Origin of the sequence: Gordonia sihwensis (genome assembly GCF_029632925.1) — a bacterium.
Classification (GTDB): Bacteria; Actinomycetota; Actinomycetes; order Mycobacteriales; family Mycobacteriaceae; genus Gordonia; species Gordonia sihwensis.
Genome location: NZ_CP121248.1, coordinates 2,508,194 through 2,964,452, shown reverse-complemented (window position 1 = coordinate 2,964,452; position 456,259 = coordinate 2,508,194). Strand labels below are relative to the sequence as shown.

Genomic DNA, 456,259 nt, shown 5'->3' with positions numbered 1-456,259 from the left:
GCCACATAATGCGCGCAGTCACCACCTCCATCGGATGGTGGCCGACCAGACTCAGCCGACGAACGAGATCGAACAGGTTCGTTCGACCCGGAAGAAGATCCGTCGTCAGGTGATCGAGACGGTGACGAGGCAACCGCTGCGCTTCCGTCTCGCCGAGGAGGCGTGTCGCTCTCCAACTGGACGGTGAGTGATCGCTCCTCAACCGACGGTCGCCGCGACGGCGACCAAGACGAACGCCGCGACGATGACCGCGAGCCTGACGTAGTGGAAGCTGTCCCAGCGGCGGGTCTGCTCCCGCCAGTCGTCGGGGTGGTTGTCCGGGGTCCAGCCCGCGGAGCGGTTGTTGATGGGAACGAGAAGCGTGATCGACAGGATCACGCTCAGTGCGAGCAGCACGGCCGCGGTCAGCGCGAGTGCCGCCGCCGACGTACCCCAGGAGGCGGCCGCGAGAGCGGCGGCGAGGATGAGCGATCCGAAGTACCAGAACGGCATCACTCGTCCGAGCATGCGGGCGCCGTGCGCGCGAGCGGCCATCGAGGCGTCGGCGGGCAGGGCGAGCGTGATCGGGTTGATGACGAAGGCGACGGAGAATTCGACCCCGACCATGACGCCGATGACGATGGTGGCGAGAACTGCGAGTACAGGGGACATGCCGACTCCAAAATCTAGCGACACTAGAATTTCTAGTAATGCTAGGGTAGGCCTCGTCGGGCCGGAGAGCAATAGGCGGAGCGGATATGGCTGAGCGGATGTCGCGTCAGGAACGGTACGAACAGCGGCGCCGCGCGATCCTGGACGCGGCCCGCGAGAGAGCCGACGCCGACGGTTGGGCGGCTGTCACCACGCGGCACCTCGCCGACGCGATCGGCTACACCCAGCCAGTGCTCTACGGTCACTTCCCGGGCGGGAAGGCGGAGATCATGCTGGCAGTGGCGCTCGAGGGCTTCGTCGAGCTGACCCGGCGGTGCCGTACCGCTCTCGACGAGGGCGGCGACCGCGGCGCGGTCGAACCCGTGGCCGAGGCCTATCTGAAGTTCAGCCGTGACCATCCCGCGGTCTACGAAGCGATGTTTCAGCAGGCCATCGACGCCGAGTTCGCCAGTGCCGACTCGCCGGCGGACCTGCGGGCGGGATTCGAGGTGCTGGCGGAGACGATCGGCGACGACGAGGGCGGCGCGGCCACCGAGGTCTTCTGGGGTGCGCTGCACGGAATCACGGTCCTGGAGCGCGCCGGCCGCATGAGGCCCGAACATCGCGCGCAGCGGATCGCGGAGTTGAGCAGCCGTTACGCCGTGCGGCGGCGCTGACCGCCGCGTCGACGTACGCTGCGCATGTGCGCTCTCCGATTCCCGACTATCTCGCCGAAGCTCTCGGTTCTGTCGAGTTCGACCAGTCCGGCGCCACAGCCGACTACATCCCCGAACTGGCCGACGCCGACCCCGACCGGCTGGCCGTGTCGTTCTGCACCGAGGACGGCCGCCGCTACTCGCAGGGCGACGCCGACGTCGAGTTCAGCATTCAGTCCATCTCCAAACCGTTCGTGTACGCGCTCGCCCTGGCCGATCGGGGATTCGACGAGGTCCTCGCGAAAGTGGGAGTGGAGCCTACCGGCGACGCCTTCAACGAACTCTCGCTCGAACCCGGCACCGGCCGCCCGCTGAACCCGATGATCAACGCCGGCGCCATCACCGTGCACACTCTCGTCGGACCGCCGGGCGCGACGCCGGAAGCGCGCAACGAGCGGATCGTGGACGGGCTCAGTGCCTTCGCCGGACGTCGCCTGCGTGTGGACCAGCGGGTGTACGAGTCGGAGATCTCATGCGCCTACCGCAACCGGGCGCTGGCGAACATGTTGCGCGCCAACGAGATCATCGATGAGGGGCCGCTGGTGGCCGTCGCCGGATACACGCGGCAGTGTTCGTTGTTGGTCACCGTCGAGGATCTGGCGATGATGGCGGCGACGCTGGCCAACAGGGGCGTCAATCCGGTGACGGGTGCGCCGGTGGTGCCGGCCGCGGTGGTGCGCCAGACGTTGAGCGTCATGGCCACGTGCGGAATGTACGACGGCGCAGGCGACTGGATGACCCGCGTCGGGATCCCGGCGAAGAGCGGCGTCTCGGGTGGTCTGATCGGCGCACTTCCCGGTCAGGCCGGCATCGCGACCTTCTCTCCTCGGCTCGACCGGCACGGCAACAGCGTGCGCGGCGTCGATCTGTTCCGGCGCTTCACATCCGATATGGGAATGCACCTGATGGAGGTGCCGCCCGCGGGCCCGTCGGTGGTGCGCAGTCGCCGCGAGTTCGGTCACGGACCGTCGGGTGTCGAGGTGGTGTCGCTGCAGGGGGAGATCCGGTTCGCCGGCGCCGAACGCATCGTCCGGGAGTTGGCGGACGCGCCGCCGACGCGCAAGCGGGTCGCGATCAACCTCATGCGGGTCAGTTCGGTCGGCGACGTGGGACGCCGCATGATCCTGGAGGCGGTCCGCCGACTGACTCTCGACGGCCACGACGTCTACCTGATCGATCCCGACCGCGTGTTGCCCGATCCCGACCCCGGCGAGGGCGGCCGGGTAACCGTGGTGAGCGGCCGCGACGACATCCGGCGCCTGATGAGCAAGTGAGGCCGATCCGGACCCCTGCTCGTCCCGTCGCGGCAGGCAACTACGCTGTGCGTCGACAGTATTGTTCCGGCCGTCGTCGCGGCGGCCCTGCGGTTTGGAGTACTTGTGAATCTCATCGGCGTTATCGGCGGCGGAACCATGGGAGCTGGCATCGCTGAGGTGTGCGCGAAGGCCGGCAGCGACGTGCTGGTGCTCGAGACGAAGCAGGAGTTCGCCGATGCGGCGGCGGAGCGCATCGCGAAGTCGATCGGGCGCGGTGTCGCCAAGGGCAAGATCTCGCAGGAGGACGCCGACGCGGCCATCGCACGCGTGAAGGTGACCCTCGACGTCGACGAGTTCGCCGACCGCGAACTGGTCATCGAAGCGGCACCCGAGGTCGAGTCGATCAAGCACGACATCTTCGCCAAGCTCGACGCCGTGGTGAAGCCGGAGGCCATCCTCGCCACCAACACCTCGTCGATCCCGATCATCAAGATCGCCGCCGCCACCAGCCGTCCCGAGCGCGTCGTCGGCGTCCACTTCTTCAACCCGGTCCCGGTGATGCCGCTGGTGGAGATCATCTCCGCGCTCACCACCGCGCCGGAGACCGCCGCCGCGGTCACCGACTACGCCAATAACGTGCTCGGCAAGACCACCGTGCAGGCCGGCGACCGCTCGGGCTTCATCGTCAACGCGCTGCTGATCCCGTACCTGTGCCAGGCGATCCGGATGTACGACTCGGGCTACGCCAGCGCCGAGGACATCGACGCCGCGATGAAGGGCGGGTGCGGTTACCCGATGGGCCCGTTGACCCTCTGCGACACCGTCGGCCTCGACATCTGCCTGGCCGCCGCCGAGTCGCTGTACGCGGAGTTCGCCGAGCCGCACTTCGCGCCGCCGGCACTGCTGCGCCGCATGGTCGACGCGGGCCGTCTCGGCCGCAAGAGTGGCCGCGGCTTCTACGACTACAGCTAGCCGATACCCGCACGGAACCCCTCGGCCGGAATCCCGGCCGAGGGGTTTCGTCGTATCCGGGCAGCTTTGGCGCCCGACAGTCTCTGCGCCAGACCGTCTCAGCGACCGTCCGCCTGCAACCGGAGTCCGGACAGCAGCAGGTCGAGGCCGGCGCGGAACTGCTCGGCGTCGTCGTGCACGGCGAACTCGTCGACGGTGTAGTGGATGAACGGATACCGATCGGGGTCGAGGGATCGCCACTGGTCGGCGAAGTGCTCGATGTACTCCGAGCGGCTCATCGTGCCGTCGAGCACGGCCGCAGGCGGCTGCTGTCCGAGGTCGGTGGCCGTTCCGATGACGAATCCGAGAACGGCCGAGACACCGTGGAAGGTCTCTCGCGGACTGAGGCCCAGCCGCATCACATGACGGCCGAGCCGCTCGTACATCTGCAGTCCGTTGGGCTGGGTGCCGGTGTCGCGCATCAGGTATCCACCCAGCCAGGGCCGGTCGACCACGGTGTCGAACAGCGCGACTGCCACCGCCCGGAGGTCGGCGATCGGATCGTCGGTGTCGTCGAAGTCATTGGTCCGGATGAGCACCTCGCCGAGCACGTGGTCGGCGGCCCGGTCGAGCAGTTCCTCCTTGCTCGAGACGTACCAGTAGATGCTTGCGACGCCGCCGCCCAGGCGTGCCGCGAGCGCGCGGAAGGTCAGCGCGGACTCGCCCGACTCGTCGAGCAGTGCTACGGCCTCTCCGATCACCGTGTCCATCGAATGGGAAGCGCGGCGGCGACCTGCTCGTCGCTGCGGGCGGTCGTGCTCGGGAACAGTCATGAATCCTCCTCCCTTGCATCTTATCGAACGCCGTTCTATTGTATCGAACAAGGTTCGATAACCGAACATCGTTCGATAAGGAGGTGTCTCATGACTGACGTCGCCGAGACCTCGCGCTCCGGGACCGCACGATCCCGGACCTACACATCCGTCCGTGCCGCCTGGATGCCGATGGCCGCCCTGTGCCTTGCGTTCTTCGTCGAGATGGTCGACAACACGTTGCTCTCGATCGCACTGCCGACCATCGGGCGTGATCTGGGCAGCGGCACCACCGCACTCCAATGGGTCACGGGCGCCTATTCGCTGACCTTCGGGGGTCTGCTGCTGACCGCCGGATCGATGGCCGACAAACTGGGGCGACGACGGGTTCTGCTCGTCGGGCTCGCCGCCTTCGGCGTGATCAGCCTCGGAGTTCTCGCCGTCTCCTCGACGGGCGAACTGATCGCCCTTCGCGCGCTGCTCGGCGTCGCCGCTGCCGCGATGGCCCCGATCACCAACTCGCTGGTCTTCCGCCTCTTCGACGACGCGGCGCTCCGCATGCGCGCGATGACGCTGATGATCGTCGTCGGCATGAGCGGCTTCATCCTCGGTCCGGTGCTGGGCGGAACGGCGCTGGCACACGTCGGCTGGGAATGGCTTCTCCTGGTCAACGCCCCGATCGCGCTGATCGCGTGGATCGGTGTCCGGCTCGGGGTCCCCGCCGACGATCCGCAGGATCTCACCGGAGATCGTCTCGATCTGCCGGGCGCGGCCCTGAGCATTCTCGCGATCGGTCTCGGGTGCTACACCCTCACCGCGGGTGTGGAGCACGGCTGGACGTCCGGCCCGGTATGGGCGTCGGCGGTCGGGGCGGCGGTCGCCCTCGGCGCCTTCGTGTGGCATGAGCGCCGCACCCCCGAACCGATGCTCGACCTCGGCGTCTTCGCCGACGGCACCGTGCGGGGAGCGGCGATCGCGCAGGTGGGTACGTCGATCGCGATGGCCGGTGTGATGTTCGGCCTGATTCTGCACTTCCAGTACGCGTACGGGTGGAGTCCGATGCGGGCGGGACTGGCGAACCTGCCCCTCATCATCACGATGATTCTCGCGACCCCGCTCTCGGAGTACCTGGCGAAGAGATTCGGTCATCGGATCGCGTGTGTGATCGGCGCCGGATTCCTCGCGGGCTCGCTCGCCGGACTCGCGTGGGCCGTCGACCACGGTTACCCGGCGATCGCCGTCTTCATGGTGACGCTGACGATCGGTCTGCGGACGGTGATGACGATCTGCGCGGTGGCGCTGGTCGGAGCGATGCCGAGCAACCGGACGTCGATCGGCACCGCGCTCAACGACAGCGCGCAGGAGATCGGCACCAGCGTGGGCACCGCGGTGATCGGCACGATGATCGCCGCGCTGGTCACGACCAGTCTGCCGCCGGGCGTGTGGGGCAGCGACCTCGTCGCCTCGTTCTTCCGCGGCGAGCGCATCGCATTCGCGGTGCTCGCGGTGGTGGTCGGGGTGGTCTCCGTGTGGGGTGCGTCGGCGTTGACCGATTCGCGAGCCACCGACGAGCACCCGTGAGCCGCCCCGTCGAGCGCGCGCCCGCGGATGCGACGATGGACCGATGACCGCAACGCTCGTCGCCAAGGACGTCTCCGGTGGGTACGCCCATCGGGTGCTGTTCGATCATCTCGACCTCACGGTGGCGCCCGGCGATGTGGTCGGGGTGGTCGGCGCCAACGGTGCCGGGAAGACGACGCTGCTCCGCATCCTCGCCGGTGATCTCGCACCGCTGGAGGGAACGGTGGTGCGGGCGCCGTCGGACGCCTTCGTGGGCTGGTTGCCTCAGGAGCATGAGCGGGTGCCGGGCGAGACGGTGGGCCAATACGTGGCCCGACGGACCGGTTGCGCGGCGGCGACGGCCGCGATGGACGCGGCCGCGGCGGCGCTGGCCGACGGGACCGGGGACGAGGCCTACTCCGCGGCCCTGGATCACTGGCTCGCGACCGGAGCTGCGGATCTCGACGAACGCCTGCCCGCGGTGCTCGCCGAGCTGGGATGCGACACGACCGCCGGCGCACCCGAGTCGGCGCTGATGACCGGTCTCTCCGGAGGTCAGGCCGCGCGCGTGGGCTTGGCGGCGTTGCTGTGCTCCCGCTTCGACATCGTCCTTCTCGACGAGCCCACCAACGATCTCGACCTCGACGGCCTGGCCCGGCTGGAAGAGGTCGTCGCCGGCATGCGCGGCGGCGTGGTCCTTGTGAGCCACGACCGGGAGTTCCTGTCGAGAAGTGTGACCCGCGTCCTGGAACTCGACCTGGCACAGCACACGAACACCGTCTTCGGCGGTGGATACGAGAGCTACCTGGAGGAACGGGAAGTGGCGCGCCGGCACCGACGCGAGGCCTACGAGGAATACGCCGAGAAGAAGGCCGACCTCGTGGCACGGGCTCGGACGCAGCGGGAGTGGTCGAGCCAGGGCGTGCGGAACGCGATGCGCAAGAATCCCGACAACGACAAGGTGCGTCGCAAGGCGGCCACTGATTCGAGTGAGAAGCAGGCGCAGAAGGTACGGCAGATGGAGAGCCGGATCGCGCGCCTCGAAGAGGTCGTCGAGCCGCGCAAGGAGTGGGTTCTCGAGTACTCCATCGGAGCGGCGCCGCGGTCGAGTTCGGTGGTGTCCACTCTCAACGACGCCGTCGTCCGGCAGGGCGAGTTCGTCTTGGGGCCGGTGTCACTGCAGGTGAACGCCGGTGAGCGCATCGGCATCACCGGTCCCAACGGTGCGGGGAAATCGACGCTGCTGGGGTTGATCCTGGGGCGCATCGAGCCGGACTCCGGCACCGCCGCCTTGGGCGCGAATGTCGCCATCGGTGAGGTCGACCAAGCGCGTGCGCAGTTCTCCGGACCGGAGCTGCTCGCGGACCGCTTCGAGGAACTGGTCCCGGAGTCCACGACCGAGGAGGTGCGGACGCTGCTGGCGAAGTTCGGACTGCGCGCCGATCACGTGGGGCGTCCGACCGCCGACCTCTCGCCCGGCGAGCGCACCCGGGCGGCGCTCGCGTTGCTGCAGGTCCGCGGCGTCAACGTGCTGGTGCTCGACGAGCCGACCAACCACCTCGATCTGGCCGCGATCGAGCAACTCGAATCAGCGCTCGACAGCTACGACGGCGCGCTGCTGGTCGTGACCCACGACCGCCGGATGCTGGAGAACGTCCACGTCGACCGCCGTTGGGACGTCCAGGACGGTCGCGTCCGCGAACTCTGACGGACGTGCTGCGGAGATCAGTCGAGAGAGCCTCGCCCGAGGGCGATCTTCCCTCGACGGCCCGCGACACGCATGATCTCAGCAGTGGCTCAGGGCTCCGCGCGCAGACGCTGCTCGATCCTCTCCACCTTCTCGGTGAGCTGACCGGAGAATCCTTCGCGCATGTCCGCTTTCAGCACCAGACTCACGCGCGGACTGTGCGCGGCCACGGCCTCGCAGGCCGCTTTGATGACGGCCATGCACTCGTCCCAGTCTCCTTCGACGGTGGTGAACATCGAGGTCGTCTCGTTGGGAAGGCCGGAGGCGCGTACCACCCGGACCGCCTCCGCGACGGCCGCGCTGACCGATCCGTCGGGGTCGTCACTGGTTCCGGGAGCGATCGAGAAAGCGAAGAGCATGGCCTCAGGCTACGCGCCCGCCGGGGCGCGGAGCGCCCGTCGAATACCACTGTCCACCGCGGGGGAGTCGTGGACAATCGGGAGCATGAGCTACACGTTGGCGTTCTGGTCGGGAGGCGATTCCGCGGACTGCGGCGAGACCTACAACAGGTTGAACAGCGGTGAGAGGGTCGCGGGCGTCCGCCCCGTCGACGCCGCGGCCGTCGAGAGCGCCATCGGAGACCTCGACCGTTGGTCTCGCAATCAGAACATGCTCTACCCGCCGGGAGGGACGGCCGCGGACGGACCGGCCTTCGACGTCTTCATGGACGATCAACTCGTGGTCTTCACCGGCTACGGCGTCGAGCCGCACGACATCAACGTGGTGATCGACTTGATGCGCTCGCTCGGCTTCCGGCTGTACGACCCGCAGACCCTGGAGCGGTTCGAGTAGCTCGGGACGCGTCCGGCCGACGCGATCGGTACGGTACGAGCGGTGAACACCTGCACCCGTCACCCCCGCATCCTGTTGATCCGCCACGGGGAGACCGAGTGGTCACGGACGGGCAGGCACACCGGGCGCACCGATATCGGATTGACGCAGACGGGAGAGGTGCAGGCGAGCGCGCTGGCGGGCATCGCCCAGCGTCTCGGGTTGGAGGATCCGTACGTCGTCTCCTCGCCGCGCCGCCGTGCCCGGCGCACGGCGGAACTGGCCGAGTTGGCGCCCGACGAGGTCGGCGAGGACTTCGCCGAATGGGATTACGGCGACTATGAGGGGATCACGCGGTCGCAGATCCGCGCGGAATACGAGCCGGACTGGTCGATCTGGACGCATGGAGCGCCCGGAGGTGAGTCGGTCCAGGAGATGACGCAGCGCGTCGATCGGGTAGTGCGGTACGTCGAGGCCGAACTGGTCCGCCGTGACGTGGTGGTTGTTTCGCACGGGCACTTCTCCCGGTCGTTCATCTGTCGCTATCTCGGCTGGCCGATCGTCTACGGCGCGGCCGTCGACCTGCGCCCGGCGGGATCGGCACTGCTCGCGGATGTGGAGGGCGAACGACGCATCGAGTTGCTCACGGGCCCGGCCGGCGCGTGACTCGGGCGACCCGCACCGACGGCACAAAAACAAGCGCTTGTGACTTTTTCTTCGTGAGGTTACGGTGATCCACATCACGCACCACCGCGGCGGCGCCGCGCGAATCGATGGGATCGTCACATGGACAACGGCATCGGCAACTGGCCCACCCTGCACCGGGTGCGGCATCCACACCGCGTCGCACTGATCGACGCGACGACCGGCGCCGAGTACACCTTCGAACAACTGGATCTCCGGACCAACGCTCTGGCCGACGCCTTGCGCTCGCGCGGCATCGGCCGAGGAGACCGGGTCGCCCTCCTCACTCTCAACAGCACCCACATGCTCGAGGTGGTCCTCGCCGTCGCCAAACTCGGTGCGGTGGCCGTACCGATCAACTGGCGCCTGCAGGCCCCCGAAGTGCAGTACATCCTCAACGACTCCGGTGCCCGCCTCCTGTTCGTCTCACCCCAGACTGCGGCTCTGGCCCGTGCCGCGGCCGAGGGAACCGAGGTGTCCGGCATCGTCGAGATCCCGTCGGGCGAGCAGCGTGCCGCCGGCGAGCCCTCGGAGTACGAGGCACTCATCGCCGAGGGCAGCGACGAGCGGGTGCCGGTCGACGTCGCCGCCGACGACCTGTCGATGCTCATGTACACCTCGGGGACCACCGGCTTTCCGAAGGGAGCGATGCTCACCCACGCCAATCACCACTGGAACGGCATCAACAACCTCACCGCCGGCGACGGCGTCGGACCGCGCGATGTCAACATCGCCTCGGCGCCCCTGTTCCACATCGGTGCGCTGGGTGTCATCACACTGCCGTTGCTCTACATCGGGGGAACCACCGTGGTGCTGGAGACCTTCACTCCCGACGCGTGGCTCGACGCGGTCGCGAAGCATCGGGTCAGCGTGGCGTTCGCGGTGCCCGCGATGTGGGCCGCGATCGATGCCTCGCCGGCTGTCGAGACCGCGGATCTGAGCTCACTGCGGTTCGGCATCTCCGGTGGTGCGCCGTGCCCGGTGGTGCTGATCGAGAGTCTCACGCGGCACGGCGTTCGGCTCTGCGAGGGTTTCGGGCTCACCGAGACCTCTCCGAACGTCTGCGTTCTGGAGGTCGACGAGGCCGTCGCGTACGCGGGATCGGTCGGCAAGCCGGTGCTCCATGTGGAGATGAAGGTGGCCGACGGTGAGGGAGACGAGGTGCCGCCGGGCGTGATCGGCGAGCTTCTGGTTCGCGGTCCCAACGTCTTCGTCGGCTATTGGAACAAGCCCGAGGCCACGGCCGAGGCGCTGCAGGACGGCTGGTTCCACACCGGCGATCTCGCCACCTGCGACGAGGCGGGGTACTACCGGATCGTCGACCGGAAGAAGGACATGATCGTCACCGGCGGAGAGAACGTCTACGCCTCGGAGGTGGAGCAGACGATGTACCGGCATCCGGCCGTCGCGGAGGTCGCGGTGATCGGCCTGCCCGACGAGAAATGGGGCGAGTCGGTGACCGCGGTGGTCGCCGCCAAACCGGGGTCGGAGGTTTCCGAAGCGGAGCTGATCGCCTGGACCCGCGAGCGGATCGCCCACTTCAAGAGCCCGCGGGCGGTGCACTTCGTCGACGTGCTGCCGCGCACAGCCACCGGAAAGGTGCTCAAGCGTGAACTGCGTCTGCGCTGGAGCGGCGACGAATCCGCGGTGCGGCGGTGACCGGAGACGCCGATCTCCACGATCACTGGCGGAGCGTGTCACGGGTGGCGGCCCCGCGGTGTCCCATGGGTGTCTGATCGAGAACAACACCTGGGAGGTCGTCATGAAGATCGTGATCGTGGGAGCGGGGTACGCGGGGACGATGGCCGCGAACCGGTTGGCGCGACGGGCGCGCGGCGCTGAGATCGTCGTCGTCAATCCGCGCCCGGAGTTCGTGGAACGCATCCGACTGCACCAGGTGGTCGCGGGCAGCGGGACCGCGGCCCGCCCGTTGGCCGAGATGCTCGACGATTCGGTGACGACCCGGATCGCGGCGGTGACGAAGATCGCGGACGGTTCGGTGGCCCTGAGTGACGGTGGCGCGCTGGAGTTCGACCGTCTCGTCTATGCGGTCGGCGGTGCACCGAGCGCTCCGGAGGGAGCCGTGGACGTCGGCGCGCCCGAGTCGGCTGCCGTGGCCGCCGAACGACTGCGCTCCCTGCCGGACGGGGCCGCGGTCGACGTCGTCGGAGGTGGGCTGACGGGGGTGGAGACCGCGACGGAGATCGCAGCTCGGCGCCGCGACGTGCGGATCCGGCTCTTCAGCGATGCGCCGATCGCCCGATCGCTCGGCGCGAAGGCCCGAGCGCAGGTCGCCGAGGTGCTCGCCGGGCACGGCGTCGAGGTGGTCCGACAGCGGTGGTCGGGCGGACGGGACGCGGCGCTGACGGTGTGGGCCAACGCGAGCCGGGTGGGCGAACTGGCTCTCCAGAGCGGGCTGGAGGTGAACGACGCCGGCCGTGTGATGGTGGACGATCATCTGCGCAGTGTGAGCGATCCGCGGGTGATCGCGGTCGGCGACGGAGTGGCGGTTCCGGGATCGCGCATGAGTTGCCAGGCGGCGATTCCGCAGGGGGCGTACGCCGCGGATCTGATCGCCGCCGACTTCACGGGCCGGTCGCACAAGCCCTATTCCGTCGCGTTCGTGGCGCAGTGCGTGTCGCTGGGCCGCTCCGACGGCGTGGTCCAGAGGGTGCACCGCGACGACAGTCCGGCGAGCCTCTGGCTACGCGGGCGCACGGCCGCGGCGATCAAGGAGCAGGTGTGCCGCAGCACCGTGCACACCGTCCGCGCCGGACGGTACTCGTGGAAGCCGGGCGCGGCATGAGCGCCGCCGAGCCACCCGGAGTCGCGGAGTTCACCCAGCACCGTCCCCTGCTGTTCTCGATCGCTTACGAGATCCTCGGGTCCGTCGCCGACGCGGAGGACGTACTGTCCGAGAGCTGGCTGCGCTGGCAGGAAGGCGACCGGTCGGAGGTCGAGAACCCGCGCGCGTACCTGGCGCGGATCGTGACCCGACAGGCGCTGAACGCCGCGCGGGCGTCGTCGCGACGACGCGAGACATACGTCGGTCCGTGGCTGCCGGAACCGCTCGAGTCGACTGCCGAGGACTCCGGACTCGACCACGTCCTGTCCGGGGAAGCCGTCACGACCGCGATGCTCCTCGTCCTCGAGTCGCTCACTCCCGACGAGCGCGCGGTCTTCGTGTTGCGCGAGGTCTTCGACTTCGGGTACGCCGAGATCGCCGACGCGATCGGAAAGTCACAGCCCGCGGTCCGGCAGATAGCGCATCGCGCACGAAACCACGTCCGTGCCCGACGCCCCGCCGCGGTCGCCGACCCCGAGGATGCGCGGGCGGTCGCCGAGCGGTTTCTGACCGCGGCCGCCACCGGCAATCTCCAGGAACTCATGGACACGCTCTCTCCCGGTGTGGTGTACATGGGCGACGGTGGCGGCGTCGTGGCGGCGGCGCGCCGGCCGATCGAGGGTGCGGCCCGGGTGGCGCGGATGGCGGCCGGACTCTTCGCCAAGGCACCGACCCTGGGTGAGGTGGGGATGCGGATGACGGTCGTGAACGGCATGCCGTCGTTGGTGGTGACGATCGACGGGGATCTCGACAGCGTGGTCTCGGTCGAAGTGACGGGAGAGAAGGTGACGGCGGTGTACGCGGTGCGGAATCCGGTCAAACTCGACGGGCTCCGCTGACTCGCATCGTCGCCGCCCGCCCGCACGATCCGTACGCTGGAGAGGGTGTTAGAGATCCTCTTCATCCTCGTCATCGCGCTGATCGCCGTCGGAGTGTTTTCGATGATGCGCAACCGCACCGTCACCGCCCAATCCGGACGAGTCTCTCTCGACGACGCCAAGGCCGATGCGCGGCAGGCGATCGAACGACTCGGCGGCCAGGTGTACTCGCTCGACCCGGGCGACGACCCGGCTGCCAAGCAGGCACTCGCCGACGCGGGCGAGCGGTTCACCGCGGCCGGCTCGCAGATCGAGCAGGCGTCCAGTCCCGCTCAGGCCGGACTCGCCAAACAGACCGCTGTGGAAGGCCTGTACTACATCCGAGCGGCCCGCACCGCGCTGAAACTCGATCCGGGTCCCCCGATCCCCGAACTCGAGGGTCAGCGCGCGGCCGGATCGGTGACCGAGGAGCGGTCGGTGGAGTTCGACGGCCGCACCGTCGAGGCGTCGCCGCAGCCGTCCAGCCAGACGCCCAACTACTATCCGGGCGGTCGCGTGGCGGGACGCCCGGTGCCCGCGGGCTGGTACTCCGAGCCGTGGTGGCGTCCGGCGCTCATCGGCGGTGCGTGGGGCGTGGGATCGGCGCTGCTGTTCAGCTCCTTGTTCTCCGGAATGGCGGGTGTCCCGCACGGGGTCGCCGACGCCGATATGGCCGGCGGCGACTACTCCGACGGCGGCGGCGACAGCGGGGACAGCGGCGGGGACGGCGGCGGGGACAGTGGCGGCGATTACGGGGACGGCGGCGGCGACTTCGGCGACGGCTTCGGTGGTTTCGACGGCGGGGACTTCGGTGATTTCGGGGGCGGCGACTTCTTCTGACCGGCAGCTGATCGCCGGTCGGCGCCCCGCGTCGGGCCGCTGGTGCCTGAGGTGCGGTGCCGTCGGCATTACCATCGAGACATGCTTGATGGGCTTCGGTCAGCGGACATCCGGATGGTCGTCGCCGACATGGACGGAACGCTGCTCGACGACGCCGGCCGGGTTCCCGACGCCTTCTGGCCTATCCTCGACGAGTTGACCGCGCGCGGTATCGCGTTCGTCCCGGCGAGCGGTCGGCAGTACTACACCCTCGAGGAGATCTTCGCCCCGCACCGCGGCACGCTCTCGTACGTCGCCGAGAACGGCAGCATGGTGATGCACGACGGCAGGCTGTTGACGTCGTCGACCATCGATCCCGCGCTGGTCGCCACGGTCATCGACACCGTCCGCGAGGCCGATCGGCACGGGCGTGACCTCCGACTGCTCGTGCACCGGACCGACGGAGCCTTCATCGAGTCCGACGACGCCGAGTTCGTCGTTCACGCTCGCCGGTACTGCGTCCGGCTGGAGCATGTGGTCGATCAGTCCCAGATCGACGGCGATGTGGTCAAGCTCGCGATCTACGACTTCGCCGACGCCGAGTCGAGCGCCGCGGAACTGTTCGCTCCACTGGTCGGCGACCACAAGCTCGCGGTGTCGGGGAGCCACTGGATCGACATCACCGCGCCGGGGACGCACAAGGCCACCGGTGTCCGGGAACTGCAGGCTCTTCTCGGCGTGGGCCCCGAGCACACGGTCGTCTTCGGCGACTACCTGAACGATCTCGAGATGCTCGACGCCGCACGGTGGTCGTTCGCGATGGCCAATTCGCACCCCGACGTGCTCGAACGTGCGCGGTTCCGGGCTCCCAGCAACGTCGACGCAGGCGTGGTCACGGTGCTCCGACAGATGCTGGCCGGACGGTGAGGTCCGCGCATCGGCGGGAGATCGCGCTCGCGGTGACGCTCTCCGGAATCGCCGGTTACCTCGACGCGGTCGGCTTCTTGGAACTCAAGGGATCGTTCGTGTCGTTCATGAGCGGCAACACCACCGAACTCGCCACGCAACTCGGCACCGGTCGCCTCGGCGGTGCGGGCACCGTGGCATCGATCCTCGCCATGTTCTTCTGCGGTGCCGTGATCGGTGCGATCGCCGCGCGGTTCTGGGACGGCCGGACCACCGTTCTCCTCACCACCACCGTTCTGCTGGCGACGAGCGCCCTGGCCTGCGTGTTCGTGGCTCCGTCGTCCGCCTTCGCGATCGGACTGCCCGCGGCGATGGGCGCGATGAACTCCACCTTCCTGAGGAAGGGCGAGGTGAGCATCGGCCTGACCTACATGACGGGGACGCTCGTGAAGGCCGGACAACAACTCGTCGAGGCGTTCACCGGCGGTCCCCGCATGCTGTGGCTCCGGAACCTGTCCCTGTGGTTCGCGCTCGCCGTCGGCGGAATGATCGGAGCGGCCACCCATGATCTGACCGGGCCGACCTCGGCCGTGTGGATCTCCGTCGCGGCGATGCTCGTCGTCACGGCCGCGACCGTCGCGGTGCGGCGACGGACCGGGAGGTTCGGAGTGCCGAGTGCCGGGCGCGCGGCGCGCGAGACCCACGTCGTGCACGATCCGCCGAGCCCGGACGAGGTTTCGTAGCATGAGTGGCATGTCATCGGACGCCGCAGACCTCGCCGCGAGACTTCTCGACGCTCACGTCGATTACGAGCGCCGCCGGCTCACCGACTCCGTGGCGTTCGCGGCGCTGGTGGAGGAGGAGATCACGGCGTTCCTCGACGCCGCAGACCAGTTGCCGCTCGAAGAGGCCGTCTCCCGCGATCTGGTCAAGGCCGTCGCACGCAAGTACGCGATCGCATTCCCGGTCGACGGCGCCATCCCCGGTCTCGTCGGCACCGTCGCCTCACGGATCTACGATTACTCGACTGGCGACGACACCCGGCTCGGTGACGTTCTCGAGAGGCGCCGTTACGAGGAACTGGCGGCCGGCGTCGCCGAGTTGGGTCTGTCGCGGCGGATGCTCAAGCGCGTCCTCGACAGTCCGGCGACCGAGGATGCGTGCGTGGAGGCGATCCAACGGGCGGTCGACTCCTCCCGGATGCCCGGCCCGGTGGCGGCCGTCGTCGATTCGATGGTCGAGCGAATCGCGAGGCGCTGCGCCCGCACGGTGCTCGCAGCCAACCGCGCCGAAGCCGATCATCTCGTGCTCGACGCCGCTCGCGAGGTATGGCTGGCCGGCGCCGATCAGAGCGTCGGTGATGTGCGCGACGTGCTGAGCAGTTCGGATGTCGAAGACGCAGTGGTGCTGGTCTTCGAGTTCTGGCGCACGTTCCGCGAGACGCCGTTCTTCCGAGCGATTCTCGACGAGGGCGTCGACGAGGTCTTCGACACGTACGGCACCACCTCGCTGTCGGATCTGCTCGACGAGTTGGGCGTGGGGCGCGACGACCTGGTGGAGGAGGCGATGCGGTTCGGTCCGCCCGTCATCGCACGGATCGACGCCGACGGGTTCGTCGAGGCGGCTCTGCGCCGCCGGTTGAGCCCGTTCTACACCTCTGCGGAGTTCGCAGCGCTGGTCGGCCGCTGAGGCAGCGTCCCGCGTCAGAGGATCTGCGACAGGAACGTCTTCAGGCGGTCGCTGCGCGCATCGGTGAAGATCTGTTCCGGTGCCCCGGTCTCCACCACCATTCCCTCGTCCATGAACACGACGTGGTCGGAGACGTCGCGGGCATAGCCCATCTCGTGCGTCACCACGATCATCGTCATGCCTTGTTCGGACAGATCGGTCATCAACGCGAGCACACCCTTGACCAGCTCCGGGTCCAAGGCGCTGGTGGCCTCGTCGAAGAACATGATCTGCGGATGCATGGCCAGCGCACGGGCGATGGCCACGCGCTGCTGCTGTCCGCCCGAGAGGGTCGAGGGCCGCGCGTCGGCCTTGTGCGCCAATCCCACCGACTCGAGTTGGGCGATGGCGAGCGCCCGCGCCTCGTCCTTGTCGAGGCCGAGCAGTTTGCGCGGACCGAGTTCCACATTCTGCGCCACGGTGCGGTGCGGGAACAGATTGAACTGCTGGAACACCATGCCGATCCGGCGGCGCAGTTGATCCGGGTCGTCCTTCAGGACGCTGCGGCCGTCGATCAAGATATCGCCCTGTTGCGGCTCGTGGAGCCGGTTGAGAACGCGCAGGAGCGTGGACTTGCCCGATCCGGACGGACCGATGACCGTGGTGGTGGTACCGGCCTCCACATGGATGTCCACGCCGCGCAGGACGTGGTTGTCGCCGAAGCTCAGGTGCAGGTCCTGCCCGGTCAGGGAGACCGCGGCACCGCGATCGACGAGGGGATGCGAGTTCGCCACGATGCTCACGCCTTTCCAGTGCGCAGACGGTTGTCGATGTAGTTGACGAGGTGGGTCAGCGGCACCGTCATCACGAGATACAGCAGGCCTGCGGCCAGCAGCGGGGTGAGGTTGCCGCTGTTGGCGTTGAAGTCCTTGCCGACGGCGAACAGTTCCCGCTGCGTCAGCGTCAGACCCAGGAAGTAGATCAGCGACGAGTCCTTGATGAGCACGATGAACTGGTTGACCAGAGCCGGAAGGACGCGTCGGACGCCCTGGGGGATCACTACCAGTCGCATGGATCGGCGGTAGGAGAAGCCGAGCGCCCGCGCGGCCTCCATCTGACCCGATTCCACGCTCTGGATGCCGGATCGGAAGATCTCGCCGATATAGGCGGCGGCGAGCAGGGCGAGGGCCACCGAGCCGAGCCAGAAGGGATTGCCGCCGGTCAGGTTCTTCACCACCGGCCCGAATCCCAGGCCGACCATCAGAATGACGACGACGGCGGGCAGACCCCGGAAGATATCGGTGTAGACGCGGGCCGGCCAACGCAGCCACCGGCTGCGCGACATCCCGGCCATCGCCAGGAGCATGCCGCCGACGGTGCCCAGGATCCCCGACGTGATCGCGATCTTCAGGGTGTTCGGCAGACCGGTCTTGATCAGTTCGGGCAATGCCTTGGTGAACTGTTCACCGCTGAAGAAGGTCTCGCGCAGTTGCTGCCACGTGCTCTTCGGCGCGGCGTCGGCTTTCGGCTTGCCCTCATTCGCCTTCGCGATCGCTTCGAAGTCGGGCAGCACCGGCTTCGGCGCGGCCTTGGAGCCCGGCTTCCAGCCGTCCGGAAGCGGTCGCGGCGCCCAATCGCTGTACAGGCGAGCCCAGGTGCCGTCCGCGATGATCGCGTCGAGCCCGCTGTTCAGCGCGTCGACGAGCGGTTGATTGCCCTTGGCGACGGCCCACGCGGTGAAGTTGTTGATGCTGAAGGTGTTCTCCAGGATCTTCATTCCGTCGGCGGCCTGAACGGTGCCCTCGGCCTGCTGGCTCGGGGCCACCCATGCGTCGATCTGACCGGATTTCAGGTTTGCGTATGCGGTCGCATAGTCCGGGAACTTCACCGCGCTCAGCTTGAGGGTGTTCGTGACGTAGTCGTCCTGAACCGTGCCCTGAACGACGCCGATCCGGGTGCTCGGGTTGAGATCGCCGAAGCTCTGCACCCGGCCGTTCGCCGGGCCGGCTAGAGCGAAGTAGCCGAAGTCGTAACCGTTGGTGAAGTCGACGGTCTGGCGACGTTCGTCAGTGGTGGTGATCGACGACGATCCCACGTCGTACCGGTGCCCGGCGACCTGGGCGAGCAGGCCGGAGAACTCCGTGCCGATGAATTCCACTTTGAGACCGAGCTTGGCGGCGATCGCCTTGAGCATCTCGTTGTCCATGCCCGTGTACTGCTGCTGCGAATTCACACAGATACTGGGCGGCGCATCCGACAGCGTGCCGACCACCAGGGTTCCGGGCTTGATGAGGCCGAGCCTGGAGGTGTCGATCTCGTCGAGCGGCCGAGTCGACTCGGTGGTGAACCGGTCGGGGGCCGCAGCGGCGCTGGCGAGATTCGTCGGTGCGGCGGAGGCGCTCTCCACGCCGGGAGGTGAGCAGAGTCCGGAATCGTCGCTGGACGCCGAACTGGAGCAGGATGCCAGCAGCGCCACCAGCAGAGCGACGGCCAGCAGCGGCAGCCAGCGCCGGCGGGCTGCGGAAAGCAGAGTCATGATTGGACAGGGTAATCCGGCGCGCTGCTGATTCCGCAATTAAAACCACGGGGTGAGAAAACTCGGCCGCGGTGTAACGGACGGATCGGACGCCGATCGCAAAACGCCCCGGACCGGTCAGTGAGACCTGGTCCGGGGCGCTGTGGCCGACGCGTCGGCGAGTGTCAGTTCGCTGCTTCGTACGCCGCGATGATGTCTGCCGGAATGCGGCCGCGATCACTGACCGTGTAACCGTTGTCGGACGCCCACTGGCGGATCACGCGGGTGTTGGTGCGGCCACGTGCGGCGGTCGGCGCGGCGCGGCGAGCGGCGGCGCGACCGCCGGTGACACGAGATGCGGCGATGTACGTGGCGACGTGGTTGCGGAACTCTTCGGCATGCTCGGGGGAGGTGTCGAACTCGTAGTTCTTACCGTCCAGACTCCAGTGGACGGTTTCGTACTCGTCGAGTTCTGCGCCGTCGATATCGTCGACGATCTGGATCACGGTCTTCTTGGCCATCTGTGGTCCTCCGGTTGATTCGAGCCCGCCGCGCATGTCCTCACCCGAGTGCGCAGCGGCGTTTATCTGCGCTCAGCGTACACGTATTCAACGGGTCGGGACCACTGGTGAGGAATTGCGATTATTGACCGTCGGGCTATCGGCGTCGGAATCCAATCCGAGCAGTGATGCGGGGGCGCGTTCATCCGCCCTAATCGCACTGTATCCATTAGCGGTAATCGCGAAGCCGGTGCCGGAACTGGACTCTACGCAGTAGAGGTCGTCGGAATCGGTGAGACAGGCGAAACGGTCGACATTGATCGCACGACCGGAGCCGAGGATGCGTGACCGGAACAACACCGGATAACTGTTAGCGCACGCGCCTGCTTTCGGTCCGTTGGCGTCGAGCACCACGTAATCGGCCTGCCAATCGCACTCGGCGGTGGCGTCGGCGGCGCGTTTGGCGCCCCGGACGTGCTCGCCGACGCACACCAGAGCATCGGCGCCGTTGTTGCCGGTGGAGCATCTCACGCCGCGGTCCGGCGTCGAGAAATGAAAACCGGAGACATCGGACGTCCGGCCGTCGGCCGAGGTGGCGCCGACCTGGAATCCGGAATTGCTGGCTCGAGGCGCCGCCTTGATGACGCGTTCATAGCTCCACGGAGCCTCCGTTCGGCGGATGCCGACCGTGCGGGACGCGGATGTCGGCGAGAGCGAAGGCGCCGGCGATTCGGTGCTCGGCGCATTCGTGCCCGGGATCACGATCTTGCTGGGTGATGCGTCCGTGCTCAGCAGCGAACACGACGTCAGGACCGAGACGCCGAGGCATACCAGGGCGACGAGGGGCAGGCGTGTTCGAGGTCCGTACCCTTGCACTGTGGCGACTCCCAAGATCGTGTTGTTCTACGTCTTCGCTCCGCTGCCGGACCCGGAGGCGATCCGACTCTGGCAACAGAGCGTCTGCGAGGCCTCCGGACTGCGCGGCAGGATCATCGTGTCATCTCACGGCATCAACGCAACAGTGGGAGGTGACATCCGCGACGTCAAACGTTATGTCCGTGCCACCCGGAGCTATCCCGCATTCAAAGACGCCGACATCAAATGGTCGGACGGAACAGGCGATGATTTCCCGCGCCTGAGCGTGAAGGTGCGCCCGGAGATAGTGACCTTCGGCGCCGCCGAAGAACTGCGTCTGGACGATCACGGTGTGGTCGGCACCGGTGTGCGTCTGGCGCCGGAACAGTTGCACGAGCTCGTCGACCGGCGCGGTGACGAAGTGGTCTTCCTGGACGGCCGTAACAAGATCGAGGCGCAGATCGGCCGATTCCGGGATGCGGTGGTCCCCGACGTCACCACCACGCGGGATTTCCTTCCGCTTCTGGAAAGCGGTGCGCTCGATCATCTCAAAGGCCGGCCGGTCGTCACATATTGCACCGGCGGTGTCCGCTGCGAGGTGCTCAGCGCATTGATGAAAGCTCGTGGATTCGACGAGGTGTATCAGCTCGACGGGGGAATTGTCCGCTACGGAGAACAGTACGGCGACAGCGGTCTGTGGGAGGGCTCACTCTACGTTTTCGACAAACGCATGAGAATCGACTTCAGTCCGGAAGCGGCGGTGATAGGGAAGTGCCTTCGCTGCGGTACTCCGACGAGCGATGTCGCCAATCTGCCGGACGGCGACGGTCGCGATCTGGCAGTGCTCTGCGCCGACTGCCGCGGTGAGCAGACGACGTGACCGCATCCGCCGCACCGGTCGTGGTGCTCGCGGGATTCCTCGGCGCGGGCAAGACCACGCTCCTCAACCATGTTCTCCGGCACGCGGGTGGCCGGCGGATCGGAGTTCTCGTCAACGACTTCGGGTCCATCAACATCGACGCTCTTCTGGTCTCCGGACAGTCGGGCGGCACGCTCAGCCTTGAGAACGGATGTATGTGCTGCACTACCGATGCGTCGGATTTCGCCGAGACACTCGCCGGCCTGACCGCCCCGGGAAACGGCATCGACGCGGTCTTGATCGAGGCCAGCGGAATCGCCGAACCCAAGGCACTGATCCGGATGGTGCTGTCGGCGCGAAGCTCCACCGTGGCGTACGGCGGCCTCGTCTACGTCGTCGACGCCGCTCACTACGACGACACGATCGCCGAACACCCGCAACTCGGTGAGCATCTCGCGATCGCTGATCTGGTGGTCTGCAATAAGATCGATCTGCTCGCCGGCCAGGACGCCGTGCAATCGCTGATCGCGCGGCTTCGAATGATCAACTCCACCGCTCCGATCCTGCCGGTGGCGGACGCGGCGGTGGACCCGGAACTCTTCTTCGAGCCCGCTGCGGAGATCGCCCGAGACGACGGTCCTCGTCAGTTGAGCTTCGATGAACTGCTCCTCGCCGACGACCACGACCACCCCGACGGCCACGACCACGGTCACGATCATCTGCACGCCGGTTTCGAGTCAGCGGCGCTCGAGACCTCCGCGCCGGTGGACCCTCGGCGCCTCGCGCAGTTCCTCGAACGACCGCCCGCCGGCGCTTACCGGATCAAGGGAACGGTGCTGGTCGATCTCGACGGGCACCGCGACACCGCGTACACGGTTCAGGCTGTCGGAGGCTTCGTCCGAGTCGACGCCGGCTCGTGGCGCGGACGGACGCCGGGTACGTCACTCGTCGTCATCGGGGCGGGGCTCGATGCGGCGGCCACCCGCGAAGCACTCGACGGTCTCGTCGCGCCCGCCGATCCCGACGATGTGAACGGAATCCTCCATCTGACGCGTCATCTGGTCACAGCAACCTAACGATTCCCGGTGAGATCCGAGCCTGCGTTTGCCGTCTAGCCTCAAGCACTGGTTCACTGTTACCAAAGTTGTCTGTGTGACAGATGGTGTTTGGATCCTCGGAAGGAGAGTGGTGTGTGCGCCCCGTGCCCGCACACCCAACCCGCCCATGAATGCTGTACGTTTCCGCCGGCGTGTGCTGATCGCGTCGTCCGTCCTCGCGTCGTCTGTCCTCGTCGGAGGACTGCTGACGGTCGCGCCCACCGAAGCGGCGCCCAAGAGTGGTGAGTTGGCGGGCAAGACGGTGTTCCTCGACCCGGGCCATCAGGGATCGGCGGCGGGCCACGATCTGGCGAAGCAGGTGCCGGACGGGCGCGGCGGCAAGAAGGACTGCCAGACCACGGGTGCCACCGCGGTCACCGGCAAGGCCGAGCACACGATCAACTGGGACGTCTCCCAGCTGGTGAAGGCCGCACTCGAGAGCAAGGGTGCCCGCGTGGTGATGAGTCGCAACGACGACACCGGCTGGGGCGGTTGCGTCGACGAGCGGGCGGAGGCCGCGAGCCGGTCGGGCGCCGCGCTGGCAGTGAGCATCCACGCGGACTCGACGAGCACCGGTGCCGATTCCAGCAAGACCGGCTTTCACATGATCGTGCCGACGCTGCCGATCCCGGACAAGACCGTCGACTCGGTGCAGTCGGGCGAGGGCCGCAAGGCGTCGAACACCCTGCGTGACGCTATGAAGAAGGCTGGCTTCGCCCCGGCCAACTACCTGGGCGCTGTCGACGGAATCGTGACGCGGCCGGACATCGCCGCGGTCAATCTCACGCGCGTGCCGGCGGCCTTCATCGAGATGGGCAATCTGTCCGATCCGGCCGAGGCGGCCGTCCTGTCGTCCCCGCAGGGGGCCACCAAGTACGCGGTCGCGATCACCGAGGGCATCTCGGCCTACCTCGACGGACACGCGGCCGCGGCCAATCCGACCGCACCGGCTCCGGACCCCGGTGCCCAGCCGAGTGCACCGGCAGCCGAGAGCCCGTCCGAAGGCACCGACCTGTCGGGGCTGAGCGGAGTGGAGGCGATCGGCCCGCTGATCGACAAGCTCGCCAAGGCCAAGAGCCCGCAGGAGGCGCAGCGCATTCTGATGACCGACGGCCAGGACGTCTCGGCCAACGTGCTCAAAGCGATCCTCGCGGTGGTCTACGCGGTGTTCGGCGGCAAGCTCCCGATCTGACGAGTGGACTAAGGTTGTGTCATGGGTCTCATGACATCGCTGAAACTTCCCAGCCTGCAGTCCGTCCGGGAGCTGTTCGTGGTGCCGACTCCCGTGCCCTCGCTTCATGATCGCAAAGTGCTGATCACCGGCGCCGCCAGCGGCATCGGCCGCGCCACCGCGCTGGCGGCCGCCGACGCCGGGGCGCAGCTCGTGCTCACCGACATTCAGGCCGACGCTCTCGACGCGGTGGTCGCGGAGATTCTCGATCGACGGGGCACCGTTCTCTACCACCGTGCCGGCGACGTCTCCGACTACGAGTGGGTGGCGGCGTTCGCGCGGGGCGTCGACGCGGAGGTCGGCGTGATGGACGTCGTCATGAACGTGGCGGGCGTGTCGGCGTGGGGGACGGTCGAGCGCTTGGAACACCGCCATTGGAAGAAGATGGTGGACGTCAATCTGATGGGCCCCATCCACATCATCGAGTCGTTCGTGCCTCAGATGGTCCGCCGCGGCACCGGCGGTCACCTCGTGAACGTGTCGTCGGCCGCCGGGCTGCTGGCACTGCCGTGGCACGCCGCCTACAGCGCCAGCAAGTTCGGTATCCGGGGCGTGTCGGAGGTACTGCGATTCGATCTCCGACGCCACAACATCGGAGTCTCGCTGGTGTGCCCGGGCGGTGTGGCGACTCCCTTGGTCGAGACCGTCGACATCGTCGGTCTCGATCGCGGCAACACCGCCATCCAGCGCGAGATCGCGGGTTTCCACAAGATCGCGGTCACGCCTGAGAAGGCGGCATCGGCGATCCTCCGCGGAGTCACCCGCAACAAGTTCATGGTCTACACCTCGTTCGACATCCGGTTCGGCTACTGGTGGGCGCGGAAGTTCGCGCTTCCCTACGAGGTGGTGATGCGCATCGCGAACAACCGATTCGACTACTTGGCGCGCCTCAGCGACCTCGCCTCCGCGGCAGGTGCCGCGGACCGGACCGGAACCGAGGCGTCGCGGCGCGCTGAGTGAGCGCGCCGGACGGGGTGCTGGTGGTCTCGGCCACCCGCGCCGAGGCCGCGCATGTGCCGCCGGGGGCCGATCTGCTCATCACCGGTATCGGGAAGGTTCGCGCGGCCAGCAAGGTGACGCACCGGCTGGCTGTCGGTGACTACCGCCGGGTGATCAACATCGGCACCGCGGGGGCGCTGCGCGACGGGCGCACCGGACTCTTCACACCTTCGCGAGTCATCGAGCACGACATCAGTGCCGCGGATCTCGCCGCAATGGGCTATCACACGGTTGACGAATGGGACGTGGCGGGCGGCGACGGCAGCGTGCTGGCTACCGGGGACACATTCGTGAACGATCCGCTGCACCGGGACCGGCTCGCGTTGCGGGCCGATCTCGTCGACATGGAGGGCGCGGCGATCGCTCACGTCTGCGCCGAGTACGGACTGCCTCTCCGCGTGGTCAAGGTCGTCACCGACAATGCCGACGACTCGGCGTTCGACTGGCCGCGGGCCATCGCGGCCGCGGCACGCGACCTCGGCGACTGGCTCGACGGAAGTCGGTTCGGCGAGATCTGAGGTCTCGACGCCCGGCCGGCTCGGGGCCGGTATCGACTCAGCGCTCGTCGGCGCCGGCCGTCAGGTCCTCGATCTGGCTCTTGTCCCGCAGCTGGCCCGCGGTGCGACGCGGACGGCCTTTGGGATCGCGCGGCGGGATGGTCTGCGGCGCGGCGCGGCGACGGGGTGCGTCGGCGGCTGCCGGCGAGGCGGCCGGAGCCGGTCGGGGCCGGGGCGCCGGGCGAGTCGGGGACGGAGCGGGGCTCTGCGCCGCTGCCGGCCGTCGCTGAGCGGCCGCGGGATCGGCGGAGGGCTTGGCGGCGGGCCGGGCGCCGCCAGCGCGCTGGGGCGCGGGCTTGGCCGGTGCGGCCTTCGACGCAGCAGCGGTTCGGGGGGCTGCGGGGGAAGTGGCTGCACGCTTGGTGGCCGCGTCCTTCGCGTTCGCGGAGCCCTTCGGGGCCGCCGCCGCGGCGGGCACCCGCTTGGTCGCGGCAGTTCTGCTCCTGGTCTCGCGCGTCGCTGCGTCCTTGGGCTGTGTGCCGGCCGCCGCGTCTCTCGTGGCCGTGCGTTTCGTCGCAGAGGTGCCTGCCGCACCGGTTCGCCGCGTTGCGGATGCCTTGGCCTGAGCGCCGGCCGCCGCCGGAGTGGCGGCGCGCTTGGGGGAGCCGGTCTTGCCCGAGGACCCGGAGCGGGGTGCGGTCTTCTTCGCGGGGGCGGCCCGCCGACCGGACTCGGCGGTGGTCGGACGCGACTTCCCGGTGAACTTGCCGAACACGGCCAGGCCCTGGGGGCGAGCCAGGAGCAATCGCGCCACCACAACGGCCAGGGTCAGGACGAAGGCCAGCAGGATCCATGGAAAGCTCGTCGCGATCGGCAGGATCACCTTCAGGACGATGTCCCGCATGCCCTGCGCGCTGTCGGAACTCAGGGTGTAGAGGGTGACGATGCCGACCACGAACGCGACTAGCGGCGGTTGTGCCGCTGCGGTGAACAGTGCTCGTTGCCGCACGCACAGTGCGGCCAGAACGCACCCGAGCAGGTAGCACACCTTGAACGCCCGGCCCAGTGACGATGACGTATCGGCGCTGATGACGGCGCCGAGAGTCGTGGCTCCGACGGCGATCAGAACGGCGCCCCACCAGGGCACACCCCGGATGGTGGGCAGGACGGACCGCTCGTCGGCGGGCACGGCAGAGCCGGCTAGCAAGCGCGAAAACACAACTAAACGGTACCGTTAACTCCGCCGATCGCCGTGATCCGAAGCCGTGAGTTTCCTGAATCTATCGGCTCGGTGATATTGATCTCACCACCGAATCGACGGGGCTGATCCCGTCGCTGACCCGCACCGACGGGTTGGCGGTACCCGAGAGGGCTTCCAGATCTGCGAGCTTGCGGGCGGTGACTCCGAGGCGACTGTCGATGGCTCCGACCGTCGAGTTGTACGACTCCACGGCCCGGCGCAGGGACGCACCGGTCTTCTCCAGGTGGCCGAGCACTTGATCTATCCGCTGGTACAGCTGGCGACCGAGAGCATGAATGGTCTCGGCGTCCTCGGCGAGCGCATACTGACGCCAGCCCAGGGCGACGGTTCGCAGCAGGGCGATCAGGGTGCTGGGCGTGGCGAGCACCACGTCACGGGAGAACGCGTAGTCGAGGAGCCCCGGGTCGCCGCGCAGCGCAGATTCGAGAACCCCGTCGCCGGGCAGGAACAGAACGACGAATTCCGGCGACACAGGTTGTGCGGACCAGTACGACTTCGCGGACAGCACGTTCACGTGCGCCCGCACGGCCTGCGCGTGCCGGGCGATGACCTCGCGGTTGTCGGGGACTGCGCCGGAGGTCGATTCCAGGTACGCGTGCAGCGGCACTTTGGCGTCCACCACGATCCGTCGTCCACCGGCGAGTTGAACCACCAGGTCGGGTCGCACGGCCCGGTCGGCGTCCGACTGCCCCTGTACCTGCGTCGCGAAATCGCAGTGCCGCGACATCCCGGACAGTTCGACGATTCTTTCGAGTTGGATCTCGCCCCAGCGGCCGCGAACGTGCGGTGCGTGGAGTGCGCTGGCCAACTGGCTGGTCTGCTGGTGTAGTCGCTGCGAGGTCGCGTGCACTCCGCGCATCTGTTCGGCGAGGCCGGCGTAGGCGTGGGCACGTCCGGCCTCGCTCCGCCGCAGTTCCTCCGACAGCCGTCCGAGTGTCTCGCGCAGCGGACCCACCACGAGGTCGACCTCCGCGCCCAGCGACGGCCCGGGACGTTCGCCGCCGGAGTGATGTCCGCCCGTCGCCGTACCGCGGGCGAACCACCCGAGGAGTGCGCCGACGATGAGACAGAGCGGGCCGATGATCGCTGCTGGTGTCATGCCGCCATCTTGGCGCGAGCCTCTGACATCGATCCCGGGCGTCGATCCCGGCCTGGCAGCTCTCCGACGGCTCGAGGCGCACGGGCTACTCGTCGTCCGGACCGCGGCGTCGGTGGCCGGCTCAGTCTTCGAGGTCGGGCGGCGGCTCCTCACGAGCGAGAAGGTTCCGCTTGAGATCGAGCCCGTAGCGGAACCCGCCGAGACCGCCGCTCGCCCTGGTGACGCGGTGGCAGGGAACGAACAGGGCGGCGGCGTTGCGCACACAGCATTGAGCGGCGCCGCGGACCGCTGCCGGACGCCCCGCGCGTTCGGCGAGCTGACCGTAGGTGACCGGGTATCCCGCCGGCACCAGCCGCAATGCCGACCACGCCGCGGCGATGAACGGGCCCGCGATCTGACGCACCGCGACACCGGACGGAGCGGCGAAGTCGCCGTCGTAGTAAGCGGTCACAGCGTCGGCGACCGGGCCCGCCGGGCGCCGGCTGAGCTGACCACCGCGCAAGGCGGGAGCGATGAGCCCGGCGAGATACTCGGCCGACTCGGTCCAGCCGGCGGCGTGCACGGTGTCCGCGTCGTCGTACAGGACGGTGAACGGGCCGTCGGCGGTGGCGACGGTGGTCCAGCCGAGGGCTGGGGCTGTTGGCATGGTCATCGGACCTCCCGGTGTCGGCCGGCGAGGTGATGGACTCGCCGGGATCAGACTGACGTCTACTGAATTGGACGCACCGCACCGTGGTTCGGTTCCATTCCCGTCTCCCGGCGCGTACGACAGTCGGACGACCCCTCGCGCGGCGGACCGCGGATGTCGGAGGCGTATGTGAAGATTGGCGCGTGAGCGACCGAAACGACGAATCTTCGCCGGAACCCGACACCGGGACGAGCGACCGCGCCGACGCAGCCGCCGCGGAGCCGACCCCGGAGCGATTGCTGAACCCGGTCACCGGCAAGCCCTATCCGACGCGCGGCAGGGTGTTCCTGACGGGCCTGCGGTCCTCGTCCATCGTGTCCTTGCAGATGCTGCTGGTGATGGTGTTCTTGTTCGCGCTGCTGTGGGTGATGTCCAAGCTCTGGGTGATCCTGCTGCCGGTGATCCTCGGTATCGTCGTCGCGACGGTGCTGTGGCCGCCTGTCCGGTGGCTGCTCTCGAAGCGGGTGCCGCCCGCGGCGGCGACCCTCGTGGTGCTGCTGGCGGCGATCGCGGTCATCGGCGGCGTCATCGGCGGCATCGTGCCGTCAGTCATCGACCAGGCGCCGCAGCTGGCCGATCGCGCCGTCGACGGTGTGCATCGGGTTCAGGAGTGGATCCAGGGTCCGCCGCTCAACGTCGGCGACGATCAGATCAATGCTCTCGTCAACGAGATCACCAGCAAGCTGCAGAAGAGCGCGACCACGATCGCCTCGGGTGTGTTCAGCGGAGTCGGCGTCGCGACCTCGGTGCTGGTGACGCTGTTCACGACCGTCGTCCTGGTGTTCTTCTTCCTCAAGGACGGGCCCAAGTTCCTGCCGTGGCTCAACCGCACGATGGGGGCCGAGGGGGCCGTTCACATCAGCGAGATCCTGCGGCGGATGTGGGAGACGCTGGGCGGCTTCATCCGAACCCAGGCCATCGTCAGCTTCGTGGATGCGGCCCTGATCGGCATCGGCCTGGTGGTGCTCGACGTGCCGCTCGCGGGAGTGCTGATCGTCATCACGTTCATGGGCGGATTCATCCCGATCGTGGGTGCCTTCGTCGCCGGTGCGCTCGCGGTGCTGATCGCGCTCGTGTCGAACGGGCTCACCTCTGCCCTGATCGTGCTCGGAATCATCCTGGCGGTGCAGCAGTTGGAGGGCAATGTCCTCTCGCCGTGGCTGCAGGCCAAGTCGATGAACCTGCACGCGGTCATCGTGCTGCTGTCGGTGACGTTGGGCGGCAGTCTCTTCGGCATCACCGGAGCGTTCCTCGCGGTGCCCGCGGCGTCGTGTCTCGCCGTCGCCCTGAGGTACATCCTCGAACAGATCGGCAGAGCCGCGGGCGATGAGATAGCCGCTGAAGACGAGGCGGCCCGGGCGGCGCAGCAGGAGTCCCGCAAGCGGAGGCGCGGGCCGGGTAGGTCGGGCGCGCAGACGCAGATAGACTGACCTCCCGTGAGTCTTACCCTCGGAATCGTCGGCCTGCCCAATGTCGGAAAGTCGACGCTCTTCAACGCCCTGACCCGTAACGACGTGCTCGCCGCGAATTACCCGTTCGCCACCATCGAGCCGAACGTCGGTGTCGTGGAACTGCCCGACGCGCGGCTCGACCGGCTCGCCGAGATCTTCGGCAGCGAACGGATCCTCCCCGCCGTCGTGTCTTTCGTCGACATCGCGGGAATCGTCAAGGGCGCATCGGAGGGCGAGGGCATGGGCAACCAGTTCCTCGCGAACATCCGCGAGGCCGACGCCATCTGCCAGGTGGTCCGCGTGTTCTCCGACGACGACGTGGTGCACGTCGACGGCCGCGTCGATCCGCGCGCCGACATCGAGGTCATCGAGACCGAACTGATCCTGGCGGACATGCAGACTCTCGAGAAGGCGATTCCGCGTCTCGAGAAGGAGGCGAAGAAGAACAAGGACCAGGCGGAGTCGCTTGACGCGGCCAAGAAGGCGCAGGCGGTTCTTGACAGCGGCAAGACGTTGTTCTCGGTGAAGGACTCGTTCGACCTGTCGTCGGTGCGCGAACTGCATCTGCTGACCGCCAAGCCGTTCCTCTACGTCTTCAACGCCGACGAGGCCGTTCTCACCGACGAGGCACGCAAGCAGGAACTCCGCGACGCCGTCGCACCGGCCGACTGCGTCTTCTTGGACGCCAAGGTCGAGAGCGAACTCCTCGAACTCGAGGAGGAGGACGCTCAAGAACTCCTCGACTCGATCGGGCAGGACGAGCCCGGTCTGCGTCAGCTCGCCCGCGCCGGCTTCCACACGCTCGGTCTGCAGACCTACCTCACCGCCGGTCCCAAGGAGGCGCGCGCCTGGACCATCCGCCAGGGCGACACCGCGCCCAAGGCCGCGGGCGTCATCCACACCGACTTCGAGAAGGGCTTCATCAAGGCCGAGATCGTGTCGTTCACCGACCTCGACGCCGCCGGCTCGATGAACGCGGCCAAGGCCGCGGGCAAGGTTCGCATGGAGGGCAAGGACTACGTGATGGCCGACGGCGACGTAGTCGAGTTCCGGTTTAACGTCTAGCGATAATGACAGGCAGTCCGGTTCGCTGGTGACACCCTCGGGTCACCAGCGCCGATCTCGGCTGGGGCGACCCATCCACGCAGGCACTCGTTCCCGACACCGTCCTTCCAACTCAAGAGGATGCGGCATCAAGCCCGGGGCGCTGCACCTTCTGTGCGGCTTGCCCGGGTCCTCGACCACCATGAACATGGTTGAGGACGTCTACGCCGAGTGACGATCCGAGTGATGAACGGAGAGCAGATGACCGAGACGATGCGTGCCCTTGTGTCCGGACGCGGACCCGAGTGGATTCTCGCCGATGCGGCGCTTCCCGAGCCCGGTCCGGGCCAGGTGCTCATTCGCAACCGCGCCGCGGCGACCAACAACGCCGATCTCCCGATGCTGGCCGAGGCCGACCCCACCAGAGGCGGACACGGCCGTGAGTTCATCGCCGGATTCGAGTACGCGGGGGAGATCGCAGCTCTCGGAGAGGACGCCGGCGACTGGCAGGTCGGGGACCCGGTGATGGGCACTTTTCCGTCCGCGTTCGCGGACTACCTGATCGCGGACCACCGCTTCGTGCTGCCCCGTCCCGAGGGGTTGGCCGCGGACATCGCCTGCGCGTTGCCGACAGCGCTCCTCACCGAGTTCGGTGCTCTCACTGTCGCCGGGTTCGTGCCGGGGCGAAGCGTTCTCATCACGGGCGCGACCACCGGCATCGGCCTGGTCGGCGTGCAGATGGCGAAGGTGCTCGGCGCTTCCTCGGTCGTCGCGACCACACGTACCTCCGGCAAGCGTGAACTTCTCGCCGGTCTCGGCGCGGATACGGTGATCGTCACCGGCGACGAGGACCTGACTCAGGCAACACTCGCCGCGACCGGCGGCAAGGGCGCCGACGTCGTCCTCGACCATGTCGCCGGCGAGACCTTCGCGCAATGCCTTCCCGCGACCGCCGAGGACGGTCACGTCGTCAACATCGGTCGCCTCGCAGGTCCCGCGTCCACGATCGACCTCGACGCGTTGTCCTACCGGCACCTGACCGTCCACGGCGTCTCGTTCGGGTTCTCCCGCGACTGGGAGACCGTGCCGATCCTCGAAAGTCTGAGCGCTGACGTGCTGCCCGCAGTCGCCCGCGGCGAGATCCAGCCCGTCATCGACTCCGTCGTGGACGTCGCCGACTTCCAGCAGGTCGCAGAACGGCTTCGTTCAGGGAAGGCGGTCGGCAAGGCCGTCCTGGTATTCGGCTAGATGTGGTGCGCCCGATGACCTCGTCACGTGAGCAGCACTCGACCCGCAACGGAAGTCGTCCGGCATGACTGAGGTCGTCGTCAGCGGCAGGCTGATCTGCGGCGATGACGCGCAGACCGCGATCGTCGAGCGACTTCTGCCGCGACATGTCGAACTCACCCGGGCCGAACCCGGATGCGTCGCGTTCTCGGTGCTGCCGACGTCGGAGCCGGGCGTGTGGGCGGTCGACGAGACGTTCGTCGACGCGGCGGCGTTCCGAGCGCACCAGAGGCGGGTCGCGTCGAGCGAGTGGGGCCGGATGACCGCCGGAATCGAGCGCGTCTACACGACCCAGGGCAGCTGAGGCGACCGGCACATCGACCGTCCTCGCGCCGTCCAGGGCCGTCGATCGGCGTGGCTGCTGGCATATCGGCCTTCTTCCTGGTAGTTAGTTGCGATGACAGAACAAGAATCGTCATTCAGCCGGACCGCACTCTTCTCCGCCGCAGCGCGCGCAGCGCACGCGCTCGTCGACAACCCACCGCACTTGCTCGTGGACGACGCCGCTCAAGAACTGTGTCGGCTGACGAGTCCGTCGCCTCTCGATTTCCAGTCTGGCCGAGGCGCCCATCCTCGCCGCCGCGCGCCTGACCGCGTGCGCGCGATCTCGCTACGCGGAGACGGTGCTCGCCGAGACGGGAAACGACCAAGTCGTCGTGGTCGGCGCCGGTCTGGACGCCACTGCGCTGCGGCTCCAGACCGGCAGACACCGGGTGTGGGTGGTGGACCGTCCGGGAGTGCTGCAGTGGCGGACGCGGCTGTTCGCAGAGGCCGACCTCGCGGACACCGCGACAAGCGTCGCCGCTGATCTCGCCGACGGTCTGCGAGTAGGCGATCTCGACAATGCAGGAGTCGACCTCACCCGCCCTGTCACCGTGCTCTGGCTCGGTGTCAGCATGTACCTCGCACCCGATGAGTGCCGCAGGTTCTTCGGCGACGTCAGCGCGCTGGCCGACGGATCCGCGCTCGTCTTCGACTACCACCTGAGCCGGGAACTGCGTGACGACGCCGGCCGCGACTACGCACGTGCGGTCGCGGCGATGGCGGGCGCGAGCGGTGAGCCGTGGCAATGCGCGGCGTCCCCGGACTCGGTCGCGCAATGGCTCACCGAGCACGGGTGGCGGGTGGAGGCCGATATCGACGAAGCGGACGTGACCGACGACGGCTTCTTCGACCGGCAGCAGTACTTGTCGCCGATGCGGCTGGTACGCCTCGTCCACGCGGTCCGGTGACGGTCCCTCGCGCCGCGCGACCTCAGTTGATGATCTCGCCGCCGCCGTGTTCGAGAGTCGCGGCCAGTCGCTCGCGCCAGGTTCGGAGCTCGTCCGCCGTGAGACGCTTCCAATCGGTGACCTCGCCGACCACGCGAAGCGGGTGGACGCTGCGATACGACCGGGTGGGATTGCCGGGGAATTTCTTGTCGGTGACATTCGGATCGTTCTCGAAGTCGCCGGTCGGTTGCACGAGGTAGACCCGTGGTTCGCCGTCGCCGGCCGCGAGTTCGGCGGCGAGGCCGGCGCCGTCTTGCAGCGCGGTGAAGTAGATGTGGTTCATCACCACTTCGGGACGGTAGTTGGACCGGAACCCGGCGGTGAGGTGGTCTCCGATGTCGAGGTCGGCCTTCGTCCCGTGAAAGTACGGTCCCTCGTCCAGCACGTCGTTCACCGAGTCAGGCTACCCGATCCGGTGCTGCCCGACTCGGTGGCTGACGGTCCGCGCTCAGCGTGCCGCGTCACCGTCGCTCCGCGACCTGTCGGTGCAGCAGGCTCGGCCACAGTGCCATCTCTGCCGGTGTGCGTGCCACGGTCAGAGTCGCGTGCGGCAGCAGGTCGACGAGCGCCTCCGCGGTCGACAGCGGATGTCCGGCGTCGTCGGTCCACGCCAGAATCGAGGTCGGGACGTCGATCGCCGCGACGTGAGCGGGCGAGGGGAGGTCGCTGAGGGCGGCGCCGCGCAGAACGGACGGCAGCAGGTCTGCGGCGACGGCCGGCACCGTCTCGCGGGTGCCCGCGAGCGCCGGGGGCCGGGGTGCAGTGCGTCCCGCGTCGATGAACGCGTCGATCCCCTCCGTCTCGACGGTGTCGGCGGCTGCCCGATACATCTCGGCCATCGCGGGCCGGCTGTCCCACGCGGTCGGTGGGATCACCAGCGTGAGCCCGGAGAAACGACCGGGATCGAGGACGGCGGCGTGCAACAGAGTGCCGGTGCCCATCGACGGCCCGACACCGTGCACCCGCTCGCCGGGGAACCAGGAGTCGAGCAGCCGCAGCAGGTCGTCGGCCAGCACCGGCCACCGATGGTCGCGGGGCTCCGGCCGCCCGGTCGACCGACCGTGCGCCCGCGCGTCGTAGCGCAGGAGGCGGGTGCCGCTGAGGCCGCGGCCCAGGTCGAGCCCCAGCGTCCGGTCGCGTGAGCGACTCGATGTGAGGCCGTGCAGCTGGACCACCGGCCACCCGTGCTCATCACTGAACTCGACGTCGAGGTCGGCTCCCGGAACGGTGAACGTCGTCATGGCTCTCCTCTGGGATTGCGGCCGCCGCGATGAGGGGTAGCGTAGCCGCTCATGCGGCTCACCAACGTCGGCCACCTCCGTCTCCCGTTCGGGCGACTGTACGGCTACGACGTCGCCGTGTCCGCTCCGGGAGACGACCTGCCGCTCTCCTTCGACCAGCGCAGGCACGTCGGTGCCGGCGACCGTCCGGGATCGTGGATGGCGCTCTCGTTCGAACTCGCCGAGACGATTCCGCGCGACCGCCTCGCCGACGCCTGGCTGCGGGTCGTCGACAGGCACGGGACGCTCCGGACGGTCGTCGTCGACGGAGGCGAGGGACCGCGCCTGCGTGAGGTCCGCATCGGCGCGGGAGCGTGGATCGAGCATCCGGTGGCTCCCGGCCAAGCCGTCAACGACGCGCTCCGGTCGGTGCTCGACGCGCACTGCAGGCCCTACTCGCGACCGTCCCACCGCCTGTGCGTGCTGGAGAAGGCCGCGGGTCCCACCGTGGTCGTGGCCGCCGACCACGCGCATGTCGACATGTGGTCGATGCTGGTGGTGGCGCGCGACCTCCTCGCCGCCCTGGCCGGCTCGCTCGACGGCGAGGTGCCCGCGTTCGTCGAGCACACTCGGGCGATGGCGAACCGGCCCTCGGCTCCGTCCGACGTCCGGACGCGATGGGCGCAGATCCTCGCCGCCGGCGGCGACGTGATGCCGCGGTTCCCGTTGCCGCTGGGCACGGCGGAACCGAGCGCCGAACGCGTGGAGGTCCGCGATGTGTTCGACGTCGACGACAGCGCCGCGTTCTCGGCGCAGGCTCGGGCCGACGGCGTGTCCACGCTCTCGGCCGCGGTGTCGGTGATGACGTCGGTGACGCGGGAACTGGCGGGAACGCCACTGCGCGCCGTGTTCCCCGTGCACAGCCGCTACGACGCGGCCTGGCACGAGTCGGTCGGCTGGTTCATCACCAACTCCGTCATCGAATCGTGCGACCCCGCCCCGTCGGCCTGCGCCGAAGCCGTCCGCGAGGCGGTCCGCCTCGGATCCTGGCCGCTGCGAGAGATTCTGGAACCGTGGGGCGGTGACATGCCCGAGGCACCCGGGATGTTCGCGGTGTCGTGGCTCGACCTGCGCCGGCTGCCGGTTCGGATCGATTCGGCGCGGATCGACGCCCAGTACGTGGGCGCCGTGATCCGAACCGACGGTGTGATGCTGTGGTTCATCCTCGACGAGGCCGGCCTGCATCTGCGGTGCCGCTATCCGGACACCGCGGAGGCCAGGACCAACGTCGGCGGGTGGCTGGATCTGCTCGTCGCGCGCCTGCAGGAGAGGTCACGATCGTCCGCGGGCGACGTGCTGCGCGTGAGCGGTCGGACATTCCGCGTTCAGCGGGCGCGACGGTCGGACGTCCCGGCGATCGTCGACCTGCTCTCCGACGACGAGATCGGGCGCGATCGCGAAGGCGCCGAACTGGAACGGTACGAAGCGGCGTTCGACGTCCTGGTCCGAGACCGTGCCCACTACCTCGCTGTGGTCCGGGACGAGCGGGATCGGACCGTCGCGACGATGCAACTGACGGTGATCGGCGGCCTCTCGCGCGGCGGCACCACGCGGCTGCAGATCGAGGGTCTCCGCGTCGCCGAAGCAGAGCGCTCCCGCGGACTCGGGAGTGCGATGCTCGATTGGGCGCACGCTCACGGTCGCGCGCACGGGGCACACCTGGCCCAACTCGCCACCGATGAGGCGCGCATCCGTGCGCGTGCCTTCTACGCCCGGGCCGGTTACCGGGCCGAGCACGTCGGTCTCAAACGAGAGCTCTGAGCCGTCGGGGCCGGTCAGGTGAGGGCCTGCGCCAGGCCGACGAGGATGCCCTCGGGCCCGCGTATGTAACAGAGCCGGTAACTGTCCTCGAACCGGACGATCTCGGTGCTGATGATCTCGGCGCCGTGCGGACGCAGGCGCTCCAGCGTCTCGTCGAGATCGTCGACCGCGAACATCACGCGCAGGTAGCCGAGTGCATTCACCGGAGCCCTCCGGTGATCGGCGACGACGTCCGGTTCGATGAACCGCGACAGTTCGAGCCGACTGTGCCCGTCGGGGGTCGCCATCATCGCGATCTCCACCCGCTGCTCGACGAGACCGGTCACCCGGCCCGCCCAGGGACCCTCCACGACGGCCTGGCCGTCGAGCGACAGTCCGAGGGCGCTGAAGAACTCGATGGCCGCGCTGAGATCTTCGACGACGATGCCGACGTTATCCATCCTCACGGGCACGCACTCACTGTACCGAGATCCGTCCGCGATGTTGAGCCAACGAGCACCCGCCGCCGGCGACCGGAGGACATACTGCTTCAGTGATGTCAGTGAAGCGCACTCGTCTCCTCGCCGTGTCGGTCGTCGTGCTCGCAGCGGTCGGGCAGTTGCTGGCAGGCCCGGGCCGCAGCGATGCGGCGCCGACCGGCTGGAAGTACACGATGGTCGGGTTCAGCAACGGCACCGACCGAGCCATGGACGTGTACGGGTCCAGCGACGGCACACAGTTCAAGCCGGTGCGGAAGGCGGCCTACCGTCCGCCGACCGGCCGGGTCCGCGACCCGAGCGTGTTCCGGAACACCGACGGCATGTACTACGTCACGTACACCACCGCAGACGGCGCGAACATCGGCTTCGCCCGCAGCCGTGATCGGGTGAACTGGACGCCGATCGGCAACTATCCGGTCCCGTTCTGCTGCGCACTGCTTCCCGGGACCGGCGACGGCACCGGGTCGATGAACATTCCGGGATCGTCGGGTTCGACCGCGTTGAAGAGCGCCCCGTCACTGTCGCCCTTCACGACGAAGGCGTGGGCGCCCGAATGGTTCGTCGAAGGCGGGCGGGTCCACGTCGTCCTGTCGATGTCCACCGGCGGCGGCTTCGTGCCCTACGTCATGACCGCTTTGGAGCCGTCTCTGCGTCTGTGGAGCATGCCGGTGCCGATCGCCGGCATCGGCGCCGACCACATCGACACCACCATCGTGAAGGTCGGGGCCACCTACCACGCCTTCACCAAGAACGAGACGCACAAGTACGTGCAGCACGCGGTGTCGTCGAAGCTCGCCGGGCCGTACCGGTTCGTGGCACCCGGCGATTGGGGTTCATTCGTCGAGGGACCCGCGGTGACGCAGTTGCCGAACGGCGCCTGGCGCATCTATCTCGACGCGTACAAGGCGGGGAAGTACGTCTACTCCGACAGCACCGACGGAATGCGCACGTGGTCGCCCGTCAGAGAGCTCCCCGGCTTGTCCGGCTCGGTCCGGCACTTCGGTGTGATGCGCGAGCGGGGCTGACGTGCCGACAGCGACCCCGAGGCCCCCGACTACGACCTTCGCGATCTCGCAGGCGACGCAGCAGCGCTCGTGCGGGTGCTCGGAGCGGACAACGCGCACATGGGTGGGCTGGGTGTCGGTGGCATGGTCGCTCAGGTCGCGGGACTCGACTTCCCGGATGTGTTCACCGCGCTCACCCTCGTCGGCACCAGGGCGGTCGCGCCGGGTCCGGTCGACGACGATCTGCCCGATCACGACGCGAACGTGATGGCGGCGCTGTTCTCGCGACCGAGCCCGGACTGGGCCGATCGCACGGCCGTCGTAGCGCATGCAGCCGAGAGCGCGCCGCTCCTTCACAACGACCCGGATCAGGCAGGCCGTCTCGCCGGTCGGATCTGGGATCGAACGCCGTCGAAGGATCCTGCCGTGCACATGGCGAACCAGCGCGGCACCGTCTTCGCCCGGCTCGACTGTGCACCGCGCTGGCGTGAGCACCTCGGCGAGATCCGGATGCCGACGCTCGTCGTCCACGGCCGGCTCGATCCGTTCTTCCCGGTGGGCAACGGTCGAGCCCTGGCCGCGGAGATACCCGGCGCACGGCTGCTCATCCTGGACGACCTGGGTACCGGACTGCCCGAGCAGGCGAGCGGCGAGGTCGCTGCCGCGATGCTCGATCTCTGAACCCCGGCCGGCCGTCGGTCAACCGACGCGCCGGACCAGCCAGTCGACCAGCGGCCTCGTCTGACGCCAGTCCTTCCGAACCCGGTCGACCAGCGCGGGGGAGTGGATCACCTCGTCGAAACCGTAGTCACGGCTCACGGTCAACGACCGGTACCGCAACAGGTCGATCCGCGGGTGGTCGGCGCTCCAGCCGCGCGGCGAGGTCTTGACACGGTCGCCGCCCACCTCCCACCCCTTGCGTTCCAGGGTGTCGACGATCTTCTCGAGCTCGGCTCCGTGGAGGTCGTCGTCGATGGCGCGGCGAATGGCGGCCAGAGTGTCGGGGTCGGCGTGATAGAAGCCGGCGGCCACGCGCACTCCCGGGGCCGAGATCTGGACGTAGTAGCCGGTCGCGGGTCCGACCGCCACGAACGCGCCTTGATGGGTCTTGTACGGGGTCTTGTCCTTCGAGAACCGGACGTCCCGATACGGGCGGAACACCTTCGCCGGACCGAACTCGTCGGCGAGTTCGTCGGTCAGCGCGACTATCGGCGCGGCGACGCTGGACTGGTAGACGTCGCGGTGTGCTTCCCAGAACACTTTGCTGTTGTCGATCTCGAGATCGTCGTAGAAGTCGAGCGCAGCCTCGGGGAATCCGGTGAAGCTCATGGGTCGAGCCTACCGAGGGCCCTGCGGCTGTCCGATTGTGACGAGGGTCAAAGGACGTCGTAAATTGTCCCCCTGAACGGTGTGACGCTGGAAGGGGTGACCGAATGACGGTGGCGAGCGAAGAACGCGCTCCCGACGAGGGCTATCAGCGCGGACTGACCGCGAGTACGGTCCAGATGATCGCCATCGGCGGTGCCATCGGCACGGGCCTGTTCTACGGCTCGGGCGGAGCGATCGAGAAGGCCGGGCCGGCGCTGCTGCTCGCCTACGCGCTCGCGGGCCTCGCGATCTTCATCGTGATGCGCGCACTCGGCGAACTGCTGATCTACCGGCCGGTGTCCGGAGGCATCAGCGAGTACGCCGACGAATTCCTCGGGCGGTTCGCCGGCTTCAGCCAGGGCTGGACGTACTGGGCGGTGTGGACCACCACCTGCATGGCCGAGATCACCGTGGCGGGTAAGTACGTCAACTACTGGTGGCCGGCGATCCCCGGCTGGGTGACCGCGCTGACGGTTCTCGTCATCCTGTTCGGCGCGAACCTGATCTCGGTCGGCCTGTTCGGCCGTGCCGAGTTCTGGTTCTCGGCGATCAAGGTGACGGCGATCCTCGGCATGATCATCGTCGGCATCGGAGTCCTGTTGCCGATCGCCGGCTTCGGTCCGGCCGAGGGGCCCTCGGTGACCAACCTCTGGAACGACGGCGGGTTCTTCGCCACCGGTTTCACCAATGCGCTGCTGAGCCTGCAGATCGTCATGTTCGCCTACGTCGGTGTGGAACTGGTCGGCGTCACCGCGGGTGAGGCGGAGAACCCGAGGGTCACGCTGCGCAAGGCCATCAACTCGGTGCCCTTCCGCATCGGCATCTTCTACGTCGGTGCGATCCTGGTGATCCTGTCGGTCCGCGGATGGCGGAACTTCCACGCCGGAGAGAGCCCGTTCGTCGCGGTGTTCCAATACATCGGCCTGCCCGGCGCGGCCGGTCTGGTCAACTTCATCCTGTTGACCGCGGCGCTCTCGTCCTGCAACTCCGGCATCTACTCCACCGGCCGCATGCTCCGTTCGCTGGCACAGCGCGGCGACGCGCCGCACGGTCTCGACCGCTTGTCGAGCCGGAAGGTGCCGGTGGCCGGAATCGTGCTCAGTGCCCTGGTGATGGTCCTCGGCGTGGTCGTGAACGCGATCGATCCCGATCACGCGTTCTCGTACATCACCTCGGTCTCGACCGTCGGGATCATCGTCGTGTGGTCCACCATCCTGATCTGCCAGATGCGGTTCCGGGCGAAGGTCAAGAGCGGGGAACTGCCCGAATCCGATTACCGGGTGCCCGGAGCGCCCTACACGACGTGGGCGGCACTGGCGTTCCTGGCGTTGGTCTTCGTTCTGCTGTTCTTCACCGAGGACGGACGGATCGCCCTGATCGTCGGCGCCGTCTGGTTCGCCTGCGTGGTGATCGGCTACGTGTTCTGGTCGCGGATGCCGCTGCGGGAAGAGCCCGTCGAGACCGAGAGCCGCGTCGAGCGACGATGACGGCCGATTTCCGGATCGATCCGGCCGGCCCGAGCGCGCCGACGCGATAGGGTTGGGGACGTGTCCAGGTTCAGTCCCCTAGAGTGGCCGGTGTTCCGGCAACTGCGGTCGGGTGACGTGCTGGGCCGAGGCCCCGCGGTGGAGTCGCCGCGCACCAAGGCGATGCAGTCACGCACCGCCACGGCGGACCGGATGGCGCAGAGCGTCTGCCCGTTCTGTGCGGTCGGGTGCGGTCAGCGGGTGTACGTCAAGGATGAGCGGGTCATCGCCATCGAGGGCGATCCGGATTCCCCGATCTCGCGCGGGCGACTCTGTCCGAAGGGGGCGTCGAGCGAGCAGTTGGTGAACAACCCGCTCCGGCAGACCACGGTCCGCTACCGCGCCCCGTACGCCACGCAGTGGCAGGACCTGGATCGGGACACCGCGATCGACATGATCGCCGACCGCTTCCTCGAAGCCCGTCGCAGGCACTGGCAGGACGTCGACGAGCACGGAAACCCCTTGCGCCGCACCATGGGTGTGGCCTCACTCGGCGGGGCGACGCTAGACAACGAAGAGAATTACCTGATCAAGAAGCTCTTCACCGCCGCGGGCGCGATTCAGATCGAGAATCAGGCGCGGATATGACACTCCGCCACGGTTCCCGGTCTGGGAGCCTCGTTCGGCCGCGGTGGTGCCACCCAGTTCTTGCAGGACATGGCCAATGCCGACTGCATCGTGCTCATGGGCGGCAACATGGCGGAAGCGCATCCCGTCGGATTCCAATGGGTCACTGAGGCGAAGGCGCGCGGTGCCCGCGTGATCCACGTCGATCCGCGTTTCACCCGCACGTCGGCGGTGGTCGACAAGCACATCTCGATCCGGGCGGGATCGGACATCGTGCTGCTGGGTGCGCTGATCAACTACATGATCACCCGCGAGCGCTACTTCCACGAGTACGTCGTCGCGTACACCAACGCGGCGACTCTGGTGAGCGAGGACTACCGGGACACCGACGACCTGGACGGTCTCTTCTCCGGCTTCGACGAGGAGTCCGGCACCTACGATCGCGCCACCTGGCAGTACACCGGCGGGCGGGACGAGACGCTGCAGGATCCGCGCACCGTGTTCCAGATCCTGAAGCGGCACTACTCCCGCTACACCCCGGAGACGGTGACGCAGATGTGCGGCATCGCCGAAGCGGAGTTCGAGTACCTCGCACGGTCGCTGGCCGACAACTCGGGCCCCGAACGCACCGGATGCTTCGGCTACGCGACCGGGTGGACTCAGCACACGATGGGCGCCCAGGTGATCCGCACGGCTGCCATTCTGCAGTTGCTTCTCGGCAACGTCGGACGTCCCGGTGGCGGAATCATGGCGTTGCGCGGTCACGCGAGCATCCAGGGCTCCACGGACATTCCGACGCTGTTCGATCTGCTTCCCGGCTACCTGCCGATGCCGTCCGCGGGCAAGCACAACACGTTCGACGACTACCTCGCGACGGTGCGGCCGGCGTCCGGCAAGGGATTCTGGGCGTATGCCGAGGACTACGCGGTGAGTCTGCTCAAGGCGTGGTGGGGTGAGTCGGCGACAGCCGAGAACGACTGGTGCTTCGACTATCTGCCGCGGCTCACCGGACCGGCGGGCACATACCAGACCGTGGTGGAGATGCTGGAGGGCAATGTCGACGGTTACTTCATCGTCGGTCAGAACCCCGCCGTCGGATCGGCCAACAGCCGCCAACAGCGGATGGCGATGTCCAAGCTCAAGTGGCTGGTGGTGCGTGATCTGAACATGATCGAGAGCGCCACCTGGTGGAAGGAGGGGCCCGAGATCGACTCGGGCGAACTGAAGACCGAGGACATCGCCACCGAGGTCTTCTTCCTGCCGGCCGCCACCCACGTCGAGAAGGCCGGCTCGTTCACTCAGACGCAGCGCATGGTGCAGTGGCGCCACCAGGCGGTGGCCCCACCCGGCGACGCGCAGAGCGAACTCGACTTCTACTACGAACTCGGCAGGCGCATCCGGGAACGCGTGGCCGACTCGACCGACCCGCGCGACCGTCCCCTCCAGGATCTGACCTGGGACTACCGCCGCAACGAACACGGTGACGTGGACCCGGAGGCGGTGCTCGCCGAGATCAACGGCCGTCATCTGACGGGGCCGAACGCCGGCGAACCGATCGACTCCTACACCGAGTTGCGTTCCGACGGCTCCACGATCTCCGGGTGCTGGATCTACGCGGGCGTCTACGCCGGCGGGGTCAACAGGGCCGCGCGGCGCACCCCCGGCGGCGGTGGCGGTGTGACGCAGTCCGACTGGGGCTGGGTGTGGCCGTCCGACCGCCGCATCCTCTACAACCGGGCGTCGGCCGACCCGCAGGGCCGGCCGTGGAGCGAACGCAAGAAGTACGTCTGGTGGGACGTGGACGCCGGACGGTGGACCGGATCGGATGTTCCGGACTTCCCGATCGACCGCGCGCCGGGGACGGTGCCGCCGGAGGGGGCGATCGGTGCCGACGCCATCGGCGGCGACGACGCGTTCATCATGCAGGCGGACGGGAAGGGCTGGCTGTTCGCGCCGAACGGTCTGGTCGACGGTCCGATGCCGACGCACTACGAGTCGCAGGAGTCGCCGGTCCGCAACGCCCTGTATCCGCAGCAGCAGTCGCCCGCCAGGGTGATGCTCCCCCGCGAGGACAATCTCGACGCGCCGAGTGCCGGCGACCCGGGTGCCGGCGTCTACCCGTACGTCTTCACGACGTACCGGCTCACCGAGCACCACACGGCGGGCGGCATGAGTCGATGGTCGCCGTACCTCTCCGAACTCCAGCCGGAGATGTTCTGCGAGGTCTCTCCGGAACTGGCCGCCGAATGCGGGCTGACCGCGCAGGGATGGGCGACGATCGTCTCGCCGCGCGGTGTGATCGAGGCCCGGGTGCTGGTCACCGACCGGATGCGGCCGCTGGAGATCAACGGCCGCGTGGTGCACCAGGTGGGTCTGCCGTATCACTGGGGTGTGGGCAACGACGCGGTGGTCAGCGGTGACGCCGCCAACGACCTCGTCGGTGTCACGATGGATCCGAACGTCTTCATTCAGGAGTCGAAGGTGGGTTCGTGTGCGGTCATCGCGGGGCGTCGTCCGCGCGGTGCCGCCGCCGATGCGCTGGTACGCGACTACCAGCGACGGTCCGGGGCCACCGTCGAGACGGACAACAGCCGTCTCACGCCGCGAGAGGAGCAGTGATGGGCCAGCTGACCGGACCGACCGATCCGAGCGCTGATGCGCACTGGCATCCTCACGAGGACCGGCGCGGCTTCTTCACCGACACCTCGATCTGCATCGGCTGCAAAGCCTGCGAGGTGGCGTGCAAGGAGTGGAACGGCAACCCGAGAGACGGCGACCTCGAGTTCACCGGAATGTCGTACGACAACTCCGTGTCTCTCGGTGCCAGCACGTGGCGGCATGTCGCCTTCGTCGAGCAGGACGCGGACCGCATCGCCACGGCACGAGCCTCGGGCGCCGGGCTGGCGGACCTGGGTATGCCGCAGGTCCGCGGTGCCGACCCCCTCGACCCGCCGGCGCCGAGTTCGCCGTCACCGGATACGACGCCGCCGGACACGCCGGAATTCCGATGGCTGATGTCCTCAGACGTCTGCAAGCACTGCACGCACGCCGGTTGCCTCGACGTGTGCCCCACCGGCGCGATGATGCGGACGGAGTTCGGCACCGTGGTGGTGCAGGCCGACATCTGCAACGGCTGCGGCACCTGCGTGGCCGGCTGCCCCTTCGGGGTGGTGGAGCGCCGCAGCGACGGCACGGTGGCGCCGACCGTCCGCGAGGGCGACCGCAAGGGTGAGCAGCCCGAGATCCCGAATCGGGGCGTCGCACAGAAGTGCACGCTGTGCTACGACCGCCTGCGAGACGACCAGACGCCCGCCTGCGCACAGACGTGCCCCACCACGTCGATCTCCTTCGGCCGGCGCACGGACATGGTGGAACGAGCGCACGAGCGAGTGGCGCAACTGCACGCCGAGGGCATGACCGAGGCGCGGCTGTACGGCGCCAACGAGCACGACGGCGTCGGCGGCACCGGGTCGGTGTTCCTGCTGCTCGACGAGCCGGAGGTGTACGGACTGCCGCCCGACCCCCGTGTGTGCACCGCCGATCTGCCCCGGATGTACCGGCGCGCCGGTGCGGCGGTGGCCGGGATGGTGGGCGCCGCCGTGCTGTCGTTCCTCGGCTCGCGAAGGGACCGGCGACCGTGACGAGTTCCGAATACGGCCAGTTCCGTCCGCCGCGTCCGCAGCGTCCGCAGCGGGGGAGGCGTCGCAGGGGCGGCGGTCGCCGCGGCGACGAGTTGATGGTGCCGCAGGCGCAGGTGGAGCATCTCGATGAGAACGGCTACTACGGGCACCCCGTCGTCAAGGCGCCGCCCTGGGAGACGCCCGTCGGTGCGTATCTGGTGCTCGGCGGGATCGCCGGCGGCTCCGGACTGCTCGCCGCGGGTGCTCAGCTCACCGGACGGAAGGTGTTGCGCCGCAATGCGCGACTGGCGGGGCTCGGCGCCGCGGGGGCCGGAGCTGTGGCGCTCGTCGCCGATCTAGGCCGGCCGGAGCGGTTCCTGCACATGATGAGGACCTTCAAGGTCACCTCGCCGATGAGCGTCGGCTCATGGATTCTGATGGGGTACAGCGGGATGATCGGGGTGGCCGCCGCGTCGGAGGCCGACGCACTGACGGGTGATCGGCTGCCGCTCGGCCGGCTCCGACCGCTGCTCCGGGCACTCGAGGGCCCGGCGGGACTGGGGGCGGCCGCGATGGGTGCCCCGCTGGCCGCGTACACCGCGGTCCTGCTCGGCGACACCGCGATGCCGACGTGGAATGCGATGCACCGGGATCTTCCCTTCGTGTTCGTCAGTTCCGCGAGCTTGGCCGCGGGCGGTCTCGCACTGATCACCACGCCCGCAGCGGAAGCGGGACCGGCCCGCAATCTGGCTGTTCTCGGTGTGATCGGCGACGTCGCGGCGACGCGGCTGATGGAGCAGCGGATGGACCCGGTGGCCGCCGAACCCCTCCACCACGGCGGGCCGGGGAAGCTGATGCGCTGGGCCGAGCGGCTCGCGGTGGCCGGCGGCGTGGGCGCGCTGATCGCGGGCGGTCGGCAGGGCCGGGGCCGGCGGGCGCTGGCAGCGGCGGCCGGTGGAGCGCTGGTCGCGGCGTCCACCTGTACCCGATTCGGCGTCTTTCATGCGGGCCTGGAGTCGGCGCGCGACCCGCGCTACACGATCGAACCGCAGAAGCGCAGGCTCGCGGCCCGCCGTGCGGCGGGGGTGACGGGAGACTCGATCACCGGACTGTGATGCCCGGCGCTCCGCCGGCCACGGTGTGCCCGATCACCGGATGGCCGGGCACTTCACCGACCACCAGCAGACCGCCGGAGGTCTGGGCGTCGGCCAACAGCAGCAGATCGTCTTCGCTCACCCCGGCGCCCGCGCCGAGGTGCGGGCGCACCCAGTCCAGGTTGCGTCGCGTCCCGCCGGAGACGTAGCCGTCGCGGAGGGCGTCGAGAGCGCCGTCGAGTACCGGCACCGCCGAGGCCTCCACCACGGCGCTCACGCCGGACGCGCGGCACATCTTGTAGAGGTGGCCCAGCAGACCGAAGCCCGTGACGTCGGTGGCGGCCTGGACGCCGTTCGCCACGGCGGCGTCGGCCGCGTCGCGGTTGAGTGCGGTCATCGACGCGATCGCGCTGGGAAACACCTCGCCGGTCCGCTTGTGCCGATTGTTCAGCAAGCCGACGCCGATGGGTTTGGTCAGCGTGAGAGGGAGCCCCGGCTCGGCGGCGTCGTTGCGCAGGAGACGGTCGGGGTCGGCGACGCCGGTGACCGCCATGCCGTACTTGGGCTCGGGGTCGTCGATGGTGTGACCGCCGATCACCGGGCATCCGGCCTGGGCACCGACGTCGAGCCCGCCGCGCAGCACCTCCGTCAGCAGTTCCATCGGCAGCACCTCGCGAGGCCAGCCGACCAGGTTGACGGCCACCACCGGCCGCCCGCCCATCGCGTAGACGTCCGACAGGGCGTTGGCCGCGGCGATCGCGCCCCAGTCGTAGGCGGAGTCGACGACGGGAGTGAAGAAGTCGGCGGTGGACAGCACCGCCAGACCGTCGGCGACGCGGACCGCGGCGGCGTCGTCGCCGTCGTCGAGACCCACCAGCACATCGGGAGATCGCTGTCCGACGAGGCCGCGCACCGCGTCCTCCAACTCGCCCGCCGGGATCTTGCAGGCGCACCCTCCGCCGTGGGCGTAGTCGGTCAGTCGCTTAACCTGAGTCACACGGCCGAGCGTAGACGGCTATGTTGGTCTGCGGAGGCGTCTGGGTTCCTGGTGGGCCCCCCGGTCTTCAAAACCGGTGAGGTCGAGTATCTCGGTCTGGCGGGTTCGATTCCCGTCCGTCTCCGCCAAACTCTCTCGTCGAGTGACCAGGAGACTGAGTGAATCAGGTTGCGCCGCAGCATGACCCGCGCAGATTGATTCCGCGCACGGATGCTCTGCTGGCGTTGCCGGAGGTAGCGGCGGCTCGTCGGCGCCTGTCGGCGGACACAGTCGTCGAGCGTGTCCGCGCGATACAGGAGAGGGCACGCCGAGGTGAGTTGCCGCCGCAGGAAGTGGCTGCCGCGGTGATCGCCGACCTCACCCGAGCGCGGGCTTGGGCGCAGACGCCGGTACTCAACGCCACCGGCGTCGTGGTCCACACCAATCTCGGGCGCGCCCCGCTCAGCCGGGCCGCGGTGTCGGCGATGGTCGATGCCGCCGGCTACGTCGATGTGGAACTGGACCTGGAATCGGGGGTCCGAGGCAAGCGGGGCGCCCGGACCCGCTCCGCGTTGCTCGCCGCGTGCCCGGCGGCCGGTGACGCACTGGCGGTGAACAACGGTGCGGCGGCACTGGTGCTCGCGACCACGGCGCTGGCCGCCGGCCGTGAAGTCGTCGTCTCCCGCGGTGAACTGATCGAGATCGGAGCCGGGTTCCGGCTGCCCGACCTGATCGCGTCGACCGGGGCCCGGCTCCGCGAAGTCGGCACCACCAATCGCACGCATCTCTCCGACTACGCCGACGCGATCGGTCCGGACACCGGGTGTCTGCTCAAGGTTCACCCCAGCAACTTCACGGTGTCCGGATTCACCTCGGCCGCGCCGGTGAGCGAGCTGGCGCAGGTGGCGCGGGACCGGGGCGTGCCGCTCGTCGTGGACGTCGGCTCCGGACTGCTGGCGCCGGATCGGACATTGCCCGACGAACCGGATGCGGCGACGATGCTGAACGACGGTGCGGATCTGGTGACCGCGAGCGGCGACAAACTGCTCGGCGGGCCGCAGGCCGGCCTGGTCCTGGGGCGGGCAGATCTGGTGCAGCGGCTGTCGCGGCATCCGCTGGCGCGTGCGGTGCGAATCGACAAGCTGGCGCTGGCCGCGCTCGAAGCGACGGTCGCCGGACCCACCGCGCCGGTGGTCGAATACCTGCACGCCGATCCGGAGCGTCTGCGGGCGCGAGCGCAGGCGCTGGCGGCGGCCGTGGACGGGACCGTCGTCGAGCACGACGGCCGCGTGGGCGGCGGCGGTGCTCCGGGAGTTCCGCTGCCCGGCTACGCGGTCCGGCTGCCGGAGTCGATAGCCGCGCGGCTGCGGACCGGGACGCCGTCGGTGCTGCCGCGCGTGCACGACGGGTTCACACTGATCGACCTGCGCTGCGTTCCGGAGGCGGACGACTCGCGGCTCGCCGAGGCCGTCCGCGCCGCCATGCGGGCGGACTGACCCCAGTGTTCGTCGTCGCAACCGCGGGACACGTCGACCACGGCAAGTCGACTGTCGTGAAAGCGCTGACCGGGATGGAGCCGGACCGCTGGGAACTGGAGCGGCGGCGCGGTCTCACGATCGACCTGGGTTTCGTCTGGACCGTGCTGCCCTCGGGTCGGGAGGTGGGCTTCGTCGACGTGCCGGGCCACGAGCGGTTCCTGACGAACATGCTCGCCGGGCTGGGACCGGCCCCCGCCGTGTGCTTCGTGGTCGCCGCAGACGAGGGGTGGCGCGAACAGTCCTCAGATCACCGTGATGCGCTTGCCGCGCTCGGCGTCGACCGCGGACTGATCGTGGTGACCCGGACCGATCGGGCGTCGGCGGACCGGATCGCCGAGGTCACCGCGCAGGCGCGGCACGAATTGGCGAACACCGGACTCGCCGACGCCGAGGCGGTCGCCGTCTCGGCCCGTGACGGCACCGGGCTCGACGATCTGCGCGGCGCGCTGGACCGGATGCTCTCGGCACTGCCGCAGCCGCGGTCCGGACGAGTACGGCTGTGGGTCGATCGTGCATTCACCGTCACCGGCTCGGGCACCGTGGTCACCGGGACACTCGAGGCCGGGGCACTCGCTTCGGGCGAGCGTCTGGACCTGTTCGGCAGAGACGGTCGTCGTGAAGTGACCGTCCGCGGACTCCAGTCGCACGGCAGGCCGCTCGACGCCGCGCGGCCGGTGAGCCGTACCGCGGTGAACCTCCGCGGCGTCGCCCACGATGCGATTCACCGCGGCGACGCACTGCTCACTCCGGGCGCCTGGCCGGTGACGACTCTCGTCGACGTCTGCCGTGTGGGGCCGGGGATGGGCCCGCGGGAACTTCCGGAGTGGCTCACAGCGCACATCGGCACGGTGGCGGTGCCGGTGCGCGTGCGCCCGCTCGACGGCGACCACCTTCGCCTCACCCTGGCGAGGGGACTCCCGCTCCAGCGGGACGACCGCCTGGCGCTGCGCGATCCCGGCGCGGGACGGATCCTCGGCGGCGTGCGGGTACTGGACGTCGATCCGCCCGAACTCGTCCGGCGCGGCGACGCGCGGCGGCGGGCGGGAGCGCTCGCCGGTCTGGCACAGGACGCCGCCGCCCTCGCCGAGGTGCAGCGGCGGGGCGCGGTCCGACGTACCCGACTCGACGACCTCGGCCTGGAGACCGGGGTGGTGCCCGACGGGGTCGAGGCGGTGGGCGAGTGGTGGGTGACGACGCGGCTGATGCATCACTGGCAGATGCGACTGCGTAGCGCGGTCACGGAACTGCATGACCGCGACCCGTTGGCGGCGGGACTGTCGTACGGCGCGGCGCGGGATCTGCTCTCGTTACCCGACCCGGCGCTGCTCGGCGCTGTGGTCGACGGGGCCGGCGTGGCGGCCCGCGGCGGTCTGCTGTCGCTTCCGGAGCGCAGGTCCGATCTCGGCCCCGCCGAAGCGGGAGTCTGCGCACTCGAGAAGCGTCTCGCGGCCGATCCGTTCGCGGCTCCGGAGGCCGACGACCTGGCGGCTCTGGGGCTGGGCGTGCGCGAACTCGCCGCCGCCGACCGCGCCGGGAGGCTTCTCCGGCTCGGCGACGGGCTGGTATTGCTGCCCACCGCGCCGGCGCGGGCGATGCGCGAACTGGCCCGGCTGCCGCAGCCTTTCACCACCTCGCAGGCGCGGCAGGCACTGCGCACCTCGCGCCGTGTCGCGATCCCGCTGCTCGAGAACCTCGATGCGCGCGGCTGGACGCGGCGGATCGACGCCGGTCACCGCGAAGTCGTGCGCCCGTCCGGCCGACAGGCGGCGGAGACGGGGTGACAGCAGAAAGATGACTGGCGCACCCGGGGAGAGGTTTCGGGTGCGCCAGTCGGCATTGCGTTCAGCTCTTCCAGGTCAGGTGACCGCTTGAGGTCACTTGACCTCCGAACGCAAGATTCGGTAGATGCCCAGGGTGATGGGGATGCCGATCCAGATGGCGTGAGCCACCAGGAAGTGTGCCCATTCGGCTCCCGTCGGCCAGGAGTCGGACATCAGCGGGCCGGACGATGTGCTCGTGCTGATCCAGTCGCCCACATGGTGGTCGCGCAGCGCCGGAACCAGTTCCAGAACCAGGCCGATGGCGTTGGGCAGGACGAAGTAGGCGACGATCGCGGCCGGTGTGTTCAGGAACAGCGCGGCGAAACCGAAGCCGAGGAGCAGACCCGTGATCTGGAGGATCACCGCGCCGGTCAGCCCGGCGGCCGGGAACGACCACGAACCGTTCGGGTCGCCGTATGCGGCCCCGACGATCACATTGCCGATGGCGCCGACGATCAGGGCGAAGGCGACTGCGGCCAGTGCGGCGACGAGCGAGGTCACCAGCTTGGCGACCACGATCCGTTCACGTCGCGGTTCCATGGTGAACGTGATCAGGGCGCCGCGCTGGCTCCACTCGGAGGTCACCAGCAGAATCGCCATCACCGGCAGCAGGAAGCCGGTCGGGGTGTTCATGATGCCGAAGAAGTCGGCGAAGCCGGCGCCGTCACCGTTGTCGGTGGAGTTGCCGGTGGTGATCAGCATGACCACCATGATCACGACCGAGATGAGACCCATCGACGCGATCAGCCAGAAGCCGGCGCGGGTGTCGACGAGCTTGCGCAGTTCGACGCGGATCAGGCGGCTGAGCGGGATCGGCTTGGCCGTCTGATCGACGGCCGCATACGTGGTGGTCATCGGAAGACTCCCTGGTTGACGGGCTGCTCACGCTGGGTCTGCTGCGTGAGCTGCAAGAACATCGCCTCCAAGCCGGTGTTGTCGCCCGGCCGCAGCTCCACGAGGTGGATCTGGGCGTCGAGCGCCACCCGGCCGACGACGGTCGGTTCGGCTTCCACGTGGAAGCCGCCGTCGGCAGCGGGGTGCGCGACCACCTGGGCCGCGGCCAACGCGCGTCCGAGCGCGGCGTCGTCGACGGCCTTGACTCGGGTGCCGGTGCCCGCGAGCAACTGCTCCTTGGTGCCCTGCGCCACGATGCGACCCTGCCCGATGACGATGAGATCGTCGGCGATGATCTCGATCTCGTGGAGCAGGTGGCTCGACAGCAGGACGGTGCCACCGCGGTCGGCGTAGTTGCGCAGCAGGGTGCGCATCCAGTGGATTCCCGCGGGATCGAGGCCGTTGACCGGCTCGTCGAGGATGAGTATCCGCGGATCGCCCAGCAGGGCGTTGGCGATGCCGAGCCGCTGGCGCATGCCGAGCGAGTAGTTGCGGACCCGGCGCCCCGCCTCCTGCGGCGTGAGGCTCACCAGGTTCAGGACCTCGTCGATGCGGCTGCGGTCGAGGCCCATGGTCATCGCGGACAGTCGCAGGATCTCGGCACCGGTCCGGCCTGCGTGCTGGGCGGATGCGTCGAGCAGGACTCCGACCTGAGTCGCCGGATTGTGGATGTCGCGGTACTCGACGCCGGCGATGGTCGCAGATCCGGCCGTGGCCGGAGTGAGTCCGGCGATGATCCGCATGGTGGTCGACTTGCCCGCGCCGTTGGGCCCGAGGAAGCCGGTGACACGGCCGGGCTTGCAGGCGAACGAGACGTCGTCGACGGCGACGTAGTCGCCATATCTCTTCGTGAGGTGCTCGACGGTGATCATGACTGACGATTCTGCTCTGAACCGGCGCCGGGCACATCAGTCCGCCGACTGATTCCGGGTCAGCCGAAAGTAGGGTATGACCCTGACCCGGCGCACGAGGGAGCACCGCGGGCGGCGGGATACGGTGACACACGTGCACCCCGACGACTATCAGCCACAGCTCACGTGGCGCAGCCATGCGTGGCGGCTCGCGGTGGTGCTCGCCGTCTCCGGACTGGTCTGGGGCACGCGGGCCGGCTACCAGTGGCAGTACGCGAGGTGGTGGTTCGCGGCTGATCTGCTCCTCGGCGTGCTGTCGTTGATCGCGGTGCACTGGCGTCGGAGGTATCCGGTCGCGGTGGCGATGGCGACCAACGTGGCTTCGACGGTGTCCGCGTCGGCGGCCGGACCGTCAATGCTGGCGCTGGTCTCGCTGTCGACCCGGCGACGGTGGCGGGAGATCGTTCCGGTCGCGGCGGTCGCGATGGTGTGTTCGCTGTTCTCGCAGCTGTGGCATCCACCCGACGAACCCGAGCCGACCGTCATCGACTACTTCGTCGTCGCGGTGATCCTGCTGCTCACGATCGCGTGGGGCCTGTACCTCGGATCGCGGCGTGAACTTCTCGCCTCGTGGCGGTCTCGGGCCAAACTGGCCGAGGCGGAACAGGAGGCCAGGGTCCGGCATGCGAGGGCCACCGAGCGCGGCCGGATCGCGCGCGAGATGCACGACGTGCTCGCTCACCGGATCTCCACCGTGCACATGTACGCCGGTGCGCTGGCATTTCGCGACGACCTGCCGGCCGATCAGGTCCGCGATGCGGCGCGGACCATCGAGCAGATGTCGGCGACGGCGCTGACCGAATTGCGCGAGGTGCTCGGTGTGCTCCGCGACGATCCCGGTGACGCGTCGCCCGAGCAGCCTCAGCCCGGAGCAGCCGACATCCCCGACCTCATCGACGAGAACCGCGGGCACGGAATGAATCTCGCCTTCGACTGCGACGCCGACCTGGCGGCGATCCCCGACGGGGTGGGGCGCACGCTCTACCGCTGTGTGCAGGAGGGTGTCACCAATGCGCGCAAGCACGCTCCGGCGACAGCGGTCGCGATCGGTCTCGACGGTGCACCCGACCGCGGTGTCGACCTGGTGGTGAGCAACCCGCTGCCCATCGGCGACCACAAGTCGAGAGTGCCGGAGTCCGGCTTCGGACTCGTCGGCCTCGCCGAGCGGGTGGAGCTTCGCGGCGGGCGGCAGTCGGCGCATCTGACGGCCGACGGCCGGTTCGTCCTGCGGGTGTGGCTACCGTGGCAGACATGACGTCTCGATTGATGATCGTCGACGACGATCCGCTGGTCCGGTCCGGGCTCCGGCTGCTGGTCGGCGGCGACCCCGGTCTGGAGGTGATCGCCGAGGCAGGAGACGGCCGAGAGGCACTGGCCCGGTACGCGGCCGATCCGGTCGATCTGCTGTTGATGGATCTGCGAATGCCGGTGATGGACGGTATCGACGCGACCGCCGCGTTCAAGTCGGCACCGAATCCGCCCGCCGTCATCGTGCTCACCACCTTCGACGCCGACGAGTACGTGGTCCGAGCGCTGGCTGTCGGCGCCGACGGGTTCCTGTTGAAGGACACTCCGCCGGCGGAGATCATCACGGCGATCGGACGGGTGCTGGCTGGGGAGCCGGCGCTGAGCCCGTCGGTCACTGCGGCGCTCATCAAGCAGGTCGTCGACGGCCGGGACGGAAATCGGGAGTCCACGGCCCGGGAGGCGGTGGACGCGCTCACCGGTCGTGAGCGAGAGGTGGCCGTCTGTCTGGCTCGGGGCGCGTCGAACGCCGAGATCGCCTCGGAGCTGTACATGTCGGTGGCGACGGTCAAGGCCCACATCTCCCGGATCTTCACCAAACTCGACGCCGCCAATCGGGTGCAGGTCGCGATCCGGATCCACGACGCCGGACTCACCTGAGCCGGCGGAGTAGGGTCGGGGACCATGAACATCGGGGACACCGCACCGGATTTCGAGCTGCCCGACCAGAACGGTCGACGGCGACGGCTCTCCGAACTGCTGGCCGACGGGCCGGTCGCGCTGTTCTTCTATCCGGCGGCGTTCACCCCGGGCTGCACGAAGGAGGCCTGCCATTTCCGGGACCTCGCAGCGGAGTTCGCTGCCGCGGGAGTGCAGCGGATCGGGATCAGCCGGGATGACGTCGCGAAGCAGAAGAGCTGGACCGACGAGCACACCCTCGACTACCCGTTGCTGGCGGACGTCGACGGCGCCGTCGCCTCCGCATACGGTGTCCGGCGTGGATCGCTGCTGGTGAAGGTCGGCATGCCGACCAAGCGGGTCACGTTCGCAATCGGCTCCGACGGAGTCATCGCCGACGTGATCGCGTCGGAGATCAACATGAACGTGCACGCCGACCGCGTGCTCAAGGCCCTGGCGCGGTAGCCGATCAGGGCGGTTACCGGCGCTCGGCTCGGGGACCCGGGCGTTCGGCCGGGCGGGGACCTGTGGCGGCGAGCGCCGCGTAGAAGAGAAGCAACGACGACGCGGCGGCGAAGTTCAGCCGGAGGTCGCGGGCCCGGACGTGTGCTCCGACCGCGAGGCAGAAGTACACCGTCAGCATGACCGCCGTGAAGCGGGCCAGCATCGGGAACCTCGGGGCCGCGGCGAGTCCCGCCGCCGACGCGGCCTTGACCACCGGAAACACCCACCGTTGGTCCGCGGGATAGCCCACGTCGTCCAGACATCGCGCGACGTAGGGGATCGGGCCGAGGCAGATGATCGCATCGGCGGACTGGCCCGCGGCGGCGAGCCGATACACGAGGGGATCCCGGAGCAGATCGGTCGGCACGTTCATGTCAACCGATCGTACGGTCGGCGGGGATGGACGACAATGGTGAGATGACTGATTCCGCTGTGTCCTCGTCCGTCTCCGACGGCGTCGGTGTCCTCACCCTCGACGACCCCGACCGCCGAAACCCCTTGTCACTGGCCACCATGCGGGCTGCCACCGAAGTCCTGCGCACTTTCGGCGAGAACCCGGAGGTGCGGGTGATCGTGATCAAGGCGCGCGGTCCGGCGTTCTCCGCCGGCCACGACCTGTCGGAGATGGTCGAGCGCACGGTCGACGACGAGCGGGAGATCTTCGCGGCCTGCACCGACCTGATGACGGCGGTCCACGACGTTCGCCAGCCGGTGATCGCCCAGGTCCAGGGAATGGCGCTCGCAGCGGGCTGCCAGTTGGTCGCCACCTGCGATCTCGCGGTGGCCGCCGACAGTGCACGGTTCTCCACGCCTGGCGTCCGCATCGGGCTCTTCTGTTCCACTCCGATGGTCGCGCTCAGCCGTGCCGTCGGGCGCAAGCGCGCCATGCACATGCTGCTGACCGGCGACATGGTCGATGCCGCGACCGCCGTCGAATGGGGCCTGGTCAACACCGCCGTGCCCGCCGCCGATCTGGAGAGCACCGTCGCGGAGCTGGCCGGGCGGATCGGCCGATTCAGCGGCGACACCCTCGCCATCGGTAAGCGGGCCTTCTACGACCAGATCGATCGCACCGAGCCGGAGGCGTACGCCGCGATGACCGAGGTGATGGCGACCAACGCCGTCACCTGTGATGCCCAGGAGGGTATCTCTGCGTTCCTGGGCAAGAGGGATCCGGTGTGGCGGTCGTAGACGGCGCCACCGTTCAGCCGGACGACGCTCCTCGCGCGGACCCCGCGTACCACACCGGGCCGGTGAGCAGCCAGATCGCGGTGATGACGCCGAGAGTCTTGAACAGACTGAACAATTCGTCGCGCTGGCCGGCGTCGGCGACCGTGAAACCGAGGACGAGCACCACCGCTCCGGCGATCGCGGCGGCGGCGAGCCACCGGCCGAACTCGGCCCACTCGTGCCGGAGCCGTACCGGTCCCCGCTTGGGCACCGGGACGGGTGCCGGGCCGTCGGCGTACCGGTGCGCGAACCTGACATCGGCCCACCGGATCAGCCGCGGTCCGAAGACGACGGTCACGCCCAAGTAGATCGGCGCCAGCCGGTGGGCCAACCCGACGTCGCCGCCGGAGTGGAGGTCGAGTGCCACGGCCGCGAGGAGCGCGACGTCGAGCCCCGGGACGGCCGCCAGTACCAGTGTCGAGAGGCGCTGCGCGCGGACCAGGTAGCGCAACGACAGTCCGCCGGCGACGAGTACCCAGAAACCGACTTCACAGCCGGCGATGGTCAGCAGTACCGGGTCGGTCAGATCGTTCATGCGTTCAGCATCGGGCGGATCGCCCGAAGGCACATCCCTCATCCGGCTCGTCGGCGTCATCCCTTCGGCGGACCCGAAGCCCTGCGACGTGTGCTGTAGTGATGTCTGATGATGTCGATTCCCAGATTCTCGTCGACGACGGTGTCGGCTCTCGGCACACTGGTCGTCGGTCTGCTGCTGTGGGTCAGTGGGGCGTTCACGCTGATCCAGGGCTGGGGCGGGCATTCGGCTCCGGTCAAGATCGCGATCCTGGTGGCGGCGTTCGTCGTTCAACTCGCGGCGCCTCGCCGACCGTCGGCGGCGCTCGCGATCATGGTGGTTCTCATCGCGCTCGACCTTCCGTCGGGTGCGTCCCTTCCGCTCTGGATCTCCTTCACCGACGTCATCTTCGCGGTCATGACGGTCGGGTCCGCGCGGTTGCGCAGGTTCGTCGGTGTCGCCTGCTTCGCGGTGACGGTCGCGGGTGCGGTGGCTGTGGCGCTCGCGGCGGATCCGCGGGCCGGTGTGCTGGTGGGCCTGCTCGGAGTGGCCTTCCTCGTCTCGCCGCTGGGCTACGCGCAGTCGGTGCACGCCACCATCCGGGCGGCGCGGGCCGAACAGTCGGCCGCCGCAGCCGAGCACGCCGCGGCGCTGGCGGAGGAACGTCGCCGGGTGTCGCGGGAACTGCACGACACGGTGGCGGGCCACGTGTCGGCGATCGCGATCCTGGCCGAGGCCGCACGTGAGGCACCGGACCCGAAGCCGGTGATCGCCTCGATGCGCTCCAACAGCCTGGCGGCGCTGTCGGAGCTGCGGGAGATGATCGACGTGCTCGCCGCCGACGGCGATGACACTCCGACTGTCCGCTGGTCGTCACTCGCTCCGTTCGTGACGGCGGCGGAGGCGGTCGGCTCGGCCGTCGAGGTGCACGGCGACACCGAAGGTCTTCCGCTCGCGATCGAGACGGTGTTGACCCGGATCGCGGGTGAGGCGCTGGCGAACGCGACGCGCCACGAGCCGGGACAGCCCGTCGCGGTGCAACTGGTCTCAGCCGGAGACCTCGTCGAGATGACGGTCAGCAACGGTCTCACGGACGGACGTGCGATGGCGCGCGGCGAAGGCGACGGATCGGGAGGAAATGGGTTGCGCAACATGATGATTCGCGCCGAGAGCATCGGCGGGTCCGCGACCGCCGGTGTGGAGGGTCGACGATGGGTGGTCCGCGTGCGGGTGCCGGTGGTGCGGGCGTGAGCCGGACGCGAGTGGTCCTGGCCGACGATCACGCCGCGGTCCGAGAAGGCCTGCGGCTGGTGTTGGAGTCGTCGGGAGAGATCAGCGTGGTGGGCGAGGCGTCGAACGGTGCCGATGCCGTCGACGCGGCCGAGAGGCTGCGGCCGGACGTGGTGGTGATGGACGTCCGCATGCCGGGGACGGACGGAATCGCCGCCACCGCCGAAGTCATGGCGCGTACCGACGCGGCCGTCCTCGTCCTGACGACCTTCGACATCGACGAATACGTGCTCGGCTCACTGGCGGCCGGAGCGAGCGGGTTTCTGCTGAAGTCGGCGTCCGGCGCGGAACTCGTCGACGGTGTCCGACGTGTCGCGCAGGGCGACGCGGTGCTCGATCCCGCGGTGACCCGGGTGGTGGTGGACGCGATGCGATCACGTCCCGCCGAGCCCGCTCCGGATCTGAGTGACCTCACCGAGCGGGAGATCGAAGTCCTCGGCGGTCTCGGCGCCGGACTGTCGAATGCGCAGATCGCCCGCCGCCTGATGATCGGGGAGGCGACGGTGAAGACCCACGTCTCGCGGGTGCTGATGAAGCTGGGCGTGCAGTCGCGGGTGCAGGCCGCTGTGCTGGCGGCACGATCGGGCATCGAGTTGTGAGGCGGCGGCTTTGTCAGAGGGCGGCGGTATGATTCGAACATAGAAGCACAGCAGGAGTGTTCTCGGGCACTGTGCAGGTGGAGGGGGGTGGGTTCGATGGTCGCGTCAGAAGTGCTGCCGGACGATCCGGCCGCCCTCGCCCGCCTGTTGGAAGCTGCGGCGACCAAGTTCGCGTCCCTGCCACTGTCCGCGGTCCCAGAAGACACCCTGCTGGAAACCGTCGAGACATTGGAACGTACTCATCGTCGTCTCGACGGTGTGGACGCCGCGGTGTTGGTGGAGGTCTCCGACCGGGCCGTGTATCGCAAGGCGGGGTATTTGTCGGTGCATCAGTATTTGGCGCAGGGGTTGCGGCTCGGTGACGGTGCCGCCCGCCGCCGACGTGTCAGCGCCGCCGGGATCGGACGGTTCACCGACCTGCAAGGCCAGACCCGCCCGCCGGTACTGCCGGCGACTGCTGTCGCGGTGGGCGAGGGTGCGATCGGTGCCGACCACGTCCGCGAGATCGACGCCGTCATGGACAAGATCCCCACCGCGGTCGACGCGCAGACCCGGGCACGCGCCGAGGTGCAGTTGGCGTGGGTCGCGCGTGAGTTGAGTCCGGCCGGTGTCCGCACCGCCGGCATCCGACTGCTGGCGCATCTGGATCCGGACGGGACCGTCACCGACGAACGCGACCGCAAACGCCTGCGCGGCTTCACGATCCTGCCGCAGGATCTGCGGCTGATGAGCAAAGTCCGCGGGTATTTGACCCCGGCGTTGCGGGCGGAAATGGAGGCGGCACTGCCGTCGTGGGCGGCACCGGGGATGAACAACCCCGACGACCCGGACTCCCCGTCGGGGACCGTGGAGTCGGCCGACCCGGCCGCTCTGGCGGCCGCGGTGGAGCGTGATACTCGCACGCCGGGGCAGCGCACCCACGATGGTCTGCAGGCGCTGCTGCGCGCCTCCCGCACTGGTGTTGGGGGTGGTCGGCGGTCGGGTGATCTGGTCGTCACCGTCACCGACCGGGAGTTGGCCGAGCGGGCGGGGGTGGCGTTGACCGCGACCGGGACCCGAGTGCCGGTGGCGGAGTTGATCGAGGTCGCCGCCGCCGCGACTCCGCATCTGGCCGTCTTCTCCGGTCATACCGGACAAGCCCTCTACCTCGGTCGGGGACGGCGGCTGGCGTCGCGGGCGCAGCGGTTGATGCTCTTCGCCCGCGACCGCGGCTGCACCGCCCCCGGCTGCGACGCCCCGTTCTCCCGGACGCAGGCCCATCATTTCCCGGACTGGGCCGACGGCGGGCCCACCGACATCGACCACCTCGGGGCGGCGTGCGGGCGTCACAATCGCTCCGTCGGCCCCCGCCGCGGGCAATGGCAGACGATGATCCTGATCGACGGTCCCCACGCCGGCCGCGTCGCCTGGCGACCCAGCGGCGGGAGAACGCGGCCCGGGTGGCGGATCAACCAAATCCACCACGCCGAACTGTTACCGGGCCACGAACCGCAGCCGCCGCCCGAACCCAGCGAATCTCGCATCGAGAACTACCTCGACACACTCCTGGCCGCCTGACCGGACACACCCGGCCGGGAGCACGGAAGTGCGGTGGCCGTCAGCTGACGAGCTTCAGCCCGATGACGCCTCCGACGATGGCGATGATGCACACGATCTTCGCGATGCTCGCGGTTTCGGTGCCGGTGATCATGCCGAAGACGACGGCTCCGGTGGCGCCGATCCCGACCCATATCGCATACGACGTTCCGGTCGGCAGTTCGCGCATCGCGTAGGCGAGGCCGCCCATGCTGATGACGAGTGCGACGAAGAAGACGATGGTGGGGATGAGGCGGTGAAGACCTTCCGACCGTCCCAGGGCGGTGGCCCACACCGCTTCGAAGACGCCGGAGAGGATCAGAACGAGCCAGTGCATGAGTGCTCCTCGTCCACCGTCTTGTCGCAGACCGGGTACGGCGGGCTCGTCCGGGCGCCCCGCCACGGGGCGTCGCCACGAAGGCTACCCACCCGGTCGCACGACGGCCAGACGCCGATGACGGATGGAGACCACGACCACACCGAACGGCGTCCCGTCCGAAAACGCGAGTGTCTAGAAATCTCCGTTGTCACGCCGAAGCGACCGGATCGACTCCACCAACTGACGCGCCTGGGCGCTGGTCATTCCGACATGGGAGAAGACGCCGTTGTTCAGCACTGCCGTCGCCTTCTCGACCAACTCCCGGCCGTCATCGGTGATCGACACGAGTGTGGTGCGGCCGTCGCTCGGGTGCGGTATCCGCTTCACCAGCCCGGCGTCGGCGAGGCGTGCGATCGCGTGGGTGGCCGAGGAGACGTGCACCTGAAGCCGGTCGCTCGCCTTGGAGATCGGCAGTTCGCCGTGCCGGGTGAAGGCCAGCAGCCGCAACAGCTCGAAACGGGAGAAGGTGAGGCCGAACGGTTTGAGCTCCTGCTCGACGCGCGCGAGCATGATCTGGTGCGCGCGCATCACCGACGTGACGGCCTCCATGCCGTCGGCGATGTCGCCGCCCCAGCCTGCGTCTTCCCAGTTGCGGCGGGCCAGGGCGATCGGGTCGCGCTCGTTCGACTCATGATCCACCCCGGCCACACCACTCCCATCGTCTACGGCTGCGCCGAGCTCGAGATCAGCGCAGGGTTTCGATTATCGCACTGAAGTCGAGATCGCTGTGCTCGGCGGCGAAGGCGTCGTACAGTTCGGCCGCGTGTGAGCCGAGCGGTGCGGTGGCGCCGGTGGTCGACACGGCGTCCATCGCCAGGTGCAGATCCTTGTTCATCAGCGCAGTGGCGAACCCCGGCCGGAAGTCGTTGGCTGACGGTGCCGTCTCGACCGGCCCGGGCACCGGGCAGTTGGCCGAGAGTGCCCAGCAGTTGCCGGTGGCACCGGTCACCACGTCGTAGAGCGCCTGATCCGAGAGCCCGAGCTTCTCCGCCAGAGTGAACGCCTCACCGACCACGATCTGCTGCACGGCCAGGATCATGTTGTTGCACAGCTTGGCGGCCTGGCCGTTGCCCGGTCCGCCGCACGGCACCACCTTGCCCGCCATCGGCGCCAGGATCGGCTGTGCCGCGGCCAGTGCCGCGTCGTCGCCACCGACCATGAAGGCCAGGGTTCCGGCCGCCGCTCCCTTGACCCCGCCGGAGACGGGGGCGTCGAGCTGCATCATGCCCGCGGCGACGGCGAGATCGTGTACGGCACGCGCGTCCTCGACCGAGATGGTGGAACTGTCGATGAACAGCTGACCCGGCGTCGCGTGCGGCAGCACGGTGTCATACACCGCCCGCACCGCTGCGCCGCTGGGAAGCATGGTGATGACGACGTCGGTTCCGGCGACGGCCTCCTCCGCCGACTTCGCTGCGCGGACACCGTCGGCGACGGCCGCTTCCAGCAGTTCGGGGACGAGGTCGAAGCCGACCACCTCGTGTCCGCCCTTGACCAGGTTGGCGGCCATCGGTCCGCCCATGTGACCGAGTCCGAGGAAAGCGATCGTGCTCATCGGTTGCCCTTTCCGACGGTGACCCGCTGCGCCTCGGCGCGACCGATCACCATCCGCATGATTTCGTTGGTTCCTTCAAGAATGCGATTCACCCGCAGGTCGCGGACGATCTTCTCGATACCCGTCTCGTGCAGGTATCCGTAGCCGCCGTGCAACTGCAGCGCCTGATCGGCGACGGTGAAGCAGCTCTCGGTGACGAATCGTTTCGCCATCGCGCACAACTCGACCTTGTCGGGATCGTCGGCGTCGAGTGCCTCGGCCGCCCGCCACAGGAGCAGTCGGGAGGCCTCCAGAGAGGTCGCCATCTCGGCGAGCGTCGCCGAGATGGTGGGTTCGGCGATCAGCGGCTTGCCGAAGGCCTCACGCTCGGTGGCGTAGACGAGCGCCTTGTCGTACGCGGCTTGCGCACCGCCCATCGAGCACGCGGCGATGTTCAGCCGCCCGCCGTTCAGGCCGTTCATCGCGATCGAGAATCCCGTGCCCTCGCCGTCCGGGCCGCCGAGCATCGCATCGGCGGGGACCCGGACGTCGTCGAAGATCACCTGGGCCGTGGGCTGGTTGTGCCAGCCCATCTTGGCCTCGGGCGGACCGAAGGACAGCCCCGGCGTGCCCTTCTCGACGACGAACGTGGAGATTCCGCGGGGGCCGGCGTCACCGGTGCGCGCCATCACCACGTAGACGTCCGAGACACCGCCGCCGGAGATGAACTGCTTGCTGCCGCGAAGCACGTATTCGTCGCCCTCGCGGCGGGCCGACGTCGACAGCGCCGCGGCATCCGACCCCGCGCCGGGCTCGGTGAGGCAGTAGCTCGCGATGTGCTCCATCGACGCCATCTTCGGAACCCAGCGCTTGCGCTGCTCCGTGGTGCCGTAGGTGTCGACCATCCACGTGCACATGTTGTGGATCGACAGGAACGCCGCGGTCACCGGATCGGCCTTCGCCAGTTCCTCGAAGATCCGCACACCGTCGATCCTCCGCAGGCCGGAGCCGCCGACGTCCTCGTTGGTGTAGATCGCAGCCATCCCGAGCGAACCCGCCTCGCGCATCTCATCGACCGGGAAGTGCTCGGTGGCATCCCATTCGAGAGAGTGCGGGGCGAGCCGCTTGCGGGCGAAGTCGCGGGCCGCTTCGACGACGATCCGATCGTCGTCGGGCAATTTCGGATAGGGCATGTCGTTACCTGATACGCCTGTTCTCTCGTTCCGCGACGGGCCTCAGTGCATGGTCGGGATGGAGAACTCGGCGCCCTCCTTGATGCCCGACGGCCAACGTGAGGTGACGGTCTTGGTCTTGGTGTAGAACATGATCGACGCGGGGCCGTGCTGGTTGAGATCGCCGAAGCCGGAGCGCTTCCAGCCGCCGAAGGTGTGGTACGCGACCGGCACCGGGATCGGCACGTTGATGCCGACCATGCCGACCTCGACGCGCGAGGTGAAGTCGCGCGCGGTGTCGCCGTCGCGGGTGAAGATGGCCACGCCGTTGCCGTACTCGTGCTCGGTGGGCAGCGCCAGCGCCTCCTCGTAATCGTGCGCGCGGACGATGGTGAGCACCGGGCCGAAGATCTCGTCGGTGTAGATCGACATGTCCTTGGTGACGTGGTCGAAGAGGGTGGGGCCGAGGTAGTAACCGCCTCCGAGATCGGTGCCGTTGAACGAGGCCTCGGTGGCGCCCTTGCCGCGACCGTCGACGACGAGTTCGGCACCCGCGGCGACGCCCTGCTCGATGTAGTCCACCACGCGATCACGTGCGGCGGCGGTGATCAGCGGACCGTAATCGGCCTTGGGGTCGTGGCTGTGACCGACGCGCAGCGCTTCGACCCGCTCGACGAGCTTGGCGCGCAGAGCGTCCGCGGTCGCGTCTCCGATCGGGACGGCCACCGAGATCGCCATGCAGCGCTCGCCGGCCGAGCCGTAGCCGGCGCCGATGAGGGCGTCGACGACCTGATCGAGGTCGGCGTCCGGGGCGATGATCATGTGGTTCTTGGCGCCGCCGAAGCACTGGCTGCGCTTGCCGTTGGCGGCGGCCGTCTCGTAGATGTACTGCGCGATGTCCGACGACCCGACGAAGCCGACGGCCTTGACGTCGGGGTTCACGAGCAGTGCGTCCACGGCGGTCTTGTCGCCGTGCACCACCTGGAACACACCGTCGGGCAGGCCGGCTTCGGTGAACAGCTCGGCGAGGCGGACCGGAACGGACGGGTCGCGCTCCGAGGGCTTCAGGATGAAGGCGTTGCCGCAGGCCAGGGCGGGGCCGGCCTTCCAGAGCGGGATCATGGCGGGGAAGTTGAACGGGGTGATGCCGGCGACCACGCCGAGCGGCTGCCGCATCGAGTAGACGTCGATGCCGGTGCCCGCGCCCTCGGTGTACTCGCCCTTGAGGAGGTGGGGGATGCCGACCGAGAACTCGATCACCTCGAGTCCGCGCTGCACGTCGCCGCGGGCGTCGGCGACGGTCTTGCCGTGCTCGCTCGAGAGCAGCTCGGCGAGCTCGTCCATGTTCTGGTTCACCAGCTCGATGAACTTCATCATCACGCGGGCGCGGCGCTGCGGGTTCATGGCGGCCCACGTCTTCTGGGCCTCTTTGGCGGTGGCGACGGCGGCGTCGACTTCGGCGGCGGTGGCCAGCGGCACCGTGGCCTGAACCTGACCCGTGCTGGGGTCGTAGACGTCGGCGGTCGCGCCAGTCGCGGCGACGTGTGCGCCGTTCAGGTAGTGATCGATGGTCCGCAGTGCAGTCATGCGCCGTCCTTCCAGAGGCATCCGTTCGTGACGTGAACCACGATATACTTGGACATCCAAGTAATTCAAGAGGGAGCCGGACATCTGCAGGTCGGCGACGGTTTCAGCGGGTAGTCAGCATCCTCTCCACTGCGGTTCGCGCTTCTGCGCGAAGGCCGTGACACCCTCGCGGAGATCCTCCGAGACGAGGACGGTGTCGAGGACCGCGAGGCTCTCGTCCACGGCCCGGACCGTGTCCGGCTGCGATTCGGATCCTGCCATCGCCGCCAGGGAGGCGCGAACGGCGACCGGTGACGCGGCCAGGATCTCCGCGGCCACGGCGCGGGCGGCGGACATCACTTCACCGTGCGGTGCCACCCTCGACACCAGGCCGTACGCCAGCGCCTCCGCGGCGTCGATGCGGCGTCCGGTGAGGATCATGTCGCGGGCGAGGGCGGGCGGGACGACGCGGGGGAGGCGGACCAGTCCGCCCGCCGCGGCGACCAGACCGACCTTCACTTCGGGCAGACCGAAGGAGGCCTCCTCGTCCGCGACGATCACGTGGCAGGCCAGGGCGATCTCGAGCCCGCCGCCGAGAGCGAAACCGTTCACCGCGGCGATCACCGGCTTGGTCCGGTCTCGCCGCGCGGTGAGTCCGGCGAAGCCGTTGGCGGGCATCGCGAGGCCTCCTTGGGCGCCGGCGCTCAGATCGTTGCCCGCCGAGAACGCGGCCGAGCCGGCGCCGGTCAGGATTGCAACCCACAGATCGGGATCGGCGAAGTACGCGTCGAAGACGGAGTCCAGTTCCGCGTTCGCCGCCGGATTCAGCGCGTTGCGGACCTCGGGCCGGTTGATCGTCACCTCGAGTACCCGTCCCTCGCGCCGGACGAGCAGATGCTCGTACCGCTCGGCGAATCCGACCGCCGCGCGCGGATGGCGCGCATCGAGGACGTCGCGTGTGCGTGCCGCGTGGTTCTGGTTCGTCGACGCGCGGACGAAGATCGGCGTTCCGATGGGGTCGTCGTCGGCGCGCAGCAGATCGAGCAGGGCGGGGTCGTCCACGGCCGCGACGAACCGGGCGCCGTCGCCGAGCCGGCCGACCACGGTGGCTCCGGGGGCCTCGCCGTCGGGATCGATGACGACGAACGACTCGATCGTCGCCGGGCCGTTCGGATAGTGCGCCACCCGCACCGACGGTGCGGCGTCCAATTCGCGTTGCAGGTCGGCGGAGGTGCTCGGACGCCAGGGAGCGGGGACGGACGAGTACACGCCCACCGAGTACTTGCTCAAGACGCCGCCGTTGGCTGCGACCAGGCCGAACGAGCCGGGCTCGCGCCGCGCCCGCGACACGATCTCCGCGATGCCGTGCATCGAATAGTTGTTGCCGGGCCCGCCGAAGTAGGGGAGCCCGCCGGTGACGGTCAGTCCACGGGGGTCGTCGGGCGAGAGTCCGAGCTCGTCGATGACGTGCGAGACCGCGACCGGGAAGCAACTGTACAGATCGAAGTGCGCGACGTCGTCGACATCGGTGCCCGCCAGGCGCAGTGCCTCCCGGACAGCGGCGACCGACGCGGGTCCGCGGGAGAGGTCCGGCCGGGTCAGGAGCGGCTTCTCCCGCAGGTCGGCGTGGCCGTGGACGAAGACCCAGCGGTCGGCGGGTATCCCCGCCGACCGGGCGGCCGCGACGGACATCAGTACCGCGGACGCGGCCTGGTTGACGTGGTCGCGAGCCACCATTCGGCGCGGGTAGGGGACCGAGACGCGGCGGTTGCGGTCGGTGACGGACGCCAACTCCTCGGCGGTGAACTCCTCTCGGGCGGCGGCGAAGGGGTTCCGCGCCGCCACGCGCGTCATCGGTGCGAACAGCTCGCCCATCGACCGCGCGTACTCGGCGGCGCCGAGTCCGAGACGGTGACGCCGCGCGTTCTCGACGATCGAGTACTGGGAGATGGGTATGACGACCCCGTGCTTCACCTCGTCGATCGAGGTGAGGCCGCCGATCGAGTAGCCGCGGTCCTCCAGTTGCCCGCCGACGGTCTCGCTGAAGTCCGGTGCGGTGCCCGAGCGCTGGGCGTGGCGGACCGTCGACATCACCTCGGCCCCGAACAACACCACCGCGTCGGCACGGCCGGCGGCGATCTCGGCGCCGAACTCGTTCACCAGATGCTGCGGGCTCTGCCCGCCGGTCACCTCTTCGACGGCCCTGCGCGGATCCATGCCGGTGCGGCGTGCCACCGCGCGCGGCATGTTGTCCGGCCGGCCGAAGGGCGACGACGACGCCGGGCTCGACCGCTCGAACGATCGGACCGCCACCACGGTGTCGACGAGGCGTGCCACGTCGTCGGCCCCGGTGTCGGCGAGCGCCGCGCTCACCGCGCGGGCCGCGAGGTCGGCCTCGGAGAGGCCCGCGTAGTCGGCGTCGTCGATGCGTTCGGCTGCCTGGCCGACCCCTACGATGACCGGTGTGGTGGGTGGAATGTCATCGAGGCGGTACACGCACTCCGGCCGGGACGCGGATGCGCCGGGAGCGGGCTGTGCGGGTGTGGGGGCACTGGACACGGGTGGAGCCTTTCCGGCGCCGCGGCCGCGACGCCTGACACTGCACCGCATTATGCCCACGTTGCCATCGAGCGATGGCAAGGAGGTCTCGTGAGCGCGTTGACGCCGCCCGACGCGGCGATGTACTGGCGATCGTTGACCACGGCGAACGATCAGTTCCTGCTGTATGCGTTCGACGCGCCGGACGACCCGTCGGCCGATCCGTTCGCCGAACTCGCGCCCCGCGCGTCCGGGATCGCAGACCTGCGTCTCGGCGTCGCCCGCGTGCCGTGGGATCTCGGATACCCGCGCTGGCGCGCGTCACCTCCCCGTCCCGAGCAGTTCTGCCGACACCCGGCCACCACGTGGACCGAATGCCTGGCCGCCCTGGGGCATCTCATGGCGAGCGGCGACCGCACCGCCGGGCCGCTGTGGCGGCTGCATCTGTTCGAATCGCTCACGGATGTGCCCGACGCCGACGGCCCGGCCAACGTGGTCGTGCTCCAGATCTCGCATGCGCTCGGTGGCGGGCGGCGGGTCTCGGCGATCGCACGACGGTTGCTGACGCAGGGTCGGCCCGACCGGGTGCGCAGCAGCGCGCCGCTTCCCTCCGCCGTGGCCTCCGCAGTGGCCGCCGCCGCGGGCGCCGCGGCCATTGCGCCGCGACTGGCGACCGGAACCGTCGCCGGTGCGGCCGCGTGGATGCTCCGATCCCGTTGCGGCACAGCGGAAACACCGGGCGCCGACGTGATCGAGCCGACCGTGCTCAATCGTCCGGATCCCGGCGCGGTGGAGCTGCGGACGGTGACGCTGCCGCGATCGTCGGTCCGGCGGCTGGGATCCTCGGTCACCGTCGGGGCACTGGTGGGGCTGGCCGAGGTGCTCGGGCGCTTCGGCGGGACGAGTCCTGACGGCCGGGTGGTCGCAGAGGTCGCCGTCTCCCGTGAACCGGCGACCCGAGAACCGGCGGCTCGGCGCCGGAACGACTTCTTCTCCGTCGGCGTCGATCTGCGCCCCGACCTCGATCGGCGTGCTCGATCCGGGGCGATCGCGAGCCAGCTCGACGCGGCGCGGCGGCGAGACCGTTCTGCGGTGGCCCGCGTCGACCGCTGGGCGGCCGACTGCGCTCCGTCGGTACTGGGATCGCTGGCCGTCCGGCTCTCGTCCGCGGCGCCGGTCCCGGAGCGGGTGGCGGGTGCGACCGTGGTCTCGTCGGTGAACCGCGGCGACGGCGACCTCCGGCTGGCGGGCGGTCGAGTGCTGTTCACCGCGGGGTTCCCGGCCTTGTCCGCGGTCCACGGACTCACCCACGGCGTGCACGGAATCGGTGCCACGGTGACCGTGTCGATCGCCGCTCGCGGAACCGCCGCGCGGACCGTCGACGAGTACGCCGCAGCGGTGCGCGCGGCCTTCGGAGGAAGCCCGGCGACGCCACCTTCGCACGCGTAGCATTCGCATATGACTGCTTATGTGACCCAGAACCCCGCCACCGGCGTCGTGGAGCGCGAGTTTCCGACGATCACCGACGACCAGATCGATCCGATCCTGGAACGCGCCGAGAAGGCATATCGCCAGTGGCGGCAGACTCCGATCGAGCAGCGCGTACAGATGCTTCGCGACACCGCCGCGGCGTACCGCGACCGGGCGTCCGAACTGGCCGCGGTCATCACGAAGGAGATGGGGAAGCCGACCAAGCAGGGTCTGGGTGAGCTCGCACTGACGGCGATGATCTACGACTGGTACGCGGACAACGGCCCGGCTCTGCTGGAGACCGAGCAACTCGATCCGCAGGGAGCCGCGGAGTCGATCGTCACCCGCACGCCGATCGGCCCGATCCTCGGCATCATGCCGTGGAACTTCCCCTACTACCAGGTGGCCCGGTTCGTAGCCCCGAATCTGTTGCTGGGCAACGCGATCATCCTCAAGCACGCCCCGATCTGCGCTGCGTCGTCGGAGCTGATGGAACAGATCGCGCACGCCGCCGGGGTTCCCGCCGACGCCTACATCAACGTCTTCGCGACCAACGAGCAGATCGCGACGATGATCGCCGATCGCCGGTTGCAGGGCGTCTCACTCACCGGATCGAGCCGCGCCGGGGCGGCGGTCGCGGAAGTCGCGGCGCGCAATCTCAAGAAGTCGGTGCTCGAACTCGGCGGATCGGACCCGTTCATCGTGCTCGACACCCCGGATGTCGCGGCGCTGGCCGCCGGCGCCGCAGCCATGCGGACGATGAACGCGGGCCAGGCGTGCAATTCGCCCAAGCGGTTCATCGTCGATGAGTCGATCTACGACGACTTCGTCACGAACCTGACGGCGGCGATCTCCGGGCTCGCGGTGGGCGATCCGGCCGAGGACGGGACCAAGGTGGGGCCGCTGTCGTCGGTCACCGCGCGTGACAACGTGGTCAAGCAGGTCTCGCAGGCGGTGGAGCAGGGCGCGACGCTGCACACCGGCGGAGAGGCCCTCGACGGGCCGGGCGCGTTCATGGCTCCCGCGGTCCTCACCGATGTGACGCCGGAGATGGACGCGTACCGCGAGGAGATCTTCGGCCCGGTGGCGGTGGTCTACAAGTTCTCGTCGGTCGACGAGGCCGTCGATCTGGCCAACGACGTCGAGTACGGACTCTCCGGTTCGGTGTGGAGCTCGGACGTCGAGGCCGCGCAGGCCGTGGCCGACCGGCTCGATGTCGGCATGGCGATGGTGAACGAGCACGGGACCTCGCTGCCCGGCCTGCCCTTCGGCGGCGTCAAGCAGTCGGGGTACGGCCGTGAACTCGGACAGTGGGGTCTCGGCGAGTTCGCCAACGTGCGGTTGCGCCGGACCGCGAAGTAGCTCAGGAGCGACCGGGGTACCGGCTGACGGCGTCGTCGGTCGGGTCCCCGGGAAGCTGCGGCCGCGTCGGTGTCTGCGGGGTCGCCGCGGTTCCGGCGCGGGTGAGGCGCTTGGGGAGCCGGTCGGCCAGCCCGCCGATCGGTGCCACGGACGCATTGAGCAGTTCCACGACCTCGTTGAGGTGGTCGACGGTCTCCTGCATCGCAGCGAGATTCGGCGGCAGCGAGGCGAGCGTCTCGGACAGCTCGGTGAACTTGTCGAGCGGTCCGCCCGGAGCGATCAGCTTCTCGAGGGCACCGTCGGCGCCGAGCAGTTGATCGAGCAGGCCCTCGTCGCCGGCGGCGCGGTCGAGCACGCCGCCGGGCTGGGACAGCTTCTCCAGCACACCGTCCGGAGCGGTCAGCTTGTCGACGATGCCGCCCTCGGATGTCAGCCGCTCGAGGATGCCCTCGTTCTCGGTGAACTGGTCGACCACACCGCCTTCCCGGGTGAGCCGGTCGAGCGGTCCGTCCTTCGCGGCCAGCCGCATCAGGATCCCCTTCTCGTCCGTCATCTGGTCGAGCAGGCCACCGCGCTCGGTCAGCTTCTCGAGCAGACCGTCCGGAGCGGTGAGACGGTCGATCACGCCGCCCGGCTGGATCAAGCGGTCGAGGGGGCCGCCGTTGGCCAGAATCCGGCCGAAGGGGCGGTCGGGGCTCAGCAGATCGGCCACCTGGCTGAGGATCGCGAGCGGAGCCCGGACAGTGGCGATCTCGCTGTTCTCGTCGATTCCGAGCATCGAGTTCACCTCGGACTCGATGCTCTCGGCGGTGAGCCGCGCGACGTTGACGACCGACTCGACCGTGGAGAGTGCGATACCGGCCGTGGCGAAGCCGAGACGCAGTGGCAGCTTGACGGCCATCCGGACTTCGTTCGCGCTGCTATTCATGGTCGACGATTGTAGCGGTCGTCATTTCCTGGCAGCCGCCTTCGCGGCCTTCTTGAAGTCCCGAACCCGCTGGAGCGACTCCGGATCGGTGACATCGGCCACGGAACGGTATCCCTTGCGGCCGTAATCACCGGTCACCTTGGTCCACCCGCGCGGTTTCACGTCCAGTTGCTTGGCGAGCAGGGCCACGAAGATCTTGGCCTTCTGCTCGCCGAAACCGGGCAGCGCGCGGACACGCCCGAACAGTTCTTCGCCGGTACGGGCAGTGGTCCAGAGGGCGGCGGTGTCGCCGTCGTACTCGTCCACCACCGTTCGGGCGAGCTCCTGGATCCGGCCGGCCATCGACCGCCCGTAGCGGTGTATCGCGGGCGGAGTGGCGCACAACTCGGCGAAGGCCTCCGGGTCGGCGTGGGCGATCGCCACCGGATCGAGGGTGCCGAACCGCTCCAGGATCTTCGCCGGTCCGGCGAACGCCCGCTCCATCGGAAACTGCTGGTCGAGCAGCATGCCCGTCACGAGTGCGAAGGCGTCCGTGGATAGCAGTGCGTCCGCGACCGGGTCCTGGGCGATCTGGAGGTCAGCCATGCCGCTCATGCTAGTCGCCCGCGGTCATCGGCACGCCGGTCGTCGGCGAACTCCGAGACCTCTCCGGCGGCGCCCCGGTCGAAGTCCCGGCGCTCGCGGCTCCCGGCTGGCACACTCCCAAGCATGCGTACTGCAGACTGCTCAGCCAGGAGATCGGTTCGGGGAGTACGGCGCCGGGGGAGGGCGGTCGCGGCGGCGGGCGCGAGCGCGGCGGTGCTGGCCGCCGGGTGCGTCGCCGTCCCGCAGGCGCACGCGTCGCCCTACGGCGCCGAGTACGTGCGGTCCATCCGGTGCGACAGCGCCAATCCGTGGCCCGGTGCGCGGCTGCGGATCGTGGTCGATGTGTACACGGGCGGCCCGTTCCCGACGGACGGACTGCCGGGGCCGGCCATCACGCTCTCGTCGAACAATCCGGGCGGGGTGGGTCCGGTGCTCGAGTTGACGATGCTCACGACTGTGACCTGGCGCAACCTGTCGACCGGACGGACCGGCACCGTGCGGGTGCCCACCCGCGCGCACGCCGCCGACTGGGACGTCGTGCTCCACCCGGGTCGCGGCGCCGTGCAGTTCACCGTGCATCAGAAGATCGGGGCGATGGCCTTCAACCCGATGGTGAATCCGCAGTACTCGTCGTGCACCGGAACGGCAGTCGCATGACCGCGTCGGAGACCGGGCGCACAGACGTCCCGCTGATGCGAGTCCTCGGAGTCTCGACCGCCGCAGCGGTCGGCGGCTTCCTGTTCGGTTTCGACAGCTCGGTCGTCAATGGTGCGGTGGACGCGATCCAGGGCGAGTTCGAGCTGTCGGACCTGGTCACCGGCGTCGCGGTTGCCATCGCCCTGGTCGGTTGCGCGCTCGGGGCGTGGTTCGCGGGCGGACTCGCCGACCGGTGGGGCCGCAAGAAGGTGATGCTGCTCGGTTCCGCCTTGTTCATCGCCTCGTCGATCGGCGCCGGTCTCACTCAGACGGTGTGGGATCTGATGCTCTGGCGGCTCATCGGGGGTCTGGGCATCGGCATCGCGTCGGTGATCGCTCCCGCGTACATCGCCGAGATCGCGCCCGCCCGGTTCCGCGGCGCGCTCGGTTCGATGCAGCAGCTCGCGATCACGCTGGGCATCTTCGCGGCGCTGCTGTCGGACGCGGTGCTCGCCGACAGTGCCGGCGCCGCCGCCAACACCCTCTGGCTGGACATCGAGGCGTGGCGGTGGATGTTCCTGGTCGGTGTGGTGCCGGCCGTCGTCTACGGCGTGCTGTCGCTGACGATCCCGGAGTCGCCGCGCTATCTGGTGGTCCGCGGACGAGACGGCGAGGCCTCGCGGATTCTCGCTCACGTGACCGGGGAACCCGATCCGGACGGCCGGGTCGCGGAGATCCGCCGCACTGTGAAGCTCGAGTCCGCGGCGTCGATGCGCGACCTCGCCGGGCCGGCGTTCGGTCTCCACCCGCTGGTGTGGGTCGGTATCTGGCTCGCCGTGTTCCAGCAGTTCGTGGGCATCAACGCCATCTTCTACTACTCGACCACCCTGTGGCAGTCGGTCGGCTTCTCCGAGTCGGCGTCGTTCGTCACCTCGGTGATCACGGCGGTCATCAACGTGGTGATGACCTTTGTGGCGATCGGCTTCGTGGACCGGGTGGGACGCCGACTGCTGCTGCTGTTCGGCTCCGTGGGCATGTTCGTGGGGCTGGTGCTGGCATCGGTGGCCTTCACGCAGGTCTACGACGCCGTCGACGATTCGGGCGATACGGTCTCGCGGCTCCCGACGAGTTGGGGCGTGCTGGCACTGATCGGCGCGAATCTGTTCGTCATCGCCTTCGCCGCCAGCTGGGGACCGGTGATGTGGGTGATGCTCGGTGAGATGTTCCCCAACCGCTACCGAGCGGTGGCTCTCGGTCTGTGCACCGCGGTGAACTGGCTTTCCAACTTCACCATCTCGCTGCTGTTCCCGGCCGCGATGGGCTGGGTGGGCCCGGCCTTCGTCTACGGCTTCTTCGCGCTGTGCGCCGGGATCTCGTTCTTCTACGTGCGCGCGAAGGTGCCGGAGACGAAGGGCATGGAATTGGAGGAGATGGGCTGACTCAGAACAGTCCGCCGAGGAAATTGTCGACGGCGGCCTGCTCCTGACGCTTGCCCGCCGACTCGTCGCCGGTGAGATACGTGCTCATCTTGACCTTGTTGCTCGAGAGCTGCGCCTGGGTGACGTACCGCAGCGATGCGGGCACCACGACGCTCTCGTCCACCAGGCGCTGGCTCATGAGGATCGGGCGGTTGAAGCCGCGTGCCGGGATCGCGAGCGACTTGCGCAGCGATGATGCGAGCGCGGCGTTCGACGCGAGCGGCTTCGAGACCAGGTCGGCCAGCTGCGTGCCGCCGATCTCTTTGATCAGCGCCGAAGTGCACAGCTTCTGAGCCTTCTGGACCAGGGCTTCGCCGCGCGGGGTGAGGATCGTGCCCAGGTCCTCGGTGCTCTGAGAAGCCAGGGTGTAGAGGACGTCGGCCACCACGGCCGTCGGTACCGCCGAGGACGACGGACTCAGGCCGGCGACCACGTCGTCGTAGCCGGCCGGAATGCTGGTCGCGGCGGCGCCGCGGAAGTCGAGCTCACCGGTCTGCCACGCGGTCGCGTTGCGGGCCAGCGACGTGGCGGCTGCGGCGCCCTGCGTGGAGCCGACCACCGCCCACTTCGGCGACAGCGAGGACGAGCCCACGTCGGCTCCGGCACGGACCGCGTCGACGATGTTGTGCGCGGTCGCGTCGACGTCGGAGTACTGCGGTGAACCCGGCGCGCCGACGGCCGCGTAGTCGGGGGCGATGACGGCGTAGCCGCGACCGAGCAGATGGCTGAGCGTCGAGCGGTCGTCGGCATCGCGCTTGGCCGACGGGGCACATGAATCGTTCCAGCCGTCGGAGCCGTGGGCCCAGACGACGACCGGCCAGCCGGCCGCCGGCGCCTTGCCCCGGGGCTCGAGCAGCACAGCCGTGGACAGATGCAGACGCTCGTCGGCGCCGACGGACCAGTAGCTGTACTGCTGGCCGGCGGCGGCACCCGGCACCAGCGCCCGGTCGTCGATGGTCCGGTTGGCGAACACCGATCCCGCGGTCTGGCCGCCGGTGGGGGCTGGGGCGTCCTCCGGATCGGCGACGGCGAGTGCGCCGGTGACGCCGCCGACCGTCAGCGCGGCTGCCGCGGCGGTCACGACGAGGGTGCGGGCGAGCCGCTTCCGGGCGGTGATCATTATTCGGTCCTTTACGACGGGCCGCCGGGCTGCGGCGGAGTGAGAGAGTGCCGGTGCGGCCGGCACAGTAGGGATCGGCGTCAGTCCTGAACTAGTCAGTTCTGGACTGTGCCGAGCGCGGGCAGGAAGAAGCAGGTGCGGCCGGCGGTGGTCGTGGTGCCGAAGACCGCCGAGAGGATGTGGCCCTTACCGGTGTCGACGCGGGCGAGACGGACGCCGTGGAAGTTCTCGGTGTCGGTGAGCAACTGCTTGAGCGGTCCGGCGGAAGCGGCCTCCGACAGCGGCTTCAGATCGGCCAGGCCGCCCTTCATGGTGGTGGTGTTGAACCACGCGACGCGGAACTGGTCCGAGTCGGGCTTGCCGGGCGGCACCAGTGCGAAGGCCGTCTGATCCTCACCGATCGCCGTCAGCAGTTCCTTGCTGTCGGCGGGCAACAGCGAGGTGAGCGCAGTGAGCACCCCGGTGCGGTCGGCGGCGACGGTGGGCCACGGGCCGGGTGCCGCCAGAACCGGGGCGGTGGTGAGTCCGAGCGGGTTGTCGGGGGTGGGCTCGGCGCACAGCGGAGCCACGGCGGGGGACAGCAGGGACGTTCCGGTGACCTTCTGCAGCACGGTCAGCACGTCGGCGGCGGGAGCCGGTGCGGGCGCCGCGGGGACGGTGGCTGCGACCGGGGCGGGCGTCTGCGGGTCGCTCTGTCCGAGCCTGCCCAGACCGAGCTTCTCGAGGCCGGCGCCGTCGAGACCGATGCCGTTGAGAACACTCGCGCTGTCCAGGTACTTCGACAGATCCAGCCGGCCGTCGGAGGAGAGGATGGCGGTGATCGCCTCGACGGCCTTCTCGTCGCCGCCGGTGGCCTTGAGCTTGCGCAAGAGATCGGCGAGCGCGGCGTCGCCCGGAATCGTCGGCAGGGTGCGCACCTGATCGGCCTGCGGTGCGGCCGTCTGCGGTGCGGTGGAGTCGGGTGCCGACGGTGCCGTGGAGTCGGGGACTGTGCTCTGCGGGGCGCTCGTCTCGGGGACGGCGGTGCCCGGAGTGCTCGCCTCGGGCGACGGTGCCGCCGGATCGGCCCCGGCGGCGGCCGGCACAGCGAGTGCTGCGGCGGCGACTGCGAGCCCGGCGATGCCGAACCGCATCGATCGGTACGTGCGTGGACTCACTGGCTTACCTCCACAACTGCGCAACGGCCACGGCGGCCGTGACCGCTGTGGCTGATGTGACTAAAGTTTCTTAAGTTAATAATGAGAATCAACCGCTGGATTTCTCAAGGAGCGAGTCCGAGTCGTTACCTGGATGCGACCCTTTGGAGATGTCGGAGCTGTTGCGCCACAAAGCTTTTCGTTGCCATAGCGATGTCCGTCACAAGGTGCGGCGGCGCCCCCGAAACCGATCAGAGCCCCGGACCTCCGATGGTCCAGGGCTCTGATCGAACTCGGGTCGAGGGGCTCAGATGATCGCGGTGCCGATCGTCGGAGCGATCATGCATGAGACGTTCTTGCCCTTGATCTTCGTCGTCACGGTTCCGTAGATCGTCGACACGATCCGGCCGCGGCCGGTGTTGGCGATGCCGGTGAACGTGCCGGGGCCATTGGTGGCGTTGATCTTCGGATTGGGCAGCAGCGCCTGCTGTCCGGTGCGGCCGTTGTCGATGTTGAGCCAGGTGACGAAGAGCTTCTGTGCCGACTTCACCGCGGGCCCGGTGCCGAGGCTGGTGTAGACGTAGCCGGCCTGGCCGCGCTTCGGGCCGGGTGCCGGTGCGGCCTGCGGTCCGGCCGTCACCAGGGCCATGCCGACCGAATTGCCGCCGCCGGGCATGCAGCCGAAGCCCAGGGTCGGATACAGGAACTGCTGGATCCGCGGCTTGCCGGGGCCGGTGGGGATGTCGGGCGCGTCGCTCTTCTTCTTCTCGGCCGCGGGGGTCGCCTCGAGCGACAAGGTCTTCGCGGCCTCCTTGGCCCCGGGCTCGCCCAGGAAATCGATCAGCGAGCGCCAGACGTCCTGCGCCTCGGCGGGTACGGCCGGGTTGTCGGCCAGCTTGCGGACCTGGGCCAGGAGCTCGGTGTTGACCTTGCCGTCGGAGTCGCGGGTGGCGGCGGAGCCGATCAGGGCCGGAGTCAGTGCCCCGAGGGATTCGAGGACCTTGGGCTCCACGGTGGGCGCGTGAGCGGCGTCCGGGATCGGAAGCTCCTGCTGCGCGGCCGGAGCGTCCTTCGCGGGCTCGGCCGATGCGGTCGACGGGACGAGCAGAGCGGGGGCGATGACTGCTGCCGCAGCGACGGCTGCGGCGGTGCGGCGGGAGCGCGCGAGTCGCACGGCTGAATCCTCTTCGGTCGACGAACAGTTGTCTAGTGAGGCGAGTGTAGCCACAATCCCACGAAACTACTGAGACGTGTGTGAAAATTGTTACACAAGAGGTTGGAGGGATTTCGGCTGCGGATGCCCTCCGAATGCGGATACGCACCGTCAACTGGTTAGATTCGCCTCAGGTGAGCAACAACTGGCCCGCAGGCGAAATCTGGGGGCTTCTCTATCGAGGGGACGTGGGTTAGCAGATGGCCTTCTTCGGCAACGCGCGCTTCGGCAGCGCGCGGCGCAACCGCGCCGTCGTGGCGGCGGCACTGGCAGCCGTGCTGGTGGCGACGTCGGCGTGCACCTCCGGATCGGGTGGTGCCGACGAGGTGACGTTGTTGACGCACGACTCGTTCGAACTGCCGCAGAACCTGATCGACCGGTTCGAGAAGCAGACCGGTACCGAACTCAAGATCGTGCGTTCGGGCGATGCCGGGCAGCTCTCCTCAGTGGTGTCGCTGACCCCGGGATCGCCCAAGGGCGACGCCGTGTTCGGTATCGACAACACCTTCGCGGCCCGGCCGATCGAAGCCAAGGCGCTCGACCCCTACACCTCGCCCGCCGCGGTCGACGGCTCGGCGAAGTACGACATTCAGGGCGCGCCCGGGCAACTCACCGCCGTCGACCGGGGAGACGTGTGCCTGAACGTCGACGATGCCTGGTTCGACAAGCACGGCATCGAGGCGCCCACGTCTCTCGAGCAGCTCACGCAGCCCCGGTACCGGGACATGGCGGCTCTCCTCGACCCGTCGACGTCGTCGCCAGGGATGGGCTTCCTGCTCACCACGATCGGGCGGTTCAAGGGCGGAGTGGACGACTACTGGCGCGGCTTGGTCGACAACGGTGCCCAGATCGTCTCCGGGTGGGAAGTGGCCTACAACCAGTTGTTCAGCGCCGGCGCCGGGCACGGCGACAAGCCGATCGTGGTGTCGTACGCGTCGAGTCCGGCCGCCACGCCGGGCACCAGCGCACTGCTGAACGCGTGCTTCGCGCAGGTGGAGTACATCGGCGTCCTGCGCGGTGCGGCGAACACCGCGGGTGCGCGCAAGCTCGTGGACTTCATGCTGACCCCGGAGGTGCAGGCCGCGCTGCCCACGGCCATGTACGTCTATCCGGTGCAGAAAGACATCCCGCTGCCCGCCGACTGGCGGCAGCGTGCGCCGATGCCCGCGTGGACCGTCACGATGTCGCCGGAGTACATCGACGCACACCGTGAACAGTGGCTGAACGAGTGGCGCGCCACGGTCAAGCGCTGACCGTGTCCGCGCCGGCGCGCCGGACCCCGGCGCCGATTCGCCGCACGTCGACGGCCGCTCGGGTCGCGACGGTCGTGCCCGCGGCGTTCATCGTGGTCATGTTCGTATGGCCGCTGGTCACCCTGGCCCGGCGGGCGGTGGCCGATGACGACGGTGCGGGCTTCTGGCAGTTGATCGACCGTACGGCTGGCTGGCATCTGCTGGCGGTCACCCTCGCCCAGGCGGCGGCGTCGGCGGTCCTGACAGTGCTGATCGCGGCGCCGATCGTGTGGCTCGTGGCCACCGTGGACCTGCCGGGCACGGCGATCCTCCGGGTGATCGTGACGGTCCCGTTCGTCCTGCCGACCGTGGTGGTGGGGGTGGCCTTCCGGGCGCTGCTGACCGGGCCGCTCGGCTTCCTCGGCGTCACCGACGGGTGGGCGGCGATCCTGCCCGCCCACATCTTCCTCAACGTGGCGGTCGTCGTCCGTGTCGTCAGCGCCGCCTGGCAGCAGATCGACCCGAGGACCGTCGAGGCCGCGCGAACCCTGGGCGCGACCGCGCCGCGGGCCTTCTGGGACGTGGTGGTTCCGCGGATCGCGCCCGCGCTGGCCTCGGCCGCGGCGCTGGTCTTCCTGTTCTGCTCCACCAGCTTCGGTGTCGTGGTGGTCCTCGGCGGCGGCACCGCCCGGACACTGGAGACGGAGATCTACCAGCAGGCGATCGGGTACTTCCGCATCCCGGAGGCGGTGGCGCTCTCCCTCCTGCAGATCGTGGTGGTCGCCTGCGCGCTGCTGCTGACCCGCGCGGTCGGCGGATCGTCCACCGTGGGCGCCGGTACGGCTCCGGCCGCAGGCCACCGGCGACGGCCCCGCGGGATCCGCCTGCCGGCGGCCCTCCTCGCACTCGCGTGGACCGCCCTGTGGCTTCTGCTGCCCCTGGCGGCGCTGGTGCTCTCGTCGCTGCGCCCCGCGGGTGCCTGGACCCTCGACGGCTACCGCGGCCTAACCGATGGGTCCTACGGCGACTCGGCGTTGTCGGCGATGCGCTACTCCGTCACGAGCGCCGGGGGAGCGACCCTGTTGGCGGTGGTGGGCGGGCTGCTGATCGCGGTCCCGGTGACCCGCGGAGGGGGCCTGCCCGCCCGCTTCACGGCGCTGCTGGCCGTACTGCCGCTCGGTGTGAGCGCGGTGACCCTCGGATTCGGCTATCTGCTGGTGATCGGCACCCTGCCCGTTCAGGTGGTGCAGTCGCCGCTGGTGATCCCCGCCGTGCAGGCGCTGCTGGCGGTGCCGGTGGTGGCGGGGATCATGATTCCCGCGCTCTCCCAGGTGCCCGAACGGCTCCGCGACGCCGCGCGCACGCTCGGAGCACGGCCGTGGCGGGTGCTCCTGTCGGTGGATCTGCGTCTCACGGCGCGGTCGCTGTGCGCCGCGGCCGGTTTCGCCTTCGTGATGGCGATCGGCGAGTTCGGTGCCACCACCTTCCTCGCCCGCGCCGACACCACCACCCTGCCGGTGCTCATCGGATCGCTCATGAGCCGCCCCGGAACCGCGAACCTCGCCACGGCGATGGCCGCATCGGTGCTGCTGGTGGCGGTCAGTGCCGCGGTGATCGCGGCGATAGAGGCCATCGTCGGGACGCGCTCACGCACGGACGGAGAGGGATAGATGCTGACCGTGGAGGGAGCGACCGTCCGGTACGGGCGATTCGAGGCGCTGGCCGGTGTGCAGTGGTCCGTGGGCACCGGAGAGTCCACGGTGACCGCTCTCCTCGGTCCCTCGGGCTGCGGCAAGTCGACGTTGTTGCGCGCGGTGGCCGGCCTCGAACCGCTGGCAGCCGGATCGATCTGCTGGGACGGTGTCGATCTGGCGACGACGGCACCGCATCGCCGCGACTTCGGCGTCGTCTTTCAGGACGGTCAACTGTTCCCCGGCCGTACGGTGGCGCAGAACATCGCCTACGGTCTCGCTCGGCGCCGTGTCCGCGGCCGCGCCGCGGCCGATCGGGTCGCGGAGATGCTGAGGCTGGTGCAACTCGACGGATTCGGCGATCGGCCGGTGTCGGCGCTCTCCGGCGGTCAGGCGCAGCGGGTGGCGCTGGCGCGGGCGCTGGCCCCGCGACCGCGGCTGCTGCTGCTCGACGAGCCGCTGGCCGCGCTCGACTCGCAACTCCGCGAATCCCTCGCCGAAGCGATCGGCGACATCGTGCGCCGAGCGGGCACACCGACGGTCCTCGTGACACACGACCACCGCGAGGCGGCGCTGGTGGCCGACACCGTGTCGGTGATGCGCGACGGCGACATCGTCCAGACCGACACGGCGTCGCGGCTGTGGCGCCGGCCGGTGGACGAAGAGACCGCACGGTTCCTCGGCGCCCGGGCCAGTGTCCCGGGCACCGTCCGGGACGGTGTTCTGACGACCGCGCTCGGCGACGCGAGGCTGACCGGCAGCGCGGACTTCGGCGAACTGCGAGACGGCCCCTGCACGGTGGCTCTGCGTCCGGAGGCCGTCAGCGTCCGACCGGATCCGGAGGGCGATGCGGTGGTGGAGCATGCGGCCGCGCTGGTCGCCGGATGGCGCGTCCGCATCCGGATGGGCGACGAGGTCTTCGAGTGCGTCTGCGATCGGCCGGTGCGCCCGGGAGCGCGGGTACGGCCGACCCTGGAGCCCGGCGCGGTGGCGGTGATCGGACGATGACCGGCGATGTCCTGGTGGTCGCGGGCGCGGTCCTCCACCGATCGCGGGTGCTCCTGGCGCAGCGTGACTATCCGGCCGAGGTGGCCGGTCTCTGGGAGCTGCCGGGCGGCAAGGTGGAATCGGGCGAGACGCCCACGCAGGCGCTCATTCGTGAACTGTGTGAGGAACTCGACGTTCGGGTTTCTGTCGGGGCGCCGCTGGCCGACGTCGTGACACCGCGCGAGGGGCTGAAGTTGGTCGCGCACCGTGCCCGGATCGTCTCCGGGACACCGCGCGCGGTGGAGCATCGCGCCATCGCGTGGGTCGACGCGCACCGGCTGGCGGAGCTGGACCGCAGTGGTCAGATCGTGCCCAATGACATCGGCTGGATCCGGGAACTCACCGCAGAACTGCAGGTCAGGCCGCTCTAGCCTTCTTGAGTGCCTTGTTGGCCTGCTTCTTCGACAGGTGATCGCAGTCGATCTTCTTCATCCGATGGATGACGACCGGGCAACGGAGGCAGCGCGTCGATTTCTTGCAGCACTTCTTCTTCGGCTTGAGCTGCGCCACCTTCGCCGGCGAGGTCTTTCCCATAGCAAGACTTTAGCGCAGCCTAACCATATTCACGCAAGCTCTCGTCGCGACCTCGGCTGAGGTTGCCGTACCCTTAACGGGTTGATCTGGCGCGGCCGAACAGGAGTCGCTCCGCAGATCGAGTGACCGGCTCCGCCATCGGCCGCCGGATACCGCACCTGAACAGATACGAAAGAGACCTTAGTGAGCGCAGTCACCAACTTCCGCAACGTCGCGATCGTGGCGCACGTCGACCACGGCAAGACCACACTGGTCGACGCGATGCTGCGTCAGTCCGGAGTGTTCGGCGAACGTGCCGAACTGGTGGACCGCGTCATGGACTCCGGCGACCTGGAGCGCGAGAAGGGCATCACCATTCTCGCCAAGAACACCGCCGTGCACCGTCGTCAGCCCGACGGCAGCGAGTACGTCATCAACGTCATCGACACCCCCGGTCACGCCGACTTCGGCGGCGAGGTGGAACGCGCGCTCTCGATGGTCGACGGCGTGGTGCTGCTGGTGGACGCCTCCGAGGGGCCGCTGCCGCAGACGCGTTTCGTCCTGCGCAAGGCGCTCGCGGCGTCGCTGCCGGTGATCCTGGTGGTCAACAAGACCGACCGACCCGACGCCCGGATCGGTGAGATCGTCAGCGAATCGCAGGACCTGCTCCTCGACCTCGCCTCCGACCTCGACGACGAGGCCGCTGAGGCCGCGGAGCTGGCGCTGGACCTGCCGGTGCTGTTCGCATCGGGTCGCGCGGGTGTGGCGAGCACCGACATGCCGGAGAACGGCACCGTTCCGGCGGGAGACAACCTCGACCCGCTGTTCGACGTCCTGATCAACAACGTCCCGGCGCCGAAGGGCGACCAGGACGCTCCGCTGCAGGCGCATGTCACCAACCTCGACGCATCGCCGTTCCTCGGTCGTCTCGGCCTGGTCCGCATCCACAACGGCACCCTCCGCAAGGGTCAGCAGGTGGCCTGGATGCGTGAGGTCGACGGCGAGCAGGTCGTCGAGCGCGCCAAGATCACCGAGCTGCTGGTGACTCTCGGCGTCGACCGCGCACCGGCCGAGGAAGCCGTGGCCGGCGACATCGTCGCCGTCGCGGGCATGTCGGAGATCATGATCGGCGACACTCTCGCCGACCCCGAGAACCCGGTCGCACTGCCGCGCATCACCGTCGACGAGCCCGCCATCTCGGCGATCGTCGGCACCAACACCTCGCCGCTCGCCGGCCGCGTCAAGGGGCACAAGCTGACCGCCCGCATGGTCAAGGACCGCCTCGACTCGGAGCTGATCGGCAACGTCTCGCTGCGCGTGCAGGACATCGGCCGCCCCGACGCCTGGGAGGTCCAGGGCCGTGGTGAGCTGGCGCTCGCGATCCTCGTCGAGCAGATGCGCCGTGAGGGTTTCGAGCTGACCGTCGGCAAGCCGCAGGTGGTCACCCGCAAGGTCGACGGCAAGACATACGAGCCCTTCGAGCACCTCACGATCGACGTCCCCGAGGAGTACCTCGGCGCGGTTACGCAGCTGCTCGCCGCACGCAAGGGCCGGATGGACCAGATGAACAACCACGGCAGCGGCTGGGTCCGCATGGAGTTCGTGGTCCCGTCTCGCGGTCTGATCGGGTTCCGCACCGACTTCCTGACCGAGACCCGCGGCACCGGCATCGCCAATGCCGTCTTCCACGAGTACGCGCCGTGGGCCGGCGAGATCCGCGCCCGCCACACGGGTTCGCTGGTCTCCGACCGTGCGGGCACCGTGACCCCGTTCGCGATGATTCAGCTCGCCGACCGCGGCACCTTCTTCGTCGATCCCGGCGACGACACCTACGAGGGCCACGTCGTGGGAATCAACCCGCGACTGGAGGATCTCGACATCAACGTCACCCGCGAGAAGAAGCTCACCAACATGCGGCAGTCGTCGGCCGATGTCATGGAGACCCTGGCCAAGCCGATGCAGCTCGACCTCGAAGGCGCCATGGAGTTCTGTGCGGCCGACGAGTGCGTCGAGGTGACGCCCGAGGTGTGCCGGGTGCGTAAGGTCAACCTCGATGCGTCGACCCGCGCGCGTGAGCGTTCGCGTGCCAAGGCGCGCGACGCGAACGCCTGAGGGGCCTGACGCCGGACCGTCGACTGGAGGAGCGAGAGGGAGTGCGGATGAGGACCGTGCGGACGCGCATCACCGCGATCGCAGTGACGGGGCTGATCGGCCTCTCAGCGACCGCGTGCATGGCGGATCCGCCGCCGCCGGTGCGGGAGACGCTGCCGACGCACACTCCGAACGAGTACCCCGACGAACGCACCGTCACGGTCGCGACCGACAGCATCGGTTCGGGTTTCAATCCGCATCTCGGAGCCGACCAGGGAACGGTCACCACGGCGATCGCCGCGATGACCCTCCCGAGTCCGTTCGTTCCGGTGAACACCCAGGACGGCGTCCAGTGGCGGATGAACGACGCACTGCTGACCTCCGCCGAGGTCACCTCGTACGACCCGTTCACCGTCGAGTACAAGATCGTCAACGACGCCCAGTGGTCCGACGGGCTGCCGGTGACGGGCGACGACTTCCACTATCTGTGGGAGCAGATGTCCCGGCAGCCCAACGTGATCGGCCCGGCGGGCTACCGCGCTATCTCGGATGTGCAGACCTCCGGCGGCGGCAAAGTCGTCACCGTGACCTTCAACAACGCCTACCCCGCGTGGCGCGAGCTCTTCGACAACCTGCTGCCGAGCCACACGCTGCGGTCGGACCCGACCGGCTTCCAGGTCGGCATGGACAAGGGAAAGCCGGTCACGGCGGGCCCGTTCCAGATCTATTCGATCGACCGGGCCCGCGACGAGGTCCGGCTGATCCGCAACGACCGCTACTGGCGCAAGCCGCCGGAGGTGGACCAGGTGGTCCTCCGCAAGGCGGGCACGCCGCAGCAGATGGCGCAGACCATCCGCAACGGCGACTCCACTCTCGCGGCGCTGCCGAGCGGAGCGGCGTCGGCGGCCGAGCTGGGCGCCATCCCCGGGGTGGTCAGCAGCCGGCTGCCGACCACGAGGGCGCTCGCGGTGAATGCGAATTCGCGGTCGGAGACCATGCGCTCGCAGCAGGTGCGCAAGGCGGTCCTCGGGATGCTCGACGGACGGCTGATCACCGCCGCGGCGGCGGGGGAGACGGTGGTGACACCGTTCGCGAACACCGTGTACGCGCCGTCCGATCCCGGGTACACCCCGGTGGAGAGGCCACGGCCGACGCAGGATGAGGTCCTCGCCCTGCTCGCATCGGCCGGCTACCGACCGGGCGTGCCCACGCCGCGTCCGGCACCCGCCGATCCGTCGGCGTCGAGCACCGCGTCGCCGACCACCCCGGCTGCTCCCGCACCCGCCGACGTCCCGGGACTGCCCTACGGTGTCTCGCCGATTCAATCGAACGGAACCGACCTCGTGGTGCGGATCGGCGCCACCAACACCGACCAGCGCACGATGTCGGCGGCGGAGACGATGGCCGATCAGCTTCGGTCCCGGGGAGTGCGGGCCAGCGTGATCGGGATGTCGAACACCGAGCTGTACGGGCAGGCGCTCACGTCCGGCCGCGTCGATCTCGTCGTCGGATGGACCGGTGTCGGCGGCAGTCCGGCCACCGAGCTCGCCTCGCAGGTGGCCTGCCAGGCTCCGCCCAAGGGCACCGAGGCCGGTGCGCACACGGTGGAGCCCGAGCACGATCAAGCGGCCGACGAGACGGTGCTGCCGACGGTGCCCTCCGGTGCGCCGAGCAGCACTGCGAAGCCGGAGGCCAACGTCTCCGCCGACGAGAGCTACACCGGGAACATCTCCGGGCTGTGCGATCCGACGTTGATCGCGCTGGCCGACGCCGCGATGAGCTCCGAGGACCCGGCACCTCAGCTTCAGGAGGCCGAGGGGCTGCTCGCCGATCAGGCGGTGTACCTGCCGATCTTCCAGGACACGATGTTCTCCGCCGTCACCGACCGCATCTCGGGCGTCTCGCTGGACGGCCCGATGCAACTCGGTGTCTTCGGCGGAGCCGACGGATGGGTGATTCAGTGACCGAACGGGCTCGTCTGCTGCTGCTGCACGCACATCCGGACGACGAGACCATCATGACCGGGGGAGTGATCGCGACGTATCTGGCGCGCGGCGTCGACGTCCGGGTGCTCACCTTCACCCTCGGCGAGGAGGGCGAGGTGATCGGTTCGCAGTGGGCCCAACTGGTCGCTGACGGCGGCGCCGATCAGCTCGGCGGCTACCGGATCGGCGAGTTGCGAGCAGCACTGGCCGAACTCACCCCGCCCGGCGTCGTGGCGCCCGCACCGCGGTTCCTCGGCGGCGCGGGGCGCTGGCGCGACTCCGGCATGGCCGGGACGCCCTCCGCGGAGCATCCGCGGGCGCTGTTCCAGGCCTCCCTCGACGAGCTCGCCGGCCAGCTGGCCGACGAACTGGTCGCGTTCGCACCCCAGGTGATCGTCACGTACGACGCCGCGGGGACCTACGGGCACCCCGACCACAAGCGGGTGCACGAGGTGTCCGCGGCCGCGATCCCCGTCGCGGAGTCGAGGCTGGGACGGCCGTTCAAGGTCTACGAGTCAGTGACGCAGCGGTCGGAGCTGGAACGCGGTCTGGCCGCCGTCAGCGAGGTCCCGGCCGGCTGGCGGATGCCCGAGCCCGGCGAATTGCCGAGCTACCCGGACGATCAGGTGACCGCCGCCGTCGACGTCCGCGAGGTGCTCCCGCGCAAGGTGCGTGCCCTCGCGGCTCATGCGACGCAGGTGAGTGTGGCGCGCTCGCGCACCGAGTACGCGCTCAGCAACAACATCGTGTCGCCGGTGCTGCCGACGGAGCACTTCATCCGCGTCGACGCGGGCCGAGTGGCTGGACGGATCGAGACCGACCTCTTCGAGGGAGTGGCGCTGTGACCATCGGAGATCGCCTGGAACTGGCCGTGCTCACGGTCAGCGGCTTCCTGCTCGGCATCCTCACCGCGGCCTTTCTGCTGATCCGGATCGGCGCCTGGCCCTTCCCGGTCACCGCGCTGATCGCCGGCGTCGCGAATGTGCTGATCCTTCGCCTCGCCGAGTCGTACACCAAGTCGGCGTGGCAGTACGCACCGCTGATCGCGTGGACCTTCGTCACCGCGATGGCGATGCTCCCGGTGTTCGGCAACGGCTCGTTGATCGGCGACTGGCGCCTGCTGCTGCTCCTCGCGTGCGGGCTGGCGGTGCCTGCCTTCTACGCCTCGACGTCGCGGGTCCGGAATCTATCCCAGTCCTGATCCGGCCCAGTGCTGATCCGGCCCAGTCCTGATCCGGCCCAGTGCTGATCCGCTCCGGAGCCGAGCCGGTGCCCCGTTGGACGGCGGCCGCCGGGGTCGCCGAATGCGACGTGGTTAACATCGGAGAAGTGACCACATCTTCCAGCGGATCCACGGGCGCCGGACAGACGCCCCCGGCGTCGGCCATGCGTCGTGCCCTGCGCCGCGCACGTGACGGCTCGGTGCTCAACGTCGATGAGGCCGCGGTCCTGCTGGCGGCCAGGGGCGCCGACCTCGACGCACTCTGCGAGGCGGCCGGCCGCGTGCGGGACGCGGGTCTGGACGCCGACGGCCGCAGCGGCCAGATCAGCTACTCGCGCAAGGTCTTCATCCCGGTGACGCACCTGTGCCGCGATCGCTGCCATTACTGCACCTTCGTCACCGTGCCGGGAAAGCTGGCCCGCGAGGGCCGCGGCGCCTACATGGAGATCGACGAGATCGTCGAGGTGGCGCGCCGCGGCGCCGAGCTCGGCTGCAAAGAGGCGCTGTTCACCCTCGGCGACCGGCCGGAGGATCGATGGCCGGAGGCCGCCGCCTGGCTGGACGAACGCGGTTACGACTCCACTCTCGACTACGTCCGCGCGGCGGCGATCCGGGTGCTCGAGGAGACCGGGCTGCTGCCTCATCTGAATCCCGGCGTGATGAGCTGGGAGGAGATCAACCGGCTCAAGCCGGTGGCGCCGTCGATGGGCATGATGCTCGAGACCACTGCGCGCCGACTGTTCACCGACAAGGGCGAATGCCACTACGGCAGCCCGGACAAGGATCCCGAGGTCCGGCTGCGGGTCCTGACCGACGCGGGCCGCCTCTCGGTCCCGTTCACCACCGGCATCCTGGTCGGGATCGGTGAGAACCTCACCGAGCGCGCCGAGTCGATCTTCGCGATCCGGAAATCGCACAAGGCATTCGGACACATCCAGGAAGTGATCGTCCAGAACTTCCGCGCCAAGGCCGATACGGCGATGCGCGGGGTACCGGACGCGGAGATGTCGGAGTTCCTGGCCGCCGTGGCCGTCGCCCGTCTCGTTCTCGGGCCGGGAATGCGGATTCAGGCGCCGCCCAACCTGGTGTCGGCCGACGAGTGCCGGGCACTCGTGGCCGCCGGTGTGGACGATTGGGGCGGCGTCTCGCCGCTCACCCCCGATCACGTGAATCCGGAGCGACCGTGGCCGAACTTGGACACCCTCGCCGAGATCACGGCGTCCACCGGATACCGGTTGGTGGAGCGGATCGCCGCGCAACCGAAGTACGTCAAGGCCTCGAACCCCTGGATCGATCCCCGGATCGGAGGGCATGTCGCCGCCCTCGCGGATCCGGTCACCGGTCTCGCGGCCGATGTGAAACCGGTCGGGCTGCCGTGGCAGGAGCCGGACGACGACTGGGACTCGTCGGGTCGCATCGACCTCAACTCGGCGATCGACGTCGACGGCCGCAACACCGACACCCGCAGCGACATCGACAACGCGTTCGGCGACTGGGACACCATTCGCGAGCAGGTGCTGGCGCTGGGCGGAGGGACCGGGGCGCCCGAGCACTTGGCGTCCGACGTGGCGGCGGCGCTGCGCCGGGCCGAGAACGATCCTGCCGGACTGTCGGACGACGACTACCTCGCGCTCGCCGAAGCCGACGGTCCGGGACTCGACGCGCTGGCCGCTCTGGCCGACGCCATCCGCGCGGACGTGGTCGGAGACGACGTCACCTACGTCGTGAACCGGAACATCAACTTCACCAACATCTGCTACACCGGCTGCCGGTTCTGCGCCTTCGCCCAGCGTAAGGGCGACGCGGACGCCTTCACCCTCTCGACCGCAGAGGTGGCCGACCGCGCCTGGGAAGCGCACGTGGAGGGGGCCACCGAGATCTGCATGCAGGGCGGCATCGATCCGGAGCTGCCGGTCAGCGGGTATGCCGACCTGGTGCGCGCGATCAAGGACCGCGTGCCCGGGATGCACGTACACGCGTTCAGTCCCATGGAGATCGTCAACGGCGCCTCGCGCGGCGGCGAGTCGATCCGCGACTGGCTCTCGGCGCTCAAAGAGGCCGGTCTCGGCTCGATCCCCGGCACCGCGGCCGAGATCCTCGACGACGAGGTCCGCTGGGTGCTGACCAAGGGCAAGCTCCCGACCGCATCCTGGATCGAAGTGATCACCACCGCGCACGAACTCGGAATCCCGTCGAGTTCGACGATGATGTACGGCCACGTCGACTCTCCGCGCCACTGGGTCGGCCACCTCAACACCTTGCGCGGTATCCAGGACCGCACCGGCGGATTCACCGAGTTCGTCCCGCTGCCGTTCGTGCACCAGTCGTCGCCGCTGTATCTCGCGGGCGCGTCGCGTCCGGGGCCGACGCGGCGGGAGAACCGTGCGGTCCATGCCCTCGCGCGGCTGATGCTGCACGGCCGGATCGACCACGTGCAGACCAGTTGGGTCAAACTCGGTATCGAGGGGACCCGCGTGATGCTCCGCGGCGGTGCCGACGATCTCGGCGGCACGTTGATGGAGGAGACCATCTCGCGTATGGCGGGCAGCCAGCACGGTTCGGCGAAGACGGTCGCCGAACTCCACGAGATCGTCACCGCGATCGGTCGCCGCCCGCGGCAGCGGACGACGGAGTACGGACAGGTGTCCGCGCCGCTGCTGGGAGTCGGACTGGCCTGAGCCGTCCCCGGATCGTCAGCGACGCCCGAACAGTCGTGCCAGCAGTCCCGGCTCGTCCGGGTGGCCCGGACAGCGCTGAGATGCGGGCACACCGCGCATGACGCGGTCGACATGGCGGCCGCAGCCCTTCCACGTCGTCTTTCCGCAGGTCTTGCAGGTCGCGCGCTGGCACATGGTGATACTCCTGGGTTCGGTTCGGATGTGGTGGGTGTCTCGTGAGGCCGGTCAGGCGCTCCGGCTCGCCCGCAGGGTGAGCAGGCCGCCCGACAGGTTCGCGGACGGCAGGCCCGCGGCGCGCAGCACGCGGTACGCGAGATACGACCGCATGCCGCTGGCACAGAGCACCCTGATCGGCCGTCCGGCAGCGGTCGCACGGATCTCGTCGAGACGCTCTCGGACCTGCGTGTGCGGGATGCACAGTGCGCCCGGAACGGGATCCTCGGACTGCTCGTCGGCTCCGCGGACATCGAGCAGCAGGTGGCCCGGTTCGTCGATCTGGTCGGCGTACCACAGCTCCAGGGAGCCGTTCACGACGTTCTCGGCGATCATTCCCGCGAGGTTCACCGGATCCTTCGCCGAGCCGAAGGGCGGCGCGTACGCGAGGTCGAGGTCGATCAGGTCGGGACCGGTGAGCCGGGTGCGGATGGCGGTCGCGAGCACGTCGATGCGCTTGTCGACGCCGTCGGCACCCACCGCCTGAGCGCCCAGGATGAGGCCGTCGTCGGACCGGATGTGCATCAGCAGGTGAATCTGTTCGGCGCCGGGGAAGTAGCCGGCGTGGCTTCCCGGATGGAGGTGGACCGTGCGGTAGTCGATGCCCGACCGGTCGAGTGCCGCGCGATTGGCCCCTGTCATCGCGGCGGTGAGCCGGCCGACGCGGACGATCGCGGTGCCCACCGGCTGGGGAATCGCACGTGCTCGATCGGGGTCGAGGATGTGGTCGGCGACCAGGCGACCCGCACGGTTGGCGGGGCCGGCGAGGGCGACCGGCCGGCGCAGTCCGGTGACGGCGTCGGTGCTCACCGTCGCGTCGCCCACGGCCCAGATGCGGTCCAGATTGGTCCGGCCGTGCTCGTCGACGATGATCGCGCCGCGGTCGCAGTCCACTCCCGCGGTCTCGAAGACCTCGGTGTCGGGGCGGACGCCGACGGACAGCACCACGATGTCGGCGTCGAGCCGGGATCCGTCCGCGAGGACCACGGTGTCGGCCTCGTCGCCGTGTTCGATCGCGGTGGCGCCGATCCCCGCGTGCACCGTGACGCCCATCGCACGGAGTTCGTCGTGCACCCCAGCGGCCAGTTCGCTCTCGAGCGGAGGAAGAACGTGTGATGCCAGTTCCACGACGTCCACGCGCAGCCCGCGCATCCGCAGGCCTTCGGCGGCTTCGAGTCCGATGAACCCGGCGCAGAGGACCACGGCGCGGGCGGCCCCGGACTCCACCTCGTCGCGCATCCGCGCGGCGTCGCCGACGGTACGCAGCGTTTGAACACGGGACGAGTCGAGACCCGGCAGCGGGGGCCGCAGGGCTTTCGCGCCGGGGGAGAGGATCAGCGCGTCGTAGTTCCAGACGGTGGTCGTGCCGTTGTGGCGAACCTGCACCGTCCGTTCCCGAGGGTCGAGGCCGATCACCTCGTGCCGGACGCGCACGTCGATGTCCAGGGCACTCTTCAGAGATTCGGGCGTCTGGACCAGGAGGGAGTCCTCGTCCTCGATCTCCCCGCTGACGTAGTACGGGAGGCCGCAGTTGGCGAACGACGGATGATCGCCGCGCTCGAAGACGACGATCTCGGCGTCCTCGTCGCGGCGCCGGGCCCGTGCCGCTGCGCTCATCCCTCCGGCGACGCCGCCGACGATCAGAATTCTCACCGTGCACTCCTTCGTGTCCTGGTACCCCCTGGGGTATGCGGACGATCATACCCCAGGGGGTATGTAATCGGCGGTGGCGACGGTCACGATGGGGCGGTCCTGCGGCGCAAGGGCGGTGGGGTCGCGCTGCAGGTCGCCGGTTTTCATCAGCGTGCGCAAAATTCTGTGCAGGTGACGCGGATGCGGGTGCCGAGTGCCGGGGTCGACGATCGGAGGTGAAGTGCGACAGTGGATACTCTTAGAGTCGACACGATTCCTCTGCGCTCATCAGCCCTGAGTGCGGGGTGGGAAACGTGCAGTGAAGGAGAGGCGTAGTGACGTACATCATCGCTGAGCCCTGCGTCGATGTCCTCGACCGGGCCTGTGTTGAAGAGTGCCCGGTGGATTGCATCTACGAGGGCGGGCGCATGCTCTACATCCAGCCCGACGAGTGCGTCGACTGCGGTGCGTGTGAGCCCGTCTGCCCGGTGGAGGCCATCTTCTACGAAGACGACGTGCCCGACGAATGGGAGCCGTACGTGAGCGCCAACGTCGACTTCTTCGAAGAACTCGGATCGCCCGGCGGTGCCAGCAAGGTCGGCAAGACCGCGTTCGACCCGGCATTCGTCAAGGCACTGCCGCCGATGGGCGAAGAGGGCTGATCGACCGGTGAGTGCCGCGCCCGGTTCCAGCAGCCTGCCGACCAGTCGTCTGCGGCCGGTGAGTTCCGGTCTGCCCGACTTCCCGTGGGACACCATCGCGGATGCGAAGGCGCTGGCCGGCGCGCACCCCGGGGGCGTCGTCGACCTGTCGGTCGGCACCCCCGTCGATCCCGTCGACCCGGTGATCCGGGAGGCTCTCGCGGCGTCGTCGGAGTTCCCAGGCTATCCGGCGACGGTCGGCACTCGCCGACTCCGCGATGCGGCAGTCGGGGCGCTGAGCCGCCGGTTCGGGATCGCCGGACTCGACGAGTCGTCGATCCTGCCGGTCGTCGGCACCAAAGAGGTGATCGCCGGGCTGCCGTCCCAGATCGGTGTCCCCGCCGGTGAACTGGTGGTGATCCCCGAGGTCGCGTACCCGACTTACGAAGTGGGTGCGCTGCTGGCCGGCGCCGAGGTGCTGCGGGCCGACACGGTGGAGGCGATCGGCGATCGCGAACCCGCGCTGATCTACCTGAACAGTCCGTCGAACCCGACCGGGCGCGTGCAGAGCGCGCCGGAGCTGCGAGCCGTGGTCGACTGGGCGCGCGAGCACGGCGCGGTGGTGGTGTCCGACGAGTGCTACCTCGGTCTCACGTGGGAGGGCTCGGCGTATTCGGTGCTGCATCCCGAGGTGTGCGGCGGCGACCACCGCGGGCTCCTCGCGGTGCACTCACTGTCGAAGGTCTCCAACCTGGCGTCGTACCGGGCGGGCTTCCTCGCCGGTGATCGCGACCTGATCGCCGAACTCCTCGCGGTGCGCAAGCATGCCGGCATGATCGTGCCGTTCCCGATCCAGGGGGCCACGGTCGCGGCGCTGAACGACGATACGCACGTCGAGGCCCAGCGCGAGCGCTACCGTGTCCGTCGCGACAAGCTGCGAACCGCTCTGCTCGGCGCGGGCTTCTCCATCGACCACTCCGAGGCGGGCCTGTATCTGTGGGCGACGCGCGGCGAGGACTCCCGCACCTCCCAGCGCTGGCTCGCCGAGCGCGGCATCCTCGTGGCACCCGGCGACTTCTACGGTCCCGCCGGAGCCCAGCACGTCCGCATGGCGCTGACCGGCACCGACGAGCGCATCGACGCCGCCGTCGCCCGACTCTCCCGGAAGTGAATCCCCGATACGCCGACTTCTTGGCGATAATCGACGAAGGTCGGCGAATCGGGGATTTGTTTACGTCGACGCCGCTTTGAGTTGCTTCCGGTGGACGCCACGCTTGAGCAACTCGGCGATGAGCGGGCCCACCCGATCCCACTGATAGACGACCTGTTGGTACGTGAGCCGGATCGGGTCGTAGCCGAGTGCGCGCGACTGCAGGTCGCGGAGCCGGTCCTTCTCGAACTGGCGGGGATCGGCATGGTATTCGTAGCCGTCGACCTCGATGATCATCGACGTGCCGACGACGAGGTCGACACGTCCGACCTCGGGGACGGCCACCTGCGTTCGAATCCGCAGGTTCGGCGCTCGCAGTCGCAGTCGGACCAGCGTCTCCGTCCCAGATTCGGCACGCCCGTCCACCAAGGTCAGTGCGCGCTGCACCTGCTTCGGCGTCCCACTCAGCTCGGCCTCGAGCGCGGACGGAGTCAGCAGTCGACGATTGAGTATCGAATCGCAGACCACCACGAAATCTTCGGTGGACAGGCAGCGCGCGGCGTGCCGGAGCGCCGTGGGAAGTTCGTCGACGGCGCTCGTGACTCTCGGTGGTCGTCCGTGATGCCGGCACCAGGCCGGATGGTTCCGGACCGACGACGTCGATCCTCGGACGTGAAGCTTCGTCGTCGGCGGCACCCACACGCCGTAATGTCGCAGCGCCGTCGCGCAGGTCAGCACTCCGCCCGCCGACACGGCGCGAACCACCTCCGGATGAGCGGTCGGCTCGGCGAGCCACCCGTGCCGCAGCTGGCGCAACCCGCCCTCTGCGATCAGTTTGTCAAGCTCTGCGCGAGACATCGTCTCCAGCAGCTTCCCCCGTTTGAACACCCCCGAGTCCATTGGGGCATCGTGCTACACGCGGGTACTTCCCCGTATTCGAATCCCCGATACGGGTCGAACTCGACCCGAATCGGGAAATCGGCGTGATTCGGGGATTCGAATACGAGGAAGGCGGCCGGGGCTGGAGTCTCGCGCGTCAGTTGTGCGCGTGCAGCGCCTCGTTGAGGGCGATGCCGTCGCCTTCCTTGGCGGTCACCTCGACCGCGCCGGTGGTGCTGTTGCGGCGGAACAGCAGGTTCGACTGTCCGGCGAGCTCGCGGGCCTTGACGACCGATCCGTCCGGGCCGGTCACCTTGGTGCCTGCGGTGAGGTAGAGGCCGGCCTCGACCACGCAGTCGTCGCCGAGCGGGATCCCGCAGCCGGCATTGGCGCCGAGGAGACAGCGCTGCCCGATGGTGATGATCTCCTTGCCGCCGCCGGAGAGGGTGCCCATGGTGGACGCGCCGCCGCCGATGTCCGAGCCGTCGCCGATGACGACGCCGGCCGAGATGCGGCCCTCGACCATCGAGGTGCCGAGAGTTCCGGCGTTGAAGTTCACGAAGCCCTCGTGCATCACGGTGGTGCCCGGCGACAGGTGCGCGCCCAGGCGCACGCGGTCGGCGTCACCGATGCGGACGCCCTTCGGGGTCACGTAATCGACCATGCGGGGGAACTTGTCGATCGAGTACACGGTCACCTGGCCGCGGGCACGCAGCCGGGCGCGGGTGGTCTCGAATCCCTCGACCGCGCACGGGCCGAAGTTGGTCCAGACCACGTTGCTCAGCAGGCCGAACTGCCCGTCGAGGTTGGCGCCGTGCGGCTTGATCAGGCAGTGCGAGAGCAGATGCAGTCGCAGGTATACGTCGTGGGCGTCCGCGGGCGCGACCGCCAGGTCGGCGATGACTGTGCGGACCGCGATCGTCCGGACGCCGCGCGCCTCGTCCGTTCCGACCAGCGGACGCAGGTCGGCGGGGATCTCGTCGCCGGTCAACTCGGTGGATCCGGTGGTTCCGGGATCCTGGGTCAGTTCGGGGGAGGGGTACCACGTGTCGAGGACGACGGCCGATCCGTCGTTGTCCCACACGGTGGCGATTCCGATGGCAGCAGCACCTTGAGTAGTCACGGCGACGAGTCTATCGAGCGCGGCGTCGCCGCCATGCACGCGCAGTAGACGCGACGCCCGGCGACGCAACCCCCGTCCCGGACCGGGGTTCTGTCGCCGAAGGTCGCCTCTGCGGTGCTCGGGCGGCGCCCGGCCTACGATGGACCACCGTGAGCTCTTCGAGGCTGGACCTGACCGCCGATCCCATCGAACTGACCGCCGCGTTGGTCGACGTCCCCAGTGTGAGCCGCGACGAATCGGAGATCGCCGACGCGGTGGAGGCCGCTCTCCGCGCGCAGACCGACGGCTTCGAGGTGGTCCGCCACGGCAACTGCGTCCTCGCGCGGTCGCATCGAGGCAAGCCGACGCGGGTGATCCTCGCCGGTCATCTCGACACCGTGCCGATCGTCGACAACGTCCCCTCGCGGCGGACCGTCACCGACGAGGAGGGCGAGGTGCTGCACGGCTGCGGGACGGTGGACATGAAATCGGGAGACGCGGTGTTCCTCCACCTGGCCGCGACCCTCGAGGACCCCGCGCACGATCTGACGCTGATCTTCTACGACTGCGAAGAGATCGCCGCGGAGTTCAACGGACTGGGGACCATCGAGCGCGAACTGCCTGACTGGCTCGAGGGCGACGCGGCGATTCTCGGCGAACCGACAGCGGGCCAGATCGAGGCGGGATGCCAGGGGACGCTCCGCGTCCGATTCACCGCAAGCGGAACGCGCGCACATTCTGCGCGAGCCTGGATGGGCGACAATGCGATTCACAAACTCGGCCGGATGCTGACGACCCTCGGGGCGTATGAACCGCGGCGCGTCGACATCGACGGCTGCGAATACCGGGAAGGACTGTCGGCAGTCGGGATTCACGGGGGCGTCGCGGGAAATGTGATTCCCGACGAGGCCTACGTCGATGTGAATTTCCGCTTCGCCCCCGACCGTTCACCGGAGCAGGCCTTCGACCACGTCCGGGAGGTCTTCGCCGCGGACCTCGCCGACGGGACGCTGACGGCGACGGTGACCGACTCGGCCGCGGGGGCGCTCCCGGGGCTGTCTCATCCGGCCGCCGCCAAGCTGGTGGAGGCCGCGGGCGGACGCTTCCGGGCGAAGTACGGGTGGACGGACGTGTCGCGGTTCGCGGCCCTGGGCATCCCCGCGGTGAACCTGGGTCCGGGTGACCCGAGCCTGGCGCACCGCGTGGACGAGCGCGTTCCGGTAGTGCAGATCACCGAGGTCGCTGAGATCCTGCGCACCTATCTCACCGCCGACTGATCTCACCGCCTACTGGGCGGAGCCGCCGGACCGCCGAACAGTGGTCCATCCGAACTGCGCCTCACCCGAACAGCAGCGCGGCCGGTTGCTAGTGTCGCGACATGACCGACCGACCCGCACCCGATGCGCAGGGCGCCGACGCGCCCGTTCCGACGTGGAGGTCCGACACTCCGGACCCGGCCGACGGGAGTCTCCGAAACGTCGGCGCCGCGCAGGTGCGCGTCGAAGAGGGCGTCGAGGTGGTCCCCTCCGACCGATTGCTGCTGGAATGGATCGATCCGCGCGACCCCCGCCGTGCCGAACAGCGGATGATCCGCGACTCCTGGCGGGTGCAGCGCATCCAATCGGAGTTCGTCGCAGGCTTCGACGCGCTCGAGAACGTGGCCGAGGCGGTCACCGTCTTCGGTTCGGCACGCGTCAAGGAGCGGACACCCGAATACGAGCTGGCGCGCGAGCTCGGCCGCCGGCTGGGGCACGAGGGCTTCGCGGTGATCACCGGAGGCGGTCCCGGCGCGATGGAGGCCACCAACCGCGGGGCGTACGAGGCGGGTGCGCAGTCGATCGGTCTCAACATCGAACTGCCCTTCGAGCAGCACACGAATCCGTGGCTGACGTTGACGATGAACTTCCGCTACTTCTTCGTCCGCAAGACGATGTTCGTCAAGTACGCCCAGGCCTTCGTCTGTCTGCCCGGCGGATTCGGCACGCTCGACGAGCTCTTCGAAGCCCTCACGCTGGTCCAGACCAAGAAGGTGCTGCGGTTCCCGATCGTCCTTATAGGCCGGGAGTTCTGGGGCCCACTGGTGGACTGGCTCCGCGGAACGCTCGAGGCGGGCGGCAAGATCTCGCCGGGTGACGTGGATCTGCTGCATGTGGTCGATACCGCGGCCGAGGCGGTCGAGATCGTCGTGCGGGCGGCGCGGTCATGAGCGCGATCTGCGTGTACTGCGCCTCCGGTCCGGTCGATTCCGCGTATCTGGCTCTCGCCGCCCGTACCGGTGAGGCCATCGCCGCCGCCGGGCACACCCTCGTCTCCGGCGGCGGCAACGTCTCGATGATGGGTGCGCTGGCACGCGGCGCGCGCGAGGCCGGCGGTCGCACCATCGGCATCATTCCGGAGCATCTGATGGCCAAGGAGGTGGCCGACCTCGACGCCGACGAGTTGATCGTCACCGACACCATGCGCGAGCGCAAACGCCTGATGGATGAGCTCTCGGACGGATTCATCACCCTGCCGGGCGGAATCGGCACGTTCGAGGAACTCTTCGAGACATGGACGGGAGCCTATCTGGGCGTGCACGACAAACCGATCGTGCTGCTGAACCACGAGGGCTTCTACGACCCGCTCATCGGCTGGCTCGACGATCTGGCGGCTCGCGGTTTCGTCGCCGACCAGGCACTCGGCAAACTGAAAGTATGTGCAACCGTGGGTGACAGTATCGCGTATCTGACCACCCGGTAGGGTTGCGGCGTTCACCTGAAGGGCGAGGAGTGAGGCAGTCGATGAGCACGAGCGTTCCGAACAAGGTCGGTATCACCGATATCGTGCGGGGAGTCGCGAGAATGGTGCCCGACCTGCCGTCGATGGCCACCCACGTGCCGGGCATGGTGGTCCGGCCGCCCACCGCCAAGCGGACCATCGGACAGATCTTCGCCAAGCGCGCCGCGGCTCACCCCGATCGGCCGTTCATCCGCTGGCAGGGCGAGTCGATGACCTACGGCGAAGTGAACCGCCAGGTCAATCGGTACGCCGCCGTGCTGAGCGAGCGAGGTGTCCGAACCGGCGACGTGGTCGGGATCCTAGCGAAGAACAGCCCGACCGACCTGATGGTGATCCTCGCGGCGCTCAAACTCGGCGCCGTCGCCGGAATGCTCAACTACAACCAGCACGGCGAGGTGATCGATCACAGCATGAAGCTGCTCGACTCCGCCGCTCTGATCTACGACCCCGAGTGCGCTGACGCCTTCGCCTCGATCAGCCCCGAGCGGCTGCCCGAGCACGTTCTGGACTTCGCGGCGCTCGACGCGGCGGCCGCCGACAAGCCGGACACCGACCCGGCCGTCACCCGAGACCTGCCGGCGTCCACCACCGCCTTCTACATCTTCACCTCGGGTACCACGGGGTTGCCCAAGGCCAGCGTGATGAGTCACAACCGCTGGCTGGCGAACTACGACGGCATCGGCGGTCTGGCCGTTCGCCTGCGCCCGTCGGACACCATGTACGTCTCGCTGCCGCTCTATCACAACAATGCGCTGTCGGTATCGCTCGGCGCGGTGCTCGCCGCCGGCGCGTGCATCGCGATCAGCAAGCAGTTCTCGGCGTCGCGGTTCTGGGACGACGTGGTCACGAACCGGGCGACGGCGTTCTGCTACATCGGCGAACTGTGCCGCTACCTGCTCGCGCAGCCGAGCAAACCCACCGACCGCCGGCACTCGGTGCGGGTGATTGTCGGCAACGGCCTGCGGCCGGAGATCTGGGATGAGTTCACCGAGCGCTTCGGAATCGACCGCGTCGTCGAGTTCTACGGAGCCAGCGAGCTCAACCTCGCGTTCGTGAACGCCTTCGACGTCAAGCGGACCGCCGGATTCTGCCCGCTGCCGTTCCGGGTCGTCGAATACAACGACGACGGCACCGCCAAGCGTGACGCGGACGGGCGCCTGCGCAAGGTCCCGAAGGGGGAGCCGGGACTGTTGATCGCCGAGATCAGCGACCGAGTGCCCGTCGACGGCTACACCGATTCCGGCGACACCGAGAAGAAGATCATCCGCGACGCCTTCAAGAAGGGCGATGCCTACTTCAATTCCGGCGATCTGGTGCTTGAACTGGGGTTCGCGCACATCGCGTTCGTCGACCGCCTGGGCGACACCTTCCGGTGGAAGGGCGAGAACGTCGCGACCACCGAGGTGGAGGGTGCCGCCGACGGAGTCGACGCGGTGGCGCAGTCGGTCGCCTACGGCGTGGAGGTGCCTGGATGCGACGGCCGCGCCGGGATGGTGGCGGTCCAATTGCGCGACGGAGCCGAATTGGATCCGAAAGCCTTCGCCGACGAACTCTACGAGGCGCTGCCGGGGTACGCGGTGCCGTTGTTCGTCCGCTTCGTCCCCGAGATCGAGACCACCTCCACCTTCAAGAACCGCAAGGTGGAGTTGCGGAAAGAGGCGTACACCGACACCGGTGACGACGAGGTGTGGGTGCTCTGCGGCAAGGCCGACGGCTACGTTCCGTACTACGACGGTTACGCCGCCGACGTCGCGGCTGCGAAGGTCCCGCGCTGAGGCGCGAGCGTCGGGTCCGACGCGCGAGGCGCGTGAGACGCACCGTAGGCTGACATCGTGAGCACTGCCCGTCCGGCCGCGACCCTCTGCGGCCGGCCCGTCGCCACCGACCGTGCGCTCGTGATGGCGATCGTCAACCGCACTCCCGACTCGTTCTACGACAGGGGCGCGACCTTCGCCGACGACGCCGCCAAAGCGCGGATCGACGAGGTCGTCGCGCAGGGCGCGGACGTGATCGACGTCGGGGGAGTGAAGGCCGGTCCCGGCGAAGAGGTCGACGCGGCCACCGAGGCCGAGCGCGTGGTGCCGATGATCGCGTGGATCCGCCGCACCCATCCCGACATCCTCATCAGCGTCGACACCTGGCGTGCCGAGGTGGCCGAACGGGCCTGTGAGGCCGGTGCCGACCTGATCAACGACACGTGGGCGGGCGTCGATCCGGCGCTGGCCGCGGTCGCCGCCCGGGCCGGTGCGGGACTGGTGTGTTCGCACACCGGCGGTGCGCGCGTGCGCACCCGACCGCACCGAGTGGCCTACCGGGACGTGGTGGCCGACGTCGTCGCCGAGGTCACCTCGGCGGCCGAGCGCGCCCGGCGGGCCGGGGTGCGAGAAGACGGCATCGTGATCGACCCCACGCACGATTTCGGCAAGAACACTCACCACGGTCTCGCGCTGCTGCGGAACCTGGACCGACTCATCGACACCGGATGGCCGGTGCTGATGGCGTTGAGCAACAAGGACTTCATCGGCGAGACGCTCGACGCCGAACTCGGCGATCGAGTGGCGGGTACCCTGGCCGCCACCGCACTCGCGGCGGCCCAGGGCGCGCGGATGTTCCGAGTCCACGAAGTGGCCGACACTCGCCGTGTGGTCGACATGGTGGCCTCGATCGCCGGTACTCGGCCACCGGCCCGGACGGTGCGAGGACTGGCGTGAACCCGGGACATGAGAGCGCGCCGTGGGTCGACCGCGGCGAGGGCGAGGCGCGCTGGTCGCACACGCACACCTGGGACCATCCGGAGTGGGACGTCGACGAGTTGGTGGCCGCGAAGAACGGCCGGACGGTCTCGGTGGTGCTGCCGGCGCTGAACGAGGAGGAGACGGTCGGCGGAGTCATCGCCTCCATCGCTCCCCTGCTGGACTCGCTGGTGGATGAACTGATAGTGCTCGACTCCGGCAGCACCGATCGGACGGCCGAACTCGCCGGTGCGGCGGGCGCGCGAGTGGTGAGCCGCGAGGAGGCGATCCCGGGCGTGCCCCCGGTAGCCGGCAAGGGCGAGGCGCTCTGGCGCTCGATCGCCGTCACCACCGGCGACATCATCGCCTTCGTCGACTCAGATCTGATCGATCCGGACCCGATGTTCGTGCCCAAGATGATCGGGCCGCTTCTGGCCGACCCGGAGATCCACCTCGTCAAGGGCTATTACCGGCGTCCGCTGCGCACCGGTGACACCCAGGAGCCGGGGGGCGGCGGCCGGGTCACCGAACTGCTGGCCCGACCGCTGCTGACCGCGCTCAAACCCGAGCTCGGGGAGGTGTGCCAGCCGCTCGGCGGCGAGTACGCCGGCACCCGGGAGCTTCTGGCCTCGGTTCCGTTCGCCCCGGGCTACGGCGTGGAGATCGGGTTGCTGATCGACACATACGACCGGTACGGACTGGCGGGCATCGGCCAGGTGAACCTCGGGGTCCGCAGTCACCGCAACCGGCCGCTCCACGAGTTGTCGGTGATGAGTCGACAGATCGTGGCCACACTCCTCGACCGCTGCGGCGTCGCCGACTCCGGAGTCGGTCTCACCCAGTTCGTCCCGGAGCCGGACGGCGGGTTCACCCCGCACACGACGCAGCTTCAACGCGGGGAGCGGCCACCGATCCGAGACCTCGATCTCTCGCTACCCTGAACATCGTGGTGACTATCGGGCTCTATGTGATGGGCGTGGCCGTACTGGTCGCGCTGATCTTCGCCGTGGTGTGGTTCGTCTTCGGCCGAGGCGAGGATCTGCCGCCGGTGGAGAAGGGGACGACGCTCACCCGCCTGCCCCGAGCGGGCATCACCGGCGACGACGTGCGTGCCGTGCTGTTCCAGCAGACCTTCCGTGGTTACAAGGTCTCCGAGGTCGACTGGGCGCTGGAGAAGCTGGCCCGCGAGATCGACGAGCTGCGAGCCGTGGTCCACGACCTGCAGGCCCGCGATGCGGTGGATTCGGCGGCGACCGACACCGGGCCGATACCGGTCGCCGATCCGCCGGACGGTCCGGGCCGCGGACGGTGACCGCACTGCCTCGCCGGACTGCCCGGAGTGCACAGGTGTGCGCCAAGTATCATGAGCGTGACATCGTGAAATCCACGTGAAGGGAGCACGACACATGGCGGCGATGAAGCCACGTATGGGGGACGGTCCGCTTGAGGCGGTCAAGGAAGGGCGTGGGATCGTCGTCCGGATCCCGATCGACGGAGGCGGCCGTCTCGTCGTCGAACTGAACGACGAAGAGGCTTCGGCGCTGGGCGAGGCGCTACGCGAGGTCACCGCCTGATCGAGGCCCGAGGTCCGCGGTGGGAGACCGCGGCCGAACTCCTGGCCTGTCCGATCTGTTCGGACGGCCTGTTCCCGGCGGGCGCATCGTTGCGATGCGCCGCCGGGCATTCCTTCGACATCGCCCGGCAGGGCTATGTGTCTCTTCTGACCGGCAAGGGCAGTGCCCACCGCTCCGACACCGCCGACATGGTCGCGGCGCGCAGCCGGGTCTTCGAGGCGGGACTGTACGCGCCGATCGTCGCGGCCGTGGCCGAGCGCTGCGCGCACTCGCGAGTGATCGTCGACGCCGGCGGCGGACCGGGACAGTACCTCGAAGCGGGGCTGACCGCCGCCGGCGACCACGCCGTCGGCATCGGCGTCGATCTCTCGAAGTTCTGCGCGCGAAGCGCCGCGCGGCGTCATCCCGCCGCACTCTCGGTGGTGGCCGACCTGTGGGCCGGGCTGCCGCTGCGGGACGGCGTCGCCGACACGGTGCTCTCGGTGTTCGCGCCGCGCAACGCATCCGAGACCGCCCGTGTCCTCGGAAGCGGTGGTCGTTGGGTGGTCGTGACACCCGGCACGGGCCACCTGGCCGAGATCGCGCGGCCCATGCAGATGCTCTCGGTGGGTCAGGACAAGACTCGCCGGCTGGCCGAGGAATTCGGCGACCGCTTCGGTGAGGTCATCGAGCAGCGGGTCCAGTCGCAGGTGCGCCTGAGCGAATCGGCCCTCACCGACATCGCGGCGATGGGCCCGGCGGCGTTCCACCGGACACCCGAACAACTCGCGGCCGCGGCCGCGGAACTGGCCTCGGGCGGTCCGGTGACCGCCACCCTGGACGTGACCGTCACCGTGGCCCGTCGCCGGTGATCCGGCCCGTGCGCGTCTGTGCCGAACAGCCGATCTGCGAGGCCGGGTGGTCGGGTGAGCGGCGGCCGGATATGTTTGATCGGTGAGATCACAACCGCATGTTCTCGGAATCGTCCTCGCCGGCGGTGAGGGAAAGCGGCTCTATCCGCTGACCGTGGACCGGGCCAAACCCGCCGTCCCGTTCGGCGGCTCCTACCGGCTGATCGACTTCGTGCTGTCGAATCTGGTCAACGGCGGGTACGAACGGATCTGCGTGCTGACGCAGTACAAGTCGCATTCCCTCGACCGGCACATCTCGCAGACCTGGTGGTCGTCGGGATTCCACGGAGAGTTCATCACACCGGTTCCGGCTCAGCAGCGGCTCGGACCCCGCTGGTACACCGGCAGCGCGGACGCGATCTACCAGTCGATGAACCTCATCTACGACGAGGAACCCGACTACATCGTCGTCTTCGGTGCCGACCACGTCTACCGCATGGATCCGGCGCAGATGGTCCAGTCGCACATCGAGACCGGCGCCTCGGTGACGGTCGCGGGCATCCGCGTTCCGCGCAGTGAGGCCCACGCCCTCGGCTGCATCGACGCCGACGGTGACGGCAAGATCACCGCGTTCGTGGAGAAGCCCGCCGATCCGCCGGGCACGGCGGACGACCCGGACGTCACCTTCGCCTCGATGGGCAACTACGTATTCACCGCCGAAGCGCTGGTGGAGATGCTGAAAACCGATGCCGCCGACGGAGATTCCGATCACGACATGGGCGGCGACATCATCCCCGCCTTCGTGGCGCGGGGCGAGGCGTACGTCTACGACTTCGACGACAACGTCGTGCCCGGCCAGACCGAGCGCGACCGCGGTTATTGGCGCGACGTCGGCACCCTCGACTCGTTCTACGACGCGCACATGGACCTGGTCTCGGAGAACCCGGTGTTCAACCTCTACAACAAGAGGTGGCCGATCCGGGGTGAGACGAGCCACCTGCCGCCCGCCAAGTTCGTCCGCGGCGGCACCGCCAACGATTCGGTGGTCGGCGCCGGGACCGTGATCGCCGGCGCGACCGTCCACGGCTCGGTTCTGTCGACCAACGTCTACGTCGGCGAGGGCGCGGTGGTCCAGGGCAGCGTCCTGATGCCGGGAGTCCGTATCGGCAAGAACGCCGTGGTGCGCAACGCCATTCTCGACAAGAACGTCAGGATCGTCGACGACGGTCAGCTCGGCGTCGACCTCGACCACGACCGGGAACGATTCGTCGTCTCGCCCGGCGGCGTGGTCACAGTCGGCAAGAACACCGTCGTCGACTAGGCCGCGGCGGCCCGATCAGGCGGTGGTCGCCAGCGCTGCGGCGCCGAGTTCCACCAGCCCGGGCACCGACTCGGCGTCCACCTCGGAGGGCAGGTCGCCCACCGGCCACCACGCGAGGTCGACCGACTCGTCACTGCGCACGATCGGCGGGAGCGAACCGTCCGCCTCACGGTCCGCGACGGCGGCGAACCGGACGTCGAGATGTCTGGTGGGTACGCCCAGCGAGCACGTGATCGGATGGGCGTGCAACTGCACCGGCCGGTCGGACAACGTCAGCGAGGACAGTCCCGACTCCTCGAGCCCTTCGCGCAGAGCCGCCTCGGCGAGCGTCGCGTCCTGCGGCTCGCAGTGTCCGCCGAGCTGAATCCATTTGCCGACCCGCGGGTGCAGGGTCAGCAGGACGTGCGTCAGATCGGCGTCGAAGACGATCACCGAAGCGGTGAGATGTCCTGCGGCGCAAGCTCTTCGGCAGGCATCGTCGGTGGCGGCCAGAAACGCGAGGTACGCGTGCCGGATAGAGTCCTGATGGGGATCGGGCGCGGTCCACGCGGTCAGCGACTCGACTGCGGACGCGTGCAGCGCGCTCACAGCTCGACGACCATCGAGTCGACGTCGGCGGGCTCGCGCAGACCGGCCTCCTCGGCGGGGTGGCCGATGGCGACGGCCCCGAGGGGCTGCCAGTGGGACGGCAGGTCGAGCTCGCGTCGCACCACCTCTGCGGCGAAGATCGTCGACCCCACCCAACAGCTGCCGATGTCGCGGACCGACAGAGCCACCAGCAGTCCCGCCACGGCGGCCCCGCCGGCGACGGTGAACATGGTCTTCTCGCACGCATTGCGCCGTGCGTCCGGGTACTCGTGCATACCGTCGCCGGTGACCACGGGAATCACGAGTTCGGGCGCGTCGTACAGGATCTGGCCGCGCCGAATGCGCTTGGCCGTCGATTCCGGCGTCTTTCGGTCCGCGGTCAGATCGGCGCGCCAGGCTTCGGCCATCGCATCGAGCAGGCGACGCCGGCGATCGTCGTCGCGGATCCACAGGAAGCGGATCGGATGCGTGTGATGAGGGGCGGGCGCCGTCAGCGCCTCGGCGAACGCGGCCCGCATCGACTCCTCGGCGACTTCCCGTTCGGCGAACCGCCGGATCGACCGGCGGGTCAGCAGAGCCTGCCGACGTCCGAGGGCGACTGCCTCTTCGACACCGAGCCGGAACATGTCGTCGTCGAGATCCCGGACCAGGTCGCGCGCGCCGGTGCCGTCGTCGACCGGCGTCATGCCGCGCACCACCGCCACCGGCACTCCGTCGAGTTTGCCCTTGACCAGGTCGGCGGCCGCCGCGAGTTCGTCGGCGACGGCGATGTCGGTCACCTGGAGGGTGTTGCCGTAGGGGTCGACGACCCCGTCGTAGCCGTGGCTGACGGCGATGCCCGAGGCGCCGATCGCGACGTCGGTCTGACCGGTCCGCCAGGCACGGCCCATCGTGTCGGTGACGATGACGGCGACCCGGAGCCCGAATTCGTCGGCCAGACGCGCCCGCAGCCGGGCGGCACTGGCGTCCGGATCCAGGGGCAGCAGCGCGATCTGATCGGTGCGGACATTGGACCCGTCGACGCCGGCGGCCGCCTGCACGAGACCGTTGCGGTTCGCGGTGATGAGCGTGCGGTTGCGTCGAGCCACGACGCGCACCGTCTCGTCGTCGATCAGCCTGCGGCGGAAGGCGTCGCGTTCCTCGGGGTCGGTGGGCGCGGCGACCATCCGCCCCTCGGTCTTGGAGAACACCTTGCTGGTGACGACCAGCACGTCGTCGTCGACGATCCACGGTGCGGCGGCGATGATCTCAGCTGCGAGATCGCTTCCGGGCCCGAACTCGCCCAGACCGGTGACGGGAAGGATCTGCAGTCCGGCGGCCGCGCGGTGGTCGGGCGTGCGCGAAGGCTCCGCGCCGCCGGTCACGGCGTCTGCACTCCGACGAGGGCGCACGCGGCGCGGATCATCTCGGCGGTGGCCGCCGGATCGGTCATCAGCAACGGCGCCGACCCGACGGCGATGCCGTCGACGTGCGCCTCGTCGCCCTCGGCGATGAGCCAGCCGTCCAGGATGCCGTTGCCCGCGCGGGCGCCGAAGTGCTCGGCGATGCCTTGGGCCGAGGTCTCCACGCCGATCACCGACAGACAGCGGTCGGCCATCCCGCGCAGCGGCTTGTCGTCGATCACCGGGCTGATGCCGACCACCGGGGCCGACGTGGTGCGCAATGCGCCGCGGATGCCGGTGACCGAGGTGATGGCGCCGATGCTGACCACCGGGTTGCTCGGCGCCAGCAGGACGACGTCGGCCTCGGCGATCGCCTCCAGCACACCCGGCCCGGGCTTCACCTCGTCGAGGCCCACCTGGGCGAATCCGTGCGTGGGAACCTGGGCGCGGTGGCGCACCCACCACTCCTGGAAGTGGATCGCGACCCGCTCGCCGTCCTGTCCGCCGGGCTTGTCGATCACGACGTGCGTCTCGTGGCGTTGGTCGGTGGCGGGGAGCAGTTCCACGCCGGGCTGCCACCGACGGCACAGGGCGGCGGTGACGTCGGAGAGATGGAATCCGGCTTCGAGCATCTGGGTCCGGATCAGGTGGGTCGCCAGATCACGGTCGCCCAGACCGAACCAGTCGGGGTCGGCGCCGTAGGCGGCCAGTTCCTCTTTGGCGTTCCACGTCTCGTTCCTGTGCCCCCAGCCGCGCTCGGGGTCGATGCCCCCGCCGAGGGTGTACATGCACGTATCGAGGTCCGGGCAGATCCGGACGCCGTGCATCCAGGCGTCATCGCCCACGTTCACCACGGCCGTCACCGTGTGCGGCGTGGCCGGATCATCGGGGAGCCGGGGGAACGGGGTGCGTCCGAACAGTTCGCGTGCGCCCTGGAGAAAACGGGCGCCGCCGACGCCGCCTACGAGTACCGTCACCTTCACAGACGTCCACTGTAATGACCGCACGCGCGTTTCCGCGCGGCGGCGACACCCTGACGGCGCGACACGCCGTAGGACTATGTCATTCACCTGGTAGGCGCGGTTTTGTCCGACCTCGGTGATAGAAATGAATCTTCGCCTTCCGCTTGACCGCGGCGGTAGTCAGCGTGTCTAATCACAACAGTGTCATTTGAATCGTCGGGGGACATTCTTCAGGCACATCGACCGGATCGCCGATCCGGTCGCGGGGTGGAATCAAGTCTGCGAGCTGGGAGGTGCCGGATGACTTTGGATACGGGCGATGGTGCTGACCCGATCAGTGAGATCAGCGCGATTGAGATCAGTGAAGTCCACGCGAACCGCCATCTGTCGGTGGTAGCGAACGAATTCGAGGAACTGTTCGACGCCGTCGAGGAGCAGTGGCAGGACCGTGCGCTCTGCGCACAGACCGATCCTGAGGCGTTCTTTCCGGAGAAGGGCGGTTCGACGCGCGAGGCCAAGCGCATCTGCCAGGGCTGTGAGGTCAAGGCGGAGTGCCTGGAGTACGCGCTGCACAACGATGAGCGTTTCGGCATCTGGGGCGGTCTCTCCGAGCGCGAGCGACGCCGTCTGAAGCGCGGAATCATCTGACGTCGTGATCGTCTGACGTCGTACGCCCCTGGCCGACCCCTCTCGTATCGGATCCTCCCGCCGATCGCGACGAGGGGTCGGGGCGTCTCCGGCGGCGTGCTCGCCGGCGTCAGCCCCCGTTCAGTCCTCGTCGGGGCCGTCCTCGACGGTCTCCTCGTCCACTCCCAGATAGGTCGCGACCTGCTCGATGAGCACCTCGCGCAGGATCTCGGGCAGTTCCTCGGCGTCATGCGCACGGAGTTCGAGCGGGCGCCGGAACAGGATGATCTGCGCCCGGGTGGGACGGCCGGCCACGTCGATGCCGGCCGGGATCAGCCGGGCCAGCGGCACCTGGCCGTCGGCGGTCACCTCGTCCGGCCATTCCACGGGGCCGTCTCCGCGCGGGAGCATCCGCGGGATGTCGTCCACAGCGACGTCCAGCCCGGTCAGGTGGGTATGCCACCGGCTGTCGATCTCGGCGAAGGCCTCCACCGCCGCGGCGTCGAACAGGTCGGCGCGCGTGCGGTGTCCCGGCATCGAACTCGGCATGAGCGGGCCGCGCAGACCGCGGCCGCGGCGGTCGCGCAAACGGCGGGGAGGAGGCGCGAGCAGGTCGCGACCGGACCGCAGCGGAACGAGTCGATAGCCCATACCGCACACCTTAGTGTCCCGGCTCCGCACGGCCGGCGCGTCGCTCGTGGGCACGTCGACCGGGTCCGCATCGGATGTGCGTGTCGATTGTCCGCGTCCGGCGTCGAGGCGATAGGCTGAGCGGCGTGAGTGTCCCTCGTCAGTGCTGCAGGCCCGGCTGTTCGCGTATCGCCGTGGCGACCCTGACGTTCGTCTACGCCGAGTCGACCGCTGTCATCGGCCCGCTGTCGGCGTCCGACGAACCCCACTCGTGGGACCTGTGCTCCCAGCACGCCGATCGGATCACCGTGCCGGTCGGGTGGGAGATGATGCGGAGCGAGCGCGGGTTCGCGCAGCCCGCCGAGGACCAGGAGCTCACGGCACTGGCCGAAGCGGTACGTGAGGCCACCGCCACCTCGCCCCGCGTGGGTTTTCTCGCCCATGCCGAGTTCGACGACACACCCCGCGGCAGGCACCGCGCGCAGCAGCGGTCGGCAGCCACCCCCGCGGCGACGCCGCGGCCGGGCCGTCGCGGTCATCTGCGGGTACTGCCCGACCCGGTCGACTGAGCTTCGCGCGACCACGATCACGCTCGCGACCGCTTTCCGGCCGGGCGAATACTAGGCTGTGATTCATGTCTGCGTTGACTACTGACCTCGACGACGTCGACGGTCTGCTCGCCGCCGACCGCGATGGTCTGCTGCGGGCCGCCGCCATGGCGGGTGCGCAGGTGCGAGCGGTGTCCCAGGCGCAGTCGGAGGGCGCGCTGGCACGGCTCGCCGACCTGCGACCGCGCGCTGTCGTCGTGGTCACGGGAGCGTCGGCCACCGCTCGGCGCGCCACCGATCTGGTGGTGGCGACCGTCGCGGCCCGTTTCGACGTGCCCCTGGTCAGCGTGCCGACTCTGCCCGGCTGGATCGGTCCGCTCGACGTGGTCGTGATCGCCGGGCACGACGCGGGCGATCCCGCACTCGCCGACGCCGCGGTGCGTGCGCTGCGCCGACGCGCCGAACTCGTCACCGTCGTACCGGTGGAAGGGCCGCTCCGCGAGGCGATCGGTGCCCAGCCGATCGTCGACCTGTCGCCTCGGCTCGTCGTCGATCCGCGCTTCGGCTTCTGCCATTTCGTCGCGGCGCTGACCGCGGTGTGCGTCGCCTTGTCCGCCGTCCGGTTCGCGCCTGCTCCCCCCGATCTCGCCGATCTCGCCGACCGGTTGGACGGGGAGGCCGCAGCTGACCATCCGGGCCAGGAGAGCTTTCACAATCAGGCCAAGCTCCTGGCCATGCGTGTCGCGGACCGGTCGGTGGTGTGGGCCGGTGACACGCCCGGGGCGAACGCCGTCGCCGCTCATGCGTCGGCGGTCGCCTTCAGCGTCGCGGGCACGGTGTCGAGCGCCGCGTCGGAGACCGTTCTGGCAACCGGGCTGCTCGACGGCTCGAACCGTCCGGCACCGGTCGACGACATCTTCTACGACCCGGAGATCGACCCGCCGCGGTCGGCCGCGATCCGCGGGATACTGTTCACCACTGCTTCGCGGCGCTGGTACGCGCAGCAGCGCAATGCCGGGCGCGCCGAGATCGACGTGCTGGCGGAGCATCCTGCGGGGTCCGACTCGGGCGCCGGGGAACCGGATCAGGGATCGGTGGCCGCGACGAGCGATCTGTTCGCCGACGCGCCCGCGGATCTGGGGGAGTACCTGGTGCTGGCGCTGCGCGTGGAACTCGCGGCGGTGTTCGTTCGATTGATGGGAGAAGCGGCCTGATGAAGCTGCTGGCTGGAGTGGTGCGGCCGTATGCGTGGGGATCGCGTACCGCACTCGCCGAGTTGCGCGGCACGCCGAGTCCTTCGCCGCACCCCGAGGCCGAACTCTGGTTCGGTGCGCATCCGGCTTCGCCCGCGCGGATCTGCGGCGAGGTGGAGGGTCCGCAGGACCTGCTCGGCGTGATCGAGGCCGATCCGGTGCGCGAGCTCGGCGCCGAGACCGCCGACCAGTTCGGTTCCCGCCTGCCGTACCTGCTGAAGATCCTCGCGGCCCAGGAGCCGCTGTCGCTGCAGGCGCACCCGAGTCTCGAACAGGCAGTCGCCGGCTTCGAACGCGAGAACGCCGCGGGCCTGGCGCTGGACGCGCCCGACCGCAACTACCGCGATCCGTCGCACAAACCCGAACTGGTGGTGGCGCTGACGGAGTTCGACGCGCTCGCGGGGTTCCGCGATCCGCACGTCACGGTGGAGATCCTGAAGGCTCTCGCCGTACCCGCCCTGGATCCCTATCTGGGCATGCTGGTGGAGCAGCCGGACGAGACCGGTCTGCGAGCGGTCTTCACCACGTGGCTGACCCTGCCCGAGGCGGTCATCGGTGCGCTGGTCCCCGAGGTGCTCAACGGCGCGGTGCGCGTCCTGGGCGGGGACGACGACCGCTTCACCCTCGAACTGCGGTCCCTGCTCGAGCTGGGAGAGGCGTACCCCGGCGATCCGGGCGTGCTCGCGTCGCTGCTGTTGAACCGGATCCGGTTGCAGCCCGGTGAGGGAATCTATCTGTCCGCGGGCAATCTCCACGCCTACCTGCACGGGATGGCGGTGGAGCTGATGGCGAACTCCGACAACGTGCTGCGCGGCGGGCTCACCCCCAAGCACATCGACGTCCCGGAACTGCTGCGCGTCCTCGACTTCCATCCGGTGTCGATCGACGCCCTGATGCCTCAGGTGCGGAGCCTCGGGACCGAGCGCGTCTATCTGACCCCGGCGCCCGAGTTCCGGCTGTCGCGGGTGGAATTGGACGGCACCGGGCTGCACGCCGCGCAGTCGATCAGCTTCGAGATGGCGGGTCCGCAGATCCTGGCGGTGATCTCCGGCCGGGTGGCCGTGGAGGGGAGCGGCGGCGAACTGTTGAAAGCCGGTCCGGGCGATGCGGTCTGGCTGTCGGCGGCCGATCCGGACGTGGTGGTGCGCGCGATCTCGTCCGGTGCCGTCTTCTTCCGTGCGATGGTTCCGGCCCTGCAGCACTGACCGTCCGCGGCTCGACCGGAACGGAGTCAGTCGAGTTCGGTGAGGCTTCGTTCGGCGGCGGTGGAGACCGGGCGCACCGGGACGGTGCAGCCGAGTCCGGATGCGAGGAGGAGTCCGCTGCCGCGATCGTGACGCAGGGTGGGCTCGCGTCCGCCGCGACCGTCGTCCAGGCAGTCGTGCCTGCGCAGCAGGGTCGCGCCGGGCGGAACCTCGTGCCCGCCGGCGCGGGTGTCGTCGAACAGCACGTGCGGAGCGGTGGGTCCGCGGTCGTTGACGGTGATCCACCGCTCGCCGACTGCATCCGCCAATCGCCGCCAGCGCTGGGGAGTGTCGGACACGACGGCCACCGACATCCCGATCGCAGCCAGTCGCGCCGCCACTTGTCGTGCGAGCCGGTGGTCGCCGCAGATCGTGCTCGCGGCGACGCCGGGACCGGCCAGGCGAAGCGCCACGGGCGCGCCGGATGCCGCGGCGCCGACGAGCTGACCGTCACCGGCGCAGGGAACGGCCACCGAGCGGCAGATCTGTTCGGTGGCGGCCGGCGGCACCGGCGCGGCCCCGCTGCCACGAGAACCGCTGCCACGAGAACGGTCGTCTCGACGATCCTCCGGTGGCGCAGCGATCGGCAGACCCGCGGCGAGCGCGCCGCGGTCGGAGGCGTCGACCGGGACCAGATCGTGACAGCCGTCGCGATCGGAGGCGTGTGCGCCGTTGTCGCGCACCGTCGCGGTCAGCCGCGGACCGGACCGGTCGGCCGTGAGACTCAGCGTGACGGTCGTCGACACCGCCTCGCTCGAACCCGGAGCGGCCAGCAGCGCGGACAGCGACTCCGGAGAGGTCCCGGCCCATCGGTGGACGGCGAATCGGAATCCGTCGACGTGTGCGCCGAGCGCATCGGACGTCGCGCGCTCGACGGGAGCCCCCTCGGTCAGTCGCATCGTCAGGTCGGTGATCTCGGCAGCGGTCAGCGGACGAGTGGGGATGCCGGAGTCGGCGAGGCGAGCGCGCAGCCGGCGCAGGCACCACAGCGCCGTACGCAGCATCCCGGCGGGCCCGTCACCGCGCATCAGGACCGCCTGCGGACAGTCAGCGGGCCGGATTCGGACCACCAGGTGCACGCTGCGGTGGGTGGGAATTCGCAGTCCGCCGAGCAGCGTCCGATACGCGCCGGCCGCGATGCCGTCGTCCCAGCTGCGCATGGTGTGACTGACGACGTCGATGGCCCAGGGCGCGGCGTCGTGGGCCGACATCGCCGAGAGCACTGCGGGCAACAGACGCGGTGGTGTGGCCCGGGGTGTTCCGACCACCACCGGCGCCGGTTCGTCGGGGGCGATCGCAAGCACCCCGATCAGACTGTCGCCGCAGCGCCGCAGTCCGATGAAACCGTCGTCGGCGGGCACGTCGAACGGTGCCCGGACCTCCCATGGCGCGGTGCGACGCACCAGCATCCTCGCTTGCACTGAGTGCTCCCCCCGAACACGGACTTCGCGAAATCGCCGTGGGACGAGGCTAACCCGCGTCTAACCTCCTTGCGGGGGAATCGATCGGGGGGATTGATGTCACGTCACATCACGACGCGCGCGCAGATCAGCGGGTACCGCTTCGGGGTGGCTCGGGCCGAACACGCGCTCGTGCGCCGCGACGTACGGATGACGCACGATCCGATGCGCGCGCAGTCGCGGGCGCTCGTCGCCGGGACGGTGCTAGCGGTCCTGGTGCTCGCCGGCGCGGCGATCTACGGATTCGTCCGACCGCAACCCGACGTGCGCGATGCGCAGATCGTGGCCGTCGACGGCGGTGGGATGTACGTGCTGATCGACGGCGTGATGCATCCGGTGCCGAACGTCGCGTCGGCCCGGCTGATCCTCGGTCGGCCGCTGCCGGTGCGGCGGGTGAGCGAGCGGTCGTTGAGTCGCTTCCCGCGCGGTGCGGCCGTCGGCATTCCGGACGCACCGGGTGCGCTCGATCGACCGGCGGTGGCCGGACGGTCGACGTGGACCGTCTGCGAGGACGCCGAGGGCAGCGCAGTCGTGGTCGGCGACCTCGCGTCTGCCGCCGAGACGATCGACGCCGATCTCGTGCAGCACGCGGGAGTCGAATGGCTGCTGTACCGGGACCCGACCGGCAGCGGGACCTCCGTTCCGGTCCGGGCCCGCGTCGACCGGTCGCGGGTGGAGTTGGTCCGTGCGCTGGGACTGGAGGGGCGTGAGCCCAGGACGGTGGGGGCGGGACTGTTGAACACCTTCACCGCGCGGCCCGATCTGCGCGTGCCGGAGATCCCGGATCGCGGGTCACCGGGCGTTCTCGGTCTGCCGGTCGGTTCGGTGGTCGCGACCGCCGGCGTCGACGGAACCCTGCGCTATCAGCTCGTTCTCGCCGACGGAGTGCAGCCGCTGTCCGAGCCTGCGGCCGAGATGATGCGACTGACCGACCCGTCGGCCGCGGACGGAGTACGGCGAGTGGCGCCGGCCGCGGTGGCGGCGCTCACGGTCCGCGAAGTGGTGCCCGTCGCGCATTTCCCGCACGCGGCGCCTCGGTTCGGCGACCCTCCGTCGGTGCTGTGCCATCGCTGGAGCCGCGACACCGAGGGGGCCGCGACGGCGGCGCTTCTCGGAGCGCGCCGACTGCCGGTGCCCGACGGCGCCAGACCGGTGCTTCTGGCTTCGTCGGACGGTCGGGGACCGGCGCTCGACCGGGTCTATCTGCGGCCGGGGACGGGTGAGCACGTGGTGTTGACCGGCGTGGACCCGCGGTCGCCGCGCGCGTCGACGCCGTTCTATGTGAGCGATGCGGGCGTGCGCTATCGGTTGGCGGGCGCGGGGATCGGCGAGATCCTCGGGTTGCCGGAACCGGTGCGGGCGCCGTGGCCGATGATCGCGCTGCTGCCGTCGGGTCCGGAGCTGAGCCGGGAGGCCGCGGCGGTCACCTCCGACGGCGTCAGCTCCCGTTGACGAAGCGGCGCACCATCGCCTCCCAGTCGTCGGCGATCTCCTCGCATGTCATGCCGACGACGTCGAGAAGATGGCGCACGGTCAAGGCCATGAGCGGTGCCTGGACGGCGTGGGCGGTGACCTCCAGCCTGCCGTCGATGCCCATTTCGGCCAGGAGCATCCGCACGTGGAGCGTCGACATCGCCCAGACCGGATGCGATAGATGGTCGGGCTGGTCGGCACCCGCCTCCAGCAGGATGTCGAGGTGGTCGACGGTCATCTTGAGTCGCGCGCGGCCGTAGGCGATCAGCCGGTCGAGCGGGGGAGCGCCGGGCCCGAGAGGTTCCGGTCCGGAGAGGAAGGCCTGCTGGAGGTCCGACTCCGAGTGGTCGAGGAGGGCGAGCATCAGTCCCGTCCGGTTGCCGAAACGGCGGAATACCGTGCCCTTGCCGACGCCGGCGGCACGGGCCACCGCTTCCATCGTCACCGCGGACGCGCCCTGACTGTCGATCAGCGATTTGGCGGCCGCCAGCAGCAGCCGACGATTCCGTGCGGCGTCGGCTCGCTCCGGCGACGCAGCGGGCGCGTTTGCCACGTGCAGTTCAAGGGGGCCGGGGCCGTCGGGGAGCATGAGTCGACTGTAAAGCATGTCGGCGTTGTCGTGATTGCGGACACCGGAGGCCGATCCGCGCGCGACCAGCACTTCCATGCTGTGTCCGTCATCACGGCCGGCACCGGGAATCACGGCGGACCGTGGTCCGTTTCACTGGAGGTATCCGTACGTACGTCAGGAAGAGTGTCGCTCCATGTCTGAAGGCAACATCACCATCGCAGTTCTCGTCGGCAGCCTCCGCTCCGGCTCGCACAACCGTGCGCTCGCCGAACTGGCCGCGGCCAATGCTCCCGAGGGGATCTCGTTGAAGATCGTCGAAGGTCTGGGCGAGGTGCCGTTCTACAACGAGGACATCGACACCCCGGATGCGATCCCGGCCGCCGCGGCCTCGCTGCGCGATCAGGTGGCGTCGGCCGACGCCTTCCTCTTCGTCACCCCCGAGTACAACGGCACGATGTCGGCCGTCCTGAAGAACGCCATCGACTGGCTGTCGCGTCCCTACGGCGCCGGCGCGCTCGCCGGGCGTCCGGCCGGCGTCATCGGCGCCGCACTCGGCCGGTACGCGGGCACCTGGTCCCGTCAGGACACGCGCAAGTCGATCGGCGTCGCGGGAGCGAATGTGGTCGAGGCCGTCGAGATCGGTATCGGCACCGGCGCGCTGGGCGACGAGGGCGTGGCGACCGCTGAGACCGCCGAGCAGTTGGCCGAGGTGGTCCGGGTACTGGCCGACGCGGTCGCCGTCGCCGCCTGATCGACGCTCCTCCGGCGGGGCCGGCCGCGGATGTCCGCGGCCGGCCCCGCCGTCTGTGTCGAGCCGTCTGCGGCCGGGCTGCCGGCGATGTCGGACCCCGGTGGTGAACTGTGTGTGCAAGGGGCCGCACGGTCCCGGCCGAAGGCGCCGAATCGGCGTCCGCCGGCCCGTCTCGGGCACGCGGATTCGAGACACGCCGGACGCGCCGAGACACGCCGGTCCGCCTGTGGACAACTGTCACGCGACCTGGGAGTTTCAAGAATGTTATTCACAAGTTCTTGTGGTCTAGGAAAACATCAGACACTAGGTGTAGTGTTTGGGGTGTCCGGGGGGCGGACGGCAATCGACCGAATTACGGCGGTGTCGTTCACTGCGAAAGCAGGAGATCCGGTCAGAGAAGTCAAGCAAGTCGCTCGCAGCAGATCATTCATCTCAAGGGAGTTCATCGATGGCCATCACCGTCTACACCAAGCCCGCCTGCGTCCAGTGCAACGCGACCTACAAGGCTCTCGACAAGATGGGCCTGGAGTACGACGTCGTGGACATCAGCCAGGACGACGAGGCTCGCGATTACGTGATGGCGCTCGGCTACCTTCAGGCGCCGGTCGTCGTGGTCGGCGACGAGCACTGGTCGGGTTTCCGTCCCGACCGCATCAAGTCGCTCGCCACCAACGCGGCCTGACGGAGGCGAGCCACATGGCCGCCGACACTGAAACCCGAAATCCGCTCATCGTCTACTTCTCGTCGGTGTCGGAGTACACCCACCGCTTCGTTCAGAAGCTGGGGCTCCGCGCGGTCCGGATCCCCCTCATCGACCGCACGTCGTCGTTCCGGGTGGACGAGCCCTACATCTTGATCACGCCCACATACGGGGGCGGGAAGATCAGCGATGCGGGCAGCGTCACCGCTCATGCGGGCGGAGGCTACGTGCCCAAGCAGGTCATCAAGTTCCTGAACATCGAACAGAATCGGTCATTGATCCGCGGCGTCATCGCCGGGGGCAACACCAACTTCGGCGAGGAGTTCGCCCTGGCGGGCGACATCGTCTCGCACAAGTGCCAGGTGCCGTTCCTCTATCGCTTCGAGTTGATGGGAACCACCGACGACGTCGAACGGGTGCGCGCGGGCCTGGCTCAGTTCGCCGCGAGTTCCGCGTTCACCGGCCGGGCCGCCTGACTGCCCGCGCTCACCAGTTTCCGGACCACCAGTTTCCGTCAAGTACGCAAACTTCAGTTTCACCAGGGAGAAGCAGTGTCGCCCACCGCAGTTTCTGTCAGCGAATCCACCGTCTCGGCGAGCAAGTCGGGGGTGCACACGGGTCCGGCCGGCCACGAGCCGGGCGACCTCGACTACCACGCGCTCAACGCGATGCTCAACCTGTACGACGCGGACGGTCGGATCCAGTTCGACAAGGATCGTGAGGCCGCCCGCCAGTACTTCTTGCAGCACGTCAACCAGAACACGGTGTTCTTCCACGATCTCGACGAGAAGCTCGACTATCTCCTCAAGGAGAACTACTACGAGCCCGAGGTCCTCGCGAAGTACGACCGCGAGTTCGTGAAGTTGCTGTTCGGGCACGCCTTCGCCAAGAAGTTCCGGTTCCCGACCTTCCTGGGCGCGTTCAAGTACTACACCAGCTACACGCTCAAGACGTTCGACGGAAAGCGCTACCTGGAGCGTTTCGAGGACCGCGTCTGCATGGTGGCGCTGACGCTGGCCGACGGCGACACCGCGCTCGCGCGCAATCTGGTCGACGAGATCATGGACGGCCGGTTCCAGCCGGCCACGCCGACCTTCCTGAACTCGGGCAAGAAGCAGCGCGGCGAGCCGGTCTCGTGCTTCCTGCTGCGCATCGAGGACAACATGGAGTCGATCGGCCGATCGATCAACTCCGCGCTGCAGTTGAGCAAGCGCGGCGGGGGCGTGGCGCTGCTCCTCAGCAACGTCCGCGAGCACGGCGCGCCGATCAAGCGCATCGAGAACCAGAGTTCCGGTGTCATCCCGATCATGAAGCTGCTGGAGGACTCGTTCAGCTATGCCAACCAGCTCGGCGCGCGTCAGGGCGCCGGTGCCGTGTACCTGCACGCGCACCACCCCGACATCTACCGCTTCTTGGACACCAAGCGTGAGAACGCCGATGAGAAGATCCGGATCAAGACGCTGTCGCTGGGCGTGGTGATCCCGGACATCACCTTCGAGCTCGCCAAGAACAACGACGACATGTACCTGTTCAGCCCGTACGACGTGGAGCGCGTCTACGGCAAGCCGTTCGCGGACGTGAACGTCACCGACGAGTACCACGCCATGGTCGAGGACCGGCGGATCCGCAAGTCGAAGATCAGGGCGCGGGAGTTCTTCCAGACGCTCGCTGAGCTGCAGTTCGAGTCCGGCTACCCGTACATCATGTTCGAGGACACGGTGAACAGGTCGAACCCGATCGAGGGCAAGGTGACGCACTCCAACCTCTGCTCGGAGATCCTGCAGGTCTCGACCCCGTCGGAGTTCAACGAGGACCTCACGTACTCGCATGTCGGCAAGGACATCTCGTGCAACCTCGGATCGATGAACATCGCCAAGACGATGGACTCGCCGGACTTCGGCCAGAGCATCGAGACCGCGATCCGCGGACTCACCGCCGTCGCCGATCAGACGTCGATCGAGTCGGTGCCGTCGATCAAGCGGGCGAACGACGAGGGTCACGCCATCGGCCTCGGCCAGATGAACCTGCACGGTTACCTGGCTCGTGAGCGGATCTTCTACGGCAGCGAAGAGGGCATCGACTTCACGAACATGTACTTCTACACGGTCCTGTTCCACGCCATCCGCGCGTCGAACAAGATCGCCAAGGAGCGCGGGACGGCGTTCGCCGGCTTCGAGAAGAGCACGTATGCGACCGGTGAGTTCTTCGACAAATACATCGACCAGGTGTGGGAACCGAAGACTCAGAAGGTGCGCGACCTGTTCGCACGCGCGGGCCGTGACGGCGAGAGCGCGCAGCTGTTCGAGTCGGGCATCCACATTCCGACCCAGGACGACTGGCGTGAGCTCAAGGCGTCGGTGCAGCAGTACGGCATCTACAACCAGAATCTGCAGGCGGTGCCGCCGACCGGTTCGATCAGCTACATCAATCATTCGACCAGCTCGATTCACCCGGTCGCGTCGAAGATCGAGATCCGCAAGGAAGGCAAGATCGGCCGCGTCTACTACCCGGCTCCGTACCTGACGAACGACAATCTGGAGTACTACCAGGACGCGTACGAGATCGGTTACGAGAAGATCATCGACACGTATGCGGCCGCGACCCAGCACGTCGATCAGGGTTTGAGCCTGACGCTGTTCTTCAAGGACACCGCGACCACGCGGGACGTCAACAAGGCGCAGATCTACGCGTGGCGCAAGGGCATCAAGACGCTGTACTACATCAGGCTCCGTCAGATGGCGCTCGAGGGGACCGAAGTGGATGGCTGCGTCAGCTGCATGTTGTGAGCTGTTGTCGCACAACGAGATCCAGTCGCCGACTACACCGAATGAGGAATGACGATGACATCGACTAGTCCTGCCGAGGGCGCACCGGTCAAGCTGGTGAACCGGGTCTCGGCCATCAACTGGAACCGAGTCCAGGACGACAAGGACGCCGAGGTCTGGGACCGACTGACCGGCAACTTCTGGCTGCCGGAGAAGGTGCCGGTGTCCAACGACATCCAGTCGTGGGGAACGCTGACCGACTACGAGAAGACGCTCACCATGCGCGTCTTCACCGGGCTCACCCTGCTCGACACCATCCAGGGAACCGTCGGCGCCATCGCGCTCATCCCCGATGCGCTGACCCCGCATGAGGAAGCGGTGATGACCAACATCGCCTTCATGGAGTCGGTGCACGCCAAGAGCTACAGCGCGATCTTCTCGACGCTGTGCTCCACCAAGGAGATCGACGAGGCCTTCCGCTGGTCGGAGGAGAACGAGTATCTCCAGCGCAAGGCGCAGATCGTCATGGATTACTACCGTGGCGACGATCCCCTCAAGCGCAAGGTGGCTTCGACTCTGCTCGAGTCGTTCCTGTTCTACTCCGGCTTCTACCTGCCGATGTACTGGTCTTCGCGCGCCAAGCTCACGAACACCGCCGACATGATCCGGCTGATCATCCGCGACGAGGCCGTCCACGGCTACTACATCGGCTACAAGTACCAGCGCTCGCTGGAAGTGGAGACGCCGGAGCGTCGTCAGGAGCTCAAGGACTACACCTTCGAGCTGCTGTTCGAGCTCTACGACAACGAGACCGACTACACCGAGGCACTCTACGACGAGGTCGGGCTGAGCGAGGACGTCAAGAAGTTCCTTCGGTACAACGCCAACAAGGCCCTCATGAATCTCGGCTACGAGGCGATGTTCCCGAAGGACGAGACGGACGTGAACCCGGCGATTCTGTCGGCGCTGTCGCCGAACGCCGACGAGAACCACGACTTCTTCTCGGGATCGGGCAGCTCGTACGTGATCGGCAAGGCTGTCAACACCGAAGACGAGGACTGGGACTTCTGACCTCTTGCGGCCGGTCCGGCGCCCGTCAGCGCCGGCCGGTCAGCACGTCGTAGTACGTCGTGAGGTCGTCGAGGGCCTCGCCGACCTCGGTCAGCGGCACCCCGGTGGCGCGCAGCGCCTGCCGCAGGGCCGTCGGGTCGAGGTCGGAGAGCGGGTCGACGGCGGGAAACGACGGGGGAGCGGGCGGCAGACGGTGGTCCCCGTAGGGGTCGTCGGCGACGAGCGGATCGTCGTCGCCCACCGCCGCGTGTCGGTCGCCGTCCTGCACCACCGCCAGCAGTTCGGGCAGGTCGGTGCCCATCACTGTCAGCAGCGTGGTGGGACGCCGGTCGATCTCCGCCGCCACCTCGAACGACACCGCCAGGACATGGGTGCATCGGGGAGCGTCGTCGGGGCAACTGCAGTCGGACGTCACGTCGGCCGGCTCGGTGGGTGCGATCAATTCGCCGAGTCCGGTCGGCTGCTCACCGCGGGCGAGGTCGAGCAGGTCGTCGGTGCTGCCCGTTCGGCGCAGCAGTTCCACGACGGTCTCCGGGTCAATGGTGCGCATCTCGAGCCGGACGTCGAAGGGGTCGAGCTGGCTGCCGCGCACCGAAGCCGTCACCACACCGTGCCCGATCCGAAGACCTTCGACGTGCCGCTCTCGGAAGTATCGACGGGCGCCGGTGATGCGGCGGTGATCGGCACCCGACTCCACCACGCCGACGAAGGCGCGCGACCAGCCGGTGATGCCGTAGCCGCGGACTGCGGCCTTCGTCCGCCGTCTGCCGGGACTCATGGACGCTCCGATCTCATTCGGCGACAGCCTCCTCGCGCAGAGCCAGCAGATCCATCAGGGTGTCGTCGTCGAGCTCGGTGAGCCACGACTCGCCGGTGCTGACCGTCAGGCGCGACAGTTCCCGCTTCGCCGCGACCATCTCGTCGATCCGTTCCTCCAGCGTTCCGACGCACACGAACTTCCGGACCTGCACATTGCGCGTCTGCCCGATCCGGTAAGCACGGTCGGTGGCTTGATCCTCCACCGCCGGATTCCACCATCGATCGGCGTGGATGACATGATTCGCCGCCACCATGTTCAGGCCCGTTCCGCCGGCCTTCAGTGTGGCGAGAAGCACCGGCGGACCGTCCTCGGCGGCGAACCGCTCGACGATCTCGTCACGCCCGCTGCGGGTGACACCGCCGTGCAGGACCGGCACGGCGGCGCCGAGGACCGGTTCGAGCCAGGTCGAGAGCAAGTCGGCGAACGCAGCGAACTGGGTGAAGACCAGCGCGCGGTCGCCCTCGGCGATCAGCGTGGTCAGGACGTCGACGAGGAGTTCGACCTTGCCGGATCGATGGCGGCCCCGCCGCAGCATGGCCGAGCCGTCGTCGAGGTAGTGCGCCGGGTGATTGCAGATCTGCTTGAGCCGGGTCAGGGCAGCGAGGACCGTCCGACGGCGCGGGCCGCCCTGCTGGGTATCGGCGAGTGCCTCATGCAATTCGTTCAGAACGGCTTGATACAGGCCTGCCTGCTCACTGGACAGGTTGGTGCGGACCATCAGTTCGGTCTTCTCCGGGAGATCGGGAGCGATGGTCGGATCGGTCTTCTCCCTGCGCAGAATGAACGGCTTGGTCACGGCCGACAGCCGGGCGACGGCTCGCGCGTCCCGGTCGCGCTCGATGGGTTCGGCGAACCGGGCCCGGAACTTCGAGGCGGTGCCGAGCATGCCGGGATTCACCAGATCGATCACGGCCCGCAGGTCCTCCAGCCGATTCTCGACCGGGGTCCCGGTCAACGCGACCCGCTGGGCGGCCGAGACGGCGCGCAGCGCTTTCGCTGCCGCGGTGTGGACGTTCTTGACGTGCTGAGCCTCGTCGACGACGAGTTCCTTCCATGTCAACGCCGCCAGTGCATCACGGTCGCGCGCGAGAGTCGCGAACGTGGTGAGCACCACGTCGGCACGGTTCTCGGCGATCCGCTCCGTCGATCGGCCGGTGCCGTGATGGACCACCACCCGCAGATGCGGCGCGAACGACGACAACTCCCGTTGCCAATTGCCGATGACCGACATCGGGCACACCACCAGAGCCGGATCCGATTCCGGGTCGCGCTCGCGGCCGGCGGTGAGCAGCGCGATCACCTGCACGGTCTTGCCCAGACCCATGTCGTCGGCGAGGACGCCGCCTGCCCCGATGGCGCCCAACGCGGTCAGCCACTCCAGTCCGCGCTGCTGGTAGGGACGAAGCTCGGCGCGTAGACGCGACGGCGGGGGCATCGACGGCGGCACGATGGTCCCGCCCGCGGCGATGTCGTCGAGCCAGCCGAGGCCGGAGACCGTCGTGACCGGAACCGGAAGGGTGTCGTCGCGCTCGGTCACCAGAGCCAGGAGATCGGCCATCGTGGGCGCCTGGTCGCCGGGCGCCAGCGCACGTTGGGCCGCGACGAAGGCCGCGGCGCGGCCCAGTGCGGCGCCTTCGGCGCGGAGCCACGTGCCGCGGAGCCGGACGAGATCGCCGCTCTGCTGAGCGAGTTCCTCGATGTCGGACGATGACAGCTCTCGGGAGCCCGGGGCGTCGCCGAGAGCGAGCCGCCACTCGAAATCCGAGATCTCGTCGAGGCCGACGAATCCGGGCCGGGCTCCGCCGCCGGGCGTCTGTTGTGAACGGATCGACAGCGAGGGGGTGACGGCCGCGATCGACGACGGCAGAAGGACGTTCACGCCCGCCGCCTGGAGGTCCGCGGCACCGCGGGCGAGGAGTTCGTCGACCACCGCGGTCGTGAGCAGATAGTCGAGGCTGTGCGGATCGGCTTCGGCGCGGCTCAGCTCGCCGAACGCGCCGACCGCTGTCGCGAGCTCGGTGGTGACGGCATCGAGTTCGTGCGCATCGAGGCGGTGCGGGACCACCGGGACGAGTTCACCGTTCGGACTGCGGAGGCAGACCTCGAGGCGCCAGCGCACCTGCTCCGGCGCCATCAGCGGCTCGTCGGGCTCGTCCGGAGGTACGTGAAGGCGCATCACCAGTGCGGGGCGTCCCGGACCGGCGGTGCCGACCCAGTCGTGCCAGGCCTGTGCGCTGCGCGGTCCGATCTCGCCACCGAGATCGGTGGGCGCTCGTTGCGCCAGACCGGCGATGAGCGGTATCGGCGACGTCACCTCCGCTGCCGCGAGGAGCCGGCGGCACTCGTGGTCGACGGCCTCGGCGACGAAGTCGGTGACAGCTCCCCGGGTGGCCAGCGCGGGCGGCGCCGAGTCCTGTGCGATCGACAGCCAGCTGTGCCACGCGGCCCCGGGTACCGGGACCCAGCGCACCTCGTACACCCCGCCGACCAGACAGGTGCTCGGCGCGACGGCGCCTGACGCGATATAGCGGCGTACGCAGGCGAGGAGGTGACGGTAGTACGCGATGTCGCCGCCGACGCGGAGATGGGCGCAGCGATCGAGGAACTCGACAGCCGACGCCATGCCGAGTCCGCATGCCGGAAGGAACCGGCGCGTGCCGTCGGGTTCGGCGATCTCCACCGTGTGCCGCAGCCGCTTGCGTGACACCAGATCGGTGAGCGCCGCGGGGACCTCGACCGCGTCGCCGAAGACGGTGCCCGGTTCGGTCGGCGCATCGGGCCACACGGCCATCCCGAGCCCGGGAACCCAGCGGATGCGCAGCGGTGCCCGGCTGTGCTGCTCGGCCACGGCGATCGCTGTCATGGCACCAGTTGTAGCTCAGCGGTACGACATCGGCGATGTCGGGAGCGCCGCGAGGCCCGGACCGGCGGAATCAGCCCGCGGAACTGCTGTTGAGGGAGACCTTCACGTCGTTGAGCACCAGCCACGCCGCTGCCAGTCCGGACGTGCCGTACCAGACGGTGTCGTCGACGGAGAGGACTCGGTTCCAGGTGGGCGCGCCCATGTCTAGCCAACGATCGCTGAGGAGGACGCGCTTGCCGCGCTCCAGACCCTCGGGCCCCTCGTAGCTCACATAGATGAGGTCGGCGTCGGCGTCGGTGAAGTCGGCGTCGGTGGCGGGCACCGCCTCGGGCGTGCGCTGGGCGGCGGGCCGGGCGACCCCGATCGTCGCCATGATCTGCGCACCGAAGGAACCGGTGCCCTCGATCATCTCCGCGTCGGGAGTGAAACGGACCAGCGAGACCTCGCTGTGGGGTGCGTCCATCACGCGTCCCACGCGGTGCGCCTCGGTGGTGAATTCGTCGAGACGAGCATTCGCCGCCCCGGTCCGGCTGACGCCCGCCGCGACCGCGCGGAAGGCCGCCTGCCAGTCGGAGGCGGGATCGACGGTGACGATTCGGGCCGTGCCGAGCGCGCCGGTACCGCGCAACGCGTCGAGGCGCTGCCGCGTCTCCGGCGAGGTCAGGACCACCTGGGGGGCGGCGGTGCGCACGGCCGAACTCGCCGGTGCGTCGCCGAGCGCCGGAACCGAGGCCAGTTGCGGGCCCAGATAGGCCGGGACCGACCCGGCCGGCGCGGTCACACCCGTGACTTGAGCGCCCATGCCGAGCGCGCACAGCGCGTCGAGGAGAGCGGGATCGGTGACGACGATCCTGGCCACGTCTGCGAGGCCCGGGTCGGGTGCGGTGGGAGCCAGACAGGTCTTGGCGTAGTCGCGGCCCGGATTCACGATGTTCACCTCGGCGATCCGGGTCACCGTCGTGGAGATGACCGAGCCGTCGGGCGTGCGCAGGACGTCGTCGTCGGCGGCACAGGCGCCGAGGCCGACGGTCAGCGCGACCGCCGTCGCCAGGGCACCGGCGCAGCGCCGCGGGGAGCGGGCAAGCATGGAGAACACCCGCCTACGCTAGCATCGGCGGCTCGCCGTGAAATGGGGCTACCTGCGGCGACGAACGCGGTCTATCTTGGTAATACGACAGATCGTAGGACCCGGTCGGAACGGTGCGCCGGTCTGGTTTACGATCAGTACGTAGCGCTAGCGCCAGAGTTGGCACGACAGCAGAGTTTTGGGCCGTCAGGCCCGGTGCCCGCAATCGGCGCCGAGGAGGAGGAATCTGTGACCGCGGTAGACCAACCGACGACCCGGGTGGAGGCGGAGCGGCCGTATCCGGCCCGCGTCCAGCCCAAGGGCTCGTTCTTCTACAAGCTCATCACGACGACCGACCACAAGCTGATCGGTCAGATGTACATCGCCACCTGCATCGGGTTCTTCCTGGTCGGCGGTCTCATGGCGTTGTTGATGCGTGCCGAGTTGGCGCATCCGGGGCTGCAGTTCCTGTCGAACGAGCAGTTCAACCAGCTGTTCACCATGCACGGCACGGTGATGCTTCTGATGTACGCGACCCCGATCGTGATCGGTTTCGCGAACTTCGTCCTGCCTCTGCAGATCGGCTCGCCGGACGTCGCCTTCCCCCGCCTGAACGCGCTCGGCTACTGGCTGTTCCTGTTCGGCAACCTGGTCGCGCTGGGCGGCTTCCTCACTCCGGGCGGCGCCGCCGACTTCGGCTGGACCGCTTACACCCCGCTGACTGACGCCGTTCACGCTCCGGGCGTCGGTGCCGACCTGTGGATCATGGGCCTGGGTGTCGCCGGTCTGGGCACCATCCTGGGTGCGGTCAACATGATCACCACCGTCGTGTGTCTGCGCGCACCCGGCATGACCATGTTCCGCATGCCGATCTTCACCTGGAACATCCTGGTGACGAGCGTTCTGATCCTGCTGATCTTCCCGCTGCTCACCGCGGCGCTGATGGGTCTGGAGGTGGACCGGCAGTTCGGTGCGCATCTGTACGACCCGGCCAACGGCGGCGTGATCCTGTGGCAGCACCTGTTCTGGTTCTTCGGTCACCCCGAGGTCTACATCATCGCCCTGCCGTTCTTCGGCATCGTGTCCGAGGTGTTCCCGGTGTTCTCCCGTAAGCCGCTGTTCGGCTACTCGGGCCTGGTGTACGCGACGCTGGCCATCGCGGCGCTGTCCGTCGCCGTCTGGGCGCACCACATGTACGTGACCGGATCGGTCCTGCTGCCGTTCTTCTCGTTCATGACGTTCCTGATCGCGGTTCCGACCGGTGTCAAGTTCTTCAACTGGATCGGCACCATGTGGAAGGGCCGAATCACCTTCGAGACACCGATGCTGTTCGCCATCGGCTTCATCGTCACCTTCCTCTTCGGTGGTCTGACCGGTGTTCTGCTCGCCAGCCCGCCGCTGGACTTCCACATCTCCGACACCTACTTCGTGGTGGCGCACTTCCACTACGTGCTCTTCGGCACGATCGTGTTCGCGACCTTCTCGGGCATCTACTTCTGGTTCCCGAAGATGACCGGTCGCATGCTCGACGAGACCCTGGGCAAGTGGCACTTCTGGCTGACCTTCATCGGCTTCCACGTCACCTTCCTGGTCCAGCACTGGCTGGGCAACGAGGGCATGCCGCGTCGTTACGCCGACTACCTGCCGTCGGACGGTTTCACCACGCTGAACATCGTCTCGACCGTCGGCGCGTTCATCCTCGGCCTGTCGACCCTGCCGTTCGTGTGGAACGTCTTCAAGAGCTACCGCTACGGCGAGGTCGTGACCGTCGACGACCCGTGGGGCTTCGGCAACAGCCTCGAGTGGGCCACCAGCTGCCCGCCGCCGCGGCACAACTTCACCGAGCTGCCGCGCATCCGTTCGGAGCGCCCGGCGTTCGAGCTGCACTACCCGCACATGGTCGAGCGCATGCGCGCCGAAGCCCATGTCGGCTGGGGCAGCAGCAACCAGCACTGACGTCGCGACAGCGACCAGATCAGGCCCGTCCGAGTTCGCTCGGACGGGCCTGATCGTCGTTGGTGGACCTGCCTGGGAGCGAGTCGTCGGTGGCGGCCATAATTGCGGTGTGGAAACGAGCGATGCGAAGCGCACCATTCTGATCACCGTCAGCGGACCCGACCATCCCGGCGTCACCTCCTCCCTGATGGGGGCGTTGTCGTCGGTGGGCGTCGATCTGCTCGACGTGGAGCAGGTCGTCATTCACAACCATCTGACCCTCGGTGTACTGGTGACCGCCGACGGCGATGTGGAGGACCTGCAGGACGCGGTGTCCGCGCAGATGGCCGACCGCGGCATGCACGTCGACATCGACCTCGATCCGCACGGCAGAGAACAGGCCGCCTCCACTCACGCCGTCGTGGTCCTCGGCCGCCCGATCTCCGCGGAGGCCTTCCAGGCCGTGGCCGCCGAACTGCATCGTCAGGGCGCGAACATCGACTCCATCCGCGGAGTGGCCGACTACCCGCTCACCGGCCTGGAGCTGATGATCAAGGCCGTCGACACCGAGGACTCCGACGCGGCCATCCGCGAGGGGCTGGGCGCGGTGTCGGCGAAGTACCCGATCGACGTCGCGGTCGAACGCGGCGGGCTGGCGCGGCGTGCCAAGCGCGTCATCGTCTTCGACGTCGACTCGACGCTCATCCAGGGCGAGGTCATCGAGATGCTCGCGGCCAAGGCCGGCCGCGAAGCCGAGGTCGCGGCGGTCACCGAGGCCGCCATGCGCGGGGAACTGGACTTCGCCGAGTCGCTGCACGAGCGGGTCAAGGCACTTGAGGGCCTCGACGCGGAGGTCATCGACCGGGTCGCGTCGTCCCTGGAACTGACTCCGGGCGCGCGCACCACCATTCGCACCCTGAACCGCCTCGGGTACCACTGCGGTGTGGTCTCCGGTGGCTTCCGCCAGGTGATCGAGCCGTTGGCCGGAGAGCTGGAACTCGACTTCGTGCGCGCGAACACTCTGGAGATCGTCGACGGCAAGCTGACCGGTCGGGTGATCGGAGAGGTGGTCGACCGAGAGGGCAAGGCTCGCGCGCTGGCCGCCTTCGCCGAACAGATGGGCGTCCCGATGGAGCAGACCGTCGCGGTCGGCGACGGTGCCAACGACATCGACATGCTGACCGCCGCCGGCCTGGGCATCGCATTCAACGCCAAACCCGCGCTCCGCGAGGTCGCCGACACCACCCTCGACCATCCGTACCTCGACGCCGTGCTGTTCATGCTCGGCGTCACCCGCGACGAGGTGGAGGCGGCTGACAGTCGCGACGGCGTGGTGCGACGCGTGCCGATCGACTGATCGGATGAGCGTCTCCGTCACCGATCAGTACCGGCGCCTGGTGTCGTACCAGGGTGCCTACGACGATCCCGAGGACCCGCAGAACGTACAGGCCATGCAGATGGTCCTGCACATCGAGAAGAAGGACCCACCCGAGCGCCATTCGCTGCTGGTGTCGGCGGCTCGAGCCGTCGTCCTGCTCTGTCTGGACCCTCGTGTCGCGGCGGACGGGGAGTGGGCCGCACCGATGGACGCCTGGTGCGATGCCCGGATCCGCAAGATCGCCCGACGCGCACGGGGTGCCCAATGGGAGGCGGCTCAAGGCGTACCGGGAGTCACCGCGACCGTGAGCGGCGTGCAGGCTCGGGCGTATGTGCCGAGCCGCATCGGCGACGTCGACAAGCGGATCGCGAAATTGCAGATCGGCGGCACCGAGGTCGACGGCCCGCTACCGGGCGACGATGCACCGGTGGACGGTTCCGCCGTCCTGATCCTCTGGGTCAATCCGGGCCTCGAGATGACGGTGGGGAAGACGGCGGCACAGGTCGGTCACGCGTCGATGCTGGGAGTCCGCTTGATGTCGGAGATGCAGACCGCGGACTGGTATGCGGAGGGCTGTCCCCTGGACGTCCGCCTGCCGGGACCGCAGCACTGGGCCCGTCTCGTCGACGCCGCCGCGGCCGGCGACGCTGTCCCCGTGCAGGATGCCGGTTTCACCGAGATCGCGCCCGGGTCGATGACTGTGATCGCTGAACTCGCCCGGCCGTGAGCTGTTCGGCTCCGCCGCACGGCGGTCGTAGCCGGACCGCTCAGACGCTCGGGGCCAACTTCTCCACGGTGCCGAACCACACCTCGCGATCGCCCGCCAGCGGGGCGAGGATCAATTCGTCGGCGCCGATACGCTCGGCGAACCGATCGAGTCGGCCCAGGACGTCGTCGGGTGTGCCGACCGCGGCGAGCCGAAGCATCTCGTCGACCTGAGCGCCCTGCGGTCCGTCGAGCAGAGCGGCTGCGTCCGCGTCACTCAGGTGACGTCCGCGGTTGAAGAGGAACTTGATCCGCTGCAGTTTCGCCGATCGGAGCTGCTCGTAGGCGCGGTCGGCGTCGTCGTCGGCGATGACGGTCGCGGCCGCAATCACGTACGGCTCGGTCTGTCCGCCGTCGGGTAGCGGTGCGGGCCGGAAGTCGCGCACGTAGAGTTCCACTGCCCGTTCCAGGGCCTGCGGCGCGAAATGCGAGGCGAAGGCGTAGGGGAGACCGAGGGCCGCGGCGAGCTGGGCGCCGAACAGTGATGATCCGAGGATGTAGAGCGGGACACCGGTGCCCGCGCCCGGGGTCGCGACCACACCGTGGACCGAGGAACCCGCGAAGTAGCGCTGGAGTTCCACGACGTCGCCCGGGAAGTTCTCTGCGGCCGCGGGAGTGCGTCGGAGCGCGGTGAACGTGGCCTGATCGCCGCCCGGCGCACGCCCGAGGCCGAGATCGATGCGGCCGGGATGGAGCTCGGCGAGGGTGCCGAACTGCTCGGCGATCGCCAGCGGCGAGTGGTTGGGCAGCATCACGCCGCCGGCGCCGAGACGGATATGGGAGGTGTGGGCCGCCATGTGCGCGACGAGGACCGCGGGCGCTGCGGACGCGATGGCCGGCATGTTGTGGTGCTCGGCGTACCAGATCCGCCGGTAACCGGTCCGGTCCGCGAACTGCGCCATCCGGAGCGAGTGCGCGAGGGACTGGGCGACGGTCTCGCCGGGGCCCACCTGAGCGAGGTCGAGGAGGGAGAACGGGACGCGGGACCGCGCGGCGCGGGAATCGGCCGGCGAGTCTGAGGGATCGGAGACAGCGTCTGAGGGATCGGAAACGACGGAATCGGTCACTGATGGTTCAGCGGTGCGGGGCGTCTTTGTATTCCGCCGCACCGGCGATGTGAGGCATCCGGCACCATGGAGACGTGACCGAACTGATTGCTGACCCCGACCTGCTCATCGATTTTCGCGACGTCTCCCTGGTGCGTGACGGCAAGACGCTCGTCGGCCCGGTGAACTGGCAGGTGGAGCTCGACGAGCGATGGGTGATCATCGGGCCCAACGGCGCTGGGAAGACGTCGCTGCTCCGGATGGCCGCGGCCATGGACTTCCCCACCCGCGGTGAGGCGTTCGTGGTGGGCGAGCGGCTGGGCCGCACCGACGTGCGTGAGCTGTCGACCCGGATCGGCATGGTGAGTTCGGCGATGGCGGCCCGGGTGCCGGGCGACGAACTCGTCTCCGACCTGGTGATCTCGGCAGGCTATTCGGTGCTGGGCCGCTGGCGCGAACAGTACGACGAGATGGACCGGGCGCAGGCGGCGGACATCCTGGAGTCGATGGGCGCCGAACACCTCGCCGATCGCACGTTCGGCACGTTGTCGGAGGGCGAACGCAAGCGAGTGCTGATCGCCCGAGGTCTGATGACCGACCCGGAACTGCTGCTTCTGGACGAGCCGGCCGCTGGACTCGATCTCGGCGGGCGCGAGGAACTCGTCGACCGGCTGAGTGTGCTCGCATCCGATCCGGATTCCCCGGCGCTGGTACTGATCACGCATCACGTCGAAGAGATTCCGCCGGGCTTCACGAACATCATGATGCTGTCCGAGGGCGCCGTGACCGCACAGGGTCCGCTCGACGAGGCGCTCACGGCCGAGAACCTCACGGCGACCTTCCGCCAGAACATCGCGCTCACCCGGGACGACGGCCGTTACTTCGCTCGTCGCGCACGCCGAGCGGGCGGTCACCGTCGCGGGGAATGACCCGACCGGCCCGCCGAATATCGATGCGGCGTTTCTTGGGTATGCGAGTATTGAATCCGGCCGACCGAGCGTAAGTTCGGTCGCAGATGATCGCTCAGTCGAAGGAACGTGCATGTTTGCTGAAGAAGGTTCGGCCCCGGTGCCGCTGCGGGACGCCTCCACGGTCGTCCTCGTCCGAGACTCCGCCGACGGCATCGAGATCTTCCTCCAGCGCAGGGTCAAGCAGATGGCGTTCGCCGGCGGGATGACGGTGTTCCCCGGCGGCGGTGTCGACGATCGCGACCGCGATGCGGAGATCGCGTGGGCGGGCCCGGACGTGGACTGGTGGGGCGAGAAGTTCGGCACCGACGTCGAGACCGTGCGGGCGCTGGTGTGCGCCGCGGTCCGCGAGACCTTCGAGGAATGCGGGGTGCTCCTTGCCGGGTCGTCCGACGCCGTCCATCCGGACCCGGCGAGCCTGGCGGGTGAACGCGCCCGCCTGGTGAACAAGGAGATCTCGTTCGCGCAGTTCTTGAACGAGCACGCACTGGTGCTGCGCACCGATCTGCTCGCGCCGCTGTCGCACTGGATCACCCCCAAGAACGAGGTTCGCCGCTACGACACCCGCTTCTTCCTCGCGGAACTCCCCGCCGGGCAGAACGCCGACGGCGAGACCTCGGAGGCGGCCGCCACCGAGTGGCAGACCGCGGAGCGAGCGCTGGCCGACTGGGAGGCGGGGCGGCACTTTCTGCTCCCGCCCACGTGGTCGCAGCTCCGAGAGGTCGCCCGGTACGCGACGGTCGCCGAACTGATGGCCGCCGAGCACGTCATCGCGCCGGTGGAACCGGCCATCGCCGACCCGGCGGGACTTCAGGGGCTCCGCTTCGCCGACTCCGACGAGTACCTCGCCTCGCTCGCCGACGGCCGGATGGAACGGCTCGGGGACTCCGCGTCGTAGCCGGAGAGGGGCGCGGCATCCGGCGCGGGTGCTACTCGCCGGCGAGTCCGTCTCGGTCGGCCCACTCCAGCAGGGGGTCGAGCCGGAATGCGCGGTCGTCGATCGCGCGGTGAAGGTCGCCGAGTTCGGCGTAGCGGGCGGGCATCGTCGCGACGGTGAAGTCGTCCGGCTCGGCGTCGTCGATCTCGTCCCAGCGCAGCGGCGCCGAGACTGTGGCGCGGGCGTTCGCGCGGATCGAGTACGCGGCGGCCATCGTGTGATCCCTGGCGTTCTGGTTGAAGTCGATGAAGACGGCGTCGGGATCGCGGTCCTTGCGCCACCACGTCACCGTGGCGTCGCCGGGCAGCCGTCGCACCACTTCGGCACCGAAAGCGTGTGCGGCGCGGCGCACGTCGCCGAATCCCCACTCGGGTTCGATGCGAACGTAGACGTGCAGCCCGTGCCCGCCGGACGTCTTCGGGAATCCGCGGATGCCGAGTTCGTCGAGTATCTCGTGGACCACGTGCGCCACCCGGCGGACGCGGGCGAAGTCCGCGCCGGGCATCGGATCGAGGTCGATCCGCCACTCGTCGGGCTGTTCGACGTGCGAGCGCCGCGAGTTCCAGGGGTGGAACTCGACAGTCGCCATCTGTACGGCCCAGAGCACCGCCGCGGGCTCGGTCACGCACAGTTCGTGGACGGTACGCGAGTACCGGGGGAAGAAGATGTCGACGGTCTGCACCCAGTCGGGCGCACCGGCTGGGAGCTTCTTCTGGTGGACCTTCTTCTCCGCCGTCCCGCGAGGGAAGCGGTGAAGCATGCACGGCCGTTCGTACAGAGCGCGGGTGATGCCGTCCGCGACGGCCAGGTAGTACCTCGCGAGGTCGAGCTTCGTGAGTCCGGCATCGGCGAAATAGACACGGTCGGGGCTGCTCACCCGCACGTCGCGAACCGACCCGTCGGGCCCGGGAACCTGCAGTACGACGGCTTCGTCACCCATGCGGCAACACTAATCCCTCTCGGGAGCGTTCAGGTGTCACATGCTTACCGCCCGGTTGGGTCGACGACCTGACTTACCGGTAGCCTGCCCTCATGGCTGAGTTTGTGACGCTGGAGACGTCCGAGGAACATCCGGGCGTCGGGACGATCCTGCTGAACCGTCCGCCGATGAACGCGCTGAACCGTCAGGTCCAGAATGAGCTCGCGGCGGCCGCCGACGCGGCGAGCGTGCGCGACGACGTCAAGGCCGTCGTCATCTACGGCGGGCCCAAGGTGCTGGCGGCGGGCGCCGACATCAAAGAGATGAACGATATGTCGTTCTCGGACATGCAGAAGGTCGCCGGACGTCTGCAGCGGGCGCTGGGGGCGATCGCCGACATCCCGAAGCCGACGGTCGCGGCGATCACCGGTTACGCGCTGGGCGGCGGACTCGAGGTGGCGCTGGGCGCCGATCGGCGCATCGTCGGCGACAACGCCAAGCTCGGCGTGCCCGAGGTGCTGCTCGGAGTGATCCCCGGAGGCGGCGGCACGCAGCGGCTCGCGCGGCTGATCGGCCCCTCGCGGGCCAAGGACATGATCTTCACCGGTCGGTTCGTCGGTGCCGAGGAAGCTCTGCGGATCGGTCTCGTCGACCAGGTGGTGGCACCCGACGACGTGTACGACGAAGCGCTGAAGTGGGCGGGCCAGTTCTCCGGAGCGGCGTCGGCCGCCCTCGCCGCCGCGAAGACCGCCGTCGACTCGGGTGTCGAAGTGGACCTGGCCACCGGACTCAAGATCGAAGAACAGGCTTTCGCGGCTCTGTTCGCGACGCAGGACCGCACCATCGGCATGGAGTCGTTCGTAGCCAACGGCCCGGGCAAAGCCGAATTCACCGGAAAGTAGGGAAACACCCGACAATGACCGCCATCGACGACCAGAACCCCGCCGATCCGTCCCCCACGGGCGTCGACGCCGCCGATCAAGTGGACCCGGCACCCAATCCGCATGCCACCGCCGAGCAGGTGGAGGCCGCGCTGAAGGACACCAAGCTCGCGCAGGTCCTCTACCACGACTGGGAAGCCGAGACGTACGACGAGAAGTGGTCGATCTCCTTCGACGAGCGCTGCATCGACTACGCCCGCGGTCGTCTCGACAAGATCCTTCCCGATGCGCCGCTGCCGTACGGCCGGGCCATGGAGCTCGGTTGCGGCACCGGCTTCTTCCTGCTGAACCTGATGCAGTCGGGTGTGGCGGAGAAGGGCTCGGTCACCGATCTGTCGCCGGGCATGGTGAAGGTGGCGCTGCGCAACGCGGAGAACCTCGGCCTGGACGTCGACGGCCGGGTCGCCGACGCCGAGAGCATCCCGTACGAGGACGACACCTTCGATCTGGTCGTGGGCCACGCGGTGCTGCATCACATCCCCGACGTCGAGAAGTCGTTGCGGGAGGTGCTGCGCGTGCTCAAGCCCGGCGGCCGCTTCGTCTTCGCTGGCGAGCCCTCGACGTACGGTGACTTCTACGCCCGGTGGATGAGCCGCGCCACCTGGTGGGCCACCACCAATATCACGAAGTTCGGGCCGCTCAAGTCGTGGCGCCGGCCGCAGGAGGAACTCGACGAGAGCTCGCGCGCGGCGGCACTGGAGGCCGTCGTCGACATCCACACCTTCTCGCCCGAGGATCTGGAGCGACTGGCGACCAGCGCGGGTGCGGTCCAGGTCGAGTCGGCCGCGGAGGAACTCGCCGCTGCCATGCTCGGCTGGCCGGTCCGGACTTTCGAGGCCGCGGTGCCGCCCGAGAAGCTCGGCTGGGGCTGGGCGGGCTTCGCGTTCGGCGGCTGGAAGCGCATGACCTGGCTCGATGAGAACGTCCTCCGCAAGTTGGTTCCGCCGAAGTTCTTCTACAACGTTCTGATCACCGGAGTGAAGCCGGAGAAGTAGGGCACCCTCCGCAAACGATCGACGCACCGCTCGGCATCGGCGACCTCCTCCGCGAGGGGCCGGAGCCGGGCGGTGATCGCTATGGCGGCCCGGCGCCGTCGAACACCGCCACCCGGAAGTCGGTCATCAGCCGACGGCAGCGCGTGTAGAAATCCCGCCTCGTGGTGCCTATCGCGCGCAGCGCCGGCCCGTGGTCCAATGCCACCACCGCGATCACGACGGTCGCGAAGGTCTGCCACGCGGCGCCCGCCGGCCTGCGCGCCCATCGCGGTGCGGGCGCGAACGCCTCGCGCAACCGGCGTTCCTGGAAGCGGACGTGGTGGCGTTCGTCGTCCAGGATCCGCGACGAGACCTCGCGCAGCAGAGGGTCGGACGATGCGGCGAGCGCGCCGTAGTATTCCAGTGCGATGAGCTCGGCGGTCGCCAGTACCAGCAGTTCGCTCCGCAGTCCGAGGGCGCGCCGCGTCGCGACGAACACGCGGTCGGACCAGTGCCCGGCGATCGTCGGCGCCCCGGCTGCCCGAAGCAATTCGGCCAGCATGCGCGCGTGGTTCTGTTCCTCGGCGACGAACATCCGAACCGCCGCGGCGTAGTCGGGATCGCCGGTTGCTTCCGCAAGCCGGATCAGCGCAGCGCCGTCGCCGCTCTCGCCCACCTGGAACCGTTGCAGACTCCGGATCACCGGTGAGGGGAGTCGGCTGCCGGCTCGCCAGTCGGGGTCCGGATTCTGCTCCCGGATACGGGACCGTGTCACGAACTCCTCGCTCCATGTCATGGTGCCGGTTATACCGGTTATCGCACCGACTAGGGTTGCGCTGTGGGTTACGAGTTCAGCATCGACGACGTCGACTACCTGCGTTCCCGGTACGGCGACAAGGCCCTCCAGAACGCGTCCGCGATGGCCCTGACTCCTGATTCGCTGCTGCGTGAGATGCCCGATCTGCGCTCCCGGTACGGCGACCGCGCGCCGGCGCTCGTCGAGACCGTCCTCAATCGCCGCAAGGCCGCCGGACGGTTGGCACACGCCGATCAGCTGCTGGCGAGCGACACCGCGGTCCAGCAGGCCACGGCGGCGGCCGTGGCCGAGCACCGGGCGGCCGACATCGCGGCGCGCTATCCCGGAGCCGTCGTGCACGACATGACCTGTTCCATCGGATCGGAGATGATGGCGCTGTCGGTGACGAGCGGCATCGCCGGTGTGATCGGCAGTGACGTCGATCCGGTCCGGTTGGCGATGGCCGACCACAACATGTCCCTGGGCGACGAGCGGCGCTCGCCGTGGCTGCTGGCGCGCGCCGACGCCCTCGCGCCGGTGTCGAACGCCGACGTGGTGATCGCCGACCCGGCGCGCAGGAATGCGCGTGGCCGAACCTTCAAGCTCGACGAACTCGATCCGCCGCTGTTGGAGTTGCTCGCGGTGTACGCCGGACGCGAGCTGGTCGTCAAATGCGCCCCGGGGCTCGACTACCGACTGCTGCGCGATCGGTTCGGTTTCGAGGGCCAGGTCCAGATCGTCTCGCTCGACGGCGGCGTCCGCGAGGCATGTCTGTGGAGCGAAGTGACGCAGCCGCGCCGCCGAGCGACCGTCCTGCGCGCAGCCGGCCGAGACTACGAGATCACCAGTGCCGATCCCGACGACATCGATCCGCCGGGAGTCGACGAGTGGATCATCGATCCGGACGGCGCGGTGGTTCGCGCCGGTCTGGTGCGGAACTACGCCCACCGACACGGGCTGCGGCAGTTGGACCCGCAGATCGCTTATCTGACCGGTGGCCGCGTGCCCGCGGGGGAGCGCGGTTTCCGGGTGATCGACCAGCTGGGGGTCTCGGAGAAGAACCTTCGGGGCGCACTGGCGGCGCACGACTGCGGGAGTCTGGAGATCCTGGTCCGGGGGCTCGACGTGGACCCCGACCGTCTGCGAAAGCGGCTGAAGCTCAAGGGTTCCCGACCTCTTGCGCTGATCATGACGCGCATCGGTCGGTCGGGGACCGCGTTCCTGTGCGAGCCGGGTGTCCGGCGCTAAGACGGCGACTTCGGGCTGTAGTAGTACACTGCGCCGATATTGGTGGCGACCGCCAGGCGGCCGGTCGGCGAGACCGCGACGCCCGTCGCGAATCCCTTGGCGTCCGGCATCGGCAGCGTGCGTTCGGTAGCGCCCGAGCGGGTGTCGATCTCCATCAATTCGAGGTTCTGGTCGGCGCCGGTGCGGACCACCGTCCACGCGGTGCCCGCCGCGGTCATGCTCGACAGTCCCGTCGTCTGGAGGTCGTCGCGGCGAAGGACTTCTTCGGCCCTGTCGCCGGCGTCGCGCAAGATCACCAGCGGGGCGCCGATGGTGCCCGCCGGGATGATCAGTCCGTCGGGAGAGACGGACATGGTGCCGAACCCGTATCCGCCGTTGTCGTGGGTCCACTTCACCGCGCCGTTGGACGCGTCGAGTGCGTTGATCCGGCCGTCCCTGCTGAAGGCGTAGACGGTCTTGCCGTCGGCCGACACGGTGGGAGGGCCGACGACACCGCCGGGAAGGTCGGTGGCCCACCGGTCGGTGATCGCCTGGTGGTCGCCCTGGCGGGCGTACGAGAGCGCCTTCACCTGCGACGATTTCGCGCCCTGTGGGAAGAAGTTGAGGAAGAGGCGCTGGTGCGCCCAGTCGACGGCCGGAGGCGCGGAGATCGCGCATCCCGGCCCGCCGCTCACGCAGTCGCCCAGCCCGGTCAACGGGTCGGCGGCGGGCGCCGACCAGAGCTCGGCCTGCGGCATCGCGAGATCGCCGTTCTGTGAATTGAGGATCATCACCTGGCCGAGCGACGTGGTCACCAGCACGTGGCCGGGGCCGACGAACTTGGCCGACGTCGGTACTCCGGCCACGTCCTTGCGCCAGCGGATCGCTCCGCCGCCGGTGAGCGCCAGGAACCGGCCCGGCTCTCCGATGTACGGCTGCGAGAACTGATCCACGACGGCCGCGTTGCCCCAGAAGCCGTCGGCCATGCGCTTGCAGAAGTTCTTCCGTCCCGCCCGCGAGTCGAGCACCAGGAAGTTGCAACCGACCGGCGTCCGTGCGCTGACGACGACGTCTCCGCCGCCGTTGAGGGTCACCGGACTGGTCACCGGGCCTCCGGTGGGCCGGGTCCACGACAGTTCGAGGTCGGCCGGCGGTCGTGCGAAGCTGTAGTTCGAGTTCGCATTGTTGCCGCCGTACGACGACCAGCCCGCCGCGGGCACCGACCGCACGTCCAGGTGACCGTCGGAGCAGGAGGCGACGATCAGCGCGGTCAGCGCCCCGAGAACGGCGGTGCGGAGGATCGCGCGCATACGTCGGCGTGCGGCCTGGGTCATCGTGCTCCGATCTGGTCGAGATGCGCGACTGCCGTCGCGCCCGCGCACGACTCTATCGTGTCGTGTCACCAGGCCAATCGTCCGCTGGCGGAGGTCTGTCGGAGACCGTCGTTTACTGTGTGTCTTCATGACCACGATGTGGAACGCCTCCTATCGTTCACGCTGGCGTGCCGGACGCCGCCGCGACCCGCAGCAGGTTCGTTTCCTGACGATGGACTCGCTGCGCTGGGTGAAGCGCAATCGCGCGTGGACACCGTGGTATCTCGTGCGCTACTACCGTCTGGCCAGGTTCCGGATGGCGAACCCGCACATCGTGCTGCGCGGCATGGTCTTCCTCGGCAAGAACGTGGAGATCCACGCGACGCCGGAACTGTCGCGGATGGAGATCGGGCGCTGGGTGCACATCGGCGACGGCAACTCCATCCGCTGCCACGAGGGCAGCATGCGCATCGGGGACAAGACCGTCTTCGGTTGCAACAACGTCGTCAACTCATATCTCGATCTCGAGATCGGCGGATCGACGCTGATCGCGGACTGGTGCTACATCTGCGACTTCGACCATGTCACCGACAATCTCGACCTGCCGATCAAAGACCAGGGCATCGTCAAAGGGCCGGTGCGAATCGGCCCGGACACCTGGATCGCCGCCAAGGTGACGGTGCTGCGCAACACCACCGTGGGGCGTGGCTGTGTGCTCGGTGCCCATGCGGTGGTGCGCGGAGTGATCGACGACTACGCGATAGCCGTCGGCGCGCCCGCCCGCATGGTGAAGAACCGCAAGGAGGCGTGGGAGGCCGGCGCCGAGCAGCGCGCCGAACTCGAACGCGCCTTGGCCGACATCGAGCGCAAGAAGGCCGCCGCCCGGGGCGAGGACACCAGCGCAGAGTAGCGCCTCGGCCGATCCGGGATCGGCTCACCGCGGCTGCCGATCAGCCGCCGGAGGTCAGCCGGCCGGAGCCACCGGAACCGGTTCGACGGAGGTCTCCGGCTGGGCGGCCGGGGCCTCCGGGGACGGAGCGTCGGGCGCAGCGGTGGTCGGCGGCGTGCGCGCCTCACTCCAGACCCCGCCCGAGCGGCTCACCACGACGACGGTGCCGTCGGGTTCGGTGATCTCCAGCCGCTCACTCTGCGGCAGCCAGCGCACCGAACTCGACGACGGGAAGCTGCCCCGGTAGACGACCTCGGTCGAGGTCGCGTCCCGGATCGTCACCGCGCCGCCGTCGTCGTAGAACGCGAACTGTCCGGACGAGGTGAGCGTTCCGCCCGGCGGAAGTTCGGGGGTGGCGCTCGGACTGTCGGTGGTGGACGGCTGCGCCGGCTTCGACTCCGACGACCCTGGAGCGGTCGACGGGGACTCAGACGTGGAGGGGGCCGCGGAGCTCGACGGGGCTGCGGAGGTCGAAGCGGTCGCGGAACCGCTCGGGCTCGCCTTGGGTGCGGCCCGCGAGACGGATGACGGCGAGAGACACTCGAGGTAGGGCAGTGCCGGTGGGAGAAGTCGCGCGGCGTGGAACTGGACTTGGACGGTCAGTGTCCGCTGCGACGGGAAAAGGTAATCGTAGGCCCGCAGGGAAATGGTTAGAACGGTGTCGCCGCCGCCGAAGAGCAGGTCCCAGAGCCAAGTCCAGAAGCTGCCCCCTGTGATGTCCTTGGTGATGGTCGAGTTCGCGGGGTAAGCACTGGTCAGGAAAGTGTCAGCCTCGGTGGACGAGCCTTTCGTCACCGACAGGACGAATTTCCGGTTCGGGTCCGGCTGTGCCACGTTGGGCCAGCTGAATTGCACCGATTTCGAGAGTCCGAATCCAGGATTCGAGGCGGTACAGGCCAGCGAGATGGGGTCGGCCTCCCACCCGGTGGCCAGCGCGCCGGTTGCGGTCGCCTGGTCTGACTGCGCGGCTCGAGCCGGCCCGGAACCGTGTATGCCGGAGGCTGCGACGGCGATGACGGTCACGGCCGCGGTGCCGGCGAGCAGCCGATGAGCGATCTTCGTGTTCCGCCACCCCCGCGCGGGTGCGAATGCGATAGCCAGCAGGGCGGCTACAGCGAGGGCCTGGAGGGTGAGGGTGAGCGGGTTGGCGAGCCACGATGCGACGTACCCGAGGATCGGCACAGTGAAGAGAACGCGCCGTGCGTCGGCGACGATGTACCGGTTCGGGTCGGGCGCAGAGTTCGCATCGCCCTGCATCGTCAGTTCAGCGGAAGCCGAGGACTTCGCGTCGACGGATACTACGCGATGGGTGACGCGTGTGCCGTCGTCGCGCACGACCGTGGCGACGTCTCCGGGCTCGAGGCGGTTCGCGTCGATGGTCTTCGAGATGCCGAGGGATCCCACGGGAATGGTCGGCGCCATCGATCCGGTCTCGAAGATCAGCGGCCGGATACCGAAGATCAGGGCCACGACCGTGGCGAGGAGGCAGAGTGCACCGAGAACCGCGCCCACGGTGAGCGCGCGATCGGCGAGGCGCCGATGCCCGGCCGGCCTGGTCGGCGTGGCGGTGATCGGTTGAGTGGGGGCGTCGTCGTTCACGTGGCTATCCCGTCGCATCGAAGAAGAAGACGACGCTGCCTGCAGACCCGAGGTTGAGGCCCGCGTACTGCGCCGGCGTGTCGGTCCGGAGTGTGAGCTGCATGCACAGCCGCTCGCTGCTGCCGACCGCCAACGGCCGCGGGGGTACGCCAGTGAATTCAGTCTTCGCCGTGGAGACGTTCTGTGCCGATACGAGGGTGGCCGATCCCGACGGACACACCGTGCCGGTCGACGTGCTGCCGACGGTGGCGTTCGCGGCGACGACTGTTGATTTCAGTGTCGTCCACCGGCCGACGTCGGTGGGCGGTGTGCCGGAAGTGCCGGTCGCCTGCACCGAGGGGACGTACGTGAGCGCGACCGAGCCGACATTCTGGACGTCCACCATTGCAGCAGTCGTGTAGGCCGGGAGCAGTGTTCCCGGGAAGGTGAGGGTCGCGGTGTGTGACCCGTTCGCCTCGATCTTGAGGACCCCGGTCGTGAACGTTCCCGACAGTGTCTGGGAGGTGGTGGACCAGAGCGCCGAGGTACCTATCGCGCCGGTACCCAGGAGCACGCCGCACGCGAGCAGCGCGCGGACCCTCTTCGAGGTGACCGCCGTCTTCCATCCGGGTCTCACGATTCTGGCTCCTTCGACGAAGGCCACTCGGGAAGGGGATCGTCGGCACTGGCGTCGGCGATCGGCTGGGTCTGCGCGTCGCTGTGCACGGCGGCGAACGTCTCGGTCGGAGTGTCGTCCGCCGGCCCCGCGGCCGCTTCGGCGGCGGCTTTGTCTCGGCGCTCCTGTCTCCAGTCGGTGTAGAACTGCCACGCGCCGTAAGCGAAGAGCAGTCCGGCGAGGACGAACACCGTCAGGGTGCGTTTGGCGCCGCTGAACCAGGTGTTGACATAGCCCAGAAGCGGAACCGAGTACCAGAGGACTCGGCGGACCTGCACCGGCCGGACCGGTGGGTCGACGGCGCTGTTGGCGTCGCCCTTGGTGATCAGCCGCGGCTGACCGGACGGCGACTTGTCGAATCCGACCACTCGGTGGGTCACCACACCGGGCTGTCCCGACTTCACCTGATAGGTGACCACATCGCCGACCTCGATCGACGAGAACGGACGCGGCTTCACCACGATCAGCGTTCCCGGCGGATAATCCGGCCGCATGGACCCGGTGAGTACGGAGTACGGCCGCGCCCCGGCGACCTTCGGTATCACGATGGTCGTGAACAGCACGGCGAATGCCGCGATGAGGAGAATCCAGCTGACCGTCTGCCACAGAATGTGCAGTGCTCGCTGACGCGGTGTGCGCTCCACCTCCGCCGAGCCGCCGGTCTCGGTCCGAGCCGATTCGTCGCCGGTCACGGGTTCTGTCCCGGCCGCAGCTGTCCGACGGAGAAGTCGAAGTTGATCTGATACTGGGCGGGCTGGGTGCCGGTGACGGACTTCAGCTGGGCCTGCACGCACCAGGTGGTCTCGGCGCCGACGTCGAGCACCTTCCAATCCGATGACGACGGGGACGTCGGCGCGATCGCCGTGTGCGGACCCGTGGTGTCGGTGGCGGGAAAGGCCCCGCTCAGATCCCCCGTGCCACCGGGGCAGCCACCGACCGAACCCGACAGCCGCACCGTGACCGCCGAACCGGAGGACGTGATCGACGGCCCGGCGCTCGCGAGCAGGAACTTGATCCGCGTGGAGCCGGTGTTCTTGATCTTCAGCGGCGCCTGCGTGACGTTGCCGACCGCGATGTTCGTTCCCTGCAGTGCGGGGAAGGTGTGGGACGACGCTCCGTCGCCATGTGCATCGAGGCCGATGGTGCCCGTCTCGATGGTGCCTGGATTCCGAGTCTCCTCATCGGCCCACAGAGCCCCGGTGGTGTACACCGATCCGAAGATCAGTGACACCACCAGGACTCCGAGGGCTCCGAGCAGCAGTCTGCGCTGGGTCACGGTCCGGGGTTTCGCTCAGCGATTCTCCGTCAGGACGGCCGGACCTGGTTGAGTGTGATCTTCATATTGCTGACCTGCACCGAGGCGTTGGTGTCCTCGGTACCCGGTGTCGATTCCTTGAACTCGACCTGGACGGTCACGGGGAGCTCCTGCCCGTTCGTGACGTCGATCGGCGTGGTGGTGGTGTCGGTGCCGTTGACCGAGGTGGTCACGACGAAGTTGTCAGACGGCACGTTGGTGGTGCCGAGGTTCACGCCGAGCGTGGCCTTCATGTTCTTACCGGTCGCCGTGACAGTGCAGTCACCGGAGTACTTCCAGACGTCGCCGGGAACCATCAGGTCTTCGAGGGGATTGATCGCGCTGCCGCCGATCATGGTCGGCGAGACGTCGGTCCAGGTGCCGCCGGTGCCGCAGTCGAGCCCGAAGTCGCCGGTCGTGATGTTGCCGCCGACGATGTCCTCGGTGTCGTTCCACAGTGCGTACGATCCGACTCCGCCGAGCAGGAGGATCGCCCCCGCGCCGACGGCCAGTGCACCTTTGGTCTTACGGTTCATATCTCTTACCTCTGGTCGCGGTGGTCATCGTCGACGCCACCGAACTCGAAAATCGTGACGTTGTACCACTGACCGAGTAATCGCAGACGTCCGAATAGGCCGATACCTTCTGTTATCGAACCGTTATGCGCATCGGGCATGTCGTCCACAGGCGCATGGGCCGAAGGCCTCGATCAGGGCTGCGACGGGTCTCGATCGGGCATCGGGCGCATCGGAATGTCCGGACGGCCGAGGTCACGCGGCGGGCGCCGGCGCGCAGCCGCGTACACCGATGCGGTGCGCTTGGCGATCGACTGCCAGGTGAATTCCTCGCCCAGCCGGGTACGGGCGCGACGGGCGCGCTGCTGCGTCGCCGCCGGGTCGTCCAGGGCCTCGCAGACGGCGACGGCGAGTCCCTCCGGATCGAAGGGGTCGAAGGTCCAGCCCGTCTCGCCGTCGGTCACCGCTTCGCCGAGCCCGCCCGCCGTGGACGTGATCAACGGGATGCCGGTGGCGGCTGCCTCGAGGGCGACGATGCCGAACGGTTCGTAACGGCTCGGCAGGACGATCGCGTCGCAGCGGTGCATCAGTTTCAGCAGGCCGTCGTGGTCCTGCCGTCCGACGAAGTCGACCGCGGCCGTCACCTGATGTTCGAGGGCCAGCTGACGCAGCCAGCCGATCTGGGTGCCGTCGCCCGCAACCGTGAGGTGCGTGCCGGGGTGCGCCCGCCGGATCACCGGGAGTGCCTCGAGCAGATCCTGCACGCCCTTCTCGAACTCGAGCCGACCGGCGAAGAGCAACTCGGGCGGACCGCTGCGCGGGCGTCGATCCACGAACCGCCAGGTGCCGACGTTGATTCCGTTGTGGATCACGGTGATCGGCGCCAGGTCGGGGCCGAAGAGAGTCGCCACCTCCTCGCGCATGGACGCCGAACAGGTGATCAGCGCGTCGGAGGCATTGGCCAGCCACCATTCGACCGAGTGAACCTGCCGGTTGATGTGGCCGGCCACCCATCCGCTGTGCCGCCCGGCTTCGGTGGCGTGAAGAGTCGACACCAGCGGAACGTCGAAGTACTCGGCCAGCGCAACCGCGGGGTGGGCCACCAGCCAGTCGTGCGCATGCACCACGTCCGGCGGTGGGCCGTCACGCAGGAGGCGCAGGCCGGCGCGGACGAAGCCGTGGCCCATCGCCAGCGTCCACGCCATCATGTCGGCGCCGAAATCGAACGCCGGCGGGTCTTCGGCCACCGCGATCACACGGACGCCGTTCACGACGGTGTCGGTGGTGGGATGGGTCCGGGCGTCGGTGCCCGACGGTCGGCGGGTCAGCACCGTCACCTCGTGGCCCAGGCCGGCGACGGCCTCGGTGAGATGGTGGACGTGGCGGCCGAGGCCCCCGACCACCACTGGCGGGTACTCCCAGGAGACGATCAGCACGCGCATCAGAACCCGCCTTCGCGGCTCGGCAGACGGCGGGCGTCGAGTGCGCCGAACAGATTGTCGGCGCGGCGCCACCCGGCGGCCAGCCCGGCGGCCCGCTGCTCCTTGCCCGCATCGGAGGCCTCGCAGATCTCTCGCGTGGCGTGCGCATGCTTGTACGCGCGGTCCTGGGCGTAGCCGGCGGCGGTGTCCTTCGAGATCATGAACGGCCAGTCGGACTGCACCGTCAGCAGCGTCTCGCGCAGAATCTGGTCGGCTACCTCGTCCCGCACGTCCGGAATCCCGTGACCGCCGTCGAGCCGCTTGTCGAGGCAATCGAGCGCGGTCGCGGTGACCTCCTCGTTGAGCCGCACCAGGTGCTGCACCTGCGGACCCTCCCAGACGCGCCAGTCCTTGCCCGAGCCCCACGACGAGTCGTCGATCCGGACCGGGTCGCCGACGAATCCGTTCCGGCGGGCGGTGGCGAGCGATCCGACCGTGATCCCCGACTCGGGCAGCCTGCGCATGAGCCGCTCGAGCCATACCGGTCCCTCGTACCACCAGTGGCCGAACAACTCGGTGTCGAAGGCCGCGACCACGTGTGCGGGACGGCCGATCCGGTCCGACTCGGCGATGAGCCGTGAGCGCACGCAGTCGATGAAGTCGTCGACGTGCTTGTCGATCACGGGGTCCACGAGAGCCGGATCGTAGGGCTTCTTGGCGTCACCCGGCACGTTCTTGCCGGTGACCCGAACGGGTTTGAAACCGGTCAGGTGATCGTAGGTGTGGAAGTCGCGGTAGTTCGCGTGCCCGGGGTAGCCGGACTTCGGCGACCACACGCGGTAGCTGACGGTCAGATCGCGTCCGAACGCGACGACGTCGGAGTCGCCCACCGGGCGGCCGAGCGCCGTGTCGCCGTGCAATGTGGGGCCGTCGACCATGAAGTGGCCTACGCCGGCAGCGGCGTACTCCTGCTCCATGCCCGGCGTGTACGCGCACTCCGGCGCCCAGATGCCCGACGGCTGCGTGCCCCAGCGCAACCGCGCGTCGGCGAGACCCTCCCGGAGGGAGAACTGCCGGAGTCGTCGGTCGAGCAGCGGCTGGAAGGGATGGGCGAGCGGTCCGCCGAGCAGTTCGATCACCCCGGCGGAGACGAGCGGACGGATCTGCGGGCTGCCGCCGTGCCGCCACTGCGACTCGAAATCGGCCAGTGCTCCGGCGGCCGCACGGAACTCGCGGTGGCCCATCGCACGACGGTCGGCGTCCGGTGAGGTCGCGGCCTCCATCGCGCGCAACTGCCAGTCGGCCAGCCACTCGTACATCGACGTGGCGCAGTGCGGGTCGTCGAGCTGGGCGGCCAGCACCGGGGTGATGCCCAAGGAGATCAGGTCGGTGTATCCGTCGTCGGCGAGGCGTCGCAGGGCGGCGAAGACGGGCTGGTAGCAGTGTGCCCACGACTGGTACAGCCATTCCTCGCCGACCGGCCAGCGGCCGTGATTGGCCAGCCACGGCAGATGCGAATGCAGCACCAGGGTGAACTGGCCGGGTACCTTCTCGGCGCGCGGTGCAGCGGCGGTCGTGCTCATCACGGCTCCAGATCGAGGGTCGTCAGCGGCGCACGGCCACGGCGAGCAGGTCGAGACTCGCGTCGATGTCGGCGTCGTCGGCGGAGAGGATGTCGAAATCGGAGGTCGCCACCGCGGCGACGTCCGCGGCCAGGTCGGCGGGCCACTCGTCTCCGGCGAGTGCGCGGTCGATCTGGGCGTCGATGATCGATCCACCCCATTTCTCGTCGAGGTCGCGCAGCGCCGGGCCGTGGTGGACGCCGAGCATCTGCCGGACGTCGAAGGCCGCCGGGCCGGCGTCGTCGGGCCCGTTCGGCGCGGCCGCTCCGGTCAGCAGTTCGGTCAGTTCGGCCGCGCTGAGCTCCCGGGTGTGGAACGGGTTCAGCGGAGTGTCGCGGCCGGGGGAGAAGGTGATGCGGTTCGGGGTGCTCATCAGAAGCACCCCGCCCGGGCGGAGAACGCGGTGGCACTCGGCGACGAAGGCACTCTGGTCCCACAGATGTTCGATCACCTGGAAGTTGACGACCACATCCACCGATCCGTCGGCCAGCGGGAGGTCGATCAGATTGCCCCGGTGGACGACCAGTTCGGGGTACCGGCGGCGTGTGTGATCGACGGCCTGCTCGTCGTAGTCGACGCATGTCACCGACTTCGCGCGCGCGGCGATCATCGACGCGCCGTAGCCCTCACCCGATCCGGCTTCGAGGACGTCGCGGCCCGCGCAGTGGTCGAGGATGTACTCGTAGGCCACCTCGTGCCTGCGGAACCAGTAGTTCTCCGCGGCGATTCCGGGTACGGTGCGTTCACCGGTGAGCGCGAGCTGATCGGACTGCGGTGTCGCCTGGTAATCGGTCACCGCCACGACCTTAGTACCCGTGCGGGTGGGCGCCTGCATGCGGGAAGTGATCGGTGCCATGTTCTCGTCGCCGAGTACCAGCCGCTAAAGTGATGAGTGAACCATGGCCTTACCGGCCGGTAAGTTGCCGAACCCGATGCAGGAGGTCGACGTAGACCCATGACGAATATTGTCGTTCTGATCAAGCAGGTTCCCGACACGTGGTCCGAGCGCAAGCTCGCCGATGGCGATTTCACGCTCGACCGGGAAGCCGCCGACGCAGTGCTCGACGAGATCAACGAGCGCGCTGTGGAAGAGGCGCTGCAGATCAAGGAAGCCAACGGCGGCGAGGTGACGCTGCTGTGCGCCGGTCCCGAGCGCGCCACCGACGCCATCCGCAAGGCTCTGTCGATGGGTGCGGACAAGGCCATCCACATCAAGGACGACCTGATGCACGGCAGCGACGCGGTCCAGACCGCCTACGTTCTGGCGTCGGCGCTGGGCACCATCGAGGGCGTCGAGATGGTCATCGCGGGCAACGAGGCCACCGACGGTCGCAGCGGCGCTGTGCCGGCGATGATCGCCGAGTACCTCGAGCTGCCGCACCTGACCCACCTGCGCAAGCTGGAGATCGACGGCGAGACCCTGCGCGGTGAGCGGGAGACCGACGAAGGCATCTTCAACGTCGAGGCCGCCCTGCCGGCGATCGTCTCGGTCAACGAGAAGATCAACGAGCCGCGCTTCCCGTCCTTCAAGGGCATCATGGCCGCCAAGAAGAAGGAAGTGAATGTCGTGACCCTCGCGGAGATCGGCGTCGAGGCCGACACCGTCGGTCTGGCCAACGCGGGCAGCACCGTCACCGGCGTCACCCCGAAGGCCGAGAAGACGGCCGGCGAGCGCGTCACGGACGAGGGCGACGGTGGCGTCAAGGTCGCCGAGTTCCTGGTCGCGTCGAAGATCATCTGATCGCGCCCACCACTTCATCTGGCGAACCCATAGACATTCAGGAGAACAATCATGGCTGAAGTACTCGTGCTCGTTGAGCAGGACGCCGAAGGTGGGCTGAAGAAGGTCACCAGCGAGCTCATCACCGCGGCGCGCGCCCTCGGCACCCCGTCCGCTGTCGTCGTCGGCAAGCCGGGCTCGGCTGCCGGCGTCACCGCGGGTCTCACCGAGGCCGGCGCCGAGAAGATCTACGTCGCCGAGTCGGACGACGTCGCGAACTACCTCATCACCCCCAAGGTCGACGTGCTGTCGCAGCTGGCCGAGGCGAACGGCGCCGCAGGCGTCCTCGTCGCCGCCACCGCGGACGGCAAGGAGATCGCCGGCCGTCTGGCCGTGCGTCTGGGCTCGGGTCTGCTGACCGACGTCATCGAGGTCAAGGAGGGCGGCGCAGGCGTGCACTCGATCTTCGGTGGCGCGTTCACCGTCGACGCGCAGGCCGGCGGCGATACCCCGGTCATCTCGGTGCGGCCCGGCGCCGTCGAGGCCGCGCCGGCCGCCGGTGCGGGCGAGGTCGTCGAGGTCGAGGTTCCGGCTCAGGAAGGCGGTGTGAAGATCACCGGCTTCGCGCCGAACGTCGGCGGCGACCGCCCCGAGCTCACCGAGGCGTCGATCGTCGTCTCCGGTGGCCGCGGTGTCGGTTCGGCCGAGAGCTTCTCGGTGGTCGAGGCACTGGCCGACTCGCTCGGTGCCGCTGTCGGCGCATCGCGTGCCGCCGTCGACTCGGGCTACTACCCGGGCCAGTTCCAGGTGGGTCAGACCGGCAAGACCGTGTCGCCGCAGCTGTACATCGCCCTCGGCATCTCGGGCGCGATCCAGCACCGTGCCGGCATGCAGACCTCGAAGACCATCGTGGCCGTCAACAAGGACGAAGAGGCCCCGATCTTCGAGATCAGCGACTTCGGCATCGTCGGCGACCTGTTCAACGTCGCCCCGCAGCTGACCGAGGAGATCAACAAGCGCAAGTGATGCGCTGATCTTCGCGTAAGCGTCGAGATCGCCCCGCCGCACCCCGTGCGGCGGGGCGATCTCGACGCTTACGCGTGAGCCGAGCACGACAGGAGTTCACCCGCAGTGTCCGGACACGTCACGTCGCATTGCCGGGGACGTTCAACGACGCGCCTTGACTGCGAGGCATGACAGTAACGGACGTCTCCACCGGATTCCCGTCTCCGATCCTCGCGCGACCGGTCCTCGCCGGGGGCGACTACCAGGTCCTGATCTCCGAGAACCCCTACGACATCGACGACGCGCAACGACTCCGATACGAGGTATTCAACGGCGAGCCCGGCTACTCCGACGCCATCGGCGACGCCGATTCGGGCCGCGACGCCGACGCTTTCGACGAGTTCTGCGACCACATGCTGGTCCGTCACATGCCGACCGGGGCACTCGTCGGCTGCGCCCGGGTGCTGCCGCCGCCCAGGGCGATCGCAGCCGGCGGCTGGTACTCGGCCGGTGAATTCGATCTCGGAGAGCTCTCGGAGATCCGCGGCGAGACGGTCGAGATGGGCCGCGCGGTGGTCGACCCGGGTCACCGCAGCGGTTCGGTGACGGCGATGCTGTGGGCCGCCGTCCTGAACTACCTCGAGGAGGGCGGTTACCGGTATCTGATGGGTTGCGTATCGGTGCCCCTGGAATCGGCGATCGGCCGCGGTCGGGAACTGCGCGGGATCCGCGACCTCGCCCGCGACAGGCACCGGGCGCCCTGGCAGGTGTACCCGTACCGGCACGTGGAGGTCGACGGAGCCAGGCTCGACGATCTGGAGCCTCCCGCCGTCAACCGGCTGCCCGCACTGTTGCGCGGCTATGTCCGCCTCGGTGCCCGCGTGTGCGGGGAGCCGGCGTTCGACGAGGTGTTCGACGTCGGTGACTTCCTCACCGTCCTGGATCGCCACAACGGCGACCAGCGGTACACCGACCGTCTCCGGGGTGCGATGACCCGGCTCGGCGCCGACGGGAAGTAGGCGCAGTGGAGTCCAGTCCGTGGATGCCCGTCAGTCCGTGCGGTGTGCACTGCGTGCACACGCACACGCCCCCGGTGTCCCGGCTGCGAGCGAGCGTGCGGCTCACGTCGTTCGCTGTCGTCGGCGTGACGATCCTGCTCTTCGGACTGCTGACCGTGGCGTGCCCGCGCGGGCTGCGCCACCGGTACTGGCGCGCCGGCGCCCGAGTGACGCTGCGCTCGATGGGGGTGCTGCTCGAGATCGACGATCGCCGTCCGTCACATGCGCCCCGGTTGCGCGGCGCGCTGATCGTCGCGAACCACATCTCTTATCTGGACATCGTCGCGATCGCATGTGTGGCGCCCGCGCGTTTCGTCGCCAAGAGCGAGGTGCTGGCGATGCCGGGCTTCGGCCCGATCGCCCGCCTGTTCGGAGTACTGGCGCATCGGCGCGGCGATCTGCGCCGGCTGCGCCCGATGCTCGATCGGGTGGGCGGCATCCTCGACCGCGGTCGCACGGTCGCGGTGTTCCCCGAGGGGACGACGTGGTGCGGGACCGCGTCCGGTAGATTCCGTCCGGCGTTCTTCCAGGCCGCCGTCGATGCCGGGGTCCCGATCCTGCCGGTCCGACTCTCGTACACCGATCGCGGTTCACGGACCACCATGCCGGGATTCCTGGGCGAAGACACCGTCGCAAGCACGCTGTCACGTATCGTGCGATCGCGCCATCTCACCGTCACGATCACGATCTTCGACCTGCAGATGCCTGCAGGGGATCGACGCGGTCTGGCGGCCGCGGCCCAGCGACTGATTCTCCCGGCGGAGCCGGTCTCGGCGATGCGGGAACTGGATGTGGATCTGTCCGGTCAGCCGCCGGTGCCGACCGCGGTCTGACGCCGAAGGGGTCGGCAGCCGCATCGCCGGACGCACTGTGGCCACGGGGCCATGGGCGCGGCAAGGCGCTTCCAAGGAGCGCCCCGGAACCTGTTCTCGTCAATCTCAACGAACGAGGTCAGGACTAATGGAACACATTGATCGAGTTTCCCGGCGCGGCCGGGACCTCTCCCAGACGATGACGACCGCGGTGGTCTGCGCCGCCACCGCGATGCTGATGCTCGACATCGCCGTGGTGAACACCGCCCTTCCCGCGATGGCGCGCGAGTTCGATGCCGGCATGGCCTCGCTCAAGTGGGTGGTCGACGGCTATACGCTCGCACTCGCGACCATCGTGCTCAGCGCCGGTGCATGGTCGGACCGCTACGGGCGACGACGGGTGTTCATCCTCGGCACCGTGGGATTCACCGGGGCGTCGATCCTCTGTGCGGCCGCTGTCGGCATGCCGATGCTGATCGTCGCCAGGGTGGTGCAGGGGCTGGCCGCCGCGCTGTTGTTCGCCTCGTCGCTCGCTCTGCTCGCCGGCGCGTTTCCCCGGCGGTCCGATCGGGCGCGGCCGCTCGCGGTGTACGGCGCGACCATCGGCGCGTCGTTCGCGGTCGGTCCGCTGCTCGGCGGTCTCCTCACCGAATTGCTCGCCTGGCGATCGATCTTTCTCATCAACGTGCCGGTCGGCCTCGTCATCCTGGCGGGGGTGCGCCACGTCGCGGAGTCGCGCAGCAGCGCGCCCCGACGTGGCGACCGCCGGGGACAACTCGCAGTGGTGATCGGACTGGCCGCGCTCACCTACGGCCTCGTCGAGGCGAACGAGCGGGGCTGGACCGATCGCGCGACGGTGGCCGCGTTCGCCGTCGCGGTAGCGGCTCTCGCAGGATTCATCAGTGTCGAGAGGAGAGTAGACCAGCCGATGCTGCCCCTGGCGATGTTCGCGAATCGCTCATTCGCCGGCGCACAGGTCGCGGTCTTCGCGATCTCGGCGTCGATGTTCGCGGTCTTCGTGTACGTCACTGTCTACTTGCAGGGTGTCCTCGGCATGTCGCCGATCGGCGCCGGGCTCGTGTATCTGCCGGGAACTGTGGTCATGCTGGCCGTCGCCGGTGTCAAGGACCGTTTCCTGACCTCTGTTCCGCCCGGCTGGGCCCTCGCGCTCTCGCTGGTGGCGGTCGCGGTCGGGATGGCGATGATGACGCTCGGCGGTGTGCACAGCAGCGGTCTGGTGATGGTTCCCGGATTCGTCGTCGCGTGCATCGGCGCCGGGGTGTTCAATCCGGTGATGAGCGGTGTCGTGCTCAGTGAGAGCCACGGTGACGATGCCGGACTGGCCGCGGGAATCAACGACGCCTTTCGGCAGTCCGGGATCGCACTGGGTGTCGCTGCGCTGGGAGCCCTGTTCCCCGCGCGGTCCGTCCTGGCGGGCGGATCCCCGGCGGAATTCGTCGACGGTCTGCGGCTGGCACTGTGGGTGAGCTGTGGGACGGCTCTCGTGGGAGCGGCGGCGGCCGCAGTGTGGATCAGACAGGCGCGATCGGATGCGACGCCTGCCGAAGCCGACGACCGTCCGCGCGTCGCATTCTAGAATCGACGGGATGAGCTGGGGCTGTGATGCTTGAGTACCGGGTGCTGGGGCCACTCGTCGTTCGGCGTGACGGCATGCCAGTCGACCCCGGGTCGCCCAAGCAGCGCGCGGTCCTCGCGGCGCTGCTGCTGGCCCGTGGCGCCGTCGTTTCGACCGATCGGCTGGTGCACGCGGTCTGGGGAGACGATCCGCCCGCGGCGGTGGCGACCAGTCTGCAGGCTTACATCTCGAATCTCCGCAGACTGCTGCGTGACGCATCCGGTGCGTCTCCGATCGAGCGGGTCAGTCCCGGCTACCGGTTGGCGGTGGGCCAGGATCGGTTCGATCTGCTGGAGTTCGGGCGACTGGCCGGCGAGGCGCGCGATGCGGTCGACGCGTTTGACTGGGAGACCGCGCTGTCTGCCTCGACAGCCGCTCTGGCGCTCTGGAGGGGGCCGTTGCTGGAGGAGTTCGAGGACCGCGATTGGATCGAAGTGGAGTCGACGGCGCCGACCGAGCTGCGGCGTGCGGCCACCGAGACTCAGATCGCGGCGCTCCTTGCGCACGGCGATGTGGCGACCGCACTCGTCGCCGCGACTGAGTTGTGCCGCCAGGACCCGCTCCGGGAGCGGAGCGTCTGGCTGCGGATGGTCGCACTATATCGCGACGGTCGGGCCGGGAGCGCTCTCGAAGCGTACGCGGCGTATGTCCGCGATCTCGACGTGGAACTCGGCCTCGACCCGAGCGCTGAACTGCGTGAGCTGCAGGGTGCGGTGCTCAGGCACGACCCCGTGCTGGCAGCCTGGCCGCTGGCTCCTCGCTGGACCGGCGCCCGGCCGGTGTCGTCCCCGGAACCGCGAGCCGTCCAGCCCGTCGAGACGCAGGAGCTCGCGGGCGAGGTGGCCCGCGATATCGGGGCGCCGCTCGTCGGGAGGGAGGACGCGGTGCGCGTGCTCCGCGAATTGCGTACGGCGGGCACCGGCACCCGCTGGCTGATCCTGTCCGGACCCGCCGGCATCGGCAAGACTCGTCTGGCCGAGGAGGCGGTCCACCTCGCCGAGGCGGCGGGGGATCGGGCTGTGTGGGTGCGCTGCCCGGACACCGAGGGCGTTCCGGCATGGTGGCCCCTGCGCCAGCTCTGCCGCGCGTTGAACGCGGACACGGATCTGCTGACGGTCTCCGACGGCGCCGACGCCGACGCGGCCCGTTTCGAGGTCTACGACCGCGTGCAAGCCCTCCTCGAACACGAGAGCGCGACGAAACCGCTGACGATCGTCGTGGACGATGTCCAGTGGGCCGATGCGATGTCGCTGGGACTGCTCCGCTACCTTGCGCCGGTACTTCGGGATGCGCCGGTCACCGTCGTCCTGACACTGCGGGAGGAGGAGGCGACCGACGCCGCGCAGTCGCTCCGCGAGGCCGTCGCACGATCCGGCGGCCGACTGCTCGACGTGCCGGAGCTGTCGCGCGAGGCGGTCGGTGAGCTGGTGCGGGCGGTGGCGGACACCGATCTGTCGGCCGCCGAACTCGACCAGCTGGTGGCCCGGACCGGTGGCAATCCGCTGTATGTGACCGAGTATGCCCGGCTGCCGGAGGAACAGCGCCGCGACGTGATCCCGGCGGCGGTCAGATCGGTGCTCGGTCGCCGGCTGGCGACACTCGATCCGACCGTCCGCGAGGTCATCGGCCACGCCGCGGTGATCGGCGAGGAGATCGACATAGCGATGTTGTCGGAACTGACCTCCCGCAGCGTCGACGCGGTCGCCGACTGTCTCGACGAAGCCGCGGACGAGCGGATCGTCGTCCCCTCGCCGAGCAGCGGTGGACTGACCTTCGCCCACGCACTTCTGCGCGACGAGGCCGAGACGATGTTCGCGCCGCTGCGCCGTTGCCGGATCCATCTGCGGGCCGCCGAACTGCTCGCGGCGCGGAGCGGCCCGGAGATGAGCGCCCGCCGGGCAGCGCACCTGCTCGACGCGTTGCCGGTGGCCGAGGTGCCCGACGTGGTCGCCGCCTGCCGGGAGGCGGCGCACGATGCGGCGGTCCGCTGGGACTCGGAGAGCGCAGCGCACTGGCTCAGCCGCGCGCTCCGGACACACGAGACACTGGCGGGTCCGGAAGCGTCGGTCGACGAGCGGGACGCGCTGCTTACGGGCATGCTGCACGCGCAGGTCCGCGCCGGACGGGCTCAGCTCGTCCTGGACACGGTCGAGGCCATGCTGGTGCGGGCGATGCGTGACGGGAGCACTGTCACGGTAGGGCGTCTCGCGGGTGTTCTACTGCGTGCGGGCGGTGGTTGGCCGTGGATCTCGCCGACCGCCGAGACCGGGTCGCTGCACGAGGTCCTCACCGCAGCGGTCGACATCGTCGACGGCGACTCCATAGCCTTGGTTCGAGTGCTGGGAGCGCTCGCGATCGGACACTGCTATCACCGGGACGCCTCGGTGCCTGCCGGGCTTCTGGAGCGAGCCGCCGAGGTGGCCGCTGCGGTCGGCGATCCCGATGTGATGGCCGACGCGATTCTCGCGCGCCTCATCACCTACTCCGGGGTCTCCGGACGCGCGGCCGAGCTGATCTCGCTGGCCGATGACCTGACCGCGCTGCCTCACGCGGATGCCGAACTCGACGAGGTGATCGCGGGTTCGGTCGTGACGATGGCCGCGATGACGCTCGGCGACATCCCGCAGACGAAGGCTCGTCTGCGTGCGGCGATCGCAGGCAGTGAGCGCATGCGACTGCCGGTCCTGCGCGCGCAACTGCGCTGGATGGAGGCCGCGCTGGCGGTCTGGCACGGCGACTTCGCGCTTGCCGAACAGCACTTCCGGACCGCCCTCGCGGTCCATCGGCAGACGGAACTGTATGTTGCGGGCTCCGGGGCGCTCGCGCTGATGGCGACGGCGAATCAGCGGGGCGTGTTCGACGACGTCGTCGATGAGGTGCTCGGCACCGGCGGCGGGGACCGCATGGAATGGGTGCGGACGGTGATGTCCGCGGCGCCCGACAATCGGGTATCGACGCTGCTGGCCGCGGGTGTGGCGACCGTGGCCGTCGAGCACGGCGACGCCGCGCTGGTCCAGTCGATGATCGATCTCTGGCGGGCGGACGACCGCCCGATGATCTGGACGTCGCTCGCGCAGGCCGTGGTGCTGGCGAATCTCGTGGTCGAGGAGCGCTTCGTCGACGACGCGCGGGCGTTCATCGATGTGCTCGCCCCCTACGCGGGGCATATCGCGACGGTCGGTCAGGTCGGTTGCGTCGGCCCCGTCGACCTGGCGCTCGCCGGCCTCTACGATCTGATCGGTGACGATGCGGCCGCGGACGCGGCGCTGGGTCGCGCACGAGCGCTCTCGATCGCCGGGGACAGCCGGCCCGGGCTGCTGCGCTGCCGCCTCTTCGAAGCTCTGCGGGCACCTGACTCGGCCGACCGCGCGAGGGAGATCGCGGCGATCGCCGCGCAGGCCCGTGCGCTGGGCCTCCAGGCAGTAGCCGACGTCGCGCACGCCGCCGAGCGGCGGACGAGTGTGCCAAGGGCAGTCCAAGAAGGATGCAAGCGCACTGAGTGACAGTCGGTTCGGGACAGGTGCGGATCTCCGCGCCGCCGTGAACCGGGAGACATGCCATGACCTCACACGCCATCGATCGCGCCGACATCGCCGACCTACGAACGCGGGTACGCGGAGCGGTGCACCGGCCGTCGGACGACGGGTACGAGACGATCGGATTCAACGTCGCCGTGTCACGCCGCCCCTGGGCGGTCGTCGACGCTGCCGACGCCGCGGACATCGCCGCGGTGATGACGTTCGCGGGAGACAACGGGATGACTGTCGCCGTCCACTCGACCGGGCATGGCGCGATTCCCATCGACGGGCGGTCGCTGCTTGTACGCACCGGCGGTCTCGACACCCTGGAGATCGATCCCGCAGGGCGTACCGCGCGCGTCGGCGCCGGGGTGCGGTGGCAGCGGGTCCTTGACGAGTCCGCACCGCACGGTCTGGCCCCGCTGTGCGGGTCGGCACCGTCTGTCGGCGTGATCGGATTCCTGACGGGCGGCGGCATCGGTCCGCTGGTGCGAACTGTCGGATCCTCCAGCGACCACGTCCGTTCGTTCGAGGTCGTGACCGGTGCCGGACGGGTGGTCCGGGCGTCGCCCGATGAGAACGCCGAGTTGTTCTGGGGGCTGCGGGGCGGCAAAGCGACTCTCGGTCTGGTCACCGAGGCGGTGATCGATCTGCTGCCGATCCCGGAACTGTACGCCGGTGCGATGTACTTCGACGGCGCCGACGCACCCGCGGTTCTGCGTGAATGGCGGACATGGAGTGCCTCGCTGCCGGTCGAGGCGAACACTTCCGTGGCACTGCTGCGACTGCCAGAGCTGCCGACGGTGCCGCCGATGCTCGCCGGCCGCATGACGGTCGCCGTCCGCTACGCCGCGTTGACTTCGCGCGATGAGGCGCAGCGGCTGTTCGCGCCCATACGTGCGGTCGCGCCCCCGCTGCTCGATGCGGTCGGCACGATGCCCTACGCGGCGATCGGCGCGATCCACGCCGATCCCGCAGACCCGATGCCGGTCGCTGAGGACGGCTGCCTGCTGCGAGAACTCCCCGAAGACGCGGTCGACGCGATCCTGGCCTCCGTCGGACCGGACGTCGAATCGCCTCTCCTCATGGTGGAACTGCGACTGCTCGGCGGCCGGTTCGCGCGGACGCCGCAGGTCGACAGCGCACTCTGTCACCGATCGGCGCCCCTGCATCTGTACACGGTCGGGATTCTGGCGCCGCCGACCGCGGAACAGGTTCCGGTCGCGGTCGCGGGACTGGTGGAGACCATGTCGGCGTACTCCGACGGATACCGGCTGCCGAACTTCACGGCGACCTCCGACGCCGGCGTGACGGCGCGTTGTTATGACGAGCAGACACGCGCCTGGCTGCGTGCGCTCGCCGGCCAACACGATCCGCGCGGCGTGCTCCGAGTCGGACAACTGGCCCGGTGATTTCCGGGCAGTGCGACGTGCGACTATCGTGGAGCGCGTCATGTCGCTGCCCTACCCTCCCGTCTACCTCGACAACGCCGCGTCCACCGCGCTGGTACCCGAAGCCGCCGCGGCGATGGCGGCCGCGTGGGCACACCCGGGGAACGCCTCCTCACTGCACGGCTCCGGCCGGGCGGCCCGACGGACGCTGGAGGAATCGCGCGAGTCGATCGCCCGCGACCTGGGAGCCCGTCCGTCCGAGGTGATCTTCACCGGCGGCGGCACCGAATCCGACAATCTCGCGGTGAAGGGGATCTTCGAGGCGCGCCGCCGTGAAGACCCTCGGCGCCGCAAGATCGTCATCTCGGCGATCGAACACCACGCGGTTCTCGATCCGGCGCAGTGGCTCGCCGACGAGGCCGGCGCCGAACTCGTCGTGCTGCCGGTCGACGGTCACGGGTTCGTCAGTCCCGACTCGGTGCGTGCGGCGCTCGAGGAGCACGGGGGCGAGGTGGCGCTGATCTCGGTGATGTGGGCCAACAACGAGGTCGGGACGGTGCAGCCGATCGCCGAGATCGCCCGGCTCGGCGCCGAGGCCGGGGTTCCGGTCCACTCGGACGCCGTAGCCGCCGTCGGCCACCTGCCGGTCGACTTCGCGGCGAGCGGGTTGTCGGCGATGACTGTCGCGGCACACAAGTTCGGCGGGCCGCAGGGGACCGGAGTGCTGGTGATCGGCCGTGACGTGGCCTGCGTGCCGCTGCTCCACGGCGGCGGTCACGAGCGTGACCTCCGGTCGGGGACCCCGGATGTCGCGTCGGCCGCGGGAATGGCGGCGGCCCTGCGGACGGCGGTCGCCGGATGCGACACCGATTCCCGGCGCGTCGCGGCCTTGCGCGACCGGCTCGCGGGAGTGCTGGGCGCCGTCGACGGTGTGCAGATCAACGGTGCGCTGCCCATCGAGCCCGACCTCGCGCTGCCGGGCGTGCTGCACGTGTCCATCGACGGGTGCGAGGGTGATTCGCTGCTCATGCTCCTCGACGCGAAGGGCGTGGAGTGCTCCACCGGATCGGCCTGCACCGCGGGTGTCGCGGCGGCCAGCCACGTGCTGCTGGCGATGGGTTTCGACACTGCGACCGCCCGCGGATCGCTCCGGTTCTCGCTGGGAACCGGCAATACGGAGGACGACGTCGACCTGGTCGGCGAGGTGATCGGCGAGGTGGTCGATCGTGCCCGGGCCGCCGGACTGCTGTCGGCGGTCGGAGCGCGGGCTGGAGGTGAGAGCTGATGCGGGTACTCGCAGCGATGAGCGGAGGGGTCGACTCGGCGGTCGCCGCTGCGCGTGCGGTGGACGCCGGTCATGAGGTGGTCGGAGTCCATCTGGCGTTGTCGACGGCGCCCGGTGCCCTGCGCACTGGTTCGCGCGGCTGCTGTTCGCGCGAGGACGCCGACGACGCCCGGCGCGCGGCCGACCTGCTCGGCATCCCGTTCTACGTGTGGGACTTCGCCGACCGTTTCAAAGAAGATGTGATCGACGAGTTCGTCGCCTCGTACGCGGCCGGTGAGACGCCGAATCCCTGCCTGTCGTGCAACGAGAAGATCAAGTTCGCGGCCTTGGCCGAACGCGCGGTCGCGCTGGGCTTCGACGCGCTCGCCACCGGGCACTACGCACGGTTGGCCGACGGCGAACTGCGCCGTGCCGTCGACGCCGACAAGGATCAGTCGTATGTGCTGGCCGTCCTGGACCACGAGCAGCTCTCGCGTGCCATGTTCCCGGTCGGTGACACCCCGAAGCCGCAGATCCGGGAGGAGGCCGAACGCCGCGGGCTCGCGGTCGCCAATAAGCCCGACTCCCACGACATCTGCTTCATTCCGAGTGGCGACACGCGAGCCTTCCTCGGCGCGCGGATCGGCGTGCGGCCCGGGGCCGTTGTCGACTCGGCGACGGGCGAGAGGCTGGCCGAGCACGACGGCGTCCACGGATTCACCATCGGTCAGCGCAAGGGCCTCGGGATCGAGGCGCCCGCCGCCGACGGTCGTCCGCGCTACGTGACGGGGATCGATCCGGAGAGCGGGACGGTGACGGTGGGCGCCGCGGCCGATCTCGAGGTCACCGCGATCACCGCGGGTAAGGCGGTGTGGACCTCCGGCCGCACCCCGGACGGCCCGGTGGAGTGCGTGGTACAGGTGCGCGCGCACGGCGGACTCGCGCCCGCAGTCGCGACGCCGGTCGAGGGTCCCGACGGCCCCGGCATCCGGATCGATCTGCGCGAGCCGCTTCGCGGTGTGGCGCGTGGACAGGCGGCCGTGCTCTACGCTCCGGACGAGGTCGAAGGCGACCTGGTGATCGGCTGCGGCCGGATCACCGGCTCGGAGTGACAGCGCAGGCGGCCGGGACGGGGCTGCCGGCCGGAGTCGGCACCGGCGTCGGCTCCATGCCCGGCACCGATCCGTCCGAGGCGGTGCGCATCGCGAGCGGCGAACTCGATCTGGCGTTCCTTCCCGAACTCCCCGCGCGAGGAGTGGGAGCCGACATGATCGGCCGGACCGGCGCGTTGCTCGTCGACCTGCCGCTCGACATGGTGCATCACGCCTACCGGCTCACCGATCACCCCAACACCACCACGCGGCGCGCGCGGGATTGGCTGCGCTGGGACCTCGATGCTCTCGAGGAGCATTGGGAAGCCTCCGGGCTCGTCGGCTCCGGACGAACCGTGAAGGTGCAGGCGTGCGGGCCGCTGACCTTCGCCGCGAACGCCGAGCTGCGCGGAGGCCACAAGATCGTCAAGGACCGCGGTGCGGTTCGTGACATCGCGGCGTCGCTGACCGAGGGACTGCGCGGGCACGTCGCCGAGGTGACGCGACGGCTCGGCGCGAAGGTGCTGGTGCAGCTCGACGAACCCGACGTGGGGCGGGTGATCGATGGCACCGTCACCCCGCTGACCCGCCTCGACCCGATTCGGCCGATCCCGGCGCCCGACGCCGCCGAGTTGATGCAGGGCGTCGTCGACGGCCTCGACGTGCCCGTTCTTCTGCATTCGTGTGGACGCCCGCGGTGGGACCTGACCGATCGACTCGAGCGGGTCGCGCTGTCGATCGATCTGACGAGACTGCGACCCGACGCCGACTACGACCGGCTCGGAGCCTTCGTCGACAGCGACGGAGTGCTCGCTGCGGGGCTGGTTCCGGCCACCGAGCCGGAGACCCCGGTCGACGCCGAGACGCTCGCCGGTCGTCTCACCGAACTGATCGACCGGATCGGCCTGCCGCGTCGGGTCTTGTGCGACAACATCCTGGTCACACCCGTATGCGGCCTCGCGGGGGCCACGGGATCGTGGGCGACGCGGGCCCTGTCGCTGTCGTCGGAGATCGCCGCGGGACTGGCCGCGGATCCGGACTACCGCTCCTCGTAGCGTCGCCGCGGCCCCGGCCGATCGGCGCCCGTTCCGGACGTCTCAGACGTCGCTCTCCAACTGTGCGACCGCGCGCTTGGGCGCCACCTGCCGGAAGCTGGCGTCGAGCAGTTCGGCCACCTCGTCCCAGTCCGAGTCGGCGGTCAGGTCGATGCCGAGCCATCCGTAGGCGCCGACGTACGCGGGGACGAAGAAGCGGACGTCCTGGATGAGCGCCTCTCGCTCGAGCGGGTCGGGGATGAACAGGAGCGCGGTGTCGCGGCGGATCTTGGAGCCCTTCTCACCGCCGCCGTACATGGCGAACATCTTGCCGCAGCGAAAGGTCGGACGGCCGTGCGCAACCTTCTCGGTGGCTTCCGGGAGTGCCAGTGCCACGGTTCGGAGTCGTTGCAGGATCGGATCGTCGTCGGAGAACATGATGGGGTGCGGCATGCCGGTAAGCGTAGTGTCGGCGTTCGTCCGACGCGGCCATGTCGCAGGGCTCGGTTAACCTGAACGCGTGAGTGAGGGCGAGGGGACAGACACGGCGGGATCGGCCGCAGCGGAGGCGGGCGCCGATTGGGCGCGGGAGTGGGCGCTGCTCGCCGAGGAGGTTCGCGGGCATCAGTTCCGCTACTACGTCCAGGACGCGCCTGTGATCAGCGACGGAGAGTTCGACTCGCTGTTGCGCCGGCTGCAGGCACTCGAGGACGAGCATCCCGAACTGGCGGTGCCCGATTCGCCGACGAAGCTGGTCGGCGGCGGCTTCTCGACCGACTTCACCTCGGTCGACCATCTCGAACGGATGATGTCGCTCGACAACGTCTTCGATTACGATGAGATGCGCACCTGGGTCTCGCGTACCGAAGCCGAGATCGGCGCCGGGACCGAGTTCCTGTGCGAACTCAAGATCGACGGGGTCGCGCTCTCGCTGGTGTACGAGAAGGGCAGGCTGGTCCGGGGAGTGACCCGGGGCGACGGCCGCACCGGCGAGGACGTGACACTCAACGCGCGCACCATCACCGACGTTCCGCACGATCTCGACGACTCGGTGCGCCCGGTGCCCGAACTCCTGGAGGTCCGCGGTGAGGTGTTCTTCCGAGTCGAAGACTTCCAGAATCTGAACGCCTCCCTCGTCGAAGAGGGGAAGCCGCCGTTCGCGAATCCGCGCAACTCGGCCGCCGGCTCTCTGCGCCAGAAGAATCCGCAGGTCACCGCGCGGCGCCGACTCCGGATGATCTGTCACGGGATCGGGAAGGTGGAGGGCTGGAGGCCCGAGTCGCTGCACGAGGCCTACCTCGCGCTGGGCGAGTGGGGGCTGCCCGTCTCCGACCACACGAAGAAGGTGACCGGGGCCGACGAGATCATCGAGGCGATCGCGTACTGGGGCGAGAACCGGCACTCGGTGGAACACGAGATCGACGGCCTCGTCGTCAAGGTGGACGATGTGACGCGCCAGCGCCGGCTGGGTGCGACCTCACGCGCACCGCGCTGGGCGATCGCGTACAAGTACCCGCCGGAAGAGGTCACGACCAAACTGCTCGACATCATGGTCGGCGTCGGACGGACGGGCCGCGTCACGCCGTGGGCGCTGATGGAACCGGTGCTGGTCGCGGGATCGACCGTCTCCCGCGCGACACTCCACAACGCCTTCGAGGTGAAGCGTAAAGGCGTCCTGATCGGCGACACCATCACCATTCGCAAGGCCGGCGACGTGATTCCCGAGGTGCTCGGTCCGGTCGTCGAACTGCGCGACGGTACCGAACGCGAGTTCGTGATGCCGACTCGATGCCCCGAGTGCGGAACCGAACTGGCCCCCGCGAAGGAGGGCGACAAGGACATCCGCTGTCCCAACCAGCGCTACTGCCCGGGACAACTGCGCGAACGGCTGTTCTATCTCGCGGGCCGCGGCGCATTCGACATCGAAGCGCTCGGATACGAAGGGGCGCAAGCACTTCTGTCGAGCGGCGTGCTGACCGACGAAGGCGACCTGTTCTCGCTCACTGCCGACGATCTGGTCAAGACCGACCTGTACACCACGAAGTCGGGTGCGCTCTCGGCCAACGGTCGGCGATTCCTGGACAACCTCGACAAGGCCAAGCGGGTCCCGCTGTGGCGGGTGATCGTCGCGCTGTCGATCCGCCACGTCGGGCCCACCCCGGCGCGGGCTCTGGCCACCGCTTTCGGCGACCTCGAAAGCATCCAGAACGCCTCCGTCGACGAGTTGGCGCAGGTGGACGGTCTCGGCCCCACGCGGGCGGCGAGCGTGCACGACTGGTTCGCCGTCGACTGGCACCGCGAGATCGTCGCCAAATGGCGTGCCGCGGGGGTGGCCATGGCCGATGAGCGGGACGAGTCGATCGAGCGGACGCTCGACGGCAAGACGATCGTGGTCACCGGTTCGCTCGTCGACTTCTCCCGCGACGGAGCCAAAGAGGCGATCATCGTGCGCGGCGGCAAGGCGTCGGGCTCGGTGTCGAAGAAGACCGACTACGTCGTGGTCGGCGACTCGCCCGGCAGCAAAGCCGCCAAGGCCGAAGAATTAGGCGTTCCGATCCTCGACGAGGACGGCTTCAAGCAATTGCTGGCGACCGGGTCTGCGGGAGAGTCGGAGTCGGAGGACGATTGATGCGTGCGCCGTTTCGACTCGCGGAAGACCCCAGGTCCGTCGAGTGAGCCGGTGAGCGTAGCGAGCAGGCGCATCGAGACTGCGCATGCTGTTTCGACTCGCTGCGCTCGCGGAAGTTTCTAGGTTCGTCGAGTGAGCGTGTGAGCGTAGCGAGCGCGCGTATCGAGACTGCGCACGCTGTTTCGACTCGCTGAAGATCCGAGGTCCGTCGAGTGAGCGTGTGAGCGTAGCGAGCGCGCGTATCGAGACTGCGCGTGCTGTTTCGACTCGCTGCGCTCGCTCAACTGGCCTGGGGATTAGCCGAGGTCCGTCGAGTGAGCGTGTGAGCGTAGCGAGCAGGCGTATCGAGACTGCGCATGCTGTTTCGACTCGCTGCGCTCGCTCAACCAGCCTTGGAGCGCTCGCTCAACCGCCCTGAGTGTTCGGCTTTCTCTTCAGGACGGTGGCGATGATGCCGGTCAGGTAGCCCAGGCGCGCGACTTCCGCGGGGCGGAAGTCGGGACCGCCGATCCGGCCGAGGAGCAGGGCCTTGCCGTCGTCGCCCAAGGGGGCGGCGGCCAGCCTGGTCCCCATGTCACGCCATCCCTGAGGGATCCATTCGGCTTCGGAGTCGAACGCCACCGCCCGGTCGAGGGGCAGCCAGTCGGCCGTCTCCAGGGCCGTCTCGGGGGCTCCCGAACTGCCGTAGAGGCGCAGCACGTCCGGACCGGGGCGGGAGATCACCATCGCCCACGACACGCGGAGCACACGGGGAGCGTAGTCGGCCAGCACCTGCAGGCGGTCCTTGCCGCCCGCGGCGACGAGGTCGATCAACTCGAGTTCCTGATGCGTGTCGAGGACCCCGTCGTGCGGACGGAGAGAGTCGACGTGCACGCCCGCGACCTTCTCCGCGGCGGTGATGAGGGTGTCGGGCAGCGCACCCGAGGGCAGGTCGACCACCAGGTCGTCGACGGCGTAGCCCTCGCCTCGCTCGATCACTTCGAGCGAGCGGATGTCGGCACCGACGGCGCCGAGTTGAACGGCGAGCATGCCGAGACTGCCGGGACGGTCGTTCAGCAGAACGCGAAGCAGATACGACACCGGAGTCAGCGCGGCTGCTGCTCGAGCGGACGCACGCCCACAGCCGTGCCGTACGCGCACACCTCGACGCCGCCGGATCCGGCGTACTCATTCGTCTCGAAGCGGAATGCGAGAACCGCGTTGGCCCCCTTGCTCTGAGCTTCGGCGGCCAAGCGACTCAACGCTTCATGACGCGCCTCGTGCAGCAACTGGGTGATGCCCTTGAGTTCGCCACCGGCGATCGACTTGAAGCTGGCGCCGATGTTGGAACCGATGTGTCGCGACCGCACCGTGAGGCCGAACACCTCGCCGAACACGTGCTCGATCCGGTAGCCCGGCAGTTCGTTGGTGGTGACGATTATCATGTGTCCAAGTTAACCGGTGCGGTGCACTCCGGCCACTCCGCGATCATTCACCCGGAGCACACCTCCCGCGCGGGCTCGGTCCGAAGCGGCCGCATATCCTGGTAGGCAAGTCCCACTGTCCTGAGCTCGTGCGGTGCGCCGTGACGAGTGCGTGTGTAGAGAGGTCGACGATGTCCACCGATTCCCAGCCGGCGATCAGCCGGGACGAGGTCGCGCATCTCGCGCGACTGTCCCGCTTGGCGCTCGACGACGACGAACTCGACCGTTACGCGGCGCAGCTCGACTCGATCCTGAGCCACGTCGCGCAGATCTCAGAGGTGGCCGCCGACGACGTGCCGCCCACCGCGCATCCCGCCGAGTTGCGCGACGTGCTGCGCGAGGACGTCGTCGTCCCGAGCCTGACCGCAGAACAGGCGCTGTCGGGGGCGCCCGCCGTCGAACAGGAGCGCTTCGCCGTTCCGCAGATCCTGGGAGAGGAATGAGCGTGAGCGACACCCGCAGCGCGAACGAGATCACGGGCCTGTCCGCAGCCGACCTCGCGGGCAAGATCGCCGCTCGCGAACTGTCGTCGGTCGAGGTGACCCGGGCACACCTCGACCGCATCGAGCAGATCGACGGACAGCTGGGCGCATTCCTGCACGTCGGCGGCGACGAAGCACTCGCCGCGGCGGAGGCGGCCGACCAGGCGATCGCTTCGGGTGAGGCGCCGTCCGCTCTGGCCGGCGTCCCGATCGCGCTCAAGGACGTCTTCACCACCGTCGACGCCCCGACCACCTGTGGGTCCAAAATCCTCGAAGGATGGGTCTCGCCGTACGACGCGACCGTCACGGCCAAGCTCCGTGCCGCGGGCATCCCGATCCTCGGCAAGACGAACATGGACGAGTTCGCGATGGGCTCGTCGACCGAGAACTCGGCCTACCAGGTGACCCGGAATCCGTGGGACACCACGCGTGTTCCGGGCGGTTCGGGCGGCGGCAGCGCCGCGGCACTCGCCTCGTACCAGGCGCCGCTGGCCATCGGCACCGACACCGGCGGCTCGATCCGACAGCCGGCCTCGGTCACCGCGACCGTCGGCGTCAAGCCGACCTACGGAACCGTGTCGCGCTACGGACTCGTGGCGTGCGCGTCGTCGCTCGATCAGGGCGGCCCCTGCGGACGCACCGTGCTCGACACGGCGCTGCTGCACCAGGTGATCGCCGGGCACGATCCGCGCGACTCCACCTCGATCGACGCGGCGATTCCCGATGTCGTCGGCGCCGCGCGCGCCGGCGCGTCCGGCGACCTGTCGGGTGTGCGCATAGGCGTGGTGAAGCAGTTGCAGGGCGAGGGCTACCAAGCCGGTGTGCTGGAGTCGTTCCAGGCGGCGTGCAAGCAGCTGACCGATCTCGGCGCGACGATCGTCGAGGTCGACTGCCCGCACTTCTCGTACGCGCTCGGCGCCTACTACCTGATCCTGCCGTCGGAGGTGTCGAGCAACCTGGCCCGCTTCGATGCGATGCGGTACGGGCTCCGGGTCGGCGACGACGGTTCGCACAGCGCCGACGAGGTCATGGCACTGACCCGCGAGGCCGGCTTCGGCCCGGAGGTCAAGCGCCGCATCATGATCGGGACGTACGCGCTGAGCTCCGGTTACTACGACGCGTTCTACGGTCAGGCGCAGAAGGTGCGCACGCTCATCGCTCGCGACTTCGCCGCGGCATACGAGGACGTCGACGTGCTGATCTCCCCGACCACCCCCACCACGCCGTTCAAGCTCGGAGAGAAGGTCGACGATCCGCTGTCGATGTATCTGTTCGACCTGTGCACGCTGCCGGTGAACCTGGCGGGCACCGCGGCGATGTCGGTTCCGTCGGGGGTCTCCTCCGACGACGGACTCCCGGTCGGCCTGCAGATCATGGCACCGGCACTGGCCGACGACCGGCTGTACCGGGTCGGTGCGGCCTACGAGGCGGCCCGCGGGCCGGTCGGCTGACAGCCTGCCGGCATGTTCCCGGCGGCGAGCCCCTGCTCGACGCCGTAACGGTGCCCGTGTCCCGCGGGAACCTTCAGTGAGCCCGCGAGGTCGAGGACGGTACCGACCATCGACACGACCGGCAGCCACGGCGGAGACTCGCTGTGGTGCCGGTCGTCGCCGTCTCCGGGAATGCGGTCGATCGGATGCCACAGCAGCGACGGAGCGAACCCGGGGACGGGATCGTCGGCGTTGGCCAGCACCACCCGCCGCTCGCACGGTGCGACCCGGTCGACCGACCCCGCCGGCGGCCCGGCGAGCACTGTCCCGGCGAGTTCGACCCCGGAGTCGTTCGCCCAGCGGCGCGCGGCGTCGGCTCCCACCGCTCCCAGGCTCTGCCCGGCGAGGTACACGCGGGGCCGCCGCGCTTCGGGCAGGCCCGAGATACGGGACCAGACGGCGTCGAGGACCGCGGACGCGGAGGTCCCCGCACGATCCGGGGAGGAGATGAACGCCCGCCACGACGCGACGTCGTCGTACTGCAGGGCGACGACCCGGACCGATCCGCCGAAGTACCCGGTGAAGCCGTCCACCGTTCCGGCGTCGATCCATCCCGAGCCGGTTGGCACGGCCACCACGACCGCGCGTGCCTCGCGACCGCCGTCGGCCACCCAGCGATCGGCCAGGCGCTCGGCGCGGTCCCGGACCGAGCCGGGTTCGCTCAGCGGGCTGTAGAGCATCACGGGGCGCTCGGGAACATCCGGTCCCGACGCCTGTGCGGGCGCGGGCAGCCCGATCGACGCCGCCGCGACCACCGCGACCATTCCGAAGCCGGCCCACACCCGTCCTGGGATCGCGACGACCGCGGCCGCGGCGGCGACCGGGATCGCGCACACGGCCAGGACCCACCCGGGGCCGATCGGCGGGGCACCCACCGCGGCCCGGACCGCCGACTCGTGACGCGCCGCGAGCCCGACGGCCGCACCGGCGACCACGAGCCCGGCGGCGAGGACGCCCCCAGAGACCGGGGCAGGTGGACGGTCACCGATCCGGTCTCGAAGCGCGCCGACGCCGGCACCGACGGCCATCCCGAGAAGAGTCAACGCGAGGCCGGCGACGGCGGCGACCAGCGCGGAGCGGGGGAGCATGCCGGGGGCGAGAGCCAGCAGGCGACCGGCGAGAGCGCCGGCGGCCACCGCGGGACGCACCCGCAGGCGGTTCATCGCAACCCCACTGTCTCTGCGGTTCGGGAGAGATAGCCGAGGACGATCGTGCCGCCCGACTCGCGCACCGGCGGGCCCGAATGCTGCCGCCAGGTGTTCACCGCCAGGCCGGTCCGCGCGGTCTCGGCGGCGGCGTGGCACAGCGGATCGTCGCAGACGGCGTGCATGTCGTCGATCAGTCGGCCGTCGAGGGCGGTGCGAGCCCAGGCTCCCGCGGGCCGGCCGGTGGAATCGGAGTACCGGAGCAGGTCGTATCCGAGATCGTGCGCACGGCAGGCGTCGGTGAATCGGTCCGGCAACGGGACCGGCGAGGAACAGTCCCCGGCCGGGTTGAGGGGGCGGCCGTCGATCACCACCGGTCGATACCCGAGTCGTCGGGAGAAGTCGGCGGGCAGATCGCGCATGGCGTCGAGCGGACGGTCGCCGACCAGGTCCGCGATGGCGCGTTCGGCGGCTGTGGCCGGCCGGGCCGGGGGAGCGGCCCGATGCGAGTCCGCCAGCGCCGAGCTGATCGGCAGCAGCCCGAGGACTCCGACGGTCAACGCCGCGCCGGTCGAGAGCCGGACGACCCACCGGCGGATACCTTGTCGCCCAGGGGAATCGGCTGAGCCAGGGGATGTGTTCGAGGTCATGTCCCGAACGCTATGGCCGGGTGGCACCACACCGGATCGCTCGCAACGGGGGTCTTGCACCCCGCGCGCAAGAGTGAGACCGCAGGGAACCCTGCGACTGGGGAACCGGTCGGATCTCACTCTCGCGGGGGAGGTGGCGACCCGGCTCGGGCTCCTATGGTCGAACTGTGAAGTCTCCCTCTGCCGTCCGTCGCCGGACCGCCGCCGCGGTCGGGCGGGTCCGTGACCGGATCGCGCTCGACCGCATCAGCGACCCGGCGCTGCACCGATACCTGTCGCACTGGCGCAACTGGCTCGCCGCCCTGGCCGCGGTCAGCATGATCTCGGTGTGCTGGCCGGTGCTCGGCGAGGTCACTCGCCTGCCCGCGTTCCTCCTGCCCGCCTTCGCGATCCTCGGCTGCGGCGGCATCGCGCTCGTGTTCGCCGGCGAGGAGGCGGTCAGGTACGGCTGGGCGTCCACGGTCATCACCTCGGCCGTCGCGTCGTTGGTTCCCAACGACGGACCGTGGCCGATGCCGATCCCGTTGTTCCTGGCGCTGCTGGCGATGACCGTCGCGGCGCTGTGGACCCAGCCGCTCAAGCGGCTGCCGGTGGTGGTGGCCGCCGTCGCGGGCGCCTTCGTCGTCGGCCTGCCCTTCGATGCGCTGGTGGGCTGGATCTTCGGGCTGGTCGTCGTCGGCATGGCCGTCGCGTTCCTGCGCTACCGTGCTCGCTCGCAGCGCGAGATCGCGGAGCAGACCGAGGAGACCGAGGTGCTGCGCGCCCGAGAGGCCGTACTCGCCGAACGCTCCCGCATCGCTCGCGACCTGCACGATATCGTCGCGCACCGCATGTCGATGGTGGTGGTGATGGCGCAGACCGCACCCTACCGGCTGGCCGCGGCCGCCGATGCCGAGGAGGTGGGGCCCGGGGCCAAGGCGGAGTTCGACGCGATCGCCGACGCCGCCCGCGAATCGCTCGACGAGGTGCGCCAGCTGTTGGGCGTGCTTCGCCCGCACGGCGACGCCGCGGACACCGCGGCGCTCGCTCCGGTCCAGGGCCTCGGCGACGTCCCCGAACTCATCGAGGGCGTGCAGGCGGTGGGCGTGGATGTGGAACTGACCGACACCTCCGACCATTCGTCGGTGGCGCAGACGGTCGGCGCTGCCGTGTATCGGATCGTTCAGGAGGCGGTCACGAACGCCACCCGCCATGCGCCCGGGGCGGCGATCGCGGTCCGCATCGAGGAGGATCCCGTGCACGAGGGGAGACTCGACGTCGAGATCGTGAACGGGTTGGCGACGCAGCCGCTCGGCGCGACCGTCGGCGGCGGGCACGGCATCTTGGGAATGACCGAACGCGCCCACGCCGTCGGCGGGAGTCTCACCGCGGCGGCGCGGCCGGGCGGCGGTTTCGCCGTCCGCGCATCTCTGCCGATCGGTCCGTCGGTGAGGGCGGTCGCGTGAAGCGCCCGGGCGTGAGCGCCGCGCCGCGGCCCGGCGCACTAGGCTGACCCTCGTGCCGACCACTGTCCTCATCGCCGACGACCAAGCGATGGTCCGCGCCGGTTTCGCGGCACTGCTGGGCGCCGCCGACGACATCACCGTGCTCGGGGACGCCGAGGACGGGCAGGTCGCCGTCGACCAGGTGCGCCGCCTCAAACCCGATGTGGTCCTGATGGACGTCCGGATGCCGCGACGCGACGGCTTGTGGGCCGCGGAGCAGATCATCTCCAGCGGGTCGGCCACCAGAGTCCTGATGCTGACGACCTTCGACATCGACGATTACGTGTACGCCGCCCTGCGGATCGGTGCGTCGGGCTTCCTGCTCAAGGACGCGCCGGCAGACGAGCTCGTGCGCGCGGTCCGAGTGGTGGCCGCTGGCGACGCGCTGTTGGCGCCCTCGGTCACCAGACGCCTGATCGAGCAGGTCACCTCCCGGACCACGCGCAAGGCCACCGCGGCCGCCGACTCGCTCACCCCGCGGGAACTCGAGGTGCTCCTGACCGTCGCCGACGGCAAGTCGAACGGTGAGATCGCCGCCGAACTGTTCGTCTCCGAACAGACGGTGAAGACCCATGTGAGCAACATGCTGGCCAAGCTGGGTCTGCGCGACCGCGCGCAAGCGGTGGTCTTCGCCTACGAGAACGGCCTGAAGTAGGAGGTCGATGCCGCGCACCGGTCCGGAACTGGCCGACGTGCTGCCACCGGGCACGGATCGTGTTGTGATGGACGCGAACCCGGTTTCCTTTCAGAGAGGGGTCGCACCCGATGGCGCGCTTCGGCATTCTGACATCCGGCGGAGACTGCCCCGGTCTCAACGCGGTGATCCGCGGAACCGTCCTGCAGGGCAGCACGGTCCACGATCAGGAGTTCGTGGGATTCAGAGACGGGTTCTGGGGGCTGGTGTACGGCGAGGCGATCGACCTCGACCGATCCGTGGTGCGAGGCATCTCCCAGCAGGGCGGCACCATTCTGGGAACCAGCCGCTTCGGTCCGTACACCGAACCCGACGGCGGGCCGGAGAACATCAAGCGGGCACTCCAGCGGATCGGGGTGGACGGCGTCATCGCCGTCGGCGGCGACGGGACCATGGCGGCCGCCAACAGACTGCTCGGCGACGGCATTCCGATCGTCGGCGTGCCCAAGACGATCGACAACGACCTGCAGGCGACGGACTACACTTTCGGTTTCAACACCGCGGTCGAGATCGCGACCGAGGCCGTCGACCGGCTGCGCACCACCGGCAATTCGCACAAGCGGTGCATGGTTCTGGAGGTGATGGGCAGGCACGCCGGATGGATCGCGATGTACGCGGGTGTCGCGGCCGGCGCCCACGCGATCCTCATTCCGGAGCAGCAGGAGTCGCTCGAGCAGATCTGCGAGTGGGTGGTCAGCGTCCGCGACCGTGGTCGTTCGCCGATGGTCGTCGTCGCCGAGGGCTTCATGCTGCCGGAGATGGAGCAGGCGCACTCGTACAAGGGCATGGACGAGTTCAACCGGCCGCGGCTGGGCGGGATCGGCGAGATCCTCGCGCCGCTCATCGAGGAACGGACCGGGATCGCCACACGCGCCACGGTGCTCGGCTACATCCAGCGCGGCGGTGTGCCCAGCGCATGGGACCGGGTCCTCGGCACCCGCTTCGGCCAGGCGGTGAGCGACCTCGTCGCGGACGCGGGGTGGGGGTCCATGGTGGCACTGCGCGGCACCGACATCGTCCGGGTCCCCTTCGAGGAGGCCGTGGGCCACACCAAGACGGTGCCGCTCGAGTACTACCGCGGAGCGCGCGCGATCTTCGGCTGAGGGCTAGCGGTTCTTCGGGATGATCGCCCAGAGCAGCAGGTACAGAAGCACCTGCGGGCCCGGGAGGATGATCGACGCGACGAAGGCGACGCGGACCCAAGTGGAGTCGATTCCGAAGTACTCGGCGATGCCGCCCGCGACACCGCCGATCATCTTGTCGGTGGTCGAGCGGGTGAGTCGTTTGGCGGGGCGGACGGGCTCGGCGTCGTACGCGTCGCCGGCTCCCGGAAGGGCTGGATCGGTCATGGTGTTCTCCTCGGTTCGGATCGGTCTCGGTTCGGGCGTCCGCCCGATGACTCGAACGTAGGCCCCGGCGGCGCTATCGGGCATCGGGAAGCACCCTGACTTCGGCCCCCAGATACGATGGGACGCATGAGTGCCGCTATCGACGAACTGATGGACTTCGACGACGTCATCGAGACTTACGACCCGGTCATGGGCATGGAGGTCCACGTCGAGCTCGGCACGGCGACCAAGATGTTCTGCGGTTGCCCGACCACGTTCGGCGGCGAGCCGAACACCCAGGTGTGCCCCGCCTGCCTGGGTCTGCCGGGGGCGCTTCCGGTCGCCAACGCGAAGGCCGTCGAATCCGCCGCGCGCATCGGCTTGGCGCTGAACTGCTCGATCCGGGAGTCGAGCGTGTTCGCGCGGAAGAACTACTTCTACCCGGACCAGCCGAAGAACTATCAGATCAGTCAGTACGACGAGCCGATCGCCTACGACGGCTACCTCGACGTGCTGCTGAGCGACGGCACCACCTGGCGGGTGGAGATCGAGCGCGCCCACATGGAGGAGGACACCGGTAAGTCGCTGCACATCGGCGGCGCCACCGGGCGCATCCACGGTGCCAGTCACTCGTTGCTCGACTACAACCGCGCGGGCGTCCCGCTCGTCGAGATCGTGACCCGCCCCATCGAGGGTGCGGGCGAGCGCGCACCGGAGGTGGCCCGCGCGTACGTGACCGCCCTGCGCGATCTGCTCAAGTCGCTCGACGTGTCCGACGTCCGCATGGACCAGGGATCGATGCGCTGCGACGTGAACCTGTCGCTGATGCCCAAGGGCGCCGCCGAGTTCGGCACCCGCACCGAGACCAAGAACGTCAACTCGCTCAAGTCGGTCGAGGCCGCGGTCCGGTTCGAGATGAGCCGGCAGGCCGCGATCCTGTCGGCCGGCGGCGAGATCATCCAGGAGACCAGGCACTTCCACGAGTCGGACGGAACCACGTCGGCGGGCCGTCGCAAGGAGACCGCCGAGGACTACCGTTACTTCCCGGAGCCGGACCTGCCCCCGGTGCTCGCGAGCCCGGAGTGGGTGGATTCGCTGCGCGCCACTCTGCCGGAGTTGCCGTGGATCCGCCGCGCCCGCATCCAGGAGGAGTGGGGCGTGTCCGACGAGGTGATGCGCGATCTGGTGAACGTCGGCGCCGTCGACCTCATCATCGAGACGGCCGAAGCGGGTGCCTCACCCGACGCCGCCCGCAGCTGGTGGGTGTCGTTCCTGGCCCAGCAGGCCAACACCCGCGAGATGGAGCTGGCGGAACTCGCCATCACTCCCAAGCAGGTCGCCGAGGTGATCGGCATGGTCGACGAGGGCAAGCTGACCAACAAACTGGCCCAGCAGGTGGTCGTCGCCGTGCTCGACGGTGAGGGCGAGCCCGCGCAGATCGTCGCCGATCGCGGTCTCGAGGTGGTCCGGGACGATTCCGCGCTGCAGAAGGCGGTCGACGAGGCACTCGCCGCGAACCCCGATATCGCCGACAAGATTCGCAGCGGCAAGGTGCAGGCGGCAGGCAAGATCGTCGGCGATGTCATGAAGGCGACCCGCGGTCAGGCCGACCCGGCCCGCGTCAAGGAACTGGTCCTCGCCGCGTGCGAGTGATGATGCGCGCGCTCAGGTGAGGTCTTCGCCGGCCTTCGGGAGGTAGATCGCGACGCGATCGTCGTAGCTCTTCACGTCCGCACCTCGGGTGGCCTTGTTGACGGTGGCCATCTGCGCCGCCCCCGCGACACTGGTCATGCGGCCCACCGCTCCGTACGACTTGCGGAAGTCCTGCGGGCTCGGCTTGCCGACCGATGTGCTTCCGGCGGCCGGCCGCATGAACGTGTCGAGCCGCTGTGCCTTGGCGATCGACACCGCTATCCAGTCCTTGCCGACGGCGCAGCCGCTCACCCCCGGCCGATCGGGCCAGCTCCACAGCGTCTGCAGACCGCGAGGGCCGACCAGGGAGAGCCGATCGCCCGGCGCGCCGCTGTCGGCGACGTACAGCTGGCCGTCGGAGGCCGGTGACGGGCAGAGCGCGACGTTCGACCCGAGCCCCGACGCACGGATGTCGGGCTTCGGGTCCGCGACGTTCGGGTCGATCGAGAAGATCTTGCCCGCGAGCGAGGCCGGGTTCGACGCGGCGGCCGGATCGCCCGCATCGCCGGTCGCGACGATGAGCTCGGTCGGCGACGCGAACGAGATCGATCCCATGTTGCCGGTCGCGCCCTTCGGGATACCGGTGAGAATCGGCTTCACCGACCCGGTGGGGGCGATCCGGACCACGCGATTGTCGGACCCGGTGGTGATCAGCGCGTAGATCAGCTGATCCTCGGCGTACGTGGGCGACATCTCGAAGTCGACGAGCCCGCCGTCGCCGGAGGCGTCCACCTCCACGCCGGCGACCGCACGCTGCGGACCGTACCGCTTGGACAGAATGATCTTGCCGGTGGTCCGTTCGGCGACGTACGTACTGCGTCCCGACGAGTCCGCGGGCCGCACACCTCCGGTGGACGCCAGACACGTGGCGATCACCGCCGGATCCGGGTCGACGCAGGGCCCGGTCGGCGGGGGACCGCCGCCCTGATCGTCCGACGGAGGCGCCGGAGGCTGCTCGGGGGCCTGCTGCATGGTGGGCGGCGCAGTGAAGGAACCCTGGTCGGCGGCCTGGTCCTCTTCGCTGAAGTTCACACACGACGTCGACGCCAATACGACGGCCACCGCGGACGCCGCGGCGAGCAGCGCGCGGCCGGCAGTCCGGGAGTGTGATGGCATTCCACCACTCTAACGATCGTTACCAAATCGTCGGGTGCCGCTCGGCCCTCACGCGGGCGCACGGCCATAGAGTCGGTAACCGTGAGTAGTTCCGATGACAAGCCAGGGACCGGAGGGGATCCGTCGGCTGCGGGCAGTCCGTACGATGAACCGACCGACGCCATCGAGCGACCTCGGGTGCGTCGGCCGAAGCCCGACAACGACAGCTTCTTCGACAGGCACGGCCGCAGGCCGGAGCCCGCGGTTCAGGATGCGATCGACGAGAAGGCCGCACGCGAGGAGGCCGTCGAACTCGACGAGTCGCCCACTGAGACGCTGCCGGTCACCGAGCCGACCGAACCCGTAGCCACGCTGCCCGACGGTTCACCGCCGGACGATGACGCGAAGACCGCGGTGATCATCAGTTCGGGGGGTGCCGCAGCCACGGAGAGCCCGATCAAGAAGAGCTCGTCGGACGAGCCGGTGCACACCGAGCCCTTCGTCAACGACGAGGACGACGGTGAGGACCCCGGCGAGCGCAGGGGATACGCGGAGCATCTCACCGAACCGCCGCTGCCTTACATCGAGCCGCAGCCCACCGCACCGCTGCTCGAGCCCGAAGACGACTACGTGGGGGCACCGCAGCCGCGCGACGAAGAGGAGTACGTCGCCCAGGCTCCGGAGCCGGTGATCCGGCGCGGAACGCTCGATCTCGGCTTGCTCATTCTGCGCGTGGTGGTGGGCGTGACGTTCACCCTGCACGGTCTCCAGAAGCTCACCGGCTGGTTGAACGGACCCGGGCCGGACGGCTTCGCGCAGTTCCTCGCCAACAAGCCGAATCCCGGCATCGGGTTCCACGACAACGCCACGACGGCGCTCTCACTCGTCGCCGGAGTCAGTGAGACCGCGGGCGGCATCCTGCTGATCCTGGGGCTGCTGACGCCGATCGCCGGGGCGGCGGTGCTGAGCAGCATCCTGGTGGCAGGCACCTACAAGGCGACGCTCGCCGGCGGCCTCTGGTTCTTCTCGGCCGACGGCGGAGGCAACGGGCTCGAACTGGAGATCGTGCTGGCCGCCGCGGCGGCGGCGCTGATCCTCACCGGGCCCGGCACCTACTCCTTCGACCGTCGCTGGGGATGGTCGCGCAGGCCGGCCTGGGGTTCGGCCGCCTGGTTCATCGTCGGCGTCGGCGTCGCCGTGGCCGTCTGGATCGCTTTCAACGGCACCAATCCGCTCGATTCGCCGGGGAACCCGACGTCCTGACGCACTCCTGAACTCATATGCCGTATTCCGTGACCCGAATCGGGTCACGGAATACGGCATGAGTGCTTTCAGCCGACAGTGTTCAGTCGACGACGCGGACGGCGCCCTTGTCGGCGGAGGCCGCGAGCTTCGCGTACGCGCGAAGCGCCTTGGTGACCGGACGCTGGCGGTCGCGCGGCGTCCACGGGTGCTCGGAGGCTTCCATCTTGGCGCGACGCTCCGCCAGGGTCTCGTCGTCGACGAGGACCTTGAGGGTGCGGGATTTCACGTCGATGAGGATCTCGTCGCCGTTCTCCACCAGACCGATGTCGCCGCCGGCCGCGGCCTCCGGGGAGGCGTGGCCGATCACCAGGCCCGACGATCCGCCCGAGAAGCGGCCGTCGGTGACCAGACCGCACTTCTTCCCCATGCCGGTGCCCTTCATGAAGGCCGTCGGATGCAGCATCTCCTGCATGCCGGGCCCGCCGGCGGGCCCCTCGTAGCGGATCACCAGCACCTCGCCCGCCTGCAGTTCCTTCGACAGGATGGCGTGCACCGCGTCCTCCTGGCTCTCGACGACGCGCGCCGGGCCCTGGAAGTGCCACAGCGACTCGTCGACGCCGGCGGTCTTCAGGATGGCGCCGTCCCGGGCCAGGTTGCCGTGCAGCACGCACAGTCCGCCTTCGACGGTGTAGGCGTGCTCTTTGTCGCGGATGCAGCCGTCGGCGGCATCGGTGTCGAGCGACTCCCAGCGGTTGGAGGTGGAGAACGGTTCGGTGGTGCGGACGCCGCCCGGGGCCGCGTGGAACAGTTCGATCGCCTGATCGGTGGCCGTGCCGCCACGGATGTCCCAGTCGGCGAGGTAGCTCTCGAGCGACGGCGCGTGAACGGGATGGACGTCGGTGTTGAGCAGACCGGCGCGGTTCAGTTCACCGAGGATCGCGGGGATGCCGCCGGCGCGATGCACGTGCTCCATGTAGTACTTCGGTGAATTGGGCGCCACCTTGGCCAGGCACGGAACGTTACGTGAGATGCGGTCGATGTCCTTCAGATCGAAGTCCACCTCGCCCTCCTGGGCCGCGGCCAGGATGTGCAGAACGGTGTTGGTGGATCCGCCCATCGCCACGTCGAGCGCCATGGCGTTCTCGAAGGCCTGGCGGGTGGCGACGTTGCGCGGCAGCACCGACTCGTCGTCGTCCTGGTAGTAGCGCTTCGCGATGTCGACGATCAGCTCGCCGGCGCGCGTGAACAGGTCGCGGCGTGCGACCTGGGTGGCCAGCGTCGATCCGTTGCCGGGCAGCGACAGCCCGAGCGCTTCGGTGAGGCAGTTCATCGAGTTGGCGGTGAACATGCCGGAGCACGACCCGCACGTCGGACAGGCGGACCGCTCCACCTCCAGCAGTTCCTTGTCGTCGACGTTGCTGTCGGCGGACGCCGAGATCGCGTCGATCAGGTCGGTGCCCGGGCGCACGACGCCGTTGATGACGACCGATGTGCCCGCCTCCATCGGTCCGCCGGAGACGAACACGGTGGGGATGTTGAGACGCATCGCGGCGTTGAGCATGCCCGGCGTGATCTTGTCGCAGTTCGAGATGCAGACCAGGGCGTCGGCGGTGTGCGCGTTCACCATGTACTCGACGGAGTCGGCGATGATCTCGCGGCTCGGCAGCGAGTACAGCATGCCGCCGTGACCCATCGCGATGCCGTCGTCGACGGCGATGGTGTGGAACTCCTTGGCCACGCCGCCGGCCTCGCGCACGGCGTCGGCGACGATCTCGCCGACGTTCTTCAGATGCACGTGACCCGGGACGAACTGGGTGTACGAGTTGGCGATCGCGATGATCGGCTTCCCGAAATCGTCGTCGGTCATACCGGTGGCGCGCCAGAGGGCGCGGGCGCCGGCGGCTTCACGGCCGACGGTTGTGGTGCGAGACCGCAGGGCTGGCATGGAATTCCTCGCTAGAAATCGCTGAACTGGACCCGGACGGGCTGACGATCCGGGATGTCCTTCAACTTTACGCTCAGCTGTCCAGAGTTATTCCCGGCCTCGGTACCGGCGACGCCGACGGCGGAATCCGCCGGGGCGCGGGGGCTTCAGATCTGCAGGACCGCCTTGGCGATCGAGAAGTAGATGATCAGACCCGTCGCATCGCAGAAGGTGGAGATGAACGGGGTGGAGAACACCGCGGGATCGACGTGGATGGAGCGCGCCACCAGCGGCATGATGCCGCCGACGGTCGCCGCGACCGTGCAGACCGAGAGGATGGTCAGCCCGATGACGGTACCGATGCCGATGTCGTAGACCAGTCCTGCGACGAGGAATCCGACGACGCCGAGGGCGGCGCCCATGGTGACGCCGACGCTCATCTCCTTGCCCGCGACTCGGAGCACGTCGGAGGTGGTCACCTCGTCGGTGGCGAGCGCACGGGTCACCGTGGTCGCCGCCTGCGAGCCGGTGTTGCCGCCGATGCCGGTCAAGAGCGGAATGAACAGTGCGAGGGCCACCTTCTGCTCCAGTGTGCCCTCGAAGATCTCCAGGACGTTCACCGTGAGGATCGCCGAGATCGCCAGCACGAACAGCCACACCACTCGCGCGCGGGTGATCGCGAACGTCGAGGCCTGCAGGTACGGCGTCTTCAGCATCTCGCGGGCGCCGGCGCGCGCCTCGTCCTCGTCGCGGGCCGCTTCGACCACCTCGGCGGCGTCGTCGAGGGTCAGGACGCCGAGCAGTCGGTCCTCGTTGTCGACCACGGGCATCGCCATGATCGACCGGTCGATACAGCGCTGGGCGGCCGACTCGGCCGGTTCGGCGGCGTAGGCGAAGATCGGCGCCTTCGTGTGCTCGGCGACATCGGTGTCCGGATCCGAGAGCAGCAGATCGCGCAGGCTCGCCACGCCGATCAGGCGGCGCTGGTGGTCCACCACGGGCACCGTGTAGATGGTCTCGGCGTGCCGCCCGCGCGCCTTGATCCGCTCGATCGCCGTGCGGCAGTCGTCGTCGGGGAAGACGTGCACGAACTCCGGACTCATCCGGCGTCCCACCGACCCGCGCCGGAACCCCAGGACCACCGCCGTCGTCTCGCGCTCGGCGGGGGAGAGGGAGCGGATCAGCGCCTTGGCGACGTTCGCGGGGAGCTCGTCGAGCAGCTCCGCGCGGTCGTCGGGGTCCAGATGGTCGAAGGCGTCGGCCACCTCCGCGGTCCCGAGCGAACTGATCAACGCGGCTTGCGCGGTGGAGCTGAGGTCGTCGAAGACCTGCACGGCGTCGTCCTTGGCGAGCAGCCGGAAGGCGATGGTCCGGTCGCCCTCGTCCATCGCGTCGAGGATAGCGGCGGCGTCCTGCGGGGCCAGTTGCGAGAGTTCGCGGCCCACGAAGGCCAGCCGGCCGTCGTCGATGGCGCTCTGCAGGGCCTTGGCGGTGAGTGTCGTCATGGGCTCCGTGTCGGCGTCGTTGGCGGATGCGGGCGCGGCGAGCGCCCCGGTCAGCGAGCGGACAGTCGGGCGTCCCGCTCGGCGGCGAACGGATCGGGGATGCGGCCGCCGCTGGCGTTCGACAGCGCGGGCAGATCGGAGAAGCCGACCGCGGGCAGCCGCACGCTCGATCCGTCTCGGGCCACCAGGCGCACCGCGCCCCAGCGCGGGAACCGGATGCCGTCGACGTCGTGCCACGGGAGGCGGCTGGTGCCGAAGGTGCCGACGGCGGTGACGCCCTGCTCGTCGACGATGGTGCGGAGCCGGTGAATCCACCACGCCAGCGCGATCGGCACGATGACGGTCCAGGCGAAGCCGGCGACCGAGATCCCCATCAGCATGATGACGAGCAGAAACGCGACCGGCACCGCGAAGTAAGCGATGCGCGAGATGGAGAAGACCTTGGACGACTCACTCATATTCCCCATTGTCTCACGCACCGCGCCGGGCGCAGGTCACAGCTTCGGGCGAGAGGGAATGATTTGACGCGAGACCCGGAACTGGCCTACTTTGTCCACGTGATGAATCAGAAGCTTCTCGTAGTAATCGGTCGGCGCGTCGACGCCTGATCGGTCACTTCGTAGACCTTCAGATACCAATTACGACGCGCCCCTCGCACAGCCTCGCTGGCGGGGGTTTTTTCTTGTCGGGAGCCGGACGAGAAGTCCCTCCGGCCTGATCGGGAATCGCGTGGAAGAGCAGAACACAAGAGGATGAGGATCGTGCAGTGAGTACTCCAACAGCACGCGGGTCGTCGACCCGACCGCAGTCGCCGTCCACCGAGGGCATGCGCTCACCGGGCGCCGTCGTCGCACCCGAGCGGGTCACGGGCGCGCAGTCCGTGGTCCGGTCGCTCGAAGAGCTCGGCGTGGAGGTCGTGTTCGGCATTCCCGGCGGCGCCGTGCTCCCGGTCTACGACCCCCTGCTCGACTCGCAGCGGGTCCGGCACGTGCTCGTCCGTCACGAGCAGGGCGCCGGACACGCGGCCACCGGCTACGCACAGGTCGCCGGCCGTGCCGGCGTCATGATGGCGACGTCCGGCCCGGGCGCCACCAACCTGGTGACGCCGTTGGCCGACGCCCAGATGGACTCGGTCCCGGTGGTCGCGATCACCGGCCAGGTCGGGCGCTCGCTCATCGGCACCGACGGCTTCCAGGAAGCCGACATCTCCGGAATCACGATGCCGATCACCAAGCACAACTTCCTGGTCAGCAGCGCGGCGGAGATCCCCCGGATCATCGCCGAGGCCTTCTACATCGCGGAGTCGGGCCGGCCCGGCGCGGTGCTCGTCGACATCCCGAAGGACATCCTGCAGGCGCAGACCACGTTCTCGTGGCCGCCGCAGTTCGAACTGCCCGGCTACCGTCCGGTCACCAAGCCGCACGGTAAGCAGATCCGTGAGGCCGCGCGGATGATCGCGCAGTCGAAGCGTCCCGTGCTGTACGTCGGCGGCGGCGTCATCAAGGCCGAGGCCTCCGAGGAGCTGCGTGAACTCGCCGAACTGACCGGCATCCCCGTCGTCACGACGCTGATGGCGCGCGGCGCGTTCCCCGACAGCCACGATCTGCACATGGGCATGCCCGGCATGCACGGCGCGGTCGGCGCCGTCGCCGCCCTGCAGCGCAGCGATCTGCTGATCACCCTCGGCGCCCGCTTCGACGACCGGGTCACCGGACAGCTCTCGTCCTTCGCTCCGGAGGCCAAGGTGATCCACGCCGACGTCGATCCGGCGGAGATCGGCAAGAACCGCGAGGTCGACGTCCCGATCGTCGGTGACGCCAAGGCCGTCATCGCCGACTTGATCGAGGCCATCCGCGCCGACCTCGCCGCGGGCGGGGCCAAGCCGGACATGGTCGACTGGTGGGAGTACCTGCGGGACATCCGCAACACCTACCCGCTGAGCTACGACAAGCAGTCCGACGGCTCGTTGTCGCCGGAGTACGTCATCGAGCAGCTCGGCAAGGCCGCCGGCCCCGACGCCGTGTACGTCGCGGGCGTCGGCCAGCACCAGATGTGGGCCGCGCAGTTCGTCAAGTACGAGAAGCCGCGCACCTGGCTCAACTCGGGCGGCCTGGGAACGATGGGCTACTCGGTTCCGGCGGCGATGGGCGCCAAGGCCGCGGCTCCGGACAAGGAGGTCTGGGCGGTCGACGGCGACGGATGCTTCCAGATGACCAATCAGGAGCTGGCCACCTGCGCCATCGAGGGCTTCCCGATCAAGGTCGCACTGATCAACAACGGCAATCTCGGCATGGTCCGTCAGTGGCAGACGCTGTTCTACGACGAGCGGTACTCGAACACCGATCTGGCGACGCACTCGCGGATGATCCCGGACTTCCTCAAGCTCGCCGAGGCGCTGGGCTGTGTCGCCTTCCGCGTGGAGCGCGAAGAGGACGTCGCACCGACGATCGCGAAGGCCCAGGAGATCAACGACCGCCCGGTGGTCATCGACTTCATCGTCGGCAAGGATGCCCAGGTGTGGCCGATGGTCGCCGCAGGCACCGGCAACGACGAGATCATGGCCGCGCGCGACATCCGGCCGCTGTTCGACGACGAGGAGTCGGCCGCCGACCCGGCGGAGATCCACGACGCAATGATTCGTGAGCAGGCCACGAGCGAAGGGAACCAGCAGTGAGCACCCATACTCTGAGCGTTCTGGTCGAAGACCGTCCGGGCGTGCTCGCCCGCGTCTCGGGCCTGTTCTCCCGGCGCGGATTCAACATCGAGTCCCTCGCTGTCGGTCCCACCGAGCTGAAGGGCATCTCGCGGATGACCATCATGGTCTCGGTGGAGGACTTCCCGCTGGAGCAGGTCACCAAGCAGCTCAACAAGCTCGTCAACGTGATCAAGATCGTGGAGCAGGAGCCGGCGAACTCGGTCTCCCGCGAACTGATGCTGATCAAGGTCCGCGCCGACGCGTCCAACCGGAGCGAAGTGATCGACGTGGTGAATCTGTTCCGCGCCAAGGTCGTCGACGTCTCACCGGAGTCGGTGACCGTCGAGGCCACCGGAACCTCGGACAAGCTCGAGGCGCTCCTGCGGATGCTGGACCCGTACGGCATTCGGGAGATCGCGCAGTCGGGCGGTGTCACGCTCGGCCGCGGCCCCAAGAGCATGTCCGCCAACCGCTGACATCTCGAGCTCGGTTCGCCGAGTGAAGCGTCAGACCCCGGTCGCGGCCACCGTCACACCGACGGGTTGAATGGTCACGACACACAACACAAATATTTCGTATTGAAGGGATTCCACTGTGGCAGTCGAGATGTTCTACGACGATGACGCCGACCTGTCGATCATCCAGGGCCGCAAGGTGGCCGTGATCGGTTACGGCAGCCAGGGCCACGCACACTCGCTGTCGCTGCGCGACTCGGGTGTCGAGGTCGCCATCGGTCTGCGCGAGGGCTCCAAGTCCCGCGAGAAGGCGGCCGAGCAGGGGCTGAAGGTCATGACCGCGGCGGAGGCCGCCGCCTGGGCCGACGTCATCATGCTGCTGGCTCCGGACACCAGCCAGGCGCAGATCTTCACCGATGACATCGCACCGAACCTGAACGACGGCGACGCGCTGTTCTTCGGGCACGGCCTCAACATCCACTTCGACCTGATCAAGCCGCCGGCCAACGTGACCGTCGCGATGGTCGCGCCGAAGGGACCGGGCCACCTGGTCCGCCGTCAGTTCGTCGACGGCAAGGGCGTCCCGGCGCTCATCGCCGTCGATCAGGACCCGAAGGGCGAGGCCCAGGCGCTGGCGCTGAGCTACGCCAAGGGCATCGGCGGTACCCGCGCCGGCGTCATCAAGACCACCTTCAAGGAAGAGACCGAGACCGACCTCTTCGGTGAGCAGGCCGTGCTCTGCGGCGGCACCGAGGAGCTGGTCAAGACCGGTTTCGAGGTCATGGTGGAGGCCGGCTACGCACCGGAGATGGCCTACTTCGAGGTCCTGCACGAGCTCAAGCTGATCGTCGACCTCATGTACGAGGGCGGCATCGCCCGCATGAACTACTCGGTCTCGGACACCGCTGAGTTCGGCGGCTACCTGTCGGGCCCGCGCGTCATCGACGCCGACACCAAGGAGCGCATGCGCGCCATCCTGAAGGACATTCAGGACGGCACCTTCGTCAAGCGTCTCGTCGCCAACGTCGAGGGCGGCAACAAGGAACTCGAGGCGCTGCGCAAGCAGAACGCCGAGCACCCGATCGAGGTCACCGGCCAGAAGCTGCGCGACCTGATGAGCTGGGTCGACCGCCCCATCACCGAGACCGCCTGAGTCTCAGCGGCCACCGCCGGCGCACCTCTTCGACGACCCCGCACCCGATCCCGGGTGCGGGGTCGTCCGCGTTCGCCGGCGGGATGCCCTCGCTACCATGCTGCGCAGTGCTGCGGCGACCGCGCGCGGCGACGAGAAGGGGAGAACAGATGGGCGAAGTCCGGCATGAGGCAGTCATCGGGGCCCCACGCGAGGCGGTGTTCTCGTACGTGGACGACTACCGGAACGTGCCCGAGTACATGTTCGGGGTCGGTCGGTTCACGCCGACCACCGAGGTGACACACGGCCAGGACTCCGAGTTCGAGACGGCCATCCGGGTCGGCCCGAAGGAATTGACGTCGACGGTGCGCTGTACCGAATGGATCGACGGACAACTGATCAGGCTCGAGTCGGTGAAGGGCTTCGGCGCCGACACCGCGTGGACGTTCGCCGACGGTGACGAGCCGGGTACCACCGTCCTCCGGGTCGTGTTCGGGTACACGCTGCCCGGCGGGCTCGCGGGCAAGGTGCTCGGCGGACTGATCGGCCCCTTCGCCGAACAGGGCGTGAAGCATACGGAGGCGAAGATCAGGGCGGCCGTCGAGGACTGACCGGCGGCGATCCCGGGGGGCGGATCAACCTTGCCATCGGCGCATGGCATTGTGGTGTGCACAACATCGGGCACACCGCAATGCCCGTTCGACCGCAACCGATCGATCCCCAGGAGTCACCAATGCCGGGAGTTCGCCAGACCGTGACCACCGAGGCGTCGCGCGACCGCGTGTTCGCGTACGTCGACGATTACCGAAACGTTCCGAGCTGGATGTTCGGCGTCACCCGGTTCACACCCGTCACCGACCACACGTCCGGGCTCGGCGCCACGTACGAGGCCTGCATGAAGATCGGTCCGAAGAACCTCACATCCACCCTTCGGGTCACCGAGTGGGTGGAGAACGAGTGCGTCGTCCTCACCTCCATCGCCGGCTTCGACGTGCGGACCGGCTGGCGGTTCGCCGACGGCGCCGACGGGCAGACCGTGGTGGATGTGAACTTCGACTACGACCTGCCGGGCGGCCTGGCGGGCAGGGCGCTCGGTGCGATCATCGAGCCCGTCGTCGGCCAGGCGGTGAGGCAGACCGAGGCGGCGCTCCGGGCCGCGGTGGAGAGCAGCGACGCCGCCTGAGCGCGCGCACCGGCACAGACAGACGTCGGGCCCCGAGACGGAAGGTCTCGGGGCCCGGCGTCGTTTCGTCGGCCGCTTCGGCCTACACCGGCTTGAAGTTGTTGTAGCCGATCTTGTTGAGCCGGTTCAGGATCGTCTTGGCGTTGGTCCCGGTCTCCGGTCCCAGGCACGACAGGAAGTAGTAGGCGTTGACCATGCCGACCAGCTGATCTCCGACCACCACGGGGCTGCCCGAATCGCCCTCGATGACGCACATCTGGCTGAAGTGCGAGGTGCCGTCGGAGAACCAGGTGACGCCGCAGGTGTTGCCGGTGGTGCGACCTTCCTTGCACAGGATGGTCGGGAACTGGACCGGGGTGGTGTTGACCTTGCGGATCGTGACACCGCGCACGGTGCGCGTCGGAGCGACGTTCGAGTTGAGCGCGATCACCGCGACGTCGATGTCCGACGCCGAGTAGACGACCGTGCCGATCTGGCCGCGGCTCTGGAAGCTCTCCGAGATCACTCGCTGACCGGGCTTGCCGCAGTGGCCGGCGGTGACGGCGATGAGCTGTCCCTTTCGCGGCCCGGTGGTCGGACGGCCCACGGTGGTCACCGTGCACGCCGCCGCGCTGTTCCCTCCCTTGAGGACGAGGATCCCGGACCCGCCGCCGAGCGGAACCTTGGGTGCGGCATCGGCGGTACCGACTCCGACCAGTGACAACAGGCCGGCGGCGAGAACCGCGAGCAGCACCGTCAACTTCTTCATTGCATCTCCGCTCAGTACTTGTCGAGGCCGCGTATGTCTTCACGGGCGACGTGCCTACCTTAAGTGCCCTCCGGGGCAACGCCCAATGCCCGCCTCAGATACCGCTGCAGTTGTGACGGAAATGAGACGACGTCAGCAATGTACACGCGCCCAGGTGTCGGGCACCACATTCGCATCGGGGCGGATGTGCCCGCGCGGCGCCGGGGAATTACGATGGCGGGGCAAGTCTTGGGTGCCGGACCTGGCACTCTTCACCGGAAGAAACCTGGAGAATGCAGTGACCGAAAGCGGCCGTCCAGTTGTCCTCATCGCTGACAAGCTCGCCCCCTCGACGGTGGAAGCCCTCGGCTCCGACGTCGAGGTGCGCTGGGTAGACGGCCCTGATCGCCCGAAGCTGCTCGAAGCAGTGGTCGACGCCGACGCCATTCTGGTGCGTTCGGCGACCACCGTGGACGCCGAAGTCCTCGATGCGGGTAAGAATCTGAAGATCATCGCTCGCGCAGGCGTCGGCCTGGACAACGTCGACGTGCCGTCGGCCACTGAGCGCGGCGTCATGGTCGTCAACGCTCCCACGTCCAACATCCATTCGGCGGCCGAGCATGCGATCGCCCTGCTGATGTCGACTGCTCGTCAGGTCCCGGCCGCCGACGCCACGCTCAAGGAACACACCTGGAAGCGCTCGTCGTTCTCCGGCGTGGAGGTCTTCGACAAGACCGTCGGCGTCATCGGGCTCGGCCGCATCGGTCAGCTGGTCGCCCAGCGACTGGCCGCCTTCGAGGCCAAGATCATCGCGTACGACCCCTACGCCTCGGCGGCCCGTGCGGCACAGCTGGGCATCGAGCTGGTCGGCCTCGACGAACTCCTCGAACGCGCCGACTTCATCACCATCCACCTGCCCAAGACCAAGGAGACCGCCGGCCTCATCGGCGCCGAGCAGCTCGCCAAGGTCAAGGACGGCGTCATCATCGTCAATGCCGCTCGCGGCGGGCTGATCGACGAGCAGGCCCTGGCCGACGCCATCAAGGCCGGCAGGGTCCGCGGCGCGGGCCTGGACGTCTTCGACTCCGAGCCCTGCACCGACTCCCCGCTGTTCGACCTCGACCAGGTCGTCGTGACGCCGCATCTCGGCGCCTCCACCGCCGAGGCCCAGGACCGCGCGGGCACCGACGTCGCCGCCAGTGTGAAGCTGGCGCTGGCCGGACACTTCGTGCCGGACGCGGTGAACATCACGGGCGGTCCGGTCGACGACGAGGTGGCGCCGTGGCTGGAGCTGTCGCGCAAGCTCGGCGTCCTGGCCGGCGTCGTCGCGGGCGGCATGCCGACCAACCTGACTGTCGAGGTGCGCGGCGAACTCGCCGCCAGCCCGGTCGACGTGCTCGGCCTCTCGGCCCTGCGCGGACTGTTCTCGGCCGTCGTCGACGAGCCGGTCACCTTCGTGAACGCCCCGGCAGTCGCCGGTGAGCGCGGCGTGAGCCACGACGTCGTCACCGAGACCGAGAGCCCCAACCACCGCAGCCAGGTGGACGTGCGCGCGGTCTTCGCCGACGGCAGCATCGTCAACGTCGCCGGAACGCTGACCGGACCGCAGCAGGTTCAGAAGATCGTGAACATCAACGGCCGTAACTTCGACCTCCGTGCCGAGGGCCGCAACCTGCTCGTGAGCTACGCCGACCAGCCCGGTTCGCTCGGCAAGATCGGCACCGTGCTCGGTGACGCCGGTGTCGACATCATCGCCGCCGCCCTGGCCCAGGACGTGGAGGGCAACGGCGCGACCATGATCCTGCGGCTCGACCGCGAACTCGACGACGCGCTGGTCGCGGCGGTCGGCGACGCCGTCTCGGCCACCCTCATCAAGCAGGTGGACCTGTCGTGAGCCAGGGCAAGCCGATGAAACTCGCTGTCATCCCCGGTGACGGGATCGGACCCGAGGTGGTCGACCAGGCGCTTCGCGTGCTGCGCAAGCTGCACCCCGACGTCGAGACCACCGAATACGACTTCGGTGCGCGCCGCTACCACGCGACCGGTGAACTGCTCACCGACGAGGACATCGCCTCGCTGCGTGAGCACGATGCGATCCTGCTGGGCGCCATCGGTGACCCGTCGGTCCCGTCGGGCACGCTGGAACGCGGCTTCCTACTGAAGATGCGGTTCATTCTCGATCATCACGTCAACCTGCGGCCGTCGGTGCTCTACGAGGGCGTCGCCTCGCCGCTCGCAGGCGATCCGAAGATCGATTTCGTCGTGGTCCGCGAAGGCACCGAGGGGCCGTACACGGGCAACGGCGGCGCGATCCGGGTGGGCACACCGCAGGAGGTGGCGACCGAGGTGAGTGTCAACACCCGGTTCGGCATCGAGCGCGTGATCCGCGACGCCTTCGCTCGCGCGCAGTCCCGGCGCAAGAAGCTGACGCTGGTGCACAAGAACAACGTGCTCACCTTCGCCGGCGGCATGTGGACCCGTGCGGTCGAGGAGATCGGCAAGGAGTTCCCCGAGGTCGCGACGGACTACATTCACGTCGACGCGGCGACCATCTACATGGTCACCGACCCGGGTCGCTTCGACGTGATCGTCACCGACAACCTCTTCGGCGACATCATCACCGACCTGGCGGCGGCGGTGTCCGGCGGCATCGGCCTGGCGGCGTCGGGCAACATCGACGCCACTCGCGCCAACCCGTCGATGTTCGAGCCGGTGCACGGCAGCGCGCCCGACATCGCCGGACAGAACATCGCGGACCCCACCGCGGCCATTCTGTCCGTGGCACTGCTGCTCCGCCACCTGGGCGACGATGAGGGCGCGGCACGCGTGGAGAAGGCCGTCGCGGCCGATGTGGCGACCCGCGGATCCTCCCGCGGTTCCACCTCGGAGGTCGGCGACCGCATCCTCGCCGGCGTCTGACGACGATCCGTCTGCGAACGGCCTCGGCGCTTGCGCGTCGGGGCCGTTCCTCTCTCGCGGGCCAGGTACCGGGTTCCGGCGATCGCTCGGCTACCGTGACGAGTATGAGTGAATCTGCCCGGCGGACGATCGGACCGCTGGTTGTGCTGCTGGTGGGTGTCGTCGGGTGCGCACTGCTCGCGATCTGGTCCTCGGATCTGCCGGATCGGGTGGCCTCGCACTTCGGCGCCGACGGCGCCGACGGATTCTCGTCGATCACCGAGTTGATCGTGCTCACGGCGGCGACCGCCGTGGTCGGCGCCGTGATCGCGGGGGTCGGCGCCTTCGTGGTGAAGGAGCCGGTCACCTCGCGGATCGTGACCGGGATCGGAACCGGAACCGCGACCTTCGTGATCGCGGTGACGATCTGGATCACCGGCCGCCAGCGAGGGCTCGACGACGCATCGTCGGCGACGGCACCGGTCTGGCTGACGGCGGTCTGCGGCGTCGGTGCCTTGGTTCTCGCGGTCGCCGTCGCCTTCGCCACGCCGGTCCGGCCGGTCGGATACGGTCGCACGGCCCCCGTGGGCGAGGTGCCGGTCGCCCACGACGGGCAGCGCAGCTGGACGGGAACGGCGTCCGTGGGCGCGGGTGGCCTGGTGACCGTCGGAGCGGCCGTCGCCGTGCTGTGCGGGCTGGGTGTGGTGATGGCGAACTGGTATCTGCTCGGTGTGGCGGTGCTGGTCGCCGCCGTCGGGCTGGCATTGACCGGTTCGATACAGGTGAGCGTGTCCGAGGACGGCTTCAGGGCGGCGAGTCGGATCGGCTGGCCGGTGATCGCCATGCCGCTCTCGGAGATCCGGCGCGCCGAGGTCGTGGAGGTCAACGCGCTCCGTGACTTCGGCGGCTGGGGTTACCGGGTCTCGGGTCGGCGGAATCTGCGCGGCGCCAAGGGGTTCGTGCTGCGGTCAGGTCAGGCGCTGCTGGTGGTCGGTGACGACCGTCGCGAGGTGGTCGTGGTCGACGGCGCCGCCGACGCCGCGGGCGTCCTCAACGCACTGGTGTCTCGCTGATCCGGGGAGTGCGGTCGCGGGGCACGAGGGGGATCGCGATGACGGGTGCGATCGCTGCGACGGCGAAGGCGGCCGAGTAGCCCGCTGCCTCGATCAGCGCGCCGAGCACGGGCGTGCTCGCCGCGGTCGTGACGTACTGGGCGGTGTTCTGCACACCGAGGGCGCGGCCGCTCCACGACGGCCCGGCGAACTCGGCGATCGCCGTGAACGCCAGTCCGTTGTCGGCCACCGAACTCACCGTCGCGACCACCATCACCGCCGCGGCCAGCGGAGAACCGATCCAGTCGGTCAGCGCCAGCAGCGCGGTTCCGGCTCCCGCGGCCACGGCGATCACCCGGATCGGTCGCATCCTCGATCCCCAGACGTCGGATATCCGGCCGGCTGCGATGCGTCCCAGCGCGCCGACCACCTGTGTGGCGGTGACCAGGACACCGGCCCTCAGGGGCGACCACCCGTGCCCGACGATCAACCATGCCGGAACGAAGGTCCACAGCATCGACTGCGGGATCACCAGCAGGACGCTCACCGCGTGGACCCGCTGCAGAAATGTCGCCCCGCGATACGGATTCGCCGACGAGGCCGAGCCGGCGCCGCGTCCGATCGGGGGGTCGATGATCCCGAAGACCACGGCGATCAGCCCGAGCGCGGTGACGGCGACCGGCACCGCGAAGGCCGCCGTCAGTCCGGCCCGTGCGGCGAGCACCGGCATGGTGAGCGCGCAGACGGCGATGCCCAGTGGCTGCGCCATCTGCCGGATGCCCATCGCGGTGCCGCGCGAGGAGGCCGGGAACCATCCGACCACGATCCGTCCACTCGCACCGTTCGCCGCGCCCGCGCCCAGCCCGCCCACCAGCAGGGCCGCGGCCAGCGCGGTGAAGCCCGCGCCCGCCGCCGCGGCGGCCAGTGCGCCGATCGTTCCGGCCAGAGTGATCAGCAGGGAGACCGTCAGGACTCGGCGCTCGCCGAAGCGGTCCAGCGCCGCACCCCAGACGATGATCGTGAGGGTCAGGCCGATCGTCGGGATCGCCGCGAGCGTGGCCGCCGACGAGAGCGACATCCCCTGCGACCGATGCAGTTCCGGAATCACATAGGCCACTCCTGATGTGGCGCACGTCGTAGTCATCGCCGCCAGGAGCGAGCAGGCGAGCATCGTCCACGCTCTGACATCGGAGATGGATTCGGGGCGTCCCGGCATCATCGGCCTCCCGGTCGATCGGGTGAGACGCTGCGCCTTTGCGCTAGCGTCTCACATAGTGATATATCCGTTTCACATTCTAGAACCGTCCGACTCGTGCGTTAGCCTTGGGGCTATGAAATTGGGTCGTGTAGCCAGTCCTGACGGCGTCGCTTTCGTCGCCGTCGAAGGTGAGCCCGGGCAGGAGACGGCCCGGGAGATCGCTGAACATCCCTTCGGAACGCCCACGTTCACGGGGCGCTCATGGCAGTTGTCGCAGACGCGCATCCTCGCGCCGATCCTCGCGACCAAGATCATCGCCATCGGCAAGAACTACGCTGCGCACGCAGCCGAGATGGGCGGCGAGGCGCCGGCGGATCCGGTCATCTTCATGAAGCCGAACACCTCGATCATCGGTCCGGAGGCGCCCATCGTCCGCCCGCCGTCGTCCGAGCGCGTCGATTACGAGGGCGAACTCGCGATCGTGATCGGGCGCCCGTGCAAAGACGTCCCGGCGGCCAAGGCGGGCGAGGTGATCCTCGGTTACACGGTGGCGAACGATGTGACCGCCCGCGACCAGCAGCAGCACGACGGCCAGTGGACGAGGGGCAAGGGCTACGACACCTTCTGTCCGCTGGGGCCGTGGATCGTCACCGACTTCGACCCCTCCGACGTCCAGATCAAGACCGAGCTCGACGGTGAGGTGAAGCAGTCGAGCCGGACCTCGCTGATGCTGCACAGTGTCGGAGAGATCGTCGAATGGGTGTCGCGTGTGATGACGCTGCTGCCGGGCGACGTCATTCTCACGGGCACCCCGGAGGGGATCGGGCCGATGACCGCCGGTCAGCGCGTCTCGGTCTCCGTGGAGGGTATCGGGACGCTGAGCAACCCGGTGGTCGACAAGTGACCCGGCCCGCGCCGGCACGGCCTCAGACAGTGCGCGTCAACGGGATCAATGTGTCGTACACCGATGCCGGGTCGGGGCCTCTGGTGGTCATGGTGATGGGTACTGGGAGTCCCGGACGCGTGTGGCATGCGCACCAGCAGCCGGCACTCCTCAAGGCGGGCTACCGCGTCGTCACCTTCGACAACCGGGGTATCGCGCCCTCCAGCGAATGTGCCGAGGGCTTCTCGCTCGCCGACATGGTCGCCGACACCGCCGCCCTGATCGAGCATCTGGGCGGTCCCGCGCGGGTGGTCGGGACGTCGCTGGGCGCTCGGATCGCCCAGGAACTGGCGCTCGCCCGGCCGGATCTGGTGACTGCGGCGGTGATGCTCGCCACCTACGGGCGTCCGACCCCGATGCTCGAGGCCTTCTCGGCGGGGGAGCGGGAACTGTTCGACAAGAACATCACACTGCCCGATTCGTACCACGCCGCGCTCACGGCACATATGAATCTCTCGCCGCACACGCTCGCCGACGACCGCTCGGCGCGCGACTGGCTCGACATCATCGGCTTCAGCGGCCAGACGCGCGCGCCCGGCGTCCGCGCCCAGCTCGCGTTGCACGACCGCGAGCAGAACCGCCTTTCCGCGTACCGCGACATCGCGGCGCCGTGCCTCGTCGTGGGGTTCGCCGACGACCGGACGCTTCCGGCCTACCTGGCCAAAGAGGTATCCGAGGCGATTCCGGACGCCGAGTACCGTGAGGTGGCGCGAGCCGGTCACTACGGATACATCGAGCAGCCCGACGAGGTGAATTCGCTTATCCTCGAGTTCCTCAGCCGCCACAGATGATGGCGGGATCGGTGCGTGCACAGGGAGTCGCTCATGCCCCACAGTCAGCCGGGTGGGACCGGCCACCTTCTCCAGCGGACCTTCTTCGCGAGTGACACCGCTCGCGTCGACCCCGCCCTGTACGCCGATGCAGGCGGAACACCGGTCCGGGTGGAGCGTGACTGTGCGGTCCTGTCCGACGGTTCTCGGCTGAGCACCGACACCTACTTCGGTCGGTTCGCCGCCGCGTACTGGCAGCGGTACACCGACGTCGGGACGGTCGCCGTCGAGTTCGACTACTCATGCGACGACGGCGCCGAACTCACCGTCGCCACCCGTGCCTCCGACATCAGCGGGCGGATACGGCCGCTGACCGTGGTCGGTCTCACCGGTGCGGGCCGCGCCGTGGTGGAGGTACAGATCGATCGCTACCTCGACGGCGGTGCCGCGTGGTTCGACCTCGCGGTCGTCGGTGGCCGAGCGCGCGTGTGGAACGCCCGGTGGACTACGGCGGTCGAGCCGGTCCGCGACCGCCGGGTCAGTGTGGTGATCTGCACGTTCAACCGTCCCGACGACGCTGTCGCCACGGTCGGCGCCGTCGCTCGTGACGCCGATCTCGCCGAGCGCGTCGAGACGGTTCACCTCGTCGACCAGGGCACACGCCGGGTCGCCGACGCCGCGGGCTTCGACGATCTGAGGGCCGGACTCGGCAGCCGGCTCGACTATCTCAACCAGGCCAATCTCGGTGGCAGCGGCGGTTTCTCGCGGGGAATCTACGAGGCGACCGCGGCCGGCCGACCGCTGACCGACGTGCTGGTGATGGACGACGACATCCTCTGCGAGTCGGAGTCGATCCTGCGGATGACCTCGTTCGCGCGATTCGCGCGGGAACCGATGCTGGTCGGTGCGCAGATGCTGCTGCTGTCGGAGACGACGCGCATCCACATGACGGCGGAGACCGACGATCTCGATCACCTGACGTGTGCCGACCCGCCGCCCAACGCCCGCCGCGGTGTCGACGCGCTCGAGTTCCGGCAGGACGTGCGTGTGATCGCCGGGTACAACGCCTGGTGGTCGTGCCTGATCCCGCGGGAGGCGATCGACGCGGTGGGTCTGCCGATGCCGTACTTCATCAAGTGGGACGACATCGAGTACGGCGTACGGTGCCGTCGAGCGGGCTTTCCCACGGTCACGCTGCCCAACGCCGGCGTCTGGCACGCCGACTTCCATCTCAAAGACGTCGACGACTGGTCGTCGTACTTCGGTCAGCGCAATGTACTGATCTCGGCGGCCATCCATTCGCGGTTCGACGGCAAGACGATCTCCGCGACCGTCGCGGAGCACATCGGCGAGTTGATCGTCGGCCTCAAGTACGGGCAGGCGGCGATCGAACTGCGGGCGGTCCGTGACTTTCTCGCCGGGCCGTACGTGCTCGCCGACGGCGGCCGAGCCAAGCTCGCCGAGATCAACGCGCTGCGTAGCGAGTACGACGACACCAGGCTGCGGCCCGCGTCTGAGATCGCGGACCTGCCGGTGATCCCGCGGCCGCCGGCGCCCGCGAAGAAGTGGGAACGGCGGGTGCTGGTGAAGCGCGCCGCGCAGCAGTTGCTCGGTCGGCGGGCGCCCGGGCGGGTGGCGATAGGCGCCGACGACGGAGCCTGGTGGCACGTCGGACGGTTCACCTCAGCGGTGGTCACCGACGCCTCGCAGACCGGCGTGCGGGTTCGCACATACGATCGCGCGACCAGTGTGGCGCAGGGCAGGGAGCTCGCCACGCTGTGCTGGCGACTGCGGCGGCAGGCCCCGGAACTGCAGCGCGCCTGGCGCGAAGCAGTGCCGCAGCTCACGAGCAGGGAGAACTGGGAACGACTGTTCGCAACGGACTGACTACCATTACGGCCATGACCAGTGCCGAGAACGTCCGCGTCCGCTTCTGTCCCTCCCCAACCGGAACTCCGCACGTCGGACTCGCCCGGACCGCGCTGTTCAACTTCGCTCAGGCGCGTCACGTCGGCGGCACCTTCGTCTTCCGGATCGAGGACACCGACGCGGCGCGTGACAGCCAGGAGTCGTACGACGCCATCCTCGACGCCCTGCGCTGGCTCGGATTGGAGTGGGACGAGGGACCCGAGGTCGGCGGCCCCTACGGACCGTACCGGCAGTCGGAGCGTAAGCAGATTCACCGCGATGTGGTCGCCCGGCTGCTCGAGGCGGGGGAGGCGTACGAGGCCTACTCCACCAACGAGGAGGTGGAGGCGCGGCACAAGGCGGCCGGACGCGACCCCAAGCTCGGCTACGACAACTTCGACCGTGATCTCACCGACGCGCAGCGCGCGGAGTTCCGTGCGCAGGGCCGCAAGCCGGTGATCCGGCTGCGGATGCCCGACGAGGACCTGACGTGGGACGACCTGGTTCGCGGCACCACCACGATCAAGGCGGGGACGGTGCCCGACTTCGCGCTCACTCGCGCCGCCCGCGGGGACGACGAGATCGGCGATCCGCTGTACACGCTGGTGAACCCGGTGGACGACGCGATGATGAAGATCACGCACGTCCTGCGCGGCGAAGACCTCCTTCCGTCGACGCCCCGGCAGATCGCGCTGTACCGCGCACTGATGAGGCTCGGCGTGGCCGACCGCGTTCCCGAGTTCGGCCACCTGCCCTTCGTCATGGGTGAGGGCAACAAGAAGCTCTCCAAGCGCGACCCCGAGTCGAGTCTGTTCCACCACCGTGATCGGGGATTCATCCCCGAGGGTCTGCTCAACTACCTGGCCCTGCTGGGGTGGGGAATCTCCGCCGACCACGACATCTTCACGCTCGACGAGATGGTCGAGGCATTCGACGTCCGCAACGTGAATTCGAATCCCGCTCGCTTCGACCAGAAGAAGGCCGACTCCATCAATGCCGAGCACATCCGCCGGCTCGACTCCGCCGACTTCGCCGACCGACTGCAGAAGTTCCTGATCGACGGGGGCCGGTTGTCCGGGCCGGTCGACGCCGGCCGGTGGGCGGTGATCGCCGACCTCGTCCAGACGCGCATTCAAGTGCTCGGCGACGCGTGGGATCTCATCAAATTCCTGTTCGTGTCCGACGACGACTTCACCTACGACGAGAAATCTGTGAAGAAGAACCTCGGCGGGGAGGCCACCGGCGTGCTCGACGCGGCGATCGCGGCGTGCGAGGCGGTAGATCTCTGGGAGACCGCGGCCCTCGAGTCGGCTCTCAAGGAGGCTCTCGTCGACGGTCTGGAGCTCAAGCCGCGCAAGGCCTTCGGGCCCGTGCGCGTCGGTGTCACCGGTGCCGCGGTGAGCCCGCCGCTGTACGAATCGATGGAGTTGCTGGGGCGAGAGAAGTCGCTGGCTCGACTCCGCCAGGCGCGCGAACTGTCGGCTTCGCTCTGATCACCTCGGCTGGTCGGGCGCCCTGAACGGGCCCCTGACCAGCCGATTTGTGTTTAGGGTGGGTGGTGTTGGTATTGTTCTTCCCGGCCCGGAAAGCGGAACGGCAGCGCCAAGCCCAACGGATTCCGGTTCAAACCCTTGGGGTATGGTGTAATTGGCAACACAGCTGATTCTGGTTCAGCCATTCTAGGTTCGAGTCCTGGTACCCCAGCGAAGTACACGGATGTTATTCTGTGTGCCTCACAATTCAACAGAGTTGTTCTAGGGCCCCGTCGTCTAGCGGCCTAGGACGCCGCCCTCTCAAGGCGGTAGCGCGGGTTCGAATCCCGTCGGGGCTACAGAAGAAGACCCCCGGTCATGAAGTGGAATTCATGACCGGGGGTCTTCTCTTTCGGCGTCCTCGATACACCATCCTTCACTGTGCCATTGACAACTGGCGCAGTGGGTGATGTTGTTCAGAGATGGGAAGTTGCGCGAATCACTCAGGTCTGGATCCGGTGTCTGGAATCACCGCTCGGCGCTCGGGGAGCCTCGACAGCGCGACGGGGGCGCACTGATGTACGGCGTCGACCGGCTTCTTCATCGTCTGGTCCGCGACCCGCGCTCAGTCGGTGCCGACGCGGTCGTCACCGGTGCGGGCAGCGGGATCGGGAGGGCCTTCGCACTCGAACTCGCCCGCCGGGGCGGTGATGTGGTCTGTGCCGACATCGACGCCGAGCGCGCCGCCGAGACCGTCGCGCTCATCGCCGCCGAGACCGGCCGCAGCGCCCACGCGGTCCGATGCGATGTGGCCGATCGGGCCGATGTCGAGGCGCTGGTGACCATCGTCTGCGATGTCTTCTCCGGGGCGCCGACACTCGTCGTCAACAACGCCGGAGTCGGAATCGGCGGCGAACCGGTGGGGCAGGTGGGCCTCGACGACTGGGACTGGGCGCTGGGAATCAATCTCTGGGGCGTGATCCACGGATGCGAACTCTTCGCCCCCATACTCCGCGCGGCCGGCCGCGGCGGAATCATCAACGTCGCGTCCGCGGCGGGGTTCGCCGCGGCACCGTCGATGGGGCCGTACAACGTCTCCAAAGCCGGCGTCATGTCGCTGTCGGAGACCCTCGCAGCCGAGCTCGCGGGGTCGGGCGTCGGAGTCACGGTGCTCTGCCCGACGTTCGTCAAGACCAATGTCGCGCGGGACGGCCGGATCACCGAGGCCGGACAGAATCTGGCCGGCCGGCTGATGGAACTGACCGGAACCTCGCCGCAGTCCGTCGCCGCCATGACCCTGGACGCCCACGATCTCGGACGGCTGTACGTGCTCCCGCAACTCGACGCCAACGTGATCTGGCGTCTCAAGCGTTTTCTCCCCGTCCCGTACGCCCGCGGTCTCGGCGTGCTGGGCCGCTTCCTGCCGGCCGCCTGACCGACAGTCTCATCGCATCCAACGAAAGGACCGGCCATGGCCATGGACTTCGACAGCATGCTCCAGAAGATCAAAGACCGGCAGTGGGCGCTCGCCGACATCGACTGGGACGCACCGGGCGCCGAACTGATCGAGCCGGAACTGCATGCGAAGCTCAAGCCGTTCATCTCCGATCTGATGTGGATCGAGAACGTCGGTGCGCGCGGATTCGCGGCGATGGCGAAGAAGGCTCCCGACGCCACCCTCAAGAGCATCTACGAGCACTTCCACGCGGAGGAACAGAAGCACGCGAACGCCGAGCTGGCGCTGATGCGGCGCTGGGGGATGCTCGACGACGATGAGATCCCGTCGCCCAACGTGAACGTTCAGCTGGTGATCAACTGGCTCGATCGTTACTCCGACGGACTGTCGCTGTCGTTCCTGGGCACGGTGATTCCGATGCTGGAGGTGGCGCTCGACGGTGCGCTCATCAAGTTCATCACCGACGAGGTGAAGGACCCGGTGGCGCAGGAGGTGTTCAAGCGGATCAACTCCGACGAATCACGCCACCTGGCAGTGGATTTCGAGGTGATGGACATGTTGGGCCACGCCAGTCTGCGTCGGCGCACGATCGACTTCGTCGGCGGATGGGCGCAGCCCTCTCTGCTCATCGGACTGCTGACATACCTTCCGCTGCTGAACAAGATGCGCGACAACATCGTCGCGATGGGCGTCGACGAGCAACGTCTCTACAGCGCGATGAAGCGCTACCGCTCGGTCGGGCGGCGCAGCGATTACACCCGCAGACTGCCGATGTTCCGTTTCGTCGCCACACACGGCGCTCTGGTGACCAATCGTGACAACGTCGCCTATCACGCGGTCGCCGATTCGCTGGTGACGGTGACGAACTGGATTCCCGTGTCGCTGGTGAGGCGAACACCGACGTGGTCGCGGGAGTTGACCTACGAGCCCACGGCCTGACGGGAGACCACCATGACACTCTCAGTGGCCGTCATCGGAGCCGGATTCGCCGGTATCGGCGCCGCGATCAGACTCAAAGACAAGGGCATCGACGACTTCGTCGTGTTCGAACGGGACACCGCGATCGGCGGGACGTGGCGCGACAACACCTATCCCGGTGCCGCGTGCGATATTCCGTCCCAGCTGTACTCGTACAGCTTCGCTCCCAATCCGGAGTGGTCGCACACCTATTCCGGCAGCCGCGAGATCCTCGACTACATCGAAGAGATGGCCGACGCCGCCCGAGTGCGCGAACACATCCGGTTCGAGCACACCGTCTGCGGCCTGGACTATGACGCGGCCTCGGGTGAATGGACGATCTCCTTCGAGCACCGCGCACCTGTTCGGGCGCGGTCGGTGATCCTGGCGTCCGGCCCGCTCGCCAATCCCTCGTTCCCGGACATCCGCGGAATAGACGACTACGAAGGTCATCGGATCCACAGTGCCCGATGGGACCACGACTACGACTTCACCGGCAAACGGGTGGCGGTGGTGGGCACCGGGGCCAGCGCCGTCCAGATCGTGCCCGAGTTGGTGAAACAGGCGGCTTCGGTGAAGGTCTTCCAGCGGACCCCCGGCTGGGTTCTGCCGCGCGTCGACGTCAAGACCGGCAGGCTGACCAAGACCGCATACCGATCGATTCCCGGAGCCCAGAAGCTGGTCCGTTCGGCATGGTTCTGGGGACACGAATCCATCGCGCTCGGCGTGGTCTGGAACACTCCGCTCACCCGCGCGGTGGAAGCGGCGAGCAAGCTGTACCTGCGGTCGCAGGTGTCCGACCCGTGGCTCCGGCGCCAACTCACCCCGGACTTCGCAGCCGGCTGCAAGCGGCTGTTGATGACCACCGACTACTATTCGGCGCTTCAGCAGGACAATTGCAAGCTGGTCACCTGGCCGATCGCCCGGATCGCACCCCAGGGGATCCGGACGGTCGAGGGTATCGAGCACCAGGCCGACTGCATCGTCTTCGCGACCGGGTTCGACGTGGCGAAGGCGGGCACGCCGATACCGGTGACGGGTCTGGACGGACGGGTCCTCGCCGACGAATGGCGAGGCGGTGCGTACGCGTACCGGAGCGTCGCGGTGTCGGGGTACCCCAATCTGTTCTTCACGTTCGGACCCAACTCCGGCCCGGGCCACAACTCCGCGTTGGTGTACATGGAGGCCCAGATCGAATACATCACCGACGCCATCGGGCGACTGCTGGCGGCCGACTGGAAGGCACTCGACGTCCGGGCCGACGTCCAGCGGGCCTACAACGACGACATTCAGCGGCGGCTGGGCGCCACCACGTGGAACTCCGGTTGTCGGAGCTGGTATCTCACCGATGACGGCTTCAACGCGACGATGTATCCGGGATTCGCGACCCAGTACGTCCGTCAGCTCCGCAGGGTGGATCTACGCGACTACCGAATCCTGGTGCACGCGTCGGGGCGGGGCGCCGATGCCGAGATGGCGGGCGGCCGCGGGGGAGGCTCCGATGCCGCCCGTGCGGTCGATCCCGGTCTGCGGGGTCGGAGGCGACCCGTGGGTGCCGGATAACATCTGCGCATGACCGAGTACCGGATCGACGACCTCGCTCGCATATCCGGGGTCACCACCCGCAACATCCGCGGCTATCAAGAGCACGGCCTCCTGCCGCGCCCGGTGCGTCGAGGAAGGGTGGCGATCTACACGGAGAAGCACCTGAGCAGACTCCGCGCGATCGACAAACTGCTGCGCAACGGGTTCACGCTCAAGCACATCGCGACCTTCCTGACGAATCCGCGGGCACTCGTCGGCGAGGCTCTGGAGCTGACCGAGATCCTCGACGAGCCGTGGGCGAGTACGGAACGGACCGTGTTCGACCGCCCGGCGCTCGAGCGTCTGTTCGGAACCGTCGACGACGCAGACGTGCAGGCGTTGCTCGGCGCGGGCCTGCTGGAGGAGACCGCCGACGGCGCGGCGTATGAGACCGGCGATCCTCGGAGCCTCCGCAATCTCGCGCGGCTCGTCGAACAGGGAATGCGACTGACGGTGCTGGCCGACGTGCACCGTCGGTTCGCCGAGAAGGTCGCCGAGGCCGCCGAGATCCTGATGGTCTCCGCACGGGAAGAGGTGGACCGCAGGCGCGGCCCGGGATGGGTGCCTGCCGACCAGGACGAGGCGTCCTGGGCGGCCTCACTGCTGGGGACGATGCGTGCGGTCGGTACGCAGAATGCACACGCCACCCTCGACCGGTGCCTCGACGGAGCGCTCGACCACGAACTCAGAGTCCATCAGCACGCGGCCGGCGAACGCGAGTCTCAGTCGTCGAGCCACTGAGCCGTCGACCCCGCCACGGGCATCGACGGGAGGTTCAGCTTCCGGTGATCCCACGAGCGGATCCTTGATGGCACCAGGCGCACCGCGACCCTCTTGTTCATCATCGCTTCGACGGCGGGCTGGAGATCGTCGCTGTACGGCCCGGTGTACCGCTCCCACACGCTGATGCCGACCTTGAGGCAGCTCTCGGCGTCGTCGTAGACCTCGACGGTGCCTTCGATGCTGACGCCGCGCAGAGTGTCGTAGGTGTCGCCGTCCTCGATCAGGACCGTCGCGTGCGGGTCGCGGCGGAGATTGACCACCTTCTGCGACTTCGCCTTGGTCTCGAACCAGATCTCGCCGTCGATCACGCCGTACCACATGGCGGTGAGGTGGATCGCGTCCTTGCCGTGCGTTCCGAGAGTGGCGACCCGGTGGCGGTTGATGAATTCCTCGATCTCGTCGTCGCTCATGACGATCGCCGCGCGTTGGTTGATTCCCATGATCCGACGTTATCGTCTCGCCCGTCGGGCTGCCGCGGTCGACTCAGATCTGTGCCGGTGTCTTGAGTTTCGCGCTGATGGCGTCGGCGGCCGCCACCAGGTCGGTGGCCAGCCGGTCGCCGGGACGGCGGCCCATCCGGTCGACGGGTCCGGACACCGACACCGCGGCCACGACGGCGCCGGAGGCGTCCCGCACGGGTGCGGAGATGCTCGCCACGCCCGCAGCGCGTTCGGCGACGCTCTGCGCCCATCCTCGCCTGCGGATCTCGGCGAGCGTCCGCTCGGAGTAGACGGCGTCGGCGAGGAGACTGCGGAGAGTGTCGGGATCGGACCAGGCGGCGAGCACCTTGGCCGCCGAGCCCGCGGACATCGGCAGCCGCGTGCCCTCCGGAACGGTGTCGCGCAGACCGGTCGGCGGCTCCACGGCCGCGATGCAGACGCGATCGGCGCCCTCGCGGCGATAGAGCTGCACCGACTCGCCGGTGGACTCCTGCAGGCGGGGGAGCACCATCAGGGCGGCTTCGCGGACGGTATCGCGGGCGGTCGCGGCGAGCCTGCCGAGAGTGGGACCGGGAATCCACCGGCCGCTGTCGTCGCGCGCGACCAACTGGTGCACTTCGAGCCCGACGGCCAGCCGGTGGGCGGTGGCCCGGGGCAGCCCGGTCGCGTCGCACAGCTCGCCCAAGTTGCACGGCTGCTCCGACACCGTGTGCAGAATCATCACGGATTTGTCCAGCACGCCGATTCCGCTATCCTTTCCCATAGGACGATATTAACCGTCCAAATACTGAGATTGAAAGTCGAGGGGCGCAGGCCCGGCCGAGGTGGTCCACAGCCCGGACCTCTCGGTCGCGTCTCCCAACTCGAAGCGGAACTACTAGAAGATGCGAGTGAGCTCATGACGCAGAGCGCCGGAAATCCGCGCACGCTGGCCGAGAAGGTCTGGGACGACCACGTCGTCGTTCCGGGAGAGGCCGATGCGAGCGGCAACACCAACCCCGACCTGATCTACATCGACCTGCACCTCGTGCACGAGGTGACCAGTCCGCAGGCCTTCGACGGCCTCCGGATGGCCGGCCGGAAGCTGCGTCGACCGGACCTCACCATCGCCACCGAGGACCACAACGTCCCGACCGTCGACATCTTCAGCCCGATCGCCGATCAGGTCTCGGCCCTGCAGGTGGAGACGCTGCGTAAGAATTGCGAGGAGTTCGGCGTCCGCCTCTACCCGATGGGCGACGCGGAACAGGGCATCGTGCACGTCGTCGGTCCCCAGCTGGGACTGACCCAGCCCGGCATGACCGTCGTCTGCGGCGACAGCCACACCTCCACTCACGGCGCCTTCGGCGCGCTGGCGATGGGGATCGGCACCTCCGAGGTGGAGCATGTGATGGCCACCCAGACGCTGTCGCTGCGGCCGTTCAAGACGATGGCGATCACCGTCGACGGCGAACTGCCGCCCGGCGTCACGAGCAAGGATCTGATCCTGGCCGTGATCGCGGAGATCGGCACCGGCGGGGGACAGGGACACGTGCTGGAGTACCGCGGTCCGGCGATCGAGAAGCTCTCGATGGAGGCCCGGATGACGATCTGCAACATGTCGATCGAGGCGGGTGCCCGGGCCGGCATGATCGCGCCGGACGAGGTGACCTACGAGTTCCTCAAGGGCCGTCCGCATGCACCGACCGGCGACGACTGGGATGCGGCCGTGGAGTACTGGAACTCGCTGCGGACCGACGAGGGTGCGGTCTTCGACCGCGAGGTCCACATCGACGCCTCCGCCTTGACGCCCTTCGTCACCTGGGGTACCAACCCCGGCCAGGGTCTGCCGTTGGGTGCGAACGTGCCGGATCCGGCCGACATCACCGACGAGACCGAGGCGCAGGCGGCCGCTCGGGCGCTCGAGTACATGGACTTGACGCCCGGCATGCCGCTGCGCGAAGTCAAGGTCGACACCGTCTTCGTCGGCTCATGCACCAACGGACGCATCGAAGATCTGCGGGCGGTCGCGGAGGTTCTCAAGGGCCGCAAGGTGGCCGACGGAATGCGGATGCTGGTGGTGCCCGGTTCCATGAAGGTCCGTGCGCAGGCCGACGCGGAGGGACTCGGCGAGATCTTCGAGGCAGCCGGCGCCGAATGGCGGATGGCGGGTTGCTCGATGTGCCTGGGAATGAACCCGGACCAGCTCTCGCCGGGCGAACGCTGCGCGTCGACGTCGAACCGCAACTTCGAGGGTCGCCAGGGCAAGGGCGGCCGCACGCATCTGGTGTCGCCGGCCGTCGCCGCCGCGACCGCCGTGCGCGGCACGCTCGCCGCCCCCGCCGATCTGGACTGACCGAGCCTCTCCAAGGCCTGACTAGGAGTCAAACACGATGGAACCGTTCATCACCCACACCGGTGTCGGAGTTCCGTTGCAGCGCAGCAACGTCGACACCGATCAGATCATCCCCGCCGTCTACCTCAAGCGCGTCACACGCACCGGATTCGAGGACGGCCTGTTCGCCGGATGGCGCGGCGACCCCGACTTCATTCTCAACAACGAGCCCTGGAGCAAGGGGTCGGTGCTCGTCGCCGGACCGGATTTCGGCACCGGCTCCTCGCGTGAGCACGCCGTCTGGGCACTCATGGACTTCGGCTTCCGCGTCGTCATCTCGTCGCGCTTCGCCGATATCTTCCGCGGCAATTCCGGCAAGGCCGGGCTGGTGGCCGCACAGGTGGCCCAGTCCGACGTCGAGCTGCTGTGGAAGCGGCTCGAGGCCGAGCCGGGACTGGAGCTGACGGTCAGTCTGGAGGACAAGACCGTCACCGCGGGCGATCTCGTGGTGCCGCTGCAGATCGACGATTACACGCGCTGGCGCCTGATGGAGGGACTCGACGACATCGGGCTGACCCTCCGCCAGACGGATGCGATCGCTGAGTACGAGTCGCGGCGTCCGTCGTTCAAGCCGACCACCCTGCCCTGACCTGCGATCGCGGGCGCTGAAGCCTCACGGCGAGAATCGATTTCGACGCTCGCCGTGAGGCTTGCGTTCTGCGGCCGAACTTCTCATGTGAATTTGCGCTGGTTGGCTTATTTTGCGCCACGATCCGTTTACCGTGTGGATTAGCTGGCACGCCCGGCCAGTGTGAATCCTGCGGAGGTACGGATGAACAAGGCAGAACTCATCGAGGAACTCACCAAAAGACTCGATGCGGACAGGAAGACAGCCACCAACTTCGTCGAGCAGGCGATCGACACCATCGTTCGCGCCGTGAACAAGGGTGAGAGCGTCACGATCACCGGTTTCGGCGTCTTCGAGAAGCGCCGTCGTGCAGCACGCGTGGCACGCAATCCCCGCACCGGAGAAACGGTGAAGGTGAAGGCCACGTCGATCCCGGCCTTCCGGCCGGGTGCACAGTTCAAGGCGATCGTCTCCGGCAAGCAGAAGCTCAAGTCGGGGCAGCCCGCGGTGAAGCGCGCGTCGGCGACACCGGCCGCCGGTTCCGGAACCGCCAAGAAGGCCGCACCGGCTAAGTCCACCGCTGCGGCGAAGAAGACCACCGCGGCGAAGAAGACGACGGCCAAGAAGACGACGGCCACGAAGACCACGGCCGCGAAGAAGACGGCCGCCACGAAGGCGGCCGCGAAGAAGACGACGCCGGCGAAGAAGACCGCCGCCGCGAAGAAGGCGCCCGCGAAGAAGACCGCGGCCAAGAAGACGGCTCCGGCGAAGACCGCCGGCGCGGGTACGACGGCCACGAGCACCGCGGCCGAGAAGACGGCACCGGCGAAGAAGGCGACGGCCAAGAAGACCGCTGCTGCCAAGAAGACGACGGCGGCCAAGAAGTCCGCTCCGGCGAAGAAGGCCGCCGCCAAGAAGTCCGCACCGACGAAGGGCGCCGACGACTGACCGAATCCACCTGCCGCCAAAGGGTATTGCGCACTTCGGCCCCTGTCCGCACGATGTGGACGGGGGCCGAAGTGCGTCCGGTGTGTCAGTCGGCGAGCGGACTCGGGATGTGATCGGCGGCGACGAGATCGCCGTCGCGCGTGGTCAGCACCCATACGCTGCCCTTGCGGTTGTCCGCTTCGGGCAACTCAACACCGTCGGCCTCGGCCCACCGGTGCAGCAACGGTGCGATGACTCCGCCCTGACTGCACACCGCGTGCACCGACCCGGTCTTGCTCGCCAGTCGTCGAATCCTGCGGTAGGCCTCGTCCGGAGCCGCCTCGAAGGACTCCTCCGACAGTGCGGGTTCCAGCTTCACCTCGGTGCGCAGCGATTCGGCCAGCGGCGCGAGAGTGTCGACGCACCGTGTCCGGTCGGCGGCGTGCAGGCGGTGCGCGCCGAAGAGGGGGAGCAGCTCACGGATCGCCGCGGCCTGGGCCACCCCGCACGTGTCGAGCGGCCGCAGGCGATCGTCGCCGGTAAAGTCCCTGCGGCTCCCCGCCGACGCATGCCGGAGAACGATCAGTGTATGCAGCTCTCGCACCGGCCGGGAGGCGAAGGTGTGCAGCACATCGCGATCGGCGTCGTAGCTGACCGCGTCGATCGCGTCGGCCACCGGAAGCCACTTCAGATCGTCGCATTCGCGGTTGGCGTGGAACCCTCCGCCGACGGCCTCCACCGCCCAATAGGAGACCCGTTTCGGCACCCCCGAGGCCAGACGGTAGCCGACAGTGCGCAGCCGGTGTCCCAACCGCACCTCGTAGCCGGTCTCTTCGACGAGTTCCCGCGCGGCCGTCACCGGCAGGATCTCGCCGCGTTCGGCCTTTCCCTTGGGCAGCGACCAGTCGTCGTAGCGCCGCCGGTGAACCAGCGCCACCTTCACGCCGGCCGACTTGCTCGGCTTCCAGAGGACGCCGCCTCCGGCCCACACGGTACGGGTCGGCCGGCTCATCAGGATCCAGTCGGGTCGGCGTGGTGGCGTTGACGGGTCATCATCTGTCGCTGGTGGTCGCGGACCTGCTCACCGGCCGCCGGCTGGGCCCGCCAGGTGCCGTCCGGCTGCAGTTCCCAGCAGCGGGTCCGGGGATCGAGCGCCGACTCGAAGATGTCCTCCAGATCGGCGGCCAGCCTGCGGTCACGGACCTGCACCATCACCTCGACACGTCGATCGAGGTTGCGGTGCATCATGTCGGCGCTGCCGATCCAGTACTCGTTCTGGGCACCGAACTGCAGGATCCGTGAATGCTCCAGGAACTCGCCGAGAATCGACCGGACGACGATGTTCTCGCTGAGTCCCTCCACACCCGGTCGCAGCGCGCAGATGCCCCGCACCACCACGTCGACGCGAACGCCCGCCTGTGAGGCCCGGTACAGCGCGTCGATCACCTGCTCGTCGACCAGCGCGTTGGCCTTGAGCCGGATGAGTGCCCCCGGATCTCCGGACCGGTGGGCCGCGATCTCGCCCTCGATCCGCTCGATGATGCCGGTGCGGATGCCGTGGGGCGCCACCAGCAGATTCCGGTACTCCTGCTTGCGCGAGTAGCCGGTGAGCGTGTTGAACAGGTCGGTGAGGTCCGAGCCGATCTCCGGTGCGGCGGTGAACAGACCGACGTCTTCGTACAGCCGTGCCGTCTTCGGGTTGTAGTTGCCCGTGCCGATGTGGCAGTAGCGGCGAAGGGTCGAGCCCTCGCGACGGATCACCAGGCAGGTCTTGCAATGCGTCTTGAGACCGACGAGCCCGTAGACGACGTGCACCCCGGCCTGTTCCAGAGTGCGCGCCCAGCGGATGTTGGCCTGTTCGTCGAACCGTGCCTTGAGTTCCACCAGCGCCACCACCTGTTTGCCCGCGGCCGCGGCGTCGATCAGCGCGTTGACGATGGGCGAGTCGCCCGAGGTGCGGTAGAGGGTCTGCTTGATGGCCAGCACGTGCGGATCGGCGGCCGCCTGCTCGATGAATCGCTGGACGCTGGTGGAGAACGAGTCGTAGGGGTGATGCACCAGCACGTCGCCGTCGCGCAGGGTCGAGAAGATGCTCTTCGGCGTCTCCCGCTCACCGAACGCCGGGTGGGTGGCCGGCACGAACGGACGCTCCTTCAGCTGCGGCCGGTCGATCCCGTAGATCTGCCAGAGACAGGTCAGATCGAGCAGTCCAGGCACTTGGATGACGTCGCCCGGGTCGACGTCCAACTCGCGGAGCAGGAGTTCGAGCATGTGCTCGGTCATGTCGTCGCCGACCTCGAGCCGGACCGGTGAACCGAACCGCCTGCGCGCCAGTTCGCGTTCGAGCGCCTGGAGCAGGTCCTCGTCACGGTCCTCGTCGACCTCGAAGTCGGCGTTGCGCGTGACCCGGAAGACGTGGTGCTCCACGATCTCCATGCCGGGGAACAGTTCCGGCAGATTGGCCGCGATCAGATTCTCCACGGGCAGGAAGAGCGCGGTGCGCGGCCCGTCGTCGGGGCCCTGCGGCTGGACGAGACGGTCGACCCGGACGAACCGGTTGACGTTGTCGGGCACCTTCACACGCGCGAAGTGCTCGCCGCCCTCGGCGCGGTCCTTCACCGTCACCGCGAGGTTCAGGCTCAGACCCGAGATGTAGGGGAACGGATGCGCCGGATCGACGGCCAGCGGGGTCAGGATCGGGAACAGTTCGTTGTGGAAGTGCGTCTGCATCCGCACCCGCTCGGCGGCCGTGAGATCGTCCCAGCCGATGATCTTGATGTTCTCGCCGGAGAGTGCCGGGAGCACCGAGTCACGGAAGACGCGCGCATGCCGGTCGGCGATCTTCTGGGTGCGGACAGCGATCATATGCAGTTGCTCGCGCGGGGAACGGCCGTCCGCCGAGCGCACCGAGAGGCCGGTCTCGTCGCGGCGCTTGAGGCCCGCGACGCGCACCATGAAGAACTCGTCGAGATTCGACGCGAAGATGGCCAGGAACTTGGCGCGCTCCAGCAGCGGGCGGGAGACGTCCTCGGCCAGTGCGAGGACGCGAGAGTTGAAGTCGAGCCAGCTCAGCTCACGGTTGAAGTACCGGTCGGCGGGCAGGTCCGCCGCTTCGTCGGGATCCACGGTCTCGGCCGGCAGTGCGGCGGGCAGGGCGGTCTGGGACTCGTTCTCGATCTCTTCCGTGGCACTCACGCGTCAATTGTGGACTATCGGTCCGATGCTGTCCTGTCAGCCGGACGGTTTGGTTCACCGGAGTGTCGGGACGCCCGGAGTGCCGCGCCCGTGCGTCTCCCGACGCCGAGTTCGACCGCGGCGGCCAGATCCGCGGGCGTGTCGACGTCGGTGCGCAGCCGGGCCCACCGCAGCCGCCCGGGATCGAGCTCTACCGCTCCGGCCGCTCGGTGCGCCGACGCCGACCGGGCACCGAATCGCGGTTCGACGGGGTGCTGGGCGCGCACCACCAGCAGCGCCGTGCCCTCTCCGGAGCGGTCGGCGACGAAGGCGGCGGGGGCGCCTCCGGCGATGGCTGCGGCCGCCTCGTCCAGTACCTCGGCGAGCGTGAGCGCGTCGAGCGCGGCGAGGTCGGCCTGCAACGCGGCGATCAGCGCGGCGGTCGGGGAGACTGCCGCGATCGCATGCGCCAGCGCTGCGTTCAACGGTGATCGGTGCGGCGCGTCGCCGGCCTCCTCGGGCTCGTCGAGTACCCGGACACCGTGCTCGCGGACGGCGACGTGCACGGCGGGGTCGGGAGTGACGACAGCCGCCTGCGCGACGCCCGCCTCCCGGACCGCCTCGAGCGTGTCGCCGAGCATCGCGGTCACCAGGCTCCGGCGCTGCTCGTCGGAGGGCAGGGCCCCGGCCAGCCGTGACTTCGCGTGGTCCAGCCGTTTCACGGCCAGGACGACGGCTATCGGGAGCGGGTCGCGCATGTTCACCATGGTGCAGCACCGACGGGCCGGGCCGCCTGCCGGGCCGTCGAGCCGACCCCGGCGATCGGCGCTGAGCCGTGGCGAGGTGGCGCTAGGGTGGACCGCAGTTACCGGTCGTGGGTGGAGGAGTCGCGAGTGCGTGCAGTAGTGATGGGTGCTGGATCGTGGGGCACCGCGGTGGCGAAGGTGCTCGCCGATGCGGGCAACGAGGTGAAGATCTGGGCTCGCCGTCCGGAGCTGGTGGAGCAGATCAACACCGCCCACGAGAATCGCGATTACCTCTCGGGTATCGCGCTGCCCGAGAGTCTGCGGGCCGTCGGCTCCGTGGAGGAGGCGCTGGCCGGCGCCGAACTGGTGGTGTGTGCGGTGCCCTCGCAGTCGTTGCGTGCCAACCTCGAGATCTGGCGACCGCATCTGCCCGCCGATGCGATCCTGCTGTCCCTCGCCAAGGGCGTCGAGACGAGTTCCGGTAAGCGGATGAGCGAAGTGATCGCCGAGGTCACCGGGTTCCCGGCTCGGCAGATCGCGGTGCTGACCGGACCCAACCTCGCGAAAGAGGTGGCGCAGGGACAGCCCGCCGCCACCGTGATCGCATGCGTCGACGAGGCCCAGGCGGTTCGTGTGCAGGAGGCGTTCGCCACCGGATACTTCCGTCCGTACACCAACGTCGACGTCGTCGGCTGCGAGATCGGCGGAGCAGCGAAGAACGTGATCGCGCTCGCGTGCGGCATGGCGTCCGGGATGGGCTTCGGCGAGAACACGCTGGCGACGATCATCACGCGCGGTCTCGCCGAGACCATTCGGCTGGGAGTGGCACTGGGCGCCGACATCACCACCCTCGCCGGTCTCGCGGGCATCGGCGACCTCGTGGCGACGTGCTCCTCGCCGCTGTCGCGCAACCGAACCTTCGGTGCCCGCCTAGGCGAGGGCGCGAGCCTGGCCGAGGCTCAGGCGGCGACCAACGGGCAGGTGGCCGAGGGCGTCAAATCGTGCTCGTCGGTGCTGGCGCTGGCGAAGGCGCACGGGGTGGAGATGCCGCTGACCGAGGCCGTCCACCAGGTGTGCCACGAGGGCATGTCGGTGTCGGACATGGTCAGTTCCCTGCTCGGGCGCAGCACCAAACCGGAGGTGTACGGGCGGGCCTGAACCGCGTCAGCGGCCGAAGTCGAGCGGGGCTCGCTGCAGATTCTTCTCGATCAACGCCGAGACGTCGGTGATCGGCGCGTTGCCGGCACCCGCGGGCACCCACACGGCCACGTAGGGGCGGTGGTCGACGCTCACGTACGCCTGACCGCGGCCCTCGATCGTGTCGGTGATGAACCACTGGACCGGGTTGATCACCTGCAGTGAACTCGTCGGCGCGAGTTCGTCGGGCCGCTCGACACCGCAGCGCACCACAACCGGGTCGGAGTCGGCTTTGGTCCATCGGACGGTGGTCCCGTCGACCGACTTGCCCTCGAAGTCGCCGAGCTCATCGGGCAGTTTCTTGATGAACTCGGCGCAGCCGGCGGCGTCGGCGGCGGTGGTCGTGTACGACTCGACCGGTGACGGCGGGGTGTCGTCGGCGGAGAAGTGCAGCGCCGCGTACGTGATGAAGCCGGCGATCACCATGACCGGGACTGCCACCAGGGTGGCGATCATCGCCGGACTGAATCGCGGTCCCTCATCGGCCGCGGTCTGGCCGTCCTGAGCCTTCTCCGTTGGAGTGTTCCCGGTGCCGTCGCTCATGCTGCCAGTGTGATCGATGGACTGCGTCCGTGGAAATCGGTGCGACCGTTCGCGGTGCGCCGGCGGTAGCATCGGCCCGATGAAGACAGTGGGTGAAGTCGGAGAACGCGCGCTGGTCGCGATGTTCACCACTGCCGCGGCGTCGGGCGGTGACACCGACGATCTGGTGATCGGGTCGGGCGACGATGCAGCGGTGTTCGCGCCCACCGGACCGGTGGTGGTCAGCACCGACACAGCGGTCGCGGGCAGGCACTTCCGGTTCGACTGGTCGACTCCGCGGCAGATCGGGGCACGGGCGGTGGTCCAGAGCGCCGCCGACATCGCGGCGATGGGCGGGGTTCTCACCGGCGTCGTCGTGTCGATCGGCTGCCCGCCGCAGACGCCGGTGGAGCGCGTGCTCGAGCTCAACGCCGGCATCGTCGACCAGACCCACAGGTACCGGGCGCGGGTGCTCGGCGGCGACCTCGTGTCCTCGTCGGAGGTGGTGCTGACCGTTACCTCCCTCGGTGTTCTCGACGGCACGCAGGCGGTGGCGCTGTCGGGTGCGCGCGGCGGCGAGGTGCTCGCGCTCAGCGGTCCGCTCGGCGGTCCGGCAGGCGGTCTGGCGGCTCTGTCCGCCGTCGAGCACGGGGCGGATCCCCTTCTGCTGGAGCAGTTCTCCGATCTGGTCGAGGCCTACCGCCTCCCGCGGCCGGATCTGGGTCAGGGGCGCGTGGCGGCGCTGGCGGGCGCCCGGGCGATGACCGACGTCTCCGACGGCCTCGTGGAGGAGATCATCACGATGGCGGAGGCTTCGCAGGTACGGATCGACATCGATTCGGCGTCGGTTCCCCAGGTCCGCGGGCTCGCCGAACTCGGGGCTGCGCTCGGCGTCGACCCCGCGCGATGGGCCCTCGCGGGCGGCGAGGAACACGAACTGCTCGCGGCCTTCGAGCCCTCGGCTGTCCCCGCGGGCTGGACGGTGATCGGGACGGTGTCCGACGGCGAGCCCGATGCCCGCATCGACGGCGCGGCCGTCGGAGAGATCCGCGGGTGGCAATCGTTCACCGAGACCTGACCTGATTAGATCGACGTATGGCTGTCTACGCACTCGGCGATCGTGAGCCGGTTCTCGGCACAGACGTTTTCATTCATCCCGACGCGACCGTCATCGGTGCGGTGACGCTCGGCGACGGGGTCTCGATCTGGCCGGGAGCGGTGCTCCGCGGCGACTACGGGACCATCACCGTCGGCGACCGCACCAACATCCAGGACGGCACGGTGGTGCACTGCACCTTCACCGAGCCCACCGTGATCGGCGCCGGTTGCGTCGTCGGGCACAACGCGCATATCGAGGGATCGACGATCGGCGACGAATGCCTGATCGCGTCGGGTTCGGTGGTCCTGAACCGTTCGGTGATCGGCGCGGGCTCGGTGGTCGGCGCCGGTGCGGTGGTGTCGTACGGCTTCACGGTTCCCGAGCGGTCGATGGTGCTCGGCGTCCCGGCCCGCCTCCGCGAGGGCTATCAGGTTCCGGAGGGCCATCTGCAGCAGAACACCGAGCTCTACTACCAGAACGCCCAGTACTACCGGAAGAGCCTCCGGAGGCTCGACGCGTGAGCGCCAAGCCGTTGGCCGAGCTGATCGATCCCGGCTGGGCTCAGGCACTGGCGCCGGTCGAGGAGACGGTCGCACGGATGGGCCGATTCCTGCGCGAGGAGATCGCGGCCGGCCGTCGCTACCTGCCCGCCGGAGAGAACGTGCTGCGCGCGTTCGCGCAGCCCTTCGATGACGTCCGGGTTCTCATCGTCGGACAGGATCCCTATCCCACGCCGGGGCACGCTGTGGGACTGAGCTTCTCCGTGGCGCCGGACGTCCGACCGATTCCGCGATCGCTGCAGAACATCTACCAGGAATACTGCGAAGACCTCGGTTATCCCCGTCCGGCCAACGGCGATCTGACGCCGTGGGCGCGGCAGGGCGTTCTCCTTCTCAACAGAGTTCTGACGGTGCGCCCGGGCGAACCGGCGTCCCACCGCAACAAGGGGTGGGAAGAGGTGACCGAGTGCGCGATCAAGGCGCTGGCCGCGCGCGACGAGCCCATGGTGGCGATCCTGTGGGGCAACGACGCCCGGCAGCTGGTGAAGTGGTTGCCCGACGTCCCGGTCATCGAATCGCCCCACCCGTCGCCGCTCTCGGCGTCGCGCGGGTTCTTCGGTTCGCGACCCTTCTCCCGCGCCAACGAGGAACTGCTCGATCTCGGCGGCGATCCGGTGGACTGGCGTCTGCCCTGATCCGGTCGGACTACCGGCGGGCGGCGGCGTAGTCCGGCGCGCGCTTGGCGACGAAGGCGTCGACTCCCTCGACGCCCTCGGGCGTGGATCCGAGGGCTGCGATCGAGGCCGACTCCGCGGTGAGCTGATCGCCGAGGGTGCTGGTGGCGCTGTGGTGCAGCAGACGGCGGATCGCGCGGTAGGAGCCGCGCGGTCCGGAGGCGAGCCCGGCCGCGACGTCGTGGGCGGTCTGCTCGACGGAAGCGTCGTCGACGATCTCCGACAGGATGCCGAGGTCCAGCGCGCGGTCGGCGTCCAGGATCTGGTCGGTCATGATGATGTGCCGTGCGCGGGCCGCGCCCACGACGCGGGGGAGCAGCCATGACATGCCGCCGTCGGGCGACAGTCCGATTCCGGGATAGGCGGGACGCATCTTGGTGGCGCGACCGCCGATCGCGATGTCCGCGTGCAGAACGAGGCTCATACCTGCGCCGGCGGCCCAGCCCTTCACCGCGGCGACCACCGGAAGCTCCGTCTCGTAGAGGAACTCGATCGTCGAATGCAGATCGTCGGCCAGGCCCCGCAGGTAGTCGCTGCGGTCGTCGGCCGCCGCGAACGCCGCGACATTGCCACCCGCGCAGAAGTTCTTGCCCGCGCCGCGGAGCAGCACCGCACCCGCCTCGAGCTTTCCCCGGGTGACAGCGCGCAGCGCCTCGCGCGACTCCAGGACCAGAGCGTGATCGAGAGCGGTTCCCGCATCGCCGGTCGAGATGGTGAGGTTCAGAACGCCGTCGTCGTCGACGCGGATCAGATCAGAGGCCATGGCGAGTACTCTACGGAACGCTCGTCGCCGGCCGGTCCGGGTGGTTGCAGTCCGCGCCGGACAGGTGCACTCGGCGATTCCGGAGACGACGAAATCGCCGCCCGGCACTGCCGGGCGGCGATCTCCTCACGCGTGGTGCGCTCAGGCCTTGACGGTCTTGCCCGCCTTGAGGCACGAAGTGCACACGTTCTTGCGCTTCTTGTTGCCCGGGGCGACCTCGACGCGCACAGACTGGATGTTCGGGTTCCAGCGGCGGTTGGTGCGCCGATGCGAGTGCGAGACCGACTTGCCGAAGCCGGGGCCCTTGCCACAAACGTCACAAACGGCAGCCATGATCGAACTCCCTTGGTAGAAAACTTGGGTCAGTGGTCAGCCGATAGCGGGCGCTGCGGTGCGCGCCGCGACGATCGGCAACCCGAATAGAATAACCGCGCAGACCTCGGGTGTCCAAATCGGCGCCGGAACGCGAGAGTCCCGGCGACCTCGGCGAGGGGCCCGGATCAGACGCCGCGACAGTACCTGTCCGAGTGTCGGGGGCGGGCGGTAACCTCGGGGCACATTCGAGGTTCACCGGCGGTTCGGCGACCGCGCACGAGGATCGCGACGGGCCGGCGGAGAGCGACGGGAAGGCGGGGTGGTCGTGCGGTTGATGACCGGAGACAGCAGTACCGCGGTCAATCCTCAGCTCATCAGGGACTGGGCACGTGCCTGCGCCGACGGCCTCGAGGCGCTGCGTCCGGAGATCAACGACCTCAACGTCTTCCCGATCCCCGATTCGGACACCGGAAGCAACATGGCGCAGACGATGGCCGGCGCGCTCGCGGTCCTCGACGAACTCGACGGCGCGGCCGATCTGCCCGCGGTGACCCGCACTCTCGCGGAGGCGGCCGTCGGATGCGCTCGCGGCAACTCCGGCGTCATTCTCTCGCAGGTCCTGGTCGGGATCGCCGACGCGGTCGATCTCGCGATGGCCGAGAACGACCACAGTTTCAATCGACTGTGCAAGAACGGGCTGCGCCTCGGCGCCCTCGCGGCCCGGCGTGCCGTCAGCGAGCCGAGGGAGGGAACTGTTCTCACTCTGCTGCAGGTCGCGGCGGATTCGGCTGCGGCCAATGTCGCCGGATCACCGGCGGATCTGGCGCGCGCGGTGGCCGACGACTGCGCCGAAGCACTCGAGCACACGCCCGAGCAGATGCCCGAACTCGCGAGCGCGGGCGTGGTGGACGCCGGTGCACGAGGCTTCCTGGTGATGGCCGACGCGCTCGTGCTGGTCGTCACCGGCGTCGCCAACAAGCGCCGCGCCTACCGCGGCATCCTCACCTCGAGTGTGCACGGTACGGGCCACGAGACCGGAGAGTGCGGAGGTGCCGGCGACACCGACTTCGAGGTGATGTATCTGCTCGACGGCGCCGAAGGAGCGCAGATCGGCGCGCTCCGCGACCGGCTCGGACAACTCGGCGACTCGGTCGTGATCGTCGGCGACAGCTCCGCCGACGGCGAGCGGTTCTCCGTGCATGTGCACACCGACGACCCCGGGGCCGCGGTCGAAGCCGGGATCGAACTGGGTCGGCTCACCGAGATCCGGATCAGCTGCTTCGCGCTCGACGCCATCCGTGCCGCGCCGGGGGCCAACGAGCCGCCGCCGCGGTTCAAACGGGCCGTCGTCGTCCTGGTCACCGGCGACGGCGCCGAACAACTCTTCGCCGAGGCGGGAGCGGCAGTGGTCCGGGCCGATCACGGCGTCCATCCGGCGACGCTCTCGAAGGCGATCCGCGCGACCGACAGCGCCCACGTCATCGTGATGGGGAACGGGATGATGTCCTCGCAGGATCTGGTACAGGTGGGCGCGCAGGCGCGTTCGCCCCAACGGTCGGTGGTCTTCCTGCCGACGCTGTCGATGGTGCAGTGCCTGTCCGCCCTGGCCGTGCACGATCCGATCGAAGAGCCCGACGTGGACGCCTTCGCCATGGCCGAGGCGGCCGCGAACACGCGCTGGGGCTCATTGATGCACTCCAACACCAAGATGATGACTCTGGCAGGCACCTGCGAGATCGGCGACACCCTCGGACTCATCGGCTCCGATGTGCTGGTCATCGCACCCGAGCAGCGGCAGGCGGCCACCGCGCTGCTCGATCTGATGCTCGCGACCGGCGGCGAGCTGGTGACCGTGCTCGCGGGCCGGGACCTCGACGAACGGACGCGGGAGGCGATTGCCGAGCATCTGCACGCGCACTACCCGGGCATCGAACTGGCGCTGTACGAGACCGGACAGTCGTCGCACCTGTTGCAGGTCGGTGTCGAATGATGCTGACCGCCGCCTCGCCGCTGACCGACTCGTCGGTGGACCCGGCGCTGCTGAAGAAACTGGCCGGACTGGAACTGACCACGGTCGGTGAACTGCTCCGCTACGTGCCGCGCCGGTACCTGCGGCGCGGTCATCTGTCGGAGTCCGAGCGCCCGGAGGCGGGCGAGTGGATCACTGTGATCGGGCGCATCAAGAAGGCGCAGATGATCCAGATGAAGCGCAGGTACGGACAGTTTCTCAAGATCGTGGTCAACGACGGCCGCGCCGACTACGAGGCCAGCTTCTTCAACGCCCGATGGATCCAGAAGGTGCTGCGACCGGGTACCCGTGTCGCGCTCGCCGGCACCGTGAAGCTCTTCCGCGACCAGATCCAGCTGTCGCATCCGGACTGGATGGTGCTGCCCGAGGACGACGGCATCGACGTCGTGGGAAACGCCGCCATGATCGGCGAGTTGGCCGCCGAGGAAGCCGAGTCGGAGGGCAAGGGCTCGCATGGATCCACCGCGTCGCCCGACGACGTCGCGAACTTCTCGCGCGACATCATCCCGATGTATCCGGCCACCAAAGACGTTCAGACCTGGGAGATCTGGCGTGCGGTGAGGCAGGTGCTGGCGGACACGGTGCCCGCCGAGGACCCGCTCACGGAGGCGCAGCGCGCCGAACGCGGTCTGATCACGGCCGACGAGGCGATCAGCCGCATCCACCTGCCCGACAGCCTCGACGACATCGAGGCCGCACGCGCTCGGCTGAAGTTCGACGAAGCGCTGGCCGTGCAGACCGAGCTCGCCCGCAGGCGTTTGAGCGCGGTCTCGGAGTCGGCGCGCTCGTGCCCGCACGTTCCCGGCGGCCTGGAGGATCGGCTCCTGGAACGGTTGCCGTTCGAACTCACCGGCGGCCAGCGCGACGTTCTCGCGGAGATCGGCGAGGACCTCGCCGGCGAGCACCCGATGAGCAGGCTGCTGCAGGGCGAGGTCGGTTCCGGCAAGACCCTCGTCTCTCTGCTCGCGATGCTCCGAGTGGTCGACAACGGCCACCAGTGCGCGATCCTCGCACCCACCGAGGTCCTCGCCGCCCAGCACTACCGCACCGTGATGACGATGCTCGGAGACCTCGCGCGAGCGGGTGAACTGGGCGCCGCCGACGGTGCGACCCGCGTCGGACTGCTGACCGGATCGCTCGGGACCGCGGCCAAACGCCAGACGCTGCTCGACGCGGTCACCGGGGAGGCGGGCATCGTCATCGGCACGCACGCACTGCTGGAAGAACATGTGGAGTTCTTCGATCTCGGGATGGTCGTGGTCGACGAACAGCACCGCTTCGGTGTCGAACAGCGCGACGTCCTGCGGTCCAAGGGTCGCGACGAGACCCGGCCGCACTTCCTGGTGATGACGGCGACTCCGATTCCCCGCACCGTCGCGATGATCACCTTCGGTGATCTCGAGACGTCGGTGATGACCGAACTGCCGCGAGGCCGGCAGCCCATCGCCACCAGCGTGGTGCCGATGCGCAACCAGAAGTGGGTGGACCGGGTCTGGGCACGGGCCAATGAGGAGATCGACGCCGGCCGACAGGTGTATGTGGTGTGCACCAAGATCGGCGACGAACAGACCAACGTGAAGAAGTCGAAGAAGGCCGCCAAGGATCAGGAGTCCGACGACGACACCGTCTCCGTGCTGGACCTCGCCGAACAGTTGGAGGCGGGACCGCTCGCGGGCCGCCGCATCGGCATCCTGCACGGCCGGCTGCCCGCCGACGAGAAGAACGACGTCATGGACGCCTTCACCCGCGGAGACGTGGACGTGCTGGTCGCGACCACCGTGATCGAGGTCGGCGTCGACGTCCCGAACGCCACCATGATGGCGATCGTCAATGCCGAACGGTTCGGCGTGAGCCAGTTGCACCAGCTCCGCGGTCGCGTGGGACGCGGTCGTCATGCCGGGCTGTGCCTGCTGATGACGACGGCGAGCGACATGGGGCCGTCGATGGAGCGTCTCCGTGCTGTCGAGGCCAGTAACGACGGCTTCGAGCTCGCCCGCGTCGACCTCGCACAGCGACGCGAGGGAGACATCCTCGGATCGTTGCAGTCAGGAGGAAAGAGTTCGTTGAGCTTCCTCTCGCTGCTCGACGACACCGAGGTCATCGCGGATGCCCGCGACCTCGCGGAGCAGATCGTGCTCGATGATCCGGATCTGGTGGCGCACCAACCGCTCGCCGATCTCGTGCATTCAATCCTGCTGCCCTCCCGCGCCGAGTACCTCGACAAGTCGTGACCGTCTCGCCCGCTGGTCGAGCGGCTCCCGCCCGCGCTGGTTGAGCGGCTCCCGCCCGCGCTGGTCGAGCGGCTCCCCTCCCGCTGGTTGAGCGGCTCCCCTCCCGCTGGTTGAGCGAGCGCAGCGAGTCGAAACCACCGCATCCCCGGGCTGGGAACCCCGTCGCGCCCGTACCCGCTCGTCAACCGGCGCGGGAGCGGTGCGACAGGGTCTGGTCTTTCGGCGAGTTTTGGCGGACCCTGGAGATGTCGAATTCAGCTCACCGAACGGGTGGAGGACGGCGAAATGCGGATTTCCCAGATCCTGAGCAAGAAGGGCAGCGGAGTGATCACCGTGGGCGCCGCATCCACGGTGCGCAGTCTGCTGGCGACGCTCGACGAGTGGAACATCGGGGCGGTGGTGGTGATCGACGAGGGCGGTGCACTCGCCGGCATCGTCTCCGAACGCGATGTGGTTCGCAGGCTGCATTCGGGCGGCGCGGACATCCTCGACGGACCGGTGGGCCGGATCATGACTCCCATCGTGCACACCTGCTCTCCCGGCGACGAGATCGAGGGGCTGCGGGAGACGATGACCGAACACCGCGTCCGTCACCTCCCGGTACTCGACGATGGCGCGCTGGTCGGGATCATCAGTATCGGGGACGTGGTCAAGAGCGCGATCGATGAGCTGGAGACCGAGCGTGAACATCTGGTGCGCTATATCCAGCACTGAGCGCGTGCGCTACATCCAGCGCTGAGCGCGTGTCGCGGAACCGCGACCGTCGCGGCTGCGTCTAAGGAGCATGGGGCGTCTTCTCGGCCTGCCGCGTGCGGCCGCTCAGCGATGGCGGTGGAGCCGGTCGCGGCGCAGACCCGGGCGGATTCGGCTCACTGTCCGGCAGTGGATGATCCTCGTGGTCTTCGCGATCACGTCCGCAGTGGTCGCGGTCGGGGCAGGTCTTCCGCACACGCCTTCGAAGGTGCCGGCGGCTGCCGTTGTACGGGCGCGCGCCGCGCTGTCTGCGCTTCCCGTCCTCGGCCGACGGCCGTCTCACGACTCGTCGTACGACCGGGACGCCTTCGGTCCGGCGTGGACAGACGATGCAGCGGTGCGGGGCGGCGGCAATGCCTGCGACACCCGCAACGACATCCTCGCCCGCGACCTCGTGGTTTCGGCGCGAACCGGTACGTCGTCGTGCCCGAGTGCTGTCGCCTCAGGCACGCTGACCAGCCCGTACACCGGTCGGACGATCGGATTCCAGCGCGGTCGCGGTTCGGCGGCAGTGCAGATCGATCACATCGTTCCGCTCTCTTACGCCTGGGACCTGGGGGCGTCGAGGTGGCCGGCGCCGCGCCGATGGTCGTTCGCCAACGACCCGGCGAACCTCGTCGCGGTGGACGGTGCCAGCAACCAGGCGAAGTCGGATGCTGAGCCGGCTCGCTGGATGCCGCCGCTGCGTGCCTTTCACTGCCAGTACGCGGTCCAGTTCGTGGCCGTCCTCACCGCGTACGGACTCCCGATCGACGTTCCGTCGAGAGATATCCTCGGTGCGGTCCTGAGGTCGTGCTGAGCGGGTGGGAGAACAGTGGATCGTCGAATCGTGGTGAGCGCCGTGGTGATGCGCGACCGGGTGGGCCGCGTGCTCGTAGTGCGCAAACGCGGGTCGTCGCTGTTCATGTTCCCCGGCGGAAAGCTCGATCCGGGGGAGAGTTTCGCGTCAGCCGCGGTACGCGAGGCGCGGGAGGAACTCGGCGTGCACCTGGATGAGAGTTCACTGCGTGCTCTCGGCACGTTCGAAGCCGACGCCGCGAACGAACCCGGTCACATCGTCGTCGCGGAGGTCTTCGAGCACCCTTTGGTCGGCGTTCCCGCGGCGAGTGCGGAGATCGCCGAGATCGCGTGGGTCGAGCCCACCGACCGGAGCCGAGCCGACATCGCTCCGCTGTTGCGCGACGCGGTGTTCCCCGTCTTGTCGCCCGTCGATTGAAGGGTCGAGCGACTCCTCTCGGCTTGGCTGTCGGTGCGGTGATTTCGACTCGCTGCGCTCGCTCAATAAGCCTGGGGAGGTGCGCCCGGTCAATGCGCTTGGGGAGGGTGCGCTCTGCGGCGGGTCGAACTCTCGTGCTCGGTGGTTGAGCGAGCGCAGCGAGTCGAAACCGGGGGTGGGGGATTTCGACTCGCTGCGCTCGCTCAATGAGCCTGGGGGTGCTGCGCTCGCTCAATGACCCTGGGGTGACTCACAAGCCCTTCAGCATCGCCTTCATCTCATCGATCTCGGACTGCTGGGAGTCGGCGATGTCGCGGGCCATCTCGACCGCGTCGGTGTTCTTGCCGTCGGCGATCTCCTCCTTGGCCATGTCGACCGCGCCCTCGTGATGCTCGATCATCTGCGTGAGGAAGAGCCGGGCGGCGTCGGTGCCCTGCGCGGCGCGCAGCTGAGCGATCTGGTCCTCGGACAGCATGCCGTCCATCTCGTGGTCCATCGACGAATGCGTCGGCTCGTTCCATGCCGTGAGCCAGGACTTGAGCTTGTCGATCTCCGGCCCCTGCGCGTCCTTGATCCGCTTGGCCAGTGTCGTGACATTGCCCGGGACACCCGGCTTGGCGAGAATGATGTCGCTCATCACCAGTGCCTGTTCGTGGTGCGGGAGCATCATCTGAGCGAACATCACGTCGGCTTCGTTGTGTTCGGTGCCGGCGGACGCCTGCGACGAATGCGGAGCCTCGTGCGAGGCCGACATGCTCGACATGTCGTGGGTGGCGTCCGAGGCCTCCTCGTTCGGGCTGCACGCGGCGGCGCCGACGATGACGGCTGCGGCGGCGATCGTGGTGGCGGCGAGTCGGGTTCTCACGATGAGCGTTCCTTCCGTGGTGGTCTCGAGCCAGTCTGCCGCACGGACTCGCCTCGTTCGATGACCCTTCTGTGAAAGTTTGCTCAAGCTCCGGACCGTCGGCACCCGGGTAGATGAGATCCCGGCCGGATTCCGGTCAAGATGGAGGCCATGTCGGCACGGGCGATGGTGGTGGAGGACGAGGCGGCGATCGCGGCGCTGGTGGCGTCGTACCTGGAGCGGGACGGGTTCGAGGTCACAGTGACCGGCGACGGGGGCGAGGCGGTGGCCCGCGCGCGAAGTGTGGACCCCGACGTGGTGGTCCTCGATCTGGGGTTGCCCGGACTCGACGGTGTGGAGGTGTGCCGCCGGCTGCGCACCTTCTCCGACGCCTACGTGGTGATGCTGACCGCACGCGCCGACGAGGTCGACACGCTGGTGGGGCTGTCGATCGGGGCGGACGACTACGTGACCAAACCGTTCAGTCCGCGAGAGCTGTCGGCACGGATCCAGGCGCGGATGAGGCGTCCTCGCAACGGTTTCGCCGGAGCGGCGGCGGGCCGGTCGGGCACGGTCCGCGTGGTCGGTGACCTGTCCATCGACGTTCCCGGCCGAGAGGTGCAGGTGGCAGGCGCGCCGGTCCATCTGACCCGCACCGAGTTCGATGTTCTCGAGGCGCTCTCGTCGGCCCCCGGAACGGTGTTCTCGCGCAGTCGCCTCATCGACGCCGTATGGGGCCCGGAATGGGTCGGCGACGACCACCTCGTCGACGTCCACATCGGCCACGTGCGACGCAAGCTCGGCGACGACGCGGCCCACGGACGATATGTGCGCACCGTTCGCGGCGTCGGCTATCGAATGGGCACCGGGCGATGACCGCGACCGGTCGGCCGAGCCGGTTCGCGGTCGGCACCGGACTGATGCTCGTGATGGCGGCGGTGGTGGTCGCCACCACCGCGTGCGCACTGATGATCGCGTGGCTCGTCGCTCCGGGGATCTTCCATGAGCATCTGCGTCAAGCGGGAATCGACCGCGATTCGAGCGAGGCGATGCACGTCGAACGCGCCTTCGCGGCTGCCGTGGGTGTGTCGTGGGGACTGGCCGCCGTGATCGCCACGGTGTCCGCGCTCGCGGTGAGCTGGTACCTCGCCGGACGCGCGCAACGGACCGTCACGGCGGTGGCGGCGTCGACCGCCCGGATCGCGGACGGCGGGTACGACGTGCGGGTGCACGGCGGCGGAATGGGACGGGAGTTCGACGCGCTCGCCGCAGCGGTGAACCGGCTCGCCGCACGGCTGGCGGAGACCGAGGCGACGCGCCGCCGGACGCTCTCGGACCTCGCCCACGAGATGCGCACCCCGCTCGCCACCATCGACTCGTATCTCGAAGCCGTCGAGGACGGTGTCCGGCGGCCGGACGCCGACACGATGGACATCCTGCATGCGGCGACCGGCCGGCTGCGCCGTCTCGCCGAGGACGTGACCGCGGTGTCGCAGGCGCAGGAGGGCGCGCTGTCGGTGATGCCGGTGCGGACCACCGATCGTGAACTCGCGGAGTCGGCGGCCGCCGCGGCGGGGGAGGCGTATGCGGCGAAGGGAGTGACGCTGCGGGTGGAGGCGCATGCGGCGACAGCCGTCCGCGCCGACCCCGCACGGATCGGCCAAGTCCTGGGAAATCTGCTGGCCAACGCGTTGCGGCACACTCCTGACGGTGGCGCGGTGACGCTGCGGACGCGCTGTGCCGATCCGGACGCCGTCATCGAGGTCGCCGACACCGGCGACGGTATCGCCTCCGACCATCTCTCCCACGTCTTCGACCGGTTCTATCGTGCTGACACCGCCCGCGATCGGGACCACGGTGGCAGCGGGATCGGGCTCACCATCGCGCGGGCTCTGGTCGAACAGCACGGCGGCAGCCTGTCGGCGGCGAGCGACGGGCCCGGCAGGGGAGCGACGTTCACCGTGCGGCTGCCGCGGGTGTGACCGGCCGTCGCGGCTACCCTGGAGTCATGAGTGCACCCACCGCCGATTCGGTCGACGCGACCGCCGGCGTGACGGCAGACGTCACGGCCGCGGTCACCGAACTCGCCACCGCCGCCAAGAAGGCCGCCCGCACGCTCGGGCCATTGACGACCGCGCAGAAGAACGCCGTGCTGCTGGCGGCCGCCGATGCAATCGACTCGGCAGCCGAGGACGTTCTCGCAGCCAATGCCGACGATGTGCGTCGCGCCGAGGAAGCAGGCACCGAGGCGTCGCTGGTCGACCGACTGCGTCTGACCCCGGAGCGCGTGGCGGGCATCACCGGCGGCCTGCGCCAGGTGGCGGCGCTGCCCGATCCGATCGGCGAGGTGCTGGCCGGGAAGACCCTGCCCAACGGTCTCGAACTGCGTCAGGTGCGGGTGCCGCTGGGCGTGGTCGGATTCGTGTACGAGGCCCGCCCCAACGTCACGGTCGACGGCTTCGGCATCTCCTTCAAATCCGGAAACGCGGTCCTGCTGCGCGGGTCGTCGTCGGCCGCGGCGTCCAACGCGGCGCTGGTGGAGGTGCTGCGCGGAGTGCTGCGCGACCACCAGATCGACCCGAACGCGGTGTCGTTGCTGCCGAGCGAGAGCCGCGAGAGCGTCACCGCGCTGATCCAGGCGCGCGGATTGGTGGACGTGGTGATCCCGCGCGGCGGTGCCGGACTGATCAACGCGATCGTCGAGAACGCCAAGGTCCCGACCATCGAGACCGGAACCGGCAACTGCCACATCTTCGTCCACCGGGATGCCGATGTCGACGTCGCAACCCGGATCGTGCTCAACGCCAAGACCCGTCGGCCCAGCGTCTGCAACACGGTCGAGACCGTGTTGATCGACCGCGAGATCGCTGACCGAGCATTGGTTCCGATCACCTCTGCGCTGCAGGCTCAGGGAGTGGTGATCCACGGTGAGGAACCCGGAATGGAACCCGCCACGGAGGACGACTGGCACCGCGAATACCTCTCGCTCGACATCGCGCTCAAGGTGGTCGACGGCATCGACGCCGCGATCGAGCACATCGCGATGTACGGCACCGGTCACACCGAAGCGATCATCACCGGAAGTCTCTCGGCGGCCAACGAGTTCACCTCGCGCGTCGACGCGGCGGCTGTCATGGTCAACGCGTCCACGGCGTTCACCGACGGCGAGCAGTTCGGCTTCGGCGCCGAGATCGGCATCTCGACGCAGAAGCTCCATGCGCGTGGGCCGATGGGGCTTCCGGAACTCACCTCGACCAAATGGCTGGTGTGGGGCGACGGACAGATCCGTCCCGCATGAGCGCGGCGGAGAACATCGGCGGTCCCACCGTGCGTGACGACGTGCGGCCCGCGTTCACCGGGGTCGACGACGTCCGGTCACGGCTCAAGCAGACCGGCTATCTGGCCGACGACGCGACGTCCACCACGGCCTTCCTCGCCGACCGGCTCGGAAAGCCGCTGTTGGTGGAGGGCCCCGCGGGTGTCGGCAAGACGGAACTGGCCCGTGCGCTGGCGCAGGCGACCGGCTCGGAGCTGGTCAGGCTGCAGTGCTATGAGGGCATCGACGAGGCCAGGGCGCTGTACGAGTGGAATCACGCCAAGCAGATCCTCGCGATCCAGGCGGCGGGTCATCGGGACTGGGATGCGACGAAAGGTGACATCTTCTCCGAGGAGTTCCTCCTCGCACGGCCGCTGCTGACGGCGATCTCGCGGACCGAGCCCACGGTGCTGCTGATCGATGAGATCGACAAGGCCGACGTGGACATCGAGGGTCTGCTGCTCGAGGTGCTCAGCGACTTCGCGATCACGATTCCGGAGATGGGGACGGTGACCGCGGTCCGCCGTCCGATCGTGCTCCTGACGTCGAATGCGAACCGCGAACTGTCGGAGGCGCTCAAGCGCCGCTGCCTGTACCTGTACATCGACTTCCCGGACGCACAACTCGAACGGGAGATCCTCGCCTCCCGCGTGCCGGAGCTGCCTGCCCGGCTGGCGGAGGAGATCGTGCGGATCGTCGGGGTGCTGCGGACCCTCGACATCAAGAAGAAGCCGTCGGTGGCGGAGACCATCGACTGGGGCAACACCCTTCTGGCGATGACCGCGGGCGCCGACGTCGCGTCGGGCCGGATCGACGACTCACTGGTGGCGCGGACCCTGGGAGTGGTGCTCAAACACCGCCCGGATGTGAAGACCGCACTGCGCGAACTCAAACTCGGTGACAGATGAGCGGTGGGATGTCACTGATGGGATCACGCAGTCGATGACGGAGCCGCTCGTCGACACCCTGACCGGTTTCGTGGACGACCTGCGCAGCCGCGGCATCACGGTGGGGCCGTCGAGTCTGATCGACGCGGGGCAGGCGATGAGCGTGCTCGATCTGCTCGACCGCGACTCGCTGCGGGAAGGGCTCGCTGCGACGCTGCTGGGCGACCACACTCACCGCGACACCTTCGATCTGTGTTTCGAGCTGTGGTTCCCGCTCGGCTCGGCGGCGCGGCGGTCGGCCATGGAGGTTCCGCGCGACGCGGACGGCAACGTCGACGTGCAGGCCCTGCGGGAGCTGACCGCGGATGTGCTCGCCGATGCCGAGGCGATGAGCGACGGCCGGTTCGACCAGCTGGTCGCGATGATCGTCGGCGAGGTGGGACAGTACGAGTCCGCGCGCGGTGAGGCGTACTCGACCTATCAGGCGATGACGGCGATCTCGCCGCAGACGTTGATCGCCCGTATCGCGGCGGCGATGGCCGGCGGGGAGCCGACGGAGTCGGGCGGGCGGCCTGGCACGGATCCGATGAGCCGTCGCGCGGCTCGGGACGCGACCGAACGGCTGCGGGACGCGGTGACGACTGAGACGCAGCGCCGCATGGCCGAGGTGCGCGGGCGCGACGCCGTCGGCCAGTACGCGGTGCCGAAGCTGCCGGAGATGATCGACTTCTTCTCGGCCAATCCGCAGGATCTGGCCAAGATGCGGCGCACGATCGCACCGATCGCGCGCTTGCTGGCGGCGAAGCTCGAGTTCCGGCGCAGGCGCAACCATCACGGCCAGGTGGACGTGCGGGCCACGCTGCGAGCCTCGATGTCGACCGGCGGCGTGCCGATCGAGCTGCGCCGCCGCAAGCCGCGGCCCGGCAAACCCGAACTGGTGGTGATCTGCGACGTCTCCGGTTCGGTCGCGGGGTTCAGTCAGTTCACGCTGCAACTGGTGTACGCCCTTCGCCAGCAGTTCTCCCATGTGCGGGTGTTCGCCTTCGTCGACACGGTCGACGAGGTCACCGAGTTCTTCGACCGCGGCAGCGGTGACGAGCAGTTCGGCGAGCGGATGCACCGCATGCTGACCGAGGCCTCGATCAGCACGCGCGACGGCCACTCCGACTACGGTCACATGCTCAAGGGGTTCAACGCCCGCTACGGTGATTCGCTCACGCACAAGAGCGCGCTGCTGATTCTGGGCGATGCGCGCAACAACTTCCGCCCGACGCACGCCGACGCCCTCGCCGCGATGCGCGACCGTGTCCGCAACGCCTACTGGCTCAACCCGGAACGCCGGTCGTCGTGGGACTCCGGCGACTCGGACGCCGGCAAGTATGCAGAGGTGATCGAGATGTTCGAGTGCCGCAACGCCGACCAACTGTCGAGAGTGATCGCCGACCTGCTCCCGGTCTGACACTCCCGCACGTCCTTCCCCAGGCCTGCTGAGCGCCCCTTCTCCACGCTAATTGAGCGACCGTTCCCCAGGCTTGTTTGAGCGACTCTTCCCAGGCCTGTTGAGCGAGCGGAGCGAGTCGAAACCCTCCCGACCCCGCACCCCGGCCCGCGACCGCCGCCCGAACCGCTCCCGGTAGACTCAACCGGCATGTCACAGGCCGCACGCGCGCCCCGCCGGATCGGCGTGATGGGCGGGACGTTCGATCCGATCCACAACGGGCACCTCGTCGCGGGCAGCGAAGTGGCCCACCGCTTCGGACTCGACGAGGTGGTCTTCGTCCCGACGGGCCGACCGTGGCAGAAGGAGGGCGACCACGCGCCCGACCCGTCGCGGCTGGTCTCGCCCGCCGAGCACCGGTACCTGATGACTGTCATCGCCACCGCCTCCAACCCGCGGTTCACGGTGAGTCGGGTGGACGTGGATCGCGAAGGCGTGACGTATACCGTCGACACCCTCCGCGACCTCCGGAAGACCTATCCGGACGACGAACTGTACTTCATCACCGGTGCGGACGCCTTGGAGACGATTCTCTCCTGGCATGATTGGGAAGACCTCTTCGAGCTCGCGAACTTCATCGGAGTCTCGCGACCCGGATACGAACTGAATGCCACACATCTGATGGAGCATCTGGCGGCCAAACCGGCCGATGCCCTGCAGATGCTGGAGATCCCCGCGCTGGCGATCTCCTCGACCGATTGCCGTGCACGCGCCGCCGCGGGACGCCCGGTCTGGTACCTGGTACCGGACGGAGTGGTCCAGTACATCGCCAAGCACGGTTTGTACCGAAAGGACCTCGCGTGACCGCTTCTCCCGAAGCCCGCCAGATGGTGACGATCGCGGCTCTGGCCGCCGCCGACAAGGTGGCGACCGACATCGTCGCCCTCGACGTCTCCGACACGCTCGTCATCACCGACGCCTTCTTCATCGCGTCTGCGGACAACGAACGGCAGGTTAACTCGATCGTCGAAGAGATCGAGGACAAGCTGCGCGAAGCCGGATACAAGGCGTTGCGCCGGGAGGGGACGCGTGAGGGCCGTTGGGCGCTGCTCGACTACGGCGATCTCGTCGTGCACGTCCAGCACGACGACGAGCGCGACTTCTACGGGCTCGAACGGCTCTGGAAGGACTGCCCGGCGATCGAGATCGACGGCATCGAGCCGCCGTCGCGCGATCGCGCCGCCGAGGACGACGGCGAACCCTCCGGCGCAGAATCCGCGACGGGCGAATGAGAAGTGAACCCGACGCCGGCGACACCAGTGTCGAACGGCTGACTCCGATCGTCCGCAGGCTGATCCTGCTGCGCCACGGACAGACCGAGTACAACGCGGGACGGCGGATGCAGGGTCAACTCGACACCGAGCTGTCGCCGGTCGGGGTGGCGCAGGCGGCTGTCGCCGGCCGGGCCCTCGCCACTCGTGGACCCCGGCTGATCCGCTCCTCCGACCTGCGCCGCGCCTACGACACGGCGCTCGCGCTGGCCGCGGTGACCGGCCAGGAGGTGGAGACCGACGTCCGGTTGCGGGAGACGCATCTGGGCGACTGGCAGGGTATGACCCACACCGAGGTGGACACCGTCGCGCCCGGTGCGCGCAGGCACTGGCGCGACGACGCCCACTGGGCGCCGCCGAACGGTGAGTCACGCGTCGAGGTGGCGGGCAGGTCGGTCCCGGTGGTCACCGAACTCGTCGACCGTCTCGACGACTGGGGGCAGGGCGAGAACGCCGAGGCGCCGGTGGTTCTGGTGGCGCACGGCGGGGTGATCGCCGCGCTGACCGCGGGTCTGCTCGGGCTGCCGGTGGAGAACTGGCCCATTTTCGGAGGCCTCGCCAACACCAGCTGGGTGCAGTTGTCCGGCCACGCCCTGCCGGGTGAGGAACCGGTGTGGCGTCTGGACGTCTGGAACGCCTCCGCGGAGTCGGCCGAGAGCACGGTGCAGTAGACCGCTATGGGTTCGATCATGGTGCTGGGCGACTCCCTGTCCTTCTACGGAGCCACTGGAGGGCTCGCCGCCGACGATCCGCGGATCTGGCCCAACCTGGTGGGTGCGGACACCGGCCGCGACGTCGAACTCTTCGCGCGTATCGGCTGGACCAGCCGCGACATCTGGTGGGCGATCACGCAGGACCCGCGGGTGTGGGCCGCGGTGCCGGAAGCCGAGGTCCTCGTGCTGGCGTTCGGCGGGATGGACTCGCTGCCGTCGCCGCTGCCGACCGCGCTGCGCGAGCAGATCCGATACGTGCGGCCGGCGAAGCTACGCCAGGCGGTGCGCGGCGCCTACGGCTGGCTGCAGCCCCGGTTGTCGCCGATCGGCTGGCCCATGGCCATTCCGCCGGCGGAGACCGCACGCTACTTCGAAAAGATCCGGGGTGCGCTCGCGCACCTGCGTCCGGATCTGCCGGTCGTCGTCGCGCTGCCTCCGACCCACGACAGCCCGTACTACGGAAACGTCCACCCGGGCCGGATCCCGACCACGGCCGCGATCAGCGAGTGGGCGCGACGCCACCGACTGCCGACCGTGGACTTCTATCCGGTGACGGCGGAGGCGTTCGCCGACCCGGCGGTCGAGATGAACCCGGACGGCATCCACTGGGGATTCGAGGCCCACCGACGGATCGCCGCGCTCATGACGCCCGCGGTCCGCGCCGTTCTCGGCTGACTCACCGTCGAATCACCCAAACCGACCGGCTACCGTGTAGGGGTGCCAGTCGTCGTCGTCACCGATTCGTCCTCGCGGTTGCCCGCGACACTCCTCGACGAGCACAGGATCGGCCAGGTGCCGCTGTACTTGCACACCGAGGACGGTGCCCAGTACGCCGAAGGCGTCGACGAGATCCCGCCCGACGTCATCGGCTCCCAGAAGGTCACCACGTCCGGTGCCAACCTCGGCGATCTCAAGCGCGCGTACGCGCAGGCGTGGGAGGCCAGCGAGGGCGACGGGGTGGTGGCCGTGCACATCTCGCGCAGGCTGTCGGGCACGTGGGGCGCCGCGCGTCTGGCGGCGGACCAGACCGACGGTGAGGTCCGCGTCGTCGACTCGCGCTCGGTCGGGATCTCGCTCGGCCTGACGACGATGGCCGCGGTTCAGGCGGCCGAGAACGGCGCGTCTCGGGACGAGGTGTACGAGGCCGCGGTCCGGGCGGCCGCGACGGCCGAATCACTGCTCTGCGTGCAGGGGCTGGACAATCTGCGGCGCAGCGGCCGGATCAGCGCCGCCGGACACCTGCTCGGTTCGGCGTTGGCGATCAAGCCGATCCTGCACATGTCCGACGGGCTCCTGACGCTGCGCGAACGGCATCGCACGTCCACCAAGGCGGTCGCGAAGATGCTCGACGCCGCAGTGGAACTCGCGGGCGACGACGCCGTGACAGTCGGGATCCAGCATTGTCAGAACCCCGACCTGGCGACCGAGGTGCTCGCGCAGATCAGCAGGCGGCTGGAGAACATCACCTCCACCATCGTCGTCGATCTCGGCGCCGTGCTCGGCAGCCACGTGGGGCCGGGGGCGGTCGGCATCAGCCTCGGACACGGACTGGGGCCCCTGCGCTGATCACGCGCCGTAGTCGGGCAGATCGATGCCGTCGGCCTTGGCGAACTGGCCGGCGAGCAACGACCGCATCGGCCACTTGTTCATCGACCAGTAGGAGAAGCGGCTCAGGGCGACGGCCGCACGGCTCGACGGCGCGTATCCTGATGCGCCGCCGGGCGGCAGCTGCTGAGTACGCGCGATGAACGGCCGCATCACCGCCTGGTACTCGGTGAGCGCGGGCGCGACCTCGCCGCCGGAACGCCCGAGCTCACCGGCCAGGACGTATGCCCCGACCAGAGCCAGGGTGGTGCCCAGACCCGTCAGCGGTGTCGGGCAGTAACCGGCGTCGCCGACCAGCGCCACCCGCCCGGAGGCGAAACGCTCCATCCGCACCTGAGCGAGATCGGCGTACGCCCAGTCGGTCGCCGAGCGCATCTGCTCGAGCAATCGGGGCGCCACCCATCCGACGCCGTCGAACGCTTCCTCGAGCATGCGCCACTGGCTCTCGCGGTCGTGCAGCGGCTCCGGGTCGCTTCCGCGGACGGCGAGCGAGGCCTTGACCGTCCCGTCGACGCGTGACGGGCGGGCCGACACCACTCGGCCGCCGCGGCTGTTGTGCATCAGATACCAGCCGTCGAGCGGCTGATCGATGGTCGCCGTGAACCAGGCGTACCGCAGCCCGATCGGCCGCAGATGGCGGTCGTCGGGGCCGAAGGCGGCGCGGCGCACCGCGGACCTCAGCCCGTCGGCACCGACGACCAGGTCGAACGAGCGGTCTGGGGCGCGCTCGAAGGAGACGGTCACCGAGCCGGTGTGCTGTTCGATGGCGCGTACCGAGTCGTCCCACAGGTACTCGACGGACTCCGGCACGGCCCCGACGAGCACCTCGGCGAGATCGCCGCGCAGGATCTCGTGAGTCGAGACGATGCCGTTGCCGCCGAAGGCTTCCACGGGCAGTTCGCTGCGTCGTCGGCCGCGGGCGTCGACCGTCGCGATCCCGCGCTGGTCGAGCAGGCGTGCGTCGGTGGCCGGCGTCAGTCCCATTCGGTCGATCACGGTCCGTCCGGCCCCGCGCAGATCGACGGTCTGGCCGCCGGGGCGGAGCCGGGGAGCCCGTTCGACCACGGTGACCCGGTGCCCCTGCCGGGCCAGGAGCAGAGCGGATGCGGGGCCGGCGATCGATGCGCCGCTGATGAGGATCTCCAACTTCTTCATGTTGCGACCGTACGCCGTATCGAGTGCACTGCGATACGGTGTTCACGTGTACTTTTCGTAAAAGTGCACTAGAGCACTGGGGGAGGGCGGTCAGATGAGCCGAGCGGAGCAGATCGCGGACGAGTTGCGAATGCGGATCGTCACCGGGCGATTGCGCCCGGGCGACGCCGTCCCATCCACCCGGGCGATCATGCGCGACCACAACGTGGCGATGGCGACGGCGAGCCGCGTGCTCTCGCTGCTGCAGGCGGACGGTCTGATCGAGTCGGTGCCCGGACGGGGCAGCGTGGTGCTCGCACCGGACGGCGGCGACCCCGCCGTGCTGACCGCGGACGGCGTGGTGAGCGCGGCCGTCGCGATCGCCGACGCCGAGTCGCTCGCCGCGGTGTCGATGCGACGGCTGGCCTCGGCGCTCGAGATTCCGACGATGGCCGTCTACCGGTACGTGCCGAGCCGGGAACAACTCGAGTTCGCGATGGTGGACCGGGTCCTCGGCGAAGTGCGGGCACCGAACGCGTCGGGACAGTGGCGCGCCGATCTGGAGGCGGCCGCGACGTCGATGTGGGCGACGATGGTCCGTCACCCGTGGCTGGCGGGCGCGCTCTCGATGACCCGGCCCGCGGCCATGCCCCAGGCGATGCCGCTCGCCGAATCGATGCTGTCCGCGCTTCACGCCACCGGACTCGATCCGGTGCAGGCGTTCACCGACTATCTCGGCCTGCTGAATCTGATCCGGGCGGTGGGTCTGACTCTCGAGCCGGAGCTGGCCGACGCCGCGGAGACGGGGATGAGCAACGACGAGTGGATGGACACCCAGGTGGCGGAGCTGCGCAGACTGACGCCACCGGATCGGTTCCCGAACATGCGCCGGATCATGGAGGTGGGGTACCCGTACGATCCCGAGGTGCTGTTGACGTCGGCGCTGCGGAGATTCCTCGACGGCATCGAGTCGTCCGTGAGCTGAGCGGGCTCGACGCGTGCGCCGCGTCTGTGGAGTTCGGCGAAGCGGTCCACAGATGACCGGGATCGCCGGATCGGCACCGCCGCGCGGCGGGCGCGCTGCCTACTCTTCCCGGCATGGGGAGGAACAAGCGGGTGGCCCGCGACCGCGCAACCGGGGCCGATCCACTGGCACGCCTGGCGGGGCCGGCCCCGCGGGCCGACACGCCGTGGGGTGTCACTGGCATGCCGAACTGGCTCGATACGCCCCAGGGCCGACGGGCGTGGTCGCAGCGGGCTGAATTCGACTGCCTCTCGGATGAACCGGAGGACGAGGACGGCGCCGACCGCCCCGACGACTACGAGCAGGAAGGCTATGAGCAGGAAGGTTATGAGCCGGAGCGCTACGAGCCGGCGGGCATCGAGTCGCTCGGTGACGGCGACCGATCCCGGCACGGTGACGATGAGGAGCCGTGGGACGACGAATGGGATGCGCCGCGTCGCCGGTTCACGATGCTGCCGCCGGCCGCGATCGGCCTGATCGTCGTCGGTCTGGTGGCGTGTGCGATCGCCGGGTACTCACTGCTGAAACAGAACGAGCCGACGGCGCCGCTGGTGGCCTTCGAGTCGAGCGCCGGCCCGCGCGCGCCGGCGGCCGCATCCGGCGGCGATTCCGCGTCGGTACCGCCGCCGTCGTCTCCGCGGATCGTGGTGAGCGTCGTGGGTCTGGTCAATCGGCCGGGTCTGGTGGAACTGACCGGTGCGGCGCGAGTGGCGGACGCGCTGAAGCGAGCAGGCGGGGCCCGGCCCGGCGCCGATCTGCTGAGCCTGAACATGGCACAGCCGCTGCACGACGGAGACCAGATCCTCATCGGCAGGGGCGGGGAGGAGGCGACGGTCCGCAGCGCGGTGGTGGCGGCGGGTTCGGCGCCGGCGGGGGAGTCGCCATCGGTTCCCGGCGGCAGTGCGCCGGCGGCGGGCACCGGCCTCGTCGATCTGAATACGGCCACCGCCGAGCAGTTGGACGCGCTGCCCGGAGTGGGCCCGGTGACGGCAGCCTCGATTCTGGCCTGGCGGCAGGCTCACGGCCGGTTCGACTCGGTTGACCGGCTCGCGGAGGTGGACGGCATCGGACCGGGCAGGCTGGCCAAGCTCAAGCCGCTGGTGACGGTCGGTTAGCGAGGTGCGCACGTCCGACCTGCGGCTCGCGGCACCGGCCGCGGGATGCTGGGCGGCCGCGGCGACGGCGCTCGCGGCGCCGGTCGCGGTGAGCGTGTCGATAAGCGCCGGATTCGGGGCTGCCGGAATCGCCACAGCGGTGTGGAGCAGGCGGAACGCGGGCCTGCGTCGCGCGATCGGCGTCTCGGCCGCAGCGGCGTGCGGATTGATCGCGGCGTCCGCGCTGGCCGTCGTCCTGCGAGTGATCGCCGTCGACTCCGCACCGATCCGAACCGCTGAGGGCAAGCCGACCGTCGAGGTGGAGACCACCGGCGACCCGGTGTTCCTCACCGGCGGACGCATGCGCGTTCCGGTCACCGTCCGTGCGCTGAGCGGCCTCCGCCAGCGACCGGTCGCGGCACAGCTGACCGCGCCGGTGGACGGCCCGGATGTGCTGCCCGGCGAGCGGTACCGCGTACGAGTCCGCGTCCGGCCACCGCGTGACCGTGCGGCCGACCGGTTGCAGGCCGCGCAGTTGACCGCGACCGGTCCGATGACCGGGCTGCGGGGACCGCCGTGGTGGCAGCGCGCTGCCGGTACCGTCCGGGAGCGGTTGCGAGATGTGTCGCTGCGGGCCTTGCCCGAGCGGTCGGCGGGATTGCTGCCGGGACTCGTCCTCGGCGATGTGAGCGGACTCGACGAACGCACGGCCGCCGACTTCCGGGCCGCCGGTCTGGCACATCTCATTGCTGTCTCCGGCAGCAATTTCGCGCTCGTGTGCGGCGCCGTGATTCTCGGCGTCCGGTCGTGCGGAGCGTCCGAGCGCACGGTGGCGATACTGGGCGGCCTCGCGATCATCGGTTTCGTGATCCTGGTCCGCCCCACCGACAGTGTGCTGCGAGCGGCGGTGATGGGGTCGGTGGGCCTGGCTGCGGGTCTGGGCTCGCGACGGGCTCAGGCGCTCCCCGCTCTCGGGACGGCGGTGATCGTGGTGACCCTGCTGTGGCCTCAGATGGCGCTCGCTCCCGGGTTCGCGCTGTCGGTGGTCGCGACGCTCGGGCTGGTGCTGTGGTCGGTGCCGATCCGCTCGGCGCTCGTGCGTCGCGGGGTCCCCGAAGCGCCGGCGACGCTGTTGTCGATGACCCTCGCCGCACAGGTGCTCACCACGCCGTTGCTGATCGCCGTCACCGACACGGTGAACCTCCTGTCGGTTCCGGCGAATCTGCTGGCGGTGCCGGTCGTGGGCATCGCCGGACTGCTGGGCACGGCGGCGGCGGTGATCGGCGGGCTCGGACCGCGCTACGGACCGACCACCGTTCTCGCCGAACTGCTGGTGCGCGCCGCGGGTCCGCCGACGAGGTGGTTGATCGCGGTCGCCGACTGGCTGGGAGGGCCGCGGTGGTCCACGCTGACCGTGCCGGGACCGACCGCGGTCACGGTGCTGGTCCTCGGCGCGGCCGGCGTGCTGGGGTGGCGCAGCCGCGGTCGTGTCCGGGGTGTCTGGCACCATGTTCGATGTGAGCGATCGGCTGTACTTGCTACTCGGAGACGACGACTTCCTGACCGGGCGCGTCATCTCGAAGGTCTCGGCCGAGCGCAGTCGCGAGGCGGGGGTCGACGTACCGGTCACCCGCGTCCGCGCCGGTGAAGTCACCGCGCCGGAGTTGGCTGAACTGTTGAGTCCGTCGCTGTTCGCCGAGGAACGCATCGTCGTGGTGCAGTCCGCCGCGGATGCGGGCAAGGAGCCCGCGGCGCTCATCACCGCGTCCGCCAAGGCGCTGCCCGAGGGCATCACGCTGATGGTGGTGCACACCGGCGGCGGCAGGCAGAAGTCGATGGTGGGTGAACTGAAGAAGGCCGGGGCCCAGGAGTTCGCGTGCGCGGCGCCCAAGTGGCCGTCGGAGCGGATGGACTTCGTGCGCGCGGAGTTCCGCGCGCTCGGCGCCCGGGTCAGCGCCGAGGTGGTGGAACTGGTCACCGAAATGGTGGGGTCGGATCTGCGGGAGCTCTCGGCCGCCTGCCACCAGTTGGTCGCCGACACCGGCAACAAGGTCGACGCCGCCGCCGTTCGGCTCTACTACACCGGGCGTCCCGAGGTGACGGGCTTCGAGGTCGCGGACAAGGCCGTGACCGGTGACCTCGCCGGCGCGCTCGAATCGCTCGCCTGGGCCGAACACCACGGCACCGCGCGTGTTCTGCTCGCGGACGCGCTCGCGGAGGCGGTGCACGCCATCGCGCGGGTCCGGTCGATGGGCGGCGGCGACAAGTACTCCCTCGCCTCGGAGCTCGGGATGTCGCCCGGCCGGGTCGGGAAGATCCAGACCCAGGCTCGAGCCTGGGATTCGGCGTCGATCGGCGAGGCGGTGCTCGTGGTCGCCGACCTCAACGGTGCCGTCAAGGGACAGGCCGCCGATCCCGATTACGCATTGGAGCACGCGGTCGCCACTGTGGCGCGTCTGCGTCCGCGCCGGCGATAGGCGGTGTGTCTCCGCGTCGGCCACCGTCGCGCGAGATCGGGACCCGGAAGCGTGCGACGACAAACACCTCGATGACTCCGTGGCCCGTCATCGAGGTGTTTGCGAAAGTGTGATTCTGTTGTGGCCTCGCTCAGCAGAACGAAGCGGAGCGGCCCGAAGGCCGCCCGGCGTCAGAGCTTGTTGACCGCGAGAGCCATGGCCGACTTCTTGTTGGCGGCCTGGTTCTTGTGGATGACGCCCTTCGACGCAGCCTTGTCCAGCTGACGGCTGGTCGTGACGAGCAGCTCGGCGGCCTTGTCCTTGTCGCCCGAGGCGACCGTCTCGCGGAAGTTGCGGATGGCGGTACGCAGGGCCGACTTGATCGACTGGTTGCGCTGACGTGCCTTCTCGTTGGTCTTGTTCCGCTTGATCTGAGACTTGATATTAGCCACGCGATGTCCTCTTCTGGCGTCCTGTGCGGCCCTCGGCCGACTGTCGTTTGTACCCATCGGCGACAGAGCGGTCCGGTCATCGGCCAGCGTCCATCGCAACAGCGGTCAACGATACCAGCGTCGCAGGAAGCGCCAAAATCGCCCGCACCCGAGGTGCGAGCGTCATCCGGCGGTCCGCACCGCTGCCTACAGTGGAAGCACTATGTCAGTCGTCTATGTCCACGTAGGTCTGCCGAAGACCGGAACCACGCACGTTCAGGATCGGCTGTGGCGCAACCGCGACCACGCCCTCGCCCGGGCCGGGCTGCTCTATCCGGGCAACCGGATCGACGACCACTTCCACGCCGCGGCCCACCTGCAGCCCGAGCGCTACCTCGACTGGGCCGATCCCGCACACGCCGGCGTGTGGCCGTCGATGGTCGCACAGATGCGGGCCTGGCGCGGCTCGTCCCTCGTCTCGCACGAGCTGTTCGCCAACGCCGGTCCGGAGCACATCCGGCGCCTGGTGGCCGACCTGAGCTTCGCAGACGAGGTGCACGCCGTGCTCACGGTGCGCGATCTGGCCAGACAGGTCCCATCGGTCTGGCAGGAGAACGTCAAGAATCAGCGACAGGCGACGCTCGACGAGTTCGTCGAGTCGATCTCCGACGACCACGCCGGCCCCGATCAGGAACCGTTCTGGGAGTTCCAGGACTACCGGCGGATCACTGCGGACTGGTCGGAGGTGGTCGGTCCCGAACGCGTTCACATCGTCACCGTTCCGGCGCCCGGAACCGCGAGCGACGGCGACGGTCTGTGGGAGCGCTTCGTCCGCGCGCTCGGCATGGATCCGGCCGACCTGCCCGCGGAGGTGCCCAGCAGCAACAAGTCACTGTCGGCGACGCAGACCGAACTGCTGCGCAGGCTCAACGGCCGGCTGCAGCCCGAGGACATCGAATGGCGCCGGTACGAGCGTCTCGTCAAAGGCGTTCTGATCGGCGACTACCTGTTCGCGACGCGCGACGGCCGGCCTGAGGGGCTGACCGGGCCGCAGGCGGCCTGGGCCGCGAGGAAGTCGGAGGAGATGGTCGCCGAACTCGTCCGGCGCGGACATCCGGTCGCCGGAACAGTTCAGGACCTTCGAGTGACCGCCACCGCGGGGGACGAGTCCGCCGCTGTCACCGACGGCGACATCGTCGAGGCCGCGCTCGATGTGATCGCACTGTGGGCGAAGACCGGTCCGGTGCCCGACCGCAGTCCCGCGTTGACCACGCGCGCGGCTGATCTCGTGCGGCGGGTGCGGCGCCGGCTGATGCGCTGACGGGTCAGGAAGCGGACTTCGCCGGCGCATTGGGAACGTCCGGTCGACGGCAGCGGGCCGGGTGCCGCGGTGCGCTGCTCATCGTCGTTCCGCGCGCTCGGCGGCCGCGGGCAGGAGCCATGCGTCGACCGCATCGGCCGTCAGGTCGGCGACGCCGCTCCGGTCGGGTTTGAGGCTGTGATCGGCCCGCTCCACTTCGAGCACTCGCACCGGACCGCCGAACAGGTCTATCGCCTCGGCGAACTCCTGCGACGTTCCGAAGGCGTCGCTGCGGCCGTGCACGATCAGCGTCGGCGCGGTGATCGCGGGGAGATGGTCGGTCCGCATGCGGTCGGGTTTCCCGGGCGGATGCAGTGGGTACGAAGTGAGCAACAGCCCGTCGAACAGATCCGGGTCCTCGGCCGCCACCATCGACGCCTGACGTCCGCCGTACGAGTGTCCGCCGACGATCAGCGGGCCGGGAGCCGCGGATCGCAGCTCGGCCACCGCCTCGCGGATGCCGTCGCGGTCTCGGGCCGCCTTCGACGGTGACGGCGGACCCTTGGGCCGGTCCTGCCGGTACGGCAGATCGATGCGCGCGACCGCCAGTCCTCGGGCGGCCAGGGCGCCGCCGACCGCCCGCAGGATCGCGGCCCGGCGGTCGGCGCCCGCTCCGTGCGCGAGGATCACCAGTCCGCGGGGTTCGTCCGGGCACGTCACGTCCGCCGCGACCGTCGCCGTCTCCACCGTGAACTCGTTGTCAGTCATCGCCTGTCCGTACCCATGATGCGTCGAGCCTAATCGGTGGTGCGGCCGCGCTGCGGGCCGTCGGGCCTGCGGCGGCCCGCCTCGCGCGGGGCGGCGGGGTGAACTGCCGGCCGGTGTCGTGCGAAACTGGAGGGTGATCTGCACCGGGCTTCACCCGGGCCCGCCGCGCAAGGAGTGAGTGAGATTCCCAGCTTCGCCGACAAGACGTTCACCGATCCCGCAAAGATCCGCAACTTCTGCATCATCGCGCACATCGACCACGGCAAGTCCACCCTCGCCGATCGGATGCTGCAGCTGACGGGCGTCGTCGAGGAACGGCAGATGCGCGCGCAGTACCTCGACCGCATGGACATCGAGCGCGAGCGCGGCATCACCATCAAGGCGCAGAACGTCCGGCTGCCGTGGAAGGTGGGCGACGAGGAGTACGTGCTGCACCTCATCGACACCCCCGGTCACGTCGACTTCACCTACGAGGTCTCCCGCGCGCTCGAAGCGTGCGAGGGTGCGATCCTGCTGGTGGACGCCGCCCAGGGGATCGAGGCGCAGACGCTGGCGAACCTGTACCTGGCGATGGAGAACGACCTCACCATCATCCCGGTGCTCAACAAGATCGACCTGCCCGCGGCCGACCCCGACCGCTACGCGGCGGAGATCGCACACATCGTCGGCTGCGAACCCGAGGAGGTGCTCCGCGTCTCCGGCAAGACCGGCGTGGGCGTGCCGGAACTGCTCGACGAGGCGGTCCGTCTGATCCCCGCCCCGGTCGGCGACCCCGATGCGCCGGCCCGGGCGATGATCTTCGACTCGGTGTACGACACCTACCGCGGTGTGGTCACGTACGTCCGCGTGGTGGACGGACGCATCGTCCCGCGCGAGAAGATCGCGATGATGTCGACCGGCGCGACGCACGAGCTGCTCGAAGTCGGCATCGTCTCGCCGGAGCCGAAGGCCAGCGCGGGTCTCGGCGTCGGCGAGGTGGGTTATCTGATCACCGGCGTCAAGGACGTCCGGCAGTCGAAGGTCGGTGACACCGTCACCACCGCTCGCAACGGCGCCGACGAGCCGCTCACCGGTTACCGCGAGCCGCGTCCGATGGTCTACTCGGGTCTGTATCCCGTCGACGGGTCCGACTACCCGGTCCTGCGCGAGGCACTCGAGAAGCTCCAGCTCAACGATGCGGCCCTGACGTACGAGCCCGAGACGTCGGTGGCGCTCGGCTTCGGTTTCCGCTGCGGCTTCCTCGGCCTGCTGCATATGGAGATCACCCGCGAGCGGCTGGAGCGGGAGTTCGACCTCAACCTGATCTCCACCGCGCCCAATGTGGTGTACCGCGTGGTGATGGACGACGGCACCGAGCACATCGTGACCAATCCGTCCGACTGGCCCACCGGCAAGACCAGCCAGATCTTCGAGCCGATGGTCAAGACCACGGTGATCGCGCCCAGTGAGTTCATCGGCGCGATCATGGAGCTGTGCCAGTCGCGCCGCGGCGAGCTCGGCGGCATGGACTACCTGTCGGAGACCCGCGTCGAACTGCGCTACACGATGCCGATGGCGGAGATCATCTTCGACTTCTTCGACTCGCTCAAGTCGCGCACCCGCGGTTACGCCAGCCTCGACTACGAGGAGTCGGGAGAGGCGCAGGCCGATCTGGTGAAGGTCGACATCCTGCTGCAGGGCGAAGCCGTCGACGCGTTCAGCGCGATCGTCCACAAGGACTCGGCGTACTCCTACGGCAACCGGATGGCGCTCAAGCTCAAGGACCTGATCCCGCGCCAGCAGTTCGAGGTGCCGATTCAGGCCGCCATCGGGTCGAAGGTCATCGCCCGCGAGAACATCCGCGCGATCCGCAAGGACGTGCTGGCCAAGTGCTACGGCGGCGACATCAGCCGCAAGCGCAAACTGCTCGAGAAGCAGAAGGAGGGCAAGAAGCGGATGAAGACGATCGGGCGGGTCGAGGTTCCGCAGGAGGCCTTCGTCGCCGCGCTGTCCACCGACGAACTCGGCGATAAGCCGAAGGGTAAGTAGTGGCGGCCACGACGTCGCCGGTTCTCGCCGACTCGCCGCTGCCGTATGGGCTTCCGGATTTCGCGTCGATCTCCGACGACGACTTCCTGCCCGCGTACGACATCGCGCTCGCCGAGCATCGCGCCGAGGTGGAGGCGATCGCGGACTCGACGCAGGCCCCGACCTTCGACAACACGGTGGCCGCGCTGGAGGCGTCGGGACGGTCGCTGGCCCGGGTGAACGGGATCTTCTTCAATCTCGAGGGGCCCGACAGCAATCCGCAGCGCGCGAAGATCGCGCAGGTCCTCGCGGTGCGCCTCACTGAGCACGCCAACGCGATCGCGCTGAACCCCGCGCTCTTCGCGCGCATCGCCGAGCTGTACGAGCGTCGCGCCGAACTCGACCTCGACGAGGCGCAGACGCGCCTGCTGGAGCAGCGGTATCGCGACGCGATCCGGTCCGGCGCGGCCCTCGACGAGGCGGGGCAGGAACAGATGCGGGAGATCTCCGCCCGACTGGCGACGCTGACCACCGACTTCGGCCAGCACCTGCTCGACGACACCAACGATTCGGCCGTGCACTTCGAGGACGCCGCGGACCTCGACGGGCTGTCGCCCTCGGAGATCGCCGCGGCTGCACGCGCTGCGGCCGACGCCGGTCGAGACGGCTACCTGGTGGCCCTCGAACTCCCGACCAGTCAGGCGACGGTCGCCAAGCTCACCGACCCCGCCGCGCGTCGCCGCGTCTTCGACGCCTCCGCGGTCCGGTGTGCCCGCGGCAACGCCCACGACACCCGGGAGTCGATCCTCGAGATCGTCTGGCTGCGCGCTCGGCGCGCGGCCCTGCTCGGCTACGCGAACCACGCCGAGTACGTGATCGCCGAAGAGACGGCACCGTCGCCGCAGTCTGTCGCCGATCTCCTGGCTCGGCTCGGCGCCGCGGCGATGAAGGCCGCCGACGATGAGCTCGCGCGCCTGGCCGCACTCGCCGGCGGTCCGCTCGGTGCGGCCGATGTGACCTACTGGCTCGCCGCCGATCAGCGGGCCCGTGCCGCCGGCTCTGCCGAGTCGATCGACATCGACGGCTTCGCGGACTACTGCGAGCTGGACACCGTCATCACCGACGGGGTCTTCGCCGCGGCCGGACGCCTCTACGGGTTGAGCTTCGCCGAGCGCGACGACCTCGCCGGCTACCATCCCGACGTCCGGGTGTGGGAGGTGAGCCGCAACGGCACCGGGATCGGGCTGTTCCTCGGCGACTACTTCGCCCGGCCGTCCAAGCGGGGCGGCGCCTGGATGAACAACATCGTCGACCAGTCCCGGCAACTCGGCACGGCGCCGATCGTGGTCAACGTCCTGAACCTCACCCGTCCCGAGCCGGGCCGTCCGTGTCTGCTCTCCCTCGACCAACTCACGACGCTGTTCCACGAGTTCGGACATGCGATCCACGGGTTGCTGTCGGCGGTCGACTACGTCTCGCAGTCCGGAACCAGCGTGCCGCGGGACTTCGTTGAATTCCCGTCGCAGGTCAATGAGATGTGGGCGCTGCACCCGGAGGTGGTGGCAGGCTACGCGCGGCACCACCTCACCGGTGAACCCGCGCCGGCCGAGCTCATCGACGCCGTCCGCGGCGCGACCGGAACCGAATCGGCGCACTCCACCGTCGAGTACCTCGCCGCCGCCGCGCTCGACCTCGCATGGCACCGGCTCGCCGAGGACGCGATCCCCGACGACGTGCTGGAGTTCGAACGCCGCGCACTCTCCGATGCCGGGCTGGCCGCCGACCTGATTCCGCCCCGGTACCGCAGCACGTACTTCAACCACGTCTTCGGCGGCGGTTACTCGTCGGCGTACTACTCGTACATCTGGTCGGAGATCCTCGACGCCGAGACCGAGCAGTGGTTCCTGGCGGGCGGCGGTCTCAGACCGGAACTGGGAGCGGCGTTCGCCGAGGCGGTGCTGTCGCGCGGCGACAGCGTCGATCCGGTCGCCGCGCATGCCGCCATGATCGGCCACAGCGCCCGGATCGAACCGCTGCTGCTCCGCCGTGGGCTCGCGTAGCGCGGCGGTGCCGGGGCAGTGGCGTGACCCCCGTCGCAGGCACCCGGCGAGTAGGGTTTCAAATCAGTGTGGGCGAAACCGCGCGAGTGCGAGTGCAGATGAGGTGATCGAGCGGTGAACGGCGTTCTGTCCTGGTGGGACGGGGTCGAGGAGTGGCTCACCGGTCTGCCCTTCGTCCCGCAGCTCATCGTCACCGCCGTGGTGCTGGTGCCGTTGGCCACGCTCGTCGCGTCCGGGGTGAACTACCTGGTCGGACGACTCTTCTCGAAGCTCGGCCGCGCGGAGGCCGACGACGATCACGGATTGGGTATCTGACGCGATGTTTCGTTCCAAGGTCACGATTGCTCTGGTGGCACTGCTCGTTCTCGTGTTGCTCGCCTGGCTGATCCTCCGCTAGCACAACCTCGACGCCGCGTCACCACCCTCGCGGAGACACGAATCGCGGCGTTGAGAGCGGCCCGGCGCGGTGGTTAGGTTCTTCGGGTGAGCACGGGAACTCTTCAGCGCGCAGCACTCAAGGCGGCATGCGTGACGGTCGCGCTGGCACTCGTCGCCGCGCTGGCCGGGTGCGGCGGCGGATCCACCGACCGTCCCGATGGCATCGACATCTCCTCGGGAAGCAGGCATCTCAACCTGGTGGCCTACGCGACCCCCAAGGTCGGCTTCGACATGGTGATTCCCGGTTTCCGCGCGACGCCGGAAGGTCACGACGTCGGCTTCTCCCAGTCGTACGGCGCGTCCGGCGATCAGTCGCGGAAGGTGGCCCGCGGTCTGCCGGCCGACGTGGTCAACTTCTCCGTGGAGCCCGACATCACCCGGCTGGTCGACGCCGGTGTCGTCGATGAGGACTGGCAGCAGCAGGCGCCGAACGATTCGATTCCCTTCGGGTCGGTGGTCGCGCTCGTCGTCCGCCAGGGCAACCCCAAGAACATCCATACGTGGGACGATCTCCTGCGGCCAGGCATCGAAGTGGTGACGCCGAACCCGGGCAGTTCCGGGTCCGCGAAGTGGAACCTGCTCGCTCCGTACGCGGCCAAGAGCGACGGCGGCCGGAACCCCCAGGCCGGGCTGGACTACGTCAGCGCCTTGGTCCGCGATCACGTGAAGGTGCTGCCGAAGTCCGGACGCGAGGCCACCTCGGCCTTCCAGCAGGGGCAGGGCGACGTCCTCATCAGCTATGAGAACGAGGCGATCATGCTGTCCCGCAAGAATGCGAGTTCGCCGCCGGCCGACCGCATCGACTACATCGTGCCCTCGGTCACCTTCAAGATCGAGAATCCGGTCGCGGTGGTCAACACGAGCACCGATCCGGCCGCCGCGCGGGCCTTCGTCAGGTACCTGTTCTCGACCCCGGGCCAGAAGCTGTGGGCCGAGGCGGGGTTCCGGCCGGTGGATCCGGACGTCGCGCGGCAGACCGCCCACCTGTTCCCCGGAGACATCCGCAAGGAGTGGACCGTCGCCGATCTCGGCGGCTGGAAGAAGGTCGACAAGCAGTTGTTCGGCAACGGCGGCGAGATCAGTGAGATCTACGCGCGGGAGGCCGGACGGTGACCACCGAGCGCGTCTCTCACGAGACCCAGGACTTCGCGCCGCGCCGCGGATGGCGGCCCGACGGACCGCTCTCGCTCGGGATAACCGGGCTGTGGCTCAGCATCATCGTGCTGCTTCCGCTCGCCGCGATCGCCGCTCAGGCCTTCGACGACGGCGCGGGCGGATTCTGGGACGGCATCACCGATCCGGCGGCGCTGCAGGCGCTGGGCATCACCGTTGTGGTGTCGCTGATCGTCGGCGTCGTCAACGTGCTGTTCGGCACCGTGATCGCCTGGGTGCTGGTGCGTGACGAGTTCCCGGGCAAGGGTGTCGTCAACGCCATCATCGACCTGCCCTTCGCGCTGCCCACCATCGTCGCCAGCCTGGTGCTGCTCGCCCTCTACGGGCCCAACAGTCCCTTCGACATCCACCTGGCGGCCACCCAGCCGGGCGTCGTCCTCGCGCTGACCTTCGTGACGCTGCCCTTCGTCGTCCGGCAGGTGCAGCCGGTCCTGATGGAACTCGACACCTCGGTGGAGGAGGCGGCCGCGGTCCTGGGCGCCGGCAATCGGGTGATCTGGTCGCGAATCGTGCTGCCCGCGCTGCTGCCCGCGATCCTCAGCGGTGCCGGACTGGCGTTCACCCGCGCGATCGGCGAGTTCGGTTCGGTGGTTCTGATCGGCGGCAACATCCCGGGCAAGACGCAGGTCGCTTCGCAGTACATCCAGCAGCAGATCGAGGTCGACGAGCCGGTGAACGCGGCCGCAGTGTCCGTGGCGTTGCTGGTCATCGCCTTCGTCGTCCTGTTCCTGCTGCGTGTCGTGGCCAAGATCCAGACCCGCCGGGAGGGCTCGGAATGATCGTCTCTCGTCTCACCAGATTGACGCTGCGATCCATCGCACTGCTGTACCTGACGGTGCTGCTCGTCGTACCCGTCGGACTGATCTTCTGGCGATCGTTCGAGCACGGGCTGGGGCAGTTCTGGGAGTGGATCACCACGCCGGCGGCCATCTCGGCGCTCCAGCTCACATTGCTCATCGTGGCGATCGTGGTGCCGCTCAACGTGATCTTCGGAGTCCTGACCGCTCTCGCCCTCGCGCGCGGCCGGTTCCGGGGCAAGGGAGTGCTGCAGGCGGTGGTCGATCTGCCGTTCGCGGTGTCGCCGGTGGTGGTCGGCGTGGCGCTGATCGCCCTGTGGGGCGCCGAGGGCTGGTTCGGCGGCATCGAGTCGCTCGGATTCCGCGTCATCTTCGGGATCCCGGGCATGGTGCTCGCCACGATCTTCGTCACCCTGCCCTTCGTCGTCCGCGAGGTGGAGCCGGTGCTGCGCGAGATCGGCACCGAGCAGGAGGAGGCCGCCGCGACGCTCGGCGCCACCGGCTGGCAGACGTTCAGCCGGATCACACTGCCCGCCGTCCGATGGGGTCTCACCTACGGTGTGGTCCTGACGATCGCCCGCGCGCTCGGCGAGTTCGGCGCGGTCACGATGGTGTCGTCGAACTTCCCGGGAGTCTCGCAGACGCTGACGCTGCTGGTGAACTCGAGGTACACCGACGACTACAACGAGTACGGGGCGTACGCCGCGGCGACCCTGCTCATGATGGTCGCCATTCTCGTCCTGGTCGTGATGACGCTCATCGAGCGCCGGGCCAAGGGCAAGCTCGCGGATGCGAGCGCGGAGACGATGAAGGCCGTGTCCGCGGACCGGAACGAACACGAGGCTGCCCACGCGCCGACGGCCGTCGGCGCGGGCGAGGAGAACAACTGACATGTCCATCTCGGTGATCGGCGCCAACAAGCGCTACGGCGACTTCGCGGCCCTCGACGACGTCTCCATCGACATCCCGGAGGGATCCCTGACCTCCCTGCTCGGCCCGTCGGGATCGGGCAAGTCGACGCTCCTGCGCGCCATCGCGGGTCTGGATCGGCTCGATTCGGGAACGGTACGGATCAACGGCGTCGACGTCTCGGGTGCGTCGCCGCAGCAGCGCGACATCGGGTTCGTCTTCCAGCACTACGCCGCGTTCAAGCACCTCACCGTCCGCGACAACATCGCCTTCGGCCTGAAGATCCGCAAGCGGCCCAAGCACGAGATCAAGGCGAAGGTCGACGAGCTGCTCGACATCGTCGGACTCACCGTCTTTCAGAAGCGCTATCCGGCTCAGCTCTCGGGCGGTCAGCGTCAGCGGATGGCGTTGGCCCGCGCTCTGGCCGTTGATCCGCAGGTGCTCCTGCTCGACGAGCCCTTCGGCGCCCTCGACGCCAAAGTGCGTGAGGACCTGCGCAAATGGCTGCGTCAGCTGCACGATGAAGTGCACGTGACGACGGTCCTCGTGACACACGACCAGCAGGAGGCGCTCGACGTCTCCGACCGGATCGCGGTGCTGAACAAGGGGCGCATCGAGCAGGTCGGCAAGCCCGACGATCTGTACGACCGGCCGGACAACGTCTTCGTCGCGTCGTTCCTCGGATCGATTTCGCGGTTGAACGGCGAACTGGTGCGTCCTCACGACATCCGGCTCGGCCGCTCGGCCGAGATGGTCTATCCGCCCGCCGAGACCGCGCTGGACACCGGCGTGATCAAGGCGCGGGTGAAGCGCGTGGTGAATCTCGGCTTCGAGACCCGCGTGGAACTGGTCTCGGCAGCGTCGGGCGAGGAGTTCGTCGCGCAGATCACGCGCGGTGACCAGAACGCCCTGCGTCTGGTGGCCGGCGAGGACATCTTCGCGCGCGCCACGAAAGTTCCGCAACTCTCGGCCGACTAGGGATTCGGTACGGCACGAAGTGCCGTAGATCGCAGGGGTTCGACCGTTCGGCGCAAAGACTTCGGACCTATGGTGGCACTGAGTGTCATTGGACTATGGTGGTCGGGTCACACTGCACCACCACTCCCCGAAGGGGTCACACCATGACGCTTCCCGCCCGATCCGGACTCGACAGCCCGCTGACGCCCCTGCGATTCCTCGACCGTGCCGTCGAGGTGCATCCGGACAAGGAGGCGGCCGTCGACGGCGGTCGGCGACGCACGTACCGCGAGCTGGCGGCTGAGGTGACCCGTCTGGCCCAAGCCCTGCGTGCCTCCGGGATCGGAGAGGGCGACCGAGTGGCGTATCTGGCGACCAATTCGCTGGAGATGCTGGTCGCGCACTTCGCAGTGCCGCTCGCCGGCGGCGTGCTGGTGGCGGTCAACACCCGTCTCGCGCCCGCCGAGGTCCGCTACATCTGCAATCACTCGGGAGCACGTCTGCTGGTCGGCGACGCGCCGTTCCTCGAGGCGCTCGCGGGCGTGGAATTCGAGACCGTGCGCGAGGTGGTCGAGACCCCGAGCGTCGACGGCGAGTACACCGGTGCGGGCGATCTGCGGTACGACGAGCTGACGGCACGCGGCTCCGACAGCCCGATCCCGTGGGAGGTCGACGACGAGAACTCGCTGATCAGCATCAACTACACCTCGGGCACCACCGGCGAGCCCAAGGGCGTGATGTACACCCATCGCGGTGCGTACCTGGCCTCGCTGGGCAACGTGCTCACCCAGGGATTCGGCATCGACACCCGCTACCTGTGGACCCTGCCGATGTTCCACTGCAACGGCTGGTGCGGCCCCTGGTCGGTGACGGCGGTCGCGGGCACGCACGTGTGCCTGCGTGCGGTTCGCGGCGACGACATGTGGCGTCTCATCGACACCGAACTGGTGACCCAGATGAGTGGCGCGCCGACGGTGCTGACCACGCTCGCCACCGCGGGCGAGGCCCACCGGATGGACCGGCCCCTGACCATTGCGACCGCGGGGGCGCCGCCGAGCCCCACGATCATTCGCGCGATCCGCAATCTGGGGATCGAGCTCGTGCACGTCTACGGTCTCACCGAGACCTACGGCCCGTACTCGGTGTGCGAGCCCAGCGCGAGCTGGTCGTCGCTGTCGGGCGAGGAACTGGCCGTGCGCATGGCACGGCAGGGCGTCGGGATGATCACCGCCGATCGGCTCCGCGTCGTTCTCTCGGAGCCCGCCGAGGACGGGACCCTGGTGGACGTGGAGCCCGACGGTGTGATGATGGGCGAGATCGTGATGCGCGGCAATGTGGTGATGAAGGGGTACTTCGAGGATCCGGAGCGTACCGCCGAGGCCTTCGCCGGAGGCTGGTTCCACTCGGGCGATCTCGGCGTGATGCATCCCGACGGCTACGTGCAGCTCCTCGACCGGGCCAAGGACGTCATCATCTCCGGCGGTGAGAACATCTCGACCATCGAGGTGGAGCAGGCGGTGGTGAGCCATCCCGCGATCGTCGATGTCGCGGTGGTCGGCGTGCCGGACGACAAGTGGGGCGAGCGCCCGAAGGCCTACGCGGTGCGCAAGCCGGGCGAACAGCTCACCGAGGCCGAGGTGATCGCACACGTGAAGAGCCGGATCGCGGGCTACAAGGCTCCGCGCGAGGTGGAGTTCGTCGACGATCTGCCGAAGACGTCGACCGGCAAGATCCGCAAGAACGAACTCCGCGACGCCGCCTGGGGCGACTCGACCATGCGCATCCAAGGCTGACCGTTTGAGGGTGGTCGAGCAGCGCGCGTGTGCGTGTCGAGACGTGTGCGTATGTCTCGATACGCTTCGTCACTTCGTTCCTCGCGACTCGACGGGCCTTGGGCCTCACAGGCTTGTCGAGCAGCGCGCGAACGCAGTGAGTGTGCGTGTCGAGACGCGCGTATGTCTCGGTACGCTCGTCACTTCGTTCCTCGCGACTCGACGGGCCTCGGGCTGGGTCTGGCAGGGTTGTCGAGCAGCGCGCGAACGCAGTGAGTGTGCGTGTCGAGACGTGTGCGCATGTCTCGATACGCTTCGTCACTTCGTTCCTCGCGACTCGACGGGCCTGGGGCTGGGTCTGGCAGGGTTGTCGAGCAGCGCGCGAACGTAGTGAGTGTGCGTGTCGAGACGTGTGCGCATGTCTCGATACGCTTCGTCACTTCGTTCCTCGCGACTCGACGGGCCTGGGGCTGGGCTGGGTCTCGCAGGGTGGCCTCGGGCCTCGCAGGGTTGTCGAGCAGCGCGCGAACGTAGTGAGTGCGCGTGTCGAGACGCGCGTATGTCTCGATACGCTCGTCACTTCGTCCTCGCGACTCGACGGGCCTGGGGTTGGGTCTGTCAGGGTTGCCTCGGGCTAGGTCTGGCAGGGTTGCCTTGGGCTGGATCTGCAGGGTTGTCGAGCAGCGCGCGAACGCAGTGAGCGTGCGTGTCGAGACTCCCGGGGCCCGGAGGAAGCGAACTCGGGAGTCAGCTCGCGACGACGACCGCGGCGGCTGTGTACAGGCGAGCGACTGCGTCGACCAGACACGGGTGGTCGGCGACAGGACCGGCCACGACCATCGGTACGTCCATCGCGTCGAGATACCGCTCCACCCGATCGGTCAACAGGCCCGCCGACAGGAACAACGGACTGACCGCGACGCGGTCGGCGCCGTCGGCCAGGAGTGCGTCGACCGTCTCCCGGACGGCGGCGCCGTCACTGCCCAGACGGGTGGCGAAGAGCGTGCGTACCGGCCGGCCGAGCGCTGCGGAGAGTTCGCGGCCTCGTCCGATCACCGACGCATCGCTGCCGGCGTCCGACGATCCGACGGCGAGCATCAGCACGCCGTCGCGAGGGCCGGCACCGGCCTCCGACAGCCGCTCGACCAGCGCCGGAACCGGGGAGTACCGGCCCACGACCGGAGTCTGGACGATGGTCGCGGCGGGATTCGCGGCGTGGGCCGCGTCGATTAGCGCGGGCAGATCCACCTTGCTGTGATAGCCGTCGCCGAACAGCAACGGAACGACCACCACTTCGCCGGGCACGGACCCGAGAACATCGGTGAGCAGCGGAGCGGTCAGGTCGAGGTATGCCAGCTCCACCGTCACGCCGGGCAGCGCGATGCGGACCGCATCGGCCACCCGGCGCGCGGTGACGCCGAAGCGCGGATCACGACTGCCGTGCGCGGCGAGAACGAGCGTGGTCATCCGGACCGGGCGGTCACGCCAAGGCCGGCGACGGCAGCTCGAGCGCCGCCAGCGCGTCGCCGACCAGGCCGGCACCGAGGGTGTTGCCGCCCTGCGGATCGATCAACAGGAAGCTGCCCGACTCGCGGCTGCGCGAGTAGTCGTCGGCCGGGATCGGCTCGGCGGTCATCAGCGAGACCCGTCCGATCTGGTTCAGCTCGATCGACTCCGGTGCCTCGACCAGGGCGAGGTTCTGCTCGTCGAAGAGCGCGTCGAGGCCGCCGACGATCACCTGCGTGGTCTTGGCGCCGTGCTTCAACAGGAGGCGGGCACCGGCACGCAGCGGCTTCTCCGACAGCCAGCACACCGTGGTGGTGAACTGCTGCGCGGGCTCCGGCGCATCGGCCGCCGAGGCGATCAGATCGCCGCGCGAGATGTCGATGTCGTCGGTCAACAGCAGCGTGACGCTCCGGCCGGCGTGCGCCGTGTCCAGCTCGCCGTCGGGGGTATCGATCTTCGCGATCGTCGAGCGCAGACCGGACGGCTGGACGACGATCTCGTCGCCGACCGACACGCTTCCCGCGGCCACCAGACCGGCGTAGCCGCGGTAATCCGGGTACTCGGGGGTGCGCGGCCGGATCACGTACTGCACGGGGAACCGGAGTCCGACCTGCCCGCGGTCGAGCTCGTTCGGCACCGTCTCCAGATGCTCGATGAGAGTCGGGCCGTCGTAGTACGGCGTGTTCTCCGAGCGGATCGCGACATTGTCGCCGTGGAGCGCCGAGACCGGGATCTCCTGGACCTGCTCGGGCGAGTAGCCGAGCGACGCGGTGATCTGGTTGAACTCGGCCGAGATCTCGGCGAACACCTCGGCGGCGTTCTCCACGAGGTCGATCTTGTTGACAGCGAGCACCAGCCGCGGAACGCCGAGCAGGGCCATCACGGCGGCGTGCCGACGCGTCTGGGCGACGACGCCGCTGCGGGCGTCGACCAGCAGGATCACCAGCTGCGCGGTAGATGCGCCGGAGACGGTGTTGCGCGTGTACTGCACGTGGCCGGGGGTGTCGGCGAGGACGAACGACCGGGCGGGGGTCGCGAAGTAGCGGTACGCGACGTCGATGGTGATGCCCTGCTCGCGCTCGGCGCGCAGGCCGTCGACCAGGAGCGACAGGTCCGGGGTGTCCATGCCGCGGTCCACCGAGGCCTTGGTGACGGCGTCGATCTGGTCGGCGAGCACCGACTTGGTGTCGTACAGCAGGCGGCCGACGAGGGTCGACTTGCCGTCGTCCACGGAACCGGCCGTGGCGATGCGCAGAAGGTCGGGGGAGTGCTTCATCAGAAATATCCTTCGCGCTTGCGGTCTTCCATGGCGGCCTCGGAGACGCGGTCGTCGCCGCGGGTGGCTCCGCGTTCGGTCAGCCGCGATGCGGCGACCTCGGCCAGAACGGCTTCGTTGTCGGTGGCCTCGGACAGCACCGCACCGGTGGTGGAGCCGTCGCCGACGGTGCGGTAGCGCACCATCCGGGTCTCGACGGTCTCGTCCTCGCGCGGTCCTCCCCACGGCCCGGCGGTCATCCACATGCCGTCGCGCTGGTACACCTCGCGCTCATGCGCGTAGTACAGCGGCGCCAGCAGCACCTGCTCGCGGGCGATGTAACGCCACACGTCCAGCTCGGTCCAGTTGCTCAGCGGGAACACGCGCACGTGCTCGCCCGGAGCGTGCCTGCCGTTGTAGAGGTTCCACAGTTCGGGACGCTGACGCTTCGGGTCCCACTGGCCGAAGGCGTTGCGCAGCGAGAAGATGCGTTCCTTCGCGCGGGCCCGCTCTTCGTCGCGCCGGGCGCCGCCGAACACGGCGTCGAAGCGGTTCTCGCTGATGCCGTCCAGCAGCGGGATGGTCTGCAGCGGGTTGCGGATGCCGTCCGGCCGCTCGGTGAGACGACCGTCGGCCAGATACTCCTCGACGCTCGCGACGTGCAGGCGCAGGCCGTGACGTTCGACGATCTCGTCGCGGAACTCGATGATCTCCGGCAGGTTGTGGCCGGTGTCCACGTGCAGCAGCGAGAACGGCAGCGGCGCGGGCCAGAAGGCCTTGAGCGCCAGGTGCAGCAGCAACGTCGAGTCCTTGCCGCCGGAGAACAGGATCACCGGCCGCTCGAACTCGCCCGCCACCTCGCGGAAGATGTGGATGGCCTCGGACTCGAGGGCGTCGAGCGTGGTGAATCCCTCGTCTCGCTGCGCTCGCTCAGGACGGTGTTCGTCACGGTCCGCGACGGCGGACTGGACGTCTGTCGATTCGATGATGCTCATGCGTGCAACCCGCATTCTGTCTTGGCGCTGCCGGCCCAACGGCCGCTGCGCGGATCGGCTCCGGCGGCTGGTTTGACGGTGCACGGTTCGCACCCGATCGAGGGATAGCCCTCGTCGACCAGCGGATTCACCAGGACGCCGTGGCTGTCGATGTAGTCCTGGAACTGCTCGTCGCTCCATGCGGCGAGCGGATTGATCTTGACCAGGCCGAAGCCCTCGTCGAAGGAGATCAACGGTGCGTTGGCGCGGGTGGGCGCCTCCACGCGGCGGATACCGGTGACCCATGCGCGGAAGGGTGCCAGGGCACCGCGCAGCGGGACCACCTTGCGCAGCCGGCAGCATTCGGCCGCGTCGGTGGCGAACAGATTTCTGCCGACCAGCTCGTCCTGCTCCTGCACCGTCTGCTCGGGCGTGATGTTGAGCAGTTCGAGGTCGTAGACCTGCTCGACGGCGTCCCGGGTGCCGAGGGTCTCGGCGAAGTGGTAGCCGGTGTCGAGGAACAGCGCCTTGAGCCTGCCGCCGATGGCCTCCTTGTCCTCGATCGCCTTGTCGGCGACGTCGATCAGTACGGCGTCCTGCATGTTCGCCGCGATGACGAAGTGCGGGCCGAAGGTCTCGGCGGTCCAGCGCAGCAGTTCCTCGGCGGTGGCGTCGGGTCCGAGCTGCTCGGCACCGGCCTCCGCGATCGCCTTCAGTTCGTCCAGATCATCTGTGGTGACGGTCATCGTCTTTCCCTCACTGCAGTTCGGCGTCGTCGGCGCGGACCGCCCATTCGGCGAAGCGTTCGCCGGGGTTGCGGCCTGCGATGAAATTGCGGACGAGACGTTCGATGTACTCGGTGGCCTCACTGGCGTAGATCTTGTGCTGGCGCAGCTTTCGGCCGAAGCCGCTGTCGAAGCCCAGGCTTCCGCCGAGATGCACCTGGAAGCCCTCCACCGGGGTGCCGTCGTCGTCGATCAGCTGACCCTTGAGGCCGATGTCGGCGACCTGCACGCGGGCGCAGGAGTTGGGGCAGCCGTTGAAGTTGATGGTGATCGGCACGTCGAGCTGCTCGTTGAGTTCGGCCAGACGCTTCTCCAACTCCGGAACCAGAGCCTGCGACCGGCTGCGGGTCTCGGTGAACGAGAGCTTGCAGTACTCCAGACCGGTGCACGCGATCAGGTTCCGGCGCCACACCGACGGCTTCGACTGCAGGCCGACGGCGGTCAGGTCCGCGTCGAGTTGGGCGATCCGGTCCTCGGGGACGTTCACCACGACCAGCTTCTGGTACGGCGTGAAGCGGACGCTGTCGCTGCCTGCCTTCTCCGCGGCATCGGCGATCGCGTACAGCACGTCGTCCGACAGTCGGCCGGAGACGGCGGAGAACCCGACCGCGTACAGGCCGTTCTTCTGCTTGGTGACGCCGACGTGGTCGATCGGCTGCTTCGGCGGAGTCGGCGCCGGGCCGTCGATGAGCTTGCGGTGCAGGTACTCGTCTTCGAGGACCTGGCGGAACTTCTCCGGCCCCCAGTCCTTCATCAGGAACTTCAGCCGGGCCTTGGAACGCAGGCGCCGGTAGCCGTAGTCGCGGAAGATCGCGACTACGCCCTCCCAGACGTCGGGGACCTCGTCGAGCGGCACCCAGACACCGAGCCGCTTGGCCAGCATCGGGTTGGTCGAGAGCCCGCCGCCGACCCAGAGGTCCAGTCCGGGGCCGTGTTCGGGGTGCTCGACGCCGACGAACGAGACGTCGTTGATCTCGTGCACCACGTCCTGCAGACCCGAGACGGCGGTCTTGAACTTGCGCGGCAGGTTCGAGTACTCGGGGTTGCCGATGTAGCGGCGCTTGATCTCGGCGAGGGCCGGACTGGCGTCGAGGACCTCGTCGGTGGAGAGCCCTGCCAGGGGAGAGCCGAGCATGCCGCGCGGGCAGTCGCCGCAGGCCTCGGTGGTCTCCAGGCCGACCTCTTCGAGCCGGCGCCAGATCTCCGGGACGTTCTCGATCTCGATCCAGTGGTATTGCAGGTTCTGGCGGTCGGTGACGTCGGCGGTACCGCGGGCGAAGTCGCGAGAGATCGACGCCAGCGTGCGCACCTGCGCCAGGTTCAGCTGTCCGCCGTCGGTGCGGACCCGCATCATGAAGTACGGCGCCTCGATCTCGTCGATGTGGGCTTCGCCCGAGTACGTTCCGTCGAATCCTTCGGCCCGCTGGGTGTAGAGGCCCATCCAGCGGAAACGGCCCCGCAGGTCGGCCTTGTCGATGCCGTCGAAGCCGACGTACTGGTAGCTGTCGATGATGCGACGCCGCACATTGAGCGGGTTGTCGTCGCGCTTGCTCTGCTCGTTCGCGTTGAGCGGGGTGCGATAGCCGAGGGCCCACTGGCCTTCGGATCGGCGCTTGGTGGGACGCGCGCGCTTGCGGGGCGCCTCGGTGGGCGTCTCCGTCGGCTCCGCGGTGGTGGGGGACGTGAGCGTCATCAGTTCTCCTGAGCGTGCAGCGCACAGCACGGCACGACGATTGGGCTGAAATAAGAATGTGACGAAGATCGGCATCCTCAGAGACCCGCGATGGGCTGGCGGGTCGGGACTTCTCGAAAGGCCGAGACGTCGGCTAGTGCCGACAGAAAGCGCTGCAGACGCGCTTGAGATCGATGTGCCGCCGTTCGGCGAGCCACACTCCTGAGGAAGTCACGACTGCCATAGTGCCACGTCCGACGAGGTCAGTCTACTTGGGGTTATTTTTCCTCAGCGTGAGATTAATATCCTTGACACGGCGTGAGTCATGATGGATAGGTGATTGACCGACGTGCTCCGGAGGCACTCTCCGCACAGGCACGCACCACAGTGGCGACCGCCGACCCCAGTCGGCCGCTGAGCCTCTACCTCCACGTGCCGTTCTGCGCCACGCGCTGCGGATACTGCGATTTCAACACGTATACGGCCGGTGAACTCGGTTCGTCGTCGTCCCCGCAGAGCTGGATGGAGGGGGTGCGCGCCGAACTCGATCAGGCCGCCGCGCTCCTGGCCCCGGGCCGGCGCGTCGGCACCGTGTTCGTCGGCGGCGGCACCCCGTCGCTGCTCGGCGCCGACGGGCTCGCCGACCTGCTGGGGGCCGTGCGCGACTCGTTCGTCCTCGCGCCCGGCGCCGAGGTGACGACGGAGTCGAATCCGGAGTCGACGTCGCCGGAGTTCTTCGAAGGGCTGCGGGCCGCGGGGTTCACCCGCGTCTCGCTCGGGATGCAGTCGGCCGCGCGGCACGTACTCGCGGTACTCGAACGCACGCACACGCCCGGCCGTGCCCTCGACGCCGCGCGCGAGGCCGCGGCGGCGGGCTTCGAGCACCTCAATCTGGATCTGATCTACGGGACACCGGGTGAGCGCGACGAGGATCTCGACGCCTCGCTCGACGCCGTCCTGTCGGTCCCCGTCGACCACGTCTCGGCCTACGCGCTGATCGTGGAGGACGGAACGCGGTTCGCCCGCAAGGTGCGCCGCGGGGAGATCCCCATGCCCGACGACGATGTGCTCGCGGCGCGCTACGAGATGATCGACTCGCGTCTGCGCGCCGCGGGAATGGCCTGGTACGAGGTGTCGAACTGGGCGCGCGCTCGCCCGGATGCGTCGCCCGACCCGGATTCGGTGTGCCGCCACAACGAGGCGTATTGGCGCAGCGACGACTGGTGGGGGATCGGCCCGGGTGCGCACTCGCATGTGGACGGGGTGCGCTGGTGGAATCAGAAGCATCCGGCCACCTATTCGGCGTCGCTGGCCTCCGGCTCGCTCCCGATCGGCGGCCACGAGATCCTCACCGCGGACGACCGGCACACCGAGGCGGTGATGCTGCGTCTGCGCATGCACCAGGGGCTCGACGTGAACGTGCTCTCGGGCGCGGAACGGATTCGAGCCGACGCCGCGGTGGCCCAGGCGCTGCTGCGGACGGTCGCGGGCGCCTATGTGCTGACCGATCGCGGACGCCTGCTCGCCGACGGCGTGGTCCGCGACATCCTCGTCGCGCAGTAGCGGACCTCGGCCGTGCGGTCGCGGCTGAGAAGGGCGGTCATCCCGTCTGGTAGACCCCGCTGCCCGTCGCGACGAGCCCGTCGTCGGCCCGGGTCCGGATCTCGACCGCGCAATGGTTGAGTCTCCGGCCCTTGCGAAGCCGGGTCGCGACGATCTCGATGTCGTCGTTCATGGCGGGTGCGATGAAGTTGACGGACATGCTGACGGTGACCCCGCGCAGCTTCTCGGGTACCGGGTCGTCACCCGCCCATGCGGCCGCCATGATGCCCAGATCCACGCATGCTCCGATGGCTCCGCCGTGGACCATCGGCCCGACCGTGGTGTTGGACTCGGCGAACGGGAGGCGCAGGTGTGCGGTGCCCTCGCCGATGTCGATCAACTCGACGCCGAGTGTGTCGATGAACGGTGATGTGGGGAAGAACGCGCGCATGGCGTCCGAGCCGGTGGCCGGCTGTCGGTCGGCGGTGGTCGTCATCTGAATGCTCCTTTTCGTAGTATTACTATGAAACCATAATTTGACTACGAAATCGTAGTGTTACTACGTTATTGATATGACAGTTCCCTTGACCCCGCCGTCCGACAAGCGACGCCGCCGAACACATGACGCGGTGCTCGACGCAGCCGCAGAACTCTTCGCCGACCAGGGGTTCCGCCGCACGTCCGTCGACCAACTCGCCCACGCGGCCGACGTGGCGCTGAGCTCTATCTACTCGAACTTCCCGGGCGGCAAAGCCGACGTGTATGTGGCGCTGGCATGCCGAATCGCCCGCGACCACGTGGAGCGGATGGAGGCGGCGATCGCTTCCGCGGAAGAGGCCGTGGAACTCGCCGTCTTCGACGAGTACCTGCTCTTCCACGCCGACAACCCGCTGGCCTTCCGGGCGCTGGGACTGGTCGACGTCGGTCCGGACGATTCCGAGCTCGTCGACCAGGCGCGGGCGATGATCCGCGGGCTGCTCGGCGGGCTCGTCGAGCACGCGGTCGGAGCGTCGGCCCTGCCGCCCCGCGCGGCGAGACTCGAGGCGCTGCGGCTGTGGGGTACGGCGAATGGCATGATCTCCCTGCGTGCACAGGGGTTCACCGACTCGGCCGAGTTCGACGCCTTGCTCGCGTCGATCCGCGGTGAGCTGGCCGACCGCGTCGACGGCGCGCACCGGATCGGCGCGCGATGAGGGCGGGCGAACACCTGACCCCGCCGCCCGACTCCCGGTTCGCTCGCGAGGTGGCTGAGCGTGCAGCCGACGAACTCTCCGGCCCGGTGCATCAGCACAGCCTCCGATGCTGGCAGTGGGCGATCGCGTTCGCCGAGGTCGACGGCCTGGACGTCGATGCCGAGCAGTTGTGGACGGCGACGATGCTGCACGATCTGGCGCTCGGTGCGCCCGATCACCCCGACTACGGCTGTTTCGCCGCGCTCGGCGCCGATCATGCGGCCCGACTCGTCGCGGCACACCGAGGCCAGGCGCAGGCCGAGGTGGTGCGCGCGGCGATCGCCGGACACTTCCACCCGGCCGTTCCGGCGGAGCCGGTCGCGCGATGCCTGCACTCGGCGGTCGAACTCGACGTCGTCGGATACCGGCTGAGGGAGGTCGACGGAGGGCTCGTCACGGCCACCGAGAGCGCGCATCCGCGCGCCGGGTTCGGCGAGGTGTTCACGACTGCGATGAGAACCGAGGCGAGACTGCGACCGCACTCGAGCGCGGCAGTGCTGTGGCGCGCCGGCGCGCGCGTTCCGATGGCATTGAACCCGCTCGCGCGTTGACCGATCCGGTCGCCGGTGCGTCGGCCGGATCAGTCGGGCAGCCGATGCGCGCCGACCGAGCGGCGGCGCCTGCCGGTGACCGGGGCGATCGGCGCAGTGATCTCCAGCTCGCCGGACTCGGGTGCGACGCGGCCCGCGGCGATGCGCTCGTCCAGATCGAGCATCCGGGCGTGGATGATCGTGCGGTTCCGCAACGCCGAGCGCACGGCCCGGTGCAGCCCGTCCTCGAGATACAGGTTTCCTTCGAACAGCACCACGTGGGCGAACAGGTCGCCGTAGAAAGTCGAATCCTCCGACAGCAGCTTGTCGAGTGCGAGGACGGTGGTGACGGTGGTGAGCTGATCGAGCCGGAACTGGCGCGGCGGGATCTGCGCCCACTCGCGCGCGGTGAGACCGTGATCGACGTAGGGTCTGCCCTCGCGCACGCCCTTGAAGATCATCGGGTCCTGGTCTTTCCGTCGGTTACGTAGAATGGTCGTATCCACTGTAGGCAAAGTCGTGGCATCGGGAGGTACGGACTTGTCGTCGTCGACGGATGACCGGCGTTTCGAGATCTTGCGTGCGATCGTCACCGACTACGTCTCCACGCAGGAGCCGATCGGGTCGAAAGCGCTCGTGGAGCGCCACCACCTGGGAGTCTCCAGCGCGACCGTCCGCAACGACATGGCGGCGCTCGAAGCCGAGGGGTACATCGCCCAGCCGCACACCAGCTCGGGTCGGATCCCGACCGACAAGGGCTACCGGATGTTCGTCGACCGCATCAGCGAGATCAAACCGCTGTCGGCCGCCGAACGCCGCGCGATCCTGTCGGTGCTCGACAACGGGGTCGACCTCGACGACGTACTGCGCCGCTCGGTCCGCCTGCTCGCGCAACTCACTCGCCAGGTCGCCGTGATCCAGTATCCGGTGCTCTCCACCGCCCGCGTGCGGCACCTCGAAGTCGTCTCACTCTCGCCCACCCGATTGCTGCTGGTGGTCATCACCGACACCGGCCGGGTGGAGCAGCGGATGGTGACCCTCTCCGAGGAGATCGACGAGGACAACCTGGTGCGGGTGCGCGACATGTTCTCCACGGCCCTGGACGGCAAGCGGCTCGAAGACGCCTCGGTGGCGGTCGCCGAACTGGCGACCACCGCGCCCGCGGACCTGCGCGAGGCGGTCATCACCATCGCCACCGTGTTGGTCGAGACCCTCGTGGAACGCGGAGACGACCGGCTCGTCCTCGGCGGCACGTCGAACCTCGCGCGGTCGGCGGCCGACTTCTCCTCGAACATGGGCGGCATGGACATCGTGCTCGACGCGCTCGAAGAGCAGGTGGTGGTCCTCAAGCTGCTCGCGCACACGCAGCGGACCGGAAAGGTCACCGTCCAGATCGGCGAGGAGACCAACACCGAGAACCTCCGGAGCACCTCGGTGGTCTCGACCGGGTACGGTGCTTCGGGCACCGTCTTCGGCAGTGTCGGTGTGGTTGGACCCACCCGAATGGACTATCCGGGAACAATCGCATCGGTGGCGGCGGTTGCGAAATACGTCGGCGAAGTCCTCGCCGACCGTTAGTTGATGTCTTGATTGCGAAGGACCTAATTCACCGTGGCTCGTGACTACTACGGAATTCTGGGCGTGTCTGCAGGCGCGTCGGACCAGGAGATCAAGCGTGCGTACCGCACGCTGGCTCGCGAACTGCACCCCGACGTCAACCCCGACGCCGAGGACAAGTTCAAAGAGGTCACGACCGCCTACGAGGTGCTCTCCGATCCCGAGCGCCGGCGCATCGTCGACGCGGGCGGCGACCCCCTGGCGGGCCCGAGCGGCGGCTTCGGAGGCGATCCGTTCGGTGCGGGCGGGCTCGGCGACATCTTCCAGACTTTCTTCGGTGGGGCCACTGGCGGCTTCGGGGGCGGCCGCGGTCCCCGGGGACGGGTGCGCCCCGGTGAACCCGCACTGGTGGGCGTCAGTCTGACCCTGGAGGAGATCGCGGCGGGCGCACGCAAGGAGATCACGGTCGACACCGCGGTCCTGTGCGATACGTGCAAGGGATCGGGCACCCGCGACGATTCGAAGCCGGTGACCTGCGCGACGTGCAAGGGCGCCGGTGAGATCCAGGCCGTGCAGCGGTCCTTCCTCGGCCAGGTGATGACGGTGCGCGAATGCCCGGAGTGCCACGGCGTCGGAGAGACCATCCCCGATCCGTGCCTCAAGTGCGGCGGCGACGGCCGCGTCCGTTCGCGCCGCACGATGACCGTGAAGATCCCGGCCGGCGTCCAGGACGGGATGCGCGTGCGACTGGCCGGGCAGGGCGAGGTGGGACCCGGCGGAGGCCCGGCGGGCGATCTCTACGTGGAGGTCTCCGAGCAGGCCGACGACGTCTTCGTCCGTGACGGCGACGATCTGCACTGCACCGTCCGGGTGCCGATGGTCGACGCGGCGCTGGGCACCGAACTCACCGTCGACACCGTGCTCGGCGGCTCCGCGACCCTCACCGTCGAACCCGGCACCCAGCCCGGCACCGTCGTCCGGGTGCGCGGCCAGGGTCTGCCGCATCTGAACTCAGGTGTGCGCGGCGACCTGCACGCACATCTGGACGTGGTGGTGCCGAAGCGGATCGACGGACGCCAGAGCGACCTGCTCCGCGAACTCCGCGAGGTCTCCGGCGAGGAAGTGGAACTTGTGACCGCCACCTCCAAGGCCGCCGCCAACGGCGGACTCTTCTCCAAGCTGCGTAACGCCTTCGCCGGCCGATGACGCCGCCGCTCTTCTGGGTCGACGAGGTGCCGCGCGCCGGCGACACCACGGTGCTGTCCGGCCCGGAGGGCAGACATGCGGTGACCGTCACGCGGATCGGTGCCGGTGAGACGGTGACCCTCGGCGACGGACGCGGAACCACCGCCGAGTGCGAGGTGATCGAGGTCGGCGGAAAGGACCGGCTCACCGTCCGCGTCGGCCGGGTACAGGTCCACCCCCGTCCCAAGCCGCTGGTGACGGTCGTGCAGGCGCTGCCGAAGGCTGAACGCAGCGATCTCGCCGTCGACCTGATGACTGAGGCCGGGGTCGACGCGATCGTGCCGTGGCAGTCGGCGCGCACCATCGCCCGCTGGAGCGGCGTGAAGGCCGTCAAGGGTGTGGAGAAGTGGCGTGCCACCGCGGCCACCGCGGCCAAGCAAGCGCGCCGGGCGTGGATCCCCGAGGTCGCCGATCTGGCCGGCACCACCGACGTGCGCGAGCTGGCGGCACGGGTGGCCGCCGACGGCGGGATCGTCGCGCTGCTTCATGAGGCCGGCGCGGTCGCGTTCCGTTCGCTGGATTTCGCCGAGGTGCCCGAGGTGCTTCTCGTGGTGGGGCCCGAAGGCGGACTGGCGGAGGCGGAGATTGCCGACCTCACCGCCCTGGGTGCGGTGCCGGTGGTGCTGGGTCCGGAGGTGCTGCGTACCGTCGCCGCCGGAGCGGTGGCGCTCGGCGCCCTCGGCGCGGTCACCGACCGCTGGACTCGATAAAAGGACGTCTGTTGCGTCGCAAGAAGATTCACTATGGCGATCAGCCAAGCCAGTTCGGCCACCTGTATCTTCCGGAACGGGGGCCGGCCGAGTGCGCGCCGCTCGTCGTCCTGGTGCACGGCGGATACTGGTCCACCGAGTACTCGCTGGTGATCAACACACCGGTCGCCCGCGACCTGGCGCAGCGCGGGGCGGCGGTCTGGAACATCGAGTACCGCAGGGTGGAAGAGACCGGCGGCGGCTGGCCGGGTACCGGGCGCGATGTGGTCGCGGCGATCCGTGCCCTCGAGGGTCCGGTCGCCGAACAACTGGCGATCGACGGCGTCAAGGTCGATCGCAAGAACGTCGCCGTCGTCGGACACTCGGCGGGCGGACAACTCGCGGTCTGGGCGGTCGCGCAGACCGACGCGAGAGCGGGCGGCTTCCGCATCGCGACGGTGGTGCCGCAGTCCGCGGTCCTCGACTTCACCGGCGGCGCCTCCGACCGCCCGTCGGTCCGTCGGTTGATGGGCGTCTCGTTCGAGGAGGCGCCGGACCGCTACGCGGCGGCGTCGCCCGCCTGCCAGCCGCCCTTCGACGCGCTGGTGGCCGCCGTGCACACGGCCGACGACGCCTCGGTGCCGATCGAGCTGAGCCGCCGCTACGTGGAGGGGGCCGCCGCGCGCGGTCAGCGGGCGGTGCTCTACGAGGTGCCGGGGGAGGGGCACGACGCCTTCGTCGATCCGCGCAGCGCGGCGCACCGGCAGACCCTGCGGGTGCTCGGCATCTGACCGGCGACGGCGGCCGCGGGCGTACTCGCTCGCACCCGGCGATCACCGGCGATAGACTTGAGCGAATCCACACAAGCGTGCGACCGCCCGCCGACCGACCTCGGGGAGACGAAACTCAGTGACTGACGACAACCGCGACGCCCCGACGGCCGCGGCGGTGACCAGTTCGAATATCGAGGTTCCCCAGGACCTGGCGGTGGGGCTGCTCGGCGCGGCCGACGTCAACCTCCGCACCCTGGAGGTGCAGCTGCCCGCCGACATCCACGTCCGCGGCAATCTGATCACGCTCACCGGCGTACCCGCCGACGTGGCCGCGTCCGAACGGGTGATCGCCGAACTGGTCCGCGTGGTGCGCGGAGGGACCACACTCACCCCCGACCTGGTGCGTCAGAGCCTGTCGATCCTGGCCACGAGCGATTCGGAGACCCCCGCCGATGTGCTGAGCCTCGACATCATCTCGCGGCGCGGCAAGGTGATCCGCCCCAAGACGCTGAACCAGAAGCGGTACGTCGACGCGATCGACGAGAACACGATCGTCTTCGGAATCGGACCCGCGGGCACGGGCAAGACCTACCTCGCGATGGCCAAGGCGGTGCAGGCACTGCAGACCAAGCAGGTCAGTCGCATCATCCTGACCCGTCCCGCGGTGGAGGCGGGAGAACGGCTCGGCTTCCTGCCCGGCACGCTCCATCAGAAGATCGACCCGTACCTGCGCCCGCTCTACGACGCGCTCCACGACATGATGGATCCGGAGGCCATCCCCAAGCTGATGGAGGCCGGTGTCATCGAGGTGGCGCCGCTGGCCTACATGCGCGGCCGGACGATCAACGACGCCTTCATCATTCTCGACGAGGCTCAGAACACCACGGGCGAGCAGATGAAGATGTTCCTCACCCGCCTGGGCTTCGGCGCCAAGATCGTCGTCACCGGCGATACGACGCAGATCGACCTCCCGGGCGGGGCCCAGTCGGGCCTGCGCGCTGCGGCCCGCATCCTCGACGGCATCGACGACATCCATTTCGCGAACCTGACCAGCGCGGACGTGGTGCGGCACCGGTTGGTGGCCGACATCGTCGACGCGTACGGCAGGGCCGAGGCTCACGAGGGCAATCGCGCGGCCCGACGCGAAGGGCTGCGCCACACGAGCGGAGGGCGTCGCCGGTGAGCGTCGAACTGTTCAACGAGTCGGGCGTCGACGTACCCGAGCAGCTGATCATCGAGGCGGCACGGTTCGCGATGCGCCGGATGGAGGTGCATCCGGGTGCTGAACTGTCGATTCAGCTGATCGACTCCGATTCGATGGCCGAACTGCACATGCAGTGGATGGATCTGCCGGGGCCTACCGACGTGATGAGCTTCCCGATGGATGAGCTGACGCCCGGCGGGCGACCCGACGCGGACGAGCCCGGCCCGGCGATGCTCGGCGACATCGTGCTGTGTCCGGAGTTCGCCGCCGAGCAGGCCAAGTCGCAGCACCACAGCTTCGAGCACGAACTCGCCGTACTCACCGTTCACGGCGTGCTGCACCTGCTCGGATTCGACCACGCCGAGCCGGACGAGGAGCGCGAGATGTTCGGGCTGCAGGGCCAGATCATCACCGATTGGTACTCGGCCCGCGACGACCGCGCGCGGCTGCTTCAGCAGGCGCAGCGCGACGCCCGGCTTCTCAACGACATCGGATTCGCCGGCCCGGAAGGGCGCTGACGGGTGTCTCCTCTGCTCAGCGACATCGTCTTTCTGTGCGTTGCCGCGCTCCTGACCGTGCTCGCGGGCGGCTTCGCCGCCACCGACGCCGCGCTGGCGACCGTCTCGGTCGCACGCGTAGACGACCTGGTGAAAGAGGGTCGGGCGGGGGCCCGGCGCCTGCACACCGTGGTGGAACAGCGCGGCACCTACGTGGGACTCGCGGTTCTGCTGCGCGTTCTCTGCGAGGTGGCCGCGACGACGATGGTCGCGGTGGTCGCGGTCGACGCGCTCGGCACCGGATGGGGCATCGCCGTCACCGTCGCCGCGATGACGGTCGTCTCGTACGTGGCCGTCGGCGTGGGCCCCCGCACCCTGGGCCGTCAGAACGCGTACTCCATCTCGCTCGTCGCCGGACCGATCCTGACGGCGGTCGGAGTCCTGCTGCGTCCGGTGACCCGGCTGCTGATCCTCATGGGCAACGCGCTGACCCCCGGCAAGGGCTACCGGAACGGGCCGTTCGCGACGGAGGTCGAGGTGCGCGAGGTGGTCGACATGGCTCAGCAGCGGGGCGTGGTCGACGCCGACGAGCGACGCATGATCCAGTCCGTGTTCGAGTTCGGCGACACCGACGCCCGCGAGGTGATGGTCCCCCGGCCCGAGATGGTGTGGATCGAGCACGACAAGTCGGCGGCTCAGGCGATGAGTCTCGCGGTCCGGTCGGGCCACTCGCGGATCCCGGTGATCGGTGAGAACCCCGACGACGTCCTCGGCGTGGTGTATCTCAAGGACGTCGTAGAACGCCTGCTGCCGCAGCTGTCGAGCGCGGCGCGCGGAGTCTCCGTCGAGGAGGTGATGCGCGACGCCGAGTTCGTGCCGGACTCCAAACCGCTCGACGACGTCCTCTCGGACATGCAGGCCAACCGGAATCACATGGCGCTGCTGGTGGACGAGTACGGCGGCATCGCCGGGCTCGTCACGATCGAGGACGTCCTGGAGGAGATCGTCGGCGAGATCACCGACGAGTACGACACGGACGAGGTCGCCCCCATCGAGAAGCTGGGCGACGACGTGTACCGAGTGTCCTCGCGGCTGCCGGTGGAGGATCTCGAAGAACTGTTCGGCACCGAGATCGACCTCGATCTCGACGACGTCGACACCGTGGGCGGGCTGCTGGCCCTGCGCCTGGGCCGGGTGCCGCTGCCCGGCGCCAAGGTGAAGGTCGACGGACTGCGGATGATCGCCGAAGGCGGTCCCAACCGGCTCGGCCGCCAGCGCATCACCTCCGTCGTCGTACGGCGGTCCAAGAAGTCAGCTCCCGCCGTCCCGGCGAGCGAGGGGTCCGGCGAGACGAACGACCTGAAGGAGAACTGACAGTGACCGAATTCCGATCCGGCTTCGTGTGTTTCGTCGGAAGGCCGAACACCGGCAAGTCGACGCTCACCAACGCGCTCGTCGGTGACAAGGTGGCGATCACCTCCAATCGTCCGCAGACCACGCGGCACACCATCCGCGGCATCGTGAACCGGCCCGATGCGCAGCTGATCCTGGTCGACACCCCCGGCCTGCACCGTCCTCGCACCCTGCTCGGCCAGCGGCTCAACGACCTCGTCCGGGAGACCTACGCCGACGTCGACATCATCTGCGTGTGCATCCCCGCCGACGAGGCGATCGGACCCGGCGACCGGCGCATCATCGACGAGATCAAGGCGACCTCGCCGCGTACGCGCAAGGTCGGCATCGTGACCAAGATCGACCGCGTGGGGCCCGAGAAGGTGGCCATGCAGTTGATGGAGCTGTCGAAGCTGATGGGCCCCGACGCCGAGGTGGTGCCGTGCTCGGCGAAGTCGGGCAAGCAACTCGACGTGCTGGGCGACGTCCTCGTCTCGCTCTGCGAGGAGGGCCCGGCGTTCTACCCGGACGGCGAGCTCACCGACGAACCGGAGCAGGTGCTGATGGCGGAGTTCATCCGCGAGGCCGCGCTGGAAGGAGTCCGGGACGAGCTTCCGCATTCGCTGGCGGTGGTCATCGAAGAGGTGATTCCCCGCGAGGACTCCGAGGTCGTCGACGTGCACGCCATCCTCTACGTCGAACGCGATTCCCAGAAGGGGATCGTGATCGGCCACAAGGGGTCCCGACTGAAGGAGGTCGGCATCACCGCGCGCGCCCAGATCGAGCGGCTCCTCGGCACCCGCATCTATCTCGACCTGCACGTCAAGGTCGCGAAGGACTGGCAGCGCGACCCGAAGCAGCTCGGACGCCTCGGCTTCTGAGCAGCGCACGGGCGGTTGATCGCGAGTCGGCCCGGCTCACCGCACCAGTGCCAGACCCGTGATCATCTGCCCCATGTCGGCCACGACGCGATCGCCCGTGCCGTCCAGGGCGACGGCCAGGATGGTGCCGCCCAGATCGGACACGTACGCCAGGCCGGCCCGCGTGTCGACGGCGATGCCGACCGCCTCGTGCAGTCCGCGGGCCAGGATCTCCGGAGGCGTTCCGGGCTCGCCGGGACCGGGCAGCGGCGCCCGGTTGAGCGTGTTGCCGTCGGGTTCGGCGCCGCGGTCGGTCCAGTACAGGACACCGTCGACCACCTCGAGATCGATGGGCTCGGGGAGTCCGCTCCACAGCGTCTCGACATCGGAGCGACGGTCGGCGGACTCGCCCTCGGGAACGGACAGTCCGGCCCGGAAGATCCGGCCGAGACCGCCTTTCGACGGCCCCTTCTGGGTCCAGTACAGGTGATCGCGGTCGACGGCGACGCCGACGCATTCGGCGGTGCCGTCCCCGGTCTGCGCGTTGACCACCAGGTCGATCCGGTCGGAGCCGTCGAGTCTGCACGAGGACACGCGCAGCCCCTCCCGATCACCCCAGTACAGCCGCTCGCGGCCGTCGGTCGCGAGTTGTTTCCCGGTGGTCAGCGCTCCGGGTGGCAGCAGATCGCGTCGGTCGGTCCCGTCGAGGCGCATGGCGTGCAGGCCGCCGGTCGGTGCCGTGTAGTCGAACGCCGCCTCGCCGTCGACGCCGGGGATCCGTTCGGGACGGCCCATCGTCGTCCAGTAGACGGTGTCGCCGACGACGACCACGCCGTCCGGTGAGTACGCGGTGTCCTTGTGGACGACGCTCGTCCGGCCGTCGGCGACGTCGACGCGGAAGATGGTGCGGGTGGCGAGTCCGAGTGCCAGCAGTGCGGTCATGAGTCTCCTTCTCGCCGGGTCGGTTCCGAGAGTAGACGCCGAATCCCGGCGCCGCTGGCGGCTGAGCCGTTGACATCCCGCGCGGGCTGCGGGACCGTCGAGGAATGGGGAGCATCGATCTGCCTGCCGGACCCATCGACTACCTCGACACCGGAGGTGACGGGCCGGTGCTGCTCTTCGGCCACGGGCTCCTGATGAACCGGACTCAGTGGCGCCGGGTGATCCCCCTTCTCGACGACTTCCGGTGCATCGCGCCGACGTGGCCGCTCGGCGCCCAGCGGCAGCCGATGAACGCTTCCGCCGATCTGACGCAGTCGGGGCAGGCGAACATCATCGCCGATTTCCTCGAAGCACTCGATCTGCGCGCGGTCACCCTCGTGCTGAACGACTGGGGCGGTGGGCAGTTCATCATCTCGGAGGGCCGCGACGAACGGCTGGCGCGGCTGGTCCTGGCCTCGTGCGAGGCGTACGACAACTTTCCGCCGCGGCCGGCCCGGCCGGCCGCCCAGCTGTGCCGCGTGCCCGGCGGGACGTGGCTGCTGACCCGGCTGACTCAGTTGTCGGTGTTCCGGCACGGGCGGGCGGGCTACGGCGGGCTGGCCAAGAACCGGATACCCGACGCGGTGATGGACGACTGGTTCGGCCATGCGCTGGCCGATCCCGGCGTCCGCCGTGACCTGCGCAAGTTCGTCACGGGTACACCGCCCAAGCAAGTACTGCTCGACTGGCACCGCAAGGTGGTGTCCTTCGATCGACCCGTGCTGCTGCTCTGGGCCACCGAAGATCGGATGATGCCGGTGGAGCACGCCCGCCGGATGGTCGACGAGTTCCCCGATGCGCGGCTGGTGGAGATCGCCGACTCCTGGACTCTGCTGCCCGAGGACCAGCCGGAGCAGGTCGCCGCGGCGCTGCGCGAATTCGTCGGTGCCCGGTGACACAATGGTCGGGTGAGGTTCTACCAGGATGAGGCCGTCGTGCTGCGCCAACACAAGCTGGGCGAAGCCGATCGCATCATCACCTTTCTCACCGCCGAGCATGGTCTGGTGCGCGCGGTCGCGAAGGGCGTGCGGCGCACGCGCTCGAAATTCGGTGCGCGGCTTGAGCCGTTCGCGCACGTCGACGTCCATTTCTATCCCGGTCGCAATCTCGACGTCATCACCCAGGTGCACAGCCTGAACGCTTTCAGCGATCTCATCGTCGCCGATTACGGCCGGTACACCACCGCGTGCGCGGTACTGGAGACCGCCGAGCGTCTGGCCGGTGAGGAGCGGGCGCCGGCACAGCATCTGCACCGGCTCACCGTCGGCGCCCTCGAAGCGCTCGCCGAGGACCGCCGAGACCGTCAGCTCATTCTGGACGCCTTCCTCCTGCGTGCGATGTCGTCGGCCGGCTGGATGCCCGCGCTGTCGGTGTGTGCACGGTGCGCTTCACCGGGACCGCACCGCGCGTTCCACGTCGCGGCCGGTGGCGCGGTGTGCGTGCATTGCCGCCCGGCCGGTGCGGCCACCCCGTCGGTCGGGGTGCTCGATCTGATGGAGGCGCTGGCGCGCGGAGAGTGGGATCACGTCCTGCTCGCGACGCCGTCGCAACGCCGTCAGGCGACCGGTCTCACCGCCGCGCATCTGCAGTGGCATCTGGAACGGCAACTGCGCACCTTGCCGCTCATCGAACGGCAGGCGCCGCATAGTCTGATCGAGCGACCCGCGAGCGAAGGCGCCGCCCGGACCGACGTCCCGGGCGCCGGCGTCGCAGTCACCGAAACCGCATGAAAGGCCGGAGCTGATGGCTCGTCTCACCCGCCGCGCCCAGGCGTCCGCACCCGTCGAGGTGCGCCCGCCCGATCCGCATCCGTCCGGAGCCACACCGCCGGAGATCCCCGCCGAGCTGATACCGAAACACATCGCGCTGGTGATGGACGGCAACGGCCGGTGGGCCAAGGAACGCGGCCTGCCGCGCACCGAGGGACACAAGCGCGGTGAGGCCGTGTTGATGGACAGTGTCTGCGGCTGCATCGAGCTGGGCGTCACGCATCTGTCCGCCTACGCGTTCTCCACAGAGAACTGGTCGCGCAGCCCGGAAGAGGTCAAGTTCCTCATGGGTTTCAACCGCGACGTGATCCGGCGCCGCCGCGACGAGATGAACGAGATGGGCGTCCGCGTGCGGTGGGCCGGGCGACGGCCGAAGCTGTGGCGCAGCGTGATCAAAGAACTCGAGGTCGCCGAGGAACTCACCCGGAACAACACCGTCATGACCTTGACCATGTGCGTCAATTACGGCGGCCGGGCCGAGATCGCCGATGCGGCGAGGGAGATCGCCCGCCGGGCGGCGCGGGGGGAGATCGATCCCGAACGGATCACCGAGGCGAGTTTCGCCAAGTACCTCGACGAGCCCGACATGCCCGACGTGGACCTGTTCCTCCGTCCGTCGGGGGAGCAGCGGCTGTCGAACTTCCTGCTGTGGCAGAGCGCGTACGCCGAGATGGTCTATCAGGAGAAGCTGTTTCCCGACTTCGACCGCCGGGACCTCTGGGCCGCCTGCCTGGAGTATGCCAAGCGCGACCGACGATTCGGGAGCGCCTGAGGCCGGGACGTCAGTCCGGCGTCGCCGATGTGAACTGCGCGAGCGCCTCCGTCAGCCGCTCTTCAAAGGCTTCGGGCGTCACACCGGCGTCGCTGAGCGGACCGCGACCGTCCTCCACCTCCAGCAGAGCGAGCACGATGTGCTCGGTGCCGATGTAGTTGTGCCCCAGACGCAGCGCATGGCGGAAAGTCAGTTCCAGCACCTTGCGTGCGGCGGCGTCGTACGGAATCACCTCCGGTGCCTCACCCGGTTCGGGCAGGGCCTCGGACGCCCCGGCGGCCAGCGCGTCGACGTCGACGCGCAGCGCGGCCAGCAGCGTCACCGCCAGCGACTCGCGGTCGTCGAGCAGCCCGAGCAGCAGATGCGCGGGGGATACCTCGCTGTTGCCCGCCGCTTCGGCGGCGTTGTGTGCGGCGGCCGCGACATTGCGCGCACGAGGGGTGAACTGATTGAACCCCTGAGCCGGGTTCAGATCGGCCGCCGTACCCGGGTCCTTCGGTGTGAACCGCTTCTGCACGGCCTGTTTGCTGACGCCCATGCTGGTCCCGATCTGGGTCCAGGACGCACCGCTGCGGCGTGCCTGATCGACGAAGTGGCCGATCAGGTGGTCGGCCACCTCGCCGAGGTGGTCGGCGGCCAGCACCGCGTCGGACAGTTGATCGAGCGGATCGTCGTGCACCTTCTTGATCGTGTCGATCAGGTCGTCGAGTCGGACGGTGGGAGTCAGGGAGGTCTTCTCAGCCATGAGTCAACCTTAAGTTGACGCAGGAGCTCTCGTCAACGGTTGGTTGACGCTGCTGTGCAGTCTCTGCACGTCCCGAAGATCTCGACGGTGTGCGAGATGTCGGCGAAGCCGTTCTCCGAGGCCACCGAGTCGGCCCATCGCTCCACCTTGTCGGCTTTGATCTCCACGGTGGTTCCGCACTCGCGGCATACCAGGTGATGGTGGTGTCCGGTGGAGCAGTGCCGATAGCGGGTCTCGCCTGATCCGTCCCAGATCGCGTCGATCTGCCTGGCCGCGGTGAGCGCCTGGAGGTTGCGGTACACCGTGGTCAGTCCGATCGACTCGCCCCGCTCACGCAGTTTGTCGTGGAGCTGTTGGGCCGACAGGAAGTCGTCGGTGTCCGACAGCACATCGGCGATCGCCGCCCGCTGCTTGGTGGACCGCTGGCCGGTGACCGGCTTGTTCGCCGTGTCGCTCATGCCTGCGCCTCCGTCCGATGCTCAGTGGCGTGCAGGACTGCGTCGACCACGATGTGTGCGACGTGATCGTCTGCCAGCGAGTACTCGACCTCCCGGCCGCGCCGGCTCCCGACCACCACTCCCGACTGCTTCAGGACGCGGAGGTGCTGGCTCACCTGCGGCTGGTTCAGTGCGAGGGCGTCGACCAGTTCGTGGACGCACATCGGCCGGTCGCGCAGTGTCATGACGATCGACACCCGGGCGGGCGAGGCCAGCGCCCGCAGCAACTCGCTGGCGGCGCCGTGCGCCCGGCGGTCGGCGGTCAGCGCCGGCGACATCACCGACTGACTCATGACTGCTCCTTCGAAAGGGATTCAACACCTCCATCCTAAAGGAACTGATTTTCATTTGCCTGTGGCCTCGGCCGGCGCAGCGTAGCGTGCCTGGGTATGACCAGCATCGGTGCGCGGGCGCTGCGGACCCGGTGGTTCGTGCGTTCACCGATACCGCTCTTCCGCGCGGGACTCGGGTTCCTCTTCGGCGGTCGGCTGCTGCTGTTGCAGCACACGGGCCGCAAGTCCGGTAAGCCCCGGTACGTCGCCCTGGAAAGGGTGGAACGGCCGGACCGGAACCGAGTGATCATCGCGTCGGGCTTCGGTCGTAGCTCCCAGTGGTTCCGCAACCTTCAGGCCGATCCGCGGTGCCGCGTCTGGATCGGTTTCGACCGCGATCGACCGGCGACCGCGCGAGTTCTCACCCCGCAGGAGTCGGCCGCGGTCCTGGACCGCTACCGCCGCGAGCACCCGAAGGCGTACGCGGAACTGGCGGGAGTGATAGAGGAGTCGACCGGTCTGCCGATCGACCAGATCCCCTATCTCGAACTGACCCTGGATCGCTGACGATCAGCAGAAGGCCACCGCGTATCGGCCGGTGCTGCTGTCCTCGGAGACGAGGACCCCGTTCACATAGGTGCGGCAGGCGGCGTAGTGGCCGCTGGTCTGGAAAGAACTGCCGGTGAACTGATACGTCGACCGCGACGTGACGGTGATGCTTCCGGACCACGTCTTCCGATCCTTGGAGCGGGTCGGGAGCGACGGGCGCGACATGGTCTGCATGTCGTCGTAGGCGTCGTACCAGGCCAGCGACTCATTCACCTGCGTGTCGCTGAAGAAGACGTACCTCACGGTGTCGCCGACGGTCGGATCCGCCGAATCGGCGGCGGCCGGGCCGGCAGCGATCGCACAGGCTGTGGCCGCGGCGGCCACGACGGCTCCGGCGACGGCGCTTCGCTTGGTGAGTTTCATGGTTGCTCCTCGTAGTCGGCGATGAGGCGCTGCGCCTCATCGGGTGCTGCGAACGTACGCGGCACCTACGACAATTCCGGCCAGTGCGACTGACCCGGCGATACCGCGGTGGTTCCGGCGCAGTCCCGCGCGGAGCCTCCCCGTGCGGGTGACCGGCGCACTCGTCCCGCCACCGACTACGCTGTACTGCGACGTGCACGACCACCGTCGAGCACCGTGACAGAAGTCCGAACCCCTACGTCGTGGAGATCAGAAAACCGTGGCTGTGCAGTCCAAAGTCGATGCCGTCGTCAACCTCGCCAAGCGGCGGGGTCTGGTGTATCCCTGCGGTGAGATCTACGGCGGAACACGCTCCGCATGGGACTACGGTCCGCTCGGCGTGGAGCTGAAGGACAACATCAAGCGGCAGTGGTGGCGGACGATGGTGACCTCGCGCGAGGACGTCGTCGGACTGGACTCGTCGGTGATCCTGCCGCGGCGGGTGTGGGAGGCCTCCGGGCACGTCGAGGTCTTCACCGATCCGCTGGTGGAGTGCACCAACTGCCACAAGCGTCAGCGCCAGGATCACCTGCAGGAGGCGTACGCGCTCAAGAAGGGGATCGACGATCCCGACTCGGTCCCGATGTCGGAGATCGCGTGCCCCGAGTGCGGCGCGAAGGGGCAGTGGACCGAGCCCAAGGCCTTCTCCGGGCTGCTCAAGACCTTCCTCGGGCCGGTCGACGACCAGGAGGGGCTGCACTACCTCCGTCCCGAGACCGCGCAGGGCATCTTCATCAACTTCAAGAACGTGATGACCACGGCGCGCCGCAAGCCCCCGTTCGGCATCGCGCAGATCGGCAAGAGCTTCCGCAACGAGATCACGCCCGGCAACTTCATCTTCCGCACCCGCGAGTTCGAGCAGATGGAGATGGAGTTCTTCGTCAAGCCCGGCGAGGACGAGCAGTGGCACAAGTACTGGATCGACGCGCGGCACAACTGGTACATCGACCTCGGGATCGATCCCGAGAACCTGCGGCTGTACGAGCACCCCAAGGAGAAGCTCTCGCACTACTCCAAGAGCACGGTGGACGTCGAGTACAAGTTCGGCTTCGGCGGCAACCCGTGGGGTGAGCTCGAGGGCGTCGCGAACCGCACGGACTACGATCTGTCGACCCACAGCAAGGCCTCGGGCGAGGACCTGTCGTTCTTCGACCAGGCCTCGGGTGAGCGATACACCCCGTACGTCATCGAGCCCGCGGCGGGACTGGGCCGGTCGATGATGGCCTTCCTGTGCGATGCCTACACCGAGGAGGAGGTGCCCAACGCGAAGGGCGGCACCGACACCCGAACCATGCTCAAGCTCGACCGTCGGCTCGCGCCGGTGAAGGCGGCGGTGCTCCCGCTGTCCCGCAACGAGAAGCTGTCCCCGAAGGCGCGCGACCTCGCCGCGGAGCTGCGCAAGCACTGGAACATCGAGTTCGACGACGCGCAGGGTATCGGCAAGCGCTACCGCCGACAGGACGAGATCGGCACGCCGTTCTGTGTCACGGTCGATTTCGACACCCTCGACGATCAGGCGGTCACCATCCGCGAGCGCGACAGCATGAGCCAGGAGCGGGTCGCGCTCGACAAGGTCGTGGAGTACCTCGGCGGCAAACTGATCGGCGTCTGACGGGCGCTGGCGGCGCTACCGCAGTGCCGCCACGACGCCGGCGCCCCCGTCCCATTCGGCGACGAGCCACGCCGCGCCCGACACCGGGGAGGCGAGGTCGTCGCTGAGGGCGAGCGCCGTCGCGTCGGCCGGTGCGCCTTCGAGGCGGATTCGCACCGGCGGTTCCTGGATCGTCACGGACCCGTCGCTGCTCTGGATCTCGAGACGTGCCTGTTCCTGTCGCCCGCGCAATGCCCGCACGAAGCAGTCGACGGCGACGGGATCGGCGGCGGCCTCGTAGATCCAGCGATCGCCGAGCACCGAGTGAGTCATCGTGGAGACGAGGAACTCGTCGGCCTCCGGCAGCGGAGCGCCACGGTAGGTCAGCGGGATGTGCAGGCTGCGGTCGTCGCGCGAGACCAGCAGAGCTTCGACACCGACCTCGCCCGCAGGATCGTCGAAGCGGTAGCCGCCGATCATCTCCACCTCTCCGGTCCCGCCCCACGGGACGCTGTCGAGGTAGGCGGTGACCAGTTCGAGCTTGGTGGGCGAGAGGGTCGCCTGGTGAACGAGTGCCATGTGACGACCCTAGTGCGCGATGTGGGGACTGTCTCGCGCCGTCGGCGATCGACGTGGGCGGGAAGTCCTGTTCCGGTGGGTCGCGTGATGGATGTCCGCGCCATCGGGTATCTGTAGTGCAACGCCGACGAGAGGACCGCAGTGAACCCGAGGCTCATCATGTTGTTCAGCGGTGTCCTGATGATCATCGCGTTGGGGTTGATGGTGGGTCAGAAGCAGTGGGTGATGCTTGCCGTGGTCCTGCCGATCTGGCTGATCATCCTCGGCGTGTGGTGGTATCGCCAGCGGAGTCGGTAGTGCCTCGATCCTCGTACCCCACACCGGGCTTCCGGCTCAGCGGTCTGTGAACTGATCCAGAACCGAACGCACGCGGGCGTCGGTGAGCTGTGCGAAATCGTCGTACGCGCCGCCGACTCCGATGAAGTCCTCCGGCGTGTACGGACAGACGACGGAGTCGGCCTCGGGAAACATGTCCGCGGTGCCGACCGGGCCGGCGGGCACTGCCACCACGATCCGTCCGGCCCCGCGGCTTCGGAGCGCGCGGACGGCCACGTTCATCGTCGCGCCGGTGGCGACACCGTCGTCGACGAGCACCACGGTGCGGCCGGCCACGACGGGTTGCGGGCGTCGGTCCCGATAGGCGGCGTCACGTCGCCGGAGTTCGGTGCGAGCCGCGTCGACGGCCTCGGCCAACCTCGCCGGGGTCAGGCCGGTGGCGCGCAGGACGTCGTCGTTCATCACCACCGCATCGTCGGCGCCGATGGCTCCGGCCGCCACTTCCGGCTCCCACGGCACGCCGATCTTGTGCACCAGGTAGACGTCCAACGGCGCCCGCAGGTCCTCGGCGATCGGTGCGGCCACGTCCACTCCGCCGCGTGGGAGTGCGAGTACGATCGTGTCGTCGCGCCCGCGGAGATCGGACAGCCTCTCGGCCAGGACCCGCCCGGCGTGCGCGCGGTCGCGGTACCGGCGAGTCGAGAACCTCCGCGATATCATCACCCACTCCACGGTAGGTGCGGTCGTCGGTCCGGGCCAGTCCCGGCGCCGTCGGACGGTTCGGTCCGTGCTGCCTTCAGTCGCCGTGCGCGGACAGTCGCCGTTCCAGTTCGTCGACCCGGTCCTGCAACTGGTGGATCTGATCGATGTACGGCTGCACCCGTTCACGGACCTGTTCGGAGGTGTACAGGGGCACCATCGACCGCGCACAGTTCCAGTCGAAGGCTTCGACGTCGATGACGATGCTGCGCTCGCATCGTGCGGCGATCCGGCCGTCCGCGACCTGGGACAGGCGTTCGAGCAGTTCGGGATCGGCCTCGCCGTCGATCACAGTGGCACGCCCGAAGACCTTGAGCCGCATCTTCTTCGGATGATCGGCGACGAAGAGCGCGACACGACCGTCTGTCTCCAGGTTGCCGACCGACACGAACTGCTGATTGCCGCGGAAATCGGCGAATCCGAAGCGATTGCCGCCGAGGTGGTGGACGAATCCGGTCGGCCCGCTGCGGTACTGGACGTACGGCCACCCCGAGGGGGTCACCGTCGCCATGTGGAAGGCGAACACCCCGGTGAGCATCCGAACCTCCCGCGGCGTCACCTGCTGCGGGCCCGAATCGGGTGTGTCGAGACCCGCGCCGTAGGCCACCACGCTGCCGGTGATGCGTTGCCGCGCAACGGCTGCGTCGCCGAACGCGATGTGCTGATACCGATCTCCCACGGTCTCCAGGCTAGGCGGGGCCACCGGAACCGCGTCATCCGATACTCGCCAGTAATTAGAACAGGTTCTAATTCTCCGCTATTCTCCATGGTCATGGAACGATTGAGCGGCCTGGATGCCAGCTTCCTCTACCTCGAGACACCCGAGCAGTTGATGCACGTCTGCTCGGTGATGGTCATGGACAAGTCCACGGTTCCCGGCGGGTATTCGTTCGCGACCTTCCGAGCCACACTCGACGAGCGTGTGCGCCGAGTTCCCCAGTTCACTCGGCGGGTGCGACGCGTTCCGCTCGATCTCGGCCACCCCGTGTGGGTCAAGGACGAGCACTTCGCTATCGACCACCACCTGCACCGGATGGCACTGCCCGCACCCGCCGGCCACGCCGAACTCATGGAGATGTGCGGTCATCTGGCCGGACTCCCGATGGACCGCGGCCGCCCGCTGTGGGAGATGAACGTCATCGAGGGATACCGCGGCGAGGACGGCGAGGAGAAACTGGTCGTCTTCACGAAGATGCATCACGCCACGGTCGACGGCGCGTCGGGCGCCAATCTGATTTCGTACCTGTGCAGTCTCGAACCGGACGCGCCACCGCTGGCCACCGATGAGATCCCCATGGACGGACGGTCGCCGGGGTCGCTCGAACTCTTCGGCCGCGGCATCGTGAGCACGCTGTCGCGACCGCTGTCGATCCCGAAGATGCTGAGTCCGACCCTGGGGCTGATCACCGAGACGGTGAGCCGCGCCCAGCACGGCACCGCGATGGCGCCTCCGCTCACCGCGCCGCGGACCTCGTTCAACGGCACCATCACCGGTCACCGCACCATCGCGGTGGGCGATATGGACCTCGAGGACGTCAAGGCGGTCCGGCGCGCGACCGGTGCGACGGTCAACGACATCGTGCTGAGCATCGCCGGCGGCGCTCTGCGCGACTATCTCCTGGAACGCGACGAGCTGCCCGACTCGTCGCTGCTGGCCACCGTGCCGGTCTCGGTGCGCGGAGAGTCCAAGCGTGACGAGGGGGCGAACAAGGTCTCGGCGCTGTTCACCCGGCTCGGGACCGACATCGCCGACCCGCTCGAGCGGCTGACCGCGATGACCGAGGCGAACAAGCACGCGAAGGACCATCACAACGCGATCTCCGCGGACACCCTGCAGGACTGGGCCGAGTTCGCCGCGCCGCGCACGTTCGGGCTCGCCGTGCGCGCATATGCGGGACTGCGCCTGGCCGACCGCCATCCGGTGGTGCACAATCTGGTCATCTCGAACGTCCCCGGTCCGCCGATTCCGCTGTACTTCATGGGAGCCCGGATGGACGGGATGTACCCGCTGGGCCCGGTCTTCCACGGAGCGGGCGTCAACATCACGGTGCTGTCGAACAACGGCGTCGTCCACGTGGGCGTCATCGCGTGTGAGGACAGCATGCGCAGCCCGGAGAAGCTCGTCGCCCACTTCCCGGAGGAACTCGCGCGGCTCAAAGAACAGGTCGCGCCCGCGGGGTAGACGCGAAGTGGGCGAACAGCGCGGCGGGCATCACGACTCGGCGCGCTCGCGCCACCGAGCCCGCACCACGCTGCAGGCGTGCGCGAATACCGGCACGAATTTGTCGGCATCGATCACGCAGCACGAGTGACCGCCGTCCACCTCGTGCACCGTGGCGCCCGGGATGCGGCGGGCCATCGCGATCTGCCGGGCCGGCGGTATCGCGCGGTCGCGCAAGGGCACCACGACGGCGGTCGGCACATCGATCTGGCTGATCCACGGTCGCGTATGGTGCCTGCCGATGGCGCCGACCGCCTTGCCGACGGCGATCGGCGACGTGGAGCGGAACTCGTTGAGCGCCCACCGGTTGATGTCGACGGCCGGGTCGACCTGCGACGCCTGAACTCGGCCGGCGCGGCGCGGGGAACCGGATCCGGGAACGCGTGAGGTGATGCCCGCCATCCCGTTGTGGAAGACCCGTTCGGTCGCGGTCATCTGAAAGGCGTCGGTGGAGGCGCAGAGCACCAGCCCGCCCGCCCGGTCGGGATGCTGCCGCCAGACACGCTGAGCGACCAGCGATCCCATCGAGAAGCCGGCGAACATCGCTTCATCGATTCCGAGGACGTCCAGCAGTGCCACGGCGTCGTCGGCGCAGTCGCGGAGGCTGAACTCGGGTGATTTGATGCCCTGACCGTGCCAGCGCAGGTCGAGAGTGATCACCCGGAAGCGCTTCGACAGTTCCGGGATGCTCGGAAACCAGGTCAGCAGGCCGGTGGTCGTCAGCGCGTGCAGAAGAACGATCGGCGGTGCGTCGGCGGTGGGACCGGCGGTGTCGGTGACGTAGGTGGAGCCCCGTCCGGGCAGTTCGATCAGACGGCCCGCGGGTATGTCGACTCTCGGCAGCCGGACTCGCGGTGCGCGCGTGGCAGTCAGGTCTCGTCGAGCAGGATTCATCGGTCGCCCCTTCGTTCCCGGAGCCCCAGGAACTAGAACATGTTGCATTTGCGATCACTATGCCATGAGGTGTCGGTGGCCGGTCATCCGAGCGCCGTCACTTCTCGGAAGTGGTGCGCAGATGACATACAGATAACGCTTCATGTCATCGGAGCGGCCGTTATCCCTTGTCTCGTAGCGTGGAGGCACGGCAGTCGAGACAAAGGATGGGCAAATGGACGCAATTGCAGTGAGTGAGATCCTGGCGCGCTCGAGTACGACCACCAATGTCGGATGGATCGGCTATCTGGTCATCGGCGCGATCGCGGGCTGGATCGCCGGAAAGATCGTCAAGGGCGGCGGTGCCGGGATCCTGATGAACATCGTCATCGGCGTCATCGGCGCGCTCATCGGCGGTTTTCTCTTGAGTTTCTTCCTGGACACCGCGTCCGGCGGCTGGTGGTTCACCCTCCTGACGGCAGTGCTCGGTTCGGTGATCCTGCTGTGGATCGTGGAGAAGGTGCGCGGCAGTTCGGGCAGTTGAACGCCAGTTCGCAACGGCGGCGGGTCCTCGGCTTCGGTCGGGGACCCGCCGCCGTTCTCGTGCGCTGATCTGCGGGTCTCAACTCGGTCTCAGGGCGCTGTTTCGGAGCGAAGTGGCCCCATACTCAGTCGAAACACCAGTCACTTCAGCCCCGGAGGTCACATTGTCCAGGTCATTTCGTTTCACGATCGCGTCGGTCGCCGCGTCGGCCGCACTCGTCGGAGGCGCGGTCGCCGCACCCGCCGCACACGCCGACACCTCCCGCGACGCGGCTGCCGCCCGTGCCGCACTCCACGAGGTCGCCGCTCAGCCGAACGACGCCGCATCGGTGATCGACTCGATCGACGAGGCCAACGCGGTCCTCAAGAAGCTCGGCATCACTCCGTTCACGCCGACCAAGGGACTGTGCACCGATCTGTCGATGCCGTCGGCGGTCGGCGGCGCGATGCCCGGATCGATCACTCCGCTCCTCGGTGACCTGAACAAGTCGCTTCGCGTCAAGGACAAGGACATCAACGCGATTCAGAAGGGCGAGGTGCTCTACGGCTTCGTGCCGGTCGACAAGTTCTCCGACACCAAGGACAAGAGCGGCATGCGTGTCGCGTGGTTCAACGTCAACACCCTCGACGGCGGGTTCGGCGAGCCCATGAAGGGCCTCGGCGACTCGATCGTCGACGCCGTGGACGCACGCCTGAAGGAAGCGGATGTCAGCGCCTTGGTGCGGACCCTCGCCCGGAAGACGCTCGGCTCGGTCGTCGCGGCGATTCCGGCCAACGGCGCTCGAGGCGGCATCGTCAAGACCGGTTCGGGCACGGTTCTCTCCGCGATCTACGGCACGATGCAGAAGGCCGGCGGCAGCGAGGACGCGCCGGTCACGTGCTACTTCTTCCCGTCGCTGGGCATCGCGACCGTGAAGTAGCCGGCCGGGAAAAGGTCTCCCGATCGCGTGCACACCCCTCCGCCGAAGCGAGACAATGGAGTCGACGATTCGAGGAGGCGGGCAATGACTGATCTCACCGGAAAAGTGGCCTGGGTGACGGGTGCGGCGCGCGGGCAGGGACGATCGCACGCACTGGCCCTGGCGGCGGCGGGCGCGCACGTCGTCGTCACCGACATCGCGGCGCCGGTCGACACGATCGCCTACCCGATGAGCGATCCGAACGACCTCGCGGAGACGGCGAGAGAGATCAAGTCGACCGGCGGCTCGGTGACATCGGCGCAGGTGGACGTTCGCGACCGGGCCGCGGTGAACGGGCTCGTCTCGCGGATCCGCGACGAACGCGGACGCCTCGACATCCTCGTGTGCAATGCCGGCGTCTGCTCGTTCGAACCGGTCGAGTCGCTGACCCACCAACAATGGGCCGACGTCATCGACACCAATCTCACCGGTACGTTCAACTGCGCGCAGGCCGTTCTCACGCTGATGAAGGAGAACCGGTTCGGCCGCATCGTCGGGATCTCCTCGGGAGCCGGCCGCGGCGGCATGCTGCATCTGAGCCATTACGCCGCGAGCAAGTGGGGGATCATCGGATTCATCAAGTCGTTGGCCCTGGAAGTGGGTGCGTACGGCATCACCGCGAACGTGGTGTGCCCGGCGTCGGTGGCGACGCCGATGGTGCTGAACACCGCGACGATGAAGAGATTCTGTCCGACGGTCGAACACCCGACGCAGGACGATCTCGCTCAGGTCTTCGCCGGTTGGAGTCCGCTGGGCGTGCCGTGGCTGGCACCGGCCGACGTCACCCGCGCGGTGATGTATCTGGTCGACGACCCCGGCGTCATCACCGGCACGGTGGTCGAGGTGAGCCTCGGGACGAATGCGACGCGTCAGTAGGAGCCGCGGCGGTCGTCGACCGGTTGACATTCCGATCACTACCAGGCATTTCAGCTCGGTCGGCTGACGGTTTTGAGGCATAGTAGTAGGGGAGTGCGTCGCGCGGGCAAGGGGTTCGCGGTGTGGGCGTGCTTTGGAGAGAGAGTTTGTGGTGGCTGTCAACGGCAAGGTCGTGCATTTCGACACCAATCGTGGTTTTGGATTCCTGGCGCCCGCGGAGGGCGGAGACGACGTCTTCCTGCACATCAACGACGTGGGCATCGATGAGACCCTGCTGCGCCCCGGCGCCGAGGTCGAGTTCGACGTCGAGAGCACCGATCGTGGCGCGAAGGCACTGAACGTGAAGGTGACCAAGGAGGCTCCGGAGGGCGAGTCGCCCGCCGCCGAGCGCGCCCAGCGCCGTGACGAGGGCCGCGGACGCTTCGGCGACCGGCACGATCGCGGCGACCGCCGTGACGACCGGCGCGGCGGCCGTGATGACCGCGGACCGCGACGCTTCGGCAATCGGGGCGGCGGCCGTCTGTTCAACGAGATCACCGAGCTGCTGCTCGACGCCTCGCCGGACCTGACCGCTCGTCAGATCGTCGCGATCCGATCCGGTCTCCTGGACATGGCATCCCAGCGCGGCTGGTCGGAGTAGTTTGACCGACGCCGATCGGTCCGCGGGCGGCCCGCCCGTGGCGATGTACGACGCTCATGACCTGGAACGGATGGTCGTCGAGGCGCCCAAGATCGCCGCGGGCGCGAATCCCGCGACCGACCATCGCAGCGACTTCGCCCGCGACCGCGCCCGGGTGCTGCACAGCGCGGCCCTGCGGCGACTCGCGGACAAGACGCAGGTGGTGGGTCCGCGGGAGGGCGACAACCCGCGGACTCGTCTGACCCATTCGCTGGAGGTCGGCCAGATCGGCCGCGGTATCGCGGTCGGTCTGGGCTGCGACCCGGATCTGGTCGAACTCGCCGGACTCGCCCACGACATCGGCCACCCGCCCTACGGGCACAACGGCGAGCGGGCTCTTGAAGAAGTGGCCCGCGACCGTGGCGGATTCGAAGGCAATGCGCAGAATCTGCGCATCCTGACGGCGCTGGAACCGAAGATCGTCGGCCCGGACGGGGTCAGCGCCGGTCTCAACCTCACCCGGGCGGCGCTCGACGCAACGCTCAAGTACCCGTGGTCGCGCACGGCGCCCGGCACCAAGTACGGCGCGTACGTCGAAGACCGCCCCGCGCTCGACTGGGTGCGACACGGCGCGCCCGACGGCCGGCGCTGTCTGGAGGCCCAGGTGATGGACTGGTCCGACGATGTCGCGTACTCGGTGCACGACCTCGAAGACGGAGTGATCGGCGGGCGGATCGATCTGCGCCAGTTGAGTTCGCCCACCGATCAGCACGATCTGGCGCAGCTCGGCATGCAGTACTTCGACGGGCTCACCGCCGATCCGCTGGTCGGGGCGGCGCAGCGGTTGTCGGAGATGGAGATCTTCGCCTCGCTCGGCGAATTCGACGGTTCGTTGGAGGCGTACACGCGGCTCAAGCGACTCACGAGCGAGCTCATCGGGCGTTTCGCTTCGGCCGCGATCACCCGGACGCGCAGGATGGAGGGCGCACGTCCGCTGCGCCGGTACGACGCGGATCTCTCGGTGCCGGCCGATGTGGCGGCCGAGGTCGCCGTACTGAAGACGCTCGCCCTGCGGTTCATCTTCTCCGACCCGAGTCACCGCGCCAAGCAGGACCGTCAGCGCGAGCGCATCCACCGCGTCGCCGAGATGCTCCTGGTGACCGCCCCGGGCGGCCTCGACCCGATCTTCGCCGCCGCGTGGAATGCCGCGGCCGACGACGACGCCCGGATGCGCGTGGTGATCGACCAGATCGCCTCCATGACCGAGGGCCGCCTCGAGCGCCTCGACAAGTCCAGCGCCGAAGTCCAGGCACACCTGGGCTAGCTCGCCGCACACCCGCCACGCTTCCCCTGTCAGGCTCGTCGAGTAAGCGGGGGAGCGCAGCGACGCCGCGCATCGAGACCGCAGTCTCGCACGTCTTCCCTGTCAGGCTCGTCGAGTGATCTCCACCCGGGCAGGCTCGTCGAGTAAGCGGGGGAGCGCAGCGACTCCGCGCATCGAGACCAAGCAAACCCCCACCCCACGCCCGCATCACCGGCCGGCCAGCACCCCACTCCGCAACTGCATCCCGCGAATCCCCGCGCAGCCGGCGGCCATCACCGCCAGCACGACGATCGGTGCGACGATCCCCACCGTGGGTGCGATCACTCGCAGCAAGACCGGCAACCCGAACCCGAGGTACGTGCCGACGTAGAAGATCCCGGTGGCCAGCCCGATCCGGTCGGCGGGAGCGAAGGTCTCGACGTCGAGCAGGCCTTCGCGGAGGCAGAGCCCGTAGCCGCTGCCGAGAACGATGGACGCGGCGACGAAGGCGACCGGCGCCGGGTCGGACCCGGACGCCGCGACGATCACGAATCCGACGGCCGACAGCAAGGCGCCGCACACTCCGGCGCGCGCACCCCAGGAGTTTCGGCGCGCGATCACCTGCACGGCCACGCCGGATCCCAGCGCGAGCACGGCGGCGACGCCCGGCACCCACGGACCGCTGAAGCTCGACATCCGCCCGGCCATCGTCACCACACTGATGGTGACCGATGCGAACACCCACAGCGACATCGGAAGGCTCGTGACCAGCGCGCGGGACAGGCTCCGCGGTCCGCGCACGGTCGAGTCGGTGACGTCGGTGCTCTCTGCGACGGTGCTCTCGGCGACGGTGCTCTCCATGACGGGGCTCTCCGAGACGGTGCGCCGCGAGTTCGGCACGGCGAGGCCCGCGACGACCGCCAGGAGCGAGCCGGTCACGGTGACCGCGAAGGGGGCGATCAGCGCGGCGCCGTCGGTGAACTGAGCGATGAGTCCCGACGCGAGTGGACCGACGGCGAAGCCGCTTGTGAGGACTGCGCCTGCGAACACCGTGCCGCGAGAACCGCCGACGTCGGCGCTCCACGCGGTCCCTGCGCTGACAGCCAGCCCGACGCCGAGTCCCACCGCGAACCGTCCGACGAAGACGCCGGGCTCGGTGTGCCACAGGAGCATCAGCAGATTGCCGAGTGCGGCTCCGGTCGCGCCGACGAGGACCACGGGTTTGCGTCCGACGCGGTCGGAGATCCCGCCGCCGGTCAGCAGCCCGGGGAGCAGGCCGATCGCGTAGACACCGAACGCCCCTTCGAGCGCCGCATCGCCGATTCCGTTGCGGTCGTGAAGGACCGGCATCATCGCGACGAAATGGTTGGTGGCCCAGCCGGTGGTGAACAGGAGCGCGAGCACGGTCCAGAGGTTTCGGCGGTCGGCTGTCGTCGTCATCGGCGATGCGGTTCCTCGTGGTGGTGAGCGGTCGCTCACCAGTGTGGCATCGTGCCTATCCGAGCAGACCGCGGACGTCCTCGGCGGTGATCGCGCCGGAGAACGCGGCGCCGTCGTCGAGCAACGCGTCGAACAGTTCGCGTTTGCGGTTCTGCAGGTCGATCACCTTCTCCTCGATCGTGCCGGTCGACACCATTCGGTAGACGGTCACCGCGCGGTGCTGGCCGATGCGGTGCGCGCGGTCGACGGCCTGATTCTCGGCGGCGGGATTCCACCAGGGATCGGTCATGAAGCAGTAGTCGGCGGCGGTGAGGTTCAATCCGAAGCCGCCGGCCTTCAAGCTGATGAGGAACACCCGGGTGCGGCCGTGGGTGAACTGCTCGATCTGCTCGCCGCGCCGGGTGATCGCGGTGGAGCCGTCCAGATAGCTGTAAGCGATCCCGTCCGCGTCGAGCCGGGCGGCGATCAGTTTCAGGAACCCGGTGAAGCTGCTGAAGACCAGCGCACTGTGGCCCTCGTCGATGAGGATGGGCAGCTGCTCGGACAGGTACTCGATCTTCGCCGAGTTCACCGCGGCGTGCTCGTCGTCCACCAGCGCCGGATGCAGACTCAACTGCCGTAGCCGCGTGAGCGCACGCAGCACCTGGATGCGGTTGCCGTCGAAGTCCTCCAGGAGCCCGAGGAGTTGCTGGCGGTCGCGGGCCAGATAGGTGTCGTACACCTTTCGATGCTTGGGCTCGAGCTCGATCGGCAGCAACTGTTCCTGCTTCTCGGGCAGGTCGACGAGCACTTGATCCTTGGTGCGGCGCAACATGATCGGACGCAGTCGGCGTCGGAGAATCGCCAGCCGCTCGGGAGCCTGCCCGCTTTCGATCGCGTCGGCGAAGTGCTCCTTGAACAGTTTCGGTGAACTGTAGAGTCCCGGCGCCACCACCGACACCAGCGACCACAGCTCCATCACGCGGTTCTCCATCGGGGTTCCGGTGATCGCGAGCTTGAACGGGGCCTGCAGCCGCCGTGCGGCCTGGTAGGTCTTGGAGTTGTGGTTCTTGAGGAACTGCGCCTCATCGAAGATCGCACCCGTCCACGGCACCCGGGCGAAGGCGTCGTAGTCGATCCGCAGCAACGCGTATGAGGTGACGACGATCCGGGCGTCGGCGATCCGATCTGCCAGCGGCGTCCCGACCCGCTTCTCGGTGGCGGGAACGGTCAGCATCTCGAGGCCGGGTACGAACCGGTGGATCTCGGCGGCCCAGTTGGCGATCACGCTGGTGGGCGCGACCACCAGGAACCGGGCATCGGGTCGCTCGTCCACTATGCGCTGGATCAGCGCGAGAGTCTGCACCGTCTTGCCGAGCCCCATGTCGTCGGCGAGCACGCCGCCGAGCTCGTTGTCCCAGAGGAACGTGAGCCAATCCAGGCCCTCCTGCTGGTACGGCCGCAGCCGGGCGTCGAGACCCGCGGGCGGCGGTACCGAGTGCGGCGGCCTGGCCGCGGCCAGACGGGCGATGCGTTCACGCCATCGGCGGAGCTGCTCGTCGACCACGCCGAGTTCGAGCAGTTCGTCCCACAGTGATGCGTTGAGGGTGTGCGTGCTGACGCGGTCGTCGTCGAGCTCGCCCATCTCCCGGGCCTCGTCGAGCCGGTCGCGCAGGGTCTGCAGCGCGGGGATGTCGAGGGCGAAGTACGTACCGTCGTCGAGCACCATGTGCGTCTCGCCGGACGCGAGGGCGGAGATGATCGTGGTGATCGGAATCTTGTGGCCGTCCACGTCGAGTGCCACGCGGAGGTCGAACCAGTCGCTGCGCGCGTCGCCGTCGCCGGAGAAGCTCAGGACCGGCGGCGCCTCGGCAGGACGGTAGTCGGGCGGCGTGCCGACCACGTCGACGCGCACCCGGCCGAGCTCGGTGATCTTCGGGACCGTCTCCGCACACAGGATCGCCACTTCGAGCTGTGACAGCGGCACCGGAACGGTGCGGAAGTCGGGAAGAGAATCGAACGCCGCCGCGACCGTGCAGCCGCCGCGGAGCTGACGCAGGACGGCGTACATCCGATTGAAGCGACGGTAGTCGGAGCGGTACTTCGGCAGCCGACGTTCGAGGAGATCGGCGGCGGCTGCCACCCAGTGGGCGCTGCTGCGGGCGACCATCTCCAGCTCGGGACGCACCTCGTCCCACATCGCGCGTTCGGCGGCCGCGTTGCGGAACCGGCCGGTCTCGGTGCCCTGCGTCGGGAACTCATGGACCTCGCCGTCGGTCTCGTACGCCGTCGACCAGGTGGCGCACGGGTGCTCACCGGTCTCGATGCGCAGGACCGGGAACGGACCGGCGAGGTCGGCGGCCGGGAACGCTCCGGGTTCCACCACCACGGCGCGGTCGGCCTGCAGGGTCGGCAGCGCCTCGCGGAAGTCGCCGAGTTCGTCGTCGCTCACCTCCAGTGGGACCCGGCTCACCAGCAGCATCGATTCGGTGGTGGTCAGCCTGCGCAGCGGGCCGATGTACAGTACGTCGCCCACCTCCTGCGCGATGCCGTGCGCGCGGGGCCTGCCGATCGGGAACTGGAAGGCGTCCGGCGGAACGGTCCGACCGTCTACCAGCACCTCGAGCGCCACATGGACGCCGGCACGCTGAGCGGTGACGTGCAGTCGGGTGCTGAGGTGATCGCCGTACTCGACGGTCGTGCTCTTCGACGACCGCGCGTTGACGAACTCCACGCCCGCGTCGCGGGCCTCGTCGAGCAGGACCCAGATGCTCGGCGGAGCCATCAGCAGCGACATCTCGTCACCGACGGAGGCGCTCTGTCCGCTGATCGCCAGCGCCGAGGCCAATCGGGTCAGGACGTCGAGGGCCTTCTCCGGATGGCGGTCGGCGGTCTTTCCGGACAGGATCGTCTTCCAGGTGACGCGCGTCTTGACCCACCGCCCCTGCTCGCTCATGGTGAGCGGCCGGAGACGGACGGAGTCGGCGTCGCGATAGCTGCGGTGTACGGAGAACTGAAGTGCCAGTGGCAGTTCCGGACCGTCCGGGGTGTGCTCGACGGACTGCGACGACTTCGAGATCTCGTCGATCAGAGTGCGCCATCGTGAGAGCGGGAGGGCCGAGGGCGCCGACGACGATCGCCGGGCGACGGCCGTGCCTTCGGCGGTCGCGGCCATGACCAGCGCCGCGCAATGCTTGCAGCGGATCGCGACCGGGCAGGTGCAGCTCGCGGACACCCGCGGCTTCGGGCCATCCCAGGCGGCTGTGACCTTGCATCGGTAGCGCTGCTCACCGGAGCCGAGTGAGACGCCGGTGAGGACGCCGTCGGACCAGTCGATACCGGTGATCATGCCGCTGGTGGCGTACGACCGCGCACGCTGCAGCGTCCGAGTGTCGAAGGCGCCGAGGACGGCGTCGACCTGCTCGTCGGTCCAGTCGGGGGAGGTCATCGGATCCAGCGTAGTCGGGATCGGCGGCGTGCCGCGGCGACGGTGCTTCGGCGTGTGTGACCAGGACATTCGCGAAAAACAGTCACGAACGATTGTTTTTGCGCTACGGTCGCCTCACGCCGACCGCGTGTCCCCGCGATCCACTGCAAGGAGTTCTTGATGTCCGGAATGCGCCCCGACCTGTCCGGTGTCGACCCGCTGACCGTCAACCTGACGCATCGCGTCTGCGTCGGCGACCTGTTGACTCGCAGCGCCGCCCACTACGGCACGCGCACAGCCCTGGTGGACGGCGACCTCGAACTCTCGTACGCCGAACTCGAGGCACGTGCCAACGCGCTGGCGCGGGGGCTGCTCGAACGCGGTTACGAGCGGGGTGACGCCATCGCGCTGCAGTTGCAGAACAGCTGGCAGTTCGTCACGTCGTTCTTCGCACTCGCCAAGATCGGCGTGGTGGCGATGCCGCTCAATCTGCTGCTCTCGCCGTCCGACATCGCCTACCAACTCGCCGACAGCGGCGTCCGCGCCATCGTCACCGAGGATGTGTTCCTCGGAGTGCTCGAGCCGGCGGTCGCGGAGGCCTCATCGGATCGCCTCGGTGAGGTGATCGTGGCCGGCACGGCACCCGACACGGTGGCCGGGTTGCGGTCGGTGGCCTTCGACGAGGTCTTCGCCGTCGACCGGTCCGTCGTCGAGACGATCGTCGACGACCGCGACATCCTGCACTGCCTCTACACCTCCGGCACCACGTCGCGGCCCAAGGGCGTGGTGACTTCGCATGTGGCCGTGCAGATCTCGGTGCTGAGTTCGGCACTGGGCCTCGGTCTGCGGCCGGACACCCGCCCCGCGGTGCAACCGATTGTGCTGCCGCTGTTCCACGTCACGGCCCTGGATGCGCTGCTGCTGCCGTCGTTGACCGTCGGCGCGACGGTGGTGCTGCTGCGCGGCTTCGACCCCGCCGCGCTCGCCGAGGTGTTCACCCGGCGTGCGGTGACGCACCTGACGATGCTCCCGATGATGTGGGCCGCTCTCCTGCAGCAGCCCGCGCTGGCGGAGGGGGACACCGACAGCCTCGTCACCGGGCTGTACGCGATGGCGCCGATGCCCGCCGAACTGCTCGCGGCGCTGCGGTCGAGGTTCCCCAACGCCGCGATCATCCTCGGCTCGGGGCAGACCGAGACCACGCCGGCCTCGGAGTTGCAGTGGTCGGGCCACCAGGGTGTCAAGGACGCCTCGTGGGGGCCGGCGACGGTCAGCACCGACATCGCCATCATGGGCGGCGACGGCGCCCTCCTGCCGACCGGTCAGGAGGGCGAGATCGTCTATCGCGCACCGCAACTCATGGAGGGTTACTGGAACAACCGCGACGCGAACACCGAAGCCTTCGCGCATGGCTGGTTCCACGGCGGCGACATCGGCTATCTCGACGACGAGGCCGTCGTGTGGTTCACCGACCGCGCCAAGGACATCATCAAATCGGGCGGCGAGAACGTCTCGTCGGTGGAAGTGGAACGGGTGCTGCTCGGACACGAGTCGGTCGCCGAAGTCGCGGTGGTCGGCGTGCCCGACGAACACTGGGGTGAGGCGGTGACCGCGTTCGTCGTGCTCAGTGAGCCTGCCGACTCCGGTGAGACGCGGTCGGAGGAGATTCAGTCGTGGGCGCGCGAGCGCCTCGCCGGATTCAAGGCGCCCAAGAGCGTGGTCGTGGTGGACGCTCTCCCGAAGACGGCGACCGGCAAGATTCAGAAGCACCTCATGCGCTCACGGTGAGCTGCCGGAATGTGGGTCAGCCGGCGTCGTACTCGTCCCAGAATCGTTGACGGAGGCGGAAGCGGACGGGCTCGTCGACGGTGTAGCGCTCCATCGCCTCCGAGGCGTCGAGCAGGAGGGCGCGATCGATGTCGCGCGGGATGGAGGGTCGTGCGCGCTCGAGCTCCGCGGTCTCCTGCGGGGTGGCGCTCTTGCGGAAGGCCGCCAGCACGCGGCCGACGACGTCGCCGATGATCTGCTCCTGCTCGGCGTCGTCGAACTCCGGCATCACGTGTGCCACCGATCCGGTGGTGGAGCTGTAGGCCAGCACGCCGGTCGGTGCGGGCGGGGGAGTAGCGCGTGCGGCCACCGACGCGGCGGCGGCGTCGAGCGGTGTGCGCGCGGCGGGTTTGGGTGCGACCGGCCCGGGTTTGGCGGTGACCGGCGCCGACGGCTTCGGGGCGGGCTGGCGATCCACGCTGAGAACGGAACGGTCGATCGCGGGTCCGTCGATCCGGTGCAGGTCGTCCGCGGCGCGGATCAGGTGCCTGCTGACGCCGTGCGACTTGCCGTCGGCGTTCGGCACCGCCAGCAGGATCACCTGCACGCCGTGTACCTGTGCTTCTTCGACGGCCTCGGTCAGGTCGTCGTCGCCGGACACGAGGAAGAAGACGTCGGAGGTGCTGTTGCGGGCGTGCGCGACGAGATCGAGGCCGATGCGGAGGTCGACGCCCTTCTGCTCGCCGTTGACGCCGAAGCGGCCGAGTCGGAGCTTCACCTTGGCCAGTTCGCCGATGCGTTGCTGTGTGGCATTGGGAACGCCGTTGTCGGCGGAGTCGTACCAGTGCACCCGCAGCGTCGGGAGGCCGGAGAGGTGTTCGGCGGTGTCGACCAGTGTGTCGATCAGACGCGAGTACTCGACGTTGATGCTGCCGCGCAACGATGTTCCGGCGACGCGGGTGGCGGCCGACGCGAGGAGGTATCCGGTGTCTATGTACAAGCTGCATGTCGGGCGCATGGTTCGACTATCGCAGGGCCGGAGACGGTCCACCGGCCGAAACGCCGCCCTTGTTACCTCGGAGTAATCACGGGGCCCTGCTGAAATCAGTCCGCTCAGTGCCGCGCGGGGTGAATCTTCCCTCGGCATCGGTTGTGCGAACTGATTTCAGCAGGGCTCCGCGGCGACTAGCGTCCCAGTCAGAGCGAAAGGACCAGCCATGCTCACCTCGGACCTCCGGCGCGTCCTCGACGGCGCCCCGATCGCCCACGTCGCCACCGTCTCTCCCGACGGCTCACCGCACGTCGTCCCGGTCTTCGTCGGGACCGACGGCGATCGCATCGTCGTCTTCACCGGTCCTGGCTCGGTGAAGGCGCGCAACTTGCGGCGCGATCCGCGCGTCGCGCTCTCGATCGCCACCGCCGACGATCCGTTCACGCCGGTGACGGTCCGCGGTCGAGTGGTGGACTGGATCGACGGCGACGCCGGCTGGGAGATCGTCGACCGCGTCGCGGCCAAGTACATCCCGGTACCCTACCCGCGCGAGGACCCGAGGGTGGTCGCGGCGATCGAACCGACGGTGCAGAAGGTCGGAATGGGTTGAGCGTTGTCGTCACAGCTCACGTTCGTCGAGTAGGCCGACACCACTTTCTAGGCCCGCCGAGCAGGCCGACGTCACCTCTAGGCCCGCCGAGCAGGCCGACGTCACCCCCGAGGCCGGTCGAGTAGCCCAGCGAACGCAGTGAGCCGGGCGTATCGAGACGATCACCAACCCCGCCACCCCCTTCACTCCGACTCCGACTGCCCCTCCAGTGCCGCCAACGCTCGCCGAGCCGCTTCCAGCTCCCGGCTCAGCTCCTCGACCCGCCGCTGAGCCTCCTCCCGCGCCGCATTCAGCACCGACGACGCCGCTTCCAACGCCGCGTCGTCACCGAGTTCGCGCATCGCAGACTCGACGGAGTCAGCAGCGACACTGCGCGACCGCGTGGGCTTGCGTCCGCCCCGTGTCACCGATACCGACCATTCGTTGTCGGCCGAACCGAAGACCGTCACCGTCACCGACGACGGTGCCTTCCTGCCCGCCGCGCGCTTCGCCGGCCTGGCCGCAGTCTTAGGCGCCGCCGCGGTAACTGGTATCTGAGCCGCCGCTGCGTCGGTCTTCGGTGCTGCGGCCGGTCTCGGCTGAGCGGCCTTTTTCGCTGCCGCGGGCTTCGCGACCTTCGCAGCCTTCGCCGGTTGAGCCGGTGCGTCCTTGGTCATCCGCAGTTCATCGGCTTCGTAGGGGAGTTCGTCGTCGACGCCGCGCGGTTTGATGGTCAGCGTCGTCCCGGAGATCGCGATCACGCGCGCCGAGGCGCCGGGCGCGAGGCCGAGGCTGGGTGTGCCCTCGCGCAGATACACCGTGGCGCGTCGCCCCTCGGCCAATGCCGAGTTCAGGGAGGCGAGGTCGTCAGCGGTCAGAGACTCCGATGCCAAGCGGCGGCGCGGGGGCATGGCGGGCCTTTCTCCTCATTCAGATGCGGCTGTGAACACTGTGCCACAGCCGGACGACATGTTCGCACAGATGTGCGATCCGGTGGGTCGGTGGGCCCGCTGCTCAGTGACATGGACGGGGGATGCGGCGAGGTGTCGGCGATGCCACTGCGGATGGTGTCACCTCGTGTCCTGCAGGGTCGAAGGGGAGTGGGTACCGTCGGAAGTGTCGTCCAAACGAGTGGCGACGAAGTGTGGAAGATGCAGATCCATCCGCTATTCAAGGAGGACAGATGAGCTTTTCCGACGATGCACAGAACAAGGCTGAAGACCTGAAGGGCCGGGCGAAGGAAGCCGTCGGCGCTGCGACCGACGATGACCAGTTGCGTACCGAGGGGCAGACCGACCAGGGGAAGTCTGCCGCCAAGGAGAAGGTCACCGAGGTTGCGGACAAGGTCAAGGAAGGCGTCGACGCCGTGAAGGACAAGTTGACCGGCCGCTGACCGTACCGACCGGAGCGGCCCGCCACCCGAGAGTTCGGGTGGCGGGCCGCCGTCGTTCAGCAGGGAGATCAGTCCGTATTCACCATTGCTGGTGCAGGTCCTGGTCGCGTCCGATGACGCGCGCCTGAGCCACCACGCCCGCGATGACGAGCACGATGTAGGCGGCGTACCACCACCAGTGATGACCGATGGTGGATGTGACGCTCGCCCGCGAGAAGTCGTCGAGCGCGATCGTCGACGTCAGAAGCATGAGACCGCCGACGATCGCCGTGGCGCCGCCGAGTGCGCTGAGCACCACGAGCAGTAGCGCCGGCAGATTCAGCGCGATGGCAGCGACCGCCAGGAGGATGCCGACGAGCACGCCGACCACGATGATGACCCAGTTCCAGGTCACTCCGATGGCGGCCATCAGTGCGGTGCCCAGGACGAAACCGATGGAGGCCATCGCCAGCGTCACCGCCACCGCGTAGTACAGGTACGCCAGGAGGGCGAAGAGGATCGCGACCGCGATGCCGACGATCCATCCGACCGCAGTTGAGAAGAAGCCGTCTCCGGTGACGGCGGAGACGAGCCCCGCACCCAGGTTGAGGCCGACGAAAGCGCCCCACACGGCGATGACGACACGCATCGCCACCACGCCTCGGAAGCAGAACAGAATGCCGATGATGATGGCGATGAAGCCGATCAGGATGCTGGACATGGCGTAAGCGTAGTGCGCGCTTCGTGTCCGAATGGGCGGCTTCGCCTGGCGAGGGTGAAGTGCGTACGTTCGCAGCGCGCCGCGGTCGCCGGTTCTGGTCAGCCCTCGTCCGTTGTCTCCACGACCTGCGTCACCCTGGCAGTGACCTCGGTGTCGCTCGACGGTGTTTCGACCGATGTGCTCTGGTCGATGGTCACCTGTGTGCCCACCATCGTGAACTTGTCGAGGATCGGATCCTCGCCGCCGTCGATCTCGTAGAGGACTTTGAAACTACGGTCCGTGAGGACGCTGGAAGCACCTTTGAAGGTCGGCTCGAGAGAGACCGTGACGAGGCAGCCGGCGGAACCGAAACACTTCTTCTCCTCTGTCAGGACGGAGAGACTGAAGTCGGCTGCCGTGACCGGGACGGTCGAGACCCCAGTCGTCGGCGGGTAGCTGTATTCGGGCGATGCCGCGGTCTCGGTCCCGGAGGTCGCGGACTCGTCCGACCCGATCGCGTATCCCACTGCACCCGAGCCGACTGCGATGAACACCGCTGCGACGATCGCGAACAGAATCCGGCCACGCTTACGCGGGCGCTTCGGCGCGGCAGCGCTTTCGGGTGGTGCAAGGGTTCCCGGCGGTGTCGCGAATGGACTCGTGGGCGGGGGATACCCGGCGGCGGCGAAATGATGTTCGCCGGTCGGCGGAACTGGTCTGCCCGTGGGACCGTCGTTGCCCGCGTCGTGTTCGTTCATTTCCTCGTCCTTCGTTCTGTCTGTTTTGCGATGGTTCCGAGAACGTACGACTGACCTACGACAAGAACCTGATCGCTGCACGTCCCGCGCGCCGACGTCTGCGCCGGTCGTATGACGATCAGCGCTGGTGACAGGCGGTCGGTGTGGTCCGTTCGGGCGGATCTCGATTGCCGCCTTCACGTCCGCGATCGGCTCAGAAGCGGGAACTCCGCGGCGTACCTGCGACCGTACGCTGGACGAGTGCACGGCGAATACAAAGTTCCTGGTGGCAAGCTGGTGGTGGTCGACGTCGACGTCGAGGATGGGAGGCTCTCGCGGGTATCGCTGTCGGGCGACTTCTTCCTCGAACCGGACGACGCTCTCGACGTCATCACCGAGGCCGTCACCGGTGCGCCCGTGACGGCCGATGCGTCCGATTTGGGCGCGCTCATTCAAGCGGCACTGACCGCTGACGTCTCGATGGTCGGCTTCACGCCCGAGTCGGTCGGTATTGCGATCCGTCGTGCGCTCGGTCATGCCACGAGTTGGCACGACCACACCTTCGACGTCGTCGAACCGGTCGTCATGGCGCCCGCGATGCACGTCGCGCTCGACGAGGTGCTCCTGCGGGAGGTGGCGGCGGGGACTCGCCCGCCGACCCTGCGCTTCTGGGACTGGGACTCGCCGCTCGTCGTGATCGGCTCGTTCCAGTCGGTCCGCAACGAGGTCGACGACGAGGCCGCCGCCCGCCACGGTATCGGGATCGTCCGTCGCATATCCGGTGGCGGCGCGATGTTCATGGAGCCGGGTAACTGCATCACGTACTCGCTCGTCGTGCCGACATCGCTGGTGGACGGACTCAGCTTCGAGCGGTCGTACGAGTTCCTCGACCAGTGGGTGATGGGCGCCCTCGCCGACGTCGGCGTCAACGCCCGCTACGTCCCGATCAACGACATCGTCTCCGACCACGGCAAGATCGGCGGCGCCGCGCAGAAGCGCATCGTCGCCGGCGCGGTGCTGCACCACGTCACGATGTCGTACGACATCGACGCCGACAAGATGACCGAGGTCCTGCGGATCGGGCGAGAGAAGATCTCCGACAAGGGAATCACCAGCTCCGGCAAGCGCGTGGACCCGATGCGGTCGCAGACGGGGATGACGCGTGCGGCGATCATCGAGGCGTTCTTAGATCACTTCCGCGGGCGGTACCGGACGCGGGAGGCCGGGTACACGGATGCGGAACTGGCGGCCGCGCAGGAGTTGGTCGACGAGAAGTTCAGCAGCCGGGAGTGGACGTACCGGGTGCCGTAGTCCGAACGCTCGACGGTTGCCTGGTCCACGCGATAATCGTTCGTTTCTGTCGGAGTTTCCTGCCACAGTGCCAGGCATGAGCAATTTCGAACGTATCGACTCATTTCGCGGGTCGAACTTTTTCTTGTCGAACTTCTTTGAGGACGAGTTCACGGTTCCGACCCTCGGGACCGTTCCGTCGTCAGAGCATGCGTTCAACGCATTGAAGACGCGGGATCCGAACGAGCAGGAGTACGTTTTGTCGGCGAGTAGTCCGGGGGAGGCGAAGCGCCGCGGGCGGTCCGTCATGCTTCGTGATGACTGGGATGGCGGTGGGCGTGTTCGCGCAATGCAAGTAGTCCTCCAGTACAAGTTCGGATCCCGACGGATGCGCGAGCTTCTGCTCGGAACCGGCACCGCCGCTCTGGTCGAAGGCAACTCTCACCACGACCACTTCTGGGGTGATTGCCGGTGTGGTGGGCGTAGATGTGCGGCGCCCGGCGTCAATGCCCTCGGAGAACTGCTGATGGCTGAGCGTGCGAAGGACGGTCGCCTGAGTTGAGTGGACACGAATGTGCACTCAATCGTTGCTCGGTGACCGATGGGTGGACACGCGCGTCAACGACGGTGGACATTCGAACTGTCGTGGCCTCAACACTATCGCCGCGATCAGTTCGATCGCTGACGCGGGTCGGATCGAGATCGCGAACGTAGGAGGCTTCCCCGTTGTCGTCGACGATCGACTGGACCGTGGCTCCGTACCAGTCGCACTCGCCAGGGGTTCGAGCCGTGACGCCGTCACTCAGGCATGCTGCAGACCGCTTGTTCCGGACCGCTATCGGTGATGGTCACGGTTCCGTCGACTCGGATGCGACAGTGCTGCGAAGTCGATCCTCTAACAGCGATGTACATGCTCCTCGAACTCTCCGGAGTCACATTGATCGACGTTGAATATCGGCCTACGGCATTTGAGTAAGTCAGTGCGTATGTTTGCCATTCTCCGGGTGCGTAGGCGATCTGCACGTTGGGTGTATCGGCCTCGACCGTGAGGAGAACTTCTGAACGGGTGCTCGGCAGTGGAACTGGCCGCTGGTGATCGGTGGGCTCGGAGCGAGGCGTTGCGGTCGGTCGCGTGCGCAGGGTCGTCTCGGCTACGTCGTCCGCTTGGGTCGGTGTCGACGATTCGTCACCGAACGCGCCTTCGCAAGTGATCATCCAGCGGCCGTTCAATCGAACCCAGTGCTGTGTCTCGGTCTCACCAGCTGACTCTGTGACCACAGTGCCTTTGTCGCCGGACTCGTTCACCGAGATGATCCGACTCGGTGCAGACGGAGTGGCGGGATCATCTTCAGATCCGGCGAAACGCTTCGACGAAGGCGTTGATCATCGCTGCGCACGACGGCTCGGCCCAGTACTCGACGAACTCCTTCTGCGCGATCGGCGACGATCCCGCGGCCTCGATGGCGTCTCCCTCCTTGTCCATGCGTTCTGCCGCGCTGCGCAGCGACTCGGGCTTGGGCGCGAAGATCTGTTGCACGGCCGACTGCGCGGAAGTGTCGGAGTCTCGTTGTCCGAGCATCAGGCCGACGCCGGCGGAGATTGCCAATAGGAGAACCGTTGCGACACCTGCGAGGATCCAGATGAGTCGTCGTGAGGATCGCGCTGGCATCGACGACGTCGGGAAGTCATCGCCGTCTGGAGTCGGGTTCGAATCTTTCATGTCCAGTACCGTATGCGACACTTCGGACATCTGCGGTCGGCTCGCGTCCGAGGCCACGCTCCTGCGCTGAATCCGCGACCCACCTGCGAAACCTTGCTGCGGCGCACCAGGAATGCGGAATCGTGCTGAGCCGCGGCACCCGTGCTTGATCGAATAGCCGGGATGGCCGTCGCCGCGGTGCTCCTCGTCGGCGACCGTGCGCCACTCGAGGTGTCGGCAATCCTGTCCGGCCTCCCAGAGGGGTGACTCAAGGTTACGGTCAGCGCGTGACGCGATGGTTCCGTCTAATCCGCCTCGTCCGGTATTTCCCCGATCTCCGTGATCTCGAACTGTGCCGAGTCCTCGGCGTCGTCGCTCCCGACATCCCGCGGCACGCTCTTGCCCATCGCGGCTTCCACGGCCGCACACAGTCGACGTCGACGTTCGACGAAGTACGCGTCGAAGTCGTCCGCGCAGCAACTCGGCCGGAACGAGGTGCGCTTCGAGTAGGCCGTCCAGATAGTCGGGGTCGATTTGAGACTTCTGCTCAATCAGCGACAGATAACTCGATGGTGCAGCGCCGCCGATGGTGCGGTTGGCGAAAGGCTCCCTAGGGAATCAGAGTGGCGATCGCTCGTGCGCTCCCACGACAGTCGGACAGCTGATCGTCGACGACAGTTGGTCACACGGACCGCGACGACGATGTTCAAGCGGGAACATCATTGCTGAGCTGACCTCCCGGGATATACGCGACGGCCACGTCGCACGACCTCGGATTCACGCTCGAGGAGCCGATCCGTCTGCGGGCTTCCCGACGCCGTGAGGCCTTGCCCTATGGGCGCTGTCGAAGACGTCGCGGCCGGACTCCCACGGCTCCGGCATGGCGACATTCTTCCATCGTGAGGGGAGATCCTCTCAGATCAGGCGTCAACCAAAACCGAGGCACAGACGGACTTGCTGAATATGTGACCGCAGGCGCGTGCTGAGGTTCAAGCTTTCGAGTGCGTGGTTGCGGACCCCAGCAGACCTGATCGTGCCCCACTCCACGTCACCACGAGCTCATCGCGTGCACGGCTCGCGGCGACGTACAGCAACGATCGCTCGCGCAGAAGAGCTTCGGCTCGCTCTTCGTCGGGTACCGACTTGAGCGTCGCGGCTGACGGAACGTGCGCGTCGTCGATTCCGGCGAGGACGACGCGAGAGAACTCCATACCCTTCGAACGGTGCATTGTCAGCACACGCACGTGCTCGCTGCTGATCGACTTGTTCTCGAGTGCCCGCGCCGGAACACCCCGTTCGCCAAGAGCGCGGACGAACTGATCGCGCGCGGCTTCCGACCGGGTAAGCACCGCGACGGACGACGGATCGACGCCGTCGGCGACCCACCCCCTCACTTGCGCGGCCACCTTGTCGAGTTCGTCAGCCATCGAAGAGCATTCGACTAGTCGCGGGGCGGGGCCGCGACGCGCCGACCGGTAGCCCGCTGTCGACTCCTCACCTTGCTCGAGATCGTGATATTCGGCGCCGCTGAGGATACTCACGGCGAAGTGCAGATTCTCGGCCGTCGTCCGGTAATTCAGTGTCAAACGCTTCGACCGGCCAACAATCTTGATGCCGAGGCGGCCCAACACTACAGGCTGGCCGTAAATGCGCTGGTGCGAGTCCTCGGCGATGAAGAGATCGTTGGGTCCTTCGGCGACCAGATCGCGCAAGAGCGCCCAGTGCGTCGCGTGTAGATCCTGCGCCTCGTCGACGACGATGTGATCGGCCAAATAGCCGGCGCCGGCCTCCGTTCGCAAGCGCAGCGACTCTGCCGCTAGTGCGAGAACTTCTGCGTAGCTTAGTGTTCCGTCCATTCGAGCTTGCCGTCGGTAAGCCTCCACCAGCTTCCAGACGGCGATTCGCTGCGGCCTGCTGAGCCGCACGCCGCGACCGGCGCGCGCCACCTTGACGTATTGCTCGAGAGTCGTCACGCGGTTTGCGAGCACGACGGCGATGTACTCATTCTCCAAGAAAGCCGGTGTCGCCAGTTTCGTGTCGAGGCCAGACGAGAGCTCGGTGACCAGCTCACGCCACAGTGAGGCGTTGGTCCGTGAGCTGATCGAATCGATGCTCGCGTAGCCGAGGACCGACCGCGCGGCTTCGGCAAGATTGTCAGCCTGCCTTAGCACCGCGTAGCCGAGAGCGTCGATGCCCCCGACATACACGCCGGGATCGCCGGGCCGTGCGGCGATACGCACCTTCGAATCGAGAACTAGCAAGTCGGCGTGCAGCGACTGTGCCAGCGTCTTGTTATAGGTGGTGAGGATGATCCGCGCGTCGGGATTCTCGCGTGCCAGATTGCGGGCGCGATGGACGGCGACGACCGTCTTGCCTGTCCCCGCTCCTCCAGAGAGCCGGAAGGCGCCGTTGTAGGTCTTCCTTTCGGCGTACTTGCGCTGCTCTGGGTGCAGGAATACTCGCCAGGCGGCGAAGTCGTCGTTTTCGATCGCCTGGCGGAGCTCCTCGTTGTCTTCGATGAGCCGGAACTGCATCTTCGATGCAGGTTGGTCGAGCGCCTTGAGGATCTTGCCGTCCTCATCCAGGCCGTCATCGGCCGGTGCGTCGGCGAGCGCGTACTTCGCACGTAGGTCGTCGATGCTGATGCCGGTCGCCAGTTCGAGCAGGGCATCGGCCTGCCACGTCACCGCTGGAGCGATGACGTCCATCAGGGCGTCCTCGTCGGCTGCCGCGAGTGCGTCGGCGGCGATCTGTGGGTCGATGCCGAGCTTGTCCGTGAAATCCTCGAGTGTGAAACCGAGTTCGGCAAGATAGCCGGCAGGCGTCGGACTGGTGGTGAAAGCTCGATCGAGGCCGCCATCGTGGTCCGGGACGACTACGCGTTTCTTACGGTCATCGTCGCCGTCGAGTTCGCCGACTACTGCTTCGAGGACCCCGTTGATGGGGTTCACCTGTAGATAGGAACGTTCGGCGAGCTTGTTGGCATCGTCGTGCGGCCACGTTCCCATGTAAATGAAGGTGGGGTCGTCACCAAGCTTGTCGTCGATCTTGAACAAGATCGCACGGTATTGAAGATCGACTCGGCCGGTGCGGACGCGTTTGTCGACTGCGCCTTTCAGCGGCTCGATATGAAGGCCGGGGGCTGTGTGGTCCGTACCGAGCTTTTCGATGAACGCCCACACTTTGTTGCGAATGGACCCGTCGAGCTTCGGCATCGACTTGCTGTTGGATGCGAGGACGAGGTTCGCCACTAGTGGGCTCCGTTCTTGAGGGCTGCTGCGATTTGGTCGACGTTCGGCGGACAGAGTGCCCACCCTGCCTCCGACATCGTATGGTCGATGTCGTCGTCAGGCTCCAGGACCACGCCGAGTTTGCGTTCGCTCCATGCGAAGTCGAGAACGTCACCGTCGTCGGTCTCGTAGCCAACGGTCGGCACGGGCAGGTTGGCGTCGGCGAGCGCAATGACGAAATCCTTCTCGGCTTGGGACACCGTGGAGTCGTACACCGCCTGCCACTGAGTCGTGAGCTCGACGTCTGGTTTCGCAATAGGACCGCCGGCGCCGGCCTCGATGAGACTGCGCGTGGTGATGAGGTGGTTGCGGCTGAGCCCGAGCCAGTTGGAGAGCCGCAGCCACTCCTTCCAGGCCCGCCCGTCGAGGACTTCGAGTTGGTCGTCGCGGTCGTCGATGGCGAGAACGGCATGGATGGTGCGAGTCCCCTGACGCATGGCGGCCGTCACCGCGAGCGGCCCGTCGACGTGGAACCAGCACATGTCGGCTCCGGCACCGAACGATCCGGGGTCACCGTCGAGGAGCGCGTTGGCGTTCGCGGTGAGGGTGTCGGCGTCGCCTTTGGTGCGGTTGTCGGTGCGCAGCAGCGCCATCGGCAGCCAGTCGCCGACGGCCTCCCACACGTGGTGCTCGGGGTCGGAAATGAAGGCGATCAGCGTGGTGATGGGGTCGGCCGTGAGGTGTTTGACGATCGCCGGGCGGAGCGTTCCGGCCGTGATCGCGTTCGACGCGCCCCGGTCGGTGAGCCACGGCGGCGACACCGGCTCGTTGCTTTTGAACCGCTGCAGGTCGTCGTGACCGAATGACCAGACCAGGTGTCCGCTGTCGCGGAGGACGGCGCGTTTGGCGGCGTCGTCGGCGACCCGGTTGCAGTCGCGCGTGGCATGGTATTTGCGGCCATCGGCAAAGATCGCGATCCGCGGAACGTCGGGATCGTTGGTCGCCAGCTCGAAGTCGGGCTTGGAGTTGGCCATGTGCACCTGCGGGGTGAGTTTCCAGGTGCGGATCTTGGTGCCGGGCAGCACGATGGTCGCCGACGGTCCGTACGTGCCGGGCGACTCTTTCACGGTGGCGCCCATGGTCCGCAGCCGCTCGACGAAGGCGACGTAGAACTCGTGTTCCAGCGGCGATTCGTCGCTGCCGGTCCGGGTCCCGGGCGATTCGGCGGTCACCGCCTTGAGCCACGAGTCGGCATCCGGCGCCGTCTCCCCGTCGACGCCGAGGAGCTGGTCGAGCACGCGCAGCGCGGTTGTGCGCGACACCTTGTCGAGTTCATGGGGCGGGGCAAACGGGAGTAGACATTTGTGGCAGGCGAGTCGGTCGTGTTCGGCGCAGTCGCAGTGGTGCACCACCGTGCGGGCGGCGTTGAGCACCGCCCACACCTTCGCCGGATCGGCGAACTCAGCGAGATAACCGGTGCCGCCGGGGACGGTGTCGTGGATCAGCAACGCGTGCTGGCTGGGCGCGCGGAGCGCGTCGGAGATGGTGGCCACGTCGAGGTGTTCGGGGGAACCCCCGATCACCTGCCGCAGGCCGAGCAGGATCGCGGCGCTCAGGCTGGGGTGGGCGAACGGGTCGTATTCGAGCGAACGCGGTAGGTGCAGCAGCACACCCTGGGTGCGCAGGGTGCGGGCGAGGGCGATCTCCCGGACGTGCTCGGTGGCCGCGTTCCGGTGCCGGCACCAGCTGCGATGCTCATACCGGCTGTTGCGGCCGGCGGCCTTGTCGAGTTGGCCGCACGACGAGCACACCCGGAACAGGCCGGTGGTGGTTTCCTGCCCGGCGATGGTGCGGGTGCCGCCCTGCGAGGTGCGCCGGCCCATGTTTAGCCACCGCACGTCCAGCCGGCGCAGGTATTCCGCACCGAACTCGAGGTCGCCCACAAACCAGGACCGGCCGACGTTGACGGGGTCGATGTCGGCGGCGGTGACCACGGTGAACGCCTCCCGGTGGCGTTCGTCGCGCGAATCGTTGATCGACGCCTCGTCGCGGCGCACCTCGGCGGACACCCGCGCCATCTCGACCACCTGCAGCTGCTGGCTGACGTCGGCGATGGCGCCGGTCCCGCACCGCGGGCACGCCGTCACCGTCGGCGGTTGTTCGCCGGCCAGGGTGATGCCGGCCCACCCGCACTGCGGGCACAGTCGCCAGGTGTGGATGTTGGATTCGCCGGCCCCGAGGTCGACGGCGTCGATCTGCGCGGCCAGGCCCTGCGCGTAGAAGGTGGCACCGGGAGCGAGTTCGGTGAGCGCGATACGTGAGCCGCGCTGGTAGCTGGTGGCCTCGCCCATGTACTGGTTGGTGTCGGGATCGATCCAGGTGACGCCCACGTCGAGGGTCACCGAGTCGTCGAGCAGCGTGTAGTTGGGCAGTACGCCGTAGCGTTCGAGGACGCTGATCCAGTAGTCGTCGGTGAGGTCGTGGATCTGCCCGCCGAGCAGCCGGAGCGAACCCTTGGCGGTTCGCAGGTCGCGCAGATCGTCGTCGGTGGCGGCCGGCGACGACGCGCGCCGCTCGAACTCGGGCATCTCCGCCTCGACGGCGGCCCGGCGTTCGGTCAGTTCGGTGAGGTCCCGGTTCCAGCGATGCACGGCTTCTTGCAGTTCGGTGACCAGTCCGCTCGGGCCGTCGCCGGGGCCGGCGGTGGCCCAGGAACGCAACGAGTCGCGCGTGGCGTGGTCGAGGACGCCGTCGAATTGCGACAGGAAGCCGTCGACGCGGGCGTCGGCGTCGGCGTCGACCGCCTCGAGGAGGCCGGCCATCCAGCTGCCCGGATCGAAGCCGCCCAGCACGGCGCGGGCGCCGCGGGGCGCGACGGTGTTGGGGTCGCGGGCGAGCGCGTCGAGCACGTGCGCGATGTACTGGCGCCGCAGGATCTCCTCGGCGGTGAGGAACGTTGCGGGCGGGCGGACGTCGCCCTGGATCACGGACGTGGGGTCGTACAGCTTGGGCAGGTGTTCCCCGCGTCCGCGGACAAAGGCGAGTACCAGCGAATTGCCGGTCAGACGTCCGGCGCGGCCGACGCGCTGCAGGTACGACGACACGGTGCGGGGCAGTGACCCGAGCATCACGGTGGACAGGTCGCCGATGTCGATGCCCATCTCCAGGGTGGGGGTGGCCACGAGGACGTTGGGTGCCTGCGGGTCGGCGCCGCCGCGCTTGAAGTCCGCCTCGTACTTGAGCCGGACGCCGGGTGGCAGCAACGAGGTGTGCTCGCGGGCGACGACGCGCTTCATCTCCGCGCTGTCGTAGAGGCGACGGTAGAAGTTCTGCGCCTTCCGGGCGCGGGCCAAGGTCCCGGGGCAGCGGACCAGAAGGCATGGGGCGCCGTCGAGTTCGTCGACGACGGTCGCCGAGCCGGGGGTGGGGGTCTGACACACGTTGCACACCAACAGGTGCCGGCCGGACGCGAGGTCGTCGTCGGTGGGCGCGGACACCACGACCGCGGCGGCGGGCAGACCGTAGGCCGTGAGCCCGGCCTCGGTGAGGTCGGCGGCCAACACCCGCTGCTCGGCGAGCACCCCGAACAGCGACTTCGCCAGAAAGCCACCGTCGACGGGGGAGACGTTGAGGCACTGCGACGCCCACCGGGCGTACCAAGACGACGGGGCGGTGACCGCGTCGAATCCTTCGGGGACCGAGCGTGATCCGATGGCGGGGAAGGCGGGTGCGGGGCGGCCTTTGGGGAAGGCCGGCATGCCCTCGCCTTTGGGCCGCGCACCCCAGATCCAGCGGCGGTTGGCGTCTTTCTCCACGTATTTGCGCAGCCACGGATGGCGGATGGCGCCGCGGGTGCGGACGCGCTCGACGGTGCCGCGGACCCAGCGGGCGATGGCCGCGGTGTCTGGTGGCGCGAGCGACAGCTGGTGTTCGGTGGCGTTGAGGGCGGCGCGACCGAGCCGGACGGTCCGTTCCGGTGCGCCGAGGTCCACCTCGGCGACGGTGCTGCCGGTGAGTTCGAGGGTGCGGCCGAGGCGGGACTGCAGCCCGAACTCCAGGTCGATGTCGAACTGGACGCGGCGCAGGACCTTGGCGGTGGCCTTTTTCCGGGCGGCGGTGGTCGCATCGGATTGCCAGAACGGGGTGAACTCGTCGCGGTCGACGATGTCCGGGGCGAGCAGGTGGTAGCGCCGGGCCGGGACGTCGCCGGCGCGGGCGATGACGGCATCGCACAGTTCCGGCAGCGTCAGTGCCGCGTCGCCGATGGCGCTGCGCAGGGTGGAGCGCAGGCTGAGGGTGTGCGAGCGGGCCTGCACAAAGCCGGCGCGGTGCGCGGCGTCCTGCACGCTGTCGGTGAACATCAACGCCTTCTTCTCGTCGGCGTCGAGGCGGGCGTCGCCGAAGAGGTTCGACAGGGTCACCGAGAGCTGGGTGGCGACGGCGCTGCCGAGGAACCGGACCCCGTCGGCGGCGCCGCACGCCGGGCACGTGTCCTTCTTGGAGTCTTCTTCCACGTCCTCGCCGGTGAGAACGAGCACCGGAAGCACTTTGCCCTCCAGCTGTTCGGCGCTGTCCGGGTCGGGCGCCACGTCGGAGATGTCGCGGTGATCGACGCGGAACCAGCGCAGGCCCTCCACCTTCTGGTCGCCGCAGGTGGCGGCGAGGAGCGCTTCGGCGGGGGCCGAGATCAGGGCGCGGAATCGGGACGCGCCGGCGGCGTGGTCGGCGCGGATGGATTCGTCGGTGACGTCGAGGGTGTGGCCGGTGGGGGCCAGGCGGGCGCCCCATCCGGAGCGGCCGCAATGCCGGCAGTACAGCGCCGGCAAGTGCATCACGTCGCCGTCGTCACCGACGCCGTCGTCGGACCAGCGGTAGGTGGTGTTGGTGGCCACGGCGCGGTCGATGCGGGAGAGCTCCCGAATCCACAGGTGCACATCGACATTCAATGCGTTGCGGCCGATCTCGGCGCGCAGATGGGAGAGCGCTGCGAACAGATAGTCGAGGAAGCGTTGCTGCGCGGCACGGCGGGTGTCGGGGCCGGAGGCGGGGGCGCCGAACAGGGCCTCGGCGAGGTCTGCGAGGGAAACCGCATCGGTGGCGTGTTCCAGAAGCTCGGTCAGTAGCGGGTGTGCCTTGAGCAGATGCAGTTGATCGGCGGGTTCGAGGTGGCGAAGGTCGGTGGGGGCCAGGCGGCGGTCGGTGTCGGATTCGCCGGCGGCGCCGCTGGGTTCGGTGTGCTCGAACAGTTCGGAGAGCACCGCCGTGGTCAGGGTGGCATTGCTGGGCGAATCGGCGGCGAATCGGTCGAGGCGCTGTGCGGCTTCGGCGATGGCCGGGGTGCGGGGCCGGTAGAGCTTGCCGAGCGAGGTGTCGTGGTCGGCGAGCCATTCGGTGGCGGTGAGGCGGGTCTCGCCGATGACGGCGTCGGCGTCGAACCGTTCCCCGAAGACGGTGTGCGCGAAGCTCAGCATGGCGGCGGGGTCGGCCTTGGAGCCGAGGGTGGCGGACGTGGCGACGGGGGTGATGCGGCCGAGGGGGCGGGCGCGGTCGGCGTCGGTGACGGGGGAGGCGTCGGTCCAGTGGGCCTTGAGGGTGAGGCCCAGGCGCCGCAGGAGCATGGCGACGTCGGTGCCCTGGGCACCGTCGTAGGTGTGGAACTCGTCGAGCACCACGTACTGCAGCGAGTCGGCCGAGAGCCGCCAGATGTCGGAGCGGTCGGGGTGCAGCAGCAGATGGTCGAGCATCTTGTAGTTGGTGAGCAGGATGTCCGGGGGCGCCGAATGCATCAGCGCGCGGTCGGTGATCAGCCCTTCGCCGGACACCGTGGTGCGGCCACCGCTGGACTGTTCACCGGTGTAGAGGCCGGCGGAGACCCCGGACAGTTCCGGGTGCTCGGCGATGAGGCCGGCCAGGCGCTCTGCCTGGTCGTTGGCCAGGGCATTCATCGGGTAAAGGATGAGGGCCTTCATCCCGATGACGCCCGCGGCTTTGGCGCGCAGAACGTGGTCGAGGATCGGGTAGAGGAACGCTTCGGTCTTACCCGAGCCGGTACCGGTGGTGACCAGCGTCGGTTGCGGCCGGGTGTGGAACTTGGTGGACAGCCGCTCGAACGCCGCGGCCTGGTGGCCGTAGGGGACGAACCCCGCCGGCCACCAGTCCAGGTGCCTACCCCAATTCCCGCCCGCCGGCGCGAACGGCAGGCGAAGACGCACGTAGGGGCCCTTGAACATGCCGGTGTCGGGATGCCCGACGAAGTCCGACAGGGCACCCTGCGCGTCGGGATCGGTGAGCGCGAACGTCGTCGCGAGGTAGTCGGTCAGGCCCTCGCGCAGGTGGTTGGCCTGGAGGGTGGGGAGTAGTGCGCCCACAGTACGTCCTTCTCAGTTGTGCCAGGTCGCGGAGTCGGGGCCGGGCCAGATATCGGTGAGCCTGTCGACCAGCCACTGTCCGCGGTCGTCGATCGCTGCGGTGTCCCAGCTTTCCTGCTCGGCCAGCCAGGCGTTGAGCAGCAGCCGGCTGTGCCGGTTCAGGGCAGCACGCTTGGTGGCCCAGGGAGCGTTCGACATGGCCGAGTTCAGTGATCCGGCGACGATCGTGAGGTTCCCGAGCCGGTGGACGCGGGCGTCTCGGGCCGTGGTGATCGCCTCGTGGTCCGCGCTGCTCGTATCCGCGTCGACCGGCCAATGCTGGTCCCACTGCTGGGGCATCAGGTGTTCGAGGGAGAGGTCCGAAACCTGTGCCACGACATCGGTCTTGCGCGAGTCCAGGCTCGATTCGACTGCGGAGAACGCCATGATCAGACGCTTGCGGCTGATGTAGTCGTAGACGTCGCGGGTTCGCAGAAAGGTGGAGAACTCGCCGTCACCGGGCCAGCGGGTCGCGTATCCCTCGCCTGCTGCGAGGACGGCGAGGAGTGCGGTGTCGGCGTGGGCCGGGTCCGCCTTGATGGCCGCGATCATCCGGGGCACGATGCGGTTGTAGTTCTGGGTGGTCAACCGCATGAGTGCCCGCCGCGCGAGGAAGGACTCCAGGATGCGGAGCGCACGTCGACGAACATTCAGGGTGATCTCGGGGGTGCGAAACAGGAGCAGGACCACGGGTAACGCAGTTCCTGCTCCCAGCGGTTCGAGTCGCGCGATGAAGTCGCCTTCGACGGTTCCTGTTTGGAAGTCGTCGAAGGACCGCATGACGGCGGCGTCTTTGCAGAGCTCACGGAGCAGTGCCTCGGCGTCGATGCCGGGTTGCAAGATGCTCTGCCGGAACGTTGCGAAGAGTTCGGTGGCGGGGATGACGCGTTCGAGCTTCATCGCGAGCCAGTGCATCAGGAAGTGTTCTCCGACAGGGCGGTTCAAACGCCCCTGCCGGCGAACGGCACGCCAGTAGTCGTCCTCCAGGGCGGGCTTCCACAGGTTGTCGTACAGGTCGTCGGTGTCGCGGTGTTGACGCGACGCCTCCCGGAAGACGGCGTTCTTCACCAGGTCGAGGGCGAGGAGCGGCGTGCCGCGAGCATTGAGTGTCTCGAAGATGACCTGGGCGTTGTCGTTGGGCTCCAACGTGATCGAGACGACCTTGAGGAGGTCGCTTAAGGTGATCCGAAGACGTTCTGCGCGGTCGAACAGCGCGCCGTCCTCGGACGGAGTGTCGTCGTCAGCGCCGGCCAGGTACTCGGCAACCCGGTTGACGAAGTAGTCGTACGCCTCGTCGATCCGATTGTTCGGATCGTCCTCGCGGTCGTCGGTGGGGCCCGCTGGCGCCATGACCGCGGCGAACGAGTCGCGATTGGCGTTGGTCGGCCAGACCTTGAAGCGTTCGATCCCCTTGGACTTGCGCTCGTTGTTGGAGATCAGGTCACGCAGGAGGGCGGCGTCGTCGTCGGCACCGGCATTGCTCATCGCATTGGCCGTGGCAGCGATGAGCAGCTGCATGGTGGTCAGTCGCTGCTGTCCGTCGATCACCGTGTACTGCGGGATCTTTCCCGGTGCCGTCGGTTCCTGGTCGAGGACGATCGCACCGAGGAAGTGGGTGGGGAAAGACGCGTCGCCGGACTCCTGGTGCGCGAGGAGCGCGCTCACGTCATCCCACAGCGGTGCCAGCTGCTCGTCTTCAGTCCACACGTACGGGCGCTGGTAGAGCGGGACGATGTAGCGGACGTCGCGCTCGAACAACTGTTGAACGGTGTGGGTTTCGGGCTTCACTGGCTCAGGCCTCCGTATCGTGTGGTGCTTCAGGTGAGTTTGCAGGACGCGACACCACGAACTCTCGGTTCGGACACGTTGGTCGCGGGCTTCCGGAGCGATTGACGGAGCCGGTGCCGGCGGTGACGAGCTCCAGCTGTGGACGCTGGTGGAACGTGCTGGAGAGGCGTTCGAACGCGGCGGCCTGGTGGCCGTAGGGGGTGAATCCCGTTGGCCACCAGTCCAGGTGCATCCTCCAGTTCCCACCCGCCGGGGCGAACGGCAGGCGAAGGCGCACGTAGCGGTCTTTGAACATGCCGGTGTCGGGGTGTCCAACGAAGTCCGACAGGACGCCCTGCGCGTCGGGGTCGGTGAGGGCGAACGTGGTCGCGAGGTAGTCGGTCAGGCCCTCGCGCAGGTGGTTGGCCTGGAGGGTGGGAAGGACATCCCCCATAGTCGACTTCTCCTCGGTACGTTAGCATTTGTCACCCGCCGACTGGCGGTGGTCTCGTGGACGGTCAGGGCGGCATTGATATGCGTTTTGGGACATCCGCGTCGAATAGGTGCGGCGTGCTGGGGGAAGCGGAAAGTCCGCTGGGTGTCTTTCCTGTCGCTGACTGACGGCCACCAAGTACGTCCCGCTGTTCTCCGGTGAGGCGCTCTTCAGAGACGCGAACCTCTCAGATTGACGATGAAGTTCGGTGACCACGCCTATGGTCCGGCCACCACCTTTTCGGCGAACTCAGAAAAGATTGCCGCATTTGCTCGTTTGGTGGACGCTACAATGTTCCGGAAGGACGTTACGTGACTCTTGACAACCTCGCGCCGCCGTACCCCGCCGTCGTCAAATGCGGGGCCAAGCTGAGAGGCTGCGAAGGGAAGTAATGTATCCACAAGCGGCAGCCAGTAATCGGCCGCTGTTGCCGGACTGACCGACCGCCCGAAGGAGAGCGAAAAAGCGTTCGGGACGGCACGGCCAAGATATACTTCGGCAGCGTTAGCGATCGCGGCGACAAGGAGATAGAGTGATCCGCGTCTCCTTAGGTACTCGAGTGCCTCCCGGTCGTCTGAGGTTTGATTCCCGGCTTTGAGTGCATTGAGGTCCGCCTTCCTCTCGGCGACTGCCAACCACAACGAGTAACAGAAAACAATGTGTTCCGCGGTAGTGTGGTCTGAAAAGAATCTGACGTAAACGCTGTCCTTGTTCCAGATGCTCGCCAGATCGTGGTATGCGGTGGTGGGGTCCTGATGGAATGCTGCCAATGACTGTGCTGCAGTGTCTGATGGAATGAGGTTCGAAGGTTTCCTGGCTCGGTCCTCGCTCCCACCCCGTCGAGCTCCGAGGTAGGTAGAATCCGGAATTTTCTTGAACTCTTCTCGAAGTCTGCTTTGGACTCGGTCCCCGCTACGAAAATCGGATGGCTTGATTTGATTTTGGGAATTGTTGTAGCGAATGATGTCTTCAATAAGGTTTCGATTTGAGGACTGCACGAATCGGATCATCACGCGCGCGTCGCCGAGTCGATCTCGGTCGACGCGCGCTAGTGAGCCAGTAGTTTGAGCGCCGTTTACTACTGCTATTCCGGAGACTTGCAGCTTTCGGCTTCGCTTGTTGTGGTCGAATCCGTTGACCAGCGCTGTGACGCCGTTGTTAAAGGCCCAAAATCTTCCGGGGGTGTCCTTTGCGGTCTGCTCGATTCCGAAATTGATGTTCTGGGCTGACCTCCTTCGAGGCATATACCCGCGTACGTTTGCCGAGAAGAGGCGATCGGAGTGTTCTTCGTATAGTTTGTGCAGCCAGGTGGCCGGAACCGACGTACACACTGCCGTCCATTCGTCGCCCGATTCGGTAATCCAGTCTCCTGCTGGCACCCGAATCGTGTCGGTGACGAGTATTGGGTTCTTCTTGCTCGTATACCAATCGCTGAGGGTATTTCGGCCGACTTCGAGGTAGCGAACCTCCACTTTCTGGTCAGGATATTGCTGCACAAGAATCGCGCTCGCGGTTCGTGCCGCGCGCTCAAGTTCGTCGGATACGTTCGTTGATTCTGGAAGATTGTGGGAATACCACAGCTCGATGGAGTCGACTTCTCCGCTCTCAATAGAATCGTGGAGCTCCTCTGCGGCGGTGCGAAGGCTGGCACCGAGGTCATCAGGGCGCTGGTTGCCAAGTATCCAAGTCGCCGCTATTCCGAGGTCTGCGGCCTTGTTTGCAGAGGCTTCAGGCTTGGTGTGGTCTTTGGAAAAGTACCCTTGAGCGAGGATTGCCGTTTTGGATTCGGCGTCAATGAATACCAAGTCGCACTTTCTGTCGCGCGAACCGTCCGTAATGGAAGTGGCGGCTACCGCGGCGATATCCTCGATGTCAAACCTCAACTCAAGTGCGAAGAGTAGGAGGCTGTTGGGTTCGAACTGGCGGAGGTCGTCGCGGCCCTGAAACGCTTGAAGTGCTTCCGTCGTCATAGGTTCCTCCGTGATTGATGTGCAGTCGAGATTGCTAGAAAGTGGTCGTAGGCGAGCTTCATGTCGCGTTCGCGGTTGACTCCGGCGAAAGGCTCCAGGTATGTGACGCCGTCGACGGTGAGGCCGGCCGGGTTGAGGGAGCCCTTCTTGCGGAACTCGGACGCGAGCTTTGTGGGGAGCTGGCGGCCGGTCGCATCGTACAGGGCTTCGTGCTCGTACTTCTGAAGTACCGGGAACTGGGTGCGGTAGATCGTCAGAAGATCGTCGGCCGTTATGCCTAGCATGATCGCGACGATCGCGTCGATCTCCACGAGGGCTTGACGACGGTCGGTAGCGCGGCGCAGTGGAGTTGTCCACTCCCATTTGGGGCCGATGTCACCCAGCGGCGGGCGGGCGGCATATTCGAAGCCAACACCGGGCACCCACGAATCGCCCTGCCAGGCATCGTTGTACAGGTCCTCCCACAGTGGCGCGTAAGGGGCGACGAGGCAGTTGAGGCGGAGGATACGCAGGATGAGGTGGTCTTCGAGTGGGTGGTTACGGATGTGTGGGATGCGCCGAATGGCCCCTTGGTTCAACTCCGTGATACCAGCGGCCTTGATGAAGAAGTCAATGGGAAGGGACGCCCAGAACCCTGCGCTGACGGCAAGGTCTGTATGAGTGGCGATATTGCTCGTGAGTACGCCGTGGATATGGCAGGGTCCGGGTGGTACAACCGCAGATTGTAGTGTCCGGACTGTTGTTAAGTCGGCCATTCGGCGCCAGGCGAGGCGGAATGATGATGTACTGGGGTCGTCATGCCACTTCGGGTAGGCTGCGATGTACTCGTTGTAAGGCTTGGCTACCTGGTAGTTGGTCCGAGGGATGAATTCGGCTGCGATGCTGTCAAGATCAATTCTGGCAAATAGGTGTTCGCGGCCTTTCGTTACGTCGGGTTGCTGGAATAGTGGATTGGCCACGGTGAGATGGCGGCCTTGCAGAATGACATTGTCCCAGCGGTCAGGTGTTTTGAGCTGTGACTCAAAGAACCCGAGCCTCCGGTCTGCGGATTCGTGCCATCCCGCGGTCCACTCGAAATCGATATCGCCGAGGCGCGGCGTGTAGGCGATCTTGGCAAGTACGCTTGCGCTTGCCGTGTTTACTGGATACAGCATTCGAGCTTTGGCCACTGGCGTTCCCGGTTCATCGATCAGCGTGGCCCACGTTGCGAGCTGGGTGTCGGTGACCTTGATGACACGTTCGGCGTGGGGCCGTTGATCCCAATCGCCGTTGCTATCTTTCACGCCCGGAGCCTGACCCGATCCATCATGTAGAAGGGATCGAGTTACAGTATCCGGATGATAGAGCGAGGCCGCCTGCAAGAAGCAGATGTCCGACTCAACGCCGTACACGTGGACGGCATACGGTCTGGTGTGCTGAATCTCGTTGAACAGCTTCAGCTCATTTCGGAAAAGCCAATGCCGCCGGAGACGCCGATACGCCGCGTGGCGGAGACCATCTGCCCTGAGTTCAGTGAAGTGGCTGTCAGGGTGGATAAGGCTGACGATCCCAACAGCTGAGGCCGATGTCCACGTTCGCTCCATGAAACAGCGATACAGGTCTGGCTGCAGGCCTGCAAGAACGGGGCGGTCGACGCCAGATCCGAGGTTTTCCTTGAGCCCGGACTGCTCGGATCGCTCGTTGAGGAACGCGGCCAGTGCGCTTGGGCTACTCAGCGTGGATGCGCGCTTGGTGCGTTTGATGGCCTCGGCCGGCTTGTCCGTCAGCTGCCACCACGGATCGAACTCGGCGAGTATGGCCGCCTCGTCCCAGTCGGGCCGGACCCACGGCGGGTTACCGACCTGCAGGTCGAAGCCGCCTCGCGCGAACACCGGCGCGAAGTCGAGTTCCCAATGGAAGAATCCCTGCCGCTCGGCGATCTCCTGGGCGACTGCCAACCACGGGAACTGGTGGTAGGCGTGGCCGACCGCCGTCGCACGGGACAGGAGCAGATCGTTGTCCTCGGCGAACCCGAGCTCCTGCCAGCTGGTGTCGCGTCCGATACTCAGCTGGCCGCGACGCTCGGCGGCGGTTTCCTTCACGGGCACGCCGAGGATGGCCTCGAGGCCGCCGACCCACTGATCCCAGTCCGGCGGCTCGATGGCTGTGGTGAGCGGCCACGACCAGATCGCGCACCACGCGTCCATCACACGGCGCAGACGCTGGTAGGCGCCGTTCGGGTCGCTCAGGACCGTCTCGATCTCCTCCCGCGTCACCGCCGGGGTGTGCTCCATCGGATCCGAACCCCACAGGTGGATGTCGCGGCGGATCTCCGCTTCGGCGATGGTCAAGCGGCGCAGGGTGAACTCCCACAGCGTCTCCACGCGTTGCGCCAGCGCCTGCAGTCGTTTGACGATCGCCTTGCTCGGCGACTTGCGGATCTCGTTGCGCCACAGACGCAACTCCTCACGCTTGTCCGGTGCGTAGGTCTTGGCCTCGGCGGTATCGATCACCGCGCCCCAGCCCTGCGAGGGGAGCAGGAAGTGGTGGATTCCGGCGCCGATCTGGTTTCGACTGAGCTCAACCGGCGGGGTTCGACCGGGCTCTACCGGCGAGTGAAGTGGTACGTCCTGCGCCGGAGTCTTCAGCCACTGCTTTTTGGTCAGCAGGCTGGGCGCGTACACCGAGCGGCGCGCACCGATCAGCGAGTTGCCGCGGCGCAGATGCAGGCCGAACCAGGGCGCCTGCAGGCCGGCGACCATGGTGTCGAGCCACAGCGAGATCTCCGCCAACTCCACCGCGGTGGCATTGAGGTCCACGCCGTACACCTGGTGCAGCGCGATGTGCGCCTTCACCTTCTGCAACTCCACCGGATACTGGTCGGCGTCGATCAGCTCGCCCAGCTCCTCCTGCTTGCGCTTGAGATACTCGGCGGCCAGCTGGCGGACCGCCTCGATCGCGAACGCGCCCGAACCGAGGGCCGGCTCGCAGATGGTCAGCTGCAGGATCTGATCCGGCGTGGTCCGCTCGTCGTTCTGGTCCAGAAGTTCTTCGAGTGCCTGCGAGACGACGAACTTGGTCAGCACCTCCGGCGTGTAGTACGACGCCGACTGCTGGCGTTCGCGGCCGGCGAGCCGGAACACAAACGTGCCCTTGCGGTGCAGGACCGGCTTCTCCTCGCCGGTCGCCTCATCCACCACGCGAACGAAGTCCTTCTCGTCCAGATGGTCGGAGCGATCCACCGGGACCACCCACGACCCCTTCTCCGGATTCCCGTTCTTGGCGACCTCGTACAGGTCCTCCTCGGCGAAGAACCCGGTGTAGCTCATCAGACCCTCGTACACCGCGCCCAACTGGTTGATGCCCAGCTCCGCATAGGAGATGAAACCGCGGTCGGCGCCCTTGCGGCCCTTCGATTCCTTCGACAGCAGCAGATGCTCCAGCACCCGCTGCGTGGCCTCGTTGCCCAGCCCCACCTCGTCGATCAGGGCAGTGGCTTCGGGCTTGAACAGGTCCGCGCGCAACGGCTGGAACTCCAGACCCGGCGCCGGATCATCGGGATCGTTGTCGCGGACGGCGGGCGTGTGGCCGCGGTCCACGAGGCGAAACAGAGTCGCCAGCGACTCGTAGAGGTGGGTGCCGGTGCGAGCCTGCTCGGAGACCAGTTCGGTGAGGGTCAGCTCCCGCAGCCGGTCCAGCCCGTAGCCCTCCTCGTATTCGGCGGCGCCGGTGGGCAGCACCCGCATCTCGGGGGACGCCTCCGCATACAGCAGGAACAAGATCCGGTACAGGAACCGCAGCGAATGCTTCGCCAGATCCTGCCCGTCGATCCCGTCGAGCGGCAGCCCCTTCGCCGCACGGCGCCTGACCACCTCGTTGGCGATGATCTCGATGGACAGCCGGATGCCCTCGCGCAGATCCTTCGACACACCGACGGTGTGCTTGACCGAATCCTCCAGCACATCCGTCCACCAGATGTTGCCGTCCGCGTCGGGCAGCAGGGCCTGCGTGCCGAACATCGCGGCGACACGGTCGATCTCGCCGCCCTTCGCCTCGTGGCGCCGTTCGGCCACCACGAGCAGGTCGACGGCCAGGTAGCGGCCCTCCGCCCAGCGCTCGGCCTCGGCGAGCAGCAGCCACTGCCCGGCCTGCACCACCACAAACGACGGCGGCGCATCCGAACGGAACGCTGCCGAAACCGCCTTCGACACCGACTCGATGGGCTTGCCGTCCTCCTCCGCGGGAGTGATCAGCAGGCCGGCGTCGGGATCGAGCACATCCTCGATCGAGGCGACCGGAACCGCTTGCAGGAAGAGCACACTCGCGACGCCGTCGATCTGGGCGTCGCGGATCTCAAGCTCAGAGCCGGCGCGTTCCGCGGTGAACGTCGTGAGCCCCGCCGGATAGCCGAACGCCGCCCGCACCAGCGCGTGCGCCTCGGGTGCGGCGTCGGGGTTCTCCGCCAGCCCGGCCAGTGCGGTCTGCAGATCCGTGGTCGCGGCGAGCAGCCGGTCGCGGACCGTCGCCCGCCCTTCCTTCTTCTCGGCGTCCCAGCTCTTACGCAGCTCGAGCACCTTGCCGTGGAACGACTCCTTCGCCGAATCGGTGGTGAAGTAGTGCTCACTGATCCAGTCCTCGCCGATGATGATGGAATCGAAAGACGCCACGACTACTGGTCCTTTCCGGGAACGATCAGCAACAGCGGACGCACCAACTGCTGGGTCGGGGCGAGGGATTCGGCGAGCCGCTGCTCCTCGGTGATCCGGCGCGACAGGGTGTCGACCTTCTTGCGTTGACCGCCGACCAGTTCAAGCTGTTCGGCGCCGGTGTGCCAGCGGTCCGCGCGGCGCCGCCACCGGTCCAGGCGTTCGGTCGCCGCCGCCTCCTGAGCGTCGAGCACCATCTGCATCGCCGTCGTCGCCTCGTCCACGGCGATCGGGATCAGCTCGCGGTAACGGTCGGCGTCGGCGACCGGCCCGGGATTGGCGGACCCCGGCCGCAGACCCGTGTCGGTGGTGAGGAAGTCGAGGTCTGCTCGCGTCTCCACCACGCAGAAGTCCGCGTTGTCGGGGTTCGGAAACTCGGCCGTCGAAAACACGCGCGAGACCAGTTGCCCGCGCCGGTTCATCAGCGTGCCCATCAGCAGGACCGTCGGGGCGTCCACGTCGCCGCGGATCACGAAGATCTGGTTGCGTCCCAGCGCGCTGAGCGCGCGGTCGCTGGCCCAGTCGAGCACCGGGTGCAACGGGCCCAGGAAGTGCGCCTCCGGCCACGTGGACCCCGCCACCCCCTTGCCTTCCCGGGCCGCGGCCAGCTGGGTGTTGCCGACCTCCGGGGAGGTGGCGAGAGTGAGGCGCTCGAGCACCTTGCCCTGCTGCAGGTAGTTCTGCGGCAGCTGCCCGAGCCGCTGGCGCAGGTCACGCGGCGGCGTGAGCTCGGCGATCGCATGGTTGGCGTGCACCGTCCAGCCCACGCCGCCGGACTCGATGTTCGCGTGCGGCACGTCGTGGAAGGCGGCCTTGAGCGCCTCGTCGAGGAAGGTGAGGTCGTCGGGGTACAGGCTCTGGCGGGCCGCCTGCGGCAGCGCCGCTTCCGGGGCGTCGTCTGTGGTCTCCTCCAGGTCGAACTGCGCGAAGAACGCGTCGAGGTCGTCGCCGGCGGCCACGTCGTCGACGTCACGGATCTGTTCGTCGAGGGTGGACTTGCCGAGCAGGACGTCGCGGATCGCGGTCTCCTCGTCGGCCACCGAATGCTTACCCATCAGCGACGCGACGTCACCGAGGGTCCCGTGCGCCAGGTTCTCCCGCTCCAACAGCCGGGAAAGTACCCGCAGGTCGCCGGAGAACTCAGGATCGGAGGGCTCCAGAATCAACGAGGAGATGACCGGCGGATGCTGCTGGCCATACCGGTCGATGCGGCCATTGCGCTGCTCGATGCGGATCAGTGACCACGGGATGTCGTAGTGGATCAGGTGATGGCACTGCGCGTGCAGGTTCACCCCCTCCGAGGCCACGTCGCCGGTCACCAGCACCCGGATCGGAGACGTCTCCAGCTTGAAGCTGTCGACGATCTCCTGCTGCTCCACGTCGGAGAGCCCGCCATGGAGCATGGCGACGTTCTCGGGCCGCAGCCCCAGCTGCTTCGGGAGGTGCTCGGTGAGCCACCTGAGCGTCGCCACGCGCTCGGCGAAGACCACCGCGCGGGTGGCCGACTGCTTACCGACGCCGATCTCCTTGAGGCGCCGGACGAGGGCGGCCTGCTTTCCGGCGTCGTCGGTCAGCGCCTCGGCGTTGAGCTGCTCGAGGGTGGTGAGCGCCGCCAGCTCGGCGGCCTGCTCGGGGTTGGTGCTGCTCAGTTTCGCGCGACGCTGCTTGACCGATTCGGCCAGGGCGGCGGGGGACGACAGGAACGCTTTGGCCAACGTCCACGGGAACAGTGCCTTGGTCTGGCCCGAGTAGGGAGAGGTGCCGGAACTCGGATGCAGCCACGTCCGCGACAATTCCCGGGCGACGGCATCTTCGGCGGGCGACGGAGTCACCAGAAGATGGACCGGTTCGGCACGCTCGGCCCAATCGCTGCCGACCTCGGCGGCCACCTCGCGATGATGGCGATGCCGGCGAATCAGCAGTGACGCCACGTCCTCTTTGGTAAAAGTCCCGTCGGGGGCGACCGCCGTGGGATCGAGTAGCCGCAGCAGTTCGGCGAATGACTCCTCGCGCCCATTGTGCGGGGTTGCCGACGCCAAGATCAGGGCCTCGGTATTCGGGGCGAGTACCCGAGCGAGGTCGTTGTTCTGGGTGCCGGCATTGGTGAGATTATGTGATTCGTCAATCACCACCGCATCCCAGGTCTGGCGTTGCAGATGAGCCTTATAGGGGCCTTGACCCCGCGGGTTGGACACGCTTGATCCTGGTCTCGGACCAGGGAAAGCGAGAAGATCTAACCCGATGGCAAAGAAAAATTACTCCGAAGAGTTCCGCCGCGACGCAGTCGAGCTGTACCGCGACACCGGCGGCGCGACCGTAGCCGGGATCGCCGCCGATCTCGGCGTATCCCACGGCTCCCTGACCACATGGCTGAGAAATGCGGGTATCCCGATCCGCAGACCCGCCGCCACCGCTCCGGGGCCCGGCACCGGCGAGACACCCGAGCAGGAAGCCGCCAGGCTCCGCGCCGAGGTCGCACACCTACGCGCGGAGAAAACCAAGCTCGAAACCGAACGAGACATCCTGCGGTCGGCGGCAAAATATTTCGCCGGAGAGACGAACTGGTGAACCGCTTCCAGTTCGTCGCAGACCACTCCGACACCTACCCGGTGAAGCGGTTGTGCCAGGTCATCGATATCGCCCGCTCGTCGTACTACGCATGGATCAACGCCGCCGAGAAACGAGCCGCCCGGGCCGCAGCCGACGCTGAACTCGCCGACAAGATCCGCGCCGTCCACACGGTGGACAACACCTACGGGCGGCCCCGGATCACCGCCGAGATCAATCACGGACAACCCGCCGACCAGCGGATCAATCACAAACGGATCGCACGGATCATGCGCGCCAACAACATCGAGGGCCTGCGACTGCGCCGAAAACACCGCACCACCATCGCCGAACCAGCCGACACTCCGTCGCCGGACCTGCTCAACCGTGATTTCACCGCGATCGCACCGAATACCCGATACGTCGGTGACATCACGTATCTGCCATGCGGGGACAATGAGTTCTTGTATTTGGCCACGGTGATCGACTGCTTCTCCCGCCGCCTGGTGGGCTGGTCGATCGCCGAGCACATGCGTACCGAACTCGTCGAAGATGCCTTAGGTGCCGCAGCACTGACCCGCGGCGGTCTTGCCGGTGCAGTGTTCCACGCCGATCGCGGAAGTCAATACACCTCAAAGGGTTTCGCGATGATCTGCGCGAAGTTGGGTGTTGCGCAATCGATGGGAGCGGTGGGCACGAGCGCGGACAATGCCCTGGCCGAGTCGTTCAATGCGACACTCAAACGCGAAACGCTGCAAGGCGCAGCCCGCTGGGAATCGCCCCGGGCGGCAAGGCTCGCGGTGTTCCGGTGGATCACCCGCTACAACACCCGACGCCGGCACTCGTACTGCAACTATCTCAGCCCTGCCGACTACGAAAACGCTCACACATCCGATAGCCTGCAGAAAGCCGCGTAATCACAAACCCCGTGTCCAGTTTCCGGGGTCAAGGCCCGTCTGGCGTTGCAGATGAGCCTTATAGCGCGGACTTTTCAGGGTATCGATCGAGATGATCGCGCGCTTGAAATAGGTGAACGGGTTCCGGGTGGCCGGCAGCTTCTGACGTACCTTCTGGATGCCCGCCGAGTCGAGCCGGACGAAGGGGAGGGCGAATCGGCACCACAGCTCGTGCTGCATCTGCTCGAGCACATGCTTGGGCGTGACGATGAGGATCCGCTCGCCCCGTCCGCGGCGGACGAGCTCGGAGAGGACCATGCCGATTTCGAGCGTCTTACCCAGCCCGACGGCGTCGGCGATCAAGATCCGCGGCCGAATGTGCTGGGGGGCAAGGGCTTTGGCCACTGCTGCGCGTTGATAGCCGAGCGAGTCGGCGAGCATCTGGGTAGACACGGTGAGGGTCTGATCGCCATACGGGAATGGGGTCTTGCGCAGCAGCGACTCCAGCCACAGCCGCGAGTCGCGGTACCCGGACGACGCGTCGGCGACCACCTGCGCGTCCCGGGGATCGAGGACTTCGATGCCGTCCAGGCTCGAGTAGAAGCTCGCCGTGGTGTCCGCGACCAGTTCCGAGAGTCCGCGTGCCCGAACCAGCCAGCCGTCCGAGCCCTGTTCGGCCGATGTGACCAGCCATTCCTCGTCCCGCACCACCACGATCGAGCCGGGTGCGACGTTGAGTTCGGGTCGTGCGGGCATGGGCTGACAGTCTCCTCAGAAGTACTCGTCGGATCTTCAACCTAGCCGACGGCCGGGAGTGGACCAGACATGGGTGGTTCGAGTGCGTCATGAGGTTTGTCGGTGGTGTATGACACAGTCGATTCGTCGCGAGTGAGCCTGGCGGGAGAGAGGTTGTTGATGTCGTCGTTTCTGAAGAACCGCGCTGAGGAGGAGAACTTTCGCCTTGCGCGTGAGCTGGAGAGGGAAGAGCTCTTCTTCGAACTGAATCTCGACGAGGATGCGATCCTCCGTTCCCAAGACCTGTTCGGGCAGATCGCGCGCAGCGACCTGCGGACCCTCGGTCACACGGGGTTCATCAAGAGGTACCCGGCGCTCACTCTAGTGGCGCTGCTCGGCCACGCCGGCGTTGCGTATGATCACGGAACCTTCTGGGAAACCTTCTGGGACGCCACCGCATTGGACCCCGATCCAGATTTCGCCATCGCCCTGCGCCATCAGTTGTACTACCTGCTCTACAAATTCCGTATGCGCACCTTCCCGGAGCTCTTGACTGAGAGCAAGTACGTCATGGCGATGGCGCTGCACGCCGGTATTCCTGTCAACTGCCTCGGCGACCTCGTTGACGTGATCGAAGACCATATCCGGAAGGGACGTGATCCATCCGGCGTCGCGGTACTTGAATGGTTGGCAGAGCCTGGCATGGAGTACCGCTTGAACAGGTTGGATGTCCCGGTACGCAATTTCCTGCAGCTCGGCGGACGTATTGCAGTCGATATCCTCGACCGTGTCGTCGAGTTTCTGATCTTCACCTTGGAGAACCCCGAACCGTGGAACGACTTGACGCTCGACACATCGACGACTGGCCTGCCGACTCTCGTCCTTGACGGTCTCATCGCCAGACTCAAAGTCCAGCCGTTCGGCGCGGATGTCGATAGGGGAGCAGCTCGGCTCCGGCATCGGCCGCGGCCGGTCGTCTCGTACTCGATGGAGGACGACCAGGTGATGGTCGGTGTCCCCTATCCCAGTCAGCGAGGCGACCTGCCGTGGAAGGTCACGGTCGCTGGTGCCACTCGCGAGGTCTATGCCGAGCGACCCTGGGGTTTGGCGCAGGGCGAGGAGGTGCCGCCCACTCCAATGGCTGTCACGGCGCCCGCCCGGGAAGTGTTGATGCGACACGAGGCCTCAGGCGACCACCATCGCGTGGCCGTCGTCGATACCGCCGACCCGATGCTGCTGTTCACGCCCGGTGGACGGCTGGTCAAGAGCCGTGCTTCGTTGCCTCGGGGGGAGGTATTGGCGCTGGTCCCCAAGGACGGAACCGTCGTCGACGCACTGACGGGCGAGGAGTTGGGCACGGAAGGTGACCGCAGTCCGATGGGGTGGCACGGTTGGAAGGCGCGGCTTGTTGACCTGTCGTCGCATGATTCCATTCAGCTCCGACGAGGCAACACCCCGACTGGATCAATTCGTGGAGTGCGTTCGGTGGGTTCCCCTCGGATCGATCTCGGTGATCCCGTTGTAGGTCTGCGTAGCGCGGAAGGCATAAGGGTTTACGCGCAAAGGCCGGAGGTTACCCTGCCTGCGCACATCGGCACGGAACCGTTGACATGGCGCGTCCGGGTTCGAGAATCTGGCCAATCGCTCTGGCTAGCGGATTCCGAGTGGGAATCGGACACTGTGGAGTCCGTGCTCGACCCGTTCGACGGTATCGCTCCGGGATTGCTGGGCCTGTATGAAATCTGGATCAACGGCCCAGTGGGCTCGGACCTGCGGTATTCCGTTTTCCTGGCGGAGGGCGTCGAGGTCGAGTACGGAGACTCGTTCCGCACGCCGGTGAGCGGCGGACTCAGCGAAGCTATCGCGGCGGTGACGTGCACCGAACCGTTGACAACGGATTGCGAGTGGATTGAGTTCGGAGTAGATGACCGAGACAGTGCGATTCGGATCGATGCTGGTGGGCATGGCTATCGCATGATCTTGACGCCGCCGTACTTCGAGGCCCGCGTCGACACGCTTGGCACACCCGCCGAATGGCGCACGTCAGCGAAGGTGCTTGCGCCCGCCGATCTGGAAGGCCACGCGGTGGTCGCGGCACGAGTTCCCGGCAATGTGTCGGTGAGTATCGCGTTGCTCGACGATTCCGGTGCCATTGTGCAGGAGGAGTATCCGGAAGTCCCGGCCGACAATGTCTTTCAAGTTCCCACGCGCGCCTTTGTCGATACTGCGCGGCGAGTCGGCGCATGCCGACTCGTCGCACTGATAGACGAAGAGGCCAAGATCCACACCGTCACTATCGCGCATATCCGTCCGGCCCGTCTGTGCGAATCAGTCGAACTGCGTGAGCGGACGCTCGTGTTCAGCGGTCTCGCTGAGGAGGAGGACCTGGCGGTCTGGGTATGGGCGGTGACAGCACCCTGGCGCCCAGTCGCCCGACTGTCAATCGCTGACAAGCGGGCCGTGCTGCCAGATGACCTACACGAGTCAGGCGACCTCATCGTCCAGGTCTTTGTCGACGATCCGTGGGTCACGGTTACCAGGCCGAGTACTCCCGACCTCGCTGCGGCCATGCGGGTCGCCCAGCACGGCTGGGTAGTCGGTGACCATCCCGCGGTCGACGACCTCGCGCAGTTTCTCGCAGGTGAGGCAAGCGTGCCACTGGCGCCGGCGGCCGTACCCGGCGCTTGGGAGGCACTCGCGATGCTCGGCTTCGCGGCGACGGACGCCGAGAGCCGACGGGTCCGGGAAGGGCTGCTGAAAATTCTGGCGCGGCATCCGCGCGCGGCCCTCGAGGCTCTGGGCAACAGCACCATCTCCCCTGCGAAGAAGATGGCATTGCTGATCCGGATACGCTTGATCGACAGGCCGTACTCAGCGAGCGACACCCGCAACGATCTTCATCCTGACCCATGGGTGGGCTGCATGGTAGAGATCTCCGATTTGCCATCGCTGTATGCGCGTCGACGAGCGGTCGTGACCGAGCGCTCCGAGACTCTCGGGTATCTCACGGCACAGGGCGGTGCTGCTCTGCTTACGCTGCTTCAGGAGGGGCGACTCACGAATCCAACCGCTGGGATCGTCGACGCTGTCGCGGTCTCAATGGACGAGAGGAGTGAGGAAGAAATTGACCGAGTATATGAGGCGGTCCAGCTGGTTCCGGGGGCGCTCTTGGACGTCGATTCGCGAGTCAGCGCTGTGGCGAACGCCTTTCGGTTGCGTTCGGCGTGGAGCCGCGATCCTGCCTGCGAGGAGTTGGCCCGCCACGCCAGCCGTGCATTGATGGACGTGAAGTCCGCTGCTCCGGCCCTGTTTGACCTCATCGCCGCGCGAGACGAGGTGCTGCACGGAATCGATGTCGGCGAACGTCCCTGGGCGCTGCTGTCGGTGCAGTCGCTCATCTTTGCCGCGGTGGTGCGTCTCGATGCGCGCGGTGAGTTCGAAAAGTCGCCAGTGACTCCAGCTGCGCGTGCTGCGTGGGCTACGTTCGCTGAATACTTCCCAGACCTCGTCGCCACTGACATTCTCATCGCCGATGCTGCCGTCACTTATCTAGTGCATGGCGACTTGATTGGAGAACCCGCATGACCGACCGCCTCAACCCGCTCGCTGCCAGCGCGGGAATTGAAGCCAGCTACAAGCGTTACTTGAAGACTTTGCTTGCTCCGCGAGATCCGCGCCTCGCCGCCGCCTTCGGTGCCGCGATCGATAGATCGACGCTTTTGACGAAAGGGCCGATGCTGGAACTGACACCCCCGTATGCACCTGGCGCGTCGCTTTCTGAGCTCGTGGAGGAGGGTGTACTACATCGTGATTTCCGGCTTCTCGAGAGCGATGCGTTGCCGATGGAGCGAGCGCTGTATCGGCATCAGGAACGTGCGATTCGGAAATTAGTGGCCGGACGGAATCTGGTCGTCAGCACGGGCACCGGATCAGGTAAGACTGAAAGCTTTATGCTGCCGATCCTCAATTCGCTTATTGAGGAACGCGCCGCCGGATCCCTCGGCCCGGGGGTGCGGGCGCTGCTTCTGTATCCGATGAACGCTCTGGCCAACGACCAACTCAAGCGTCTCCGCACGCTGTTGGCGGCGATGCCCGACATCACCTTCGGTCGCTATACCGGCGAAACCAAAGAGCACGCAGATGAGGCCGAAGCGATATTCAAAGCGATGCATCTTGGGCAGGCGCGGCTTCCGAACGAGCTTCTCAGTCGCGAGGAGATGAGAGCAAATCCACCTCATATCCTGTTGACCAACTATGCGATGCTTGAGTATCTGTTGTTGCGGCCTAAAGACATCGACCTGTTCGATGGTGAGCACGTAGACACGTGGAAGTTCATTGCGCTCGATGAGGCGCACGTCTACGACGGAGCGCAAGGATCCGAAGTGGCGCTATTGCTACGGCGCCTGCGGGAACGAGTGGCGCGGGGTCGACAGCTGCAATGTATAGCGACGTCAGCGTCGTTGACAGGCCGGACACCTGAGACCCAGGGGTTGGAAGCCGCTACATTTGCCAGTCACCTGTTCGATGTCCCGTTCGACTACGTGGACGATGACGACCAACGTCAGGACTTGGTCACGGCAACGCGACAGGAGTGGCGCGAACCACCGACCTGGACGCTCACGGCTGACCAATTGCTGGAGCTTGCGGCTGACGATGCGGATCTGGCCCTGCTCGACGAGCACGGAGTGGACCATGCTCATGCCTTGCGCGCAGAGAGCACGATTGCTGATCTCACTTCCATCCTGTCACGAGGCCCCGTTGCAGTCAGTGACCTCGAGGCGCAGTTTTGGCCGGGAGATGACGCAGCGGCCGCCAAGCTCGAGGCGCTCGTTGCACTCGGGTCGAAAGTCCATGACAGCAGCGGCAATCCGGTGCTATCGGCGCGGTATCACATGTTCGTCCGAGCCACCGAAGGCTCCTACGTCGCGTTCGCGGACGCGGGGCCGAAGGTCTTCCTCGGTCGTCACTTGCAGGACCCGGAGACGGGCCGCGCGGTGTTCGAGTTCGGCACGTGTACCCGGTGCGGGGCTGTTCATCTCGCAGGCGAGGTCACCACAGAGAACGGGCTCCGGTACTTCCGCCCGGTATTGAAGGACTCTCGCGTCAAGTGGCTCGTGATCACGGATGCGGATGAGGTAGGGCTGCTTGATGAGGACGAACTCACACTGTCGGATGGCGTCGATACGGATGCGACCACGGGCGTCGGTCACCTTTGTACTGGCTGTGGTGCACTGACGAACGGTCCATGTCAGTCGGCCGCGTGCCCGGGCGGGCCGGTACTTCGCGTTCGCGAGCATCCACAGACCACACGCGTGATGAGCAAGTGCACCGAATGCGGTGCGCGAGCGCGCCAGGTGATCCGTCGACTGCGAACTGACGTCAATGCAGCGCCAGCGGTCATCACCACGGCCTTGTACCAGCACCTTCCTCCGGCATCGGACGAGACAGTCGAGCAAGTGGGCGAGGGCCGCAAGTTGTTGATGTTCTCCGACTCTCGACAGGCCGCGGCGTTCGCGGCTCCCTATCTTGATAAGACTTACGGACGGATGCTTCATCGTCGTTATCTCACGCAAGCGATCACGGATCCGAAGTATATTGATGAAGCCCTTTCTGCCGAGGATCTTGCTGCACTCGCCATGAAGAAGGCGAAGCAGGCTCAGTACTTCCCCGAGTCGGCGACGCGTCTCGAGATCGAGCGTGTGGTTAACCCGTGGGTGATGGCGGAACTGATGGCCATCGATCAACGTCAGTCACTCGAAGGGCTGGGTCTGATGCGGGTGTCTATGCTGCGCAGCAGGGCAGAACTGCCGCGTGCGTGGTTCAGTCTTGGATTGAGCGAGAACGAATGCTGGGCGTTGCTGGAAGAGTTGCTTAAGACCGTTCGCCTTCAGGGCGCCATAACCCTGCTTGACGAGGTCGACATCAAGTTGGAGATCTTCGAGCCTCGCAGTACCCTTGTGCGGATTCGGTCGATGGATTCAGACGCCAAGAATCGGATCATCAGCTGGCTTCCCGGAGGACGTCCGGGCACCACAAATAATCGGATCATGTTCATTCGCAAGGTTCTTGCAGAACTCGGCTCTGATGTCGACGCGGGGAAGGTGCTGAACAGCTGTTGGAAGTTCCTTCTCGATAACAAGTACCTCAAGCTTACCCCCGACAAGTTCGCCGGCGACGTCTACCAGGTGGACCACACGAAGTTGCGAATTCGATCCGGAACGGACGCTAATTGGTTTCTTTGTGGATCGTGCCGTCGCCTGACAGTGAACAACGTTCGCGACATTTGCCCCCATGGGCCGTGCGACGGCTCACTGATGGCTTTCGGGATCCCGGACATTCACGATGACGCGAACCACTATCGGAACGTATATCGCACCATGAACCCAGTGCCTTTGTCGGCTCAGGAACACACCGCGCAGTGGGCGTCGGAGGCGGCGGCCAGGGTTCAGAAGGATTTCATCGATGGCAGAGTGAACGTATTGTCGTGCTCGACCACCTTCGAGCTCGGAGTCGATGTTGGCGACCTGCAGTCGGTGGTGCTTCGGAATATGCCGCCGAAGACCGCGAACTATGTTCAGCGTGCGGGGCGAGCGGGCCGCCGCGCATCGTCCGCAGCGCTGGTGCTCACCTATGCGAAGCGTAGCTCGCACGACTTGTCCAAGTATCAGAATCCGGAATCCATGATCGCAGGTGAAATGCGGATTCCGTGGATCCCAATCGACAACGAGCGCATTGGGCGGCGGCACGCGCATTCGGTGGCGCTGGCGGCCTACTTCAGACATCGATACGAGAACGATGGACTAACGTGGCGACATGCGGGCGACTTCTTCACCCAGGCAGAAGGTCAGGATTCGCCTGCGGCGCAGGTTCGAGAGTTTCTTACGCCGGTCCCTGCAAACGTTCAGAGTGCACTTGTAGACGTTCTTCCATCCGACGTGGCCGCGGCGATCGGTGTCCTGGATGGCACGTGGGTCGGCGAGCTCTGCGAACTGCTCGCTATCGCCGAGCAGGATATTCGCGGCGAAATCGATACATTTCGGAAGCTCATTGAGGAGGCGAAGGCTGAAGACCGCCTAACACTTGGTGGACGCCTCCAGAAGACGCTGAAAACAATCGAGGAACGGCAGCTTCTCGGCTATCTGGCGAATAAGAACATTTTGCCTAAGTACGGGTTCCCGGTGGACACCGTCGAGTTGCGGACTGCGCACTGCGCGGAAGACGTGGGTGGGCGGCTAGAACTGGCGCGAGACCTCTCACAGGCGATATACGACTACGCACCGGGGAATCAGGTGGTGGCCGGCGGCAAGCTTTGGACGTCGCGGGGACTGCACAAGCTACCCAAGCGTGAGTTGGTTGAGTTCCAATACCGAGTTTGTGGAGTCTGCGAGCAATTCCAGTGCGCCACTGTTCTTGACGCGTCCGAGCTGTGTCCGAGTTGCGATGAGCCGTTCGGCGCCATCCGCACGTTTGTCGTACCAGAGTTTGGGTTCGTCGCTGACCGCAAGGCGGAGGAGGTGAAGCCGGAGCCGCCAGCACGCAATTGGGGTGGCGCGACCTACGTCGAAGATATCGGCGACGTCATCGACACGTTCACCTGGGAGTCGACGGGTGTGCAAGCCAGAGCCGGAACCCGTGCCAAAATGGCCGTGATCTCCACCGGAGGTGGTCGAGGGTTCTCACTGTGCCGGTGGTGCGGCTGGGCTGAGCCGGCGCCCAATGGGAAGCCGTCGTCGAAGCGTGCGCACAAGCGGCCGGCGACCGGGTCCGATTGTGCCGGCTCCACGTATCTGGTGTCGCTCGCGCACCGCTATGAGACCGATGTCGCCGAGTTCACTTTCGAGGCCGTCAGTTACGACAAGGACTCCGAATCACATTGGCTGTCGGTGCTGTATGCCTTGCTCGAGGGGGCATCGGAAGCTCTTGAGATCAGTAGGGATGACATCGACGGCACTCTCTCGTGGAGCAAAGACGGCAAACGCAGCATCGTTTTGTTCGATACGGTGCCCGGGGGAGCGGGCGCGTCGAAGAAGATCGCCGAGAACCTGCAGCGCGTCGTCAGGTTCGCGGTGGATCGCGTGAGTCGGTGCGACTGTGGTGAGGAGACGTCGTGTTACGGCTGTCTGCGGTCGTACCGCAACGACCGGCATCACGATCGTCTTTCGCGTGCCGGAGCTCTGGCGATATTCAACGAGCTGAGGATTGAAGGCGTCCGAGACGCGGTTGACGGACCGTGGGGACAGACTCTCACGCACACGTCGAGTTCCGTGACTGAGCTGTTTGCTGAACTTGCCACGCTTGGCGTCGCTAAGCCTCAGATCGGAATCGACATCGGTGAGTACTACTGGCCTGCCGAGGCCTTGTGGACGGAGTCGCGGGTCGTCCTCGTCGAGGGTGAAGATGATGATCGTGACGCGGCGTTGGCCGCCGACGGATACAAGGTGTATCGCGTGGCGGATACCGTCGCCGACCAATTAGCCGAAGCGGTTGGAAACACGGTCTGATCGCACGGCATCGGCCGGGCACGATGAGTGACAACGGGCGAGCCACCTGAGGCCTTTGCTGTACTTGGACTTCGTGGCCTTCTTCCGGAAGATGGTATCGCTTCCGGAAGAAGGCCACGAGGGGACGAGTACTACCCCTTCAACCGATCCAGTGCGGCACTCAGCCGCTCGACGGTCCCGTCCACATCTGTCAGCTTGTCGACGCCGAACAGTCCGATGCGCAGCGACGAGTAGTCCTCGCCCTCGCCGCACTGCAGCGGGACGCCGGCGGCGATCTGCAGACCGACCTCCTTGAACGCGGCGCCGGTCTTGCGGGCGGCGTCGTCGGTGAAGGCGACGACGACGGTCGCGGCGTCGAAGCCTTCGGCGGCGACAGACGGCATGCCGTTCGCGGCGAGCAGCTTGCGAACCCGGCTGCCCAGGTCGAGCTGACGGCTGCGCAGTTCCTCAGCGCCGAGGTCGACGGTCTCGCGCATGAGCTCGACGTTGTGCGCGAGCGAGTCGGTCGGCATGGTCGCGTGGTACGGAGCCTGGCCGTCGACGTACGAGTCGCTGATCGAGAGCCACTTGCGCAAGTCCATCGCGAAGCTGGTGGACGTCGAGTTGAGGACGGCCTCGCGACCGCGTTCGCGCAGCATGACGTAACCGGCACACGGGGTGCCGCTCCAGCCCTTCTGCGGCGCGGTGAGGAGGACGTCGACGTCGATGGTGGCCATGTCGACCCACAGCGCACCGGAGGCGACGCAGTCGAGGACGAACAGTCCGCCCACCTCGTGGACCGCCGCGGCGAGAGTCGTCAGGTAGTCGTCGGGCAGCAGAATGCCGGACGCGGTCTCCACGTGGGGAGCGAAGACCACCTCGGGGCGCTGTTCGCGCACCGCGGCCACCACTTCGTCGATCGGCGCCGGAGCCCACGCGGCTTGGTGGGCGTCGCTGACCGGACGCGCCTGGCACACCGTGACCTGATCGGTGATTTCACCGGTCTCGAGGATCTGCGACCACCGGTACGAGAACAGACCGTTGCGCACGACGAGCACGCGGCGCCCGGTCGCGAGCTGACGCGCCACCGCCTCCATGCCATAGGTGCCGCCGCCGGGAACGACAGCGACGCTGCCAGCGTGGTAGGTGGTGCGCAGGATGCCGAGGAGATCCTGCATGACGCCGATGAACCGCTTGGACATGTGGTTCAGGGAACGGTCGGTGAACACGACCGAGTACTCGAGCAGGCCGTCTGGATCGATGTCGTCATGAGGAAGAGTCACCTGCCCAGGGTCTCATGGCGTGGCCGGTTCGGTGTGCCGGGCCTGCGGATACAGTGACGCGGCCGACACCGACACTCGTGCGGCCCGCAGAGGAGTGGGGCGAGCACGCTATCCGCAGGCTCTGACACCTCTCGGCAATCCGAGGGCGGCTGCGGCGGAACCGAACCGGAGGTTCCGGCCGGGAAGTCGGTGCCACGATCCTCCAGTTCGAGTGAGATGCCTTACTTGCCTTACTTAAGGGCTTAACTATAGGACTGGGGCCTGACATTCGACCGTTCGATCGACGGGTCTGGGGAACTGTCGTCCTGGTTTACCGCGGGTGGTGACACCCGTGCCCCGATCACTTCGCCGATCGCCCGGCCCAGTCGCTCGACCGACTCCGGGTTGACCGCGAAGTGTCCGTCGAGCAGGACGTCATTGCGGATCGCCACCGTGATCGCCTGGACACGCTGGTCGTTTCGGTACTGTGCCTGGGGCACGTACCGCCGCGGCTGCGGTATGTCGGGTCCGGCGGAGACCAACTCACCGAACGCGATGACCGCCGCATCGAGAAGCTCTGCCGGAGTGTGCGAAAAGTCGATGCCGCAACAGACCTCGGGGTGTGGCTGCGGCTGATCGTCGACTGGAGTCGACTCGTTCGGGTACGAACTAATGTCGACGATCACGGCGCAGCCGGTCGCGGTCAACCGCTCTTCGATCAGATCGGTCACCAGCCAGGCGTAGGGCTGGATGTGGTCGATCGGGTCCGCATCACCGGGCAGACGTGCTGCTTCTGGTAGCGGCGAGAGGTCGTTCAAGATCAGGTGCGGGCGAACCGCCGCGTGCGTCCGCGCGCACTTGGCCACCGATTCGGTTGCGGCGTCCAGGGACTCGAGTGGGATCGACGGCGCGATGGAGTGCGGCCGTGCGAGCTGAGCGCGGCGGGCGACATGAAGCAGGACCGGCGAGTCGGGGTTTCCGTTGAGAATCGTTGCGCGAGGGGGCATATTGGTCCTTCACACGTAGTGGCGCCGACGAACGGCACGTCCCCGCCCATGCGGCAACGCGACAGACAAGCACGGGCCTACGACAATCCGGATCCTCGATCTACACATGGCGGTCCGCTCAGGGGTGGCGGAAGTTCTCGCGATCATTCATGTCAGACCCTCCGGATAACATCGAATGCAAGTTCGATTCGAACGGAGGGGGATCAATGAACATCAAGGTCAGAGGTGATTCGGGATCCGCGTCGGCGGGCTCGTCGGTGGTGGTCGACGAGGGTGCGATCGTGATTCGGATCGGTCGTCCGGGAGCTACGGGAGAGTCGGCGGACTGCACCTCGCGGGCCGATCGTGCTGCTCTGCTCGGGTTCGCGGCGCGGGCGGACTGCTACCAGGGGCTGGTGTTGTGGCATCGCTACGAAGCGGTGCATGCACTGCTGCTAGCGAATCAGGCCGAGTCCGATGGCTCGGCCGGCGGTGCCGAGTCGGGTGCCGACGCGTACACACGGCTCTACGATCCGCTGTGCCAGGTCGCGGCGTCGTATGCGACGGTGGCGGGGGTGAGGCAGTGCACGGCCGAGCATTTCGTGGAGGCCGCAGTGGCGTGCATGGAGCGGATTCCGGCGGTGGGCCGGTTGATGCGTGACGGCCTGATCTGCCCGGCGTGGTTTCGTCGGGTGGTCGAGCAGACGGCGCTCGTCGACGATTCGGATCTACTGGCTTTCATCGACGCCGAGATCGCGCACACGCTTGCCGAGGCGGGCGCGCTGTCGGCTGCCCGGGTGGAATCGCTGGTGAGTTCGATTGTGGCTGAGAATGATCCAGATGCCGTGACGTTGACCCGCGAGCAGGTCAAGCTCGCCAAGCAAGTGCGGGTGAACACGCTCGGCGAGGGCGTGTCAGAGGTGATCGTGACGGCCTCGGCTGAGGACGCGATGGTCGTGAAAGACGTGCTGGACGCGGTGATCGCCGGGGTGTGCCCGCACGACCCGCGGACGCGCGGCGAACGTCGATCGGCGGCGGCCGTCGCGCGGCTGACGGGGACCGACTTCGCATGCGAGTGCGGTCGGGACGACTGCGCCGCGGAGTTGTCGGCGGAGGCGATCGCGTCGCGGTGCGCACGGGTGGTGCTGCACGTGGTGGTTCGCAAGGAGACTCTCGGAGGGGAGTCCGACACCCCGGCCTATCTTGACGGGTACGGTCCGATCTCGGCCGAGCACGCGCGGGAACTGGCAGCTCGTCAGGACGCGGTTCGGCGAGAGGTGGATCTCGACGAGCTCGTCGATCATCAGGCGCAGCCCGGCAACGCCTATCGGCCGACTGCGGCAGTGGATGCGGCGATGCGGGGTCTGTTCGGTACCTGCTCGTGGCCGGGATGCGAGCGGGCGGCGTGGAAGTCGGACCTGGACCACGTGTGCGAGTTCAACCACGCCGATCCGACTGCCGGCGGCCCGACGTGCGTGTGCAACCTGAATCCGAAGTGCCGCTTCCATCATGGTCTGAAGACCTTCGTCGGCGGATGGGTCGACGATCAGGTCGTGGACGCGAACGGTGTGATCTGGACGGAGGTCACCACGCCGGAGGGGTTCACGGTACGTCAGCGGGCGTTGAACATGTGGCTCCTGCCGGAGCTCGGCCACCTCACTTGCAGGCACCCGGCGCCGACACGCCCAGGATCCGGACACGCCGGTGTTGCACCGGAACGACCGCGTACGCGAGTGGAGGCCAAGCATCAGTACCGGATGCGGCGGCGGGCGGCGAATCGTCGAGCTCGTGAGCTCGTGGAGGCTGTGGTGCCGACTGGGGCTTCGGTGACGGAGTGCGGGACGGCGTGGGGGACGGAGTGGGGTGAGCCCCAGTTCTGAGGGTGCGAGAACGCCGGCCGCGCCACCGAGCGGGCGGATGAACCGGTGCGTCATCGCGTTCGAGCTGATTGAGAATGCCGATCGTGGCGCCGGTCAGATCTGGGTGAGGGCACCGAGATGGCGGTCGACCGCCTCGATCGCGCCGGCCGCCGACAGCCCCCGCGGGTCGCTCAACAGATTCAGCAGGAGACCGTCGATCAGGGCGACGGTGGTCCAGGCGGCTTGATCGGCGTCGAAGACCGTCACGTCCTGGCCGCGTTGCTGCGCGAGCCGGAAGGCGTCGGCGCAGAGCCGGTGCTGTTCGGTGATGAGGTCGTGGCGGATGGCAGCGAGGGTCGGCTCCACCACCGCTCGCGTGCTGAACGCGAGGTACACCGCCGCCTCGCGGCGGCGCACGTCGTCGAGGGGGAGGAACTCGAGGAGGGCGCGTCGCAACACGGCACCGACCGGCCCGTCGTACTCGATCGCGTCGACCCGGGCGGCGATCCGCCGGTTCACCTCGTCGAAGGCCATCGTCAGCATCTGCTCTTTGGAGTGGCAGTAGTACTGCACGGTGCCGATCGACACCGCGGCGGCGGAGGCGACTTCCCGCACGGTGACGCCCTCGGCGCCGCGTTCGGCCGCCAGCCGCAGCAGGGTGTCGAGGATGCGGTCGCGGACGGAGGAGGCGGGCATGAGAACAGTGTAGCCGAGTATCTATACACTCGTATGATACGAGCGTATGATTCTAGTATGGCTGGCACGCGAGACCTGGTCCTCGACCGCCGCTCCGCATCACCGCGGAGGCGACGGCCCGGTCGCGCCGTCTGGCTCGCGGCCGCCGGATGGTTGGTGATCAACGCGGTGCTGATGGCGGTGGCCGGACGGCATCTGCCGCTGCATGCGAGCGAACTCGCCGAACCGCCCACCGCCCAGAAGGTGATCGGGACCGATCTGATGTATCTCGAGGTCTTCGCGCTGATGGTCGTCGTGCATCTGCTCACGCGCCATCGGAGGGTGCCCGACGTCGCGACGCGGGCACCCGAGCGGACCAGGGCGCGCGCCGAGGTGGCGGCGACGCTCGGCTACGGCGTCGCGGGCATGGTCGGCGGCTTCCTGCTCGGGCGCGCCTTCGGCTGGCACGCCTTCAGCTTCCACCTCGACGGCATGGTGATCCGCACCGACCAGCCCGTGACGATTCCGGAGACGCTGAGCTGGGCGTTGTACAACCTCATCGTGTTCGCCGTGGTGCCGCTGATCGTCTTCCGGCGGCGGTACACCTCCGAGCAACTGAGTCTGACGTCGTCCGACCGCCGTGCCGACCTCCTGCTGATCGTCGTGGTCCTGCTCATCGAGTCGGCCGTGCAGTTGGCGGTGGCGGGATCGTCGTCGATCCTCGGACTGCCCGCGCATCAGGCACTGCTGGGCGCCCCGCTGACCCTCGTGCTGGGGTTGGCGGGCACAGCTCTGCCGACGATGGTCTTCATCTACTGCATCCTGACGCCGCGGTACCTGAAGCTGACCGGGTCGGTGCCCGCGACGGTGGTGCTCGGCGGTCTGACGTATGCGACCCTGCACTTCTTCGACGGATGGACCAACTTCGCCTCGCCGTCGGACGCACTCGTCTCAGTGCTGTACCTGTTCCTCTTCTACACCGGTCCGGGGATGTTCAAGACCTTCATCACCATCCGCAGCGCCAACGCGTGGACGCATCTGTGGGCCTACCACGCCATTGCACCGCACACCCTGCTCGATACGCCGATGTTCGTGAAGATCTTCGGGATCAGATGAGTTCGCGCTCGCGGCGATCGTTGCCGGTGGTACGGCAAGATGAACCCATGGACACTCGGCCGCCCCGGACAGCACCCGACGCCGGCCCGACCGGTCATCTCACGCTCGCCGGCGGGCCGGACGCCGTCGCGACGCTCGATGTGAAGCGCTCGAAGTTCCTCGCCGTGGTGCGCCGCGTGGACTCCGAAGCCGCGGCCCGCGAACTGATCGCCGAGCAGAGGCGCGCTCACCGCGACGCGCGGCACCACTGCTCGGCATTCGTGCTGGGAGCCAGAGGCGAGACGACCCGCACCAACGACGACGGCGAGCCGTCGGGCACCGCCGGCGGCCCGATGCTCGACGTGCTGGTGGGAGCCGGACTCAGCGATGTCTGCGCGGTGGTGGTGCGCTGGTTCGGCGGAACCCTCCTCGGCGCCGGCGGGCTCGTCCGCGCGTACGGCGACGCGGTGTCGCTGGCATTGCAGACGGCACCGCTGGTGCGCCGGGAGCCGCGCTCGCTGTGGCGGATCCGGCTGGCACACGCGGACGCGGGACGTGTCGAGGGGCTGCTCCGCTCGAAGGGCGCGCAGGTGATCGACACCGAGTACGGCGCCGACGTGACCCTGGTGGTCGCGGCCGAGGCCGACGACGTCGAGGCGGTGGTCGCGGCGGCGACCTCGGGTGCGGGGACGGCCGAGCCGGCGGGCCGGACATGGGTGGACGTGCCAGTTCCAGACGCCCAAACCCGCTGACGACCGAGCCGGAACTGATAGACAGGGGAGAGGCACCCCAATCGATAGGAGCGAGTCATGGGCGACAATGTCTACCGCGTGATCGAGGTCGTGGGTTCGTCGACCACCGGCACCGACGACGCCATCCGCAATGCGATCAGCCGGGCGGGTGAGACCGTCAAGAACCTCGACTGGTTCGAGGTGGTGTCGACCCGCGGCCACATCGAGGACGGCGCCATCGCGCACTTCCAGGTCACCGTCAAGATCGGGTTCGCACTGGAACCGCGCGATACCTGAGCAGGCTCCCGACTCAGGCCTCGTGCACCAACTCCCGCACCGCACGCTTCTCGCGGTACTGCTCGATGGTGAGGCACTGGAGCTGTGAGTAGCTGCCGCCGCGGTTCTCCACGTATCCGACCGCGGAGACGAAGGGTTCGATCGTGTAGATCTTCGTCAGCGGCGTGACGATCAGCAACTGCAGGCCGAGGCGCGCGAACAGCGACAGCGCGTAACGGGCCGAATCGTCCGAGCCCCGGCCGAAGGCCTCGTCGATCACCACGAAACGGAAATCGCGCGAGCGGGTGGCTCCCCACTTGAGGTCGAACTGATAGGCGAGCGATGCGGCCAGGATCGTGTACGCGAGCTTCTCCTTCTGGCCGCCGGACTTGCCGTCGGAGTCGGTGTAGTTCTCGTACTCCCCGTCGCCGTCGAGGTATCGCTCCGACGCCGCGAAGGTGACCCAGTTGCGCACGTCCGTGACCTGCTCGGTCCACTTGCGATCGAGGTCGGTGAAACCCTCGCGGCCGCGGAAGCGCTCCACCAGAGCCTTGACGAGGAGGAACTTCTCCTCGGCGTACTGATCGTCGCCGCCGGAATCGAAGGAACCGTCACTGCACTTGCGCAGATCGGCGCGGAACTCCCGAATGTCTTGCGCGGCCGTCGGATTCACGTCGAGCCGGATGTAGCGTCCCGGGTTGTACTCGATCCCGGCCAGCGACTCGTTGATCGTGTCGATCTTCGAGTGGATCTGGTGGACTTCTTTGTTGAGCTTGGCGGCGAAGATCGCGATGTCGCGGATCGCATTGGTGTTCAGATAGTTCTTGAACTCCGATTCGAAGCGGGGGAGATCGTCCTCCGCCAGCCGACGATGCAACTCGCGGTACTCGTCGGCCGATGCGATGTCCGCGTCGAACTCCGTGGTGAGAACCGGATGGTTGCGGTTGAACTCCGACATCCGGTTCACCACACGCGTCTCGTACGTTCCCGCACGGCTCGTGTGCTGCTCGGATTCGTCCGTGAGCTTCTCGGTCAGCGACGCCTCCAACTCTGCGCATTCGGCGACGGTGAGCACTTGGTCGGCACCGCCGTCGACCTTGGCTCGGTAGGCCTGGACCGCCTCGGCGATCGCTTCGAAGTAGGCTTCGGCCTCGGCGAACTCCGGTTCGGCGAGCACCGCCTGCGCCGCATTGCGCGCCTTCTCTCCTTGATCGCGCGCCATCTCCAGGCGGGAGACCTTGTCGCGCAATCCGTCTCGAGTCGCGTCGGCGGCCGACAGCTGTTCGCGCGTGGCGGCGACGGCGTCGGTGACTTCCGCGAGTTCGGTCGAGGAATGCTCGAGCTCGGTCTTGCGCTCGGTGATTTCGGCGATCCGGGCCGCCGAACTCATCCAGTCGATGACATCGAAGCTCGGGTAGGCGTCCAAACCGGTGAGCGCATTGCGGCGGTCCATCAGGGCTCGCCGCCGATCCTCGAGATCGGCGATCTCCTGATCGACCCGGTTGAGGTCGTCCTGCACCCGCTGGCCGGCGGTGAAGAGCGCGGTGATCTTCTGCTCGTTGCTCCAGCCGAGGACGAAGTTCCGACGGTCGTCGACCCGCTGGGAATCGTCCTTCTCGTGCCGCCCGCCGCCGGAGCGGACCTGCCCGTTGACCGTCACCGCGTAGTCCGCGGCGCGGAACTCCTCGAGCGTCTCGGCGCACACATGCCGGGCCCGCTCGAACAGCCGGCGTTCCAGCCAGGTCTCGAAGCGTCCCTCCTTGATGTCGATCTTGTGTGCGAGCGCGGTCGGCGGCGGCGTCGGCGCACCCTTCGACGAGACGTGATCGGACACCTTGAAGTAGACGACGCGCCCGCCCAGATGATTCGCGTCGATCCATGCCGAGACCTCGTCGTACAGGTCGGCGGCGACCAGCAGGGACAGGCCGAAGCCGCGCAGCACCCGTTCGGCGGCGCCCTCCCAGCGGCTCTCGTCCGCGCGGACGCCGATGAGTTCGCCGACGAACGGCAGCTCGTCGTGCGGAAGGCCGACGCCCTGGCAGATCAGCTCGCGGATCCGCAGATTGCGTTCGGGGATATTGCTGGTCCGCCCGCGCAGGCTGGCGATCTCGCCGGCGACGCGCCGCCCCTCGCCGTCCAACTGCCTGCGGCTGTACCGGACCTCGTTGAGCGCGTTGTCGACCTCCGCGGCCTCGGCGTCCAGCGCCTCGACGGCGTCCGCGACCTCGGTGCGGCGCTGTTCGAACTGTCCGCGGTCGGAGACCGGCGCCAGCCCGGCGTCCTCGATCATCCGGGTGTACCGCTCGTGTGCCGCGGCGCGTTCCTCGCGTTGGCGCGCAGCGTCGACGATCTGCTGTTCGAGCGCCGCGATGTCGGTGCCGCCGAGACCCGCCTGGCGCAGCTCCAGCTCCCGCAGGCCGATCCGCAGGTCGGCCAGATCACGGTCGACCGCTTCGAGCGCCGCGCGGGTGGCCGCGAGGTCACGGTTGTGGTTCTCCAGTTCACCGGCGAGAAGGTCGTGGCGCTGCTGGGCGAAGTAGTGGCGCAGGGCGCCGCGCCGGGCCTTGAGCTCGGCGGCCATCTCGACGTGACGGCGGTAGCGGTCGTCGTCGGCGAGCAGCGGTCCGAGTTCCTCGAGCTGAGTGCGTGCCAGGACCACCGCGTCGTGGGCGGCGGTCAGGTCCTCGAAATGCGAGACCATCGTGTCGACCCATCCGCTGGAGTCGAACGGCTCGAGCATGTGGTCGCGGACGAAGTCGTTGAGGTTGCCGACCGCCTTCATCGACACGGTCTGATGGAACAGTTCCATGGCCTGCTCGGAGCGGATGGCGAGCGCCCGCCGGTAATCGCGCCCGTACTCCGGGAAGTGCTCGTGGATGCGGGTGTCGCCGTCTTTGAGGCGCTTGCGGAGGGCGCGCAGGTCGGAGCCGAAGTCGGCGAAGTCGGTGGCGATGTCCAGGGCGCGGTCGGTGACGGTGAAGAACCGCTCGGGCTGGCCGCTGTCGTGCCGCATCGAGAACACCTGCGCCAGCGTGACCGTTTCGTCGTGGCCTTCGTTGTGGAAGACGCCGAGGATCACCGAATAGTTCGACATCCCGCGCAGTGCCACCGGACGCGACGCGCCGGTCACCTCGTTGCGCTCGGACTTGTAGTAGCCCAGAACGTATGAGCGCAGGTCGCGCTCGCGCGACTCGCCGCCCGCGGCCTTGTTGTAGGCCACCCGGTGGGCCGGCAGGAGCAGCGTGGTCAGGGCGTCGACCAGCGTCGACTTGCCGGACCCGATGTCGCCGGTGAGCAATCCGTTCTGGCCGTCGAGCACCAGCGTCCACACACGCTGGTCGAAGGTGCCCCAGTTGAGCACCTGGAAGCGCTGGAGCCGGAATCCCGACCGTGCCGAATCGGCGTTCTCGAGTTCGGTGGGCGCGAACAGTCCGGTCATCGTCGCTCCTCGGTGGCGATCTCGGCGTACTCGGCCAGGTGGGCGTCCAGATCCGACAGCCACTGGGCGTCGACGTAGGCCTTGATGACCCGCCGGACCTCGTACTCGCCGTCCTGGCCGGGCATGCGGCGCAGGAAGCCGAGTTCGACGACGCGCCGGATCGCGGTGTCCGCCTGGTCGGCGATCCGAGCTTCGTTGGTGGTGGCGGGGAAGAAGGGGCTGACCATTTCACGCAGCTGCGCACCGGTCACGATCAGACGGTTGCCCGCATCGGAGGTGTCGTGCTCGGCGAGCTTCTTGCGCAACAGGGCCAGCAGCAACGACGGATGCAGCGGCAGTTGGTGGCGGGCGACCAGACGCCCGATCCCGAGGTCGGCCAGCTCGTCGTCGCTCTTGGACCGCAGGAAGGCATATCCCTCGGCCTCGTCGATCACGACGGTGAGACCGAGCGTGGCGACGTAATCGCTCACCTGCGCGGCCAGGCCGAGGACGTGGCGCCAGGCGGTCTCGGCGGTGTCGCGGTAGACGACGCCCTTCATCAGCGAGGTGACCGCGAGCGAGAGGTTCAGCTCGTCGCGGGGGACGGGGCGGCTCATCGAGTCTCCTGGTCGGGGGCGGTGGGGTCGGCGGTCGGATTCACGGTGGGGCCCGCGGTGGGGCTCGCGGTAGGGGACGGCCGGGTGTAGATCACGCGCGGGACGCGAGCGACACGGCGGCCACCGCTCTCGTCAGTCCACGAGACCGTCTCGTCGGCGCTTTCGTCGAAGACCTTCCCGAAGCCGTCGTCGGTGAGAGACAGATAGGTGACCAGTTCGGCGAGCCCCTGTTCGAGGGGACGTTCGGCGAGGACTTCGGCGAGCGTGACCTGGCCGGAGCGGCGCAGCGCCCGTCGGACGCCGTCGATCAGCGGCGCGGGGTCGACGTGGATCTGCTCGAACAGCGCTTCCGAGGCCCCCTGAGCCTCGCCCTCCTCGATGCCCTCGCTGGCGACCTCGACCGCCGCGGCGGGACGGTACAGCGGACGCTCGAGGGGCAGATTCACGCTCGGTGCCGGGGAGTCGATCTCCTGGGCGAAGTCGTCGACGCGGCGGTCGCGGATGGCGTAGGCCGACGACTCGATGCTCCGCAGCAGGTCCATGACGCGGCGGTTCTCGAGCCACGCCTGGTCGTCGAGGAAGCGGCGCAGCTGCTCCGACAGCCGGCGGACCGTGTCCTGCGCGCGGGTTCCGGCGTCGAGCCAGTCGTGGTGGATGTTGGTGAGCCGGATGTCGGAGTCGGCGACCTCGTCGAGGCCCTGCGCATGCCGGACCAGTTCGTCGAGCTCGTCGAGTCGGTCGGCGGAGAGCAGGAGGTCGTAGAAGGCCTGGAAGCTGCGGCCCTGGTCGGAGTCGCTGATGACGTTTCGGCTGCCGACGATCTCGTCGAGCAGTTCGCCCTTGGTGCCGCGCCAGGTGGCGATGCGCTCCCGCATCTGGCGGTCGAGGGTGCGGAAGTTGGTCTCCACCTCACGGAAGTCGGAGAGCAGCGCGCGGGCGATGTCGGCGAACTGCTGGTAGCGCTCCCGTCGGCTGGTGGCGTCGAGGACCTGGAACTCGCCCCGCTCGGCGGCCTCGATCTCCGCGTCGAGTTCGGCGCGACGGCGGCGCAGTTCGGCGAGCCGGACCTCGGCGTCGGTGGTGGTGCCGTAGACGATCTGCCGCAGTAGTTCCAGCACGGTCTTGAGACGTGACTCGGTGCCCACGAAGTCGCGGTCGCGCAGCGACCGGACCCAGGCCACGGCGCGCTCGACCGCCGGGGTCGCGTCGTAGTGCGGCTCGTCGCTCTCGATCACGTAGTACTTGCGCAGCCACGCAGTATCGGCGGCCGACCACTCGTCGAGGTAGGCCTTCGGCGATCGCGGATAGGTTCCCTCGCCGAGCCGCTCGTTCAACGAGTACAACTCCTCGTCGAGCAGGCTGACCAGTGCCGACTCCGAGATCTCGCGGACGTTGTCGTCGACGAAGACCCGTCCCAGGAACGACAGCAGCAGCGGCGCGTTGTCGGCCCTCAGCAGTCGCCAGGCCGCATTGCTCCTCCGGACGGCGACGATCTCGTCGAATTGCACTGGGCCAGGGTAGCGGGGTCCGGAGCGTGGGCGGGCTCACGGTGGCGGCGCCGCCGGACCGATGATCGCCGAGCCCTGTCCGGAGCGCGGTGCTCGGACTACCCTCGGCGACATGGCACGCACCATCGCAACCAATACCTCTGTGACCCTGCCCGAAGTCCTCGACTTCGCCCGATCGCGGCATCACATGATCCTCTCGACGACGCGGCGGGACGGCACCGCGCAGATGTCACCGGTCACCGCAGGAGTGGACGATCAGGGCCGGATCGTCATCGCGACGTATCCGGGCCGGGCGAAGACCGCCAACGCGCGCAGGAACCCGACCGTCAGCGTTCTGGTGCTCTCGGAGAGCTTCAACGATGCGTGGGTGCAGATCGACGGGACGGCCGAGGTCCTGGACATGCCCGAGGCCGAGGACGCCCTCGTGGACTACTTCCGCAGCATCGCCGGTGAGCACTCGGACTGGGACGAGTACCGGGCGGCGATGCGGCTGCAGAACAAGTCCCTGATCCGGATCACGCCGCAGCGGTGGGGGCCCATCGCGACCGGTGGCTTCCCCCAGGAGGTCGCGGACCGGCTGGACGCCGCGGAGAACTGAGGACACGGGAACTGAGGACACTGAGGAGACGGAGGAGACGATGGCGAGCATCGACGTGGTGCGCGCGGACATCACCACCCTCGACGTGGACGCGATCGTCAACGCGGCCAACAACGCGATGCGGGGCGGCGGGGGTGTGGACGGCGCGATACATCGCGCCGGCGGTCCGGCGATCCTGCGTGACTGCATCGCACGGTTTCCGGACGGCCTCGCGACCGGCGATGCCGGACACACCACCGCGGGCGATCTCCCGGCGCGATGGGTGATCCACACCGTGGGGCCGAATTACGCAGCGGGACAGAGGGATCGGTCGCTGCTGGAGTCGTGCTACCGCAGGTCGCTGGAAGTGGCCGACACGCTGGGGGCGGCGACCGTCGCATTTCCGCTGATCAGTGCCGGTGTGTACGGGTGGCCCAAGGACGACGCCGCCGCGGCGGCGGTGCAGACGGTCCGTGCGACGCCGACCGGCGTGTCGTCGGTGCTGCTCGTGGCGTTCGACGGCGCGCTCGAACAACTGCTGCGCGAGGCCGTCGCTCACTGAGCATCCGCGGTTGCGGCGCTTCCGGGGTCCCGGTTCAGTCACGGTGCTGAACTATGTTCAGCACGGTTCCGTCGGGTGCACGGACGAAGAACCGGCGGACACCCCATTCTTCGGTGGTCAGCGGGTAGACGATCTCGTATCCGGCCGCCTGTGCCTCGGCGTAGGCGGCGTCGACGTCGTCGGCGTGCACAGACAGTGCCGAATCGACCGGGGCGGTCTTGTCGCGTGAGACGAGTTGGACGTGCGCGCCGGAATCGGGGTCGGTGCAGCGGGCGACCCAGCCCATGTTGAACTCTTCCTCGCGCAAGCCGAGGAAGTCGGTGTAGAACGACTTGGCGCGGTCGACGTCGTCGACCGAGATGTTGGTGCTGATCTTCATGGTGCGCACAGTCGGCTCCCTCGGTTCGGCGTCACCCTCGGCTTCGACGTTAGTACTCGCGCCCGCCGAGAAGGCGAGAGCGGACCGATCCGTGAGAATCGGTCCGCTCCGGCGGTGGGCTCCGGCGTCAGACTGTACGGAATCCCGCGCCGACGAGACCGCTGGCGTTGAGCGACCGCAGAATGTCGGTCATCTTCGTGGCCGCCATCGGCGTGTAGACCGGCAGTGCCGGATCGACGCACGCGATCGACGTGCCGGGGCCGGCCAGACGCAGCGAGCCGTTCAGCATCCCGACGACGCGTCCGCGTTCGATGATCGGCCCGCCCGAGTCGCCGGGTGCCGAACACACGTAGCTGTAGCTTCGCGAGCCGTTCACCAGCAGAGTGGGACCGCAGGTGAATCCGGTGGTGCGGCCCGCCTTGCAGACATTGCTGAACGGCTGCGGATAGGCGCCGACACCGGCGATCCGGGCGTGCCCGACGGTGCGGACCGCCCGGACGCGTGCCGGATCGAGGCGGATGACCGCGACGTCCCAGCCCTTGCTCTTGGTGACGATCCGGCCGATGGTGCCGGCCCGGCGGTTGCGCTCGAGGCTGACCGCGTCGCCGACGTCGCCGCAGTGGCCGGCGGTGAGGCCGACCAGCCTGCCGCCGCGGTCGTGACCGACCGCGGTCACCGTGCACAGCGACCGATTGTCGATGACGATGCCGCTCCCGCCTCCTACGGTGGCGGCCGGCGCGGCGTGCGCGACCGCGGCCGGGCTCAGCGCGACGGCGGCAGCGCCGATCGCGATCACCGCTGTACGAAGTCTCTTCATTCATCCTCCCCAGAATGTGCCGATCGGGTAGTCGACCGACGCCGCGACACAGCGCAGTGCCGGTACCGAAGGCCGACAGCCTTCCCCCGCAATGGAATTGCGACGATATGCCGAATCCGGAGTCAGTCCAGCACAGCAGCGGGCCGAACTCAAAACGCGGATCTGCCGGATTCGCCGAGAACACTGCCTCCGGCGCGCCGCTCGAGTTGCGGTGTCACGTGTAGCGACGCACAATGGTCGGGCAAGCACTTCGTTAGGCGAAGCTCCTGCACGAACACAGGCCACTGATCTCACGACGTCGAGAGACGCCCAAGGTTAGGACAGGTCCTCCCGGATTAAGGGTTGACCCGAAGTGGCTTCCGTCCGCTCCCGCGGAAGGACACGTCGTGCAGTGCCGAAGCTCTTACGTGGAAGTCGTTCGTCGATCCATCTCCGTGGTTCCGGCCTCCTCGTGCGCGTCGTGCATGCCGAGCGAGAGGAGGTGATCGGCCGTGAGCGACGACGGAAGTAGTCGGTTGCCGTACCCGCGCAGGCCGACCGGCCTCGGCTCTCGTAGCGACGGCCGCTGAGAACGGTCCTGCCCGGGTCACCGTCCCATTCCTTTCACCGCGCACTGACGTGGAGAACCCGCGCTGCATCAGGCAGCGCGGGGCTCCGTCGTGCCCGAATCACCGGGGATTCCTCATGCAGAATTTCAGCACTCCATTGGACGTGCTCGGCCGTCGCGCCGAGCACTCGCACGACAGCCGGCCATCCGGCGCCGACGTGCGCCCGCAGGCCACGACCAGCACCATCGACTCCACGCGCGTGCAAGCGTTGCTCGACGCCGCCACCGGCACCGCAGACGCGGTGCTTTCCGCGCAGTCGACCTCGCTCGACGGCCTCGTCGACGAGGCGGTCGGTGCACGCCGACTCCGCTACGGCGCCAATGAACTCGATCATGACAGGCCCGCGCCGGTGGTCGTGCAATTCGCTCGCGCCTTCGTCAACCCCTTCATTGCGATCCTCGTATTCCTGGCCGTCGTGATGGTGTTCACCGATGTGGTCTTCGCCGATCCGGCCGGCGGCCGTGACTACACCGGCGTCGTCACTGTCGGTGCGATGGTCCTGGTCAGCGCGATCTTGCGGTTCTGGCAGGAGTACCGGTCGGGGAGGGCGGCCGACAACCTCAAGGCGATGGTCCGGACGACGGCGGCGGTCACCCGGAACCGGAGGGGAGTCGCGGTGACCGAGGAACTCCCGGTCGAGCACCTGGTGCCGGGAGACATCGTCCGGCTCGCGGCGGGCGACATGATCCCGGCCGACGTGCGGCTGATCGCGGTCAACGACCTCCAGATCAACCAGGCCATGCTCACCGGCGAGGCATTGCCCGCCGAGAAGACCGCCGAACAGGTCGTCGAGGTGACGGCAGCAGACCTGCTCGATGCCCCCAACCTGGCGTTCATGGGCACTTCCGTGGTGTCGGGATCGGGCACCGCCGTCGTCCTCGGAACGGGAAGGAACAGCTATTTCGGCTCGATGTCGAAGGCGATCGTCGGTGAGCGACCGGAGACCGCCTTCGACATCGGGATCAAGAAGGTCAGCTACACGCTGATCCGGTTCATGCTGGTGATGGTGCCGGTGGTGTTCGTGATCAACGGACTGACCAAGGATTGGACCACCGCATTCCTGTTCGGCGTCACGACCGCCGTCGGACTCACGCCGGAGATGCTTCCGCTGATCGTGACCGCGAACCTCGCCAAGGGCGCGAACTTCATGGCGCGGAGGAAGGTGATCGTCAAGCGGCTCGGCAGCATCCAGAACGTCGGCGCGATGGATGTGCTGGCCACCGACAAGACCGGAACGCTCACTGAAGACCGCATCGTTCTGGAGCGGCACATCGACGTCACGGCGAACGACAGTGACGATCCGCTGTGGTACGCGGCGGTCAACGCACACTTTCAGACGGGGCTGCGGAATCTGCTGGACGATGCGGTGCTCGATTCGGCCGGCTCGCGGATCGTGCGCCGCATCGAACGCGAGTACACCCTCGTCGATGAGATTCCGTTCGATTTCGAGCGCCGGCGGCTGTCGGTGGTGGTGGACGACGGACTGTCGCACCTGATCGTCACCAAGGGGGCCGTGGAAGAACTGCTCGACAGGTGCGTCGCCGAACGTCGCGACGGGACCGAACTGCCGCTGACCGTCCAGCGCCGCACCGAACTCGACGATCTGGTAGCGGAACAGAATGCGCTCGGAATGCGCGTGCTCGCCGTCGCCGTCCGGTCGGTCGTCGCAGAACGCGGTGACCACCCCGAGGGCGGTCTCACCGAGAACGAGTACACCAAGGACGACGAGGCGAGCATGACGCTCGTCGGGTTCCTGCTGTTCCTCGACCCGCCGAAGGATTCGGCCGCGGCGGCGATCACCAGTCTGCGGCTACGCGGCGTGGCGGTGAAGGTGATCACCGGCGACAACCCGATGGTGGCCGCCACCGTCTGCCGGAAGGTCGGCGTCGACGCCCGGCGGGTGGTGAGCGGCGCCGAAATCGACGACCTGTCCCTGAAGGAGCTCGCCGAACTCGCCGAGCGCACCAGTGTGTTCGCGAAGGTGAACCCCACGCAGAAGGCGCGGATCGTCGAGGCGATGCGGACGCGGGGACACACCGTCGGGTTCCTGGGCGACGGCATCAACGATGCGCCCGCTCTGCGGACCGCGGATGTCGGAATCTCGGTGGACACGGCGGTCGACATCGCCAAGGAATCGGCCGACATCATTCTCTTGGAGAAGGACCTGACTGTTCTCGAATCGGGAGTGATCGAGGGCCGGCGGACCTTCGTGAACACCATGAAGTACATCAAGATGACGGCGTCGTCGAATTTCGGCAACATGTTCTCGGTGCTGGTCGCCAGCGCATTGCTCCCGTTCATCCCGATGATTCCGATCGTGGTGCTCGTGCAGAACCTGGCCTACGACCTCGCGATGCTCACTCTGCCGTGGGATCGCGCGGACTCGGAGGACCTGGCGCGTCCGCGCAAGTGGGAGAGCCGCGGACTGGGGAGGTTCATGGTGCGGATCGGTCCGTTGTCGTCGATCTTCGACATCACGACCTACGCGCTGATGTGGTTCGTCTTCGCGGCGAACTCACCGGTTCACGCGGCGCTGTTTCAGTCCGGCTGGTTCGTGGAGTCGATCATCTCGCAGACGCTCATCGTGCATCTGCTGCGGACCGGCCGGGTTCCGTTCGTCCAGTCCCGGGCCGGACTCCCGGTGGTGCTCGCCACTGCCGCAGTCTGCGTGTTCGGACTGGTCCTGCCTTTCACCGGCTTCGGTCAGGGCCTGGGTCTGGTGCCGCTGCCGTGGTCGTACTTCCCGTGGCTGATCGTCACGTTGGTCGGGTACTGCGTCGTGACGCAAGTGGCGAAGCGGATGTTCGTGCGCCGATACGGTGCGTGGATCTGACCGCGGCAGAAACTTTGGCTCCCGGAACGGTCTCTCACACCGTTCCGGGAGCCAAAGTTTTCACAGTTCTCAGTTCTCGATCCGGTCGAGGATGATCTCGGTCAGTTCGGCGGCGTTCTGTTCGGGGATCCAGTGGTTGGCGTGTTCGAGGATCCGGAGCCGGAAGTCGGCGTCGACGTAGTCTCCGGCCAGCTCGGCGCCGCGGCGCGCCAACGCGGTGTCGCCTGCGCCCCACACGTGAGTGGTCGGCACGGTGATGCGGCGCGCCAGAGCGCCGGGGCGGCCGAACGGAAGCGCGCGATACCAGTTCAGGCCGCCGGTCAGTGCCCCCGAGTCGATGATCTGCCGGTGGGTGTCGGCGATCATCTGATCGTCCATTCCGGTCGAGGCGAGCATGCGGTCGAAGAACTCGGGTTTCCGGGCGATCAGCAGTTCCGGCAGGCGGGGCGCTTGGAAGGCGGCCATGTACCAGGAGCGGCGGAGCTGGTCGCTGTGCAGCATCGATTTCAGGAAGGCCGCGGGATGCGGCACCGAGACGGTGGTGAGCGTGGCGACCAGGTCCGGTCGCGTGGCGGTCAGCATCCACGCCACCTGCGCTCCCCAGTCGTGGCCGACCAGATGCACCTGCCGCGCATCGGACTGGATGATGAGGGACTCGATGTCGGAGACGAGTTCGCCGATGCGGTACTCGACTCGCCTGCGCGGACGGGCGCGGGGAGAGTAGCCGCGCTGGTCCGGCGCGATGGTGCGGTAGCCCCGCTGATTCAATCGCTCCGATACTCCGGTCCACGACTGCGAGGTCTGCGGAAAGCCGTGCAGCAGAACGACTGTGCCGTTGTCGGCGGTGCCCGCGTCGGCGACATCGAAGGTGAAGCCGGCTCGCGAAAAGGTCTCCATGACTGCTCCCGAGGCAAGCCGCGGAAATTTACGTAACCGCGGGTAACGGAAAAACTCTCTCTGCCGAACGCTATGTGGTGCCCGAGGCCCGGTCAAGGGTTCGTTCACCGGTCCGCACACTCCGGTGCTGCCTATCGTGGACCCATGACTGCACCGGACCTGACGTCGTTGATCGAGTCGCTGCCCCGCGGGATGGTGATCACCGACCCCGACGTGCTGAGCGCCTATCGATACGACCGCGCCAACGACCCGGACGCGGGGACACCGGCAGCGCTGGTGCGGCCGATGACGACCGAGCACGTGCAGACGGCGGTCAGATGGGCGGCGGCCCACGACGTGCCGATCATCACCCGGGGCGCTGGGACGAGCCTGTCGGGAGGATCGACCGCGGTCGACGGCGCGTTGACGATCTCGACCGAGAAGATGCGGCAGCTCACCGTCGACACCGCGACCCGCACCGCCGTCACCCAACCGGGAATGCTGAATGCCGAGGTGAAGGCGGCCGCGGCCGAGAAGGGGCTCTGGTATCCGCCGGACCCGTCGTCGTTCGAGATCTGCAGCATCGGCGGCAACGTCGCGACCAACGCCGGTGGGCTGTGCTGCGTGAAGTACGGGGTCACCACCGATTATGTGCTGGGCCTGGAAGTGGTCCTGGCCGACGGCCGGGCGCTCCGGCTCGGCGGCAAGCAGTTGAAGGACTCCGCGGGCCTGCCACTGACCAAGCTGTTCGTCGGCAGCGAGGGCCTGCTCGGCATCGTCACCGAGGTGACACTGCGACTGCTGCCGCCACAGGCTCCGGCCTGCACCGTCGTGGGCTCGTTCGGGTCGGTCCGGGCGGCCGTCGAGGCGGTGCTGGCGGTGACGTCCCAGATCCGGCCGGCGATGCTCGAGTTCATGGACGGCGTCTCGATCAACGCCGTCGAAGACATGCTGAAGATGGGCCTCGATCGCGAGGCGGGCGCCCTGCTGGTGGCGCAGTCGGACGCGCCGGGACCCGCCGGTGCGGCGGAGGTGGCGCTGATCGAGGAGGCCTTCGGCGCCTGCGGGGCCGCCGAGGTCTTCGCCACGTCGGATCCGGTCGAGTCGGAGGCGTTCACGGCCGCGCGGCGTGCGGCGATCCCCGCGGTGGAGCGGATCGGCGCGCTGCTGCTCGAGGACGTCGGCGTGCCGCTGCCCGCCCTGCCGGATCTGATCGACGGCGTCGGCGCCATCGCAGCCGAGAACGACGTGCTGATCTCGGTGATCGCCCACGCGGGTGACGGGAACACCCATCCGCTGATCGTTCACGACCCCGCCGACGCCGAGGAGACCGCCCGCGCCAACCGCGCCTTCGGCCAGATCATGGACCTCGCCATCCCGCTCGGCGGCACCATCACCGGCGAACACGGTGTGGGCCGGCTCAAGAAGGGATGGCTTCGCGACCAGGTGGGCGACGACGTCATGGACCTGATGGAGATGATCAAGTCGGCCGTCGATCCGAAGGGGCTCTTGAACCCCGGCGTGATGCTCTCGTAGCGCCATCAGTCGACTTACGGTGAGCGTGTCCGGGAGGCGTTCGTCAAGCCCGCGTGAACATGGACACAGACCTCGAAGCGGGTTCGGGGAAAGCTCTCGGCACCGGGTAATGTCCGTCTGTCTCGGTGGCCTCCCCAATTGATCGCCACCCATTGGTGCGGCCCTGCCCCGGGGTCGGTAGACGTTGCGAAAAGGTGTGGTGAGAACGCTCGAATGACCACTTCGGTGACTGATCGTGCGACCGGATTCGAAGCCGAGCTGCGGAACGCTTTCACCGCCGACGGGCTGGTGCTGGACGCGGACCTCGACGCGCGACAGTATCGATGCGCCCGCGGCCAGATCGGTGCCCTGATGGGGGAGATCCCGCCGGGGGCGTACATCGCCCTGCTGATGCGGTTCCCCGCTCTGACCCTCGCCGGGCTGGTGGGTCACGCGGCGCTGCGGACCGACCCGAAGGACGACTACTGGCCGGACTTCTGGGACGCCATCGGCCGCGACCGGGATCCGGCGTTCGAGACGGTGGTCGGACAGCTGATCGGCGACCTGCTGCGCGAATGCGGGCTCCGCGACGTGCCGTCGCTGCGCGAGAGCTCGGTGGTGCCGCTGCTGAAGCTCCACGCGGGTCCGACCGTGCCGACGGTGGACGCGCTCGTGGGGGTGATCGAGGATCATGTGGCAGCCGGGCACGAGCCCACCGGCGTCGCCGTTCTCGAACGCCTCACCGAGCAGGGCTTCGAGCACCGGCGCCGCGCCCTGCCCGCCGACTATCGCGTACTGCTGCAGCATGCCCCCGAGGTGGCCGTCGGTCTTCTCAATCGCCTGTGCGAACTTCTGCTCGCGACGGTCGTGCATCCGGACACCTGGACGCCGGACGCGATCACTCCGGGCACCGCGGATCTCCCGCGGGCGATGCTCGAATCGGTGCTCGACCGAGTGCGGCGCACTCCGTTCCTGAACGACGATGCCGCCGCGCGCGACCTGTGCCGCCATCGCGCGCCCGACCTCCGCTTCGACGCGATCGACGGCGAGGTGCGGATCGTGGTTCCCGCGCGGGACGACGCCGCGGTGTGGCGGGTGTGGACCGGCGACGCCCCGGAGGAACTCGCGGTTCCGGCCGGTGAGGCGATCGCACTTCCGATCGGCGTCGCGGTGCGCGAGAGCGTCCTGATCCGGCTCGACACCGGCGTGCGACGCTCGGTACCTCTGTTCGATCCCGCCGACCCGATCATCGTGTTCGCCGGCGACGGCCGTCGCATCTCGCGGTTCGAGTCGCTGCCGGCGGGAGAGGTACTCGTCCTGGTGCCGCGCGACGCCGACCTGGTCTCGGACACACGGAGGAAGATCGCCGTGACCGATACCGTGCCCGCCCCGTGGGAGGGCTGGGAACTGCGGACCGTCGACCTTGCCGGGCACACCGAACTGACCCTGAAACGCGATGGAAGAGCCGGGCGCTCGCGCCGGATCCTGCCGGTGGAGTCGCCGGCCTACGCGCTCCCGGAGCCGATCGCGGGCGTCACCACGGCCGACGGCGATCCCGTCTACGGCGAACGCCCGCTGGTGGATCTGCCCGCGCACGACGGAGACGACACCAAGGAGTGGCGGGTGCGCGTGCGGCGAGCGGGCGACCTGGACTGGCTGATCGACTATCCGTGGGCCGCTGCCGATTACGTGACCTCGGCCGACCCGTTCGACGGTCTCGAGGAACCCCTGGTGGGACGGTTCGAGATCGCCGCCGGCGATTCGTACGGACTCGATCGGCGACTGACGGTGGTGCTCGCCGAAGGGCTCGAGGTGACCCACGATCCCGTCGTCCGACTGCCGCAGGCCGACGGACTCGCGGAATCGGTGAGCGAACTCGTCGCCGAGACCGGACTCAAGATCGACGAGGGCGAACTGGCGTTCGGTCCCGGTGACACCGAACGCGTCGCGACCGTCCATGCGGGCGACGACGATCTGCCGCTGCTGATCCGTCCGCCGCACGCCGAGATCCGCTTCGAGCATCCGGGCCACCCATCGGCCTGGCAGACCTCACTGCCGACGATCGGCGTCGACGACGCCGGTGCCGGTCGTCTCACCGTCCGGGTGCCCGGCGCCGTGGACGTGTCGTTCGCGCTGCTGGACGGGGACGGCGACATCGTCCGCGAATGGGCGGCCGACTCCCGCGCGGGCACTGAGTTCACCCTCGCGGCGAGGTCGGTCGTCGACGCCGCCGAACGGCTTCTGCGGGGCAGCCTCGTCGCGTTGATCGAGGATGAGCACGGCGATTCCGAGGAGGCGGAGGTGGCCCGCGTGGCGCGCTCGGCGTCCACCTCTCAGGCGCCGGTGGCGGACTCCGCAGCCGGCGCCGACGCCCTCACCGCCGAATGGCTGCGTCTGGACACCGTCCGGGCCGCGGAGGTGGAGGCACCCGCCCCCGACGCGGCACCGATCGAGGCGGTCGGGGCTCCGGCCGATGAGTTGTTGACCGCGGACCCCACCGCCTCGCTCATCGCCCTCGGCGACAGCCCGGTGGCGCCCTCGCGCATCCCGGCGCTGCTGATCCGGTCGGGACTGGCCGAGCGCGTGTTCACCGCACCCGAGCCGTACGACGGCGCCCACCCGAACCCGTACGTCAGCTGCCTCCTCGCGACCTCGGCCATCGTCGACCCGGCCAGTCCGCAGCGCGACGAGTTGCAGTCCTACCTGGCCACACGCGGCGGCGACGATCTGCTCCGGGTGATCGCGACCGGCCGCATGGAGGACCCGCGGACCGGTGTCTTCGACCGGAACGTGCTGGCCGTCGACGCGATGGCACGGGCGCAGGTCGAGTCGCTGTTCGAACGTTTCCGCATCGTTCCCGGCCCACTGGTCGATCTCGACATGCGGACCGCGGCGACCATCGAGGCCTTCCATCGCCGCGCCGAGTGGATGACCGATCCGGTCAGCCTGGAGGCGCCGCGGTACGTGAACAAGACGCTGCGCGATGTACGCCGCGCCTCGCCCGAACTGTACGACCTGATCGCCGCGCGCAACGAGGCGCTCGACGGCGTCGACACGATCAGCAATCCCTGGATGCTGCTCTCGATGCAATCGCTGGCGTTCGCGGCCATCGGGCGCCTGCAGGCGTACGGCCGGCTCAAGCAGCCGGTGCTGACCGACGAGGGTCGCGCGATGTGGGCCACGCTGGCCGACTACTGTCCGGCTATGGTGGCCGCCGACCTGCTGATCGCGAATGCGGTGGCGGTGCGTTCGGACGCGCTCGACCGGGTGCGCGCTAAGAAGTGAGTCGTGTGCGGCGAACGGATCGAATCGATTCGGCGTCCACGCCGGCCTCACGCCGCAGCGCCTTCTGCAGGCCCGACGCGGTCTCGTAGCCGGCCGCGAGCGCTGCGCGGCGGACGGAGGAGCCCGCGCGCAGGCGGTCGATCGCCACGTTGAGCCGGGCGCGGACTCGCCACTGCCGGAACGGGATCCCGGTCTCTGACACGAACAGGCGTTGGACGTGCCGGACGCTCGTTCCGTGCCGGTCGGCGAGTTCGTCGAGCGGCCGTGCCGACAGCGGTGCCTCCACCGCGATCGCGGCCGCCACCGGATGTCGCGGCATCGGCAGGGCGAAGTACGGGCCGCTCAATCCGGCCAGGACCTCCTCGATCGCCTCGCGGAACACCGCGACCTGTTCTGCGGTCGAGGGCGCTGCCCCGAGCACACCGGTCATCACGGCGGTGAGAGCGGGCACCGAGCCGAGCCGATGCACCGGCTCGGGTGGGGTGGTCGTCGGCGACAGCAGCGGGCCCAGGACCAGACTGCCGGGGGAGTAGCGCGCCGAATGCGGAAGGTCGGCCGCCAGCCACACGGCCTCCTGGTCCCCGAGCAATACCTGCTCACCGGCGACGTCGAGTGTCGCCGAACCGGCCGCGACGTAGATGAGGTGCGGGAGGTGGTGGCTGTGCGTTCCGTGCCCCAGGAACTTCGGAGCGGCGTCGGGGACCAGGGTCGCGAGGCGGCTCGGTACGCGTTCGGCCATCGTTCACACCTCTCATCGTGTCGGCGACCGGCATGTCAGGTTGGTCGGCAGATCGTGTCACGTCCGGACCGAATCCGGTCGTTCGGTCCATTAGCTTAGTCTTGCCTAATAAGATGTGCGCGCTGGGCCGTCTCCCGCGCGCCGAACCGAGATGGTGGAAGTGATGCTCAGATCTCGTGCACTGCCTGCGACGATGCTGGCCGTGGTCGCCGTGCTGACCCTGGCGCTCGGGGGCTGTTCGACGTCCGGGGGCGATGCGTCTGGACAGACTCGTGCGGTCAAGACGTCCCAGGGCGAGGTGGACGTCCCGGTGGCACCGAAGCGGGTGGTGCTGCTCAACTACGCCCTGGCCGGCTATCTCTTCGATATGGACGTCCCGGTGGTTGCGACGACCCCCGAGGTGACCGACGGCAAGCACGAGTTCAACGCCGCGTGGGCCGAGAAGGCGCAGAAGGCGGGCACGACCTTCCTCCCCTGGAGCAACGACGGATTCGACATGGAGTCGATCCTGGAGGCCGAACCCGATCTCATCGTCGCAGGTGGTCTCGGATTTCCGCTCAAGCACGCCACCGCGGCGTACCCGGAACTCAGCAAGATCGCGCCGACCGTCGTGGTGAGCGGGGATCTGACCGAGTGGCGCGACCAATACGAGTTCCTCGCCGACGACGTCTTCAACCGGCCGGAGAAGTTCGCCGAGGCCTCGGCGGCCTACGACAAGCGAGTCGCCGAAGTCCGCGACGAGATCACCGTCCCCGAGGGTGAGATCACCTTCCTGTCGCTCACCGCGGCGGGAGACGTGTACGTGCCCATCGAGACGCGCGGGCTGCCCGCCGAGTTCGCGAAGCTCGGCTTCCGTCCCGCACCGCTGTTCGCGACGGGCCGGTTCCAGCCGTACACCCCGGGCGGCGACAGCTTCGCGCTCTCGACCGAACAGGTGGGCCAGTGGATCAATCAGGACACGGTGTTCGTCCTGGGCTTCAACGCCGACGTCACCTCCGTCGCCGAACTCGCCAAGCAGCCGATCTACGCGGCACTGCCGGCCTTCCAGAAGAAGCAGGCACACGACCTTCCGTACTGGGTGCAACGCAGCGACTACCACGAGGCGATGGCGATGCTCGACATCGTCGAGGGCATGTTCGGCGGAGCGGGTCCGGGACAGGAGCACTGATGACTCAGTCGCGGCTCACACCGCTGCCGATCATCCTGCGACGGCTGGTCGTGGAGTCCAACGAGCTCGTCAACCCGCGGCTGCGGCGCGTGCGGCTCGGCGGCGAGGAACTGGGGGCCTTCGAGCGTGACGGTGTCCTCTTTCCGGCCTTCGCCAGCCCCGGGTTCGACGACCATGTGAAGCTGATCTTCGCACCGGGCGGCGACATCGCCGACGCGCTGCCGGTGCAGCGCGCGCACGGTATCGAGTGGACGGCGTCGCCGGTGCGCGAGTCGCGCGACTACACGCCGGTCGAGGTGGACGCGGACGCGGGCACCATCGCATTCGATTTCGTCGTTCACAGCGATTCGGGGGACCGATCGGCGGTGGGGCCCGCCGAGGCCTGGGCGGCCGCCGCGCGACCCGGTGACGACCTGTGGATCGTGGGGCCCAAGTCGTCCACGGTGGTGCCGCCGAATGCGACATGGACGCTGATGGTCGCAGACGAGACCGGTTTGCCCGCAGTACGCCGATTCCTCACGGAACGACCGGTGCCGGGGCCGGTCCGAGCCGTCCTCGCCGTCGCCGACCCCGTCGCACAGCAGGTCCTTCCCGTCGGCCCGGACGACGAGATCACCTGGGTGTGCGCTGAACCGGGCGATGGCGCCGCTCTGGCCGATGCCGTCGCGGGGATCGTGCCGCTCGACGGTGCCCCCTACATCTGGGGTGCCGGGGAGAGCCGCAGCCTGCTGCCGATCCGCAAGTACGTCAAGCGAGAGCTCGCGGTGCCCAAACGGGACGTCGACATCACCGGATACTGGCATCTGCGCGAGCTCGTCCCGGAGCAGGCCGCCGCGGACGACGGCGCGCCGACCGCCGGACCGGCGGTTGTGGAATCGCCGGTGACCTGGTTCGCGGTCCGAGCGGCCCTGCGACTGGGACTCATCGAGGCGGTGGACGCCGGTCGCATCGGTCGCGCAGGGCTCGCGCGACGTCTCGGCATTCCGGATGAGCGGCTCGCCCCGCTCGTCGACCTGCTCATCGCGTGCCGGGTGCTGAGCGCCGACGGGACGGCGCTGACAGTCGGGGAGAGAGGCGACGTTCTCCTCACCGACGATCATGCGCGCGAGCAGTTCGACGGCGTACGCGCCGAGCAGATCCTGGCGCTGACCGAGCTGGCTGAGTGTCTGCCGGCGGCTGAGCCGGCGTGGCGCCGCCGCACCGGCACGAGTTTCGCTCGGTTCGCCGCGTCGGACGCGGCTGTGTACGCCGAACTCATCGAGGACGCCGAGCGCCTGCAGTTCCTGATCCCTGCGCTTGCGGCGCTGTCCGCGCTGTGGACCGGATCGCCGGTCTTCTTCGGGCCCGGCGCCGTCACCCTCGCGCAGGGATTGCGGACGGCGGGCGCGATCGGACCCGGTGCGGTGCCCACCGTCGTCGCTCAGGGCGCGCCACGCGCCGTCCTCGAGGAGGCCGCGGGTGCCGGGGACATCCTGTTCACCGACGACTGGCCGAGGGCTCAGACGGCGATTGCGGCGTGCGCGCTGGCGCACTGCGAGGACGAGGAGGCGGTGGCGCTGCTAGCGGCTCCGCGGCCCGCGGTGCGCAGGCTGGTGATCGTCGAATCCACTTCTCCGGACGCGCTGAGTCCGCGCGTCGCCGAGGACGCAGTTCTCTCGCTGGCCCTCGTCGGACGAGCACCGCGCGACCGCGAGCAACTCGGTCGCCTCGCGCGCGATGCGGGCTGGCGGGTCGTCGACGAGGCCGCGCTGGGGTGGGGAGTCTCGGCGCTCGTGTGTGAGCCCGCGGAGTGAACAGCGGCACCGAGACGGCCGTGCGGCCGGATCAGGGCCGGCGGCAACCCGCGGAGCACCGGATCGGCGGACGCATGGCGGCGCTGATCGCAGTGGCCGCCGTGCTGGTCTTCATCTGCGGTCTCAGTCTCGCCGTCGGTTCAGCGGCACTGCCGCTCTCGACCGTGTGGGCAGCGCTGACCGACCGCGATCAGTCCATCGACCACATCACCGTCATGGACGTGCGCCTGCCGCGCACACTGCTCGGACTGCTCGTCGGAGCGGCGCTGGGAGTGGCGGGCGCATTGATGCAGGCAGTCGGCCGTAACCCGCTCGCCGATCCCGGGATTCTCGGCGTCAACGCCGGCGCGGGCCTCGCGGTCGCCGTCGGCGTGGCGTACCTCGGATTGACGACCATCTCCGAGTTCGTGTGGCTCGGCATGGTCGGCGCCGTGGTGGCGGCGGTTCTGGTGGCCGCGATCGCCGCGCGCGGTCCCGGCGGAGCCACGCCACTGCGGCTGACGCTCGTCGGGGTCGCGTTGACCGCGGTCCTCAACGGACTGAGTCTGAGCCTCTCGCTGGTGAATCCCAGCCGCTTCGAGCGCATGCGGTTCTGGGGTGTCGGCAGTATCACCGACCGGCCGCCGGGCACGGTGGAGTTCGTCGCGCCGTTCATCGTCGCCGGGCTCGTCCTTGCCCTCGCTGCGTCACGTTCGCTGAACGTGCTGGCTCTCGGCGATGACGTGGCGCGGTCGGTCGGCGCCCGGCTCGGGCTCACGCGGGCCGCGGCGGTGGTCTCGCTGGTCCTCCTGTGCGGCGCGGCCACGGCGGCGGCCGGACCGATCGCGTTCGTCGGACTCATGGTGCCGCATGCGGTCCGGATGCTGGTCGGTGCCGACCAACGGTGGGTGATCGCATTCTCTGCGCTGGCGGGGCCGGTGCTCGTGCTGGCGGCGGACCTGTTCGGCCGAGTGGTGGTGCGGCCTGAAGAACTGGAGGTCGGGATCGTCACGCCCCTGTTCGGCGCACCGGTTCTGATCTGGCTCGTCCGACGGACGCGACGTCTATGAGCGCGCACCGGACGGTGGAGGTGCTCGCCGGGCCGATCGGTCTGCGCGTGACCCGGCGCGCCGTCGTGGTCAACTCGGCACTTCTGATCCTCATCGGGGCCCTGCTGGTCGGCGCCCTGGTTCTCGGGCGCAGCGGCCTCGGCTTCGACGACCTGCTCGCGCTCATGCGCGGCGAGGGGTCGAGGAAGCAGGAACTCGTGTTCTCCTGGCGGGCGCCGAGAGCTCTGGCGTCGGTTCTCTTCGGCGCCTGTCTGGGGATCAGCGGCGCGATGTTCCAGGCCATCACCCGCAACGCGCTCGGCAGTCCGGATGTGATCGGCATCAACTCAGGTGCCTACACCGGAGTGATCGTGGTGTTGATGGCCGGCGGCTCCGGATATGCGGCCACCGCGGCCGGGGCGGTCGTCGGATGCACACTGGCCGCACTGACAGTCTTCGTCCTCGCGTACAGGCAGGGAATGGCCGGATTCCGGTTGATCGTGGTCGGCATCGCCGTCAGTGCGGTGCTCACCTCGGTCAATCACTGGTTCAGCGTGCGCGCCGACCTCGACGAGGCGCTGCAGGCGGCGATCTGGGGTGCGGGAAGTCTGGGCGGGATCACGTGGACTCCGCTCGTCGCGACACTGTGCGCGGTCGCGCTCATGCTTCCGGTTCTGCCGGTGATCGCGCACCGCATGCGGGAACTGGAACTGGGTGACGACGTGGCCGCCGCGCAGGGAGTGGATGTCGAACGCACCAAGCTCCTGATGGTTCTGGTCGGGGTGTTCAGCACCGCGATCGTCACTGCGGTCGCCGGGCCGATCGCCTTCATCGCACTCGCCGCTCCGCAGATCGCGCGCCGGCTGTGCCGCGCACCGTCGCTCAGTCTGACCGGATCGGCGCTGGTCGGCGCCGTGGTGCTCGCGGCATCCGATCTGATCGCGCAGTATCTGCTCGCCGGCGCGCGTCCGCCGGTCGGCGTGGTCACCGTCACCGTCGGCGGCTTGTACCTCATCTGGCTGCTGCTGCGCGAGTCGGCGCGCTGAGACGGTGACTGCGCTGATCGTGTCGAGGTCTTGTCGGTACGCTGACCGAGTGCCTGACGACGACCGCGCCGGGAGCGCGCCGACCGTGATCGGTGTGCTCGGACCGGTGACGATCGACGGCCGTGAGGTGCCCGGCCAACGTGCCCGGCGGTTGCTCGTGGCCCTGACGCTGGCCGAGGGCCGAGCGGTGCCGGCCGCCCGCCTGATCGACGAGGTGTGGGGCGATCAGCCGCCCAAATCGCCGGGTCCGGCTCTGCACACGCAGGTCTCCCGCCTGCGCGGGCTGCTCGGCGGCGCGAGTCTGGACGGCACCGGAAGCCGGTACCGGCTCACCGGCGTGGTCACCGATCTGGAGCGGGCCCGGCGACTGGCCGCGGCCGGTCGGCCGGATGCCGCGCTCGCTCTCTGGCGCGGCACGCCCGGCGACGACCTCGGCGGGGGCGACCTCGCGCGCGAACTCGCCGACCTGGCCGACGGGGTGCGCCGGCGGATCGACGAGGCGGCGGCGGAGGCCGCACTCGCGACCGGTGACTACGCCGTCGCCGAAGAACTCGCCAGAGAACGGGTGAACGCCGATCGGCTCGACGAACCCGGCTATCTGCTGCTGATGCGTGCGCTGGCCGGCCGCGGACGCCGGAACGAGGCGCTCGCGGTGTTCGCCCGGCTCCGGCGCACCCTGGCCGAAGAACTGGGCGTCGACCCCGGACCGGAGGCGACGGCACTGAACGCGGACCTGCTGGCCGCGCAGCCGCCGACCGTGGCCGTGCCGCGGCGCAGGCCGACCGGCGCGCGGGTGGGACTGCGCGAGGACGGCAACGTGCTGATCGGGCGGGCCGACGACCTCGCCGCGCTGGAGAGCCTGCTGTCCGATCGGAGGGTGGTGACCGTGCAGGGGCCGGGCGGCGTCGGGAAGACGAGGATCGCCAATGCGGTCGGCCGTCGCCTGAGCGAGCGCGGGACCGCCGTGTACTTCGTCCCGCTCGCCGCCGTCCGCAACGGTGACGACGTGGTCGCGGCGGTGGCCGCGACCCTCGGCGTCGGTGAGTCGGAGCTCGGCAGCAATGCCCGGCCGCGCGTCGTGTCCGGCAGCTTGTCGGACCGGTTGACCGACGCGCTGCGCGGTGGTGAGTCGGTCCTGATCCTGGACAACTGTGAGCAGGTGATCGACGCGTGCGCGGCACTGGTCGACTCGCTGGTCGCCGCGGAGCCGGGTGTGCGTGTGCTCACCACGAGCCGGTCTCCGCTGCTGATTCCGGCCGAGCAGGTGTATCAGCTCCCCGTGCTCGGCGTCGCCGGCGATCGTTCTCCGGCCGCCGAACTGTTCGCCCTGCGCGCTCGTGCGGTACGCCCCGACGTGGAGCTCGAACCGTCGACCGTCGCGGCCCTCTGCGAACATCTCGACGGGCTGCCGCTCGCGATCGAGCTCGCCGCGGCGCGTGTGCGGACCATGAGCGTGGAGGACATCGCCGAGCGCATCGCTGAACGGTTCGAGCTGCTCCGCTCCACCGACCGGACGGCACCCGACCGCCACCGCACGCTGTATGCCGTCATCGACTGGAGCTGGGAACTGCTGGACCCGGGCGCCCGTGCGGCTCTGGCGCGGCTGTGCCTGTTCCCCGGCGGATTCTCACGCGAGGCCGCGGCAGTGGTCACCGGGACCAGCGGCATCGCGCTCGACGACGCATTGGCCTCGCTCGCCGACCAGTCACTTCTGCAGGTGGACGACGCCGGCGGTCGTGCCCGGTTCCGGATGCTCGAGATGGTCCGTGAGTTCGGCGAGCAGCGACTCACCGAGACGGGAGCGACGGGCGAGGTGGTCGACGCGATGCAGCGGTGGGCCCGCGAGCTCTGCCGCGACATCCGCGCCCGATACGACGTCGAGGCCGATCGCGACCTGGCGGCCGAAGTGGACCGCGAGGCCGACAATCTCGTCTGGGTGCTGCGGCGGGCCGTGGAACTCGGCGCGCCCGCGTGGCCGACGATCGTCACGGTGTTCCCGGTGCTGAGCGCATTCTGGTCGAGCCGCGGGCTGCATCAGGAGGTGCAGTCGTGGGGTGAGCGGATCGTCGACGCGTTGCCCGTGCCGCCGTCCGATCTCGACGACGCCGAGCGCGAAGCGTGGCAGGTGACGCTGATCGCCGCGGCCCTGCACTTCATTCCGCGCCGGCGTCAGCGGTCGACGGCCCGAGTCCGCACTCGGCTGCGTCGGCTGCATCGCCCGGAGCACACATTCGACGATCCCGCGGAGTTCCTCTCGGCGCTGCTGATGAGCCGCACCATGATCGAGGTGTACCGGACGATCGTGCGCGGCTCTGCTCCCGGCCACGCGGCGGTGGTGCGCGCCATCGCCCTGACCCTGCTGCTCAATATGAAGGAGAACGGCGGAGACCTGGTCGGTGCGCTGCGGATCAGCGCTCAGCTCACGGAGTTCCCCGCTCGGCCGGACTCGTTCGCCGCGGCGATGGTGGACATGAGCACTGCGAGTCTCTACAGCCAGCAGGGTCTGTGGCGCGAGGGTCTGCGCCTGTACGAAGGCAGTCTCAGACGCTTCCGCGAACTCGGAGCCCAGGACGACGCCCAGCAGGTGGGCGCGTACGTCGTCGCGGCGTTACTGCAGCTCGGGGAGTTCGATCGGGCGCGCGGGCAACTCGACGCCATCGCGCACGGCTGGGAGCCGGGCGCCCCGACGCCGCAGGGCGACCCCGAGGCCGTCGCGGTGATGATGCTCGCGACTGCCGAGTACCGGCGGATGACGGGCGACCGATCGCGGTCGGCATATGAGGAGGCGGGTGATGTGCTACTCGCGGGGCACCCGCTGGCCACCCGCGATCCCGGTGCGGTGATGACGCTCAGCGCGGTGGCCGCGGGATTGATAGAGATCGGAGCCTGCGAGGCCGCAGAACGCTACGTCGCGCCCCTCGCGGACTCGCTCGGCGCCACCATCGCCGAACTCGGATGGTACGACCTTCCGCAGACAGGAAACGTGGCGCTGGTGAGCGGCGCACTGCTGTGCGCACTGCGGCCCGGCGACGAACGCGGGGTGGCACTGCTGGTGCTCGCCGAGCGGCTGCACGCGCGACGCGACTATCCCGCGATGCAGGAGTTGATGGAACGCCGGCGCGAGGTGTCGGGCGCCGCCGACGAGGTGTGGGATCGTGCCCGGGCGCGATTCGGCGGTCTGGGACGCCAAGCGGCCCTCGCCGAGACCGTGAAGATCCTCGGCGAGGGCCGCGACTGACGGCTGTTCGATCGGCTCAGCGCGCGTTGCGGATGTATGCCCGCACGGCCAGCGGGGCGAACACCGCGGTGATGACCGCGGCACCGATCAGGCTCCACAGCACATGCGAACCGACGTGCCCGTCGTTGCACATCTCGCGGACCGCCGTCACCAGGTGGCTCACTGGATTGACGTTGACGAATCCCTGCAGCCAGCCCGGCATGGTCTCCACCGGCACGAACGCGTTCGACATGAAGGTCAGCGGGAACATGATCAGCATCGACACGCCCTGCACGGCCGACGCCTTCTTCACGAGGCAGCCCATCAAGGCGAAGATCCACGACACCGCGAAGCTGCACACCAGAACCAGCAGGGTGGAGCCGAGGACGCCCAGGGCGTCGGGTCGCCAGCCCATCGCGATGCCTACCGCGAACGTGATGACGGTGGCGATGAGATACCGGACGACGTCGGCGAGCAGTGCGCCGGCGAGGGGACTGATCCGCGCGATCGGCAGCGATCGGAAGCGGTCGAAGACGCCCTTGTTCATGTCTTCGCGGAGCTGCGTGCCGGTGACGATCGACGTCACGATCACAGTCTGCACCAGGATTCCCGGAATGATGACCGGGAGGTAGCTCTTGGTGTCGCCGCTGATCGCGCCGCCGAAGATGTAGGTGAACATCAACGTGAAGATGATCGGTTGCAGCACCACGTCGAAGAACTGCTCCGGATTGCGGAGCATCTTGATGATGCTGCGGCGGGCCAGGGAGAACGACTGGCTCACGGTCTCGCCGAAGCCGATGGAGCGCTTCGCCTGCGTCCGGACCTGTTCGATGCTGATCGCGGTCCGGGGAGAGGGAGGGGTCAGGGTGGTGGTGGTCATCGGAGTGCCTCCTCGGCGTCGGTTTCGGTGCGCGGGTCGGACTCATCGGATTCGGAGTGCCCGGTGATCGTGAGAAAGACCTCGTCGAGGGTGGGCTTGGAGACGGTGATCTCGTCGATCTCGATCTGCTCGTCGCGCAGGGCGAGCAGGACGTCGGGCACGCGGTCGGGATGGTGCAGTGCCACGGTGATGCGACCGGCCTCGGGGCTGAGGGTCGCGGACTCGCCGAGGACCTGCTCGGCGAGTCGGGCCACGTGCGCGGCGTCGTCACGATCGGCCGGCGTGAGCATCAGGGTGCTCGAGCCGATGGACTGCTTGAGTTCGTCCGCGGTTCCGTCGGCGATCACCAGACCGCGGTCGATGACGGCGATCCGATCGGCGAGCTGATCGGCCTCGTCGAGGTACTGCGTGGTGAGCAGGACCGTGGAACCCTGTGCGACGAGCTTGCGGATGGTCTCCCACATCTGCGCGCGCGTGCGCGGATCCAGTCCGGTGGTCGGCTCGTCCAGGAACAGCAGCGGTGGAGTGTCGATCAGGGACGCCGCGAGGTCCAGACGCCGGCGCATGCCGCCGGAGAAGTCGCTCAGCGGACGGTTCGCGGCCTCCTCCAGTGAGAAGTCGGCGAGCAGTTCCTCGGCACGGCTGCGCGCCTGAGCCTTCGACTTGCCGAGAAGCCGGGCGAACAGCGTGAGGTTCTGCGCTGCGGTCAGGTCTTCGTCGACCGACGCGTATTGACCGGTGACGCCGATCAGCGATCGCACCGCGACCGGGTCCTCGACCACGTCGTAGCCGAAGATCCGGCCGTATCCGGCGTCGGGCTTCAGGAGGGTCGCCAGCATGCTGACGGTGGTGGTCTTGCCCGCACCGTTGGGACCGAGGACCCCATAGACCGTGCCTGCGGGCACCGCGAGGTCGACGCCGTTGACGGCTTTCGTCGACCCGAAGTGCTTGACCAGACCTCGGGCGTCGATGGCGAGATCGGAGTCACGCCCGGTTGAAGCGCTCGACCGGGGGAGCGTTGAGGAGTATGTGTTCATGCCGGAAACCATGCGCCCGTGCGCTTTCACGGCGCTGTCGTCGGCTTACACCGGCCGCGCGCTGCTTACGCGGCCTCCGATTCGGGCACGCCGAGTAGCGGTTGCACCCGTGCCGGGATGGAGTACCCGGACTGCCACGGGTACCGGCCGTCGTCGTCGGGCCAGACGAGTTGTATCGCATCGAACCGGGCGCCGTAGACGACTCGCGTGAGCCGCAGAGCTCCGGCGTCGATGACGTCGATCGCACGGAACCGGACTGGGCGGCGCAACCGCGCGGGTACGTCGGACCCCGGGCCGAAGCCAGGGTCGGCGACCACCGCCCGTGCCGCGTGGTCGAGCAGGATCCCGGCGAGATCCGGCGGGAGCCCGGTCATCACCAGTTCCGGGCGTCCGTGCTCGGTCAGCCCGGTGGTGTAGGTCAGGGGCGGGTTGGCGGCGTCGCCGAGCACGCCGGTCACCGACCAGCGTCCCTCCGCGATGAGGGCGAGGGCGTCGCCGACCAGATCGTCCGCGCCGTCGCACCGTGGGTCGAACTCACACATGACATCCTCCTGACCGATTCGATCATTTGTTCGATTGGTGGTGTCACTGTACGACGCGGGTCCGACAGAAGTCGGTTTCAAGAGAAAGCGGCGAGGTGCGCCGGGCGAGTCGCGCCCGGCCGACCCCGTTCGGGCGCGGCGCCTAGACTGGGTGCGTGCCAGGCCGAATCCCCGATCGCGACATCGCCGCGATCCGTGAGCAGACGCGCATCGAAGACGTGGTCGGAGACTATGTCACGCTGCGCAGGGCCGGCGCGGACCGCATGACCGGGTTGTGCCCGTTCCACGATGAGAAGACACCGTCGTTCCACGTCCGGCCTCATCACGGGCACTTCCACTGCTTCGGGTGCGGCGAGGGCGGCGACGTCTACACGTTCCTGCAGAAGCAGGAGCACGTCAGTTTCGTCGAAGCCGTCGAACAGCTGGCGGACCGGATCGGTTACACCATCAACTACGAGGGCGGCGGCACCGCGATCAAGCGCGACCGCGGCACGCGCGCCCGGCTCGTGGCCGCCAACGCGGCGGCGCAGCAGTTCTACGCCGAACAGCTCGCCACGCCCGAGGCGCAGGTGGCGCGCGACTTCCTCACCGAACGCGGCTTCGACGGCACTGCGGCGGCGCATTTCGGCTGCGGGTACGCCCCCGCCGGGTGGGACACGATGACGAAGGCCCTGCTGAAGCTCGGCTTCCAGTTCTCCGAGCTGGAAGCCGCCGGGCTGTCGAAGCAGGGCCGCAAGGGGCCCATCGACCGGTTCCATCGGCGTCTGCTGTGGCCCATCCGCAATCTCGGCGGCGATGTCATCGGGTTCGGCGCGCGCAAGCTCTTCGACGACGACAACCTCGGCAAGTACATGAACACGCCCGAGACCATGCTGTACAAGAAGTCGCAGGTGCTGTTCGGACTCGACCTGGCCAAGCGTGACATCGCCAAGGGCCACCAGGTCGTGATCGTCGAGGGCTACACCGACGTCATGGCGATGCACATGGCCGGTGTCACCACGGCCGTGGCCTCTTGCGGCACGGCGTTCGGAGAGGACCATCTGGCACTGATCCGCCGGCTGATGATGGACGACTCGTACTTCCGCGGCGAGGTGATCTACACCTTCGACGGCGACGACGCCGGTCAGGCCGCGGCGCTGAAGGCCTTCGAGGGGGAGCAGTCCATCGCCGGTCAGACCTTCGTGGCCGTCGCGCCCGACGGTATGGATCCGTGCGAGCTCCGACAGTCTGCCGGCGATCCGGCGTTGCGTGATCTCATCGCCCGGCGCATCCCGATGTTCCAGTTCGCGATCAAGTCGTTGATCGCCCAGCAGAACCTCGACACCGCGGAGGGCCGCGTGGCGGCCCTGCGGGAGACGGTGCCGGTGGTGGCGAGGATCCGCGACGTCGCGCTGCGGGACGAATACGCGCGCCAGCTCGCCGGGTGGGTCGGCTGGGACGATGTGGCCCAGGTTCTCTCGCGCGTGCGCGCCGAGGCCAAGCGACACGGTGGCCGGCGCGGCGCGAACGCGCGGCAGCGGAACTCGCGCACCCGGCCCGAGGCGATGTCGCCGCCGCCGACCGCGCGACCGCTGCCGAACGACCCGCGGCTCTGGCACCAGCGCGAAGCGCTCAAGGCGGCGCTTCAGTATCCCGCCATCGCGGGCACGGTCTTCGATTCCCTGCCCGGCGAGTGCTTCACCGATCCCTCGTACCTGGCTGTCCGCGAGGCGATCGCGGCGGCCGGGGGAGCGGCGAGCGGTCTCGGCGGCGCCGCCTGGGTGGACGCCGTCCATCACGGCGTGATCGACGACCCCGCGGTGGCTCCGCTCGTCACCGAGCTGGCGGTGGAGCCGCTCCCGGTCGAGGACGACCGTGTGCCGCAGTACATCTCGAGCGTCCTGGCGCGGTCGCAGGAGATCTGGGTCGGCTCTCAGATCGCCGACATCAAATCGAAGCTGCGCCGGATGTCGCCCGCCGGGGACCCCGACGGCTACAACGCGCTCTTCGGCGACCTCGTGGCGCTCGAAGCGTACCGGCGCAGTCTGCTCGAGCAGGCCTTCGACGCCGGAGCGGACGCGGTCTGAGCGGTTCGGCGGCGGTGTCCATCGGCGGGTTCTCCCCAGCATCGTCTGCGGTGCGTCGTAAGGTGATTCTCTGCTGACGGACGCCCTCGTCCCGGCGGAAAGGGTAAGCGCATGACGCAGGTGATGAGGAGCTCGGTGCGCGAGCTGACGACTCGCGGCGTGATCCTCGGTGGTCTCATCACCCTGGTCTTCACCGCGGCCAACGTCTACCTCGGACTCAAGGTCGGTCTCACGTTCGCCACAGCGATTCCGGCGGCGGTCATCTCGATGTCGGTACTGCGCTATTTCCGCGATCACACGATCGTGGAGAACAACATCGTGCAGACCATCGCGTCGGCGGCGGGCACGCTCTCGGCCATCATCTTCGTCCTGCCCGGCCTCATCATGATCGGCTGGTGGACCGGCTTTCCGTACTGGATGACCGTCGCGGTCTGCGCGATCGGCGGCATCCTCGGCGTCATGTACTCGATCCCGCTGCGGCGCGCGCTCGTCACCGGCTCTGATCTGCCGTATCCCGAGGGAGTGGCGGCCGCGGAGGTCCTGAAGGTCGGCGACTCGTCCGGGCGCGACCCCGACGCCGTCGACCCCAACCGCGGCGGTATGCGAGCGATCGTTCTCGGTGCGGTGGGCGCCGCGTTCTTCTCCCTGCTCGGTTCGCTGAAGCTGATCGCCTCGGAGGTCGCGGTCGCGTTCCGTGTCGGCTCGGGCGCGACGATGGTGGGTGCCAGCCTGTCGATGGCGCTGATCGGCGTCGGCCACCTGGTCGGCATCGGGGTCGGTATCGCGATGCTCGTCGGCCTGGTGATCTCTTTCTTCGTCATCCTTCCGACGCGGACATGGGACGCCATTCCCTCCGGCGATCTGCTCGACGGTGTGAACAGCGTCTTCAGCGCCGATGTGCGGATGGTGGGCGCCGGCGCGATCGCGGTCGCGGCCGTGTGGACGCTGCTGACCGTCATCGGCCCGATCCTGCGCGGCATCGTGGCGGCCGCGGCCAGCGCACGCAAGCGCAGGTCGGGCGAGAGCGTCGACGTGACCGAACGCGACATCCCGATCCAGTACGTCGGCCTGACGATCATCGTCGCGCTCATCCCGATCGGATGGCTGCTCTGGGACTTCATGAAGGGGACCGCGCTGGTCGGGAGCGCCACCGGCATCCTGATCGTCACGATCATCTTCGTCTTCGTGATCGGCCTCGTCGTAGCCGCCGTGTGCGGATACATGGCGGGCCTGATCGGATCGTCGAACAGCCCGATCTCCGGTGTCGGCGTGCTGGTGGTCCTGTGCGCGGCACTGCTGATCAAGGTGACGCACGGCCCCGCCGACAGCACGAGTCAGACCGAGGCGCTCATCGCGTACACGCTGTTCACCTCGTCGGTGGTGTTCGGTGTCGCGACCATCTCCAACGACAACCTGCAGGATCTCAAGACCGGTCAACTCGTCGGCGCCACGCCGTGGAAGCAGCAGGTCGCGCTCATCATCGGCGTGCTCTTCGGATCCGCCGTGATCCCGCCGATCCTGGGACTGATGAACAACGCCTTCGGTTTCCAGGGCGCCCCGAACGCCACGGAGAACGCCCTGGCCGCCCCGCAGGCCGCACTGCTCTCGACACTGGCGAAGGGCGTCTTCGGTGGCGACCTCAACTGGGCCCTGATCGGCCTCGGCGCGGCGATCGGCGCCGGCGTCATCGTGGTCGACGAGGTGCTCAAGCGGACCACCTCGAACCTCAAGCTGCCACCGCTGGCCGTCGGTATGGGCATGTACCTGCCGATGTCGCTCACGCTCATCATTCCGATCGGTGCCTTCATCGGTCTGGCGTACGACAAGTGGGCGCTGCGCGACCCGATCGGCGGCGAACGGAAGAAGCGGCTCGGCGTGCTCCTCGCGACCGGCCTGATCGTCGGCGAGAGCCTCTACGGCGTCGTCTTCGCCGGCATCGTCGCCGGCACCGGAGACGACTCGCCGCTGGCGATCGTCGGCGACGGACTCGGCAACTGGACGCAGGTGATCGGCGTCGTGGTATTCGCCGTGATGCTCACGGCGATGTACAGCTACGTGAAGCGGATCGGTTCCGACGACGGGCCCGCCGCCACTGCGGTGCAGACCAAGAAGTAGGCGGAGGGTAATCTCTGTCCTCGGGCCGGTTCGGCTCAGGGGCGATAGCTCAGTCGGTTAGAGCCGCTGACTCATAATCAGCTGGTCGCGGGTTCGAGCCCCGCTCGCCCCACTGAAACATCCCTGCGTCCGTCAACATCCCTGCTCCCGCCGACCGCCCCGCTCAGGCCCGGGTCACCCCGATCGACGGCAGGAAGAAGTACGAGGTCCGGCCGCGTCGCACGGTGCCGTAGACGGCGCACACCACGACGCCCTGGCCGGTGTCGACCAGACCTCCGCGAACGCCGTTCGACGGGATCACGCGCAGCGCTCGTTTGAGGCGAGAGACCGTGCCGGCGTACATCACCGGCGGAATCGGTGCGGACTTCACACGCTTGGAGACCGCGTCGATCACCGTGTCCGTGAGTCCGCCGAGAGGCGCGCCGAGCCCACCGCGCAGCGTGGTGACGTTGAACCAAGCGACGTGGACGCCGGACTTGTCGCCGAAGTCGGCGAACACGCCCACGGGCAGGAAACCGTAGAGGATCTCGCCGCCGCGCACCGCGTTCACGCTGACGTTCGCAATGGTGAGGTGCCGATTCCCGGGGTGTACGGACCGGCGACGGCGCCGCCGACCGCGACCGGAAAGGTGAGGTCGGTGCTGAGTCCGACGGTCGGCGTGAACGTGGTGATGCCGAGTTGGCGCAGCAGCCGGTTGGCGGCTTCCACACCGTCCACCGGAACCGGGGCGGACTGTGCCTGAATCGGGCTGGTGAAGGTGCGCGCGGTCGCCAGCGCTCGGGCTCCCGGCACTGCGAGGGCGTCGGTGGCGGAGGCCGCGGCCCGGCCGACCAGTGCGGTCGACTGCTGTGCGATGCCCGTGACGCTCCGTCTCCCACGGTCTGCTAACGAAGTCACACGTGAACGGTACAACGCTCATTGGCACAATCGGCGGATCGAGCGTCGAATGCAGCGCCGGTCACAGGGGATCGAGTCGGCCATGCGTTCCGGGCGTGGCACGGTAGTGGCATGGTCATGATCGGCAGGTACCGCGTCGCCGACCCCCTCGCGTTCCCGAACCTCTCTCGACGGTCGACGATCGCCGACGCCGTCATCGGTCTGATTCTGCTGGTGTTGATGCTGGCCTTCTCGTCGGGTCTCACCACGACGGTGCAGGTGGTCAGCCTGCTGATCGGGCTGGCTCTGATGTGCCGCCGGTCCGCGCCGTCGGTGATGATGCTGCTGGCGGTCACGTCGGCGGTGATCCAGGTGGCGACCTACGACGTCGCGGTGGGACCGTGCCTGCTCTACTCGGTGCTCTACTACACGGCGGGCAATCATCCGGATCGTCGGGTCCGGGGCGCGTCGCTGGCCGTGGCAGTCGTGGGTTCGGCGATCGCGGCGTGGGTGTATCCGAGGTCGACGGCGTTCGGCACCGATGCCGAGGCGTCGACGATCGTCTCGCACACGATGACCTTCGTCGGCATCGCGGTGCTGCTGGTGGGCAGCTGGACCTTCGGATTCATCCGGTATCAGCGCCACAGCGTGGAACAGGCGAGGATCGCCGAGCAGATCTCCGAACTCGAACGACGGCGACTGCTCGACCTGTACGACGAGCAGGCCCAGCGGTCGAGTCTGGCCCGCGACATGCACGACGTGGTGGCGCACTCGCTCGCGGTGGTGGTGGCGCAGGCCGAAGGAGCACGCTTCGCCCTGGACGCCAGTCCTGAGGCGGCGAAGGAGGCGCTCGGCGTCATCGCCGACACGGCGCGGCAGGCGCTCGCCGACGTCCGGGGCGTGCTGGAGGAACTGCGCAGCACCGAGTCGACGGCCGAGCACGCGCGAACCGACCGCGACCAGCTCTACGCACGGATGCGCGCAGCCGGAATGACGTTGCAGTCCACCGAGATCGGTGACGAGGACGCGGCGTCGCCGCTGAGTGTGCGGGTCGCCTTCGCGGTCCTCACCGAGGCATTGACGAATGCGCTCAAGTACGGCGACCTGGGTGCGCCGGTGTACGTCCGGCAGGACTGGTCGGACGGATGCCGGCTCACGGTGGCGAACTCGCTGTCGGAGAAGCCGCTGGCTCCCGGTGGCGCGGGCCACGGCATCAGGGGCATGGCAGAGCGGGCCGAACTCGCCGGCGGTACGCTGACCAGCGCCGCCGTCGAAGGCGGCTGGCTCGTCGAACTCGTCATCCCTGCTCGTCCGGAAGGACCGTCATGATCCGCGTCGCCCTCATCGACGATCAGCCGCTGTTCCGTGGCGGGATCGCGATGATTCTCGACAGCCAACCCGATGTGGAAGTGGTGGCGCAGGAGTCGTCGGCGCTGAACCTCTCGTCGACGGTGCGCGCGTCCGCGCCCGATGTGATCCTCATGGATGTGCGCATGCCGGGCATCGACGGGATCACCGCGACCCGTCAACTCGTGGCCGACCTCGGCGACGAGGCGCCGAAGATCCTCGTGCTCACCACATTCGACGTCGACGAGGCCGCCGCACGGGCGATCGAAGCCGGTGCGAGCGGATTCGTCCTGAAAGACGCGCAACCGGAGTTCCTGCTGGCCTCGGTGCGCGCGGTGGCCGACGGCAGCCAGGTGGTCGCGGCATCGGCCACCCGAAGGCTCTTCGAGCGGCACGGAACCCGTACCGCCCGTCCCGGACCGGAGTACGACGCGCTCACGGTCCGCGAACGCGAAATCCTGGTGCGTGCCGCGTCCGGGCTGTCGAATGCCGAGATCGCGCAAGCCGAGTTCCTGTCGGAGGCGACGGTCAAGACGCACATCTCCCGGATTCTCGCGAAGCTGTCGCTGCGCGACCGCGTACAACTCGTGGTGTACGCGTACGAGCACGGCCTCGTCTGACGAGCCGGAGGACGCAGCGGCGTACATCTGCGGGATGACCCCGCACCCGCCCGTCGGAGGACGCGATTTGCGCCGGTAGGCGGACGCGAAGAGCCAGGTCAGAGCCATAACTTTGACGTATGAACGCCAACGAGATCAGTACCGGACCCGCCGTCGTCATGCGCCACGTGTCGCGCACCTACGGTGATCCGGCGAACCCAGTCCACGCGCTGCGCGACGTCTCGGTCGACATCCGCCGCAGCGAGTTCACCGCCGTCATGGGCCCGTCGGGGTCGGGCAAATCGACCCTGATGAACGTGATGGCCGGACTCGACGAGGCGACCTCCGGTCAGATCTGGCTCGGCCAGACGCCCATCGTCGGGCTCGACGACACCGCGCGGACGCTCCTGCGCCGCACCAACATCGGCTTCGTCTTCCAGTCGTTCAATCTGATCCCGACGCTGACCGCGGACGAGAACATCCGGCTGCCCTTCGTCCTGGCGGGACACAAGCCGGACGCCGTGCAGCAGGCGTGGATCGCTCACCTGGTCGGTTCGCTCGGACTCCGCGATCGCCTGGACCATCTACCGTCCCAGCTGTCGGGCGGACAGCAGCAGAGGGTGGCGATCGTTCGGGCCCTGGCCGGCCGCCCGACCATCATTCTCGCCGATGAGCCGACCGGCGCCCTGGACACGCGCACCAGCCGCGAGGTGCTGACCTTGCTGACCACGGCCGCTCGCGAGTACGGGCAGGGGATCGCGATGGTCACGCACGACCCGGTGGCCGCGTCGTACGCCGATCGCATCCTGGTACTGGCAGACGGCCGGATCGTCGGAGAGTACCGGGGCCTCGACCCGCACCAGATCTCCGACCTCCTGATCAATCTCCAGGGGGCGGCGGCATGAGGGCCACGGACTACCGCCTGACGGCGGGTTCGCTGCGGGAACTGTCGACCGTGGGCGTGGTCTGCGGCCTGTCGGCGGCGTACGCCGGAATGGTGCTCACGGCCTCCGACTTCCTCGGCCGGGCCGGTGAGCACAACGGCGGCAACGTGGGAGTGGTGCTCGGCATCGTGTCGTCCGTGTTCATTCTCATCGCGCTGTTCGTGGCCGCGCTGGTGATCGGCAACGGTGTCGACACGGTGATCGCCGGCCGACGCAAGCAACTCGAGCTGCTGCGGTTGATCGGCGCCTCGTCGAGACAGCTGCGGTCGAGTCTGGTGCGCGGGGTCGCGAAGGTCGCGGCGATCGGTGCCGGGATCGGGCTGGTCGCCGGAGTGACGCTGGCCGACGCCGCACGGACCGTGATGGTGTCGCGGGACATCCTTCCGTCCATCCGGTACAGCTACCTTCCCCCGACCACCGTGCTCGCGGCGATCGTGGTGGTGGGTGTCGCGGTGGGCGCGACAATGGTGGGTTCGCGGAAGACGCTCTCCGGAGCCGCCGTCGTCGCGCCGAAGGGCTCGATGCGGTGGCTTCGCGGCACCGCGGCCGTCATCGCGACCGGTGTCGGCGCGCTCCTGCTCGGAGCCGCGTGTCTGTTGGGGGAGGAGGGGAGCATGAGCGGATTCGTCGTGGCCTTCCTCGGCACCGCGACGGCCGCGGTGGGACTGCTGGTCGGTGCGCCGATCCTCGTGCCCGCGATGGTCGCCGGTGTGGGACGGCTCCTGGGCGCGAGCCCGGCGGCGATCCTCGCGCGCAAGAACTCGGTCGCCGACCCGGGCCGCACCACACGCTCCACCGTCGGACTGTTCATCGGCGTCACCCTGATCACCACGATCGTCGCGGGTATGAGGTCGTTGCAGCAGTCCATCGACCGCTGGGATCTCACGCCCGAACAGGTGGAGGAGAACCGGCACGTGATGTCGATGATGACGTGGGTGCTGGTGGGACTGATTCTCATCTCGGTGCTCATCGCAGCGGTGGGCTTCGTGTCGACGATGTCGTTGACAGTGATCGGGAGGACTCGTGAGATCGGCATGCTGCGCGCGATGGGCTTCACCGCCAGGCAGGTCCGCGCCACGATCACTCTCGAATCGATCGCCTTGTCCGGGACGGCGATGGTGGCGGGTCTGGCGCTGGGCGTGATCTTCGGGGCGGTCGGCAGCCAGTCGCTCATCGGTGCGATCACGCCGGGATTCCCGATCGGACTGCCGCTGGGCGCGTTCGCGGGAATCGTTGCGGGAACGGTCGTGCTGGTGGCGATCGCCGCTCTGCCGCCCAGTCGTCGTGCGGTGTCGGTGACGCCGGTGGACGCGCTCGCCGTCGCCTGAGACGAGGGTACGAGAAAGGGGTGGAGCGCATCGGTTCCGATGTGCTCCACCCCTTGCCGGCTGAGCGGGTGACGGGCTCGCGCCGACGACTACTCGCGGGAGCGGGTCGCCGCGGCCTTGTCGTTGCCGGCCTCCTCGGCGGCTTCGATGGTGATCATCTCGGCCTCGGTCAGCAATTCCTCCTCGGTGAGCACTTCGGCTGCCTCTCGTTGGACGGTCGTCGCGAGCGGCTTCTCCTTCACGAACAGCAGGACCACGAGTGCGATCCCGGCCAGCGGAACGAAGAACAGGAAGATCGGCAGCAACGCCTCGTTGTACGACTCGATGATCGGGATGCGCACGGCGTCGGGCAGGGCGTTCACCGCTGCCGGCGTGAGACCGTTGCGACCCGCGTCGCCGCCGGCTCCCGCACCGCTGCCCGCGAGCTTCTCGGTGAGCAGGGTGGCCAGGCGGGAGGCGAAGATCGATCCGACGACCGCCGATCCCAGGGTGGCACCGACCTGACGGAAGTAATTGTTCGCGGCGGTCGCGGTGCCGACCATGGTGACCGGGAACGAGTTCTGCACGATGAGGGTCAGGATCTGCATCGACAGGCCGATGCCGATGCCGAAGACGGCCAGATACACGCACATGAGCCAGGTGGGAGTGGTGATGTGCATCGACGCGATCAACACCAGGCCGACGCCCATGACGATGGAGCCGACGATCGGGAAGATCTTGTAGCGGCCCGTGCGTGCCACGGCCTGACCGGAGGCGATCGAGGTGATGAGCAGTCCGCCCATCATCGGGATCATCAACAGGCCTGCGACGGTCGCGTCGACTCCGGTGACCATCTGGATGTAGGTCGGCATGTAGCCCAGAGCGCCGAACATGGCGACGCCGATCATCAGGTTCGCGACGGTCGTCAACGTGAAGTTGCGATCCGCGAACAGCTTCATCGGCATGACCGGGTTGTCGGCGCGCAGCTCGGCGACGACGAATCCCACAGCCAGGACGACGGTCGCGACCGCGAGGCCGATGATCTGCGGGCTCAGCCAGTCGTAGGTGTGCCCGCCCCAGGTGCAGATCAGCACGAGGCTGGTAGTGGCGCCGGCGATCAGAGCCATACCCAGGTAGTCCAGTCGCGGTCGCACCTCGTGCTGCACCTTCGGCAGCTTCATGAAGGCCAGGGTGGCGGCGATCGCGAGAGCACCCAGCGGGAGGTTCAGCCAGAACGCCCAGCGCCAGCCCGGGCCCTCGGTGAGCCAGCCGCCGAGCAGCGGGCCGGCGACCGAGGAGACGGCGAAGACCGCGCCGAGGAAGCCCATGTAGCGGCCGCGTTCCCGGGCGGGAACCACGTCGGCGATGGCCGCCTGCGACAGGATCATCAATCCGCCGCCGCCGATGCCCTGGAGGATGCGGCCGAAGATCAGCCAGGTGATGTTCCCGGAGAGTGCGCCGACCACCGAACCGCTGAGGAAGATCAGGATCGCGGCGATCAGTACGGGCTTGCGGCCCAACAGGTCGCTGATCTTGCCGTACACGGGCATCACGATGGTGGACGCGAGGATGTAGGCGGTGATGACCCAGGTCATCTGGTCGACGCCCTGGAGCTCACCGACGATGGTCGGCAGAGCTGTCGAGAGCACGGTCTGGTTCAGCGATGCCAGCAGCATCGTGATCATCAGTCCGATGAACAGCAGCATCACGCTGCGGCGCTCGGTATTCCCGGTAGTGCCGTCCGTTGGTTCGGCGAGGGAAGTGGTCATAGCAGGTCCTTGATGGTTCGGCGGAAGACTGCGCCGGCGTCGGCGAGGGCGGGCGAGTCGGGGTTGTCGAGGACTTCGGGGTCCTTCTTGTAGGCGAAGCGCAGGACGGCGCCGGCGAGCATGATGAGCGCACGGGCGTCGTCCACCGATTCCGGGCCGGCTCGCTCACCGATCTGTTCGGTGATCACCGAACTCAGCAGCTCCTGCGCGGCGGTGCCGTGCTGCTGCATCCGTTCGACGAGCTCGGGAAACCGACGGATCAGCTCGCGGTGGTGGGAATGGGGGCCGCCGCCCTGTCGGATGCTCTTGGCGACCGCCATCACCAGATCGACGGCACGGTCGAGGCGGTCCGGGCCGGGACCGGCTTCGACGAAATCCTTGAGCGCCTGGTCGGGCACTGTCGGCGGCACGGCTCCGAGGACGGCGTCCTCTTTGCACGCGTAGTAGTTGAAGAACGTCCGTCGTGACACTCCGGCGCGGTCGGCGATCTCGGCGACCGTGGTGTCGTGGAGTCCGTTCTCACCCACCAGTTCGACGGCGGCCGTTCGCAGTGCACGCAGCGTCTCAAGACGCTGGCGTTCCCGAAGGCCTAGTTCAGAAATATTTTGCACTAGTGCAGTATTGCACGAGTGAAAAGTTTTGTGCACGCAACTGTGACTGACGCAACTGTCTCGGAACACCGAGGAGGTACGTGCGGTTGCCTCAGTCATGAGCCGAGACCCAGAAGTGCCGACGACGCTGACTGCGGCCGCGGTCGACCGCCGGATCGTGGTGATCGGCGCCGGCCAGGCCGGACTCTCGGCCGCCTACTTCCTCCAGCGCGGCGGATTGCGTGCAGGCAGCGACTTCGAGGTGCTCGACGCAAACCCGACTCCGGGCGGAGCGTGGAGCCATCGCTGGGACGCCCTGACCTTCAGCCTGGTGAACGGCGTCCACGACCTGCCCGGCACACGGCTCACCGGTGCCGATCCTGACGAGCCCGCGCGCGAGGTGATCAAGCGCTACTACGGGCGTTACGAGGCCGAGCACGGTCTCCGGGTGGCGCGACCGTGGCGAGTGGTCGCGGTCGAACCGACGGGCGAACCGGTGTGGCGCTTCCTCGTCCGTGCCGAGGGCCGCGACGGAGCGACGCGGACCTACCGTGCGTCGGCGGTGATCAGTGGTACCGGCACGTGGGATCGCCCCTATGTGCCGTGGTACCCGGGTCGTTTCGCGGGCCGTCAACTGACCACCCGGGACTTTCCGGAACCGGAGGACTTCGCCGGACAGCGGGTCCTGGTGGTCGGCGGAGGCATATCCGCTGTCGAGTTCGTCGTACTCCTGGACGAGGCCGGTGCCGTCCCGATCTGGTCGACGCGCACGCCGCCGCGCTGGCGCGACACCCCGTTCGACGCTCGATGGGGGCTCGCCGTCGAGAACGGTGTCGCGGCCCGGACCCGTGCGGGACTGCGACCGCTGAGCGTGGTCGCGGCCACGGGGCTGCCGCGAACCCCGCGGTTCGCGCCGGCGATCGACAGCGGTGTCCTGTCCTCGCGCGGTCCGCTCGCGCGTCTGGTGCGCAACGGTGTCGAGTTCGCCGACGGCACGAGCGAACCGGTGGACGTGATCATCTGGGCCACCGGCTTTCGGCCGTCGCTCGCACACCTGGCCCCGCTCGGGATCCGGGAGCCCTCCGGCGGCGTGCTGATGGCCGACGACGACGTCAGCGTGGTCCGGGTCCCCGGTCTGTTCCTGGTGGGCTACGGCCGCAGTGCCTCGACGCTCGGCGCGACCCGCGCGGGCCGCCGTGCGGCCCGCGCCGCGCGTCAGTCCTCGGTCGAGAGCACCTCGGCGACGAACGATCCGACGCGGTTGCGCAGTCCGGCCACCTGCTCGGCCCGAATGGCGTCGAGGTCGGTGGCCTTGTGATAGGCGGGCGGCAGCTTACGGGCGTGCTTCGAGCAGTGGAACCCCGAGCACACCAGCGTGCCGATGGTGTCGCCACGCCTGCCCTGCGCACCGGTGCGCCTGGTGGTGTACAGCACCACCTCTTCGCTGAGGTCGACGTCCCGGCACCAGGTGCACATCGTGCGGCGCGACGGCGTCGCCTCGGCGCGGTTGAGGACCAACGACACGAGCCGGCCGTCGTGCTCCACCGCGATGTAGGCGCGGCGGGGCATCTTGCGGTCGCGCCAGCCGTAGTACTCGAGGCGCGAGAAGTCGACGTCGTCGAAGTCGAGGGGAAAGGTGACCTTCTTGATCTCGCTGCGGGTGGCGCCGCGGAACGAGTCGAGGATCTGCTGTTGGGTGTACTGCTTCATCGATGACCGATCAGTCGAATGCGCGTGATCGCGCGGGAGAGATGAGGTGAGGTCGGCCCGCGGGCGCGGGTGCGACGGCAGGATCCACTGGCCGATCCATCGGAATCGGCTGCGGAGCGCGGTCATCTGTTCGCGGCGCGGAACGCGCCGGACATCTCCTGAATGCGAGTGATCATGTCGACTCCACGCTAGCGCATCGCGCGGCGGGTGTGCGGACTCGGTGACGACGCCGTATCACCTGGGCCGATGTGCCGAGACGGGGAAGGCCGTCCGCGCTAGTATCGTCCTGCTCCGATGAATCCGGACAGAGTTCGCCTCTCGCCCGGTTCCCGGAGACGGTCCACACCGATCGTCACCCATCGAAAGAGAAAGGCCGACGAGCACTTTGGCAATCAATGATCCGCTCAGCGCTGCGGCGCGCGACGCCGTCAAGGACATCGCGACCCGCACATGGCAGAGCCTCCTCGGAATCGGCATCGCCTCGCTGATCCTCGGCGTCATCGTCCTGATCTGGCCGGCGGCGACACTTCTGGTGGTCGCCATTCTTTTCGGCATCTATCTGCTGATCTCGGGCATCTTCCAGGTCGCCGCGACCTTCGGAGTGCAGCACACCCACGGTTGGTGGCGCGTTCTCTCGTTCCTCTCCGGCGCCATCTCGATCCTGCTGGCCTTCGTGGCCTTCCGGAACATCGAGACCGCGGTGATTCTCCTGGCACTGTGGGTCGGTATCGGCTGGATCTTCCGCGGAGTCACCGAACTGTCGGTCTTCATGGACTCGGCGAGCGGCCTGCCCGGCCGTGGCTGGGGCATCTTCCTGGGAATCGTGACCGTGATCGCCGGCGGCATCCTGATCATCTGGCCCATCTCGTCGGTCGCCACCCTCACCGTCGTCTCGGGCATCATGCTCGTGGTGGTCGGCGCAGTCGAGATCGTGCACGCGTTCATGCTGCGGTCGAAGGTCAAGTCCGTCTGACACCGAACTGCGCAGGCACTGCCGGAAAACCTATCGCCCCCGACCCGCAGGTCGGGGGCGATATGCGTCGGTGGGGCCGATTGCCTTCCGCGGGACGCTCGCAGCGGGTAGCGTCGAATCCACTCGGTTGAAACGGCAGCCGAACTCCTGCCCGGAAGGCGCACCGCGCCCGGGCGTTCACATCATCACCGCACAGCGGGCTCCGGTCACGTGTGACCACGCCTGGGTGCGGTCGGCGTTGAAGGAGCTCTGCCATGACCGACGACGGGTACGACCACGTGCGGGACCTGCTCGCGCAGCGCGAAGCGCTTCCCGCGGGGGATCCCCGCAGAAAGTGCCTTCGAGACGAGGCGGTGGTGGCGAGCCTCCCGCTCGCTCAGCACATCGCGCAGAGGTTCGGCGGCCGAGGGGAGTTCCACGACGACCTCGTGCAAGTGGCACGACTGGGACTGGTCCAGGCCGTCGACAGGTACGCGCCGTCTCGCGGGTCCGATTTTCTGTCATTCGCCGTCCCGACAGTGATGGGCGAGGTGCGCAGGCACTTCCGGGACCGGACCGCGGTCCTTCGCACTCCTCGCAGCATCAAGGAACTGTCATCGAGGATCGGGACGGCTGAAGGACACCTGACGCACCGACTCCATCGGCTACCGACGCGTGCCGAGCTGGCGGCCGAACTGGATGCCGACCTCGCCGACATCGACGAAGCGCGGATGGCGGCCGCCGCATCGGCTCCGGCCTCGCTCGATCAGCCGGCGGGCGCAGCCGACGACCGATCCGCGATCGACCGGATCGGCCGTCCCGACCCGGCTTACGATCTGGTCGACGTCGCGCAGTCTCTCCGGCCGGCGCTCGCGCGACTGCGGCCGCGGGAGCGCCGCATCCTCGGTCTCCGATTCTTCGAAGACCTCTCGCAGAGCGCGATCGCCCAACGCACGGGGATGTCGCAGATGCATGTCTCTCGGCTGTTGCGTCAGTCGATCGCCACCTTGCGGCAGGAGCTGACGGCGACGTGATCGGCCCCGTGGTGCGCCGCGGTCAGTCGGCCGAGCCCACCGTCGCGGTGATCTCCACGGTGTTGCCGTCGGGATCGATGACCACAGCGTGCCCGGAAGTCGACGGGTAGGGGGTCCGGGGCGACGAGGCGCCGAACGCGATCAGCCGCTCGACAGCGGCGGCGACGTCCTGAGTATCGAAGGCCGACAATCGGATTCGAGACTGCGGCCGCGGCGGCATCACGCGTCGCACGATGAGCTGGACGCGCCGGCCGTCATCGATCAGTTCGGCGCGATCGGAGTCCGCGTCCCCGACGGCGAGGTGCAGCGCTTTCGACCAGAAGTCCGCCAGAGTGTCGACGTGATCGGTCAGCAATACGCATGGTTCGTCCGAGTCCAGCGCCAGCATGAGCTTCTCCTCTCGTTGTCAAACCCGCGACGGGCGGCGCGGCGTCAGGGTTCGAGGACGACCTTGACGTATCCGTCCGACTTCTCCTGGAACTTCCGGTACGCGTCTGCGGCGTCGTCGAGTGGCAGTCGATGCGAGGCGAAGCGGTCCACCCCGAGGGGATCGTCGTCGGTCAGCAGCGGCATGATCGCGTCGGTCCAGCGCTTCACATTGGCCTGTCCCATCCGGAGTTGCACCTGTTTGTCGAAGAGCTTGAACATCGGCATCGGGTCGATCGCACCGCCGTACACACCGGAGACGGAGACCGTTCCACCTCGCCGGACCACGTCGCACGCGGTGTGCAGCGCCGACATCCGGTCGACGCCGAAGGCGGTGTCGATCCGCCGACCGACCGCGTCGGGGAGCAGGCCCACGGCGTGCTGCAGAGCCTTCGCGACGGGTGATCCGTGCGCTTCCATGCCCACCGCGTCGATCACGGAGTCGGTGCCCCGGCCCGACGTCAGGTCGCGCACCGCGGTAGCGACGTCTTCGTGGGCGGAGACCGTCTCGACTCCGTTCGCGTCGGCTCGGGCGAGCCGCTCAGGCACTCTGTCGACGCCGATCACGCGGATCCCGCGGTGCGCGGCGATGCGTGCGGCCATATCGCCGATCGGCCCCAGGCCGATCACGGTCAGCGACCCGCCGTCGGGAACGTCCGCGTACTCCACCGCCTGCCACGCTGTCGGCAGCACGTCGGAGAGGTAGCCGAACCGGCTGTCGGGAGGTCCGTCCGGCACCTTGATATGGGTGAAGTGGGCTTGGGGCACGCGGAGATACTCCGCTTGACCGCCGGCGACCGAGCCGTACAGCTCCGAATAGCCGAACAACGCCGCGCCCGTTCCCTTTTCGCGGACCTGGGTGGTCTCGCATTGGGTGTAGAGCGATCTGTCGCACATGTAGCAACGACCGCAGGAGATCTGGAACGGGATGACGACGCGGTCACCGACTCGGAGGTCGCCGGTGTCGGCCCCCACCTCTTCCACGGTTCCCATCGCCTCGTGGCCGAGGACGTCCCCGGCCTTCATGAACGGCGCGAGGACCTCGTACAGGTGTAGGTCCGATCCGCAGATGTTGGTCGAACTGACGCTGATCACGGCGTCGGTCGGTTCTTCGATCCGCGGGTCGGGGATGGTCTCCACCCGTACGTCGCGTCGGCCCTGCCATGTGACGGCACGCATCGGGACTCCTCACTCGATAGACATGGTGTCCACGGTGTGGTTGCCCGGGTGCGCCCGGATCTAAACGTGCTCGCGGCGGTTCAGGCGTGCTCCGACCGGTCGCGACGGACGTGCTCGTGCGCGCTGAGCACGACTCGATCCAAGCTGGTTCTGGCGCGTGAGGGCATGTCGACGTCGACGAATCTCGACTCGATGGCGGCTGCGAGGGAGTACAGCTTCGTGTTCGACTCCTGCGAGCGCCAGACGAGCAAGTCGAAGGCCTGCTGGGCGTCGAGCCGGTAGACCAGCATCAGTGCGCCCTTGACCCGTTCGATCGTCGACCGCCGGCGGACCATTTCGTCGATGTCCATGTGGGCCCGCCCGGACGGCACCACCGCGCTGCCGCCTGCCGCAGTCCCGCTGGGCGATGCCGCGACGTAGAAGCCGAACGTGCCTTGTCGCCGACCGTCCGGATGTTGCAGTACGTCGGCGATGACGATCACCGGAATCACCGCGCCGCGGGTGTCGATGATGCGATGTTGACTGCTGAACGGCTCGCCGGCCCGCCGGACACGATCGATGAGGTCGGCCACTCGATCCTTGTCGTCCGGGTGCTTGTGCCGGAGCAGCAGGTCGCTGGTCGGGACCACCGACTCGGCCGACTCGTAGCCGTGCAGGCGGGCCAACTGATCCGACCACTCCCAGCGGTCGTCATCGCGGTAATACCAGAACCGTCCGAACTGGAAGGTTTGGTCGACCGCGAGCGTGGGGTCGACGGGATCGGCGACGCCGTCGTGTCCTTGCACAGGAGTGTCCTCTTCGGAGTCGGTGCGGGCCGGGCCTGCACCTGTCGTCGGGCGGAGGGATTCGATCCGCCGTCGCGTCGACCGTAAGCGACTCGAGGGGTTAAAAGGCTCACCCCTAGGGGTGTACCGGAAATGGGTACGGTTGGGTATGGATCCGATTCGAGTAGCCCTCATCGACGACTACGACGTGGTGGTGCGGGGGCTGGCGACGATGCTCCGGCGGTACTCCGACCGCGTGCGCGTACAGGCGCTCTCGACCTCGGGCGAGGTCGCCGAGGACGTCGACATCGCGCTGTACGACTCCTTCGCCAATCCGCCGGCCGACCGTTCGATGATCTCCGACCTGGTCGCGAACCATCGGGTGCGCAAGGTGGTCGTGTATGCATGGGAGGTCTCGGAGCCGGCTGTCACTGTGGCCCTCGACAACGGTGCGGCCGCGCTCGTATCCAAGAAACTCCCCGCCGGGGAACTCGTGGACGCCTTGGAGCAGATCCACGCGGCGAAACCGTCCTCGACCGTCTTCGCGAGTCGGCAGGAGACCGCGGTGAGCAGTGCGGGCGACTGGCCTGGCCGGGAGGAGGGTCTCACCCAGCGGGAGGCCGAGGTACTGGCCCTCATCACGCAGGGGCTGAGCAACGCCGACATCGCCGACAGCACCGGGTTGTCGATCAATTCGGTGAAGACCTATATCCGCACGTGCTATCGCCGCATCGGTGTCACCACGCGTGCGCAGGCCGTTCTCTGGGGTGTGCACCACGGTTTCGTGCCCGACCGGCCGCGCCGCGGTCAGGGTGCTTAGTCTCCGTCCGCGGCCTCGGCGGTGCCGGTCGCCTTCCGCGGTCGCCGCCGACGGTGGGAGGCGTCGCACAGCGGCGGCGTCGCGCTGAAGCCGCACGCGCAGACGGCCACCTGGAAACGGTCGCAGTGGAGCACCGATCCGTCCGGCCGCTGCACGTCGACCGGCCCCTCCACCAGAATCGGGCCTTTCGGCACCACTCGTACTCGGCGGCGTCCGTCGGTCATGCCGGCTCCGCTCGTCCCGGGCGGTCCCCGGCCCGCTGCGCCCGGATGACGACGATCGCTTCGTCGTCCGACTCAGGGTCGAGGAATCCCGACTCCACGAGGGCGTCGTGACGCGACCTGACGACGGGCCCGAACGGAATCCGTCGTTCGGACGTGACTTCGGTCCGCAGACCCGCGGCGCGCAGTGCGGCCACCGTGGCGTCGACGCCGGACAGTTCGGATTGCACGATCAGCGCCGTTCCACCGTCGGCGAGCAGCCCGGGCACGACGGCACACACCACGTCGAGCACGGCGCGGCCATCAGGGCCACCGTTCCACGCGTGCCGGGGCCCGACCGCCGACATCTCCGTGCCGGGCGGTGTCGGCACATACGGCGGGTTGCAAGTGATGACGTCGAAGCCGGTCTCGCTCACGTCCGCGAGATCGGCACAGACAGTCCGTACCTCGACCCCGGCGTCCGCGGCTGACCGGCGCGTTCGGGCCACCGCATGGCGGCAGGAATCGACGGCGGTGACCTGGGCGCCGGCCAGAGCGGCGGCAACGGCGACCGCGCCTGAACCCGTGCACAGATCCAACACGCGGAGTCCGGTGAGGTCTGCCGAGGTCAGTTCGTCGACCAGCAGAGCGGTGTCCTCCTGAGGTCGATAGACGTCCTGCACACGGTGCAGCGCGGACACGTCCGACGTGATCAGGAGCGAGTCGGTGACGGCGCTTCGCACTCCGAGGGGTCGCTGCCTCGATACGGACTCAGCTCTCGACGCGGTCGTGCTCATGGACAAACCTCCGGCCATCTGGGTACGAGCACACGGGCTCGTCGGTCGAGTGAGGAGTACCCCGCCGTGCGGCCGATCAACCGTCGGATGCGTCGGCCCGGGAATCGCGGCCCGCCTCGAACATCTCCTCGTAGACCTCAGCCGCCTCCGACAGCACCTGCGGAGCGAGGCGGGCGATGACGTCGACCCGGCGGACCAGCGGCTCGTGGTCGGGCCCGCGGCCCACCACCTCGCCGGCCAGAAGCCAGGCGTAGCGGTCGGGGGCGTCGAGTTCGGCATACTTGCGAATGCGTCGCGCGATCCACGGCTTCGGGCTCCGTGTCCACCACGGTTCGGGAGTCAGCGATGCGACCGACAACCCGGGCAACGTGAATGCCGCCTCGTAGTCGAGGCTCGGTCCGGCCTCCGCGTCCGTCGCCGGACCGTGTGAGTATCTGATGTACACCGGCTCGCGGTCGGCGATCTCGTCGACGACGTCGTCCAATGTCTCGAGCGTGCGCAGCCGGGGTGTCGGCGGCGGTTGACGGGTGAAAAGGGGAGCGGTGCTCCGTTGCGGGGTGTTCTCGTCGGCCATCGATCTCGCTCCGTCTCGCGTGTTTCGTTCAGTGCCTGATGAAGCATCGGGTACCCGACCGGGCGTCAGTCACGTCCTGCGATGGTTTGCTTTCGTTCAGGGAGGGTACTTCTGCCGTGGCGATGAAAGGCAGGTGATGCCCGATGTCCCGACCGGGATCGATTCGGGAACGCGTGATTCCGCGAATGCCGGAACCGCGCGGACCGATGTCCGAAGTCCTCATCGAAGCGATACGCGCGAAGGCCGACAGTCGTCCGTCCCGGATCGACGTGCCGGACGGGCTCGATCCGTGGGGCGACGATCTGCAGCTGTCGTTGACCGTGTGCCACGAATTGCACTATCGCGGTTGGGCCGACGCCGGGAGGGATTGCGAGTGGGACCCGGCAGTCATCGACGCACGCGTCCGTCTCGAGGACCGGTTCCTCGACGCCGTGGCGGATCGGCTGTCGCCACTGAGCGACGAAGGCACCGCCGATGCCGAACTCGGCGCGCTTGCACGGGCCGTTCCCGAGGGAGCGACGGCGCATCTGCGCCGTCACGGCACCGAAGACGAGTTCGCCGACTATTTCAAGGCGCGCTCCATCTACCACTTGAAGGAGGCCGATCCCCACGCGTGGGCGATTCCCCGGCTGCGTCGAGATGCCAAGGCGGCCTTCGTGGCGGTGGAGTTCGACGAGTACGGCGGCGGACGCGGTGAGCGTGTTCACCAGGAGCTGTACGCCGATCTGCTGTCGGCCACAGGGCTCGACCACAGTTATCTCGGCTATCTCAACGACGCTCCCGCCGTGGTGCTGGCGACCGTGAACCTCATGTCGTGTCTCGCGCTGCGAGGCTCACGCCGCGGAGCGACGGTCGGGCACTTCGCCGCCACGGAGATGACCTCGCCGGTGGGCTCGGCGTGGCTTCTCAAAGGACTCGAGCGGATCGACGCTCCGGAGGCGGCCCGGCATTTCTACCGTGAACACGTCGAGGCCGACGCCGTGCACGAGCTCGTGATGCGTGATCAAGTCGTCGCGCCGCTCATCGCCGACGAGCCGGATCTCGCCGACGACGTCGTGTTCGGGATCCGGGCCCTCCAGGCAGTGGAGAGCAGGCTGGACGATGCCTTCGTCGATGCATGGAACGCCGGGCGTTCGCTGATGCGGTGTTGACCGGCTTCGCCGTGTCGCCAGACCGGTGGGAAAACGCGAAGAGAGGGTTCGCGCCGTCGTAAGCGTCGTGCCGGATCGCGATTGCGAACATCTCCGATACCTGACGACGTAAGCCCTTCGCTTTAGCTGGGCGCCCAGACGCTTCTCGATCGATCAGCCACTCGATCGTCTACGTGGTGACCTTATTGATCCGGAGTTCGCCGATCGCGTGATCGCGAGATGGTAAGGCTCGAGGTCTGGACAGATTGTTCCGAGACCGCGGACTCCTTCTGCTCCCGCCACTTATCTGCCAGTACGGTCACCAGGGTTCGGAGTCAGTTCTGCGACTGCGGCATCAGAGACGGGACGGCCGGCGGATGCTGCACGCTCCGCTGCGCGTTTCGTGACCGCGTCGGTGGCCGCGCCTTCGGAGGGCCCGTCTGCCTGAACGGATCGGATCTTCCCGTCGCGGCATCGGACTTCTCAGCGCGCACGGTACTTATTCGAGGCGAGCGGCGTGACCGCGATTTGTCCGTGCTCGCCGACCTCGAGGCGCCGGCGCCCCATCAGGCTACCCGACGTTCGAGTTCGTCCTCGATCCACCGCCGTTCGGCTGGTGTGAGGTCGGCGACGCGGGCCTTGAGCATCGGGATATCGGTCCAGAGCTCGTCGGCGATCTCGCCGACGTGCTGCGACCAGCAGAGGGCATCGAGGAGTTGGTCGAGGGTGACGAAACGGCGCGTGGCGATGCGTTCGACAGCGGCTTCCTCGCGAGCGTGCAGAACCGGGTCAACGGGGATGAAGCAGCCGCGTTCGATGTGGCCCATCTCGTGGGACAGTGTCGAGCGTCGCTCGTCGCTGAGCGCACCGGCGCTGATCTCTATGCGGTTCCCGCAGCGCAGCTCTGGCCGCGCACCCCGGGCGGGAGGTTGTCGACGAACACGATTTCGAGTCCTTGATTCCGGATGCCTCCCGCCACGGGTGGTAGCGCATGATGATCTCCTTCGCGCGGCACGGCTGGTGAGACTGTGCCGGGGTCGTAGTCGGGGCTAGCTGGCGCGACGGTCCTGATCGGGTAGGTCATGTCGCGTCAGCAGGTGAGGCTGGTACTGGCCGTACTCGGCGCCGGGCTGGCCGGAGTTCCATGCGGCGTTCTCGGCGTCAGCACGGTCCGCGAGAGCTTTCGCGTACGCGCGGTTCGCCGCTTCCACGGCGGCTCGGTTCCCCTGGCGGATCTGCCACCATTCCCAGCCCTTCCGGCCGAGCCACCAGCATCCGATCGCGAGGTACTTGTAGAACAGCCAGACGCCGTAGAGCATCCACCACGTCAGCAGCAAGAACCAGCGCACCATCTGCCAGCAGAGGTAGAGCAGTCCGCCGGTTGCGCTGACCATGTCCTTGCCGAGGCCGCGGGGTACCAGCGGCATCGACCAGCCGACTGGCCCGATCCCTCCTCCGACATAGAGCCCCATCTTGATCCCCTTCGTGTGAGGCGCGCTGTCCTGTCGCGCACCGTGTGGCGTGGATCGTATCGGTCGTATCTGACACTGGGTCTGCTATGCCCCGTTCTCGGGACCTTCGGGATCGGGCTCTTCGCAGCGACGAGCGGATGCCCGGTTGATGTAGTCCGACTGCGACATCTCGTCGATGCGACGGGCCGCCCAGCATTCCTCCTCGATCGCATCGTCGGCGCTCGCGAACTTCGGCGTGATGATGACCGCGTCGCCCTCTCCACGGAACAGTCGTGCTGCTTCCGGGTCAACGCGCTGCTGAATCTCGTCGAGAAGCTGCTGATTCGTCGCATGCCCGAGCGCCTGCGGTATCCCGGCGAGTTCGAGTTCATCGGGCTCGAGATACAAGTCGGGCTCTTCGGCGCGGAGCGCCGCGGCGCGCAAATAAATGCCTGGACGTGGTGCCCATTCACGATTCTCGTGCGGGACACTTGCGGTTCTCCAGCGCCGTCGTAAGTGGGGACGTCGTTACGTATCGAGTCCAGCATCGTATTGAGCGTCGCTTCTACTTCGGCCGGCTTTGGCGCATTCGGTGTAGGGCATCAACTGCATCGGGACTGTCGCCTTCTGGCTGATCTGCGCGTAGCCGCTCAGCCTTCGCCTTCCTCCGGCGAGCCTCTGGTTTCGGGGCTCTTCCCAGATGAGGGTGTAGGTCGGCCGGGCGCGTCGGTCCGCAGATAGACGTCGAGGTCTCCCGACGATGGAGGTTTCTACGCCATCCATCCGAAAGACCTCGACGTGACCGACGCTACCCCGCCGGCCGGCTTCGGCCGCGCTGACCTGACCGCCTTCGCGTCTCATCCCAATCGACCCTGATCGAGTCTGCTGACCCCCTCGACGAGAACGCAGCGACATCACAGCCACCCGACCCCGACCGTCCGGGAGGCCGGGGCACGTCACATGGCCTGTGCTGCGGGTGTGTCGAGTGGGTCGTCCAGGGGCGACGCCGGGGCGTCGACGCGACGTGCTGAGAGGTGGTTCCAGTCGAGCGCTAGGACACCGGCTACAGGCATGGCGATAGGTCAGGAACGGCGTCGCTCCCTGCGCAGGAGGGAGCGCAGAGTCTCGGCGTTCGCGTAGCCGACCCGTAGCGCGATCTCGGCGGAGGTGAGGTCCGTGGTTGCTGAGAGGTGCCGAGCTCGTTCGATGCGAAGCCGTTGGACGAAGCCGAGCGGAGTGAGGTTGAGCGCCGCACGGACTCGTCGTTCGAGGGTGCGCCGGCTGGTGCCGAGCGACTGCGCGACGAAGGCGACGTTGAACGGTTCGTCCAGGCGGGCGCGCACGAAGCGTTCGAACTCGACGACGATCGGGTCTTCGTGCCGGAGATGTTCGTAGGCGACGAAGGCCGCCTGCGACGGGCGCTCGTCGATGATGAGGAGCTTGGCGACATGTTGGGCCAGGTCGGGGCTGATCGATCGCACGAGTGAGAGCGCGAGGTCGATGTGGGCGAACGCGGCGCCGGCGGTGACGAGGTTTCCGTCGACCACGACCATGGTGTCGAGATCGAGGGCGACGGTCGGATAGCGCTTCAGGAACTCCGGCCCCAGGAACCAGCTGGTCGTCGCCCGCCGATGATGCATCCGTCCGGTCTCGGCGACAGCGAACACGCCGGTGCACGCCGCGGCGATCCGGGTGGTCGCGTCGTCGAGGCGCCCGAGCGAGGCGATGACCGAACGAGCATCTCGGCTCTGGAGGGCGTCGTTGGTAGCGGCGGCCGTGAGGGTTCCAAGCGCAGGGACGACGACCACGTCGAACTCTGCGGACTCCGACAGCGGGTGGTCCACCGACAGGGTCATCGATGCCGTCGTGGTCACTCTCCGTTTCGGTCCGAGGATGGCGAGTTCGATCGGGTCGATCCGCGGGTCGACATCGCCGCGGGCTCCGTCGGCCACCCGCACGATGTCGATGACCGACGCGACAGCCGAACCGAAGCAGCCGTCGATCGCGATCAGTCCGATACGCATGGCGCAAACAATAGCAATACTGCCGTATACGCCACTTCTCACATGCCCTTGCTCGTCCTACGCTGAACTTGCTTCACCGGGAAACCTCGACACCTAGGAGAACCCCTCATGTCCACACCCGCATCACTTCCGTATGCCTTCGTCGCCAAGATCGTCGCGGCCGATGGACAGCACGACGCGCTCGCCGATCTGCTCGCCGGCGCTGTCGCGCTCGCCAACGAAGAAGTAGGAACGATTGTCTGGTTCGCGGTCAGGACCCACGCCGACACTTTCTGGATCTTCGATGCATTCCCCGACGAGGCCGCTCGCGACGCCCACGCCAACGGCGCCATCGTCGCAGCCCTGACGGACAATCAGCACCTCCTCGGCGCAGCACCCGAGATCCTGGCGGCCGACGTCCTCGCGTCCAAGCTCCCGTAGTCCGCCAACGCACGAGACGATCGCGCCCCGCCGAGCCGTCGCCAGGTCGCGACGCAACGCCACGCTGCGTTGCCGAGCGGTGCGAGGCCTATCGGCACACGGACAGGATGCCGGCCGCGAGCGCTCAGCCGGCGAGGGGTCCGTCGCAGAGGAGAGCGACGTCGGTGTCGGGCAGAGCCGTGAGGCCAGCGCATCGCGCGACCACCAGAACCGAACCGCCCCTGCCCTGCGTTTGCGCAGGTCAGGGGCTGTTCGCCGGAGCCGCCTGTCGGAATCGAACCGACGACCTAATCACGTCGGCTTTGCGTCTATCGCTTGATGCGCCCACTGGGCGAACGAGCCGCTGACCTGCTCAAACGCCGAGCGTGGGGGACGCCGCCATCCGGTGGTGACCGACGACGACCGACCAGTACCGACCAGTACCGACCGTTTCACCGGAGCTTGCGGCGGCGTCGAAGCCGAGCAAGCTCCATTCCTTTAGCTCACCGCGCCCTCCTCCTCGCCGGTCCTGTCGTCGTCGAAGACGTTTCAGGGGTCTTCTCAGCTGACGGTGTAGGTCGGCTGGGCGCGTCGGTCCGCAGATAGACGTCGAGGTCTCCCGACGACGGAGGTTCCTACGCCATCCATCCGAAAGACCTCGACGTGTCCGACGCTACCCCGCCGGCCGGCTTCGGCCGCCCTGACCTGACCGCCTTCGCTCGACTCGACAGCCTCGGTCTGAGCGTGACCGGACAACGACTTGAACCGGATCGTGCGGTCCTCGCGTGCCGCGTGGTGGAACCAGATCAGTGGTGCCGACGGTGCGGCAGCGAAGGCGCTGCTCGTGACACCGTGATCCGGCGGTTGGCCCACGAGCCGCTGGGCTGGCGACCGACCGTGCTGGAAGTTGTAGTGCGCCGCTACCGCTGTGCCGACTGCGGACACGTGTGGCGCCAAGACACCAGCGCCGCGGCGGAGCCACGCGCGAAGCTCTCGCGCACCGGGCTGCGGTGGGCGCTGGAAGGGATCGTGGTCGCACACCTCACCGTCGCCCGTGTCGCCGAGGGACTCGGGGTCGCGTGGGACACCGCCAACAACGCGGTCCTGGCTGAAGGCAAGCGGCTGCTGATCAACGACCCCACGCGGTTTGAGGGCGTGAAGGTCATTGGCGTCGATGAGCACGTCTGGCGCCACACCAGGCGTGGCGACAAGTACGTCACCGTGATCATCGACCTCACCCCGGTCCGCGATGGCGCCGGCCCAGCAAGGCTGCTGGACATGGTCGAGGGCCGGTCGAAGGCGGCGTTCAAGACCTGGCTCGCCGACCGCGACGACGCCTTCCGTGACGCGGTCGAGGTGGTCGCGATGGACGGCTTCACCGGGTTCAAGACCGCCGCTGCAGAGGAGATCCCGGACGCGGTCACGGTGATGGATCCCTTCCACGTCGTGCGCCTGGCCGGTGACGCCCTCGACAGGTGCCGGCGCCGGGTCCAACTCGCGACCCACGGGCACCGTGGGTTCAGGGACGACCCGCTCTACAAGTCGCGGCGCACGCTGCACACCGGCGCGGACCTGCTCACCGACAAGCAGAGCGACAGGCTACGCGCGCTGTTCGTTGATGACGCTCACGTCGAGGTCGAGGCGACCTGGGGTGTCTACCAGCGCATGATCGCCGCCTATCGCCACGAGGACCGGCAACGTGGCCGCGAGCTCATGGAGAAGCTGATCACCGACCTCAGCGCCGGCGTCCCCAAGGTGCTCACCGAGCTCACCCCCCCCTGGGCCGGACCCTGAAGAAGCGAGCCGCTGACGTGCTCGCCTACTTCGAACGACCCGGCACCAGCAACGGGCCGACCGAGGCGCTCAACGGACGGCTCGAACACCTGCGCGGCTCCGCACTCGGGTTCCGCAACCTGACCAACTACATCGCCCGAAGCCTGCTCGAGACCGGCGGCTTCAGACCCCAACTCCTACACCCCCGATTGGGATGAGCCGGTTTCGGTTGAGTTGGAGGTCCTGTCCGCGGCGTTTGAGGCCGGCGTGGCGGCCGCGCGAGAAGTGCGCGCGGAGGCGGAGTCGTCGCTGGCGTTGATCGACGTCGTGGACCGGTTTCCGTCGCTGACAGACGAGGACGTCGTTCAATGGTGGGCGGACGAATCGACGCCGCTCGAGGACCGGCGTGCACTGATCGCTTCGGTGATCGATCACGTCGACATCCTGCCGTTGCGGGAGTCGTCGGACCGGGACCGGTTCGTCGTTCACTGGCGGTAGATGGCTGGCAATTCCTGGGATATTCCTGGGATTTGTCTCCCGGACAGAGAAAACCCCAGGCCAGAAAGTAGTTCTGACCTGGGGTCTCTTACGCTCCCCCAATTGGATTCGAACCAATAACCGCTCGATTAACAGTCGAGTGCTCTGCCGTTGAGCTATGGGGGATTGCTCTCGTTGCGAACGAGAACAGACTCTATCCCATGTCTCCGGGAGAGTGCAAAACAGCAGTTCAGGGGGCGTTCTGCCAAATCTGAGTCTGCGACAGATGGGCGATCAGCCGCGCGGCGCCGTCGGTGAACTCCCGACGGATGCACTCGGCCGCAGCGTCCGGGTCACCGGATCGGTAGGCGGCGATCAGCTCGTCGTGCAGGTTCGCGGTCAGCTCTCCCCACTCAGGGTCCGACGCGTACAGCGCGTGGGGTGTGTAGCGGGTCGTGTTGAGCAGCACCCAGGCCAGCTTCGTATTGCCGCTGATCTGATTGTGCGTGCGGTGGAACTCGAATTCCGCATCGGTGAGGTCCTCGTGATCGCCTGACCTCACGGCGCTGCGGAACCGGGCGTTGGCCCAGGCGAGCTCGTCGATCTGCGCACTGGTCACCACCCGCGCCGTGCGACGGGCGATCCGTGCCGCGGCCTCGCCCTGGAGCCAGAACAGATCGTCGACGTCGGTCCGAGTGAGCGGAGCGACCTCGTAGCCGCGATGCGGGGCGAGGAGGACCATGCCCTCGCCCCGCAGGGTCAGCAGTGCCTCGCGGACCGGGGTGACGCTCACGCCCAGTTCCACGGCGGTCTCGTCGATGCGAATCCGCGCTCCCGGCAGCACCTCGGCGGTCATGATCTTGTGCCGGAGGATCGACGCGACCTCTTCGGACAGTTGCGGGCGTCGCCGCTGACGGACCGGGGTGGCGTCAGAGGCCATAGGTCTTTCCGATGATGTCGCGCTGGATCTCGTTGGTGCCGCCGAACACGGTCGAGATGATCGCCGACCGCATGAGACGCTCGGCGTCGAATTCGGTGGCGTAGCCGTACCCGCCCATCATCTGCATCCCGTCGATGGTCATCTTCTTGCTCGTCTCGGTTGCCTTCAGCTTCACCATCGACGCCTCCCGCGGCATCAGCCGGTCCGGATGAGCATCCGCGGCCCGGGCGACGCTGTAGACGAGCTCCCGGGTGCACGCGATCTCCGTGGCGTGGTCGGCCATCCGATGGCGCAGCGCTTGGAAGGAGCCGACCGGGCGACCGAACTGCTTGCGTTCGGTGATGAAGGCGAGAGTGTCGTCGAATGAGCGTCGCGCGAGTCCCAACTGCATCGCCGCCAGGATGAGGCGCTCGGAATTGAGCCCGGACATCAATTGGCGCCACCCGTTGCCGACCTCGCCGACGACTGCGGAATCGGGAACGAAGCAGTCGGTGAAGTAGAGGTCGTTCACCTCGCGGCCGCCGAGCGTGTCGATACCGCTGATCTTGAGCCCGGGAGTGTCGGCCGGGACGTGGAACTGGGTGAGACCCTCGTGCTTTCCGCCGGAGCGGTCGGTGCGGGCGATGAGAAGGATGCTCTTCGAGAAGTGTGCATTGGAGCACCAGGTCTTCTGCCCGTTGATCTTCCAGCCGCCCTCGACCTTCTCCGCGCGACAGGTCAGGGCGCCGACGTCCGACCCCGCCTCGGGTTCGGACATCGAGATCGATAGTGAGTCGCCCGCGACCACGCCCGCGAGCACCTCGCGCCGCAGGTCGTCGTGCGCGAACTTGGCGTACGCGGCAGCGGTGATGAGGGTCGGGCCCACCGCGCCGATCGGAGCCTGGCCGCGGACGGCCTCCTCCAGGAAGATGCACATCTCGACGTTGCCCGCGCCGGCGCCGCCGAATTCCTCTGCCACGTTGATTCCGGCCCAGCCGAGGCCGGCCATCTTCCGATACAGCTCGTCGGAGTGGGCCTCGGTCCCGTTGTTGGTGAGTGCGTCTCGCCGCTGCCGGGTGCCGACCTCGCGCTCACAGAAGTCGGCGACCGCCTGCGCGAAAGCTGCCTGTTCGGGGGTGAATTCGACCACGGGGTGACTCCTTGACATCGGCTGAATGAAACAGATCCCTACAAGTCGTATCACATATATCTAGCGATCGGTGAAGTGGCATGTGTCACATACGACCATCCTTCGCGCATCATTACAGTGGGTGATCATGGCCGACAGCAGCGACGACGAACGAGCGACGAAGCCGGAAGCAACGGACCCGGACCGAGCGGAGTTGTTGGCGCAGAACCGCGAACGCCGGGCCCGGATCCGTGACGAAGAGCGCGTCGAGAAGGCCGACGGCGATCAGGATCTCATCGAGATCGGTGTCGGCGGACCGGCCGATTCGCCGCGCAAGCTCGCCATCGCGTTCGCCGCGACGACGGCGCTTCTGGTGGTGGTCGTCGGGATCCTCGCCTACTTGCTCGTCTCGGAGGACTCGGCGGGTTCGGGGCGCTCAGACGAGCAGGGGGCGATCGTCGCAGCGAAGCAGTACGCGACCACCGTGCTGACGTACTCGGCGGGCGACTACGCCGATCTCGACAAGCGGATCCGATCGATCTCGACGCCTGATTTCGCCGACCGGTACATCCGATCCTCACAGCAGGCGCGGGAGGGCAACGACGCCGCGCAGGCCACCGGAACGGCCGTGGCCAGGGAAGCCGGAGTCGTGTCGATCTCCGACGACGAGGCGGTGGTCCTGGTCGCGATCGACCAGAACGTCAAGACGCCGCTGGCGCCCGATGCGTCGAAGGAGGGCATCGACTACCAGTCGCGCATCAAGATCATGATGTCGCGCGACGGTGATTCGTGGAAGCTGTCGGATCTGTCGGTGGTGTGAGCGCCCCGACGGTCTGTGCCGAAGCGGTCTCGCCGGTGAGCACCGCCGTGACGACGACCGCGATGGTCGGTGCATCGAGGTCGCGGTCGGCGATCGTCAGGTCAGTGGCGACGTTCAGTGCCGCGTGCACCAGGAATCGGGCGACGCCGGGGGCCACCCCGGGCCGGGCGCGCTGCAGCCACGTCGCCCATTCGTCGACGTTGACGCGCTGCTGACGCCGCAGCGCGCGCTGATCGGCGGGATCGAGCACTCCCGTGTCGCGCAGGTAGACCGTCATGATCCCGGGGTCGCCGACGCACAGTGCGCTGTACTCGGCGGCGAGCGCGACGAGTGCCTCGCGGGGAGTGTTCGCGTGTGCCAGACCTTCGGCGATCGCGGCGGTGGTGCGTTCCGAGCCGCGCCACAGGGCCGCGGCGAGAATCGCGTTCTTCGACGGGAAATGGCGGTACACGCCGGACGGCGGAAGACCGGCGGCGGCGCCGATCTGCTCGAGGGTCACGTCATGGAACCCGCGGTCGGCGAACAGTCGGATCGATTCGGTGAGGATCGTCTCGCGCCGACCGGCCGGGGCGAGGCCCCGAGTGCCGGCCGCGGGCTGCGGCTCTGGCAGGTCCAGATCGATGAGAGTCTCCACTGCCGCGCACAGGACGTCGAGGACGGTACGACGGGCGAGACCGATCCGGTGCGTCACCGGGCTGGCGACGACGGACAGGGTGGCGGTCACCAGAATCCGCGCGGTCCGGTCGTCGACTTCGGGGCGCATTCCGCGCAGGAGTGCGGTGAGCCGGTTCCGGGTCGTCGCCGACAGTTCCGCAAGGCGTCGGCGATCGTCTCCCCGCAACAGCCGGGGTTCGCGCCGGTAGACGTTCCCGGATTCGCGGTTGTCGAGCGCGTTGGCGGCAATCGACCGGACGACGGCGAGCAGTTCGCTGCGCGGGTCGTCCTCGGAGGGCACCGCGGCGACCGCGGCGGCCAGTTGTCCGGCCAGATGGATCAGCGAGGCAGCGAAGAGTTCGTACTTGCCCGAGAAGTGCTTGTACAGCGCGGGCGCTGAGATTCCGGCCTCGTCGGCGATCGCCCCGAGGCGGGTGGCGTGGAATCCGGACGAAGCGAAACTGCGCGCGGCGGCAGCAAGGATCACCTCCCGCCTGTCGGCCGGGCGTCTGCGTGTGCGTTCGGCGGTGCCGCAGTCGTCTCCGGTTTCCATGAGAAACGATGCTAGCGAACCTCCGTTGCGATGAATCTGGAAACCTAGAAGAGAGAACAAGCTGGTAGAGGACAATTATTAGGGTGGTAAGTTAATTTACATTCGCATGACGTAGATCACTTCCGGTGCTACGGTGGGGGCGATTGCCAGGGTTCACCGAGTCGAGGAGCGCGATGATCAGCGAGGCCGAGTGCCGTGACGGGGTCTGGGCGAGCATCGATGCGAACGGGATCGCGCGTCTGGAGATCGACCGGCCCCGGCAGATGAACGCACTCGACGGGCCCGCGTCCGCGCGCGTGATCGCCCTGTGTGACGAGTGGGCGGCGAGTCCCGACGTCCGCGTGGTGATCGTGTCCGGTCGAGGCGGATCGTTCAGCGCGGGAGCCGATGTGGCGGGGATGGCGCAGGACGCGCGGGGCTCGGGAGGCTTCGACGAGGCCGCCTCCCGGGCGATCATCGAGAACGGGTCGAATCTGGTCCGCGCGGTTCGGGGGCTGCCGATGCCGGTGATCGCCGCGCTCGACGGTGCCGCAGTCGGCATCGGCGCGTCGCTGGCTGTCGCGGCCGATCTCGTCTACGCCACCAGCCGCACCTACTTCATGCTCGCATTCGTCAATATCGGCCTGATGCCGGACGGAGGAGCGTCGGCCCTGTTCACCGCGGCGGTCGGCCGTGCTCGGGCCAACGCGATGGCGTTGCTCGGGGAGAAGCTGTCGGCCGCCGATGCGTACGACGCCGGGCTCATCACGGCGTTCTTCGATGACCCGGCCGGGCTCGCGGCGGCCGTCGACCGGGTTGCCGGACGACTGGCCCGCCGTTCCCCGCGCGCGCTCGCGCTGACCAAGTCGGCTCTCGACCGCCATTCGCTGAGCGGATTCGACGAGGCGCTCGAGCGTGAGATCTCCGGTCAGACCGAGCTCCTCCAGTCGCCGGAGTTCCAGTCCGCCTTGACGTCGTTCGTCGCCGGCCGCTGACCGACCGGCGTCACCCGTGCTTCTCGCCGCGCCCGCTATTTCCGCACCTCGATAGGAGATGACATGACCGAGACCCTGGGCTTCACGCTCACCGACGAACCGCTCCGTTCGCGCCGCAACCATTGGAACAACCAGGTCCGCCGACACGCCGAGACCCGCCCGGACGGGGTGGCCTTGCGTTTCCTGGGCAAGAGCACCACATGGCGGGAGCTCGACCACCGGACGCATTCGCTGGCGGCGGCGCTGCTGCGCCGCGGTGTGCGATTCGGCGATCGAATCATGGTCCTGATGCTCAACCGGACCGAGTACGTGGAACTCACGCTCGCCGCGAATCTGATCGGGGCGATCCCGGTCCCGGTCAACATCCGGATGGCACCCGCCGAGGTGGCCTTCCTCGTCTCCGACTCGGGTGCCCGGGTGATCGCGACCGAGACGATGCTGGCCCCGCTGGCCGACGCCGTCTCGCAGATCACCGGCTCCGTCGAGGAGATCATCACGGTCGGCGACGTCGCGAACCCCGCGCACCTGGCGTACGAGGATCTTGTGTCCGAGCAGGGTGAGCCGCTGCCCGATATCGACGTGCCGGAGGACACCGTCGCCCTGATCATGTACACGTCCGGCACCACCGGCAAGCCGAAGGGGTCGATGCTGACGCACCAGAATCTGCAGGCGCAGGCGGTCACGTGCATTCAGGCGCTGAACACCGCATCCGACGACATCGCGTCCTGCGTCGCCCCGATGTTCCACATCGCGGCGCTCGGTGCGATGACGCCGACCTTCTACATGGGTGCGACCACCGTGATTCATCCGCTCGGCAATTTCGATCCCGAGCAGATGCTCGACGTCCTGGAGGCGGAGGGCACGACCTCCATCTTCCTGGTGCCCGCGCAGTGGCAGGCGGTGTGCGCCGCGCAGCAGGCACGTCCCCGCGAGCTCAAGCTGCGCGTGGTCAGCTGGGGCGCTGCGCCGGCCTCGGACACGGTGCTGCGAGCTATGAACGAGACCTTCCCGGACGCGATGAACGTGGCCGTGTTCGGACAGACCGAGATGTCGCCGATCACGTGCGTGCTCGAGGGCAAGGACGCCTTGCGCAAACTCGGCTCCATCGGGAAGGTCGTCCCGTGCGTCACCGCGCGCGTGGTGGACGCCGCGATGAACGACGTGCCGCAGGGCGAGGTCGGCGAGATCGTGTACCGCGGCCCCAACCTGATGGCCGGCTACTGGCAGAACCCGCAGGGCACCGCGGACGCCTTCGCCGGAGGCTGGTTCCACTCCGGCGACCTGGTGCGTCAGGACGAGGAGGGTTTCCTCTACGTGGTCGACCGAGCGAAGGACATGATCATATCCGGGGGAGAGAACATCTACTGCGCCGAGGTGGAGAACGTGCTCTTCGGCCACCCGAAGGTCGCCGAGGCCGCGATCATCGGCCGCGCGCACGAGAAGTGGGGAGAGGTGCCGGTCGCGGTGGTCGTCCTCGCCGACGGGGTCGACGACCTGACGCTGGAGGAGATGGAACCGTTCCTGAACGAGAATCTGGCGCGGTTCAAGCACCCGAAGGATCTCGTCATCGTCGACGAACTGCCGCGCAATGCCGGCGGAAAGGTCGTCAAGCCGCAGTTGCGAGAGGCGTACGGCAGCAAAGACGCCGGACTCAAGAATTGAGAACTGTAACGTGTTTCATTTTTGTCGAGAAGTGACTACCCTCACTAGCAGATGCGGCTGAGGCCGTACGTCATCTGTGGGATGCGGCCTCGCCGCAACGGGATTCGAAATCGAGGTAAATGACTGTGAAGACCAAGGGCGCCATCCTCCGGGAGCTGAACACGCCGTGGAAGATCGAAGAGATCGAGATCGGTGATCCCAAGGCGCACGAGATCAAGATCCGCATGGAAGCAGCGGGCATGTGCCACTCGGACCATCACCTGATGACCGGCGGCATTCCGATGGGCGGGTTCCCGATCCTCGGCGGTCACGAGGGAGCGGGTGTGGTCGAGGAGATCGGTGAGGGCGTCACCGACTTCGAGGTCGGCGACCACGTGGTGCTGTCGTTCATCCCGTCGTGCGGCAAGTGCCGCTCCTGCAAGGCGGGCGTGGCCAACCTGTGCGACTTCGGTGCCATGCTGCTGCAGGGCGAAGCCGTCTCCGACCACACCTTCCGCATCCACACGGCCGCCGGTGAGCCGGTGTACCCGATGACCCTCCTCGGCACGTTCAGCCCGTACATGGTGGTGCACGAGGCGTCGGCGGTGAAGATCGACAAGGAGATCCCGTTCGAGGTCGCGGCACTGTGCGGCTGCGGCATCCCGACCGGCTACGGATCGTCCACCCGCAGCGGCGACGTCCGCCCGGGTGAGGATGTGGCGATCATCGGCGTCGGTGGCGTCGGAACAGCTGCCCTGCAGGGTGCGGTCATCGCCGGCGCGCGCAACGTCTTCGCCATCGATCCGGTGGAGTGGAAGCGTGAGCAGGCCCTGAAGTTCGGTGCGACTCATGCCTTCGCGTCCGTCGAGGAGGCCATGAACGAGATCGGTAACGCCACCGAGTGGGGGATGTGCCAGAAGGTGATCGTCACCGTCGGCGAGGTGCACGGCGAGGACGTCGACACCTGGCTGAGCATCACCGCCAAGAACGGCACGTGCGTGCTGACCGGCATGGGCAACATGATGGAGAACCAGGTCACGCTCAACCTGTCGATGCTGACGCTGCTGCAGAAGAACTTGCAGGGCAGCATCTTCGGCGGCGCCAACCCGAAGCTCGACATCCCGAATCTGCTGTCGATGTACAAGATCGGCAAGCTCAAGATCGAGGAGATGATCACCCGCCAGTACAGTCTGGACCAGATCAACGAGGGCTACCAGGACATGCTCGACGGCAAGAACATCCGCGGCGTCATCCGTTACACCGACGCCGATCGCTAGGCCCCGCTCGCGAGATTCTGACATCCTGAAGATCCGCCGGCTCATCGGGCCGGCGGATCTTCATATGCAGTGGGCCCGGGCAGCGGCCGGAGGTCCGACTGCCGGCGGCGAAGGGGAGAGATGACCGAGAAGAGGAGCTCGCGTTCACGTGCCGAGCGGGGAGCGGAGATCGCCGAGCGCGAGACCGTCGAGGGCGGAGCCTGGGCGGCCTCGCCGGAGGCGAAGTCGACGGCTCTGACTCTGCGCATCGTCGCCGCAGTGCTGTGGACAGTTGCGATCGCGGGTGAACTCGTCACCATCTTCTGGGTGCTGCGTCAGGATCCGCTCCGGATGTGGCTGCTGATCGTGATGATCGTCGTCATCGGCGCGTTCGCGCTGGCCGGATCGCTGCTGTGGAAGAAGGCCAATCGCTACGATCCGGCGTCCGAGAAGGACCGGGTCCGATTCTTCGTTCAGAACCAGCTCGGCGTGATCGTCACGGTGATCGCCTTCCTCCCGCTGATCGTCCTGATCTTCCTGAACAAGGACATGGACGGGAAGCAGAAGGGGATCGCGGGCGCAGTGGCGATCGTCGTCGCGGCTCTGGTCGGATTGGCCGGCGCCGACTGGGATCCGCCCTCGGTGGAGCAGTACGGCGTCGAGACCAATGTGGTCGAGCAGCTGACGGGCAAGAACCGCGTGTACTACACCAAGGGCGGTTCGGTCTTCCACGTCTGCGCCGACGTACCCGATCTCCGGCGGTCGGCGACGATACTCGACGGCACGGTGGACCAGGCGCACGCTGACGGCAAGGACCGGCTGACGAAGAAGTGGGTCTCCGAGGCGATCAACAACTGCGGGATCCCGGTGGAGCGGGTCGACGCCGTGCTCGGCGACGTCGACGACGTCACCTCCACGCTCGACGACGACCAGTTCACGACGGGCTCCGACGGCAAGCCCTCGGTCAACACCGATGTCGAGACGCCCGCTCCCGCAGGCACGCCGACGCCGGTCCGCTGACCGCACCGATCGGAGACGGGGAGTGCCGTGCGTGAGCTGACGAGTGACGATCTCGGGCTACTGCTGTCATTGTTCGCGGTCCTGCTGTTGGCGTTCGCGGCCAACTTCCACTTCTCGCGTACGTCGGTGCGGCGTCATCGGCGGGCCGCGTTGCTGTTCGTGGTGGTGAGCTTTCTCGGCGAACTCTCGACGGTGGTGGCGTTGATGCTGACGTGGGTCGCGCTGTGGAGTCCGGCCGCATGGGACAGGATCGACGATCTGCTGGTCTTCGTACCGGGCACGATCGCGATCCTGTGCGCGGTGGTGCTGACAGTGGAGTCGGTCTACGCGCGGTCGGTCAACATCATCAGGGCGGAGCGGGATCCCGCCACGCCGGGACACCGAACGCGCGATCGTGCCGGTGAGTAGGGTCGGTAGGCGTGAGATCACTCGAGACGCTTTCGGACTGGCCTGTCGACAACGTCTCCGCGGCCGTGCTCACCGCGGAGGGAACCGCCGGAACGTTCGGCGACCTCGCCCGCGTGTACGAGCTCGCGTCGGTCACCAAGCTCCTCGTCGCGCAGGCCGTGCTCGTCGCGGTGGAAGAGGGCGCGATCGATCTGCGGACTCCCGCCGGCCCGCCCGGAGCCACCGTCGCGCACCTGCTGGCGCATGCATCGGGCCTGGCCTTCGACAGCCGGCAGGTGGTCGCCGGCGTGGCCGAACAGCGGATCTACTCGAGCGCGGGATTCGAGGTGCTCGCCGAAGCGGTGGAAGCGGAGACCGGCATCGCCTTCGCCGACTATCTGCGCGAGGCCGTCTGCGATCCGCTCGGACTGACGGCGACGGAACTGTACGGTCCGGCCGGGCACGGTGCGCGGTCGACCGTCGCGGACCTCTCCCGGTTCGCCGCCGAGCGGCTCGCACCCCGGCTGATCTCCACCGGTCTCTCAGCGGAATCGGCGTCGGTGCAGTTTCCCGGGCTCGACGGATTCGTCCCCGGCTACGGCAAGCACCGGCCGAACGATTGGGGCCTCGGCTTCGAGATCCGGGGAACCAAGAGCCCGCACTGGACGGCTCCCGCTCATTCCCCGCGGACTCACGGGCACTTCGGCCAGGCCGGGACCTTCCTGTGGGTGGACCCCGATCGGCGGGCCGCCGCGGTGGTCCTCACCGACCGGCCTTTCGGGCCGTGGGCCAAGCCCCTCTGGAGTGAGTTCAACCAGGAAATACTCGACGAACTCGACGGCTCCGGCGGGTAGCCTCGGAACCAGGACGCGGTCTCGCCTCACATCCGGGTGGAGTCAGTCGGGTGCGGGGGCGCGTCGTCGCCGCGTTCGCACCCGAGAACCCGAAGGAGGCGTTTCGTGGCACGTTATGAACTCCCGACCACGACGGAGCTGCTCGAACTCGGGTCGCCGCGCGATCACGCGGTGACCGTCTATGCGCAGGCCAGTGCCGCGCAGTACGATCTCGCCCGAACCACGGTCAAGAGCGCGATGGACCGCGCCATCCGGTCGCTCCGCAACGGCGGCGGGAACCACGCGCTGGAGTCGGCCCTGCGCGAGAGGACCACGGCGATTCTCGCCGACGAGGGGTGGCGCAAGCTGTCGCACTCGCTGGCGGTGTTCATCACTCCGGAAGAGGGGGAGATGTTCGTCCTCCCGAACCAGTTGGAGAACCAGCTTCAGGTCGGCAGCTACTTCGACGTCGGGCAGCTGGTGCGCGCGGCGGCGGCCCCGCAGGACGCCTACGCGCTGACGCTGTCGGCCGACGGGTGGAACCTGTGGCAGGCGTCCGGAACGGAGCTGGCGTCGGAGATGGAGGTGGAGGCAGACGGCATCGGCGATGTCGCGGAGGCCACCAATCGCGCGACGGTGCGCGGACGGATCCATGCCCGTCGGCTGCACGGCGACGAGGGCACCAAGCTGCTCCTCGAGACGTACGCCAAACGCGTGCACGAGGTGGTGGTGAAGGCGATCGACGCCGATGACCCGTCCGCCGAGCGCCCGCTGTTCGTGTTCGCCGCCGATCCGCTGCTGGACATGTACCGGAACCTCGACCGCGGCTTCCGCGAACTCGTCGCGGTGCCCGGAAGCCCCGACGAACTGACGGCGGTGCAGATCGATGCCAGGATCCGCCAGGAACTCGCGGACATCAACTCCCGCCGCGCCAACGCGACGGTTGAGAAGATCGCCGACGGCGTGGCCAAGGGCCTCGTCGCGACCGACCTCGTGGATGTGGCACGGGCGGCGGTCGCGGGCAACGTCGACACCCTGGTGTACGACTTCACCGTCGACGTCCTCGGGCGCCTGGACAACGAGACGGGCGACGTCACGTACGCCGACGACGGCTACGACCTGCTGTCACGCATCGCGGTGTGGGTGCTGCAGACGGGCGGCCGGGTGATTCCGGTTCGCGCGTCCGAGATCGTCTCCGACATCTGGAACGGCACCGTGACGGCTCGGCTGCGTTACCCGCTGAGTACCTAGGACAGAGCTCGCGACAGACGACGGCCGCTCGGAGCAGAACGCTCCGAGCGGCCGTCGTCTGTCGAAGAACCGGGGTGCGGCGGCGGTTCAACCCACCCGCTGGCGCAGCCACGTGACCTCTGCGCCGACACCGCCCATGCGGTAGTTCTCCAGGCCCTCGTCCCACGCGGTGCCGAGGATGGCGTCGAGCTCTCCGGCCAGGCCGGCACTGTCGGGCTGTGCGTCCATCAGCGCGCGCAACTGCATCTCTCCGACGATCACGTCACCGTTGGCTCCGGTGGACCCACGCCACAGACCCAGCCCCGGCAGATAGCAGAAGCGTTCGCCGTCGACACCCTCGCTGGGGTTCTCGGTCACCTCGAAGACCAGGCCGGACCATTCGCGCAGCGCATTGGTCAGCCGTGCGCCGGTACCGACCGGCCCCGTCCAGTCGACGGTCGCACGCATGCGGCCGGGCTCGGCGTCCTGTTCGGACCACTTCAGGTCGGCCCGCGCATTCAGAGTCGACGACAGCGCCCACTCCACGTGCGGGCACAGCGCGACGGGAGAGGCGTGGATGTAGACCACGCCGCTCGTCATGTCCGCAAACTGATTCAGATTGCGCACCTTTTCACCTCCGGTTCGACGAGGAACGTCTTCCCCAAGCGCACCTACGCCGGAACTCGGATATCACACTGCTGATACAAAGTATGCCTTGTGATGTGCGTGTTGCGCTAGTTCTTTTTGGTGCGGATGTGTTCCTCGACGGACGACGGGCGACGGGCCGGCGCAGTCCGCCGGGAACGACGATGTCCCCGGCGCCGTACAGGCGTCCGGGGACATCGTCGAACTCATGCGCTCCAAGTGCGCGTCACAGCGGAATGTTCTTGTGCCGTCCGCGTCGGGCAGGCGCCGAAGCGAGGGCCTCGGCGATGATGCTGCGAGTCTTGGCCGGATCGATGATCTCGTCGACGACGCCGATCGACTGGGCACGGCCGACGCCGCCTGCGATCTGCTCGTGCTCCTGGGCGAGGCGCTCGTGAAGCTCCTCGCGCTCCTCCTCCGGGGCCGCGGCGAGGGTCTTCTTGTGCAGAATGCCGACGGCGGCCTTGGCGCCCATGACGGCGACCTCGGAGCCCGGCCAGGCGAAGACAGCGGTGGCGCCGAGGGCGCGCGAGTTCATGGCGATGTAGGCGCCGCCGTAGATCTTGCGGGTCACGAGCGTGACACGCGGCACCGAGCACTCGGCGAACGCGTGCAGCAGCTTGGCGCCGCGGCGCACGACGCCGTTCCACTCCTGGCCGACGCCCGGGAGGTAGCCGGGGACGTCGGTGATGACGATGATCGGCACACCGAAGGCGTCGCACAGGCGCACGAAGCGGGAGGCCTTCTCGGCGGCCTCCGAGTTCAGGCAACCGCCCATCCGGAGCGGGTTGTTCGCGACGATGCCCACGCTGCGGCCCGACAAGCGGCCGAAGCCGACGGTGATGTTCGGGGCCCACTTGGCCTGGAACTCCTCGAAGGTGGTGACCTCCGACTCGCCGTCCGCCGCGAGCTGGGTGTCGAGGAGGGCCTCGACGATCGGGTGGACGTCGTAGGCGCGCCGATTCGACTCGGGCAGCAGTGCGCGCAGGTCGGTGTCGCCGGCCTCCGCCTTCTCCCGGTTGAAGTGACCCTGCTGCGAGAACGTGCCGACCAGACGGCGGGCGCGCCAGTACGCGTCGGCCTCCGAGTCAGCGGTGATGTGGCTGACGCCGGAGCGCTTGCCGTGGGTGTGCGGTCCGCCGAGCGATTCCATGTCGACCTGCTCGCCGGTGACGCTCTTGACCACGTCGGGCCCGGTCACGAAGACCCGGCCCTCCGGAGCCATGATCACGACGTCGGTCAGGGCCGGTCCGTACGCGGCACCGCCCGCGGCGAACCCGACCACCACGGAGATCTGCGGCACGTAACCCGATGCGCGCACCATGGCCTCGAACACGCCCCCCACAGCGTGCAGGGCCTCGACGCCCTCGGCCAGTCGAGCGCCGCCCGAGTGCCAGATGCCCACGACGGGCGCCTGCTCGGCGATCGCGGTGTCGATCGCGTTCACGATGTGAGCGCAGCCGACGATCCCCATGGCACCGCCCATCACGGTGCCATCGGTGCAATAGGAGACGGTGCGAACACCGTTGACGTCGCCGATCGCCGCCAGCACACCCGATTTGTCTCGGGGATGCAGCAGCTCGACGGTTCCGTCGTCGAAGAAGCTAGTCAACCGCAGCAACGGATCGCGCGGATCCGTCGCCTCCTCACGGCCGGGGATGGGTGCCAGTGTGGTCATCGGGTTCTCCTATGCGGGGGTTGGGGATCAGTATCGGCCGAATGCCAAGGCCACGTTGTGCCCACCGAATCCGAAGGAGTTGCTCAGCGCGAAGTCGATCTGTCCGCGGCGAGCCTCACCGTGTACGACGTCGATGTCGCCGCACTCCGGATCCAGGTTGTCCAGATTCAGCGTCGGGGGAATGACGGAGTCCTCCACCGACTTGATGGTCAGGACCGCTTCGAGAGCGCCGACGGCGCCGATCGAATGGCCCAGGGCTGACTTGGGCGCGTAGATGGCTGCGTGGTTGCCCACGGCGGCCTGGATGCCCAGCGATTCTGCGGTGTCTCCGATGGGGGTGGACGTCGCATGCGCGTTGACGTGCGTGATGTCCGATTTCTGCAGACCGGCGGTCTGCAGGGCTCGGGCCATCGCGCGGGTGTTGCCCTGCCCCGAGGGGTCGGGGGCGACGATGTGGAACCCGTCCGAGGTGATGCCGGTGCCCATCAGCCGAGCGTGGATGTGAGCACCGCGCGCCTTGGCGTGGTCCTCCCGCTCGAGGACGAGCATGGCCGCGGCCTCGCCGAAGACGAATCCGTCGCGGTCGGAGTCGAACGGGCGCGACGCGGACGCCGGATCGTCGTTCCGGGTGCTCATCGCGCGCATCATGCTGAAGGCTGCGATCGGCACCGCGTCGATGTGTCCTTCGACGCCGCCGCACACGATCATGTCGGCGTCGCCCATGACGATGTGACGCCATGCGTGTGCGATCGCCTCCGCACCCGACGAGCATGCCGAGACCGGGGTGATGACGCCGGCGCGTGCGCCGATGTTGAGACCTGCGACGGCCGCGGGCCCGTTGGGCATCGCCATCGAGACGGCCAGCGGCGACACCTTGCGGTAGTTGCCGGTGTCCTTCAGAGCTCGGTCGGCGTCGATCAGCGAGTCCGCGCCGCCGATGCCGGTGCCGAGAACCACGCCGAGCCGGTCGGGGTCGACCTCCGGCTCGCCGGCCTGCGCCCACAGGCGCTTGCTCATCACATGCGACATCCGCTCGACGTACGACATGCGTCGCGCCTCGATGCGAGTCACTTCGTTGGTCGGGTCGTCGACGAGACGACCACCGATGCTGACCGGCAATTTGTACTGCTCGACGAAATCGTCGGTCAGCTCCCGAATGCCGGTCTTACCGGCGACGAGATTTTCCCAGGTCGTGTCGAGATCAGCTCCCAGGGACGTGGTGGCGACCATGGAGGTCACCACCACGCTGGGGAACTCTCCACCGCGAGTGGAAAAGTCACGCAGCTCGGTCATGCTACGCCTGGCCGCCCTCGATCTGGGCGGCGATGGCTGCAGCGGTCTCGGGGTTCTCGGCCTCGAGCTTCTGGACGTAGGCGACGGTGTCGCCGACGGTGCGCAGGCTGGCGAGATCCTCGTCCGGAACCTTCACGCCGTACTTGTCCTCGACCTGGACGGCGATCTCCACCATCGACAGCGAGTCGATGTCCAGATCGTCGACGAACGACTTCTCCAGCGTCACCTCCGACGGCTCGATGCCGGTGACTTCCTCGATGATCTCGGCGATGCCTGCGACGAGCTGTTCCTGAGTGGCGGCCACGGTGTGGCTCCCTTCTTCGTTTCTGTACTGCTATGTGGTTTTCCGGAGTCAGCGTGTGCTGAGTGGACGGGCCGTGAGGCCTTCCGGGGGTCGGGTGCTGCCGACCGCTATCCAAGTCCTGGGAGGTCCTCCAGATCGGCGGGGACCTTGACGGCTCGCGAGGGCACGCCCTTCAATTCACGCTTGGCGATGCCCACGAGCGTCCCGCCCGGCGCGAGTTCGACGATCGCGTCGGTGCCCGCCTCGCGGAGGTAGTCCGAACAGAGGTCCCAGCGTACGGGGCTGGTGACCTGAGTGACGAGTCGGCGCAGGGCTTCGGCGCCGGTGGGAACGGGGCGACCGTCTGCGTTCGAGAGCAGGGTCCGGGTGGGGTCGGCGGGCGTGATCTGCGCCGCTGCCTCGGCGAACGCGTCCTGCGCCGGTGCCATGAACCGAGTGTGGAACGCTCCAGCGACCGCCAGTTTGCGCGTGCGCGCCTTGGCGGGCGGCGCCGACATCAGCTTGTCGATGGCGACGACCGAACCCGCGGCGACGATCTGTCCCCTCGCGTTGCGGTTGGCGGGCACGAGGTCGAGATCGTCGAGGAAGGCGAGCACCTCGGTCTCATCGCCGCCGAGGATCGCGGCCATGGTGGTCTCCTCCAGCGCGCAGGCCTTGGCCATCTCGGCGCCACGCACGCCGGCCAGGATCATCGCCTCATCGGCCGTCAGGACGCCCGCGACGGCGGCGGCGGCGACCTCGCCGATCGAGTGTCCGGCGATCACGACGTCCGCGGGCAACTCGCCGTGGCGGCGGCGGAACTCGTCGAACGAGAGCAGTGCGGCGGCGACCACGAGCGGCTGGGTGACCGCGGTATCGGTGATCTCCTCCGCCGTCGCTGTGGTTCCGAGGCGTTCGAGGTCGAGTCCGATGGCCTCGGACCACGCGGAGACGCGGTCACGAGCCCCGGGCAGCTCCAACCATTCGGTGAGCATGCCGGGTGTCTGGGAGCCCTGGCCGGGCGCAAGCAACGAAAGCACGTGACTAGGGAACACCTTTCAGCTGTGTCGTAGTGGTGTTGCTGGGTACGAACCTTGGCGGCGATATTTGTAGGGTTCCTACAAAAGTGACTCTGTCGGTGTTCCCATCGTCATCGGGTTGAGATCCGTTACGCGATCGAGTCTGACAAACACCGAACAGGGTCTATACGGCTACTTTGCCGTGACGAGTGTTACTCAGGGGGCTGAATGGGGCGTTCCTTGATGGTTTCGTGCCAATCTCCCGATGGTCAGTGCGACACGCAGAACGAAAGCGTCTCGGGGGTTAGATGCGTCACGTCCGGTGATGTCGGCCACCTTCTTTAGGCGATACCGCACAGTATTTGGATGGATATACAGTTCCCTGGCACAAGTTTCCACCTGGCCGCCGCTGTCGAGGTAGGCCTCGACGGTGTTGACGAGGGTCTCCGAACCGCTCAAGGGTTCCACGATCGTCTCGTCCATCGTCTCGATCGCTGAGCGGTCGCCGTTGAGCGCCCGCTCGGGAAGCAGATCCCAGCTGTAAGCCGGTCGCGGCGCGTTGGGCCATCCGACCACCGCCCGGAGTCCGGCCATGGCCTCGACGGCGCTCGCGTGGGCCGATCCCAGGTTCGGCGTGGTCGGGCCGATCACCACGGGACCCTCGGCGAAGTGCTCGAGGAGGTCGGTGAGAAAGCGGTCGGACGGCCGCAGCGGCCCCTCGACGATCGCGACGAGGGTGCTGCCCTGCACCACCGAGAGTGCGGCGCGGTCGTACTGTTTGGCGGTGTTGTGGAGCGTCAACGCGACCGACACGTTCTGTTCCGGGGGCGGAGATCCGACGATCACCGTCGCCGCGGCGTCGGTGGACCAGTTCAGTGCCGCCGCGCGCGAGAGCAACTGCGGGCCCTCGTCACCGCGCACCACGGCGTCGACCACGAGTGCCTCCATGCGCGAGTCCCACGCGCCACGCGACTCGGCGGCCGAGGCGTAGATCGCGGCGGCGGCGAATCCGATCTCCCGGCCGTACCGCAGCACCGATTCGGTGAGTGCGCGGAGCTGGGCGTCGTTCCGGGCCAGGAGCGGAAGCCACTTCTCGAAGAACTCCATCGCCACGCGCACCATCTCGACCGTCTGCAGCAGTGAGATGCGCCGGGCCAGGTCCTGGGGGACCACCTGGAATGCCTGGACGGTGAACTTGACGTTCCCCTCCGGGTCCTGGATCCACTCCACGAAGTTGACGACCGCCGTCTGGACCACCAACTGCACGCTGGCCCGCTGCGCCGCGTCGAGGTCGCTGAAATAGGGCAGTTGCTCGGACATCGAGTGGATCGCTTCGGTGGCCAGTCGGCCGCTGTACTGCTTCACGCGGCGCAACAGGGTGTCGGGCAGCGCGTCGTGCACGGTGGCCGGCGCGGGCACGTGGGCGCCGCGCGCGCCGAAGACGTCGGTGGCGCGCGTCGTCTTCAGACGGGGGTCGGGTTCGGCATCAGGCACGGATTCAATGTAGACCGCTCGCGACCCGCTGTGGCCGGGTCGTATCGGCCGGCCGGACTGGGCCGATGGTCGCGGGCGCTGTCCGTCGAACGTCCCCCCCTGCGCCGAGACGACCGAACGCCGGCGACGCGAGGTCGCCGGCGTTCGGGTGGTCGGACCGGTCAGGCGACGCCGGGGTCGCTGGTCTGCTCGGGAGCAGCCGAGACGTCGTCGATCTGGTACTTCCGGGCGGCGTCGGCCGCGACGGTGCGGTCGATCTTGCCGTCGCGGGCCAGCGCCACCAGCACTCCGACGACGATGGATTCGGCGTCGATGTTGAAGTAGCGGCGTGCGGCGGGGCGGGTGTCGGAGAATCCGAAGCCGTCGGCGCCGAGGGTGAGATACGTCCCTGGAACGTACGCGCGGATCTGTTCCTGGACGCCGCGCATGTAGTCCGAGACGCCGACGAACGGGCCCTTGGCGTACTGCAGCACCTCGGTGAGGTACGGCCGCGTCGACGACCCCGGGTTGCGCAGTTCGGCCCGATCGGCGGCGATGCCGTCGCGGGCGAGCTCCGACCACGAGGTCACCGAGTACACGTCGGCGGCCACGTCCCACTCCTGCGCCAGCAGGTCCTGGGCGCGCAGGGCATCGCCCATCGTGACGCCCGAGACGAGGATGTTCGCGAAGTGCGCCGCGGGCTGCGGTGCCCTCCGGTACCGGTAGATGCCCTTGAGCAGCCCCGCGACGTCCAGATCCTCCGGCTCGGCCGGCTGGGTGATGGGCTCGTTGTAGACGGTCACGTAGTAGAAGACGTTCTCCGCATCCGGACCGTACATGCGCTCGAGACCGTCGACGACGATGTGCGAGAGCTCGTACGCGAACGCCGGGTCGTAGGAGATGGCGCCCGGGTTGGTCGCGGCGAGCAGCGGAGAGTGTCCGTCGGCGTGCTGCAGACCCTCACCGGTCAGCGTGGTCCGGCCCGCGGTGGCTCCGATGACGAATCCCCGGGCCATCTGGTCGGCCGCGGCCCAGAGACCGTCGCCGGTCCGCTGGAAGCCGAACATCGAATAGAAGATGTACAGCGGGATCATCGGCTCGCCGTGCGTGGCGTACGACGTGCCGACCGCGGTGAAGCTGGCTGTGGAACCGGCCTCATTGATGCCCTCGTGCAGGATCCGGCCGTTCTCCGCCTCCTTGTAGGCGAGCATCAGTTCGGCGTCGACGGACGTGTAGTTCTGGCCGTGCGGGTTGTAGATCTTCAAGGTGGGGAACCAGGAGTCCATGCCGAAGGTCCGGGCCTCGTCCGGGATGATCGGAACGATGCGCTTGCCGACCTCCTTGTCGCGCAGGAGCTCCTTGAAGATGCGGACCAGCGCCATGGTGGTCGCCACCTGCTGGTTGCCCGAGCCGGATGCCACGGCCTTGAGGGCGGGTGCCGGATCGGCCTGCAGCGGCTTGGCCGCCACCTTGCGGCTCGGGACGAATCCGCCGAGCTGCTTGCGCCGTTCCAGCATGTACTGGATCTCCGGAGAGTCCATACCCGGGTGGTAGTACGGCGGCAGGTACGGGTCGGCCTCGAGCTGCGCATCGGTGATCGGCACATGCGCGGTGTCGCGGAAGGCCTTCAGATCGTCGAGCGTCATCTTCTTCATCTGGTGGGTCGCGTTGCGGCCCTCGAAGTGCTTGCCGAGCGTGTAGCCCTTGATCGTCTTCGCCAGGATCACCGTGGGCTGTCCCTTGTGGGCCATGGCGGCGGCGTACGCGGCGTAGATCTTGCGGTAGTCGTGACCGCCGCGCTTGAGGTTCCAGATGTCCTCGTCCGAGAGATCGTTGACGAGTTCCTTGGTGCGCGGATCACGGCCGAAGAAGTGGTCGCGGATGAACGCGCCGTCGTTGGCCCGGTAGGTCTGGTAGTCGCCGTCGGTGGTGCGGTTCATCAGGTTGACCAGCGCACCCTCCTTGTCGGCGTGCAGCAGATCGTCCCACTCGCGGCCCCACACCACCTTGATGACGTTCCAGCCCGCGCCGCGGAAGAACGACTCCAGTTCCTGGATGATCTTTCCGTTGCCGCGGACCGGGCCGTCGAGCCGCTGCAGATTGCAGTTGATGACGAAGGTCAGGTTGTCGAGCCCGTCGATGGCGGCGACCTGCGCCAGACCGCGCGACTCGGGCTCGTCCATCTCACCGTCGCCGAGGAACGCCCAGACGTGCTGGTCGGAGGTGTCCTTGATTCCGTTCGCGTGCAGGTATTTGTTGAACCGGGCCTGGTAGATCGCGTTCATCGGGCCCAGGCCCATCGAGACGGTGGGGAACTGCCAGAACTCCGGCATCAACCGGGGATGCGGGTACGACGGCAGCCCGCCGCCTTCGCCGGCGTGGCTCTGCTCCTGACGGAAGCCGTCGAGCCGCGCCTGGTCGATGCGTCCTTCCAGGAAGGCGCGCGCGTAGATGCCGGGTGAGGCGTGGCCCTGGATGAAGACCTGGTCGCCGCCGCCGGGATGATCCTGGCCGCGGAAGAAGTAGTTGAAGCCGACTTCGTAGAGCGAGGCCGACGACGCGTACGTCGAGATGTGGCCGCCCACGCCGATGCCGGGCCGCTGTGCTCGGTGGACCATGATCGCGGCGTTCCACCGGATGAAGGCGCGGTAGCGGCGCTCCAGATCCTCGTCCCCGGGGAACTCGGGTTCCAGTTCGGTCGGAATCGTGTTGACGTAGTCGGTGTTCGTCAACGCGGGGATGCCCACACGCTTGTCCTCCGCGCGTTCCAGAATGCGCAGCATGAGGTACCGCGCGCGCTCGGGGCCCGCGTCGGCGAGCATGGCGTCGAAGGACTCGAGCCACTCGTCGGTCTCCGTGGGGTCGTTGTCGACCAGGTAGGACGCGACGCCGTCCCGAATGACCTGAACGCGGCTCCCGCTCGACGCCGGCGCGCCGGCCTTGTCGGTGCCGGCGATCTGATCAGTCACTGTCTGCCACCTATCTCGCAGTCCACCGAAGCGATTGCCGCCGCGAACTGCATGTCGGGGCCGCCGGGGTGGGGCGGCCGGATACGTGCCGCGGAACGATGGTGCGGCCTTGCCTATATCGTGCCGCAAATCACCGGCTCTGGCGCAAGATGTGTCCAGTCACATGCCGCTCGGGTGCGGTAGCGTCGGCGTATCCGCTGCTTCTCTCCCGAAAGGGGGACCTCGTGGGCCGGACGGCTCGGTCGATCGTGGTCGCGGCGACGGCGCTGACCGCTGTCGCCGCCGTCCCGGCGTGCTCATCGGACGACGAGTCGCCGAGTCCGACGGTCTCGGTCGGCACGGTCACCAGGACCGTTGCCCGCGCGGGATCCTCCGAAGCGGAGAAAGTCGCCGTCGTCCGATTGTGCCAGCAGGTGATCACTTCGGCCGGTGTGATGGCACGCGATTACAACGCCTTCGTCAAACGCCTCAACGAGGTCCAGGATTACGCGAAGGTCGGATCCGAGGACCGCTGGGCGGTCGACACTCTCGACACGGGTGCCGAGGAGGTCCGCAAGGCCGTCTCGCCCGAGGTGCCGGAGAAGGTCGACGCGCAGGTGGAGGCATTCGTCGCCAGTGCCGAACGCCTGGCCGAGCAGATTCAGGCGAAGCGGCGCCAAGCGCTCAACGGCGCCTCCGACAGATGGGACGCGGACCGTACCGCACTACTCGACACGTGCGCGGGGTATCTCCCCGCGGGATCGGCGTGAACCGTCCCGAATCCGTTGCAGAGAAGCACCAATCCCGTACTTCGGGCGGTTAGACACTGTGCTCGGGGGTAGTTTGCCTTTACGCTGTCACATAAGTTGCGCCGTCGTGGCGTGGCCCGGCACGTGCGGAATGCACGGCCCGCTACATCGAATGGAGGTCGTACGCGGTGGTAACCGCCCCAGAAGGCAGGGCTGTCAAGCTCGGTTTCACCAACGGCATGGTGGTGCAGGAGATCGGGTGGGACGAGGACACCGACGATGATCTCCGAATCGAGATCGAGGACGCGATCGATGCCGAGATGCTCGACGACGATGCGGACGACGTCATGGACGCCGTGGTGCTGTGGTGGCGCGACGACGACGGAGACCTCGTCGATGCGCTGATGGACGCGATCGGTCCGCTCGCCGAAGGCGGGTTCATCTGGGTGCTGTCGCCGAAGACCGGCCGCGACGGTTACGTCGATCCCAGCGAGATCGCGGAGGCCGCGCCGACCGCCGGACTCACGCAGACCTCCGTCGTCAATCTCGGAGACTGGTCCGGCGCCCGTCTGGTCACGCCGAAGGCGCGCGCGGGTAAGCGCTGATGGCCGCTCAGTCGGTGGCCGCACCCCTCGCGACGGGGACTCTCGCCCCGGATTTCGAGTTGCGGGACCAGAACAATCAGGTCGTCAAGCTCTCCGCGCTGCGCGACCGCAATGTGCTGATCGTCTTCTTCCCGCTGGCCTTCACCGGCACGTGCGAAGGCGAACTCGGCTTTCTGCGCGACAATCTGCCGCGTTTCGACAACGACGACGTCACCGTGGTCACGGTGTCGGTGGGCCCGCCCCCGACTCACAAGGTGTGGTCGTCGGCGCAGGGTTTCCTGTTCCCGATCCTCTCGGACTTCTGGCCGCACGGTGCGGTGGCGGAGGCGTACGGCGTCTTCGACGCCGAGCGCGGCTTCGCCAATCGCGGGACGTTCGTTGTCGGGCGCGACGGTGTCGTGGCGTACTCGGCGATGGTCGGTCCGGGCGAACAGCGCGGCGACGAGACCTGGGACGCGGCGTTGGCGGCTGTCGCGCAGTAGCGCCGTTCCACCGGTCGGGCCGCGTGACGGTGTGACCGAGGCGCCGGGCTCAGCGCCGGGGGAACGAGGTGGCCAGCGCGGTCGCGAGCAGGCGGTTGCGCTGAATCATCGCGTCCGGGGTGTAGTGCACCCCGTCGACGTACCAGGACCGGTCCGTATGCGCGGCGAAGTCGTAGACCCGCAGGTTCGGGTAGCGGTGCGCAGCACGGCGGAGCGCCGCGTTGAATGCGCGCATGTGTGCGTCGGCGTACTGGGGTAGGGCTCCGTCGCCCGTGCGCACCGTGGGCCAGAGAACCGGTCGGCCGGCCAGACGGTGCATCACCAGGTCGATGCGGCGGTCGGCGCTGATATGACTGCCCTCCGCGATGCGTGCCGCGTCGTTGGCTCCGAGTGCGATGACCCAGCAGCCGTCGTGGCCGCGGCGGCGTTGATCGTCGATCGCTTCGAGTCCGCTGGGGCGGCCGCCGGCCGGTTCGACGACCGCACGGCCGTTGGCCGCGTCGAGATAGACCTTCTTCGCGCCCACGCGCCGGTACTGGGGGGTCATGCGGTCGGTGGGGCTGGGCACGCGAAGCGAGTTGTCCAGACCCACCGACGTCGAATCGCCGATCTGAATCACGGTGTTGCACATCGTCTTCTGATTCGGGCGCGGCAGGTTCTGAGTGCCGGATCCGAGCGGATGAGTCAGCACCCAGAGGTACGACGGAACGTCGAACGGTGTGTCGGAGACTCCGCGCTGCGTGCTCAGATTCTGAGTGATGATCCGGGAGACGGCGTCGAGCGTTCCGGCGACGTCGGTCTTGGCCGACGCCGCGGGCGCGACGATCGTCGTTACGGCGGCCGCCGCGATGACAGCAGCAGTGAGTCGCCGCCCGCGGCGGAAGCGCGTGCGGCGGCGGTCGTCGGTAACAGGAGTCTCAGTAGTCACAACAATTACATTGCACCGGACGTGCGACACTCGCCGCAACGCCCGAGCGTGTCGGTTGAGTCACAGTTCCCGGTCGAGTCGAACGTGGTCCCGGCGTCGGCGGGCGGGGGACCGGGAGAGCTCAGATGAGGTAATGCAGGCTGCGGATGATCGCCGCGCCGAGTTCCGTATCGCCGGTGACCTCCACCTCCGCGTCGCCGGCGCTGGGCCGTCCGCCGACCGAACGGGCGAGGTCGAGCCCGTCGAGGCGGAGCGTGACGTCGGGCTCTCCGTCGACGGCCGGCACCACCGCGGCGCGGTCCTCGGTGACGACGAAGAAGGTGAACGGATACAGGCCGGTGATGTCGAAACGGACAGTGCTGCCGACCTCGGCGCGAGCCTTCTTGCCGACGACGTACGGCATCGAGCTCTCGATCTCGCGGAGCGCCCAGTGCGCCGGCTCCACGTTCTCGGGGACGCCGAGGCCGAGCGCGTCGCGGATGTCGATCTCGTGCACCCAGCAGTCGAAGTCGCGGACCCGCATGAATCGCCCGTAGGTGTCCGGACCGGCGGGCGTGGCCGTCTCGGCGTCCCACTGGCCTTCGGTCATGCCGCGCAGCGCCTTGCTGCGCTCAGCGGTCACCGTGCGGAGGTCGGTCATCAGCTCGTCGCGGGACCGCGATCGGTAGTGGTCGATCCACCGCTCGTTGAGTTCGCCGATCGGGTTCTTCACGTGGGCGATCTGCGAGGTGTCGATGGACGACTCGGGCTGCCTGCCGGCCAGCATCGACTCGGTGCCCGCGATGTGTGCGACGATGTCGCGGATCTGCCACCCGGGCAGGGGTGACGCGGCGGTCCATTGCGCGTCGGACAGTGGGGAGACGAGGTCGTCGATGGCCTTCCACTGAGTCTCGAGTGCGCTGATCAGCGGTTCCTGCGGCACGATGGTCGTCACTGGGCATCCTTCCGTGGAATGGGGGCTCCGCTTCACGCTAGCCGTAGCGGTCGCGCGTATCCCGGTTTGGGTCCGACGCCGCCGAGCCGATATCTTGGTGTGGGCCGCAGCACGTCTCGGCCGGGCGCGTATAGCTCAGCGGTAGAGCTCTGGTCTTACACACCAGCGGTCAGGGGTTCGAATCCCTTTGCGCGCACCACCAATCGCAGATCAGGCCCCCTTCCGGGAATCCGGGAGGGGGCCTTTCTTCGTCTCACCCACCTGAAACCCACCCGAAACAGGTCGCACCGGAGCCAACTGATTCAGCGCATGCCGCATATCGGCAGCGACCTTCGCCCGCTGCACATAGTGCCGGCGCGTGATCTCCGGAGACGAGTGACCGAGCTGCCCAGCAGCCGCATCCATACCCTCAACGCCCTCGATGATCGTCGCGACCGTCTTCCGGAACACGTGCGGTGTCACCCAGTCGAACAGATCCTCGGGACCGTCAGGTTCCCCGTTCTCGTCGTAGACGATGGTCGACCGCGCAGCACGCAACTGCCGCCGGATGTTCGACGTACGCCGAGGCCCACCGGTGCGCGACGGGAACAGTAGGCCAAGCTCGTCAGTTGGGAGGTTCCGGGCGATCTGGCGCTTCACCGCGGCGACCATGAAGTCTGGCATCGGCAGCCACTGCATTGCTCCGTCACTCTTCGCCTGCGGCACGAAGACCCCACGCTTGTCGACCTTCCCGGTGATGCGGATCATCGCCGGGGTATCTCCGTCAGCCCACTGGATCGCCGACTTCTGAAACGCTAGGACCTCAGATATGCGGCCACCGGACCCGACGAGACAGTCGGCGAGGTCGGGGAAGTCGAGGCCACGTGGAGGGCCACCGCGAGCATTGCCGCCAGACCACGTCGCGATCCGCACTCGCAACTGCTGCAGCTCGGCGATTGTGAGGGCTCGCGGCGGCTTTGGGTCCGCGGTGCGGCGCGTCGTATCGGCCACCGGATTGTGCGTGATGGCGTCGTGCTGGGCAGCGAGCTTCATCATCCCCGACAGCACGACCCTAGCGAGGCGCGCATAGTTCGGGGATTCGACAGCCCGGATGAAAGCGTCAAGGCGTCCGACTGTGGCTTCGCCGACTCGGACGGCGCCGACCGCAGGAACTATCACGGTATCGATGATCTCGTTGTAGTTGTCGATCGTCCCTTGGGCGAGTTTGCCTTCGGCTTCGCGTTTGGTGATCCAGAGGGCAGCGAGGTCAGTGAGGGTGGTGTCGCGGGTGATGTCGCTGATGTCGTCTGTTGGTTTGGCGCGGTCGCGGAGTGCTTCCTTCAGGGCGCGTTCGGCGGCGGCACCGGTCTTCCCGAACCGTTCGACGGGTCGGGTGCGGCCGTCCCAGTCGCGGTACTTGGCGCGGGCCCGCCATCGTCCGGGTGAGACTTCGGTGCGGGTGATGGTGCCCCATGTGCCGAGGGGGAGTGGTGGGCGTGCCATGTGGGCTATCTCCTGGTGATGCGGCGGAGCCGGTTTGTGAGTGTTGGGTTGTGGGCGAGTGCTTCGGGGTTGTCGAGGAGTCTCCCGATTCGTTGCCAGTAGCGGGTGACGCTGAGGCCGAGTTCGGTGCGGACGGCGTCGGCGTGGGCGCCGCGGTCTCGGTAGGTGCGTGCCGCGAAGTCGAGCAGGCGTCGGTCGTCGTCGATCATGCGATCCTCCACTCGTCGACGTCGAGCTGGTCGCGCTCGGCGTCGGTCAGGTAGTGCATGCGCAGCGCGAGCGTGTACTCGTCGACCCACAGTGCGACGGCGGGGTCGGGTTCGCATTGGACGGCCGCGATCTCCTCGATGGGGAGCAGTCGCCGCGCGGCCTCGATGTGCACGAGGCGTTCTTGCTTCTGGAGGTGCCAGCGGGAGCATGCGATGCCGTCGTCGCCTCGCTCGCAGTGCACGATTTCGTGGGCGAGGACGACGCGGCGTTCGCGTTGGGAGAGGCCGGCGCGGATCTGGATGAGTCCGGCGGCGTAGGTGCCTCGGGGTCTGAGGCCGGGGACGAACTCGATGGTGATTCCGAGGTCTCGCGCGTGTCGCCATGGGTGGTACATACCGGGCACCCAATCACGAGCCTCTGACAGAAACTGATCCTGACCAGGAACTACACCGATGTCATTCGATGTGTGATATTGGCCAAATGTGCACAGGAATGTCAGGAGCGTGGGTTAGGGTCAGGGTGACGGATCGGCTAGAGCCTGCCAGGGTAAGCCCGCGGTGCTGCTATCGCACTCCTTAAGTGGATCGGCCCCTGGAGGCCCTAGGCGATCCGTCTCGCCTTCTTAGGGCACTCGCCGCACGGGAACCAGTCAGACTCAGTTGCCAGGCTGTAGTCCGGCATCGCGAATAGTCCCAGCGGGATGGCGCACCCGTTCGGGCCTTTCCGGATCGCTGGCCACGCCATCTTCAGGTACATCGACTCAGTCATGCCGAAGCTTCCCTGCGGCCAGATCGCCGCAGACAAGAATCCGCCATACAGATCCGCAGCTTGACTCTCGGCATACCGATCGGCAGACACCCACCTCAGCGACTCTTGCATATGGTCGGGCACCTTCGGGTCGGCCTGCGATTCTTTCTCGATGTACGCCTTTCCTGGCCCGTGATCGAAGCCCTTCACATGGCCGAAGCGGAAGTGAACGCGGGCGTCCGCGCCGTACTCATACTTCGCCGTCCAGATGGCCGCCTTGTAGGTGCGGTAGGCGACCCAGTTGTAGAACCGCTTGCCGTCGTCGCGGTAGCTGCCCTCGCGCAACTCGTCCTTGTGCGCCCAGACGTAGCAGACGTGCACTCCATTCAGCTTGCTCAACAGTTGAGCTGCATACTTCCGTCGGTCATGGTTCTTGACGTAGCGCTTCCATGACAGGACCTCGCCGTCTGGGACCTTGAACGCCACTCTGAGCTTCTGCACGACTGCCTGGAGAAGCTTCGCGCCGTCCTCGTCGACGATCACTGCGGCCATCCCGAAGATGGGACTAGCGGACCCTGATGTCCCTCGGTCGCCGGTCTCGTCGACGTAGACGTAGACGTCCCTGCTCACTCATCACCGTCCTGCGGCTCCTCGCCCTGCTGGTCCTGTAGTCGCCGTTCACGCTCGGCCTCACCTTCGTCCTCTGGCCCGCGGTCGTCGGATGCGTGCGGCAGCTCGACGATGGGGTCTGCGGTGAAGTCGCGCCCGCGTCGAGTCCTGCGGCTTGAATCATCCGGCTTCAAGTCCATGACGTTGTTCTTCTTGCCTTGGTGCGTTTCGCGCGGTGTTCCCGAGGCCGGCGGACGATCAGCGTCAGAGGCAGGTTTGGTGTCAGCGTCATGGTCGGCTCCTCGCGTTTCGACGATGCTCTTGATGAGCGCGTCGAGGGCGGTGCGCTGACTCCTGCTGAGCAAGTCGGCCTCGGCGGGCGGCTTGTAGGGCAGGCGTTCCCCGGCGGGGAGTCCGGCTGCTGTCCGGAGTTCGGATAGCGGCACGTCCAGCACATCAGCGAGTGCGGTCAGTACCGGCAGTGATGGTGTCCCGTGCTTCCCGTTGAAGTAGGGGATCACCGTGCTTTCGCCGGTTCCGTTGACCTTGTTCGCGGCCCGCCCGATCTCGCGTACGGAACGGTCTCCGCGTGCTTCGTTCAGGCGGTCGGATAGTGCACTCACCTCGGAAGACTCCCATGTCGGCCTGGTCGATTGACAGTCCAACTGTAACCGTCGCAGTTACGAACTACGAACGTGTAGTTCCAGTTCATGCAGCGTCTGGTTCGAGAAAGCGCTTGCGCCCGTCACCGTCGATGGTTACAGTGATTGGCGAACGGCCAATCAACAATCACCGAGGAGGTGAAATGAGCAAGCGATCCCGACCGCGACTCACGGTCCAGCTCATCAGCCACGAACTGTTGGACGAGTACATGCGGTACCGCAACGTGTCGAATGTGAAGCTCGCTGCGAAGGTCGGCGTCGACACTTCAACCATCGCGCACCTGCGACGCGGCGCCCGGAAGAACTGCGACATCGAAGTGGCCCCGAAGATCGCGGACGAGCTGGGCGTGCCTCAGTGCGTTCTTTTCGTGGAGAAAGTGATTGCCGACTGGACAGGCAGCAATCGAAACGGGCCTGCGATCACCCGAAAGTCGGCATAAGAAACGGCCCGCACCTGCGGACACAGGTACGGGCCAAGCACAAGAAGGAGATTCAAATGCACACTCAGGATACCGCAGTCGAGGTCCGGGTTCCCGGATCGTCACTGCCGCTCTACACCGACGGCAAGAAGTTCGTCGCAATGAAGCCCATCGTCGAACACTTCGGCCTCGACTGGTCGAGCCAGCTCGCGAAGCTCAAAGGTAAGTCGTGGACCTGCATGGCGAATTTCACCATGCAGCTTCCGGGCGACACTCAGCGCCGCGAAGTCGTCGGCATCGATCGCCGGACGTTGACGATGTGGCTCGCCACCCTCGACGAGAACCGCGTCCGCGCCGACAAGCGCGCCGAACTCCGGGCCTACCAGTCCGAAGCCGCCGACGCCCTCGACGCCTACTTCCACAAGGGCGCGACGATCAACCCGCGCGCCACCGAGCATCAGATCAACGCCGCGATATTCCAGGCCCGAGCGCAGATGGAACTGTGCCAGGCCGCGCAGGGACTCATCCACCCCGATCACCTCGAAGCGAAGGCCCGCGTCATCCTCGCGCGCGGCATGGGCGAGAACGCCGAACTGGATGAGGACAGACGACCGCTCTACTCCAAGGACTTTCTGAAGGAGAAGAACCTCGGCGAGAAGCGCATGAAGTCGATCGCCGGCGTGTTCGGGAAGCGTTGCAAGGCCGCATACATCGAACGCCACGGCGTCGAGCCGGGGAAGTACCCGCTCACCTTGTCGAACGGTCAGACGCGCGACGTCCTCGCGTACACGGAAGCCGACCGCGATCTGCTCGAGCAGGTCTGGACCGACTACTACGCCGACCCGCAGTTGGAGGTCCAGGCATGACCTTCCCGACCTTCGACACCGACCACCCGGACCGGGGCGTTGACGGCGACGCCACCCGTCACGTCCAGCACGAGATCGCTATCCCGATGCGCATCGACGAGACCGACTCGTTCGTCCGCGTTCCGCTCCGGTCCGTGTATGTCGACGACGGTCTGACCGGATGGAAGTTCGAGATCGGCCCGTACTCGGTCGAGGGCGCGGCCGCCCGAACGCTCGCCAACTCTCTCGCCCACTTCGGAGCACTCTCCGGCCACTTCCGACCCGCAGGAGGTCACGAATGAGCATCGACACCCTGGCCGCGGCGATCGTCGACGCTGCGATCGCCGCAGACGGAAAGCAGCCCATCGTCCGACTCGGACGGGTGTACGACCGGTGGATCGCCGAAGCGTCCAACCTCGCTCACGACGTCTACGCCGAGTCCGGATACGCCCTCGACCGCATCTTCTGCTCGCACGTGGAGAACTCCAATCGCGAGTGGGCGTATGTCCAGGTCCGCGGCTCCGAGGGCGAGTCTTCTGAGGCTGTCCTCGAAGCTCTGCTCGAGTTCGTGCGCACGGAAACCCCGGTGCCGGCATGAGCGCCCCGACGTACGACACGCGTTGCTTCGACGCCGCATCCGGGCGGGAACTGTACACCGAAGCCGGATTCGGTCCGCACGGCCGAGTCGTTCGCCTCATAGAGACGGCACCGGACGGGCAGACGCTCATCACCGCGCAGATGACTGCACCCGATGCGCGGAAGATCGCCGAGCAGCTCCTGCACTACGCGCACGTCATCACCGATGCCACGACACAGGGGGAGCGGCGATGACTCCGGAAGAACTAGACGAGCTGGGCGTCGCCACAGACATCGTAACCGCGGCCCGCGCATTCGGCATCAGCAAGACGCTCGCCTACGAAGCCGCAAAGAACGGAACGTTCCCGTGCCGCGTCATCCGCATCGGCGGCCGCTACAGCGTCCCGACCGCCGGACTCCGCGAAGCCCTCGGCCTGACCGCCTAAGCACTTCCGGTCCCTGCCCTGAGAGGGGATGGGGCAGGGACCGGACCTCACCGAAAGGAGTACACCTGATGCTCACTAACAGCATGATCTTGATCCTCCTCGGCCTGACTGTTTTGGTGTGCGGGGTTGTTGCGGGTCGTCTCGAAGCCGAGGATGTCGATCCGTCTCGTATGCCGCCGCAGTTGCGGTGGGTTATCCGCTGGATCAACCGATGAGCCGCCGTCTGCCGTGCCGGTGCGCTGCCGGCCCCCACAGCTTGGGGCGTCATGAGTCGTTTTGTCCGCGCGTGCAGGGCCGCTCCTGGTGCGAGGACTGCGGCCGCGAGTACTGCATCTGCCGCCCCATCACCATCCACCACCATCCCGGCCCCGATCCGTGGGCTGTCACGAAGGAATCCGCATGACCACCACATTCGAGCGTTCAGGTCTGATCCACGACCTCGACGAGAACTCCTACCACGGAGACCTGACGACCCTGTCGTCCACCGGTGCGCGCACCCTCGCGACCCGCACGCCGGCCGAGTTCCGGCACGAGCAGCTCAACGGCCGCCCCGACAAGAAGGAGTTCGACTTCGGGCACCTCGTCCACAAGATGATCCTCAGTAAGGGCGCCGATATCCGGGTGATCGAGGCTGATGATTGGCGGACGAAGGCAGCCCGCGAGAAGCGTGATGCTGCCCGCGAGGCCGGTGAGGTCCCGGTGCTGGAGAAGGAGTGGCGGCGCGCCGAAAGGGTCGTCGAGTCCTTCCGCTTGCATGAGACTGCTGCCGGACTGATCTCGGGCGGTGCGCCGGAGGTGTCCCTGTATTGGGCGGATTCGTGGTCTGGTGTCCGCTGCCGCGGCCGTGTCGACTACCTCCGCCCCGATGTGGCGGTCGATGTGAAGACGACGCAGGACGCCGATCCGCGCAAGTTCGCGAAGTCGGTCGCCGAGTACGGCTACCACGCTCAGGCGGCTTGGTACATGGATGGCCTCACTGAGTGTGGTGTCACGGTGACGGATTTCGTGTTCGTTGTGGTGTCGGTCGTCGCCCCGCACCTGGTGTCTGTGTGCCGTCTGTCGGATGCCGCCATCGATCGTGGCCGGGAGTTGAACCGGTTGGCGTTGGAGCGGTTCGCGGTGTGCGAGCTGACTGGCGAGTGGCCCGGTCACGGGAACGAGATTCACACCATCGACTTGCCCTCATGGGCCGCATGAAAGGGACTGTGATGTCCACCGAAATCGTTCAGAGCAGCGGCGGCGAAAGCCTCCACTCCAAGATGGAGTACGCGAAGGCGCTCGCGCAGGCGGGGCTGTTGCCGCAGGCGTACAAGCAGCAACCCGCCAACGTCCTCGCCGCCATCGAATACGGCGAAGCGCTCGGCATCAAACCGATCGTCGCCATCAACGAGATCAACGTGATCTCGGGTACGCCGTCACCGTCCGCGTCGCTGATGGCGTCCCTCGCCCGCGCCGCCGGCCACCGTGTCCGCGCCTGGAATGAGGACGACGGAACGGCTGTGTGCGAGATCGTCCGAGCTGACGACCCCGACTTCACGCACCGTTCACGGTGGGATGAGACGAAGGCCCGGCAGGCGAAGCTGTGGGGCCGCGGTCATTGGGAGAAGGACCCGGCGACGATGCTCCGCTGGCGTGCCATCTCGGAGTGTGTGCGGCTGGCATGCCCTGAGGTGATGGGCGGTCTGAAGTACACGCCGGAGGAAGTGTTGGAGATGCAGCAGGATCGGCCGGCGCCGACGCCGGTGGTGTCTGAGCAGGTTCCTCGGGTGCCTCCGATCCCGGCTGATCTGGCCGACAAGATCGCCGCCTCCGATGATGTGGGGTGGTTGACGAGGACTGCGGACTATCTCGCGAAGCGGTGGGGCGAGCATGACCCGGAGAAGGTTGCTGACCTGCAGGCATTGTGTGCCGCCAGGGTGGATGCTCTGGCGTCGAACGCGCCGGAACCGTCGCTGGAGGAGGCGCAGGCGACGCTCGAGGACGTCCTGGACGCCGAGACTGTCGAGGAGGCTGCATCATGATCGCCGCGTGCCGCGAACATGACCCAGAACTGTGGTTTTCGACTGACTACGCGGAGCAGCAGCAGGCACGTGACATCTGTGTGTCGTGCCCGATGGTGCAGGCGTGCGCACAGAAGGCGTTGGAGCGTCCGGACACGGTCGGCGTGTGGGCGTCGGTCCCACTGTCGGGGTACGGATCGAAACGCCGATCACAGGTGCAACGCCTATACCACATCGCGAAGGGTGGCCGACCGGAGATCCCTCCGGTGACCAGGATGCGTCTGAATGCGACCGCTGCCCGGCATTTGCGGGATCAGGGGATGAGGGTCTCGGAGATCGCTGAACGCCTCCAAATCTCACTGTCGACTGCGACCCGCTATCTCGGCATGAACACCTCTACGGAAGGACTTTCCGCATGACCACCACCGAAGACCTGTACCAGCAGGCGATTGACATTGCCCGCATTCGAATCGTGAGCATTGACAGCGTCGAATCCGCTATTCGCGCTGTCGTTGACCTCGTCCTCGCCGCACGCCCCGAACTGAACCCGACGGCGACAGACGCAGACGCGAGCAATCCCGAGCACCTGCGGTTCGTCAACCGGGTGCTGCGCCGATGCTCCCCGAATCACCTCGCAGTGGATCGCATCTACATCGACCGGATCATCGGCGCGACCGCACATGCCGCCGATCGCCTCGAAGCCGAGCACCGGGCCGCGCAGGAGAAGGCTGCTGCGGAGGCTGAGCGGGAGAAGCTGATCGAACAGGCGGCGCGGCTCACGGTGCGGGGCGTGGGCAAGCGGTGGGAGTCCATCACGGAAAGTTGGCGTCGCGACGCTCGCGGGATTGCGGTGGTGCTCGTGGACGCTGGTTGGCGACCCGCCCTGGAGTCGGACGGCGGTGCGGCATGATCACGCTCGAACAGCACCTAGCCGCGCACGCATCCGTCAATCCCGGCGAGGAGGACGCCCACCTCATCCTCTGCCATTGCGGCACCTGGTTCGACGACGAGGGTGATCATCGCGCACACGTCGCCGCGACGTGGCGTGAGGCTCAGAAGCAAGTGATCGATCGCGCCAAGTCCATGATCGGCACGATCGACTACGCGAGGTCTGTCCGCGTGTCTCCGGCGTACCCCGACGACACCTACCGGCGGATGGTCGCAGACCTTCTGGCCGCGCTGACGACACCTCACTCACCCGCGCACACTAACGCGCACCACCGACAGGAACCCCTCGCATGAGCCGTATCTCTGGGTGTGCGACCGGTCTCACGATCGCCGGCGCACCACAGATATCCCAAACCGAGCAGGACGTCGAAATCGACCGCACCGACAACTGGGTGTACATCGAAATCCCGGTACCTCACCTCGGAGTCGTCGAATCCCTGTCGGTCGCCATCCCGATCGGCCAGATCCGCGCATGGGCAGACCAGCACCTCGGCGGCACATCGTGACCAGGAAGCCATCGAAGACACGCGAACTCCGGGCATGGCTACGCGGCATCGGCGCTACGCACGTCGTCGTCGAAGGCCACACCGAACGCCGGCGCACCGTAACAGTCACCACCGCGTGCACTCTCGCCCGCGCATGCCAACCCGACGAAATCCGCATCATCCACTCGCGAAACCCCGCAATGGATACGGCCGTCGTCTGGAAGCACGACGACGGTGTCCGCCTCACCATCCACACCCCGACGATCGCCACCATCACCGACCACGACCGCGATGGGCGACCCGTCTACACCCACCAACCCGCACTGGAAGGACGACCCGCGTGACCAGACGTGAGTTCACCCCTGACGAGCACCGCACCATCACCATGCTGATCGCCGACGAATGCCCACCCGGCGAAATCGCCGCCACCATCGGCGTCCCGGCCGCCTGGATCACCCGCCACTACCCCGAAGCGAAAGGCACGAAAGCTCAACTCAAGGAGTGGCAGTCGTTGACGGCGATGGTCACCGAAACCGAACGCAAGTACTTCAACAAGCGCACCGGTCTGCCGGAGTTGCAGCGTGGCCGCGACTACGAACTCGAGCAGCAGCGGCGAGCGAAAGCCGAGAGGGATCGCCAGGCTCGACTGAACCGCATGAAGCCGCGCCACGAGTGGAGTGCCGCTGACCTTGCCACCGCCGAACGCATGCTGCGTGATGGTGCCTCCTACAACCGGGTCGCCGAGCGTATCGGTGTCGCACGCCGCACCATCCAGAAGCGGTTCCCCGGCTACGGACACCACGCCAAACGAAAGGCGGAAGCAGCATGAGACCACAAGACTTGCTGGCGGCCGGCCGCATGGGCCGCGAAACGATGGACGACTACAACGATTTCATCAACGCTAAGACGGCAGTCTCCACACGTGGCGGACCTGACGTCACACCGAATCGCGTGAACTCGAAACTGCATCCATGGCAGCGTGACCTAGTCGCATGGGCAACACGCACCCAGCGCGCCGCAATCTGGGCCGACACCGGGCTCGGAAAGACATTCATGATGATCGAATGGGCGAGACTGTCCGGCCCCACATCGCTCATCGTGGCGCCGCTCGCGGTGTGCGCCCAGACCGTACGGGAAGCCGCCAAGCTCGGCATCACCGCGGAGTACGTCCGCGACGGATCGGACATCACCAGCCCCGGAATCTGGGTCACCAACTACGAGCGAGTCGAGTCAATCAACCCAGATCTGATCGACGCCGTAGCACTCGATGAATCATCGATCCTGAAGCAGTCCACCGGCAAGACCCGCACCATGCTCATCGAGCACTTCTCCGACGTACCAGCCCGTCTCGCATGCTCGGCTACACCGGCACCGAATGACCCTGAAGAACTCACCAACCAGGCCGAGTTCCTCGGTCGCATGGCCCGCAACCACATGCTGGCCGCGTACTTCGTCCACGATCAGATCAACGCTGGCGGATACCGACTCAAGGGGCATGCACTGCGCCCGATGATCGACTGGATGTCGACCTGGGCTGTCGCGATCCGCCGACCGTCCGACATCGGCGGCAGTGATGACGGATACGACCTCCCAGGGCTCGAGATCATGCCTCACTACGTCGAGGCGGAGATCGAATCCGAAGGGCAACTGTTCGCGACAGAACTCGGGGGAGTGTCTGGGAGAGCGCAAGTGCGCCGGCAGACTCTCGCCGCCCGCGTCGCCGAGACTGCACGCCTCGTTGCCGCAGAACCCGATGAGCCATGGGTGCTGTGGGTCGGCATGAACGACGAGGCCGATGCTCTCGCCGCCGCAATCCACGGATCGGTCAATGTCCACGGATCACTCGACCCGGACGAGAAAGCCCGACTGCTACTCGGATTTGCGGACGGCGACTTCCGCGTCCTGATCACGAAACCGTCGATCGCGTCGATGGGCATGAACTGGCAACACTGCGCCCGCATGGCGTTCGTCGGCCTCGGCGACTCCTACGAGCAGTACTACCAGGCGATCCGCCGCTGCTACCGCTACGGACAGACCCGGATAGTCCACGCCCACATCGTGCTGTCGGACCTCGAATCGCAGATCGCCGACAACGTCGCACGCAAGGAACGGCAGGCGTCCGTCATCACCGCCGCACTCATCGAACACGCACGAAAGGACCACGCCGCATGACCGAGAACACCGCCCCCTACGTCACCGACGAAGCACACGGCGACAACTGGTCGATGCTGCTCGGCGACTCCTGCGAACGCCTCGCCGAACTCCCCGACGACTCGATCGACCTGTCAGTGTGCTCACCCCCGTTCGACTCGCTATACACGTACTCGCCATCGGTCCGGGACCTCGGCAACAGCAGCTCGCGCGTCGAGTTCCTCGACCACTACCGGTTCATCGTCGAGCACCAGCTGCGCGTCACCAAGCCGGGCCGCAACGCGTGCATCCACGTGCAGCAGGTCGCGACGAAGAAGGCCGTCGACGGATACATCGGGCTCACCGACTTCCGCGGCGACGTCATCCGCCTGTTCCAGTCCGTCGGCTGGGTGTTCTTCGGCGAGGTCACGATCTGGAAGGACCCGCAGGCGCAGTCGATCCGCACCAAGTCACAGCAGCTCGCATTCGCGTCGAAGAACCGCGACAGCATGCGCATCAGACCCGCACTCGCCGACTACCTGCTGATCTTCAAGAAGCCCGGCGACAACACTGTCCCCGTCCCTCACGACACCACCTCCGGTGAGGTCACCAACGATGACTGGATCGAGTGGGCGTCCCCGATCTGGTCCGATATCCACGCTGGCGGATGGCTCACCGAGGACGGCCACATCTGCCCGGTGTGGTACGGCATCCGCGAGTCCGACACCCTCAACGCACGCGCCGGCCGCGATCAGGCCGACGAACGCCACATCGCGCCACTGCAGCTCGGGTTCATCGACCGATGCGTCCGACTGTGGTCGAATCCCGGCGAGCTGGTCCTCACGCCGTTCGGAGGGATCGGGTCGGAGCTGTACCAGTCGGTGAAACGTGGCCGCCGCGCGATCGGAATCGAACTCAAACCGTCGTACTGGCGTGCCGCGGTCGATAACCTGACCGCGCTCGAAGCCGAGATGTCCACGCCAACACTGTTCGATGACGGTGCAGCATGAGCATCGACAAGACGGCGATGCGCAAGGCCGGCGACAGTCCGCGAATCGGATCACTCTTCAGCGGCTACGGCGGACTGGATCTTGCGACAGCGGAACTGTTCGGCGCCACCGTCGCATGGCACGTCGAGTACGACACGGCACCATCGAAGATCCTCGCCCACCACTGGCCCGACGTACCGAACTACGGCGATGTCACCACCGTTGACTGGTCCAGCGTGGAACCGGTCGACATCATCACCGGCGGCTCACCCTGCCAGGACTTGTCAGCGGCCGGCAAGCGCGCAGGAATGACCGAAGGTACCCGCTCGAACCTGTGGGTGAACATGCGTCACGCCATCGACCAACTCCGCCCCAGCTATGTGCTGTGGGAGAACGTTTTAGGAGCTCTCAGTGCACCAGCCGATTCAGCGAGCGACATGGTCCCCGACGCGGGACCGCTGGGAAACCCTGGAGACGGACATCTTCGGGCACTCGGTCGCGTACTCGGAGACCTTGCCGAAATCGGGTATGACGCAAGGTGGACGACTGTACGAGCTTCCGACGTTGGCGCCCCCCACCATCGGGCGCGCGTGTTCCTCCTCGCCACGCCTTCCGACACCGACGGTCGCAGACTCGGAGAAGGCGCGGAACAACCCGGCGCAAGCGCGGCGGAAATCGCCGCCGTTGTCGGCGATCACGGTCCACTTTCCAGAGGTGGACGAACCGACGATGTTCTAGACCTGCTTCCGACCCCGACTGTCGGCAACGCCAACGGAACGAACAAGCGTCGAGGTGGGGCGAGGTCCGAAGAACTACTCCTCCCCGGTGTCGCCGTCGCCGCAGCTGAGGGTGAATACCTGCCGACACCCAGGGCGCGACAGCGCGGAGACTGCCCCTCCGAACGTGCCCGAAAGTCACCTGACCTTGGTTCGGTGCAATATCACTTCACTCCTGAACGCTGGGGAAAGTACGCACCAGCCATTCATCGATGGGAGCAGATAACCCGACCGGCGCCACCGCCGACCGGGCTGAACACCAACGGAACTCCAGAACTGTCAGCACGCTTTGCCGAGTGGATGATGGGCCCGCCGGGCGGGTGGATCACAGACCCGGCGATCTGGACCGGATACACGGCACCGGCGGCTCGCGAGGCGCAACTAAGAGCCATCGGGAACGGCGTCTGCCCCCAGCAGGCGTACGCCGCCGGCGTTCAGCTACTCGCAATGGAGGTCGCCGATGCCTAGAGAGTTTGCGAAGGCGTGGTTCTCGATGTTCACCGACGACGACTTCGCCTGTCAGGACTCGGGGGACAAGTGGCTGTACATGGTGCTGCTCGGGCAGCCGGCGTTGAACTACGCCGGTGTTCAGCCGATGAATATGCGTCGCTGGCAGAGGGCTATGCGTGATGTGAGCGGGACTGTGCCGTCTGAGGCTGAGATGCATGTGCGCCTGAACCGTATGGAGCGTCGTCGGTACGTGTTCGTCGACCCGGATACGGGGGAGACGTTGGTTCGGACGTTCATGCGGTCGGATGGTGTGGCGCGGCAGCCGAATGTGCTGAAGTCTGCTCTGCGGGCGTTGGCTCACGTGGAGTCTCCGAAGCTGGCTTCGGTGCTTGCGTCTGAGCTTGATCAGTTGGTGATGCCGGAAGTGAAGTCGGACAAGGTCGCGGACGATATTGCTGCGTTGAATGGTGCGGCTCGAACCCATCTCGAAGGGTTAGCGGAAGGGTTTGCCGAACCCTTCCCGGAACCCTTCCCGGAAGGGTTACCCGAACCCTTAGCGGAAGGGTTCCAGCGACCTGGGGAAACGGAACCCTTCCCGGAACCCTTCCCGGAAGGGTTAGAGGAAGGGTCGGTTGTGGTTCAGGTTGGGGTTGTAAGTACTGACCCAGCGTTGAAAGTTGGGGAGTACGCGTGCGCGCGCGACGACGATCCCACGAAGACACCCAGCATCCCCGGATCGGCAACGAACCCTGACCATGAGCCGCCATCCCGGTGCACCGAGCATCGCGACCTGCCGGCGGACGTGCGAGTGCCACCATGCGGACCGTGCGCGAACTTCCGGAAGGCGCACGAGCGGTGGACTGAACGGCAGTCGAGAAGAGCGGCAGAACTCCGGAGAGCGGAACTCGATGCCGTCGCAGCTGCCCGCAAAGCCGAGATCGACGCGTGCGACCTGTGCGACGACACCGGGTACCGAAATCGCCGGGTGTGCGATCACGACCCGGATTCCGATGAGCGCAACGCTCGCGGTGCCGCCGAAGTCAGATCCGTCCTCGCCGAGAAAGGCATCGCATGACTGACCGTCACGTCTTCGTCGAAGGACGACCGGCACCCCAGGGATCGAAGCGGCACATCGGGAACGGCCGAATGCTCGAGTCCTCGAAAGCGGTCGGACCATGGCGAACCGAAATCGCCTCAGAAGCCCGCAGGAGAGGCGGAATGCTCCCTCCGGGACCAGTAGGCGCAAACCTCGATTTCGTCATGCCACGGCCTAAACAGACGGCAAAGCGACGCCCCACACCGCCAGCCGTGAAGCGTCCAGACCTCGACAAGCTCACCAGAGCCGTATTCGACGCCATCACTGGCATCTGGATCACCGACGACTCCCACATCGTCACCCTCCACGCCACCAAACGCATCGCCGAACCAGACGAACCGTCCGGCGTCTCGATCACCCTCACCGCCCTCACCCGACCACGCATCGAGGTTGCCCCAACCGCCGACTGTTGGAGCAAAAACAATGCTTGAACTGCTAGAATGCAAGAACGGCCCCAACCGAAGTGCGCCAACACTTCAGCCGGGACCTAACCTCACCTGCTATCTCAGGAGGGCTGCCATGAAGGCTACCCGTGTCTGCTCCGTCGCCAACTGCTCAACCCCCGTCAGTCGATCCAGGAAGTGCGACAAGCACTACCGCAAGGAATTGGCCGCACGATCGCCAGAGTGCTCCATCAAGGGATGTACACGAAATTCCGAGCGCCGAGGCATGTGCGATCCGCACTACCGAAAAGCGTTGCGCGGCTCCCTCGAACGTCCGTCGGATTTGCCGATTCCTACCGACTCCGGCGAGGTCTGGAAGAAGCTGCCATCCGATGATGCATATTCGGTTTCATCGCACGGTCGAGTGTGGGGGCATCCGCGTCTGATTCGGGGAGAGCATCCAGTTGATGAATCCTGGACTTACCCCAAGATGCTGAAACTCGGAGTCGATCCGCTCGGCTACCGGAGGGCAGGCATCCGCGGAACAGTAGTGAGGGTGCATGTGCTGGTGGCGGAAACGTTCCTTGGGCCTCGTGGAGAGGGGGAAGTTGTCTGCCATGAGGATGGCGACCCTGCGAACAACAGTATCGGGAATCTCTACTACGGCACTCAGTCTGAGAACAATTACGACTCAATCCGGCACGGAACCAACGTCAATTCTCGCAAGACCCATTGCCCGGCAGGTCACGAGTAGGGCCTTGACCCCGGAAACTGGACACGGGGTTTGTGATTACGCGGCTTTCTGCAGGCTATCGGATGTGTGAGCGTTTTCGTAGTCGGCAGGGCTGAGATAGTTGCAGTACGAGTGCCGGCGTCGGGTGTTGTAGCGGGTGATCCACCGGAACACCGCGAGCCTTGCCGCCCGGGGCGATTCCCAGCGGGCTGCGCCTTGCAGCGTTTCGCGTTTGAGTGTCGCATTGAACGACTCGGCCAGGGCATTGTCCGCGCTCGTGCCCACCGCTCCCATCGATTGCGCAACACCCAACTTCGCGCAGATCATCGCGAAACCCTTTGAGGTGTATTGACTTCCGCGATCGGCGTGGAACACTGCACCGGCAAGACCGCCGCGGGTCAGTGCTGCGGCACCTAAGGCATCTTCGACGAGTTCGGTACGCATGTGCTCGGCGATCGACCAGCCCACCAGGCGGCGGGAGAAGCAGTCGATCACCGTGGCCAAATACAAGAACTCATTGTCCCCGCATGGCAGATACGTGATGTCACCGACGTATCGGGTATTCGGTGCGATCGCGGTGAAATCACGGTTGAGCAGGTCCGGCGACGGAGTGTCGGCTGGTTCGGCGATGGTGGTGCGGTGTTTTCGGCGCAGTCGCAGGCCCTCGATGTTGTTGGCGCGCATGATCCGTGCGATCCGTTTGTGATTGATCCGCTGGTCGGCGGGTTGTCCGTGATTGATCTCGGCGGTGATCCGGGGCCGCCCGTAGGTGTTGTCCACCGTGTGGACGGCGCGGATCTTGTCGGCGAGTTCAGCGTCGGCTGCGGCCCGGGCGGCTCGTTTCTCGGCGGCGTTGATCCATGCGTAGTACGACGAGCGGGCGATATCGATGACCTGGCACAACCGCTTCACCGGGTAGGTGTCGGAGTGGTCTGCGACGAACTGGAAGCGGTTCACCAGTTCGTCTCTCCGGCGAAATATTTTGCCGCCGACCGCAGGATGTCTCGTTCGGTTTCGAGCTTGGTTTTCTCCGCGCGTAGGTGTGCGACCTCGGCGCGGAGCCTGGCGGCTTCCTGCTCGGGTGTCTCGCCGGTGCCGGGCCCCGGAGCGGTGGCGGCGGGTCTGCGGATCGGGATACCCGCATTTCTCAGCCATGTGGTCAGGGAGCCGTGGGATACGCCGAGATCGGCGGCGATCCCGGCTACGGTCGCGCCGCCGGTGTCGCGGTACAGCTCGACTGCGTCGCGGCGGAACTCTTCGGAGTAATTTTTCTTTGCCATCGGGTTAGATCTTCTCGCTTTCCCTGGTCCGAGACCAGGATCAAGCGTGTCCAACCCGCGGGGTCAAGGCCCGTACTCCCCGGGGAACACGGCGTACGGCAAACGTGGCGACGGGCGGAAGTTTCGAATCTGCATTGAGTGCAGGCGACGTCGGGGGAGGACCCGTGGATAACTTCTGGTGTTTTGTTTGCCATCGAGACGACCCGCCGCCACGACCGCACGGCTGTGGACCCGAATGCCACACCACCGACGCCGACCACGAGTTGGCCGACACCATCGCACGCGAAGGAGACCACGCATGACCGGAACCGACTCAGGGCGGTGGTCACATTTCGCCGACACCCTCGCGCCAGGCCCGATCGGAATCGGCGGGTTCTGGCTCGGATACGCAGTCGCATCCGATTGGCCCGCCACAACGACCGCTGTCGTAGCAGCTGTAGCCTTCACGTTCTGCCAGTTCGGCTACTGGCTCAACCAGCGGCGCATCGATACCGCCCGCAGTGTCGCAATCCACCACTTCTACGTGCACCCGAGAACAGAACGGGAGGACCACGCATGACCGCCAAGCTCACGGCACGTTCGTCTCGGGTTCGCGCGCGTGTGGCATCCCGCATCCACTACCACTGGACCTGCCTGTGCGGCACCACCCTCACCGGCCACGGCGATCACACCGAGTTCGTACAGCGAGTACTGGACCACACCGACCACTGCATCGAGAGCGACCAGGAGGACGCATGACCGACACCACCGAGCACGACCTGCCCGGCACCCGCCAAGCCTTCCGAGACGCCATCCACGCGTTGATCGGACGCACCCGCACGTTGATAGAACGCGACAACGGAGCCACCGAACCCGCATGGGGTGATCCGCTGTACACGCAGTTACGCGAGTACATCGCCGGAGCCCAAGGCACAGGCAACGGCTCACACGCCCGCTCCATGCCACCAGTCGTCCTCGACGCCGTCGACCTCTGCGACCAGATCGACCGCACCGTCCGAGACTGGGTATCACCCATCAACGTCACAGGGACCGTAGGAAGACTGGCATGGCTCGAAGAAACGCAGTTCAGACCGCAGGACGTACCGGCACTGAAAGCACGCACCGCGGACCTCACCTGGTGGGCCGCACGGGCCCGCGAACTCCTCGACCCACCACGACGCTGGACACTCCCGAACCCCTGCCCAGCATGCGGAACCGCCAAGGTGTACAGGCCAGACAGTGCAGGGGAGACCGTCAGACAACCCGCTCTGCAGATCGGCCGGCACGGATGCGAATGCCAGCACTGCCGCACCTTCTGGCCGCCGGAGCGGTTCGGCATCCTCGCCGGAGCCATCGGCGCGACACCAATCTCCAACGGGTGAATGACATCGATGTGATTCATCCGGTAGAGTGAGCGGCACGGCACAGTTGTCTCCACAGGACGACGGTGCCGTTTCGCGTTCCCGGACCCGGTCGCCCCGCCGATCCTCTGCTTTGGTGGGCCGCGGACCGAAACTACCGGGAACCTAGCCGCCACACGGCGGCCACCCCGACGCGCGACGGGCTGCTCGGCGTCGGGGGTCAAACGTCCCCGCCCGTGTTAGTCCCGCCACGTCATGCGAGTGACCGGGACGCAAGCCACGCCCACGACCCGACCTTTCACGGCGAGGCGCGAGCTGCACAACAGGGGAACAGCCCGCGACTCGACACCACACAAGGTGACGTTCGCGGGCACCCAACTTCCAAACGGGAGGCAGCAATGACCGGCCTCCACGCCTGGCTCACCCAGCAGATCACCGACGCCATCCGACCCATCACCGACGCCATCACCCGCGACACACTCGCCAGGCTGCGCATCGACATCACCATCCGACTCAGCATCGACGAGGACACACAGACCTGACGCCGCACGGCAGACGGTCGCCACCCGCACGGGAGGAAACCGCCATGCCACCAACCCAACCCTGGACAGACACCGAAGACGACCAACTCCGCAACCTGCACGCAGACGGCCTCAGCCTCACCGAAACCGCCAAACGCATGCACCGGTCCAAGTCCACCGTTAACCGAGCCGCCCGACGCCTCGGCCTCCACTGGGACCGCACCAAAACCGCCGCCGCGACCGCCGCCGTCATCGCCGACGGACGCACCCGCCGCGCCGCCCTCGAACAACGCTTCCTCGACGAAGCCGAAAAGTCCCTCGACCGCATGTGGACCGGCCACGAAATCGGGGCATTCGGCGGCATGGACGGCGAATACAAGCACGCCTACGTAGACGAACCCTCACCCGCCGACCGCAAAGCGATCATGCAAACCGCAGCATCCGCCAGCATGGCCGCCGCGAAACTCGCCGAACAGAACGCCGGCACCGAAGTCGACGCAGCCAAGGGCGCCCTGACCCGACTCAAGGTCGCATTGGAAACCGCGATCAACGATGACTGACTGGGGCTTCACCCCCAAGCAGCGCAACTCCATCGCCACCGCCACAGCAGACGCCAGCCTCCAGCAGATCAACCTGTGGCACGGCGCCATCCGCTCCGGGAAAACCATCGGCAGCTTGGTCCGGTTCCTGATGCAGATCGCCGAAGCCCCCACCTCGGGCGAGATCGTCCTCATCGGCCGCACCCGCGACACCCTGCACCGCAACGTCATCGCACCCATGCAAGACCCCGCCCTGTTCGGGGAATGGGCGCAGCACGTCCACTACAACCGCGGCGCACCCACAGCGACGATCCTCGGCCGCATGGTGCACGTCATCGGCTCATCGGATGCGCGCGCCGAGAACGTCATCCGCGGCTTAACGGTGTGCATCGCGTACGTCGACGAGGTGTCGCTCGCGTCAGAGGAGTTCTTCAACCAGCTGATGGGCCGCTGCTCGATCCCCGGGGCCTGGATCGGTGCCACCACCAACCCCGACGGGCCCGCGCACTGGCTGAAAACGCAGTGGATCGACCGAGCCGATGAGCGTGGGCACCGCGTGTTCCACTTCAGCCTCCGTGACAACGAGGCATATCTGCCCGACGGCCTCATCGCCGCCTACGAAGCCCAGTACACGGGCCTGTGGCGCAAACGCATGATCGACGGCGAATGGTCCCTGGCAGAGGGAGCGATCTACGGCATGTTCGACGACGACCTCCACATCGTCACCGACCTGCCCGACATGCAACGCATCCTCGCCCTCGGCGTCGACCACGGCGTCACAAACCCGACCGCCGGCATCCTCATCGGAGTCGGCGTCGACAACCGCCTGTACGCGATCGCCGAGTGGGCGCCAGGACCCGGCACCGATGCTGAACGATCCGCGTCCATGACACGATTCATGGCCGACCACGGCGCGCCGGACATGATTTTCGTCGATCCTGCCGCCGCAGGATTCCGAGGGCAGTTGATCGCTGACAAGGTGCCGTCAATCTACAAGGCCAGCAATTCCGTGCTGGACGGGATCGGCACCGTGTCATCGCTCCTTTCCTCGGGGCGACTGCTGATCCACGAGTCGTGCACCAACCTTCTGCGCGAACTCCCCGGCTACGTGTGGGACCCGAAAGCATCCGAGAAGGGCGAAGACGCCCCGATCAAACTCAACGACCACTGGTGCGATGCCCTGCGGTACGCGCTCCACTCGTCACGGATGGCGTGGCGACCATACCTGCCTGACCTACACACCACGATCCCGGAGGAGGTGGCCGCGTGAGCCTACCCGCCAACGACGCCCCATGGCCGCCGAAGCCCCACGATCTCGTTCTCGCCGCCTGCGCGGAACGACAGGTGTGGTGGGAAGGTGACCCTGAGAAGCTCGCCGGATTCTACGGCGGGAAGATGGGCGACGCGGCGGCGTTGGGCCGCGTACGGCGCACCTACCGGGCAGCGAAGGCCGCATGGTGGGGGAAGCAGCCGTCCGGGCAGGCGCAGCCGAAGAAGCTGCACGTGCCGGTCGCCGCCGACGTATGCCGAGTCGCCGCCAGTACGCTGTTCTCGTCACCGGTCATGTTCTCCGATCCGGGGGAGAACAAGAAGCTGACGGACCGCATCGACACCATCCTCAACACCCCCGAAACCTATTCGCGGATGCTCGTCGCTGCCGAGTCCGCCGCGGCCCTGTCCGGCGTGTACGGCAGGGTCGTGTGGGACGACCAAGTCGACGAACATACCTGGATCGACTGGGTCGACGCGGACCGGGCGATACCCGAGTTCCGGTGGGGGAAGCTCGCCGCCGTCACCTTCTGGACCGAACTGCAGTCCGACGACGACCGCACCGTGTGGCGGCACCTCGAACGCTACGACAAGGGCGTCATCGAGCACGGCCTGTACGTCGGGACTAAGGATCAGCTGGGGCGTCGTGTGGACCTCGCCTCCCACACTGCAACCCAGCACCTCACCGACACGGTCGCGCTCGGTATTCACGAGCTAGCTGCCCGATACATGCCGCACCACCGCCCCAACCCGCAATGGCGCAGCGAACCAGCGTTGAAGGACCTCGGGCGACCCGACCTGTCCACTGACGTCATCCACCTCATGGATGCCATCGACGAAACCTGGTCGTCGTGGATGAACGACCTCGCGATCGGGCGGGGCCGCATGTTCGTGTCCGAGAACATGCTCAACCAGCTCGGACCCGGGCGCGGCACTCAGTTCGAGATGGACCGCTCGGTGTTCTCACCGGTCGGGAACCCAGTCAACAACGACGGCGGCATGGGGTCCCTGTTGCAGGCGCAGCAGTTCGAGATCCGCATCGAGCAGCACGAAGCCACCTTCGACAGCCTGTTCCGCCGCATCATCTCTCGCACCGGATACTCGCCGTTGACGTTCGGGCTGCAGGACGAGGTCGCCGTCACCGCGACCGAGGTCGACGCTAAGGAGCGGGACACGAACGCTACCCGGTCCGCGCGCATCCGATTGTGGTCCGGACTCGCTGAGCTTGCCACCATTCAGCTCGCCTTGGATGCGGTCATCTTTCACACTGGTGCGATGCCGACTGAGACGATCACTGTCGAGTGGCCGGCGATGCATCAGCAGTCGGAGCGGCAGTTGGCGGAGACGGTGCAGTTGTGGGAGGGGGCGCGTGCGGCGTCGACGCAGACGAAGGTCGCGATGCTGCACCCGGAGTGGGATGAGCAGCGCGTCGACGACGAGGTCGCGGCGATCCTGGGGGAGCAGAACGCGCAGTTGCCGATCTCGATCACCGGACCAGACGAAACCACTCAGCCTGACGACGGACCTCTGGCGGACGATCCTGAGCCCGAGCCGGACAAGACCGACGAGCAGAAGAAGTAGGATGCTCGCATGACGCTGGCGTTCCTGCCGGACGACCATACCGTCCTCGCCCGCAAACTCGTCGAACTCTACGACGTCGCCGAAGCAGCACTACTCGAGTTGCTCGCCCATCGCGTACAGCAAGGTATCGAATCCCCGCAGTGGGCCGAACGCCAACTGCTTGAGGTGCAGCGGACCCGGCGTGAAGCGCAGAAACTCCTCGCGCAGCTCGAACGGAAGACAGAACCAGCCGTACAGACCGCGGTCGAGGGTGCCGCGAACCGTGGCCGCGCCACCGCGATCGCCCAAGTCGGCAAAGCAGCGACGCCGATCCCGTCAGCGCAGATCGGGAACCTCATCGACCCGTACAAGCTGACCGCACTCGCCGCCGACCTCACCGGCGTCACGACCCGCACGAACATGCAAATCCTCCGGTCGGTGGATGACATTCACCGCCGGATCATCGCCGACGTCACCGCCAAGGAGTTGGCCGGCGTCGGCACTCGGCAGCAGCTCGCGGACGAAGCGCTCCGCGAGTACGCGCGCCGCGGAATCACCGGCTTCATCGACCGCGCGGGCCGCCGGTGGGAGATGAGTAGCTACGTCGAGATGGCGTCACGGGCTGCGGCGATGAACGCCAGCATCGAAGGCCACGTGCAACAACTAGCATCCCAAGGGCACGATCTCGTAATCGTGTCGGACGTGCCGCAAGAGTGCGCCCAGTGTCGCCGATACGAGGGCCGCGTCCTGTCAATATGGGGGTCAGTCGCCGGATCGGTCACCGAGGACGGGAAGACGATCGCGGGGAGCCTGCAGCAGGCACGCGACAACGGCCTGTTCCATCCTGGCTGCCGCCACAGCATCGCCCTGTACGTGCCTGGTGTGACGCGATCGTTCGGTGAGACCGCGGACCCGCAAGGGGATCGCGATCGTCAGAAGCTGCGGGCGTTGGAGCGGCGGGTGCGGGCGGCGAAGCGTGAGGAGTTGGCGGCGATCACGCCGGAGGGGAAGCGGGTCGCACGCGCGAAGGTGAAGGCCGCGCAGAAGGACATCGCCAAGCATGTTGCGACCAGCACCGCGAAACGTCAGCGCAACCGAGAATCCATCACCGCCGCACGCTAGTGGTTCCGGCGGTACTCCTGATGCGCCTCACATGAAGCATTGAAGCAGGTAGGCCCCTCAGTGCGGTCGATGTACACCTCGCCTCCGAACGCTCGCTCGATCATCCGCTTCTCTCGAAGCGGTCGGCCGCAGGTCATGCAGTTACCGCCAGTGCGTCGCTCGTAGTTCTCTGCCATGGCGACACCGTAGAACTTCCCGCCCCACTAGGGCGAGGATCGGGCATCAAGCCCACACCATTTTTCATCCATCCGACCCGCACACCGCACGGTGGCGGGTCCAGTCCCGCATGGGCAGGAGAAACAACATGGCTGACGAAGCCACCGCAGACACCGCCGACGAGCTGCAGACCGGCGTCGATCCTGCACAGGATCAGACGACCGCCCAGCAGCCGGAGCAGGTCGATTGGGAAGCGAAGTACAAGGAGACCCTGGCGCACTCGCGTAAGCACGAGCAGCGCGCCAAAGAGAACGCCGCCGCAGCCAAGGAACTCGCCGACCGCAAGGCTGCCGAGATGACCGAGGTTGAGAAGGCGCAGGCCGCGCAGAAGGAGATCGCCGACCGCGCCGAGGCCGCCGAACGTCGCGCGGCACTCCTTCAGGCCGCCGTCGACCACGGACTCTCGAAGGATGACCTCGACCTCCTCGACGGCATCCCCGCCGACCAGATCGACGAACGCGCCAAGAAGCTCGCAGCCCGCATCACTGCCGCTGCACCCGCTGGTGCGTCCGGCACCGAGCATGGCGGCGGCAAGGGACCGACCAAGCCAAACACCCTCACCGGTGCGCTGTCCGCGCACCTGTCCAAGTAATCCCAGAACGTCCTCGCGTCCGCGAGGCGCACCCAACCCTAGGAGACCCCTATGGCACCCGTGACTCTCGCGGAAGCGAAGCGCAACACCCAGGAAGACTACGATCCGTTCGTCATCGACGAGTTCCGCAAGGTCTCGGCGCTGCTCGACGGCATGATCTTCGACGACGCCGTCAACCCCGCCGGCGGCGGAGCCACCCTCACCTACGGGTACCGGCGACTCGTCGACCAGGCATCGAGCGCGTTCCGCGAACTCAACAAGGAGTACACGGACCAGGCGGTCACCACCGTTCAGAAGTCGGTCAACCTGGCCGTCCTCGGTGGATCGTTCTCGATCGACCGCGTCATCGCCAAGCTCGGACCGGCCGCATCCGGCCAGATCGCACTGCACATCCAGCAGCTCGCCAAGGCTACCTCGGCGAAGTTCCAGGACGCCCTCATCAACGGCGACACCGCCACCGACGCCAACGGCTTCGACGGCCTCGACAAGGCGCTGACCGGCTCGGCGACCGAGATCACCTCGACCGCCGACTGGACCGACTTCGACACCGACCCGCGAGCCGAGCACAAGGCTCTCGACGTCATCGACGAGTTCCTGATGGCGCTCGACGGTGCGCCGACATTCCTCGTCGCCAACAAGCGTGCCCTCGCCCGCGTCCGCGCCGCAGTCCGCCGAAGCGGCCAGTACGTCAAGGACCCCGTCGAGGGCCTGATCGGCTCCGGCGGTCGCCCGATCGAGCGTGAAACCTACGGAGGCATCACCCTCATCGACGCCGGCGAGAAGGCCGGCACCTCCGATCCGGTGATCCCGATCGATTCGACGACCGGCACCACCGACATCTACGCGATCCGCGTCGGCCTCGACGGGTTCCACGCCGTCACGACCATGGGGTCGCAGGTCATTCAGACGTGGCTGCCGGACTTCTCGAACGCGGGCGCTGTGAAGCGTGGCGAGGTCGAGATGGGCCCCGTCGGCTGCGCACTGAAGGCGACCAAGGCCGCCGCAGTGCTGCGAGGAGTCAAGGTCTCCTGATGTTCACTGTCACCGCTCCCGTGAAGGGGTACAGCGGGGAATCGGTGTGCGGTGTCGTCTTCACCGACGGAACCGCCATCACCGACAACCCCGCAGCCCTGGCGTACTTTCGTCGCCGCGGCTACGACATCAGCGACGGAAAGCCAGCCCGCAAGCCGCGGGCGAAGTCGGATTCGTAGTCCCCTCCGATCGTCAGCCGGGCTGTGTGGCCCTCCCGCAGCCCGGCTGACACCCCACAACCGCATAGGAGCCTCCGCTGATGGTGCTGATCTACGCGACCGCCGCCGACATCGAAACATGGCTCGGCGAAACCCCGGACGCCGACAAGCCGATCGCACGGATGCTCCGGCAGGCATCAATCATGGTTGGCCGGGCCTGCCGCAACGACCTCTATGACGTCGACAGTGCAGGAAAACCCACCGACCCTGATCTCCTCGAGGCGATGCGCGACGCGACGTGCGCGCAAGTGGAGGTGTGGCTGTCGCTCGGGATTGACCCGGCGGGCGGCCTGGCTGCGATGGAACCACAGATCACCTCGACCAGTGTTGATGGCGGGTCGGTGTCGTACGACGCTGGCACATCGGTGCGCGCGAAGATCCGCGCCGCCGAAGCACTCTCACCCACCTCGTACTCGCTGCTGACCGCGGTCGGCCTTGCCGGACCCGAAGTCCAATGACCGACCCTCTCGCAATCTGGTGGACCATCCCAGTCACGGTGCGGCGCCTGCTCGGTTCCGGCCCATACGGCGACAGGTATGCCGACCCCACCGTCGAGTTGGGGCGGCTGTCCCGAAAGACCCGACTCGTCCGCAACGCGGCGGGGGAGGAGACTGTCGCCTCTGCACGCTGGTCCGGGCCCCTCGACACTCCGCCAATCCCGTCCGGTTCCCGCGTCACCCTCCCAGGCGAATCGCATGAGCGGACCGTGATCGCATCGGGCCGCAACGAAGCGATCCCGGGCGTCACCCCGAACCACTACCGAATCGAGATCGAATGACACTCGAATGGGATGGCGACAAGATCACCGCAGCCATCGAAGGGGGCGCCGAATCGGCACTCACGGTCGCCGGCGAAGTCCTCCTCGACGAGTCGAACCGCAGGGCACCTATCGAGACCGGGGCACTCATCCGGTCCGGTGTCGTCATCGCAGAGGGCACCGAAGCCGCCGTCGGATACACATCGGTGTACGCCGCCCGCCAGCACGAAGAGATTGGATGGTCCCACGACGCCGGACGGCAGGCCAAGTACCTCGAAACCGCACTCACAGGCAACGCTGACCGGCTCGAACATACCATCGCCACCCAACTTTCGAAGCACCTCGGAGGCAACTCGTGATCATCCGCCACAAAACCCCCGGATACACCGGACGCATCGTCATCGCCTGCCAGGAACTCAACTTCAAGAACGGTGTCGCCGAAGCCGAGGTGGACGCCGCGCAGGCCGCACGAATCCGCGTCCACGGCCACACCATGGAAACCGGTAAGAAGAAGCGGACTCCACGCCCTCCGACAACCCAGCAGGCGCCCGACATCAGCGACCCGACTGTTGAGATCACCGAGGAAGCGCCACCGGAGATCGGATGAGCACACCCACAGTCACTCGACTCCTCGACAGTCTCGCCCAGTATATGAACGATGCCGGTGTGGCGACCTTCGCCGCCGACGGCATATACCAGCCGACCGTCACAGCACCCGCCATCTACTTCGGGATGCTGCACGACAAACCTGATACCGCGGTCGCAATCAACCACTACGACACCGACCCAGATGTGTTCACGCACCAGCACAATCCGCTGATGCGAGTGCAGTTGCGGTGGCGCGGAGACCGAGACCCCCGCACCGTCCACCGGATCGCCGACAAAGGCTTCACAGCCTTGCACACCCTGACTCCCGGCCCCTGGCCGGGCGGGCTGCACCCCGCATGGGTGCAGCGCACCATCGTCGCCCCCATCGAAACCGACCAGAACGGCCGGTGGATGCGGTGCGACTCCTACGAAATCCGCCTCAACCCAGGAGTAACTCCATGACCACGCCCCTCCTTCCGCCCGACGGCAGCGCCCTCGACACCATCCCCGCCGGCCGCTACGCCTTCCAGGTCAACACCGGCACCACCGAGACGCCGACCTGGGTGTTCGTCAACGGACTCACCAACTTCGAACCGACCTACAAGCCGAAGCTCGAAGACGACACCGACATCACGAGCGACGGTTGGGAGTCGCAGGCCGTCACCGGAAACGCCCACTCCATCACCATCGAAGGCCTCGTCAAGGGCGAATCGGACCCGGACTTCGTGCCCGACCCCGGCATGCAGGTTCTCGTCGAAGCATCGAAGCAGACCGGCAAGGGTGCCCACATCCACGGACGCTACTGGCGGACCGACGAGATGTCGGAAGCTGTCGAGGCGCACTACGCCGTCGACTGCTCCCTCAAGGGGGGCAAGCCGACCGAGCTGCAGAAGTTCGGCGGCACCCTGACCGGTCGCGGCAAGCCGAAGGACATCACCAAGCCGACGACCACGCCGTAACCCACCACCGAGACTGAAATAGGAGGGCATTTCAGTTGTCTCACAATGCGTTCGCCGACCTGGCGGACTTCCACGACCCGGACCTGTATCTGACGATCCGCGGTAAGGAATACAGGATTCCGCAGCCGAACGCTTCAGTTGGGTTGAAGATCAGGCAGGCCTTCATGTCTAAGGTCATCTCGGATGCGACCGAACTCGAGTTCATTGCCGATATTCTCGGTGCCCATTGGGAGCCTGATGTGCAGACTGTCACTGTGCTCGACCCGATGACTGGTGAACCGGTCCTCGACGCTGACGGTAACCCGGTCGTCGAGGAGCAGGATCACGGAACCTGGGTTGGTGGCGTGTGGTCGCAGATGGATGCTGACGGTGTCGGCTGGGAAGAGTTGATGCACGCCGGCCGCACTGCGCTGATCGATGTCGGTATGGGTCGGTTGACGGCAGAGACGCACTGGCGGACGGGTTTGGTCGCGTCGCTGGATGGTGCGGGGTCGGAGGGAAACCCGTTGCCCGCCAAGCCGGAACCGAATCGGGCGGCTCGGCGGGCGAAGGCACCGGCCAAGAAGGCGGCGAAGCGGACCCAGAAGAAGACCACCTAGTCGAGGGTAGGTACGGCCTGTACGATCCGCGTCCTGGGGCGTACGGGTCTGATGATCCTGGGGGGACGGACTACAACCCTGTGACGGGTATTCGGGATCGGTACAACGCGGTGGTGCCTGTCGCGGAGCCGGTGATCCCGATGCGCGAGGTCACAGTCCGTGACGTTCTGTTGAATTGGCGGGCCGCCGAATGCGACCTGCACGAGGTGTTCGGGGTGGACGTCGAGGATCGGGTGTTGCTGCAGGAACGGTCGTGGCGATGGTTGGAGGTCCGGTTGAAGGATCTGATCAACCGGGGCCCTCGCCTCGGCCTCGCACTCAGGGCCGGTTAGCTGTAGGTCTCTTCGACTTTGCCGATGATGGCGCGTGCGGCGACCTGCGATCCGTCCATCCACGCGTCACACGTGAACGCGCGCTTCGTCACCGTGAACTCGGAACTGATGAAGGAGCCGGTCACCTTGAAGCGGTCGTCGCCATCGGGTTCGACCTTGACGTTCTTGAATGACGGACTGTTGTCGATGATCTTCGACGCCACCGACTTTTGGCACGCATCCTTGGCAGCGTCCTGCCAATAGTCATCGCTGCTCGGACCACCACATCCGGCGAGGCCGACAACGAGCACAGCCGCCGCGATCGCGGCAAACCCCATCTTCTTCATGCGCGGATCTTAGCCGTGCCATCTGACAGGAGGCCACGCCTTGGCACTGATCGTAGGACGCCTCGTCGCCCAACTCGGCTTGGACGACTCCGGTTTCACCGCCGGAATGGGTCGCGCCAAGACTGACATCGAGAAGACCAGTCAGGCGGCTGACAAGCTCGCCGACTCGTCGAAGTCTGCCGCGAAGGCTGTCGAGCAGATCGGTGACGGTGCCGCGAAGTCGCAGGGCCGAGCGCGGACCGAGACTGAACGCACCACCAAGGCGACCAACGACCTCGCCGAGTCAGCGAAACGCGCCGAGAAGGCGACCGAGCAAGCCGCAACCGGTGCCGCGACCGCACAAGGTCGGACCCGCACCGCAACCGACCAGACGACACAGTCCACGAACCGACTATCGGAGTCGGCACGGCGTGCACAGACCAGCGTCACCCAGGTAGGACAAGGCGCAGCCAGCGTCCGCACAGTCAAGGGTGCCGCAGACCAGGCGACCACCGCGACCAACGGACTCGCAGAAGCAGCGGGCCGCGCCAAGGCCGCCCTCGCCACCGTCGGCATCGGCGTCGGCATCGGCGCAACAATCAAGGCGATGACCGACTCCATCGGAGCCGCCCGCGCCCTCGGCGCACAGACGAACCAGATGAACGTCATCTTCGGCGACGGCAAAGCCAAGATCGAGGAATGGGGTCAGTCCGCCTCGACGACAATGCGCATGTCCCAGCGAGAAGCACAGGGGGCAGCCATCCAGTTCGCCACCTTCGGCCGCGCGATGGGCCTGTCAGGCGATCAGCTCGTGTCATTTTCGAAGGAGCAGTCCAAGCTGGCCGCAGACCTCGCAAGCTTCCAGGGCATCCCCGTCGCCGAGGCGATCCAGGCGATGGGATCAGCGTACGCGGGCGAGACCGAGACGATGCGACAGTACGGCGTCCTCATCGACGACAACACCCTCAAGCAGACCGCACTCGCGCACGGCATGGAGATCACCGGAGGCAACCTCACCCAGGTCCAGAAGAGCCAGGCGATCTACCTCGCGATGCAAGAGCAGCTCGCCTACGTCAACGGCGACGTCGAACGCTCCAACGGCAAGTTCGGTGCATCACTGAAGACTCTGACCGCCAACCTCGAAGAAACCCAGGCCGCCGTCGGCGAGAAGCTCATTCCCGTCGTGCAGCCGTTCATTGACCTCCTTTCGGGCCCAGGACTGGGGGCAGTGGAGGGCATAGCTTCGGCTGTCGGCGCAGCAGGATCAGCATTCAACAGCCTCCCCGGACCAATCCAGGCAGCACTGGGCAGTGTTGTTGCATTTCGTGTCGCGGCCCATTTCATGGGGGAACGCGTCCCGGTGGCGGGCAACCGCGTCGCGAACGCCCTCCGAGGAGTGACAGCCCAAACAACCGTCATGTCGGCGCAGGGACCAGTCCAAATGGGACGATTCGGGAGCTCGGTAGCAAATCTCGGTTCCCATGTCCCGATCCTGGCACGGATGCAGTCAGCGTTCGTCAACGCCGCGATCGGCGCTGAGCGGTTTCCCCGTGCAGCCGGTCTCGCCGCTGGTGCGATGACCGGAATGAAGGGCGCAGCATCAGGGCTCATCGGCGCGCTCGGAGGACCGTGGGGGCTCGCGATCGCAGGTGCCACCGCGGCTCTCGGATTGTGGATGCAGAAGAAGCAGGCGGACGCGCAGGCGTCGGAGGCAGCCAAAGCGCGCACGATGGAGTACGCCGACGCGCTGCGAGAATCCGGCGGCGCGATCGACTCGAACATCCGCAATATGGTTGCTAAGCAGATGGTCGAAAACGGCATGATTGACACTGCCGAGAAACTCGGTTTGTCGGAGCAGAAGTTGCTCGATGTCGTCACCCAAGGAAACGGTGCGGTCCGCGCTTTCATCCCAGAACTGAACTCTATGGCCGATGCTCATGGGGAAGGCCGCGACCAGTCAGCGAAGCTCGCCCTGCAGATGCTGAAGATGAGCAAGGAGATCGACGTCGCTCAGTCCAAAGCGATGCAGATGGCGAAGGCTACCGGCGATGTAAAGGTCAGCTTCGACGGGTCTTCGAGGTCCGCCGGAGCTATGTCGAAGGCGATGGTGGAGTTCTCGGAGTCCACCGACGGCGCGGCGTCGAAGGTCGACAAGCTGTCGAAGGCGCTCAACACTCTGCGCGATGACCGCCTCACTGAGGAAGAGGCTCTGCAGGCGTCCTCGTCAGCTATCAAGGACCTCGCCGAGGCGTGGGGCCAGGTCGATGCTGCTGCGGTCAAGGCCGACGGCTCGATCAATTTCGACACCCCAGATGCCATCGCGAAGTATGGCGCCCTTCAGGACAAGGTCGTCGATCTCGGCAAGACCTACGACCAGACCGCGGCTGCTGCGATGGAGCACGCCAGGGCCGAGAACATGGGGCCGGCCGAGGCGCTCGACTATGTGAGGTCGAAGGTAGATCCGCTCCGTCAGAGTCTGATCGATCAGGCGACCGCTGCCGGTGTCAGCGCTGAGGCCGCGGAGCGCATGGCCGATCGGTACCTCGGTGTGCCGAGCGAGATCCTGACGAAGCTCGACCTGCAGGGCACCGAGGCAGCCATCGCGAAGCTGAACCAGGTGCAGGTCAAGGGCGCACAGCCCGTCGAGGGCAAGTACACGCTGGTCGACAATACGCCCGCGGTGCGCGCGAAGCTCGACGAGATGAAGATCAAGTACTCGGTGATCGATGGCAAGCTCGTCATCTCCGACGAGGACGCCAAGAAGGCACAGGCCGCCCTCGAAACCCTCGGTGTGACCACCGAGACGCTCCCCGACGGCTTCGTGAAGATCACCGACACGAGTGACGCGAACATCGCCCGGCTGAAGGCGCTGGGCATCGAGGTCCAGCGGCTCCCAGACGGAACGATCGTCATCAACCCCGACGACGCCGAGTTCTGGCGGCGCGTGACCAAGGCGCAGGAAGACGGCCGGAAGAAGATCTACGTCGACATGATCCAGCGTGGAGCGTCCGACTGGGAGGCGGAGTTCCACGCGAACCTGGTCCAGAAGTCGCAGGAGCAGGGCCTTTCCAACGCGAACGGTTCGATCACGGAGTACGCGAGCGGTGGTGTGCGCCCCGCTGGCGTGCAGTCGATGCCCGACCAGGCCGTCATCGAGAAAGGCCGAGGCTCCGGGCTGGTGCGGTGGGCTGAGGGTGAAACCTGGTGGGAGTCCTACATCCCCGGGGCGCCGTCGAAGCGTCGCCGGTCCACGGCAATCCTGGACGAGACGGCTCGACGGTTTGGGTACGCACTGATGCCGGTCGATGCGATGCGCGGCGTCGTGGGGCTACTGCGGCGGGGTGGCTTCGCTAATCAGATTTCGGCGATTCTCAGCAAGCCAACTCCGTGGATATCCCAGTTCACCGGGCCTCGTGGACCGTCCACTGTGACCGCCTTCGCGAACGGCGGCGTCGCCGGCCGGGAGCCGTACGGTCTGCCTGCAGGTACCGATACCGGCGGGTACGGATCGTCCGGGAGCATCTTCCCGCAGTGGGTCCATGATCTCGAAGCGGCCTTCAATGTGAAGGCCTCGACGTATGCCGGCCACCAGGAGTCGTCGGGCCTCAACAAGGGAATCGACTGGTCCGGCAGCGTCGCCGACATGCAGCGGCTCGCCGAGTACTTCGTGTCACGCAAGTCCGACATGGAGCAGGTGATCTTCCAGAACCCGGAAACGGGGCAGCAGATCGGCGTTGCCGACGGTGAACTCGTCGGGCCGGGCACGTCGCAGCCTGGCTACTACCGCGACGACTGGGCGGAACACCAGAATCACGTCCACTCGCGGCAGAGCTACTCGATCCCCGCACCTGGGGCGGAAGGATCGACCGGTCAACAGATCCAGGACGTAACCCTGACGTCGTCGTCATCGCGTGACGATGTCGCCCGCAAGATCATCGCCGAGGGCCGCAAGCGCGGCTACACCGACGACCAGATCAAGGCTGTACTGGCGACCGCGATCCAGGAATCGAACCTCGATCCGAACGCGAATGGCGGGGGAGGCGCGTGGCACGGGATCTTCCAGCAGGACGAGTCCTACGAAGGTCGTGACGATCCGAACACGAACATCACGGGCTTCTACGACCGGCTGGATGAGAAGCGGGCAGCTGACCCTGACGCGGAAATCTACGACCAGATCTTCTGGCTGCAGCAGCGGCCGGGCGAGTCGTCGGCGGCGGAGGCTGTCGCTAACGGCCGCCAGGGTTACCTCACGGAGATCAAGAGCCAGGATGACGCAGCATCGAAGATGCTCGCCGAATTGGGGCCGAGTGTCGGAACCGGAACCGACAGCGGGTCCACCTCGGGGTCGAGTGTCGGGTCGCAGGTGTATGTCACCGGAGGCCATCTCGACAGTGTCGGCACCGGCTACACGCCGCCTGCAAGCACTCCGGATACCTCGGCATCGACGACGAGCACGGCCACAGATACCGGCCGCAAGAGACTGTTCACGCTTGGTGGCGGACGTATCTACAACGGGAATCCGGAGCAGCCTGACGTCGTCAAGCGTCTCCACGGCGGCACGATCCCGGGCACTGGGCGCGGCGACATCATCCCGATGATGGGCGAGCCCGGCGAAGAGGTCATCCGTCGAGATGTCGCGACACAGCCCGGAGTGCGGGCGGGACTGCAGCATCTCAACCGCACCGGCCGGTGGCCGGAGTTCCACGCGGACGGCGGCACGGTCGGCGGATTCACCTCCGGCTTCGGTGGCTACACCGATCCGGCGGTCGCCAAGGTCGGCATCCTCGACCACGCTCTCGGCTACTACCTCGAGCAGCTGTATCGACTCGGGGTCGCCGGGTACGGCGGGGCAGCGATGGCGGCGTCGGCGATCGGCACCGACGGCACCTTCCAAGGACTGTCCACGGGGAGCACATCGTTCCCGATCCTGGACGACATCGCGCAGAAACTCGACGAGGTCATCAAGGAAGGTCGCGTGGGGTCGATCGGAATCTACGTAGGAGAAGGAGGGCAGATCGTCGTGGAGGACATGGGGAAGCTCCGGCAAACCCAGGACAAGGCAGTCCAGGACGCCATGATGCGGTCGGCGGTGATGCGCTAATGGTCGACTACTACCTCATCGGCGTAGACGGAGACACCCGCATCGACCTATCCGACCCCGAATCACCGATCCGCCTCACGGTCGACCCGGAAGGACTCGACGGCCCCCCACACGATCCCGCCATGCAGGAGAACGTGAACCAGGGCGGTGCCTTCTACAAGGGGCAGCAGGACAAGCCGAACCAGATCAAGCTCCTGTACCGCTTCGGAGGCGGCATAGGCTTCGACTCCGACGAGCTGATGGAGGCGGCGATCACGTGGCGCCGATCCCTCGGAACCGGACGTGAACTCGCCGAATTCCATGTCGTCGACGATCAAGGCACCGACCGTTGGCAGTGGGTCCGAAACTCCGGATCATACGGTGGTCCAGCACCATCGAAGCTCCGGTCAGCCCAGTACGTCGGCAACGGCGGGGTGACACTTACCTCGGACTCGTCGTACTGGGAGTCCGAAGCCATCGACGTCCTCGATCCGACGACTGTCTCCAACGGTGGCGACTTCGCAGCATGGCCGCAGTGGGAAATCACCGGGCCTACTACCGGTTTGAAGATCGGCGTCGACGGGGAACAGATCGCTCTCGCCAACATCCCAGCAGGGAAGGTGTACACGATCGACACTGACCCGACTCTGCCGCGGATCATGCTCGACGGTGTAGACAACTGGGCGTCGGCAGCAGGCCGGCAATCGTTCCGTAAATCGGTCCCACCAGGGGAGACGGTGTCGGTCACGACCATCGGTTCGGCTGACAGTGTGCGCCTGGTTCTGCCGCAGCAGCATTGGGCGGCGATCGGATGACCATCATCCTCGGACCGCGCAGGCCGACCGAACCCGACACGAAACTGTTCGACATCGAGATCAACACCTCGAACACTGTCGACGTCAATGCGTGGCGACCATTCGGCGAGTACCAGCGCGCGAAGTTCCAGTGGGCGTGGGGTATCCCCGCCGTCGCCGAGGTTCAGATCGCCAAGACGCACCCGATGGCGGAACTCGTAATGCAGTGCCGACGCCGCATCGTGTCTGTCGTCGTCCACCACAACGGTCTCCGTTGGGACGGTCGCGTAATGGCCGCCCGCTACAAGGGGAGGCCAGGCCAGGAGATCGTCACAGTCTCCATGGTCAACAACCTGATCTGGCAGTCGTCGGCGCTCGCGTGGCCGCAACCACTGTTCCCGAGACCCGAGTTCCAGTTCCCGAAGCACGACATCGGATTCGGGCCATTGGATGGCGTCTACAAGTACTTTTCGGCGAAGAACTACACACGGATGTTGTCTCCGGTGTATGCGAAACTGCCGATCAAGTACGACGTGCCGAGCCTCCCTAACTTGAACAACGTCAGTTCGGTTGACAACCTCCTGGACTACATCGCGGACAGCACTGATGATTTGGTGGCGGTGTGGGCGCGGATGACTCCGCTCGATGAGCTACACAAGCATCACTTCTCAATCTCGGACCGCGCCCCAATCATCAACGCATACCGGCCCGGAATCGACCCCGACCCAGGCCAGGTGTTCAACGCCGACAGCCTCGGACACCTCGAGAACATCATCTCGTGGGAGGGGCTCGAACACTTCTTCTACTTCCTCAACCCCGGCAACATCCTCGGGTTGGCGAACCCGAACAACTGGCTGAAGGCAACGAAGCCCTGCTACGTGCTGGATACGGTCGAGAAGCGGGACCGCCGGCACATGGAGTGGCGCACCGACGGCGGCAACATTATCGACGTCGAACGGTACGTCACCCACCCCGAGGGATATCAGGCCATCGTCGGCGGCAAAGCGCCAGAGATCGCCAACAACCTCATCCAGATGGCAATCAACCTCCTCATCCAAGGAGCAATGTCCGCGCTGCAGATCGGCGGGGCCGCCCCCGTCGTAGGGGACTTGTTCAACGACATCTTCTTCGCCTACAACATGTTCTCCGATGAGGACCTGAAGGCCGAACTTGGGCGGCACGCGCTGCCGGAGCGGTTTGCTGATTCGACGTCGGCATTCTCGCTCGATGCGCTTGCTGCGGGCTCGTCGAAGTTGAAGGAGATCGGCGGCCAAGACACGTTGAAGCTGACTGTTCTGGCCGGCAATGCCGGGTACGAGCTGGGTGAGGATGACGGGTCAGGACGGCGGTTCAAGGTTGGCGACATCATGACGTTCACGGACACGGACTTCGGGACGAGTGTGGAGCAGTATGTGTCGGCGGCTGAGGTGGAGCATACGCCTGGTCAACAGAAGGTGACGACGGTGACGCTTGGCGACGATCTGAATCTACGGTCCGGTTGGGATCGGGTGGTCGAGAAGATCGGCATGGTCGCCGGCGGCATCAACGCCATCGCCAACAGCACGAGCTGAGTCTCAGCTCGGTTCATCATCAACCCCGCCATCAGCGGGGTTTTCGCATATCAGGAGGCAATCCATGGGCAAACCCACATTCCGGTACCTCGAGCTACTGGGACCGAACAGGCAGTCGCGGAACGGTGCCCGCGTGCCGTACTTCTTCCTCCACACCGAGGAAGGCTCGTCGACGGCCGAGAACCTCGTCCGAAGCGGCAACGCAAGCGGCGCATTCTCGTACCACTACATCGCCGACGACTCGACGCTCGTCGCGATGGTCGACACCGACTACGGCTCGTGGTCGGTCCTCGATGCGAACAACCGATCGATCAATTTCTGCTTCGCAGGGTCCCGCGCAAGCCAGTCGCGCGAGGTGTGGCTGTCGAAGTTCCGCAACGCGATCCGCATCGCCGCGTGGACGTTCGCCGAGGACGCGAAGAAGTACCCGTACCTTCGCGCTGTTGTCCAGGGCCGCCCATACCCGAAGGGCGACGTCGCGTGCATCAGCGACCACAACTTCGTCACACGCGTTCTCGGTATCGGCACCCACACCGATGTCGGTCCGAACTTCCCGTGGGACGTCTTCGAGGCAGACCTCCGCGCGGTCCTCGCGCCCGCCCCGACCGCGCCCGTGGTGAACCGGATCGACGAGTGCGCTGGCAAGAACCAGTGGCTCGGAAAGCGAATCACCGTCGGCGAGAAGGTCTGCCCCGACAGGCGCGGCCGGTTCGCCAAGTTCGAAAACGGCTACGTGTACTGGACGGCGACGACCGGTGCGTACGCGATCCCCAACCGCATCTTCGAGACCTGGGCTGAGCACGGCTTCGAGAAGGGCTACGGCTACCCCGTCAACGTCGCCACCACCATCAACGGCGGCGATATCCAGGCGTTCGAGCGTGCCGTCATCTACCGGCAGGACGGCCAGGTTGGTCACCCGGTGTACGGCGAGATCTTCAAGCGGTACGCCCGCGACGGCTACGAGCCGGTCCTCGGGTGGCCGATCGGAGACGAGCACGACAACGGTACCGGAGGTCGAATCCAGTCATTCGAGCATGCCGACCTGATCTGGGATCCGTCCGGCGTTTCGAAGGTGGTGAAGAAGTGACCTGGTTGACGCCTGCTGTGCGGCAATGGATCTACCTCGTACTGACCGCACTGTTGCCGATTCTTGTCGGGTATGGGGTAGTGGCTGAGACTGACGTTTCACTGTGGCTAGCGCTCGCGGCGGCGATCCTTGGAGCGGGTGGTACGGCGCTCGCAGCATCCCATACGCCGAAAGACGACTGACCTTATGCGGTGGCCGCGTCGTGGTGATTGGGTGCCGCTGATGCCGGAGCGGTCCCGGATGCTCGTCATCCTCGCCGTCCCGATCGAGGCGATCCTCCGGGCCTGGGACTACCTCACACCAGACATCCAGCCGCCGACTCTGTCGCTGAGCGTGGTGGAGCAGATGATGCCGCTCGAGGTGTGGGGTGCGATCTGCGCGGTGGTCGGTGTGGTGACGGTGTGGGGGTTCGCGATGCGGTGGCCGCGGACTGCGATCGCCGGGCTCCGTCTCGGTGGCGCCACCTACGGACTGTTGGCGTTGGGGCAGTGGCTTGCGGTGGTCGACAATCCGTGGCTTGACGGCGTCCGCTCCCCGGCGATCACCACGATTTTCGCGGTCGCCTACTGGGGTCTAGCGAGGGGATACACACAGCAGATGCGGAGCCGTGCATGACCGTAGGTGACCTACCCATCGGCACCCCGTGGTGGGTCGCCCTCATCATCATCGTTGCTTTCGGTCGGCCGGCGTTGGGGTCGGCGATCATGTCGCGGGTGCCGGGATGGTTGGGTGCGTATGCCCGGCATCGGCAGTCGCGGACCCCGGAGGGCCGCGCAGATCTGTCGTTGTCGGCGGCATGGGAGCGGCAGGACCGCGAGATCAAGCGCCTCGCGGCCGCGTACGACTCCCTCTCGGAGGATCACAGTGAGCTGACAACGCGCGTCGACAGCCTCGACCGCAAGCTCGCGATCATGACGAAGAGGTTCTTCGCCGCGCTCGCACATATCCGAATCCTCCGTGCCGTCGTACTGCGCATCGACCCGACCTATCAGCTTCCTTCTGTACCGGACGATCTGGAGGAGTACCTGTGAGCACACCGCCTCTCTCGGAGAATGGCACGCCCTGGAATCAACTTCCCGGCGCAACGGGTGGTATCCGTCGCAATCTCACCCGCCCGCCGGCGAATCCGATGCAGCAGCTCGAGAAGGTCTTCCTCAGCCCGTTCGCGCGGATTGCTGCCGAGCTGACCGGTGGCGACCCCGAAGACTGGGACACCATCGAGGAGATCATCGACAACATCGTCGGCGCGATCCCCGCGGCGGCTGACTTCATCGGGAACCTGCTCTCGGGCGTGATCCCGATCGGGTTGCTCGCTCCGACTGTCCCGAATCTCCTGGCGAACGGGGCGTTCGACGGCGCGGTGTCGATCGTCGAGGGCGACGGCTGGGTGTACGACCCGGACGTCGGCCGGACGTCGCCGGGCGCGGCGCGCTACGACTGCACCGGTGTCGCAGGGATGCAGCTCTCGACGCCGGTGCAGGTTGCTGAGGGTCAGAAGGTCGCGGCGTCGGTGTATGCGAAGTGGGCGGGTGTGGCCGCGGGTAGTGGTGCGGGTATTCGTCTGGTGGCGCGCTGGTACAACGGCGAGTCTCTTGTGTCGACGTCTGAGGTTGGGGCGGTTGTGGCGCCTGCTGCGGCTGGTGGCTGGTCGAAGCTCTCGGGCGAGATGTCGACGCCGTCGGGTGTCGAGACGGTGTGCCTCGCCCTCGTCGTCGACGCTGGTGTCTCGGCGGGGCAGGTGTGGTGGGATGACGCATCGCTGACGAAGCCGACCGCGTCGCTGCCTCAGCAGTGGATCGCAGGTCTCGTCGATGACCTCGGCGAGTTCTTGACGATGCTCGACCAGATCGCATCGATCGTCGCTGGTGGCGCGGTCACTGCGATCAACGGTGTCGTGCAGGAGTTCAAGGATGGGTGGGCCGCGGCTCAGTCGATCACGACGAACATCGCCGGCAACATCACCTCGGCGGTATCGGGTGGAATCGCGGTCGGCGAGGGCATCGTCAAGGACGTTTTCGACACGATCGCCAACATCTTCGGTCTAGCGGGTACGGCTCGCGAGATCGCGATGAGTGCGCAGACGCAGCTCCAGGAGATCACCAACAACGGCCAGACGCCGGAGGGCTTCGACGGGTACACGTGGTCGACGATCTTCTCTGGCGCGGATGGTGCCTCGCTGCCGTCTGGTGACTGGCCGCTCAGTGCCGGGCTCGCGATCCGTGGCGATCAGGGGCATGTCGGGATCGCGGAGTCGCAGGGGCTCGGGCACTGGTGGGCTCGAGCAGCGGGCGCATTCGCGTCTGACACGCAGTCGACGTCGGTGGTCTTGGGTCCGCGCGGCCGGTACGGACAGGACTGGGATACGGGCCTGTACCTGAGGGTCGACGATGCGATGGCGGTCGGCGCGTTCGCGCGGGTCCGATCCAATCGGATCGACATCGGACGGTTCACCAGGTCGGGCACGACGTGGAATCACTTCCAGTTCACGCAGATCGCGACCCAGGTCCGGGAGGGCGATCTGGTGCGGTTTCGAGCGACAGGAGACACCTATTATGTGCTGGTCAACGGCATCGTCCGGGCGTCCTACACGGACGGGTCGGCGTCGGTCGCGAAGGGGGCGGCGTACCGGCGGGCCGGATTCTCGCAGCAGCGGAATGAGTACTACTCGTTCCCGTTCACGTACCGCGACGACTCGTACCGTGTCGCCGCGTTCGCTATGGCGGACTGGGCGCCGCCGGGGGCGACAGTGACGACGCCGGGTTGGCGGCTGCGCCGCGGATCGGGCAACGAGGTCGCGCTCGCGGTCAATCACGGCGAGCAGGCTCCGATGCCGTCCGGTTTCTACAACGTCAACGACCTCGGTGTCGGCGTCACCGTATCGGACCTCGGCACAGGCCAGGTCACGATCACCTCAGACGGCTGGTATGAGATCGCGTCGACAGGCATCCACCGCGACAGCGAAGCGAACACATCGAACCAGACCACGACACAGATGATGGGTGTCGCTCACGTCGCGAACGCATGGCACGCCTCACCGTGGGTGCTCTATGTCGACGGCGCCGCGGTCGCTGGACCGATGATGGCCGGCGTCTCGACCACGATCTATCTCGCCGCAGGGCAAGTCGTTCGGCCCGGCGTCTCGGCGTCGTCGCCGATCATGCCCGGCGCAGCAGTCGTCGACGTCGACGGCACCCGCTCCACGACCAACAACCGCGCGATGCAGGGCCGGTCTCGGATCACCGGAGTCTCCGGTGCACCCTCAGCCTCCTTCACTGGCAGAAAGGTCGGATAGATGTCCGCAACCACCTTCACCCTCGACGACCTCCCCGGCGTTGAGTTCACCGTCGAGCGCGGCAGCGGCGGGGAAGCCGGCCTGCCGTCGACATGGATCACCCTCGTCGGCACCAGGCAAGAGACTCCCGCGCCGACCGA

General features: G+C 67.9%; 427 protein-coding genes, 6 tRNA genes, 3 pseudogenes and 2 riboswitches (1 of these 438 only partly in view). Of the genes and pseudogenes, 276 read left to right on the top strand and 160 right to left on the bottom strand.

The annotated features are described in order from the left end of the window. Window positions 1–198: 198 nt before the first annotated feature. The gene (locus P5P27_RS14260; RefSeq protein WP_278124578.1) at window positions 199–651 is read right to left on the bottom strand and encodes an anthrone oxygenase family protein; all 453 of its coding nucleotides are present in this window, start codon (window positions 649–651) and stop codon (window positions 199–201) included. A gap of 86 nt (window positions 652–737) precedes the next feature. Here P5P27_RS14260 and P5P27_RS14255 point away from each other — a divergent pair, with 86 nt between their 5' ends. The 3 genes from P5P27_RS14255 (at window position 738) to P5P27_RS14245 (ending at window position 3,574) form a co-directional block, all read left to right on the top strand. Beyond that, window positions 738–1,307 carry a TetR/AcrR family transcriptional regulator gene (locus P5P27_RS14255; protein WP_278124575.1) on the top strand — a complete coding sequence of 190 codons (570 nt, stop codon included), beginning with the start codon at window positions 738–740 and terminating at the stop codon, window positions 1,305–1,307. A gap of 26 nt (window positions 1,308–1,333) precedes the next feature. Further along, entirely contained in the window at window positions 1,334–2,620 is a 1,287-nt protein-coding gene (locus P5P27_RS14250) for a glutaminase (protein ID WP_006898275.1), read from the top strand. A 105-nt stretch (window positions 2,621–2,725) separates the two neighbouring features. Next, the gene (locus P5P27_RS14245; protein WP_278124573.1) at window positions 2,726–3,574 is read left to right on the top strand and encodes a 3-hydroxybutyryl-CoA dehydrogenase; all 849 of its coding nucleotides are present in this window, start codon (window positions 2,726–2,728) and stop codon (window positions 3,572–3,574) included. Between the two features lie 98 nt (window positions 3,575–3,672). Here the strand turns inward: P5P27_RS14245 and P5P27_RS14240 are convergent, their stop codons facing one another. Beyond that, window positions 3,673–4,386: a TetR/AcrR family transcriptional regulator gene (locus P5P27_RS14240; protein WP_278124571.1), complete on the bottom strand. Its 714-nt coding sequence runs from the start codon at window positions 4,384–4,386 to the stop codon at window positions 3,673–3,675. Between the two features lie 90 nt (window positions 4,387–4,476). On the opposite strand from P5P27_RS14240, the gene P5P27_RS14235 reads away from it, so the two are divergent. Both P5P27_RS14235 and P5P27_RS14230 read left to right on the top strand, forming a co-directional pair. After that, complete coding sequence (locus P5P27_RS14235; RefSeq protein ID WP_062367795.1) at window positions 4,477–5,946, top strand: MFS transporter; 1,470 nt, start codon at window positions 4,477–4,479, stop codon at window positions 5,944–5,946. A gap of 43 nt (window positions 5,947–5,989) precedes the next feature. Then, the gene (locus P5P27_RS14230) at window positions 5,990–7,633 is read left to right on the top strand and encodes an ABC-F family ATP-binding cassette domain-containing protein (protein ID WP_222111158.1); all 1,644 of its coding nucleotides are present in this window, start codon (window positions 5,990–5,992) and stop codon (window positions 7,631–7,633) included. A gap of 89 nt (window positions 7,634–7,722) precedes the next feature. Here P5P27_RS14230 and P5P27_RS14225 read toward each other — a convergent pair whose 3' ends face one another. Beyond that, window positions 7,723–8,031: a thiamine-binding protein gene (locus tag P5P27_RS14225; protein WP_006898265.1), complete on the bottom strand. Its 309-nt coding sequence runs from the start codon at window positions 8,029–8,031 to the stop codon at window positions 7,723–7,725. A gap of 85 nt (window positions 8,032–8,116) precedes the next feature. Between P5P27_RS14225 and P5P27_RS14220 the strand changes: the two genes are divergently transcribed. The 9 genes from P5P27_RS14220 (at window position 8,117) to P5P27_RS14180 (ending at window position 16,243) form a co-directional block, all read left to right on the top strand. Further along, window positions 8,117–8,464, top strand: coding sequence for a hypothetical protein (locus P5P27_RS14220; protein ID WP_222111157.1), 348 nt, complete (start codon window positions 8,117–8,119; stop codon window positions 8,462–8,464). Window positions 8,465–8,506: 42 nt separating this feature from the next. After that, a complete protein-coding gene (locus tag P5P27_RS14215) occupies window positions 8,507–9,109 on the top strand; it encodes a histidine phosphatase family protein (protein WP_062367793.1) in 603 nt (200 codons plus the stop codon). 120 nt (window positions 9,110–9,229) lie between these two features. Beyond that, window positions 9,230–10,786, top strand: a complete 1,557-nt coding sequence (locus P5P27_RS14210) for an acyl-CoA synthetase (protein WP_006898262.1) — start codon at window positions 9,230–9,232, stop codon at window positions 10,784–10,786. A 103-nt stretch (window positions 10,787–10,889) separates the two neighbouring features. Then, window positions 10,890–11,933, top strand: coding sequence for an NAD(P)/FAD-dependent oxidoreductase (locus tag P5P27_RS14205; RefSeq protein WP_278124564.1), 1,044 nt, complete (start codon window positions 10,890–10,892; stop codon window positions 11,931–11,933). After that, a complete protein-coding gene (locus tag P5P27_RS14200; RefSeq protein WP_006898260.1) occupies window positions 11,930–12,811 on the top strand; it encodes an RNA polymerase sigma-70 factor in 882 nt (293 codons plus the stop codon). The genes P5P27_RS14205 and P5P27_RS14200 overlap by 4 nt, the downstream gene beginning before the upstream one ends. A 45-nt stretch (window positions 12,812–12,856) precedes the next feature. Beyond that, window positions 12,857–13,669: a DUF1542 domain-containing protein gene (locus P5P27_RS14195; protein WP_278124561.1), complete on the top strand. Its 813-nt coding sequence runs from the start codon at window positions 12,857–12,859 to the stop codon at window positions 13,667–13,669. 81 nt (window positions 13,670–13,750) lie between these two features. Further along, window positions 13,751–14,575: a Cof-type HAD-IIB family hydrolase gene (locus P5P27_RS14190; RefSeq protein ID WP_062367789.1), complete on the top strand. Its 825-nt coding sequence runs from the start codon at window positions 13,751–13,753 to the stop codon at window positions 14,573–14,575. Next, on the top strand, window positions 14,572–15,297 hold the full coding sequence (locus P5P27_RS14185; RefSeq protein ID WP_062367788.1) for a YoaK family protein: 726 nt from the start codon (window positions 14,572–14,574) through the stop codon (window positions 15,295–15,297). The genes P5P27_RS14190 and P5P27_RS14185 overlap by 4 nt, the downstream gene beginning before the upstream one ends. A 10-nt stretch (window positions 15,298–15,307) precedes the next feature. Then, the gene (locus P5P27_RS14180) at window positions 15,308–16,243 is read left to right on the top strand and encodes a hypothetical protein (protein ID WP_062367808.1); all 936 of its coding nucleotides are present in this window, start codon (window positions 15,308–15,310) and stop codon (window positions 16,241–16,243) included. A 14-nt stretch (window positions 16,244–16,257) separates the two neighbouring features. On the opposite strand, the gene P5P27_RS14175 is transcribed toward P5P27_RS14180, so the two are convergent. The 4 genes from P5P27_RS14175 to P5P27_RS14160 form a co-directional block, all read right to left on the bottom strand. Beyond that, complete coding sequence (locus tag P5P27_RS14175; RefSeq protein WP_006898255.1) at window positions 16,258–17,016, bottom strand: amino acid ABC transporter ATP-binding protein; 759 nt, start codon at window positions 17,014–17,016, stop codon at window positions 16,258–16,260. A 5-nt stretch (window positions 17,017–17,021) separates the two neighbouring features. Further along, entirely contained in the window at window positions 17,022–18,758 is a 1,737-nt protein-coding gene (locus P5P27_RS14170) for an ABC transporter substrate-binding protein/permease (protein WP_278124557.1), read from the bottom strand. Between the two features lie 164 nt (window positions 18,759–18,922). Then, the gene (locus P5P27_RS14165; RefSeq protein ID WP_006898253.1) at window positions 18,923–19,258 is read right to left on the bottom strand and encodes a histone-like nucleoid-structuring protein Lsr2; all 336 of its coding nucleotides are present in this window, start codon (window positions 19,256–19,258) and stop codon (window positions 18,923–18,925) included. Window positions 19,259–19,345: 87 nt separating this feature from the next. Next, the gene (locus tag P5P27_RS14160) at window positions 19,346–19,999 is read right to left on the bottom strand and encodes a hypothetical protein (protein ID WP_278124553.1); all 654 of its coding nucleotides are present in this window, start codon (window positions 19,997–19,999) and stop codon (window positions 19,346–19,348) included. 115 nt (window positions 20,000–20,114) lie between these two features. Here P5P27_RS14160 and trhO point away from each other — a divergent pair, with 115 nt between their 5' ends. The 5 genes from trhO to P5P27_RS14135 all read left to right on the top strand — a co-directional run bounded on the left by trhO (window position 20,115) and on the right by P5P27_RS14135 (window position 24,796). Further along, window positions 20,115–20,972: an oxygen-dependent tRNA uridine(34) hydroxylase TrhO gene (trhO, locus tag P5P27_RS14155; RefSeq protein ID WP_045538322.1), complete on the top strand. Its 858-nt coding sequence runs from the start codon at window positions 20,115–20,117 to the stop codon at window positions 20,970–20,972. Continuing rightward, window positions 20,969–22,027 (top strand): CobW family GTP-binding protein, encoded by a 1,059-nt coding sequence (locus P5P27_RS14150; protein ID WP_006898250.1) that lies wholly within the window; start codon window positions 20,969–20,971, stop codon window positions 22,025–22,027. Before trhO ends, P5P27_RS14150 begins: the two co-directional genes overlap by 4 nt. A gap of 148 nt (window positions 22,028–22,175) precedes the next feature. After that, window positions 22,176–23,240: an N-acetylmuramoyl-L-alanine amidase gene (locus tag P5P27_RS14145; protein WP_039868183.1), complete on the top strand. Its 1,065-nt coding sequence runs from the start codon at window positions 22,176–22,178 to the stop codon at window positions 23,238–23,240. 21 nt (window positions 23,241–23,261) lie between these two features. Continuing rightward, on the top strand, window positions 23,262–24,239 hold the full coding sequence (locus tag P5P27_RS14140) for an SDR family oxidoreductase (RefSeq protein WP_006898248.1): 978 nt from the start codon (window positions 23,262–23,264) through the stop codon (window positions 24,237–24,239). Then, the gene (locus tag P5P27_RS14135) at window positions 24,236–24,796 is read left to right on the top strand and encodes a nucleosidase (RefSeq protein WP_006898247.1); all 561 of its coding nucleotides are present in this window, start codon (window positions 24,236–24,238) and stop codon (window positions 24,794–24,796) included. Before P5P27_RS14140 ends, P5P27_RS14135 begins: the two co-directional genes overlap by 4 nt. A 37-nt stretch (window positions 24,797–24,833) precedes the next feature. Here the strand turns inward: P5P27_RS14135 and P5P27_RS14130 are convergent, their stop codons facing one another. From P5P27_RS14130 to P5P27_RS14120, 3 genes are all read right to left on the bottom strand, one after another. After that, the gene (locus tag P5P27_RS14130; protein ID WP_278124545.1) at window positions 24,834–25,964 is read right to left on the bottom strand and encodes a DUF6542 domain-containing protein; all 1,131 of its coding nucleotides are present in this window, start codon (window positions 25,962–25,964) and stop codon (window positions 24,834–24,836) included. A gap of 91 nt (window positions 25,965–26,055) precedes the next feature. Further along, a complete protein-coding gene (locus P5P27_RS14125; protein ID WP_006895774.1) occupies window positions 26,056–27,135 on the bottom strand; it encodes a DNA recombination protein RmuC in 1,080 nt (359 codons plus the stop codon). 121 nt (window positions 27,136–27,256) lie between these two features. After that, entirely contained in the window at window positions 27,257–27,787 is a 531-nt protein-coding gene (locus tag P5P27_RS14120; RefSeq protein ID WP_006895775.1) for a methylated-DNA--[protein]-cysteine S-methyltransferase, read from the bottom strand. A gap of 179 nt (window positions 27,788–27,966) precedes the next feature. Here P5P27_RS14120 and P5P27_RS14115 point away from each other — a divergent pair, with 179 nt between their 5' ends. The 5 genes from P5P27_RS14115 (at window position 27,967) to P5P27_RS14095 (ending at window position 32,837) form a co-directional block, all read left to right on the top strand. Next, window positions 27,967–29,253, top strand: a complete 1,287-nt coding sequence (locus P5P27_RS14115) for an AI-2E family transporter (RefSeq protein ID WP_006895777.1) — start codon at window positions 27,967–27,969, stop codon at window positions 29,251–29,253. 6 nt (window positions 29,254–29,259) lie between these two features. Then, window positions 29,260–30,339 (top strand): redox-regulated ATPase YchF, encoded by a 1,080-nt coding sequence (gene ychF, locus P5P27_RS14110; protein ID WP_006895779.1) that lies wholly within the window; start codon window positions 29,260–29,262, stop codon window positions 30,337–30,339. Window positions 30,340–30,564: 225 nt separating this feature from the next. Further along, window positions 30,565–31,566, top strand: coding sequence for a quinone oxidoreductase family protein (locus P5P27_RS14105; protein WP_278124539.1), 1,002 nt, complete (start codon window positions 30,565–30,567; stop codon window positions 31,564–31,566). Window positions 31,567–31,630: 64 nt separating this feature from the next. Further along, complete coding sequence (locus P5P27_RS14100) at window positions 31,631–31,909, top strand: putative quinol monooxygenase (protein WP_062367780.1); 279 nt, start codon at window positions 31,631–31,633, stop codon at window positions 31,907–31,909. A 241-nt stretch (window positions 31,910–32,150) separates the two neighbouring features. Continuing rightward, on the top strand, window positions 32,151–32,837 hold the full coding sequence (locus P5P27_RS14095; protein ID WP_082084054.1) for a class I SAM-dependent methyltransferase: 687 nt from the start codon (window positions 32,151–32,153) through the stop codon (window positions 32,835–32,837). 22 nt (window positions 32,838–32,859) lie between these two features. On the opposite strand, the gene arr is transcribed toward P5P27_RS14095, so the two are convergent. Together arr and P5P27_RS14085 are read right to left on the bottom strand one after the other, a co-directional pair. Beyond that, a complete protein-coding gene (arr, locus tag P5P27_RS14090; RefSeq protein ID WP_062367778.1) occupies window positions 32,860–33,270 on the bottom strand; it encodes an NAD(+)--rifampin ADP-ribosyltransferase in 411 nt (136 codons plus the stop codon). A gap of 67 nt (window positions 33,271–33,337) precedes the next feature. Beyond that, the gene (locus tag P5P27_RS14085) at window positions 33,338–34,117 is read right to left on the bottom strand and encodes an alpha/beta fold hydrolase (protein ID WP_062367777.1); all 780 of its coding nucleotides are present in this window, start codon (window positions 34,115–34,117) and stop codon (window positions 33,338–33,340) included. A 51-nt stretch (window positions 34,118–34,168) separates the two neighbouring features. Here P5P27_RS14085 and P5P27_RS14080 point away from each other — a divergent pair, with 51 nt between their 5' ends. Continuing rightward, a complete protein-coding gene (locus tag P5P27_RS14080) occupies window positions 34,169–35,917 on the top strand; it encodes a GNAT family N-acetyltransferase (protein WP_278124532.1) in 1,749 nt (582 codons plus the stop codon). A 14-nt stretch (window positions 35,918–35,931) separates the two neighbouring features. Here the strand turns inward: P5P27_RS14080 and P5P27_RS14075 are convergent, their stop codons facing one another. Then, the gene (locus P5P27_RS14075; protein WP_045539704.1) at window positions 35,932–36,357 is read right to left on the bottom strand and encodes a VOC family protein; all 426 of its coding nucleotides are present in this window, start codon (window positions 36,355–36,357) and stop codon (window positions 35,932–35,934) included. A gap of 95 nt (window positions 36,358–36,452) precedes the next feature. Here P5P27_RS14075 and P5P27_RS14070 point away from each other — a divergent pair, with 95 nt between their 5' ends. Both P5P27_RS14070 and P5P27_RS14065 read left to right on the top strand, forming a co-directional pair. Further along, on the top strand, window positions 36,453–37,421 hold the full coding sequence (locus P5P27_RS14070; protein ID WP_278127449.1) for a glycoside hydrolase family protein: 969 nt from the start codon (window positions 36,453–36,455) through the stop codon (window positions 37,419–37,421). Between the two features lie 69 nt (window positions 37,422–37,490). Further along, window positions 37,491–38,081 carry an alpha/beta hydrolase gene (locus P5P27_RS14065; protein WP_341336303.1) on the top strand — a complete coding sequence of 197 codons (591 nt, stop codon included), beginning with the start codon at window positions 37,491–37,493 and terminating at the stop codon, window positions 38,079–38,081. A gap of 18 nt (window positions 38,082–38,099) precedes the next feature. On the opposite strand, the gene P5P27_RS14060 is transcribed toward P5P27_RS14065, so the two are convergent. Next, a complete protein-coding gene (locus P5P27_RS14060; protein ID WP_278124531.1) occupies window positions 38,100–38,729 on the bottom strand; it encodes a DUF2461 domain-containing protein in 630 nt (209 codons plus the stop codon). A gap of 104 nt (window positions 38,730–38,833) precedes the next feature. Between P5P27_RS14060 and P5P27_RS14055 the strand changes: the two genes are divergently transcribed. Genes P5P27_RS14055 through nrfD form a run of 4 tightly spaced genes read left to right on the top strand, consistent with a single transcriptional unit; the run spans window position 38,834 to window position 45,596 of the window. Further along, a complete protein-coding gene (locus P5P27_RS14055; protein ID WP_006895794.1) occupies window positions 38,834–40,255 on the top strand; it encodes an amino acid permease in 1,422 nt (473 codons plus the stop codon). A gap of 60 nt (window positions 40,256–40,315) precedes the next feature. Then, window positions 40,316–43,480, top strand: coding sequence for a formate dehydrogenase-N subunit alpha (gene fdnG / locus P5P27_RS14050; RefSeq protein ID WP_278124528.1), 3,165 nt, complete (start codon window positions 40,316–40,318; stop codon window positions 43,478–43,480). Then, complete coding sequence (locus tag P5P27_RS14045) at window positions 43,480–44,502, top strand: 4Fe-4S dicluster domain-containing protein (protein WP_045539711.1); 1,023 nt, start codon at window positions 43,480–43,482, stop codon at window positions 44,500–44,502. Before fdnG ends, P5P27_RS14045 begins: the two co-directional genes overlap by 1 nt. Beyond that, complete coding sequence (nrfD, locus tag P5P27_RS14040) at window positions 44,499–45,596, top strand: NrfD/PsrC family molybdoenzyme membrane anchor subunit (RefSeq protein ID WP_278124525.1); 1,098 nt, start codon at window positions 44,499–44,501, stop codon at window positions 45,594–45,596. Before P5P27_RS14045 ends, nrfD begins: the two co-directional genes overlap by 4 nt. Here nrfD and selD read toward each other — a convergent pair. Then, a complete protein-coding gene (gene selD / locus P5P27_RS14035) occupies window positions 45,583–46,572 on the bottom strand; it encodes a selenide, water dikinase SelD (RefSeq protein WP_278124523.1) in 990 nt (329 codons plus the stop codon). The genes nrfD and selD overlap by 14 nt on opposite strands. 32 nt (window positions 46,573–46,604) lie before the next feature. Between selD and P5P27_RS14030 the strand changes: the two genes are divergently transcribed. From P5P27_RS14030 to selB, 3 genes are all read left to right on the top strand, one after another. Next, window positions 46,605–46,700, top strand: a tRNA-Sec gene (locus tag P5P27_RS14030). 30 nt (window positions 46,701–46,730) lie between these two features. Next, entirely contained in the window at window positions 46,731–48,047 is a 1,317-nt protein-coding gene (gene selA / locus P5P27_RS14025) for an L-seryl-tRNA(Sec) selenium transferase (RefSeq protein ID WP_278124521.1), read from the top strand. 5 nt (window positions 48,048–48,052) lie between these two features. After that, complete coding sequence (gene selB, locus P5P27_RS14020) at window positions 48,053–49,870, top strand: selenocysteine-specific translation elongation factor (RefSeq protein WP_278124519.1); 1,818 nt, start codon at window positions 48,053–48,055, stop codon at window positions 49,868–49,870. 93 nt (window positions 49,871–49,963) lie between these two features. Here selB and P5P27_RS14015 read toward each other — a convergent pair whose 3' ends face one another. Both P5P27_RS14015 and P5P27_RS14010 read right to left on the bottom strand, forming a co-directional pair. After that, window positions 49,964–50,764: an ABC transporter permease gene (locus P5P27_RS14015; RefSeq protein WP_278124518.1), complete on the bottom strand. Its 801-nt coding sequence runs from the start codon at window positions 50,762–50,764 to the stop codon at window positions 49,964–49,966. Beyond that, window positions 50,761–51,675: an ABC transporter ATP-binding protein gene (locus P5P27_RS14010; protein WP_045538289.1), complete on the bottom strand. Its 915-nt coding sequence runs from the start codon at window positions 51,673–51,675 to the stop codon at window positions 50,761–50,763. The genes P5P27_RS14015 and P5P27_RS14010 overlap by 4 nt, the downstream gene beginning before the upstream one ends. A 133-nt stretch (window positions 51,676–51,808) precedes the next feature. Here P5P27_RS14010 and P5P27_RS14005 point away from each other — a divergent pair, with 133 nt between their 5' ends. From P5P27_RS14005 to P5P27_RS13995, 3 genes are read left to right on the top strand one after another with little or no spacing between them, the layout of a single operon-like run. Then, complete coding sequence (locus tag P5P27_RS14005; protein ID WP_039867203.1) at window positions 51,809–52,969, top strand: sensor histidine kinase; 1,161 nt, start codon at window positions 51,809–51,811, stop codon at window positions 52,967–52,969. Then, the gene (locus P5P27_RS14000; protein WP_278124514.1) at window positions 52,966–53,619 is read left to right on the top strand and encodes a response regulator; all 654 of its coding nucleotides are present in this window, start codon (window positions 52,966–52,968) and stop codon (window positions 53,617–53,619) included. Before P5P27_RS14005 ends, P5P27_RS14000 begins: the two co-directional genes overlap by 4 nt. A gap of 24 nt (window positions 53,620–53,643) precedes the next feature. Next, window positions 53,644–54,102, top strand: a complete 459-nt coding sequence (locus P5P27_RS13995; RefSeq protein ID WP_062367766.1) for a peroxiredoxin — start codon at window positions 53,644–53,646, stop codon at window positions 54,100–54,102. A gap of 13 nt (window positions 54,103–54,115) precedes the next feature. On the opposite strand, the gene P5P27_RS13990 is transcribed toward P5P27_RS13995, so the two are convergent. Further along, window positions 54,116–54,508, bottom strand: a complete 393-nt coding sequence (locus tag P5P27_RS13990) for a DoxX family protein (protein WP_372452519.1) — start codon at window positions 54,506–54,508, stop codon at window positions 54,116–54,118. A 50-nt stretch (window positions 54,509–54,558) separates the two neighbouring features. On the opposite strand from P5P27_RS13990, the gene P5P27_RS13985 reads away from it, so the two are divergent. Further along, window positions 54,559–55,332 (top strand): enoyl-CoA hydratase, encoded by a 774-nt coding sequence (locus P5P27_RS13985; protein WP_278124510.1) that lies wholly within the window; start codon window positions 54,559–54,561, stop codon window positions 55,330–55,332. A 13-nt stretch (window positions 55,333–55,345) separates the two neighbouring features. On the opposite strand, the gene P5P27_RS13980 is transcribed toward P5P27_RS13985, so the two are convergent. Continuing rightward, on the bottom strand, window positions 55,346–55,906 hold the full coding sequence (locus tag P5P27_RS13980; RefSeq protein WP_045538293.1) for a hypothetical protein: 561 nt from the start codon (window positions 55,904–55,906) through the stop codon (window positions 55,346–55,348). A gap of 108 nt (window positions 55,907–56,014) precedes the next feature. Between P5P27_RS13980 and P5P27_RS13975 the strand changes: the two genes are divergently transcribed. From P5P27_RS13975 to P5P27_RS13965, 3 genes are all read left to right on the top strand, one after another. After that, complete coding sequence (locus P5P27_RS13975) at window positions 56,015–57,136, top strand: sensor histidine kinase (protein ID WP_062367765.1); 1,122 nt, start codon at window positions 56,015–56,017, stop codon at window positions 57,134–57,136. Further along, window positions 57,133–57,774 carry a response regulator gene (locus P5P27_RS13970; protein ID WP_006895811.1) on the top strand — a complete coding sequence of 214 codons (642 nt, stop codon included), beginning with the start codon at window positions 57,133–57,135 and terminating at the stop codon, window positions 57,772–57,774. Before P5P27_RS13975 ends, P5P27_RS13970 begins: the two co-directional genes overlap by 4 nt. A gap of 96 nt (window positions 57,775–57,870) precedes the next feature. Next, complete coding sequence (locus P5P27_RS13965; protein ID WP_278124507.1) at window positions 57,871–59,331, top strand: HNH endonuclease signature motif containing protein; 1,461 nt, start codon at window positions 57,871–57,873, stop codon at window positions 59,329–59,331. A 40-nt stretch (window positions 59,332–59,371) separates the two neighbouring features. Here the strand turns inward: P5P27_RS13965 and P5P27_RS13960 are convergent, their stop codons facing one another. The 6 genes from P5P27_RS13960 to P5P27_RS13935 form a co-directional block, all read right to left on the bottom strand. After that, the gene (locus P5P27_RS13960; protein ID WP_045538303.1) at window positions 59,372–59,686 is read right to left on the bottom strand and encodes a DMT family transporter; all 315 of its coding nucleotides are present in this window, start codon (window positions 59,684–59,686) and stop codon (window positions 59,372–59,374) included. 10 nt (window positions 59,687–59,696) lie between these two features. After that, window positions 59,697–59,762, bottom strand: a riboswitch (guanidine-III (ykkC-III) riboswitch). A gap of 98 nt (window positions 59,763–59,860) precedes the next feature. Further along, window positions 59,861–60,376: a MarR family transcriptional regulator gene (locus tag P5P27_RS13955; protein ID WP_006895814.1), complete on the bottom strand. Its 516-nt coding sequence runs from the start codon at window positions 60,374–60,376 to the stop codon at window positions 59,861–59,863. A 37-nt stretch (window positions 60,377–60,413) separates the two neighbouring features. Beyond that, window positions 60,414–61,283, bottom strand: a complete 870-nt coding sequence (gene mmsB / locus P5P27_RS13950) for a 3-hydroxyisobutyrate dehydrogenase (RefSeq protein WP_006895815.1) — start codon at window positions 61,281–61,283, stop codon at window positions 60,414–60,416. Next, entirely contained in the window at window positions 61,280–62,455 is a 1,176-nt protein-coding gene (locus P5P27_RS13945; protein WP_278124501.1) for an acyl-CoA dehydrogenase family protein, read from the bottom strand. Before P5P27_RS13945 ends, mmsB begins: the two co-directional genes overlap by 4 nt. 42 nt (window positions 62,456–62,497) lie before the next feature. Next, window positions 62,498–64,021: a CoA-acylating methylmalonate-semialdehyde dehydrogenase gene (locus P5P27_RS13940; RefSeq protein WP_006895817.1), complete on the bottom strand. Its 1,524-nt coding sequence runs from the start codon at window positions 64,019–64,021 to the stop codon at window positions 62,498–62,500. A 114-nt stretch (window positions 64,022–64,135) separates the two neighbouring features. Then, the gene (locus tag P5P27_RS13935; RefSeq protein WP_411815615.1) at window positions 64,136–66,559 is read right to left on the bottom strand and encodes an acetyl-CoA acetyltransferase; all 2,424 of its coding nucleotides are present in this window, start codon (window positions 66,557–66,559) and stop codon (window positions 64,136–64,138) included. A gap of 90 nt (window positions 66,560–66,649) precedes the next feature. On the opposite strand from P5P27_RS13935, the gene P5P27_RS13930 reads away from it, so the two are divergent. Then, a complete protein-coding gene (locus P5P27_RS13930) occupies window positions 66,650–67,987 on the top strand; it encodes a hypothetical protein (RefSeq protein WP_278124497.1) in 1,338 nt (445 codons plus the stop codon). Window positions 67,988–67,996: 9 nt separating this feature from the next. Beyond that, complete coding sequence (locus P5P27_RS13925) at window positions 67,997–69,370, top strand: NAD-dependent succinate-semialdehyde dehydrogenase (protein WP_278124495.1); 1,374 nt, start codon at window positions 67,997–67,999, stop codon at window positions 69,368–69,370. A gap of 1 nt (window position 69,371) precedes the next feature. Here the strand turns inward: P5P27_RS13925 and P5P27_RS13920 are convergent, their stop codons facing one another. Next, on the bottom strand, window positions 69,372–70,298 hold the full coding sequence (locus P5P27_RS13920) for a hypothetical protein (RefSeq protein WP_045540711.1): 927 nt from the start codon (window positions 70,296–70,298) through the stop codon (window positions 69,372–69,374). Window positions 70,299–70,319: 21 nt separating this feature from the next. Beyond that, window positions 70,320–70,883: an HhH-GPD-type base excision DNA repair protein gene (locus P5P27_RS13915; RefSeq protein WP_039867210.1), complete on the bottom strand. Its 564-nt coding sequence runs from the start codon at window positions 70,881–70,883 to the stop codon at window positions 70,320–70,322. Between the two features lie 123 nt (window positions 70,884–71,006). Here P5P27_RS13915 and P5P27_RS13910 point away from each other — a divergent pair, with 123 nt between their 5' ends. Together P5P27_RS13910 and P5P27_RS13905 are read left to right on the top strand one after the other, a co-directional pair. After that, on the top strand, window positions 71,007–71,540 hold the full coding sequence (locus P5P27_RS13910; RefSeq protein ID WP_411815614.1) for a hypothetical protein: 534 nt from the start codon (window positions 71,007–71,009) through the stop codon (window positions 71,538–71,540). Then, window positions 71,537–72,958, top strand: coding sequence for a sugar porter family MFS transporter (locus P5P27_RS13905; RefSeq protein WP_222111497.1), 1,422 nt, complete (start codon window positions 71,537–71,539; stop codon window positions 72,956–72,958). Before P5P27_RS13910 ends, P5P27_RS13905 begins: the two co-directional genes overlap by 4 nt. Window position 72,959: 1 nt before the next feature. On the opposite strand, the gene P5P27_RS13900 is transcribed toward P5P27_RS13905, so the two are convergent. The 3 genes from P5P27_RS13900 to P5P27_RS13890 form a co-directional block, all read right to left on the bottom strand. Continuing rightward, window positions 72,960–74,117, bottom strand: coding sequence for an alpha/beta hydrolase family protein (locus tag P5P27_RS13900; RefSeq protein ID WP_006895825.1), 1,158 nt, complete (start codon window positions 74,115–74,117; stop codon window positions 72,960–72,962). Window positions 74,118–74,212: 95 nt separating this feature from the next. After that, window positions 74,213–75,274, bottom strand: a complete 1,062-nt coding sequence (locus tag P5P27_RS13895; protein WP_101841542.1) for a hypothetical protein — start codon at window positions 75,272–75,274, stop codon at window positions 74,213–74,215. 286 nt (window positions 75,275–75,560) lie between these two features. Then, on the bottom strand, window positions 75,561–76,427 hold the full coding sequence (locus tag P5P27_RS13890) for an Rv1157c family protein (protein WP_006895827.1): 867 nt from the start codon (window positions 76,425–76,427) through the stop codon (window positions 75,561–75,563). A 239-nt stretch (window positions 76,428–76,666) separates the two neighbouring features. Between P5P27_RS13890 and P5P27_RS13885 the strand changes: the two genes are divergently transcribed. From P5P27_RS13885 to P5P27_RS13870, 4 genes are read left to right on the top strand one after another with little or no spacing between them, the layout of a single operon-like run. Then, window positions 76,667–77,719 (top strand): thiamine ABC transporter substrate-binding protein, encoded by a 1,053-nt coding sequence (locus tag P5P27_RS13885; protein WP_006895828.1) that lies wholly within the window; start codon window positions 76,667–76,669, stop codon window positions 77,717–77,719. 2 nt (window positions 77,720–77,721) lie between these two features. Continuing rightward, window positions 77,722–79,368, top strand: a complete 1,647-nt coding sequence (locus P5P27_RS13880) for an ABC transporter permease (protein WP_006895829.1) — start codon at window positions 77,722–77,724, stop codon at window positions 79,366–79,368. Then, entirely contained in the window at window positions 79,369–80,397 is a 1,029-nt protein-coding gene (locus P5P27_RS13875; protein WP_278124485.1) for an ABC transporter ATP-binding protein, read from the top strand. Continuing rightward, the gene (locus P5P27_RS13870; RefSeq protein WP_045538233.1) at window positions 80,394–80,807 is read left to right on the top strand and encodes a (deoxy)nucleoside triphosphate pyrophosphohydrolase; all 414 of its coding nucleotides are present in this window, start codon (window positions 80,394–80,396) and stop codon (window positions 80,805–80,807) included. The genes P5P27_RS13875 and P5P27_RS13870 overlap by 4 nt, the downstream gene beginning before the upstream one ends. On the opposite strand, the gene P5P27_RS13865 is transcribed toward P5P27_RS13870, so the two are convergent. Continuing rightward, window positions 80,794–80,970 (bottom strand): hypothetical protein, encoded by a 177-nt coding sequence (locus tag P5P27_RS13865; protein ID WP_006895834.1) that lies wholly within the window; start codon window positions 80,968–80,970, stop codon window positions 80,794–80,796. The genes P5P27_RS13870 and P5P27_RS13865 overlap by 14 nt on opposite strands. Window positions 80,971–81,153: 183 nt before the next feature. Here P5P27_RS13865 and typA point away from each other — a divergent pair, with 183 nt between their 5' ends. The 5 genes from typA (at window position 81,154) to P5P27_RS13840 (ending at window position 88,925) form a co-directional block, all read left to right on the top strand. After that, window positions 81,154–83,061 carry a translational GTPase TypA gene (gene typA / locus P5P27_RS13860; protein WP_006895835.1) on the top strand — a complete coding sequence of 636 codons (1,908 nt, stop codon included), beginning with the start codon at window positions 81,154–81,156 and terminating at the stop codon, window positions 83,059–83,061. Window positions 83,062–83,108: 47 nt separating this feature from the next. Further along, window positions 83,109–85,004, top strand: a complete 1,896-nt coding sequence (locus tag P5P27_RS13855) for an ABC transporter family substrate-binding protein (RefSeq protein WP_052692402.1) — start codon at window positions 83,109–83,111, stop codon at window positions 85,002–85,004. Next, window positions 84,989–85,870, top strand: a complete 882-nt coding sequence (mshB, locus tag P5P27_RS13850) for an N-acetyl-1-D-myo-inositol-2-amino-2-deoxy-alpha-D-glucopyranoside deacetylase (protein WP_278124479.1) — start codon at window positions 84,989–84,991, stop codon at window positions 85,868–85,870. The genes P5P27_RS13855 and mshB overlap by 16 nt, the downstream gene beginning before the upstream one ends. Further along, entirely contained in the window at window positions 85,867–86,226 is a 360-nt protein-coding gene (locus P5P27_RS13845) for a hypothetical protein (RefSeq protein WP_045538231.1), read from the top strand. The genes mshB and P5P27_RS13845 overlap by 4 nt, the downstream gene beginning before the upstream one ends. A 185-nt stretch (window positions 86,227–86,411) precedes the next feature. Continuing rightward, on the top strand, window positions 86,412–88,925 hold the full coding sequence (locus P5P27_RS13840; protein WP_423201259.1) for a bifunctional FO biosynthesis protein CofGH: 2,514 nt from the start codon (window positions 86,412–86,414) through the stop codon (window positions 88,923–88,925). A 15-nt stretch (window positions 88,926–88,940) separates the two neighbouring features. On the opposite strand, the gene P5P27_RS13835 is transcribed toward P5P27_RS13840, so the two are convergent. Both P5P27_RS13835 and P5P27_RS13830 read right to left on the bottom strand, forming a co-directional pair. After that, the gene (locus P5P27_RS13835; RefSeq protein ID WP_085950744.1) at window positions 88,941–89,099 is read right to left on the bottom strand and encodes a hypothetical protein; all 159 of its coding nucleotides are present in this window, start codon (window positions 89,097–89,099) and stop codon (window positions 88,941–88,943) included. Window positions 89,100–89,150: 51 nt separating this feature from the next. Beyond that, window positions 89,151–90,791 carry an FAD-dependent oxidoreductase gene (locus tag P5P27_RS13830; RefSeq protein WP_278124473.1) on the bottom strand — a complete coding sequence of 547 codons (1,641 nt, stop codon included), beginning with the start codon at window positions 90,789–90,791 and terminating at the stop codon, window positions 89,151–89,153. Between the two features lie 314 nt (window positions 90,792–91,105). On the opposite strand from P5P27_RS13830, the gene fdxA reads away from it, so the two are divergent. Continuing rightward, the gene (fdxA, locus tag P5P27_RS13825) at window positions 91,106–91,432 is read left to right on the top strand and encodes a ferredoxin (protein ID WP_006895842.1); all 327 of its coding nucleotides are present in this window, start codon (window positions 91,106–91,108) and stop codon (window positions 91,430–91,432) included. A gap of 7 nt (window positions 91,433–91,439) precedes the next feature. Further along, window positions 91,440–92,582 carry a succinyldiaminopimelate transaminase gene (gene dapC, locus P5P27_RS13820; protein ID WP_278124470.1) on the top strand — a complete coding sequence of 381 codons (1,143 nt, stop codon included), beginning with the start codon at window positions 91,440–91,442 and terminating at the stop codon, window positions 92,580–92,582. A 60-nt stretch (window positions 92,583–92,642) separates the two neighbouring features. Here the strand turns inward: dapC and P5P27_RS13815 are convergent, their stop codons facing one another. Both P5P27_RS13815 and dapD read right to left on the bottom strand, forming a co-directional pair. Next, the gene (locus P5P27_RS13815; protein WP_039867159.1) at window positions 92,643–93,461 is read right to left on the bottom strand and encodes an endonuclease domain-containing protein; all 819 of its coding nucleotides are present in this window, start codon (window positions 93,459–93,461) and stop codon (window positions 92,643–92,645) included. Between the two features lie 136 nt (window positions 93,462–93,597). Continuing rightward, window positions 93,598–94,563, bottom strand: a complete 966-nt coding sequence (gene dapD, locus P5P27_RS13810; protein WP_045538229.1) for a 2,3,4,5-tetrahydropyridine-2,6-dicarboxylate N-succinyltransferase — start codon at window positions 94,561–94,563, stop codon at window positions 93,598–93,600. 149 nt (window positions 94,564–94,712) lie between these two features. On the opposite strand from dapD, the gene dapE reads away from it, so the two are divergent. The 10 genes from dapE to glgC all read left to right on the top strand — a co-directional run bounded on the left by dapE (window position 94,713) and on the right by glgC (window position 103,777). Then, the gene (gene dapE, locus P5P27_RS13805; protein ID WP_278124467.1) at window positions 94,713–95,819 is read left to right on the top strand and encodes a succinyl-diaminopimelate desuccinylase; all 1,107 of its coding nucleotides are present in this window, start codon (window positions 94,713–94,715) and stop codon (window positions 95,817–95,819) included. Window positions 95,820–95,920: 101 nt separating this feature from the next. After that, window positions 95,921–96,748 carry an LOG family protein gene (locus P5P27_RS13800; protein WP_006895847.1) on the top strand — a complete coding sequence of 276 codons (828 nt, stop codon included), beginning with the start codon at window positions 95,921–95,923 and terminating at the stop codon, window positions 96,746–96,748. Then, window positions 96,745–97,281, top strand: a complete 537-nt coding sequence (locus tag P5P27_RS13795) for an LOG family protein (RefSeq protein ID WP_006895848.1) — start codon at window positions 96,745–96,747, stop codon at window positions 97,279–97,281. Before P5P27_RS13800 ends, P5P27_RS13795 begins: the two co-directional genes overlap by 4 nt. Window positions 97,282–97,322: 41 nt before the next feature. Next, entirely contained in the window at window positions 97,323–99,095 is a 1,773-nt protein-coding gene (locus tag P5P27_RS13790) for a long-chain-acyl-CoA synthetase (RefSeq protein WP_278124464.1), read from the top strand. A 123-nt stretch (window positions 99,096–99,218) separates the two neighbouring features. Next, window positions 99,219–100,031: a dihydropteroate synthase gene (gene folP, locus P5P27_RS13785; RefSeq protein WP_231650164.1), complete on the top strand. Its 813-nt coding sequence runs from the start codon at window positions 99,219–99,221 to the stop codon at window positions 100,029–100,031. Then, entirely contained in the window at window positions 100,028–100,993 is a 966-nt protein-coding gene (locus tag P5P27_RS13780; protein WP_045538227.1) for a glucosyl-3-phosphoglycerate synthase, read from the top strand. The genes folP and P5P27_RS13780 overlap by 4 nt, the downstream gene beginning before the upstream one ends. A gap of 5 nt (window positions 100,994–100,998) precedes the next feature. Continuing rightward, window positions 100,999–101,364, top strand: a complete 366-nt coding sequence (locus tag P5P27_RS13775) for a DivIVA domain-containing protein (RefSeq protein ID WP_045538226.1) — start codon at window positions 100,999–101,001, stop codon at window positions 101,362–101,364. A gap of 94 nt (window positions 101,365–101,458) precedes the next feature. After that, entirely contained in the window at window positions 101,459–101,626 is a 168-nt protein-coding gene (locus P5P27_RS13770; protein ID WP_006895853.1) for a DUF3117 domain-containing protein, read from the top strand. 89 nt (window positions 101,627–101,715) lie between these two features. Continuing rightward, window positions 101,716–102,477, top strand: coding sequence for a putative RNA methyltransferase (locus P5P27_RS13765; protein WP_423201238.1), 762 nt, complete (start codon window positions 101,716–101,718; stop codon window positions 102,475–102,477). An 82-nt stretch (window positions 102,478–102,559) separates the two neighbouring features. After that, window positions 102,560–103,777, top strand: a complete 1,218-nt coding sequence (gene glgC / locus P5P27_RS13760) for a glucose-1-phosphate adenylyltransferase (protein ID WP_006895855.1) — start codon at window positions 102,560–102,562, stop codon at window positions 103,775–103,777. Window positions 103,778–103,792: 15 nt separating this feature from the next. On the opposite strand, the gene P5P27_RS13755 is transcribed toward glgC, so the two are convergent. From P5P27_RS13755 to cofD, 3 genes are read right to left on the bottom strand one after another with little or no spacing between them, the layout of a single operon-like run. Next, entirely contained in the window at window positions 103,793–104,365 is a 573-nt protein-coding gene (locus P5P27_RS13755) for an NUDIX hydrolase (protein ID WP_006895856.1), read from the bottom strand. Beyond that, window positions 104,362–105,729 carry a coenzyme F420-0:L-glutamate ligase gene (locus tag P5P27_RS13750; protein ID WP_062366999.1) on the bottom strand — a complete coding sequence of 456 codons (1,368 nt, stop codon included), beginning with the start codon at window positions 105,727–105,729 and terminating at the stop codon, window positions 104,362–104,364. The genes P5P27_RS13755 and P5P27_RS13750 overlap by 4 nt, the downstream gene beginning before the upstream one ends. After that, window positions 105,726–106,730, bottom strand: coding sequence for a 2-phospho-L-lactate transferase (cofD, locus tag P5P27_RS13745; protein ID WP_062366997.1), 1,005 nt, complete (start codon window positions 106,728–106,730; stop codon window positions 105,726–105,728). The genes P5P27_RS13750 and cofD overlap by 4 nt, the downstream gene beginning before the upstream one ends. A gap of 363 nt (window positions 106,731–107,093) precedes the next feature. Between cofD and P5P27_RS13740 the strand changes: the two genes are divergently transcribed. After that, entirely contained in the window at window positions 107,094–107,357 is a 264-nt protein-coding gene (locus tag P5P27_RS13740; RefSeq protein ID WP_045538235.1) for a WhiB family transcriptional regulator, read from the top strand. 120 nt (window positions 107,358–107,477) lie between these two features. Here the strand turns inward: P5P27_RS13740 and P5P27_RS13735 are convergent, their stop codons facing one another. Then, entirely contained in the window at window positions 107,478–107,987 is a 510-nt protein-coding gene (locus P5P27_RS13735) for a metallopeptidase family protein (RefSeq protein WP_045538221.1), read from the bottom strand. A gap of 125 nt (window positions 107,988–108,112) precedes the next feature. Here P5P27_RS13735 and P5P27_RS13730 point away from each other — a divergent pair, with 125 nt between their 5' ends. The 3 genes from P5P27_RS13730 (at window position 108,113) to manA (ending at window position 110,972) form a co-directional block, all read left to right on the top strand. After that, window positions 108,113–108,535: a DUF3499 domain-containing protein gene (locus P5P27_RS13730; RefSeq protein WP_085950745.1), complete on the top strand. Its 423-nt coding sequence runs from the start codon at window positions 108,113–108,115 to the stop codon at window positions 108,533–108,535. A gap of 65 nt (window positions 108,536–108,600) precedes the next feature. Then, window positions 108,601–109,728 (top strand): hypothetical protein, encoded by a 1,128-nt coding sequence (locus tag P5P27_RS13725; protein ID WP_006895862.1) that lies wholly within the window; start codon window positions 108,601–108,603, stop codon window positions 109,726–109,728. After that, a complete protein-coding gene (gene manA, locus P5P27_RS13720) occupies window positions 109,728–110,972 on the top strand; it encodes a mannose-6-phosphate isomerase, class I (protein ID WP_006895863.1) in 1,245 nt (414 codons plus the stop codon). Before P5P27_RS13725 ends, manA begins: the two co-directional genes overlap by 1 nt. A 26-nt stretch (window positions 110,973–110,998) precedes the next feature. Here the strand turns inward: manA and P5P27_RS13715 are convergent, their stop codons facing one another. Next, the gene (locus P5P27_RS13715) at window positions 110,999–112,414 is read right to left on the bottom strand and encodes a type VII secretion protein EccE (protein ID WP_278124455.1); all 1,416 of its coding nucleotides are present in this window, start codon (window positions 112,412–112,414) and stop codon (window positions 110,999–111,001) included. A 114-nt stretch (window positions 112,415–112,528) separates the two neighbouring features. Here P5P27_RS13715 and eccB point away from each other — a divergent pair, with 114 nt between their 5' ends. Next, window positions 112,529–113,923 carry a type VII secretion protein EccB gene (eccB, locus tag P5P27_RS13710; protein WP_045537020.1) on the top strand — a complete coding sequence of 465 codons (1,395 nt, stop codon included), beginning with the start codon at window positions 112,529–112,531 and terminating at the stop codon, window positions 113,921–113,923. On the opposite strand, the gene P5P27_RS13705 is transcribed toward eccB, so the two are convergent. Beyond that, window positions 113,910–114,533 carry a TetR/AcrR family transcriptional regulator gene (locus P5P27_RS13705; protein WP_045537065.1) on the bottom strand — a complete coding sequence of 208 codons (624 nt, stop codon included), beginning with the start codon at window positions 114,531–114,533 and terminating at the stop codon, window positions 113,910–113,912. The genes eccB and P5P27_RS13705 overlap by 14 nt on opposite strands. A gap of 175 nt (window positions 114,534–114,708) precedes the next feature. Here P5P27_RS13705 and P5P27_RS13700 point away from each other — a divergent pair, with 175 nt between their 5' ends. The 5 genes from P5P27_RS13700 to nrdF all read left to right on the top strand — a co-directional run bounded on the left by P5P27_RS13700 (window position 114,709) and on the right by nrdF (window position 119,802). Then, a complete protein-coding gene (locus P5P27_RS13700; RefSeq protein WP_278124454.1) occupies window positions 114,709–115,266 on the top strand; it encodes an NAD(P)H-dependent oxidoreductase in 558 nt (185 codons plus the stop codon). Between the two features lie 448 nt (window positions 115,267–115,714). After that, window positions 115,715–115,948 (top strand): glutaredoxin-like protein NrdH, encoded by a 234-nt coding sequence (gene nrdH, locus P5P27_RS13695; protein ID WP_006895868.1) that lies wholly within the window; start codon window positions 115,715–115,717, stop codon window positions 115,946–115,948. 14 nt (window positions 115,949–115,962) lie between these two features. After that, window positions 115,963–116,442, top strand: coding sequence for a class Ib ribonucleoside-diphosphate reductase assembly flavoprotein NrdI (gene nrdI, locus P5P27_RS13690; RefSeq protein WP_045537024.1), 480 nt, complete (start codon window positions 115,963–115,965; stop codon window positions 116,440–116,442). A 75-nt stretch (window positions 116,443–116,517) separates the two neighbouring features. Beyond that, window positions 116,518–118,752, top strand: coding sequence for a class 1b ribonucleoside-diphosphate reductase subunit alpha (gene nrdE / locus P5P27_RS13685; protein WP_006895870.1), 2,235 nt, complete (start codon window positions 116,518–116,520; stop codon window positions 118,750–118,752). A 54-nt stretch (window positions 118,753–118,806) separates the two neighbouring features. Then, window positions 118,807–119,802 carry a class 1b ribonucleoside-diphosphate reductase subunit beta gene (gene nrdF / locus P5P27_RS13680; RefSeq protein ID WP_039867217.1) on the top strand — a complete coding sequence of 332 codons (996 nt, stop codon included), beginning with the start codon at window positions 118,807–118,809 and terminating at the stop codon, window positions 119,800–119,802. Window positions 119,803–119,827: 25 nt separating this feature from the next. Here nrdF and P5P27_RS13675 read toward each other — a convergent pair whose 3' ends face one another. From P5P27_RS13675 to P5P27_RS13665, 3 genes are all read right to left on the bottom strand, one after another. Beyond that, the gene (locus P5P27_RS13675) at window positions 119,828–120,580 is read right to left on the bottom strand and encodes an SWIM zinc finger family protein (protein ID WP_278124451.1); all 753 of its coding nucleotides are present in this window, start codon (window positions 120,578–120,580) and stop codon (window positions 119,828–119,830) included. A gap of 13 nt (window positions 120,581–120,593) precedes the next feature. After that, entirely contained in the window at window positions 120,594–123,485 is a 2,892-nt protein-coding gene (locus tag P5P27_RS13670) for a DEAD/DEAH box helicase (protein WP_278124449.1), read from the bottom strand. A 70-nt stretch (window positions 123,486–123,555) separates the two neighbouring features. After that, window positions 123,556–124,572 carry an ABC transporter substrate-binding protein gene (locus P5P27_RS13665; RefSeq protein ID WP_278127447.1) on the bottom strand — a complete coding sequence of 339 codons (1,017 nt, stop codon included), beginning with the start codon at window positions 124,570–124,572 and terminating at the stop codon, window positions 123,556–123,558. Window positions 124,573–124,800: 228 nt separating this feature from the next. Between P5P27_RS13665 and ctaD the strand changes: the two genes are divergently transcribed. The 3 genes from ctaD to P5P27_RS13650 all read left to right on the top strand — a co-directional run bounded on the left by ctaD (window position 124,801) and on the right by P5P27_RS13650 (window position 128,591). Continuing rightward, window positions 124,801–126,507: an aa3-type cytochrome oxidase subunit I gene (ctaD, locus tag P5P27_RS13660; protein WP_045537067.1), complete on the top strand. Its 1,707-nt coding sequence runs from the start codon at window positions 124,801–124,803 to the stop codon at window positions 126,505–126,507. A 109-nt stretch (window positions 126,508–126,616) separates the two neighbouring features. Further along, on the top strand, window positions 126,617–127,843 hold the full coding sequence (gene serB, locus P5P27_RS13655; RefSeq protein ID WP_006895876.1) for a phosphoserine phosphatase SerB: 1,227 nt from the start codon (window positions 126,617–126,619) through the stop codon (window positions 127,841–127,843). A 4-nt stretch (window positions 127,844–127,847) separates the two neighbouring features. Beyond that, window positions 127,848–128,591, top strand: coding sequence for a peptidyl-tRNA hydrolase (locus tag P5P27_RS13650; protein WP_278124446.1), 744 nt, complete (start codon window positions 127,848–127,850; stop codon window positions 128,589–128,591). A gap of 40 nt (window positions 128,592–128,631) precedes the next feature. Here P5P27_RS13650 and P5P27_RS13645 read toward each other — a convergent pair whose 3' ends face one another. Next, window positions 128,632–129,696: an LLM class flavin-dependent oxidoreductase gene (locus tag P5P27_RS13645; RefSeq protein ID WP_278124444.1), complete on the bottom strand. Its 1,065-nt coding sequence runs from the start codon at window positions 129,694–129,696 to the stop codon at window positions 128,632–128,634. 74 nt (window positions 129,697–129,770) lie between these two features. On the opposite strand from P5P27_RS13645, the gene P5P27_RS13640 reads away from it, so the two are divergent. Beyond that, window positions 129,771–130,604 (top strand): ABC transporter ATP-binding protein, encoded by an 834-nt coding sequence (locus P5P27_RS13640; RefSeq protein ID WP_006895879.1) that lies wholly within the window; start codon window positions 129,771–129,773, stop codon window positions 130,602–130,604. A 112-nt stretch (window positions 130,605–130,716) separates the two neighbouring features. Next, entirely contained in the window at window positions 130,717–131,541 is an 825-nt protein-coding gene (locus P5P27_RS13635) for an NUDIX hydrolase (protein WP_278124442.1), read from the top strand. A 31-nt stretch (window positions 131,542–131,572) separates the two neighbouring features. Here P5P27_RS13635 and ligD read toward each other — a convergent pair whose 3' ends face one another. Continuing rightward, complete coding sequence (gene ligD / locus P5P27_RS13630) at window positions 131,573–132,520, bottom strand: non-homologous end-joining DNA ligase (RefSeq protein WP_006895881.1); 948 nt, start codon at window positions 132,518–132,520, stop codon at window positions 131,573–131,575. Between the two features lie 92 nt (window positions 132,521–132,612). Here ligD and P5P27_RS13625 point away from each other — a divergent pair, with 92 nt between their 5' ends. Both P5P27_RS13625 and P5P27_RS13620 read left to right on the top strand, forming a co-directional pair. After that, window positions 132,613–133,401 carry an enoyl-CoA hydratase/isomerase family protein gene (locus P5P27_RS13625; RefSeq protein WP_278124441.1) on the top strand — a complete coding sequence of 263 codons (789 nt, stop codon included), beginning with the start codon at window positions 132,613–132,615 and terminating at the stop codon, window positions 133,399–133,401. A 14-nt stretch (window positions 133,402–133,415) separates the two neighbouring features. Continuing rightward, a complete protein-coding gene (locus P5P27_RS13620; RefSeq protein WP_006895883.1) occupies window positions 133,416–134,435 on the top strand; it encodes a class I SAM-dependent methyltransferase in 1,020 nt (339 codons plus the stop codon). A 79-nt stretch (window positions 134,436–134,514) separates the two neighbouring features. Here P5P27_RS13620 and P5P27_RS13615 read toward each other — a convergent pair whose 3' ends face one another. Further along, the gene (locus P5P27_RS13615; RefSeq protein WP_278124439.1) at window positions 134,515–135,189 is read right to left on the bottom strand and encodes a ferritin-like domain-containing protein; all 675 of its coding nucleotides are present in this window, start codon (window positions 135,187–135,189) and stop codon (window positions 134,515–134,517) included. A gap of 63 nt (window positions 135,190–135,252) precedes the next feature. On the opposite strand from P5P27_RS13615, the gene P5P27_RS13610 reads away from it, so the two are divergent. Beyond that, the gene (locus P5P27_RS13610; RefSeq protein ID WP_222111516.1) at window positions 135,253–136,458 is read left to right on the top strand and encodes a THUMP-like domain-containing protein; all 1,206 of its coding nucleotides are present in this window, start codon (window positions 135,253–135,255) and stop codon (window positions 136,456–136,458) included. On the opposite strand, the gene P5P27_RS13605 is transcribed toward P5P27_RS13610, so the two are convergent. Continuing rightward, window positions 136,455–137,771, bottom strand: coding sequence for an outer membrane protein assembly factor BamB family protein (locus P5P27_RS13605; RefSeq protein WP_278124438.1), 1,317 nt, complete (start codon window positions 137,769–137,771; stop codon window positions 136,455–136,457). The genes P5P27_RS13610 and P5P27_RS13605 overlap by 4 nt on opposite strands. A 127-nt stretch (window positions 137,772–137,898) precedes the next feature. Here P5P27_RS13605 and P5P27_RS13600 point away from each other — a divergent pair, with 127 nt between their 5' ends. Beyond that, window positions 137,899–138,660: an acyltransferase gene (locus P5P27_RS13600; protein WP_039867167.1), complete on the top strand. Its 762-nt coding sequence runs from the start codon at window positions 137,899–137,901 to the stop codon at window positions 138,658–138,660. Window positions 138,661–138,714: 54 nt separating this feature from the next. Here P5P27_RS13600 and P5P27_RS13595 read toward each other — a convergent pair whose 3' ends face one another. The 8 genes from P5P27_RS13595 to P5P27_RS13560 all read right to left on the bottom strand — a co-directional run bounded on the left by P5P27_RS13595 (window position 138,715) and on the right by P5P27_RS13560 (window position 146,661). Then, window positions 138,715–140,298, bottom strand: a complete 1,584-nt coding sequence (locus P5P27_RS13595) for a S24/S26 family peptidase (RefSeq protein ID WP_222111518.1) — start codon at window positions 140,296–140,298, stop codon at window positions 138,715–138,717. A gap of 4 nt (window positions 140,299–140,302) precedes the next feature. Further along, window positions 140,303–140,914 (bottom strand): hypothetical protein, encoded by a 612-nt coding sequence (locus P5P27_RS13590; RefSeq protein ID WP_006895889.1) that lies wholly within the window; start codon window positions 140,912–140,914, stop codon window positions 140,303–140,305. Then, window positions 140,911–141,645 (bottom strand): signal peptidase I, encoded by a 735-nt coding sequence (locus P5P27_RS13585; RefSeq protein ID WP_278124434.1) that lies wholly within the window; start codon window positions 141,643–141,645, stop codon window positions 140,911–140,913. The genes P5P27_RS13590 and P5P27_RS13585 overlap by 4 nt, the downstream gene beginning before the upstream one ends. Next, window positions 141,642–142,229 (bottom strand): hypothetical protein, encoded by a 588-nt coding sequence (locus P5P27_RS13580; protein WP_045537044.1) that lies wholly within the window; start codon window positions 142,227–142,229, stop codon window positions 141,642–141,644. The genes P5P27_RS13585 and P5P27_RS13580 overlap by 4 nt, the downstream gene beginning before the upstream one ends. Window positions 142,230–142,258: 29 nt before the next feature. Then, on the bottom strand, window positions 142,259–142,783 hold the full coding sequence (locus P5P27_RS13575; RefSeq protein WP_006895892.1) for an alternate-type signal peptide domain-containing protein: 525 nt from the start codon (window positions 142,781–142,783) through the stop codon (window positions 142,259–142,261). 173 nt (window positions 142,784–142,956) lie between these two features. Then, window positions 142,957–144,204 (bottom strand): glycosyltransferase family 4 protein, encoded by a 1,248-nt coding sequence (locus P5P27_RS13570; protein ID WP_278124431.1) that lies wholly within the window; start codon window positions 144,202–144,204, stop codon window positions 142,957–142,959. After that, window positions 144,204–145,766 (bottom strand): 1,4-alpha-glucan branching protein domain-containing protein, encoded by a 1,563-nt coding sequence (locus tag P5P27_RS13565; RefSeq protein WP_006895898.1) that lies wholly within the window; start codon window positions 145,764–145,766, stop codon window positions 144,204–144,206. Before P5P27_RS13565 ends, P5P27_RS13570 begins: the two co-directional genes overlap by 1 nt. A 22-nt stretch (window positions 145,767–145,788) precedes the next feature. Further along, window positions 145,789–146,661, bottom strand: a complete 873-nt coding sequence (locus P5P27_RS13560) for a class I SAM-dependent methyltransferase (RefSeq protein WP_006895899.1) — start codon at window positions 146,659–146,661, stop codon at window positions 145,789–145,791. A 99-nt stretch (window positions 146,662–146,760) separates the two neighbouring features. Here P5P27_RS13560 and P5P27_RS13555 point away from each other — a divergent pair, with 99 nt between their 5' ends. The 10 genes from P5P27_RS13555 (at window position 146,761) to P5P27_RS13510 (ending at window position 160,355) form a co-directional block, all read left to right on the top strand. Next, the gene (locus P5P27_RS13555; protein ID WP_278124429.1) at window positions 146,761–147,546 is read left to right on the top strand and encodes an electron transfer flavoprotein subunit beta/FixA family protein; all 786 of its coding nucleotides are present in this window, start codon (window positions 146,761–146,763) and stop codon (window positions 147,544–147,546) included. Window positions 147,547–147,597: 51 nt separating this feature from the next. After that, window positions 147,598–148,551, top strand: a complete 954-nt coding sequence (locus tag P5P27_RS13550; RefSeq protein ID WP_006895905.1) for an electron transfer flavoprotein subunit alpha/FixB family protein — start codon at window positions 147,598–147,600, stop codon at window positions 148,549–148,551. 167 nt (window positions 148,552–148,718) lie between these two features. Next, the gene (locus P5P27_RS13545) at window positions 148,719–149,549 is read left to right on the top strand and encodes a GNAT family N-acetyltransferase (protein ID WP_278124426.1); all 831 of its coding nucleotides are present in this window, start codon (window positions 148,719–148,721) and stop codon (window positions 149,547–149,549) included. Window positions 149,550–149,572: 23 nt separating this feature from the next. After that, window positions 149,573–150,421: a lysophospholipid acyltransferase family protein gene (locus P5P27_RS13540; protein ID WP_278124424.1), complete on the top strand. Its 849-nt coding sequence runs from the start codon at window positions 149,573–149,575 to the stop codon at window positions 150,419–150,421. Between the two features lie 127 nt (window positions 150,422–150,548). Next, on the top strand, window positions 150,549–151,997 hold the full coding sequence (locus P5P27_RS13535) for an MFS transporter (protein WP_278124423.1): 1,449 nt from the start codon (window positions 150,549–150,551) through the stop codon (window positions 151,995–151,997). Window positions 151,998–152,071: 74 nt separating this feature from the next. Then, entirely contained in the window at window positions 152,072–155,539 is a 3,468-nt protein-coding gene (locus P5P27_RS13530; RefSeq protein WP_278124420.1) for an ATP-binding protein, read from the top strand. Between the two features lie 56 nt (window positions 155,540–155,595). Continuing rightward, a complete protein-coding gene (locus tag P5P27_RS13525) occupies window positions 155,596–156,966 on the top strand; it encodes an FAD-binding oxidoreductase (protein WP_278124418.1) in 1,371 nt (456 codons plus the stop codon). A 40-nt stretch (window positions 156,967–157,006) separates the two neighbouring features. After that, window positions 157,007–158,230, top strand: a complete 1,224-nt coding sequence (locus tag P5P27_RS13520) for a cysteine desulfurase family protein (RefSeq protein ID WP_278124416.1) — start codon at window positions 157,007–157,009, stop codon at window positions 158,228–158,230. Next, window positions 158,230–159,321: a tRNA 2-thiouridine(34) synthase MnmA gene (gene mnmA, locus P5P27_RS13515; RefSeq protein WP_278124415.1), complete on the top strand. Its 1,092-nt coding sequence runs from the start codon at window positions 158,230–158,232 to the stop codon at window positions 159,319–159,321. Before P5P27_RS13520 ends, mnmA begins: the two co-directional genes overlap by 1 nt. Then, a complete protein-coding gene (locus tag P5P27_RS13510) occupies window positions 159,318–160,355 on the top strand; it encodes a uroporphyrinogen decarboxylase/cobalamine-independent methonine synthase family protein (RefSeq protein WP_278124413.1) in 1,038 nt (345 codons plus the stop codon). The genes mnmA and P5P27_RS13510 overlap by 4 nt, the downstream gene beginning before the upstream one ends. A gap of 42 nt (window positions 160,356–160,397) precedes the next feature. Here the strand turns inward: P5P27_RS13510 and P5P27_RS13505 are convergent, their stop codons facing one another. Further along, complete coding sequence (locus P5P27_RS13505) at window positions 160,398–160,787, bottom strand: MmcQ/YjbR family DNA-binding protein (RefSeq protein WP_278124411.1); 390 nt, start codon at window positions 160,785–160,787, stop codon at window positions 160,398–160,400. A gap of 67 nt (window positions 160,788–160,854) precedes the next feature. Here P5P27_RS13505 and ligA point away from each other — a divergent pair, with 67 nt between their 5' ends. Continuing rightward, entirely contained in the window at window positions 160,855–162,963 is a 2,109-nt protein-coding gene (gene ligA, locus P5P27_RS13500; RefSeq protein WP_278124409.1) for an NAD-dependent DNA ligase LigA, read from the top strand. A 405-nt stretch (window positions 162,964–163,368) separates the two neighbouring features. Here ligA and P5P27_RS13495 read toward each other — a convergent pair whose 3' ends face one another. After that, on the bottom strand, window positions 163,369–164,043 hold the full coding sequence (locus tag P5P27_RS13495) for an ACT domain-containing protein (protein WP_006895917.1): 675 nt from the start codon (window positions 164,041–164,043) through the stop codon (window positions 163,369–163,371). 5 nt (window positions 164,044–164,048) lie between these two features. Next, window positions 164,049–164,387 (bottom strand): YbjQ family protein, encoded by a 339-nt coding sequence (locus tag P5P27_RS13490; RefSeq protein ID WP_006895918.1) that lies wholly within the window; start codon window positions 164,385–164,387, stop codon window positions 164,049–164,051. Between the two features lie 170 nt (window positions 164,388–164,557). Between P5P27_RS13490 and gatC the strand changes: the two genes are divergently transcribed. Next, entirely contained in the window at window positions 164,558–164,869 is a 312-nt protein-coding gene (gene gatC, locus P5P27_RS13485; RefSeq protein ID WP_006895919.1) for an Asp-tRNA(Asn)/Glu-tRNA(Gln) amidotransferase subunit GatC, read from the top strand. After that, on the top strand, window positions 164,866–166,359 hold the full coding sequence (gene gatA, locus P5P27_RS13480; RefSeq protein WP_278124406.1) for an Asp-tRNA(Asn)/Glu-tRNA(Gln) amidotransferase subunit GatA: 1,494 nt from the start codon (window positions 164,866–164,868) through the stop codon (window positions 166,357–166,359). The genes gatC and gatA overlap by 4 nt, the downstream gene beginning before the upstream one ends. Here the strand turns inward: gatA and P5P27_RS13475 are convergent. Together P5P27_RS13475 and P5P27_RS13470 are read right to left on the bottom strand one after the other, a co-directional pair. Continuing rightward, window positions 166,329–167,561, bottom strand: a complete 1,233-nt coding sequence (locus P5P27_RS13475; RefSeq protein WP_006895921.1) for an alpha/beta-hydrolase family protein — start codon at window positions 167,559–167,561, stop codon at window positions 166,329–166,331. The two genes, gatA and P5P27_RS13475, sit on opposite strands and share 31 nt — an antisense overlap. Continuing rightward, window positions 167,558–168,193 carry a hypothetical protein gene (locus P5P27_RS13470; protein ID WP_278124404.1) on the bottom strand — a complete coding sequence of 212 codons (636 nt, stop codon included), beginning with the start codon at window positions 168,191–168,193 and terminating at the stop codon, window positions 167,558–167,560. The genes P5P27_RS13475 and P5P27_RS13470 overlap by 4 nt, the downstream gene beginning before the upstream one ends. Before the next feature lie 167 nt (window positions 168,194–168,360). Here P5P27_RS13470 and P5P27_RS13465 point away from each other — a divergent pair, with 167 nt between their 5' ends. The 3 genes from P5P27_RS13465 (at window position 168,361) to P5P27_RS13455 (ending at window position 171,474) form a co-directional block, all read left to right on the top strand. After that, the gene (locus P5P27_RS13465; RefSeq protein ID WP_278124402.1) at window positions 168,361–169,638 is read left to right on the top strand and encodes a sensor histidine kinase; all 1,278 of its coding nucleotides are present in this window, start codon (window positions 168,361–168,363) and stop codon (window positions 169,636–169,638) included. A gap of 52 nt (window positions 169,639–169,690) precedes the next feature. After that, window positions 169,691–170,332, top strand: a complete 642-nt coding sequence (locus P5P27_RS13460; RefSeq protein ID WP_006895924.1) for a response regulator — start codon at window positions 169,691–169,693, stop codon at window positions 170,330–170,332. Between the two features lie 110 nt (window positions 170,333–170,442). Continuing rightward, the gene (locus tag P5P27_RS13455; protein WP_006895925.1) at window positions 170,443–171,474 is read left to right on the top strand and encodes an ATP-dependent 6-phosphofructokinase; all 1,032 of its coding nucleotides are present in this window, start codon (window positions 170,443–170,445) and stop codon (window positions 171,472–171,474) included. 3 nt (window positions 171,475–171,477) lie between these two features. On the opposite strand, the gene P5P27_RS13450 is transcribed toward P5P27_RS13455, so the two are convergent. Continuing rightward, on the bottom strand, window positions 171,478–171,720 hold the full coding sequence (locus P5P27_RS13450) for a PspC domain-containing protein (protein WP_006895926.1): 243 nt from the start codon (window positions 171,718–171,720) through the stop codon (window positions 171,478–171,480). A 126-nt stretch (window positions 171,721–171,846) separates the two neighbouring features. On the opposite strand from P5P27_RS13450, the gene gatB reads away from it, so the two are divergent. Then, window positions 171,847–173,352, top strand: coding sequence for an Asp-tRNA(Asn)/Glu-tRNA(Gln) amidotransferase subunit GatB (gene gatB, locus P5P27_RS13445; protein WP_006895927.1), 1,506 nt, complete (start codon window positions 171,847–171,849; stop codon window positions 173,350–173,352). A 12-nt stretch (window positions 173,353–173,364) separates the two neighbouring features. Here gatB and P5P27_RS13440 read toward each other — a convergent pair whose 3' ends face one another. Beyond that, window positions 173,365–174,507, bottom strand: a complete 1,143-nt coding sequence (locus tag P5P27_RS13440; protein ID WP_082083972.1) for a PQQ-dependent sugar dehydrogenase — start codon at window positions 174,505–174,507, stop codon at window positions 173,365–173,367. 81 nt (window positions 174,508–174,588) lie between these two features. Between P5P27_RS13440 and P5P27_RS13435 the strand changes: the two genes are divergently transcribed. After that, a complete protein-coding gene (locus tag P5P27_RS13435) occupies window positions 174,589–175,749 on the top strand; it encodes a DoxX family membrane protein (protein WP_278124397.1) in 1,161 nt (386 codons plus the stop codon). An 82-nt stretch (window positions 175,750–175,831) separates the two neighbouring features. Here the strand turns inward: P5P27_RS13435 and ilvD are convergent, their stop codons facing one another. From ilvD to P5P27_RS13420, 3 genes are all read right to left on the bottom strand, one after another. Continuing rightward, complete coding sequence (gene ilvD / locus P5P27_RS13430; protein ID WP_045538712.1) at window positions 175,832–177,676, bottom strand: dihydroxy-acid dehydratase; 1,845 nt, start codon at window positions 177,674–177,676, stop codon at window positions 175,832–175,834. 146 nt (window positions 177,677–177,822) lie between these two features. Continuing rightward, the gene (gene mgtE, locus P5P27_RS13425) at window positions 177,823–179,160 is read right to left on the bottom strand and encodes a magnesium transporter (RefSeq protein WP_278124394.1); all 1,338 of its coding nucleotides are present in this window, start codon (window positions 179,158–179,160) and stop codon (window positions 177,823–177,825) included. Window positions 179,161–179,210: 50 nt separating this feature from the next. After that, entirely contained in the window at window positions 179,211–179,618 is a 408-nt protein-coding gene (locus P5P27_RS13420) for a PH domain-containing protein (RefSeq protein WP_006895932.1), read from the bottom strand. Between the two features lie 308 nt (window positions 179,619–179,926). On the opposite strand from P5P27_RS13420, the gene P5P27_RS13415 reads away from it, so the two are divergent. From P5P27_RS13415 to P5P27_RS13395, 5 genes are all read left to right on the top strand, one after another. Next, window positions 179,927–181,834, top strand: a complete 1,908-nt coding sequence (locus tag P5P27_RS13415; protein ID WP_081598085.1) for an acetolactate synthase large subunit — start codon at window positions 179,927–179,929, stop codon at window positions 181,832–181,834. Continuing rightward, window positions 181,831–182,331 (top strand): acetolactate synthase small subunit, encoded by a 501-nt coding sequence (gene ilvN, locus P5P27_RS13410; RefSeq protein ID WP_006895934.1) that lies wholly within the window; start codon window positions 181,831–181,833, stop codon window positions 182,329–182,331. Before P5P27_RS13415 ends, ilvN begins: the two co-directional genes overlap by 4 nt. Window positions 182,332–182,461: 130 nt before the next feature. Continuing rightward, on the top strand, window positions 182,462–183,463 hold the full coding sequence (gene ilvC / locus P5P27_RS13405) for a ketol-acid reductoisomerase (RefSeq protein ID WP_174302284.1): 1,002 nt from the start codon (window positions 182,462–182,464) through the stop codon (window positions 183,461–183,463). 149 nt (window positions 183,464–183,612) lie between these two features. Then, the gene (locus tag P5P27_RS13400; protein WP_006895936.1) at window positions 183,613–184,053 is read left to right on the top strand and encodes an SRPBCC family protein; all 441 of its coding nucleotides are present in this window, start codon (window positions 183,613–183,615) and stop codon (window positions 184,051–184,053) included. 122 nt (window positions 184,054–184,175) lie between these two features. Further along, window positions 184,176–184,625, top strand: coding sequence for an SRPBCC family protein (locus P5P27_RS13395; RefSeq protein WP_006895937.1), 450 nt, complete (start codon window positions 184,176–184,178; stop codon window positions 184,623–184,625). Between the two features lie 82 nt (window positions 184,626–184,707). Here P5P27_RS13395 and P5P27_RS13390 read toward each other — a convergent pair whose 3' ends face one another. Next, a complete protein-coding gene (locus P5P27_RS13390; protein ID WP_006895938.1) occupies window positions 184,708–185,373 on the bottom strand; it encodes a trypsin-like serine protease in 666 nt (221 codons plus the stop codon). 277 nt (window positions 185,374–185,650) lie between these two features. On the opposite strand from P5P27_RS13390, the gene serA reads away from it, so the two are divergent. From serA to P5P27_RS13375, 3 genes are all read left to right on the top strand, one after another. Continuing rightward, window positions 185,651–187,246, top strand: a complete 1,596-nt coding sequence (serA, locus tag P5P27_RS13385) for a phosphoglycerate dehydrogenase (protein ID WP_006895939.1) — start codon at window positions 185,651–185,653, stop codon at window positions 187,244–187,246. A gap of 14 nt (window positions 187,247–187,260) precedes the next feature. Continuing rightward, the gene (locus P5P27_RS13380) at window positions 187,261–188,271 is read left to right on the top strand and encodes a 3-isopropylmalate dehydrogenase (protein ID WP_045538717.1); all 1,011 of its coding nucleotides are present in this window, start codon (window positions 187,261–187,263) and stop codon (window positions 188,269–188,271) included. A 104-nt stretch (window positions 188,272–188,375) separates the two neighbouring features. Continuing rightward, a complete protein-coding gene (locus P5P27_RS13375) occupies window positions 188,376–189,323 on the top strand; it encodes a DUF1648 domain-containing protein (protein WP_278124387.1) in 948 nt (315 codons plus the stop codon). Here the strand turns inward: P5P27_RS13375 and P5P27_RS13370 are convergent. Then, entirely contained in the window at window positions 189,301–190,521 is a 1,221-nt protein-coding gene (locus P5P27_RS13370) for an MFS transporter (RefSeq protein WP_278124385.1), read from the bottom strand. The genes P5P27_RS13375 and P5P27_RS13370 overlap by 23 nt on opposite strands. A gap of 112 nt (window positions 190,522–190,633) precedes the next feature. Here P5P27_RS13370 and P5P27_RS13365 point away from each other — a divergent pair, with 112 nt between their 5' ends. The 10 genes from P5P27_RS13365 (at window position 190,634) to P5P27_RS13320 (ending at window position 200,331) form a co-directional block, all read left to right on the top strand. Further along, complete coding sequence (locus P5P27_RS13365) at window positions 190,634–191,404, top strand: fumarylacetoacetate hydrolase family protein (RefSeq protein ID WP_062366961.1); 771 nt, start codon at window positions 190,634–190,636, stop codon at window positions 191,402–191,404. Beyond that, window positions 191,401–192,234 carry an alpha/beta fold hydrolase gene (locus P5P27_RS13360; protein ID WP_045539419.1) on the top strand — a complete coding sequence of 278 codons (834 nt, stop codon included), beginning with the start codon at window positions 191,401–191,403 and terminating at the stop codon, window positions 192,232–192,234. The genes P5P27_RS13365 and P5P27_RS13360 overlap by 4 nt, the downstream gene beginning before the upstream one ends. Before the next feature lie 33 nt (window positions 192,235–192,267). After that, on the top strand, window positions 192,268–194,100 hold the full coding sequence (locus tag P5P27_RS13355; protein WP_278124381.1) for a glycosyltransferase: 1,833 nt from the start codon (window positions 192,268–192,270) through the stop codon (window positions 194,098–194,100). A 14-nt stretch (window positions 194,101–194,114) separates the two neighbouring features. Next, window positions 194,115–195,614, top strand: a complete 1,500-nt coding sequence (gene gltX / locus P5P27_RS13350) for a glutamate--tRNA ligase (RefSeq protein WP_278124380.1) — start codon at window positions 194,115–194,117, stop codon at window positions 195,612–195,614. Between the two features lie 139 nt (window positions 195,615–195,753). Then, window positions 195,754–195,825: transfer RNA gene (locus P5P27_RS13345), tRNA-Gln, on the top strand. Between the two features lie 54 nt (window positions 195,826–195,879). After that, window positions 195,880–195,952 (top strand) — tRNA-Glu (locus P5P27_RS13340). Window positions 195,953–196,170: 218 nt separating this feature from the next. Continuing rightward, window positions 196,171–197,028 (top strand): SDR family NAD(P)-dependent oxidoreductase, encoded by an 858-nt coding sequence (locus tag P5P27_RS13335; protein ID WP_278124379.1) that lies wholly within the window; start codon window positions 196,171–196,173, stop codon window positions 197,026–197,028. A gap of 36 nt (window positions 197,029–197,064) precedes the next feature. Continuing rightward, a complete protein-coding gene (locus P5P27_RS13330) occupies window positions 197,065–197,988 on the top strand; it encodes a ferritin-like domain-containing protein (RefSeq protein ID WP_278124378.1) in 924 nt (307 codons plus the stop codon). A gap of 12 nt (window positions 197,989–198,000) precedes the next feature. Next, window positions 198,001–199,569, top strand: a complete 1,569-nt coding sequence (locus P5P27_RS13325; protein WP_278124376.1) for a flavin-containing monooxygenase — start codon at window positions 198,001–198,003, stop codon at window positions 199,567–199,569. A gap of 9 nt (window positions 199,570–199,578) precedes the next feature. Then, complete coding sequence (locus P5P27_RS13320; RefSeq protein ID WP_006895949.1) at window positions 199,579–200,331, top strand: MerR family transcriptional regulator; 753 nt, start codon at window positions 199,579–199,581, stop codon at window positions 200,329–200,331. Here the strand turns inward: P5P27_RS13320 and P5P27_RS13315 are convergent. Then, window positions 200,313–200,813: a pyridoxamine 5'-phosphate oxidase family protein gene (locus P5P27_RS13315; protein WP_006895950.1), complete on the bottom strand. Its 501-nt coding sequence runs from the start codon at window positions 200,811–200,813 to the stop codon at window positions 200,313–200,315. The genes P5P27_RS13320 and P5P27_RS13315 overlap by 19 nt on opposite strands. A 43-nt stretch (window positions 200,814–200,856) precedes the next feature. Next, window positions 200,857–201,576: an IclR family transcriptional regulator gene (locus P5P27_RS13310; RefSeq protein WP_039867175.1), complete on the bottom strand. Its 720-nt coding sequence runs from the start codon at window positions 201,574–201,576 to the stop codon at window positions 200,857–200,859. A gap of 135 nt (window positions 201,577–201,711) precedes the next feature. On the opposite strand from P5P27_RS13310, the gene leuC reads away from it, so the two are divergent. From leuC to P5P27_RS13295, 3 genes are all read left to right on the top strand, one after another. Beyond that, window positions 201,712–203,148 carry a 3-isopropylmalate dehydratase large subunit gene (gene leuC, locus P5P27_RS13305; RefSeq protein WP_006895952.1) on the top strand — a complete coding sequence of 479 codons (1,437 nt, stop codon included), beginning with the start codon at window positions 201,712–201,714 and terminating at the stop codon, window positions 203,146–203,148. Window positions 203,149–203,185: 37 nt separating this feature from the next. Then, window positions 203,186–203,776 carry a 3-isopropylmalate dehydratase small subunit gene (gene leuD / locus P5P27_RS13300; protein ID WP_006895953.1) on the top strand — a complete coding sequence of 197 codons (591 nt, stop codon included), beginning with the start codon at window positions 203,186–203,188 and terminating at the stop codon, window positions 203,774–203,776. A gap of 183 nt (window positions 203,777–203,959) precedes the next feature. Then, window positions 203,960–204,703 (top strand): HU family DNA-binding protein, encoded by a 744-nt coding sequence (locus P5P27_RS13295; protein ID WP_278124374.1) that lies wholly within the window; start codon window positions 203,960–203,962, stop codon window positions 204,701–204,703. A gap of 85 nt (window positions 204,704–204,788) precedes the next feature. On the opposite strand, the gene P5P27_RS13290 is transcribed toward P5P27_RS13295, so the two are convergent. The 3 genes from P5P27_RS13290 to cofC are packed head-to-tail and all read right to left on the bottom strand — an operon-like array spanning window position 204,789 to window position 208,623. Continuing rightward, window positions 204,789–205,694 carry an NUDIX hydrolase gene (locus P5P27_RS13290; RefSeq protein ID WP_006895955.1) on the bottom strand — a complete coding sequence of 302 codons (906 nt, stop codon included), beginning with the start codon at window positions 205,692–205,694 and terminating at the stop codon, window positions 204,789–204,791. Then, window positions 205,694–207,877 carry an RNA degradosome polyphosphate kinase gene (locus tag P5P27_RS13285; protein ID WP_006895956.1) on the bottom strand — a complete coding sequence of 728 codons (2,184 nt, stop codon included), beginning with the start codon at window positions 207,875–207,877 and terminating at the stop codon, window positions 205,694–205,696. Before P5P27_RS13285 ends, P5P27_RS13290 begins: the two co-directional genes overlap by 1 nt. Window positions 207,878–207,891: 14 nt before the next feature. Further along, window positions 207,892–208,623 (bottom strand): 2-phospho-L-lactate guanylyltransferase, encoded by a 732-nt coding sequence (gene cofC / locus P5P27_RS13280; RefSeq protein WP_062366944.1) that lies wholly within the window; start codon window positions 208,621–208,623, stop codon window positions 207,892–207,894. A gap of 126 nt (window positions 208,624–208,749) precedes the next feature. Between cofC and P5P27_RS13275 the strand changes: the two genes are divergently transcribed. Continuing rightward, window positions 208,750–209,760, top strand: a complete 1,011-nt coding sequence (locus P5P27_RS13275; protein ID WP_062367028.1) for an NAD(P)H-dependent glycerol-3-phosphate dehydrogenase — start codon at window positions 208,750–208,752, stop codon at window positions 209,758–209,760. A 6-nt stretch (window positions 209,761–209,766) separates the two neighbouring features. Here P5P27_RS13275 and P5P27_RS13270 read toward each other — a convergent pair whose 3' ends face one another. Continuing rightward, window positions 209,767–210,342 (bottom strand): DUF3515 domain-containing protein, encoded by a 576-nt coding sequence (locus P5P27_RS13270; protein WP_278124369.1) that lies wholly within the window; start codon window positions 210,340–210,342, stop codon window positions 209,767–209,769. A gap of 79 nt (window positions 210,343–210,421) precedes the next feature. On the opposite strand from P5P27_RS13270, the gene thiL reads away from it, so the two are divergent. Genes thiL through P5P27_RS13255 form a run of 3 tightly spaced genes read left to right on the top strand, consistent with a single transcriptional unit; the run spans window position 210,422 to window position 212,615 of the window. Further along, window positions 210,422–211,399, top strand: coding sequence for a thiamine-phosphate kinase (gene thiL / locus P5P27_RS13265; RefSeq protein ID WP_278124368.1), 978 nt, complete (start codon window positions 210,422–210,424; stop codon window positions 211,397–211,399). Window positions 211,400–211,416: 17 nt separating this feature from the next. Further along, window positions 211,417–211,941 (top strand): gamma carbonic anhydrase family protein, encoded by a 525-nt coding sequence (locus P5P27_RS13260; RefSeq protein WP_006895961.1) that lies wholly within the window; start codon window positions 211,417–211,419, stop codon window positions 211,939–211,941. Further along, complete coding sequence (locus P5P27_RS13255) at window positions 211,938–212,615, top strand: uracil-DNA glycosylase (protein WP_278124365.1); 678 nt, start codon at window positions 211,938–211,940, stop codon at window positions 212,613–212,615. The genes P5P27_RS13260 and P5P27_RS13255 overlap by 4 nt, the downstream gene beginning before the upstream one ends. 10 nt (window positions 212,616–212,625) lie before the next feature. Here P5P27_RS13255 and P5P27_RS13250 read toward each other — a convergent pair whose 3' ends face one another. Further along, the gene (locus tag P5P27_RS13250) at window positions 212,626–213,417 is read right to left on the bottom strand and encodes an enoyl-CoA hydratase/isomerase family protein (protein ID WP_006895963.1); all 792 of its coding nucleotides are present in this window, start codon (window positions 213,415–213,417) and stop codon (window positions 212,626–212,628) included. A 141-nt stretch (window positions 213,418–213,558) separates the two neighbouring features. Next, a complete protein-coding gene (gene rpmB, locus P5P27_RS13245) occupies window positions 213,559–213,750 on the bottom strand; it encodes a 50S ribosomal protein L28 (protein ID WP_006895964.1) in 192 nt (63 codons plus the stop codon). Between the two features lie 316 nt (window positions 213,751–214,066). On the opposite strand from rpmB, the gene P5P27_RS13240 reads away from it, so the two are divergent. The 5 genes from P5P27_RS13240 (at window position 214,067) to P5P27_RS13220 (ending at window position 219,961) form a co-directional block, all read left to right on the top strand. Beyond that, window positions 214,067–215,722 carry a DAK2 domain-containing protein gene (locus tag P5P27_RS13240; RefSeq protein ID WP_278127446.1) on the top strand — a complete coding sequence of 552 codons (1,656 nt, stop codon included), beginning with the start codon at window positions 214,067–214,069 and terminating at the stop codon, window positions 215,720–215,722. Beyond that, window positions 215,722–217,992: an ATP-dependent DNA helicase RecG gene (gene recG, locus P5P27_RS13235; RefSeq protein WP_278127445.1), complete on the top strand. Its 2,271-nt coding sequence runs from the start codon at window positions 215,722–215,724 to the stop codon at window positions 217,990–217,992. Before P5P27_RS13240 ends, recG begins: the two co-directional genes overlap by 1 nt. A 285-nt stretch (window positions 217,993–218,277) precedes the next feature. Then, a complete protein-coding gene (locus P5P27_RS13230; RefSeq protein WP_062367024.1) occupies window positions 218,278–218,706 on the top strand; it encodes a CBS domain-containing protein in 429 nt (142 codons plus the stop codon). A 70-nt stretch (window positions 218,707–218,776) separates the two neighbouring features. Then, window positions 218,777–219,544: an HNH endonuclease family protein gene (locus tag P5P27_RS13225; protein WP_278124361.1), complete on the top strand. Its 768-nt coding sequence runs from the start codon at window positions 218,777–218,779 to the stop codon at window positions 219,542–219,544. Between the two features lie 48 nt (window positions 219,545–219,592). Further along, on the top strand, window positions 219,593–219,961 hold the full coding sequence (locus tag P5P27_RS13220) for an NUDIX hydrolase (protein ID WP_423201258.1): 369 nt from the start codon (window positions 219,593–219,595) through the stop codon (window positions 219,959–219,961). Window positions 219,962–220,211: 250 nt separating this feature from the next. On the opposite strand, the gene P5P27_RS13215 is transcribed toward P5P27_RS13220, so the two are convergent. Further along, window positions 220,212–220,826, bottom strand: coding sequence for a DUF305 domain-containing protein (locus P5P27_RS13215; RefSeq protein ID WP_278124358.1), 615 nt, complete (start codon window positions 220,824–220,826; stop codon window positions 220,212–220,214). Window positions 220,827–220,976: 150 nt separating this feature from the next. Between P5P27_RS13215 and P5P27_RS13210 the strand changes: the two genes are divergently transcribed. From P5P27_RS13210 to P5P27_RS13165, 10 genes are all read left to right on the top strand, one after another. Then, window positions 220,977–221,681 (top strand): response regulator transcription factor, encoded by a 705-nt coding sequence (locus P5P27_RS13210; protein WP_278124356.1) that lies wholly within the window; start codon window positions 220,977–220,979, stop codon window positions 221,679–221,681. Then, window positions 221,678–222,787 carry a sensor histidine kinase gene (locus P5P27_RS13205; protein ID WP_278124354.1) on the top strand — a complete coding sequence of 370 codons (1,110 nt, stop codon included), beginning with the start codon at window positions 221,678–221,680 and terminating at the stop codon, window positions 222,785–222,787. Before P5P27_RS13210 ends, P5P27_RS13205 begins: the two co-directional genes overlap by 4 nt. A gap of 26 nt (window positions 222,788–222,813) precedes the next feature. After that, window positions 222,814–224,103: a glutamate-5-semialdehyde dehydrogenase gene (locus tag P5P27_RS13200; protein ID WP_278124352.1), complete on the top strand. Its 1,290-nt coding sequence runs from the start codon at window positions 222,814–222,816 to the stop codon at window positions 224,101–224,103. Beyond that, window positions 224,100–225,029 (top strand): AAA family ATPase, encoded by a 930-nt coding sequence (locus tag P5P27_RS13195; RefSeq protein WP_278124350.1) that lies wholly within the window; start codon window positions 224,100–224,102, stop codon window positions 225,027–225,029. The genes P5P27_RS13200 and P5P27_RS13195 overlap by 4 nt, the downstream gene beginning before the upstream one ends. Window positions 225,030–225,063: 34 nt before the next feature. Next, window positions 225,064–226,467 (top strand): vWA domain-containing protein, encoded by a 1,404-nt coding sequence (locus P5P27_RS13190; protein ID WP_006895975.1) that lies wholly within the window; start codon window positions 225,064–225,066, stop codon window positions 226,465–226,467. A 189-nt stretch (window positions 226,468–226,656) separates the two neighbouring features. Beyond that, entirely contained in the window at window positions 226,657–227,310 is a 654-nt protein-coding gene (nadD, locus tag P5P27_RS13185) for a nicotinate-nucleotide adenylyltransferase (RefSeq protein WP_006895976.1), read from the top strand. Then, window positions 227,307–227,738: a ribosome silencing factor gene (gene rsfS / locus P5P27_RS13180; RefSeq protein WP_006895977.1), complete on the top strand. Its 432-nt coding sequence runs from the start codon at window positions 227,307–227,309 to the stop codon at window positions 227,736–227,738. The genes nadD and rsfS overlap by 4 nt, the downstream gene beginning before the upstream one ends. Further along, window positions 227,735–228,448, top strand: coding sequence for a histidine phosphatase family protein (locus tag P5P27_RS13175; RefSeq protein ID WP_006895978.1), 714 nt, complete (start codon window positions 227,735–227,737; stop codon window positions 228,446–228,448). Before rsfS ends, P5P27_RS13175 begins: the two co-directional genes overlap by 4 nt. A gap of 6 nt (window positions 228,449–228,454) precedes the next feature. After that, window positions 228,455–229,165 carry a diglucosylglycerate octanoyltransferase gene (gene octT / locus P5P27_RS13170; RefSeq protein WP_006895979.1) on the top strand — a complete coding sequence of 237 codons (711 nt, stop codon included), beginning with the start codon at window positions 228,455–228,457 and terminating at the stop codon, window positions 229,163–229,165. 42 nt (window positions 229,166–229,207) lie between these two features. Then, window positions 229,208–230,056 carry a DegV family protein gene (locus P5P27_RS13165; RefSeq protein WP_045540214.1) on the top strand — a complete coding sequence of 283 codons (849 nt, stop codon included), beginning with the start codon at window positions 229,208–229,210 and terminating at the stop codon, window positions 230,054–230,056. Here the strand turns inward: P5P27_RS13165 and P5P27_RS13160 are convergent, their stop codons facing one another. Then, window positions 230,057–231,250, bottom strand: coding sequence for an FAD-dependent monooxygenase (locus tag P5P27_RS13160; RefSeq protein WP_045540213.1), 1,194 nt, complete (start codon window positions 231,248–231,250; stop codon window positions 230,057–230,059). It abuts the gene before it with no gap. Between the two features lie 94 nt (window positions 231,251–231,344). Here P5P27_RS13160 and P5P27_RS13155 point away from each other — a divergent pair, with 94 nt between their 5' ends. From P5P27_RS13155 to holA, 4 genes are all read left to right on the top strand, one after another. Then, window positions 231,345–232,214 (top strand): GntR family transcriptional regulator, encoded by an 870-nt coding sequence (locus tag P5P27_RS13155; protein WP_006895982.1) that lies wholly within the window; start codon window positions 231,345–231,347, stop codon window positions 232,212–232,214. A gap of 113 nt (window positions 232,215–232,327) precedes the next feature. Continuing rightward, a complete protein-coding gene (locus tag P5P27_RS13150) occupies window positions 232,328–233,368 on the top strand; it encodes a helix-hairpin-helix domain-containing protein (RefSeq protein ID WP_039867183.1) in 1,041 nt (346 codons plus the stop codon). Window positions 233,369–233,372: 4 nt separating this feature from the next. Beyond that, window positions 233,373–234,995, top strand: coding sequence for a ComEC/Rec2 family competence protein (locus tag P5P27_RS13145; RefSeq protein WP_278124346.1), 1,623 nt, complete (start codon window positions 233,373–233,375; stop codon window positions 234,993–234,995). Continuing rightward, the gene (gene holA, locus P5P27_RS13140) at window positions 234,883–235,824 is read left to right on the top strand and encodes a DNA polymerase III subunit delta (protein ID WP_082084083.1); all 942 of its coding nucleotides are present in this window, start codon (window positions 234,883–234,885) and stop codon (window positions 235,822–235,824) included. Before P5P27_RS13145 ends, holA begins: the two co-directional genes overlap by 113 nt. Before the next feature lie 170 nt (window positions 235,825–235,994). On the opposite strand, the gene rpsT is transcribed toward holA, so the two are convergent. Next, a complete protein-coding gene (gene rpsT / locus P5P27_RS13135) occupies window positions 235,995–236,255 on the bottom strand; it encodes a 30S ribosomal protein S20 (protein ID WP_006897618.1) in 261 nt (86 codons plus the stop codon). A gap of 202 nt (window positions 236,256–236,457) precedes the next feature. Between rpsT and P5P27_RS13130 the strand changes: the two genes are divergently transcribed. Continuing rightward, a complete protein-coding gene (locus P5P27_RS13130; RefSeq protein WP_278124344.1) occupies window positions 236,458–237,555 on the top strand; it encodes a sulfotransferase family protein in 1,098 nt (365 codons plus the stop codon). 78 nt (window positions 237,556–237,633) lie between these two features. Here P5P27_RS13130 and P5P27_RS13125 read toward each other — a convergent pair whose 3' ends face one another. Continuing rightward, on the bottom strand, window positions 237,634–238,302 hold the full coding sequence (locus tag P5P27_RS13125; RefSeq protein WP_278124342.1) for an alpha/beta hydrolase family protein: 669 nt from the start codon (window positions 238,300–238,302) through the stop codon (window positions 237,634–237,636). Between the two features lie 138 nt (window positions 238,303–238,440). Between P5P27_RS13125 and lepA the strand changes: the two genes are divergently transcribed. The 8 genes from lepA (at window position 238,441) to P5P27_RS13085 (ending at window position 248,436) form a co-directional block, all read left to right on the top strand. After that, entirely contained in the window at window positions 238,441–240,330 is a 1,890-nt protein-coding gene (gene lepA, locus P5P27_RS13120) for a translation elongation factor 4 (protein ID WP_039867867.1), read from the top strand. Further along, the gene (locus tag P5P27_RS13115) at window positions 240,330–242,369 is read left to right on the top strand and encodes a M3 family metallopeptidase (RefSeq protein ID WP_278124340.1); all 2,040 of its coding nucleotides are present in this window, start codon (window positions 240,330–240,332) and stop codon (window positions 242,367–242,369) included. The genes lepA and P5P27_RS13115 overlap by 1 nt, the downstream gene beginning before the upstream one ends. A gap of 114 nt (window positions 242,370–242,483) precedes the next feature. Continuing rightward, window positions 242,484–242,684 (top strand): hypothetical protein, encoded by a 201-nt coding sequence (locus P5P27_RS13110; RefSeq protein ID WP_006897623.1) that lies wholly within the window; start codon window positions 242,484–242,486, stop codon window positions 242,682–242,684. A 168-nt stretch (window positions 242,685–242,852) separates the two neighbouring features. Next, window positions 242,853–243,920, top strand: a complete 1,068-nt coding sequence (locus P5P27_RS13105; protein ID WP_045539110.1) for a sulfate ABC transporter substrate-binding protein — start codon at window positions 242,853–242,855, stop codon at window positions 243,918–243,920. Then, a complete protein-coding gene (cysT, locus tag P5P27_RS13100; RefSeq protein WP_006897625.1) occupies window positions 243,917–244,759 on the top strand; it encodes a sulfate ABC transporter permease subunit CysT in 843 nt (280 codons plus the stop codon). The genes P5P27_RS13105 and cysT overlap by 4 nt, the downstream gene beginning before the upstream one ends. Continuing rightward, complete coding sequence (gene cysW, locus P5P27_RS13095; protein ID WP_062367881.1) at window positions 244,756–245,667, top strand: sulfate ABC transporter permease subunit CysW; 912 nt, start codon at window positions 244,756–244,758, stop codon at window positions 245,665–245,667. Before cysT ends, cysW begins: the two co-directional genes overlap by 4 nt. 1 nt (window position 245,668) lies before the next feature. After that, window positions 245,669–246,664, top strand: coding sequence for a sulfate/molybdate ABC transporter ATP-binding protein (locus P5P27_RS13090; RefSeq protein WP_006897627.1), 996 nt, complete (start codon window positions 245,669–245,671; stop codon window positions 246,662–246,664). A 143-nt stretch (window positions 246,665–246,807) separates the two neighbouring features. Further along, window positions 246,808–248,436 carry an AMP-binding protein gene (locus P5P27_RS13085; RefSeq protein ID WP_278124336.1) on the top strand — a complete coding sequence of 543 codons (1,629 nt, stop codon included), beginning with the start codon at window positions 246,808–246,810 and terminating at the stop codon, window positions 248,434–248,436. Between the two features lie 726 nt (window positions 248,437–249,162). Here the strand turns inward: P5P27_RS13085 and P5P27_RS13080 are convergent. Genes P5P27_RS13080 through P5P27_RS13060 form a run of 5 tightly spaced genes read right to left on the bottom strand, consistent with a single transcriptional unit; the run spans window position 249,163 to window position 254,628 of the window. Then, the gene (locus tag P5P27_RS13080; RefSeq protein ID WP_278124335.1) at window positions 249,163–249,882 is read right to left on the bottom strand and encodes a sirohydrochlorin chelatase; all 720 of its coding nucleotides are present in this window, start codon (window positions 249,880–249,882) and stop codon (window positions 249,163–249,165) included. Between the two features lie 13 nt (window positions 249,883–249,895). Beyond that, a complete protein-coding gene (locus P5P27_RS13075) occupies window positions 249,896–251,197 on the bottom strand; it encodes a sulfate adenylyltransferase subunit 1 (RefSeq protein ID WP_006897630.1) in 1,302 nt (433 codons plus the stop codon). Then, on the bottom strand, window positions 251,197–252,171 hold the full coding sequence (gene cysD / locus P5P27_RS13070) for a sulfate adenylyltransferase subunit CysD (protein WP_372452511.1): 975 nt from the start codon (window positions 252,169–252,171) through the stop codon (window positions 251,197–251,199). Before cysD ends, P5P27_RS13075 begins: the two co-directional genes overlap by 1 nt. Further along, the gene (locus P5P27_RS13065; RefSeq protein WP_278124331.1) at window positions 252,168–252,896 is read right to left on the bottom strand and encodes a phosphoadenylyl-sulfate reductase; all 729 of its coding nucleotides are present in this window, start codon (window positions 252,894–252,896) and stop codon (window positions 252,168–252,170) included. The genes cysD and P5P27_RS13065 overlap by 4 nt, the downstream gene beginning before the upstream one ends. 10 nt (window positions 252,897–252,906) lie before the next feature. After that, a complete protein-coding gene (locus tag P5P27_RS13060) occupies window positions 252,907–254,628 on the bottom strand; it encodes a nitrite/sulfite reductase (RefSeq protein WP_045539104.1) in 1,722 nt (573 codons plus the stop codon). Window positions 254,629–254,943: 315 nt separating this feature from the next. Here P5P27_RS13060 and hemW point away from each other — a divergent pair, with 315 nt between their 5' ends. Then, window positions 254,944–256,170, top strand: a complete 1,227-nt coding sequence (gene hemW, locus P5P27_RS13055) for a radical SAM family heme chaperone HemW (protein ID WP_411815558.1) — start codon at window positions 254,944–254,946, stop codon at window positions 256,168–256,170. Window positions 256,171–256,207: 37 nt separating this feature from the next. On the opposite strand, the gene P5P27_RS13050 is transcribed toward hemW, so the two are convergent. Further along, entirely contained in the window at window positions 256,208–256,645 is a 438-nt protein-coding gene (locus tag P5P27_RS13050) for a PaaI family thioesterase (RefSeq protein WP_222111544.1), read from the bottom strand. Between the two features lie 76 nt (window positions 256,646–256,721). Here P5P27_RS13050 and P5P27_RS13045 point away from each other — a divergent pair, with 76 nt between their 5' ends. Next, complete coding sequence (locus P5P27_RS13045; RefSeq protein ID WP_278124328.1) at window positions 256,722–257,342, top strand: TetR/AcrR family transcriptional regulator; 621 nt, start codon at window positions 256,722–256,724, stop codon at window positions 257,340–257,342. Window positions 257,343–257,392: 50 nt separating this feature from the next. Then, window positions 257,393–257,932: an HD domain-containing protein gene (locus P5P27_RS13040; RefSeq protein ID WP_278124326.1), complete on the top strand. Its 540-nt coding sequence runs from the start codon at window positions 257,393–257,395 to the stop codon at window positions 257,930–257,932. A gap of 29 nt (window positions 257,933–257,961) precedes the next feature. Here the strand turns inward: P5P27_RS13040 and P5P27_RS13035 are convergent, their stop codons facing one another. Continuing rightward, on the bottom strand, window positions 257,962–258,372 hold the full coding sequence (locus tag P5P27_RS13035; RefSeq protein WP_006897638.1) for a type II toxin-antitoxin system VapB family antitoxin: 411 nt from the start codon (window positions 258,370–258,372) through the stop codon (window positions 257,962–257,964). Between the two features lie 79 nt (window positions 258,373–258,451). Here P5P27_RS13035 and hrcA point away from each other — a divergent pair, with 79 nt between their 5' ends. The 8 genes from hrcA (at window position 258,452) to era (ending at window position 266,149) form a co-directional block, all read left to right on the top strand. Next, entirely contained in the window at window positions 258,452–259,489 is a 1,038-nt protein-coding gene (gene hrcA / locus P5P27_RS13030) for a heat-inducible transcriptional repressor HrcA (protein ID WP_006897639.1), read from the top strand. Between the two features lie 33 nt (window positions 259,490–259,522). Beyond that, a complete protein-coding gene (gene dnaJ, locus P5P27_RS13025; protein ID WP_278124322.1) occupies window positions 259,523–260,674 on the top strand; it encodes a molecular chaperone DnaJ in 1,152 nt (383 codons plus the stop codon). Continuing rightward, the gene (locus tag P5P27_RS13020) at window positions 260,671–261,423 is read left to right on the top strand and encodes a 16S rRNA (uracil(1498)-N(3))-methyltransferase (RefSeq protein ID WP_045540252.1); all 753 of its coding nucleotides are present in this window, start codon (window positions 260,671–260,673) and stop codon (window positions 261,421–261,423) included. Before dnaJ ends, P5P27_RS13020 begins: the two co-directional genes overlap by 4 nt. 11 nt (window positions 261,424–261,434) lie before the next feature. Beyond that, on the top strand, window positions 261,435–262,193 hold the full coding sequence (locus tag P5P27_RS13015; protein ID WP_278124320.1) for an alpha/beta hydrolase family protein: 759 nt from the start codon (window positions 261,435–261,437) through the stop codon (window positions 262,191–262,193). A gap of 118 nt (window positions 262,194–262,311) precedes the next feature. Beyond that, window positions 262,312–263,358 carry a PhoH family protein gene (locus tag P5P27_RS13010; protein WP_278124319.1) on the top strand — a complete coding sequence of 349 codons (1,047 nt, stop codon included), beginning with the start codon at window positions 262,312–262,314 and terminating at the stop codon, window positions 263,356–263,358. After that, window positions 263,355–263,897 carry an rRNA maturation RNase YbeY gene (gene ybeY / locus P5P27_RS13005; RefSeq protein ID WP_006897644.1) on the top strand — a complete coding sequence of 181 codons (543 nt, stop codon included), beginning with the start codon at window positions 263,355–263,357 and terminating at the stop codon, window positions 263,895–263,897. Before P5P27_RS13010 ends, ybeY begins: the two co-directional genes overlap by 4 nt. A gap of 12 nt (window positions 263,898–263,909) precedes the next feature. After that, window positions 263,910–265,250, top strand: coding sequence for a hemolysin family protein (locus tag P5P27_RS13000; RefSeq protein ID WP_039867904.1), 1,341 nt, complete (start codon window positions 263,910–263,912; stop codon window positions 265,248–265,250). A 2-nt stretch (window positions 265,251–265,252) separates the two neighbouring features. Beyond that, window positions 265,253–266,149: a GTPase Era gene (gene era, locus P5P27_RS12995; RefSeq protein WP_062367875.1), complete on the top strand. Its 897-nt coding sequence runs from the start codon at window positions 265,253–265,255 to the stop codon at window positions 266,147–266,149. A 36-nt stretch (window positions 266,150–266,185) separates the two neighbouring features. On the opposite strand, the gene P5P27_RS12990 is transcribed toward era, so the two are convergent. Next, window positions 266,186–267,070 carry a hypothetical protein gene (locus P5P27_RS12990; protein ID WP_062367874.1) on the bottom strand — a complete coding sequence of 295 codons (885 nt, stop codon included), beginning with the start codon at window positions 267,068–267,070 and terminating at the stop codon, window positions 266,186–266,188. Between the two features lie 104 nt (window positions 267,071–267,174). Here P5P27_RS12990 and P5P27_RS12985 point away from each other — a divergent pair, with 104 nt between their 5' ends. From P5P27_RS12985 to P5P27_RS12975, 3 genes are read left to right on the top strand one after another with little or no spacing between them, the layout of a single operon-like run. Continuing rightward, window positions 267,175–268,005 (top strand): alpha/beta fold hydrolase, encoded by an 831-nt coding sequence (locus tag P5P27_RS12985; protein WP_006897648.1) that lies wholly within the window; start codon window positions 267,175–267,177, stop codon window positions 268,003–268,005. A 12-nt stretch (window positions 268,006–268,017) separates the two neighbouring features. After that, complete coding sequence (gene recO / locus P5P27_RS12980; RefSeq protein ID WP_006897649.1) at window positions 268,018–268,839, top strand: DNA repair protein RecO; 822 nt, start codon at window positions 268,018–268,020, stop codon at window positions 268,837–268,839. A 13-nt stretch (window positions 268,840–268,852) separates the two neighbouring features. Continuing rightward, on the top strand, window positions 268,853–269,650 hold the full coding sequence (locus tag P5P27_RS12975; RefSeq protein WP_045538841.1) for an isoprenyl transferase: 798 nt from the start codon (window positions 268,853–268,855) through the stop codon (window positions 269,648–269,650). A 10-nt stretch (window positions 269,651–269,660) separates the two neighbouring features. Here the strand turns inward: P5P27_RS12975 and P5P27_RS12970 are convergent, their stop codons facing one another. Genes P5P27_RS12970 through P5P27_RS12960 form a run of 3 tightly spaced genes read right to left on the bottom strand, consistent with a single transcriptional unit; the run spans window position 269,661 to window position 271,185 of the window. Beyond that, window positions 269,661–270,395, bottom strand: a complete 735-nt coding sequence (locus P5P27_RS12970; RefSeq protein ID WP_045538843.1) for a Clp protease N-terminal domain-containing protein — start codon at window positions 270,393–270,395, stop codon at window positions 269,661–269,663. 32 nt (window positions 270,396–270,427) lie between these two features. Continuing rightward, on the bottom strand, window positions 270,428–270,853 hold the full coding sequence (locus P5P27_RS12965) for a Fur family transcriptional regulator (RefSeq protein ID WP_006897652.1): 426 nt from the start codon (window positions 270,851–270,853) through the stop codon (window positions 270,428–270,430). After that, window positions 270,850–271,185: an ArsR/SmtB family transcription factor gene (locus tag P5P27_RS12960; RefSeq protein ID WP_278124309.1), complete on the bottom strand. Its 336-nt coding sequence runs from the start codon at window positions 271,183–271,185 to the stop codon at window positions 270,850–270,852. Before P5P27_RS12960 ends, P5P27_RS12965 begins: the two co-directional genes overlap by 4 nt. A 96-nt stretch (window positions 271,186–271,281) precedes the next feature. Between P5P27_RS12960 and P5P27_RS12955 the strand changes: the two genes are divergently transcribed. Next, entirely contained in the window at window positions 271,282–271,731 is a 450-nt protein-coding gene (locus tag P5P27_RS12955) for a nitroreductase family deazaflavin-dependent oxidoreductase (protein ID WP_278124307.1), read from the top strand. A 3-nt stretch (window positions 271,732–271,734) separates the two neighbouring features. Here the strand turns inward: P5P27_RS12955 and P5P27_RS12950 are convergent, their stop codons facing one another. Next, window positions 271,735–272,136 (bottom strand): hypothetical protein, encoded by a 402-nt coding sequence (locus tag P5P27_RS12950; RefSeq protein ID WP_278124305.1) that lies wholly within the window; start codon window positions 272,134–272,136, stop codon window positions 271,735–271,737. Window positions 272,137–272,395: 259 nt separating this feature from the next. Here P5P27_RS12950 and P5P27_RS12945 point away from each other — a divergent pair, with 259 nt between their 5' ends. After that, window positions 272,396–273,787: a glycine--tRNA ligase gene (locus P5P27_RS12945; RefSeq protein WP_278124304.1), complete on the top strand. Its 1,392-nt coding sequence runs from the start codon at window positions 272,396–272,398 to the stop codon at window positions 273,785–273,787. Window positions 273,788–273,802: 15 nt separating this feature from the next. On the opposite strand, the gene P5P27_RS12940 is transcribed toward P5P27_RS12945, so the two are convergent. Continuing rightward, the gene (locus tag P5P27_RS12940; protein ID WP_006897657.1) at window positions 273,803–274,345 is read right to left on the bottom strand and encodes a CG0192-related protein; all 543 of its coding nucleotides are present in this window, start codon (window positions 274,343–274,345) and stop codon (window positions 273,803–273,805) included. A 159-nt stretch (window positions 274,346–274,504) separates the two neighbouring features. Here P5P27_RS12940 and P5P27_RS12935 point away from each other — a divergent pair, with 159 nt between their 5' ends. Then, a complete protein-coding gene (locus tag P5P27_RS12935) occupies window positions 274,505–274,642 on the top strand; it encodes a hypothetical protein (protein WP_278124303.1) in 138 nt (45 codons plus the stop codon). 36 nt (window positions 274,643–274,678) lie between these two features. On the opposite strand, the gene P5P27_RS12930 is transcribed toward P5P27_RS12935, so the two are convergent. Next, the gene (locus P5P27_RS12930) at window positions 274,679–275,341 is read right to left on the bottom strand and encodes a phosphoribosyltransferase (RefSeq protein ID WP_278124302.1); all 663 of its coding nucleotides are present in this window, start codon (window positions 275,339–275,341) and stop codon (window positions 274,679–274,681) included. A 76-nt stretch (window positions 275,342–275,417) separates the two neighbouring features. Then, the gene (locus P5P27_RS12925) at window positions 275,418–276,059 is read right to left on the bottom strand and encodes a pyridoxamine 5'-phosphate oxidase family protein (protein ID WP_278124301.1); all 642 of its coding nucleotides are present in this window, start codon (window positions 276,057–276,059) and stop codon (window positions 275,418–275,420) included. 93 nt (window positions 276,060–276,152) lie between these two features. On the opposite strand from P5P27_RS12925, the gene P5P27_RS12920 reads away from it, so the two are divergent. Then, a complete protein-coding gene (locus tag P5P27_RS12920) occupies window positions 276,153–277,562 on the top strand; it encodes a WS/DGAT/MGAT family O-acyltransferase (protein ID WP_222111550.1) in 1,410 nt (469 codons plus the stop codon). Window positions 277,563–277,592: 30 nt separating this feature from the next. Here P5P27_RS12920 and P5P27_RS12915 read toward each other — a convergent pair whose 3' ends face one another. After that, a complete protein-coding gene (locus tag P5P27_RS12915) occupies window positions 277,593–278,495 on the bottom strand; it encodes an alpha/beta fold hydrolase (RefSeq protein ID WP_278124299.1) in 903 nt (300 codons plus the stop codon). A gap of 214 nt (window positions 278,496–278,709) precedes the next feature. Between P5P27_RS12915 and P5P27_RS12910 the strand changes: the two genes are divergently transcribed. From P5P27_RS12910 to P5P27_RS12890, 5 genes are all read left to right on the top strand, one after another. Then, window positions 278,710–279,018, top strand: a complete 309-nt coding sequence (locus tag P5P27_RS12910; protein WP_006897664.1) for a GlsB/YeaQ/YmgE family stress response membrane protein — start codon at window positions 278,710–278,712, stop codon at window positions 279,016–279,018. A gap of 163 nt (window positions 279,019–279,181) precedes the next feature. After that, on the top strand, window positions 279,182–279,937 hold the full coding sequence (locus P5P27_RS12905; protein WP_062367871.1) for a hypothetical protein: 756 nt from the start codon (window positions 279,182–279,184) through the stop codon (window positions 279,935–279,937). Window positions 279,938–280,021: 84 nt separating this feature from the next. Beyond that, a complete protein-coding gene (locus P5P27_RS12900; RefSeq protein ID WP_278124296.1) occupies window positions 280,022–280,852 on the top strand; it encodes a mycofactocin-coupled SDR family oxidoreductase in 831 nt (276 codons plus the stop codon). A gap of 151 nt (window positions 280,853–281,003) precedes the next feature. Next, window positions 281,004–281,492, top strand: a complete 489-nt coding sequence (locus P5P27_RS12895) for a cold-shock protein (RefSeq protein ID WP_039867897.1) — start codon at window positions 281,004–281,006, stop codon at window positions 281,490–281,492. Between the two features lie 43 nt (window positions 281,493–281,535). Next, the gene (locus P5P27_RS12890; protein ID WP_278127443.1) at window positions 281,536–282,795 is read left to right on the top strand and encodes a deoxyguanosinetriphosphate triphosphohydrolase; all 1,260 of its coding nucleotides are present in this window, start codon (window positions 281,536–281,538) and stop codon (window positions 282,793–282,795) included. Window positions 282,796–283,002: 207 nt separating this feature from the next. Here P5P27_RS12890 and P5P27_RS12885 read toward each other — a convergent pair whose 3' ends face one another. Together P5P27_RS12885 and P5P27_RS12880 are read right to left on the bottom strand one after the other, a co-directional pair. After that, a complete protein-coding gene (locus P5P27_RS12885; RefSeq protein ID WP_278124293.1) occupies window positions 283,003–284,214 on the bottom strand; it encodes an MFS transporter in 1,212 nt (403 codons plus the stop codon). Window positions 284,215–284,269: 55 nt separating this feature from the next. Then, entirely contained in the window at window positions 284,270–287,641 is a 3,372-nt protein-coding gene (locus tag P5P27_RS12880) for a DEAD/DEAH box helicase (protein ID WP_278124291.1), read from the bottom strand. Between the two features lie 159 nt (window positions 287,642–287,800). Here P5P27_RS12880 and P5P27_RS12875 point away from each other — a divergent pair, with 159 nt between their 5' ends. Beyond that, window positions 287,801–289,408, top strand: a complete 1,608-nt coding sequence (locus P5P27_RS12875; protein WP_278124289.1) for a class I adenylate-forming enzyme family protein — start codon at window positions 287,801–287,803, stop codon at window positions 289,406–289,408. A gap of 16 nt (window positions 289,409–289,424) precedes the next feature. Here P5P27_RS12875 and P5P27_RS12870 read toward each other — a convergent pair whose 3' ends face one another. Continuing rightward, entirely contained in the window at window positions 289,425–290,405 is a 981-nt protein-coding gene (locus P5P27_RS12870) for an NYN domain-containing protein (RefSeq protein WP_006897672.1), read from the bottom strand. Between the two features lie 199 nt (window positions 290,406–290,604). On the opposite strand from P5P27_RS12870, the gene P5P27_RS12865 reads away from it, so the two are divergent. Next, the gene (locus P5P27_RS12865; RefSeq protein WP_278124286.1) at window positions 290,605–290,988 is read left to right on the top strand and encodes a TIGR03618 family F420-dependent PPOX class oxidoreductase; all 384 of its coding nucleotides are present in this window, start codon (window positions 290,605–290,607) and stop codon (window positions 290,986–290,988) included. A 182-nt stretch (window positions 290,989–291,170) separates the two neighbouring features. Here P5P27_RS12865 and P5P27_RS12860 read toward each other — a convergent pair whose 3' ends face one another. Beyond that, complete coding sequence (locus tag P5P27_RS12860) at window positions 291,171–291,878, bottom strand: DUF6319 family protein (protein WP_278124285.1); 708 nt, start codon at window positions 291,876–291,878, stop codon at window positions 291,171–291,173. Window positions 291,879–292,150: 272 nt separating this feature from the next. Between P5P27_RS12860 and P5P27_RS12855 the strand changes: the two genes are divergently transcribed. Then, window positions 292,151–292,360, top strand: coding sequence for a CsbD family protein (locus P5P27_RS12855; RefSeq protein ID WP_006897852.1), 210 nt, complete (start codon window positions 292,151–292,153; stop codon window positions 292,358–292,360). Window positions 292,361–292,439: 79 nt separating this feature from the next. Here the strand turns inward: P5P27_RS12855 and P5P27_RS12850 are convergent, their stop codons facing one another. Then, window positions 292,440–293,060, bottom strand: a complete 621-nt coding sequence (locus P5P27_RS12850) for a TM7S3/TM198-like domain-containing protein (protein WP_006897851.1) — start codon at window positions 293,058–293,060, stop codon at window positions 292,440–292,442. A gap of 98 nt (window positions 293,061–293,158) precedes the next feature. Next, entirely contained in the window at window positions 293,159–293,797 is a 639-nt protein-coding gene (locus P5P27_RS12845) for a hypothetical protein (protein WP_045539162.1), read from the bottom strand. Between the two features lie 240 nt (window positions 293,798–294,037). Here P5P27_RS12845 and lplAB point away from each other — a divergent pair, with 240 nt between their 5' ends. After that, the gene (lplAB, locus tag P5P27_RS12840) at window positions 294,038–295,087 is read left to right on the top strand and encodes a lipoate-protein ligase LplAB (RefSeq protein ID WP_278124280.1); all 1,050 of its coding nucleotides are present in this window, start codon (window positions 294,038–294,040) and stop codon (window positions 295,085–295,087) included. 76 nt (window positions 295,088–295,163) lie between these two features. Then, window positions 295,164–295,628: an NADAR family protein gene (locus P5P27_RS12835; protein ID WP_278124279.1), complete on the top strand. Its 465-nt coding sequence runs from the start codon at window positions 295,164–295,166 to the stop codon at window positions 295,626–295,628. Window positions 295,629–296,414: 786 nt separating this feature from the next. On the opposite strand, the gene P5P27_RS12830 is transcribed toward P5P27_RS12835, so the two are convergent. From P5P27_RS12830 to P5P27_RS12790, 9 genes and pseudogenes are all read right to left on the bottom strand, one after another. Then, window positions 296,415–296,672 carry a hypothetical protein gene (locus P5P27_RS12830; RefSeq protein WP_278124277.1) on the bottom strand — a complete coding sequence of 86 codons (258 nt, stop codon included), beginning with the start codon at window positions 296,670–296,672 and terminating at the stop codon, window positions 296,415–296,417. Window positions 296,673–297,070: 398 nt separating this feature from the next. Further along, window positions 297,071–297,316, bottom strand: coding sequence for a hypothetical protein (locus tag P5P27_RS12825; RefSeq protein WP_222111559.1), 246 nt, complete (start codon window positions 297,314–297,316; stop codon window positions 297,071–297,073). A gap of 438 nt (window positions 297,317–297,754) precedes the next feature. Further along, window positions 297,755–300,016 carry a 3'-5' exonuclease gene (locus P5P27_RS12820; protein WP_222111560.1) on the bottom strand — a complete coding sequence of 754 codons (2,262 nt, stop codon included), beginning with the start codon at window positions 300,014–300,016 and terminating at the stop codon, window positions 297,755–297,757. Then, window positions 300,016–306,363 carry a DEAD/DEAH box helicase gene (locus P5P27_RS12815; protein ID WP_222111561.1) on the bottom strand — a complete coding sequence of 2,116 codons (6,348 nt, stop codon included), beginning with the start codon at window positions 306,361–306,363 and terminating at the stop codon, window positions 300,016–300,018. Before P5P27_RS12815 ends, P5P27_RS12820 begins: the two co-directional genes overlap by 1 nt. 12 nt (window positions 306,364–306,375) lie before the next feature. Then, entirely contained in the window at window positions 306,376–308,190 is a 1,815-nt protein-coding gene (locus P5P27_RS12810; protein WP_006897844.1) for a DUF262 domain-containing protein, read from the bottom strand. Between the two features lie 4 nt (window positions 308,191–308,194). Further along, the gene (locus P5P27_RS12805; RefSeq protein WP_278124272.1) at window positions 308,195–308,623 is read right to left on the bottom strand and encodes a hypothetical protein; all 429 of its coding nucleotides are present in this window, start codon (window positions 308,621–308,623) and stop codon (window positions 308,195–308,197) included. 257 nt (window positions 308,624–308,880) lie between these two features. Continuing rightward, on the bottom strand, window positions 308,881–310,632 hold the full coding sequence (locus P5P27_RS12800; RefSeq protein WP_222111563.1) for an AIPR family protein: 1,752 nt from the start codon (window positions 310,630–310,632) through the stop codon (window positions 308,881–308,883). Then, entirely contained in the window at window positions 310,629–315,278 is a 4,650-nt protein-coding gene (locus tag P5P27_RS12795) for a DNA methyltransferase (RefSeq protein WP_222111564.1), read from the bottom strand. Before P5P27_RS12795 ends, P5P27_RS12800 begins: the two co-directional genes overlap by 4 nt. A 2-nt stretch (window positions 315,279–315,280) precedes the next feature. Then, window positions 315,281–317,485: pseudogene (locus P5P27_RS12790) on the bottom strand (helicase-related protein); the annotation flags it as partial. A gap of 73 nt (window positions 317,486–317,558) precedes the next feature. Between P5P27_RS12790 and P5P27_RS12785 the strand changes: the two are divergent. Further along, a protein-coding gene (locus P5P27_RS12785; protein WP_085950748.1) for an IS3 family transposase occupies window positions 317,559–318,781 on the top strand; the annotation gives its coding sequence in 2 pieces (ribosomal slippage) (window positions 317,559–317,865 and window positions 317,865–318,781; 1,224 coding nt in all). A gap of 39 nt (window positions 318,782–318,820) precedes the next feature. On the opposite strand, the pseudogene P5P27_RS12780 reads toward P5P27_RS12785, so the two are convergent. Then, window positions 318,821–319,516: pseudogene (locus P5P27_RS12780) on the bottom strand (DEAD/DEAH box helicase family protein); the annotation flags it as partial. A gap of 105 nt (window positions 319,517–319,621) precedes the next feature. Here P5P27_RS12780 and P5P27_RS12775 point away from each other — a divergent pair. Then, complete coding sequence (locus tag P5P27_RS12775) at window positions 319,622–323,080, top strand: hypothetical protein (protein WP_278124269.1); 3,459 nt, start codon at window positions 319,622–319,624, stop codon at window positions 323,078–323,080. Next, complete coding sequence (locus tag P5P27_RS12770) at window positions 323,077–327,996, top strand: DEAD/DEAH box helicase (protein ID WP_278124267.1); 4,920 nt, start codon at window positions 323,077–323,079, stop codon at window positions 327,994–327,996. Before P5P27_RS12775 ends, P5P27_RS12770 begins: the two co-directional genes overlap by 4 nt. A gap of 131 nt (window positions 327,997–328,127) precedes the next feature. Here P5P27_RS12770 and P5P27_RS12765 read toward each other — a convergent pair whose 3' ends face one another. Beyond that, window positions 328,128–329,258 carry a pyridoxal-phosphate-dependent aminotransferase family protein gene (locus tag P5P27_RS12765; RefSeq protein WP_222111567.1) on the bottom strand — a complete coding sequence of 377 codons (1,131 nt, stop codon included), beginning with the start codon at window positions 329,256–329,258 and terminating at the stop codon, window positions 328,128–328,130. 242 nt (window positions 329,259–329,500) lie between these two features. Further along, window positions 329,501–330,244, bottom strand: coding sequence for an N-formylglutamate amidohydrolase (locus P5P27_RS12760; RefSeq protein ID WP_222111568.1), 744 nt, complete (start codon window positions 330,242–330,244; stop codon window positions 329,501–329,503). Between the two features lie 206 nt (window positions 330,245–330,450). Between P5P27_RS12760 and P5P27_RS12755 the strand changes: the two genes are divergently transcribed. Further along, window positions 330,451–332,103, top strand: coding sequence for a DUF222 domain-containing protein (locus P5P27_RS12755; RefSeq protein ID WP_222111569.1), 1,653 nt, complete (start codon window positions 330,451–330,453; stop codon window positions 332,101–332,103). 93 nt (window positions 332,104–332,196) lie between these two features. On the opposite strand, the gene P5P27_RS12750 is transcribed toward P5P27_RS12755, so the two are convergent. Then, window positions 332,197–332,778, bottom strand: coding sequence for a TetR/AcrR family transcriptional regulator (locus P5P27_RS12750; protein WP_222111570.1), 582 nt, complete (start codon window positions 332,776–332,778; stop codon window positions 332,197–332,199). A 57-nt stretch (window positions 332,779–332,835) separates the two neighbouring features. Between P5P27_RS12750 and P5P27_RS12745 the strand changes: the two genes are divergently transcribed. From P5P27_RS12745 to P5P27_RS12735, 3 genes are read left to right on the top strand one after another with little or no spacing between them, the layout of a single operon-like run. Beyond that, window positions 332,836–333,873 (top strand): hypothetical protein, encoded by a 1,038-nt coding sequence (locus P5P27_RS12745; RefSeq protein ID WP_278124264.1) that lies wholly within the window; start codon window positions 332,836–332,838, stop codon window positions 333,871–333,873. Between the two features lie 47 nt (window positions 333,874–333,920). Further along, entirely contained in the window at window positions 333,921–334,604 is a 684-nt protein-coding gene (locus tag P5P27_RS12740; RefSeq protein WP_006897835.1) for an IMPACT family protein, read from the top strand. A gap of 57 nt (window positions 334,605–334,661) precedes the next feature. Then, window positions 334,662–334,880: a dodecin gene (locus P5P27_RS12735; protein WP_006897834.1), complete on the top strand. Its 219-nt coding sequence runs from the start codon at window positions 334,662–334,664 to the stop codon at window positions 334,878–334,880. 13 nt (window positions 334,881–334,893) lie between these two features. On the opposite strand, the gene P5P27_RS12730 is transcribed toward P5P27_RS12735, so the two are convergent. From P5P27_RS12730 to P5P27_RS12720, 3 genes are read right to left on the bottom strand one after another with little or no spacing between them, the layout of a single operon-like run. Continuing rightward, complete coding sequence (locus P5P27_RS12730; RefSeq protein WP_006897833.1) at window positions 334,894–338,298, bottom strand: ATP-binding protein; 3,405 nt, start codon at window positions 338,296–338,298, stop codon at window positions 334,894–334,896. After that, on the bottom strand, window positions 338,295–338,894 hold the full coding sequence (locus tag P5P27_RS12725) for a DUF4194 domain-containing protein (protein WP_006897832.1): 600 nt from the start codon (window positions 338,892–338,894) through the stop codon (window positions 338,295–338,297). Before P5P27_RS12725 ends, P5P27_RS12730 begins: the two co-directional genes overlap by 4 nt. Beyond that, window positions 338,891–340,402: a DUF3375 domain-containing protein gene (locus P5P27_RS12720; protein WP_006897831.1), complete on the bottom strand. Its 1,512-nt coding sequence runs from the start codon at window positions 340,400–340,402 to the stop codon at window positions 338,891–338,893. Before P5P27_RS12720 ends, P5P27_RS12725 begins: the two co-directional genes overlap by 4 nt. 112 nt (window positions 340,403–340,514) lie before the next feature. On the opposite strand from P5P27_RS12720, the gene P5P27_RS12715 reads away from it, so the two are divergent. Together P5P27_RS12715 and P5P27_RS12710 are read left to right on the top strand one after the other, a co-directional pair. Continuing rightward, the gene (locus P5P27_RS12715) at window positions 340,515–341,000 is read left to right on the top strand and encodes a PPOX class F420-dependent oxidoreductase (protein WP_039868008.1); all 486 of its coding nucleotides are present in this window, start codon (window positions 340,515–340,517) and stop codon (window positions 340,998–341,000) included. Window positions 341,001–341,040: 40 nt separating this feature from the next. After that, on the top strand, window positions 341,041–341,541 hold the full coding sequence (locus P5P27_RS12710) for an O-acetyl-ADP-ribose deacetylase (RefSeq protein WP_006897829.1): 501 nt from the start codon (window positions 341,041–341,043) through the stop codon (window positions 341,539–341,541). 34 nt (window positions 341,542–341,575) lie between these two features. Here the strand turns inward: P5P27_RS12710 and P5P27_RS12705 are convergent, their stop codons facing one another. Together P5P27_RS12705 and P5P27_RS12700 are read right to left on the bottom strand one after the other, a co-directional pair. Further along, window positions 341,576–341,920: a VOC family protein gene (locus tag P5P27_RS12705; RefSeq protein ID WP_411815550.1), complete on the bottom strand. Its 345-nt coding sequence runs from the start codon at window positions 341,918–341,920 to the stop codon at window positions 341,576–341,578. Between the two features lie 127 nt (window positions 341,921–342,047). Beyond that, window positions 342,048–342,737, bottom strand: a complete 690-nt coding sequence (locus P5P27_RS12700; protein ID WP_278124254.1) for a S1 family peptidase — start codon at window positions 342,735–342,737, stop codon at window positions 342,048–342,050. Window positions 342,738–342,979: 242 nt separating this feature from the next. Further along, window positions 342,980–343,157: riboswitch (M-box (ykoK) riboswitch) on the top strand. A gap of 264 nt (window positions 343,158–343,421) precedes the next feature. Here P5P27_RS12700 and mgtA point away from each other — a divergent pair. Continuing rightward, on the top strand, window positions 343,422–346,178 hold the full coding sequence (gene mgtA, locus P5P27_RS12695; protein WP_278124251.1) for a magnesium-translocating P-type ATPase: 2,757 nt from the start codon (window positions 343,422–343,424) through the stop codon (window positions 346,176–346,178). Between the two features lie 69 nt (window positions 346,179–346,247). On the opposite strand, the gene P5P27_RS12690 is transcribed toward mgtA, so the two are convergent. Then, window positions 346,248–347,075, bottom strand: a complete 828-nt coding sequence (locus tag P5P27_RS12690) for an alpha/beta fold hydrolase (RefSeq protein WP_278124249.1) — start codon at window positions 347,073–347,075, stop codon at window positions 346,248–346,250. A 144-nt stretch (window positions 347,076–347,219) separates the two neighbouring features. Between P5P27_RS12690 and P5P27_RS12685 the strand changes: the two genes are divergently transcribed. Both P5P27_RS12685 and P5P27_RS12680 read left to right on the top strand, forming a co-directional pair. Beyond that, on the top strand, window positions 347,220–348,590 hold the full coding sequence (locus P5P27_RS12685; protein ID WP_278124248.1) for an FAD-binding oxidoreductase: 1,371 nt from the start codon (window positions 347,220–347,222) through the stop codon (window positions 348,588–348,590). 225 nt (window positions 348,591–348,815) lie between these two features. Further along, window positions 348,816–351,854, top strand: a complete 3,039-nt coding sequence (locus P5P27_RS12680; protein ID WP_278124246.1) for a hypothetical protein — start codon at window positions 348,816–348,818, stop codon at window positions 351,852–351,854. On the opposite strand, the gene P5P27_RS12675 is transcribed toward P5P27_RS12680, so the two are convergent. Next, entirely contained in the window at window positions 351,844–352,593 is a 750-nt protein-coding gene (locus P5P27_RS12675; protein ID WP_222111582.1) for a helix-turn-helix domain-containing protein, read from the bottom strand. The two genes, P5P27_RS12680 and P5P27_RS12675, sit on opposite strands and share 11 nt — an antisense overlap. A gap of 163 nt (window positions 352,594–352,756) precedes the next feature. Here P5P27_RS12675 and P5P27_RS12670 point away from each other — a divergent pair, with 163 nt between their 5' ends. Genes P5P27_RS12670 through P5P27_RS12650 form a run of 5 tightly spaced genes read left to right on the top strand, consistent with a single transcriptional unit; the run spans window position 352,757 to window position 360,866 of the window. Then, complete coding sequence (locus P5P27_RS12670; protein ID WP_006897821.1) at window positions 352,757–353,761, top strand: ABC transporter substrate-binding protein; 1,005 nt, start codon at window positions 352,757–352,759, stop codon at window positions 353,759–353,761. Beyond that, window positions 353,761–355,554, top strand: coding sequence for a siderophore-interacting protein (locus tag P5P27_RS12665; protein WP_278124242.1), 1,794 nt, complete (start codon window positions 353,761–353,763; stop codon window positions 355,552–355,554). The genes P5P27_RS12670 and P5P27_RS12665 overlap by 1 nt, the downstream gene beginning before the upstream one ends. Beyond that, window positions 355,551–356,603, top strand: a complete 1,053-nt coding sequence (locus P5P27_RS12660; RefSeq protein WP_278124240.1) for an iron chelate uptake ABC transporter family permease subunit — start codon at window positions 355,551–355,553, stop codon at window positions 356,601–356,603. The genes P5P27_RS12665 and P5P27_RS12660 overlap by 4 nt, the downstream gene beginning before the upstream one ends. Beyond that, a complete protein-coding gene (locus P5P27_RS12655) occupies window positions 356,600–357,628 on the top strand; it encodes a FecCD family ABC transporter permease (protein WP_006897818.1) in 1,029 nt (342 codons plus the stop codon). The genes P5P27_RS12660 and P5P27_RS12655 overlap by 4 nt, the downstream gene beginning before the upstream one ends. Window positions 357,629–357,677: 49 nt before the next feature. Continuing rightward, complete coding sequence (locus P5P27_RS12650) at window positions 357,678–360,866, top strand: ATP-binding protein (RefSeq protein WP_278124238.1); 3,189 nt, start codon at window positions 357,678–357,680, stop codon at window positions 360,864–360,866. Between the two features lie 16 nt (window positions 360,867–360,882). Here P5P27_RS12650 and P5P27_RS12645 read toward each other — a convergent pair whose 3' ends face one another. From P5P27_RS12645 to P5P27_RS12635, 3 genes are all read right to left on the bottom strand, one after another. After that, window positions 360,883–361,725, bottom strand: coding sequence for an ABC transporter permease (locus P5P27_RS12645; protein ID WP_278124236.1), 843 nt, complete (start codon window positions 361,723–361,725; stop codon window positions 360,883–360,885). Then, a complete protein-coding gene (locus tag P5P27_RS12640) occupies window positions 361,722–362,762 on the bottom strand; it encodes an ATP-binding cassette domain-containing protein (RefSeq protein ID WP_278124235.1) in 1,041 nt (346 codons plus the stop codon). Before P5P27_RS12640 ends, P5P27_RS12645 begins: the two co-directional genes overlap by 4 nt. Window positions 362,763–362,827: 65 nt before the next feature. Continuing rightward, window positions 362,828–363,304, bottom strand: coding sequence for a DUF4262 domain-containing protein (locus P5P27_RS12635; RefSeq protein WP_006897814.1), 477 nt, complete (start codon window positions 363,302–363,304; stop codon window positions 362,828–362,830). A gap of 155 nt (window positions 363,305–363,459) precedes the next feature. Here P5P27_RS12635 and dnaG point away from each other — a divergent pair, with 155 nt between their 5' ends. The 3 genes from dnaG (at window position 363,460) to P5P27_RS12620 (ending at window position 367,597) form a co-directional block, all read left to right on the top strand. Next, complete coding sequence (gene dnaG / locus P5P27_RS12630) at window positions 363,460–365,370, top strand: DNA primase (protein ID WP_006897813.1); 1,911 nt, start codon at window positions 363,460–363,462, stop codon at window positions 365,368–365,370. A 111-nt stretch (window positions 365,371–365,481) separates the two neighbouring features. Then, on the top strand, window positions 365,482–367,485 hold the full coding sequence (locus P5P27_RS12625; RefSeq protein WP_278124230.1) for an OPT family oligopeptide transporter: 2,004 nt from the start codon (window positions 365,482–365,484) through the stop codon (window positions 367,483–367,485). A gap of 38 nt (window positions 367,486–367,523) precedes the next feature. After that, window positions 367,524–367,597 (top strand) — tRNA-Ile (locus P5P27_RS12620). 51 nt (window positions 367,598–367,648) lie between these two features. On the opposite strand, the gene P5P27_RS12615 is transcribed toward P5P27_RS12620, so the two are convergent. Both P5P27_RS12615 and P5P27_RS12610 read right to left on the bottom strand, forming a co-directional pair. Beyond that, window positions 367,649–368,035 (bottom strand): hypothetical protein, encoded by a 387-nt coding sequence (locus tag P5P27_RS12615; protein ID WP_278124228.1) that lies wholly within the window; start codon window positions 368,033–368,035, stop codon window positions 367,649–367,651. Next, window positions 368,032–368,382 (bottom strand): hypothetical protein, encoded by a 351-nt coding sequence (locus P5P27_RS12610; RefSeq protein WP_278124226.1) that lies wholly within the window; start codon window positions 368,380–368,382, stop codon window positions 368,032–368,034. Before P5P27_RS12610 ends, P5P27_RS12615 begins: the two co-directional genes overlap by 4 nt. A 111-nt stretch (window positions 368,383–368,493) precedes the next feature. Here P5P27_RS12610 and P5P27_RS12605 point away from each other — a divergent pair, with 111 nt between their 5' ends. The 4 genes from P5P27_RS12605 to P5P27_RS12590 all read left to right on the top strand — a co-directional run bounded on the left by P5P27_RS12605 (window position 368,494) and on the right by P5P27_RS12590 (window position 372,579). Continuing rightward, complete coding sequence (locus tag P5P27_RS12605; RefSeq protein ID WP_062366603.1) at window positions 368,494–369,690, top strand: sensor histidine kinase; 1,197 nt, start codon at window positions 368,494–368,496, stop codon at window positions 369,688–369,690. After that, on the top strand, window positions 369,687–370,328 hold the full coding sequence (locus P5P27_RS12600; RefSeq protein ID WP_006895159.1) for a response regulator transcription factor: 642 nt from the start codon (window positions 369,687–369,689) through the stop codon (window positions 370,326–370,328). Before P5P27_RS12605 ends, P5P27_RS12600 begins: the two co-directional genes overlap by 4 nt. A 119-nt stretch (window positions 370,329–370,447) precedes the next feature. Then, window positions 370,448–371,212 carry an ABC transporter ATP-binding protein gene (locus P5P27_RS12595; protein WP_006895161.1) on the top strand — a complete coding sequence of 255 codons (765 nt, stop codon included), beginning with the start codon at window positions 370,448–370,450 and terminating at the stop codon, window positions 371,210–371,212. Beyond that, window positions 371,209–372,579, top strand: a complete 1,371-nt coding sequence (locus P5P27_RS12590) for an FtsX-like permease family protein (RefSeq protein WP_278124222.1) — start codon at window positions 371,209–371,211, stop codon at window positions 372,577–372,579. Before P5P27_RS12595 ends, P5P27_RS12590 begins: the two co-directional genes overlap by 4 nt. Window positions 372,580–372,668: 89 nt before the next feature. Here P5P27_RS12590 and P5P27_RS12585 read toward each other — a convergent pair whose 3' ends face one another. Further along, the gene (locus P5P27_RS12585; RefSeq protein WP_006895163.1) at window positions 372,669–374,327 is read right to left on the bottom strand and encodes an MDR family MFS transporter; all 1,659 of its coding nucleotides are present in this window, start codon (window positions 374,325–374,327) and stop codon (window positions 372,669–372,671) included. Beyond that, on the bottom strand, window positions 374,324–374,938 hold the full coding sequence (locus tag P5P27_RS12580) for a TetR/AcrR family transcriptional regulator (protein ID WP_006895164.1): 615 nt from the start codon (window positions 374,936–374,938) through the stop codon (window positions 374,324–374,326). Before P5P27_RS12580 ends, P5P27_RS12585 begins: the two co-directional genes overlap by 4 nt. A 97-nt stretch (window positions 374,939–375,035) precedes the next feature. On the opposite strand from P5P27_RS12580, the gene P5P27_RS12575 reads away from it, so the two are divergent. After that, a complete protein-coding gene (locus tag P5P27_RS12575; protein WP_051999605.1) occupies window positions 375,036–376,235 on the top strand; it encodes an NAD(P)-binding domain-containing protein in 1,200 nt (399 codons plus the stop codon). On the opposite strand, the gene P5P27_RS12570 is transcribed toward P5P27_RS12575, so the two are convergent. Further along, complete coding sequence (locus P5P27_RS12570; protein WP_006895166.1) at window positions 376,133–376,627, bottom strand: FBP domain-containing protein; 495 nt, start codon at window positions 376,625–376,627, stop codon at window positions 376,133–376,135. The two genes, P5P27_RS12575 and P5P27_RS12570, sit on opposite strands and share 103 nt — an antisense overlap. A 385-nt stretch (window positions 376,628–377,012) precedes the next feature. On the opposite strand from P5P27_RS12570, the gene P5P27_RS12565 reads away from it, so the two are divergent. Both P5P27_RS12565 and P5P27_RS12560 read left to right on the top strand, forming a co-directional pair. After that, the gene (locus P5P27_RS12565; RefSeq protein ID WP_006895167.1) at window positions 377,013–377,600 is read left to right on the top strand and encodes an HdeD family acid-resistance protein; all 588 of its coding nucleotides are present in this window, start codon (window positions 377,013–377,015) and stop codon (window positions 377,598–377,600) included. A 254-nt stretch (window positions 377,601–377,854) separates the two neighbouring features. Next, complete coding sequence (locus P5P27_RS12560) at window positions 377,855–378,613, top strand: SigB/SigF/SigG family RNA polymerase sigma factor (protein WP_006895168.1); 759 nt, start codon at window positions 377,855–377,857, stop codon at window positions 378,611–378,613. A 22-nt stretch (window positions 378,614–378,635) separates the two neighbouring features. Here P5P27_RS12560 and P5P27_RS12555 read toward each other — a convergent pair whose 3' ends face one another. The 3 genes from P5P27_RS12555 to P5P27_RS12545 all read right to left on the bottom strand — a co-directional run bounded on the left by P5P27_RS12555 (window position 378,636) and on the right by P5P27_RS12545 (window position 381,003). Beyond that, complete coding sequence (locus P5P27_RS12555) at window positions 378,636–379,001, bottom strand: VOC family protein (RefSeq protein ID WP_278124216.1); 366 nt, start codon at window positions 378,999–379,001, stop codon at window positions 378,636–378,638. 44 nt (window positions 379,002–379,045) lie between these two features. Continuing rightward, window positions 379,046–380,218, bottom strand: a complete 1,173-nt coding sequence (locus tag P5P27_RS12550; RefSeq protein ID WP_278124214.1) for a zinc-dependent alcohol dehydrogenase — start codon at window positions 380,216–380,218, stop codon at window positions 379,046–379,048. A gap of 80 nt (window positions 380,219–380,298) precedes the next feature. Continuing rightward, entirely contained in the window at window positions 380,299–381,003 is a 705-nt protein-coding gene (locus P5P27_RS12545) for a PAS and ANTAR domain-containing protein (protein WP_222111594.1), read from the bottom strand. A 148-nt stretch (window positions 381,004–381,151) separates the two neighbouring features. On the opposite strand from P5P27_RS12545, the gene P5P27_RS12540 reads away from it, so the two are divergent. Continuing rightward, a complete protein-coding gene (locus P5P27_RS12540) occupies window positions 381,152–381,802 on the top strand; it encodes a response regulator transcription factor (protein WP_278124211.1) in 651 nt (216 codons plus the stop codon). Here the strand turns inward: P5P27_RS12540 and P5P27_RS12535 are convergent. From P5P27_RS12535 to P5P27_RS12525, 3 genes are all read right to left on the bottom strand, one after another. Further along, on the bottom strand, window positions 381,799–382,026 hold the full coding sequence (locus tag P5P27_RS12535) for a CDGSH iron-sulfur domain-containing protein (protein ID WP_278124210.1): 228 nt from the start codon (window positions 382,024–382,026) through the stop codon (window positions 381,799–381,801). The two genes, P5P27_RS12540 and P5P27_RS12535, sit on opposite strands and share 4 nt — an antisense overlap. After that, window positions 382,023–382,799 (bottom strand): HemK2/MTQ2 family protein methyltransferase, encoded by a 777-nt coding sequence (locus tag P5P27_RS12530; protein ID WP_278124208.1) that lies wholly within the window; start codon window positions 382,797–382,799, stop codon window positions 382,023–382,025. The genes P5P27_RS12535 and P5P27_RS12530 overlap by 4 nt, the downstream gene beginning before the upstream one ends. A 76-nt stretch (window positions 382,800–382,875) precedes the next feature. After that, window positions 382,876–383,373, bottom strand: coding sequence for a DUF6098 family protein (locus tag P5P27_RS12525; RefSeq protein WP_006895175.1), 498 nt, complete (start codon window positions 383,371–383,373; stop codon window positions 382,876–382,878). 143 nt (window positions 383,374–383,516) lie between these two features. Here P5P27_RS12525 and P5P27_RS12520 point away from each other — a divergent pair, with 143 nt between their 5' ends. Further along, window positions 383,517–384,524, top strand: coding sequence for an iron-containing redox enzyme family protein (locus P5P27_RS12520; protein WP_411815549.1), 1,008 nt, complete (start codon window positions 383,517–383,519; stop codon window positions 384,522–384,524). Between the two features lie 545 nt (window positions 384,525–385,069). Here the strand turns inward: P5P27_RS12520 and P5P27_RS12515 are convergent. The 4 genes from P5P27_RS12515 to P5P27_RS12500 all read right to left on the bottom strand — a co-directional run bounded on the left by P5P27_RS12515 (window position 385,070) and on the right by P5P27_RS12500 (window position 387,978). Beyond that, window positions 385,070–385,330, bottom strand: a complete 261-nt coding sequence (locus tag P5P27_RS12515; RefSeq protein WP_278124204.1) for a hypothetical protein — start codon at window positions 385,328–385,330, stop codon at window positions 385,070–385,072. Between the two features lie 222 nt (window positions 385,331–385,552). Next, the gene (locus tag P5P27_RS12510) at window positions 385,553–385,975 is read right to left on the bottom strand and encodes a hypothetical protein (RefSeq protein WP_006895178.1); all 423 of its coding nucleotides are present in this window, start codon (window positions 385,973–385,975) and stop codon (window positions 385,553–385,555) included. Window positions 385,976–386,059: 84 nt separating this feature from the next. Then, the gene (locus P5P27_RS12505; protein WP_006895179.1) at window positions 386,060–386,398 is read right to left on the bottom strand and encodes a hypothetical protein; all 339 of its coding nucleotides are present in this window, start codon (window positions 386,396–386,398) and stop codon (window positions 386,060–386,062) included. Window positions 386,399–387,036: 638 nt separating this feature from the next. Beyond that, window positions 387,037–387,978, bottom strand: coding sequence for a GlxA family transcriptional regulator (locus P5P27_RS12500; RefSeq protein WP_003941078.1), 942 nt, complete (start codon window positions 387,976–387,978; stop codon window positions 387,037–387,039). A 108-nt stretch (window positions 387,979–388,086) separates the two neighbouring features. Here P5P27_RS12500 and P5P27_RS12495 point away from each other — a divergent pair, with 108 nt between their 5' ends. The 3 genes and pseudogenes from P5P27_RS12495 (at window position 388,087) to P5P27_RS12485 (ending at window position 390,648) form a co-directional block, all read left to right on the top strand. Further along, window positions 388,087–388,398: a putative quinol monooxygenase gene (locus tag P5P27_RS12495; RefSeq protein ID WP_006895180.1), complete on the top strand. Its 312-nt coding sequence runs from the start codon at window positions 388,087–388,089 to the stop codon at window positions 388,396–388,398. A gap of 642 nt (window positions 388,399–389,040) precedes the next feature. Beyond that, window positions 389,041–390,368, top strand: a pseudogene (locus P5P27_RS12490) (ISL3-like element ISPfr2 family transposase). A gap of 49 nt (window positions 390,369–390,417) precedes the next feature. Next, window positions 390,418–390,648, top strand: a complete 231-nt coding sequence (locus tag P5P27_RS12485) for a hypothetical protein (protein ID WP_157225309.1) — start codon at window positions 390,418–390,420, stop codon at window positions 390,646–390,648. A 93-nt stretch (window positions 390,649–390,741) separates the two neighbouring features. Here the strand turns inward: P5P27_RS12485 and P5P27_RS12480 are convergent. The 3 genes from P5P27_RS12480 to P5P27_RS12470 all read right to left on the bottom strand — a co-directional run bounded on the left by P5P27_RS12480 (window position 390,742) and on the right by P5P27_RS12470 (window position 392,696). After that, window positions 390,742–390,813: transfer RNA gene (locus P5P27_RS12480), tRNA-Asn, on the bottom strand. A 64-nt stretch (window positions 390,814–390,877) separates the two neighbouring features. Continuing rightward, window positions 390,878–391,567, bottom strand: coding sequence for a GntR family transcriptional regulator (locus P5P27_RS12475; protein ID WP_006895185.1), 690 nt, complete (start codon window positions 391,565–391,567; stop codon window positions 390,878–390,880). After that, window positions 391,557–392,696 carry an acyl-CoA dehydrogenase family protein gene (locus P5P27_RS12470; RefSeq protein WP_006895186.1) on the bottom strand — a complete coding sequence of 380 codons (1,140 nt, stop codon included), beginning with the start codon at window positions 392,694–392,696 and terminating at the stop codon, window positions 391,557–391,559. The genes P5P27_RS12475 and P5P27_RS12470 overlap by 11 nt, the downstream gene beginning before the upstream one ends. 127 nt (window positions 392,697–392,823) lie before the next feature. Here P5P27_RS12470 and P5P27_RS12465 point away from each other — a divergent pair, with 127 nt between their 5' ends. Further along, a complete protein-coding gene (locus P5P27_RS12465; RefSeq protein WP_278124201.1) occupies window positions 392,824–393,495 on the top strand; it encodes a hypothetical protein in 672 nt (223 codons plus the stop codon). Here P5P27_RS12465 and P5P27_RS12460 read toward each other — a convergent pair. Next, complete coding sequence (locus P5P27_RS12460) at window positions 393,440–394,702, bottom strand: TetR/AcrR family transcriptional regulator (protein WP_278124198.1); 1,263 nt, start codon at window positions 394,700–394,702, stop codon at window positions 393,440–393,442. The two genes, P5P27_RS12465 and P5P27_RS12460, sit on opposite strands and share 56 nt — an antisense overlap. Window positions 394,703–394,875: 173 nt before the next feature. Here P5P27_RS12460 and P5P27_RS12455 point away from each other — a divergent pair, with 173 nt between their 5' ends. From P5P27_RS12455 to P5P27_RS12425, 7 genes are all read left to right on the top strand, one after another. Then, complete coding sequence (locus tag P5P27_RS12455) at window positions 394,876–395,676, top strand: enoyl-CoA hydratase/isomerase family protein (protein ID WP_062366624.1); 801 nt, start codon at window positions 394,876–394,878, stop codon at window positions 395,674–395,676. Window positions 395,677–395,739: 63 nt separating this feature from the next. After that, window positions 395,740–397,338: a fatty-acid--CoA ligase FadD5 gene (gene fadD5, locus P5P27_RS12450; RefSeq protein ID WP_006895192.1), complete on the top strand. Its 1,599-nt coding sequence runs from the start codon at window positions 395,740–395,742 to the stop codon at window positions 397,336–397,338. A gap of 125 nt (window positions 397,339–397,463) precedes the next feature. Then, window positions 397,464–398,594, top strand: coding sequence for an NDMA-dependent alcohol dehydrogenase (locus tag P5P27_RS12445; protein ID WP_039866974.1), 1,131 nt, complete (start codon window positions 397,464–397,466; stop codon window positions 398,592–398,594). A 120-nt stretch (window positions 398,595–398,714) separates the two neighbouring features. Then, a complete protein-coding gene (locus P5P27_RS12440) occupies window positions 398,715–399,593 on the top strand; it encodes a hypothetical protein (RefSeq protein WP_045537672.1) in 879 nt (292 codons plus the stop codon). 27 nt (window positions 399,594–399,620) lie between these two features. After that, entirely contained in the window at window positions 399,621–400,001 is a 381-nt protein-coding gene (locus P5P27_RS12435; protein WP_045537674.1) for a hypothetical protein, read from the top strand. Window positions 400,002–400,012: 11 nt separating this feature from the next. After that, on the top strand, window positions 400,013–400,834 hold the full coding sequence (locus tag P5P27_RS12430; RefSeq protein ID WP_062366625.1) for a serine hydrolase domain-containing protein: 822 nt from the start codon (window positions 400,013–400,015) through the stop codon (window positions 400,832–400,834). Window positions 400,835–400,939: 105 nt separating this feature from the next. Then, window positions 400,940–402,064, top strand: coding sequence for a baeRF11 domain-containing protein (locus P5P27_RS12425; RefSeq protein ID WP_062366626.1), 1,125 nt, complete (start codon window positions 400,940–400,942; stop codon window positions 402,062–402,064). Window positions 402,065–402,151: 87 nt separating this feature from the next. Here P5P27_RS12425 and P5P27_RS12420 read toward each other — a convergent pair whose 3' ends face one another. From P5P27_RS12420 to aceE, 7 genes are all read right to left on the bottom strand, one after another. Then, window positions 402,152–402,670, bottom strand: a complete 519-nt coding sequence (locus P5P27_RS12420; RefSeq protein ID WP_045537680.1) for a DUF3145 domain-containing protein — start codon at window positions 402,668–402,670, stop codon at window positions 402,152–402,154. Window positions 402,671–402,914: 244 nt separating this feature from the next. Beyond that, window positions 402,915–404,366: an acyl-CoA carboxylase subunit beta gene (locus P5P27_RS12415; protein WP_006895204.1), complete on the bottom strand. Its 1,452-nt coding sequence runs from the start codon at window positions 404,364–404,366 to the stop codon at window positions 402,915–402,917. Window positions 404,367–404,393: 27 nt separating this feature from the next. Then, window positions 404,394–405,659 (bottom strand): KasA/KasB family beta-ketoacyl-ACP synthase, encoded by a 1,266-nt coding sequence (locus tag P5P27_RS12410; protein ID WP_062366627.1) that lies wholly within the window; start codon window positions 405,657–405,659, stop codon window positions 404,394–404,396. A 1-nt stretch (window position 405,660) separates the two neighbouring features. Then, entirely contained in the window at window positions 405,661–405,963 is a 303-nt protein-coding gene (gene acpM / locus P5P27_RS12405; protein WP_006895207.1) for a meromycolate extension acyl carrier protein AcpM, read from the bottom strand. A 107-nt stretch (window positions 405,964–406,070) separates the two neighbouring features. Beyond that, a complete protein-coding gene (locus P5P27_RS12400) occupies window positions 406,071–406,982 on the bottom strand; it encodes an ACP S-malonyltransferase (protein WP_278124191.1) in 912 nt (303 codons plus the stop codon). A gap of 195 nt (window positions 406,983–407,177) precedes the next feature. Then, window positions 407,178–408,455, bottom strand: a complete 1,278-nt coding sequence (locus tag P5P27_RS12395) for a PucR family transcriptional regulator (RefSeq protein WP_006895210.1) — start codon at window positions 408,453–408,455, stop codon at window positions 407,178–407,180. 161 nt (window positions 408,456–408,616) lie between these two features. Further along, window positions 408,617–411,403, bottom strand: coding sequence for a pyruvate dehydrogenase (acetyl-transferring), homodimeric type (gene aceE / locus P5P27_RS12390; RefSeq protein WP_278124189.1), 2,787 nt, complete (start codon window positions 411,401–411,403; stop codon window positions 408,617–408,619). 224 nt (window positions 411,404–411,627) lie between these two features. On the opposite strand from aceE, the gene P5P27_RS12385 reads away from it, so the two are divergent. The 3 genes from P5P27_RS12385 to P5P27_RS12375 all read left to right on the top strand — a co-directional run bounded on the left by P5P27_RS12385 (window position 411,628) and on the right by P5P27_RS12375 (window position 413,218). After that, on the top strand, window positions 411,628–412,152 hold the full coding sequence (locus tag P5P27_RS12385; RefSeq protein WP_278124187.1) for a hypothetical protein: 525 nt from the start codon (window positions 411,628–411,630) through the stop codon (window positions 412,150–412,152). Window positions 412,153–412,370: 218 nt separating this feature from the next. Next, on the top strand, window positions 412,371–412,736 hold the full coding sequence (locus P5P27_RS12380) for a DUF3052 domain-containing protein (RefSeq protein ID WP_423201257.1): 366 nt from the start codon (window positions 412,371–412,373) through the stop codon (window positions 412,734–412,736). Further along, on the top strand, window positions 412,736–413,218 hold the full coding sequence (locus P5P27_RS12375) for a redoxin domain-containing protein (RefSeq protein WP_006895216.1): 483 nt from the start codon (window positions 412,736–412,738) through the stop codon (window positions 413,216–413,218). Before P5P27_RS12380 ends, P5P27_RS12375 begins: the two co-directional genes overlap by 1 nt. 49 nt (window positions 413,219–413,267) lie before the next feature. Here the strand turns inward: P5P27_RS12375 and P5P27_RS12370 are convergent, their stop codons facing one another. Together P5P27_RS12370 and P5P27_RS12365 are read right to left on the bottom strand one after the other, a co-directional pair. Continuing rightward, on the bottom strand, window positions 413,268–414,146 hold the full coding sequence (locus P5P27_RS12370) for an SGNH/GDSL hydrolase family protein (RefSeq protein WP_006895219.1): 879 nt from the start codon (window positions 414,144–414,146) through the stop codon (window positions 413,268–413,270). Between the two features lie 121 nt (window positions 414,147–414,267). Continuing rightward, entirely contained in the window at window positions 414,268–415,080 is an 813-nt protein-coding gene (locus tag P5P27_RS12365) for a maleylpyruvate isomerase family mycothiol-dependent enzyme (RefSeq protein WP_278124183.1), read from the bottom strand. 124 nt (window positions 415,081–415,204) lie between these two features. Here P5P27_RS12365 and P5P27_RS12360 point away from each other — a divergent pair. After that, window positions 415,205–415,279: transfer RNA gene (locus P5P27_RS12360), tRNA-Val, on the top strand. 11 nt (window positions 415,280–415,290) lie between these two features. On the opposite strand, the gene P5P27_RS12355 is transcribed toward P5P27_RS12360, so the two are convergent. From P5P27_RS12355 to P5P27_RS12335, 5 genes are all read right to left on the bottom strand, one after another. Further along, window positions 415,291–416,562, bottom strand: a complete 1,272-nt coding sequence (locus P5P27_RS12355; protein WP_278124181.1) for a tyrosine-type recombinase/integrase — start codon at window positions 416,560–416,562, stop codon at window positions 415,291–415,293. A gap of 5 nt (window positions 416,563–416,567) precedes the next feature. Further along, on the bottom strand, window positions 416,568–416,771 hold the full coding sequence (locus tag P5P27_RS12350) for a DUF3263 domain-containing protein (RefSeq protein ID WP_278124179.1): 204 nt from the start codon (window positions 416,769–416,771) through the stop codon (window positions 416,568–416,570). Beyond that, entirely contained in the window at window positions 416,768–417,166 is a 399-nt protein-coding gene (locus P5P27_RS12345; RefSeq protein ID WP_278124177.1) for a M78 family metallopeptidase domain-containing protein, read from the bottom strand. The genes P5P27_RS12350 and P5P27_RS12345 overlap by 4 nt, the downstream gene beginning before the upstream one ends. A 206-nt stretch (window positions 417,167–417,372) precedes the next feature. Further along, complete coding sequence (locus P5P27_RS12340; RefSeq protein WP_278124175.1) at window positions 417,373–418,149, bottom strand: DUF3800 domain-containing protein; 777 nt, start codon at window positions 418,147–418,149, stop codon at window positions 417,373–417,375. Further along, window positions 418,146–418,751, bottom strand: a complete 606-nt coding sequence (locus P5P27_RS12335) for a helix-turn-helix domain-containing protein (protein WP_278124173.1) — start codon at window positions 418,749–418,751, stop codon at window positions 418,146–418,148. The genes P5P27_RS12340 and P5P27_RS12335 overlap by 4 nt, the downstream gene beginning before the upstream one ends. A 182-nt stretch (window positions 418,752–418,933) precedes the next feature. Here P5P27_RS12335 and P5P27_RS12330 point away from each other — a divergent pair, with 182 nt between their 5' ends. The 21 genes from P5P27_RS12330 (at window position 418,934) to P5P27_RS20810 (ending at window position 431,087) form a co-directional block, all read left to right on the top strand. Further along, entirely contained in the window at window positions 418,934–419,230 is a 297-nt protein-coding gene (locus P5P27_RS12330) for a helix-turn-helix domain-containing protein (protein ID WP_278124171.1), read from the top strand. Window positions 419,231–419,286: 56 nt separating this feature from the next. Beyond that, a complete protein-coding gene (locus P5P27_RS12325) occupies window positions 419,287–420,075 on the top strand; it encodes a phage antirepressor N-terminal domain-containing protein (protein ID WP_278124169.1) in 789 nt (262 codons plus the stop codon). After that, window positions 420,072–420,356, top strand: a complete 285-nt coding sequence (locus P5P27_RS12320) for a hypothetical protein (protein ID WP_278124167.1) — start codon at window positions 420,072–420,074, stop codon at window positions 420,354–420,356. The genes P5P27_RS12325 and P5P27_RS12320 overlap by 4 nt, the downstream gene beginning before the upstream one ends. Further along, entirely contained in the window at window positions 420,353–420,652 is a 300-nt protein-coding gene (locus tag P5P27_RS12315; protein ID WP_278124165.1) for a hypothetical protein, read from the top strand. Before P5P27_RS12320 ends, P5P27_RS12315 begins: the two co-directional genes overlap by 4 nt. Next, entirely contained in the window at window positions 420,649–420,885 is a 237-nt protein-coding gene (locus tag P5P27_RS12310) for a hypothetical protein (RefSeq protein WP_278124163.1), read from the top strand. Before P5P27_RS12315 ends, P5P27_RS12310 begins: the two co-directional genes overlap by 4 nt. Further along, window positions 420,882–421,076, top strand: coding sequence for a DNA-binding protein (locus P5P27_RS12305; RefSeq protein WP_278124162.1), 195 nt, complete (start codon window positions 420,882–420,884; stop codon window positions 421,074–421,076). The genes P5P27_RS12310 and P5P27_RS12305 overlap by 4 nt, the downstream gene beginning before the upstream one ends. A 68-nt stretch (window positions 421,077–421,144) precedes the next feature. Further along, window positions 421,145–421,291 (top strand): hypothetical protein, encoded by a 147-nt coding sequence (locus tag P5P27_RS12300; protein WP_157225319.1) that lies wholly within the window; start codon window positions 421,145–421,147, stop codon window positions 421,289–421,291. A 184-nt stretch (window positions 421,292–421,475) separates the two neighbouring features. Next, entirely contained in the window at window positions 421,476–422,273 is a 798-nt protein-coding gene (locus tag P5P27_RS12295; protein WP_278124159.1) for a PD-(D/E)XK nuclease-like domain-containing protein, read from the top strand. 11 nt (window positions 422,274–422,284) lie between these two features. Next, entirely contained in the window at window positions 422,285–423,097 is an 813-nt protein-coding gene (locus tag P5P27_RS12290) for a recombinase RecT (protein WP_278124158.1), read from the top strand. Continuing rightward, window positions 423,094–423,495 carry a WhiB family transcriptional regulator gene (locus P5P27_RS20815; RefSeq protein WP_423201237.1) on the top strand — a complete coding sequence of 134 codons (402 nt, stop codon included), beginning with the start codon at window positions 423,094–423,096 and terminating at the stop codon, window positions 423,493–423,495. The genes P5P27_RS12290 and P5P27_RS20815 overlap by 4 nt, the downstream gene beginning before the upstream one ends. Further along, window positions 423,492–423,986 carry a hypothetical protein gene (locus P5P27_RS12285; RefSeq protein WP_278124156.1) on the top strand — a complete coding sequence of 165 codons (495 nt, stop codon included), beginning with the start codon at window positions 423,492–423,494 and terminating at the stop codon, window positions 423,984–423,986. The genes P5P27_RS20815 and P5P27_RS12285 overlap by 4 nt, the downstream gene beginning before the upstream one ends. Beyond that, complete coding sequence (locus P5P27_RS12280; protein WP_278124155.1) at window positions 423,983–424,318, top strand: hypothetical protein; 336 nt, start codon at window positions 423,983–423,985, stop codon at window positions 424,316–424,318. The genes P5P27_RS12285 and P5P27_RS12280 overlap by 4 nt, the downstream gene beginning before the upstream one ends. Further along, complete coding sequence (locus P5P27_RS12275) at window positions 424,315–424,530, top strand: hypothetical protein (protein ID WP_278124153.1); 216 nt, start codon at window positions 424,315–424,317, stop codon at window positions 424,528–424,530. The genes P5P27_RS12280 and P5P27_RS12275 overlap by 4 nt, the downstream gene beginning before the upstream one ends. Next, the gene (locus tag P5P27_RS12270; RefSeq protein WP_156479485.1) at window positions 424,527–424,853 is read left to right on the top strand and encodes a hypothetical protein; all 327 of its coding nucleotides are present in this window, start codon (window positions 424,527–424,529) and stop codon (window positions 424,851–424,853) included. The genes P5P27_RS12275 and P5P27_RS12270 overlap by 4 nt, the downstream gene beginning before the upstream one ends. Before the next feature lie 41 nt (window positions 424,854–424,894). Continuing rightward, window positions 424,895–425,338, top strand: a complete 444-nt coding sequence (locus tag P5P27_RS12265) for a hypothetical protein (protein ID WP_278124150.1) — start codon at window positions 424,895–424,897, stop codon at window positions 425,336–425,338. After that, entirely contained in the window at window positions 425,335–426,681 is a 1,347-nt protein-coding gene (locus P5P27_RS12260; RefSeq protein WP_278124148.1) for a helicase-related protein, read from the top strand. The genes P5P27_RS12265 and P5P27_RS12260 overlap by 4 nt, the downstream gene beginning before the upstream one ends. Then, window positions 426,678–427,649, top strand: a complete 972-nt coding sequence (locus P5P27_RS12255) for a DNA-methyltransferase (RefSeq protein ID WP_278124146.1) — start codon at window positions 426,678–426,680, stop codon at window positions 427,647–427,649. The genes P5P27_RS12260 and P5P27_RS12255 overlap by 4 nt, the downstream gene beginning before the upstream one ends. Continuing rightward, window positions 427,646–428,872, top strand: coding sequence for a DNA cytosine methyltransferase (locus P5P27_RS12250; protein WP_278124144.1), 1,227 nt, complete (start codon window positions 427,646–427,648; stop codon window positions 428,870–428,872). The genes P5P27_RS12255 and P5P27_RS12250 overlap by 4 nt, the downstream gene beginning before the upstream one ends. After that, window positions 428,865–429,929, top strand: a complete 1,065-nt coding sequence (locus P5P27_RS12245; protein WP_278124143.1) for a hypothetical protein — start codon at window positions 428,865–428,867, stop codon at window positions 429,927–429,929. Before P5P27_RS12250 ends, P5P27_RS12245 begins: the two co-directional genes overlap by 8 nt. Continuing rightward, entirely contained in the window at window positions 429,926–430,381 is a 456-nt protein-coding gene (locus P5P27_RS12240) for a RusA family crossover junction endodeoxyribonuclease (protein ID WP_278124141.1), read from the top strand. The genes P5P27_RS12245 and P5P27_RS12240 overlap by 4 nt, the downstream gene beginning before the upstream one ends. Continuing rightward, the gene (locus P5P27_RS20810) at window positions 430,374–431,087 is read left to right on the top strand and encodes an HNH endonuclease signature motif containing protein (RefSeq protein WP_423201236.1); all 714 of its coding nucleotides are present in this window, start codon (window positions 430,374–430,376) and stop codon (window positions 431,085–431,087) included. The genes P5P27_RS12240 and P5P27_RS20810 overlap by 8 nt, the downstream gene beginning before the upstream one ends. Window positions 431,088–431,123: 36 nt before the next feature. On the opposite strand, the gene P5P27_RS12235 is transcribed toward P5P27_RS20810, so the two are convergent. Continuing rightward, window positions 431,124–432,346 (bottom strand): IS3 family transposase gene (locus P5P27_RS12235; RefSeq protein WP_085950748.1). Its coding sequence is split into 2 segments (ribosomal slippage): window positions 431,124–432,040 and window positions 432,040–432,346, totalling 1,224 coding nucleotides; the frame shifts between segments, so codons are not numbered across the junction. 555 nt (window positions 432,347–432,901) lie between these two features. Here P5P27_RS12235 and P5P27_RS12230 point away from each other — a divergent pair. The 18 genes from P5P27_RS12230 (at window position 432,902) to P5P27_RS12145 (ending at window position 443,990) form a co-directional block, all read left to right on the top strand. Continuing rightward, window positions 432,902–433,084 carry a hypothetical protein gene (locus P5P27_RS12230; RefSeq protein WP_278124137.1) on the top strand — a complete coding sequence of 61 codons (183 nt, stop codon included), beginning with the start codon at window positions 432,902–432,904 and terminating at the stop codon, window positions 433,082–433,084. Beyond that, window positions 433,081–433,707 (top strand): DUF7341 domain-containing protein, encoded by a 627-nt coding sequence (locus P5P27_RS12225; protein ID WP_278124136.1) that lies wholly within the window; start codon window positions 433,081–433,083, stop codon window positions 433,705–433,707. Before P5P27_RS12230 ends, P5P27_RS12225 begins: the two co-directional genes overlap by 4 nt. A gap of 377 nt (window positions 433,708–434,084) precedes the next feature. Beyond that, complete coding sequence (locus P5P27_RS12220; RefSeq protein WP_278124134.1) at window positions 434,085–434,228, top strand: hypothetical protein; 144 nt, start codon at window positions 434,085–434,087, stop codon at window positions 434,226–434,228. Between the two features lie 44 nt (window positions 434,229–434,272). Then, window positions 434,273–434,767, top strand: a complete 495-nt coding sequence (locus P5P27_RS12215; RefSeq protein WP_222111638.1) for a helix-turn-helix domain-containing protein — start codon at window positions 434,273–434,275, stop codon at window positions 434,765–434,767. Further along, window positions 434,760–436,016: a PBSX family phage terminase large subunit gene (locus P5P27_RS12210; RefSeq protein ID WP_222111639.1), complete on the top strand. Its 1,257-nt coding sequence runs from the start codon at window positions 434,760–434,762 to the stop codon at window positions 436,014–436,016. The genes P5P27_RS12215 and P5P27_RS12210 overlap by 8 nt, the downstream gene beginning before the upstream one ends. Continuing rightward, window positions 436,013–437,596, top strand: a complete 1,584-nt coding sequence (locus P5P27_RS12205; protein ID WP_278124130.1) for a phage portal protein — start codon at window positions 436,013–436,015, stop codon at window positions 437,594–437,596. The genes P5P27_RS12210 and P5P27_RS12205 overlap by 4 nt, the downstream gene beginning before the upstream one ends. 9 nt (window positions 437,597–437,605) lie before the next feature. Then, window positions 437,606–438,697 (top strand): phage minor capsid protein, encoded by a 1,092-nt coding sequence (locus P5P27_RS12200; protein ID WP_278124129.1) that lies wholly within the window; start codon window positions 437,606–437,608, stop codon window positions 438,695–438,697. A gap of 304 nt (window positions 438,698–439,001) precedes the next feature. Continuing rightward, a complete protein-coding gene (locus P5P27_RS12195; RefSeq protein ID WP_278124127.1) occupies window positions 439,002–439,505 on the top strand; it encodes a hypothetical protein in 504 nt (167 codons plus the stop codon). A gap of 51 nt (window positions 439,506–439,556) precedes the next feature. Continuing rightward, complete coding sequence (locus P5P27_RS12190) at window positions 439,557–440,537, top strand: major capsid protein (protein WP_278124125.1); 981 nt, start codon at window positions 439,557–439,559, stop codon at window positions 440,535–440,537. Continuing rightward, window positions 440,537–440,716: a hypothetical protein gene (locus P5P27_RS12185; protein ID WP_222111644.1), complete on the top strand. Its 180-nt coding sequence runs from the start codon at window positions 440,537–440,539 to the stop codon at window positions 440,714–440,716. The genes P5P27_RS12190 and P5P27_RS12185 overlap by 1 nt, the downstream gene beginning before the upstream one ends. 83 nt (window positions 440,717–440,799) lie before the next feature. After that, window positions 440,800–441,213 carry a head-tail connector protein gene (locus P5P27_RS12180; protein ID WP_278124124.1) on the top strand — a complete coding sequence of 138 codons (414 nt, stop codon included), beginning with the start codon at window positions 440,800–440,802 and terminating at the stop codon, window positions 441,211–441,213. Continuing rightward, the gene (locus tag P5P27_RS12175; RefSeq protein ID WP_278124123.1) at window positions 441,210–441,533 is read left to right on the top strand and encodes a hypothetical protein; all 324 of its coding nucleotides are present in this window, start codon (window positions 441,210–441,212) and stop codon (window positions 441,531–441,533) included. The genes P5P27_RS12180 and P5P27_RS12175 overlap by 4 nt, the downstream gene beginning before the upstream one ends. Next, on the top strand, window positions 441,530–441,871 hold the full coding sequence (locus P5P27_RS12170) for a hypothetical protein (protein ID WP_278124122.1): 342 nt from the start codon (window positions 441,530–441,532) through the stop codon (window positions 441,869–441,871). The genes P5P27_RS12175 and P5P27_RS12170 overlap by 4 nt, the downstream gene beginning before the upstream one ends. Beyond that, the gene (locus tag P5P27_RS12165) at window positions 441,868–442,119 is read left to right on the top strand and encodes a hypothetical protein (protein WP_278124121.1); all 252 of its coding nucleotides are present in this window, start codon (window positions 441,868–441,870) and stop codon (window positions 442,117–442,119) included. Before P5P27_RS12170 ends, P5P27_RS12165 begins: the two co-directional genes overlap by 4 nt. Then, entirely contained in the window at window positions 442,116–442,562 is a 447-nt protein-coding gene (locus P5P27_RS12160) for a minor capsid protein (protein ID WP_278124120.1), read from the top strand. The genes P5P27_RS12165 and P5P27_RS12160 overlap by 4 nt, the downstream gene beginning before the upstream one ends. Continuing rightward, entirely contained in the window at window positions 442,559–443,059 is a 501-nt protein-coding gene (locus P5P27_RS12155) for a phage tail tube protein (protein ID WP_278124119.1), read from the top strand. The genes P5P27_RS12160 and P5P27_RS12155 overlap by 4 nt, the downstream gene beginning before the upstream one ends. A gap of 35 nt (window positions 443,060–443,094) precedes the next feature. Further along, window positions 443,095–443,658, top strand: a complete 564-nt coding sequence (locus P5P27_RS12150) for a DUF7426 family protein (protein WP_222111651.1) — start codon at window positions 443,095–443,097, stop codon at window positions 443,656–443,658. A 113-nt stretch (window positions 443,659–443,771) separates the two neighbouring features. Beyond that, a complete protein-coding gene (locus P5P27_RS12145) occupies window positions 443,772–443,990 on the top strand; it encodes a hypothetical protein (RefSeq protein WP_222111652.1) in 219 nt (72 codons plus the stop codon). Here the strand turns inward: P5P27_RS12145 and P5P27_RS12140 are convergent. Then, window positions 443,987–444,316, bottom strand: coding sequence for a hypothetical protein (locus P5P27_RS12140; RefSeq protein WP_222111653.1), 330 nt, complete (start codon window positions 444,314–444,316; stop codon window positions 443,987–443,989). The two genes, P5P27_RS12145 and P5P27_RS12140, sit on opposite strands and share 4 nt — an antisense overlap. Window positions 444,317–444,356: 40 nt before the next feature. Here P5P27_RS12140 and P5P27_RS12135 point away from each other — a divergent pair, with 40 nt between their 5' ends. The 9 genes from P5P27_RS12135 to P5P27_RS12100 all read left to right on the top strand — a co-directional run. Further along, window positions 444,357–449,396 (top strand): hypothetical protein, encoded by a 5,040-nt coding sequence (locus P5P27_RS12135; protein WP_278124118.1) that lies wholly within the window; start codon window positions 444,357–444,359, stop codon window positions 449,394–449,396. Then, on the top strand, window positions 449,396–450,190 hold the full coding sequence (locus P5P27_RS12130) for a hypothetical protein (protein ID WP_278124117.1): 795 nt from the start codon (window positions 449,396–449,398) through the stop codon (window positions 450,188–450,190). Before P5P27_RS12135 ends, P5P27_RS12130 begins: the two co-directional genes overlap by 1 nt. Then, a complete protein-coding gene (locus P5P27_RS12125) occupies window positions 450,187–451,740 on the top strand; it encodes a Gp37-like protein (protein WP_278124116.1) in 1,554 nt (517 codons plus the stop codon). The genes P5P27_RS12130 and P5P27_RS12125 overlap by 4 nt, the downstream gene beginning before the upstream one ends. A 64-nt stretch (window positions 451,741–451,804) precedes the next feature. Beyond that, the gene (locus tag P5P27_RS12120) at window positions 451,805–452,827 is read left to right on the top strand and encodes an N-acetylmuramoyl-L-alanine amidase (RefSeq protein ID WP_278124115.1); all 1,023 of its coding nucleotides are present in this window, start codon (window positions 451,805–451,807) and stop codon (window positions 452,825–452,827) included. Next, the gene (locus P5P27_RS20805) at window positions 452,716–453,009 is read left to right on the top strand and encodes a phage holin (protein ID WP_423201235.1); all 294 of its coding nucleotides are present in this window, start codon (window positions 452,716–452,718) and stop codon (window positions 453,007–453,009) included. The genes P5P27_RS12120 and P5P27_RS20805 overlap by 112 nt, the downstream gene beginning before the upstream one ends. A gap of 40 nt (window positions 453,010–453,049) precedes the next feature. Continuing rightward, complete coding sequence (locus tag P5P27_RS12115) at window positions 453,050–453,442, top strand: hypothetical protein (protein WP_278124114.1); 393 nt, start codon at window positions 453,050–453,052, stop codon at window positions 453,440–453,442. After that, window positions 453,439–453,858 carry a hypothetical protein gene (locus P5P27_RS12110; protein WP_278124113.1) on the top strand — a complete coding sequence of 140 codons (420 nt, stop codon included), beginning with the start codon at window positions 453,439–453,441 and terminating at the stop codon, window positions 453,856–453,858. Before P5P27_RS12115 ends, P5P27_RS12110 begins: the two co-directional genes overlap by 4 nt. After that, a complete protein-coding gene (locus tag P5P27_RS12105; RefSeq protein ID WP_278124112.1) occupies window positions 453,855–456,119 on the top strand; it encodes a hypothetical protein in 2,265 nt (754 codons plus the stop codon). Before P5P27_RS12110 ends, P5P27_RS12105 begins: the two co-directional genes overlap by 4 nt. Continuing rightward, window positions 456,120–456,259, top strand: the 5' portion of a protein-coding gene (locus tag P5P27_RS12100; protein WP_278124110.1) for a hypothetical protein. 64 nt of this gene lie beyond the right edge of the window; 140 of the gene's 204 nt are visible here — the first part of the coding sequence; the start codon lies at window positions 456,120–456,122; the stop codon falls past the right edge of the window.

What these genes read in the sequence shown, in the direction of transcription:
- P5P27_RS14260 (WP_278124578.1), bottom strand. Translation starts at nt 651, where the DNA reads ATGTCCCCTGTACTCGCAGTTCTCGCCACCATCGTCATCGGCGTCATG.
- P5P27_RS14255 (WP_278124575.1), top strand. Translation starts at nt 738, where the DNA reads ATGGCTGAGCGGATGTCGCGTCAGGAACGGTACGAACAGCGGCGCCGC.
- P5P27_RS14240 (WP_278124571.1), bottom strand. Translation starts at nt 4,386, where the DNA reads ATGACTGTTCCCGAGCACGACCGCCCGCAGCGACGAGCAGGTCGCCGC.
- P5P27_RS14235 (WP_062367795.1), top strand. Translation starts at nt 4,477, where the DNA reads ATGACTGACGTCGCCGAGACCTCGCGCTCCGGGACCGCACGATCCCGG.
- P5P27_RS14230 (WP_222111158.1), top strand. Translation starts at nt 5,990, where the DNA reads ATGACCGCAACGCTCGTCGCCAAGGACGTCTCCGGTGGGTACGCCCAT.
- P5P27_RS14225 (WP_006898265.1), bottom strand. Translation starts at nt 8,031, where the DNA reads ATGCTCTTCGCTTTCTCGATCGCTCCCGGAACCAGTGACGACCCCGAC.
- P5P27_RS14220 (WP_222111157.1), top strand. Translation starts at nt 8,117, where the DNA reads ATGAGCTACACGTTGGCGTTCTGGTCGGGAGGCGATTCCGCGGACTGC.
- P5P27_RS14210 (WP_006898262.1), top strand. Translation starts at nt 9,230, where the DNA reads ATGGACAACGGCATCGGCAACTGGCCCACCCTGCACCGGGTGCGGCAT.
- P5P27_RS14205 (WP_278124564.1), top strand. Translation starts at nt 10,890, where the DNA reads ATGAAGATCGTGATCGTGGGAGCGGGGTACGCGGGGACGATGGCCGCG.
- P5P27_RS14200 (WP_006898260.1), top strand. Translation starts at nt 11,930, where the DNA reads ATGAGCGCCGCCGAGCCACCCGGAGTCGCGGAGTTCACCCAGCACCGT.
- P5P27_RS14190 (WP_062367789.1), top strand. Translation starts at nt 13,751, where the DNA reads ATGCTTGATGGGCTTCGGTCAGCGGACATCCGGATGGTCGTCGCCGAC.
- P5P27_RS14180 (WP_062367808.1), top strand. Translation starts at nt 15,308, where the DNA reads ATGTCATCGGACGCCGCAGACCTCGCCGCGAGACTTCTCGACGCTCAC.
- P5P27_RS14170 (WP_278124557.1), bottom strand. Translation starts at nt 18,758, where the DNA reads ATGACTCTGCTTTCCGCAGCCCGCCGGCGCTGGCTGCCGCTGCTGGCC.
- P5P27_RS14165 (WP_006898253.1), bottom strand. Translation starts at nt 19,258, where the DNA reads ATGGCCAAGAAGACCGTGATCCAGATCGTCGACGATATCGACGGCGCA.
- P5P27_RS14145 (WP_039868183.1), top strand. Translation starts at nt 22,176, where the DNA reads ATGAATGCTGTACGTTTCCGCCGGCGTGTGCTGATCGCGTCGTCCGTC.
- P5P27_RS14140 (WP_006898248.1), top strand. Translation starts at nt 23,262, where the DNA reads ATGGGTCTCATGACATCGCTGAAACTTCCCAGCCTGCAGTCCGTCCGG.
- P5P27_RS14125 (WP_006895774.1), bottom strand. Translation starts at nt 27,135, where the DNA reads ATGACACCAGCAGCGATCATCGGCCCGCTCTGTCTCATCGTCGGCGCA.
- P5P27_RS14120 (WP_006895775.1), bottom strand. Translation starts at nt 27,787, where the DNA reads ATGACCATGCCAACAGCCCCAGCCCTCGGCTGGACCACCGTCGCCACC.
- P5P27_RS14105 (WP_278124539.1), top strand. Translation starts at nt 30,565, where the DNA reads ATGAACGGAGAGCAGATGACCGAGACGATGCGTGCCCTTGTGTCCGGA.
- P5P27_RS14100 (WP_062367780.1), top strand. Translation starts at nt 31,631, where the DNA reads ATGACTGAGGTCGTCGTCAGCGGCAGGCTGATCTGCGGCGATGACGCG.
- P5P27_RS14085 (WP_062367777.1), bottom strand. Translation starts at nt 34,117, where the DNA reads ATGACGACGTTCACCGTTCCGGGAGCCGACCTCGACGTCGAGTTCAGT.
- P5P27_RS14080 (WP_278124532.1), top strand. Translation starts at nt 34,169, where the DNA reads ATGCGGCTCACCAACGTCGGCCACCTCCGTCTCCCGTTCGGGCGACTG.
- P5P27_RS14075 (WP_045539704.1), bottom strand. Translation starts at nt 36,357, where the DNA reads ATGGATAACGTCGGCATCGTCGTCGAAGATCTCAGCGCGGCCATCGAG.
- P5P27_RS14070 (WP_278127449.1), top strand. Translation starts at nt 36,453, where the DNA reads ATGTCAGTGAAGCGCACTCGTCTCCTCGCCGTGTCGGTCGTCGTGCTC.
- P5P27_RS14060 (WP_278124531.1), bottom strand. Translation starts at nt 38,729, where the DNA reads ATGAGCTTCACCGGATTCCCCGAGGCTGCGCTCGACTTCTACGACGAT.
- P5P27_RS14055 (WP_006895794.1), top strand. Translation starts at nt 38,834, where the DNA reads ATGACGGTGGCGAGCGAAGAACGCGCTCCCGACGAGGGCTATCAGCGC.
- P5P27_RS14045 (WP_045539711.1), top strand. Translation starts at nt 43,480, where the DNA reads ATGGGCCAGCTGACCGGACCGACCGATCCGAGCGCTGATGCGCACTGG.
- P5P27_RS14015 (WP_278124518.1), bottom strand. Translation starts at nt 50,764, where the DNA reads ATGACCACCACGTATGCGGCCGTCGATCAGACGGCCAAGCCGATCCCG.
- P5P27_RS14010 (WP_045538289.1), bottom strand. Translation starts at nt 51,675, where the DNA reads ATGATCACCGTCGAGCACCTCACGAAGAGATATGGCGACTACGTCGCC.
- P5P27_RS14000 (WP_278124514.1), top strand. Translation starts at nt 52,966, where the DNA reads ATGACGTCTCGATTGATGATCGTCGACGACGATCCGCTGGTCCGGTCC.
- P5P27_RS13995 (WP_062367766.1), top strand. Translation starts at nt 53,644, where the DNA reads ATGAACATCGGGGACACCGCACCGGATTTCGAGCTGCCCGACCAGAAC.
- P5P27_RS13985 (WP_278124510.1), top strand. Translation starts at nt 54,559, where the DNA reads ATGACTGATTCCGCTGTGTCCTCGTCCGTCTCCGACGGCGTCGGTGTC.
- P5P27_RS13980 (WP_045538293.1), bottom strand. Translation starts at nt 55,906, where the DNA reads ATGAACGATCTGACCGACCCGGTACTGCTGACCATCGCCGGCTGTGAA.
- P5P27_RS13975 (WP_062367765.1), top strand. Translation starts at nt 56,015, where the DNA reads ATGATGTCGATTCCCAGATTCTCGTCGACGACGGTGTCGGCTCTCGGC.
- P5P27_RS13965 (WP_278124507.1), top strand. Translation starts at nt 57,871, where the DNA reads ATGGTCGCGTCAGAAGTGCTGCCGGACGATCCGGCCGCCCTCGCCCGC.
- P5P27_RS13960 (WP_045538303.1), bottom strand. Translation starts at nt 59,686, where the DNA reads ATGCACTGGCTCGTTCTGATCCTCTCCGGCGTCTTCGAAGCGGTGTGG.
- mmsB (WP_006895815.1), bottom strand. Translation starts at nt 61,283, where the DNA reads ATGAGCACGATCGCTTTCCTCGGACTCGGTCACATGGGCGGACCGATG.
- P5P27_RS13945 (WP_278124501.1), bottom strand. Translation starts at nt 62,455, where the DNA reads ATGCCCTATCCGAAATTGCCCGACGACGATCGGATCGTCGTCGAAGCG.
- P5P27_RS13940 (WP_006895817.1), bottom strand. Translation starts at nt 64,021, where the DNA reads ATGACTGCACTGCGGACCATCGATCACTACCTGAACGGCGCACACGTC.
- P5P27_RS13925 (WP_278124495.1), top strand. Translation starts at nt 67,997, where the DNA reads ATGACTGCTTATGTGACCCAGAACCCCGCCACCGGCGTCGTGGAGCGC.
- P5P27_RS13920 (WP_045540711.1), bottom strand. Translation starts at nt 70,298, where the DNA reads ATGAATAGCAGCGCGAACGAAGTCCGGATGGCCGTCAAGCTGCCACTG.
- P5P27_RS13915 (WP_039867210.1), bottom strand. Translation starts at nt 70,883, where the DNA reads ATGGCTGACCTCCAGATCGCCCAGGACCCGGTCGCGGACGCACTGCTA.
- P5P27_RS13910 (WP_411815614.1), top strand. Translation starts at nt 71,007, where the DNA reads ATGCGTACTGCAGACTGCTCAGCCAGGAGATCGGTTCGGGGAGTACGG.
- P5P27_RS13905 (WP_222111497.1), top strand. Translation starts at nt 71,537, where the DNA reads ATGACCGCGTCGGAGACCGGGCGCACAGACGTCCCGCTGATGCGAGTC.
- P5P27_RS13900 (WP_006895825.1), bottom strand. Translation starts at nt 74,117, where the DNA reads ATGATCACCGCCCGGAAGCGGCTCGCCCGCACCCTCGTCGTGACCGCC.
- P5P27_RS13885 (WP_006895828.1), top strand. Translation starts at nt 76,667, where the DNA reads ATGGCCTTCTTCGGCAACGCGCGCTTCGGCAGCGCGCGGCGCAACCGC.
- P5P27_RS13875 (WP_278124485.1), top strand. Translation starts at nt 79,369, where the DNA reads ATGCTGACCGTGGAGGGAGCGACCGTCCGGTACGGGCGATTCGAGGCG.
- P5P27_RS13870 (WP_045538233.1), top strand. Translation starts at nt 80,394, where the DNA reads ATGACCGGCGATGTCCTGGTGGTCGCGGGCGCGGTCCTCCACCGATCG.
- P5P27_RS13865 (WP_006895834.1), bottom strand. Translation starts at nt 80,970, where the DNA reads ATGGGAAAGACCTCGCCGGCGAAGGTGGCGCAGCTCAAGCCGAAGAAG.
- P5P27_RS13855 (WP_052692402.1), top strand. Translation starts at nt 83,109, where the DNA reads ATGAGGACCGTGCGGACGCGCATCACCGCGATCGCAGTGACGGGGCTG.
- mshB (WP_278124479.1), top strand. Translation starts at nt 84,989, where the DNA reads ATGGGTGATTCAGTGACCGAACGGGCTCGTCTGCTGCTGCTGCACGCA.
- P5P27_RS13840 (WP_423201259.1), top strand. Translation starts at nt 86,412, where the DNA reads ATGCGTCGTGCCCTGCGCCGCGCACGTGACGGCTCGGTGCTCAACGTC.
- P5P27_RS13835 (WP_085950744.1), bottom strand. Translation starts at nt 89,099, where the DNA reads ATGTGCCAGCGCGCGACCTGCAAGACCTGCGGAAAGACGACGTGGAAG.
- P5P27_RS13815 (WP_039867159.1), bottom strand. Translation starts at nt 93,461, where the DNA reads ATGGACTCGGGGGTGTTCAAACGGGGGAAGCTGCTGGAGACGATGTCT.
- P5P27_RS13800 (WP_006895847.1), top strand. Translation starts at nt 95,921, where the DNA reads ATGACCGACCGACCCGCACCCGATGCGCAGGGCGCCGACGCGCCCGTT.
- P5P27_RS13795 (WP_006895848.1), top strand. Translation starts at nt 96,745, where the DNA reads ATGAGCGCGATCTGCGTGTACTGCGCCTCCGGTCCGGTCGATTCCGCG.
- P5P27_RS13790 (WP_278124464.1), top strand. Translation starts at nt 97,323, where the DNA reads ATGAGCACGAGCGTTCCGAACAAGGTCGGTATCACCGATATCGTGCGG.
- folP (WP_231650164.1), top strand. Translation starts at nt 99,219, where the DNA reads ATGGCGATCGTCAACCGCACTCCCGACTCGTTCTACGACAGGGGCGCG.
- P5P27_RS13770 (WP_006895853.1), top strand. Translation starts at nt 101,459, where the DNA reads ATGGCGGCGATGAAGCCACGTATGGGGGACGGTCCGCTTGAGGCGGTC.
- P5P27_RS13735 (WP_045538221.1), bottom strand. Translation starts at nt 107,987, where the DNA reads ATGGGCTATCGACTCGTTCCGCTGCGGTCCGGTCGCGACCTGCTCGCG.
- P5P27_RS13725 (WP_006895862.1), top strand. Translation starts at nt 108,601, where the DNA reads ATGTCTGCGTTGACTACTGACCTCGACGACGTCGACGGTCTGCTCGCC.
- manA (WP_006895863.1), top strand. Translation starts at nt 109,728, where the DNA reads ATGAAGCTGCTGGCTGGAGTGGTGCGGCCGTATGCGTGGGGATCGCGT.
- eccB (WP_045537020.1), top strand. Translation starts at nt 112,529, where the DNA reads ATGTCACGTCACATCACGACGCGCGCGCAGATCAGCGGGTACCGCTTC.
- P5P27_RS13705 (WP_045537065.1), bottom strand. Translation starts at nt 114,533, where the DNA reads ATGCTCCCCGACGGCCCCGGCCCCCTTGAACTGCACGTGGCAAACGCG.
- P5P27_RS13700 (WP_278124454.1), top strand. Translation starts at nt 114,709, where the DNA reads ATGTCTGAAGGCAACATCACCATCGCAGTTCTCGTCGGCAGCCTCCGC.
- nrdH (WP_006895868.1), top strand. Translation starts at nt 115,715, where the DNA reads ATGGCCATCACCGTCTACACCAAGCCCGCCTGCGTCCAGTGCAACGCG.
- nrdI (WP_045537024.1), top strand. Translation starts at nt 115,963, where the DNA reads ATGGCCGCCGACACTGAAACCCGAAATCCGCTCATCGTCTACTTCTCG.
- nrdF (WP_039867217.1), top strand. Translation starts at nt 118,807, where the DNA reads ATGACATCGACTAGTCCTGCCGAGGGCGCACCGGTCAAGCTGGTGAAC.
- P5P27_RS13675 (WP_278124451.1), bottom strand. Translation starts at nt 120,580, where the DNA reads ATGAGTCCCGGCAGACGGCGGACGAAGGCCGCAGTCCGCGGCTACGGC.
- P5P27_RS13670 (WP_278124449.1), bottom strand. Translation starts at nt 123,485, where the DNA reads ATGACAGCGATCGCCGTGGCCGAGCAGCACAGCCGGGCACCGCTGCGC.
- P5P27_RS13665 (WP_278127447.1), bottom strand. Translation starts at nt 124,572, where the DNA reads ATGCTTGCCCGCTCCCCGCGGCGCTGCGCCGGTGCCCTGGCGACGGCG.
- P5P27_RS13650 (WP_278124446.1), top strand. Translation starts at nt 127,848, where the DNA reads ATGAGCGTCTCCGTCACCGATCAGTACCGGCGCCTGGTGTCGTACCAG.
- P5P27_RS13635 (WP_278124442.1), top strand. Translation starts at nt 130,717, where the DNA reads ATGTTTGCTGAAGAAGGTTCGGCCCCGGTGCCGCTGCGGGACGCCTCC.
- ligD (WP_006895881.1), bottom strand. Translation starts at nt 132,520, where the DNA reads ATGGGTGACGAAGCCGTCGTACTGCAGGTTCCCGGGCCCGACGGGTCG.
- P5P27_RS13625 (WP_278124441.1), top strand. Translation starts at nt 132,613, where the DNA reads ATGGCTGAGTTTGTGACGCTGGAGACGTCCGAGGAACATCCGGGCGTC.
- P5P27_RS13620 (WP_006895883.1), top strand. Translation starts at nt 133,416, where the DNA reads ATGACCGCCATCGACGACCAGAACCCCGCCGATCCGTCCCCCACGGGC.
- P5P27_RS13605 (WP_278124438.1), bottom strand. Translation starts at nt 137,771, where the DNA reads ATGACCCAGGCCGCACGCCGACGTATGCGCGCGATCCTCCGCACCGCC.
- P5P27_RS13600 (WP_039867167.1), top strand. Translation starts at nt 137,899, where the DNA reads ATGACCACGATGTGGAACGCCTCCTATCGTTCACGCTGGCGTGCCGGA.
- P5P27_RS13575 (WP_006895892.1), bottom strand. Translation starts at nt 142,783, where the DNA reads ATGAACCGTAAGACCAAAGGTGCACTGGCCGTCGGCGCGGGGGCGATC.
- P5P27_RS13570 (WP_278124431.1), bottom strand. Translation starts at nt 144,204, where the DNA reads ATGCGCGTGCTGATCGTCTCCTGGGAGTACCCGCCAGTGGTGGTCGGG.
- P5P27_RS13565 (WP_006895898.1), bottom strand. Translation starts at nt 145,766, where the DNA reads ATGAGCACGACCGCCGCTGCACCGCGCGCCGAGAAGGTACCCGGCCAG.
- P5P27_RS13560 (WP_006895899.1), bottom strand. Translation starts at nt 146,661, where the DNA reads ATGGCACCGATCACTTCCCGCATGCAGGCGCCCACCCGCACGGGTACT.
- P5P27_RS13555 (WP_278124429.1), top strand. Translation starts at nt 146,761, where the DNA reads ATGACGAATATTGTCGTTCTGATCAAGCAGGTTCCCGACACGTGGTCC.
- P5P27_RS13550 (WP_006895905.1), top strand. Translation starts at nt 147,598, where the DNA reads ATGGCTGAAGTACTCGTGCTCGTTGAGCAGGACGCCGAAGGTGGGCTG.
- P5P27_RS13545 (WP_278124426.1), top strand. Translation starts at nt 148,719, where the DNA reads ATGACAGTAACGGACGTCTCCACCGGATTCCCGTCTCCGATCCTCGCG.
- P5P27_RS13540 (WP_278124424.1), top strand. Translation starts at nt 149,573, where the DNA reads ATGCCCGTCAGTCCGTGCGGTGTGCACTGCGTGCACACGCACACGCCC.
- P5P27_RS13535 (WP_278124423.1), top strand. Translation starts at nt 150,549, where the DNA reads ATGGAACACATTGATCGAGTTTCCCGGCGCGGCCGGGACCTCTCCCAG.
- P5P27_RS13530 (WP_278124420.1), top strand. Translation starts at nt 152,072, where the DNA reads ATGCCAGTCGACCCCGGGTCGCCCAAGCAGCGCGCGGTCCTCGCGGCG.
- P5P27_RS13525 (WP_278124418.1), top strand. Translation starts at nt 155,596, where the DNA reads ATGACCTCACACGCCATCGATCGCGCCGACATCGCCGACCTACGAACG.
- P5P27_RS13520 (WP_278124416.1), top strand. Translation starts at nt 157,007, where the DNA reads ATGTCGCTGCCCTACCCTCCCGTCTACCTCGACAACGCCGCGTCCACC.
- mnmA (WP_278124415.1), top strand. Translation starts at nt 158,230, where the DNA reads ATGCGGGTACTCGCAGCGATGAGCGGAGGGGTCGACTCGGCGGTCGCC.
- P5P27_RS13505 (WP_278124411.1), bottom strand. Translation starts at nt 160,787, where the DNA reads ATGCCGCACCCCATCATGTTCTCCGACGACGATCCGATCCTGCAACGA.
- P5P27_RS13490 (WP_006895918.1), bottom strand. Translation starts at nt 164,387, where the DNA reads ATGATAATCGTCACCACCAACGAACTGCCGGGCTACCGGATCGAGCAC.
- gatC (WP_006895919.1), top strand. Translation starts at nt 164,558, where the DNA reads ATGTCCACCGATTCCCAGCCGGCGATCAGCCGGGACGAGGTCGCGCAT.
- gatA (WP_278124406.1), top strand. Translation starts at nt 164,866, where the DNA reads ATGAGCGTGAGCGACACCCGCAGCGCGAACGAGATCACGGGCCTGTCC.
- P5P27_RS13475 (WP_006895921.1), bottom strand. Translation starts at nt 167,561, where the DNA reads ATGAACCGCCTGCGGGTGCGTCCCGCGGTGGCCGCCGGCGCTCTCGCC.
- P5P27_RS13470 (WP_278124404.1), bottom strand. Translation starts at nt 168,193, where the DNA reads ATGACCTCGAACACATCCCCTGGCTCAGCCGATTCCCCTGGGCGACAA.
- P5P27_RS13455 (WP_006895925.1), top strand. Translation starts at nt 170,443, where the DNA reads ATGGCGCGCTTCGGCATTCTGACATCCGGCGGAGACTGCCCCGGTCTC.
- P5P27_RS13450 (WP_006895926.1), bottom strand. Translation starts at nt 171,720, where the DNA reads ATGACCGATCCAGCCCTTCCGGGAGCCGGCGACGCGTACGACGCCGAG.
- gatB (WP_006895927.1), top strand. Translation starts at nt 171,847, where the DNA reads ATGAGTGCCGCTATCGACGAACTGATGGACTTCGACGACGTCATCGAG.
- P5P27_RS13440 (WP_082083972.1), bottom strand. Translation starts at nt 174,507, where the DNA reads ATGCCATCACACTCCCGGACTGCCGGCCGCGCGCTGCTCGCCGCGGCG.
- ilvD (WP_045538712.1), bottom strand. Translation starts at nt 177,676, where the DNA reads ATGCCAGCCCTGCGGTCTCGCACCACAACCGTCGGCCGTGAAGCCGCC.
- mgtE (WP_278124394.1), bottom strand. Translation starts at nt 179,160, where the DNA reads ATGACGACACTCACCGCCAAGGCCCTGCAGAGCGCCATCGACGACGGC.
- P5P27_RS13420 (WP_006895932.1), bottom strand. Translation starts at nt 179,618, where the DNA reads ATGAGTGAGTCGTCCAAGGTCTTCTCCATCTCGCGCATCGCTTACTTC.
- ilvC (WP_174302284.1), top strand. Translation starts at nt 182,462, where the DNA reads ATGTTCTACGACGATGACGCCGACCTGTCGATCATCCAGGGCCGCAAG.
- P5P27_RS13400 (WP_006895936.1), top strand. Translation starts at nt 183,613, where the DNA reads ATGGGCGAAGTCCGGCATGAGGCAGTCATCGGGGCCCCACGCGAGGCG.
- P5P27_RS13395 (WP_006895937.1), top strand. Translation starts at nt 184,176, where the DNA reads ATGCCGGGAGTTCGCCAGACCGTGACCACCGAGGCGTCGCGCGACCGC.
- P5P27_RS13390 (WP_006895938.1), bottom strand. Translation starts at nt 185,373, where the DNA reads ATGAAGAAGTTGACGGTGCTGCTCGCGGTTCTCGCCGCCGGCCTGTTG.
- P5P27_RS13380 (WP_045538717.1), top strand. Translation starts at nt 187,261, where the DNA reads ATGAAACTCGCTGTCATCCCCGGTGACGGGATCGGACCCGAGGTGGTC.
- P5P27_RS13375 (WP_278124387.1), top strand. Translation starts at nt 188,376, where the DNA reads ATGAGTGAATCTGCCCGGCGGACGATCGGACCGCTGGTTGTGCTGCTG.
- P5P27_RS13370 (WP_278124385.1), bottom strand. Translation starts at nt 190,521, where the DNA reads ATGATGCCGGGACGCCCCGAATCCATCTCCGATGTCAGAGCGTGGACG.
- P5P27_RS13365 (WP_062366961.1), top strand. Translation starts at nt 190,634, where the DNA reads ATGAAATTGGGTCGTGTAGCCAGTCCTGACGGCGTCGCTTTCGTCGCC.
- P5P27_RS13355 (WP_278124381.1), top strand. Translation starts at nt 192,268, where the DNA reads ATGCCCCACAGTCAGCCGGGTGGGACCGGCCACCTTCTCCAGCGGACC.
- gltX (WP_278124380.1), top strand. Translation starts at nt 194,115, where the DNA reads ATGACCAGTGCCGAGAACGTCCGCGTCCGCTTCTGTCCCTCCCCAACC.
- P5P27_RS13335 (WP_278124379.1), top strand. Translation starts at nt 196,171, where the DNA reads ATGTACGGCGTCGACCGGCTTCTTCATCGTCTGGTCCGCGACCCGCGC.
- P5P27_RS13330 (WP_278124378.1), top strand. Translation starts at nt 197,065, where the DNA reads ATGGCCATGGACTTCGACAGCATGCTCCAGAAGATCAAAGACCGGCAG.
- P5P27_RS13325 (WP_278124376.1), top strand. Translation starts at nt 198,001, where the DNA reads ATGACACTCTCAGTGGCCGTCATCGGAGCCGGATTCGCCGGTATCGGC.
- P5P27_RS13320 (WP_006895949.1), top strand. Translation starts at nt 199,579, where the DNA reads ATGACCGAGTACCGGATCGACGACCTCGCTCGCATATCCGGGGTCACC.
- P5P27_RS13315 (WP_006895950.1), bottom strand. Translation starts at nt 200,813, where the DNA reads ATGGGAATCAACCAACGCGCGGCGATCGTCATGAGCGACGACGAGATC.
- P5P27_RS13310 (WP_039867175.1), bottom strand. Translation starts at nt 201,576, where the DNA reads ATGGGAAAGGATAGCGGAATCGGCGTGCTGGACAAATCCGTGATGATT.
- leuC (WP_006895952.1), top strand. Translation starts at nt 201,712, where the DNA reads ATGACGCAGAGCGCCGGAAATCCGCGCACGCTGGCCGAGAAGGTCTGG.
- leuD (WP_006895953.1), top strand. Translation starts at nt 203,186, where the DNA reads ATGGAACCGTTCATCACCCACACCGGTGTCGGAGTTCCGTTGCAGCGC.
- P5P27_RS13295 (WP_278124374.1), top strand. Translation starts at nt 203,960, where the DNA reads ATGAACAAGGCAGAACTCATCGAGGAACTCACCAAAAGACTCGATGCG.
- P5P27_RS13290 (WP_006895955.1), bottom strand. Translation starts at nt 205,694, where the DNA reads ATGAGCCGGCCGACCCGTACCGTGTGGGCCGGAGGCGGCGTCCTCTGG.
- cofC (WP_062366944.1), bottom strand. Translation starts at nt 208,623, where the DNA reads ATGGTGAACATGCGCGACCCGCTCCCGATAGCCGTCGTCCTGGCCGTG.
- P5P27_RS13270 (WP_278124369.1), bottom strand. Translation starts at nt 210,342, where the DNA reads ATGAGCGACGGCACCGGGAACACTCCAACGGAGAAGGCTCAGGACGGC.
- thiL (WP_278124368.1), top strand. Translation starts at nt 210,422, where the DNA reads ATGAAGACAGTGGGTGAAGTCGGAGAACGCGCGCTGGTCGCGATGTTC.
- P5P27_RS13260 (WP_006895961.1), top strand. Translation starts at nt 211,417, where the DNA reads ATGGCTGTCTACGCACTCGGCGATCGTGAGCCGGTTCTCGGCACAGAC.
- P5P27_RS13250 (WP_006895963.1), bottom strand. Translation starts at nt 213,417, where the DNA reads ATGGCCTCTGATCTGATCCGCGTCGACGACGACGGCGTTCTGAACCTC.
- rpmB (WP_006895964.1), bottom strand. Translation starts at nt 213,750, where the DNA reads ATGGCTGCCGTTTGTGACGTTTGTGGCAAGGGCCCCGGCTTCGGCAAG.
- P5P27_RS13240 (WP_278127446.1), top strand. Translation starts at nt 214,067, where the DNA reads ATGACCGGAGACAGCAGTACCGCGGTCAATCCTCAGCTCATCAGGGAC.
- recG (WP_278127445.1), top strand. Translation starts at nt 215,722, where the DNA reads ATGCTGACCGCCGCCTCGCCGCTGACCGACTCGTCGGTGGACCCGGCG.
- P5P27_RS13230 (WP_062367024.1), top strand. Translation starts at nt 218,278, where the DNA reads ATGCGGATTTCCCAGATCCTGAGCAAGAAGGGCAGCGGAGTGATCACC.
- P5P27_RS13225 (WP_278124361.1), top strand. Translation starts at nt 218,777, where the DNA reads ATGGGGCGTCTTCTCGGCCTGCCGCGTGCGGCCGCTCAGCGATGGCGG.
- P5P27_RS13220 (WP_423201258.1), top strand. Translation starts at nt 219,593, where the DNA reads ATGCGCGACCGGGTGGGCCGCGTGCTCGTAGTGCGCAAACGCGGGTCG.
- P5P27_RS13210 (WP_278124356.1), top strand. Translation starts at nt 220,977, where the DNA reads ATGTCGGCACGGGCGATGGTGGTGGAGGACGAGGCGGCGATCGCGGCG.
- P5P27_RS13205 (WP_278124354.1), top strand. Translation starts at nt 221,678, where the DNA reads ATGACCGCGACCGGTCGGCCGAGCCGGTTCGCGGTCGGCACCGGACTG.
- P5P27_RS13200 (WP_278124352.1), top strand. Translation starts at nt 222,814, where the DNA reads ATGAGTGCACCCACCGCCGATTCGGTCGACGCGACCGCCGGCGTGACG.
- P5P27_RS13195 (WP_278124350.1), top strand. Translation starts at nt 224,100, where the DNA reads ATGAGCGCGGCGGAGAACATCGGCGGTCCCACCGTGCGTGACGACGTG.
- P5P27_RS13190 (WP_006895975.1), top strand. Translation starts at nt 225,064, where the DNA reads ATGACGGAGCCGCTCGTCGACACCCTGACCGGTTTCGTGGACGACCTG.
- nadD (WP_006895976.1), top strand. Translation starts at nt 226,657, where the DNA reads ATGTCACAGGCCGCACGCGCGCCCCGCCGGATCGGCGTGATGGGCGGG.
- P5P27_RS13175 (WP_006895978.1), top strand. Translation starts at nt 227,735, where the DNA reads ATGAGAAGTGAACCCGACGCCGGCGACACCAGTGTCGAACGGCTGACT.
- octT (WP_006895979.1), top strand. Translation starts at nt 228,455, where the DNA reads ATGGGTTCGATCATGGTGCTGGGCGACTCCCTGTCCTTCTACGGAGCC.
- P5P27_RS13160 (WP_045540213.1), bottom strand. Translation starts at nt 231,250, where the DNA reads ATGAAGAAGTTGGAGATCCTCATCAGCGGCGCATCGATCGCCGGCCCC.
- P5P27_RS13155 (WP_006895982.1), top strand. Translation starts at nt 231,345, where the DNA reads ATGAGCCGAGCGGAGCAGATCGCGGACGAGTTGCGAATGCGGATCGTC.
- P5P27_RS13150 (WP_039867183.1), top strand. Translation starts at nt 232,328, where the DNA reads ATGGGGAGGAACAAGCGGGTGGCCCGCGACCGCGCAACCGGGGCCGAT.
- P5P27_RS13130 (WP_278124344.1), top strand. Translation starts at nt 236,458, where the DNA reads ATGTCAGTCGTCTATGTCCACGTAGGTCTGCCGAAGACCGGAACCACG.
- P5P27_RS13125 (WP_278124342.1), bottom strand. Translation starts at nt 238,302, where the DNA reads ATGACTGACAACGAGTTCACGGTGGAGACGGCGACGGTCGCGGCGGAC.
- cysW (WP_062367881.1), top strand. Translation starts at nt 244,756, where the DNA reads ATGATCGTCTCTCGTCTCACCAGATTGACGCTGCGATCCATCGCACTG.
- P5P27_RS13090 (WP_006897627.1), top strand. Translation starts at nt 245,669, where the DNA reads ATGTCCATCTCGGTGATCGGCGCCAACAAGCGCTACGGCGACTTCGCG.
- P5P27_RS13085 (WP_278124336.1), top strand. Translation starts at nt 246,808, where the DNA reads ATGACGCTTCCCGCCCGATCCGGACTCGACAGCCCGCTGACGCCCCTG.
- P5P27_RS13080 (WP_278124335.1), bottom strand. Translation starts at nt 249,882, where the DNA reads ATGACCACGCTCGTTCTCGCCGCGCACGGCAGTCGTGATCCGCGCTTC.
- P5P27_RS13075 (WP_006897630.1), bottom strand. Translation starts at nt 251,197, where the DNA reads ATGAAGCACTCCCCCGACCTTCTGCGCATCGCCACGGCCGGTTCCGTG.
- cysD (WP_372452511.1), bottom strand. Translation starts at nt 252,171, where the DNA reads ATGAGCATCATCGAATCGACAGACGTCCAGTCCGCCGTCGCGGACCGT.
- P5P27_RS13065 (WP_278124331.1), bottom strand. Translation starts at nt 252,896, where the DNA reads ATGACCGTCACCACAGATGATCTGGACGAACTGAAGGCGATCGCGGAG.
- P5P27_RS13060 (WP_045539104.1), bottom strand. Translation starts at nt 254,628, where the DNA reads ATGACGCTCACGTCCCCCACCACCGCGGAGCCGACGGAGACGCCCACC.
- P5P27_RS13050 (WP_222111544.1), bottom strand. Translation starts at nt 256,645, where the DNA reads ATGACGACCACCGCCGACCGACAGCCGGCCACCGGCTCGGACGCCATG.
- P5P27_RS13045 (WP_278124328.1), top strand. Translation starts at nt 256,722, where the DNA reads ATGACAGTTCCCTTGACCCCGCCGTCCGACAAGCGACGCCGCCGAACA.
- P5P27_RS13035 (WP_006897638.1), bottom strand. Translation starts at nt 258,372, where the DNA reads ATGATCTTCAAGGGCGTGCGCGAGGGCAGACCCTACGTCGATCACGGT.
- P5P27_RS13020 (WP_045540252.1), top strand. Translation starts at nt 260,671, where the DNA reads ATGACGCCGCCGCTCTTCTGGGTCGACGAGGTGCCGCGCGCCGGCGAC.
- P5P27_RS12990 (WP_062367874.1), bottom strand. Translation starts at nt 267,070, where the DNA reads ATGACCGCACTGCTGGCACTCGGACTCGCCACCCGCACCATCTTCCGC.
- P5P27_RS12985 (WP_006897648.1), top strand. Translation starts at nt 267,175, where the DNA reads ATGGGGAGCATCGATCTGCCTGCCGGACCCATCGACTACCTCGACACC.
- P5P27_RS12975 (WP_045538841.1), top strand. Translation starts at nt 268,853, where the DNA reads ATGGCTCGTCTCACCCGCCGCGCCCAGGCGTCCGCACCCGTCGAGGTG.
- P5P27_RS12970 (WP_045538843.1), bottom strand. Translation starts at nt 270,395, where the DNA reads ATGGCTGAGAAGACCTCCCTGACTCCCACCGTCCGACTCGACGACCTG.
- P5P27_RS12965 (WP_006897652.1), bottom strand. Translation starts at nt 270,853, where the DNA reads ATGAGCGACACGGCGAACAAGCCGGTCACCGGCCAGCGGTCCACCAAG.
- P5P27_RS12960 (WP_278124309.1), bottom strand. Translation starts at nt 271,185, where the DNA reads ATGAGTCAGTCGGTGATGTCGCCGGCGCTGACCGCCGACCGCCGGGCG.
- P5P27_RS12955 (WP_278124307.1), top strand. Translation starts at nt 271,282, where the DNA reads ATGACCAGCATCGGTGCGCGGGCGCTGCGGACCCGGTGGTTCGTGCGT.
- P5P27_RS12950 (WP_278124305.1), bottom strand. Translation starts at nt 272,136, where the DNA reads ATGAAACTCACCAAGCGAAGCGCCGTCGCCGGAGCCGTCGTGGCCGCC.
- P5P27_RS12940 (WP_006897657.1), bottom strand. Translation starts at nt 274,345, where the DNA reads ATGGCACTCGTTCACCAGGCGACCCTCTCGCCCACCAAGCTCGAACTG.
- P5P27_RS12935 (WP_278124303.1), top strand. Translation starts at nt 274,505, where the DNA reads ATGTTGTTCAGCGGTGTCCTGATGATCATCGCGTTGGGGTTGATGGTG.
- P5P27_RS12930 (WP_278124302.1), bottom strand. Translation starts at nt 275,341, where the DNA reads ATGATATCGCGGAGGTTCTCGACTCGCCGGTACCGCGACCGCGCGCAC.
- P5P27_RS12920 (WP_222111550.1), top strand. Translation starts at nt 276,153, where the DNA reads ATGGAACGATTGAGCGGCCTGGATGCCAGCTTCCTCTACCTCGAGACA.
- P5P27_RS12915 (WP_278124299.1), bottom strand. Translation starts at nt 278,495, where the DNA reads ATGAATCCTGCTCGACGAGACCTGACTGCCACGCGCGCACCGCGAGTC.
- P5P27_RS12910 (WP_006897664.1), top strand. Translation starts at nt 278,710, where the DNA reads ATGGACGCAATTGCAGTGAGTGAGATCCTGGCGCGCTCGAGTACGACC.
- P5P27_RS12900 (WP_278124296.1), top strand. Translation starts at nt 280,022, where the DNA reads ATGACTGATCTCACCGGAAAAGTGGCCTGGGTGACGGGTGCGGCGCGC.
- P5P27_RS12890 (WP_278127443.1), top strand. Translation starts at nt 281,536, where the DNA reads ATGTACGACGCTCATGACCTGGAACGGATGGTCGTCGAGGCGCCCAAG.
- P5P27_RS12885 (WP_278124293.1), bottom strand. Translation starts at nt 284,214, where the DNA reads ATGACGACGACAGCCGACCGCCGAAACCTCTGGACCGTGCTCGCGCTC.
- P5P27_RS12880 (WP_278124291.1), bottom strand. Translation starts at nt 287,641, where the DNA reads ATGACCTCCCCCGACTGGACCGACGAGCAGGTCGACGCCGTCCTCGGC.
- P5P27_RS12875 (WP_278124289.1), top strand. Translation starts at nt 287,801, where the DNA reads ATGTCCGGAATGCGCCCCGACCTGTCCGGTGTCGACCCGCTGACCGTC.
- P5P27_RS12870 (WP_006897672.1), bottom strand. Translation starts at nt 290,405, where the DNA reads ATGCGCCCGACATGCAGCTTGTACATAGACACCGGATACCTCCTCGCG.
- P5P27_RS12865 (WP_278124286.1), top strand. Translation starts at nt 290,605, where the DNA reads ATGCTCACCTCGGACCTCCGGCGCGTCCTCGACGGCGCCCCGATCGCC.
- P5P27_RS12860 (WP_278124285.1), bottom strand. Translation starts at nt 291,878, where the DNA reads ATGCCCCCGCGCCGCCGCTTGGCATCGGAGTCTCTGACCGCTGACGAC.
- P5P27_RS12855 (WP_006897852.1), top strand. Translation starts at nt 292,151, where the DNA reads ATGAGCTTTTCCGACGATGCACAGAACAAGGCTGAAGACCTGAAGGGC.
- P5P27_RS12850 (WP_006897851.1), bottom strand. Translation starts at nt 293,060, where the DNA reads ATGTCCAGCATCCTGATCGGCTTCATCGCCATCATCATCGGCATTCTG.
- P5P27_RS12845 (WP_045539162.1), bottom strand. Translation starts at nt 293,797, where the DNA reads ATGAACGAACACGACGCGGGCAACGACGGTCCCACGGGCAGACCAGTT.
- P5P27_RS12835 (WP_278124279.1), top strand. Translation starts at nt 295,164, where the DNA reads ATGAGCAATTTCGAACGTATCGACTCATTTCGCGGGTCGAACTTTTTC.
- P5P27_RS12805 (WP_278124272.1), bottom strand. Translation starts at nt 308,623, where the DNA reads ATGGGGGATGTCCTTCCCACCCTCCAGGCCAACCACCTGCGCGAGGGC.
- P5P27_RS12800 (WP_222111563.1), bottom strand. Translation starts at nt 310,632, where the DNA reads ATGACGACGGAAGCACTTCAAGCGTTTCAGGGCCGCGACGACCTCCGC.
- P5P27_RS12770 (WP_278124267.1), top strand. Translation starts at nt 323,077, where the DNA reads ATGACCGACCGCCTCAACCCGCTCGCTGCCAGCGCGGGAATTGAAGCC.
- P5P27_RS12760 (WP_222111568.1), bottom strand. Translation starts at nt 330,244, where the DNA reads ATGCCCCCTCGCGCAACGATTCTCAACGGAAACCCCGACTCGCCGGTC.
- P5P27_RS12755 (WP_222111569.1), top strand. Translation starts at nt 330,451, where the DNA reads ATGAACATCAAGGTCAGAGGTGATTCGGGATCCGCGTCGGCGGGCTCG.
- P5P27_RS12750 (WP_222111570.1), bottom strand. Translation starts at nt 332,778, where the DNA reads ATGCCCGCCTCCTCCGTCCGCGACCGCATCCTCGACACCCTGCTGCGG.
- P5P27_RS12745 (WP_278124264.1), top strand. Translation starts at nt 332,836, where the DNA reads ATGGCTGGCACGCGAGACCTGGTCCTCGACCGCCGCTCCGCATCACCG.
- P5P27_RS12740 (WP_006897835.1), top strand. Translation starts at nt 333,921, where the DNA reads ATGGACACTCGGCCGCCCCGGACAGCACCCGACGCCGGCCCGACCGGT.
- P5P27_RS12735 (WP_006897834.1), top strand. Translation starts at nt 334,662, where the DNA reads ATGGGCGACAATGTCTACCGCGTGATCGAGGTCGTGGGTTCGTCGACC.
- P5P27_RS12730 (WP_006897833.1), bottom strand. Translation starts at nt 338,298, where the DNA reads ATGACCGGACTGTTCGCGCCCACCGAACTCGAGAACGCCGATTCGGCA.
- P5P27_RS12725 (WP_006897832.1), bottom strand. Translation starts at nt 338,894, where the DNA reads ATGAGCCGCCCCGTCCCCCGCGACGAGCTGAACCTCTCGCTCGCGGTC.
- P5P27_RS12715 (WP_039868008.1), top strand. Translation starts at nt 340,515, where the DNA reads ATGGCACGCACCATCGCAACCAATACCTCTGTGACCCTGCCCGAAGTC.
- P5P27_RS12710 (WP_006897829.1), top strand. Translation starts at nt 341,041, where the DNA reads ATGGCGAGCATCGACGTGGTGCGCGCGGACATCACCACCCTCGACGTG.
- P5P27_RS12705 (WP_411815550.1), bottom strand. Translation starts at nt 341,920, where the DNA reads ATGAAGATCAGCACCAACATCTCGGTCGACGACGTCGACCGCGCCAAG.
- P5P27_RS12700 (WP_278124254.1), bottom strand. Translation starts at nt 342,737, where the DNA reads ATGAAGAGACTTCGTACAGCGGTGATCGCGATCGGCGCTGCCGCCGTC.
- mgtA (WP_278124251.1), top strand. Translation starts at nt 343,422, where the DNA reads ATGCAGAATTTCAGCACTCCATTGGACGTGCTCGGCCGTCGCGCCGAG.
- P5P27_RS12690 (WP_278124249.1), bottom strand. Translation starts at nt 347,075, where the DNA reads ATGGAGACCTTTTCGCGAGCCGGCTTCACCTTCGATGTCGCCGACGCG.
- P5P27_RS12685 (WP_278124248.1), top strand. Translation starts at nt 347,220, where the DNA reads ATGACTGCACCGGACCTGACGTCGTTGATCGAGTCGCTGCCCCGCGGG.
- P5P27_RS12675 (WP_222111582.1), bottom strand. Translation starts at nt 352,593, where the DNA reads ATGGCCGAACGCGTACCGAGCCGCCTCGCGACCCTGGTCCCCGACGCC.
- P5P27_RS12670 (WP_006897821.1), top strand. Translation starts at nt 352,757, where the DNA reads ATGCTCAGATCTCGTGCACTGCCTGCGACGATGCTGGCCGTGGTCGCC.
- P5P27_RS12665 (WP_278124242.1), top strand. Translation starts at nt 353,761, where the DNA reads ATGACTCAGTCGCGGCTCACACCGCTGCCGATCATCCTGCGACGGCTG.
- P5P27_RS12655 (WP_006897818.1), top strand. Translation starts at nt 356,600, where the DNA reads ATGAGCGCGCACCGGACGGTGGAGGTGCTCGCCGGGCCGATCGGTCTG.
- P5P27_RS12645 (WP_278124236.1), bottom strand. Translation starts at nt 361,725, where the DNA reads ATGACCACCACCACCCTGACCCCTCCCTCTCCCCGGACCGCGATCAGC.
- P5P27_RS12640 (WP_278124235.1), bottom strand. Translation starts at nt 362,762, where the DNA reads ATGAACACATACTCCTCAACGCTCCCCCGGTCGAGCGCTTCAACCGGG.
- P5P27_RS12635 (WP_006897814.1), bottom strand. Translation starts at nt 363,304, where the DNA reads ATGTGTGAGTTCGACCCACGGTGCGACGGCGCGGACGATCTGGTCGGC.
- P5P27_RS12625 (WP_278124230.1), top strand. Translation starts at nt 365,482, where the DNA reads ATGACGCAGGTGATGAGGAGCTCGGTGCGCGAGCTGACGACTCGCGGC.
- P5P27_RS12605 (WP_062366603.1), top strand. Translation starts at nt 368,494, where the DNA reads ATGGTCATGATCGGCAGGTACCGCGTCGCCGACCCCCTCGCGTTCCCG.
- P5P27_RS12600 (WP_006895159.1), top strand. Translation starts at nt 369,687, where the DNA reads ATGATCCGCGTCGCCCTCATCGACGATCAGCCGCTGTTCCGTGGCGGG.
- P5P27_RS12595 (WP_006895161.1), top strand. Translation starts at nt 370,448, where the DNA reads ATGAACGCCAACGAGATCAGTACCGGACCCGCCGTCGTCATGCGCCAC.
- P5P27_RS12590 (WP_278124222.1), top strand. Translation starts at nt 371,209, where the DNA reads ATGAGGGCCACGGACTACCGCCTGACGGCGGGTTCGCTGCGGGAACTG.
- P5P27_RS12585 (WP_006895163.1), bottom strand. Translation starts at nt 374,327, where the DNA reads ATGACCACTTCCCTCGCCGAACCAACGGACGGCACTACCGGGAATACC.
- P5P27_RS12575 (WP_051999605.1), top strand. Translation starts at nt 375,036, where the DNA reads ATGAGCCGAGACCCAGAAGTGCCGACGACGCTGACTGCGGCCGCGGTC.
- P5P27_RS12570 (WP_006895166.1), bottom strand. Translation starts at nt 376,627, where the DNA reads ATGAAGCAGTACACCCAACAGCAGATCCTCGACTCGTTCCGCGGCGCC.
- P5P27_RS12560 (WP_006895168.1), top strand. Translation starts at nt 377,855, where the DNA reads ATGACCGACGACGGGTACGACCACGTGCGGGACCTGCTCGCGCAGCGC.
- P5P27_RS12555 (WP_278124216.1), bottom strand. Translation starts at nt 379,001, where the DNA reads ATGCTGGCGCTGGACTCGGACGAACCATGCGTATTGCTGACCGATCAC.
- P5P27_RS12550 (WP_278124214.1), bottom strand. Translation starts at nt 380,218, where the DNA reads ATGCGTGCCGTCACATGGCAGGGCCGACGCGACGTACGGGTGGAGACC.
- P5P27_RS12540 (WP_278124211.1), top strand. Translation starts at nt 381,152, where the DNA reads ATGGATCCGATTCGAGTAGCCCTCATCGACGACTACGACGTGGTGGTG.
- P5P27_RS12535 (WP_278124210.1), bottom strand. Translation starts at nt 382,026, where the DNA reads ATGACCGACGGACGCCGCCGAGTACGAGTGGTGCCGAAAGGCCCGATT.
- P5P27_RS12530 (WP_278124208.1), bottom strand. Translation starts at nt 382,799, where the DNA reads ATGAGCACGACCGCGTCGAGAGCTGAGTCCGTATCGAGGCAGCGACCC.
- P5P27_RS12525 (WP_006895175.1), bottom strand. Translation starts at nt 383,373, where the DNA reads ATGGCCGACGAGAACACCCCGCAACGGAGCACCGCTCCCCTTTTCACC.
- P5P27_RS12520 (WP_411815549.1), top strand. Translation starts at nt 383,517, where the DNA reads ATGTCCCGACCGGGATCGATTCGGGAACGCGTGATTCCGCGAATGCCG.
- P5P27_RS12515 (WP_278124204.1), bottom strand. Translation starts at nt 385,330, where the DNA reads ATGGGCCACATCGAACGCGGCTGCTTCATCCCCGTTGACCCGGTTCTG.
- P5P27_RS12510 (WP_006895178.1), bottom strand. Translation starts at nt 385,975, where the DNA reads ATGGGGCTCTATGTCGGAGGAGGGATCGGGCCAGTCGGCTGGTCGATG.
- P5P27_RS12500 (WP_003941078.1), bottom strand. Translation starts at nt 387,978, where the DNA reads ATGCGTATCGGACTGATCGCGATCGACGGCTGCTTCGGTTCGGCTGTC.
- P5P27_RS12495 (WP_006895180.1), top strand. Translation starts at nt 388,087, where the DNA reads ATGTCCACACCCGCATCACTTCCGTATGCCTTCGTCGCCAAGATCGTC.
- P5P27_RS12475 (WP_006895185.1), bottom strand. Translation starts at nt 391,567, where the DNA reads ATGGCCTCTGACGCCACCCCGGTCCGTCAGCGGCGACGCCCGCAACTG.
- P5P27_RS12465 (WP_278124201.1), top strand. Translation starts at nt 392,824, where the DNA reads ATGGCCGACAGCAGCGACGACGAACGAGCGACGAAGCCGGAAGCAACG.
- P5P27_RS12460 (WP_278124198.1), bottom strand. Translation starts at nt 394,702, where the DNA reads ATGGAAACCGGAGACGACTGCGGCACCGCCGAACGCACACGCAGACGC.
- P5P27_RS12455 (WP_062366624.1), top strand. Translation starts at nt 394,876, where the DNA reads ATGATCAGCGAGGCCGAGTGCCGTGACGGGGTCTGGGCGAGCATCGAT.
- fadD5 (WP_006895192.1), top strand. Translation starts at nt 395,740, where the DNA reads ATGACCGAGACCCTGGGCTTCACGCTCACCGACGAACCGCTCCGTTCG.
- P5P27_RS12440 (WP_045537672.1), top strand. Translation starts at nt 398,715, where the DNA reads ATGACCGAGAAGAGGAGCTCGCGTTCACGTGCCGAGCGGGGAGCGGAG.
- P5P27_RS12415 (WP_006895204.1), bottom strand. Translation starts at nt 404,366, where the DNA reads ATGACCACACTGGCACCCATCCCCGGCCGTGAGGAGGCGACGGATCCG.
- P5P27_RS12410 (WP_062366627.1), bottom strand. Translation starts at nt 405,659, where the DNA reads ATGACCGAGCTGCGTGACTTTTCCACTCGCGGTGGAGAGTTCCCCAGC.
- P5P27_RS12380 (WP_423201257.1), top strand. Translation starts at nt 412,371, where the DNA reads ATGGTGGTGCAGGAGATCGGGTGGGACGAGGACACCGACGATGATCTC.
- P5P27_RS12375 (WP_006895216.1), top strand. Translation starts at nt 412,736, where the DNA reads ATGGCCGCTCAGTCGGTGGCCGCACCCCTCGCGACGGGGACTCTCGCC.
- P5P27_RS12355 (WP_278124181.1), bottom strand. Translation starts at nt 416,562, where the DNA reads ATGGCACGCCCACCACTCCCCCTCGGCACATGGGGCACCATCACCCGC.
- P5P27_RS12350 (WP_278124179.1), bottom strand. Translation starts at nt 416,771, where the DNA reads ATGATCGACGACGACCGACGCCTGCTCGACTTCGCGGCACGCACCTAC.
- P5P27_RS12345 (WP_278124177.1), bottom strand. Translation starts at nt 417,166, where the DNA reads ATGTACCACCCATGGCGACACGCGCGAGACCTCGGAATCACCATCGAG.
- P5P27_RS12330 (WP_278124171.1), top strand. Translation starts at nt 418,934, where the DNA reads ATGAGCAAGCGATCCCGACCGCGACTCACGGTCCAGCTCATCAGCCAC.
- P5P27_RS12325 (WP_278124169.1), top strand. Translation starts at nt 419,287, where the DNA reads ATGCACACTCAGGATACCGCAGTCGAGGTCCGGGTTCCCGGATCGTCA.
- P5P27_RS12320 (WP_278124167.1), top strand. Translation starts at nt 420,072, where the DNA reads ATGACCTTCCCGACCTTCGACACCGACCACCCGGACCGGGGCGTTGAC.
- P5P27_RS12315 (WP_278124165.1), top strand. Translation starts at nt 420,353, where the DNA reads ATGAGCATCGACACCCTGGCCGCGGCGATCGTCGACGCTGCGATCGCC.
- P5P27_RS12310 (WP_278124163.1), top strand. Translation starts at nt 420,649, where the DNA reads ATGAGCGCCCCGACGTACGACACGCGTTGCTTCGACGCCGCATCCGGG.
- P5P27_RS12305 (WP_278124162.1), top strand. Translation starts at nt 420,882, where the DNA reads ATGACTCCGGAAGAACTAGACGAGCTGGGCGTCGCCACAGACATCGTA.
- P5P27_RS12300 (WP_157225319.1), top strand. Translation starts at nt 421,145, where the DNA reads ATGCTCACTAACAGCATGATCTTGATCCTCCTCGGCCTGACTGTTTTG.
- P5P27_RS12295 (WP_278124159.1), top strand. Translation starts at nt 421,476, where the DNA reads ATGACCACCACATTCGAGCGTTCAGGTCTGATCCACGACCTCGACGAG.
- P5P27_RS12290 (WP_278124158.1), top strand. Translation starts at nt 422,285, where the DNA reads ATGTCCACCGAAATCGTTCAGAGCAGCGGCGGCGAAAGCCTCCACTCC.
- P5P27_RS20815 (WP_423201237.1), top strand. Translation starts at nt 423,094, where the DNA reads ATGATCGCCGCGTGCCGCGAACATGACCCAGAACTGTGGTTTTCGACT.
- P5P27_RS12285 (WP_278124156.1), top strand. Translation starts at nt 423,492, where the DNA reads ATGACCACCACCGAAGACCTGTACCAGCAGGCGATTGACATTGCCCGC.
- P5P27_RS12280 (WP_278124155.1), top strand. Translation starts at nt 423,983, where the DNA reads ATGATCACGCTCGAACAGCACCTAGCCGCGCACGCATCCGTCAATCCC.
- P5P27_RS12275 (WP_278124153.1), top strand. Translation starts at nt 424,315, where the DNA reads ATGAGCCGTATCTCTGGGTGTGCGACCGGTCTCACGATCGCCGGCGCA.
- P5P27_RS12265 (WP_278124150.1), top strand. Translation starts at nt 424,895, where the DNA reads ATGCTGATCGCCGACGAATGCCCACCCGGCGAAATCGCCGCCACCATC.
- P5P27_RS12260 (WP_278124148.1), top strand. Translation starts at nt 425,335, where the DNA reads ATGAGACCACAAGACTTGCTGGCGGCCGGCCGCATGGGCCGCGAAACG.
- P5P27_RS12255 (WP_278124146.1), top strand. Translation starts at nt 426,678, where the DNA reads ATGACCGAGAACACCGCCCCCTACGTCACCGACGAAGCACACGGCGAC.
- P5P27_RS12250 (WP_278124144.1), top strand. Translation starts at nt 427,646, where the DNA reads ATGAGCATCGACAAGACGGCGATGCGCAAGGCCGGCGACAGTCCGCGA.
- P5P27_RS12245 (WP_278124143.1), top strand. Translation starts at nt 428,865, where the DNA reads ATGCCTAGAGAGTTTGCGAAGGCGTGGTTCTCGATGTTCACCGACGAC.
- P5P27_RS12240 (WP_278124141.1), top strand. Translation starts at nt 429,926, where the DNA reads ATGACTGACCGTCACGTCTTCGTCGAAGGACGACCGGCACCCCAGGGA.
- P5P27_RS20810 (WP_423201236.1), top strand. Translation starts at nt 430,374, where the DNA reads ATGCTTGAACTGCTAGAATGCAAGAACGGCCCCAACCGAAGTGCGCCA.
- P5P27_RS12230 (WP_278124137.1), top strand. Translation starts at nt 432,902, where the DNA reads ATGACCGCCAAGCTCACGGCACGTTCGTCTCGGGTTCGCGCGCGTGTG.
- P5P27_RS12225 (WP_278124136.1), top strand. Translation starts at nt 433,081, where the DNA reads ATGACCGACACCACCGAGCACGACCTGCCCGGCACCCGCCAAGCCTTC.
- P5P27_RS12220 (WP_278124134.1), top strand. Translation starts at nt 434,085, where the DNA reads ATGACCGGCCTCCACGCCTGGCTCACCCAGCAGATCACCGACGCCATC.
- P5P27_RS12215 (WP_222111638.1), top strand. Translation starts at nt 434,273, where the DNA reads ATGCCACCAACCCAACCCTGGACAGACACCGAAGACGACCAACTCCGC.
- P5P27_RS12210 (WP_222111639.1), top strand. Translation starts at nt 434,760, where the DNA reads ATGACTGACTGGGGCTTCACCCCCAAGCAGCGCAACTCCATCGCCACC.
- P5P27_RS12200 (WP_278124129.1), top strand. Translation starts at nt 437,606, where the DNA reads ATGACGCTGGCGTTCCTGCCGGACGACCATACCGTCCTCGCCCGCAAA.
- P5P27_RS12195 (WP_278124127.1), top strand. Translation starts at nt 439,002, where the DNA reads ATGGCTGACGAAGCCACCGCAGACACCGCCGACGAGCTGCAGACCGGC.
- P5P27_RS12190 (WP_278124125.1), top strand. Translation starts at nt 439,557, where the DNA reads ATGGCACCCGTGACTCTCGCGGAAGCGAAGCGCAACACCCAGGAAGAC.
- P5P27_RS12185 (WP_222111644.1), top strand. Translation starts at nt 440,537, where the DNA reads ATGTTCACTGTCACCGCTCCCGTGAAGGGGTACAGCGGGGAATCGGTG.
- P5P27_RS12175 (WP_278124123.1), top strand. Translation starts at nt 441,210, where the DNA reads ATGACCGACCCTCTCGCAATCTGGTGGACCATCCCAGTCACGGTGCGG.
- P5P27_RS12170 (WP_278124122.1), top strand. Translation starts at nt 441,530, where the DNA reads ATGACACTCGAATGGGATGGCGACAAGATCACCGCAGCCATCGAAGGG.
- P5P27_RS12160 (WP_278124120.1), top strand. Translation starts at nt 442,116, where the DNA reads ATGAGCACACCCACAGTCACTCGACTCCTCGACAGTCTCGCCCAGTAT.
- P5P27_RS12155 (WP_278124119.1), top strand. Translation starts at nt 442,559, where the DNA reads ATGACCACGCCCCTCCTTCCGCCCGACGGCAGCGCCCTCGACACCATC.
- P5P27_RS12140 (WP_222111653.1), bottom strand. Translation starts at nt 444,316, where the DNA reads ATGAAGAAGATGGGGTTTGCCGCGATCGCGGCGGCTGTGCTCGTTGTC.
- P5P27_RS12130 (WP_278124117.1), top strand. Translation starts at nt 449,396, where the DNA reads ATGGTCGACTACTACCTCATCGGCGTAGACGGAGACACCCGCATCGAC.
- P5P27_RS12125 (WP_278124116.1), top strand. Translation starts at nt 450,187, where the DNA reads ATGACCATCATCCTCGGACCGCGCAGGCCGACCGAACCCGACACGAAA.
- P5P27_RS12120 (WP_278124115.1), top strand. Translation starts at nt 451,805, where the DNA reads ATGGGCAAACCCACATTCCGGTACCTCGAGCTACTGGGACCGAACAGG.
- P5P27_RS12115 (WP_278124114.1), top strand. Translation starts at nt 453,050, where the DNA reads ATGCCGGAGCGGTCCCGGATGCTCGTCATCCTCGCCGTCCCGATCGAG.
- P5P27_RS12110 (WP_278124113.1), top strand. Translation starts at nt 453,439, where the DNA reads ATGACCGTAGGTGACCTACCCATCGGCACCCCGTGGTGGGTCGCCCTC.